Origin of the sequence: Mesorhizobium sp. B1-1-1 (assembly GCF_006442955.1) — a bacterium.
Taxonomy (GTDB): domain Bacteria; phylum Pseudomonadota; class Alphaproteobacteria; order Rhizobiales; family Rhizobiaceae; genus Mesorhizobium.
Map to the genome: position 1 here is coordinate 1 of NZ_VFWW01000002.1, position 461,373 is coordinate 461,373.

The 461,373-nt window shown below is 61.8% G+C and carries 397 protein-coding genes, 1 tRNA gene and 12 pseudogenes (1 of these 410 only partly in view); 183 read left to right on the top strand and 227 right to left on the bottom strand.

The window, feature by feature from the left end; translation table 11 throughout:
* Nucleotides 1-21: 21 nt before the first annotated feature.
* Nucleotides 22-1,458, bottom strand: coding sequence for a glutamine synthetase family protein (locus tag FJ986_RS03130; RefSeq protein WP_181165364.1), 1,437 nt, complete (start codon nt 1,456-1,458; stop codon nt 22-24).
* Nucleotides 1,459-1,599: 141 nt separating this feature from the next.
* Between FJ986_RS03130 and FJ986_RS03135 the strand changes: the two genes are divergently transcribed.
* Nucleotides 1,600-2,310 carry an HAD family hydrolase gene (locus tag FJ986_RS03135; RefSeq protein ID WP_140498531.1) on the top strand — a complete coding sequence of 237 codons (711 nt, stop codon included), beginning with the start codon at nt 1,600-1,602 and terminating at the stop codon, nt 2,308-2,310.
* A 15-nt stretch (nt 2,311-2,325) separates the two neighbouring features.
* Here the strand turns inward: FJ986_RS03135 and FJ986_RS03140 are convergent, their stop codons facing one another.
* From FJ986_RS03140 to aceA, 3 genes are all read right to left on the bottom strand, one after another.
* A complete protein-coding gene (locus FJ986_RS03140; RefSeq protein WP_140513394.1) occupies nt 2,326-2,769 on the bottom strand; it encodes a response regulator in 444 nt (147 codons plus the stop codon).
* Between the two features lie 239 nt (nt 2,770-3,008).
* Nucleotides 3,009-3,251, bottom strand: coding sequence for a hypothetical protein (locus FJ986_RS03145; protein ID WP_140498529.1), 243 nt, complete (start codon nt 3,249-3,251; stop codon nt 3,009-3,011).
* 52 nt (nt 3,252-3,303) lie between these two features.
* Nucleotides 3,304-4,593, bottom strand: a complete 1,290-nt coding sequence (gene aceA, locus FJ986_RS03150) for an isocitrate lyase (RefSeq protein WP_140498528.1) — start codon at nt 4,591-4,593, stop codon at nt 3,304-3,306.
* A 235-nt stretch (nt 4,594-4,828) separates the two neighbouring features.
* On the opposite strand from aceA, the gene FJ986_RS03155 reads away from it, so the two are divergent.
* The 6 genes from FJ986_RS03155 to FJ986_RS03180 all read left to right on the top strand — a co-directional run bounded on the left by FJ986_RS03155 (nt 4,829) and on the right by FJ986_RS03180 (nt 11,813).
* Nucleotides 4,829-6,274 (top strand): XRE family transcriptional regulator, encoded by a 1,446-nt coding sequence (locus FJ986_RS03155; RefSeq protein ID WP_140625418.1) that lies wholly within the window; start codon nt 4,829-4,831, stop codon nt 6,272-6,274.
* A gap of 139 nt (nt 6,275-6,413) precedes the next feature.
* Nucleotides 6,414-7,367 (top strand): DMT family transporter, encoded by a 954-nt coding sequence (locus FJ986_RS03160; RefSeq protein WP_140525264.1) that lies wholly within the window; start codon nt 6,414-6,416, stop codon nt 7,365-7,367.
* A 338-nt stretch (nt 7,368-7,705) separates the two neighbouring features.
* On the top strand, nt 7,706-8,803 hold the full coding sequence (locus FJ986_RS03165; RefSeq protein ID WP_140558069.1) for a polyamine ABC transporter substrate-binding protein: 1,098 nt from the start codon (nt 7,706-7,708) through the stop codon (nt 8,801-8,803).
* 77 nt (nt 8,804-8,880) lie between these two features.
* Nucleotides 8,881-10,023: an ABC transporter ATP-binding protein gene (locus tag FJ986_RS03170; protein WP_140513400.1), complete on the top strand. Its 1,143-nt coding sequence runs from the start codon at nt 8,881-8,883 to the stop codon at nt 10,021-10,023.
* 9 nt (nt 10,024-10,032) lie between these two features.
* On the top strand, nt 10,033-10,998 hold the full coding sequence (locus FJ986_RS03175) for an ABC transporter permease subunit (RefSeq protein WP_140498523.1): 966 nt from the start codon (nt 10,033-10,035) through the stop codon (nt 10,996-10,998).
* Nucleotides 10,995-11,813 carry an ABC transporter permease subunit gene (locus FJ986_RS03180; RefSeq protein ID WP_140558067.1) on the top strand — a complete coding sequence of 273 codons (819 nt, stop codon included), beginning with the start codon at nt 10,995-10,997 and terminating at the stop codon, nt 11,811-11,813. The genes FJ986_RS03175 and FJ986_RS03180 overlap by 4 nt, the downstream gene beginning before the upstream one ends.
* A gap of 149 nt (nt 11,814-11,962) precedes the next feature.
* Here FJ986_RS03180 and FJ986_RS03185 read toward each other — a convergent pair whose 3' ends face one another.
* On the bottom strand, nt 11,963-13,816 hold the full coding sequence (locus tag FJ986_RS03185; RefSeq protein ID WP_140498521.1) for an AsmA family protein: 1,854 nt from the start codon (nt 13,814-13,816) through the stop codon (nt 11,963-11,965).
* A gap of 239 nt (nt 13,817-14,055) precedes the next feature.
* Between FJ986_RS03185 and FJ986_RS03190 the strand changes: the two genes are divergently transcribed.
* Nucleotides 14,056-16,026 carry an acetoacetate--CoA ligase gene (locus tag FJ986_RS03190; RefSeq protein WP_140558066.1) on the top strand — a complete coding sequence of 657 codons (1,971 nt, stop codon included), beginning with the start codon at nt 14,056-14,058 and terminating at the stop codon, nt 16,024-16,026.
* Between the two features lie 272 nt (nt 16,027-16,298).
* Here the strand turns inward: FJ986_RS03190 and FJ986_RS03195 are convergent, their stop codons facing one another.
* Entirely contained in the window at nt 16,299-20,087 is a 3,789-nt protein-coding gene (locus FJ986_RS03195) for a histidine kinase dimerization/phospho-acceptor domain-containing protein (protein ID WP_140673382.1), read from the bottom strand.
* 251 nt (nt 20,088-20,338) lie between these two features.
* Between FJ986_RS03195 and FJ986_RS03200 the strand changes: the two genes are divergently transcribed.
* Both FJ986_RS03200 and FJ986_RS03205 read left to right on the top strand, forming a co-directional pair.
* A complete protein-coding gene (locus tag FJ986_RS03200) occupies nt 20,339-20,797 on the top strand; it encodes a phasin (protein WP_140498518.1) in 459 nt (152 codons plus the stop codon).
* Between the two features lie 338 nt (nt 20,798-21,135).
* Nucleotides 21,136-21,212 (top strand) — tRNA-His (locus FJ986_RS03205).
* A 90-nt stretch (nt 21,213-21,302) separates the two neighbouring features.
* On the opposite strand, the pseudogene FJ986_RS31140 reads toward FJ986_RS03205, so the two are convergent.
* Nucleotides 21,303-21,473 (bottom strand): annotated as a pseudogene (locus tag FJ986_RS31140) (MBL fold metallo-hydrolase); the annotation flags it as partial.
* Nucleotides 21,474-21,536: 63 nt separating this feature from the next.
* Complete coding sequence (locus tag FJ986_RS03215; RefSeq protein WP_140498517.1) at nt 21,537-22,181, bottom strand: redoxin domain-containing protein; 645 nt, start codon at nt 22,179-22,181, stop codon at nt 21,537-21,539.
* Between the two features lie 752 nt (nt 22,182-22,933).
* Here FJ986_RS03215 and FJ986_RS03225 point away from each other — a divergent pair.
* A pseudogene (locus FJ986_RS03225) lies at nt 22,934-24,880 on the top strand (AI-2E family transporter); the annotation flags it as partial.
* Between the two features lie 335 nt (nt 24,881-25,215).
* Here FJ986_RS03225 and FJ986_RS03230 read toward each other — a convergent pair.
* The 8 genes from FJ986_RS03230 to FJ986_RS03265 form a co-directional block, all read right to left on the bottom strand.
* Nucleotides 25,216-25,896 (bottom strand): HAD family phosphatase, encoded by a 681-nt coding sequence (locus tag FJ986_RS03230; RefSeq protein ID WP_140498514.1) that lies wholly within the window; start codon nt 25,894-25,896, stop codon nt 25,216-25,218.
* 26 nt (nt 25,897-25,922) lie between these two features.
* Entirely contained in the window at nt 25,923-26,708 is a 786-nt protein-coding gene (locus tag FJ986_RS03235) for an inositol monophosphatase (RefSeq protein WP_140525272.1), read from the bottom strand.
* On the bottom strand, nt 26,705-27,538 hold the full coding sequence (locus FJ986_RS03240; protein ID WP_140558059.1) for a phosphodiesterase: 834 nt from the start codon (nt 27,536-27,538) through the stop codon (nt 26,705-26,707). Before FJ986_RS03240 ends, FJ986_RS03235 begins: the two co-directional genes overlap by 4 nt.
* A gap of 111 nt (nt 27,539-27,649) precedes the next feature.
* A complete protein-coding gene (locus FJ986_RS03245) occupies nt 27,650-28,924 on the bottom strand; it encodes an ABC transporter substrate-binding protein (RefSeq protein WP_140498511.1) in 1,275 nt (424 codons plus the stop codon).
* A 119-nt stretch (nt 28,925-29,043) separates the two neighbouring features.
* Entirely contained in the window at nt 29,044-29,904 is an 861-nt protein-coding gene (locus FJ986_RS03250) for a carbohydrate ABC transporter permease (RefSeq protein WP_140558077.1), read from the bottom strand.
* Nucleotides 29,905-29,933: 29 nt separating this feature from the next.
* Nucleotides 29,934-30,854: a sugar ABC transporter permease gene (locus FJ986_RS03255; RefSeq protein WP_140498510.1), complete on the bottom strand. Its 921-nt coding sequence runs from the start codon at nt 30,852-30,854 to the stop codon at nt 29,934-29,936.
* Nucleotides 30,851-32,056, bottom strand: coding sequence for an ABC transporter ATP-binding protein (locus tag FJ986_RS03260; RefSeq protein WP_140525274.1), 1,206 nt, complete (start codon nt 32,054-32,056; stop codon nt 30,851-30,853). The genes FJ986_RS03255 and FJ986_RS03260 overlap by 4 nt, the downstream gene beginning before the upstream one ends.
* A 38-nt stretch (nt 32,057-32,094) precedes the next feature.
* Nucleotides 32,095-32,901 (bottom strand): metallophosphoesterase, encoded by an 807-nt coding sequence (locus FJ986_RS03265; RefSeq protein WP_181169853.1) that lies wholly within the window; start codon nt 32,899-32,901, stop codon nt 32,095-32,097.
* Nucleotides 32,902-33,254: 353 nt separating this feature from the next.
* Between FJ986_RS03265 and FJ986_RS30665 the strand changes: the two are divergent.
* A pseudogene (locus FJ986_RS30665) lies at nt 33,255-33,807 on the top strand (glycerol-3-phosphate dehydrogenase); the annotation flags it as partial.
* 95 nt (nt 33,808-33,902) lie between these two features.
* On the opposite strand, the gene FJ986_RS03270 reads toward FJ986_RS30665, so the two are convergent.
* From FJ986_RS03270 to FJ986_RS03285, 4 genes are all read right to left on the bottom strand, one after another.
* Complete coding sequence (locus tag FJ986_RS03270) at nt 33,903-34,829, bottom strand: alpha/beta hydrolase (RefSeq protein WP_140673388.1); 927 nt, start codon at nt 34,827-34,829, stop codon at nt 33,903-33,905.
* A complete protein-coding gene (locus FJ986_RS03275; RefSeq protein ID WP_140498504.1) occupies nt 34,807-35,487 on the bottom strand; it encodes a GntR family transcriptional regulator in 681 nt (226 codons plus the stop codon). Before FJ986_RS03275 ends, FJ986_RS03270 begins: the two co-directional genes overlap by 23 nt.
* Before the next feature lie 81 nt (nt 35,488-35,568).
* Nucleotides 35,569-36,549, bottom strand: coding sequence for an aldo/keto reductase (locus FJ986_RS03280; RefSeq protein ID WP_140498503.1), 981 nt, complete (start codon nt 36,547-36,549; stop codon nt 35,569-35,571).
* Nucleotides 36,546-37,268: a GntR family transcriptional regulator gene (locus FJ986_RS03285; RefSeq protein WP_181165366.1), complete on the bottom strand. Its 723-nt coding sequence runs from the start codon at nt 37,266-37,268 to the stop codon at nt 36,546-36,548. The genes FJ986_RS03280 and FJ986_RS03285 overlap by 4 nt, the downstream gene beginning before the upstream one ends.
* A gap of 149 nt (nt 37,269-37,417) precedes the next feature.
* Between FJ986_RS03285 and FJ986_RS03290 the strand changes: the two genes are divergently transcribed.
* The 15 genes from FJ986_RS03290 (at nt 37,418) to FJ986_RS03360 (ending at nt 54,711) form a co-directional block, all read left to right on the top strand.
* On the top strand, nt 37,418-38,197 hold the full coding sequence (locus tag FJ986_RS03290; protein ID WP_181165367.1) for an alpha/beta hydrolase: 780 nt from the start codon (nt 37,418-37,420) through the stop codon (nt 38,195-38,197).
* 17 nt (nt 38,198-38,214) lie between these two features.
* The gene (locus tag FJ986_RS03295; RefSeq protein ID WP_140498501.1) at nt 38,215-38,607 is read left to right on the top strand and encodes a carboxymuconolactone decarboxylase family protein; all 393 of its coding nucleotides are present in this window, start codon (nt 38,215-38,217) and stop codon (nt 38,605-38,607) included.
* Nucleotides 38,604-39,227, top strand: coding sequence for an amino acid synthesis family protein (locus tag FJ986_RS03300; RefSeq protein WP_140498500.1), 624 nt, complete (start codon nt 38,604-38,606; stop codon nt 39,225-39,227). Before FJ986_RS03295 ends, FJ986_RS03300 begins: the two co-directional genes overlap by 4 nt.
* A gap of 101 nt (nt 39,228-39,328) precedes the next feature.
* On the top strand, nt 39,329-40,840 hold the full coding sequence (locus tag FJ986_RS03305) for an ABC transporter substrate-binding protein (protein WP_181167345.1): 1,512 nt from the start codon (nt 39,329-39,331) through the stop codon (nt 40,838-40,840).
* A 191-nt stretch (nt 40,841-41,031) separates the two neighbouring features.
* On the top strand, nt 41,032-41,973 hold the full coding sequence (locus FJ986_RS03310) for an ABC transporter permease (RefSeq protein WP_140498498.1): 942 nt from the start codon (nt 41,032-41,034) through the stop codon (nt 41,971-41,973).
* Between the two features lie 72 nt (nt 41,974-42,045).
* Complete coding sequence (locus FJ986_RS03315; RefSeq protein WP_224619722.1) at nt 42,046-42,786, top strand: ABC transporter permease; 741 nt, start codon at nt 42,046-42,048, stop codon at nt 42,784-42,786.
* 13 nt (nt 42,787-42,799) lie between these two features.
* Nucleotides 42,800-44,557 carry a hypothetical protein gene (locus FJ986_RS03320; RefSeq protein ID WP_140498496.1) on the top strand — a complete coding sequence of 586 codons (1,758 nt, stop codon included), beginning with the start codon at nt 42,800-42,802 and terminating at the stop codon, nt 44,555-44,557.
* An 8-nt stretch (nt 44,558-44,565) separates the two neighbouring features.
* On the top strand, nt 44,566-45,324 hold the full coding sequence (locus FJ986_RS03325) for a hypothetical protein (protein WP_140498495.1): 759 nt from the start codon (nt 44,566-44,568) through the stop codon (nt 45,322-45,324).
* Nucleotides 45,321-47,069, top strand: a complete 1,749-nt coding sequence (locus tag FJ986_RS03330; protein WP_140561338.1) for an ABC transporter ATP-binding protein — start codon at nt 45,321-45,323, stop codon at nt 47,067-47,069. The genes FJ986_RS03325 and FJ986_RS03330 overlap by 4 nt, the downstream gene beginning before the upstream one ends.
* Nucleotides 47,070-47,093: 24 nt before the next feature.
* Nucleotides 47,094-48,650 carry an aldehyde dehydrogenase family protein gene (locus FJ986_RS03335; RefSeq protein ID WP_281405512.1) on the top strand — a complete coding sequence of 519 codons (1,557 nt, stop codon included), beginning with the start codon at nt 47,094-47,096 and terminating at the stop codon, nt 48,648-48,650.
* 88 nt (nt 48,651-48,738) lie between these two features.
* Complete coding sequence (locus FJ986_RS03340; RefSeq protein WP_140498493.1) at nt 48,739-50,613, top strand: helix-turn-helix domain-containing protein; 1,875 nt, start codon at nt 48,739-48,741, stop codon at nt 50,611-50,613.
* A gap of 112 nt (nt 50,614-50,725) precedes the next feature.
* Nucleotides 50,726-51,739, top strand: coding sequence for a flavin reductase (locus FJ986_RS03345; RefSeq protein ID WP_140498492.1), 1,014 nt, complete (start codon nt 50,726-50,728; stop codon nt 51,737-51,739).
* A gap of 4 nt (nt 51,740-51,743) precedes the next feature.
* Nucleotides 51,744-53,255, top strand: coding sequence for an aldehyde dehydrogenase (locus FJ986_RS03350; protein ID WP_140625450.1), 1,512 nt, complete (start codon nt 51,744-51,746; stop codon nt 53,253-53,255).
* A gap of 42 nt (nt 53,256-53,297) precedes the next feature.
* Entirely contained in the window at nt 53,298-54,380 is a 1,083-nt protein-coding gene (locus FJ986_RS03355; RefSeq protein ID WP_140673390.1) for an LLM class flavin-dependent oxidoreductase, read from the top strand.
* A gap of 16 nt (nt 54,381-54,396) precedes the next feature.
* Nucleotides 54,397-54,711, top strand: a complete 315-nt coding sequence (locus tag FJ986_RS03360; RefSeq protein WP_140498490.1) for an NIPSNAP family protein — start codon at nt 54,397-54,399, stop codon at nt 54,709-54,711.
* On the opposite strand, the gene FJ986_RS03365 is transcribed toward FJ986_RS03360, so the two are convergent.
* Entirely contained in the window at nt 54,697-55,359 is a 663-nt protein-coding gene (locus FJ986_RS03365) for a cysteine hydrolase (protein WP_140673392.1), read from the bottom strand. The two genes, FJ986_RS03360 and FJ986_RS03365, sit on opposite strands and share 15 nt — an antisense overlap.
* Before the next feature lie 221 nt (nt 55,360-55,580).
* Here FJ986_RS03365 and FJ986_RS03370 point away from each other — a divergent pair, with 221 nt between their 5' ends.
* From FJ986_RS03370 to proX, 3 genes are read left to right on the top strand one after another with little or no spacing between them, the layout of a single operon-like run.
* Nucleotides 55,581-56,774, top strand: a complete 1,194-nt coding sequence (locus FJ986_RS03370) for a glycine betaine/L-proline ABC transporter ATP-binding protein (protein ID WP_140498488.1) — start codon at nt 55,581-55,583, stop codon at nt 56,772-56,774.
* 2 nt (nt 56,775-56,776) lie between these two features.
* The gene (locus FJ986_RS03375; protein WP_140498487.1) at nt 56,777-57,715 is read left to right on the top strand and encodes a proline/glycine betaine ABC transporter permease; all 939 of its coding nucleotides are present in this window, start codon (nt 56,777-56,779) and stop codon (nt 57,713-57,715) included.
* A gap of 56 nt (nt 57,716-57,771) precedes the next feature.
* Nucleotides 57,772-58,824, top strand: a complete 1,053-nt coding sequence (gene proX, locus FJ986_RS03380; RefSeq protein WP_224519139.1) for a glycine betaine/L-proline ABC transporter substrate-binding protein ProX — start codon at nt 57,772-57,774, stop codon at nt 58,822-58,824.
* Nucleotides 58,825-59,109: 285 nt separating this feature from the next.
* On the opposite strand, the gene FJ986_RS03385 is transcribed toward proX, so the two are convergent.
* Together FJ986_RS03385 and FJ986_RS03390 are read right to left on the bottom strand one after the other, a co-directional pair.
* Nucleotides 59,110-60,819, bottom strand: a complete 1,710-nt coding sequence (locus FJ986_RS03385; protein WP_140525292.1) for an alkaline phosphatase D family protein — start codon at nt 60,817-60,819, stop codon at nt 59,110-59,112.
* A complete protein-coding gene (locus FJ986_RS03390; protein WP_140673394.1) occupies nt 60,816-64,955 on the bottom strand; it encodes a GMC oxidoreductase in 4,140 nt (1,379 codons plus the stop codon). The genes FJ986_RS03385 and FJ986_RS03390 overlap by 4 nt, the downstream gene beginning before the upstream one ends.
* A 416-nt stretch (nt 64,956-65,371) precedes the next feature.
* Between FJ986_RS03390 and FJ986_RS03395 the strand changes: the two genes are divergently transcribed.
* Together FJ986_RS03395 and FJ986_RS03400 are read left to right on the top strand one after the other, a co-directional pair.
* Nucleotides 65,372-69,124, top strand: a complete 3,753-nt coding sequence (locus tag FJ986_RS03395) for an adenylate/guanylate cyclase domain-containing protein (RefSeq protein ID WP_181181849.1) — start codon at nt 65,372-65,374, stop codon at nt 69,122-69,124.
* Between the two features lie 47 nt (nt 69,125-69,171).
* Nucleotides 69,172-69,858 (top strand): Crp/Fnr family transcriptional regulator, encoded by a 687-nt coding sequence (locus FJ986_RS03400; protein ID WP_140673398.1) that lies wholly within the window; start codon nt 69,172-69,174, stop codon nt 69,856-69,858.
* Between the two features lie 267 nt (nt 69,859-70,125).
* Here the strand turns inward: FJ986_RS03400 and FJ986_RS03405 are convergent, their stop codons facing one another.
* Both FJ986_RS03405 and FJ986_RS03410 read right to left on the bottom strand, forming a co-directional pair.
* Nucleotides 70,126-70,398: a hypothetical protein gene (locus FJ986_RS03405; protein WP_140498482.1), complete on the bottom strand. Its 273-nt coding sequence runs from the start codon at nt 70,396-70,398 to the stop codon at nt 70,126-70,128.
* A 224-nt stretch (nt 70,399-70,622) separates the two neighbouring features.
* The gene (locus FJ986_RS03410; protein ID WP_140498481.1) at nt 70,623-71,360 is read right to left on the bottom strand and encodes a Crp/Fnr family transcriptional regulator; all 738 of its coding nucleotides are present in this window, start codon (nt 71,358-71,360) and stop codon (nt 70,623-70,625) included.
* A 223-nt stretch (nt 71,361-71,583) separates the two neighbouring features.
* Here FJ986_RS03410 and FJ986_RS03415 point away from each other — a divergent pair, with 223 nt between their 5' ends.
* The 6 genes from FJ986_RS03415 to FJ986_RS03440 all read left to right on the top strand — a co-directional run bounded on the left by FJ986_RS03415 (nt 71,584) and on the right by FJ986_RS03440 (nt 77,418).
* Nucleotides 71,584-72,936, top strand: coding sequence for a substrate-binding protein (locus FJ986_RS03415; protein WP_140673400.1), 1,353 nt, complete (start codon nt 71,584-71,586; stop codon nt 72,934-72,936).
* Between the two features lie 185 nt (nt 72,937-73,121).
* Nucleotides 73,122-73,997: a branched-chain amino acid ABC transporter permease gene (locus FJ986_RS03420; protein ID WP_140673402.1), complete on the top strand. Its 876-nt coding sequence runs from the start codon at nt 73,122-73,124 to the stop codon at nt 73,995-73,997.
* An 11-nt stretch (nt 73,998-74,008) separates the two neighbouring features.
* A complete protein-coding gene (locus tag FJ986_RS03425) occupies nt 74,009-75,844 on the top strand; it encodes a branched-chain amino acid ABC transporter ATP-binding protein/permease (protein WP_140673404.1) in 1,836 nt (611 codons plus the stop codon).
* The gene (locus tag FJ986_RS03430) at nt 75,841-76,539 is read left to right on the top strand and encodes an ABC transporter ATP-binding protein (protein ID WP_140561318.1); all 699 of its coding nucleotides are present in this window, start codon (nt 75,841-75,843) and stop codon (nt 76,537-76,539) included. The genes FJ986_RS03425 and FJ986_RS03430 overlap by 4 nt, the downstream gene beginning before the upstream one ends.
* An 83-nt stretch (nt 76,540-76,622) precedes the next feature.
* Nucleotides 76,623-76,901, top strand: a complete 279-nt coding sequence (locus tag FJ986_RS03435; protein ID WP_140525297.1) for a hypothetical protein — start codon at nt 76,623-76,625, stop codon at nt 76,899-76,901.
* A 64-nt stretch (nt 76,902-76,965) separates the two neighbouring features.
* The gene (locus FJ986_RS03440; protein ID WP_140561317.1) at nt 76,966-77,418 is read left to right on the top strand and encodes a VOC family protein; all 453 of its coding nucleotides are present in this window, start codon (nt 76,966-76,968) and stop codon (nt 77,416-77,418) included.
* Between the two features lie 201 nt (nt 77,419-77,619).
* On the opposite strand, the gene FJ986_RS03445 is transcribed toward FJ986_RS03440, so the two are convergent.
* Nucleotides 77,620-78,861 carry an ROK family transcriptional regulator gene (locus FJ986_RS03445; RefSeq protein WP_181181850.1) on the bottom strand — a complete coding sequence of 414 codons (1,242 nt, stop codon included), beginning with the start codon at nt 78,859-78,861 and terminating at the stop codon, nt 77,620-77,622.
* A 111-nt stretch (nt 78,862-78,972) separates the two neighbouring features.
* Between FJ986_RS03445 and FJ986_RS03450 the strand changes: the two genes are divergently transcribed.
* The 5 genes from FJ986_RS03450 (at nt 78,973) to FJ986_RS03470 (ending at nt 84,665) form a co-directional block, all read left to right on the top strand.
* Nucleotides 78,973-80,025 carry an N-acetylglucosamine-6-phosphate deacetylase gene (locus FJ986_RS03450; protein ID WP_140525300.1) on the top strand — a complete coding sequence of 351 codons (1,053 nt, stop codon included), beginning with the start codon at nt 78,973-78,975 and terminating at the stop codon, nt 80,023-80,025.
* On the top strand, nt 80,022-81,215 hold the full coding sequence (locus FJ986_RS03455; RefSeq protein ID WP_140525301.1) for an extracellular solute-binding protein: 1,194 nt from the start codon (nt 80,022-80,024) through the stop codon (nt 81,213-81,215). Before FJ986_RS03450 ends, FJ986_RS03455 begins: the two co-directional genes overlap by 4 nt.
* A gap of 222 nt (nt 81,216-81,437) precedes the next feature.
* Nucleotides 81,438-82,622, top strand: a complete 1,185-nt coding sequence (locus FJ986_RS03460) for an extracellular solute-binding protein (protein WP_140513467.1) — start codon at nt 81,438-81,440, stop codon at nt 82,620-82,622.
* A 7-nt stretch (nt 82,623-82,629) separates the two neighbouring features.
* Nucleotides 82,630-83,652 carry a Gfo/Idh/MocA family oxidoreductase gene (locus FJ986_RS03465; RefSeq protein ID WP_140525302.1) on the top strand — a complete coding sequence of 341 codons (1,023 nt, stop codon included), beginning with the start codon at nt 82,630-82,632 and terminating at the stop codon, nt 83,650-83,652.
* A gap of 17 nt (nt 83,653-83,669) precedes the next feature.
* Complete coding sequence (locus FJ986_RS03470) at nt 83,670-84,665, top strand: Gfo/Idh/MocA family oxidoreductase (RefSeq protein ID WP_246674203.1); 996 nt, start codon at nt 83,670-83,672, stop codon at nt 84,663-84,665.
* 86 nt (nt 84,666-84,751) lie between these two features.
* On the opposite strand, the gene FJ986_RS03475 is transcribed toward FJ986_RS03470, so the two are convergent.
* From FJ986_RS03475 to uxaC, 6 genes are all read right to left on the bottom strand, one after another.
* On the bottom strand, nt 84,752-85,597 hold the full coding sequence (locus FJ986_RS03475; protein ID WP_140498468.1) for an ABC transporter permease subunit: 846 nt from the start codon (nt 85,595-85,597) through the stop codon (nt 84,752-84,754).
* A gap of 1 nt (nt 85,598) precedes the next feature.
* Entirely contained in the window at nt 85,599-86,495 is an 897-nt protein-coding gene (locus tag FJ986_RS03480) for a sugar ABC transporter permease (protein WP_140525304.1), read from the bottom strand.
* A gap of 8 nt (nt 86,496-86,503) precedes the next feature.
* Nucleotides 86,504-87,571, bottom strand: coding sequence for an ABC transporter ATP-binding protein (locus FJ986_RS03485; protein ID WP_140673408.1), 1,068 nt, complete (start codon nt 87,569-87,571; stop codon nt 86,504-86,506).
* A gap of 77 nt (nt 87,572-87,648) precedes the next feature.
* On the bottom strand, nt 87,649-88,824 hold the full coding sequence (locus tag FJ986_RS03490) for an extracellular solute-binding protein (protein ID WP_140673615.1): 1,176 nt from the start codon (nt 88,822-88,824) through the stop codon (nt 87,649-87,651).
* 158 nt (nt 88,825-88,982) lie between these two features.
* On the bottom strand, nt 88,983-89,156 hold the full coding sequence (locus tag FJ986_RS30390; RefSeq protein WP_181167349.1) for a hypothetical protein: 174 nt from the start codon (nt 89,154-89,156) through the stop codon (nt 88,983-88,985).
* A 2-nt stretch (nt 89,157-89,158) separates the two neighbouring features.
* The gene (gene uxaC / locus FJ986_RS03495; RefSeq protein ID WP_140673410.1) at nt 89,159-90,559 is read right to left on the bottom strand and encodes a glucuronate isomerase; all 1,401 of its coding nucleotides are present in this window, start codon (nt 90,557-90,559) and stop codon (nt 89,159-89,161) included.
* A 229-nt stretch (nt 90,560-90,788) separates the two neighbouring features.
* Between uxaC and FJ986_RS03500 the strand changes: the two genes are divergently transcribed.
* From FJ986_RS03500 to FJ986_RS03535, 8 genes are all read left to right on the top strand, one after another.
* Nucleotides 90,789-91,463 (top strand): GntR family transcriptional regulator, encoded by a 675-nt coding sequence (locus FJ986_RS03500; RefSeq protein WP_140561383.1) that lies wholly within the window; start codon nt 90,789-90,791, stop codon nt 91,461-91,463.
* 35 nt (nt 91,464-91,498) lie between these two features.
* Complete coding sequence (gene uxuA, locus FJ986_RS03505) at nt 91,499-92,683, top strand: mannonate dehydratase (RefSeq protein ID WP_140561305.1); 1,185 nt, start codon at nt 91,499-91,501, stop codon at nt 92,681-92,683.
* A 212-nt stretch (nt 92,684-92,895) separates the two neighbouring features.
* A complete protein-coding gene (locus tag FJ986_RS03510) occupies nt 92,896-93,948 on the top strand; it encodes a LacI family DNA-binding transcriptional regulator (RefSeq protein WP_140673412.1) in 1,053 nt (350 codons plus the stop codon).
* A gap of 2 nt (nt 93,949-93,950) precedes the next feature.
* Nucleotides 93,951-94,712: a glucosamine-6-phosphate deaminase gene (locus FJ986_RS03515; protein WP_140633040.1), complete on the top strand. Its 762-nt coding sequence runs from the start codon at nt 93,951-93,953 to the stop codon at nt 94,710-94,712.
* Between the two features lie 34 nt (nt 94,713-94,746).
* Nucleotides 94,747-95,934: an extracellular solute-binding protein gene (locus tag FJ986_RS03520; protein ID WP_140673414.1), complete on the top strand. Its 1,188-nt coding sequence runs from the start codon at nt 94,747-94,749 to the stop codon at nt 95,932-95,934.
* A gap of 453 nt (nt 95,935-96,387) precedes the next feature.
* Nucleotides 96,388-97,473: a type III polyketide synthase gene (locus FJ986_RS03525; protein WP_140673416.1), complete on the top strand. Its 1,086-nt coding sequence runs from the start codon at nt 96,388-96,390 to the stop codon at nt 97,471-97,473.
* Nucleotides 97,474-98,196: a methyltransferase domain-containing protein gene (locus tag FJ986_RS03530; RefSeq protein WP_140673418.1), complete on the top strand. Its 723-nt coding sequence runs from the start codon at nt 97,474-97,476 to the stop codon at nt 98,194-98,196.
* A complete protein-coding gene (locus FJ986_RS03535) occupies nt 98,193-99,377 on the top strand; it encodes an NAD(P)/FAD-dependent oxidoreductase (protein WP_140673420.1) in 1,185 nt (394 codons plus the stop codon). Before FJ986_RS03530 ends, FJ986_RS03535 begins: the two co-directional genes overlap by 4 nt.
* Before the next feature lie 135 nt (nt 99,378-99,512).
* Here the strand turns inward: FJ986_RS03535 and FJ986_RS03540 are convergent, their stop codons facing one another.
* The 4 genes from FJ986_RS03540 to FJ986_RS03555 all read right to left on the bottom strand — a co-directional run bounded on the left by FJ986_RS03540 (nt 99,513) and on the right by FJ986_RS03555 (nt 103,670).
* A complete protein-coding gene (locus FJ986_RS03540) occupies nt 99,513-99,818 on the bottom strand; it encodes a hypothetical protein (protein WP_140498458.1) in 306 nt (101 codons plus the stop codon).
* Nucleotides 99,819-99,996: 178 nt separating this feature from the next.
* Complete coding sequence (locus FJ986_RS03545; protein ID WP_140567322.1) at nt 99,997-100,497, bottom strand: metallophosphoesterase family protein; 501 nt, start codon at nt 100,495-100,497, stop codon at nt 99,997-99,999.
* A gap of 79 nt (nt 100,498-100,576) precedes the next feature.
* Complete coding sequence (locus tag FJ986_RS03550) at nt 100,577-100,906, bottom strand: DUF768 domain-containing protein (protein WP_140567278.1); 330 nt, start codon at nt 100,904-100,906, stop codon at nt 100,577-100,579.
* A gap of 757 nt (nt 100,907-101,663) precedes the next feature.
* Nucleotides 101,664-103,670 carry a DUF4838 domain-containing protein gene (locus tag FJ986_RS03555; RefSeq protein WP_140673422.1) on the bottom strand — a complete coding sequence of 669 codons (2,007 nt, stop codon included), beginning with the start codon at nt 103,668-103,670 and terminating at the stop codon, nt 101,664-101,666.
* A 690-nt stretch (nt 103,671-104,360) separates the two neighbouring features.
* On the opposite strand from FJ986_RS03555, the gene FJ986_RS03560 reads away from it, so the two are divergent.
* The 5 genes from FJ986_RS03560 (at nt 104,361) to FJ986_RS03580 (ending at nt 109,427) form a co-directional block, all read left to right on the top strand.
* Entirely contained in the window at nt 104,361-104,555 is a 195-nt protein-coding gene (locus tag FJ986_RS03560) for a hypothetical protein (RefSeq protein ID WP_140498455.1), read from the top strand.
* A 485-nt stretch (nt 104,556-105,040) separates the two neighbouring features.
* Entirely contained in the window at nt 105,041-105,520 is a 480-nt protein-coding gene (locus FJ986_RS03565; protein ID WP_318012505.1) for a MucR family transcriptional regulator, read from the top strand.
* A gap of 144 nt (nt 105,521-105,664) precedes the next feature.
* Entirely contained in the window at nt 105,665-107,314 is a 1,650-nt protein-coding gene (locus FJ986_RS03570) for a GMC family oxidoreductase (protein WP_140625472.1), read from the top strand.
* A gap of 440 nt (nt 107,315-107,754) precedes the next feature.
* Entirely contained in the window at nt 107,755-108,534 is a 780-nt protein-coding gene (locus tag FJ986_RS03575) for a response regulator transcription factor (protein ID WP_140498453.1), read from the top strand.
* A 131-nt stretch (nt 108,535-108,665) separates the two neighbouring features.
* Nucleotides 108,666-109,427, top strand: a complete 762-nt coding sequence (locus tag FJ986_RS03580) for a Crp/Fnr family transcriptional regulator (RefSeq protein WP_140498452.1) — start codon at nt 108,666-108,668, stop codon at nt 109,425-109,427.
* Between the two features lie 128 nt (nt 109,428-109,555).
* Here the strand turns inward: FJ986_RS03580 and FJ986_RS03585 are convergent, their stop codons facing one another.
* The 9 genes from FJ986_RS03585 to FJ986_RS03625 all read right to left on the bottom strand — a co-directional run bounded on the left by FJ986_RS03585 (nt 109,556) and on the right by FJ986_RS03625 (nt 118,833).
* Nucleotides 109,556-110,287 (bottom strand): cysteine hydrolase, encoded by a 732-nt coding sequence (locus FJ986_RS03585; protein WP_140498451.1) that lies wholly within the window; start codon nt 110,285-110,287, stop codon nt 109,556-109,558.
* A gap of 97 nt (nt 110,288-110,384) precedes the next feature.
* Nucleotides 110,385-111,569: an acyltransferase gene (locus FJ986_RS03590; RefSeq protein WP_140498450.1), complete on the bottom strand. Its 1,185-nt coding sequence runs from the start codon at nt 111,567-111,569 to the stop codon at nt 110,385-110,387.
* Between the two features lie 327 nt (nt 111,570-111,896).
* Nucleotides 111,897-112,991 carry a NeuD/PglB/VioB family sugar acetyltransferase gene (locus tag FJ986_RS03595; RefSeq protein ID WP_140561289.1) on the bottom strand — a complete coding sequence of 365 codons (1,095 nt, stop codon included), beginning with the start codon at nt 112,989-112,991 and terminating at the stop codon, nt 111,897-111,899.
* A 6-nt stretch (nt 112,992-112,997) separates the two neighbouring features.
* The gene (locus FJ986_RS03600; RefSeq protein ID WP_140561287.1) at nt 112,998-113,930 is read right to left on the bottom strand and encodes a transketolase C-terminal domain-containing protein; all 933 of its coding nucleotides are present in this window, start codon (nt 113,928-113,930) and stop codon (nt 112,998-113,000) included.
* A 3-nt stretch (nt 113,931-113,933) separates the two neighbouring features.
* Nucleotides 113,934-114,944: a thiamine pyrophosphate-dependent dehydrogenase E1 component subunit alpha gene (locus FJ986_RS03605; protein WP_140561286.1), complete on the bottom strand. Its 1,011-nt coding sequence runs from the start codon at nt 114,942-114,944 to the stop codon at nt 113,934-113,936.
* A complete protein-coding gene (locus FJ986_RS03610) occupies nt 114,941-116,116 on the bottom strand; it encodes a DegT/DnrJ/EryC1/StrS aminotransferase family protein (RefSeq protein WP_140513507.1) in 1,176 nt (391 codons plus the stop codon). The genes FJ986_RS03605 and FJ986_RS03610 overlap by 4 nt, the downstream gene beginning before the upstream one ends.
* A gap of 22 nt (nt 116,117-116,138) precedes the next feature.
* A complete protein-coding gene (locus FJ986_RS03615; protein WP_140498445.1) occupies nt 116,139-116,816 on the bottom strand; it encodes a PIG-L deacetylase family protein in 678 nt (225 codons plus the stop codon).
* Nucleotides 116,813-117,475 (bottom strand): sugar transferase, encoded by a 663-nt coding sequence (locus FJ986_RS03620; RefSeq protein WP_140513509.1) that lies wholly within the window; start codon nt 117,473-117,475, stop codon nt 116,813-116,815. Before FJ986_RS03620 ends, FJ986_RS03615 begins: the two co-directional genes overlap by 4 nt.
* Complete coding sequence (locus tag FJ986_RS03625) at nt 117,472-118,833, bottom strand: polysaccharide biosynthesis/export family protein (RefSeq protein ID WP_140513511.1); 1,362 nt, start codon at nt 118,831-118,833, stop codon at nt 117,472-117,474. The genes FJ986_RS03620 and FJ986_RS03625 overlap by 4 nt, the downstream gene beginning before the upstream one ends.
* Before the next feature lie 143 nt (nt 118,834-118,976).
* On the opposite strand from FJ986_RS03625, the gene FJ986_RS03630 reads away from it, so the two are divergent.
* The gene (locus FJ986_RS03630) at nt 118,977-120,197 is read left to right on the top strand and encodes a glycosyltransferase (protein WP_140498442.1); all 1,221 of its coding nucleotides are present in this window, start codon (nt 118,977-118,979) and stop codon (nt 120,195-120,197) included.
* A gap of 66 nt (nt 120,198-120,263) precedes the next feature.
* Complete coding sequence (locus FJ986_RS03635) at nt 120,264-121,394, top strand: glycosyltransferase family 4 protein (protein WP_140673424.1); 1,131 nt, start codon at nt 120,264-120,266, stop codon at nt 121,392-121,394.
* 36 nt (nt 121,395-121,430) lie between these two features.
* On the opposite strand, the gene FJ986_RS03640 is transcribed toward FJ986_RS03635, so the two are convergent.
* Nucleotides 121,431-123,728, bottom strand: coding sequence for a polysaccharide biosynthesis tyrosine autokinase (locus tag FJ986_RS03640; RefSeq protein WP_181169651.1), 2,298 nt, complete (start codon nt 123,726-123,728; stop codon nt 121,431-121,433).
* Nucleotides 123,729-124,007: 279 nt separating this feature from the next.
* On the opposite strand from FJ986_RS03640, the gene FJ986_RS03645 reads away from it, so the two are divergent.
* Nucleotides 124,008-125,348, top strand: a complete 1,341-nt coding sequence (locus FJ986_RS03645) for an O-antigen ligase family protein (RefSeq protein ID WP_181167351.1) — start codon at nt 124,008-124,010, stop codon at nt 125,346-125,348.
* A gap of 105 nt (nt 125,349-125,453) precedes the next feature.
* Here FJ986_RS03645 and FJ986_RS03650 read toward each other — a convergent pair whose 3' ends face one another.
* Both FJ986_RS03650 and FJ986_RS03655 read right to left on the bottom strand, forming a co-directional pair.
* Nucleotides 125,454-126,908 (bottom strand): hypothetical protein, encoded by a 1,455-nt coding sequence (locus FJ986_RS03650; RefSeq protein ID WP_140673428.1) that lies wholly within the window; start codon nt 126,906-126,908, stop codon nt 125,454-125,456.
* A gap of 20 nt (nt 126,909-126,928) precedes the next feature.
* Nucleotides 126,929-129,085 carry a nucleoside-diphosphate sugar epimerase/dehydratase gene (locus FJ986_RS03655; protein WP_140498437.1) on the bottom strand — a complete coding sequence of 719 codons (2,157 nt, stop codon included), beginning with the start codon at nt 129,083-129,085 and terminating at the stop codon, nt 126,929-126,931.
* A 436-nt stretch (nt 129,086-129,521) separates the two neighbouring features.
* Here FJ986_RS03655 and FJ986_RS03660 point away from each other — a divergent pair, with 436 nt between their 5' ends.
* On the top strand, nt 129,522-130,400 hold the full coding sequence (locus tag FJ986_RS03660) for a sulfotransferase domain-containing protein (RefSeq protein ID WP_140633010.1): 879 nt from the start codon (nt 129,522-129,524) through the stop codon (nt 130,398-130,400).
* A 98-nt stretch (nt 130,401-130,498) separates the two neighbouring features.
* On the opposite strand, the gene FJ986_RS03665 is transcribed toward FJ986_RS03660, so the two are convergent.
* The 9 genes and pseudogenes from FJ986_RS03665 to FJ986_RS03705 all read right to left on the bottom strand — a co-directional run bounded on the left by FJ986_RS03665 (nt 130,499) and on the right by FJ986_RS03705 (nt 142,994).
* Nucleotides 130,499-132,697 (bottom strand): acyltransferase family protein, encoded by a 2,199-nt coding sequence (locus FJ986_RS03665; protein WP_140673430.1) that lies wholly within the window; start codon nt 132,695-132,697, stop codon nt 130,499-130,501.
* 50 nt (nt 132,698-132,747) lie between these two features.
* Nucleotides 132,748-132,840, bottom strand: a pseudogene (locus FJ986_RS30670) (sulfotransferase); the annotation flags it as partial.
* Nucleotides 132,841-132,852: 12 nt separating this feature from the next.
* Complete coding sequence (locus tag FJ986_RS03675) at nt 132,853-134,070, bottom strand: glycosyltransferase family 4 protein (protein ID WP_140633003.1); 1,218 nt, start codon at nt 134,068-134,070, stop codon at nt 132,853-132,855.
* A 6-nt stretch (nt 134,071-134,076) separates the two neighbouring features.
* Nucleotides 134,077-136,008, bottom strand: a complete 1,932-nt coding sequence (cysN, locus tag FJ986_RS03680) for a sulfate adenylyltransferase subunit CysN (protein WP_140513523.1) — start codon at nt 136,006-136,008, stop codon at nt 134,077-134,079.
* Nucleotides 136,008-137,003, bottom strand: coding sequence for a sulfate adenylyltransferase subunit CysD (gene cysD, locus FJ986_RS03685; RefSeq protein ID WP_246681277.1), 996 nt, complete (start codon nt 137,001-137,003; stop codon nt 136,008-136,010). Before cysD ends, cysN begins: the two co-directional genes overlap by 1 nt.
* Nucleotides 137,004-138,407: a lipopolysaccharide biosynthesis protein gene (locus FJ986_RS03690; RefSeq protein ID WP_224519136.1), complete on the bottom strand. Its 1,404-nt coding sequence runs from the start codon at nt 138,405-138,407 to the stop codon at nt 137,004-137,006.
* 289 nt (nt 138,408-138,696) lie between these two features.
* Nucleotides 138,697-140,517: a sugar transferase gene (locus FJ986_RS31145; protein ID WP_140498431.1), complete on the bottom strand. Its 1,821-nt coding sequence runs from the start codon at nt 140,515-140,517 to the stop codon at nt 138,697-138,699.
* 372 nt (nt 140,518-140,889) lie between these two features.
* Nucleotides 140,890-141,993, bottom strand: a complete 1,104-nt coding sequence (locus FJ986_RS03700) for a glycosyltransferase family 4 protein (protein ID WP_140673432.1) — start codon at nt 141,991-141,993, stop codon at nt 140,890-140,892.
* Between the two features lie 17 nt (nt 141,994-142,010).
* Entirely contained in the window at nt 142,011-142,994 is a 984-nt protein-coding gene (locus FJ986_RS03705; RefSeq protein WP_140513529.1) for a sulfotransferase domain-containing protein, read from the bottom strand.
* A gap of 432 nt (nt 142,995-143,426) precedes the next feature.
* Here FJ986_RS03705 and FJ986_RS03710 point away from each other — a divergent pair, with 432 nt between their 5' ends.
* Nucleotides 143,427-144,326 carry a formyltransferase family protein gene (locus tag FJ986_RS03710; protein ID WP_140673434.1) on the top strand — a complete coding sequence of 300 codons (900 nt, stop codon included), beginning with the start codon at nt 143,427-143,429 and terminating at the stop codon, nt 144,324-144,326.
* 57 nt (nt 144,327-144,383) lie between these two features.
* Here FJ986_RS03710 and FJ986_RS03715 read toward each other — a convergent pair whose 3' ends face one another.
* From FJ986_RS03715 to FJ986_RS03725, 3 genes are all read right to left on the bottom strand, one after another.
* Nucleotides 144,384-145,412 (bottom strand): NAD-dependent epimerase/dehydratase family protein, encoded by a 1,029-nt coding sequence (locus FJ986_RS03715; protein WP_140567306.1) that lies wholly within the window; start codon nt 145,410-145,412, stop codon nt 144,384-144,386.
* The gene (locus FJ986_RS03720) at nt 145,409-146,758 is read right to left on the bottom strand and encodes a UDP-glucose/GDP-mannose dehydrogenase family protein (protein ID WP_140625478.1); all 1,350 of its coding nucleotides are present in this window, start codon (nt 146,756-146,758) and stop codon (nt 145,409-145,411) included. The genes FJ986_RS03715 and FJ986_RS03720 overlap by 4 nt, the downstream gene beginning before the upstream one ends.
* A 538-nt stretch (nt 146,759-147,296) precedes the next feature.
* On the bottom strand, nt 147,297-147,971 hold the full coding sequence (locus FJ986_RS03725) for a hypothetical protein (RefSeq protein WP_140498426.1): 675 nt from the start codon (nt 147,969-147,971) through the stop codon (nt 147,297-147,299).
* 606 nt (nt 147,972-148,577) lie between these two features.
* Between FJ986_RS03725 and cysT the strand changes: the two genes are divergently transcribed.
* The 3 genes from cysT to FJ986_RS03740 are packed head-to-tail and all read left to right on the top strand — an operon-like array spanning nt 148,578 to nt 151,479.
* The gene (cysT, locus tag FJ986_RS03730; protein WP_140581282.1) at nt 148,578-149,441 is read left to right on the top strand and encodes a sulfate ABC transporter permease subunit CysT; all 864 of its coding nucleotides are present in this window, start codon (nt 148,578-148,580) and stop codon (nt 149,439-149,441) included.
* Nucleotides 149,434-150,318, top strand: a complete 885-nt coding sequence (gene cysW / locus FJ986_RS03735) for a sulfate ABC transporter permease subunit CysW (protein ID WP_140673436.1) — start codon at nt 149,434-149,436, stop codon at nt 150,316-150,318. The genes cysT and cysW overlap by 8 nt, the downstream gene beginning before the upstream one ends.
* Nucleotides 150,319-150,330: 12 nt before the next feature.
* Nucleotides 150,331-151,479, top strand: a complete 1,149-nt coding sequence (locus tag FJ986_RS03740; protein ID WP_140514972.1) for a sulfate/molybdate ABC transporter ATP-binding protein — start codon at nt 150,331-150,333, stop codon at nt 151,477-151,479.
* A gap of 309 nt (nt 151,480-151,788) precedes the next feature.
* On the opposite strand, the gene FJ986_RS03745 is transcribed toward FJ986_RS03740, so the two are convergent.
* From FJ986_RS03745 to FJ986_RS03790, 10 genes are all read right to left on the bottom strand, one after another.
* Entirely contained in the window at nt 151,789-153,024 is a 1,236-nt protein-coding gene (locus tag FJ986_RS03745; RefSeq protein ID WP_140498422.1) for a UxaA family hydrolase, read from the bottom strand.
* Nucleotides 153,021-153,317 carry a UxaA family hydrolase gene (locus tag FJ986_RS03750; protein WP_140498421.1) on the bottom strand — a complete coding sequence of 99 codons (297 nt, stop codon included), beginning with the start codon at nt 153,315-153,317 and terminating at the stop codon, nt 153,021-153,023. Before FJ986_RS03750 ends, FJ986_RS03745 begins: the two co-directional genes overlap by 4 nt.
* Nucleotides 153,318-153,324: 7 nt before the next feature.
* Nucleotides 153,325-154,014 (bottom strand): RraA family protein, encoded by a 690-nt coding sequence (locus tag FJ986_RS03755; RefSeq protein ID WP_140498420.1) that lies wholly within the window; start codon nt 154,012-154,014, stop codon nt 153,325-153,327.
* 28 nt (nt 154,015-154,042) lie between these two features.
* Nucleotides 154,043-154,804 (bottom strand): SDR family oxidoreductase, encoded by a 762-nt coding sequence (locus FJ986_RS03760; protein ID WP_140673438.1) that lies wholly within the window; start codon nt 154,802-154,804, stop codon nt 154,043-154,045.
* A complete protein-coding gene (locus FJ986_RS03765; RefSeq protein ID WP_140673439.1) occupies nt 154,801-155,835 on the bottom strand; it encodes a zinc-binding alcohol dehydrogenase family protein in 1,035 nt (344 codons plus the stop codon). The genes FJ986_RS03760 and FJ986_RS03765 overlap by 4 nt, the downstream gene beginning before the upstream one ends.
* Nucleotides 155,836-155,840: 5 nt before the next feature.
* A complete protein-coding gene (locus FJ986_RS03770; protein ID WP_140498417.1) occupies nt 155,841-156,950 on the bottom strand; it encodes an enolase C-terminal domain-like protein in 1,110 nt (369 codons plus the stop codon).
* Between the two features lie 69 nt (nt 156,951-157,019).
* Entirely contained in the window at nt 157,020-157,796 is a 777-nt protein-coding gene (locus FJ986_RS03775) for a transporter substrate-binding domain-containing protein (protein ID WP_181171620.1), read from the bottom strand.
* A 34-nt stretch (nt 157,797-157,830) separates the two neighbouring features.
* The gene (locus tag FJ986_RS03780; RefSeq protein WP_140623999.1) at nt 157,831-158,484 is read right to left on the bottom strand and encodes an amino acid ABC transporter permease; all 654 of its coding nucleotides are present in this window, start codon (nt 158,482-158,484) and stop codon (nt 157,831-157,833) included.
* Nucleotides 158,485-158,486: 2 nt separating this feature from the next.
* Nucleotides 158,487-159,158, bottom strand: a complete 672-nt coding sequence (locus FJ986_RS03785) for an amino acid ABC transporter permease (RefSeq protein ID WP_140623997.1) — start codon at nt 159,156-159,158, stop codon at nt 158,487-158,489.
* 15 nt (nt 159,159-159,173) lie between these two features.
* Nucleotides 159,174-159,857 carry a GntR family transcriptional regulator gene (locus FJ986_RS03790; RefSeq protein WP_140498413.1) on the bottom strand — a complete coding sequence of 228 codons (684 nt, stop codon included), beginning with the start codon at nt 159,855-159,857 and terminating at the stop codon, nt 159,174-159,176.
* A gap of 119 nt (nt 159,858-159,976) precedes the next feature.
* Between FJ986_RS03790 and FJ986_RS03795 the strand changes: the two genes are divergently transcribed.
* Both FJ986_RS03795 and FJ986_RS03800 read left to right on the top strand, forming a co-directional pair.
* On the top strand, nt 159,977-160,723 hold the full coding sequence (locus FJ986_RS03795; RefSeq protein WP_140498412.1) for an amino acid ABC transporter ATP-binding protein: 747 nt from the start codon (nt 159,977-159,979) through the stop codon (nt 160,721-160,723).
* 27 nt (nt 160,724-160,750) lie between these two features.
* Complete coding sequence (locus tag FJ986_RS03800) at nt 160,751-161,869, top strand: mandelate racemase/muconate lactonizing enzyme family protein (RefSeq protein WP_140498411.1); 1,119 nt, start codon at nt 160,751-160,753, stop codon at nt 161,867-161,869.
* Between the two features lie 38 nt (nt 161,870-161,907).
* Here FJ986_RS03800 and FJ986_RS03805 read toward each other — a convergent pair whose 3' ends face one another.
* The 13 genes from FJ986_RS03805 to FJ986_RS03865 form a co-directional block, all read right to left on the bottom strand.
* Entirely contained in the window at nt 161,908-162,801 is an 894-nt protein-coding gene (locus FJ986_RS03805; protein ID WP_140498410.1) for a carbohydrate ABC transporter permease, read from the bottom strand.
* A 1-nt stretch (nt 162,802) separates the two neighbouring features.
* Nucleotides 162,803-163,741: a sugar ABC transporter permease gene (locus tag FJ986_RS03810; protein ID WP_140498409.1), complete on the bottom strand. Its 939-nt coding sequence runs from the start codon at nt 163,739-163,741 to the stop codon at nt 162,803-162,805.
* 106 nt (nt 163,742-163,847) lie between these two features.
* Entirely contained in the window at nt 163,848-165,173 is a 1,326-nt protein-coding gene (locus FJ986_RS03815) for an ABC transporter substrate-binding protein (RefSeq protein ID WP_140498408.1), read from the bottom strand.
* A gap of 38 nt (nt 165,174-165,211) precedes the next feature.
* Nucleotides 165,212-166,294, bottom strand: a complete 1,083-nt coding sequence (ugpC, locus tag FJ986_RS03820) for a sn-glycerol-3-phosphate ABC transporter ATP-binding protein UgpC (protein WP_140514990.1) — start codon at nt 166,292-166,294, stop codon at nt 165,212-165,214.
* Between the two features lie 230 nt (nt 166,295-166,524).
* Nucleotides 166,525-167,502 (bottom strand): branched-chain amino acid ABC transporter permease, encoded by a 978-nt coding sequence (locus tag FJ986_RS03825; protein ID WP_140514992.1) that lies wholly within the window; start codon nt 167,500-167,502, stop codon nt 166,525-166,527.
* A gap of 1 nt (nt 167,503) precedes the next feature.
* Nucleotides 167,504-168,391: a branched-chain amino acid ABC transporter permease gene (locus tag FJ986_RS03830; protein ID WP_140514993.1), complete on the bottom strand. Its 888-nt coding sequence runs from the start codon at nt 168,389-168,391 to the stop codon at nt 167,504-167,506.
* A gap of 7 nt (nt 168,392-168,398) precedes the next feature.
* The gene (locus FJ986_RS03835; RefSeq protein WP_140552372.1) at nt 168,399-169,103 is read right to left on the bottom strand and encodes an ABC transporter ATP-binding protein; all 705 of its coding nucleotides are present in this window, start codon (nt 169,101-169,103) and stop codon (nt 168,399-168,401) included.
* Entirely contained in the window at nt 169,096-169,896 is an 801-nt protein-coding gene (locus FJ986_RS03840) for an ABC transporter ATP-binding protein (protein WP_181181851.1), read from the bottom strand. Before FJ986_RS03840 ends, FJ986_RS03835 begins: the two co-directional genes overlap by 8 nt.
* Nucleotides 169,893-171,101: an ABC transporter substrate-binding protein gene (locus FJ986_RS03845; RefSeq protein ID WP_140514995.1), complete on the bottom strand. Its 1,209-nt coding sequence runs from the start codon at nt 171,099-171,101 to the stop codon at nt 169,893-169,895. Before FJ986_RS03845 ends, FJ986_RS03840 begins: the two co-directional genes overlap by 4 nt.
* Nucleotides 171,102-171,339: 238 nt before the next feature.
* The gene (locus FJ986_RS03850) at nt 171,340-172,449 is read right to left on the bottom strand and encodes an ABC transporter ATP-binding protein (protein ID WP_140673441.1); all 1,110 of its coding nucleotides are present in this window, start codon (nt 172,447-172,449) and stop codon (nt 171,340-171,342) included.
* 13 nt (nt 172,450-172,462) lie between these two features.
* Entirely contained in the window at nt 172,463-174,673 is a 2,211-nt protein-coding gene (locus FJ986_RS03855) for an iron ABC transporter permease (RefSeq protein WP_246681754.1), read from the bottom strand.
* Nucleotides 174,674-174,751: 78 nt separating this feature from the next.
* The gene (locus FJ986_RS03860) at nt 174,752-175,798 is read right to left on the bottom strand and encodes an ABC transporter substrate-binding protein (RefSeq protein WP_140673443.1); all 1,047 of its coding nucleotides are present in this window, start codon (nt 175,796-175,798) and stop codon (nt 174,752-174,754) included.
* 35 nt (nt 175,799-175,833) lie between these two features.
* Nucleotides 175,834-176,634 (bottom strand): inositol monophosphatase family protein, encoded by an 801-nt coding sequence (locus FJ986_RS03865; protein ID WP_181181854.1) that lies wholly within the window; start codon nt 176,632-176,634, stop codon nt 175,834-175,836.
* 235 nt (nt 176,635-176,869) lie between these two features.
* Here FJ986_RS03865 and FJ986_RS03870 point away from each other — a divergent pair, with 235 nt between their 5' ends.
* A complete protein-coding gene (locus FJ986_RS03870; RefSeq protein ID WP_140498399.1) occupies nt 176,870-177,895 on the top strand; it encodes a substrate-binding domain-containing protein in 1,026 nt (341 codons plus the stop codon).
* Between the two features lie 42 nt (nt 177,896-177,937).
* Here FJ986_RS03870 and FJ986_RS03875 read toward each other — a convergent pair whose 3' ends face one another.
* Nucleotides 177,938-179,269 (bottom strand): aspartate aminotransferase family protein, encoded by a 1,332-nt coding sequence (locus FJ986_RS03875; protein ID WP_140560389.1) that lies wholly within the window; start codon nt 179,267-179,269, stop codon nt 177,938-177,940.
* The gene (locus FJ986_RS03880) at nt 179,266-180,150 is read right to left on the bottom strand and encodes a MurR/RpiR family transcriptional regulator (protein ID WP_140515002.1); all 885 of its coding nucleotides are present in this window, start codon (nt 180,148-180,150) and stop codon (nt 179,266-179,268) included. The genes FJ986_RS03875 and FJ986_RS03880 overlap by 4 nt, the downstream gene beginning before the upstream one ends.
* A 107-nt stretch (nt 180,151-180,257) precedes the next feature.
* Between FJ986_RS03880 and FJ986_RS03885 the strand changes: the two genes are divergently transcribed.
* The 5 genes from FJ986_RS03885 (at nt 180,258) to FJ986_RS03905 (ending at nt 184,958) form a co-directional block, all read left to right on the top strand.
* Nucleotides 180,258-181,487, top strand: a complete 1,230-nt coding sequence (locus FJ986_RS03885) for an ABC transporter substrate-binding protein (protein WP_140673445.1) — start codon at nt 180,258-180,260, stop codon at nt 181,485-181,487.
* A gap of 77 nt (nt 181,488-181,564) precedes the next feature.
* Nucleotides 181,565-182,464, top strand: coding sequence for a branched-chain amino acid ABC transporter permease (locus FJ986_RS03890; protein ID WP_140632363.1), 900 nt, complete (start codon nt 181,565-181,567; stop codon nt 182,462-182,464).
* 10 nt (nt 182,465-182,474) lie between these two features.
* Nucleotides 182,475-183,455: a branched-chain amino acid ABC transporter permease gene (locus FJ986_RS03895; RefSeq protein WP_140498394.1), complete on the top strand. Its 981-nt coding sequence runs from the start codon at nt 182,475-182,477 to the stop codon at nt 183,453-183,455.
* Complete coding sequence (locus FJ986_RS03900) at nt 183,445-184,200, top strand: ATP-binding cassette domain-containing protein (RefSeq protein ID WP_140673447.1); 756 nt, start codon at nt 183,445-183,447, stop codon at nt 184,198-184,200. Before FJ986_RS03895 ends, FJ986_RS03900 begins: the two co-directional genes overlap by 11 nt.
* On the top strand, nt 184,200-184,958 hold the full coding sequence (locus FJ986_RS03905) for an ABC transporter ATP-binding protein (protein WP_181168630.1): 759 nt from the start codon (nt 184,200-184,202) through the stop codon (nt 184,956-184,958). Before FJ986_RS03900 ends, FJ986_RS03905 begins: the two co-directional genes overlap by 1 nt.
* A 9-nt stretch (nt 184,959-184,967) precedes the next feature.
* Here the strand turns inward: FJ986_RS03905 and FJ986_RS03910 are convergent, their stop codons facing one another.
* On the bottom strand, nt 184,968-186,383 hold the full coding sequence (locus FJ986_RS03910) for an amidase (protein ID WP_140560392.1): 1,416 nt from the start codon (nt 186,381-186,383) through the stop codon (nt 184,968-184,970).
* 80 nt (nt 186,384-186,463) lie between these two features.
* On the opposite strand from FJ986_RS03910, the gene FJ986_RS03915 reads away from it, so the two are divergent.
* The 4 genes from FJ986_RS03915 (at nt 186,464) to FJ986_RS03930 (ending at nt 191,434) form a co-directional block, all read left to right on the top strand.
* Entirely contained in the window at nt 186,464-187,297 is an 834-nt protein-coding gene (locus FJ986_RS03915; protein WP_246675546.1) for a 3-keto-5-aminohexanoate cleavage protein, read from the top strand.
* 213 nt (nt 187,298-187,510) lie between these two features.
* Nucleotides 187,511-188,131: a (2Fe-2S)-binding protein gene (locus tag FJ986_RS03920; protein ID WP_140498389.1), complete on the top strand. Its 621-nt coding sequence runs from the start codon at nt 187,511-187,513 to the stop codon at nt 188,129-188,131.
* A gap of 1 nt (nt 188,132) precedes the next feature.
* Nucleotides 188,133-189,152 (top strand): xanthine dehydrogenase family protein subunit M, encoded by a 1,020-nt coding sequence (locus FJ986_RS03925; protein ID WP_140656590.1) that lies wholly within the window; start codon nt 188,133-188,135, stop codon nt 189,150-189,152.
* A 2-nt stretch (nt 189,153-189,154) separates the two neighbouring features.
* The gene (locus tag FJ986_RS03930; RefSeq protein ID WP_140673449.1) at nt 189,155-191,434 is read left to right on the top strand and encodes a xanthine dehydrogenase family protein molybdopterin-binding subunit; all 2,280 of its coding nucleotides are present in this window, start codon (nt 189,155-189,157) and stop codon (nt 191,432-191,434) included.
* A gap of 214 nt (nt 191,435-191,648) precedes the next feature.
* On the opposite strand, the gene FJ986_RS03935 is transcribed toward FJ986_RS03930, so the two are convergent.
* Nucleotides 191,649-191,930: a hypothetical protein gene (locus FJ986_RS03935; protein ID WP_246681755.1), complete on the bottom strand. Its 282-nt coding sequence runs from the start codon at nt 191,928-191,930 to the stop codon at nt 191,649-191,651.
* A gap of 372 nt (nt 191,931-192,302) precedes the next feature.
* On the opposite strand from FJ986_RS03935, the gene FJ986_RS03940 reads away from it, so the two are divergent.
* The 3 genes from FJ986_RS03940 to FJ986_RS03950 all read left to right on the top strand — a co-directional run bounded on the left by FJ986_RS03940 (nt 192,303) and on the right by FJ986_RS03950 (nt 194,998).
* Nucleotides 192,303-193,322, top strand: a complete 1,020-nt coding sequence (locus FJ986_RS03940; RefSeq protein WP_140524806.1) for an isopenicillin N synthase family oxygenase — start codon at nt 192,303-192,305, stop codon at nt 193,320-193,322.
* Nucleotides 193,323-193,647: 325 nt separating this feature from the next.
* Nucleotides 193,648-194,337 (top strand): SDR family NAD(P)-dependent oxidoreductase, encoded by a 690-nt coding sequence (locus tag FJ986_RS03945; RefSeq protein WP_140673451.1) that lies wholly within the window; start codon nt 193,648-193,650, stop codon nt 194,335-194,337.
* A 409-nt stretch (nt 194,338-194,746) separates the two neighbouring features.
* Nucleotides 194,747-194,998, top strand: a complete 252-nt coding sequence (locus FJ986_RS03950; RefSeq protein WP_140498383.1) for a DUF768 domain-containing protein — start codon at nt 194,747-194,749, stop codon at nt 194,996-194,998.
* Between the two features lie 52 nt (nt 194,999-195,050).
* Here the strand turns inward: FJ986_RS03950 and FJ986_RS03955 are convergent, their stop codons facing one another.
* The 3 genes from FJ986_RS03955 to FJ986_RS03965 all read right to left on the bottom strand — a co-directional run bounded on the left by FJ986_RS03955 (nt 195,051) and on the right by FJ986_RS03965 (nt 198,842).
* Nucleotides 195,051-196,169, bottom strand: a complete 1,119-nt coding sequence (locus FJ986_RS03955; RefSeq protein ID WP_140673453.1) for a P1 family peptidase — start codon at nt 196,167-196,169, stop codon at nt 195,051-195,053.
* A gap of 8 nt (nt 196,170-196,177) precedes the next feature.
* A complete protein-coding gene (gene xseA / locus FJ986_RS03960) occupies nt 196,178-197,809 on the bottom strand; it encodes an exodeoxyribonuclease VII large subunit (protein WP_140524804.1) in 1,632 nt (543 codons plus the stop codon).
* 76 nt (nt 197,810-197,885) lie between these two features.
* Complete coding sequence (locus tag FJ986_RS03965; protein ID WP_140498380.1) at nt 197,886-198,842, bottom strand: LysR substrate-binding domain-containing protein; 957 nt, start codon at nt 198,840-198,842, stop codon at nt 197,886-197,888.
* 177 nt (nt 198,843-199,019) lie between these two features.
* Between FJ986_RS03965 and FJ986_RS03970 the strand changes: the two genes are divergently transcribed.
* The gene (locus FJ986_RS03970; RefSeq protein WP_140498379.1) at nt 199,020-199,310 is read left to right on the top strand and encodes a DUF1127 domain-containing protein; all 291 of its coding nucleotides are present in this window, start codon (nt 199,020-199,022) and stop codon (nt 199,308-199,310) included.
* A 170-nt stretch (nt 199,311-199,480) separates the two neighbouring features.
* Here the strand turns inward: FJ986_RS03970 and FJ986_RS03975 are convergent, their stop codons facing one another.
* The 4 genes from FJ986_RS03975 to FJ986_RS03990 form a co-directional block, all read right to left on the bottom strand.
* Complete coding sequence (locus FJ986_RS03975; RefSeq protein WP_140581224.1) at nt 199,481-200,527, bottom strand: DUF937 domain-containing protein; 1,047 nt, start codon at nt 200,525-200,527, stop codon at nt 199,481-199,483.
* Nucleotides 200,528-200,626: 99 nt separating this feature from the next.
* Nucleotides 200,627-202,000 (bottom strand): glutamate--cysteine ligase, encoded by a 1,374-nt coding sequence (locus FJ986_RS03980; protein ID WP_140515023.1) that lies wholly within the window; start codon nt 201,998-202,000, stop codon nt 200,627-200,629.
* Between the two features lie 243 nt (nt 202,001-202,243).
* On the bottom strand, nt 202,244-202,978 hold the full coding sequence (locus tag FJ986_RS03985; protein ID WP_140515024.1) for a 16S rRNA (uracil(1498)-N(3))-methyltransferase: 735 nt from the start codon (nt 202,976-202,978) through the stop codon (nt 202,244-202,246).
* Between the two features lie 31 nt (nt 202,979-203,009).
* Complete coding sequence (locus FJ986_RS03990; RefSeq protein WP_140515026.1) at nt 203,010-203,672, bottom strand: hypothetical protein; 663 nt, start codon at nt 203,670-203,672, stop codon at nt 203,010-203,012.
* Between the two features lie 88 nt (nt 203,673-203,760).
* Here FJ986_RS03990 and FJ986_RS03995 point away from each other — a divergent pair, with 88 nt between their 5' ends.
* On the top strand, nt 203,761-204,459 hold the full coding sequence (locus FJ986_RS03995; protein ID WP_140515250.1) for a type 1 glutamine amidotransferase: 699 nt from the start codon (nt 203,761-203,763) through the stop codon (nt 204,457-204,459).
* Nucleotides 204,460-204,740: 281 nt separating this feature from the next.
* Nucleotides 204,741-204,881, top strand: coding sequence for a hypothetical protein (locus FJ986_RS04000; protein WP_181165325.1), 141 nt, complete (start codon nt 204,741-204,743; stop codon nt 204,879-204,881).
* Nucleotides 204,882-204,921: 40 nt separating this feature from the next.
* Here FJ986_RS04000 and FJ986_RS04005 read toward each other — a convergent pair whose 3' ends face one another.
* The 3 genes from FJ986_RS04005 to FJ986_RS04015 are packed head-to-tail and all read right to left on the bottom strand — an operon-like array spanning nt 204,922 to nt 207,694.
* Entirely contained in the window at nt 204,922-205,689 is a 768-nt protein-coding gene (locus tag FJ986_RS04005; RefSeq protein ID WP_140673455.1) for a metallophosphoesterase family protein, read from the bottom strand.
* A 39-nt stretch (nt 205,690-205,728) separates the two neighbouring features.
* A complete protein-coding gene (locus FJ986_RS04010; RefSeq protein WP_140524799.1) occupies nt 205,729-206,865 on the bottom strand; it encodes an alpha-hydroxy acid oxidase in 1,137 nt (378 codons plus the stop codon).
* A gap of 25 nt (nt 206,866-206,890) precedes the next feature.
* A complete protein-coding gene (locus FJ986_RS04015) occupies nt 206,891-207,694 on the bottom strand; it encodes an FCD domain-containing protein (RefSeq protein ID WP_140515030.1) in 804 nt (267 codons plus the stop codon).
* Nucleotides 207,695-207,904: 210 nt separating this feature from the next.
* Between FJ986_RS04015 and FJ986_RS04020 the strand changes: the two genes are divergently transcribed.
* The 4 genes from FJ986_RS04020 (at nt 207,905) to glcF (ending at nt 213,650) form a co-directional block, all read left to right on the top strand.
* Nucleotides 207,905-209,227 carry a DUF3422 family protein gene (locus tag FJ986_RS04020; protein ID WP_140581214.1) on the top strand — a complete coding sequence of 441 codons (1,323 nt, stop codon included), beginning with the start codon at nt 207,905-207,907 and terminating at the stop codon, nt 209,225-209,227.
* 160 nt (nt 209,228-209,387) lie between these two features.
* The gene (locus FJ986_RS04025; protein WP_140673457.1) at nt 209,388-210,884 is read left to right on the top strand and encodes an FAD-linked oxidase C-terminal domain-containing protein; all 1,497 of its coding nucleotides are present in this window, start codon (nt 209,388-209,390) and stop codon (nt 210,882-210,884) included.
* A 223-nt stretch (nt 210,885-211,107) separates the two neighbouring features.
* Nucleotides 211,108-212,313 carry a glycolate oxidase subunit GlcE gene (gene glcE, locus FJ986_RS04035; RefSeq protein WP_140673459.1) on the top strand — a complete coding sequence of 402 codons (1,206 nt, stop codon included), beginning with the start codon at nt 211,108-211,110 and terminating at the stop codon, nt 212,311-212,313.
* Between the two features lie 11 nt (nt 212,314-212,324).
* Nucleotides 212,325-213,650 (top strand): glycolate oxidase subunit GlcF, encoded by a 1,326-nt coding sequence (gene glcF / locus FJ986_RS04040; protein WP_140673461.1) that lies wholly within the window; start codon nt 212,325-212,327, stop codon nt 213,648-213,650.
* A gap of 14 nt (nt 213,651-213,664) precedes the next feature.
* On the opposite strand, the gene FJ986_RS04045 is transcribed toward glcF, so the two are convergent.
* Nucleotides 213,665-214,585, bottom strand: a complete 921-nt coding sequence (locus FJ986_RS04045; protein WP_140673463.1) for a bifunctional 5,10-methylenetetrahydrofolate dehydrogenase/5,10-methenyltetrahydrofolate cyclohydrolase — start codon at nt 214,583-214,585, stop codon at nt 213,665-213,667.
* A gap of 253 nt (nt 214,586-214,838) precedes the next feature.
* The gene (locus FJ986_RS04050) at nt 214,839-215,573 is read right to left on the bottom strand and encodes a L,D-transpeptidase (protein WP_140560406.1); all 735 of its coding nucleotides are present in this window, start codon (nt 215,571-215,573) and stop codon (nt 214,839-214,841) included.
* Between the two features lie 214 nt (nt 215,574-215,787).
* Here FJ986_RS04050 and FJ986_RS04055 point away from each other — a divergent pair, with 214 nt between their 5' ends.
* A complete protein-coding gene (locus FJ986_RS04055; protein WP_140673465.1) occupies nt 215,788-216,426 on the top strand; it encodes a DNA-3-methyladenine glycosylase I in 639 nt (212 codons plus the stop codon).
* A gap of 2 nt (nt 216,427-216,428) precedes the next feature.
* Here FJ986_RS04055 and FJ986_RS04060 read toward each other — a convergent pair whose 3' ends face one another.
* A complete protein-coding gene (locus FJ986_RS04060; RefSeq protein ID WP_140673467.1) occupies nt 216,429-216,674 on the bottom strand; it encodes a hypothetical protein in 246 nt (81 codons plus the stop codon).
* A gap of 249 nt (nt 216,675-216,923) precedes the next feature.
* Here FJ986_RS04060 and hisS point away from each other — a divergent pair, with 249 nt between their 5' ends.
* From hisS to FJ986_RS04100, 7 genes are all read left to right on the top strand, one after another.
* Nucleotides 216,924-218,426 carry a histidine--tRNA ligase gene (gene hisS / locus FJ986_RS04065; RefSeq protein ID WP_140673469.1) on the top strand — a complete coding sequence of 501 codons (1,503 nt, stop codon included), beginning with the start codon at nt 216,924-216,926 and terminating at the stop codon, nt 218,424-218,426.
* A gap of 255 nt (nt 218,427-218,681) precedes the next feature.
* On the top strand, nt 218,682-219,803 hold the full coding sequence (locus tag FJ986_RS04075; RefSeq protein ID WP_140673471.1) for an ATP phosphoribosyltransferase regulatory subunit: 1,122 nt from the start codon (nt 218,682-218,684) through the stop codon (nt 219,801-219,803).
* Entirely contained in the window at nt 219,800-220,498 is a 699-nt protein-coding gene (gene hisG / locus FJ986_RS04080; RefSeq protein ID WP_140673472.1) for an ATP phosphoribosyltransferase, read from the top strand. Before FJ986_RS04075 ends, hisG begins: the two co-directional genes overlap by 4 nt.
* A gap of 244 nt (nt 220,499-220,742) precedes the next feature.
* Nucleotides 220,743-222,515, top strand: a complete 1,773-nt coding sequence (locus FJ986_RS04085) for an AMP-binding protein (protein ID WP_140673473.1) — start codon at nt 220,743-220,745, stop codon at nt 222,513-222,515.
* Nucleotides 222,516-222,947: 432 nt separating this feature from the next.
* Complete coding sequence (locus tag FJ986_RS04090) at nt 222,948-223,763, top strand: DUF427 domain-containing protein (RefSeq protein ID WP_246681756.1); 816 nt, start codon at nt 222,948-222,950, stop codon at nt 223,761-223,763.
* A gap of 28 nt (nt 223,764-223,791) precedes the next feature.
* Nucleotides 223,792-225,555 carry an MOSC and FAD-binding oxidoreductase domain-containing protein gene (locus tag FJ986_RS04095; RefSeq protein ID WP_140581195.1) on the top strand — a complete coding sequence of 588 codons (1,764 nt, stop codon included), beginning with the start codon at nt 223,792-223,794 and terminating at the stop codon, nt 225,553-225,555.
* A gap of 21 nt (nt 225,556-225,576) precedes the next feature.
* A complete protein-coding gene (locus tag FJ986_RS04100) occupies nt 225,577-226,032 on the top strand; it encodes a VOC family protein (protein ID WP_140673476.1) in 456 nt (151 codons plus the stop codon).
* A 55-nt stretch (nt 226,033-226,087) separates the two neighbouring features.
* On the opposite strand, the gene FJ986_RS30680 is transcribed toward FJ986_RS04100, so the two are convergent.
* From FJ986_RS30680 to FJ986_RS04115, 4 genes are all read right to left on the bottom strand, one after another.
* Nucleotides 226,088-226,378, bottom strand: a complete 291-nt coding sequence (locus FJ986_RS30680; RefSeq protein ID WP_224684699.1) for a hypothetical protein — start codon at nt 226,376-226,378, stop codon at nt 226,088-226,090.
* Nucleotides 226,375-226,524 carry a TMEM175 family protein gene (locus FJ986_RS30685; RefSeq protein WP_246681757.1) on the bottom strand — a complete coding sequence of 50 codons (150 nt, stop codon included), beginning with the start codon at nt 226,522-226,524 and terminating at the stop codon, nt 226,375-226,377. Before FJ986_RS30685 ends, FJ986_RS30680 begins: the two co-directional genes overlap by 4 nt.
* 688 nt (nt 226,525-227,212) lie before the next feature.
* The gene (locus FJ986_RS04110; protein WP_140673478.1) at nt 227,213-228,085 is read right to left on the bottom strand and encodes an NmrA family NAD(P)-binding protein; all 873 of its coding nucleotides are present in this window, start codon (nt 228,083-228,085) and stop codon (nt 227,213-227,215) included.
* A 45-nt stretch (nt 228,086-228,130) separates the two neighbouring features.
* Nucleotides 228,131-228,553 (bottom strand): DoxX family protein, encoded by a 423-nt coding sequence (locus FJ986_RS04115; RefSeq protein ID WP_140623962.1) that lies wholly within the window; start codon nt 228,551-228,553, stop codon nt 228,131-228,133.
* 117 nt (nt 228,554-228,670) lie between these two features.
* On the opposite strand from FJ986_RS04115, the gene FJ986_RS04120 reads away from it, so the two are divergent.
* Nucleotides 228,671-229,576, top strand: coding sequence for a LysR family transcriptional regulator (locus tag FJ986_RS04120; RefSeq protein ID WP_140673480.1), 906 nt, complete (start codon nt 228,671-228,673; stop codon nt 229,574-229,576).
* A gap of 192 nt (nt 229,577-229,768) precedes the next feature.
* Here the strand turns inward: FJ986_RS04120 and FJ986_RS04125 are convergent, their stop codons facing one another.
* The 3 genes from FJ986_RS04125 to FJ986_RS04135 all read right to left on the bottom strand — a co-directional run bounded on the left by FJ986_RS04125 (nt 229,769) and on the right by FJ986_RS04135 (nt 232,631).
* Entirely contained in the window at nt 229,769-230,686 is a 918-nt protein-coding gene (locus FJ986_RS04125) for an NADP-dependent oxidoreductase (protein ID WP_140632303.1), read from the bottom strand.
* A 156-nt stretch (nt 230,687-230,842) separates the two neighbouring features.
* Nucleotides 230,843-231,544 (bottom strand): nitroreductase family protein, encoded by a 702-nt coding sequence (locus FJ986_RS04130; RefSeq protein WP_246681759.1) that lies wholly within the window; start codon nt 231,542-231,544, stop codon nt 230,843-230,845.
* Nucleotides 231,545-231,674: 130 nt separating this feature from the next.
* A complete protein-coding gene (locus tag FJ986_RS04135; RefSeq protein WP_140498351.1) occupies nt 231,675-232,631 on the bottom strand; it encodes an AraC family transcriptional regulator in 957 nt (318 codons plus the stop codon).
* 260 nt (nt 232,632-232,891) lie between these two features.
* On the opposite strand from FJ986_RS04135, the gene FJ986_RS04140 reads away from it, so the two are divergent.
* Nucleotides 232,892-233,845: an EamA family transporter gene (locus FJ986_RS04140; protein WP_140665597.1), complete on the top strand. Its 954-nt coding sequence runs from the start codon at nt 232,892-232,894 to the stop codon at nt 233,843-233,845.
* 12 nt (nt 233,846-233,857) lie between these two features.
* Here FJ986_RS04140 and FJ986_RS04145 read toward each other — a convergent pair whose 3' ends face one another.
* Nucleotides 233,858-235,294 carry a PLP-dependent aminotransferase family protein gene (locus tag FJ986_RS04145; RefSeq protein ID WP_140673482.1) on the bottom strand — a complete coding sequence of 479 codons (1,437 nt, stop codon included), beginning with the start codon at nt 235,292-235,294 and terminating at the stop codon, nt 233,858-233,860.
* A gap of 135 nt (nt 235,295-235,429) precedes the next feature.
* On the opposite strand from FJ986_RS04145, the gene FJ986_RS30695 reads away from it, so the two are divergent.
* Nucleotides 235,430-237,016, top strand: coding sequence for an acetylserotonin O-methyltransferase (locus FJ986_RS30695; RefSeq protein WP_246681761.1), 1,587 nt, complete (start codon nt 235,430-235,432; stop codon nt 237,014-237,016).
* 191 nt (nt 237,017-237,207) lie between these two features.
* Entirely contained in the window at nt 237,208-237,666 is a 459-nt protein-coding gene (locus tag FJ986_RS04155; protein WP_224619145.1) for a cytochrome c, read from the top strand.
* A 159-nt stretch (nt 237,667-237,825) separates the two neighbouring features.
* On the opposite strand, the gene FJ986_RS04160 is transcribed toward FJ986_RS04155, so the two are convergent.
* Entirely contained in the window at nt 237,826-239,370 is a 1,545-nt protein-coding gene (locus FJ986_RS04160) for an alpha/beta hydrolase (protein WP_140524781.1), read from the bottom strand.
* 283 nt (nt 239,371-239,653) lie between these two features.
* Between FJ986_RS04160 and FJ986_RS04165 the strand changes: the two genes are divergently transcribed.
* The gene (locus FJ986_RS04165) at nt 239,654-240,448 is read left to right on the top strand and encodes a class I SAM-dependent methyltransferase (protein WP_226880421.1); all 795 of its coding nucleotides are present in this window, start codon (nt 239,654-239,656) and stop codon (nt 240,446-240,448) included.
* Here the strand turns inward: FJ986_RS04165 and FJ986_RS04170 are convergent.
* Together FJ986_RS04170 and FJ986_RS04175 are read right to left on the bottom strand one after the other, a co-directional pair.
* The gene (locus FJ986_RS04170; RefSeq protein WP_224646902.1) at nt 240,442-241,512 is read right to left on the bottom strand and encodes an ROK family transcriptional regulator; all 1,071 of its coding nucleotides are present in this window, start codon (nt 241,510-241,512) and stop codon (nt 240,442-240,444) included. The genes FJ986_RS04165 and FJ986_RS04170 overlap by 7 nt on opposite strands.
* An 81-nt stretch (nt 241,513-241,593) precedes the next feature.
* A complete protein-coding gene (locus FJ986_RS04175; protein ID WP_140498346.1) occupies nt 241,594-242,244 on the bottom strand; it encodes an SGNH/GDSL hydrolase family protein in 651 nt (216 codons plus the stop codon).
* A gap of 322 nt (nt 242,245-242,566) precedes the next feature.
* On the opposite strand from FJ986_RS04175, the gene FJ986_RS04180 reads away from it, so the two are divergent.
* The 5 genes from FJ986_RS04180 (at nt 242,567) to FJ986_RS04200 (ending at nt 247,927) form a co-directional block, all read left to right on the top strand.
* Entirely contained in the window at nt 242,567-243,646 is a 1,080-nt protein-coding gene (locus FJ986_RS04180) for a substrate-binding domain-containing protein (protein WP_140524780.1), read from the top strand.
* Nucleotides 243,647-243,714: 68 nt separating this feature from the next.
* Nucleotides 243,715-245,226, top strand: coding sequence for a sugar ABC transporter ATP-binding protein (locus FJ986_RS04185; RefSeq protein WP_140524779.1), 1,512 nt, complete (start codon nt 243,715-243,717; stop codon nt 245,224-245,226).
* A gap of 9 nt (nt 245,227-245,235) precedes the next feature.
* Nucleotides 245,236-246,198, top strand: a complete 963-nt coding sequence (locus FJ986_RS04190) for an ABC transporter permease (RefSeq protein ID WP_140524778.1) — start codon at nt 245,236-245,238, stop codon at nt 246,196-246,198.
* A gap of 3 nt (nt 246,199-246,201) precedes the next feature.
* Nucleotides 246,202-247,155, top strand: a complete 954-nt coding sequence (locus FJ986_RS04195; protein ID WP_140524777.1) for an ABC transporter permease — start codon at nt 246,202-246,204, stop codon at nt 247,153-247,155.
* A gap of 88 nt (nt 247,156-247,243) precedes the next feature.
* Nucleotides 247,244-247,927, top strand: a complete 684-nt coding sequence (locus tag FJ986_RS04200; protein WP_140498341.1) for an SGNH/GDSL hydrolase family protein — start codon at nt 247,244-247,246, stop codon at nt 247,925-247,927.
* 228 nt (nt 247,928-248,155) lie between these two features.
* On the opposite strand, the gene FJ986_RS04205 is transcribed toward FJ986_RS04200, so the two are convergent.
* On the bottom strand, nt 248,156-249,064 hold the full coding sequence (locus tag FJ986_RS04205; RefSeq protein WP_140515065.1) for a hydrogen peroxide-inducible genes activator: 909 nt from the start codon (nt 249,062-249,064) through the stop codon (nt 248,156-248,158).
* 125 nt (nt 249,065-249,189) lie between these two features.
* On the opposite strand from FJ986_RS04205, the gene katG reads away from it, so the two are divergent.
* On the top strand, nt 249,190-251,388 hold the full coding sequence (katG, locus tag FJ986_RS04210) for a catalase/peroxidase HPI (RefSeq protein ID WP_140524776.1): 2,199 nt from the start codon (nt 249,190-249,192) through the stop codon (nt 251,386-251,388).
* Nucleotides 251,389-251,466: 78 nt separating this feature from the next.
* On the opposite strand, the gene FJ986_RS04215 is transcribed toward katG, so the two are convergent.
* On the bottom strand, nt 251,467-252,144 hold the full coding sequence (locus tag FJ986_RS04215; RefSeq protein WP_140498338.1) for an MIP family channel protein: 678 nt from the start codon (nt 252,142-252,144) through the stop codon (nt 251,467-251,469).
* Nucleotides 252,145-252,462: 318 nt separating this feature from the next.
* Here FJ986_RS04215 and FJ986_RS04220 point away from each other — a divergent pair, with 318 nt between their 5' ends.
* The 5 genes and pseudogenes from FJ986_RS04220 to FJ986_RS31150 all read left to right on the top strand — a co-directional run.
* Entirely contained in the window at nt 252,463-253,752 is a 1,290-nt protein-coding gene (locus FJ986_RS04220) for an RsmB/NOP family class I SAM-dependent RNA methyltransferase (RefSeq protein WP_140515069.1), read from the top strand.
* Between the two features lie 128 nt (nt 253,753-253,880).
* A complete protein-coding gene (locus FJ986_RS04225; protein WP_027146613.1) occupies nt 253,881-254,339 on the top strand; it encodes a PaaI family thioesterase in 459 nt (152 codons plus the stop codon).
* 134 nt (nt 254,340-254,473) lie between these two features.
* Nucleotides 254,474-255,142 (top strand): 5'-methylthioadenosine/S-adenosylhomocysteine nucleosidase, encoded by a 669-nt coding sequence (locus FJ986_RS04230; protein ID WP_140656611.1) that lies wholly within the window; start codon nt 254,474-254,476, stop codon nt 255,140-255,142.
* Nucleotides 255,143-255,196: 54 nt separating this feature from the next.
* The gene (gene guaA / locus FJ986_RS04235) at nt 255,197-256,759 is read left to right on the top strand and encodes a glutamine-hydrolyzing GMP synthase (RefSeq protein ID WP_140498335.1); all 1,563 of its coding nucleotides are present in this window, start codon (nt 255,197-255,199) and stop codon (nt 256,757-256,759) included.
* A gap of 166 nt (nt 256,760-256,925) precedes the next feature.
* Nucleotides 256,926-257,330, top strand: a pseudogene (locus tag FJ986_RS31150) (Arm DNA-binding domain-containing protein); the annotation flags it as partial.
* A gap of 280 nt (nt 257,331-257,610) precedes the next feature.
* On the opposite strand, the gene FJ986_RS04245 reads toward FJ986_RS31150, so the two are convergent.
* The 9 genes from FJ986_RS04245 to FJ986_RS04285 all read right to left on the bottom strand — a co-directional run bounded on the left by FJ986_RS04245 (nt 257,611) and on the right by FJ986_RS04285 (nt 268,062).
* A complete protein-coding gene (locus FJ986_RS04245; protein ID WP_140560423.1) occupies nt 257,611-258,363 on the bottom strand; it encodes a TIM barrel protein in 753 nt (250 codons plus the stop codon).
* Entirely contained in the window at nt 258,363-259,016 is a 654-nt protein-coding gene (otnC, locus tag FJ986_RS04250; RefSeq protein WP_140498333.1) for a 3-oxo-tetronate 4-phosphate decarboxylase, read from the bottom strand. Before otnC ends, FJ986_RS04245 begins: the two co-directional genes overlap by 1 nt.
* The gene (gene otnK / locus FJ986_RS04255; RefSeq protein WP_140672390.1) at nt 259,013-260,278 is read right to left on the bottom strand and encodes a 3-oxo-tetronate kinase; all 1,266 of its coding nucleotides are present in this window, start codon (nt 260,276-260,278) and stop codon (nt 259,013-259,015) included. The genes otnC and otnK overlap by 4 nt, the downstream gene beginning before the upstream one ends.
* A 53-nt stretch (nt 260,279-260,331) precedes the next feature.
* Nucleotides 260,332-261,318 carry a D-erythronate dehydrogenase gene (denD, locus tag FJ986_RS04260; protein WP_140560426.1) on the bottom strand — a complete coding sequence of 329 codons (987 nt, stop codon included), beginning with the start codon at nt 261,316-261,318 and terminating at the stop codon, nt 260,332-260,334.
* A 41-nt stretch (nt 261,319-261,359) separates the two neighbouring features.
* The gene (locus tag FJ986_RS04265) at nt 261,360-263,315 is read right to left on the bottom strand and encodes a hypothetical protein (protein ID WP_140673484.1); all 1,956 of its coding nucleotides are present in this window, start codon (nt 263,313-263,315) and stop codon (nt 261,360-261,362) included.
* A 15-nt stretch (nt 263,316-263,330) separates the two neighbouring features.
* Nucleotides 263,331-264,269 carry an ABC transporter permease gene (locus tag FJ986_RS04270; protein WP_246681763.1) on the bottom strand — a complete coding sequence of 313 codons (939 nt, stop codon included), beginning with the start codon at nt 264,267-264,269 and terminating at the stop codon, nt 263,331-263,333.
* A 23-nt stretch (nt 264,270-264,292) separates the two neighbouring features.
* On the bottom strand, nt 264,293-266,200 hold the full coding sequence (locus FJ986_RS04275) for a sugar ABC transporter ATP-binding protein (RefSeq protein ID WP_140673488.1): 1,908 nt from the start codon (nt 266,198-266,200) through the stop codon (nt 264,293-264,295).
* A gap of 80 nt (nt 266,201-266,280) precedes the next feature.
* Complete coding sequence (locus FJ986_RS04280; protein ID WP_140673490.1) at nt 266,281-267,264, bottom strand: substrate-binding domain-containing protein; 984 nt, start codon at nt 267,262-267,264, stop codon at nt 266,281-266,283.
* Nucleotides 267,265-267,315: 51 nt separating this feature from the next.
* Entirely contained in the window at nt 267,316-268,062 is a 747-nt protein-coding gene (locus FJ986_RS04285) for an FCD domain-containing protein (protein WP_140498326.1), read from the bottom strand.
* 139 nt (nt 268,063-268,201) lie between these two features.
* On the opposite strand from FJ986_RS04285, the pseudogene FJ986_RS04290 reads away from it, so the two are divergent.
* The 3 genes and pseudogenes from FJ986_RS04290 to FJ986_RS04300 all read left to right on the top strand — a co-directional run.
* Nucleotides 268,202-268,300 (top strand): annotated as a pseudogene (locus FJ986_RS04290) (tyrosine-type recombinase/integrase); the annotation flags it as partial.
* Between the two features lie 259 nt (nt 268,301-268,559).
* Nucleotides 268,560-269,528: an agmatinase gene (gene speB, locus FJ986_RS04295; RefSeq protein WP_140581150.1), complete on the top strand. Its 969-nt coding sequence runs from the start codon at nt 268,560-268,562 to the stop codon at nt 269,526-269,528.
* Nucleotides 269,529-269,545: 17 nt separating this feature from the next.
* Entirely contained in the window at nt 269,546-270,205 is a 660-nt protein-coding gene (locus FJ986_RS04300) for an urea carboxylase-associated family protein (RefSeq protein ID WP_140581147.1), read from the top strand.
* Nucleotides 270,206-270,253: 48 nt separating this feature from the next.
* On the opposite strand, the gene FJ986_RS04305 is transcribed toward FJ986_RS04300, so the two are convergent.
* A complete protein-coding gene (locus FJ986_RS04305; RefSeq protein WP_140581145.1) occupies nt 270,254-271,213 on the bottom strand; it encodes a LysR family transcriptional regulator in 960 nt (319 codons plus the stop codon).
* A gap of 298 nt (nt 271,214-271,511) precedes the next feature.
* On the opposite strand from FJ986_RS04305, the gene FJ986_RS04310 reads away from it, so the two are divergent.
* From FJ986_RS04310 to FJ986_RS04345, 8 genes are all read left to right on the top strand, one after another.
* The gene (locus FJ986_RS04310) at nt 271,512-272,366 is read left to right on the top strand and encodes a transporter substrate-binding domain-containing protein (protein ID WP_140581142.1); all 855 of its coding nucleotides are present in this window, start codon (nt 271,512-271,514) and stop codon (nt 272,364-272,366) included.
* A gap of 110 nt (nt 272,367-272,476) precedes the next feature.
* The gene (locus FJ986_RS04315) at nt 272,477-273,124 is read left to right on the top strand and encodes an amino acid ABC transporter permease (RefSeq protein ID WP_140557324.1); all 648 of its coding nucleotides are present in this window, start codon (nt 272,477-272,479) and stop codon (nt 273,122-273,124) included.
* A gap of 3 nt (nt 273,125-273,127) precedes the next feature.
* Nucleotides 273,128-273,778, top strand: a complete 651-nt coding sequence (locus FJ986_RS04320) for an amino acid ABC transporter permease (protein ID WP_140498320.1) — start codon at nt 273,128-273,130, stop codon at nt 273,776-273,778.
* A gap of 30 nt (nt 273,779-273,808) precedes the next feature.
* Nucleotides 273,809-274,627: an amino acid ABC transporter ATP-binding protein gene (locus tag FJ986_RS04325; RefSeq protein ID WP_140557328.1), complete on the top strand. Its 819-nt coding sequence runs from the start codon at nt 273,809-273,811 to the stop codon at nt 274,625-274,627.
* Between the two features lie 41 nt (nt 274,628-274,668).
* On the top strand, nt 274,669-275,679 hold the full coding sequence (locus FJ986_RS04330) for an agmatinase family protein (RefSeq protein ID WP_140649842.1): 1,011 nt from the start codon (nt 274,669-274,671) through the stop codon (nt 275,677-275,679).
* 61 nt (nt 275,680-275,740) lie between these two features.
* Nucleotides 275,741-276,685, top strand: a complete 945-nt coding sequence (speB, locus tag FJ986_RS04335; RefSeq protein WP_140524765.1) for an agmatinase — start codon at nt 275,741-275,743, stop codon at nt 276,683-276,685.
* Between the two features lie 88 nt (nt 276,686-276,773).
* Nucleotides 276,774-277,217, top strand: coding sequence for a transposase (locus FJ986_RS04340; protein WP_224681797.1), 444 nt, complete (start codon nt 276,774-276,776; stop codon nt 277,215-277,217).
* Between the two features lie 416 nt (nt 277,218-277,633).
* Nucleotides 277,634-277,999: a hypothetical protein gene (locus FJ986_RS04345; protein WP_140524764.1), complete on the top strand. Its 366-nt coding sequence runs from the start codon at nt 277,634-277,636 to the stop codon at nt 277,997-277,999.
* A 167-nt stretch (nt 278,000-278,166) separates the two neighbouring features.
* On the opposite strand, the gene FJ986_RS04350 is transcribed toward FJ986_RS04345, so the two are convergent.
* Both FJ986_RS04350 and FJ986_RS04360 read right to left on the bottom strand, forming a co-directional pair.
* Nucleotides 278,167-278,466: a DUF1236 domain-containing protein gene (locus FJ986_RS04350; protein WP_140515085.1), complete on the bottom strand. Its 300-nt coding sequence runs from the start codon at nt 278,464-278,466 to the stop codon at nt 278,167-278,169.
* Between the two features lie 823 nt (nt 278,467-279,289).
* Nucleotides 279,290-280,744 (bottom strand): caspase family protein, encoded by a 1,455-nt coding sequence (locus tag FJ986_RS04360; protein WP_140498313.1) that lies wholly within the window; start codon nt 280,742-280,744, stop codon nt 279,290-279,292.
* A 189-nt stretch (nt 280,745-280,933) separates the two neighbouring features.
* On the opposite strand from FJ986_RS04360, the gene FJ986_RS04365 reads away from it, so the two are divergent.
* The 4 genes from FJ986_RS04365 to FJ986_RS04380 all read left to right on the top strand — a co-directional run bounded on the left by FJ986_RS04365 (nt 280,934) and on the right by FJ986_RS04380 (nt 287,187).
* Nucleotides 280,934-281,659 (top strand): hypothetical protein, encoded by a 726-nt coding sequence (locus tag FJ986_RS04365; protein WP_140498312.1) that lies wholly within the window; start codon nt 280,934-280,936, stop codon nt 281,657-281,659.
* 235 nt (nt 281,660-281,894) lie between these two features.
* Nucleotides 281,895-284,570, top strand: a complete 2,676-nt coding sequence (locus FJ986_RS04370; protein WP_140566536.1) for an autotransporter outer membrane beta-barrel domain-containing protein — start codon at nt 281,895-281,897, stop codon at nt 284,568-284,570.
* Nucleotides 284,571-284,816: 246 nt separating this feature from the next.
* Complete coding sequence (locus tag FJ986_RS04375; protein WP_140566538.1) at nt 284,817-285,923, top strand: OmpA family protein; 1,107 nt, start codon at nt 284,817-284,819, stop codon at nt 285,921-285,923.
* Between the two features lie 19 nt (nt 285,924-285,942).
* Nucleotides 285,943-287,187, top strand: coding sequence for a caspase domain-containing protein (locus tag FJ986_RS04380; RefSeq protein ID WP_140673493.1), 1,245 nt, complete (start codon nt 285,943-285,945; stop codon nt 287,185-287,187).
* 56 nt (nt 287,188-287,243) lie between these two features.
* Here FJ986_RS04380 and FJ986_RS04385 read toward each other — a convergent pair whose 3' ends face one another.
* On the bottom strand, nt 287,244-287,753 hold the full coding sequence (locus tag FJ986_RS04385; protein WP_224519101.1) for a hypothetical protein: 510 nt from the start codon (nt 287,751-287,753) through the stop codon (nt 287,244-287,246).
* Nucleotides 287,754-288,012: 259 nt separating this feature from the next.
* Between FJ986_RS04385 and FJ986_RS04390 the strand changes: the two genes are divergently transcribed.
* On the top strand, nt 288,013-288,546 hold the full coding sequence (locus FJ986_RS04390) for an OmpA family protein (RefSeq protein ID WP_140498307.1): 534 nt from the start codon (nt 288,013-288,015) through the stop codon (nt 288,544-288,546).
* 68 nt (nt 288,547-288,614) lie between these two features.
* On the opposite strand, the gene FJ986_RS04395 is transcribed toward FJ986_RS04390, so the two are convergent.
* The 8 genes and pseudogenes from FJ986_RS04395 to FJ986_RS31155 form a co-directional block, all read right to left on the bottom strand.
* Nucleotides 288,615-290,945: a M23 family metallopeptidase gene (locus FJ986_RS04395; RefSeq protein ID WP_140557343.1), complete on the bottom strand. Its 2,331-nt coding sequence runs from the start codon at nt 290,943-290,945 to the stop codon at nt 288,615-288,617.
* Nucleotides 290,942-291,424 carry a DUF1036 domain-containing protein gene (locus FJ986_RS04400; RefSeq protein ID WP_224646917.1) on the bottom strand — a complete coding sequence of 161 codons (483 nt, stop codon included), beginning with the start codon at nt 291,422-291,424 and terminating at the stop codon, nt 290,942-290,944. The genes FJ986_RS04395 and FJ986_RS04400 overlap by 4 nt, the downstream gene beginning before the upstream one ends.
* A 29-nt stretch (nt 291,425-291,453) precedes the next feature.
* Nucleotides 291,454-293,880, bottom strand: a complete 2,427-nt coding sequence (locus tag FJ986_RS04405; RefSeq protein WP_140560438.1) for a serine/threonine-protein kinase — start codon at nt 293,878-293,880, stop codon at nt 291,454-291,456.
* Nucleotides 293,880-294,659 (bottom strand): protein phosphatase 2C domain-containing protein, encoded by a 780-nt coding sequence (locus FJ986_RS04410; protein ID WP_140498305.1) that lies wholly within the window; start codon nt 294,657-294,659, stop codon nt 293,880-293,882. The genes FJ986_RS04405 and FJ986_RS04410 overlap by 1 nt, the downstream gene beginning before the upstream one ends.
* 158 nt (nt 294,660-294,817) lie before the next feature.
* Nucleotides 294,818-298,372 (bottom strand): type VI secretion system membrane subunit TssM, encoded by a 3,555-nt coding sequence (tssM, locus tag FJ986_RS04415; protein ID WP_140673495.1) that lies wholly within the window; start codon nt 298,370-298,372, stop codon nt 294,818-294,820.
* A 22-nt stretch (nt 298,373-298,394) separates the two neighbouring features.
* Nucleotides 298,395-299,900: a type VI secretion system protein TssL, long form gene (tssL, locus tag FJ986_RS04420; RefSeq protein ID WP_140673497.1), complete on the bottom strand. Its 1,506-nt coding sequence runs from the start codon at nt 299,898-299,900 to the stop codon at nt 298,395-298,397.
* A gap of 333 nt (nt 299,901-300,233) precedes the next feature.
* The gene (gene tagH / locus FJ986_RS04425; protein ID WP_318012495.1) at nt 300,234-301,013 is read right to left on the bottom strand and encodes a type VI secretion system-associated FHA domain protein TagH; all 780 of its coding nucleotides are present in this window, start codon (nt 301,011-301,013) and stop codon (nt 300,234-300,236) included.
* Nucleotides 301,014-301,283: pseudogene (locus FJ986_RS31155) on the bottom strand (FHA domain-containing protein); the annotation flags it as partial. It lies immediately after the preceding gene.
* 275 nt (nt 301,284-301,558) lie between these two features.
* On the opposite strand from FJ986_RS31155, the gene tssI reads away from it, so the two are divergent.
* From tssI to FJ986_RS04440, 3 genes are read left to right on the top strand one after another with little or no spacing between them, the layout of a single operon-like run.
* Nucleotides 301,559-303,886: a type VI secretion system tip protein TssI/VgrG gene (gene tssI / locus FJ986_RS04430; protein ID WP_140673501.1), complete on the top strand. Its 2,328-nt coding sequence runs from the start codon at nt 301,559-301,561 to the stop codon at nt 303,884-303,886.
* A gap of 7 nt (nt 303,887-303,893) precedes the next feature.
* A complete protein-coding gene (locus tag FJ986_RS04435; RefSeq protein WP_140557457.1) occupies nt 303,894-304,319 on the top strand; it encodes a DUF6484 domain-containing protein in 426 nt (141 codons plus the stop codon).
* Between the two features lie 10 nt (nt 304,320-304,329).
* Complete coding sequence (locus FJ986_RS04440; protein WP_140623904.1) at nt 304,330-305,493, top strand: hypothetical protein; 1,164 nt, start codon at nt 304,330-304,332, stop codon at nt 305,491-305,493.
* Between the two features lie 105 nt (nt 305,494-305,598).
* On the opposite strand, the pseudogene FJ986_RS30700 reads toward FJ986_RS04440, so the two are convergent.
* A pseudogene (locus tag FJ986_RS30700) lies at nt 305,599-305,714 on the bottom strand (IS481 family transposase); the annotation flags it as partial.
* Nucleotides 305,715-305,961: 247 nt separating this feature from the next.
* On the opposite strand from FJ986_RS30700, the pseudogene FJ986_RS04450 reads away from it, so the two are divergent.
* From FJ986_RS04450 to FJ986_RS04480, 7 genes and pseudogenes are all read left to right on the top strand, one after another.
* Nucleotides 305,962-306,468: pseudogene (locus FJ986_RS04450) on the top strand (hypothetical protein); the annotation flags it as partial.
* Nucleotides 306,465-306,986, top strand: coding sequence for a type VI secretion system-associated protein TagF (tagF, locus tag FJ986_RS04455; RefSeq protein WP_140557358.1), 522 nt, complete (start codon nt 306,465-306,467; stop codon nt 306,984-306,986). The pseudogene FJ986_RS04450 and the gene tagF (FJ986_RS04455), both read left to right, overlap by 4 nt.
* Before the next feature lie 15 nt (nt 306,987-307,001).
* Nucleotides 307,002-307,841, top strand: coding sequence for a DUF4150 domain-containing protein (locus tag FJ986_RS04460; RefSeq protein ID WP_210241328.1), 840 nt, complete (start codon nt 307,002-307,004; stop codon nt 307,839-307,841).
* Between the two features lie 12 nt (nt 307,842-307,853).
* Complete coding sequence (locus FJ986_RS04465) at nt 307,854-308,288, top strand: hypothetical protein (protein WP_140557361.1); 435 nt, start codon at nt 307,854-307,856, stop codon at nt 308,286-308,288.
* A gap of 1 nt (nt 308,289) precedes the next feature.
* Nucleotides 308,290-308,781 (top strand): hypothetical protein, encoded by a 492-nt coding sequence (locus FJ986_RS04470; RefSeq protein WP_140557363.1) that lies wholly within the window; start codon nt 308,290-308,292, stop codon nt 308,779-308,781.
* 3 nt (nt 308,782-308,784) lie between these two features.
* The gene (locus tag FJ986_RS04475; protein WP_140557364.1) at nt 308,785-309,870 is read left to right on the top strand and encodes a DUF2169 domain-containing protein; all 1,086 of its coding nucleotides are present in this window, start codon (nt 308,785-308,787) and stop codon (nt 309,868-309,870) included.
* On the top strand, nt 309,858-310,907 hold the full coding sequence (locus FJ986_RS04480; RefSeq protein WP_140623898.1) for a hypothetical protein: 1,050 nt from the start codon (nt 309,858-309,860) through the stop codon (nt 310,905-310,907). The genes FJ986_RS04475 and FJ986_RS04480 overlap by 13 nt, the downstream gene beginning before the upstream one ends.
* Before the next feature lie 136 nt (nt 310,908-311,043).
* On the opposite strand, the gene tagF (FJ986_RS04485) is transcribed toward FJ986_RS04480, so the two are convergent.
* From tagF (FJ986_RS04485) to tssA, 13 genes are read right to left on the bottom strand one after another with little or no spacing between them, the layout of a single operon-like run.
* Entirely contained in the window at nt 311,044-311,568 is a 525-nt protein-coding gene (gene tagF / locus FJ986_RS04485; RefSeq protein ID WP_181181852.1) for a type VI secretion system-associated protein TagF, read from the bottom strand.
* On the bottom strand, nt 311,565-315,101 hold the full coding sequence (tssM, locus tag FJ986_RS04490) for a type VI secretion system membrane subunit TssM (protein ID WP_140673505.1): 3,537 nt from the start codon (nt 315,099-315,101) through the stop codon (nt 311,565-311,567). Before tssM (FJ986_RS04490) ends, tagF (FJ986_RS04485) begins: the two co-directional genes overlap by 4 nt.
* 1 nt (nt 315,102) lies before the next feature.
* Nucleotides 315,103-316,425: a type IVB secretion system protein IcmH/DotU gene (gene icmH, locus FJ986_RS04495; RefSeq protein ID WP_140673507.1), complete on the bottom strand. Its 1,323-nt coding sequence runs from the start codon at nt 316,423-316,425 to the stop codon at nt 315,103-315,105.
* Nucleotides 316,426-316,429: 4 nt separating this feature from the next.
* The gene (gene tssK, locus FJ986_RS04500) at nt 316,430-317,779 is read right to left on the bottom strand and encodes a type VI secretion system baseplate subunit TssK (protein WP_140673509.1); all 1,350 of its coding nucleotides are present in this window, start codon (nt 317,777-317,779) and stop codon (nt 316,430-316,432) included.
* A 38-nt stretch (nt 317,780-317,817) separates the two neighbouring features.
* Nucleotides 317,818-318,270 (bottom strand): type VI secretion system lipoprotein TssJ, encoded by a 453-nt coding sequence (gene tssJ, locus FJ986_RS04505; RefSeq protein WP_140498291.1) that lies wholly within the window; start codon nt 318,268-318,270, stop codon nt 317,818-317,820.
* A 3-nt stretch (nt 318,271-318,273) separates the two neighbouring features.
* Nucleotides 318,274-319,746: a type VI secretion system-associated FHA domain protein TagH gene (gene tagH, locus FJ986_RS04510; protein ID WP_140515106.1), complete on the bottom strand. Its 1,473-nt coding sequence runs from the start codon at nt 319,744-319,746 to the stop codon at nt 318,274-318,276.
* Nucleotides 319,743-320,804 (bottom strand): type VI secretion system baseplate subunit TssG, encoded by a 1,062-nt coding sequence (gene tssG / locus FJ986_RS04515; RefSeq protein WP_140673511.1) that lies wholly within the window; start codon nt 320,802-320,804, stop codon nt 319,743-319,745. Before tssG ends, tagH (FJ986_RS04510) begins: the two co-directional genes overlap by 4 nt.
* Nucleotides 320,768-322,642 carry a type VI secretion system baseplate subunit TssF gene (gene tssF / locus FJ986_RS04520; protein ID WP_140498289.1) on the bottom strand — a complete coding sequence of 625 codons (1,875 nt, stop codon included), beginning with the start codon at nt 322,640-322,642 and terminating at the stop codon, nt 320,768-320,770. The genes tssG and tssF overlap by 37 nt, the downstream gene beginning before the upstream one ends.
* A 1-nt stretch (nt 322,643) precedes the next feature.
* On the bottom strand, nt 322,644-323,399 hold the full coding sequence (tssE, locus tag FJ986_RS04525) for a type VI secretion system baseplate subunit TssE (RefSeq protein WP_140498535.1): 756 nt from the start codon (nt 323,397-323,399) through the stop codon (nt 322,644-322,646).
* Nucleotides 323,386-323,841, bottom strand: a complete 456-nt coding sequence (locus FJ986_RS04530) for an Hcp family type VI secretion system effector (protein ID WP_115143971.1) — start codon at nt 323,839-323,841, stop codon at nt 323,386-323,388. Before FJ986_RS04530 ends, tssE begins: the two co-directional genes overlap by 14 nt.
* A gap of 45 nt (nt 323,842-323,886) precedes the next feature.
* Nucleotides 323,887-325,392, bottom strand: coding sequence for a type VI secretion system contractile sheath large subunit (gene tssC / locus FJ986_RS04535; protein WP_140498288.1), 1,506 nt, complete (start codon nt 325,390-325,392; stop codon nt 323,887-323,889).
* A 3-nt stretch (nt 325,393-325,395) separates the two neighbouring features.
* Complete coding sequence (tssB, locus tag FJ986_RS04540) at nt 325,396-325,935, bottom strand: type VI secretion system contractile sheath small subunit (RefSeq protein WP_140498287.1); 540 nt, start codon at nt 325,933-325,935, stop codon at nt 325,396-325,398.
* A gap of 5 nt (nt 325,936-325,940) precedes the next feature.
* Entirely contained in the window at nt 325,941-327,113 is a 1,173-nt protein-coding gene (gene tssA / locus FJ986_RS04545; protein WP_140557377.1) for a type VI secretion system protein TssA, read from the bottom strand.
* A 320-nt stretch (nt 327,114-327,433) separates the two neighbouring features.
* Here tssA and tssH point away from each other — a divergent pair, with 320 nt between their 5' ends.
* Nucleotides 327,434-330,193, top strand: coding sequence for a type VI secretion system ATPase TssH (gene tssH, locus FJ986_RS04550; RefSeq protein WP_140673513.1), 2,760 nt, complete (start codon nt 327,434-327,436; stop codon nt 330,191-330,193).
* A 154-nt stretch (nt 330,194-330,347) separates the two neighbouring features.
* Here tssH and FJ986_RS04555 read toward each other — a convergent pair whose 3' ends face one another.
* From FJ986_RS04555 to FJ986_RS04570, 4 genes are all read right to left on the bottom strand, one after another.
* Entirely contained in the window at nt 330,348-330,773 is a 426-nt protein-coding gene (locus FJ986_RS04555) for a hypothetical protein (protein WP_140673515.1), read from the bottom strand.
* 506 nt (nt 330,774-331,279) lie between these two features.
* Complete coding sequence (locus FJ986_RS04560; protein ID WP_181168590.1) at nt 331,280-331,492, bottom strand: hypothetical protein; 213 nt, start codon at nt 331,490-331,492, stop codon at nt 331,280-331,282.
* A 174-nt stretch (nt 331,493-331,666) separates the two neighbouring features.
* A complete protein-coding gene (locus FJ986_RS31045; protein ID WP_281406975.1) occupies nt 331,667-331,801 on the bottom strand; it encodes a hypothetical protein in 135 nt (44 codons plus the stop codon).
* A gap of 155 nt (nt 331,802-331,956) precedes the next feature.
* Nucleotides 331,957-333,132, bottom strand: a complete 1,176-nt coding sequence (locus tag FJ986_RS04570) for an alkene reductase (RefSeq protein ID WP_140673517.1) — start codon at nt 333,130-333,132, stop codon at nt 331,957-331,959.
* A gap of 111 nt (nt 333,133-333,243) precedes the next feature.
* Between FJ986_RS04570 and FJ986_RS04575 the strand changes: the two genes are divergently transcribed.
* Nucleotides 333,244-334,155 carry a LysR family transcriptional regulator gene (locus tag FJ986_RS04575; protein ID WP_140498281.1) on the top strand — a complete coding sequence of 304 codons (912 nt, stop codon included), beginning with the start codon at nt 333,244-333,246 and terminating at the stop codon, nt 334,153-334,155.
* Nucleotides 334,156-334,177: 22 nt separating this feature from the next.
* Here FJ986_RS04575 and FJ986_RS04580 read toward each other — a convergent pair whose 3' ends face one another.
* Nucleotides 334,178-335,605 carry a PLP-dependent aminotransferase family protein gene (locus FJ986_RS04580; RefSeq protein WP_140498280.1) on the bottom strand — a complete coding sequence of 476 codons (1,428 nt, stop codon included), beginning with the start codon at nt 335,603-335,605 and terminating at the stop codon, nt 334,178-334,180.
* A gap of 85 nt (nt 335,606-335,690) precedes the next feature.
* Between FJ986_RS04580 and FJ986_RS04585 the strand changes: the two genes are divergently transcribed.
* The 4 genes and pseudogenes from FJ986_RS04585 to FJ986_RS30705 all read left to right on the top strand — a co-directional run.
* Nucleotides 335,691-336,104, top strand: coding sequence for a cupin domain-containing protein (locus tag FJ986_RS04585; protein WP_140557381.1), 414 nt, complete (start codon nt 335,691-335,693; stop codon nt 336,102-336,104).
* A gap of 13 nt (nt 336,105-336,117) precedes the next feature.
* Entirely contained in the window at nt 336,118-336,573 is a 456-nt protein-coding gene (locus tag FJ986_RS04590) for a carboxymuconolactone decarboxylase family protein (protein WP_140498278.1), read from the top strand.
* Between the two features lie 318 nt (nt 336,574-336,891).
* Nucleotides 336,892-337,073: pseudogene (locus FJ986_RS04595) on the top strand (SDR family oxidoreductase); the annotation flags it as partial.
* Nucleotides 337,074-337,359, top strand: a pseudogene (locus FJ986_RS30705) (NADP oxidoreductase coenzyme); the annotation flags it as partial.
* Nucleotides 337,360-337,492: 133 nt separating this feature from the next.
* On the opposite strand, the gene FJ986_RS04605 reads toward FJ986_RS30705, so the two are convergent.
* Complete coding sequence (locus FJ986_RS04605) at nt 337,493-338,080, bottom strand: TetR/AcrR family transcriptional regulator (RefSeq protein WP_140673519.1); 588 nt, start codon at nt 338,078-338,080, stop codon at nt 337,493-337,495.
* Nucleotides 338,081-338,214: 134 nt separating this feature from the next.
* Here FJ986_RS04605 and FJ986_RS04610 point away from each other — a divergent pair, with 134 nt between their 5' ends.
* From FJ986_RS04610 to FJ986_RS04640, 7 genes are all read left to right on the top strand, one after another.
* Nucleotides 338,215-338,856, top strand: coding sequence for an NADPH-dependent F420 reductase (locus tag FJ986_RS04610; RefSeq protein WP_140623885.1), 642 nt, complete (start codon nt 338,215-338,217; stop codon nt 338,854-338,856).
* A gap of 46 nt (nt 338,857-338,902) precedes the next feature.
* A complete protein-coding gene (locus tag FJ986_RS04615; RefSeq protein WP_140623883.1) occupies nt 338,903-339,856 on the top strand; it encodes an SDR family oxidoreductase in 954 nt (317 codons plus the stop codon).
* Nucleotides 339,857-339,887: 31 nt separating this feature from the next.
* A complete protein-coding gene (locus FJ986_RS04620) occupies nt 339,888-340,508 on the top strand; it encodes an NAD(P)-binding domain-containing protein (RefSeq protein WP_140557388.1) in 621 nt (206 codons plus the stop codon).
* A 46-nt stretch (nt 340,509-340,554) separates the two neighbouring features.
* Nucleotides 340,555-341,664, top strand: a complete 1,110-nt coding sequence (locus tag FJ986_RS04625) for an epoxide hydrolase family protein (RefSeq protein WP_140623881.1) — start codon at nt 340,555-340,557, stop codon at nt 341,662-341,664.
* Between the two features lie 10 nt (nt 341,665-341,674).
* On the top strand, nt 341,675-342,019 hold the full coding sequence (locus tag FJ986_RS04630) for a hypothetical protein (RefSeq protein WP_140673521.1): 345 nt from the start codon (nt 341,675-341,677) through the stop codon (nt 342,017-342,019).
* 356 nt (nt 342,020-342,375) lie between these two features.
* Nucleotides 342,376-342,723 carry a non-heme iron oxygenase ferredoxin subunit gene (locus tag FJ986_RS04635; RefSeq protein WP_181167172.1) on the top strand — a complete coding sequence of 116 codons (348 nt, stop codon included), beginning with the start codon at nt 342,376-342,378 and terminating at the stop codon, nt 342,721-342,723.
* Between the two features lie 50 nt (nt 342,724-342,773).
* A complete protein-coding gene (locus tag FJ986_RS04640; RefSeq protein ID WP_140673523.1) occupies nt 342,774-343,439 on the top strand; it encodes a substrate-binding domain-containing protein in 666 nt (221 codons plus the stop codon).
* 415 nt (nt 343,440-343,854) lie between these two features.
* Here FJ986_RS04640 and FJ986_RS04645 read toward each other — a convergent pair whose 3' ends face one another.
* The gene (locus tag FJ986_RS04645; RefSeq protein WP_140673525.1) at nt 343,855-344,457 is read right to left on the bottom strand and encodes an NAD(P)-binding domain-containing protein; all 603 of its coding nucleotides are present in this window, start codon (nt 344,455-344,457) and stop codon (nt 343,855-343,857) included.
* Nucleotides 344,458-344,543: 86 nt separating this feature from the next.
* Nucleotides 344,544-345,278 carry an SDR family oxidoreductase gene (locus FJ986_RS04650; protein WP_140498268.1) on the bottom strand — a complete coding sequence of 245 codons (735 nt, stop codon included), beginning with the start codon at nt 345,276-345,278 and terminating at the stop codon, nt 344,544-344,546.
* A 277-nt stretch (nt 345,279-345,555) separates the two neighbouring features.
* Here FJ986_RS04650 and FJ986_RS04655 point away from each other — a divergent pair, with 277 nt between their 5' ends.
* Together FJ986_RS04655 and FJ986_RS04660 are read left to right on the top strand one after the other, a co-directional pair.
* Nucleotides 345,556-346,452 carry a LysR family transcriptional regulator gene (locus tag FJ986_RS04655; protein ID WP_140560465.1) on the top strand — a complete coding sequence of 299 codons (897 nt, stop codon included), beginning with the start codon at nt 345,556-345,558 and terminating at the stop codon, nt 346,450-346,452.
* Between the two features lie 61 nt (nt 346,453-346,513).
* The gene (locus tag FJ986_RS04660; RefSeq protein ID WP_224680293.1) at nt 346,514-347,137 is read left to right on the top strand and encodes a GNAT family N-acetyltransferase; all 624 of its coding nucleotides are present in this window, start codon (nt 346,514-346,516) and stop codon (nt 347,135-347,137) included.
* A gap of 109 nt (nt 347,138-347,246) precedes the next feature.
* Here the strand turns inward: FJ986_RS04660 and FJ986_RS04665 are convergent, their stop codons facing one another.
* Complete coding sequence (locus FJ986_RS04665) at nt 347,247-348,086, bottom strand: hypothetical protein (protein WP_140515124.1); 840 nt, start codon at nt 348,084-348,086, stop codon at nt 347,247-347,249.
* 557 nt (nt 348,087-348,643) lie between these two features.
* Between FJ986_RS04665 and folP the strand changes: the two genes are divergently transcribed.
* A complete protein-coding gene (gene folP, locus FJ986_RS04670) occupies nt 348,644-349,420 on the top strand; it encodes a dihydropteroate synthase (protein ID WP_246671017.1) in 777 nt (258 codons plus the stop codon).
* Nucleotides 349,421-349,429: 9 nt separating this feature from the next.
* Here folP and pqqE read toward each other — a convergent pair whose 3' ends face one another.
* The 8 genes from pqqE to FJ986_RS04715 all read right to left on the bottom strand — a co-directional run bounded on the left by pqqE (nt 349,430) and on the right by FJ986_RS04715 (nt 356,969).
* A complete protein-coding gene (gene pqqE, locus FJ986_RS04675) occupies nt 349,430-350,551 on the bottom strand; it encodes a pyrroloquinoline quinone biosynthesis protein PqqE (RefSeq protein ID WP_140498258.1) in 1,122 nt (373 codons plus the stop codon).
* Nucleotides 350,548-350,838: a pyrroloquinoline quinone biosynthesis peptide chaperone PqqD gene (gene pqqD / locus FJ986_RS04680; RefSeq protein WP_224680292.1), complete on the bottom strand. Its 291-nt coding sequence runs from the start codon at nt 350,836-350,838 to the stop codon at nt 350,548-350,550. Before pqqD ends, pqqE begins: the two co-directional genes overlap by 4 nt.
* Nucleotides 350,838-351,596 (bottom strand): pyrroloquinoline-quinone synthase PqqC, encoded by a 759-nt coding sequence (gene pqqC / locus FJ986_RS04685; protein ID WP_140673527.1) that lies wholly within the window; start codon nt 351,594-351,596, stop codon nt 350,838-350,840. The genes pqqD and pqqC overlap by 1 nt, the downstream gene beginning before the upstream one ends.
* Nucleotides 351,593-352,531, bottom strand: a complete 939-nt coding sequence (gene pqqB / locus FJ986_RS04690) for a pyrroloquinoline quinone biosynthesis protein PqqB (protein WP_140673529.1) — start codon at nt 352,529-352,531, stop codon at nt 351,593-351,595. Before pqqB ends, pqqC begins: the two co-directional genes overlap by 4 nt.
* A gap of 413 nt (nt 352,532-352,944) precedes the next feature.
* Nucleotides 352,945-353,505: a PQQ-dependent catabolism-associated CXXCW motif protein gene (locus FJ986_RS04700; protein WP_140673531.1), complete on the bottom strand. Its 561-nt coding sequence runs from the start codon at nt 353,503-353,505 to the stop codon at nt 352,945-352,947.
* Complete coding sequence (locus FJ986_RS04705; RefSeq protein ID WP_140673533.1) at nt 353,502-354,395, bottom strand: quinoprotein dehydrogenase-associated putative ABC transporter substrate-binding protein; 894 nt, start codon at nt 354,393-354,395, stop codon at nt 353,502-353,504. Before FJ986_RS04705 ends, FJ986_RS04700 begins: the two co-directional genes overlap by 4 nt.
* The gene (locus FJ986_RS04710; RefSeq protein WP_140515133.1) at nt 354,367-354,891 is read right to left on the bottom strand and encodes a c-type cytochrome, methanol metabolism-related; all 525 of its coding nucleotides are present in this window, start codon (nt 354,889-354,891) and stop codon (nt 354,367-354,369) included. The genes FJ986_RS04705 and FJ986_RS04710 overlap by 29 nt, the downstream gene beginning before the upstream one ends.
* A 176-nt stretch (nt 354,892-355,067) precedes the next feature.
* On the bottom strand, nt 355,068-356,969 hold the full coding sequence (locus tag FJ986_RS04715; RefSeq protein WP_140498243.1) for a methanol/ethanol family PQQ-dependent dehydrogenase: 1,902 nt from the start codon (nt 356,967-356,969) through the stop codon (nt 355,068-355,070).
* Between the two features lie 686 nt (nt 356,970-357,655).
* Between FJ986_RS04715 and FJ986_RS04720 the strand changes: the two genes are divergently transcribed.
* Nucleotides 357,656-358,009: a hypothetical protein gene (locus tag FJ986_RS04720; protein WP_140498241.1), complete on the top strand. Its 354-nt coding sequence runs from the start codon at nt 357,656-357,658 to the stop codon at nt 358,007-358,009.
* Nucleotides 358,010-358,061: 52 nt separating this feature from the next.
* Here FJ986_RS04720 and FJ986_RS04725 read toward each other — a convergent pair whose 3' ends face one another.
* From FJ986_RS04725 to FJ986_RS04750, 6 genes are all read right to left on the bottom strand, one after another.
* The gene (locus FJ986_RS04725) at nt 358,062-358,925 is read right to left on the bottom strand and encodes a quinoprotein dehydrogenase-associated SoxYZ-like carrier (RefSeq protein ID WP_140515257.1); all 864 of its coding nucleotides are present in this window, start codon (nt 358,923-358,925) and stop codon (nt 358,062-358,064) included.
* Between the two features lie 117 nt (nt 358,926-359,042).
* Nucleotides 359,043-360,014: a quinoprotein relay system zinc metallohydrolase 2 gene (locus FJ986_RS04730; RefSeq protein ID WP_140623864.1), complete on the bottom strand. Its 972-nt coding sequence runs from the start codon at nt 360,012-360,014 to the stop codon at nt 359,043-359,045.
* Nucleotides 360,015-360,048: 34 nt separating this feature from the next.
* On the bottom strand, nt 360,049-360,789 hold the full coding sequence (locus FJ986_RS04735) for an ATP-binding cassette domain-containing protein (protein WP_140498534.1): 741 nt from the start codon (nt 360,787-360,789) through the stop codon (nt 360,049-360,051).
* A complete protein-coding gene (locus FJ986_RS04740; protein WP_224519073.1) occupies nt 360,758-361,504 on the bottom strand; it encodes an ABC transporter permease in 747 nt (248 codons plus the stop codon). The genes FJ986_RS04735 and FJ986_RS04740 overlap by 32 nt, the downstream gene beginning before the upstream one ends.
* Nucleotides 361,505-361,581: 77 nt before the next feature.
* Nucleotides 361,582-362,568: an ABC transporter substrate-binding protein gene (locus FJ986_RS04745; protein WP_140498234.1), complete on the bottom strand. Its 987-nt coding sequence runs from the start codon at nt 362,566-362,568 to the stop codon at nt 361,582-361,584.
* A 31-nt stretch (nt 362,569-362,599) separates the two neighbouring features.
* Nucleotides 362,600-362,809 carry a hypothetical protein gene (locus FJ986_RS04750; protein WP_140498232.1) on the bottom strand — a complete coding sequence of 70 codons (210 nt, stop codon included), beginning with the start codon at nt 362,807-362,809 and terminating at the stop codon, nt 362,600-362,602.
* 360 nt (nt 362,810-363,169) lie between these two features.
* Here FJ986_RS04750 and FJ986_RS04755 point away from each other — a divergent pair, with 360 nt between their 5' ends.
* Entirely contained in the window at nt 363,170-363,550 is a 381-nt protein-coding gene (locus FJ986_RS04755; protein WP_140498230.1) for a cytochrome c family protein, read from the top strand.
* A gap of 48 nt (nt 363,551-363,598) precedes the next feature.
* Here the strand turns inward: FJ986_RS04755 and gph are convergent, their stop codons facing one another.
* The 10 genes from gph to FJ986_RS04805 all read right to left on the bottom strand — a co-directional run bounded on the left by gph (nt 363,599) and on the right by FJ986_RS04805 (nt 373,576).
* The gene (gph, locus tag FJ986_RS04760) at nt 363,599-364,300 is read right to left on the bottom strand and encodes a phosphoglycolate phosphatase (RefSeq protein ID WP_140566588.1); all 702 of its coding nucleotides are present in this window, start codon (nt 364,298-364,300) and stop codon (nt 363,599-363,601) included.
* A complete protein-coding gene (locus tag FJ986_RS04765; RefSeq protein WP_140560475.1) occupies nt 364,297-364,854 on the bottom strand; it encodes a thioredoxin family protein in 558 nt (185 codons plus the stop codon). The genes gph and FJ986_RS04765 overlap by 4 nt, the downstream gene beginning before the upstream one ends.
* Before the next feature lie 21 nt (nt 364,855-364,875).
* Complete coding sequence (gene rpe / locus FJ986_RS04770; protein ID WP_140560476.1) at nt 364,876-365,562, bottom strand: ribulose-phosphate 3-epimerase; 687 nt, start codon at nt 365,560-365,562, stop codon at nt 364,876-364,878.
* 61 nt (nt 365,563-365,623) lie between these two features.
* The gene (cbbX, locus tag FJ986_RS04775; protein WP_140560477.1) at nt 365,624-366,562 is read right to left on the bottom strand and encodes a CbbX protein; all 939 of its coding nucleotides are present in this window, start codon (nt 366,560-366,562) and stop codon (nt 365,624-365,626) included.
* A gap of 7 nt (nt 366,563-366,569) precedes the next feature.
* Complete coding sequence (locus FJ986_RS04780; RefSeq protein WP_140498220.1) at nt 366,570-367,004, bottom strand: ribulose bisphosphate carboxylase small subunit; 435 nt, start codon at nt 367,002-367,004, stop codon at nt 366,570-366,572.
* Nucleotides 367,005-367,022: 18 nt separating this feature from the next.
* Nucleotides 367,023-368,516 carry a ribulose-bisphosphate carboxylase large subunit gene (locus FJ986_RS04785; protein WP_140498217.1) on the bottom strand — a complete coding sequence of 498 codons (1,494 nt, stop codon included), beginning with the start codon at nt 368,514-368,516 and terminating at the stop codon, nt 367,023-367,025.
* Nucleotides 368,517-368,537: 21 nt separating this feature from the next.
* A complete protein-coding gene (gene fba, locus FJ986_RS04790) occupies nt 368,538-369,617 on the bottom strand; it encodes a class II fructose-bisphosphate aldolase (RefSeq protein WP_140673537.1) in 1,080 nt (359 codons plus the stop codon).
* A gap of 11 nt (nt 369,618-369,628) precedes the next feature.
* A complete protein-coding gene (gene tkt, locus FJ986_RS04795) occupies nt 369,629-371,638 on the bottom strand; it encodes a transketolase (protein ID WP_140673539.1) in 2,010 nt (669 codons plus the stop codon).
* 10 nt (nt 371,639-371,648) lie between these two features.
* Nucleotides 371,649-372,521, bottom strand: coding sequence for a phosphoribulokinase (locus tag FJ986_RS04800; RefSeq protein WP_140498210.1), 873 nt, complete (start codon nt 372,519-372,521; stop codon nt 371,649-371,651).
* A gap of 8 nt (nt 372,522-372,529) precedes the next feature.
* Nucleotides 372,530-373,576, bottom strand: coding sequence for a class 1 fructose-bisphosphatase (locus tag FJ986_RS04805; RefSeq protein WP_140515144.1), 1,047 nt, complete (start codon nt 373,574-373,576; stop codon nt 372,530-372,532).
* 124 nt (nt 373,577-373,700) lie between these two features.
* Here FJ986_RS04805 and FJ986_RS04810 point away from each other — a divergent pair, with 124 nt between their 5' ends.
* Entirely contained in the window at nt 373,701-374,633 is a 933-nt protein-coding gene (locus tag FJ986_RS04810) for a LysR family transcriptional regulator (RefSeq protein ID WP_140498205.1), read from the top strand.
* A gap of 101 nt (nt 374,634-374,734) precedes the next feature.
* Here the strand turns inward: FJ986_RS04810 and FJ986_RS04815 are convergent, their stop codons facing one another.
* The 6 genes from FJ986_RS04815 to FJ986_RS04840 form a co-directional block, all read right to left on the bottom strand.
* Nucleotides 374,735-375,361 (bottom strand): hypothetical protein, encoded by a 627-nt coding sequence (locus FJ986_RS04815; protein WP_140524706.1) that lies wholly within the window; start codon nt 375,359-375,361, stop codon nt 374,735-374,737.
* Nucleotides 375,361-376,221, bottom strand: coding sequence for an ABC transporter permease (locus tag FJ986_RS04820; protein WP_181167204.1), 861 nt, complete (start codon nt 376,219-376,221; stop codon nt 375,361-375,363). Before FJ986_RS04820 ends, FJ986_RS04815 begins: the two co-directional genes overlap by 1 nt.
* A gap of 11 nt (nt 376,222-376,232) precedes the next feature.
* Complete coding sequence (locus tag FJ986_RS04825) at nt 376,233-377,021, bottom strand: ATP-binding cassette domain-containing protein (protein ID WP_140560482.1); 789 nt, start codon at nt 377,019-377,021, stop codon at nt 376,233-376,235.
* A gap of 70 nt (nt 377,022-377,091) precedes the next feature.
* Entirely contained in the window at nt 377,092-377,535 is a 444-nt protein-coding gene (locus FJ986_RS04830; protein WP_140498197.1) for a hypothetical protein, read from the bottom strand.
* Nucleotides 377,536-377,564: 29 nt separating this feature from the next.
* On the bottom strand, nt 377,565-378,536 hold the full coding sequence (locus FJ986_RS04835) for a YVTN family beta-propeller repeat protein (protein ID WP_140524705.1): 972 nt from the start codon (nt 378,534-378,536) through the stop codon (nt 377,565-377,567).
* A gap of 21 nt (nt 378,537-378,557) precedes the next feature.
* Entirely contained in the window at nt 378,558-379,787 is a 1,230-nt protein-coding gene (locus tag FJ986_RS04840) for an ABC transporter substrate-binding protein (protein ID WP_140560483.1), read from the bottom strand.
* A 38-nt stretch (nt 379,788-379,825) separates the two neighbouring features.
* Here FJ986_RS04840 and FJ986_RS04845 point away from each other — a divergent pair, with 38 nt between their 5' ends.
* Genes FJ986_RS04845 through FJ986_RS04865 form a run of 5 tightly spaced genes read left to right on the top strand, consistent with a single transcriptional unit; the run spans nt 379,826 to nt 384,430 of the window.
* On the top strand, nt 379,826-380,080 hold the full coding sequence (locus tag FJ986_RS04845) for a hypothetical protein (RefSeq protein ID WP_140560484.1): 255 nt from the start codon (nt 379,826-379,828) through the stop codon (nt 380,078-380,080).
* Complete coding sequence (locus tag FJ986_RS30710) at nt 380,077-381,903, top strand: (5-formylfuran-3-yl)methyl phosphate synthase (RefSeq protein ID WP_140673541.1); 1,827 nt, start codon at nt 380,077-380,079, stop codon at nt 381,901-381,903. Before FJ986_RS04845 ends, FJ986_RS30710 begins: the two co-directional genes overlap by 4 nt.
* Before the next feature lie 3 nt (nt 381,904-381,906).
* Nucleotides 381,907-382,458 (top strand): flavoprotein, encoded by a 552-nt coding sequence (locus FJ986_RS04855; RefSeq protein WP_140498186.1) that lies wholly within the window; start codon nt 381,907-381,909, stop codon nt 382,456-382,458.
* A complete protein-coding gene (locus tag FJ986_RS04860) occupies nt 382,451-383,845 on the top strand; it encodes a DUF6513 domain-containing protein (RefSeq protein ID WP_140566611.1) in 1,395 nt (464 codons plus the stop codon). The genes FJ986_RS04855 and FJ986_RS04860 overlap by 8 nt, the downstream gene beginning before the upstream one ends.
* A complete protein-coding gene (locus FJ986_RS04865; RefSeq protein WP_140498182.1) occupies nt 383,846-384,430 on the top strand; it encodes a DUF447 domain-containing protein in 585 nt (194 codons plus the stop codon).
* A 20-nt stretch (nt 384,431-384,450) separates the two neighbouring features.
* Here FJ986_RS04865 and FJ986_RS04870 read toward each other — a convergent pair whose 3' ends face one another.
* Nucleotides 384,451-385,497, bottom strand: coding sequence for a hydantoinase/oxoprolinase family protein (locus tag FJ986_RS04870; RefSeq protein ID WP_140515157.1), 1,047 nt, complete (start codon nt 385,495-385,497; stop codon nt 384,451-384,453).
* On the opposite strand from FJ986_RS04870, the gene FJ986_RS04875 reads away from it, so the two are divergent.
* Nucleotides 385,447-386,238 (top strand): HisA/HisF-related TIM barrel protein, encoded by a 792-nt coding sequence (locus FJ986_RS04875; protein WP_140673543.1) that lies wholly within the window; start codon nt 385,447-385,449, stop codon nt 386,236-386,238. The two genes, FJ986_RS04870 and FJ986_RS04875, sit on opposite strands and share 51 nt — an antisense overlap.
* A gap of 135 nt (nt 386,239-386,373) precedes the next feature.
* On the opposite strand, the gene fae is transcribed toward FJ986_RS04875, so the two are convergent.
* The 7 genes from fae to FJ986_RS04910 all read right to left on the bottom strand — a co-directional run bounded on the left by fae (nt 386,374) and on the right by FJ986_RS04910 (nt 392,857).
* Nucleotides 386,374-386,880 (bottom strand): formaldehyde-activating enzyme, encoded by a 507-nt coding sequence (gene fae / locus FJ986_RS04880; protein ID WP_140498176.1) that lies wholly within the window; start codon nt 386,878-386,880, stop codon nt 386,374-386,376.
* A gap of 148 nt (nt 386,881-387,028) precedes the next feature.
* Nucleotides 387,029-387,889: a triphosphoribosyl-dephospho-CoA synthase gene (locus FJ986_RS04885; RefSeq protein ID WP_140524697.1), complete on the bottom strand. Its 861-nt coding sequence runs from the start codon at nt 387,887-387,889 to the stop codon at nt 387,029-387,031.
* Nucleotides 387,890-387,901: 12 nt separating this feature from the next.
* Nucleotides 387,902-388,849 carry a RimK family alpha-L-glutamate ligase gene (locus tag FJ986_RS04890; RefSeq protein WP_140515160.1) on the bottom strand — a complete coding sequence of 316 codons (948 nt, stop codon included), beginning with the start codon at nt 388,847-388,849 and terminating at the stop codon, nt 387,902-387,904.
* Between the two features lie 51 nt (nt 388,850-388,900).
* Complete coding sequence (gene mch, locus FJ986_RS04895; RefSeq protein ID WP_140498170.1) at nt 388,901-389,857, bottom strand: methenyltetrahydromethanopterin cyclohydrolase; 957 nt, start codon at nt 389,855-389,857, stop codon at nt 388,901-388,903.
* The gene (locus tag FJ986_RS04900; RefSeq protein ID WP_246681767.1) at nt 389,854-390,915 is read right to left on the bottom strand and encodes an ATP-grasp domain-containing protein; all 1,062 of its coding nucleotides are present in this window, start codon (nt 390,913-390,915) and stop codon (nt 389,854-389,856) included. Before FJ986_RS04900 ends, mch begins: the two co-directional genes overlap by 4 nt.
* Before the next feature lie 46 nt (nt 390,916-390,961).
* Nucleotides 390,962-391,855, bottom strand: a complete 894-nt coding sequence (locus FJ986_RS04905; RefSeq protein ID WP_140673545.1) for an NAD(P)-dependent methylenetetrahydromethanopterin dehydrogenase — start codon at nt 391,853-391,855, stop codon at nt 390,962-390,964.
* A 30-nt stretch (nt 391,856-391,885) separates the two neighbouring features.
* Nucleotides 391,886-392,857: a beta-ribofuranosylaminobenzene 5'-phosphate synthase family protein gene (locus tag FJ986_RS04910; RefSeq protein ID WP_140673547.1), complete on the bottom strand. Its 972-nt coding sequence runs from the start codon at nt 392,855-392,857 to the stop codon at nt 391,886-391,888.
* A 157-nt stretch (nt 392,858-393,014) separates the two neighbouring features.
* Between FJ986_RS04910 and FJ986_RS04915 the strand changes: the two genes are divergently transcribed.
* From FJ986_RS04915 to FJ986_RS04935, 5 genes are all read left to right on the top strand, one after another.
* A complete protein-coding gene (locus FJ986_RS04915; protein ID WP_140673549.1) occupies nt 393,015-393,395 on the top strand; it encodes a 4a-hydroxytetrahydrobiopterin dehydratase in 381 nt (126 codons plus the stop codon).
* A gap of 118 nt (nt 393,396-393,513) precedes the next feature.
* Nucleotides 393,514-394,620 (top strand): tungsten formylmethanofuran dehydrogenase, encoded by a 1,107-nt coding sequence (locus FJ986_RS04920; RefSeq protein ID WP_140673551.1) that lies wholly within the window; start codon nt 393,514-393,516, stop codon nt 394,618-394,620.
* Nucleotides 394,614-396,245 (top strand): formylmethanofuran dehydrogenase subunit A, encoded by a 1,632-nt coding sequence (locus FJ986_RS04925; RefSeq protein WP_140673553.1) that lies wholly within the window; start codon nt 394,614-394,616, stop codon nt 396,243-396,245. Before FJ986_RS04920 ends, FJ986_RS04925 begins: the two co-directional genes overlap by 7 nt.
* Entirely contained in the window at nt 396,233-397,141 is a 909-nt protein-coding gene (gene fhcD / locus FJ986_RS04930) for a formylmethanofuran--tetrahydromethanopterin N-formyltransferase (RefSeq protein ID WP_140515165.1), read from the top strand. Before FJ986_RS04925 ends, fhcD begins: the two co-directional genes overlap by 13 nt.
* The gene (locus FJ986_RS04935; RefSeq protein ID WP_140673555.1) at nt 397,138-397,950 is read left to right on the top strand and encodes a formylmethanofuran dehydrogenase subunit C; all 813 of its coding nucleotides are present in this window, start codon (nt 397,138-397,140) and stop codon (nt 397,948-397,950) included. The genes fhcD and FJ986_RS04935 overlap by 4 nt, the downstream gene beginning before the upstream one ends.
* Before the next feature lie 124 nt (nt 397,951-398,074).
* Here FJ986_RS04935 and FJ986_RS04940 read toward each other — a convergent pair whose 3' ends face one another.
* The 5 genes from FJ986_RS04940 to FJ986_RS04960 all read right to left on the bottom strand — a co-directional run bounded on the left by FJ986_RS04940 (nt 398,075) and on the right by FJ986_RS04960 (nt 417,060).
* A complete protein-coding gene (locus FJ986_RS04940) occupies nt 398,075-398,821 on the bottom strand; it encodes a GGDEF domain-containing protein (RefSeq protein ID WP_140673557.1) in 747 nt (248 codons plus the stop codon).
* Nucleotides 398,822-398,925: 104 nt separating this feature from the next.
* Nucleotides 398,926-399,672 carry a thermonuclease family protein gene (locus tag FJ986_RS04945; RefSeq protein WP_246681768.1) on the bottom strand — a complete coding sequence of 249 codons (747 nt, stop codon included), beginning with the start codon at nt 399,670-399,672 and terminating at the stop codon, nt 398,926-398,928.
* Nucleotides 399,632-400,831, bottom strand: a complete 1,200-nt coding sequence (locus FJ986_RS04950; RefSeq protein WP_140665715.1) for an ABC transporter substrate-binding protein — start codon at nt 400,829-400,831, stop codon at nt 399,632-399,634. Before FJ986_RS04950 ends, FJ986_RS04945 begins: the two co-directional genes overlap by 41 nt.
* A gap of 453 nt (nt 400,832-401,284) precedes the next feature.
* On the bottom strand, nt 401,285-401,653 hold the full coding sequence (locus FJ986_RS04955) for a hypothetical protein (protein ID WP_140673561.1): 369 nt from the start codon (nt 401,651-401,653) through the stop codon (nt 401,285-401,287).
* Between the two features lie 26 nt (nt 401,654-401,679).
* Nucleotides 401,680-417,060: a DUF5801 repeats-in-toxin domain-containing protein gene (locus FJ986_RS04960; protein ID WP_140673562.1), complete on the bottom strand. Its 15,381-nt coding sequence runs from the start codon at nt 417,058-417,060 to the stop codon at nt 401,680-401,682.
* Between the two features lie 323 nt (nt 417,061-417,383).
* Between FJ986_RS04960 and FJ986_RS04965 the strand changes: the two genes are divergently transcribed.
* Nucleotides 417,384-418,352 carry a transglutaminase-like cysteine peptidase gene (locus FJ986_RS04965; protein ID WP_140497314.1) on the top strand — a complete coding sequence of 323 codons (969 nt, stop codon included), beginning with the start codon at nt 417,384-417,386 and terminating at the stop codon, nt 418,350-418,352.
* Nucleotides 418,353-418,480: 128 nt separating this feature from the next.
* Here the strand turns inward: FJ986_RS04965 and FJ986_RS04970 are convergent, their stop codons facing one another.
* From FJ986_RS04970 to FJ986_RS05000, 7 genes are all read right to left on the bottom strand, one after another.
* Nucleotides 418,481-419,116: a ribbon-helix-helix domain-containing protein gene (locus FJ986_RS04970; RefSeq protein WP_140515174.1), complete on the bottom strand. Its 636-nt coding sequence runs from the start codon at nt 419,114-419,116 to the stop codon at nt 418,481-418,483.
* Nucleotides 419,106-420,395, bottom strand: coding sequence for an HlyD family type I secretion periplasmic adaptor subunit (locus tag FJ986_RS04975; RefSeq protein WP_140650319.1), 1,290 nt, complete (start codon nt 420,393-420,395; stop codon nt 419,106-419,108). The genes FJ986_RS04970 and FJ986_RS04975 overlap by 11 nt, the downstream gene beginning before the upstream one ends.
* A 45-nt stretch (nt 420,396-420,440) precedes the next feature.
* Nucleotides 420,441-422,573, bottom strand: coding sequence for a type I secretion system permease/ATPase (locus tag FJ986_RS04980; RefSeq protein ID WP_140525159.1), 2,133 nt, complete (start codon nt 422,571-422,573; stop codon nt 420,441-420,443).
* 40 nt (nt 422,574-422,613) lie between these two features.
* Nucleotides 422,614-424,062: a TolC family protein gene (locus FJ986_RS04985; protein ID WP_140525158.1), complete on the bottom strand. Its 1,449-nt coding sequence runs from the start codon at nt 424,060-424,062 to the stop codon at nt 422,614-422,616.
* A gap of 378 nt (nt 424,063-424,440) precedes the next feature.
* Complete coding sequence (locus tag FJ986_RS04990; protein WP_140673564.1) at nt 424,441-424,854, bottom strand: MAPEG family protein; 414 nt, start codon at nt 424,852-424,854, stop codon at nt 424,441-424,443.
* Between the two features lie 75 nt (nt 424,855-424,929).
* Nucleotides 424,930-425,418, bottom strand: a complete 489-nt coding sequence (locus FJ986_RS04995; protein ID WP_140673566.1) for an SRPBCC family protein — start codon at nt 425,416-425,418, stop codon at nt 424,930-424,932.
* On the bottom strand, nt 425,415-425,771 hold the full coding sequence (locus FJ986_RS05000) for a metalloregulator ArsR/SmtB family transcription factor (RefSeq protein WP_181181853.1): 357 nt from the start codon (nt 425,769-425,771) through the stop codon (nt 425,415-425,417). The genes FJ986_RS04995 and FJ986_RS05000 overlap by 4 nt, the downstream gene beginning before the upstream one ends.
* A gap of 212 nt (nt 425,772-425,983) precedes the next feature.
* Here FJ986_RS05000 and FJ986_RS05005 point away from each other — a divergent pair, with 212 nt between their 5' ends.
* From FJ986_RS05005 to FJ986_RS05015, 3 genes are read left to right on the top strand one after another with little or no spacing between them, the layout of a single operon-like run.
* Nucleotides 425,984-426,874 carry a D-amino-acid transaminase gene (locus FJ986_RS05005; protein WP_140564468.1) on the top strand — a complete coding sequence of 297 codons (891 nt, stop codon included), beginning with the start codon at nt 425,984-425,986 and terminating at the stop codon, nt 426,872-426,874.
* 16 nt (nt 426,875-426,890) lie between these two features.
* A complete protein-coding gene (locus FJ986_RS05010) occupies nt 426,891-427,919 on the top strand; it encodes a P1 family peptidase (RefSeq protein ID WP_140673567.1) in 1,029 nt (342 codons plus the stop codon).
* Nucleotides 427,920-427,921: 2 nt separating this feature from the next.
* Nucleotides 427,922-428,722, top strand: a complete 801-nt coding sequence (locus tag FJ986_RS05015; protein ID WP_140525154.1) for a M55 family metallopeptidase — start codon at nt 427,922-427,924, stop codon at nt 428,720-428,722.
* Here FJ986_RS05015 and FJ986_RS05020 read toward each other — a convergent pair.
* Entirely contained in the window at nt 428,709-429,689 is a 981-nt protein-coding gene (locus FJ986_RS05020; RefSeq protein ID WP_140673569.1) for a LysR family transcriptional regulator, read from the bottom strand. The two genes, FJ986_RS05015 and FJ986_RS05020, sit on opposite strands and share 14 nt — an antisense overlap.
* A 293-nt stretch (nt 429,690-429,982) precedes the next feature.
* Here FJ986_RS05020 and FJ986_RS05025 point away from each other — a divergent pair, with 293 nt between their 5' ends.
* From FJ986_RS05025 to FJ986_RS05055, 7 genes are all read left to right on the top strand, one after another.
* Nucleotides 429,983-431,608: an amidohydrolase gene (locus FJ986_RS05025; protein WP_140673571.1), complete on the top strand. Its 1,626-nt coding sequence runs from the start codon at nt 429,983-429,985 to the stop codon at nt 431,606-431,608.
* 67 nt (nt 431,609-431,675) lie between these two features.
* A complete protein-coding gene (locus FJ986_RS05030; RefSeq protein WP_140515182.1) occupies nt 431,676-433,268 on the top strand; it encodes an ABC transporter substrate-binding protein in 1,593 nt (530 codons plus the stop codon).
* Between the two features lie 111 nt (nt 433,269-433,379).
* Complete coding sequence (locus FJ986_RS05035; protein ID WP_140497345.1) at nt 433,380-434,315, top strand: ABC transporter permease; 936 nt, start codon at nt 433,380-433,382, stop codon at nt 434,313-434,315.
* Nucleotides 434,316-434,318: 3 nt separating this feature from the next.
* Nucleotides 434,319-435,140 carry an ABC transporter permease gene (locus tag FJ986_RS05040; protein WP_140497347.1) on the top strand — a complete coding sequence of 274 codons (822 nt, stop codon included), beginning with the start codon at nt 434,319-434,321 and terminating at the stop codon, nt 435,138-435,140.
* On the top strand, nt 435,137-436,054 hold the full coding sequence (locus FJ986_RS05045) for an ABC transporter ATP-binding protein (RefSeq protein WP_140564436.1): 918 nt from the start codon (nt 435,137-435,139) through the stop codon (nt 436,052-436,054). Before FJ986_RS05040 ends, FJ986_RS05045 begins: the two co-directional genes overlap by 4 nt.
* Nucleotides 436,051-437,001, top strand: coding sequence for an ATP-binding cassette domain-containing protein (locus FJ986_RS05050; protein WP_140673573.1), 951 nt, complete (start codon nt 436,051-436,053; stop codon nt 436,999-437,001). The genes FJ986_RS05045 and FJ986_RS05050 overlap by 4 nt, the downstream gene beginning before the upstream one ends.
* Nucleotides 437,002-437,010: 9 nt before the next feature.
* A complete protein-coding gene (locus FJ986_RS05055) occupies nt 437,011-438,537 on the top strand; it encodes a M81 family metallopeptidase (RefSeq protein ID WP_140673575.1) in 1,527 nt (508 codons plus the stop codon).
* Nucleotides 438,538-438,680: 143 nt separating this feature from the next.
* Here the strand turns inward: FJ986_RS05055 and FJ986_RS05060 are convergent, their stop codons facing one another.
* The 3 genes from FJ986_RS05060 to FJ986_RS05070 all read right to left on the bottom strand — a co-directional run bounded on the left by FJ986_RS05060 (nt 438,681) and on the right by FJ986_RS05070 (nt 440,974).
* On the bottom strand, nt 438,681-439,592 hold the full coding sequence (locus FJ986_RS05060; RefSeq protein WP_140671965.1) for an alpha/beta hydrolase: 912 nt from the start codon (nt 439,590-439,592) through the stop codon (nt 438,681-438,683).
* 395 nt (nt 439,593-439,987) lie between these two features.
* Nucleotides 439,988-440,728, bottom strand: a complete 741-nt coding sequence (locus tag FJ986_RS05065) for an SDR family oxidoreductase (RefSeq protein WP_140671963.1) — start codon at nt 440,726-440,728, stop codon at nt 439,988-439,990.
* 33 nt (nt 440,729-440,761) lie between these two features.
* A complete protein-coding gene (locus tag FJ986_RS05070; RefSeq protein ID WP_140497359.1) occupies nt 440,762-440,974 on the bottom strand; it encodes a 4-oxalocrotonate tautomerase family protein in 213 nt (70 codons plus the stop codon).
* A gap of 125 nt (nt 440,975-441,099) precedes the next feature.
* Here FJ986_RS05070 and FJ986_RS05075 point away from each other — a divergent pair, with 125 nt between their 5' ends.
* The gene (locus FJ986_RS05075) at nt 441,100-442,038 is read left to right on the top strand and encodes a LysR family transcriptional regulator (protein WP_140673577.1); all 939 of its coding nucleotides are present in this window, start codon (nt 441,100-441,102) and stop codon (nt 442,036-442,038) included.
* Between the two features lie 53 nt (nt 442,039-442,091).
* Here the strand turns inward: FJ986_RS05075 and FJ986_RS05080 are convergent, their stop codons facing one another.
* From FJ986_RS05080 to coxB, 5 genes are all read right to left on the bottom strand, one after another.
* A complete protein-coding gene (locus FJ986_RS05080) occupies nt 442,092-443,462 on the bottom strand; it encodes a cytochrome c (protein ID WP_140673579.1) in 1,371 nt (456 codons plus the stop codon).
* 107 nt (nt 443,463-443,569) lie between these two features.
* Entirely contained in the window at nt 443,570-443,911 is a 342-nt protein-coding gene (locus FJ986_RS05085; RefSeq protein WP_140497365.1) for a hypothetical protein, read from the bottom strand.
* Between the two features lies 1 nt (nt 443,912).
* Nucleotides 443,913-444,515, bottom strand: a complete 603-nt coding sequence (locus tag FJ986_RS05090) for a cytochrome c oxidase subunit 3 (RefSeq protein WP_140497367.1) — start codon at nt 444,513-444,515, stop codon at nt 443,913-443,915.
* The gene (ctaD, locus tag FJ986_RS05095; protein ID WP_140555688.1) at nt 444,512-446,455 is read right to left on the bottom strand and encodes a cytochrome c oxidase subunit I; all 1,944 of its coding nucleotides are present in this window, start codon (nt 446,453-446,455) and stop codon (nt 444,512-444,514) included. Before ctaD ends, FJ986_RS05090 begins: the two co-directional genes overlap by 4 nt.
* Nucleotides 446,452-447,666, bottom strand: a complete 1,215-nt coding sequence (gene coxB, locus FJ986_RS05100; protein ID WP_246675862.1) for a cytochrome c oxidase subunit II — start codon at nt 447,664-447,666, stop codon at nt 446,452-446,454. Before coxB ends, ctaD begins: the two co-directional genes overlap by 4 nt.
* A 128-nt stretch (nt 447,667-447,794) precedes the next feature.
* Here coxB and FJ986_RS05105 point away from each other — a divergent pair, with 128 nt between their 5' ends.
* The 4 genes from FJ986_RS05105 (at nt 447,795) to FJ986_RS05120 (ending at nt 450,382) form a co-directional block, all read left to right on the top strand.
* Nucleotides 447,795-448,106: a hypothetical protein gene (locus FJ986_RS05105; RefSeq protein WP_140673581.1), complete on the top strand. Its 312-nt coding sequence runs from the start codon at nt 447,795-447,797 to the stop codon at nt 448,104-448,106.
* 165 nt (nt 448,107-448,271) lie between these two features.
* A complete protein-coding gene (locus FJ986_RS30405; RefSeq protein WP_181167659.1) occupies nt 448,272-448,475 on the top strand; it encodes a hypothetical protein in 204 nt (67 codons plus the stop codon).
* A gap of 37 nt (nt 448,476-448,512) precedes the next feature.
* A complete protein-coding gene (locus tag FJ986_RS05115; RefSeq protein WP_140650311.1) occupies nt 448,513-449,808 on the top strand; it encodes an Nramp family divalent metal transporter in 1,296 nt (431 codons plus the stop codon).
* 85 nt (nt 449,809-449,893) lie between these two features.
* Nucleotides 449,894-450,382 (top strand): hypothetical protein, encoded by a 489-nt coding sequence (locus FJ986_RS05120; protein ID WP_140497376.1) that lies wholly within the window; start codon nt 449,894-449,896, stop codon nt 450,380-450,382.
* 69 nt (nt 450,383-450,451) lie between these two features.
* Here the strand turns inward: FJ986_RS05120 and FJ986_RS05125 are convergent, their stop codons facing one another.
* Nucleotides 450,452-452,563, bottom strand: a complete 2,112-nt coding sequence (locus FJ986_RS05125) for a catalase (protein ID WP_140515195.1) — start codon at nt 452,561-452,563, stop codon at nt 450,452-450,454.
* Between the two features lie 293 nt (nt 452,564-452,856).
* Between FJ986_RS05125 and FJ986_RS05130 the strand changes: the two genes are divergently transcribed.
* Nucleotides 452,857-453,420: a sigma-70 family RNA polymerase sigma factor gene (locus FJ986_RS05130; RefSeq protein ID WP_140498076.1), complete on the top strand. Its 564-nt coding sequence runs from the start codon at nt 452,857-452,859 to the stop codon at nt 453,418-453,420.
* On the opposite strand, the gene FJ986_RS05135 is transcribed toward FJ986_RS05130, so the two are convergent.
* The 10 genes and pseudogenes from FJ986_RS05135 to FJ986_RS05175 all read right to left on the bottom strand — a co-directional run.
* On the bottom strand, nt 453,421-453,573 hold the full coding sequence (locus FJ986_RS05135) for a hypothetical protein (protein WP_181165412.1): 153 nt from the start codon (nt 453,571-453,573) through the stop codon (nt 453,421-453,423).
* A gap of 185 nt (nt 453,574-453,758) precedes the next feature.
* On the bottom strand, nt 453,759-453,977 hold the full coding sequence (locus FJ986_RS30715) for a hypothetical protein (RefSeq protein ID WP_224519089.1): 219 nt from the start codon (nt 453,975-453,977) through the stop codon (nt 453,759-453,761).
* A 213-nt stretch (nt 453,978-454,190) separates the two neighbouring features.
* Nucleotides 454,191-455,033: pseudogene (locus FJ986_RS30720) on the bottom strand (methyltransferase domain-containing protein); the annotation flags it as partial.
* A complete protein-coding gene (locus FJ986_RS05145; RefSeq protein ID WP_140564426.1) occupies nt 454,978-455,958 on the bottom strand; it encodes a GNAT family N-acetyltransferase in 981 nt (326 codons plus the stop codon). The gene FJ986_RS05145 and the pseudogene FJ986_RS30720, both read right to left, overlap by 56 nt.
* Before the next feature lie 8 nt (nt 455,959-455,966).
* Entirely contained in the window at nt 455,967-457,031 is a 1,065-nt protein-coding gene (locus tag FJ986_RS05150) for a glycosyltransferase family 4 protein (protein WP_140673583.1), read from the bottom strand.
* Nucleotides 457,028-457,864 (bottom strand): PIG-L family deacetylase, encoded by an 837-nt coding sequence (locus FJ986_RS05155; RefSeq protein ID WP_140673585.1) that lies wholly within the window; start codon nt 457,862-457,864, stop codon nt 457,028-457,030. The genes FJ986_RS05150 and FJ986_RS05155 overlap by 4 nt, the downstream gene beginning before the upstream one ends.
* Before the next feature lie 7 nt (nt 457,865-457,871).
* Nucleotides 457,872-458,798: a beta-xylosidase gene (locus FJ986_RS05160; protein WP_140497390.1), complete on the bottom strand. Its 927-nt coding sequence runs from the start codon at nt 458,796-458,798 to the stop codon at nt 457,872-457,874.
* Nucleotides 458,791-459,552, bottom strand: coding sequence for a TIGR04290 family methyltransferase (locus FJ986_RS05165; RefSeq protein WP_140673587.1), 762 nt, complete (start codon nt 459,550-459,552; stop codon nt 458,791-458,793). The genes FJ986_RS05160 and FJ986_RS05165 overlap by 8 nt, the downstream gene beginning before the upstream one ends.
* Nucleotides 459,553-459,554: 2 nt before the next feature.
* Entirely contained in the window at nt 459,555-460,352 is a 798-nt protein-coding gene (locus FJ986_RS05170; RefSeq protein WP_140497394.1) for a sugar phosphate nucleotidyltransferase, read from the bottom strand.
* A protein-coding gene (locus FJ986_RS05175; protein WP_140497396.1) for a glycosyltransferase crosses the window boundary here: on the bottom strand, nt 460,352-461,373 show its 3' portion. Its footprint extends 79 nt past the window's final position; 1,022 of the gene's 1,101 nt are visible here — the last part of the coding sequence; its start codon lies beyond the right edge, outside the window — the gene reads right to left on this strand; the stop codon is at nt 460,352-460,354. Before FJ986_RS05175 ends, FJ986_RS05170 begins: the two co-directional genes overlap by 1 nt.

The following is a 461,373-nucleotide window of genomic DNA, read 5'->3' on the forward strand; positions in this document are numbered from 1 at the left end:
CTCCCCTACTCCCCTACTCCCCTACACATTGAGCAACAAATACTCCCTCTCCCAAGGACTGATCACTTCCATGAACGTCTCGAATTCCGCCCGCTTGATCGCCGCATAGGTCGCGGCGAAGGACTTGCCCAAAAGCGCGCAGAGTTCCTCGTCGCCCTCGAACAGGTCGACGGCTTCGAGCAGGCTGCGCGGCAGGTCGATCTCGTCGGCATTGGCGGTGGTCAGCACCGGAGGTTCGGCCTTGATCTTGTTGGTGATGCCGATCAGCCCGCAGGCGAGCGAAGCGGCCATTGCCAGATAGGGATTGGCGTCGGAGGAGGGGATGCGGTTTTCGACGCGGCGCGCCGCCGGATCCGAGCGCGGCACGCGGAATGCCGTTGTGCGATTATCGTAGCCCCATTTGTTGTTGACCGGAGCCGAGGCGGACTGCGTCAGCCGGCGGTAGGAATTGACGTAGGGCGCAAACATGACCAGCGCGTTCGGCACATGCTTCTGCATGCCCCCGATGAAATGGAAGAAGTCCTCGGTTTCCGAGCCGTCCTCGGCCGAGAAGATGTTCTTGCCCGTCTTCTTGTCGATGATCGACTGATGGATGTGCATGGCGGAGCCCGGCTGACCCTGGATCGGCTTGGCCATGAAGGTGGCGTAGATTTCGTGTTTCAGCGCCGCCTCGCGAATAGTGCGCTTGAACATGAACACCTGGTCGGCGAGTTCGACGGGATCGCCGTGGCGCAAATTGATCTCGAGCTGGCCGGCGCCCTCTTCATGGATGAGCGTGTCGATCTCCAGGCCCTGGCTTTCGGAAAAATGATAGATGTCGTCGATCAGCTCGTCGAACTCGTTGACGCCGGCGATCGAATAACCGGCGCCGCCGCCGATCGCCCGCCCCGAACGGCCGACGGGCGGCGTCAGCGGGTAATCCGGATCCGGGTTTTTGCGCACCAGATAGAATTCGATCTCGGGCGCCACCACCGGTTTCAGCCCGCGCCTGTCATAGGCGGCCAGAACACGCTTCAACACGTTGCGCGGCGTGAATTCCACCGAACGGCCGTCCTGGTGGACGAGGTCGCAGATGACGGCCGCCGTCGGGTCTTCCTCCCAAGGCACCACCGTCAGCGTCGACAGGTCCGGCATGAGCTTGAGGTCGCCGTCGTCCTCCGGATAATGGAAGCCGTTGCCGTCTTCGGGATAGCCGCCTGAGATGGTGGTCATGAATACGGCTGAAGGCAGCGCCAGCGAGGTGTTGGAGGTGAATTTCTTTGACGGCATCATCTTGCCGCGGGCAACGCCGGCCTGGTCAGGTGTAATGCATTCGATGTCTTCGATGCCGCGCCATTCCAGCCATTCGCTGACTTCCTTCCAGTTCTTCACACCACGCAGGTTTTTCACGAAGGCAGGCGTGCGGGCGCGCCCTCCGCGGTTCGACGGACGGACTTCCTTTTTTGCAGGCGGCATCATTCACCAGATTGGGTTGCGGATTTAGGAGTATAGCTGTGCCCGGCGACCGAAGGGAAGGGGAGCAGCCGGCATTGGCCGTTGCGGTTGAAAATCGCGGCTGCGAGATTAGGTTCAGCCTCGTTCACACACGAGAAGGCGTCGATGCAGAAGACCGGCGAACTGACCACCATAGGCTTCGATGCCGACGATACGCTGTGGCAGAACGAACAGTTCTTCCGCATGACCGAGAAGCGCTTTGCCGCCATGCTTGCCGATCACGGCGAAGAGGAACATATCTCGGCACGGCTGCTGGAGGCGGAGAGACGCAATCTTGCCGTCTACGGTTTCGGCATCAAGGGCTTCACGCTGTCGATGATCGAGACGGCGATCGAGGTCACGCAAGCCCGCGTCCCGGCTTCGGTCATATCGGAGATCCTCGGCGCCGGCCGCGAGATGCTGAGCCACCCGATCGAGGTCTTGCCGCATGCGCGCGAGACGGTGGAACGGCTCGCCGGCGCCTATCGCCTCGTGCTGATCACCAAGGGTGATTTGTTCGACCAGGAACGCAAGCTGGCCGGGTCCGGCCTCGGCGATCTGTTCGACGCGATCGAGATCGTCAGCGACAAGAACGCGGCTACTTATGCGCGCGTTTTCAGTCGCCATGGCGACGGCCCGGCCAGGAGCATGATGGTCGGCAATTCGCTGAAGTCCGATGTGGTGCCGGCCATCGAGGCCGGCGGCTGGGGCGTTCATGTGCCGCATGAATTGACCTGGGTGCTTGAACATGTCGAAGCGCCCATTGCCGAACCGCGCTTCCGGCAGATCTCCGATCTCGGACAACTGCCCGAACTGATTGAAAGCCTCGCCGGATAGGCTTGCTTGCCGCCTTCAGCGGTTGACCAGCCGATCAATCACCGGCTGCAAGCGCTCGGGCGTAATCGGTTTGGCCACCACCGCGTCGACGACGTTTGAAAGGCCAAGGCTCTCCGGCGTGCCGTTCTTGGTTGAAAGCAGTACCACCGGAGGGAGCGATTTACCCGAAGCCCGCCGCAACATCTCGATGCCGGGCATCAGAGTGTCGCAGTCCCTGTTATCGGCGCCGCCGTCCAGGACAATCACGGCCAGGACCAGCAAGCGCAAGGTCTTCGCCGCCATCTCGGGTGATTCCGAGATCGGCTTGAGCCCGGACCGCTCGACGATCTTGGAAATCACCACCCGATTGATCGGGGACTTGCCGACAACGAGCACCTGCGAGGTCTGGCGGATCGTCTCCGTGGCTGAATCGCGGGTCACCAGATTCGGATGTTTCGCGCTTTCGTCGTCACGCTTCACTGGGCACCCAAGTCAGCCAAGAAACTCGTCCCATTTCAATGCAGAGTTGAAATCAGGCGACAATTGGCGTGAGATCGCGGTCCCTGTCAAGCCGAAATAAAAAGCTGGGGAAAGCATTCCCGCAGCAGTCAATTCAAGCAACAGTACTGTACTGCTCTGTCCATTCCTTGGTTGCATGAAAATAAAATTCACCTGCGCATACACGGCGCAGGTGAGAGGCGGGCCTGCGCGATCTTCGATCAGCCATGGCTTTGCTGCGTGACGATGACCGGGATCAACAGGTCCCCCCAATTGCCGTCGCCGCCATGGTGTCGTGCCGAGCGCACCAGCTCGACCGAGACGCCAGCTTCCACCGCCTTCATCACCGACTGGTTGAGCCGGTGCAGATCGTTGGCCAGCATGCGGATCGTCGCTTGCTGGTCGATGCTCATCGTGGTCGACTGCTCTTCGGCCCGTTCCTTGACGCGGCTTATCGATGCCATTGGTCTTCTCCTTGCTGTATGCCCTTGGGCGTTTGCCGAGATCCCTGGTTTGCTATTCCGCAGCCGGTTTGAACTGGGCGTGCTCGGTCGATTCATGCATGGCCGTGGTCGATGACCGTCCGCCGGTGATCGCCATCGACACGGCATCGAAATAGCCGGTGCCGACCTCGCGCTGGTGCTTGGTCGCGGTGTAGCCGTTGGCCTCCGCCGCGAACTCGGCTTCCTGCAACTCGGAATAGGCTGCCATCTGCCGCTCCTTGTAGCCGCGGGCGAGTTCGAACATGCCGTAATTGAGCTGGTGGAAACCGGCCAGCGTGATGAACTGGAACTTGTAGCCCATGGCGCCGAGCTCTTTCTGGAACCTGGCGATCGTGGCGTCGTCGAGGTTCTTCTTCCAGTTGAACGAAGGCGAGCAATTATAGGCCAGCAGCTTGCCGGGGTGATGCCTGTGCACGCCCTCGGCAAATCTCCTCGCCTGCGCCAGGTCGGGCTTCGAGGTTTCGCACCAGATCAGGTCGGCGTGGGGAGCGTAGGCGACGGCGCGCGCGATGCAGGGCTCGATACCGTTCCTCACCTGGTAGAAGCCTTCCACCGTGCGGCCGGCGTCGTAGTCGACGAAGGGCTGGTCGCGCTCGTCGATGTCGGAGGTGAGCAGCTTCGCCGCTTCCGCGTCCGTGCGCGCCACGACCAGGGTGGGCGTGCCCATCACGTCGGCTGCCAGGCGTGCGGCATTGAGGTTGCGGATGTGGGCCGCGGTAGGGATCAGGACCTTGCCGCCGAGATGGCCGCACTTCTTTTCCGACGCCAATTGATCCTCGTAATGGACGCCGGCGGCACCTGCCTCGATGAACGCCTTCATGATCTCGAAAGCGTTGAGCGGCCCACCGAAGCCGGCTTCGGCATCGGCGACAACAGGTGCGAACCAGGTATCGACCGAAAGCCCCTTGCCTTCGGAGGTCTCGATCTGGTCGGCGCGCTGCAAGGTGCGGTTGATGCGCTTGACGAGTTCGGGGGCAGCGTTGGCCGGGTAGAGCGACTGGTCCGGATACATGGCCGAGGCGGTGTTGGCGTCGGCGGCGACCTGCCAGCCAGACAGGTAGATCGCCTTCAGCCCGGCGCGCACCTGCTGCATGGCCTGGTTGCCGGACATGGCGCCGAGCGCGTTGACGAAGTCCTCCTCGTGGATGAGCTTCCACAGCCGGTTGGCGCCCATTTCCGCCAGGCTCTGGCGGATCTGCACCGAGCCGCGCAGTCGCGTCACATCCTCCGGCGAATAGGGACGTTCGATGCCATCGAAGCGGCCCTCGGGGGCCGAGGGGACGAGGTTGTAAAAATCAGTCATGCTCTACTCCGGAGGATTGTTTCTTTGCGGCTCGGCGGCATTCCTCGCCGCGTTTGGATGTGACGGAATTTACAGTGCGAGGCGAAAAGAGCCATGCAAATCGAAGAATCAGGCCTTGAATAAGGGAAAATCTGTATTGTGTTTGACAGACGGGCGAGGTAAATTTGTGATTATTGTAAAAAGTCGCATGGAAGCGTAGCAGCGACTGCAATGTAAATTCCTGTCAAGGAGCCGTATGGCCGACCAGAAGATATTTGCCGGGCCGCGTATCCGCCGCATCCGTAACGCCAAGGGCCTGACCCAGACGGCAATGGCCGGAGGCCTGGGCATCTCGCCATCCTATCTCAACCTGATCGAGCGCAACCAGCGGCCGCTGACGGTGCAGTTGATCCTGAAGCTGGCGTCCGTCTACAAGGTCGATCCGCATGAGCTGCAGGGCGAAGCGGGCGGCTCTGTCGCGGCCTTGAGGGAAGTGTTTGCCGATCCGCTGCTGGCTGGCGAATTGCCGGGAGACCAGGAACTGATCGAGCTTGCCGAAGCCGCGCCCAATGCCTCCGCGGCCGTGATAAAACTGTTCCGTGCCTATCGCGAACAGGCCGAGCGCCTGTCCGATCTCAACGAGCTTCTTGCGCGCGAGGGGCGGGTGACGGCGCTTTCCAGCGCCCGCCTGCCGATCGACGAGGTGCATGAGATTTTCGAGCGTCGGCCGAACCATTTTGCGCATATCGAGGAAGAGGCGGAAGCATTCACTTCGGTGCTCGATCCCGGCGATGATTTGTCTGCTGCGCTGAAGGGCTGGCTGAAGCGCGAATACGGCATCGTCGTCAAGGTGCTGCCGGTCGCCACCATGCCGAACTGGCGCCGCCGCTACGATCGCCATTCGCAGCGCCTGTTCCTGTCCGAGCGCCTGTCGCCGTTCGACCAGTTACGCGAAATGGCGATGGAGGCATGCCTGATCCGCATGACCGTCGCGATAGCCGGCGAGATCCAGGCGTTGAAACTGTCCACAGATGAGGCCCGCCGCCTCGCCCGGTTCGAACTCGGGCGCTACGCGGCGCATGCGCTGATGATGCCTTACCAGGCTTTCCACGCGGCGGCCGTTCGTGCCCGCTACGATATCGACGTGCTGCGCTCGCGCTTCGGCGTTTCCTTCGAGCAGGCGGCCAACCGGCTGACCACGCTGCAGCGGCAAGGCGCCTCGGCCGTGCCGTTCTTCATGCTGGAGATCGACAATGCCGGCAATCGCTTCCGCAAAGCCGGCAGCCTGGGCTTTCCGCAAAGCCGCTTCGGTGGCGCTTGTCCCAAGCTTCCCGTGCACGTCGCCTTCAGCCAGCCCGGCCAGATTTTCGTGGAAGCGGTGGAAATGCCCGACGGCGCCGAGTTCCTCTGCATCGCCCGCACGCTGGAAGGGCCGCAAGGCGCGTTCTCCGAGCGGCCGCGCCGTACTGCGCTGCTGCTGGGGTGCGACATCGGCTTTCGCGACGACATCGTCTACGGTGCGGCACTTCCCGGCCCGACGGCCGGAAAAGGCGGAGCTGGCGCGGTAGCGGCGACGCCGGTCGGGCCCGCCTGCCGGCTTTGCGAGCGCGTCGGCTGCCTGACGCGCGCCGAGCCGCCGGTGACGCGCCCGCTTGGCCTCGACGAGATGGTGACAGGCCTGAGCGCCTTCGATTTCCAGTGACGCTTCGCAAGGCGGACTTGCCACAATCGCCGGCGGTCTCTGGATCACGCCGGGCCCGCGCCTTTGCGTTACGCGAATGAGGTACGTTTTTGTCGTCCCTTGCGCATTGTGCCGTTCTCAAACATCGACAGTCGTACCCATGACCGACACAGCATCATCGCCGATCGCTCGTTCATCGACCGTCCCGCAGCGGGAGGAGCGCATCGGCTTCCTGCTCGTGTTCCTGTCGGCATTGATGTGGAGTTTCGGCGGCACGATCGCCCGCTTCATCACCGCCGGCGACAGCTGGACGGTGGTGTTCTGGCGTTCCGTGTGGGCGGCCGCCTTCCTGCTCTGCTTCATGGTCTGGCGTGACGGCTGGCGCGGCATGCTGAGGTCGTTTCGCGGCATGGGCCTGCCCGGCCTTGCCGTGGGCTTCTGCTTCGCCACCGCGTCGACCTCTTTTGTCGTGGCGCTTGCCTACACCACCGTCGCCAACATCCTATTGATGCAGGCCGGCGTGCCGCTGCTTGCGGCGCTGTTTGCCTGGGCGCTCTTTCGCGAAAGAGTGGCGGTCGCGACCTGGCTGGCGATTGCCGCCGTCATCGCCGGTGTCGCCATCATGGTGTCGGAATCGCTGGATGGCGCCGTTTCGCCCATGGGCGACGGGCTGGCGCTGCTGATCGCCGTCATGTTCTCGATCGCCACGGTCATCACCCGGCGCTTTTCCAGCGTGCGCATGACGCCGGCGACCTGCCTCGGCACGATCCTGGCGGCGGGTTTTGCCGCCTCGCAGGCTTCGACCTTCGCCGTATCGGGCATCGACATGGGTTTTCTCTTCGTGTTCGGGGTGGTCAATCTGGGTCTTGGCCTCGCCTTCTTCGCCACCGGCGCGCGGCTGATCCCGGCCGCCGTTGCCGCGCTGCTAGGCACCTTTGAGCCGATCCTCGGGCCGATATGGGTGTGGCTGATCCACTCCGAGGTCCCGTCGGGCCGCACCATCGTCGGCGGCGCGGTGGTGGTCACGGCGCTGCTCGTCCATATCGGACTGGAGTTCAAGCGACAGACGCGGCCAGTCAGGGCAGGGGTCACCGGCGTGCCGTCGCCGAATTGATGCGGCGCCCTAGCTTTGCCATTGACAAGTTCGCTGCCGCGCGGGCAGGCTGGGACCACGGCAACAACAAGACAGGCTTATCTTGCCAAGTCTCCCCGGCGACCCGATCGAGACCGGATCATATTCCAGTATTTCTGCCTGCGCGGCGGCGAAAGCTTCTGACGATGCGGCGACTCCTTCCAGCCCAGGACAGTGGCGCGCGAGCATCGCTTGCGACAGCCGGCGGCGCGGCAATTGGCGCTTGTCGCCTCCTGGAAAGCTCAATAGTCTGAAGCAAATGCCCGGCCGCGCGGATACCGCGACGCGCCGGCGATGGAACACTCACAAAGGAGAATAACATGATCCGCAAAGCGCTCTGGCTTTCGGCGACTTCGGCATTTCTGGCGCTCTTTACGCTCGGCGGCCACGCCGAGGACCGCGTCGTCAATGTCTTCAACTGGTCGGACTATATCGACCCCTCGGTCATCGACGATTTCACCAAGCAGACCGGCATCAAGGTGGTCTACGACACGTTCGATTCCAATGAGATCCTGGAAACCAAATTGCTTGCCGGCGGCAGCGGCTATGACGTCGTCGTCCCGAGCGGCAATTTCCTTGCCCGCCAGATCCAGGCCGGCGTGTTCCAGAAGCTCGACAAGTCGAAACTGCCGAACCTCTCCAACATGTGGGACACGGTTTCGGAACGGACCGCCAAATACGATCCGGGCAATGAATATTCGATCAATTACATGTGGGGCACGGTCGGCCTCGGCTACAACATCAAGAAGGTGCAGGCAGCGCTCGGCACCGACAAGATCGACAGCTGGGACGTGTTCTTCAATCCGGAAAAGCTGGCCAAGCTGAAGGATTGCGGCGTCTATGTCCTGGATTCGCCGACCGACATCTTCCCGACCGCCTTCAAATATCTCGGCATCAATCCTGAGACCACGTCGCCGGACGATTTTGCCAAGGCCGAGGAATTGATGATGAAGATCAGGCCCTACATCAGGAAGTTCCATTCCTCCGAATACATCAACGCTCTGGCCAATGGCGATATCTGCCTGGCGGTTGGCTGGTCGGGCGACGTGTTCCAGGCGCGCAACCGCGCCGAGGAGGCCAAGCAGGGCGTCGAGATCGGCTACGCCGTGCCGAAGGAAGGCGCCGAAATGTGGTTCGACCAGATGGCAATCCCTGCCGATGCGCCGCATGTCGCCGAGGCGCATGAGTTCCTGAACTATATGATGAAGCCGGAGGTGATCGCCAAATCGTCGAACGCCGTGCTCTATGCCAACGGCAACAAGGCTTCCCAACAATTCGTCGACAAGGCGCTTCTGGAGGATCCCGCTGTCTACCCGGACGCCGCGACCTTGCAGAAGCTCTTTACGATCTCGCCCTACGATCCCAAGACCCAGCGCGTCATTACGCGCACCTGGACCAAAATCGTCACCGGTCAGTAGTCAGTCCGAGGAGGCCCGGCAGTCACCCTGCCGGGTCTCCTTCTTTTCGATGGGGCAAAACAGCAGCGGAGTGGCACATGAAATCGCTTGGCAGCATCCGCAGGGATTTCGCGCCTTGGAACGATCCGAACGCCAAGCCATACATTCAGTTCGACAACGTCTCCAAGAAGTTCGGCGACTTCACCGCCGTCAACAATCTCTCGCTGACCATATTCGAGCGCGAGTTCTTCGCCCTGCTCGGCGCCTCCGGTTGCGGAAAATCGACGCTGCTCAGGATGCTCGCCGGCTTCGAGGAGCCGACGGCCGGCCGCATCCTGCTCGACGGCCAGGATCTGCGCGGCATCCCGCCTTATCGCCGGCCGGTCAACATGATGTTCCAGTCCTATGCCCTGTTTCCGCATATGACGGTGGAGAACAACATCGCCTTCGGCCTCAAGCAGGAAGGGATGGCCAAGCCAGACGTCGAAAAGCGCGTCGCCGAGATGCTCAAGCTGGTCAAGCTCGAGCAGTTCGCCAAGCGCAAGCCGCACCAGCTCTCCGGCGGCCAGCGCCAACGTGTCGCGCTCGCCCGTTCGGTCGCCAAGCGGCCGAAGGTGCTGCTGCTCGACGAGCCGCTCGGCGCGCTCGACAAGAAGCTGCGCGAGGAGACGCAGTTCGAACTGATGGACCTTCAGCAGGAACTCGGCCTCACCTTCGTCGTTGTCACCCACGACCAGGAAGAGGCCATGACCATGGCCGACCGTATCGCCATCATGGACAAGGGCGAGGTCATGCAGGTCGCGACGCCGGCGGAAGTCTACGAGGCCCCGGCGTCGCGCTTCGTCGCGCATTTCGTCGGCAACGTGAACATGTTCGAGGGCAAGGTTGCCGAACGGACGGACAAGACGGCGCGCATCACCGGAGCGACCGGCGCCCAGATCCTCGTCGAGAATGCCGGCAATGCCGCCGCCGCGGGCGCCGATATCGTCTTCGCGATTAGGCCGGAGAAGATCAAGGTGTCGTCCAAGAAGCCGGCCGATGGCGTCAATGCGCTGGAGGGCGAGGTTTACGACATCGCCTATCTCGGCGACATGACCGTCTATCACGTCCGGCTGGACGACGGGCAACTCGTGCGGGCAAGCGCCTTGAACGCGGCGCGCATCACCGAGGACCCGCTGACCTGGAACGACCGCGCCTGGGTCTCTTTTCGGCCGGATGCCGGCGTCGTACTGACGCGGTAGGGGGCTGACATGTCCGACATCGCCGCCACCGACGCCGCCCTACCGGCCGCGGCAAAACCGTTGCTGGCGCGGCTGGGCGCCGGCTTCGTCAACCGTCTCGTCATCTTCATTCCCTATCTCTGGCTGCTGTTCTTCTTCCTCGTCCCCTTCATCATCGTCTTCAAGATCTCGTTGTCGCAGACGGCGATCGCCATGCCGCCCTATACGCCGGTGCTTGATTTCAGCGATGGCGTCTCCGGCTTCTTCGCGGGCTTTCGCGATCTCAACTTCGACAACTATGCCTGGCTGACGCAGGACGCGCTCTACTTCAACGCCTATGTCACCAGCTTGATCATCGCGGCGATCTCGACCGTGCTGACGCTGATCGTCGGCTATCCCATAGCCTACGGCATGGCCCGCGCGCCGGCGACGATCCGCCCGACCTTGCTGATGCTGGTCATCCTGCCGTTCTGGACCTCGTTCCTGATCCGGGTCTATGCCTGGATCGGCATCCTGAAGCCCGAGGGGCTGCTCAATCAGTTGCTTCTGTCGCTGCATCTGATCAACCAGCCGCTGGTCATCCTCAACACCTATACGGCGATTTTCATCGGCATCGTCTACTCCTACCTGCCGTTCATGGTGCTGCCGCTCTATTCGTCGCTGGAAAAAATGGATTATTCGCTGATCGAGGCGGCCAAGGACCTTGGTTGTCCGCCGACCAGTGCATTCTGGAAGATCACGTTCCCGCTGTCATTGCCCGGCGTCATCGCCGGCTGCCTGCTGGTGTTCATTCCGGCGGTCGGCGAATTCGTTATTCCCGATCTGCTTGGCGGTTCGCAGACGCTGATGATCGGCAAGACGTTGTGGAACGAGTTCTTCGCCAATCGCGACTGGCCGGTCTCTTCAGCCGTTGCGGTCATCCTGCTGCTGTTGCTGACGGTCCCGATCATGATCTTCCAGCAAGCCCAGGCGAAGGCGCAGGAGCAGGACAAATGAACAGCAGCTGGAGCCGCTTCAACATCACCTCGATCGTGCTCGGTTTCGCCTTCCTCTATCTGCCGATCGTGCTGCTCATCGTGTTCTCCTTCAACGAATCCAAGCTGGTCACCGTCTGGGGCGGCTTTTCGACCAAATGGTACGTGTCGCTGTTCCACAATCAGGGCCTCATGGACGCCACCTGGGTGACGGCGCGCGTCGGCGTCATTTCGGCCACGGCGGCGACCGTGCTCGGCACGTTGGCGGCGCTGACGCTGACACGCTACACGCGTTTCCGGGGCAGGGTACTGTTCTCCGGCATGGTGTTCGCGCCTTTGGTCATGCCCGAAGTCATCACCGGCCTGTCGCTGTTGCTGCTCTTCGTCGCTGTCGGCCTCGACCGGGGCTTCCTCACCGTCACACTCGCACACACCACCTTGACGATGTGCTTCGTCGCCGTCGTCGTGCAGTCGCGCCTCGTATCTTTCGACCGCTCGCTCGAGGAGGCGGCGATGGATCTCGGCGCGCCGCCGGTCAAGACATTCTTCCAGATCACGCTGCCCGTCATCCTGCCCGCGATCGTGTCGGGGTGGATGCTTGCCTTCACGCTCTCGCTCGACGACCTGGTCATCGCCAGCTTCACCTCGGGGCCGGGTGCGACCACGCTGCCGATGAAGATCTACAGCCAGGTTCGTCTCGGCGTGACACCGGAGATCAACGCCGCCTGCACCATTCTGATCGCGGTCGTCGCGGTCGGCGTCATCGTCGCTTCGCTTGCCAATAAGCGTCGCGAGGTCCAGCGCCATCGCGACGAGCAGGCCGCCCAACGCGGCTGAGCATGATCCCGAAAAGTGGGCACCGGTTTTCGGGCGAGATCATGCCCGAATAGGCTGAGCATGATCCCGAAAAGTGGGAACCGGTTTTCGCGGACAAACGGTTCCGTTTGTCCAGAGATCATGCTTGAACAACGAGGCCGAAAGGCTGCTTATTCGCCCGACACGCCGCGGTTGATCGGCGAAATGAACGGCGTGCTCCATGTCCCCCCAACGAAGAAGGACGATTGCTTGGGGCCTTGCTGGCCGTTTGCCTGCGTGGCGACCTGGTCCGGCTGGATGACACCGCCTGACAGCGCCAGCCCCCGTCCGGCATAGGAGGCGATGCCGGAAAGCCAGATCTTGTATTTCGCCGAATTGGCCTCGGCCTTGTCCAGCCTCGCCACGCCTTTCGAGATGGTGGCCTTCAGTTCGGCGCCATCGATCGGCAGTGTCCCGTCCGAGACGTCGTCAAGTGCGAAGAAGCCGCCCTGTTCGGTATGCTTGAGAAAGGCCGGCAGGTTGAACTTGCTGAGCGCGCCTGGCCCGAAGGTCGCCGAAACCGAGCCGTCGGCGGTTTCAAAGATCGAGTCCCAGGTCCTGCCCGGCCCTTTGAGGATGACGGACACGGTCCCCGTGCCGACCGGCACCAACCGCGTCATCCCGGCCGCCGTGCCGAAAGCGCCGCCATCGATATCGGAAGCCAGCAGCCGGATCTCGACCTGGCTGCCCTCGGGCTTGCGGTCGAAGCGAAGGCTGCTCTGGATGTTGCCGCCAAAGGCCGAGGCATCGGAAATGTCGAAAACGGACAGGCCATCCTTGACCTGCGCCGTGGCGGCGACGTCGGCAAGCTGGATGGAGCCTGCCGTGGCGTGCGCCGCCGACAGCCTGAGGTCGAGATTGACCCGGTCGGCGAAATTCGTGTCGACTTCGCTTGGACCTGCCCCGCTTGCCGGCCCGAGCGGCGTGAAGGCGGACAGGAACGACCTCAGATCGAGCGTGTCGAAGGCGAGCGTGCCGGAGATCACCGGCTGTGCGTCGCCAAGCGACAGGTCCAGCGCACCCATGCCTGGGTTATTGTCGAGGGAGAGTGCGGTGTTCTCGAATTTGACGCGCCCCGCCGTCGCGGTCACCTTGCTCGAGATGCTGACGGAGCCGATCGCGGCGCCCGGCGCGATATCGGCCTGCGACCATTCGAGCACACGCCGCAACGAGGGCGCTGAAAACTTGGCCTGGCCGTCGAAATAGGCGTTTTCGGACATGCTGGCCGTGCCGTCGAAGGAGAAGGTGGCGGGCGCCGCCTTGAACGACAGGGTGAGCGGCGCCATGCCGCCGGCAAACAACACCAGCGGCTTCGGCGATGCGGCATCCACGGCGACGCTTTCGCCGCGCCAGATGCCGGTCGCCGAGAGCGTCGCATTGCTGTTCATCGCCGCCCATGTCGCCTGGCCGCTCAGGCTACTCAGCACCTCTTCGTCCTTGCCGTTGACGGACGCCACCATGCGGCCGTCCCTGAACTCCACCGTGCCGAAAGTGTCGGCCGGTAGCTTGTCAAGATCGGGTTTGGCGGGGTCCGCACCGACCACGCCGCGCGCCACGTCGATGGCGCGTGCGATGCGGCCGCCGGTCGGAGCGGTGGGCAGGAACAGGCCGCTCGCCGTGCGCTGGACCCTGATCGTCGGCCGCACCAGCCGCGCCGTGGAAAACACCACGTCGCCGCGCAGCGCCGCCATGGCCGAGAGGTCGACCTCGACCCGTTCGGCCTCGACGACCGGCGGTGCGTCGACGTCGGTCCACTTCGAAAGCGTCACATCCGTCAGGATCGCCCGGAAGTTCGGCCAGACCTCGATGCGCGGCGAGCCTTCGATGGCAACCCGGAAACCGCTCCAGGCACTCAATTCCCAGGCGATACGATCGCGCACGATACGCGTCGAAGCGATCAGCGGCAGGGCGGCGACCACCAGCGCGATGACGATCACGGCAGCGCCGATCGCCCATGTTCCGCGTCGGATCAAAGATGATGGCATATCGCCCCGTATGCTTTCGTTCCGACAAAAATCGTCCGGCGGGTGTAAACCCGGTCGTCACCACGACTTCCAGTCGTCACTACGACTTCTAGTCGTCACTACGACTTAGGGTCGAGGCATTTCAAGTCTTTATGGCCCGGCGATGGCATTTGCGCACATCTGGACGCCTCGGCCGAACAAAATCTTGCTCTGCTGCGGCGCAATATGCATAAGCGGTGGCGATCCTGGGAGGACCCATCATGGCTGCCGAAGTACCACTCTGGACCCCGACGCAGGACCAGATTGACGCTGCGCCGCTGACCGCCTTCATGAAGGCCGCCGCTGCAAAAAGCGGCATATCCGTGACTTCCTATGCCGACCTTCACCGTTGGTCGGTGGCGGACCGCGAAGCGTTCTGGAGCCTGGTCTGGGATTTTTGCGGCATCGTCGGCGACAAGGGCAGCGCCGAAAGCGAGCGTGTGCTCGTCGCTGGCGAGAAGATGCCGGGAGCGGCCTTCTTTCCCGACGCGATGGTGAATTTCGCCGAGAACCTCCTGAAGAAGACCGGAGCAGGAGAGGCGATCGTGTTTCGCGGCGAGGACAAGGTCGAGCGCCGGCTGTCCTGGAACGAACTGCATGCGCTCACCTCGCGCTTCCAGCAACTCTTCTTGTCGCTCAAGGTCAAGAAAGGCGACCGTATCGCTGCGATGATGCCCAACATGCCGGAAACAGTCGCCGCGATGCTCGCGACCGCCTCTATCGGCGCGGTGTGGTCGTCCTGCTCACCGGATTTCGGCGAGCAGGGCGTTCTCGACCGGTTCGGGCAGATCGAACCCGTCGTCTTCATCGTTCCCGATGGTTACTGGTACAACGGCAAGGCGATCGAGGTCGCCGACAAGATCGCCGCGGTGGCGGCAAAGCTGGACACTGTCCGCAAGGTGGTGGTCGTTGACTATCTCGGCACCTCGGCCGATGTCGCTGATACGATCGATAAGGCCGTGGCGATGGAAGAGGCGCTGTCGCCCTTCGCGGTCAGGCAGGTCACCTTCGAGCGGCTGCCGTTCGCGCATCCGCTCTACATCCTGTTCTCGTCCGGAACGACCGGTATCCCCAAATGCATCGTCCATTCGGCCGGCGGAACGCTGATCCAGCACCTCAAGGAACATCGCCTGCACGCAGGCCTGTTCGACGGCGACCGCTTCTTCTACTTCACCACCTGCGGCTGGATGATGTGGAACTGGCTGGTGTCGGGCCTCGCTTCGGGCGCGACGCTGCTGCTCTATGACGGCTCGCCTTTCTACCCCAATGGCAATGCGCTGTTCGACTTCGCCGACGCCGAGAAGATGACCTTCTTCGGCACCTCGGCGAAATTCATCGATTCGGTACGCAAGGCCGGCCTCAAGCCGATCCAAAGCCATGATCTGTCGACCGTGCGCGCCATCTCCTCGACGGGCTCGCCGCTGTCGCCCGAGGATTTCCGCTTCGTCTACGACGGGATCAAGAAGAACGTGCATCTGGCATCGGTCTCCGGCGGTACCGACATCGTTTCCTGCTTCGTCCTCGGCGTCCCGACTGAACCGGTATGGACCGGCGAGATCCAGGGACCAGGCCTCGGCCTTGCTGTCGACGTCTGGGACGACGACGGCAAGCCGGTCAGGCAGGAGAAAGGCGAACTAGTCTGCACCAAGGCGTTCCCGGCAATGCCGATCGGCTTCTGGAACGACCCCGAGGGCAAGAAATACCGGGCTGCGTATTTCGAGCGCTTCGACAATGTCTGGTGCCACGGCGACTTCGCCGAGTGGACCGCTCATGGCGGCATGATCATCCACGGCCGCTCCGACGCGACGCTCAATCCGGGTGGTGTGCGCATTGGTACGGCGGAGATCTACAATCAGGTCGAGCAGATGCCGGAAATCCTGGAGGCGCTCTGTATCGGCCAGGATTTCGACAATGACGTGCGTGTGGTGCTGTTCGTGCGGCTGGCCGCCGGCGTTCAGCTCGACGAGGATCTGGAGAAGCGCATCCGGGCGAAAATCCGCGCCGGCGCTAGCCCGCGCCACGTGCCGGCCAGGATCGTGGCCGTGTCAGACATTCCTCGCACCAAATCGGGCAAGATCACCGAGCTTGCGGTGCGCGACGTCGTGCATGGCCGCGCCATCAAGAACAAGGAGGCGCTCGCCAATCCCGAGGCGCTCGAGCTGTTCAGAAACCTGCCGCAATTGGCCGAGTGACCGCCCCGCCCGGCATGGTTAATCAAATCTGCCGCGCGAATTTACCTAGATTTCACGAGTGGTACACATTCGTAAATTTTTTCGGGACCTGGTAAGGACTTGTTAAGGCCCGGCGTCGATAGTCGCACGTAACTTGAGGGAGAAATCCCGTTCCTCAGCCCCCGGAGGATCTGAATTCGCTCAAGCCCCCGTTGTGACAGCAAATCCCATCTTTCAAGGCGTCCTGTTGGGCGCCTTTTCTTTTTCAGGCGGTTGGATGGACGGGAGCTTGCCTATTCCGCAAGCACGCGCGTCGACGGGAACGCGATCTCGACCAGGGTTCCTTCGCCGGGCGTCGAGGTGATGATAAAACGGGCGCGGTTCGCTTCAACCATCGCCTTGGTCAACGGCAGGCCGAGACCGGTGCCGTCGCCGCGCCCCCGTTTCAATGCATTGATCTGTTTGAACGGCTTCAACGCCTGCTCGATCTCGGCTTGGCTCATACCGATGCCGGTGTCGCGCACGCGCATGACGACATCGCCTGATGTCTCATAGGCGGTCGAGACGATCACCTGGCCGCCGGCCTGGGTATAACGGATGGCGTTCGACAGGATGTTGAGGGCAATCTGGCGCACGCTGCGCAGGTCCGCCACCACTTCCGGCAGTCGCGACGCGAAGCTGGAGCGAATGATGACGCGCTCGCGGTTGGCCTGCGGCTGCATCATCGCCACCGTCTCGGCCAGTGTGTCGTTGAGCGACACCGCTTCATAGGCCATTTCCTGCTGGCCGGCCTCGATCTTGGAGATGTCGAGAAGGTCGTTGACGAGATCGAGCACATGATTGCCCGATCGGTTGATGTCGCGCAGGTAATCGCGGTAGCGGTCATTGGCCACCGGCCCGAATTTCTCGTCCACCATCAGTTCGGAAAAGCCGATGATGGCATTGAGCGGCGTACGGATCTCGTGGCTGATGCGGGCGAGGAAATCCGTCTTCTGCGAGGAGGCGCGCTCGGCCACCGCACGCGCCTGGGTCAGGTCCTCCTCGGCCCGCTTCCACTGCGTGATGTCGCGCACTACCGCGCAAAAGCCGCTGTCGTTGGGCAGCCGGCCGATGGTCATGAACAGGGGAATGAAGCGGCCCTGCGCCTCGCGGCCGATGACTTCGCGGCCGTCGTTCAGGACGCTCGCCACGCCGGGCTCGGACAGGCCGTCGAGATAATCGCGCGCCGCGCGCTGGCTTTCGATGGCGAACAGCGAGGCGAACGGCTTGCCGGTCACGTCGTCGCTATCGAAGCCGAACAGCGCCTCGGCTGGACGGCTTATGGAACGGATCGCGCCGTCACGGCCGATCAGCACGACGCCGTCGGTGGCGGTATCGATGATGGTGCGCATCTCGGCGATGCGCGCCTTGAGCTCGGAAATATCGGGCTGCGTCTGCTCGTCGCCGGCCGCATGCAGTGCCGCCGGTGCCTCATCCTCGCCCGAACGGCGCACCACCAGCATCAGCGCCTTGCCGTCGCGCCACGGCACCGAGCGCAGGATAGCCTCGATTGGAAATTCCTGCCGGCCATGCGTCTTCAGCCGCAACGCCCGGTCGGCGCCCTCGGCGGCGCCATCATGGCCATAGGGATCGGCAAACAGCGCGCCCAGCCCGCCGGCATCCGCCAGTTCATCGAGCGTCTCATAGCCTGTCAGGACGAGAAACTCCTCGTTGGCGTAATGAAGTTCATCCCCGGAATGGATGAGCAGCGGCACGGGCAGCTTGCTCAGGAGCGAGGTGTCGGGAGCCTTGCTCTCGTCTCCGACCGCAAAGGCCGACGGCACGAACCCTTCGAGCTTGAGCGGAGGCACTTTGAGGCGTGGCCGCTCGACCGGAGCCTCCACCGCGTCGCTTGTGCCGGCGGCCCCCTCGGCGGTTGCGGCCTGCTCATCGGACGCGGACGCTTCCTCGTCCCCGACCCAGTCCTCACTGTCCTCGGCATCGCGAAAATCGGCCGATGTCATGCTCTCGTCGTCGGCAATGTCATCGTTGGCGCCGGCGACGGTCGGTTCGCCTGCCGCCGCGACGGGCTCTTCGCTCTCCCGTTCCGTCCGCGCCGCCGCCGGTTCGGAAGCCGGGGTCTCGTCATTGTTGTCGGCGATCGGCGCTGGTTCCTCGCTCCGCTCGGCATAGTCGAGCAGCGAACCCGTCACTCCGGCTACCGTGTCGGCGGGCTCCTCATCAGCCGTTTTGTCCGGCCGTTCGCCATCGAGCCGGGCGAGGTCCTCTGCATCCTCGGCATCGACATCGGTTTCGGACGGCTCGGCCGGTGCGGCTTCGCCCTTTGGCGCAAGGTTTTTGCGGGCGTCCGCTGGTTTCTCGGACGGCCCCGCCGGCGTTGCCGCCTCCGGTTGCCCGGCATTGTCCGGACCCGGTCTTTCGGCCTCCGGCTCGGCCGGGCTGCTTTCCTTCTTCAGCCGCTCGCCGATCTCGCGGAAGGCGCTGCGTTCCAGGGTCGACAGACCCTTGTCGTTAGCCGGCTGGCGATGTTCGGCCAGACGGATCACCTTGTCGGCAAAGCGGCGTTCAGGCTTCGGCACGATGGTCAGCGCCGGCACCTCGCCCCGGAACGGGTCCGATGGCTTCAACTCCTCGGTCTTCGGTTCCTCGGGTGCGGGTTCGACCGGTTCCGACGCCGGGGGTGCCTCGCTGTTGGGCACCAGCGCCATGCCGATCGCTTCAGGATCGACGACGGCGTCGCCGGCGCGGGCGACGCCGAAACCGCGGAAGCCCTCGAAGGCACGGCTGCGGCCATAGACGGGCAGGGCCGCCAGGTCGACGGGGATCTTCAGGTCCGTGCCGACGACCGGCCAGAGCACGGAACGGCCGGACCAGGTGTCGCGCCGCTCCAGGAGACCGGCGATCTCGCCGGACGCATCCAGCCCGAAGGCCGCCGCGACGTCCCTGAAGCGCCGGCCGATGACATCCGCTGCCGGCTTGCCGACGACGTCGGCGAATTCCGGCGACAGCGCGCTGAACCTGCCCTCGGCGTCGGTGCGCCAGACGAAACGCATCGGCGCCGCCGTGCGATCCACGGTCCTGGCGGCCGGGGCTGCCAGGCCAGGTAGAGGCTGGACATCGTGCTTCGCGTTCTCGGCTGGACCTTCGGCGGCAGCCGGCGAAAGTGCAGCTTCGGCATCCGGCGCGGCTGGGCCGCGCGCATGCCTCCGGTCCTCGCCGGCATTGAAATACCAATGGTCGTGCTGTGCCGGCGTACCGCTTGCCGCCGGTTGTCCGGGTTCTGCCGACGCCGGCTCCTGCACGGCCGCTTTGGCAGCGGCTTGTGCCTCCGGTTCCGAGATGTCCTTGGCGACGCCCTGTGAGCGGTCAGATCCTTCGGAACGCTCGGCCGCTGGAATTCCCTCCGCCAGCGCACCGTCGTCGAGTCTGTTTTCGTCGATCACCACCAGCAAATGCCGCTCAGGCGTCAGTCGGGCGAGGCCCGCCGGATAGGATGTGCCGCCGCCCGGGACCAGGCGCTTGACGATGCGGTCGCTCTCATTCGCGACGTCGGCCACCAGCGCGGCCAGCGTCGCGGGCTCGATGCCGAGCTGCGAAAAGCTCTCCGATGCCGCTTCGACATTGCCGCTGGCGTCGATGAAGGCGATGAAATGACCATCTTCCGTGAAGCCGCTGATGGCCCTGCCGGCGATTTCGGCCGCACTGCGCGAGCCGGTCTGGGCCGCCGGCACCGCCAGCATGATGGCGTTCTCGCCGTCGGGCAGCGCCACAGCACTTGCAAGGAAACCGATGGCGCGGCTGGTCATGCCGGTCGCCAGCCTGACCGTGATGCTTCGGTCGCTGCCGATGTCGGGAAATCCACTAGTTGCCATGATCTGGCGGCGGGCGATCAGCGGCAGCCGTGCCTCGGCGCCGATGATGCTTTCGATGTCGGGATAGCCGAACACCGCGGCACCCGGTCCATTGGCCCAGATCACTTGCTCCAGATTCGCCGACAGGATCGCGATCGCGTTGCCGGCGGCGAAGCGCTGGCGGACCGCGTCGAGCACGGCGACGTCGAGAAAGGAATATTCGGACGGCATGCGCTGGCGAAATCCTCATGCAGCGGGCATTTTTGCAGTTAACGCTTTGTTAATAAAAGCCGGCGGCGCGAAGGTCCACAAGCCAGAACGTGCATAGGCCTGAATTTCGGCTCTTGGTTAACGGCCGAGACGGGAATCTATGGTGCAGTGCAACAAAGATATTGCAATGCACAAAAATTGCCTTTATATTGCCATCATACATGAACGAGACGGCTTTCCGTCAAAGCCGCTACCGCTGAAAAGGATGGAAAATGTCCAGGACCAAGACTGCCGAGACCATCGAAAACGTTGAATTCCCGAGCTTTGACGCTTCCAAGGCCACCGACCAGATCCGCGCTTTCGCCGAGAAGGGCGTTGAGCAGTCGAAGGAGGCTTACGCCAAGCTCAAGACTGGCGCCGAGGAGACCCAGAAGGCCCTGGAATCCACATACGAGTCCGCCAAGACCGTTTCCAGCGACCTGTCGCTCAAGACCGTTGCCGCACTGCGCGCCAATGCCGAAGCGGGCTTTTCGCATCTCGAGGCGCTGATCGGCGCCAAATCGCTGTCGGAAGTCGTGGAGCTGCAGACCGCGTTCCTGCGCAAGCGCGTCGAAATGACCGTCGAGCAAGCCAAGGAGTTCCAGACCGTCGCCTCCAAGGCGGCCGAGGATGTCTCCAAGCCGATCAAGACCGTTTTCGAGAAGGCGATGAAGGACATCAAGGCCGCCTAATATTTGCGCATGATCAGAAGATGTAACAAAAGGTCGCATTTTCTTCGAAATGATCGTGTGTATGATGGCAGCCATCAACGAATACCCGGTCGGCGGAACCTCCTCCCTCCGCCTCCGGGGTGACCAGCCAGCACCTCCTCCCGCTGGCTCGTAACAGGAAAAGGCCGGCACCTCCTCCCGCCGGCCTTTTTCTTGTCCGCAGATCCGCTTCCATGTGGGCAAGTGACCTTTGCTTTGCAAAAGCCTTGAATTAAAATCCATAAGCCCGTAAGGACGCATCGCCGAACGACAGAGCACTCGAGGGGACTACGTTCCGCCGATCCCGCTCAGGCAAACGTGCCGTTGTAGCTCAGCTGGTTAGAGCGCCGGATTGTGGATCCGGAGGTCGCTGGTTCGATCCCAGCCAACGGTACCATCGGCTTTCCTCTAAACAACTGGTTTGCTCAATAAAATTTTGACCGTGGACTTCCGGGCTTGCTCTGTAAAGCGACAGCCTGCTCAGGCTGTCGAAACCGCCGAAGTGATCCATGTGCATATGCGTCACGAAGACGTGCGAGATTCGCAGGATTTCGCGCAGCGAAAGCGTCGAAAGCTCTCCGAGATAGAAAAGGATGGCCCTGTTGCGGAAGCGGAAATCCAGTAGCAGGCCCGGATCGGAAAAAGGTTCGTTTACCAAGCGCGGCTGGACAAAAAGCGTGACTGGGAGAAGACCGCCGCGAGCGATGCTGGCTTCCTCCGTTCAGCTTCTCTTTGCCCGACCGGCATATTGGTCGACCGCGCCGGCCATCTGGAGCATGAGTGTGTCCATGGAGATGGAATTCCCGCCATAGGGGTAGAAGTCGGATTTATCGCCTTTCTTCCATTTCTCCCGCAGCTCGGGTTCGGTGATGTCCCAGTCGCGATAGGTCCTTTGCGCCAGTTCGCGCAGTTCTGCGTGCAATTCGGCGGTGGAGGGGCGGCCCCAGTAATAGTAACCGTTATAGACCTTGAAGACTTCGAGGTCCCGCCCGAGCACGATCGTGTGCGGGATCATCACGTCGTGCGTGGTGTCGGTGTATTCCTTGATGTCCAGGTCCTTCTGCACGAGCCGTTCCTCGTCATAAAGAAAGGGCCAGGGCGCGGAGGTCTGCTGGCGGTAATTGTTGGTCGTATGCCAATCATCCGTGGTGATCGTGACGAGCTGTGTGTAGCCGACGACCAATTGCGAGTGAAACCGCACCAGTTCGAGCATTTGCTGCCGGTCTTTCGGACAGAAGAACCCACGCGTCAGCATCACGATCATCAGCTGGTCGCCCTGCAGGTCCGACAGCCGCCGTGGTGTCTTGGTGTGGTCGGGAAGAACGTAGTCGGGGAACTTCGCGCCAGCCACAATGTCTTGTCTCATTTTCAGTCGCTCCCATCGATCCGGTTTTGTAACTCCCGAACAAAAGACTCCCCCCCATGTTCCTTGATTCCAGGCAAGCCGATATGACGGCCGTCTGCCGTCGAACCGGCGACCCCATCGAGAGCGCATCCAAGTCGAGTTCGCCATCGACGATCGGCTTGCCGCCCTTTTCCAAACTCGAGCTTCGACCGGTTTTCGGTGCCTGCTTTTGAGTTCGTCAATCACTCCCTTGATCATCGCTAAACGGATTTCCGCGTAACCGCCGTGTAGCGCGTGATGGCACCCTCGTCGGGATCCTCTCGCTGAAAATGCACGGTAGCGTCGGCTGCGGCCGACAATCCGCCGCTTTCAAAGTGTCGGCTCGGGAGAACGTGTTGTAGCCCGGCAAAACCGCAGCGCTGATCCGTTCAGCGAATTCCGCTGGCCAGTCACCAGGCCGAAATACGGACGCGCCGGTCACGCCATGCGTGATGACCTTGGTCATTGCCAGCCGGGTAGGAAGCACGCCGCCAAAGAAATCTTTTGGGCCTGCGAGGGACGCTGCAGATGTCCGATGATCCACACCTTTGGGCTACATGCCCTGCAAAAGTTCGAGATCATCACACATGCGGTGTAACGAACCAGGTCATTGGCCAGAAGCTGAGGAGGTGCCAGTATATGGACCAGCGCACGCTTTGCGCGGTTAGGCCATGGCCGTCCTCTAAATCGCGAGATTGCAGATAGGTCCCATCATGCCCCCTGCTTTTATGACATCGAAGTTGGCAACCGTCGTGGCGATGATTGCTACCGTCGCCATTCTTTACGTCGCCAAGGAGGTCCTGCTGCCATTGGCAATAGCGGTCCTTCTCACATTTGCGTTGGCGCCGATTGTTTCTTTGCTCCGAAAGTTGAAGCTGCCGCGAATGATCGCTGTGCTTGGCGCGGTTGCATCGGCCTTCGTCCTCGTGTCGCTGTTCAGCCTGATCGTTGCCACGCAGGTGAGCCAGGTCGCGCAGGACATTCCGACATACCAATCCAACATCCTCGAGAAGATTCGGACTTTGAAAGAAACAGGATCCGAAGACGGCCTTATCAGCCGGCTCGGCAAGGTGTTCGAGCGCGTCAACACTGAGATAAACAAATCCCAATCCAGCGGGCAGGCAGATGTGGAGCAAACCACGAAGCAGCAGGATCCGCTTCTGGTTCAGATATTCTCGCCCCAGCGTCCGATAGAGACGCTGAGGAACATCATCGAGCCGCTGATCGGACCACTCGCCACGACCGGCCTTGTCATCATCGTGGTGATTTTCATGCTGCTCGAGCGTGAAGAATTGCGGGATCGATTCATCCGCCTTGTGGGCTACAGCGATCTCCATCGCACGACCCAGGCATTGCAGGATGCAGGCAGTCGCGTCGGACAATATCTGCTCATGCAATTGGTCGTGAACATCGTCTACGGCGTGCCCCTTGCGATAGGTCTTTGGTTTCTTGGCATTCCCAATGCCCTGCTATGGGGCATGTTGGCCGTTGTCTTGCGTTTCGTACCCTTTATCGGTCCGGTTATCGCGGCGGTGATACCTTTGTTTCTTGCCTTCGCAGTGGCTCCCGGCTGGAGCTTACTGGTATGGACTGGCGCTCTCTTCATCTTGGCAGAGCTCGTAATCAGCAACATCGTCGAGCCCTGGCTTTACGGCTCGCACACGGGCCTCTCGCCGCTGGCGATCATCGTAGCCGCCGTTTTCTGGGCTTGGCTATGGGGCCCGGTCGGCTTGGTGCTGTCGACGCCGTTGACCGTCTGCCTTGTCGTGCTTGGACGGCACGTGCCCCAGTTCGAATTCCTGCAGATCCTGTTTGGCGATGAGCCGGTGCTTGACCCGAAGGAGCGTCTGTACCAGCGGCTTCTTGCCGACGATATCGACGAAGCCACCGACAACGCGGAAGAAATGCTCGAGGAGAAATACCTGATCGAGTTCCACAGCACGGTTGCGATTCCGGCGTTGCTGCTTGGTGAACAGGACCGGGCTCGGGGCGCACTGACGGCAAGTCAGTTGGCGAACCTTGCCGAAAACGCCCGCACCCTGGTGGCCAACCTCAACGAGATCGCCGCGGAGGAAGAAGAAGAGGAAGAAGACGAGCACGCGGAAAAAGAAGGCGCGAGCGGGGATCCGGGCGAAGAGAATGAGGATCAAGCCGAGTTTGCGCCTGATCTCCCGGATGGTGCTGGGAAGTCAGTGCTGTGTATCGGCGGGCGCGGAGACCTCGACGATGTGGCCGCTGCGATGCTCGCGCAGGTCATTTCGATCGAGGGTGCGGATTGCGCGGCCGCGAGCCACCGTGACCTCCTCCCCGCGCGGATCCGGAAACTTCCGCTTGAAGCTCGCGACGCAGTCGTCGTGGGCTTCCTCAACCGCGATTCGTTCAAACACGCGGTGTTCGTCGTGAGGCGCTTGAGGCGACTCGCACCGCGTGCACGCATCGGAATCGCGCTCTGGCACGATACCCATGACAAGCCCAGGGCGGATGCGGCGGGCCTCGCCGAGCAACTGGAAGCGGACTTTGTTGCGTTCAACGTGGTCGACTGCGTGACGGGTGCGCTTTCAAACGAAGAACCGCGTCAAGTGAAAAAGAGAAAGCAGAGAAATCTAAGGCGGCCTCGCGTTCGCCAGGGCGTGGCGGCGACGGTGCAATTGGACGATTCGTTGGCTCAGCCGGTGCGGTGATCGTCAACGGCACGGCCTCTTTTGGACCAACTTGGGCTGCTGGTGCTGCTAGTCTTCCGTGCGGCTGACGTCGTGCGAAGCAGAGCCAGGGCAGCAATGTCCCGCCGTTCCCACCTCAAGTCCATTGATCCGAGAAGCCACTACAGGATCGCCGCCGCACTCTCCGCTCCCGTCTGACGCCACGGCCAGGTCGAGAGGATGAACCGGACCATCAAGGATGCGACTGTCAGGCACTTCTACTACGAGAGCCACGACGACGCGCGCTTTCGACGGTGTTCGAGCAGGAAAGGGCGGTGCCGGATTATCTGCTGCCCGGCTTTCGCTGGGCCTGAAATCTAAACGGAGACGGGTGCGATCAACTCCAGAGAAACGAGTTCGCGCGCGACTTCGTCCCAGTCGGCGCAGATGGTTCGGGCGCCGGCCACGCGCAGTTTCTCGGCATGCCCCGGATAGGTGTGGCCGCCGCCGATGAAGCCGATCGCCGTCATGCCGGCGGCGACTGCGCCCTGCACGCCGAAAGGCGAGTCCTCGACAACCGCGCAGTGCTTCGGTTCGATGCTCATCTGATCCGCGGCGAACAGGAAGATGTCGGGGGCGGGCTTCCCGCGCGCGACCATTGACGATGAGAATATGTTCTCGCCGAAGAATCTCGCGAGCCCTGTGACCGAAAGGCTGTGATGTATCCGCTCCAGCGAGGAGGATGAGGCGACGCAGCGGGGATTGGACAGCCGTTCAAGGAAGGGCTTCAGGCCCGCCATCGGCTGCAGACTTTCGGTGAAGAGCGCTTTCACCTCGTCCCACAAATCCGCGGTCTGGTGCTCCTCAAGGCGATGGCCGGTCGTGAGCCTGATGCGCTCCAGGATATCGGTCTGCTTCATGCCGACGCATTGCAGGACCGCCTGCGGGTCGAGTTCCATGCCGTGTTTCGAATAGACCCGCCCGTAGGCAAGCGCCGCCAGCGGTTCGCTGTCGACCAGCACGCCGTCGCAGTCGAATATGATCAATGTGTCTTGCATGCTCGCTCCGGTTTGCGCGCCAGGTGTCACAGGCCGCGTAGCGCTTCAAGAAGTTCGTCGTGAATGAGCCCGTTCGAGCCGACCTTCTGCGTGTCCTCGTCTGTGGAGTCGACACCTGAAAGCGTGGTGACCTTGCCTCCTGCTGCGCGTAGCAGCGGCATGGCAGCCGCGTAGGACACGACGTCGGCCTTGATCGAAACCGCCGCATCGAGCTGGCCGGCGGCGACCATCGAATGTTCAAAGGCCCCTGAGACGATAACGCGCACGCCGCGCGCGCCGACGCCGAGCCGCCGCACGATCTCTGCGGTGCGCGCCACCTCCTCGGCCGAAAAGTGCGACGTCAGCACGACGGCAATGACCGCATCGGCCAGTCTTGCAGTTGTCGACACATTGGCCGTCTTGCCGTTGACGGTCGCGATTCCGTCGCTGGTGTAGTGCGCCTCGAAGCCGGCGGCGGGTGCGACGGTCAGGCCGATCTTCGTCGCACCCTGCTCCTGATAGGCCATGGTGACGGAGAACCACGGCAGGCCGGACGCGTAGTTTATCGTGCCGTCGAGCGGGTCGACGATCCAGCGGCTTTCGCCCAAGATTCCCGTCGTGCCGGCTTCTTCCGACAGGATGGAAGCTTGCGGCGTAAGCGCGCGCAGCCCGTCGATGACAATGCGCTCCGAAGCGAGATCGGCGGCGGTGACAATATCCAGCCCTTCCTTGCGCGTGACGTCGAGGCGCTCCTCGCGCATCGACATCAACGTCGCGGCTGCCTTGCGTGCGATGGCATCGGCGTCTTTCAGGATTTGACGGTAGTCGCTCATGTTTCGTTTTTCCCAGGGTAGTCGACATCGGTGATGAAATCGTGGGCGGGGCCGAAATCGCCGATCGGGACGACGTGCGAAACGACACCGGTCTGCGGCGACCAGGCGTGCAGGGCGAAAGCCGGCGGTTCGAAGATGAAGCGATTGGGCTCGCCCGGACGAAGATCGAGCGCGACCTGGTGCGCGACGCCCGGCGCGACGAAGCCGACCGTGCCGGCAAAGCGCGTGGTGATGGGCCGGTGATAGTGCCCGCAGGCCACCCGCTCGATTTCGGCGTGGGACCTGATCATGTCGCGGAAGCCGTCGCCGACGACGCACATCATGATGTCCATGCCGTGCACGCCGACGGGAAAGGGCGGATGGTGCATGAAGACGAAGGTCGGGCGGCCGTCGCCCTCGGCGAGACGCTCACCGAGCCAGGCTTCGCGCCGCTCGCAGATCGCACCACCGTCCTCGCCCGGCTGCACCGTGTCCAGCCCGATAAGGCGGACCGGAAGGTCCTCGATCGTATAATGCAGGAAATCCGGCGACTGGCTCAGATAGGGGAATTTCGGCGCCATCACCTCGCGCATTGTCTCACGCCGGTCGTGGTTGCCAGGAATGACGAAGACGGGCATGGGCAGGGCCGACAGCATGTCGGCGACCAGCGCATACTCTTCCGGGCGACCGCAATCGGCGAGATCGCCGGTGACGAGGACGCAATCGGGCGCCGGATCGAGCGCGGCGACGGTCGCGATGGCGCGACGAGTCATGGTGTTGGTCTGGAGACCCTCATAGGCCATCTGGCCGTCGGGTCGGATATGAAAATCGCTGATCTGTGCAATGAGCATCGGGAGGTCCGGCAGTGTGAAGGGAGGGCTGACACAAGAAGGGCGCCACATCGGCGCCACCTTAAAAAGGACGCGCCAGCCGAAGCCGGCCGGCGCGCGTGGCATGGCGACTTATTTCATGAGTGCCTGTGTTTCGGAGACGAGGCTGTCGAGCCCGTCCTTGATGGATACGTCGCCGCTCATGACCTTGCTGATGATCTCGCGCTGGGTGCGCCAGATGCGGACCGTGTTGCCCGCCGAATAGCCGGGCCACGGGCGCGACAGTGCCATCTGCTTGGCAACGGTGGCGTAATTCGGGTTCGCTTCGTAGAACGGGCCGAGATAGTCGGTCCCGGTGGCGGCCTTGTTGGTCGGGAGGTAGCCGCTCATCTTCACGACCTGCTCCTGCGCCTTGGGGCCGGTGACGAATTTAAGGAATTCCCAGGCCGCCTTCTGCTTTGCCGGGTCGGAGGCAGTGATCACCGCCGCGTTGCCGCCTGTGGGCAGGCCACCCTTTTCCTTGTCGTCGACCGGGAAGACCGCGGTACGCAGCTTGAATCGGTCGCCGATCAGTTCGGTATCCTGGCTGAGACGGGCAGGCGTATCGAAGAAGATGCCAATCTGGCCGGCGATAAAGGCCTGGCGCGACTGATCCCAGTCGATCAACGGCATGCCGGCATCGGTGACGAAGCTGCGGAAATATTCCAGCGCCTTCAGGCCGTGCTCGTCGCCGAAGGCCACTTTGCCGTCCTTGGTCAGCTCGCCCCCACCCTGCATCAACATGGCGTCCCAGAGCCATTCGTCGGGCCAGTCATGAATATTGTAGGCGAGGCCGGCGATGCCGGAACCGGTGGCCTTGATCTTCTTGGCGAGTTCCATGATGCCCGGCCAGTCGGTGGGCATGTTGTCGGGATCGCCCCCGGCCTTTTTAACCAGGTCGGCATTGTAGAACATGATCGGCATGGAAGCGTTGAAGGCCAGTCCGTAGAGCTTGCCGTCCACCCGGCCGAGGTCGAGAATGTTGCCGGCGTAGTTGGCGTCGCGCCATTCCTTCGACTCGGCGTCCATCATCGTGCCGAGGTCCAAGATCTGGTTGCGCGCCTTCAGCTTGCCGACCAGTTCATGCAGGACGTGATAGCCCGAATAATAGACGTCGGGCAGGTTGTTGGTGATGGAGGCCCGCAGCATGGCCTGGTGGCCTTCGTCGTAGCTGGCCGCCGGCGCGCGGAACTGGATCTTGATGTCGGGATGTTCCTTCATGAATTCCGCGGCCAGCGGCTCATGGAACTTCGCGAAGGCCGGGAATGCGTAGTAGACGTCGAGCGTCACGGGAGACTGGGCCAGCGCTGTCGACGCCGCTCCCAGCAATACGGCCGAGGCCGCGATGATCTTTGACAGGAATTTCATTAAGGCTTCCTCCGGTTATGCGATTTGCCCGATGCTCTTGAGGCGATGATGCCGCCTTGCCCCGCGAAAGGTGTGGGGGAACGGCGCGACCGGGCTTCTAGCCGCGCCAGTTGTCAGTTTTATTTCACGCCGGTCATCGTGACGCCCTCGATGAAGCGGCGGCGTGCGAACAGGAACGCGAGCAGCAGAGGCGCGGTCAGGATGGTCGCGGCGGCCGTCAGTGCGCCGTAATTGGTGCCGGCTTCGGCGTCCGAGAAGAACATCATGCCGAGCGGCGGCGGCGCCAGGTTGACGTCGGATATGACGATTAGCGGCCAGTAGAGGTCGTTCCAGTGCGCGACGAAGGAAAACACCGCGAAGGCGGCGATCGCCGGCATGGCGCTGGGCGTGACGATGCGCCACACGATCTCGAACTCGCTCATCCCGTCGAGCCGCGCGGCATGAATGATGTCGTCGGGGAAGGAACGGAAAAACTGCCTGAACAGGAAGATCGCGAAGACTGAGAGGAAGAAGGGCACCATCATGGCGAAATAGGTATTCAGCAGGTCCATCTTCGCCAGCGCGATGTAGATCGGCAGCGCCGGCACCTGTTCGGGCACGCATAGGCCGAGCAGGACGAGGACGAAAAGCAGGTTGCGGCCCGGGAACTTCAGCTTGGCCAACGCGTAGGCGCATGGGATGGCGACCAGAAGCTGGATGATGAGGATGCCGCCGCACACTATGACGCCGTTGAGAGCGAAGCGCAGCAGCGGCGCGCTGGTCAGCGCCATCGCATAATTCTCGAAGCCGTAGAAATGCCTCGGCCAGATCCTGAGCTGGGCGTTGAACACCTCTTCCGGCGGCTTGATCGAGGTCACCAGCATCCACAGGAAAGGCAGGAGAATGAACGCCGCGCCGGTGATCAGGATGCCGTGAGTGATGAACAGAGAGGCGAAGCGTCGGCCGGCGGAGCCAGCTGGTGTGGTTGTTGTGCCCCCCATCGCGGGAGCAGTGATGGTTGTGTCGGTCATCAGTAATGCACCCTGCGGTCCATGACGACGGTCTGGAGGATCGAGAAGACCAGAATGAAAATGAGGAAGATGAAGGTGAGGACCGACGCATACGCCATGCGGAAGTACTGGAAGCCTTCGAGGTAGACTTTGTAGAGCAGGACCTCGGTCGATCCCACCGGACCGCCATGGGTCAGCACCGCCACCGTGTCGAACACCTTGAAGGCGGTGATCGAACTGGTGACGATGACGAACATGGTCGTCGGTCCCAGCAGCGGCCACGTGATCGTCAGGAAGCGGTCGATTTCGCCGCCGCAGCCGTCGATCTCGGCGGCTTCGTAGAGGTCCTTTGGAATGGTCGAGAGGCCGGCCAGGAACAGGATCATATTGAAGCCGACCAGTTGCCAGATGCCGATCACGGCAAGCGTCGGCAGCGCCAGCGAGGGATTGCTCAGGAAGGCGACCTCGCCGATGCCGAGCCAGCGCAGCACCGCGCTCACCGGGCCGAGGCTGGGGTGCAGCAGGAACTGCCACACGGTCGCCATGGCGATGAAGGTCGAGGTCACAGGCAGGAAGTAGATGATTTCGTAGAGTGAGCGGGTGCGCTTGCGGCGGTGAACGAGGACGGCGACGAGCAGCGACAGGATCACCGAGCCGGGCAGGACGATCGCGACGTAGACGAGCGTGTTCTTGAGTGCGCGGCGGAATTCCGGATCGGTCAGCGCGTCGGTGATGTTTTGCAGGCCGACATAATGGACATCGACCTCGCCGAGCTCGTAGTCGGTGAAACTGAGATAACCGAGCACGCCGAGCGGCACGAGAATCGTCAGCACCAGCAAAAGCAGGGCAGGCAGCGCGAAGCCGCCGGCGACCAGCCTCTCGATGAAGGCCTGCCGGGCACCGGGCCGGGCGGGCGGAGCGGGGACCGCGGTCAGGCTCATGATGCGCGCGCTCCCTCTGCGAGGCGCAGCTTTCCCTTGGCGGCGGTGGCCGCGTCTTGGGAAACTTGGGGTTCCACGCGGTTTCCGGCGGCATCGAAGACATGGCAGGCCGAGGGATGGAACAAGAGTTCGGTGTTCTCGACCTCACCGTCCGGCACGCCCGCGCCTATGCGCGAGGTCACCAAGATGCCAGGGAGCGAGGGAACATCGAAATGCAGGATCTTCTCGGAGCCGAGATGCTCGCTGCGCCGCAGCTTCGCCGGAAGCGGGACCTGGTCCGCCGACTGGCCCGAGACCGCGCCGGGCAGGATCATTTCCGGGCGGACGCCGATCGTCGCTTTCTCTCCGGCGGGGAGGGCGGTGCCGATCGGCAGAGGCTTTCCGAGCAATTCCAGCCGCCCACCGACCCCCACCGTCACGGGAATCAGGTTGATCGTCGGGCTGCCGATGAACTGGGCGACCTGGACGTTGGCCGGCCTGTCGTAGAGTTCGTCGGGCGTGCCGAGTTGAAGGATGTCTCCGCCTTCCATCATGGCGACCCGGCTTGACATGGTCATCGCCTCGACCTGGTCGTGCGTGACGTAGACGAATGTCGCGCCGAGTCTCTGGTGAAGCTCGGCCAGCTCGCTACGCATGTGGACGCGCAGCTTGGCGTCGAGGTTAGAAAGTGGCTCGTCCATCAGGAAAGCGGCGGGCTGGCGCACCATGGCGCGACCGAGCGCGACGCGCTGACGCTGGCCGCCGGAGAGCTGGGCGGGCTTGCGCTCTAAAAGAGGTTCAATCTGAAGTTGCGCCGCGATGCCCCTGACCTGCTTGCCGATCTCCTGCATCACCTTGCGGCGCCGGGACGAGAGTAGGCGGACGAGCGGCAGGCGCTCGTAGAGGCTAAGCCCGGTCATCGTCAGGGGCAGCGCCATGTTGTTGAAGACGGACATGTGCGGGTAGAGCGCGTAGCTCTGGAACACCATGGCGATGCGCCGCTCATGCGGCCTCAGATGATCGATCGGCGCGCCATCGACGAGGATCGAGCCCGAGGTTTGCGGCTCGAGGCCGGCGATGATGCGGATGAGCGTCGATTTTCCGCAGCCGGAGGGGCCGACAAGCGTCAGGAACTCGCCATCGTTGATGGACAGGTTGATGTCTTTGAGAACCCGGTGGGGCCCGAAGGACTTCGAAAGGTTCTTTATTTCCACTGCAGCCACTGGGGTTGCTCCGTTTCGCGAACAATTGGGTAGAGGCGCTATCTCGGTGGATAGACCTCATGCACGACATCACCGATGAAAAAGGGTGTGAGGCCCGGAATTTCATGAGGCCGCACGGTGAAATCGGACCCGGAAAAGTCGTAGACGAGCACGCCCAAGGTGGCTTCTCCGGCCATCCCTTCCGGCTGCAAGTGCGCCTCGACGAGGAAGCCGGACGACGGCCCCCACAGGTACCGGACGCCGCCGAGTTGACGATCGTAGAGTTTGTGCAGGTGGCCGCTGGCCACGAAGGCCACGTCGTAGCGGCGCACCATGTCGAGCAGTTGCGCGCGAGGCTCGGGAGTGGGCGCCCAGTATCCAACGTCGCCTTCGGTCGGCTCGCCGATAAAGAGCGGGCGATGGGTGAACCAGCCGATCCGGCGCCCGGACGCTTCGCGCATGGCGTTTTCCAGCCACGCGATCTGCTCCGTTTCGGCCGGCTCGTCGCTGCCGAACAGCATCGAATCGAGTCCGATCAGGCGCCAGCCCTCGATGTCGCGATGCCACCAGTCCGGCCCGAAATGACGTCGCCAGCGGGCCAGGCGTTCTGCGTTGACTGGCTGATAGAGATGCTTGGGCTCGCCCACGTCGTGATTGCCCGGCACGGCGAGATAGGGCAGTCCGATGGAGTCCATCATCTCGGCGCAATAGCGCATGTCCTCCTCGACATCGGCGCCATCCACGGTGACGTCGCCTGTATGGATAACGAGGTCGGCATCGCTTTCCTTCAGCCAGTCGAGGAGCGGCTGGCTGTTGGCAAGGAAATGCCGCTTACCAGGGCTGAGATGGGTATCGGAAATCTGCACTATTCGCGTCATCGGACGTTCTGGAACCTTTGCCGCGTCTTGCGGTGTTGATCTCGTCGTGTCGAAAGAAGCGCCTGAAGCCGGATGCATTCTTTCCCCTGCCTGTGAAGGTGTGACGACGACGTCGGATTTTTAGGTCCAGGACGCGGCGTCTCCCGCAGGAAAGGCTCACTCGGTTGAAACGGCTTGGACCGGCATATTGAACCTCCCATCGTGTTCTCCGTCCGATGCCCATTGTCAGGGCATTCTGAGGTGCGGAAAACTTCCTCCAGCATTTAATTGAAAAAAATTTCACAGCTTGATAAAAATATCAAGATAAAAATCGCGACCGTAGCCGCACCTCTAATTGCCGCGCCTATGAGGGTGCTGCCGAAGCGGTGCAGATCGACCAGACCGAGATCGAATGTTTGAGCGCGGCCGTGAACCGCTACTTCAAAGAGAAGCTGCGCCGCCAGGACTTGCTGTATGCGTTCTCGGGCGTGCGGCTGTTGTTCGACGACGGCAATGGGAACCCTTTCGGCGGTTACGCGCGACTACGTCTTCGACCTTGACGAGACTGGGGGCGCGCCACTGTTCAATGTCTTCGACGGCAAGATCACGACCTTCCGGAAACTGGCCGAGCGCGGCCTCCATCGCCTCGAACGTATCTTTCCGCAGATGGGGGCGACTGGACCGCGAGTGTGCCGCTGCCGGGCGGCAACATGCCGACCGCGGGCTTTGAGCCTTTCGTCAACGGATTGTGCGAAACATGGCCGTGGATGCCGCGCGCGCTCGTTCATCATTACGGGTGGCTCTACGGCACGCGGCCAGGAGGTGGTGGGCGCCACGGCTGGCATGTCCGACCTCGGGCAGCATTATGGCGGGCTGCTCTACGACTCGGAAGCGCGTTACCTGGTGGCGAGGGAGTGAGGGCGCACGCCCGAGGACATCCTCCCGCGGCATGGCGGCCCTCTTGGGACGACTTGCTGTGGGTCATAAGCTGGACGGTTTTTTGACCGGCGCTAGCTGCCAAGCCAGTCCCGGACAACTCCATTGAATTCGCGTGGGCGATCGATCATGACCATGTGAGCGGCATTGGCGAAAATGTGCATGTCGGCTTGCGGCGCGCGTTCCAGCAGCTTGATGCCGCGCGCCACCGGCACGGTTTCGTCGCAGCCTGACCAGGCTATGAACAGCTTGGCCTGCATGGTGGGCAAATGCGGAAGGAGATGGTCCTCCTGGATCTGGGTATATTCGGTGTCGTCCTTTTTCCGGGCAGCCTGCTTGAAGCGCTCCAACTGACCGGACTCGCAGGCCAGGCGGTAGTTCTTTTTTAGCAGCTCCACGAACTCCGGCGGATTCTTCGTGCTTAGCCTCGCATTGGTTCGCAGAAAGTCTTCCTCGGTGTCGCATCCCTCGAGCACATTATACGCTGCTGCCGCTGCTGCCTGCCAAGTGTGGTCCTCATTTCCGCCGAGGCGCGGGGAGGTCGCACCGCTGCTCACGACGACCACCTTATCGACCAGACCCGGCTTTTCAACGGCGAGCATTGCCGCGATGAAACCGCCTTCGGAATGGCCGACGAGCGCGCATCGGGTAATGCCGAGCGCTTCGATGAAGGCTGAAACGTGATGCCGCCTTTCGAGGCGGGGAACGTGTTTCCCGTCCACCGGCGCATCCGAGAGACCGAAGCCGACCAGATCGGGCGCCAGCACCCGGAAGTCATGCGCGAGTGCCGGGATGGTGTTGTGCCAGGTGGACCAGGCATCGATCGCCAGTGACGAGCCGTGCAGAAGGATCACGGCCGGTCCGCTGCCAGCTTCGAAATAGCGCGTACGGATGCCGCCCGCCACGACATAATTCTCCTTCACCGTCGCCGCGGGTAGCGGCGGACGGGCGGCGTCTCGCGCTTTCAAGCGCCGCCGATCAGCTGACGGATTGGTTTTCAAGCTGTTCGATCATCCCGAGCGCGAACTGGGCGGCTTTGCGTACATGCTTTTTTGCAAGCCGCTCGGCATCCGATGCCCTGCGGTTCACCAGGGCGTCGAGCAGGGCTGCCAGCTCTTCCTGAGATGCCTTTCGCCGCTCTGCATCGGAAAGAGAAATCATGCGCAACTGTGAGGCCCGCATATGGATGCTTCGAAGCATCCGTTCCGCCTCGGAATTGTTCGCGCCCGCTATCAAGACGTCGTAGAATCTAGTCTTTGCAGCTATCATTTCGCGCGCCACACCGACGCGATAGGTTTCCATCAGCTCGTCATACACGCCCCGACAACGCGTGATATGATCGTCAGTCGCATTCTCGCAAAACAACCTGCATACAAGCGCCTCCAGCGCCTCGCGAAGGTCAAAAATGTCCTTCGCGATCTTGGGATCGACGACAGAGACGATAAGCCCCCGGTTGGGCAGGTTCGTGACCAGGCCCTCGTTCTCGAGCTCGCGCATCGCTTCCCTGAGCGACGTCCGCGAAACGCCCATGCGCTCGCAAAGCGTGCGCTCCACCAGCCGCTCTCCCGGCGCCAGTTCTCCGACGACGATGGCGTTGCGGATGGTATCGGCCACCTGCGTGTACAGGCGCGGCGGAGCATGGACTCGCAGATCATACACGGCGGATTTGCTCCCTTGAAACGTGCGCGAACGAGTGCAATTTCACAAGCATATCAGCTTACCGCAAGCATTGTGCTTCATTCAGTGGCCTGAGGCGTTCAGCGGCCGTGGCTCGTAAGCCCCGTCGATGCGGTCGATATGTTCGGGCGTAAGCACTATGTCCAATGCCGCGACTGCCTCGTCGACATGGTCTGTCGAGGTCGCTCCGAAGATGGGCGCGGTAATGCCGGGGCGCGCCAATGTCCAGGCGAGAGCCACCTGCGCCGGTGTCTTTCCGATGTCGGCGGCAACGGCAGCGACGGCTTCGCGCACGGCGTGGTCGCCGTCGCGGTGGTAATATCTCTGCGTATAGTCGTCGCTTTTCGTGCGCGCCGTCTGCTGGCCGGGATTGCGGCGGTCCGCGGCAAGGAAGCCGCGCGCGATCGGGCTGAACGGTATCAGGGCAACATCATCGTGGCGGCAGTAGGCAAGCAGTTCCCGCTCGCACTCCCGGTGAGCGGGATTGTATTCGCATTGCATCGAGATGAATGCCGGAAGGTCGCGTGCGCTGGCAGCCGCACGGCATTTTGCGAGTGTCCAGCCGGGCATCGTCGTGACGCCTACATAGAGCGCCTTTCCGGCGCGCACGATATCCGCCATGGCATCGACCAGTTCGTCGAGGTCGGTGTCCTTGTCCCAGATATGCGTCTGGAAGAGGTCCACGTGATCGGTTCCAAGGCGGACCAACGAATCGTCGATTGCCTTGAACAGGTGCTTTCTGGAGTAGCCGCGGCCGTTGCAATGCGCGGCCATCGGGTTTCCCGCCTTGGTGGCGATGACGAAGCTGTCGCGCGGCTGCTTGAGAACGAGTATCTGGCCGAGAATGCGTTCACTCTCGCCAGCCGAATAGAAGTCGCAGGTGTCGAAGAAGTTGATGCCGTGGTCGAGGGCGCGCGCAACGATCGGCGCCGACGCCTTCTCATCGAGCACCCAGGCCCGCCATCCCGCGGATCCGAATCCCATCGCGCCGAGGCATAGCCGGGATACCTTCAGATTGCTCTTGCCGAGCCTGACATAGTTCATGTGTCGATCCGTTGCTTGCGTGATGAGGATTTGGCGTTCTGCCCAGAGTCCCGCAGCAGCGACAGCGCGAAAGCCGCGGATCTTTCGACATACCCGCGCGTGAGCTTTTCGGCGAGGTCGGCATCGCGCGCGCGCAGCGCGTCGAAAATGCCGTGGAGCAAGGCCATCGTATTCCTGCGCCGTTCAGCCGAGGCGACGCGGGTGGTGACGGTGCGCAGATAGGTGACGCGGCCATGCAGGAGAAAGGTCATTTGCCTGGTGATGTCGTTGCCTGCGCCTTGCATGATGATGTCCCACACCGCGTCGAGCTTCTCGGCATGCTGCCTGGCAAGCTCGGAGGTGTCGGTTTCGCCTGCTTCCGAAATACGCCGCGCCAATTCGTCCATTTGTTCCTGGCTGGCCCGTTCGACAAACAGGCGCGCCATGGCCGATTCCAGGATTGCGCGGGCCTCGTAGATCTGCCGGACTTCCCGTTCCGACAAGCGGGTCACGAACATGCCCTTGCCGGCTACCCGAGTCACAAGCCCTTCGGACTCAAGCTGGCTCAGCGCTTCCCGAATGCTTGTGCGGCTTACGCCGGTCTGCTCGGCAAGCTTCCGTTCCACCAGCTTGTCACCCGGCTTGAACACTTCGTTGAACAACGCCTCGCGCAGCGTGACAACGGTCTGCTCGCGCAATGTCGGCGAATCCGCAATCGACCAGTCCGTCCATTCATGCATCGCGGCGTCCTCTCCCGTCGTTCCTTCCATGACAGCTACGCGTTCGACTCTTTCATCACAAGTAGCCGATTCAAATACGGTTGACCATATGCCTGTCTGTCGGTATACCAAAAAAATCGAGTTCGAACGAGGGACCTGGGATGGCGCCGATGCGCACCAAAGACGATCTCATCGCCTATGAGAGAAGCGGTAAGGGCCATCCTCTCGTGCTGGTGCACGGTGTCGGCGCCAACCTGCAAAGCTGGGAGGACGTCAGCCTCCAATTGGAGGGCAGCTTCGACATTATTCGCTCCGACCTGCGCGGTCATGGTCAGTCCGCGCACATCGATTCGGAATATTCCGTCGAGAAGTTTGCCGCCGATATCGTTCGGGTGATGGACGACGCCGGCGTGCGCAAAGCCCATCTGGTCGGCTTTTCATTGGGGGGCTTGATCGCGCAAGAACTGGCCTGTTCCTATTCGGACCGGTTTGAGCGCGTCGTGCTTCTTTCCGCAGTTGCGGGGCGCACCCCCGCCGAACGTGAGAAGGTTGTGGCGCGCCTGCAGATGATCCGCGACGGCGGTATGGACGCAGTCGTTGGTGCTGCGCACGACCGCTGGTTCACCAAGGAATTCGCCGAGCGCCATCCCGATGTGATCGAGCGGCGAATTGCCGAGCTCAAGGCTGTCCACGTGCCGTCTTACCTGGAGGCGTATCGGGTGTTCGGCCTTACCGAACTGGTGGATCGGCTTCCCGAGATCAGACAGCCAACGCTGGTGATGACGGGCGAATTCGATCAGGGGTCGAATGTCCGGATGGCCGAGACGATGCACCGGCTGATCCCCGATTCGGAATTACGCATTCTGGCCGGCCTGAAGCACAGCGTCCTGGTCGAGGCATCCAAGCTGGTGTCCGACCATGTCCGCGAGTTCCTTTTGCGTCCACGCTGAAAATGAAGGGAAGACGAATGAACGAGACGCTATTTGAGCGTGGGCTGGAGCGGCGCAAGGCGACGCTCGGCAGCGAATATGTTGAAAATTCGCTGAGCAAGGCAACCGAGTTTTCCAAGGGTTTTCAGTCATTTATCACAGAATATTGCTGGGGAACGGCCTGGGGTGACGACAGGCTGGATGCCAGGACCCGCAGCATGCTGAACATCGTCATGATTGCCGCGCTCAACCGCATGCATGAGTGGGAACTGCATTTTCGCGGCGCCCTTCGCAACGGGGTCACCCGTGACGAGCTGGACGCGTTGATAACCCATCTCACGATTTATTGCGGCGTTCCTGTCGGCGTCGAATGCCATCGCATTGCCAACCGCGTGCTTGCCGAACTCGCAGCCGGCGGAGTGGAAAAATGACTGGGGTCCTGATCCGCAAGATCGTCGATTTCGTCGAGGACACGCTTATCGAAGGGGGGCGCGTCGCGCCGGTTCCGCTTCGCATGGCCGCCTGCGCGGCGGTAATCCGCAATCCCTGGGCAGGATCGGCATTCGTCGAGGACCTGCAGCCGCACATCATGGAGCACGCCAAGGCTCTCACGGATGCCCTCGTGCCTCGCCTGGTGGCGATCATGGGCGGTCCGGACAGGATAGAAGCGTTTGGAAAGTGCGCGGTGACCGGGACGGACGGCGAAGTCGAACACGCGGCCGGCCTGATCCACACGCTGCATTTCGGCAATGTCTTCCGCATCGCCGCTGGTGGCGATTCCTTTCTCCCGTTCACGAACAAGCGTGCCGGCGCCGGCACCGCGCTCACCGTTCCCTTGACCCACAAGGACGCTGAGAAGAAGGGAAGCCGCGCTCATTTTCTGACCGTGGAATTCACCATTCCCGACGCGCCTGCGCATGACGAGATCGTCATCGCCTTGGGCGCCGCGAGCGGCGGGCGTCCGCACCATCGCATCGGCGATCGGTTCAACGACATGCGGATCATGGGAGTCGATCAGGCCGGCCGGCCGCTGCCAGCCGAGAGCAAATAACGCGCAAGCCTCCGGGTCCTTGCCCGGAGGCCAATAACGGCAATGCCGATAATATCGGGAACTGAACCAACGGAGGATTTGTCATGGATAGAAGGCAATTTATGGCCGCCGTCAGCGGCTTCGCAATCGTGGCCTCTTTGCCGGCGGTAGCGCTGGCTCAAGATACCCAGCCGGTCACCGGCGGCACGCTCAACGTCGGCTTCATCAGCGACGTCCGCACGCTCGACCCGCTTCAGTCGTCGCAATGGACCGAGCGGCAGATCCTTTTCCTGATATTCGATACGCTTCTCGAGACCGAGGCGGACTTCTCCCTGAAGCCTGCCCTGGCGAAAAGCTGGGAGTTTTCGGACGACGGCAAGCGCGTGGTCCTGAAGCTGCAGGAAGGCGTGAAGTTCCATGACGGCACACCGTTCAACGCCGAGGCCGTGAAATGGAACCTTGATGCACGTCTCGATCCGAAAGGCAACTCATCGCAGCTCAAGTTGCTGGAAGGCGTCAAGAATGTCGAAGTGCTGGACGAATTCACCGTCGCCATCGACATGAAGGAACCTTATCCGCCCCTGCTGGCGCTGTTTGCCGACCGCGCAGGGCTGATGGCTTCGCCAGCTGCGGCCAAGAAATACGGCAGCGACGTCGGTTCCAATCCTGTCGGGACCGGTCCGTTCGTTTTCGGCGAATGGGTGCGCGGGTCACGCATCGCGCTCACCAAGAACGACAGCTATTGGCAGAAGGGAATGCCATATCTCGACGGCATTACCTTCCATGACATTCCGACGAACGTCGTCGGCATTCAGCGCATGGCCATCGGTGAACTGGATTTCATAAGCCAGCTTGATCCGTTGGATACGCGCCTTTCCAAGGCCAGCCCGGACATCGAGCTTGTGCCGTCGAAGGGTGGCGTCTGGTATTCCTACCAGTGGCGGTGGGACGCCGAGCCATATAACAAGCCGGAACTACGCCAGGCCATCGCGCATGGCCTCAACCGCGACCGCATCAACCAGATCATATGGGCGGGGCAAGGCAAGATTTCCGACAGCTTCACGCCAGACGGCCTGTGGTGGACCCCAACCGATCTGGTGCACTACGAATACGATCCGGAAAAGGCGCGCAAGATCGTGGCTGATTCCGGCCTGAAGGGCACCACCATCAAGCTTGCGGCGCCAAGCGGCGATACGCTGCGACGCTTTGCCGAACTTGCCAAGGAAGACCTCGACGCGATCGGCCTCAACATTGAGCTCGAGCCGGTCCCCCAAAGCGACTACTACGCAAAGGCGGTCTCAGGCGAGATACGCTTCACGCCGATGCGCTGGACGCAACGGGCGGATCCCGACGGCCTGATCCACTATCTCTTCTCCAGCAAAGGCACCGCGAACTCCACGGGCTACAAGAATGACCAAGTGGACAAATGGATCGATGAAGCGCGGGTAATTTCCGATCAGGCGCGCCGCAAGGAATTGTACGAAAAGATCCAGCGTCAGATTTCTGCCGATCTGCCTTACATGCCCGTCGGGTTCAGCATCGAATTCAACGCCATGCGCAACACCGTCAAAGGGTTCGCTCCGATGCCGGACGAGATCCCGCGGTTCCGTTACGTCTGGAAAACGCAGGCCTGATCTTCATGCTTTGCCGCGGCGCGCCGCGCCGCGGCGTCTGGCGCGGGTAGACCCGGTCCCGCCTGCAACCGGTAGAGGAACTTGATCGCCATTATGACCGCCGCCCATCGGATGTGCCCCAAACCGCCCGCTTTGCGAGACGGGCTCCCCGGAGACGCTTCTTCAATCCTTCGCGATGAACTGAGGCCGGCATGCTTGCGCTTGTACTTTCCCGCATAGCGATCATGGTTCCGAACGTTATCGTTCTGACGTTTCTGCTGTTCACGTCGGTGACGTCCTTTCTGGGGACGCCGGCGGCGATCATGCTGGGGGAGAACGCATCCCCTCAATCGATCGCCGAACTCAACGCGAAGCTAGGCTTCGACCAGCCCATCCTGTCGCGTTACTGGAACTGGATCAGCGCCGCATTGTCGGGCGACCTGGGCCGGTCTTATTCCACCCAACAGCCTGTCGCGCAAATGATCGCGGATGCCCTTCCTCTAACGCTTGAGCTGGCATCCTGGGCGATCCTCATCGCATTCCTGGGGGCCACGCTGATCAATTCGGCGACGTTCATGAAAAAGCTGGTGGAGCGGCTCACCGCCGCCGTCAGCATCGTCGGCATCACCGTGCCCAATTTCTTTCTCGGACTGCTGCTGATCTACCTTTTTTCGGTTCAGCTCCGCTGGCTGCCGACGACCGGATGGTCGCCGTGGTCACGGGGCGCCGGGCAGCATCTCATCCACATGATCCTGCCCGTCATCACGCTTACGACCTTTTATTTCAGCTCCTTCACGCTCGTCTATAAAGCCGAATACCAGTCGGTGAAAGGCAGCCTCTACATCCAGGCCGCGCGTTCGAAGGGGCTGTCCGAGGCGCGCATTTCCTACCGGCACATTCTGCCCAACAGCATATTGCCCTTGATCACCTATGCCGGTCTTTCGCTTGGACAACTGGTTGGCGGCGCGGTCGTCACCGAAACCGTCTTTTCGATGCCGGGCATGGGCCGGCTTCTGGTGGAAGCGATCTCGTCCCGGGATTTTCCTGTCATGCTGTCGGTTGGAATGGTGATCATCGTCGGCGTGATGATCCTCAACCTTGTGGCGGACGTGACCTACAGCCTCGTCAATCCGCTCGTGCGAACATCGGCTTAGCATCCAATGAGAAAACTTCCATTCCGATTGGTCCTTGGCCTGACGCTTCTGGTGATCATCACTTTGATCGCGGTGTTCGCGCCCTTGATCGCGCCCCTGCACCCGACCGCCACGACGGTAAACGTCCTCGGCCCGCCTTCGGCTGAAAACATCCTTGGCACGGATCAACTTGGCCGGGACGTGCTGTCGCGCGTCATCTACGGAACAAGGGTTTCACTGCAGGTGGGCGCTTCGGCGGCCATAGTGGCTGTGCTGATCGGCGCCCCCATTGGCCTGATCGCCGGATTTTTCCGTGGCTGGATCGATTTTGTCCTCGTCCAGATCATCGACATTTTCATCGCCTTGCCGGGGCTCGTTCTCGCATTGATCATCACCGCGATGCTCGGGCCATCGGTGGTCAACCTGGCGGTCACGCTGGGTGTCGTCACCGCGCCGACGGTCGCCCGGCTGGTTCGTGGTCAGGTCTTCGTCGTCCGGGAAATGGTCTTCGTGGAAGCTGCGCGCGCCACGGGCGCAAGCTCTTTCTGGATCATCCGCCATCATATCATGCCAAACACGATGCGCGTGGTGTGGGCGCAGTTCGCAATCAATGTGGCCTTCGCGATCTTCACCTCCGCAAGCCTCAGCTTCCTGGGGCTGGGCGTTCCTCCGCCGGCTCCGGACTGGGGCGGCATGGTACGCGACGGTTCGATGTTCCTGCCGATCCTGCCGCTGCTCAGCCTCGGGCCGGGCGCTGCCGTCGCCCTTACAGTTTTCACATTTTATCTTGTCGGGTCGAGCATGAACGAGGCCGCGTCCCGCAATGATCGCTGATTGGAACAGGGAAATGACGTCTAACCAGATCGAGCCGCCGCTGCCGGCATTCATAGAACAACGCCTGCAGGAGTTTGCCGGCCGGGAAGGTGCCCTGAAAGCGCGGCGATGGATGCGGCCGGCGGATGTTCTGATGCGTGTGGAGAACCTTCGCTGCTTCAAGGCTTCGCGCGTCAGTTTTGCCGACATGTTGTTGCGCAGGATCGTTCGCGAACGCTGGCAGATAAGGATGATCTCGGCGGAATGCGGCGATGACGGCGCGGCGAGATTCGTCTACCGGATCGACGCGGAAGGCCATTCCTTCTCCTATATTGCCCGAGCATATCCATGGGACGGAATCGAAAAAGTCGGACGCCGCTCCGATGGCGCGGACCGTGACATGTTCGGCGCGCTCTTCGTCAATCTTGCCAGCCAACAGCGTATCGAGCGGGAATTTGAAACGTTCGACATCAAGGCTGAAGGCCAGATGCGTACGGATTCGGATGTGGTCGGCTGGACCCCGGCCAATCGCAGCAGCCGGCATTTCGACGCCGTAGTCGAAGCACTGTCCCGCGGCGAACAGCCCGCCCCCGAGCTCGGCATCGCCTATCTCATGCGGAACGGTGGCTTTCAAAGCAGCGGCCGGAATGGCACGGTTTCCTATCCGGGCATTCCCGAGGGGCATCCGCTGGCGCACCCGTTCTTTGCGGATATCTTCGCCATCTACCTGGTGCGGCTCGTCTCCATCGATCTCGTCAATGCCGTGGCGCGGCGGCGCAATCCGGACGCAGCGCAGCTCGACATTTCGATCGCGCGCGGGCTTGGAATAGGCAACTCCTCAGGCCAGGGCATGTGCGTTGCCCTCCAGCGCTGGCCGCATTGGGTCGCCACATGGGTGACCGTACGCGAGGCGGCTCTTGGCTACGCAAAAAGCCTGCCGGTCGATGCGGGAAGCATTTCAGTTGTCCGCGGCTCGATAGAGAGCACCATCCGCATCTATGCGCAGACCGACCCACAGACGCAGGACTACGTGGTGGCCAACGAAACCATCATCGAGAACCTGACACGCATATCGGCAAGCCTGCGCGAAGGACAGTTTCGGTGCTGGGGCGACGTTGCTGCGCACGTCGCAGAAGTCATGGATGGCGAGACCAGTGAGCAGTTCCACAGCGTACTTCTCGACGTGGTACCGGACTTTTGTGACGCCATCGCGCCCTATTTCCAGATCGGCGCAGCCCGCAAGCGGCAATTGCAGCCAGCAATGGCGGTCGCTGAATTGCGCGAGATCCTGCGCAGGAACTACGTCTGGGCTCTCACCGCCGACCGCACGCTTGCCGAAACCCATCAGCACTTCTGGTACCATTCGATCGACAATGGCGAACAAAGGCGCGGCGAGCGGGTCATCGACCCGCACGAGCGTTTCGAATCCTTCATCGATCATATCGGACTGATCCAGAGGCTGGCGGCGGTGCTGGTCAGCCGTGGTGACAAGGAGCGCGCCGGCGACGTCGTCCTCGACCATCCGGACTTGCATTACGCCATTTCGCGGGTGCAATATCTGGATGGCCTGCTCTATGCGGAAATACGCGATCCGCTCGCGCATCGCGATTTCGTCCCCGCCGATCTCATACGGTTTTTCCTTGCGTCGCTGGGCATTCGCGGCTCGACGCCGCTCAGCATCCGCTATGTGCGGGGGACTTTCTTCCAAGACCAGCCGCTGCCTTCGGAATTCCTCGAGCCTGACAGGCCGGGTTCCCGGGTTCGCAAGCATGAGAATGAGGTCGCCCTGTGAGCACGAGCATGTTTGTTGCCTATTCCGAACTGACTCGCGTCCTGCCGTGGTCGCTCAGGGCGCTGGGCTACGCGTTCGGAACCGCTGACCGGGGCGCTCATCTCGTTGCAACAGGTGCGGCGCTCGATCCGGCTATTCTGGATGAAATTCGCCAGGCGGGACCGCGGCCCTCCCATGGCTTCCGCTACCGGAAATCGAACGGGCTCACGATGCTGGACGCCGCCGGCGTTTCATTTCTGGAAACGGGACCTGCCGCGATCGATGCTCTCGCCGCGCATGCAGGCGGCGCCAAATGGGAAATGTGCCGGATATTGGCGGCGACCGAGCTGTCGCTTGTTCCGGCCACGCTGGTCGGTGCGATGGACTACAATCTCTCCTCTATCGGCATCATCGCCAGGGATGGAACCTTCGACTGGCTGTTGGCTGACCCCGACGCACGGGGTGCGCTTTATTCGGGCCGGGGCCGGGATGCCCTGGCGGCGCTCCTCGGTGAGGACACGGCGGTTCTGGAATCGATCGACGCCGCCGGGCTGACGCCGGGCTGCGCGCTTCTCATGGTCAGCGCCCGCAGGCCTGAACTGAAGGCGTCCGGGCACGTTGCCGTTCGGCCTCGGGAAAAGATCGCCATGGCGCACCAGAAGGGCATTCCCCTGTCGCGCGAGACGCTGGATGCGCTGTACGCGCTCGAAATGCTCACCTGGGCTCCAACTTCGGAGCGCTCTCGCTCGCAGGCGGGCTTCACTGTTGCACCGGCGCCAAACTCATGAGTGAACGGAAATCCGATCCAGTGGTCGAGGTAAAAGGCCTCAACGTCGCTTTCGGCAAGCATCAGGTGGTGCATGATGTCGATCTGGCCATCCATGCTGGCGAGACGCTGGCGCTTGTCGGCGAGTCGGGGTCCGGCAAGAGCGTCACCTCCATGACGATCATGGGACTGCTTTCCGGCAATACCCAAGTGACCGGTTCGGTCATCGTGGATGGCCAGCAAGTAGTGGGGGCGTCGACATCGACATTGCGGCGGGTGCGTGGCGGCATTGCCAGCATGATCTTCCAAGAACCGATGATGAGCCTGAACCCGGTTCTGCAGGTCAGCACCCAAATCAAGGAAATGCTGCGCCAGCATCGACCCTTAAGCGATGCCGAGGCGCGGGAGGAGGGCATCCGGCTTTTCGACCGCGTTCGCATTCCTGACGCGCGGCGGCGGTTCAATGACTATCCTCACATGTTCTCCGGGGGGATGCGGCAGCGGATCATGATCGCCATCGCATTGGCGTGCTCGCCGAAGCTGCTTATCGCCGACGAGCCGACAACAGCGCTCGACGTGACGATACAGGCGCAAATCCTCGATCTCCTGAACGAGGTCCAGCGCGATACCGGCACCGCGATCCTGTTCATCACGCATGACATGGGCGTAGTGGCCAACATCGCCGACCGCGTCATGGTCATGCACAAGGGACGCGTGGTGGAGACGGGAGCAGTAAAGGACGTTTTCGAGCGTCCGCGCGAGGACTATACGAGGATGCTGATCGACGCGGTCCCCCGCCTGGGGCAAGGCGTCGCCCGCTCCTACCGCGCGCCTGCCAAGGATGTTGTTCCGAAGCCGGTTTTGAGCGTGCGCAAGCTGGTGACCCGGTTCGACGTGCGTGGCGGGGCGATGCGTCGCAAGGTGGGGCGTCTCCATGCCGTCGAGGGTCTGAGCTTCGACATCATGCCTGGAGAAACGCTGTCGCTGGTTGGCGAGTCCGGCTGCGGCAAGTCGACGACCGGACGCAGCATCCTGTTTCTCAATCCTCCGGATTCCGGCGAGGTGGTCTTCGACGGACGCACGGTGCGGCGCGACAACAGGTCCGATCTTTCGGATCTCCGGCGCAATGTGCAGATGATCTTCCAGGATCCGTTCAGTTCCCTGGACCCGAAGCAAAACGTCGGTGCGATCCTGGCTGAGCCCCTGCTATGCCATGGGCTGGCGACCAGGGCCAAGGCCCTGGACAAGGCGAAACATCTTCTGGAGCGTGTCGGCCTCGAACCGTCGATGATCACCCGTCTTCCGCACGAGTTTTCCGGCGGACAGCGCCAGAGAATCTGCATTGCGCGGACCCTGATGCTCGACCCGAAGGTCATTATAGCCGACGAGGCTGTCTCGGCGCTCGACGTTTCGGTAAAGGCGCAGGTGATCGACCTGCTGCTTGAGTTGCAGGAGGACCTGCGGTTGTCCTACCTCTTCATCAGTCACGACATGGCCATTGTCGAACGTGTCAGCCACCGCGTGGCGGTCATGTATCTTGGCGAGATCGTGGAGATCGGGCCCAGCCGCGAGGTGATAGGGAATCCGAAACATCCCTATACCCAGAAGCTGATGGCAGCGGTGCCGAACCCGGAGCCGGCCGCGGACAGGCACCGCTTGATCGGCAAGCCGGTGACGGAATTGCCGTCTCCCGTGCGGCCGCTCGATTTCATTCCGCCGAAGCGGCAGCCTCGCGCGGTCGGACCCGACCACTTCGTGATCGAGTGACAAGCTTTAACGAGGGCGCTTCAGATGGACGCCCTTGAACGAATCCGGGCAAGGCGCTTCCCGATACCTATGGAGAATTCGATGAACACACATGCTGATCAGTTCCGAATTGGAGAGAAGGCGGCTTCCTTTTTACGCCAGGAGAAAAAACTCCTTATCGATGGAAAATGGGTGCCGGCTCAGTCCGGGAAGATTTTCGACACATATGATCCGGGCACGGGACGCATAATTGCACAGGTTCCGGAGGGCGGCGCCGCCGATATCGACAATGCCGTCAAAGCTGCGCGGCGGGCCTTTGAAGAAGGCCCATGGAGCCGCATCACGCCCAGCGAACGTGGACGTCTCATCTGGAAACTGGCGGATCTGCTGGAACAGAACGCCGATGAACTGGCCGAACTGGAGGTTCTCAACAATGGCAAGCCGCTTGCCAATGCCCGGAATTCCGACGTCGCGCTCAGCGTGGATATGTTCCGCTACATGGCGGGCTGGGCGACCAAGATCACAGGCGAAACCATTTCGATCTCTGCGCCGGACAAGTACCATGCCTTCACGGTGCGCGAGCCGGTCGGCGTCGTCGGGCAGATCATTCCGTGGAATGCGCCACTGCTCATGCTGGCCTGGAAGGTAGCTCCGGCGCTGGCCACCGGCTGCACGATCGTGCTCAAGCCGGCGGAGCAGACGCCGCTGACGGCGCTGCGCTTCGGTGAACTGGTCCAGGAGGCCGGCATTCCCGCCGGCGTGATCAATATCGTGACCGGTTTTGGACCTACGGCGGGCGCAGCGATAGCCTCGCACCCCCAGATCGACAAGGTTGCCTTTACGGGTTCCAGCGAGGTCGGCCGCATCATCGTCAAGGCTGCCGCGGGCAATTTGAAGAAAGTGTCGCTCGAATTGGGAGGGAAGTCGCCCGTCATCGTCTTTCCCGATGCTGACATGTCGGTTGCCATTCCCGGTGTCACGCAGGGCATTTTTGCCAATAGCGGCCAGGTCTGCACCGCAGGATCGCGGCTGTTCGCCCACAAGAAGGTGTTCGACCAGATCGTGGATGGGATCGGCCAGCGGGCGGGGAACATCCGCGTTGGTCATGGCCTCAGCGAAGGCGTCCAGATGGGGCCGGTCATTTCCCCGGTCCAGTGCGACCGCGTCATGAGCTATATCGAGCAGGGCAGGAGCGCCGGTGCAACGGTGGCGTTTGGCGGCACGCGGATAGGCAATGAAGGCAACTTCATTGCGCCGACGGTGCTGACCGATACCCGACCCGACATGGCGGTGGTGCAGGAAGAGATTTTCGGTCCTGTCCTGTGCGCCATGAGCTTCGATGACGACGACCTGGAACAGATCGCGCGGCAGGCGAATGACAGCATCTTCGGACTAGCTGGCAGCGTCTGGACGCGGGACCTGAGCGTCGCCCACAAGATGGTACGGCGAATTCGCGCGGGCCGGATCGGGGTCAACGTACACGGCTCGGTGGACGCGGCGATACCCACCGGCGGCTTCAAGCAATCCGGCTGGGGCAGGGAACGGGGACAGGAAGGGCTGAACCTTTATACGGAGACCAAGTCGGTCATCATGTCGCTTTGAAGGCCTGCCAAACCTTTCGCGAACAGCCGGCAAGGTCGATCCTATCCATGCCGGCCATATGGCGGCGGCATGACCCCCGGTAACGAATATGACTGTGGCGCGCCATCGACCAGGAAGGCTATGTAACGATCGAGTACCGGCAAGCAGCGAGGTTCTGTTGAGCGCTTTGGATCGCCCGCTGTCACGCGTCCTGCGCGACGTGACCAGCCTCATCAATTCCAGCGTCGACCTCGAGACAACGCTGCAGCACCTTGTCGATGCGGCATGCCAGCACGATGCCTGGTCGATGGCGGCGGTGATGAGCATCGATCAGGCGGATGGCAATGCTGTGGTCGTGACCCGGCATGATCCTAGCCAGTTGACGAAGTCCTATCGCAACCGCTGGACGCTGGCGACAAGCCCATCCCTCATCGCGTTGACCCGCAATGATCCGGTGATCATTCGCGATGCCCAGGAGAGCATCGAATTTCCGGGCTATCGGGAAGAGGCAATCCAGCGCGGTTATCGCACTGTCGTGGTTTTGCCTCTGGGCTGCCGGGACATGGAAGATCGCGCGATGGTCTTGTCGGTGCAGTCGCGCGACGTTGTCGATCTGTCAGCGGCCGATCTCGCATTCCTGCAGACGATCGTCCATCTGGGCGCCATAGCCGTGGACAAGGCCCACAGGCTAAGGGCGGAACATGCTGCCGCCGCGCAACTCCAAAACGCACTTGCCGCGCATTCCTCCCTGATGCACCAGGTCCTGTCGGACGGTTCCGTCGCATCCGCGGCTTCCATGGTCGAAACCTTCCTGCCGAACGCAATCGTCGTGGTGGATCTGACTGCCAACCTGGTCGTTGCCGGACGTTCGCCCAAGCCGGACCTCATCGACACCGACCGCTGGCGCGAGGAGATGGACGATTGCATGAGCCGCCAGTTTCTCCGTCTTGCTCGCGATATCTCGGACCAGGCCGGGCTTGAAATGCGCAAGCTGTACCTGAACTGCGGCGGCCATCACCTCAACCTGCCGGCGGCGGTGGAGCCGTTGGTCGTGGATGGCAAGACGGTAGGGGCGCTGATCGTGTTTTCGCTCGACGCCAATTTCGGCGACCTCGATCATCTTCTTCTTCAGAGCGCTCGGTTCGCGCTCAGCGTCCAGTTGATGCGCAGCCATTTACGGTTCCAGACGGAATCGCAGACTTCCAGCGAATTGTTCATGGAAATCGTTTCCGGCAACTGGCGCAACGTGGACGATTTGACGGCGCGGGCGCGCCGGCTCGGCATTGACGTAAACGCCACCGCCAGGCTGGTCGCGATCGGCCTCCCGGAAACTGTGCCGGAAAAGGGCAAGACCATACCCGAACTGCACCGCTCCATCATGCGGCTCGCCGGCCAATTGGCGCCGCAGGCGACCGCCGCCGCATTGGGCGAGATCATTCTGTGCCGCATTCCCGACGCGCCCCGCGACGCGGACACGGTGGTCAAGACGTTTGTGCGCAAGCTGATCGAGGAAACGCAGTGGCTGATCGGCACCAAGCCGATCATCGTGGCGGGTAAGACCTGTTCGAGCATTCACGACTATCCCCAGGCATGGCTTGAATGCGAGCGCATGATCCGTCTTGCCGTCCGCTTCAACCGTACCGGGTTGCTTGCGCCCCAGGACTTCGGTCCTTTTCCGCTGCTGCTTTCGGCGGCCGACAGCAAGGAAGTGAGGTCGTTCGTGGATATCGCCATTGGCGCGGTCGTGCGTCACGACGAGGCGCATGCAACGGACTATATCAGGACCCTGACCGTCTTTCTGGAGCACGGTTGCCGCAGCCAGGCCTGCGCGGACGCGATGGAATTGCATGTTACTACGCTTCGTTATCGCCTGAACCGTATCCAGGAACTGTTTGGCATCGAGATCGATTCACCCGAACGTCGGTTCGCGCTTGAACTGGCAATACGCCTCAACGAGACCATTGCCCGGGAGCAACCTGTCTGATGCGGTCTCTGCTTCGTGTCCTAGGAGTCTGACTGCCGCCTCTCCTGCGTAGAGCAGGAAGACCCTCTCTCACGTCCCTTTATCCTTCCACCCTCCTGGAGAGGCAGGACGCATGACGGACAAGAGGGAAAAAGAGCTGAGCACGATCGATCCAGTGGAACTGCGGCGAACGTTCGGCACCTTCGTCACGGGCATCACGGTGGTGACGACGCGGGACGAAGATGGTTCGCCGCGCGGCATGACTGCGAATTCCTTCACCTCAGTCTCCCTTGAGCCGCCGCTGCTGCTCGTCTGCATAGGAAAGAGCGCCAGCAGCTTTCCGGCGTTCAACACGGCCGAAGGCTTCGCCGTCAACGTACTGCACGAGCGCCAGAAGGAGGTGGCGAGCCTCTTCGCCTCGAAGTCACTCTCCAAGTTCGAGACGATAGCCCATACTACCGTGCATACGGGCTCGCCGGTGCTCACCGACAGCCTTACCTGGTTCGACTGCACGGTGCATGACCGTATCGAGGCGGGAGACCATGTGATCCTGATCGGCCGGGTGCGTGCTTTCGGCACCAGCCCTGCCGCTCCGCTAGGGTTTTGCCGGGGGCGCTATGTCTGCGTGGAAGACCCGATGCCGCCTGGCTGGACGCCTTCCCATCGCATGATCATCGGCTACCTGGTCGAGCATGACGGCCGCATCCTGCTGCGCGACGATGGCGCCGGAGGCTGGGAACTGCCGACGGCAACGCACCGTAAGCCGGGCGACATGCTCAGCTTCGAAGGCGGCGGCGTGGTTGCGCCGCTCACCAGCGATGCGTTTCTCTATTCGGTCTTCGATGTGGCCGACCAGCAGCCCGGTTATGTCGTTTACCGTGGCGCGCTCGCGGGCCCGCCTGGCGAAATTCCGGATTTGTCGCCGTCGCTGAGGTTCTTTGCCCATGAAGAGCTGCCTTGGGACAGCATTCCGATCAGGCAGATACGCGCAACGCTGCGCCGTTACCTGCATGAGCGCGCGGACTCTCGCTTCGGGATCTACGTCGATTCCAGCGATGGCGGCCGGGTGGCGATGATAGACGGCGCCCCGCGTCCGTGGCGGTCGCTTAACGGCTTGGCCGGCGACCGAGAAACCGCGAAGGGATGAGATGATGGACCTGACGCTGAAGGTGATCGAAGGATCGCGCCAGGATCTTTTCATTGCCGGGGAGCGCCTCGCGCCGCGGTCCGGCCGCTACATGCCGAGCTACGATCCGACGAACGCGGCGCCTTGGTATGAGGTTGCCGACGCCGGGGCGGATGATGTCGACGCCGCCGTGCAGGCAGCCAAAAGAGCGTTTCACGATCCGGCCTGGCGCAGGCTGACGCAGACGGATCGCGGCAAGCTGCTGCGCCGGTTGGCCGATCTCATCGCGGAACACGCCGATGAACTCGCGGCCATCGAGACGCGTGACAACGGCAAGCTTCTGAAAGAGATGCGTGTGCAACTGCGCGCGGCGCCGGACAGCTACCTCTATTTCGCCGGAATGGCCGACAAGCTGCATGGCGAGACCATACCGGTCAATAAGCTCGATATGCTGAACTTCACGCTGCGCGAGCCGATCGGCGTGGTGGGCATGATCTCGCCGTGGAATTCACCGCTGATGCTGCTGACCGGCACGCTCGCACCCTGCCTGGGAATTGGCAATACGGTCGTGGTCAAGCCATCAGAGCATACTTCCGCGTCCACCCTTGCCCTCGCCGAACTGATTGCAAAAGCGGGCTTCCCGGCTGGCGTTTTCAATGTCGTTACCGGCAAGGGCGCTACGGCGGGCGAAGCGCTGACCTTGCATCCCGATGTCGCCAAGATCGCCTTCACGGGCAGTACGGCAACCGGCCGCCGCATCGCCGCCAACGCTGCCAGCCGACTTGTTTCGTGTCAGATGGAACTGGGCGGCAAGTCGCCTCATGTCGTATTCGCCGATACCGACATCGAGCGCGCGGTGAACGGCGTGGTTGCCGGCGTGTTCGCCGCTGCCGGGCAGACCTGTATCGCAGGCTCGCGCTGTTTCGTCGAAAAATCCATCTATGCCGCATTCGTCGAAAAGCTGGCGGATCGTACCAGGCGCGTGCGTATCGGCCATCCGACCGATGAGGACACGGAAATCGGTCCGCTGGCGCTGGCTGCCCAACTCGACAAGGTCGAGCAGTATGTGGACTACGGCGTCGCCGATGGCGCGCGGCTGGTTGCCGGAGGCCACCGGCCGCGGCGGGACGACCTCTCCGGCGGCTGGTATTACGAGCCCACGGTTCTGGCGGATGCGCGCAACGACATGCGCTTCATGCGCGACGAAATTTTCGGCCCGGTCGTGGGCGTCGTGCCGTTCGACAATGAAAGCGAATTGATTGGGCTTGCCAACGACACCCATTATGGGCTGGCGGCGGGTGTCTGGACCCGCGACATCGACCGGGCGCTTCGCTTTGCGCGCAACGTCGATGCCGGCACGGTCTGGGTCAATACGTATCGCTCGGCTGCTTACATGTCACCCTCCGGCGGGTTCAAGGAGAGCGGTTACGGCAAGCGCGGGGGCTTCGAGGTCATGCGCGAGTTCTCCCGCCTGAAGAATGTCGTCATCGACTACTCCGGCGCCACGCAGGACCCGTTCGTAATCCGTTTGCGCTGACGCTCATCCGACGGTTCCCTAATATTCGAAAAGGTCATTGCCATGAAATTTTCCGTTTCCCTGAACATGGAGAGGTTCAGTCCCGACAAGGATATGCGCCAGGTGGCGGCTGAGACGCTGGAACTGGTGCGTATGGCCGATGCCGGCGGCTTCGAGACCGCCTGGTCGCCCGAGCATCACACGATTGAATTCACGATCGCGCCCGGCCCGTTCCAGTTGCTGGTCTGGTGGGGAGCTCATACCGAACAGATCCGGCTTGGCACCGCCACCATCGTCGCGCCGTACTGGACCCCGATCCGTCTCGCGGGAGAGGCCGCGCTTTGCGATCACCTGACGGGAGGGCGGCTGGAATTCGGCATCGCCCGCGGCGCCTATCAGTATGAATTTGACCGTATGGCGGGAGGCATCCCGCAACAGGAAGGCGGCGCCTACATGCAGGAACTGCTGCCGGCAGTCCAGAAATTATGGGCAGGCGACTACGCCCACGAGGGTAAGTATTACCACTTCCCGCTGGCAACCTCGGTGCCGAAGCCCTTGCAGCAACCCAACCCGCCCATCTGGGTGGCGGCGCGTGACCCCGGCACATTCGATTGGGCGGTGCGCAATGGCCACAACATCCTCTCCACGCCGTTGTCGCGGCCGGTCGCGGAAATCGGCATTCTCGGCGACAAGTTCAAGAAGGCGGTCCAGGATCATCCCGAAGTGCCGAGACCGCGGTTCATGATGCTGCGCCGCACTTGCGTGTATGAACGTCCCGAGGACTGGGAACTGCCGGTTCGCTACAGCTATCAATATGGGCGCAGCTTCGAGAACCTCTTCCAGAACATCGGCACGGTGAAGAACGGCTTTCCTGAAGCGGTTTCTTACGACACCCTTGGCAACAGCGGCGACTACGATCCGCGGTCGATCCGCGACAATCTCCTTTTCGGCACCCCGGACGAGGTGATCGAAAAGCTGATGGTCTATGAAGCGGCGGGCGTAGACCAGTTCTGCCTCGGCCTCGCCTTCGACCTGCCGTTTGAGGTGCAGAAGAAATCGCTGGCGCTGTTCATCAAGGAAGTGATGCCCGTTTTTGCGATGCGCGAGAAGGAAGCGGGCAGGGAAAAGTCGCGGGTGATCGCCTGATGGGAGCTGTCACGCCATGATTGTCGAGGAACGCATCTACAAGATAAGGGCCGGCCGTCTCGCCAGGTACATGCAGCTTATCAGCGAGGAAGGCCTTGCCATCCAGCAGCCGATCTTGGGCAACCTGATCGGCTATTTCCGCACCGAGATCGGACCTCTCAACCATGTCGTGCATCTATGGGGCTATAGCGACCTGAACGACCGCGCCGAGCGGCGTCAGCGGCTGGCCGAAGATCCCGCGTGGCGGGCGTTTACCGTCAAGCTCACCGAGAATATCGAAACGATGGAAAACCGAATCCTGATCCCGACCGATTTTTCACCGCTGCGGTAGGTTCAAGACCTGGCTTCCCGCTTGCCCGACCGCGAAAGAATCCAGGAGCCGGTCCGTGGTCATGACCCAGCCGTAGTTGCGTGCGAAAGCATCGAGCATGGCCTGCCGGCTGGGCGGATGGTTGGAAGAAACAGCATCCTCCACCACAATCGTGGGATAACCGAAATGCACGGCGTGACGGCAGCTATCTTCGACGCACATCTCCGCTACCGTGCCGACGAATACCAGACCGTCTACCGCAAGCAGCTTGAGCGTCTTGGCAAGATCCGTGGCATGAAAGGCGCTGAAATAGACCTTGTCCAGCACGATGTCGCCATTCTGTGGCGCAAGCTCGTCAATCACCTCCGCGGCATCCCGCAGGCCCTCGACATCGCCGTAGGAGCGCATGAAACCCGGCACACACGCATGGGTCGGCGCATCGGTCAGCTTGATCCAGGTCAGCTTGCCGGCCAGGGCCTGATACAGGGGGTCGGCAACGTATCGCGTGAATACCACCGGCTTGCCGTTGCCGCGAAACGCCGCAATGAGTCTGCCGATCGAAGGTATGGTTTCGCGCGCGGATGCAACCTCCATCGGCGCATGCCTGCGCACGAAATCGTTCTGCATGTCCACGACCATGAGGGCAGGGTTTTTAAGCGAAGCCAGCACGCCGTTTCTCCATACGGGCGTCCCGGATTATACCTATCCGGGTAGCGGAGAGCCTATATCATCGAACCCGCGAGCCGTATGCTTTCCTTCGTAGCACTGGGCTACGCGGGTATCCTGCCGAACGGGGGAAGACGGCGGGTGCAGTTCTATCTTCATTAATCGGGATCGTGGCTCTGGAATGTGCTGACTATCGTCCGCCAGGCCAGGAGTGGAGGACAGGTGTGACGGATCGCATAACGGTCGAGGGCGTGTACAAGATTTTCGGCAGATCGCCGGAATCGGCTTTGGCCATGCTGAAGTCTGGCGAGACAAAGGAAGCTGTGCTCCAGAAGACCGGGCAGGTCGTCGGCTTGAGCGACGTGTCGCTGTCCGTTCCTGTCGGTTCGATTTACATGATCATGGGCTTGTCCGGCTCCGGTAAGTCGACGCTTGCGCGATGCATCAATCGCCTCATCGAGCCGAATGCAGGGCGCATCCTTATCGATGGCGAGGAGATCACCGGCGCCAGCGAAGCGCGGCTGCGCGAAATCCGCCGGACGCGTATCTCCATGGTGTTCCAGCACTTCGGCCTGTTGCCGAACAGAACGGTGTTGGAGAATGCCGAGTTCGGCCTGAAACTGCGCGGTGTGCCAGCCGCCGCGCGCAGGAAGAAGGTGATGGAGGTGCTGGAGGTCGTCGGGCTGGCTTCGTGGGCAAATCATCTTCCCGGTACACTGAGCGGCGGCATGCGTCAGCGCGTCGGATTGGCCCGCGCACTCGCCACGGATGCCGATGTCCTGATCATGGACGAGGCTTTCAGCGCGCTGGACCCACTCATCCGCAGCGAAATGCAGGACGAACTGCTGCGCCTGCACAGGACTTTCCACAAGACCATCCTGTTCATCACGCATGATTTCCAGGAGGCGCTGAAGCTCGGAAGCAGGGTCGCCATCATGGCGGATGGAATGGTGATGCGCGAAGGCGTTCCGCAGGACATCGTGACCAAGCCCGGGAATGACTACGTCGCCGCCTTCACCCGCGACGTCAACCGGGCCCATCTGTTCGATGCGAGTTCCGTGATGGTGGAAAGCAGCCCGCTCCGGCTAGACGGACGTGCGTCTGGCGGCCGCGATGCCGAGGGCGAACCGGTGTTCATCGTCGACGATTCGATGCAGGTCGTGGGTGTCGTCGGACCACGCCAGTTGCCACGCCTCGCCGATGGTTCGGCGATCCAATCATTGATGAGCAAGGACTATGAGACGGTATGCGGCACGGAAAAGCTGTCGGTGGTGGCCAGCCTGTGCCATCGAGACCGGCCGATAGCCGTTGTTGACGAGGGCGGCCGATATTTGGGGCGTGTCGATCCACTCCAGATCCTGTCCCGCATTGGCGCTCCGGCGGCGGCTTCCTCGCAATCCCGGGGAGCGGAGGCCTGATCATGCTGGATGTCGATAATCTCTATGTCATCCCGCTGGACCAATGGATCCAGGTCGGCGTCCGCTGGCTGGCAATGCATTTCCGGCCGCTGTTCCAGACAATCAAGTGGCCCGTCGAGACCCTTCTGACCGCGATCGACCATGGACTCCATGCCATTCCGTTTCCGATCCTGATCGGGATCTTTGCTCTCATCGCATGGCGCTCCGCATCGCGTGGCGTGGCCATATTCACGCTGCTTTCGCTGACCCTGATTGCCTTCATGGGCCTGTGGGCGGAAGCGATCACCACCCTGTCGCTCATCGCCACGGCAATCGTGGTGTGCGTCATTCTTGGCATTCCAATTGGAATCCTGTGCGCGCGCCACGATCGCGCCTGGACCATCGTGCGGCCGGTGCTCGATGTCATGCAGACGACGCCCAGCTTCGTCTACCTGGTCCCGGTGGTCATGCTGTTCGGCGTCGGAACGGTGCCTGGGGCAGTCGCGGTCATCGTGGCGGCGATATCGCCGCTGATCCGCTTCACCAATCTCGGGATTCGTCTTGTCGACAAGGAGATGGTCGAGGCGGGGCGGGCCTTCGGTGCCACCGATCGCCAACTTCTCTGGGAAGTCCAACTTCCATTGGCCTTGCCAACCATTCTGGGCGGCCTCAACCAGACGGTGCTGATGGCTATGGTCATGTCGGTGATCGTATCCATGATCGGGGCCGAAGGGCTCGGACTTGTGGTCCTGCAGGGGCTGGGACGTCTCGATGTCGGCATGGCTGCCGTCGGCGGCATCGCCATCGTCCTGCTAGCCATGATCCTCGATCGCATCACGCAGGGCCTGGCCAACCAGGACAAGGCCGGACCAACCCGGGGCATCCGGGCCGCCCTGGCTCAGTTGCTGCGTCCCAGAAATGAGGAAGCGGGGAGTTTCGAAACGAACCACCAGCAGGTTTGAACACCGTCTCGATCAGGCGGAACGACGCAACAAATATCACAACAAGGGGAGAATACATGTCGGCGAATTATCGATACCGCAAAGGGCTGAGACTGGCCTGCGCCATGGCTGTTGCAGCAACCATGATGGGTGGGCAGAGTTTTGCGCAGGATAAGCCTGGCGAAGGCAAGACCATTCGTTTCACGTCCTCCGACAGCCTGGGCGCCAACTATATTCAGGACCAGGTCCTGATAGCGGGCCTCGAGAAACTCGGTTACGACGTAAAGTTGTCGACCATGAACATGTCGGCGATCCTGCAGGCCATTTCGCAGGACGACCTCGACATGACCGGCGACATCAACTGGCCGCAGGCCGAGCCCGCCATCGCACAGATCTCGGATACGGTCGAACTGATCAATGAAGGCACGATCGCGGGCGGCGGCATCAACGGCTACATGATCGACAAGAAGACAGCCGAAGCCAACAACATCACCAATGTCTCGCAACTGAAGGACCCGAAGATCGCCGCCTTGTTCGACACCGACGGTGACGGAAAAGCCAATCTGGTGAATTGCGATCCCGCTTGGAAGTGCGGTGACGTCGTCGATTTCCAGGTCAAGGAGTTCGGCTTGAGCGATACGGTGCGCTCCATCCGCGCCAAATACGAGCCGCTGATCGGCGAGGTCTTTGCACGGGCCGACCGAGGAGAGCCGATCCTTCTTTACACCTGGAGCCCATCCTGGATCGTCTATCGGCTGAAGCCCGGCAAGGACGTGGTGTGGCTGCCGATCCCGTATGACGCTCTTCCCGAGGGCGTATCGAAACCGAAGACGCACGAGGTCAAGGACGTGGTTGGCTGTGCGGGGGGGCAGAACCCATGCCGCATGGCGGTTGGCCCATGGAACTGGCGCACGCTCGCCAACAAGAAGTTCCTGGCTGACAATCCGGCGGCCAAGAAATTCATCGAACAAGCGAAATGGTCGCTGGACATCTGGAGCCAGTGGGAAGGCGATCTGGGGGCCGGCAACAAGACCGACGCCGAGATCAAGAAGATCGCCAACGACTGGATTGCCGCAAATCAGTCGGAGTTCGATGGCTGGGTAAAGAATGCGGCTGCCGCCGGGAAATAATCCGGGCAGGCCTCTATCGTGGCCTGTTATCACAATGGTGGCGGACCCTGTCCGCCACCATTGTCGATTGAGGAGACCGATTGCCGGCCAAGCGTTTTCGCTTCATGGCGACGTTTCCTTATGGGGAGCGGCTACACAGGCTCATGCAAAGGGCAGGCGATCGTTTGGACATGCGGCCTCAGAGACGATTATCTCGGGATAAATAGCTGCCGCCGCGCCTGATCGAGCGCGGGCCGCTTGGTATAGTGAGAAAAACTGAGTGAAGCCTTATTTCACGCGCAGCTATTACTCTAGGTCGCGCGTGAAGGTTCCGTTCTCCTTGAGCCCCCCGCTGTCGTGGAACTTGACATCCAGACGCCAATGCGAACGGCGGCGGCATGTCGTTACAAGCGCGAAACCGTCGCCAGGGGCGAAACTTGTCTGCACCTCGCAACAATACGGCCCCTGCTCAGGATCGGGATCGGGAAAGCAAAAAGTCTCATTGGCCTGGAAATTGTCGGCAGTTCCGTTCGCAAACGGATATGGCGCGTACAGCGCCGAACTGTGGATACAATGCAGGATGCTCTGCTTGCCGGTTTTGCTGTTTGTTACACGAGCGGTGACCAGGCTGCTCACGTGCTCGTCACCCGACAGGAATACCAGTCCCTTTATTTCCTTGTTGCACACGAACCTGAGCAGTTTATGTAAGGAAAACGGGTATCCATCCCACGCGTCCGAACGCAAGGCACAAGTGGGGGCCTCGGCCACCTCCCGCCGCCGCGGCAGCACTGCCGAGGATGTGAGAACAAATTTGGGCATTTCGGTGTGTTCAGGCTTGGTAAGCCATTCACAAAGTTTGGCGAATTGCGTTGAACCCATGATCCGCGCTTCGCACCAGTTCGAGACCGTCCGTCCTTGACGTTCGGTGCGCGTGTCGCAAAGGAAGAATGGCATACCGTTGTGGGTTAAATCGTCTCGCCAGATGTGTGCCGGCAGGCGCTTTTCCAGCACCTCGGTCTTGCCACGTTCGTACCTGAAGTAAGCCAGTTTCCCAGGCTTTATGACGATATCATTCTTGCGCATCGCCGGGTCGGGGTCTTTTGCCCAATTGTCGCGAATCTCATGATCGTCCAGCATCATTTCAACCGCCATGTCCAAGCGCTGCATCACCGCCTTCACACCGCGGCTCTGGCCCCGGCGTTCGTAGGGTATTCGGAATCGGTCGTTGACTACCTTAGGGTCGAAAAGCCCTGCCGTAGCGTCGATATATACCTGATCGCCGGCCAGCAGCAGCAACGTTGGGGCGCCGGGTTTGCCCAGTAGATCGCCGAGCGCGAGCAGAGACGCATCCGCGGGCCCTCGTGTCGCATGCTGACCGTCGGGCATGTGGTCGAGGAAATCACTGGGGTATTGGCAACTTGCGAGAGCGAATGAAAGGTTCGATACCGCGCGGGCATCGCTCTTGTGCCGATGGCTTCTGTGCGACCTTCCAGGCCTGCCGACGATCAGGCCACCTCGCAAATCATCCAATGTGTCAGTCTCGAGCGCATACCGAATAGCCTCGGCGGCCCTCTTCACCGCGTTCTTGGCATGCGAACCTGTGTCGAGGATTTCAGGTGGTGATCCCGCCGCGTCGGGCAGTTTCGGTAACCGAGCCAAGCCGCCAATACCCTGCGCCTGAACGTACAGCAGCAAGACCAGTACCTGCTGCGCTTCAGGCCACTCATGGAGCGGAACTTCAAATACGTAAGGAGATGCGGGTTGCTTAATATAGTAATGCGGAAGACTATTATAGAGGCTATCGTCGCTCTGTCCTTTCTCGTCGCCGCGGCTCGTAACCGGCGGACCGATCATGTGCAGGCGGTCGCCCTTTGCGTAGACGGGAACAATGAAAGCTGCATGAGGCAAGCCCCGCCCTCCGCTATCGGCCGCTTGCACCAGGATCTTGCCCGCCTCGACCTCTACGCGCACCCCGAAGGCGGGCGCCCTGGCTTCAGAGGGGAGAGAATGCGTCATGGCTTTTCCTCCAAGGGGCCCGGCATATCGGAGATATCCGGCATTCCGAGGTATTTCGCTATAACGCCGCAGATCGACGAGGCGTCTTTGCCGATCAGGCAATCCTGATGACCGTGGCCGGCAATGCACCAGGTCAGGTAGGACGGTTGGCCGAGCGCCAGGAACTGGCCGCTTTTGTCAATAAGATCCCTGATTTCTTCCTCCGATTGCACCGCCTCGACCGCATGCAGAGATGAGTTCAAATGCGGCACGCCGGCCCCTTTGAGCATATTTCGCATCAGTCTTAGCGTTGAGGGGGCGACCAAACCGTTTTCCGCTCCATGGATCGACATCATCGGGAACTTCAGTCGATCCCTCACCCGGTCCGGCAGCACATAACGATTTATGCCGGCGCGATCGGTCACGGTGTTGAAGCCAGCAAAATGTATGACCTGCGAGACTGTCTCGACGCTGAGCGGGCCGAAGAAATCGTCGATGTGGTCGAGTACGAGGTCAGAGAGATTGTTGAGCGAGAAGGTGCGTGCATAGAGCGCGTCCATCCGATGTCTTGTGCCGACCCAAGGCGTCGCTTTGCCTGGGGGCCAGAGGGGATTCTCGCGCCGATACTCGTCGGACGGCAGCCACATTGCCGAGAGCGCTCTGTCGAGCAATTGACCGGCGAGCGAGATATCGCCATGCGGACTGAACACATAGTCTTCAAGTTGAAGAAAATAACGTACATATCGCATCACATATGCGGCGAGCACATTTGCCGAACTCAACAGCATTGCCGGGCCGACTTGCGAAAACACCACGCGCCCGATCTTATTGTGCAAATTCCTTCGATCATGCTCGCCAAGCACTGCCATGCTGAACATTGCCGCGCCCATGCAATGGCAGACGACATCGAGCCTTTCCTGCCCTGTCGCAGCCAGCACGTGTTGGACGGCGATCGGAATGTCATTCTCCGCCATCTCCTCAAAAGACCAACCGCCTGTGGCGGTAGTCAGGCCTGAACTCGATCGCATATCGAGCACCCAGACATCGCGCCCAGCATCACACAGCGATTGAGCGAGGTTGCCGGGTACGGCAGCATGAGCAAATGTGGTGCCGCTCGCACTGTAACCATGGATGAGCAAGACGGGGCGTTTCGGGACGCCCTTCTCGATCACCTTTGCGGAACTGCCGTCATAGCGGGCCAGGCGAATGCGGATCGGCGGGCTGAGCTGACCTTTCAAGGTCAACCAGTCGATTTGGGGCGCAGGTAAGCCCGGCACCGCCCCGGGCAACCGTTGTGGTTCACGCGCAGATGGCGGGTCGGGGCGGCGAAAACTCAGTGCATGTATCTGAAGCACGACGCGAAAACCGTAGAGTATGAAAGAGGCCAGATCTGCCAGTGCCGCGACACGGTCTTGCTGCCCCACTATCCGCAGCAGAGGCACCGATTGCCGCGCCAGGTATCGTTTGTTTAGCTCTAGCGACGGTAGCTTCTTGCCAATGACGGTCTTGCTCATCTGCGGGAAAACTTCGACCGACATCTCCATCAATTGCTGCCAAGGGCTGGCGCCGCGCGCATAGGTGAGCCGCTTCACCGCTCTGATTTTCTTCTGGGTGAACAGAGAGCTGTCGAACCTCGCGCCCGTGCCGAGATCTTCCGGCTCGACAACCTTGTCGATGTGCAAATCGTATTCGATCAGGCGGACCCCGCCCGCACGCGAGCACAGGTGCAGAATGTCGAGCAGTCTGAGATGGGATGCCCCTCCGCTAGGCGGCGTGAAACGCAACCATTCCTGGCCCTGGCGGACCAAGCGGTAAGCAAAGTCGCGCATCCCGCGGTTGAGCGCCCACGCAAGGATAGCGCGCAGCATTCGGGGCACGGGGCGCGATTTTTTCAGATCGAACAGGTGGAGCGATCCCGAGATCTCCGCCTCGAGCGCAACATGGCTTTCATAGGCCTGATCTGCAATGGGGTCGAACTCCTTTCCTGCACGCAGAATGCGCAGCCGACCATGGGCAATCGGCAAACACCGTCCACGGGGCGTTTGCAGCGCGTAGAGATCGGTGAGCACCACCGGCTTGGTGGTTAGCGTCAGTTCGACCATGTGTGGTTTCACACCGTTGCCGCGCATAGCCAGAGGGACCTTGCCGCGCACCTGTTCGGTCAGTTCGATGCTGGTAGGCGTAGGCGCAGGGTTCGTCCGCGGCGTGGAATATATCGGCCGCGTTTCGCCACGAGAGTTCCCAGGCAAGGGTGCATTGGTCAAACGGCCGCCACTGAGTTGCCATTCCTCCTTGAGCTCGGTGATCGCTCGCAATGCCAGAACGGCTATGGTCAAGGCGGGATTGATGCCCAGCGACGTGGGCACGACCGAGCCATCGAGCACGATCAACCCTTCGTGAGTGCGTCTGAGGCCGACCGCGGCGGCATCGAACACGCGGCCGCAATGATCGGTCACGCCTTGGCGAACGTCGTCACCCATGGCGCAGCCCCCAAGGGGATGCACCGTCAGCAGCGGCCCGCGTTGGCGACCGAACACGGCTTCGAGCCTGTCGGACAAAGGTCGCCACAACAGGTTGTTCACCAGCCGTCCGCCCAATCCAGACTCTCGAAGCAACTTGCCAAGGCGCGCATGATGGTTCTCCAGCCGGGGGTCCAGTCGCAACTCCGGCCAGCGCACCGTGAGCATCCCGTCGGCGAGCATTTTTTCAGGATCGTCTTGCTTCTCATCGGCGCTGTTTTGCATCGAGGGCCCTAGCGCCAGTGCTCCCTCCGCGTCGTCGCGGCCGATCATAGCCAACACCAGGGAGTTGGTGATGGCGGCTGGATTGACGGCTGCATCGTCTGCCCGTGAGGGATTCGGCTCATGCTTCGCCCAGTCGCCATCGGCGACGCGATTGAGCACATCGAATGTGGTGGCGCTTTCCTCAAACAGGCGGCGCAGCGGTCCCGGTACGGCAAGATCTTGGATCACCAGGTCAGTAGCCGCGTTGCCGTCGCGCAGATCGATCATTGCGGTTATCGTCGGGCCGACCGCGCGACCGCAATCCTCGCTCTTGATGTTTGGGGCCGGATTCTCGGTTTCGTCAGCGACGCCATTCACCCGTGCCGCCAAATCATGGGCAACGACGAGCATGTCACCATTGGCGGAGAACTTGCTTCCCAGCTGATCGGAGAACTTTATCCCGCGGATTTGCGAGCGCATCAAAATTTCCGTCGAGCCGAATGTGCCTGCTGCAAGGATCACGCGTCTCGCCAGCAGCGCGAACGGCTTCCGCTGGTTATCGCGTAGATGGCCGTCGGTGTGATTGACGTCCAACTGCCATCCTTCGCCCGCGCGCAAAACGCGCAAGACGGTGGCGCCAGTGACGATCTGTACCAGGCTTTGTCGAGCTAGCCGCAACAAGTTCAGGTCGAGGGATTCTTTGGCATTGTAGTTGCAACCAGTGGCGCAGTCGCCGCAACGGCGACATTCGCTCATCGCGACCCCGGCGTGGTTGGTGTGGCAATCGGAAGCGACGGTTATGTGAGCGGGTCGTGCTTTGCCACCAGCCAAATTTCTAATTGCTTCGGACTTGGCCAGGAAAGGCTTGGTGACACGTATCGGCTTGGCTCCCAACCAATCACGCAGCCGTTCAGCTGTCTCTGCGAGCGTCGTATCTCTGCGGATTTTGGTGGGCCAGCGTGCTTCCCGGAAAATCTCCAGCAGCGGCATCTCCATCACGCCGGCGTTGATTAATGAGCCTCCACCCAAGCCACACGCGACGAGAGCTACCGCGTCGTCGCTGCAGCGCAAGTCGTAAAGACCATCGAACACGCCGCGTTGGCGTTTCGCAAAGGGGGTGGCAAAGCGGACGTGGCCGCCCAGATCGGCCAATCGCGAAGGGAACATTCCGGCCAGGTACTCCTTGCCGCGTTCCAGTACGCAGATTTTTAAAGATTGGCCTTGCACATCCTTGCAGGCGCTCAATTCGGCGGCAGCCACCGAGCCGCCATAGCCGCTGCCAACGATGGCAACATCAAAGTCATATCCGCCCTTGACGGTTGTCCTTTCCCTATCGGCGATCTGCGGAAAATCGTGGACCAATGTCTCGAGTCGGTGCGAGAGCCAAGCCGTCGCACGTGGCGGCTCCGGCGCTGCCTTGATGTGTACAGGCAATGCGTCCTCCCTAATTTAGATATCAATCATATACGAAATTTGGTGTAACGTCAGGAAGTCACGCAATCTATCGGGGCGATATTCATTCCCTTTAGGAAGTGCGCGGTCGGCGGTGCCTTTCTCTGCCCTGAAACCATGGGCACGGCTGCGGGAAGGAACCCATGGAGGGTACTTGCGAGCTACTTGAGAGTTTTCTGCCGCTGGAATTACTCGGTAGAATTCACGCACTTCGAGCGGATGGCCCAGTAGCCGTCGAATTCCAGGCTGCAGTGGTGTTTGTCGATGTGTCCAGATACACGGCCTTGGTCGAGCAACTAGCACGACGGGGGCAAGAAGGACTTGAAAGAATCCCGAGCCTGCTTAGTCACTCCTACGCGCGATGCGTAGAGCAAGTATACAATCGTGGAGGCGAGATTTTGTACCTCGCCGGCGACGAACTGCTAGCCTACTGGTCGGCGGATGTCCGCGGACTTGAAAGCGCGGTGCGAGCGGCGACAGCCTGTGCCAAGGCAATCTGCGGCGGCCAGAACGAGCGTTTGGAGGACGGAACAGCTGAAATCGCACCCGCGCTGCATGTTGGAGTAGGGGCGGGGGCCCTCTGGGCGGCGGCTTTAGGCGGTCAGCCGGTCTGGACTCTCTTTGCAGGCGGAGATGCCATCATGCAGGCCGCTCAGTCCCAAGCGGCTGCGCGCCGATGGGAATATGTACTTTCCGACAAAGCCAACTTGGCCCTTGCGCAGCCGTCTCAATCGCGGCGCAGTCGGCCTACGCTGGCTTCTCCGCCTCCGGGCTGGCTGGCAAGGTTTTTGCCTTTGCAGCTCAGGGACCTGCTGTCCGAAGCCGACTTGCGCTCAGTTGCCGCGGACAGCGCCGTTGCCATCCGTTCCGAAGAAGATCATCCAACGACCGCCCGCTTAGACGCCCTGGCGGAGATTAGGCCGATCACCGCCCTTTTCGCGCGAATTGCCGGACTTGACCATCGTCAACCTCAGGCGCTTGCGCGCTATCAATTGCTATGCGCGACCCTCCAGGAGGATCTGCGTTCGCGCGGTGGGCCGGCCGGCGAGTTGCTCTTTGACGACAAAGGTCTGATTTTCTTTGCGACGTTCGGAGCGCGAGGCAGTTTCCACCGCGACGATCCTTGCCGTGCCGTCGATGCTGCTCGCGCGATCCGTCTGACGGCCCAACGCTTGGGCCTCTCCGCGTCGATGGGCGTGGCTACCGGCGATGCGCTTTTTAGTGTTGTCGGAAGCGCACGTCGGCGCCAGCTGATGGTGATCGGCGCGCCCGTGAATCGGGCGGCGCGGCTTATGACGGCGGCATCGGCAAACGTTCTCTGCGATGCACCAACAGAGCGAGCCAGCCGGACGGCGTTTTGGTTCGAAGAACACGGCACGTTGCAACTGGACGGACTTGGGGACATGGCAACGGTATTTTGTCCCATGGATCCGCGCGCCCCGGTCCAACCTCTTAGTCCGCTGATTGGTCGGCAGAGCGAGCTGGAGTTCCTGAAACGTACGTTCGAGGAGACCCGCCGTGGAGGCAGGCGTTTGCTCGTTGTCTTGGGTGAGTCGGGCATTGGAAAAACCGCTTTGATCAGAGCTTTCACGGACGAACTGCGCTCAACCGCGATCGAGGTTTTGACCGCGCGCGCCGAACGTGACGATCGCCGGACATCGCTCCTGCCATGGCGGCGGGTGCTTGTGTCCCTTCTCGGCCTACCGTCCGACAGCGATGGATTTGCGGTGCTTGATGTCGTCACACAACGGGTTCAAGGCAACTCGTCGCTCGTTGGGCGACTGCCCTTGCTAGGTGATGTTCTGAGCATCGAAATTCCCCAAAACGACGGGACGCGACATCTGGAGGGACCTCATCGCGCTGATGCCACCATGCGCCTTTTGGGTGATCTCATGGATAACTTGGCACCGCGCCCGTTGGCATTGGTCCTAGAGGACAGTCAGTGGCTGGATTCGGCATCGTGGCGCCTCGTCGAGTGGGTTCTCTCATCGCTGTCCTCGTTGCTTCTGGTCCTGTGCGTACGCTCGGACGAAGTTCCGGAGGAGTTAAAAAACCTACGAAGGCGAGCCGAGGCCACAAGAAGGAATACATCCGGAACGGAACCTGACGATCCCGCGCGCCTGTGTCGTATCCTGGATCTCGAGGAACTCAGCGAGGCGTCGATTTGCGAACTGGTCGCCCGCACGCTCGGGGATGTGCCCCCACATGGCGAACTGGCGCGCCGGGTCTCGGCCTTAGCCGGTGGCAATCCGTTTTTCGCCGAGGAGATAGCGCTGACATTAAAGAGCCAGGGGCTCATCGCCATACGCGATGGTTTGTGGTGTCCGATCCGCCCGCTCGAGAGCCTTCGATATTTCGAAGGTGTCGATCGGGTCATTCGGGAGCGCGTTGATCGATTGGAGACCCCAGTCCAGCACGTTCTCAGGGCTGCGGCCGTGATCGGGCGTTCATTTACCGGCGAGGCCCTGGCGACGTTGCTCGAGGGCGAGTTGGATCACGACGGTGTGGGTGCAGCTGTCGAGTCGCTCGTGGCGGCGCATCTCGTGCGTCAGGGCACTGGATCAGGGAACTACGAGTTCCGTCATGATCAAATCCGAGACGTCGTTTATGGCTCAATTCCCAGTGAAGTGCGACAGCGACTTCATGCAGCTCTGGCCGCTTGGATCGAGTCGAGCCAGTCGGCCGCCATGGGCGCGGATGTCGCGGCCCTCGTTCAGCATTTTGAGGCCGCCGGAAACAATTTCAAGGCAGTTGGATATGCCAATTTGGCAGCAATCAAGGCGCTGCAGGTCGGTGCGTTTCGAGAGGTCGAGGCGTTTCTGGAAATCTGCTTGAGATACGAGTCGAAGCAGCCTTGGAGTGCTGAGCAAAGACTTCAGTCGGTGCGTTGGCGCAGGCAGCTCGGCGAGGCCCATTACAGTCGTGGCGACCTCCATGCTCAGGGCATTTCGGTGAGGCGCGCCCTCACCTTGGCGGGCACGCCGGTTCCACGTTCCTCGGCAGCCCTTTTGATGCGGCTGCTTGGGGGTGGAATGCGGCTCGCGTTCCAACAGGTGTTCCCTCCTTCGCTATGGTCAACTCAGGGTAGTGTGCTGGACTCCTGGGAGCGAGAACTAGCTCGCTGCCTTAACCAGGCGGCCGTCGTGGACTATTTCGAGCTTCGCTTTTCGCGAGCGTTTTCCCACACCGTCGCGGCTGTCGCTCATGCGGAGCGCACGGGGCTCACCATGGAGATGGTGGTCGCGTCGGCCCAACTGGCATGCGGGCTGGGAATTCTGGGGCGCCGGCGCGCTTGCAACTACTTCATGGCAAGGGCAGAACGGGTGGTGACTGCGCTCGCCGATCCAGCGGTCCATGCCCACCTGTGTAATCTCGATGCGCTCTGGCGCATCGGGCGCTGCGACTGGCTGATGGTAGATCGTCGTCTGGATCAGTCTCAAGAGCTGTGTCTAAAGGCGGGCGATCAACTAAGTTGGTGCAACGCCCAGGCCATGCGCTTCTGGTCAATGTACTACCGCGGTGAATCGGGTGCGCTGGAGTACACCGCCCAGGCGCTGCTCTCCCGCGCGCAGAACAGCGGAAACCTCCAGCAAGAGATTTGGGCGCTCCGATGCAAGTCGTTGTGTGTGCTCCACACGGATAGCCCCCGTGAAGCGGTCGACATCCTTCGGCTGACCACGTCCGCTATGGTCGGATCCGCCGATCTCGCCGACTTGGTCTCCGCCAAAGGGTCGCTTGCGCTCGCGCTTGCACGGGTCGGGCTCCATGCTGAGAGCCTTCGGGCTGTGGTCGAGACGCTACGCCTGCTGCGCGAGATGCGTCGGCCGACTGTGCACAGCACACTGCCCGGCATTGCCGGCGTGTGCGAAGTGCTTCTGCGCGGCAGGGAGGCAGGCCTCTCGCGCGAGTACGACCAGTGGCGCCACTGGGAACGCCAAGCGCTGCATGAGCTCAAGCGTTACCGCCGCGCGTTTCCTGTCGGCACCGCCCAGTATGGGCTGTGGGTCGGCGTGGCCCATTGGCTGGACGGGCGCGGTGACCGCGCCGTCTCTACTTGGCGGCAAGCACTCGCGGCTGCGCGGCGCCTCTCGTTACGCAGGGATCAGTCGATCATTGCGGCCGAGCTGAGGCGCCGGCAAGACAAGATCTAAGATACTCTCCTGCGTTGGAGTTATCCGATCGGCAACTTGGGGGCGACATGGCTTTTGGCGGCGCGAACGAAAGAAATGATCTCCCGCGCCTTGCACGGATCGATCCGCGCCTGTTCGATCTTCTTTTCGGCGGCTGCAAGGTTGAACGCCACGCGGCGGGCCAGATTCTCTTCGTCCAGGAAGATCCATCCGATCGTATTTACGGGGTGATGAGCGGGACGGTGGAGATCTCGATGTATTCGCCGGGAGGCCGGAAGCTGGTGGCCAATATCGAGCTTTCGCACAGCTTGGTCGGAGAGATCGGCGCGCTCGACGGGCGCCCGCGCACCGCAACCGCCACTTGCCTGACCGTTTGCGATCTGGCCTCGCTCGGTCGGAAGCAGCTCTTCGATCGCATCGAAAAAACCCCACCTCTGGCACGCGCCATGATTGAGCTTTTGTGCGCACGGCTGCGTTGGGTCAGCGGCGAACTTGGCGATCAGGCTTTCTTCGGCATTGAGGCCAGGCTGGCAAAACGACTGGTCTTTTTGGCCGGCGTTATGGCGGATGGCTCAGGTTGGATACCGATCTCCCAGTCCGAACTGGGGGAGTTCCTGGGCGCCACGCGCGAGTCCGTCAACAAGACACTTAACGATTGGCGCAACCGTTCGATCATCGCAATCAAGCGTGGTGGCCTGCGCATAAGGAACGCCGGTGCGCTTCGTCACATCGCCGAGTCACAGGACGATGACTGATGTCGCCATTCGCAATCGGCGCGCGCGCATCAGAGCCGCGAAATTAGATTGCGCAACGAAGACCGGATCGGCATGAAGGGATAGTCCTCCACCTGTCGTGGTGACGAACTGGGAACCTCCGTTCAGCATCCTGACGCCGTCCCAGGCGATTGGACCTGCCACGGCTGTCGCGCGATCTATGGTCGGGCTTTTCTTAATAGTCCGTCGGTCAGTCGGTACCCGCTCAAGGAGGCAGAGCGGTGGCGCTAGCCACCGCTCTTATCTGGATCAATTCCGGCAGTCCGGGCTGACAGGATCGTACTGGTGTGGGCTGACCCCCATGCACTTGGAGTTCGAAGCGCCACCAGGCAATCCGATCGACCCGGTCGGGAAGCCATACACCGCTTCTTCTGAAGCCAATGAATGTTGACCCTTCAAGTCACCCGGGGCTTCGAAGTCACCATTGTCGGCTCGCAGACTGTGGACGAAGGTCGAGTCGATCGCGAACGAAGGCACCGTGAGGATGAAGAATGCAGACGCAGCTGTAATGATCTTATACATGTTTCTCTCCCTTTGGTTGATGGCATCACAAAATTCGTGATGAGAACGAAATTGGCTTAGTTTAAAAACCAACTTCCTCTTCGGGCTTGATCTTTGCTATTTTCTTTATGATCTGTCCGAAAGAGAGACTAAATTGCCTGCTCTGTCATCTCTTGTACGCCGCGGGTGAGATTTGTATGTGAAGGAATTCACGCAGGGTGCTAATATGATCGACGGGACGCTTTTCATTCCCGCTGCTTCAGCACCGGGATCGGAACGAGGGACATCGGCTGGTACTGAGCCAGTCTTCGAAGGCCCGCAAGATCAGTCAAGTCGATGAAGCGCGCGTTGCTGGTGATAAGCTGTTCGGCGCGCAATTGCTGAATGATGCGATTGAGATGGGGCACGCTCAACCCGAGCGCGTCCGCCATGATTTCCTGTGAAAACGGCAGATCGAAACTTGCTTCGTCGGCGCGTTCGACTTCCAGGAGACGCGCGTGAATCTCCAGCAAAAGGTGCGCCAACCTTTCAATCGGAGTGCGCCGACCTAGATTGACGATGTGTTCCGCATAAGTCGCTGCCTCTTGGGCGGCGAGCCAACTTAACACCAGACCGAATTGGGGCTGCTCGTAGCAGAGACGAATGTACGCGTCGAACGAGCAGACGGCGTAGGTCAGTTCGCTCACGGCAACGACCGAACAAGTGGATCGATCGAAAAAGCTGACCGGGAATCCAATGACATCACCGGGCAGGATGAGCTTCAGGATTTGCCGCCTGCCGCTGCGCAGCAACCTGTAGCGGATCGCGTAGCCGTCTTTAACAAAGCACAGGTTTCGGAACTCGGAGCCGTGAACGACGAGTTCCTCCCGTTTCCGAATGGTAAGATCGCGCTCGAAGATTGCCTCAAGACGTTTGATGTCTAGCGAATCCAGCTTCATTGCACGTGTCAGTCGGGTCACGATCGGGTGGCCGGTCAGCGGCATGCCATGCTCCAAATGTTCATGACCTTCAACGAAACTTTCCTATGCTTATTAATCCAGATCAATGAACAGAATTATCAAACGAAAGTTGTATTGACTGGCAGGCCTACGCCACTGCGAATGCCCATGCAAATAGGCCATTTTCAGCGTTTCGCTGGAAAAAACCGGTTTGCGGGAACAACAAATGAGAGCCGTCCGACGGCTCCACGCTAAGGAGGAACAGCTGATGCCGCTCGACGATCAAAATACTTCCAATATATCCCGCCGCACCATGCTGCACGCGGGCGCAGGTCTTCTCGGTAGTGCCGTTCTGCCCTTATCCAGCTTTGCGGCTTTTGCAGCCGACGACAAGCCCGCGATAGGCACCTGGCCGGCCGGGTCGGCGGGCGACACCGTCTACATCGGAGCCGCGGTGCCCCTCACCGGTGCCTATGCCGTGCAGGGTGCTGATGAACTTAAGGGCTGGCAGCTGGCGGTCGACCACATCAACAACGGCCATGAGTTGATGAAGGCGTTGGCGCCGAAAGTCGACAAGGGGTTGCTCGGCAAGAAGGTCGAGCTGTTGTCCGCCGACAGCGCGGCCAAGCCGAACCAGGCCGTCGAGCTCGAGCAGAATTTCATCCACCAAAACAACATCATCCTGATGACTGGCTCGACTTCATCGGCGGTCGCGGTTGCGCTCAACAAATTCGCGCAGCGCGAGAAGATCCTCTACGTCGCGGGCATCTCCGGCTCAAACGACACAACAGGCAAGGACTGTGTCCGCTACGGCTTCCGCCAGAACTTCTACGGCCAGACCGCAGCCAACGCGATCGGCCCGATCCTTCTGAAGACCTACGGAAAGGGAAAGAAGGCGGCATTCATGACGCCGGACTACACTTACGGTCACACCGTCACCAAGTCGGTGAACGACTACCTGACCTCTCAGGGTGGATGGGAGATGGTGACGGACCAGGTCTCGCCGCTAGGCACCCAGGATTTCAGCCAGTATCTGACCAACATCGCCAATTCGGGCGCCGAATTCATTGTCAACGTCAACTGGGGCCGCGACGCGGTGCTGTCGATCCAGCAGGCCAAGCAGTTCGGCCTGACTCCGAGCATGAAGATGGTCATCCCCTACCAGATCCCCTTCCTTGCCAAGGAAGTAGGCCCCGAACTGACAGCCGGCGTTTTTGCCGCTACCGATTTCTGGTGGACCCTGCAGGACAAGTATCCGCTCGCCAAGCAGTTCGTGGACGCGTTCCAGAAAAAGTTCGGTTATCGGCCGGAATGGGGCGCCGAAAATGCCTATGTCAGCTTCGCTCATTGGGCGCGCATGGTGTCGCAGGCCGGTAGCTTCTATCCGCCGGACGTCATCAAGCAATACGAGAAGGGTGAGACCATCCCTTCACTCGTCGGCGACGTTCACTATCGGCCGGAAGACCATCAGTGCGTGCGACCGGTCGTACTCGTCCAGGGTAAGGACCCCAAGGACATGAAGAGCGACGACGACTACTGGAACGTGGTCGAGGTGGTCGATGGCGCGCCGCTGATGCAGAAGCCTGACGAGTTCGGCTGCAACCTGGGCAGCTACACCTGATATCCCGCAGCGCCTTCTCCGCCCGCCACGGGTGGAGAAGGCGCTCGCACCGGGACTGGCTCTGGCTGGACTCAGACGGTTCGTCTCCCGGCGGTCGGTGGAATGTCGATTGTTCGCGACTTGTCAACCAAACCCTTGCTGGCGCGAGGGCAGGGCATATTTTTCATGATTAAGGTGGGCACAGAGTGATCAACTGGGCAAATTTCATCTCGCAGTGCTTCAATGGGCTCGTGCTCGGCGCGCTTCTGGCGCTGATCTCCTCCGGGCTGACCATCATCTACGGGACGCTCGGCGTCCTGAACCTTGCCCATGGCGCGATGTTCATGCTCGGAGGCTATGCCGGCTGGCTCGCCTACACCTACACAGATTCATTCCTCGCCGCGGTGGCGGCCGGATCGCTGTTCGTGATGATCATCGGCGTGTTGATCGAGCGGCTGATCATTCGCCATTTCTACATGCGGCCGCTTGAGGACCAGCTTCTCGTTACGTTCGGGCTCGGCATCGTTTTCGTCGAGACGATCCGCTTCTTCTTCGGCAGCCTCTCGCGCACGGTGCCGCCGCCCGCCTCGCTGGTCGGCATCACCCATCTGGGCTTCATGGTCTATCCCACCTACCGATTGGCGCTCCTCGGCATCGTCGCCCTGGCTCTGCTGATGCTCTATGTCGTGCTCTATCGCACCCGCATCGGGATGATCGTGCGAGCAGGCATCGAGGATTCGGTAATGGTCGATTCGCTTGGAATCGACGTCTACAAGATCTTCATGCTCGTCTTCGGCATCGGAGCCATGGCGGCCGGCTTCGCCGGCATCGTCAACGCACCCGTGGTGTCGATCGCGCCCGATGTCGGGGAAGCCATACTGGTCCAGACCTTCGTGGTCGTGGTGATCGGCGGCGTCGGTTCCTTTCCGGGCGCGATCCTCGGCGGCCTCATCGCCGGCGAAATCATCAGCATCACCTCGATGTTCAATCCCGGTTATTCCTATGTCATGCTGTTCGTGGCGATGACTCTGGTGCTGGTGCTTCGCCCGCACGGGCTGCTCGGCACGGCAGGGCGCGAGTAGACGCGGTCGCCATGAACATCAAACATCCCTTCCTTGTCGAGCTTCTGACGGCGCTGGCGCTCGTCCTGGCGCCGTTCGTGCTGCCCCATCTCGGCTTTTCGCCCAGCACGATCAATCGTATCCTTATATGGGGCCTGTTCGGGATCGGCTTCGACATCCTGTTCGGCTACACGGGATTGCTGTCGTTCGGCCAGTCGGCCTTCTACGGTACTGGCGGGATGTTCGCCGCCTATCTCCTGACTGAAACCGGCTTCTCCTATGTCATGGCTGCCATCGTCATGGGCGCCGTCGTGTCGGGTGTCGTCGGCTATGTGATCGGCCTGATCGCCCTGAGACGCACCGGCATCTATTTCGCCATGATCACGGTGGCCATCGCCGAAGTCTTCTTCTTTGTCGAGTTCAATCCGCTCTCGGCATTCACAGGCGGCGAGAACGGCTTGCCTGGCGTGCCAACCCCGGTCGTCAACCTCGGCTTCACGGTACTCGAATTCAACACCGACTGGACGATGTATACCTTCCTGGCGTTCTGGTATTTCGTGGGCATTGTCGTCGCACTTCGCATCGTACGCTCGCCGGTTGGTGCGATCCTTTCGGCGATCCGTGACAATCCGCTCCGCGCCGCGGCGCTCGGCCACGACATACACGGCTACAAGCTCACGGCCTTCGTGGTTGCGGCGATCTATGCCGGCTTTGCCGGCGGCCTGTTGGGCGTCATGCAGGGCTTCATGCCGCCGGACGCTTTCATGTTCGACACGTCTGGCCAGGTCGTGATGCAGACGGCGATCGGCGGTGCCGGCACACTGTTCGGGCCGCTGGTGGGCGCGACGGTGTGGCTCTATCTGAGCGACTTTTTCCAGAACACATTGCATCTCGGCGCCACATGGAAGTTGGTGCTCGGCATCGTTTTCGTGCTGCTGGTCTGCTTCCTGCGGCGCGGCATCGTCGGTGCGATCGTCGATCTCTATGGGTTGACCGGCGGCCGCAAGCGCATCGAACGGGCCAATCCCGCGGTCGAGAGTGCGCCGCACGTCGTGACCGTCGTCGAACCGATGCCGGCGCGCCGGCATGGCACTGCGCCAGCATCCCGACCGATCCTGCAGGTGCAGGGCCTAACCAAACGCTATGGCGGTATCACAGCCAACAGCGACATCGACTTCAGCGTCGACCATGGGGAGATAAGGGGCATCATTGGACCCAACGGCGCGGGCAAGACGACGTTCTTCAAGATGCTCACCTGCGAGATCGCGCCGACCTCCGGCCGCATCATACTGGCCGGCCGCGACATTACGGGCATGGGTGTGTCCGAGGTGTGCCAGCTCGGGCTCACCAAGAGCTACCAGATCAACCAGCTGTTCGACCGCCTGACGGTGCGGCGGAACCTGATGATTGCCGCGCTGGGCGAGGCGCGTGGAAAGTTCCGGCTTGACCTGTTCAAGAGTATCCACAGCGTTCCCGGTCTCAATGAGCAGGTCGAGCGAACGGCGGCGCTGGTGAACCTTACGGCGCGGCTCGATCGGCCCGTTTCGGAACTGGCCTATGGCGAGAAGCGGCGGCTGGAAATCGGCCTTGCGCTGGCGACGTCGCCGAGCCTGCTCCTGCTTGACGAGCCGCTTGCCGGCATGAGCCCGCGCGAGCGCGTCGAGACCGTGGCGCTGCTCAAGTCAATCGCGCGTGGACGCACGATGATCATCATCGACCACGACATGGATTCGCTCTTCGAGCTGGTCGAGAAAGTGACCGTCCTGCAGGAGGGCAGGGTACTGGTCGAAGGCATGCCCGCTGAGATCAAGACCAACGCAAAGGTGCAGGAAGCCTACCTCGGCGGAGTACATGGAGAGGTGGCATGAGCCTGCTCGAAGTCAGGGCGTTGAACAGCTATTATGGCGACAGTCACATTCTGTTCGACGTCTCATTGAGGGTCGAGAAAAACGAGGTCGTGGCGCTGCTCGGGCGCAACGGCGCGGGCAAGTCGACGACGCTGAAGAGCCTGATGGGCGTGGTGACGCCACGAGCCGGCTCGGTTGAGCTCGACGGGGTTGAGCTGGTTGGCAGGAAGGCGCACAGCATCGCTCGGGAAGGCATGCAGCTCGTGCACGAAAATCGGCGCATCTTCGGCAGCCTGAGCGTCGAGGAAAACATCATTCTGGCCGGATTGACCGCCGACGGCCGCTGGCCGCTGGAACGCATCTACACGATGTTCCCACGGCTGAAGGAACGGCGCACCAGCCGTGGCACGGATCTCTCGGGTGGCGAACAGCAGATGCTGGCCATAGCCCGTGCATTGGTGCGCAACCCGAAGATCCTTCTGCTTGATGAGCCCTTCGAAGGACTTGCTCCAGTCATTGTGCACGATCTGGTGCGCGCCTGCCGCGAACTGGCCCAGGCAGGGCAGACAATCGTGCTGGTGGAACAGAACATCGCCGCGACGCTGGCGCTCGCGAGCCGCGTTTATATCATCAATAACGGCCATATCGCCCACGAGGGCCCGGCCGCCGAGCTCAAGACACAGCCGGGGCTGCTGCAGCATCATCTCGGCGTCTAGGGGCGAGCAGCCGCGGACGGCGTTCGACTTCCGACCGCCTTCGGCCATCCGTGCTTCATGCCGGCGACTATCCAGGCCATCGCTTGCAGGACCGTATCGCCTTCTGGCGCCAGCCGCTGATCGCCGGAAATATCAGGACAGTCTCCAGGTTGGAGTCGGCCTGGATTTTTGCCGACCTGCCGTGTTGGAAAAGAGAGGCACCGTTCGATTTTCGAGGAATTTCAAGTCGAGCCGGCGCCGGCTTCGGCGGCAATCGAGCAGATGATCGCGTGGAACCCGGAACGGATCGTGTCGACGCACGGTTGATGGTCTCCGGCGGTGCGGTGGGCGAACTGAGGCGAGCCTTCCGCCGGGTCTTGTAAAGAGTGTTTCGCCGGCTTGTGCACCGCAAACGAGCGCTCTGATATTTGGCGCGAGGACACCGAGATGACTGAACGACCGGAGAGATATCGAAATGCGATTGTCCCTCATATCTACGTCGACGGGGCGTCGGATGGGATCGCGTTCTACGAGCGGGCATTCGGAGCGATGGAATTGTTCCGAATTGCCCACCCAGGCGGCAAAATCATGCACGCCGAGATTTTGATCTGCGGAGCCGTGATCATGATCGGGGATCCGGACGAGAGACTATACGGCGAGCCGCGGACACTTGGTCGCTGCACAGCTGGCCTTCACATCTTCACTGATGATAACGCGACCTTGCTGCGGCGCGCGGTCAAGGCTGGCGCGGAAGAGATTCAGCCACCCACGAATATGTGCTATGGCGCCAGTTCCGCCACCGTGCGCGATCCCTTCGGCCACGTCTGGGTGCTCCTGTCGTGGAGGGAGGACCTCGATCCGGCAGAGATGGAACGGCGCGGGAATGCGCTCCTGGCCTAAAGAAGAAAACGCTGGCGACATGCTAAATGCGGCTGTTCGCTGTGCGGCTCGTCAGTGAGAACCGGCTCGAAAACCTCCGCGAGGCAGTGAGCTTCGCCCGAGCGGCGTCGCAGCATTCTCCACAGGACGTGAGAGGTGTGGGGCATCGAGATTGCTCCCGGATCTCTGAACCCGCAGCGTCAATCATTCAGATGCTTCGCGTCAGGGCATCGGCCTTTGCCGCTTTCCATTCCGCCGGCTCCGCCCCGCGCCATTCGGTTTCCCCTGCGGCGTGCCGAGCAGCACGCGAACGGCGATTTCATGAAGCGGTTGCGCGGCGCCTTGGACGACGTAGTCCAGGCTGGAGCGATCGGAGATCAGGGTCGGCAGGCGCAAGGTGCCGATCAATCCTTCCGCCTCGAAGCGGGAGCGTAGAAGTTCGTAGAGTCCGGCATTGCAGGTAACCGGGCCGGTGATGAACACCTTCTCGGGGAAAAGCAGCCTGCAGGCGTTCCCCAGCGCGCGCGCCATAAGATCGACGGCGACCCGGATTTCGGGAATATCCGTCAGCTCCATCGTCTCGATTTGGCTGGAGAGGAGTTCCTCCTCCCCTGAAGCCCACGGATATATCTCCCGTATGACCGGCAACAGGGCTGACAGCGAAGCTGCTGTTTCGAGACAGCCCCGGTTGCCGCATCCGCAGGGGCGATCCTTGAGCACGTTGAAACGCCAATGGCCGATTTCGCCGAAGGGGCCGCCCTGGCGCATCGGCGCATAGGCGCTGCCGCGATAGGCCAGGCCGATGCCCCAACCCCAATGAAGAATGAAGGCGCCTTCCAGTCTTTCCATGCCCGGCACGGCGTATCGGGCGCTCAATTCGACATCCAGTTGGCGAAACAGGAACACGCGCGGCGTGATGCCATCGAGCGCCTTGCCGACGTCGAAATCGCGAACGTTCGGCCATCGCGAGGTCAATATCCACGTCCGGGTCTTCACGTCCACGATGCCGGAAACGGCAACGGACGTTCCGACATGACGCATGCCAGACGGGCAGCTGCCGAGCAGACCGGCGACAAGGTCACGCATCGTCGCGGTCATGCGGGCCGAATCGGCGTCGGACGGAACATGGGCGGTTTGCCGGGCGAGGACACTTCCGCGGAAATCGACAAGGACGCCAACCAGTTCCTGGCTGGAAACAAGAAGGACGGTCGCGCCCGCGCAACCGGGGTTCAAAACGATTTGCGCCGGTGGGCGGCCACGGCCGCTCACCTGGCCGACGCTTTGCTCGATGATGCCCCTGCCGACGAGGTCGGCGATGGCGCGCGAGATCGCCATCGAGGTCATGTCCAACTCGGCGGCAAGTGCGGCGCGGGATTTGCCGCCGCCTTCGTGCAGGCTGGCGATGACGCGTGCGCAGTCGCGTTGGCGGGCGTCCTCGAAATCCGCGGTGTAGAGCGTCAACATGCCCGGATTCTTTTCCTTTCGCATTTTTGGATAACATTATTCAAAAATGGCTTGCAAGCGGTATCAAGCCGTGTACTCTCCGCGTAAGGAATCTTGGCGATCGGCCGCAACATGATTACTCCCGGTCTGGTCGACATGCAGGTCAATGGCTTCGCCGGCGTCGATTTCAACTCGGGGACCCTGACGGCGGCGGAACTCGACGAAGCGCTGGAGGCCCTCCTGGCGTGCGGCGTGACAGCGTGCCTGCCGACGATCATCACGGCAAGGCCGGACGAATTGTCGGCGCGGTTCAGCGCTCTCGACAAGGCTGTCTCCGAAAGCCGCCTCGGTCCCCTCATGTGCCCCGGCTATCATCTGGAAGGTCCGTTCCTCAATCCCGCCCCGGGTTATTCCGGATGCCATCCCGCCTCGGCGATGACCGCTGCGGATCCTGCGCTCATTGAGCGTCTGCAGTCGCTGCTCAAGCGCCCGATCCTTTTGACGACGCTGGCTCCCGAAGTGGAAGGTGGCATTGCTTTCATACGGGCCATGAACCGGCACAACATTCTTGTTTCGATCGGCCACTCGGCTTGCGGTTTTGAGCTCGTGGCGCAGGCCGCGGCGGCTGGCGCTGTCCTTTCCACCCATCTCGGCAACGGGCTGCCGCAAACCTTGCCGAAACTGGACAATACCCTGTTTGCCCAACTGGCCGAAGACCGTCTCGCCGCGACATTCATCGCCGACGGGATTCACGTTCCGCCAGGCGCGTTGAAATCGCTGGTCCGGGCAAAAGGGCTGGACCGGTCGGTCCTGGTTACCGATGCCGTTTCGGCGGCCGGTGCGCCGCACGGATCTTACGAATTTGCCGGAATGCGGGTCGAGAGCCGCGCCGATGGCTCGGTCCGCGTTCCTGGCGGCGTCGGGCTCGCCGGGTCGGCGCTGCGACTGGACGACGCCGTGCGCAACCTGGTGCGCTGGGGCATCGCCGGTTTCGCACAGGCTGTCGATATGGCCTCGGCAAATGTGATGGCGCTGCTGCAGCCGGCGCTGGACGCGCATGGCCTTCGCGTGCCCGCCAGCGAGATCGAGTGGGCGCCCGACATGACCATCACCCATGCGCGCGTCGGAGAAGAAGAACGCGAATACGACCGGCAAACGACAAAATGGGAAGGAAGACAACCATGACTGCTCGTGAACTCAAGGTGAATCGCCGCACCATCCTTGGCGGCATTGGCGGTACATTCCTCGCCGACACGACGCGGGCCTGGGCGCAATCACCCAAATTGGCGGCATCGCCGGTCGTCATTTCGGTGATGGACGTGGGCGGCGCGCTGGCGCTTTCGCAGCCGGCCTTCGAAAACTACGCCAAGAAATATCCCGAGCGCACCGAACGGATCGTCTTCACCAAGGCGCCGGTGACCGAGCTTGCCGGAAAGCTGCGCGCGCAGCAAGAAGCCAACCGCGTCGATATCGACATGGTGCTGACCGGCTCCGACGGTCTGGCGGCAGGCCTAGCCAACGGCACATGGATCAAGATTCTGCCTGATTTCAACGACAAGTTTCCCAAAATCGAGGACAATTACGAACCGGCCGCACTGGCCCTGCACAAGAAGCAGGGCGCGGGATATGGCGTTGTCGTCAACTACTATCCTTCCGGCCCGCTGATCGAATACGCCCCTGAGCGGGTGAAGGAGGTTCCCGGCTCGGTCGAGGAGCTGCTAGCCTGGGCCAAGGCCCATCCGGGCCGCTTCATGTATGCGCGGCCCACCAATTCCGGCCCCGGCCGTACATTCATGATGGGTCTCCCCTACCTGCTCGGCGACAAGGATCCGCAGGATCCCGTCGACGGCTGGGAGAAGACCTGGGCCTATCTGGCAGAGATCGGCCAGTATATCGACTATTATCCCGCGGGCACCGGCGTCACCATGAAGGAATTCGGGGAAGGTAGCCGCGACATCATCATTTCGACCACGGGATGGGACATCAATCCGCGCGCCCTCGGCATCGTGCCGGAATCGGCAAGGATCGGCACGCTCAAGGGCTTCCATTGGGTTTCGGACGCCTTTTTCATGTGCGTTCCGAAAGGCATTTCCGACGACAAGCTCGCCGTGGTGCTTGATCTGATGGCATTTTTGCTTACGCGCGAAGCGCAGGCTTATTCCTACGATGAGGGCTATCTCTACCCCGGCCCGGCGGTGAAGAACGTGCCTGTCTCCATGGCGCCGCAGCACAGCCAGGACATCGTCAAACGTTTCGGCAGGGACGAGTATGCCAGCCTCATCGCCGACAACCCGATCGAACTGCCGCTGCCGCCGGAAAAGATGATCGCCGCCTTCCGAAAGTGGGACGAATTGGTCGGCGCAAAGAAATCCTGATGCTTCGCCAAAGGCCGGCCGCGTCGAGGGGCTGGCGCTAGGATAGTGCAGCATGCCAGGCACCGGCCTGACGCGGCCTGTCCGCGACGGGACCTTCAGCGCAGCGGGGCGTCATTTGTGTTGCATTCGATACTAATAGACTAATATATCATTCGTCTGGGAGAGCCGGGATGAAAGTGCGGAGATGCCGCTCTTTCAAGGAGATAAATGAGGAGGACGACGATGTTCACGATTTCACGCCGCCAGGCGCTTGGCGGATTGGCTGGGTTTGCAGCGCTGCCCTTTGGCAGGTCATTCGCCGACGAGCTTGCTCTGCCCACTTCGCCGGTGGCGCTCAACATCATTGATGTCGCGGGCAATCTGCAGCTTACCCAGGCGGCAATCGAGAAATTCGGCAAGGAAAATCCGGGGCTCGTCTCCAAGATCACGTTCTCGCGCGCGCCGTCCCCCGAACTGCCGGCCAAGCTCGCCGCGCAGCAGGCGGCCAACCGGGTCGACATCGACCTGGTGCTGACGGGTCCGGGTGCCATGTCGGACGGCATCACCCAGGGCCTGTGGATCGACGTGTGGACGAAATACCCCACTGTGCTGCCCAAGGCTGAGGACGTCTATCTCGACAGCGCCTTGATGATGCAGAAGAACTTCGGCCAGAACGAAGGCGTCGCCGTCGTCTATTCGCCATCGGGCCCACTCTTCGAATATGCGCCGGACAGGGTCAAGACCATCCCCAGGAACACCGACGAACTGCTGGCGTGGGTGAAGGCCAATCCCGGCAAATTCTGCTATGCGCGGCCGGTCAATTCGGGACCGGGCTGGACCTTCCTGATGGCCATGCCCTACATCCTCGGCGACAAGAATCCTTCCGATCCCATCAATGGCTGGGAGAAGACCTGGGCCTATCTGAAGGCGCTGGATGAAGGCATCGATTACTATCCCTCCGGCACCACGGTGACGATGAAGGAGCTGGCCGAGGGCACCCGCGACATGATCGTTTCCACCTTCGGCTGGGACATCAACCCGCGTGTGTTGGGCATCGTGCCGAAGGAGATCGAGACGTTTGCGCTCGAAGGCACGCATTGGGTGCCCGATACGCAGTTCATGTGCATTCCCAAGGGCGTCGCGGAGGAAAAGGTCGCGGTTCTGGTCAAGCTCATGGCCTTCATGCTCGAACCCGCGCAGCAGGCCTATACCTACGACAAGGGCTATTTCTATCCCGGTCCGGCGGTCAAGGGGGTACCACTCAGCGCCGCGCCGCAGGAAAGCCAGGACGCCATCGCAGAGTTCGGCCGCCCACAATATGAAGAGCTGATCAGGAAGTTCCCGGTCGAAGCGCCGTTAAAGCCGGAAGCACTGGTCGCCGCCTTCGAGAAATGGGACCGCGAGGTCGGTGCCAACAAGATGAAATAGCGGACCAATGCGATTTGCCGTGATCGGCATCGATCATCGTCACGTCTATGACCTGATCGGTGGGCTTCTGGATGCCGGCGCCGAGTGCGCCGGCTACGATCCCGCGACGACCGATCCCAAGGTTGCCGCCGGCATCGCCGAGCGTTTTCCACGGATCGCGCCGGTCGAACGACGGCGCCTGATCGAGGATCCCGCCATCGACCTCGTCGTTACCGCGGCTGTCCCCTCCGACCGGGCCGCCATTGCCGTCGAGGCCATGTGGCATGGCAAGGACGTGCTTGCGGACAAGCCCGGCCTGACCACGTTCGAGCAGCTTGCCGCCGTGCGGCAGACCGTGCGTGAGACGGGACGCATCTTTTCGATCTGCTTTTCGGAGCGCCTCCTGACCCGAGCCTCGACGCTGGCGACGCAACTGGCGATGGACGGCGCCATCGGCGAGGTCATCCATGTGACGGGCCTGGGGCCGCACCGGCTCAACCGTGCGCTACGCCCGGCGTGGTTTTTCGATCCCGTGAATTACGGCGGCATCCTGGTCGATATCGCCTCGCACCAAATTGATCAGTTCCTGTTCTATACTGGCTGCGCCGACGCGAATGTCGTTTCAAGTGCGGTCGGCCATTTTGGCGCTCCTGACATTCCGGCATTCCAGGATTTCGGCGACATCCTCCTGCGGGGAGACAAAGCGAGCGGCTATATCCGCGTCGACTGGTTCACCGCCGACGGGCTGCCGACCTGGGGGGATGGACGGCTCGTCCTGCTCGGCACCAAGGGCACGATCGAGCTTAGGAAATATGTCGACATAGCCGGCAAACCTGGCACGGACCACGTATTTCTCGTCGATGGCCAAGGCACGCGCCATTTCGATGCGTCGGGTGAAAAGATATCCTATTTCGAGCGCCTGCTTGCCGATGTGCGCGAGCGTACCGAAACGGCGATGACGCAGGAGCATGTCTTCACGGTCTGCCGGCTGGCGCTCGAGGCGCAGGCGGCGGCGGTCGTCGTGACGGGGCAGGAAAGGAACGCGCGATGAGCAGGCTACGTGTCGCCATGATCGGCTTGGGTCCGGCGGCGTTGCCGCATGCGAAGAGCCTCGTCGATCTTGCGGGCAGGATCGAGGTGAAATGGGCGGCCAGCCGCAGCCAGGCGACGGCAGAAGCCTTTGCCGACCAGTTTTCCTTTCCCGTGACGACCGATATTGCGGCCGCGATTGCCGATCCCGAGGTTCAGGCGGTAATGGTGCTGACGCCGGCCAACGCGCATCTGGCGGTGGCCGAGCTGGCCCTTGCCGCCGGCAAGCACGTGCTCGTCGAAAAGCCGCTCGAAACGACGCTGGCGCGCGCCGAGAAGCTGGTCACGCTGGCCCGCGGGGCCGGCCTGCGCCTCGGCGTCGTCCTGCAGCACCGTTTCCGGCCGGCCAGCCTGCGGCTGCGCCAACTGCTGGCTTCCGGCGCCATCGGCACGGTGGAGGCGGCCAGTCTTCGGGTTCCGTGGTGGCGGCCGCAGGCCTACTACGACACCGGCGGCCGCGGCAGCTTCGCGCGGGACGGGGGCGGCGTGCTGTTGTCGCAGGCCATCCACGCCATCGACCTTTTCCGCTCTCTGCTGGGAGAGGTAGAGGTGTTGGCTTCGCAGGTGCGGACGACCGGCCTGCACCGGATGGAGGCTGAGGATTATGTCACCGCCCTGATGCGGCTCGGCAACGGCTCACCGGCCTCGCTGCTCGCCACGACGGCGGCCTATCCGGGCTCGCCTGAAACCATGGAGATTGTCGGCTCGCTCGGCACGGCCACGCTGACCGGCGGGGCGCTGAGCGTCGACTGGCTCGACGGGCGCGAAGAGCGCGTCGAGGCGGAGGGGAAGACAGGCAGCGGCGCAGCCATCATGGACTTCCCCCACGACGCGCATCGTGCGCTGATTGACGATTTCGCCGATGCGATTTCGCAAGACCGCGATCCGGTCGTGACGGGTGAGGAGGCGCTCCAGACACAGCGCCTGATCGCAGCCCTCATCCGTGCGGATCCGGCCAGCAACCAACCCGTATAAGAGCGCTTCCTTCGAACCTCGAACGCTCCAGGATTCCTGGAGAGTGGCTTTCCGCCGCCATCATGCGGCGGAAAGAAAAGCCTGTTTCAGGCGGAGGCGGGCTGCTGCTTTGCCCGCGCTACAATCTGCGTCGGATTGACGAAGCGCAATGCGATCAGCAGCCAGACCAGCGTCGTTATCATATACACCACCGCCATCGCGTCGATCGACTGCACCGCGCGAACGCCCGAGGCGAAGACCGAATAGTACAGCGCCACGACGAGCGTCTGGCTGGTCGGCCCGGCTGTCAGGAAGGTCAGTTCGAACATGCCGATGGTACGCACCAGCACCAGCAGCAGCGCCGCCAAGATGCCCGGCATCAGCATCGGCAGCAGAACATGGAGAAAGAGCTGGAACGTGTTGGCGCCGAAGACACGCGCGGCCGCCTCGATCTTGGGATCGATCTGCTCGATGAAGGGGATCATCACCAGGATGACGAAAGGAACCGTCGGCACGAGATTGGCCAGCACCACGCCCCAGAAGGTGCCACCGACCCCCGATTGGTAGAGCACGGTAGCCAGCGGAATGCCGAAGGTGATCGGCGGGACCAGAAGCGGCAGCAGGAACAGAAGCATGACCAGCTTCTTGCCGGGAAAATCGCGCCGCGCCAGCGCATAGGCCGCCGTCACGCCGAGCAGGCCTGAAAGCGCGACCACGGTGAAGGCGATCTGGAAGGTTACGATCAGGATATCGTGGAGCTGGAATTCCGCCCAGGCGGCGAAATACCAGCGGGTGGTGAAGCCGGCAGGAATCCATGTGCCCAGCCAGCGCGTGCCGAAGGACGACAGGATGACCGTGGCAATCATCGCCGCGAGGTTGAGTACGAAGAAACCCACCACCACCCAGATGGCGGTGATCCAGAGCTTGGCGGCGATGGTTGTGTCGCGGATCATGTCAGCCCTTTCCGCCTGCGGTGCTGCCGCGATAGAACAGGTTGCGCAGCATCAGGATGGCGACGACGATGACCAACTGCACACCGGCCATGATCATCGCGATTGCCGAGGCCATCGAGTAGTCATATTGCTCGAAGGCGGCCTGGTAGGCCGCAATCGAGATCACGCGGGTCGGCCCGGCCGGCGCACCGAGCAGAACCGCCGACGGAAAGACGGCGAAGGCCTGTACGAACGAAAGCAGGAAGGCGATGGCCAGGCCGGGGATCAGCAGCGGCAGGAACACATAGCGGAACCGCTGCCAGGAGCGCGCGCCGTGGGTCGCCGCTGCCTGTTCCAGTGCCGGATCGATGCCTGTCACATAGGAAAGCGTCAACAGGAACGTGAACGGGAAACCGGTGATGATCAGCGACGCGAAAACACCCCAGTAATTGTTGGTGAGTTTCACGGGACTGCTGATGACGCCGAACAACATCAGCGTGCGGCTGAACCAGCCCTGCGGTCCCAGATAGTTGAGCAGGCCTTCCGCCACCAGCACCGTGCCGAGCGTTACCGGCAGCACGAGGATGGTGGTCAGCATACGCTGGTGCGTCATCAGGCGAACGCGAAAGGCGATGGGCAGCGCCAGCGCCAGGCTGATAACGGTGACCGGCACCGCCAGCCACAGCGTTGTGGCAATGGTGTTGTAAAGGAACGGGTCGGAGAAGAAACGCTGGTAGTTGGCGAGGAGCCCCCCTTCCTTCGGCTGGAAGGACAGGAGCAGGCCGTAGACAAAGGGATAGACGAAGATCGCCAGCGTAAACAAGGCGGCCGGAAGCACCAGAAGGGTGACGCCGTCGATCCCGTGCAAGGCCAGCCGCTGGCGCAGAGAAGGAGAGGGCGTATGATCGAGCGTCGACATCGCCATCCTCAGGCCGCGTAGATCAGGGCATGGGCAGAATCGATCGAGAGCGAAACCGTGTTCCCGACCGACGCGGCCTGGCTGGCATGGAAAATCAGCTCGAGGCCGCCCTCGGTGCGTGCCGTGCCGACGAATTCCCGGCCGCGATACTCGATGGTTTCGACCTTCGCATCGAGCGTCCCAATGCCCTTGTCGCTCACGGTGACATCATCCGGCCTGGCGGCGATCACGGCGTGCGCGCCAACCGCGAGATCGTCGCGCACTCTGCCCGAAAGGCTGACGCCGCCGACCTCGACCGTGGCAATGTCGCCGTCGCGCCGGGTGACCTTGCCGGTTAGCCGGTTGCGGTAGCCCATGAATTCGGCGACGTCGAGATGGTCCGGGCTCTCATAGAGGTCCCGCGGAGCGCCGACCTGCCGGATTCGGCCATCGCGCAGCACGACTATGCGGTCGGCAAGCGACAAGGCCTCATCCTGGTCATGCGTCACATAAAGGGTGGTGGCCCCGAGCTGGTTGTGGATGCGCCGGATTTCCGCACGCATCTCGATGCGCAACTTCGCGTCGAGGTTGGAGAGCGGCTCGTCCATCAGCACCAGCGGCGGCTCGATGACGATGGCGCGGGCGATGGCGACCCGCTGCTGCTGACCGCCTGACAGTTGACCCGGCAGCTTGTGGCCCTGCGTTTCCAGCCGCACCAGCCCCAGCGCCTCGTCGACGCGCTGCGTGATCTCGGCCTTGGGCGTGCCGCGCATTTTCAGGCCGAAGCCGATATTGGCTTTGACGGTCATATGCGGGAACAGCGCATAGTTCTGGAAGACCATGCCGAAGCCGCGGTCTTCCGGCTTAAGCTGGTCGATGCGCTTGTCGTCGAGATAGATGCTGCCGCCCGTGGTGGAAAGCAGTCCGGCGATGCAGTTCAGTGCGGTCGACTTGCCGCAGCCCGAAGGTCCGAGCAGGGCGATGAATTCCCCCTTGCGCACGGTCAGCGAAACGTCACTCAGCGCGCTCATACTGCCGAATTTTCGACTCATATGATCGAGGCGGAGTTCGTCGAATTTCGACGAGGCGAGCAGCATCCGTTCGTAGCCCCATTGTTGTAGGCGAACCGGGCGGCATGCCCGGTTCCTATTATGCGCTGAAACTCAAAAGTTTGTCATTTCGCGGCGGCGGCGACCTGTTCGTCCCAGATTCGGAATGCCGTTACCATCGAAGCGGGCTCCAGCGGCAGTTCGATCGGGTTGTTGGCGATCAGGTCGGCATATTCGGTGCGGCCGAATTCGGCGATCGCATTCTGGCTTTCCTGCGGCGCCATGTCGAGGGTGACATCCTTGGCCGCCGGGCCCGGATAGAAATAGCCCTCGTCATAGGTATAGGCCTGCTGTTTAGGCGTCAGCAGGAATGCCATCAGATCCTTGAGCACGGCGAGTTTTTCGTCGCTGACCCCTTTCGGCACGCACATGTAATGGGCGTCGGCGACCCAATGGAAGCCTTTCAGCGCCCCAACCTTGGCTTCCTTCGGCACGACGCCGAGAACGCGCGGGTTGATGTCCCAGCCAGTCGTCGACACCGTCATGTCGCGCGTGCCTTCGCCGAGTTCCTTCATCAGCGCACCGGTGCCGGTCGGATAATATTCGATGTATTTGTGCAGTTCCTTAAGATAGGCCCAGGTCTTGTCCCAGCCCTTGACCGGATCCTTCGGATCGCTGTCGCCGAGCAGATAGGGAAGACCCATCAGGAAGGTGCGGCCGGGGCCGGAATTGGCCGGGCGCGCATAGAGGAACCGGTTCGGGTTCTCCTTGGCCCACGCCAGAAGCTCCTCCGCCGTGGTCGGCACCGTCTTGACCTTGTCGGGCATGTATTCGAGCAGCGGCCCGGACGGGTAGTAGGTGACGACGACGCCGTGGTCCTTGGCCAGCGTCTGCATCCGCGCTGCCGGCTCCTGATAGATATCGGCCAGCTTCGGCAAGGCGCCCGAATCGTCAGGAAGCAGCTTGACCCACAGGTCCATCTCGAGGCCTGCCGACAGCGCATCCGTTCCGGTAAGCACGAGGTCGATATCGACGCGGTTCGCCGCCTGCTGCGCCTTGATCTTGCCGGGAAGCTCGGGGGCGGGCGCCTTGGTGAAGACGATGTTCGAGATCAGTTCCGGCTTGGCCGTCTTGTAATTCTCGATCGCCTTCTGGGTTAGCGCCAGATTGCCGGCGACATCGACGATATTGATGGTGACGGGCGCGGTCGGCAGCTTGGCGGTCTGGGCAAACGCGCGCGCAACCGGAAGCGCCGCCATGCCGGCTAATCCGCCGACCGCCTGTCGCCGAGTGATCTTGATCATCTTCATCTCCTCCGCTGGTCCTGTCTTGTCCGGCAGGATTTCAATTTTGATATATTAATCTACCAGTCATCAAAAACAACCGCTTTCTGCTCCGTGCATGAACCGCTGCGCCAATCATGCCACGGTGGCTGCGGCGCCGTCGTTCAAAAGATCGGTCAATACGGTTCCCAGGCTTGCGAAATGGGCTCGGCCGGGAGATCGGTGCCGAGGACCTGCTTCAGCCGCAGGAAGACGGCGGCCAGTTGGGCAGCCAAGCCGATCTTTGCGGTCCGCGCGCCCGATCCCGGCCGGCAGGTCACCCAGGTCCGATTGGAAAGCCGCTGCGCCATGGTCAGAGCCTATAGGCTTTCTTGGCCAGGCGGTAGGCGAGATCGTGCGCCACTTCCTGCGCCTCGTCCTCGTCGAGCCGGTGGTCAGCCACCAATTCCGCGAGAAAATTGCAGTCGACGCGGCGCGCCATGTCGTGCCGCGCGGGGATCGAACAGAAGGCACGGGTGTCGTCGTTGAAGCCCACCGTGTTATAGAAGCCGGCTGTCTCCGTGGTAAGCTTGCGAAACCGGTACATGCCTTCGGGGCTGTCGAAAAACCACCAGGGCGGGCCGAGGCGCAGCGCCGGATAATGCCCGGCAAGCGGCGCAAGCTCGCGCCCATAGGCCGTCTCGTCCAGTGTGAACAGGATCAATGTCAGGCGCGTGTCGTTGCCGAACGCGTCGAGGAGCGGCTTGAGGTCGTGGACATAATCGGTGCCGGTGGGAATGTCTGCGCCCTTGTCGAAGCCGAACTCGGCGAAAATCTGCGGGTTGTGGTTGCGGAAAGAGCCGGGATGGATTTGCATGACCAGGCCGTCCTCGACGCTCATGCGCGCCATTTCGGTCAGCATTTGCGCGCGGAACAGGTCGGCATGCTCGGGCGAAACATCGGCCTTCAGCACCCGGTTGAACAGAGCCGTTGCTTCCGCCTTCGACAGGTCGGCGGTGCGGGCATTCGGATGGCCGTGGTCGGTGGACGTCGCGCCGCGCTGCTTGAAATATGCACGGCGGATTCGGTGCGCCTCAAGATAGCCGGGATAGCTGGCCGGCGTTCCGGCCAACGCCAGGAACCGCTCCACCTCGGCATGGAAACCCTTGCGCGAAGGGTCGACGACGGCGTCTGGCCGGTAGGCTGGCACAACCCGGCCGTCCCATCCGGAAGCCTTGATCGCATCATGCGCGGCAAGCGCATCGGTGGCGGCGTCCGTCGTTGAGATGGCTTCGATGTTGAAACGCTTGTAGAGCGCGCGCGGGCGCATCTCCGGCCGCTCGAGCTGTTCGGCGATGCGGTCATAAAGAAGGTCGGCATTCTTCGCGCCGAGCCGCTCTTCGATTCCGAAGACCGTTGCCAGCGAATGCTCGAACCACAGCCGCGTCGGCGTGCCGCGGAAAAGGGCGTAGTTCTCGGCGAAGCGGCGCCAGATCTTGCGAGGATCGGTTTCGATCGGCCCCCCATCCAGCCGCGGGACGCCGAAATCTTCCATGCGCATTCCCTGGGAATAGAACATGCGCAAAATGTAGTGGTCGGGCTTGACGAACAGCGTGGCCGGATCCGGGAACGGCAGGTCATACGCATACCAATCCGGCTCGGTATGGCCGTGCGGGGAGATGATCGGCAAGGCACGCACGCCTTCATAGAGGCGCCTGGCGATGGAACGGACGGTAGGGTCAGGCGAAAAAAGCCTGTCGGGATGGAGCGGCATTGCAAAATCCTTGCGGTCGAGCCGCGAAAGCGGCGTTCGGAAGGGAGGGGCGATTGAATGCGCGCGATCATAATTTGGGATGAAGCGGCGTTCCGATATTGGCGAACAGTAAGGAATAATATATTAATATGTCAACTGATTGAAGATCGGGGATTGAGAAATGACATCAGCAAAGGCGCATGCGGGCATTGCGGGCTCCGACCGCGACGCCGCCCCCGTTCGAACGAAGATGCGTCGGCCGGGCATCGTGCGTACGACGGCTGCGTCCGCAGTATACCGCGAACTGCACGAGGCGATCGTATCCATGCAGCTTAAGCCCGGCAACGCCTTGAATGAAAAGGTGCTGACCGAGCGTTTCGGTGTCAGCCGCACGCCGGTGCGCGAGGCGTTGATTCGCCTGGTCGAAGACGGGCTGGTCAATATCTATCCTCAGTCGGGAACCTTCGTCGCGCCGATACCGATCTCGCTCATTCCCGAAGCCGTCGTCATCCGTAAGGCGCTGGAAGGCGCCACGGTCGAAAAGGCCGCGCAATGCGCAAACGGCAACGATGTGGGAAAGCTCGACGACATATTGGCGCGGCAGCGGTTCCTTGCCGAACGACAGGACATGAACGGCTTTCACGAGGCCGACGAGGCCTTTCACGAGGCGATTGCCCGAATAGCCAGCTATTCCGGCATCTGGAACTATCTGAAGCCGGTCAAGGTGCAGATCGACCGGGCGCGACGCATGACGCTGCCCGCGCTCGGCCGCATGGACCATGTGATTGGCGAGCATACGGTCATCCGCAACGCTATAGCGGCGCATGACGTTAAGGCTGCCTGCGAGGCCATGCGAATCCATCTGGGCGCTGTCATTCCCGATGTCGAGCAACTGCGCGACGCCTACCCCGACTGGTTTATTTGAGCCGACCAGCCCTGAAATAGTTGGAGAAATGACGAATGCGCGAGGCATGGAGATGGTTTGGGCCGGATGCGGGGGTTCCGCTCGATGCCGTGCGTCAGGCCGGCGCCACCGATATCGTATCGGCGTTGCACGAAGTCCCGATCGGGCGTGCCTGGACGAAGGCGGAGGTGGCGACGCGCAAGGCGATGATCGAGGATACGCCGTCCGACCGCTCGCCGCTTGTCTGGTCGGTCGTTGAAAGCATACCGGTCCCTGACGCTGTCAAGCGCCACGGCGGCGAGGCGAAAGCCGAGATCGAGGCCTGGATCGCCAGCATGGAAGCGGTTGCGGCCAACGGCATCCATATCATCTGTTTCAATTTCATGCCCCTGGTGGACTGGACCCGCACCGATCTCGATTACGAACTGCCAAGCGGCGCGACCGCGATGCGTTTCGACCAGGACCGGTTTGCAGCCTTCGACCTCCACATCCTGCAGCGCAGGGGAGCCGAAGCCGATTATTCGAACGAGGACCGCGAGCGGGCGAAAGCTGTTTTCGAGGCGATGAGCGAAGAGGAGGCCGCGACCCTCGTCGCCAACATCGCCAGTGCGCTGCCGGGCTCGACCACGGAGCCGTTGACGGTCCCGCAGTTTCGCGACCGGCTGGAGCGTTATGCGGGCATCGATGCCGCCCGGCTGCGCCACCATCTCACCGAATTCCTGGCGGCGATCGCGCCCGCCGCAGAGAGCAGCGGCGTCCGGCTTGCGCTGCATCCGGACGATCCGCCCCGCTCCCTCTTTGGTCTGCCGCGGGTGGCCTCGACCGCCGCCGACTACAACGCGCTCTTCGAGGCAGTTCCGTCGCCGGCCGTCGGCATGTGCTTTTGCACCGGAAGCCTTGGCGTGCGCGCCGACAACGATCTTCCGGCGATGGCGAAGCACTTCGCGTCGCGCATCCCCTTCGCGCATTTGCGGGCGACCAAGCGCGAAGGCGATGGCCGCACCTTCCATGAAGCGGCGCATCTGGACGGCGACGTGGACATGGTTGCGGTACTGCGCGAATTGTTGGCCGAAGACGGCAAACGGGAACCGCACGACACCATCGTCTTCCGCTCCGACCACGGCCACCGCATGCTGGATGATCTCACAAAAACGGTGAATCCGGGCTATCCGGCGATAGGCCGCCTGCGCGGTCTGGCGGAACTGCGCGGCGTGATCCACGCGCTCCAGTCGAAGGGTTGACAGCGCGGCAATGCCTACCGTGATCGGCGCGGCTTCGGTCGGCCTGCGCCGATTCTGCCCTATCCCTGACGTCGATCGGCATTAGGTCGGTTTCCGCCTGTGGAGGACTGCCTCGGGGGACAGTCCGATTATCCGACCTGTTCTAGGCCAATCAATCCTTGACACGACTTCGTGCAAGCGCTTTCATGCAAGCGCTTGCATTAGGGGCGCGCATGCCTGACCGAAGGCGGAACAATTCATCTTCAGCACCGACGCTGAGCGAGGTGGCGGACGCAGCCAACGTCTCTTCGGCTACGGTTTCGCGTGCTTTCAGCCGGCCGGAGCTTCTCAGTCGCGAGACGGTCGCGCGGGTTCACTCGGTCGCCGCAAGACTCGGCTATGTCCCCAACCATGCCGCGCGCGCACTAAGCACCGGCCGGATGGGCAATATCGCGCTGATCGTGCCCGACATCACCAACCCGTTCTTCGCGGCGTTGATGCGTGGGGGGCAGGCGACGGCCCGCGACTGTGGCTATGCGACGTTTATCGGCGATTCTGACGAGACGCCGGAAGTGGAAGACATTCTCCTGACCAAGCTGTCGGCGCAGGTAGAAGGTTTCATCATCGCCTCTTCGCGCCTGCACACGAAACAGATCCTTGAACATGCGCGGAGGCGGCCTTGCGTCCTCGTCAACCGCGACATTCCCGGCATGGTACGGCTTCTGGTCGATAGCGGGCCAAGCTATGGGCAGGCGCTGGAGCATCTGGTTTCGCTGGGCCATAGATCGATCGCCTATGTTTCCGGGCCGGCATTCTCCTGGTCGAACAGCCAGCGCTACGGCACCGTGACCAGGAGGGCCGCCGAGCTTGGGGTTGAGATTGTACGGGTTCCGACCTCGCGGCCAAGCTTCGAGGCCGGCCAGGCCTGCGTCGATGAACTCGTCCTGACGGCCGCGACCGCCGTACTCGCATTCGACGATGTCATGGCGCAAGGCATCATGGCCGGGCTTGCCGCGCGCGGCCTGTCGGTGCCGGGCGACTACAGCGTGATCGGCTGCGACGGCATACTGGCGCCGACCCTTTTCCCGCCCCTGACGTCCATCGCAACCCATTGCGCGGAGGCCGGCAGGCAGGCGGTCGAGCTTCTCGTCGCTATGCTGCAAGGCAAGCCGCTCGCTCACAAGCGCATCAATCTCGTCACCGAATTCGTCATCAGGGCGACAACCCAGGCCCCGTGCTCGCAGCGAGAAACGGCGGGGCTCGATCGACTTACAACCTCGGAGTGATCATGCGAATTTACGTGAAACCGGACAAAAAGCTGCTGGGCGCCGCTGCCGCTGAACTGGGGGCGCAGTCGATCCGCGCCGCGATCGAGGCGCGCGGGGCGGCCAATATCGTCGTCGCCACCGGCGCCAGCCAGTTCGAGGTGCTTGCCGCGCTGGTGAAGCGGGATGACATCGACTGGTCGCGCGTCACCGGCTTTCACCTCGATGAATATGTCGCCATGCCGGATACGCATCCGGCCAGTTTTCGGCGCTATCTCAAGGAGCGCTTCACCGCGCTGCTGCCGTCGCTCGGGGCCTTTCATTTCATCGACGGGGACGTGCCGGATCCAGGTGCCGAGGTGGCGCGCATCAGCGCGTTGATTGCCCGGCACCCTATCGATGTGACCTTCGCGGGCATTGGCGAGAACGGCCACCTCGCCTTCAACGATCCGCCCGCGGACTTCGAGACGACCGCACCGTTCCACCTGGTAACGCTGGACGACCGCTGCCGCCGCCAGCAGTTCGGCGAAGGCTGGTTTCCGACGCTGGAAGACGTTCCGCACAGGGCGATCTCCATGACCGTCAACCAGATCATGAAAAGCGGTCTGATCGTGCTGGCGGTGCCGGACCGCCGCAAGGCCGAGGCGGTGCGCGATACGGTCGAAGCGCCGATCTCGCCGATGGTGCCGGCCGGTATCTTGCGCAGGCATGCCGACTGCCACCTGTTTCTCGATCCGCAATCGGCTGCTCTGCTTCGCGAAGTGCCGGACACCGTGGGCGAATAACCGTCCACGCAACCTAGAAAGGGAGGAGACACCAATGACAACCCGACGCAATGCACTTCTAACGATCCTGGGTGCTGGCGTTGCCGCGGCGGCAAGGCCGGTTTTCGTGCTTGCCAAGGAGTTCCCGAAGCCGAAGGAACCGCTGGTCATCAATGTGGTCGACGTTGCCGGCGACCTGCAACTCAGCCAGCGGGCGCTTGAAAAGTTCGCCGAGACCCATCCGGAACTGATCTCGAAGTTCGTTTACACGCAGGCGCCCGCGCCCGAACTTGCCGCCAAGCTCAAGGCCCAGCAGGCGGCAGGCCGGTTGGACATCGATTTCGTGCTCACCGGTAACGACGCCCTTGCCGCGGGCATCGACCAGGGATTGTGGACCCAGATCCTGCCTGACTATGCCGATATGTTTCCCAAGCTCGACGAGCGCTACCTACCGGGCGCCTATGCCATGCAGCAGATGGCGAAGGGCCAAGCCTTCGTCGATAGCTGGTATCCGTCAGGCCCGCTCCTGGAATATGCGCCGGATCGGGTCAAGGACCTTCCTGGGACCGCTGAAGAGTTGCTTGCCTGGTGCAAGGCGCATCCGGGAAAGTTCATGTATGCGCGCCCGGCGAATTCCGGCCCCGGCCGAACCTTCGTCATGGGCCTTCCCTACCTGCTCGGCGACAAGGATCCGCTGGATCCTATCGACGGCTGGGAGAAGACCTGGGCCTATCTCAAGGAACTGAACGACTGCATCGACTATTATCCCTCCGGCACGACCGTCACCATGAAGGAACTGGGTGACGGCACGCGCGACATCATCGCCACGACCACCGGATGGGACATCAATCCGCGCTATCTCGGCATCGTTCCCGAAGACTACAAGATTGCGACCCTGAAGGGCTTCCACTGGGTCAGCGACGCCAACTATGTGGCTATCCCAAAGGGCGTTTCCGACGAAAAGCTCGGCGTTCTCCTGCAACTGATCGCCTTCATCCTTGAGCCCGAGCAGCAGGCATTCATGTACGATCACGGCTACATGTACCCCGGCCCGTCGATCAGGGACGTGCCGATAGAGATGGCGCCGCAGGACAGCCAGGACACGATCAAGCGTTTCGGCCGGCCCGAATATGCCGCGATGATCGCCGACAACCCGATCGAACCGCCGCTCGACGCCAAACCGCTGGTTGCCATGTTCGAGAAGTGGGACAAGGAGATCGGCGGGGCCAAAAACGTCAAATAGGGTATCTCCGCGCACGGCCATTCGACAGCGGTTTGTCCCCGCTGCCATGATAGCTAAGCCGCCTCGACAATACCCCTGGTGGTCCGGGGAACCGGCCGGTCCGACCGAGATCGCGTCGACTGGCCAGGCCTTGGCCGGTCAAGGAATGGATGACTCGTCTGGCTATATGGCGGCCGCGATGCCATCCATCCTGATGCGAATGCGGTATCCGTTGCGGTACGGTGCCACATTCGACGCTCGCCCGCCTGCGCCGCCGACAGCGAGGATGCCTCCAATTGCGCTTGGTGCCGCCATTGGCCGGCACCTTGGAAATCGTCGAGGACGAGGGAAGCTTTCATCTGTCCCGAACGTTTATGAGAGTGTTTACCACCTCTCAGGGGCTGGTCCCGACCCGGTCGGGTTCGTAGTCACCGCCCGCGGTACACCAGCCTAAAGCTGTAGGCCGAGGAAAAGATGCCCGCTCAAGCTTTCATCAACCGGATTGCGGCAGCCGTTCCGGAGAATGGCGTTCACCGCTTCTTTCTTCAATTTGCCGGTTCCCAGCTGACGGCAGATCCCCGTCGCCGGGCGATCTTTGATCGCATGGCGGACAGATGCGGAATAGAGCATCGTTATTCGTGCTTTGCGCCCGCCGATGATCCTGAAGGCCCAAGTGTCGATTTGGAGGGTGTTTTCAAACGCGGCGCGTTTCCAGGCACGGCAAAGCGCATGGAGATGTTCGCGGCCACAGCGCCCGCTCTGGCTGAACAGGCCGTGGAGAAGCTCCTTCATGGTCAGGACAGGACCCGTATCACACATTTGATCGTCACCACCTGCACGGGGTTTTCCGCCCCCGGCCTGGATCTGGAAATAATTGCCCGGTGCAACCTGCCGACCTCCATCGAGCGCACAATCCTCGGCTTCATGGGTTGCTATGCAGCGATCAACGCACTCAAGCAGGCACGACACATCATCCGGTCGGAACCCGAGGCCCGGGTTCTGGTGGTCAGCATCGAACTCTGTACGCTTCACCTCAAGGAGACCTCCGACCTTGAAAAGCTGCTCTCGTTCTGCCTGTGGGGCGATGGCTGCTCGGCTGCGTCGGTAAGCGCCAGTCCTTTTGGCATAGGACTGGATAGTTTTCACGCGCTCGTCGATGGCGGCAGCCGCGACCTCATGACCTGGAACATACACGACGACGGTTTCGACATGGTGTTGTCGGGAGAGGTTCCCGCCGCAATCCACCATGCACTCGGCACAGACATAGGCAGCATTCTGGGAAACAGGAGCGTTTCAGACATCGACCTTTGGGCCGTCCACCCGGGCGGCCGCTCCGTTCTCGACGCAGTGGAGCGCGCGCTGAATCTCCGTTCCGATGCGTTGTCGACCTCCCGCGAGGTCCTTCGTGAAAACGGAAACATGTCCTCTGCTACCGTCATGTTCGTACTCGAGCGAATGCTGCGCGAGGCCACAAAGGAAGACCGTGTGGGTTGTGCCATGGCATTCGGACCTGGCCTGACGACCGAGACGATGATGTTCCACACAGCCGGCGATACCTGAATGGCCAATGATCTCGACCATCGTCGGATCGAGCGGGAACTGCTCGACAATTTGCCTCCCGACGATCCAAGGGCCGTCGGTTCGCGGCGTGATCTCGCCTGGATAAACGCACTGATGTTTCAGAGCGCGATCATGGCCAGCCTGTTGAAGGCAAGCGTGCGCAAAAGCCCGACCAGATTTTTGGAAATTGGTTCCGGCGATGGAGCATTCATGCTTTCCGTCGCAAAGCGCCTCGCCCGGCGCTGGACAGATGTCGACCTGGTCATGCTTGACCAGTTCAACCTCATTTCAGACAGGCGGTTCGCTGATTTCTACGCACTTGGTTGGCGGGTCGAAACCATCATCGATGATGTCTTCGAATGGATCGAAAGCCCCCGAGCAGGCGCCTTCGATGTGGTGTCGGCCAACTTGTTTCTGCACCATTTTCCGGACGCAGCCCTGAAACGCCTGTTTTTGGCGATTCGCCCTCTGGCGCCAGTGTTTCTCGCCACCGAGCCGAGCCGAAACGCCATTGCCTTAAGAGCCTGCTCGCTTCTGCATGTCATCGGCGCGAACGAGGTGACTTTGCACGATGCGCCGGCAAGCGTCCGCGCCGGTTTTGCGGGTGATGAGCTTTCCAGCCTATGGCCCCCGGATTTCAGGCGCCAGTGTGCAGAACGCAGAATTGGACCGTTTACCCATGCCTTCCTTGCCGTCGACCGCGCTTCGGAAGGTTTGCCATGATGTACGACGCCATCGTCATAGGCGCCGGGCCAAGTGGTTCTTCGGTGGCCTTGGCTTTGAGCGGCCAGGGGCGCGCCGTTGCCATCGTCGAGCGAAGTGAATTCCCGCGCCGCAAAGTTTGCGGGGAATTCATGTCCGCGGTCAATCTGGATCTGTTGGATAGATTGGGCGGAGGCGCCGCGGTTCGCGCCAAAGCTGGTCCGGAGGTCAAGCGAGCTGCACTTTTTGCATCGGGTCCGGGCACGGATGCAGGCATGCCGCGGGCCGCGGGAGATGCATTTGGACGCGCGCTCGGGCGCGACGTTCTGGATGGCATGCTTTTGGATGCGGCTCGCGATGCCGGAGCCGACGTGTTTCAGCCTTGGCGGGCGGCGGAGATCACCACCTATGGTGACAACGCTATGGTTCGGATCGAAAGCAAGCACGATCAGGGAGTTCTCGTTGCGCCGGTAGTGATTGCCGCGCATGGCTCGTGGGAACAAGGAAAGCTTCCGACGAACCTGCCGAAAACCAATGCGCCGCACGATCTTTTCGGATTCAAGGCTCATTTCACCGGCGCTGAGCTCGACCGCGACCTCATGCCCCTGCTGGCATTTCCGGGCGGCTATGGCGGGATGGTCTGGGCCGACCGGAACAGAATGTCGCTGTCGTGCTGCATGCGCCGCGACGTCTTGATCAGGCTACGCGAAAAAGGCAACGTCTCGTCGGCAGCCCAAGCTGTTCATGCCCATATCCTTGCTTCGTGTCCCCGTGTCGCCTCCACGATCGTGAACGCCACGCTCGATGGCGAATGGCTCGCCGCAGGTCCCATACGGCCTGGCATTCGTCCACGTTTTGCCGACGACATATTTCGGGTGGGCAACGTCGCCGGTGAGTCCCATCCCATCATCGCTGAAGGCATCTCGATGGCCCTGCAGTCAGGCTGGTTGCTAGCCAACGAACTGGCCAGGTTCGGCCGTTGGGACCGGGCGGCGAGGATTGCTGTTGGCCGCCGCTATTCGAAGGTCTGGAACAGCCAATTTGCCACCCGCATTCGCGTGGCTGCCTTGTTGGCACGCCTTGCCTCCCATCCCATGTCCGCTGCCGCGATGAACACGTTCGTGAGCGGCTTCCCGAACAGCCTGACGCTGGGAGCCAGATTGACCGGCAAAACGAAACCGCTGCCGATCGGGTGCGACTGAGAGGCTCAAGACTTTGTGCTCCAAGACGCTATAGCGGTCATGAACTCTGTCTTTCGATAGGCCCAGCCTTGCGATTCGGGATGACGTCTCAGGCCCGGGTCATCGCCGGGCCTGAGCTGAATTCTGCTGGCGGAACTATTTGTTGCAATTTTGGGACGGCGAGGTGGCAGTGCCGCTGGCGGTATTGGTGTCGACGTCATTGCCCGCAGTGTCCTTGCAACGGTCATTCATGCCGTTTGGTGTTGTCGTGGTCGAGTTCGTCGCATTCGGATCAGTTGTGACGGTCCCCGTGGTGCTGCCGGAGCCGTTGACGCTCGTGCCGCTGTTGTTCATGCCGCCGCCTGCGGTACCGCCGGCATTGCCCGAGCCGCTCGTTTGGGCCAGGGCGGATGTGGCGAGCGCTAAGGACAGGGCGGATGCGACCAAGATCGTTTTCATCATAAGTGCCTCCATTGGTTAAATCGCTTGTTGCGATCACTTTCCCAACGGAGCGCCGTCCTTGTTGTTCCTGTAACGGAAAATCGTGATCGATCTTCATTCTTGTCCGGCTTTGATGCTGAGCGAAGCACATCCAGAACTGTATAAAGGACGACTGCCGGTCCGTGGCGACGGGCCACGCTCAGCCTGATCGACGGTTGTGCTTGCTGAGCAGGATCGGCAGGGAAACCGGCCGGAAATTCCACATGTCAACGCCGACATCACGCTGGCGAGTAAGCGGCTTCAGCTTGCCATGCGAATGGCCGTGCAAATTCACCGATCCCTTGCCCATCTGATTCCAGGTCCGGAACGGATAATGGCACAGGATGAGGAGGGTGCCGTCCACCACCAGTTCCGCATAGTGCTGGATGCTGGCCCAGCCGGATGCGAGCGTTGCATCGCTTCCGTCATTGTTGCCGATGATCAGGTGCTTGCGCCCATTGAGCTGCGACAGCACGTTTTCGATGCCGGCCTTTGGGCGGGCAAAATCACCCAGATGCCAGATCTCGTCGTCCGAGCCAACGGTCTCGTTCCAGAGGCTCATCAGCGCCGCGTCATGCGTTGCCAGCGAGCTGAATGGCCGCCGGTCAATTCTCAGGATGCGTGGATCGTTGAAATGAGTATCGCTCGTGAAGAAGATCATCCTGTGCGCGACTTCCCTCGCTGATCGACCCACCCCGATACGCCGGACTAACGATCCGGTATTCGGCTGTACGCGCTCGTCAACTCTCTTCCTTACGGCCGTCACCGGCGGAACACGCTGAGTGCTCAGGCTCCGCAGCCTCAAGACCTTCGATAATCGGCGTAAGCGAGCCATCTTCCTCCGGAACTGGTTGCCGGCCGTTGGTTGCGTTCGCCTTGTCGAGGGCCTGCTGGATGGCGTCCTCTATGTTGCCGATATCTTCTTCGCGAACCTCGCGTCCGTATCCTGCGGCGTCTGCATCCTGCTCGAATTGCTGGGCCAACACCGCGACGCTGACTTGCGTGTCGGCGGCCAGGTTTCCGACATTCTCCTGCAGCCAGGTTCGAAAGAACTCGATCGTCGCGCTCATATTGCCTCCTGAACCGGACAACTGCTGCTGAGAGCGGTTGTTCCATGTTCCTGGCCACACTTTGCGGACTCTTGTGACGTTGACCTTGGGTGCCGGGGATCAGACGAACGCGCCGGTTGAGCATGGCGATTGCCGCTGCCATCGGTGCCGCGGCCCTTGCCGTCGGCAACACACGGTATCCGAACGGAGTAGCCCCAAACTGTCAGCTTACAATTTGCAGTCATAGGTTACAGACTTCCCGTGTTCTATAAAGGGAGGTGGGAAGTACCTGGGCCTAACAATACTCTAGGGCGCGGTTGAAGGTTCGCCTTCGAATCGCGAAATGCCCAGGTGGTTCACAGCTCCCAAAACAATGGGAGGTGTCAGCCAAACAGGATGAAAATCGGGTTTCGGACCCTAGTCCCCTCGGTCCGATCCACCGGTTCAAGGGCAACGTAACACAGCTCAAAGCCGACAGGAAAAATGCAGTCCGGCAAGTCTCGGCCTCACATCGGAAAACCAGAGCCAGGCACCGACTTCCGCGCAGCACGACGTGTCCTCTCCGGCGATTGAGGAAAAATTGCGAGGTGATTGTCGTGTCTGTCGCCTGTCTTGACGCAGTCCCCCCGTTCATGGACAGAAGCGCTCCCGCAACTGCATCGAGCACAATCGGCAGTGCCTGGCACAACGCCGACCACCTCTCCCTAGCTGGCCAGGGCGCGATATCGCGCGGCTTGGCCAGCTAGCTTCCCGCAAATCTTCTTTCAAAATAGATGGATCATTCCGGATCAAGGTCCGGAGATTGAATCGCAAAGCCCGGCAGGATCCAACTCTGGCTCTCCACCCACGCGCAGTGATTCATGTTGGATATCCACATATGCTCATATGATCGCCGAAATTGCAGCAACGCTTCCAGTTCCGGCTTTCCGCGCTCATAGGCGGATTGCGGATCGCCGAGCGTGAGCTTGCTGGCCGCTCGCGAGCACAGCTTCGCATGCTGCAATCCCAGCTCAAGAAACTTCACCCGCATCGAGGCTTCCGGATCTTGGATTGCGGAGGCTGCCGCCCTGTCAAGCAAGGCTTCCGCCGGCGCGAAACTCTCCTCTGGATAGACAGCGTGCGCCGCCTTCGCCCAGCTTCGCCAACGAGATGCTCCAAGAGCCTCGAACCCCTCCCGCAGCTGGGCGCGAGCGTTCGAAGTATACGCCTGCCAATAATCAAAATAGCTTTTGACGTCGTCGGCCGCAGGTCCGAAGGCTGAATAATATTCCGACAACAATGACTCCACGGCAGTCTCAGGATGTGTCTGCAGGCGCATCAACAAATAGAGATTTGGACCTTGCGTCGCCCAATGGCCTGTCAGCGAGTCAAAATCGGTTCCGACCATCCCGTTTCGCGCCGCGTTCTGAAACTCGTCGGCGAACTGGCCGGCGAATATGTGCGGCATGCAGTAGCCATCCAGGAAATAGTTGGTGCGCATGAACACCTGGGCAGTCGTTGCCGCCCATCCGCGCCACTGGTCTTTTATCCAGTCCTGCTCTTCGCCGCTGCGTGGATAGTACCAGGCCGATGGGCAAAACCCGATCAGGATATTCGGGTTCAACTTGATTCCCGATGTCGGTGCCGCGAAGTAATTCATATAGGCGTATCCCACCACGACCGCATTAGGGTCGTCTTTCGCGGCTATCCGCTGAATGGCTTGCCATGAACGCGCATAGCGGTCCGATACGAAAGGCTTGCTGGCGATCTTCGACTTCGACGGAATGAACTTTCGATAGTCAGGCGGCTCTGGGCCATCCAGCGCTTTGCATATTTCGCACTCGCACTGCCCCGGGATGTCGTTCTCGACCGCATTGACGAAAGTTGGCTGTCCCGCAGAGGCGCTCCGATGCTCACGCCATTGCGAGACGATCTCTTCTCGCAAGCCCGGATTGGAAATGCACATCGAGAAGCGAGCGCCCAGCCTCACCGGGCCCCGTTTGCCTCTGACCAATTGAAACCATTCGGGATGCTCGGTGCCATACCGCTGCCACCAGTCGACGAAAGCGTGACCGTAGTTCGTGGGTACTCTGCGGCCCATTCGGTGGCGACGCAGGAACGTGGCCTGGGCTTTCATATATTCTTTCGCCGCTGCTGCGGTGAAACCCATTTCGGGATGTTCTTCGCTCGTGAAGCCAGCCCCAGCGCGCACGCGACGCTGCATGAACCGGGGCGTAACGACGTAATCAAGCGCGGGGATCACCAAGGACTGTGCCTTTGGGACAAACGTTCCCAGTTCACCTGGCCATAGCCATCGGACACCGAAATAGCGATCAAGGAACTCGTACACGCCGAAGAGGGTGCCCGCGGACGTGTTTTGGTCGAGTGCACTGCCGGGATGATCGAGGCCGGCGATGCACAGATGGTTGCCGACGGTTCGGATGATACAGGTTTCACGCGCCAATGCGCCGAATGTGATTCCGGCTGCCCGGGCGAACCGGGTGTCGCCCAGAAAAATATGGGCGGCGTTACGCAGGCCAGCCGGCGAGACATGGTTTTCAGTTGTGATGGCAGGTTGGATGCCGGTCGCTTTTTTTATGTGCCAGCCGAGTTCCGTGGCGGCGTAGTGAACAGAGCCACTCGGCTGATCCGAAGTAACGAGCGTTGCCGCAGGTCTGCCGCGGGCGATAAGCGTTACGCCAGCTGAAGATTGAGTGGCCGCTTTGCCAGGGTTGGTAAAGCCAAGCCAGTGTAACAGGCCCAGAACCGTTCCCTGTGCAAACGTCCTTCGCGATAACGGCCCCATGCCAAAGACCTCACCTATGCGCGCGCATCCAAGAATGTAGACCCATTTTACGAGGACGGGCGTTCACAACAATTTGTATCACGTAAGCTTTGCATGCTTCAGCCGTTACGTTTCCCTTACCCGCATGCCGATCCATTGATGGCCAGTCTGCAGTTCGGGGCCAAGACGAAGATCAGCGTGTGTGGGTTCTCTTTGTATAATAGGTACATACACGCAGAGTCCCATATCATTTAAAGGTTGCAAAGAATTAATCGAGATATACGCGATATTCTTCGGGAAAAACTATCCATCTCCACGGGATAAGCAATGCCCTCTTTTGGAGGCTTATCATGATCAAACACATTCTTTTGACAATCTCACTGAGTGCTTCAGTGGCTTCTTTCATCTCGCCGTTTTGCCGATTCCGGACAAAGACCGGGTCGTCCGAGGCCGGCCCGATCGGGTGGCACCTGCGGATCTGGTGAAAAACCGCTGGCAAGTCCGGTGGGTGCGGAGAGGACGGCAAAGGCGGCCAAATAGCTCCAGCCTGGGGATATCGCCCAATTCAATACTCCGCTGGCGCAGCCAGCGGAGGCAGTTTTCACCGCTGTGCGACCCATTTGCGCAAACCAATGGTGAAGTCCTCACGATCTGGGAACTCTCATCCGCCATGTTCGTTACTGCTCCACATTATGGAGAGATGGGGGTCGGATGGATTTTTCGAGACGCAGGGACTGGGAAGCTCTAGCCAGCGCCCTCGACATCAACATCTATCAGCGTTCAAAGACAGTGTGGATTGCGGCTGGAAAGTACCGCGGCAAAGACATTGAAGTGAAAGGCCGCTCGCCAAGCATCGCACTCGCATTGTGGAAGGAAGCTGCGGGCTATACCGGCTCGGAGTGGTAGAAAGAGCGGTTCGTCAAGCCGCGCCGCTCAGGTCCAAGCGCCCATGCACAGTACAAGGCGCAAGCATTGTTCAAGGCTTACGGGCCTGGAGATGTCTTGCGCCGGCCGCGTGGACAATCGTGACTTCAAGCGCGCCATGAAGCTCCAGACACGACAGCCTTGAACAAGTCGAGCCGTCGCGAATAAGTCGAGCCGTCGCAGCGAGGCGGCGCTGGATATCGATTTGACGGTCGATACCGGTGCGCGACATATGCGCACCGGCATCGGATCAGTGAGGTCTTGCCGGCTTAGCTGTGCCGCCGGTGTTGCCGGTTTCGCCGCTGCCATCACGGGATCGGGATTGGCAAGCGGTACCACTTTTGGATGGATCGGCTGCCGCCAAGGGACAATTGACACAAACGGCACCTGGGGATGGCATTGGGCCATGCAAGGAGCGGGGCATCAGGAGCATTCTCCTGTGACGGTGGGCAATCCTTCAATGAGCGATGCAGAACGTGCTCCGCGCCTCGGCCACGGAAGATAGCCTTCTTCAGGCAATGAGCGGACTCATGGATTCTGACCCCGCCGACCACATTGAGCTAACCGCTGATATTGTTTCGGCCTATGTCAGGAAAAACCGGACGTCGCCTTCCGATCTGGTTGACCTGATCCAGAATGTCGGCCGTGCCTTGCAAAAGCTTGCCGTGGGCGATCACCAGCCCGAACCGAAACCTGTTCCAGCCGTGCCGATCCGCAAGTCGGTGACCCCTGACTTCATCGTCAACCTGGAGGACGGGCGCCGCATGAAATCCTTGAAGCGGTATCTGACATCCATCGGCATGACGCCAGCGCAATATCGCCAGAAATGGGGCTTGCCGCCGGATTATCCGATTGTGGCGCCAAATTTAACTGCGTTGCGCTCGGAGGCAGCCAAGAGGATCAGGCTTGGACAACGGAATGCCAGTGGCCGAACTTCCAGAGGCTAACCGAATGGAGCACAGGGCGAGGCTCCGGCAGTTCTCGCGTCGTTGGTCGTGTCGTCGCATTTGTTTTCTTCGGATCACAAGTTTGACGTGCCCGCCCGATGCCAGCGGGACCAACAGCCAAATGGGGCTGGGGGCAAGGCGCAAATGGCCACGCTCTCACAGGCGTGCAATTGCTGGTCCCGATCGACACCATGCCCGATCGACGCCATGATTGAAGATTGCAACGCGTTTCCGCAAGGCATGCGCCTGGAGGCGGATGTGTGCATCGTGGGAGCGGGTGCCGCCGGCCTGGCGATAGCATCACAACTAGAAGGCACGCGGCATCGCATATGCGTCATCGAAAGCGGTGGCATGACGTACGAGCACTGGCGCCAACGGCTGTCGCGCGGGCTGTCCGTGGGTCAACCTTACGAAGCTCTTGATCTTTGCCGCCTTCGTCAGTTCGGCGGGAGCACAGGCAAGGCTGGTTGGGGCGGATGGTGCAAGATGTTGGACCATGGCGATTTCGAGCATCGGCCCTGGATACCCCTGAGTGGTTGGCCCGTCGCCCATAAATCATTACTACCCCATTATGAGACCGCAGCCCGCCTGCTCGGAATCGACGACCTGCTGACCGATTGGCCGACTTCCGCGGTCATGCCTGAAAACGGGCCGCTCTTTTCGGAACGCTGCTTTCTCAGTCCCACTCCGGATCTCGGAGCAACGCTTCGCAAGAAGCTTCAGGACGCAAAAAACGTCCAGGTCGTGCTGCATGCCACGGCGCTGCGGCTCGACACCGACGACTGCGGAAGGCGGGTTCGCTCCATCGAGGTAGCGAGTACGCCGAACAAACGATTCCAGATTGCTGCGCGATTTTTCGTGCTGGCCTGCGGCGGTATCGAAAACGCGCGCCTGCTCCTTGTCTCAAACCGACAGGCGCCGAATGGCATAGGAAACCAGTATGACCTGGTTGGCCGCTATTTCATGGAGCATCCCCGGGTAAAATGGGGAAGCCTGCAAGTCAGCCAGCCCGACAACATGATAGACCTCCACGTGCCCTGGACCCGCACGACCGGATTGTCGCCTGAAAACCGCGGCACCAATGATGCATTCGGACTGGCGCTGCGGCCCGAAATACGTGCAAGCGAGCGCCTCCTCGATTCCCGCACATGGATCAAGCCTGGGCCTTGCGTCAATCATATGGATGGTTCCGAAGCTTTGCAGTATCTTGCCTTCTGGCTGCGGAGAGGCCGGCTGCATCGCGACCTTATCAAATGCGGCCGAACTATCCTGATGCATCCGGCGGGAGCAATATCGGCAGGTTTCGAACGGATCTGGCACTCACGTCGGCGTGCAAGGCATTTTCATTTTGACACGATACTGGAACAAGAACCGGATCCGGCAAGCCGCGTCACGCTCGATACAAGGCTCGACGAGTTCAGTCTGCCCCGTGTGAAGCTGCAATGGAACGTGGGGCCTCTCGTCCGACGGACGCTTGAACGTGTCCAGGCGATCATCACTGAAGAGATGAAGCGGCTGGGGCATAGAAGCGCCATTCATCCAGGCCAGGACAAAAACCCGGCGGGGGAGCGAGACATTCCATATCACTGGGTTCGACACCACATGGGCACGACGAGGATGAGCGACGACCCGCGAACCGGCGTGGTCGATAGTTCGTGCCAGGTGCACGGCCTCGCAAATCTGTTCGTCGCCGGCAGCTCGGTCTTCCCGACCGGAGGCAACGACATGCCCACTCTCACCATTGTCGCGCTCGCTATCAGACTGGGCCAGCACTTGCGGCAAAGCCTCGAATAAGCTCGCCTCCACCTTCGCCAAAGCGGTCAATCGACGAGGAAAGGGAGCAGGCTGCGACGTCTCATGCCGCAGGTCCGCCGTATGGAATATGCCGGCTCCTGAATGTAATTTTACGCTTTGCCGAGAAAGTGTGCGCGTTTTGAGCGAAGGTCTGACCAACGGCTCACATAGCCACCCCTGTTCAGCTCTTTGTCGTAACGATTCTGGATGACCGCTACTTCCGTAGCTACCCCCTATTGGTAAGCGCATGGACTTCGAAGCCAACTATAATACTGCAATCACGACTTTTTCACTTTGATTGCTTGAGGAAACCGAAATTTTGGCCGCGCTGTGCGTTTTGTCACACCACCACCTCCGGTCCACAAGCTATTACTAAAGTGTTAAGGTATGGGTTTAAAAGCGAAATCTCCGTTGGGGCGAGATTTGCGCGGGGGTGAGTCATGACAAGTTTTTTGCCTGCGAATGATCGGACGGACAAAACTGATCTTGATCAATATCCATCTATTCTCGACGTCAATCGTCTCTCACCGTCCTCGGGAGAGGGAATCGAGATTGCAATCATCGATGGCCGGCCTTTGATGTGTGACTGCTTCAGCAGAAGCCTCGAAATCATCGAGCCATCATTTCATATCCAGCATTACGCGTCGGTCGAAGCGTTCGACATGGCGGATCCCGAAGAAACGCAGAGAGTTTCGACGGTCCTGATGTGTGTGATGTGGTCGAACTCCCAGGCGGACTATCATCTTTCCCAGATAGGCCATCTGAAAGCGACCAGGCCCGAGGTAGGGGTGGTCATCCTATCGGATATCGAGAACTTTGAGGACATTCTCAAAGTGGTCGAAAACGGCGCGCGTGGCTATATTCCCACCAGCGTCAGGTTGCAGGTGGCCGCCAAGGCCATCCAGCTTGTCGCGGCGGGCGGAACTTTCGTCCCGCCCAGTGTTCTCTTTCATTCAGGACGCGCCGTCACCGACGGTCAGTCCGCGACCAAGCAGCAGCCGCACGGAGACAACACTTTTACCTCGCGTCAGATGTCTGTCATCGAGGCATTGCGTCGAGGAAAGGCGAACAAGGTCATCGCGTACGAGCTCAACATGTGTGAAAGTACGGTCAAGGTACACATTCGGAATGTCATGAAAAAACTTCGTGCGAGAAACCGTACCGAAGTTGCCTACATACTCAACACAACGCCGTATGAAGGGATTGCCATACGGAATTGAAATATGGGTGCCGCCTCACTCAACGAGTAATGGTTCTTGACGGACCGTTTTAGTAGATGTGATTTGCTTGAGTTTGGGGAGCAGCCGCAACGGAAGCGGCTGCGAACCTTTGCAAGGGGGCGCTACCCAGCATGAAACAACCGCCCGTTCGATATCCAGGCCCGCAGACTGACGGGGAGATCACCTCCGTAGCTGATGCCAACCATATGCACGGGCCGGATTTGAAAAATATCGAGCATTTCAGCAATGTTAAGTCGTCCACGCTGATCGAGATAGACCGCCGCTGTCGTTGGTTGCATCTCAACGAAGGGGACGTCCTGGTCCCGGCCGGCGAAAGTGTCGACCGGCTTTTTTTTCTGCTCGAGGGCGAGCTTCGAGCGCTCGTTTATACCCGCAATGGCAAGATTGTGTCGCTCCCCCCTGCGCATCGTGGCTCGCTTGTTAACGGAATTGCCTTGAGCGGCGACATCCAGATGCCATATTCGGTCGAAGCGGCGGGACCATGCACTATCGCTTCGATCGGCAGTCGTGCCTTTCTGGACATAGTCAAGCAGGATCCTGAAGCCCTGCATGCGGTTGTACAATTGTTGGTGGAACGTCAGCAGGTGCTTGTCGAGCACATCGTTGAGCTTTCGACGCTCAACGTTCGGTCCCGGGTGCATAAGGAGTTGCTGCGCTTATGCGCTGAAGACATCGGAGCCGACGGTTCGGCGAGGATTTCTCCTATCCCGACCCATACGGATCTGGCCCACCGCATTGGCACCCACCGCGAGGCGGTGGCACGCGAGTTGAGCTACCTGCAAAACATCGGACTCGTGCTGCGCCACGCCAAAGAGCTTTACGTGCCTGATGTATCCCGTATCGCCGATCTTGTGGCAAAGTCGGACGACTAAATCGTAGGCGATGCGTCGGGGCACCTTTCGAGAGTGGTCGGGACGTCGGTTGTGTTTGGGCTTGATCTACGCTGGCCCTGAGCGGCAGCCGCGGTGCTCCAAGGTGACTGATAGGCAGCTTCGCCTGCTCATTCGGCTAGTTCAAGACGACCGTGAACTCGCTCTGCGACCGACTTCAGGAATTGGTCGGACGTCGATGTCCATCCAAAGAGTATCTGAACGAGCGTGATCGAGGCATCATGATTGCTCCTTGGGGCGTCCCAAGCGATGGGCTCGCTGGTGCAATCCGTCAGCAGTATGCAGCGATAGTCCCTGAAGAAGGCATCCCGAATTGTCGATTCCACACACACGCTGGTCGTGCATCCTGTCACGATGAGGTGTTTGACGCCTGCGGATTTCAGAACAGAATCGAGTTCGGTTTCGTAGAAACCGCTGAATCGCGTTTTATAGAGGACGACATCCCCAGCCTGTGGCTTGAGGCCGTTGACGACCTCTGTTCCCCAGGTGTCGCGGATCAGAATCCGGCTCTCGCTGCCATCCGGGGCTGTCATGTTCGCGCCCACCCCGAAGATCTGGAGATGTCGAATACGGTTGGGGGCGTCCGACGTTCCAAGGTCCGAGAGGTCGCGATGATATCCCATCTTCAGGTAGACGATGGGCATGCTCAATTCGCGAGCGGCAGCTATTACGCTGGCAGTAGGGCCTACAGCCCGTTGAATCCCGGAGATATCGATTCCGGCTCTGTCGAACATTCCACCGTTGGAGCCGAAGTCATTCTGCATGTCCACGACGAGTACGGCGGCGTCAGCGGGATCAATTGAAATAGGTTGAGGCTTGGCGTCGATGACAAATGGATGCATTTCGTCCTCATCCCTGCTTGCAGCCTAACAACAGTGGTTACGACCAGTCTGCTATCTATCCGCCTCAAAAGCCGCAGGCCGCCGCGCAACGGCGATCCTACCCCCTTAGCCATGCCGCACGTTTGGCATTTGACGCCAGCCAAAGCCGCATCGCGCTTGGCTGCGAGGCCGAGCGATAGATCTTCTGATGATAGACAAACTCATAGGGCCACAGCTCAAGCGTTCGGTTCGCGAAATGCGTCAGCACCCAGGTGATCGCCGCCGCCGCCAAAATGAAGGCGCTCATCGATAGGACAACATTGCCGGAAAAAAGATGGGCGCGGGAAAACAGCGAGCGTGTCAGAAGATACGTGTAGGGATGCACCAGATACAGGCTGTAGCTCACCGTTCCGAAGTATCGAAGCAGCCGATTGCCAAGGAGTAGTGCCGTCAAGCTGTTCCGCGACACTGCAAGGCAGAAGTAGAGCCCCGTCGCGACCATGAGCAAGGGAAGCTCGGCATTTTGGAAATCGGACCAGTGATAGTCGTAATGGCCGCGGCTGGCCAGAAAGACGCAAGCTGCCAGCGCCCCGCTCTCGGCAAGCCGATGGCGGCCCCGGTTTACCCATTCAAATCGGTCGTAGGCAAGGCGGATCAGCCCGCCGGCAAGAAAATACAAGGCGATCGGGTACCGGGCGATAAAGAGCGCCGCGAGAAGACCGAGCGCAATTGTGCCGAGTCTGGTTGGGCGACGAACCGTCAGGAAAACGAACGCTGCCGTAAACACATAGAACCAGACCTCGAAGGTCAGGCTCCACGCGTTCGGCGTCAATTGCTCGGTATGGGTTGCAAGGTTCAGGAATGTCAGTCCTGCCAGAACCGCTGTGAGATTGTTGGTTTCGGGATAAAAGTTGGTGGTTGCGTTCAGCAAGATGAAAAGCAGGCTTAGCGCGAAAAACAGAGGGTAGAGGCGCAGGAACCGTCGGGCAGCAAACTGAGCGGGACTATAGCGTATCGCACTGGGCAGGATGACGAAGCCACTGATTACGAAGAAAAGGCAGACTCCGAAGGTGCCGAAATTCCAGAAGGGCGTAATGCGGTCGACATAGGCCGAATTGGAGGCGTAGACGTGCTCCGCCGTGCCGCCCAGGAGGTGAGCGAAGAAGACCATAAGAGAAGCAATGCCGCGCAACCCATGCGCGGCTACATTGAACGAATTGTCGCCAGCCGGCTTCGCTGACGCTTCGACGGGAAAATGCTGCGGACCCGATGAGTTCTGAGGATGGAGATGTGCAACGGTCATCTGAGCCTTCAAGTTGGATCCCGCAGACCATTTCACCGTACACCATCCCAGGTCTCGCAATGCTCGGGAATTCGAAGGACACCCCCGCCCAAAAGTAGTGGGCTGCCGCAGAAAAACTCCACCGGATGACTAACAGCCGCATTGCGGGACTGACTTAACCCAGGCCCGATGCTGATTGCGGGCGATCGCTGGACCGCAACCGAAGTACGGCTTGACTGACACCGATCGGAATTGGCGAACCCTCGGCCGCAGCCACGAGAGCCGCCCCGTCGAACCGCCCCGCCATGTCGCTTTCTCGAGCCGGAGATCGCCTTTGGGCGACATGCATTAGCGGAGATGGCGGCGGCCCTGCGCGTCGACGATGGTGTTGTCTGCGACATTGGCGCTGATGTGCGCGCCGTTGTGGATCAGGCAGTCGGCGCCGATCTGGACGCCCAGGAGCACCGTTGCGCCCATGCCCACGACGGTCATGGCTCCGATGCCCACTCCGCCGGCCAGGATGGCGCCTGGTGTTAGGTGCGCATTATCCTGAACGACGCTGTCGTGGCAGACTATAGTCCCCTGATTGACGATGACGTTGTTACCGATCGTACAGCGCGGACCGATGCTCGCGCCGGCCAGAATATGGCAGCCATGTCCAATCCTGGTCGCCTTGGAGACGATCGCGGAAGGATGGATCACAGGCGGCAGAACGAAGCCCATTGCGGTGGCGCGTTCATACATTGCCCGCCTCACCTGGCTTGACTGGGCGCCTCCGATGCCGATGAAAGCATAGCGCGTGCCCTCGGAAAGCAAACGCTCCAGGCAGTCTTCCGTGCCGATCACCGAAATACCGCCGCAGACGTGGTGGCCGGCGGGCAACGCTTGATCGGTGCAGCCCAGGATATCGTATCCGGCACCATCGAGAGCATCGATCAAACAGGCGGCGTGGCCGCCGCCGCCGATGATGACGGCCCGCCTGGAGAAGGCGACGGAACTCGGCTCGCCCGGTTCGGCTCTCTTGGCGGCGGATCGGCGACCGGCAGCAGCGCGCACCTCGGCTTCGCCAATGCGGCCATTGGACGGAATGACGTCCGCAAGGTTGACCCCGAGCTCGGATGCGGCCTTGCGGGCTTTAGCCGTTATCGCGACTTCGCTGGCCCCGACATCGGCCGCGCTGGTCTCCCCGACAACGACATTCGAATTTTCGTCGATGATTTTGCAAAGCGTTGCGCCGACAGGAACGAAGTCACCGACCTTGATGTCCAGCAGGCCGACAGTTCCTGCCTCCGGAGCATCTACCTCGACTGCGGCCTTGGTGGTCTCAAGCACGAAAAGAATGGTGCCTTGTTCGACCCTTTCACCTTGTGCGACCCGAATCTCGATGAGCTGGAGATTGTCCTCGTTGGCGTTAACCCGCGGGGCTTCGACAAGCACGGTCATGTACGCTTAGCCTTTCTGGAACAGGTCGATGCAGGCCGCCTGGATGGCGTTCACACCCGGCAGCAGATCGTCCTCCCAGTCGCGGCTTGAGGGAATGGGGTGATCGGGCCCGGTCAATGCGCTGAAGTGCCTGACCCGGCCGATCAGCGCGCGCGCACACTCCGACGCGAAGCCCCAGCCGGGAGAGCCTTCCTCCACCGCGACCACACGCGTGCAGTTGCCGACCTGGCTTCGGACCTCATCGCCAGGGAAGGGCGACAGCTGTTCGACGGCCACCACGGTGGTCGCGATTTCCTCCTCTTGCGCGAGTTTCTTTGCGGCCGCGACAGCGTGCTCGACGCAACCCCCATATGTCAGGATCACGACATCTGCATCCGCCGGGCGTGGAAGCGCGTCGGGTCCGAGCACGGGCCTGGAATACATCACCTTGTTTTCGATGATCAGGTGAGGGGATCGCGACGCGAAGGCCCGATGCAGAAGCGTGCCAGGATCGGCATACTCGTGAGTGGCAAGCACCGTCAGCCCGGGCACGCCGCAAAAATGCTTTTCCAGACTTTGCGAGTGCGTCGGCCCATAGCCGCGCCGTCCGCCCATGGGAGCGCGGATGATGACGGGGACCTCAACCTGATCGTTGTACATCCAGCGGAACTTGGCGACGTGATTGATGATCTGGTCGGCAGCAAGGGCTATGAAGTCTCCGAACATGAGTTCGACGATCACAGGCCGGCCTTTGATGGCCATGCCTGCCGCCATGCCAACAATGCCGCCTTCGCTGATCGGCGTGGTCCAGACACGGTCCTTATAGGCTGACGAAAGACCCTTGGTGACTTTGAAGGCGCCACCGTAGGGGTCAAGGACATCCTCACCCAAAATCACCAGACGGAGATCGGCTCCCATGAGATCGTGTAGCGCGCGGTTGATAGATTCGACGACACGCATGGATCAGCCCCGCGCCAAGGCGGCCGCGGCGGCGGATTCGACCGCGCTGTCCACGACATTCAGGCAGTAGGCGTCGATCTCATCGGCGTTCGCAACGCGCCGGCGCATCGGGGGTATGGGATCTCTGGCTCGAGCTTGCTCAAGACGCTCCGCCGGCCTCGTATCATCTCCCTTGCTGTGGGGGCCGATCCGTTCGGTTCGCAAGTAGAGCCAGCAAGGGCGGGATTCGGCGCGTACATAGCCTACGGCTTCTTGGGCGAGCTCATATATCGCGACCGGATCGTTGCCGTCATAGGCGAATGTGCGGACGCCGAACGGCTCGGCCCTGGCGACGATCGAACCGGAGACGGTCAGATGCTTGGGCGTCGTCTGGGCGATCTCGTTGTCCTCGATCACAAAGACCACCGGGGCGGCGAAAACAGACGCAAGGTTAAGGCTCTCGTATACGGCTCCCTCGCCCATCGTGCCGTCGCCGAGAAAGACCACTGCGACGGCGCCTTCGTCCTTTCGCGCCAGCGCACTACCAACCGCGACGGGTGCGATGCCTCCTTGGATGCCATTGGAGTGGAAGTTGCGGAAGCACAGGTGCTGGCTGCCGCCGCGTCCGCCGCAAATGCCGGTTACACGCCCCATGATCTCGGCTATCAGGCCCTCGACTTCGCCCGAATAGGCAATGAAATGACCGTGGCAGCGGTGGTTGCTCCAGACAATGTCGCGGTCCCGGTCAAGAGCGTTTATCACGCCAACCGCATTGGCTTCCTGTCCAATGGACGTGTGCGTCGTGCCGAACAGGAGACCTTGGGAAAAAAGATCGAGCAAGCGCTCCTCCACGAGCCGGATGAGCATCATCTGCTGATAAAATCGAGCCGCGGCTGGCAGTTCGAATCCGAGCAAACCACGCTCTGTAGGGGCAAGGGTGAGGTTCCGCGCTGCTGACGACGTCACTATCTGCAGCTCTGCCAGAGAAGACGCTGGAACGGTTTCATCCTTCCTGATCGCGCGTTCCTTTGTCATGCTGCCTCGAGCTGGCGCGAAGCCGTAACAAGGATTGACCGCGCCGTCGACGCGGCAGCCATGGTCTCCTCGGTCGTCCAGGACGGGTCGACCAGAAAAGCCATACTCGTTTCACCGAGCTGCCGTGCGATCGGCAGACGTTCGGGCGGCGCTACCCCGGCGTCCGCGAAGGCATGTTCAAGATAGATCTCAGAGCAGCTTCCCGAGAAGCATGGGACGCCGGCCGCATTGATAGCCGCAATCAACTCGTCGCGCGACCATCCGGGGGACAGCATCTCGGGCTTGATATAGAAATAGCATCGGTACCAGGCATGCTTATGCTCCGAACCGAGCTGGGGCGCGTGCAGCATCGGCAATTCAGCAAGCGTCCTCATCCAGATGCTGGCATTTCGCTCGCGTTGGCGAGTCCAGTCGGGTAGGCGCTCGAGCTGCCGCAAGCCAAGCACTGCCTGGATTGATGTCATGCGCCAGTTGGTGCCGATGCTGTCATGCAGCCAGCGAAACCCTGTCGCCCTATGGGGGGCAAAGACCAGATCGTAGTTCTTGCCGTGGTCCTTGAGGCTCCAGGCAGCGAGCCACAATTTCTTGTCGTCCATTGCGACAAGCCCACCTTCGCCGCCCGTCGTGATGATCTTGTCCTGGCAGAACGAGAACGCCGCTATGTCGCCGAAGGAGCCAATCGGTCGTCCGTTGTATTCGGCTCCATGCGCCTGGGCGCAATCTTCGATGACTTTTATGCCGCTGCGCTTTGCGAGTTCCATGATCGGCGCCATGTCGCACGGCCAGCCGGCAATATGCACGACGATCACTGCCTTTGTTCGAGCCGTTATCTTCGGCGCAATCGTCTCGGCGGAAAGGTTGCCCGAACTCGGGTCGACATCCGCGAAAACGGGCGTGGCGCCGGCAAACATGACGCAGGCGGCGGAGGCGACGAAACTGCGGGGCGTGACGATCACCTCGTCACCGGCGCCGATGTGGAGAATCTTCATCGCAAGATCCAGCGCGAGCGAGCCGTTGGCCAGCGCCACCGCGTGACGTCGGCCGAGGCTGCGCGCATAGGCGCGTTCGAAGGTCTTCACATGGTCGCCGGTCCAGGCGTTCACCTGGCCGGATCGCAAAACCTCTACCACATCGGTTATTTGTTCTTCGTCGTAGATTGGCCAGCGTTTCATCGCAGAATACTCCAGCTAGGATTCAAATGACGTTTCGCAGAAGGACAAAGGCCTCGGCCGCCCTCAGATGGGCGGCGGTGCCCCTGACGATCGCAAGCGCCCGCAAGGTTTCGATCGAACGCTCATGCGGGAAATCTCTGATCTGTGAGGCGAACATCGACGCAGCTTCGAGTTTGCGGTCCAGCGTCGATGCGATGTCTATGAAGACGTTCGGCACGAAGCTCGGCGTCACATAGGGGGCATTCCAGTTCGTTTCGGAGACGGTCTCGTAAGCCATGATCGTCCGCGGATATTGAGATTGGGTCGGGCGAGCCGCTACCAGCGATGACAGGAAGATCAGCTGGTGGTCCATGTGCACATCACCGACGAAAGGGATGAGCAACGTATCCGGCACGACATCCCGCAACAGGGTCAGCAGCGCCCTGTTGAGCGTCGCGTGCGGCGTCTCGGCGATCTGCGCAGCCGGCAGATCAAGCCAATGCGTCTGTTGCACGCCCAAACAGGCATGCGCCGCCTTGGCCTCGCTGCGAACCCGTTCCGTCATCTCCTCTGTGAAGGCGGGCGGGCTGCCTCGCGTAACCACTGCGACATGAACTTCTGCGCCTTGCGCAGCCATCCGGGCTATCGTGCCGCCACACCCCAAGACCTCATCATCAGGATGCGGTGCGATCACCAGAAGTCGACCGAGTGCTGGGTTCATGGCCGGACCGTCCCGGCGGGCATAGCCTTCAAAGCATGGTCGACATGGCGGCGGTCGACACGTTCGCCCAACAGTGCCACTTGGACAGTCAGAACCAGTATGTGCAGATCGAGCCACAGGCTGCGGTTGCGCACATACCAGAGGTCGAGCGCTAGCTTTTCGCTGTTGGTGAGGCGGGTATTGCCGTTCACCTGTGCCCATCCGGACAGGCCGGGGCGGACCGTGCCGCGAATACGCCCCAGCTCGCCGAATTCGGCGATGGTGGCCGGGAGCAACGGACGGGGCCCCATGAAGGCCATGTCCCCCCTGGCGATCGAGAGAAGCTGCGGCAGCTCATCGATGCGGACGGAGCGCATCAGCCGCGTGGCCGGCGTCTCACGCAAGGCGTCGGGGAGCAGCATGCCATTTCCGTCTCGCCCTTCGTGCATCGTACGAAACTTGCAGATCACGAACGGGCGACCTTCCAGCCCGCTGCGAGACTGGCGGAAAAACAATGGACGGCCGACACTAACCCAGACAATGGCAGCAGCCACGAGCCATAGCGGCAGGCTGAGAACCAAAAGGATCACCGCTGCGATACGGCTTGGTATGGCCCGGCCAAGCGGAACGCGCGCAGTCCAGCCGCCGGAACGTGCTGTTGGGGTGCTGAGGCCGATCATTGCGACGGTCCGACCTGGACGGAAGAGGTCGTCGCCAAGGCAGTGGCTGAACGGCTTGTCGTGTCCTGGGCGCTATCCAGGCGGTTTATTGACACAAGGATCGTATCTCCGGCCGCAACCGGATCGTCGAGGGTCGCCACCTTTGTGGCGGTCTGGCCATTTACCTTGCGGCGGATCTGGTAGGTGAACGTGATGGAGTTGTTGCTGCGTGTCTGCTCCGCGGCCAGCGAGCTCAACAGCAGGATCTGTTCCTCGGTCGATTCTCGAACCGCGATCAGGCGCTCGATTTCAGAGTTGTGGGCCTGGAGATCCGTCAACGCCGTGTGTGTCCAGGTCTGGGTGGCGTCATCCAGGTCGCGCTGCAACTGGCTCAATTCGCGGCGCACCGTTGATGCCTGATTGTAGATTTCAAGCAGATGGGATTGCTGCGTGGTCGCTTCGCGCTCGGCGTTCGAGAGGTCTGTGATTGTGACGAGACCTTTCTTGTTAAGGCCCCTGATGCGATCGAGATCCGCCTGTGCCGAAGCGATCACTGTCTTTTGTATGTCCGAAAGCTGTTGAACATTGGCGAGGGCAACATTCACTTCTTCGATCCCCGCCGAGAGCTGCTTGCGACGTGTCGTCAGCGCATGTTGATCTGCTTCAAGGATGCGCTGCTCGGTAGGAAGCAGCGTCGCGAGCAGGTTGGCGTTCATGAGGCCCTTGATCTTGGCAGGCAGATCCAGTTCCGAGATCTTGTCGCTGTTTGCCAATTGGGCCTTGATGCGCGCAGCGGCGACCGCCTCCTTGGCGATCTCCACCACGCTTTCATCAAGAGCTCCGCGCAACCGGGCGCGTGTTACGACGCGATCCTCCGCCGTGGCTCCCCCGGTCGACTGGCCGCCCGCAAGCGCCACCGCCTGCTCCACGTTCAGTGCCGGCTGGTAAGGAAACGAGCCCGGCGCCTTTACATCCCCAAGGACGAAGATCGGGCGGAAGCTCACCACCGCAAGAGCTATATGCGGGTCATTGAAGAGTTCACGCTCGATGAATGCCTTACGGATACGACTCAAGGCGTCGGGCACCGTCAGGCCGCCGACTTCAAAGCTGCCGATCAGCGGAATGTTGATCGCGCCATCGCTGGCGACCGTGAGTTGTTCGGCGGGAAGCGCGTCGTCGATGAAGTCAAACGACACCACATCGCCGACCGAAACCTTGTAGTCATCGTCCGCCGCGGCCCAGGCATCAAGCTGGGAAATCAGAATCGCTGCAACCGCAAGGATCGCAATACTGGCGGATCCCAGTGCTTTCGCAAGGAATGTACTGGTCCACGCGCCTGTCGATCGCCTGCTCCGCGCCGCATTGCAATAAGATGCCATGGAAGCCCACCATAGAATTTTCCTGCAAAGACCCTAGCGACACCTGCGCGAGGACAATGAGTCATACCTTTGGTGGAGCGGTGACAACCTTCGGTCTGGTTCCCACCTAATTTGGCTAACTGGATGTCGACTGCAACCAACGTATGGTGCGGCTGGATACTGTCGGACGATTGAATGCTTCCTCAGGGCGGAGCGTTGCAGACAGCTGGGAAGCTTGCGTGCACACAAGTGTTCTTCACACCATTACCAGTCTCGACGTCGGCGGCGCTCAGGTCATGCTTGCCCGTTTTCTTGGCCAGGTCGACCAAAATCGCTTCTCGACTTCAGTTCTGTCCCTGCTTTCACCCGGTCCGGTGGCTGCAAACGTAGAATATACAAGATCGGGGCTCGTTTCGCTCGACATGACGGAACGGCCGCGACCGCGCGATGTCGTTCGGCTGACGCGGTCGATAAGACGGGCGGCCCCTGATCTTCTTCACGGATGGATGTATCACGGCAACGTCGCGGCAACGCTCGGCTCGATGCTAGGGCTCAATTTCTCGCCGGTCATCTGGAGCATCCATCACACGGTTCGAGATCTCGCCGACGAGAAACCATTGACGCGCCAATTGATACGGCTCTCGGCCCGCCTGTCGAGGCGCACCAGCGCGATCTCATATTGCTCGCGCGTCGCCGCCGATGATCACGAGCGCCTGGGCTTTGATCCGCGCCGGAGGGTGGTTATCCCGAACGGGACGGATTGCGATCAATTTTCCCCCTCGGCCGACGCCGGTGCGAAGCTGCGCCGCCTGTTCGGCTTGCCGCCCGGACGGCTGATGATCGGCCATGTGGCACGCTTCCATCCCATGAAGGACCAGGTTAGCCTGGTCCGCGCCATCAGCCGGCTCCTGGAACAGGGATACGACGTTCAGGGCATATTTATCGGGGAGGGACATGCCGACGGCCCGGTGCGGCGCACCGCCCGTGAGCTCGGCATAGACGACCGCATTACCACGCCGGGCATCCGCGCTGACATCGCCGACCTCATGCCGGGCTTCGACGTCTACGCGCTTTGCTCGGCTTGGGGCGAGGCATTTTCCCTTGCCGTAGGCGAGGCGATGGCCAGCGGCGTGCCGGCGGTGGTTACCGCGGTCGGCGACTCCGGCTGGCTGGTCGGCGACAGCGGCGTGGTCGTTCCACCGGGAGATAGTGAAGCTCTGGCCGCCGGATTGATCAGGCTTGTCAGCCTTGAACCGGCCGAGCGCCGCGCCTTGGGTCAACAAGCGCGTCGTCGCGTCATGGAGAACTTCTCGCTTTCCCTTTACGTCGGCAGGCACCTGGAACTCTACGAAGCAGCTCTAGGGCGTCGTCGCCATATCCGATAGGAGCGGCTGGTGGTTGCTGTGCACATGAATGGTCGAGATTCTCCTCGCGCCCCTGTGGACTATGCGATGCGCCGCAAGCGCATCGTCGTCATTGCGAGCCTGACGCGTTCGCTTGTCAACTTTCGTCTCGAATTGTTGAAGGCCATGGTCGCTGCGGGGCATGATGTCATTGCGCTCGCCCCCGATGAAGATGAGCGGGCGATCGCCGGTCTCAAGGCAATTGGCGTGACCTTCCGACAGATTCCGATGGCCAGGACGGGTACCAGTCCGCTGGCCGATTTGCGAACGCTCAAGGCGCTTTACAAGCTCATCCGCGGCTTGGCGCCCGAAATCGTCCTGGCGTATACGATGAAGCCGATCATCTATGGTGGATTGGCTGCCCGCCTTGCCCGTGTACCGCGCCGGTTTGCGCTCTTTACAGGCTTCGGCTTCATATTCAGCGGCAGCATGACGGGACTGCGCGCAACCATTTTGCGCCGGTTGAGTATTGGTCTCTACCGCTCGGCTCTGGTCGGCTGCGAAGCAGTTTTCGCTTACAATGACGCCGACGCTTCCGACATCCGGCGCCATGGGATGGTTTCTGCGACGACGCCGGTGATCATGATCCCGGGTTCAGGAGTGGACCTGACACTGTTTGCCGCAAGCCCCCCACCTTCAGGGCCTCCCGTCTTCCTTCTGATCGCTCGCTTGCTTCGCGAAAAGGGAATTGCCGAGTTTGCTGCCGCCGCGCGTATCCTGAAGACCAAGTACCGCGCTGCACGCTTTCAGATTCTCGGGCCCTTCGATCCCAGTCCCCTCTCCATCTCGAAAGCCGAAATGGACCAGTGGACCAAGGAAGGCGCCGTTGAATATCTCGGCGAAACACACGACGTCGGTCCCTATTTGACCGCGTCCACCGTGTTCGTGTTGCCGTCCTATTACAGGGAGGGCATTCCCCGCAGCGCGCTGGAAGCCTTGTCGACCGGTCGGCCGATAGTCACGACCAACGCCCCTGGCTGTCAAGAAACGGTGATCGAGGGCGAGAACGGTTTCCGGGTCGAGCCGCGAGACGTGGAAGCTCTCGCCTCGGCGCAGCGGGCTTTTCTCGAGGATGAGGAACTCGCCGCAAAGATGGGCGCCAACTCAAGAAAGCTCGCGGAAGACCGGTTCGATGTTCACAAGGTGAACCAAACCCTGCTCGAGGCGATGGGGATATAGTCGGCCGCGCCTGATCGGCCGCGCGGCCGATGGCGGTCAAGCAGGAAAATAACGACGAATCTGCTGCCGTTTCAAATAGGCTTTCCGCAGGGCACCACGGGCCTGTCGGAAGGGGTCGACGCGGTTGAACACCCAGCCGATCGATGGACCGCCGGCGAACCGCAGGCGCTCGACAACCTGGGAGAGAGCCTCTTGCGTGGTGTTGTCCCACGCGGCCACGACCACGACGGTATCCACCGAGGCGGCAATCCTGATTGCGTCTTCGACGACGAGCACAGGCGGCGCGTCGATGATCACCACGTCGTATTCGAGCCGGAACGCCTCCAGCAATTTCGCGAATTGGCTGGAATTGAGGAATTCAGGCAAGGTCTGGTCGTCGGCAGATGGCGCCAGCACATCCAGTCGCGGAACTTCAGGAAGCGTCTGAACGATCTCTGCCAGGGTGCAACCACCATGTAAGTAGTCGTTGAGTGTCTTGTCGGCGGGCCCAAACTGCATGGCGCTATGGATGCTGCGGGTTCGCAAATCCAGATCAATCAGCGCTGTCAGGGCGCCGTCCATTCCAGCTGCCACGGCGAGGCCCATGGCCGTCGTTGTCTTGCCTTCCTGTGGTAGTCCTGAACTGACCAGGATCACCTGTTTGCTCCGGCCACCGTTCATCCGGGTGCAGGCCATGTACAGCGACCGGAAGGCATCGGAGAAGGCCGACCGTGGTTGCGACAACAAGGTTTCAAGAGGAGGCGTGGCGCGTTGCAGGAATTTCTTGGGCAGTTGCGGAATCGACGCCAGCAGTGGCGCACGGATAAGCTTCGATACCCGTTGTGACTCGCGTATTCTCACATCCATGCTTTCAAGCGTCAGCACAAGGATCAGGGCTAGGATCAGCGACGCGGCGAAACCGCCTGCCGTCATCAAACGAAGTTTGGGAAAGGAAGGGCTCGTCGGAATCTCGGCAGCGGAAACCGTCCGCACGCCGGGCTCGACCGCCTCGGAAAACGGATCGAGGCTGCCAAGCCTGCCTGATACGAGGTCGTAGAGCTTCTGCTCGGTCGACAATTGGTTGTTCAGTTCCCGAAGCTTCGCTTCCGCCAGGCTCCTTTGCCGTAGTTGCTCGTTGGACTCCTCCAAAGTCTTCGCGAGTTGGTTGACCCTGCCTTCGTTGACGCGGACGTCGTTTTCCAAGATTGCGATCGTACGCAGCATCTCCTGAGAGATCATCGCGCGGACGGCCGCTACTTTTGCATCCGCCTCCTGGACCAAGGGATGATTGCGCCCGTAGTTGCTGGCCAGTTGCGCGCGATCCCTCATCGCCGTCGCTTCGTCGTTGCGCAGGGACGTCAGGAAGTCCGATGAGAGCAGGGGATCGACGTTGGCGCCCGCGTCGCCGGTCTTGGCCGCCAGCCTGACCTGGGCGAGGCGCGCCTGCGCTTGCGTGTATTCACCTCTAGCGGTGCTGAGCTGCTCGTTGCTTTGCTGGATCGAGGCGCGCAGCAGATCATCGCGTGGATCGCTGGATACGCCGTGTTCTCGCGCATACTGGGCGATCTGGCCTTCTATGGCGGCTATCCGTGACGCAAGCTCCGTCGATTGCTGCCTCAGAAAGCTAACGGCGTCCTTGATGTCCTGCCGCTTGTTGTCCCGGGACCATTCCACGAACAGTTTGGCCGTCGCATTGGCTATCAGGGCCGCCCTCGACGCGTCGTCATTGAAAAAGGAGATCGTCATCGCCGAGCTCTCTCCGGACCGGTCAACCGAAACGCTCGACAGATACGATGAAATCGCCCGATCTTGCTGAACCCCCTTCGATGGCAGCGACGCGGGATCCTGCGGGTCGGCGCCGGCGACAAGGCTCCATAGCGCTCGCGGTATCGAGACGATCAAGCCGACGGCCTGTGACAGCAGTCCAGGGCCCGAATCCGAAGGGGAAGCTCGGCTCGCGGCTGGTTTCAGATAGGTGTTGAAGTCCGGGTCCTTGATGAGGTCCAGTCTGTCGACGACCAGGCTGGCAAAGACACGAGAGGTGATCAGATCCGCCTCGGTGTCCATTCGCGACTTGTCGGGCTGTTGATTAGGCTGCGCTTGTGCGGTGTCGAGAGGATTGGGATCGTCGGATTCGACAACGATCATCGAGCGAGCGGTGTACGTCTTGGGAAGTTCCACGGCCGTGATGAGCGCGAGAGCGGTGCCGGTAGTCACGACCGCAAGGATCAAGGGGAGGCGCCTTCGGAAAAGCGTGTAGAGCTCGCGCGGGCCGAAAGTGCGTTCCTTCGACGGCTCGATCGGCTCTTGAAGAAATGGTTCCAGACGGCTCCACACGCTGTTGTCGTCTATCAAGCTCACAGATCCCGCCCCTTTTTGTTTGTCTTCGACTGGTCCAAGCCGGCCCTGCCACATCGGACCTGGAGGCTACCCAACATCGAATTCGCGACTTACCGCGACGACAGTTTTAACATGGTTGCGCGGCCGCAATCGCGCTCAAGAGGCTTAGCCGCAAAGGCGACATCATCCAAAAGGATAGCGTAACCGGCCCGGGCCCTATCTTGGCAGATAGGCTGAACTGCAGGCCCAATGAGGGCTGGCGAAAAGGACTCTCAAGCAGATTCAGGAGTGAGGATGAACTACGCCAGGGCTCCTCGCCATTATTGGACAAGGCCCGGCCCCAAACCGGCCGCCACATCGTTGCCAGAGGTAGCCGGGAGACTCGGGCTCTGGTTCGCCGTGGCGTCCGTCTTTCTCACGCCCTTCAATATTCTTCGGTTTGATGCATTCTATTTTACCATCAGCGACGGCTTCGCTCTCGCGGCCGTATTCGCAGCCATACTCGGGAAATCCTTTTCGATCTCTCCCTTGGGCGCGGGGACGTTTCTATGGAACATCGGCATCGCCCTACTATGCGGGATGCTGCTGCTAAGCAGTCTGATCCACGGAGATCCGCAGCGAGGCTTCATCATCTCGGCGCAATATCTGTACGCCTACTTTCTCCTGGCCTTCATGATCGTGTCGAGGCCCTGGGCCGAAATCGTTCTCTTGATGAAATCATTTCTTTGCTCGATCGCCGTGATGTGTCTGCAGGGGATAGTGATAATCGACATCCTCAAGCAACGCGGCACCGTCTTTGTCAGCGGCAATGGTCGTTTTCAGGGTTGGGTGGAACGCGAGAATGAATGCGCAACGCTGATAGCGCTCTCTGTCCCGCTAATGTTGTGGCTGGTGGCGTCAGGCTGCATAAGGCCTCGCTGGCTTTGGGTCGGACTGCCGCTTTTTGGCTATGGCATTATTTTGACAGGATCCAATACCGGCCTGATCGGCCTTGTCTTTGCGGTCACCATCTTCGTAGTCGCGACGGGCTCGTGGCGCCGCATCATTTCTTTAGCGGTGACCTCGCTCGCCGCATTCTTCATTGCCGTTACCTGGGGCCGCGACTTCTTGCCCGAGGTCTTCCAACACCGCGTGCTGAATGCGCTGCAGAATGGTGACCTCGATGAGGCTGGCACGTTTGCAGACCGTATGCGGCTCATCCATGAGGCCATTGGCAAAGCGGACAATAATTCACTGCTTGGTATCGGTGCCGACCAGTATCGGCAGGTCAGCGAATTGCACGCCCCGGTCCACAACACCTACCTCCTCATATGGGTCGAGGCAGGGCTGCCCGGATTCATCGGTTTTCTGCTCCTGCTCGTGGCAGGCATCACCATCGCCATCCTTGCCGCTCGGAGTCGTGAAGGCAAGGTATCCGCCATTTGCACGGCGACGACAGTTCTCCTCTTCGCGGCGCTGGCCAATGCGCTACCGCATCTTTACAGTCGTTTCTTTCTCGTGCCTCTGCTGCTTGGAATGGCGCCCAGTGTTGCGATTTTGCGCGACGGCCCAGCTTCAAGAACGGTCACGCGCTTTCTTCGCGGTACTCGCTCCAAGTACGGTCGTTCGCGGCCTTTCCTACGCAGGCCGATCTAAGGGGCCCACCAGCCGAGCTTTCCAGCTTCTACAAAGGCTAAAATCGGCGCACCCGGAAGATCTGGTCAGAGTCTCCCCATGGCAAGAGCGAGCGATATATAGAAGCTATTTCGCCGGCTCTGATGCTTGCGCGGAGATGAAACGAGCGAGGGCGAACACGCCCTCGACGAAGTCTTCTCCCTCGATAAACCGGCCCTCAACCCAGCGTCCCTGGGTATCCTGACTGTCGACGAGCTGACGCACCTTTGAATTCAGTTCGCCAGTACTCAACTCATCCGCGGCACTGATCCACAGTCGTTGACGTGAAACTCTCTGCCCCCGCGTTGCACTCTCGAGCCGAGCGAACACCGGCTCGATCTCTGCACCGGTTTTCATGCCGTAGTGTTTCAGGAGGTCCATGTCGTCGAACGTCACTTGGCCGCCCTCATCGATGTAAAGCGGCCGGTTGGTGTTGAGTTCGTAAAAACGTGCCCAACTGCCGTCGGACAGGCGCGCCGCCTGTAGCCAGGTGGCTGCAGTCGTCGCCGCGTGCAGCAACCGCGCATCCCTGTTTTGCTCGTTCAACTCGATCAGGTAATCGATATTGCCGGCGGTTTCGCGCGAGACGACCGCTGGCGGCTCAAACCTGCGTCCCCAAACCGGCTGCATGGAACGATCGTAACCCTGAGCCCAGCCCTGTTGTGGCGCGGGCAACTGGGCTGCAAGGAGAAAATCACCGACCTTCTCCGCCGTCTTGAGATATGCGGGATCGTGATATGTGCGGTAGGCGTTGAGAAAGAGACGACCCATATCGCGGGGAAGATTGTCATTGACGATGAAATAGGGCGGACGATCAGGCTTCTGCCACTCGTGAGACCAACTGGCCGGAATACTCGCCTTGGCCGCAGCCTTTACATCCGCCCCAGGCGCGGCTCCCTTGAAGAAGACCGGGAAGGCCCCATTCGGGTATTGCACCCGCATCAATCGATGAAGCGCCCTGTCGATGCAGGAACGGACGTCCGGATCCGAACCGCCGCTCGCCAGGTCGAACCACACCAGAAAATTCAGCACGCTCTGTGTGTTGTTGTCATCGAGGACAGTCTCGTTGCGTTGCGGATTGTCCTTGATATCGCGACAGATATTCCCGCCTACCTTCAGTGCGCGGTAGCACCATGTCGCCGCCTTTTGCGGGTCGGTCTCGATCTTGTAAAACCATCCGCCGGATTCCAGCTGAGTCTTGACCAGAGCGGTTGCCACGACCTGGGCAGACTGAAGCCATTGCTTGTCGCCGGTAACCTCGAAAATGCGCAGGAACGCAGCGCCGACAGCCGGCGTACCAGGCGGCTGCACCCAGCCAACGCTCGCGGGCACGGTACCGCCTTCGCCCACCCTCTTTTGGCCGTCGAGGGAATATTTCCATACATAAGTTCCCGCTACACCGAGATGATCGCGGAAATAGGCCCCGGCAGCCTCGATCGCCTCCCGTGCCTCGGCCACTGTCGGCTGAGATTGAGGCGCCCCGGCCAGTGCAGTGCCGCACGACAGCGCGACAAACAGAGCCGAGGCAATATGCCTTAGCACGGCAGCGCTCCCGCTGGGCCTCAAGCGGCCGCCTCGTGTGGACGCGTGCTTGCCTTGGCTGAACCGAGGATCACATGAGGCACGAAGGGCGCCGTCACCGCCGCCGCAGGCTTGGCTTCGTCTCTGCGGTAACTGGGAAGCATATCCGCAACAAGATTTAACACTCCCTCAGTGTCGCCGGCCCTCGCCAAGCGACGCAATTGCGAAAATCCCTTGCGAAGCGTGTCAAGCGGCATCGCGTTGGGCACGGCGCCCAAGACTCCGGAAATCGGAACGTCGACACGTCTTTCGCTTTCGTCGAAGAGTTCCTCGAACAGCTTTTCCCCCGGCCGGCAGCCGACAATCTTGATCTTGATGTCCTCATCCGGCCGAAATCCCGCGAGCTTGATCATGCGGCGCGCCATGTCGATGATCTTGATTGGCGCACCCATGTCGAGAACGAAGATTTCGCCCTGTCCGAGTTTTTTCTCCAGACCATGGGCCGATGCCTGCAAGGTCAGTTCAACCGCCTCGCGTATTGTCATGAAGAAGCGCTTCATCTCCATGTCGGTCACGGTCAGTGGACCGCCGTGGGCGAGTTGGCGCTTGAATAGCGGGATCAGCGACCCGCTCGAACCCAGAACATTGCCGAAACGAACGGTCATGAAGCGGACGGGGGTATCGCCGGCGGTAAAGGCGAGGTCCAGGGACTGGCAGTAGAGTTCCGCTAGGCGCTTGGTAGCGCCCATGACACTGGTCGTGTTCACAACCTTGTCGGTGGATATCTGGACCATTGCCTTGGCGCCGCAAAGGCGGGTCGCTTCTGCCACGTTCATAGTACCGATGACGTTGGTAAGAATGCCCTCACAGGGATTCAACTCGACCATCGGCACATGTTTGAGCGCCGCCGCGTGGAAGACCAGGTCGACGCGATGGCGTCGGAAAATCTCGCCCAGGCGAACAGGGTCGCGTACGTCGCAGATATATGGCTTCCGGCGCACATTCGGGAATTTCTCCGCCAATTCCAGATCGATGGCGTACAGATTGTACTCGCTGTTATCGATCAGGACCACTTCGGTGGGGCCGAGCGCGGCAATCTGCTGCGTGAGCTCTCCGCCGATCGAGCCTCCGGCGCCGGTGACGACGATGCGCCTGTTTTCGATCATTCGGGACAACGCATCTTTATCAAGAACCGCCTGCGGCCTCTCCAGAAGGTCGGTAAGTTCGATGGGGCGCAAGTCGAAGCGACTCTGATATTTAGGATTGCGCAGTTCCAGGACCGGGGCGGGGCGAGAGACAGCGATGCCCAGACGGTCGGCCCGGTCGATCAGCGCTTCAAGCATCGGGTCGACGAGGCCAGGCACCCTTTCGGTGAAAATCACGTGGCGGGGCTTGATGCCGCGACCTTCCAGATCGCCGATGACCATGTCGAAGTCTTCGATGCTGCCCAGAACCGGCACGCCACGCAGGAAATAGCCCTCTGTCGTTGCGCCATTATCGAGCACGCCGACCGGCCAATGGCGTGCATTCGGATCCCGCTGCAGCGCGCGAATATAAAGATCGGCCGCATCGCCTGCACCGATCAGCAGCACAGGGACCACGTCGCGTCCGTTTCTCGCTCTGTTCGCAGTCGGACCAAAGCGGCTTAGCTCAACGAGCTTGGAGCGGATGCGAACTGAAATAAGCAGCGGCACGAGCAACAGAAACTGGATCACTATCACCGAGCGCGGGATCGAATCGAGCCGTGTAGCCACAAACATCAGGAACACGAAGGCCAGCGATGTGACGAATGCCGCGCGAACGATACCGAGCATGTCGCCGACAGAAGCATATCGCCAGTTGCGGGTGTAGAGGCAAGTCACCGGGAAGACCACGGCGCATGTAAGCAGGAAGCAAGGGAGTGCGAAGAGCAACGAAGCGTGGCTTTCCGGACCGGTGAATTCTCCATCAAGGCCCAATCGCATGAATGAAGCAAACGACAGTGCCGCCAGCGCCAGGGCCAGATCGATGATGTAGAGATGAAGGTTCTTGCCAACGGCCTTGGCGCGCCCGGTCACCCGCCGGCGCAAGTAAGACAGCACATGAACAATCGTCCGCGGTTTGCTGACGAGACGGCCGAGAGCGATCGCAGTGGCCAGCAAAAGGGATTGGCCTCCCAGTGGACTGATTGCCTCAAACGGCTGATCTGACTGGCTCATTCTAGACCTCGACAAAGCTTAGCCGCCGCGACCCAAGAGAGCGCGTCAAGAGATGCGGCTGTTTGAACTCGCAGGCACAAATCCGTGCCTGCCAGTCCCTTGCTCAATCAAGAACAGGTTGGCCTGCAATCGTTCGGATTCGAGGCTACGATCTTATCGCTGCTATGGGGCGCTTTACCCGCTTTCTAAGCAACACATGCTTTTGTGCATGGGGGGCTATCGGAACTGCAAGCGGACTTTGCCGCGTTAATCCAAAGAGGTACTCCCATCAGTCCGGGCCAGCCAGCTAGCTAGGTCTCGCTGCACCGACGCAATGGCTTACAATGGCGGAGATTAAAATGGTCGCTTGAGTTTCGGTCCGGCGGTCCCGTTCTTCGGGCACTTCATTGTTGACGCCGCCAATGCGCCAAACTCACGCTAGCAGAGGAAGCTTTCTATGCTCGGACAGTTGAAGAACAATCTTCGCGACGCTACCTTTTTCCTTGGCGAAGCCGTCGTTCCAAAGAAAATACGCTACTCCGGTCCCCTGGGAGCGCTGCGCCGCCAGATGATCTTTTGGTCGCGAGACTCCTTTGTGCTTTCATACCCGAAATGCGGTAGAACGTGGCTGCGCACCATGGTTGGCCGCGTCATCGACAAACACTACGGCCTTAACCTGCAGAATCCGATGGAAATCCAGCATTTCTGGAAGATCTCGTCGAACATCCCCTGCATTGGCTTTTCTCACGACGACAGCCCAAACCTTAAGCGTCCCAGCGAAATCCAGGCCGATAAGTCAAAATATTCAGGAAAAAAGATCCTATTTCTGGTTCGGGATCCGAGAGACGTGCTTGTTTCATATTATTTCGACGCAACGCACCGAATGAAGGTGTTTGACGGAACGATCAGTGAGTTTCTTGCCCAGGATGTCGGCAGCATTGATTCCATCATAGCGTTCTACAACGCTTGGGCGCACAACCGCGATAAGGTGAAGGCATTTCAAATGCTGTCCTACGAACATATGCGCCAAGCTCCAAAATCGGCGCTTCGCACGGCGCTAGATTTTCTGGGCATTCAGGGCGTGCCGGAGATGATCCTCGATGAGGCGACAACCTTTGGCTCTTTCGAGAATTTGCGAAAGATCGAAATGGCAGACGCTTTCGGCCACGAAAGAATGCGCCCGACGGACCAGTCGAATCCCGACAGTTTTAAGGTGCGCCGGGGTAAAATTGGCGGTTATGTCGACTATTTCAACAGAGACGAGATCGCTTACATGGATGAAAGAATTTCCAGCTCTTTGGACCCGTATTTCGAAATATACCACCGCAAGGCATAGCGTCGAGCTCTACTGCAAGGGGAAGCCTTGTCGCTTCCGTGCTGGGACGTCGCATAAGACTTCCCGGTCGAAAAAGTCCACGGCTCTTCCTTCGCCTGTCATCGGTCATTTCCCCACCGTGCTTTGATGGCGTCCATGATCAAAACGTTGAGCTTGGACGCGCCGGTCTCGCTGAGATGGTTATCGTCCCGATAAAAAATCTGAGAGCCTCGATTGGCGAAACAGCGCTGTTGATCGCAGAAGGCCTTCTCCGGATACACACGCACGAGATTTGGATCGGATCCGACATTATCGTATAATGCGTATGTCCGTTGCGTTCGCCGGCGGAAATCCCCGTAGGAAACCGAAATCGGGTCCGCCTGCATATAAGCTGCAGGATCGTTCTGGCGTCTGGCCCGCATGAGAAGCACCTGCGGGACGTTCCAACCCATCTCCGGGACAGGATAGACTAAGACAACTTTCACCCCGCGCTCCAGAAGTGTGTTTATGGTGCGGGAAATGGCCGTGGCGACTGCAGCCGGATCGGCGGGCCCGGTTTCACCCAGCTTGGCCAAATGCGGGTGATCGTCGCCCGGCTCGATTCCCCCCTCGCCATTGTTGTAACGGCTCTGCTCCACAAGAATGGGGAGACGCCACAAGAGCACGGCTATCGGTCGCTTCAGCCTGCCTACGTAGTCGAGCCTCTTGTCATTGTAGTCGCCTGGACAACCCGGTTGGTCCACGTCAACCCTTTGCAGACCGAGGAGAAATACGCAGCCGCCTCGATTGAGCGGTGTGAACGAGGCGATATCTCGGTAGTCATCGAGGCTGTCTCGCATCGGACCAAGCAGAGTGCGAGCGTGAGAGTCACCTAAACTAACAAGAGCATAGCCCTCGGGATTCGAGCCATGAAAGGTACAAGGGCCCTGTTCAGGCGCAAAGTTGAGACAGCTCTTCCCGTTCTGAAAGATCTGAGCCTCGCGAATATCAGATGCAGCGGCAATCGGGGCCAGGCCGTCCGCAAAACGGCTTGGCATGCCATTTTGGACATACCAGTAGTATCCGCCGCCGCTGAGTAACACGGCCCCCAGTGAGGCAATCAGCCATATAACGTGCTTGCTGGTTCGCTTTCTGCTACGGGTCGGAATCTCAACGAAGCGGTAAGTCGCAATGGCAAGTATAATTGACATCAAAATCCAAAAAAATACCATCATACCACCGACAGAATCGGTTGCGCTCATTCTGCCGAAAGCAAATATCGGCTGATGCCAAAGATAGAGGGAATATGATATCAGACCGACAAATACAAACGGTTGGGAGGAAAGCGCTCGTGTAATGGGATCGCCGTGTCCTGTATACCAGATAAGCAATGCCGTTCCTGCAACCGGGATCAGCGTCACAAGTCCCGGGTGGTGCCACTGCGGCCGCATCAGCGGCACCGCGCAGATCAGGAGCGCCAAACCGACCGCAGGCGCGACTCGCGAAGAGCGCATCGACACAAGCCGGCCGCCAGTCAATTCACGTCTTGCCAGAAACACCCCCAACCCTAGTTCCCAGATTCGGGGTGGCAGTAGAAAAAAAGATGCGTCCGGGAAATGCCGCGTCATCCACTCCGCAAGAATGAACGAAACGACGAGCCCAATGCACAGGATGGCTGTTAAAAATTTCCGAGAAAATTTCCACACCAGTAGAAGAAAGCAAGGGAAGATCACGTAGAACTGTTCTTCGACCCCCAAGCTCCAGGTGTGAATTAGTGGACGAAAAAGATTGTCGGCTGCGTCATAGCTCGCGACATGCCAGAAATATAGATTGGAGGCTGAAAACACGGTTGCCAAAAGGCTAGCCGAATAGTCTCTAAAGGCACTCGGCAGCATATATAGCCAAGCGAAGGGGATCGTTACTGCTAAGACGGTATACAGCGCAGGTAGGATCCGTCTCGCGCGACGCTCGTAAAAGTTGGCGAACGAGAAAGTCCCATCCATGACTTCCCGCTGTACAATCGAGCCAATCAGATAGCCGCTAATAACAAAAAAGACATCAACGCCAATAAAACCGCCCGCAAAGGGGTCAAGGCCCGCGACGCGAAGCCCTGAATGGTAGAGGATCACCAGAACGACTGCGATCGCCCTCAGGCCGTCAATTTCACGTCGATATCCAACTTGACCGGCCCGGGTCGTGGCCATGATCCCACTCTGGGCAGCTCCCGTGTCTTGGTTCGCATTGCGGGCAGGATGATGGGCTTCGTACGGCAGACCTCGATCAATGCCGGGGGAACCATATGTCAATGGCGCAGCTGACTTTTCGTGAAACTCACTCATGTCAAAGGAGGCCCTTCCCTTGGATGCGTCTATCAGGATGCCGGCGTGCTGACGCTCGGATCGGCCTGAAGCTGCTGCTGCAGCCAGGTCGTTGTGCTTTTTGCGGCTCCGATGACAAGGAAATCGATGTGCTCTACCCGCATTGCGAAAATCCTTTAACCGCCGATTTCGCTGGTTAGGTCGGTCGCCAAGCCGGCTTTGCGGGAGCAAAGCGCCCTGTCATAGATCTTCATGACATTTTCGACATGGCGGTGCGTGCTGTAGGAGAAGAAGGCGTGGTCGCGGGCTGCATCGCTGATCCGGGCCCAGAGCGGCGGATTGGACAGCAACCGCGATAGCGGCTCCATGAAGGCCCCGGCGTCTTCCGGTGTGACCAGAAATCCGGTCCGCCCGTTCTCGATAGCTTCCGGATTGCCGCCATGATCGGTTGCAACCACCGGCGTCCCAAGAAACATCGCCTCGATAAGGGTTCGGCCGAAGGGCTCTCCCATGGCGGGAACCACCAGAACATCCGTTGCCGCGAGGAAAGGTTCGATCGGGTTGCGAAAACCCATGAAGCGCACCGTTTGGCCGAGCCCGCGCTCGGCGCAGCGCACGCGGGCGGCCGCTTCAAGATCTTGCGAGCCCGCGGGTGAATTCCCGAACACGCAGCCGACGACCGGGATTTGAGGATGCTCCCGCACGAAACGATCAAGGATATCGATGAAGAGGAGCGGCCGCTTTCGTTCGATCAGCCCGCCGATGAAGCTCAGGACGCGTGTTCCTGGTGCAAGGCCTAGCTCGTCCAGAAGTGCGGCCTTGGCCGCGATCCTGTCAGGCACAGTCGACGGATGGTCGAAGGGACTATGGATGACGCTGAGCCGTCCCTTGAGGGATCTGATCGGATGCCGCGGTCGCGAAAATCGAGACACCGTCACCATGCGATGCGCGATGAGCGGCGCAAGCACGTTAGCGCCCTTGGCGTCGGGGTCGCCGCGATGATGCCAAACCAGCCGAGCACCTGCCAGTCTCGCCGCAATGCCCCAATTCACATGCGTCCTGCCGTCATTGGTGTGAACGATATCGAACTTCTGCTCCTTGATGAAACGCCGCATGCGCGGAAGCGTACTGGTCAGATAGGTCATGACATCGCCGGGGATTGTTCCCTTTCCAGGCGAAGTCGTCGGCAGCGGAAAACCCGTGAAGGGCTGGCCCTCCATTTGCAGAAAGGCCGCCAGAGGCCCGGCCGTTTCCTGAAGCACCAGAATCGGAACGACCTTCGATGTATCGAGGTTCTGGATGAGCTTGAGCGCCGAGATGTGGCTTCCACCGACATCATCACCGATAAATGGAAAGCAAACCCGTATCGGCCCTTGGCTAGCTCCTCCAACCATCGCCTGTTACCCGGTCGCGGTTCCGAGGTAGCTGCCTCGTTCAAGGTAGCTGACGATCACTTCCGCGGCCTCCTCGGCGCTCAGATCCGGCGTAACGGTGATCTGTGGCGCTTCCGGGCGCTCATAGGGACTGCCGATGCCCGTGAAATTCTGGATCAACCCATTTCGGGCGCGTCGATAAAGGCCCTTCGGGTCGCGGCTTTCAGCGACCTCCAGTGGTGTGTCGATGAAGATCTCGATAAACTGCCCTGGGCCGAAGAGGTCGCGCGCCATCCGCCGCTCCGCCTGGAATGGCGAAATGAATGAAGTGAGCGCTATCAGCCCCGCGTCGACCATCAGCTTGGCGGCCTCGGCGACGCGACGAATGTTCTCCACGCGATCCGCGTCGGTAAAGCCGAGATCTCGATTCAAGCCATGGCGAACATTGTCGCCGTCCAGAAGGTAGGTGTGCCTGCCGATCGCATGGAGGCGCTTCTCCACGAGATTCGCGATCGTCGACTTTCCGGAGCCCGACAGGCCTGTGAACCACAGCACCACGGGCTTTTGACCTTTGGCGATCGCCCGCGCATTCATGTCGACATCCAGTGCTTGCCAATGGACGTTGTTCGCCCTGCGCAGACTGAAGTCGATCATTCCGGCACCGACCGTGTGGTTGTTGATCCGGTCGATGACGATGAACGCGCCGGTTTCGTGCACGTTAGAGAACGGGTCGAAGGCGAGCGGTGCCTGTGTCGTCAAGTTGACGAAGCCGACGTCGTTCTTCTCGAGGGTTTTTGCTGCCAGTTTTGCAAAATTATTGATGTCAACCCGGTGTTTTATCTGCGTAACGCTCGCACCCACCACGCTGGTGGCGAGCTTGATCAGATACGGGCGGCCGGGGATCAATGGATCCTCGTGCATCCAGAGCAGATGGGCCGCAAACTGGTCTGACACTTCCGGGCGCTCCGCCGCCCCCGCCAGGACGTCGCCGCGAGAAACGTCGATCTCGTCTTCGAGCGTCAGCGTGACAGCCTCGCCGGCCGCTGCCTCCGACAGGTCTCCGTCCTGGGTGACGATGCGCTTGACCAGGCTCGTCACGCCGGATCGTGCCACGACCACACGGTCTCCCGGCCGGATCACGCCGGCGGCGATGGTGCCGGCAAACCCGCGAAAGTCGAGGTTCGGGCGATTGACCCATTGCACCGGCATCCGGAAAGGCGCGCTACGGCGGTCTCGTTCCACCTCGACGGTTTCCAGATGCTCGATGAGCGTCGGGCCCCGATACCAGGGCAGGTTCTCGCCTTTCGAAAGAACATTGTCGCCATAACGCGCCGACAGCGGGATGGCATCCAGAGACGCGAAGCCAAGTGGTTCCGCGAAGCTTCGATAGGTCGCCTCGATCTCGTCGAATACCGTTTGCGAATAATCGACCAGGTCGATTTTGTTGACCGCAAGGACGACATGCCGGATTCCGAGCAGCGAAACGATGAAGGAATGTCGGCGTGTCTGGGTCAGAATGCCCTGCCGCGCATCGACAAGAATGATCGCCAGGTCGGCATTGGATGCGCCAGTAGCCATGTTGCGGGTGTATTGCTCATGGCCGGGCGTGTCGGCGACTATGAATTTGCGCCGCTCCGTGGCGAAGAAACGATAGGCCACGTCGATCGTAATGCCCTGTTCGCGCTCGCTGGCCAGACCGTCGACCAGAAGGGCGAAGTCGAGATCGCCGCCGGTTGTGCCGTGGCGTTGGGAATCGCGGGTAAGTGTGGCAAGCTGGTCTTCCATCAGCAGCTTCGTGTCGTAGAGCAGCCTGCCGATCAGCGTCGACTTGCCGTCGTCCACGCTGCCGCATGTCAAAAATCGCAGCAGGCTCTTCTTCTCGTGGACAGCAAGATATTGCGAAGTGATCTCGTCTATCGAAGAAGATTCGAGTTCCGCGGTTTGAGCAAAACCCAGCATCAGAAGTACCCCTCGCGCTTTTTCTTTTCCATCGATGTTGCCTCGTCATGGTCGATCAGCCGACCTGATCGCTCGGAGGTCCTCACGACAAGCATTTCCTGGAGCACTTCGGGAACAGACGCGGCAGTGCTTTCAGTGGCCGCGGTGAGGGGATAGCAGCCGAGCGTGCGGAAGCGTACCGAGCGCATTTCGGGGGATTCGCCTGGGCGGAGCGGCAGACGATCGTCGTCCACCATGATCAACTGTCCGTCGCGCTCCACCACGGGGCGTTTGGCCGCGAAATACAGCGAGACGATGGGGATGTTCTCCCTCATGATGTACTGCCATATGTCGGTTTCGGTCCAGTTCGAGAGAGGAAAGACCCGGACGGACTCCCCTGGTTTCAGCCGGCCGTTGTAGAGGTTCCATAGTTCCGGGCGCTGGTTCTTTGGATCCCAGCCATGGCTATCGCTGCGCAGCGAAAACACCCGTTCTTTCGCGCGGCTCTTTTCCTCGTCGCGCCGCGCGCCGCCGAAAGCGGCGTCGAAGCCGAGCGAGGTCAGTGCCGATTTCAGCGCCTCCGTCTTCATGATCTGCGTGTAGGTCGACGAGCCATGTGTAAATGGCGTGATCCCTTCGGCCAGGCCGGCCTCGTTGCGACGCACCAGCAGCTTCAGGCCAAGCCGCGCGACAGTCTCGTCGCGGAAACGGATCATTTCTTTGAATTTCCACGTCGTGTCGATGTGGAGAAGGGGGAACGGCAGTTGCGACGGATAGAAGGCCTTCATCGCGAGATGGAGCATTACGGCCGAGTCCTTGCCCACCGAATACAACATCACCGGGTTGCGCAGTTCGGCGACGACCTCGCGAATGATATGGATTGATTCAGCCTCGAGTCGTTGCAGATGTGTGAGCGACGAAGGAGAGGAAGGCGAGCGCCGCTGCGCTGCAGGCAAAGTGACCAGGGCTTGAGGTGCCTGGGCTTGAGGCGCAAGAGCTTGAGGTGCAAGAGACATCTAGATCGCCTTTGAAGGGGCAAGACTTGCTTGGTTGAGAGCGTCCGCCGGCGGGGTTTGCCGGTCGGGATGATGGGCGGTCTTGAGCGCCTGTCGCAACGAAAGCGCCAGGCCGAAGGCCCACAGAATGCCCAGGACGATATGGGCAATATTGCCCCCCATCGCGCCGATCCGCGGGATGAGCAGGAGGGCCGTCACGTGGAAGGCGGCTGTGGCAACCACAACAATGCGCAACACCTCACGTTGCCGGCCCATGGCAAGCAGCGCCGAGCGGGCGGCTGAGCCCGAAAGCACGAACGTGACCGCCACCATCTGCACGATGACGAGGCTGGCTGCGCCTATGAACTCCGGTCCCGCGGTCCAGGCGAGCAGCGGCCGGATGAGCACCGCCACGACCAGGACGCAAATGACGCCAAAGCAGAGCAGCATGGCTTCGGTCTGAAAGATCACCCGCTTGAATTCCTCGATGCTGCCTTTTGCCCAAAGGCGGGCGACATCGGGATAGAGAACGTTTTGCACCTGCGGGCCTACTTGCTGGCCGACGCGGCCTATGCGCTTGGCGATCTGGTACAAGCCAGCCGAGGCCGGGTCGGCTAGCCATCCGACCAGCAGCGTATCGAGCTCTTGCGCGCTCGCGCGCAAGGTGAGTGAGATGTTCGACGACCACGCGAAATTCCAGATGCCAGGGAAGCGGCGTGTGATGCCGGCCAAAGGCGCGCCCAGGACATTGTGGACACCCTGCCTGTGTAGCGCGCGCATGGTCAGCGTCAGGAGCGCCAGGGAGCCGAGGATCTGCGTTCCGGCCCAAACCGCCGTGAAGTAAGCGAGATCGCCATTGAGCAGCACGCCGAGCAGACACAGCAATACGCGCAGAACGGCGTTGAGCAACTGCCCATAGGCGAGGAGGCGGAAGTTGCCGGCCATGCGTTGGACAGCCACGGGGACGCCGGAAATCTGAAATAGCAGAACGCTGGAGTAGAGAACAAGAAGATGCACGATTTGCGTCGACCAACCGAAAACCGGCGCAATGAGAAGGGCCGCGCCAATGGCGACGACCCAGGCGCTGACAGCGGCGCCGACATCGATAAGCAGGCCGAACTTCATGAGGACGCGCAAATTCTCGTGGCCCTCGGATGCGTTCATGCCGGCTGCGTATTTGATAATTGGCTGCCACGACTGGAAGCTGACAACGCGCTCGACAACCCTTGTGAACGCGATGATCAATGCAAGCTCACCATAGTTCGTCACCCCAAGCGCTCGTGCTGAAAGCGTAAAGGCTACAAGCGCCAGCAATGAGCCAAGAAAATTGCCGGTCAGAAGGTGTGCGATATTGGCCAGGCGCGTGCGGCCCGCACTCTTGCGCCTGGCAGCTTGCAGCACCCGTCGAGCCAGTCTTCCGATCATCGCAACCGTAGCCAAAGTCGCCCCGCTCATTCTTGATCGGCAGTACGCGTCCCTTGGTCGTTCTCCGGGATTGTTTCTGCCGATGCATCCATCATCGGCAGAAACCAGAAAGCTGCCACGACCAAGTTTGGTCCTGTCGCAACCCCAATAAGCTAGGACCTGATCGCCGCTACGACCGATGGCCTACCCCATTAGCGGTAGCAGCTTCATGGCCGTTTTATCGCCAAATATATGCGGAACAAAAAAGTAGAACTATAAGACATACCGAACTAATAAAGAGAAAAATTGCCTATATATTTGGCTTTGTAAATTTAAATAAAAGCAAACGGCTCCATATCCTATTAATCTCCTCGGGATGAAGCACGACATATATGGTGCGCCTCTTTCGCTGTTGGTCGAGGATTGATCTAAGGTTGGATCCGGTAAGAGATATGCCGAAATCCGACGGGCCCGAATAGGCTTGGCCGAGCATGCGATCCAGCATCAACTCTCCCAAGGCCGGAGTGTAACGCGCAGAGCTCCAGTACCACCGCATCGTCTGATGACGATCGCCCGGATCCGGAATGTCTTCCATTGTAACGGAGTTATAGCCGCTAAAATCCCACAGTTTCACTTCAGACGTGGCTGTCTTGGATGCGTTGACCTGACTTACGGTATACGTCAGATCCACACGCCAGCGGTCGTAAACCGGGAGTAGCCCCATGGCCCTGAGTGCTTCCATCTGACGAGCATGTATCGGCGAAATGAAGAGCGTGACGTCTACTCCAGCGGCGGTGAGACGATCCAGAAGGTCATGCAACAGGCCGATTCTGGTGATGTCATAATCGAAGCTGCCGGGAGACGAAAACTCCGCCATCAACCGATTCAGCCTCTGGTCGGACACCTGTCTGTAGCTGTAATTATGTGCCAACATGATCTGGTGAAAACCGTCTTCCTTGTCGGTCTCCCGAAATCCAATGCTGTTGGCGTGCACCGTCCGCAAAGCGTCGATAAAGCTTTCGGGGGAGAACAGGGACCGCGCATAAACGATAGGCATTGGAACTCCGGCAAAGCCGGACTCCGGAAAATCTTGGGTTTCCGTTCGGTCCGCCTCAAACATGGAGAAATCGAGATTGACGATCATCCGGCGGGGTGCGCCGTGAGCCAGGGCGAACATGCCAATGTCATAGAGTTCGACCATGCTCGCATGCGGAACCGCGGCATTGTAGGCCTTCAGCCTAGCTAGGCTCGGTCCGGCGGGATCAAGCCCGACGCGCGCCCGCGAGCCGCCGAGGATCAAAGTGTCGTAGTCGGTGAGCCATAGACGTAGTGAGCGCTCGGCTGTCGTACCGATCGAAAGGCGATGTGTCTTTTCGGCATTGAAATCAGGAATCTCCAGATGATGGTTGATCCCATATGGATCGACAACAAAAACGAAAGCGGCAGTCCCAAGTTCTAGCAGAATACCGATGGCTGCAACCCTTGCGGCCAACCGTGGCAGGCGCGATCCAGACGTCCTCAACGGCCCGCCCGACTGCAAAACCTGCGAGCCCATGAACTCGGGCATGGTGGCGTGTCCCGCGGCGCTGATCCCCTCTCGGGTGAAGATCTTGTAAAAGGTCAGGCAGAGAATTTTCAGGTCAAGTGCGAAGGTCCGGTGATCGACATACCAGACGTCCAGGACGAAGCGGTTCTCCCAATCAAGTGCGTTGCGGCCGTTCACCTGCGCCAAACCTGTGATGCCGGGAATGACTTGGTGACGACGCGCCTGCTCAGGGCTATAGCGGGGGAGATACTCCATCAAGAGGGGACGAGGCCCGACGAGGCTCATCTCACCCCGCAATACATTGATCAATTCGGGCAGCTCATCAAGGCTGCTTGCGCGCAGAAAGCTGCCAAAGCCAGTCAGCCTGTCAGCATCGGGAAGCAGCCGGCCATGACGATCCCGACGATCGGTCATCGTTCTGAGCTTGATTATCTTGAATGGTTTCCCGTGCAGGCCGGGACGTTCCTGGCGGAAAAAAACAGGCCGCCCAAGAAGCAGCGCGACTGCTATTGAAAGCACCGCGATGAAGGGCGACATCAGCAGCAGAAGGCAGGCGGCACCGAGCAGGTCGAACGTGCGTTTCATGAGCGATGCTCCTTTCATCGGCATGCCTGCCGCAGCTCGCTGATACGTCCTCTGGCCAACCGCAAGGCTTCGTAGTGGTCAAAAGCCAGGCCACGCCACGGGACACAATCTCGAAGTCTACATGTGCCTTGTGTCTTGAGACCGATCCCAATCAGGGACGATGTGCGGGCATTGCCTTCCACGCGCGACAGGTCGCCGCTTTTAGTTACATTGGCTGTAAAGTGCGCCTATCAAAGATCATTCTCCGGATGAACATCAGGATATGTGCGCCAGATTTGAAAACGCTCGAGGTGTTCTTGTCCGGCATCGGATATTTTTCATTCGTAGATCGCGCACCTGAATAACTGAGTTCGTGATCGATTGCCTTCATTTTCAGAATTTCGTCAAAGCGGAGTCCCATTTCTCCGCAATCTGCTGCATTGAGAACCGATCGATCGTTTTCCGGGCCGATCTACCCATTTTGTGGCGAAGAGCATTGTTTCGCATCAGGCATGCCATCGCGGATGCCAACTCGGCAACATCGTCGACTGGTACCAGCAGACCCGAAACGCCTGGTTCGATGATTTCGGATGGACCGAAATCGCAGTCCGTTGCGACGACGGGCAGGCCTGCCGCCATCGCCTCGATCAGCACGTTGGGAAAGCCTTCGTAGCGTGACGGCAGGACAAAGAGGGAGGCGTCGCGCGCCCATTCGCCCGGACGCTCGGTAATGCCGGCAAGCTTTACCCTGTCCTCCAAATCCAACGCATCGATCTGACGTTGAAGAAGAACCCGATCAGGTCCCTCGCCGAAGATTGTCAACGCCCATGCCGGAAACTCGGTAGTGATTTTAGCAAACGCCTTTATCAGCGTGTCGAAGCCTTTCTGTTCCACCAGGCGTCCGACGGCGACCAGGCGAAACATCTCATTGCCATGGTCTTTGTAGGCATCGGTCGCCTCGCACGGATTTCCGATGACCTCGCAAGGATTTCCGATAACGTGGGCTTTTTTTCTGAGCGTATCCGGAAGCGTCTTGACAATCGCATCAGTCTGCATGACGAGCCGATCCGCCTGCCGAAGTATGATGCCAGAAACGAGCCGCCAAGCGACGTGTTTTTTCTGCGCTTTGGGATTGTTTCTTTCCGAGATAATAACCCGGATGCCAAGATTTTTCGCCGCCAGCAGGCAAAGAATATTAATCTTTGTTAGAAATGAAACGATCAGAGTGGGCTGAAGCTGCTTGAATTCCGCGCGCAACACGACCACGCGCCGCAAGCTGCGGACAAATCCGAGTTTCGAAAGCCGCGAAGCTCCATCCTCTACAAGTCTGTGGACGGTGACCTTCGGGTGCAGGGCAAAATAGCTCTTGTCTTGCTCTCCCACGAAAGCAAATAGATGGACTTCATCTCCGCGCCTGCATCGATCTGCGGCAAGCAGACTGACGACGCGCTCCGTCCCTCCTGCACCCAGGCCCGCCTGCACAATCGCAAGTCGCATTTACTCCCCTCTTAACGTCAGGACGTCGATGGATTATTTCCATACTTCTCGGCGATCTCCGCCAAGTTGCTGCATGGATTGGTGGAAAGGGATTCGACGACAGGAAGATCTCTCTTGATCGTCTCGCCTTGGCCGTGTTCATCCATGAATTGGCGGCGAAGTTCATACCAGCCGCATGCGAGCCGCGTTCCGCCACGGGCAAGCAGTTCGATCGCGGCTGGAGTTAGCCAGTCGATGCAGGTCTGCTCAATGAGTTCGGCTTGCGCATCACTAAGATGATCGGAAAAGCCGCCGACCTTGCCGGGACGCGCATGCTGGCTTTCGCCATCGTGGGCCGCTAGGCCGCCCGCCATCTCATGCTCACGCATTACATCGAAACGCGAGGCGTCGATAGAATCCTGAAGCGCGCGCACGGACGGTGTGTGGCCGAGAAATCTCAGGATACGCGTGCAGGCACCCATAGGGTCTTCCGTCAGTTCCCCATAGCCCAATACTGCACTTACGTGATGCTTTAGACCTCTACCCCAATCATTCAGATATACTATCAGAGCCGGCAGGCCTTGTTCGCGATCGGCAATGAACGCGTCCATGGTGCCTTCGAAGCAGCGTTTGTGACGTGTGGCATCGAAATAAGCTGACACGATTACGTCGCGCGGATCTCGAGTCATGAAGATGATGGGTCGGTTGAGAAAAAGCGAGCGTCTATAGGTGAGGTGCGAAACCAGGACGAGCGGCACACGATGGCGCTCATCTGTGTAACGAAAAGCCGGGATGCCCCTCGTCGGATCGAGATCGAAATCCGGAAGAACCTCGAACATTGGCGAAAGATGGACATTTTCGCCGTTGGCGTGGCGACGAAAGTATTCCGAAAGGATATGTCTAAGCTGGGTTGCTCCGGATTCGGGATAGGAGACAAGAAACGCGTCTGCGCCCGACGCAGCCCAGGTCATCCTGATCCGGGCGTCGATCTTATGCAATGTCAGACGGGTGGTCGTCAGCATGGTGACGGGTCTTCAGTCCTTGGGGATCGTAGCGCAGCATGTATGACGTCGCAGTCGAAGGACGCGATGGGCGGGCTGCCGGCCATGGCCTTGAGTGGTACCGCGCAATCTTCGTAGCGGGACGAAAGCACAAATGCGTCGGCGTCCAGAAAGCAGGATCGCCATACGTAGCAGATCAGATCCGCCCTCCCCGACTGTAGTGGCGCTGCGATCCAGAAATGCCAAGCCGGCGAAGCTGTCCATCGCGTATTCCAATCCCGCTGTCGCAACCCCTAAATACCCAGCTTTCTTTGAAGGGACGAGTTGCACATAGGGATGCATCGCCGGCTGCCGTTTACCTCTAAAGGAGGACTTGGGCGCAGAAACGAAGCAGACAATAGAAGAGATCTGTGTCCATCTATCGCTACGCCGGTGAGTTGGAGCCTTGAATTCATGCGCATAGCCTTTGTCGGTGCGGTGGAGGGATCTCGGGTCGCATTCGATGCCCTTGTCGAAGCTGGCATGACGCCTTCGCTGCTTGTCACCCTTGCGGGCGAAGCTTCCAAACGCCATTCCGATTTCGTCGATCTGGCGGGGCCGGCACGTCTGGCCGGGGCCGCGGTCCACCTGACCAAGGACATCAATGCGCCCGACACGATCGACAGGCTCGAAGCCGAGCGGCCCGATTTGACGATGGTGGTCGGCTGGTCGCAAATCTGCCGCGGCGAATTTCGCTCGGTCGCCCGATATGGCTCGATCGGCTTTCACCCGGCGCCGTTACCGCGTTTTCGGGGCAGGGCGGTGATCCCCTGGACGATCATTGCGAATGAAAAGGAGACGGGCTCGACTTTCTTCCGGCTCGACGAGGGTGTCGACAGTGGCCCTATCGTCCTCCAGAAGCTTTTTGCCGTGGCACCGGACGAGACCGCGCGCTCGCTCTACGACAAGCACAAGCAGGCACTGTTCGAGATGACGCCGCTTGTCGTTTCGGCGATAAGTCGTGACAAGGCCGTGGGCGTCGCGCAGGACGAATCCCTTGCCAGCTATTGCGCAAAGCGCACGGCCGATGACGGAATAATCGACTGGAGCGATGCTGCCGAGAATGTCCTTCGTTTCGTCCGCGCCGTCGGCGATCCCTATCCGGGCGCCTTCACTTTCACTGCCGGTGCCAAGATCGTGATCGACAAGGCGCGCATGTTTGCCCCGCCTGGGCGCCATATCGGGCTGACCGGCCAGGTCCAAACTCATACCGACAGCGGCTTTACAGTGCTTTGTGGAGACGGAGCCGCCATTGAGGTGACATCCTGGCATGGCCAAAGGCCCAGGATACATGCCAAGCTGGCCTCGGCATGACCAACCTGTGTCGCGCCAAGGACCTAGGCGCGTGCACGGAGCACAGGTCTGCGCGCTTCAGGCGGCGATTGTCGGCCGCGACGGCCGTTCTTCCAGATACCAGCGTACGAAGGCGGTCACCCCGTCCTCGACGCTGGTGCAAGGGCGAAAGCCCGTAAGGGCCTCCAGCAGGCGGGGGTCGGCATAGGTTGCCCGCATGTCGCCAGCCTGCATCGGCAACATCTTGCGGATGGCGCGTTTGCCCAGGCAGTTCTCGATCGTCTTGATGAAAGGCAGCAGCCCGACAGGCTCGCCGCCGCCTATGTTGACGACACGCCACGGCGCGACGGGTGACAGCGTGTCGACGACGCCGGGAGCGGACGCCGCGCGACCTGTCGCCGGCGTGCATTCGACGAGTCGGACGATGGCTTCGACGAGATCATCGATATAGGTGAAATCGCGCTTCATCAGGCCTTCGCCATACACTTCGATCGGACGGCCGTTCTCGATCGCGTCGACAAATTTGAAGAGCGCCATGTCGGGCCGGCCCCAGGGGCCGTATACGGTGAAGAAGCGGAAGCATGTGGTCGGCGTTCCGAAGATATGTGAATAGGAGTGCGCCATCGCCTCCATCGCCTTCTTCGTGGCCGCATAGAAGGTTAACGGCCAATCAGCCTTGTCGGTTTCGACGAATGGCATCTTGTCGTTCGCTCCATAGGCCGAGCTCGTGGACGCAAGGAGCAAATGCCGGGGCTTGAGATCACGCGCGAGCTCAAGGACGTTGAACGAGCCGACGAGATTGCTGTCCGTGTAACTTCGCGGATTGTCGATTGAGTAGCGGACACCGGCCTGCGCGGCCAGATGCACGATCACATCGGGCCGGGCGGAGTCCGCGGCGCGGCGAAGGGCATCCAGGTCTTCCAGTTGGCCGATATGGGCGCGAAAGGCGTCGTATCTTTCAAGCAGGGCGTGTCGGGACTGCTTCAGGACGATGTCATAGTATGGCGTCATGCCGTCGAAGCCGGTGACGCGATGACCGTCGTCGAGCAGCCGGCGCGCCAGGTGAAAACCGATGAATCCTGCGGTGCCGGTGACCAGATACCTCATTCCGCGGCCGCGGCGAAAACTGCCTTGTCTCCGACCGCTCCCTCACCGATATTCACGTACTCGAAGCCGTGCTTGGAGATGTCTTCCCGCCGGTAAATGTTGCGCAGGTCGACCACCACCCGTTTCGACATCGTGCGGGACAGTCGTTCAAAATCCAGGGCGCGGAACTGATTCCACTCGGTCACGATGACCAGCGCGTCGGCGCCCTCGGCGCATTCATAGGCGCCTTCTGCATAACTTACGCTTGTGCCGAGCACGATTTTCGCCTGTTCCATGCCTTCGGGGTCATACACTCGGACATGTGCTCCAAAATCGATCAAGGCCTGGATGATCGAAAGGGAAGGCGCTTCACGGACGTCATCGGTGTTGGGTTTGAAGGTAAGACCCAGCAAGGCCACTGTCTTTGCGCGGACATCTCCGCCGCAAGCAAATACGATCTTGCGCGCCATGGTGCGTTTTCGCTGGTCGTTCACGGCAACCGTCGTTTCGATCAGGCGCAATGGCGCGCCGCTGTCCTGCGCCGTCTTGACCAAAGCCAGCGTGTCTTTTGGAAAACAGGATCCTCCATAGCCCGGGCCGGCGTGCAGGAACTTTGAGCCGATGCGATTGTCGAGCCCGATGCCCCGCGCTACCTCGCGCACGTTCGCGCCCACGCTCTCGCAGAGATCCGCGATCTCGTTGATGAACGTGATCTTGAGCGCCAGGAAGGCGTTGGCCGCATATTTGATCAGCTCGGACGTGCGGCGGCCGGTAAACAGGATGGGTGCCTGGTTGAGATAGAGCGGCCGATACACCTCCGCCATCACCTCCCGGCCACGCTCGTCCGACGGGAGGCCGATAACGATCCGGTCTGGTCGTTTGAAGTCGTCGATCGCGGCTCCTTCGCGCAGGAATTCCGGGTTGGAGACGACGGCCACATCGGCCAGGGGATTGCATTGGCGAATGATCCGTTCGACCTCATCCCCCGTGCCCACCGGCACCGTGGATTTGATTGCCACCACGGTGAACCCGTGAACAGCGGCCGCGATTTCCCGGGCCGCTTCGTAGACATAGGACAGATCGGCATGGCCGTCGCCTCGCCTCGAAGGCGTCCCGACGGCAATGAACACCACGTCCGCATCGGCGACTGCCGCTGTAAGCATGCTGGTGAAGGTGAGCTGGCCGCTCGCGGAATTCTTGTCGACGAGGTCGTCGAGACCTGGCTCATAGATCGGCATTCTTCCGGCCTGGAGATCGGCAATCTTGGCCTCCGCCTTATCGACGCAGACGACTTGATGGCCGAAATCAGCCAGGCAAGCGCCCGATACAAGACCCACGTAACCCGAACCAACAATCGCGATGCGCATGTAACCGCCACTCTGATGATGACAACTGACGCGATTAAGCCAGCAGCGGCGAAGAAAATGGAGTGCGCAATCGGATAAGACATTACCACTTCCGAGACCTGGTATGGGCCCGGACGGTCGTCTGGCGCGGTTTGACAACGCTAAGTGCTGATGGCCATTGCAAATGGACGAGACGAGATGATCTGGCGCGCAGCCACGCTCGGCTGCAAGCCGGCTGACGGCGCTTCATTGGCGCGTCGATTGCTTGAGTTCATTTTCCGTCAAAATTCCGGTCGGCGGCCGTTTGGTCTTTTTGCCATGCTCTTAGAGGTAGTTCGGTTCTCGCTTCAACTTGCCGTCCGGGAGCCGAGTCAGGAAATTGCCCTCGAACAGCCTCGCCTGAGCATGATAGATCTTTGTCCGGGTGAGACTGCGCGCTGGAGTGTTCTGCCGTGACGAACAACGCTAGGCAGAGCACGCCGAGGCCGGCAGGGCGTTTTTCCGGTCCATGCAATGGAATTGTTGCGGGTTGCGCGCGGTCGCATTTGCCGGCGAACACTCAAAGAATGTAGCTGTGCGCCTCGCTTTCCGTCGCACTGTCAGCCGCGGAGACAGGCTTGGCGAAGAGGAAGGCACCATCTCGCGAGAACAGATCCGCCGGCATCATCTGGAACTCGCGCTGCGAATGCGGGACATCCAATTCACGATCGACAATATGCCAGAGGCTGTTGAAGAACGATCCGTCGGCTTGCCTCATGCTTTCCCCCCGAAGCGGCTTTCTCGATGAGAAAACCGTTGCTGGATTGGCCCACATGTCGGCAATGGCGATATCGTAATAGCCGGGATGCGCGGCATTGGGTTTGATAATCGCGAAGGGCGTGTTCTTTTCCGGCCAGCCTACGCGGCCCACGGTCAGGCACTCTTCCGGCTCGGGCAATCTTGCCTCCACAAGATAGGCCAGTGCCGCATCGATGCCGCCGATTTCCGAAACGACGCACGATGTCAGTCCCGCGCGGGCAAGCTGCATCAGCTTTCGAGCCTCTTGTTCATCCATATCGGCCCATCTCAGGAAAGCCATCCATTGCTGGTGCAGGCAGTCGTCCTTGGCCTGGCAAAGAAGTCGTCCTGCCTCCAAAGCGGATTCGACCCTCCTCCTGTCCGCCTCCGCGAAGGCTTCCCGCGCAGGGCGAATTCGGCCGGCAATTTCCATCAGGTCATTTGAGATGTTTTTCATATCCTCCTCCCCAGGCGGATTTCTAATCTGATTTATGCGCTCCATGATGCGTTGGTTTTGTATTGCGTAGAAGGCCATCACGGGAACGCGTGAGATATCTTAGTGGCGTGGCCAACCTATTCTTTTGAGCAAGGGTCCCACTTCCGACTGTCGGCTGATCCGCGCGCGATTGTGTTCGCTACTACTTGCTGCCATAGCTTCGCTTTCGTCATTGTCGGCGTCGCCTGGTCCACACGACGACGTCTGCAAATTCTGCCGTCCGATCCGCCGAACGCCGTCTGCCGGGCGGTATGCGCGCGGTGGATGCTCGGGACCCAACGCTGGTCGCGACATGCAAACTTCTGGCTTAATTTTTCGACGATTGAAGAATGCGCGTACCCTATCATTTCGGTGATGGTGCTCATCCAACCAGACCTGGAGACCTGCGCAGTAAGGAGTAGTCAGAAGAGCTGGAGAAAGCCCGAATGACGGCGAAGGAAGAAAATCCACACGCCTTTGGGCGAATGGAAGTAGGCGCCGTATCTTTCAACGAACTTGCACGCCCAAGGCTCTTGAAGTCATAGCGAAGGGCAATCTGGCTTGAAGAGTGGGGCGATCCGGAACTCCATGACAGCAGTGGCCATCACAGCACCCGCTCGGGCGGGTTGGCGATTTCGACAGCCGAGCGTCATTCCGGGTTTCGGATTGACGCTAGGCTTCTCGCTTGCCTACCTGACCCTCATCATCCTCATTCCGCTGTCGGGGCTGATCTGGCGCTCCGCGGCGCTGGGCTGGACCGATTTCTGGGCGATCGCCACCGACCGGCGCACCATCAACGCGCTCCGCATCAGCTTCGGCACCGCCTTTGTCGCGGCCGCCGTCAATGTCGTCTTCGGCACGCTGGTCGCCTGGGTGCTGGTGCGCTACCGCTTTCCCGGCCGCCGCATCGTCGATGCCATGGTCGACCTGCCCTTCGCGCTGCCGACGGCGGTGGCCGGCATCGCGCTGACCACGCTCTACGCGCCCAATGGCTGGATCGGCAAACTGTTGCTGCCGCTTGGGCTCAAGGTCGCCTACACCCCGCTCGGCATCGTCATCGCGCTGGTCTTCATCGGCCTGCCCTTCGTCGTGCGCACCGTGCAGCCGATCATGGAGGAGATCGACAAGGAGGTGGAGGAGGCCGCCGCCACGCTCGGCGCCAGCCGCTTCCAGATCGTCACCCGGGTGCTGTTCCCCGGCCTGGCGCCGGCCATCGTCACCGGTTTCGCGCTGGCCTTCGCGCGCGGCGTCGGCGAATACGGCTCGGTCATCTTCATCGCCGGCAACCTGCCCTACAAGTCCGAGATCGCGCCGCTTTTGATCGTCATCCGGCTGGAGGAATACAATTACCCGGCGGCGACCGCCATCGCCGCGATCATGCTGGCGCTGTCGTTCCTGATGCTGCTCATCGTCAACCTGGCGCAGACATGGAGCCGCAAGCGCTATGGCTGATCCGGAGATCAAATCCTACGAGCCGCATCACGACAGCCGCTCGGCGGCGGTGACCGAAAGCCGCCCGGCGCAGGCCGTGCTGATGGCGATCGCCTTCGCCTTCCTCGGCATCTTCCTGCTGTTGCCGCTGATCATCGTCTTCAACGAAGCCTTCGCCAAGGGCGTCGGCGCCTACACCGAGGCGCTCGGCAATCCCGATACGCGCTCGGCGATCCGGCTGACGCTGCTGGTGGCGGCGATCTCGGTGCCGCTCAATGTCGTCTTCGGCATCTCGGCCGCCTGGGCGATCGCCAAGTTCGAGTTCAAGGGCAAGGCCTTCCTGACCACGCTGATCGACCTGCCTTTCTCGGTCTCGCCGGTCATCTCGGGCCTGGTCTACGTGCTTCTGTTCGGCGCCCAGGGGCTGCTCGGCGCCTGGCTGAAGGCGCATGGCATCGTCATCCTGTTCGCCGTGCCCGGCATTGTGCTGGCCACCGTCTTCGTCACCTTCCCCTTCGTGGCCCGCGAGCTGATCCCGCTGATGCAGGAACAGGGCAATGGCGACGAGGAGGCCGCGCTGTCGCTCGGCGCCAATGGCTGGCAGGCCTTCTGGTATGTGACGCTGCCCAACGTCAAATGGGGGCTGCTTTACGGCGTGCTCTTGTGCAATGCGCGCGCCATGGGCGAGTTCGGCGCGGTCTCGGTGGTGTCGGGCCACATACGCGGCCTGACCAACACCATGCCGCTGCATGTCGAGATCCTCTACAATGAATACAACGCCGTCGGCGCCTTTGCCGTCGCCTCGCTGCTGGCCGGCCTGGCGCTGGTGACGCTGGTCCTGAAGACACTGCTCGAGATGCGTTACGGCGCCGAGATCGCCGCCGCGCGTGGCCACTAGAAGGTTTTTTAGATGGAAGTTCGCGTTGCCAATGTGCGCAAGGAGTTTGAGCGGTTTCCCGCGCTCCATGACGTGTCGCTCGACATCAAGTCGGGCGAGCTGATCGCGTTGCTGGGGCCGTCGGGCTCGGGCAAGACGACGCTGCTGCGGCTGATTGCCGGGCTGGAGCGGCCGACGCGCGGCAAGATCTTCTTCGGCGACGAGGACGCCTCGCACAAATCGATCCAGGAGCGCAATGTCGGCTTCGTCTTCCAGCACTACGCGCTGTTCCGGCACATGACGGTCTCGGACAATATCGGCTTCGGCCTCAAGGTCCGGCAGGGCTCGACGCGGCCGCCGGCGCAGGAGATCCGCCGCCGCGCCTCCGAGCTGCTCGACCTGGTCCAGCTCTCGGGCCTGGAAAAGCGCTATCCGGCGCAGCTATCCGGCGGCCAGCGCCAGCGCGTCGCGCTGGCGCGCGCCATGGCGATCGAACCCAAAGTGCTTCTGCTCGACGAGCCGTTCGGCGCGCTCGATGCGCAGGTGCGCCGGGAACTGCGCCGCTGGCTGCGCGACATCCATGACGCCACCGGCCACACCACCGTCTTCGTCACCCACGACCAGGAAGAGGCGCTGGAGCTTGCCGACCGCGTCGTGGTGATGAGCCAGGGCCGCATCGAGCAGGTCGGCACCGCCGACGACATCTATGACAGGCCGAACTCGCCTTTCGTCTATGGCTTCATCGGCGAATCGAGCTCGCTTCCCGTCAAGGTCGAGAATGGCGAGGTCTGGCTCGCCGATCGCCCGATCGGGCTGTCGGCGCCGGAGGCCGCCAGCGGCAACGCCAGGCTGTACTTCCGCCCGCACGACGTCGAATTGCTGAGCGGCTGCTCTGGCTGCATCGCCGGCACGGTGGTCGCCAGCCGCCGCGTCGCCGGCACCCGCCGGGTGGAACTCGAGATCGGCGGCGAACGCCAGCGCGTCGAGATCGAGCTGCCCGTCGACCATCCCGCGGCGCAGAAGAGCCGGGTAGCGTTCCGCCCGGGCCGCTGGAAGCTGTTTTTTTCGGATCAGGCAGGCAGCTCATTCGCGCCGGCGGAACAGAACCCTCGCCAAAACGAGAAGACGCTTCCCCCAGATATCAGGAAGCGGCGTATGGCTGACGCAGGCCCGCTGATTTGAATTGTCCGCATGGGGGTGAGGCGGTTGCGAGCCGCCAGCCCAATGCTGGTTTGCCGCGACCCTTTTTTGCGCACCTCGTTTCCAATGCACGTTGCCCAAGCAACCTCGGTTCGATGTAGCGACATGCAAAACAAGACCTAAGCGGCTCGCATGAATCCGTTTCGGCGTGCCGCGCTTCAAACAAAACGAGTGAGCTTGTCGCCAGATTGTTCGGCCCGCGATGCATTTGCTCCTGCGCTGGTCAAGGATCGCGCCGCTTCAGCACAGACGCAAACAGCGCTCGCAGGCACACGGCAAACGTCGGCGGCTTCAGCTTCGGTGACCAGCCTTTGGCTGTGCGCCCGGCAGACATGCGGGACCGATCGGTTCGAAAGTCTTGTAGGTCAGGATGAATTCGCGGTGCCCGAGTTGTTCGGATTTCGTCGCATGGCCATTGGCGACAGCAAGAACCAGATTGAAGATTTCGTCGCCGACATCCGACAAGGTGGCGGCCCCTTCGAGGATACGTCCGGCATCGACGTCCATGTCGCCCGACAGGCGACGGTATGTTTCGGGATTGGCGCAGATCTTTATGACCGGTGCGACCGCCGACCCCGAGACCGAACCGCGGCCGGTGACGAAGAGCGTGAGGTGACAACCGGAAGCGATGAGCTCCACGATCTCGGCATTGTCCGAGATGTTGGGGAAGCCAAAACGCACGTCCCCGTCCGGCACGACATCCATCAGGTAGAGTCCGCCGCCAGGGGGAATGTCGCCCGGCTTGATGAGGCCCGAAATCGGCGACGAGCCCGATTTGGCATAGGCACCCATCGATTTCTCCTCGATGGTGGATAGGCCGCCATCGGCATTGCCCGGAGCGAAACTGCCATAGCCTAGCGTCGCGTAGTATTGCGCTGCCTTTGCCACGGAGGCGCGCAGCTCGACGCCGAGTTCAGGCGTCACGGCACGGCTCGCCATGATCTCTTCGCAGCCGATCAGCTCGCCGGTCTCCTCGAAAATACAGGCTGCTCCCGCACGGACCAGCCGATCGAAGGCAAGGCCGGCGGCGGGGTTGCCGGTCATGCCGCTGGTGCCGTCCGACCCGCCGCAGATCGTGCCGACGATAAGTTCACTCGCATCCATTGGCACTCTCGCGACCGCGCCCAGCTCTTGCAGGCGTTGCCCGACCCATTCGATGCCGTCGGAAATCGTCGACAAAGTACCGCCGTTTTCCTGGATCGTCAGCGTGGCCACCGGCCGTCCGCTTGCCTCGACGGTGCGGGCGAGCGAGAATTTGTTGAAGCTTTCGCATCCCAGTGACAGCAGCAGTACCGCGGCGACATTGGGATGCGTACACAGACGCTCCATCATCCGCTGCGCATAGGGATTGGGAAAGCAGCCTGGAAAGCCGATCAGATGCACGTCCCTGCCGCGGAAATGGGAGACAATTTCGCGACCGACATGATGCGCGCACTCTACCAGATAGGCCACGATCACAATGTTGCGGATGCCCTTGCGACCGTCCGGCCTGAGATAGCCGAGGATGGTGGACTGTTCGCCGGTCATGATCCGGTCTCCGCTATTACGTGCGTTTTGGTGTAGTCGCTCTTCAGATTGTGAATATGGACGTGCTCGCCGGGTCCGATCGACCGCGTCGCCGAGCCGATCGGGACGCCGTATTTGATGACCTTCATCCCCGGGGCGATCGGCAGCCGCGCCAGCTTGTGGCCGAGCTCCACGGCCTTGATCAGAATGCGCGACTCGCCGCCGACGATGATGGTCTCACCGGCTTCGATGCGCCGGCAGGCGACCAGCACATTGTCGTGATCGCAGAGCAGGAGCAGACGAGGATCGTCCATCGTCGGCTCACATGACGCCGAAGGTACGGAAGGCCTCGCAGGCGCTCATGCCGTCGCGGATCGCGGTTGCGACCTTGTTCTCTGTGCTGACCTTCTCGATCGCGCGCTCGATCGCTTCCTTTTCCGCCTCGCGCGGGATCACAAGCACGCCCTCGCGGTCGCCGAAGATCAGGTCGCCGGGCGTTACCAGGATGCCTTCGATCTCGATTGGGCAGCCATAGTCGATCACCTTGCCTCGCGGGCCCTGGTCCTGGGCATAGATGCCGCGCGAGAAGACCGAAAAGCCGAGCTTTTCGATTTCCCAGGAGTCGCGGATATAGCCGTTGAGGACGGCGCCGGCAGCCTTCAGCTTCTGGGCCCTGGTGGACATCAGCCCGCCCCACAGCGCGTAGCGGAAGGAGGAGCCGCTGGCGATGTAGACATCGTTCTCCGTCAGGCTGTCCAGCGCTTCCATCATGAGGCCGAACGGTTTGTTCGCGAGCGGACCGTGCGCATCCGGCGAACCGCCGGAAAACACGTCCGCCTCCAGCACCGGCATCGCGCGGCCGATGACTTTCATCTCCGGCTGCAACGGCACGATCCCGGCCGGCAGGAACTGCCGGCGGTGGCCCATTACATCGAGCACGTCGCCGACGACGGCCGTGAAGAGTTCCTTGCGGATGACTTCGAAGATCGCCTTGTCAGTATCGGTCGTCATCTGTTTTCTCCCTCGAAAAACTATGGTGTCAGAAGCCGTGCAGCGCGCCGCCGTCGACCACCAGTATATGGCCGGTCACATAGGCTGAGGCGCGTGAGGCGAGATAGGTCATGGCCCAGCCGATATCGGCGCCCTCGCCGAAACGACCCATGGGAATGCGGCTGTTGATCTTGCGCGCCCTTTCCGGATCGGCTGCGGTGGCCTGGCGTAGAAGCGCGGTGTCGATCCAGCCTGGTGCCACACCGTTGACGCGTATCCCGCTGGGCGCAAGTTCGGTCGCGAGCGCCCTCACCATGCCGACATAGGCGGCTTTCGCCGCCGAATAGCCGATCACGTTGGGAATGCCGAGGAAAGAGCTCATCGAGGCGGTGAAAAGAATGCTGCCCCTTGCTTCCGTCACCTGCGGCAGGAAGGCGCGCGAGAGGGCGAAGGCGCCGCCGACATGGACGTTCAGCACCGAATTGAAAGCCTCGACGCTCATCTCGCCGAGCGGCTTCTTGACCGTGTTGCCGGCATTGTTGACGAGGATCGAGACGCGTCCGGATTTTTTTGCCACCTCGCTGGCGAAACCCGTGGCACCGGCAGTGTCGGTCACGTCGAAGACATGGCTCGTGGCGGAAGGCCCCAGCGTCTCGCAGGCGGCAGCGAGCTTCGCGGCGTTGGTGCCGACGATCGTCACCTTGGCGCCGGCTTCGACGAAACAGGTGGCGATCGCAAGGCCGAGACCGCTTCCGCCGCCGGTCACCAGCGCATGCTGCCCCTCCAGCCCGAAGATATCGTTGATGCTCATGCGTCTTCCTTCGCTTCGATCCGGACGACGATCTTGGTGAAGCCTCCGGGGTTCTTGTCCCAGGCTTGCATGGCCGCACCGGCTTCCTCGATTGGCACGACGCGTGAGACGATGCGGTCGCCGGCGTCCCGATGTTGCTTCAGATAGCCGATAACATCGTGGAAATCGGCGATCTCGGAGCCGCGCGACCCGCGGATATCCATCTCCTTGAGCAGGAAGAACTTGGTGTCGTAAGCGATCTTGTTCTTGGCGTAGCCGACATAGACGACCCGGCCGCAGGACGCCACGAGATCGATCGCCTGCCGAAAGGTCGCATCCGCGCCGACCGCCTCGATGACGACCTGCGGACCGTCCCCACTGGTCAGTTCCAGGACATGCGCCAGGACATCTTCGCGCGACGCATCGATGGTGTCAGTGGCGCCGAGCACCTTGGCAACGGCGAGTTTGTCGGCGCTAAGGTCCATTGCGATCACGCGTGAGCCCCGCCTGACAGCGCCGAGCAAGGCGCCGAGCCCAATGACGCCGCAGCCAAGGATGACGACGGTTTCTCCAGCCGAAAGCTCGGAGCGGCGGACGGCATGGAAGCCGACGGCAAGCGGCTCGATCAGCGCGAGGTCCCGCTGGCGCATGCCCTCGACCGGAATGATCTTGCCCGCGGGAACGACGATGATCGAGGCCATCGCGCCCTCGCGCTGGACGCCCATCGTCCGGTTGTCCTTGCAGGCGTTCGGCCTGCCAAGGCGGCAGGCATGGCACCTGCCGCAATTGAAATAGGGAAGAATAGTCACGGACTGGCCGACCGCAAGCGCGCTGACGCCGTCGCCGAGCGCCGAGATGGTGCCGGAGATTTCATGGCCCAGGACGCGCGGGTAGGAGATCAGCGGATTGAGGCCGCGAAACGACGTCAGGTCGGAACCGCAATACCCCACATACTCCATCCGCACCGCGACTTCGCCCGGGCCCGGTTTTGGTTCGGGCAATTCGACCAGCGAGATCTTGCCGGGTTCCTCGAGGCAGACAGCTTTCATCATGGCGCTCAGGCCTCACAGATCGTGCTGTTGTCGATGGCATCCCAGTCGATCTCGACCCCGAGGCCGGGGGCTGACGGCGGCGCGGCGTAGCCGTCCTTGATCGGCAGCGGCTGCTTGAGGCCGAAGGCGAAGTTCTCCATTGGATAGAGCACTTCGAAGAAGTCGCAGTTCTTGATCGCCGCGGCGCAATGCAGGTTGACGATCTCCATCGGGTGGAAGATGGCGGTATGGATCTCGCAATTGACGCCGAAGGCTTCGGCGAGGCGGGCCGTCTTCATGACGCCCGTGACGCCGCCCGTCCAGGAAACGTCTGCCCGGACGCGATCGACGACACGCGTCGAGATGCATTCGGCGATGCTGTAAGGGTGCTTCGCAAGGACTTCTGTCCCGACGAGCGGGATTTCGAGGGTGCGGGCGAGCTCCCGCAGCGAATGCACGTCCTCGTCGTATAAAGGCTCTTCCAGCCAGTAGAAGTCGAGCCTTTCCAGCTCGCGGCCGAAGCGGATCGACTGCTCGAGATTGAACATCGAGACCGGGTCCGACATCAGCGTGAAATCCGGCCCGACGGCGGCGCGGACCTGGCGATGGACGTCGATGTCGTAGTCGAGGTCGAGTCCCGGTGTATGGAGCTTGTAGGCCCGCAACCCTTCGGCTTTGGCGCGCAGCGCCTCTTTCACATAGTCCTGCGGCCCCGACAGGATCATCGAGCTGCCATAGACCGGCACGCGTTCGCGGAAGGCGCCGAGATATTTGTAGAGAGGCTGCCCGGCGGCGGTGGCCGACAGCAGCCAGAGGCAGGTGTCGAATGGTCCGTAGGCATAGATCGGCAAGTGGCCCCACCAGCGGTCGGCCACCCGGAAATCGTGCCATGCCTTTTCCCGGTCGAGCGGGTCACGGCCGATGAAGAACGGACGCAGCGTGTCGGCAATCAGCCTGCCGGCGCCCGCCGCCGAACGACCGGCGAACCCGAAGGCGGTTGCCTCGAGCCCGGTATCCGTCGCCATGGTGACGGTGAGAAATTCGAACTTCGCGAAATCCCCGGTTCGAAACGCGCTGGCGGCAAAATCGCCTGGTTTGCGCTGGCAGCAGCGCACCTTCACATCCGTGATTTTCATGGAAAAACCTTCGATAAAACGATCGCAGCGGCATGTGTGGATCCGGGGAAGTCCCGGATCCAGTCATTCTCAGAAGCGGGGCAGGTCGACTTCGACACCCATCCATTTTTTCTGCAGGGCCTGCAGCTCACCTGTAGACTGGAGCATGAAGAGCTCCGTGTTCAGCCAGTGCAGGAAGTCCGGGTCGTTGCGGCGCAGGCCTATGCCCATCGGCGCCTGCGCCACGACGAACTGCTTCTTGAGGTTCGGGTCGTGCTCCTCGACGGCGCGGGCAAGCGCGCCGCTGGTCACGATGCCTTCGACCTGACCTGCGAACAGCGCCTGGGATGTCGACGCGTCATCGTCATAGCGCTGGATCTGTGCGCCTTCGACGGCCTTTTTGGTCATGACGATGTCGTTCGTGCTGGCCCGCGTCACGCCGATCTTCCTGCCGGCCAGATCCTCGATCTTGGTGATCGGCTGGTCGGCGGGACCGACATAGACCTGCTGGTCGACATAGTACGTGTTGGTGAACGCGATGGCCTTGGCGCGCTCGGCCGTGATCGAGAACGAATAGATCACGATGTCGAGCTTGCCCGAAGTCAGGTTCGGGATGCGGTTGGCTGCCGTCGTGTCGACGATGTTGACCTTGACGCCGAGATCGCGGGCGATTGCCTTTGCCACGGACACGTCATAGCCGTCGGGCTGCATGCTGCTGTCCATCAGGCCATAAGGCGGCGTTCCAAGGCCGACGCCGACATTGATGGTGCCGCGCTGTACGATGGCGTCCAGCGTGCTCTCGGCCTTCGCGGGCAATATCATCGCCAGCATGGCGGCGAGCCCGACAGCAAGTCTCTTCAATAGCATGATACTTTCCTCCCTGGTGTGATGAACCGGATCTTCAGTTGGCTGCCTGCTGCAGGCGGCGCTCCAGGCGGCGGCTGGCATGGGACAGTATGGAGCAGATGCCGAAGTAGATGGCCGCGACCGTCAGATAGACGGGCAGCGGCTGGAACGTGGCGCTGGAGACGATCTGTCCTGCTCTCGTCAGTTCGATAAAGCCGACGACCGAAGCAAGCGCGGTGTTCTTGACGACCTGAACGGAGAAGCCGACCGTCGGAGGAATGGCGACGCGAAGCGCCTGCGGGATGATGACGTCGGTCATCGTGTGCCGCCAGCCAAGCGCCAGCACGAACGACGCTTCCCATTGCCCCTTGTTGATCGACTGGATCGACCCGCGCCAGATCTCGCCGAGGAACGCGCTGCTGTAGAGCGTAAATCCAAGGCCGGCCGCGTAGATCGCCGGAAGGTCATAGCCGAGATTGGCGACGCCGAAATAGGCGATGAAGAGAATGACGAGCAGGGGCGTTCCCTGGATGACATAGATATAGGCCTGTGCGATCCAGCGCATCCAGGCGAAGCGGGAGAGGCGCATGAGGGCGATAATCGATCCGCCGATGGCGCCGCCTGCAAGCGCAATTCCCGAGAGGACGACCGTCCACGTCGCACATTGCAGCAGAAACCCGACATGATGGAGGTTGAATGTCTGGAACATCGTCATCGCCCTGCAAAGCGGAAGGAGAAGAGGGCACGGTCAATCAGTGCGAAGACGCCTTTGAATACAGCCGTCAGGACAAGGTAGATGGCCGCGACCACGAGATAGGCTTCCAGGCTTCGGAAGGTCAGGCCCTGCACATCATTGGCGACGCCGGTCAGTTCCGGGACGGAGATGACGGAAACGACGCTGGACGCCAGCATGATCAGGATGAACTGGCTGGTCAGTGCCGGGAAGATCGCTGAAATCGCCGGCAGCAGAACGACATAGCGGAAGGTGAGATACGGTGACATGCCAAGCGTGTGCGCCGCCTCCCGCTGTCCCTTGCCGATCGTCTGGATGCCGGCACGGACGATCTCGGTGATATAGGCGCCCGCGTAGAGCGTCAGGGAGAGGATGGCCGCCGTCACTTCGGAAATGCGGATGCCGACCGAGGGCAGGCCGAAATAGACGATGTAGATCTGCACCAGAAACGGCGTGTTGCGGATGATCTCCACATAGGCGGCCGCGATTGAGGAGAGGACTTTCGAGCTCGAAAGTCTCATCAGGGCGCCGACGATGCCGACGCACATGCCCAGAACCAGCGCGGCGGCCGACAGGCCGACGGTCAGCATGGCGGCGTGCACGAACAGGTCGCCGCGCGCGAATGTCCCGGAAAAATCTAGGTACTCCACACTCGTCCCCGGTCTTTAAACAAGGTTCGGTTCGATCGCTCGCGCAAGGACTTTCACCTGGCGCAAGGTGTTCTGCCGGCTTCTCTCGAGATGTCGCTGCAGCGCCGCGAGGATCTGGCTCTTCTTGCCGGCGATGATGGCATCGAGAATATTTTGGTGCTCCTCGACCGAGCGGCTGTAATCGCCTGGAATCGAGACGAAGACCGTATGCGTCTGGCCGACAATGCGGGAGTGGACCTCGGAGATCATCGGTATCCCCGCGGCGCCGACGAGCGAACTGTGGAAGGCCCGGTCATGGGAGAGCGCCTTCGCCAGATCGTCGAGCGACGACCCTTTGGCGAAGCGCCTGTGGTTTTCGAGGCTGTCCTGGAGCTTCACCCGCAGCGCCTCATCGAGCCGTCCTGCGTCGAAGGCTGCTTCCACGGCCCCTTTCTCGAGCAGTGTCCTGGCCGCGTATAATTCCTCGACGGCTTCCTCGTTGAAGCTGCGGACCACCATGCCGCGCCGCGAGGAATTGACGAGAAGCCCGTCCGCCTCCAGCCGCAGGCAGGCTTCCTTGACAGGCGTGGGACTGATGCCCAGTTCCGCCGCCAATTCGTTTGGCAACAGGCGTTGCCCGCCTGCCAGCCTGCCGCCGACGATCCGCGACCGCAGCTCCTGGTAGGCCTGCTCGGCCAATGTTGTCTTGATCATGCTCATGGCCCAAGCATCGGTCAGGTTCCGGTTCGGTGCAACAGAAAAATTAAAAATAGAAAATTTTTTATTTTCTGATTTCGATCTTTCGGGTTACAAGTCAACCTCGCAACAAGGAGGAATTCATGGACGCCAACGGCAGCGCCTTTGTGAAACTGCGCGACGCGGTGAAGATGTTCGGCGGGTTTCAGGCGCTCGATCACGTCAGCCTTGAGGTGGCGAAGGGCGAAAAGATTGTCGTCTGCGGGCCGTCGGGCTCAGGCAAGTCGACCTTGATCCGCTGCATCAACGGCTTGGAAGACCTGCAGCAAGGCTCGGTGGAAATCGACGGCAAACCGCTGGTCGAGAAGTCCCACGGACGTATGGTTCCGCGCCGGGACATCGGCATGGTGTTCCAGCAGTTCAACCTCTTCCCGCATCTCAAGGTGATCGAGAACTGTACGCTGGCGCCCGTCCGCGTGCTCGGAAAATCCCGCAAGGACGCTTCGGAGAGAGCGCTGGAGATGTTGCACAAGGTACGGATCGCAGATCAGGCGGACAAGTATCCGTCCCAGCTTTCCGGCGGCCAGCAGCAGCGCGTCGCGATCGCCCGCGCGCTCTGCATGCAGCCCAAGATCATGCTCTTCGATGAACCGACCTCGGCTCTCGATCCGGAAATGGTCAAGGAAGTGCTAGACACCATGGTCTCGCTGGCATCCGAAGGCATGACGATGATCTGCGTGACGCACGAAATGGGTTTCGCCAGCCAGGTGGCCGATCGGGTCGTCTTCATGGACAAGGGCCGGATACTCGAGGAGGCCACGCCGAAGGAGTTCTTCGCAGCCCCGAAGCATCAGCGTGCACGCGAATTCCTCTCGCAGCTCCTTCATTGACAAATTCATATCCGCCAAGGGTCATAGATGAAAATCGCCTCCGTCCGCCCGTTTATTCTCCATCTTCCACTCACCTCGGACTCCATTTCGGACTCGACCCACAGCATCACCCATTGGGGTGTCGTGGGTACGAAGATCGTCACCACGGACGGGCTGGAAGGTTATGGCTTCACCGGCACGCATGCTCATCTGGCCGCCGACCGGCTGATAACGTCCTGCATCGGCGAGTGTTACGCGCCGCTTCTGGTAGGCGAAGACGCCTCGGATCATCAGCGTCTATGGACCAGGCTTGCGCGCCATCCTTCGCTTCAATGGGTCGGTCGGGCCGGCATCACGCATCTGGCGCTGGCCGCAATCGATATCGCGTTGTGGGATATGAAGGCGAAACGGGCGGGCCTGCCGCTGTGGAGTTATCTCGGCGGCGCGCGCACCGATGCCCTGGAGGCCTACAATACCGATATCGGCTGGATTTCGTTCGATCTGGACACGTTGCTGCGCGGCTCCGCGAAAGCCGTCGAGGAGGATGGATTCACACGCATCAAGATCAAGGTCGGCCATGACGACCCAAATGTCGACGTCGAGCGCCTGGCGGCTGTGCGCAAACGTGTCGGACCAAGGATCCGGATCGCAATCGACGGCAACGGCAAGTGGGATCTTCCGACCTGCCAGCGGTTCTGCGCGCTGGCGCGCGACCTCGATATCTACTGGTTCGAGGAGCCGCTCTGGTATGACGATGTCGCCAGCCACGCCACGCTCGCGCGCAATACATCGATCCCGATCGCGCTCGGCGAGCAGCTCTACACGATCGACGCGTTCCGCTCCTTTGTCGATGCAGGAGCCGTCGCCTACGTCCAGCCGGACGTCACGCGGCTCGGAGGAATAACCGAATACATCCAGGTCGCGGACCTGGCACTGGCGCATCGGCTTCCCGTCGTTCCGCATGCAGGGGAGATGAGCCAGGTGCATGTGCATCTGAGCTACTGGCATCCTGCATCGACGATCCTCGAATACATCCCCTGGATCAAGGATCACTTCGAGGAGCCGATCCGCGTCGAAGGCGGCATCTACAAACGGCCCGAACGGGCCGGTGCGAGCACGACCGTCCTGGCCGAAAGCTTTGCCCGCTACGGCAAAAGCCTGGGCTAGGGCATTCCAGGAAAAGCGCCCGCGGCATCGGGGCGGCGCTATTCCTTCACCGCGCCGGTCATCGAGGAGACATAGTGCTCGACGAAGAACGAATAAAGCACGACGACCGGCAGGGATCCGATCAGCGCGCCCGCCATCAGGGCACCCCACTCATAGACGTCGGAGCGGACGAGTTCGGTGAGCACCCCGACCGGCACGGTCTTGTTTTCGGACGACTGGATGAACGTCAAGGCATAGATAAACTCGTTCCATGACAGGGTGAATGCGAATATGCCCGCCGAGATCAGGCCTGGCACCGACAGGGGCAGCACGATCTTGCTCAGGATCTGCCAGCGGCTTGCCCCGTCTATGAGCGCACATTCTTCCAGTTCGAACGGGATGGAGCGGAAGTAACCCATCAGCAGCCAGGTGCAGAAGGGGATCAGGAAGGTCGGGTAGGTGAGGATGAGCGCGAAGGGTGTGTCGTAAAGCCCGAGGTTGAACACCATCACCGACAAGGGGATGAACAGTATCGAGGGCGGCACGAGATAGGCGAGGAACACCGCGAGGCCGACCTGCCGTGCCCCGGAGAACCGCAGCCGCTCGATCGCATAGGCCGCGAAAACCGACGCCACCAGCGACAGGAAAGTGGCGGCGGTCGAAATGATGATCGTGTTGAGCAGCCAGCCCGGATAGGACGTCTCGAAGAGAAGATAGCGGATGTGCTCCAATGTCGGATGCACGACCCAGAGCGGGTTGAAATTGGCATAGTCGGTCATTTCGACATTGGGCTTAACCGCTGTGATCGTCATCCAGTAGAACGGGAACAAGAGCACGATGACGAACACGAGCAGGGGGAGATAGACCGTCACCACACGGCGCGGCACGCTCTGCAAATAGCCCATGCCGCCTTCGTCGAGCTGCGGCTGTTTTGTCTTCCTGGTGGCAGCCATGTCAGTCTCCGCCCCCCTGCTGCCATTTGCGGCGCTGCAAGCCGAAATAACTGAACAGGATCGCGGCAAGGAGGAATGGGATCATGGCGACCGCGATCGCGGCGCCCTCGCCGAGCTGGCCGCCCGAAATGCCGCGCTGGAACGACAGCGTCGCCATCAGATGGGTGGCATTTACCGGTCCGCCGCGGGTCAGCACATAGATCAGCTGGAAATCCGTGAAGGTGAACAGCACCGAGAACGTCATCGTGATCGCGATGATGGGGGTGAGCAGCGGCAGCGTCACATGGCGAAACAATTGCCAGCGGCTGGCGCCGTCGAGCGTGGCGGCCTCGTAAAGCGATTGGGGGATTGTCTGCAAGCCGGCAAGCAGCGTGATGGCTACGAAAGGGATGCCGCGCCAGACATTGGCCGCGATCACCGAAGCACGCGCGTTCTCCGGATCGCCGAGGAAATTGATGCGATGGTCGATCAGCCCCATCTGCTGGAGTGCCCAGGACAGGATCGAGAACTGCGAATCGTAAATCCACCAGAAGGCGATGGCCGACAGCACCGTCGGCACCACCCACGGCAACAGGACAATCGCGCGGAAGAACGATTTGAAGGGAAGGTTCTGGTTGAGGATGAGCGCCAGCCAGAGGCCGAGCGCGAATTTCAGGATCGAGGCGCTGACGGTGTAGAGCAGGGTGTTGAAGACGGAGAGCCAGAAGACGGCGTCGCTCCACAGATATTCATAGTTCTCGATGCCGATGAAGATGCCGGGACGGCCGATGCGGGCATCGGTGAAGCCGAGCCAGACGCCGAGCCCAAGCGGATAGGTCAGGAAGACAAGCAGCAATGCCGCCGCCGGCAGCATGAAGCCGAAGCCAAGCGCGTTCCTGCTCTCGGCCAGGCGCGACAGCATCGAGGAACGCGGCTGAGCGGCGACGGACGGCACGGCCATGGGGCGGGCTCCCTGCAAGGGTCTCGTTGATCGGCCTGGCGGCCGCCCTGCGCTTCCGGAGGGTCGGATAGCGCGGGGCAGAGCCGCCAGGCTCAGCTGGCATGGATCAAACGCGATAATACCGGTTTGCGCGCTTCTCCGCCTCTTCCATTGCCTCCTGGGGCGTGGCCTGCCCCGTGACGGCCTTGGCGAACATGTCGACCAGGACATAGTCGGCCATGGTCGCCGCCGAGGCATAGCCGAGCGGCCCGGCATAGCCGTTGGGCCGCAGCGTCGCCGAAGCCTTGGCGTAAGCGGCATTGTTCGGATCGGCTGTCCACACCGGATTGTTGTCGAACGCCTTGAGCGTCTGGCAGCAGTAGCCCGCCGAGGAGGTGATCCAATCTGGCATTTGCGGGTCCTCGAACATGAATTGCAGATAGGCTTTGGCCGCGTTGGGGTAGGGCGTGTAGTCGAAGATGACGGCTGTGGTCACCTGGAACAGTTCGACGGATTTGCCGACAGGACCGATCGGCAGGTTGGTGGTGCGTATGTCCTTGGCCATTTCCGCCAGCTTCGGATCATTGTCCTTGTTGATCTTGGCCGTGTTGTAGGCGGAAATGCCATTGGCGATCACACTGAGTTCGCCGGCCAGGAAGGCGCGATTGTTGTTGACGTCGAGCCAGCTTTCGGTGCCTGGAATAAAAGTCTTGTAGAGTTCCTGCGCGTATTCGATCGCCTTGAGGGTCTCGGGGCTGTTGATCGTCACCTTGCCGCTCTCGTCGACCATCTGGCCGCCATGGCTCCACAGCAGCCAGTGCGCGTAGTTGTTGCCGTCGCCGACACCATGGCCGTGCGTGAAGCCGGCCGGATGCCCCTTCGCCTGCAGGGCCTTGCAAAGTTCGAGGAAGCCTTTCGTATCCTTGGGGAACTCCGAAAAGCCGGCCTCTTTCACCCAGCTTTCCCGATAGACGATGGCATTTCCGATGGTGGCGAGCGGCAGGCCGATGAATTTGCCTTCCCGGGTCGCATATTGCTTTGGTCCGTCGTGCCAGCCGCCATATTTCGACCCCAGATACTCGCCCAGTTCCGTCACGTCGTGCAGCTTGTCGGGATACTGATGCGGGTCGTCGAACCAGACGAACATCAGATCCGGACCTGAACCGACATTGGCGGCGACCGCTGCCTTGGGGCGAATGTCTTCCCAGCTTTCCTTGTCGACACGTACCTCCACGCCCGTCGCTTCGGTGAACCGCTTGGTGTTTTTCAGCCACTGGTCCTCGTCACCCTGCACGAAAGGCGACCAGCGCAGCAGCCTGAGCTTCGCACCGTCCTCCGGCTTGTACTTCAGCCCCTCCTGGGCGAATGCCGGAGAGCCGGCGAAGCGGCTTCCCAAAACGCCGGCAGCAGCGCCGGCCGTCGTGCGGATCACGTCACGTCTGGTGAATTTCATGCTCGTTCCTCCTGTTTGTTTCTCTTGCCCTTTGGTCTCTACAGCTTGCTGCGCGTTTGAAGCCGCTGCCCGGTTTCGCCGTGGAAGAGATGAATGAGGCCGGGTTCGGCGGTGAGCCGGATGGTTTCGCCCGGCGTGAAGGAATGACGTTCCCGGAAGTTGGCCACGATCTCTTCACCGCCGGCTGTCCGGCCGATGAGCTGTACCTCCGACCCGGTCGGCTCGATCACCGCGATGGTGACCGCAATGCCCTGGTCGGACAGCCGCAAATGCTCGGGCCGTATGCCCAGCACCACCGGCTCGCCGCCTTTGACGGACGATGCTGCGTCCAACGGCACGGAAATTCCGCCCGCGCCCCGAAAGGACGGCGACCCGTTCGTCGCGATTTCGCCCCGCAGCAAATTCATGGCGGGCGAGCCGATGAAACTGGCGACGAAGAGATTGTCCGGCCTGTCGTAGAGTTCCAGCGGCGGCCCGATCTGCTCGACGATGCCGTCATGCATGACCACGATCTTGTCTGCCATGGTCATGGCTTCGATCTGGTCATGGGTAACATAGACCGTCGTGGTTTTCAGGCGCTGGTGCAGTTCCTTGATCTCGGCGCGCATCTGCACCCTGAGCTTGGCGTCAAGATTGGACAGCGGCTCGTCGAACAAGAAAACCGCCGGATCGCGCACGATCGCCCGCCCCATGGCAACTCGCTGGCGCTGTCCGCCGGAAAGCTGGCGGGGATAGCGCGCCAACAGCGGCACGAGCCCCAGAATCTCCGCAGCGCGCTGGACGCCGGCGCCGCTCTCAGCCTTCGAAACGCCCTTCAGCATGAGCGAAAACGCCATGTTCTCGGCGACGGTCATATGCGGGTACAGCGCATAGTTCTGGAAGACCATGGCGACGTCGCGTTCCTTCGGCGCAACGTTGTTGACGACACGCTCGCCAATCGCGATCTGGCCCCGCGAAATCTTTTCCAGGCCCGCGATCATCCTGAGCAGGGTTGATTTTCCGCAACCCGACGGCCCGACCAGCGTGACGAATTCGCCGTCGTCGATGTTCACGCTGACGCCGTGCAGAACCTCGACGGTCCCGAATGATTTGTAAACCTCGCTAATCGCGACAGACGCCATCGATCCTCCTCCCGAACGATTCCCGCGACGTCTCTTCGAAGGAACCGCTGACCTCTCCCGGCGACGGCCCTCCAACCTTCATGTGGTCACGCGATACGGAGACGGTAGCGCTACCAAACCTGCCTGTAAAGCAGGCGCTTCGATAAACATCCAGGCTGCATTCCCGGTTGCTCACTGGACTGCCCACCACATGGCTGGAGACAGCAGGCAGATCGGCCACGGGATGAATATCAACCACTTGCACCGTCCGCCGGCCTGGGCAGCCGCGCCTGGAATTCGCCGACGATGCCGCGCCGGAAGACGAGCACGCAGACCATGAATATCAGGCCGGTGGCGATGGTCACCGGAAAGCCTGAGGTGGCGAGTGTGTTTTCAAGGCCGACGACGAAGCCGGCGCCGACGACCGGCCCGACCATGGTACCGATGCCGCCAAGCAGCGACATCAGGATCACCTCGCCCGACATCTGCCATGTCACGTCGGTGAGCGTCGCGAACTGGAACACGATTGCCTTGACCGCGCCGGCAAGCCCCGCAAGTGCGGCCGACATGACGAAAGCGGCGAGCTTATACCTGGCGACGGAATAGCCGAGCGAGATGGCGCGGTTCTCGTTCTCGCGGATCGAGCGCAGGATCATGCCGAAGGGCGAGTTGACGATCCGCCAAATGGCGAAGACGCCGATCAGGAAGATGGCCAATACGACATAGTACATGTTGACCGTAGCGCTCAAATCGATGATGCCGAAGAGGTTGCCGCGCGGAACGCCCTGGATGCCATCCTCGCCTTGCGTGAACGGTGCCTGCACGCAGAAGAAGAAGAACATCTGCGCCAGCGCCAGCGTGATCATGGCGAAATAGATGCCTTGCCGGCGGATGGCGAAGAAGCCCATGACCAGCCCGAGCAGGGCCGCGCCGGCGGTACCCAGCAGAATGCCTGCCTCTGGCGGCCAGCCCCATACCTTGACGGCATGCGCGCAGAAATAGGCGGCGCCACCGAAGAAGGTCGCGTGGCCGAAGGACAACAGGCCAGTGTAGCCGAGCAACAGGTTGAAGGCGCAGGCAAACAGCGCAAAGCACAGCATCTTCATAAGGAAGAACGGGTAGACGAAGAACGGCGCGGCGATGAGCGCCAATACCGCCAGCGCCACCAGCGCGCGTTCCAGCCGCACGGAGGCCGCGGCGCGCTTTTCCTGAAGCGTCAGCTCGCTCATCTCAGGCGTCCCTTCCGAACAGGCCGGCCGGCCGCAGTAGAAGCACGATCGCCATGATGACGAAGACGACAAGGTTCGACGCCTCGGGATAGAACACCTTGGTTAGGCCCTCGGCGAGGCCGAGCATGTAGCCGGTGACGATGGCGCCCAGGATCGAGCCCATGCCGCCGACCACGACGACGGCGAAGACGACGATGATCAGATCCGACCCCATCAGCGGACTGACCTGGTAGACGGGAGCCGCCAGGATCCCGGCAAGACCGGCAAGTGCCGCACCCAGTCCATAGGTGAGTGTCAAAAGCAGTGGCACGTTGACGCCGAAAGCCTGGACCAGTTCTGGATTTTCGGTCGCGGCGCGCAGATAAGAGCCAAGCCTGGTCTTCTCGATCAAAAGCCATGTGCCCAGGCAGACGAGAAGCGATGCCAGCACCACCCAGCCGCGATAGTTGGGCAGGAACATGAAGCCGAGATTGGTGCCGCCCGCAAGTAGCGCCGGCACCGCATAGGGATTTCCCGAGACGCCGTAATAATAACGGAAGACGCCCTCGATGACCAAGGCCAGGCCGAAAGTGAAGAGCAGGCCGTAGAGAGGGTCGAGCTGGTAGAGCCGCGAGAGCGCTGCACGCTCGACCGCAATGCCGAACAGCCCGACGGCGAGCGGCACCAGGATCAGCGCCGGCCAATAGCCGATGCCGAGATGGACAAGCAGCAGATAACCGATGAAGGCGCCCAGCATGTAGAGCGCGCCGTGGGCGAAATTGATGATGCGCAGCAGGCCGAAGATGACGGCGAGGCCAAGGCTCAGCATCGCATAGAAGGAGCCGTTGATCAGCCCGACCAGCAACTGCCCGAGAAAGGCCTGGATGGGGATGCCGAAGATCATCGTCATGGCGCGATCATACTCCGAGCACCTCGTGAAGTTGAGCGTCGTGGGCGGCCAGTTCGCCGACCGGAAACCCGCTCAGCACCTTGCCGTGCTCCATCAGGTAGAAGCGGTCGGCAATGCGGGCGGCGAAACGGAAATTCTGCTCCACGAGCAGGATCGTCATGCCGCGCTTTTTCAACGTCGCAAGCAATTCGCCGATGCGCTGGACGATGACCGGCGCCAGGCCTTCGGTCGGCTCGTCGAGGAGCAGCATCCGGACACCCGTCCTCAGGATGCGGGCGATCGCCAGCATCTGCTGCTCGCCGCCGGATAGCCTGGTGCCCGGGCTGTTGCGGCGCTCCTTCAGGTTGGGAAAGAGCTCGAAGATCTCCTCGACGCTCATGCCGCCCTTGGCCACCACCGGCGGCAGGATCAGGTTCTCGTCGACTGTCAGCGTGGCGAAAATGCCGCGCTCCTCGGGAACGAAACCGATGCCTTGGTGGGCGACACGGTGCAAGGGCAGGCCGATCAAGTCGTTGCCGTTGAAGACGACACTGCCGGTGCGCTTGCGGATCAGCCCCATGATGGCGCGCAGCGTCGTGGTCTTGCCGACGCCGTTGCGGCCAAGCAGCGTCACGGTTTCGCCGCGGAACACATCGAGGTCGACGCCGTGCAGCGCGTGGCCCTCGCCGTACCAGGCATGGAGATCGCGCACGGCAAGCAGCGGCTCACTCATGCTCGGTTCCCATATAGGCTATCCGGACGCGTTCATCCTGGCTGACCGTCGGATAGTCGCCGGCGGCGAGCACCCTGCCGCGCTGCATCACGGTGATCCAGTCGCAAAGATCGGCAACGACGGTCAGATTGTGCTCGACCATGAGCACGGCCCGATCGCGGGCCAAGGCGCGGATGATCCCGGAGATCATGCTGACATCCTCGTGCCCCATGCCGGCCATCGGCTCGTCGAGCAGCAGCACCTTTGGATCGAGCGCCAGCGTGGTGGCGATCTCGAGCACGCGCTTGCGGCCATAGGAGAGATCGCCGGCGAGCCGGTGCGCCGCGTCGTCGAGGCCGAGCGTGCCGAGAAGCTCGCGCGCCCGCGGCGTCAGTTGGTCGAGCGCCGAAAGCGGGCGCCAGAACTGGAAGCCCAGCCCGCCTGGGCGCTGCAGCGCGACGCGCACATTGTCGAGCACGCTCAGATGCGGAAAGATCGCCGAGATCTGGAACGAGCGCACGAGGCCCATCCGCGCCACCTTGGCCGGCGGTGTCCGGGTTATGTCGGTGCCGAGCAGTTCAATCGTGCCGCTGGTCGGCTGCAGGAACTTGGTCAAAAGATTGAAGATCGTGGTCTTGCCGGCGCCGTTCGGCCCGATCAAGGCGTGAATCCTGCCGTGATGAACGTCGAGATCGACATCCTTCACCGCGACGAACCCGGCGAAATCGCGCCTGAGGCCGCGGGCGGAAAGCACCACCCGCGGCACGGCTCCATCGCCGTCAGGCCTGACGGCCGCGGCGGTTGCCGTCGTCACTTGCTGACGAGCGGGCAGCCGCTATCCGTGGCCTTCATGAAGGCCTGGTCGCCCGGAATGGTTGCAAGATAGGTGTAGTAGTCCCAATCCTTCTTGCTCTCCTCGGGCTTCTTGACCTGATAGAGGTACATGTCGTGCACCATGGAGCCGTCGGCCTGCACCTTGCCGTTGGCGGTAAAGACGTCATTGACCGGCATCGAATGCATTTCCTTGGCCACCGCTTCGGTTTCGTCGGTGCCGGCCTTGTCGATGGCCTTGAGATACTGCGACACCGCCGAATACGTCCCGGCCTGGATCATGTTCGGCATCCTGCCGGTGCGTTTGAAGAAGCGGTTGGCGAACTCGCGGCTCTTGTCGTCGCGATCCCAGTAAAAGCCTTCGGTCAGCACGACGCCCTGGGCCGCCTGCAAGCCAAGGCCATGCACTTCGGCCAGCGTGAACAGAAGTGCCGCGAGCCGCTGGCCGCCAGCGACGATGCCGAATTCGGCCGCCTGCTTGATCGAGTTGGAAGTGTCGAGACCGGCATTGGCAAGGCCAACGATCTTGGCGCCGGAGGATTGCGCCTGCAGCAGGAAGGATGAGTAGTCGGTCGAGCCGAGCGGATAGCGCACTTCACCAAGCACCTTGCCGCCGCGATCCTTGACGAGCTTGGCGGTCTGCTCCTCGAGCGAATAGCCGAAGGCGTAGTCGACGGTGATGAAATACCAGCTGTCGCCGCCTTGCTGCACCAGGGCACCGCCTGTGCCGACGGCCTGGGAATGGGTGTCGTAGGCCCAATGGAAACCATAGGGCGAGCACTGCTTACCGGTCAGGTCGGTCGCAGCCGCGCCGGTGACGATGTCGATCTTCTTCTTTTCCTTGGAAAGTCCCTGCACGGCGAGCGCCACCGAGGAGGTGGTCAGTTCCATTATGGCATCGACCTGCTCGGTGTCGTACCACTGGCGCGCTATGTTGGAGGCGATGTCCGGCTTGTTCTGGTGGTCGGCGCTGATGACCTCGATAGGCGCATTCTGGACCTTGCCGCCGAAATCCTCGACAGCCATCTTGGCCGCCTCGACGGACCATTTGCCGCCGAAATCGGCATAGACACCCGACTGGTCGTTGAGGATGCCGATCTTGACCTTGCCGTCGGAAATTTCGGCTGCCGCCGCTGGCATCGCGGTACCCACAAGCAGCGCGGCTGAGATGAGATAGGATGCTTTCACTGGTATTTCCTCCCTTGTGGCCACTGTCGAAAACGCCCATTGCGGCCCTGTGACGGCTTCGAGTGTACCGTCTGGTCCCGCGTGAAGAATACGTCCTGTGCTCGCCACAGTTCCAAATTGCCCGGACACATGGTCACAAGCGCACATTCGGAATGCACAGAGATTCGTAACATCGACATGGAACGTCGAGAACCACTATTTTCGTATCAGGCGCACCGGTAGCGGTGTCCGCTGCTGGCTAGGACTTGTCGCGCGCTATCAGCACGATCTTTGCCGGATCGAAATCGACCGCGACGACGCTGCCTTCCGGCAGGGCGGGTGTGACGACCGGCGACGTCGCAAACAGCTCGACCGCCGGATCGTTTATCGCGACGCGGTATTCCATGTGGTCGCCGAGATAAGAACTCTTGACCACGCGCCCTCTCATCCCGCCGGCTGCCGGCTGGCCGGCGACGAGGCGCACGGCATTCGGCCGGACGGCCAGCACCGCCGGCCCCGCCGCGATGCCGCGATGCCGCATGTCGAGCCGCAGCGGCCCGACCTTCACCTCCGCATTCGTTTTGTTGCTGGCGAGAACCTCGACGTCGAGCAGGTTGGCGTCGCCCATGAAGTCGGCGATGAAAGGGTTCGTGGGTTCGTTGTAGAGGTCGCGCGGGGTCCCGTCCTGGGCGACGCGGGCAGCGTTCATGACGATGATGCGATCGGACACGGCCAGCGCCTCCTCCTGGTCATGCGTCACATAGACCACGGTCAGCGCGAGGTCCTGCTGAAGACCGCGGATCTCATCGCGCACGCGCCGGCGCAGCTTGGCATCGAGATTGGACAGCGGCTCGTCGAACAAAAGCACCTTCGGCTCCAGCACGATGGCGCGCGCCACGGCCACGCGCTGCTGCTGGCCGCCCGAAAGTTCGCTCGGCTGGCGCTTCTCGTAGCCGGACAGGCCGACCTGTGCCAGCTTCTCGGCGGCGCGCCCTGCGGCCTCAACCTTGCCGAGCCCCGTCGCCCGCAGGCCGTAGCCGACATTTTCCATGACGTTCATGTGCGGGAACAGCGCATAGGACTGGAAGACCATGCTGACGTCGCGCTCTGCGGCTGACAGCAAGGTGACGTCCTTGCCGTCGATTACGATGCGCCCGTGGCTTGCGTGCTCAAGCCCGGCAATCAGCCTGAGCGTCGTCGTCTTGCCGCAGCCGGAGGGTCCCAGCAGCGTCACCAGGCTGGCCGGTGCGATGTCGAAGCTGACATTGTCGACGGCAGTGACGGCGCCGTATTTCTTGGTGACGCCCTCGAAACGCACTGCCGGTCTGTCCACCACGCCGGGGGCAGCGTTCTTCGCCGTTTGATCCATACGCTTCTCCCGATCAGATTGGTGCCACGACGGCTTGCGCCTCGGCCCGGCGCCGGCCAAGCCGGCGTTCCCCGACCAGCAGCTGGATGCCGATCAGAATGATCATCATGACGACGATCAGCACCGCCGAATAGACGATGGCGATGCCGTATTCGCCGACATCGGCTCGCCCGACAATATAGACGGTGGCGAGATTGAAGCGGCCGGTCGCCAGGAAGATGACGGCGCTGACCGCTGTGACCGCACGCACGAAACTGTAGATCATCGCGGTCACGATAGCCGGCTTCAGGATCGGCAGGATCACCCGCCGCAAGGTGGCGAAGGAACGCGCCCCCAGTGTCAGCGATGCCTCGTCCAGGCTCTTGTCGATCTGCCCAAGATTGGCGAGGCCCGCGCGGATCGCAACCGGCATGTTGCGGAAGATGAACGAGATGACGATGATCAGTCCGGTGCCGGTCAGTTGCACCGGCGGCACGTTGAAGGCGAGGATATAGCTGACGCCGACGACCGTGCCGGGAATGGCAAAGCTCATCATGGCGAGGAATTCGAACATCGTGCGCCCGGCGAAATGCTGCCGGTCGAGCAGATAGGCGGTCAGGATGCCGAGCGCGGCGGTGAACGGCATCGCCACCAGCGCAAGGCCGATGGTCATCAGCAGCGACGGCCAGGCCGACCCGCTCAGGAACCAGCCATTGACGCCTTTCTCGACGGAGAAAGCGGTGAGGAAATATTCGAGCGTCGGCGTGTTGTCGCGGCCGATCGATTGCACGAAGCCGCCGCCCAGGATGATGCCATAGACCACGACGGTCAGAAGCAACCAGGGAACGACGGCGGCGTAGCAGCCGATGCGCAAGCCCTTGGGCAGCGTGGCCGGCACACCGCCATCGCCCTTGCCCGCGACGGTGACGTAGCTGCGGCTGCCGATCCAGCGGCGCTGGATGACGAAAGCGGCGAGCGTGAATCCCAGAAGCACGATCGCCAGCACCGCCGCACGACCTTGATCATGCGCAGCGCCCACCACCGCAAAGAAGATGTCCGTCGACAGCACGTTGAAGTTGCCGCCCAGCACCAGCGGGTTGGCAAAGTCGGCCATGCTCTCGATGAACGAGATCAGGAAGGCGCTGGCCAGCCCCGGGCGGATCAACGGCCAGGTGATTGTGCTGAAAGTGCGCCAACGGCTGGCGCGCAAGGTCTGCGAGGCCTCCTCCATGCTCGGGCTGACGCCCTGCAGCACGCCGGCCAGGACCAGGAAGGCGATCGGCGTGAAGGCCAGCACTTGCGCGATGGTGATGCCGGCCATGCCGTAGATCCAGCGGCTGCGCGGAATACCGAGATGTTCGGATAAAAGATTGGTGACGATGCCGGCCCGGCCGAACAACAGGATCAGCGCCAGGCCGATGACGAAAGGCGGCGTGATGATCGGCAGGATGGAGAGGCCGCGCAGCAGCCATTTGGCAGGCAGCCTGGTGCGCAACGCAATCAGCGCCAGCGCCAGGCCTAGCGCCGTGCAGAAGAATCCCACCATCACCGCGATCGCCACCGTATTCCACGCCACGCCGCAGGAACCGTCGCCGTAGAGGCAGCGCAGGCTCCAGATGTTGGCACTGAACAGCTTTTCGGCAAACAGAGCCGGCACGACATTGCCGTCATTGTCCTCGATGGCGGAAGCGAGGATCGACAACAGCGGATAAGCCACGAACAGGATCAGCGAAGCGATCACGATCAGCAGCGAGCCGACGACAAAACGGTCGCCCTTGCACCAGCCACGCGCGGCCAGCGCCTCGGCGATGAACATCAGCATCGTCACCGCGTACAGCACGGCACCCCAGCCGAGACCCGGCTGCACCGGCCCCGGCGTACTGGCGAGATGCCCAAGCCAGGCAAATCCCCAACCCGAATGGATGATGGAAAAACCCTCGACCGCCAGCCAGGCGAGACCGGCAGCGCCCGCCGCCGCCAGGCCGGGGAGGTTCCGGCGCGCGACGAGCCAGCTTGCCAGGAGAAGTGGCAGGACCAAGGGAAGCAGCCAGAGCCGGCCGTTCAGCGACAGCAGGATCGCTGGTGCCGCCTCCGCCGGACGCGCCAGCCAGTCAAAGGAAAGCAAGCCGCCTTCGACTTGGTACCATGGCAGCACAATGAAGCTCGCCCATGCCAGCGCCAGCCATCCGGCGGCACTGCGCCCCGGGAGGTCATTGGCCATGGGATAGGGCGAAGCCCGTGCCATTCGACATCTTCCTTTGGTATGGTCGGGGTTGCGCCGGCTGCCCCGCAGGCAGCCGGCGGATCGGCCGTACGGACCAGATCAGCCGCCGTTGCGGACCTCATCGGTGAATTTCTTCAACAGCCGCTTGCGCTCCGCTGACGATCCATATTTGGCGAAGTCATAGTCGATCAGCTTGATCTTGCTGAGGTCCGGCGCCTCGGGCGGCACCGGGGTGCCGGTGTTCGACGGGATCTGGTAGCTGCCGTTCGGAGCCGCAAGTTTCTGCGCGTCTGGCGTCAGCGCCCAGTCGTAGAATTTCCGCGCCTCGTCGATATGCTTAGCCCCGGCAACAATGCTCATCGACCCGATCTCGAAGCCGGTGCCTTCACAGGGCGAGACCACCTTGACGGCCGGATTCTGCTTGGCGGCGTTGATGACGTCGTGCTGGAAGGAAATGCCGACCAGCGTCTCGCCTTTGCCCACGGCGAGCGCAGGTGCGGCGCCCGCCTTGGTGTATTCGGCGATGTTCTTGTTGAGCTGCTTGAGATAGTCGAAAGCCTTGTCCTCGCCCATCAGCTGCACGATTGTCGCCAGCATCGTCCAGGCAGTACCCGAGGAATTGGGGTCGGCCATCTCGATCTCGCCCTGGAAATCGGGCTTGACCAGATCCGCCCAGCAGGCCGGCGCCGTCAGGCCGCGCTGTTTCAGGTCTTCCTCGTTGTAGCCGTAGCCAAGCGCGCCGAGATAGATGCCGACGGTGCGGTTCTTGGCGCGTTCAGCCTGCCTCAAAGCCCAGTCGCGCAGGTTCGCCAGCTGCGGCGACTTGTATTCCTGGGTGAGACCTTCTTCCGCCGCCTGAAGATGCGGGTCGCCGGTGCCGCCCCACCAGATGTCGGCTTGCGGATTGTCCTTCTCGGCCCGCAGGCGCGCGTAGATCTCGCCGGCGCTCATGCGGGTCATGTCGACACTGACGCCGGTTTCCTTCTGGTAGGTCGTGGCCATGGCCCGGCACCAGGCCTCGTCGACGCCGCAATACATCACGAGGTTGCGATCCGCCGCATGGGCGCTCCCGGCCAGCCCGAAAATGGCCAGCGCCGCTAGGCCAAGCCACGTCCTGCCTTGCCTGCGATCAAATGGACCTTTCATCGATAATTCCTCCCTTTCATGCTCTTTGGAATTGATTATTCGTCGTCGAGCGGCACTCCGATCACCTGGGACAATCTCGCCGCCACGCCCGGCGCCGCAGCAAGCACCGGATTGCCCCTCGCCATGCCATCGCCGTCGAGAAAGCGGTTGACGCGCCCGCCGGCCTCCTCGACCAGCAGCAATCCGGCCAGGCAGTCCCATGCATTGATATGAAGCTCGGCATAGGCATCCGAGCGGCCGTCGGCCACATAGGCAAGGCCCAGCGCCCCCGAACCGGAGCGGCGCACATTGGCGCCCAGCGACCAGACCAGGGCCACCTTGTCCAGGTAGTCGCGGTTGGGAATCCGCGGCGACCAGCCGAACTCCACTGAGGCGCGGTCGAAGGCCTGTGTGCGCGAAACATGGATCGCCGTGCCGTTGCGCGTCGCACCGTGCCCGCGGCGGGCAAAATAGACCTCCCCGATGGCCGGATTGGCGATGCCGCCGATCTCGCTGCGGCCGTCCTGGACGAAAGCGATCGAAACGCAGAAATGCGGAATGCCGCGCATGAAATTCGCCGTACCGTCGATCGGGTCGACGACCCACATGCGATCAGAGCCGCCGCTGCCACCGGTTTCCTCGCCCAAAAACCCGTCCTCGGGAAAGGCCGCGGCCAACGTCGTGCGGATGTGATGCTCGACCTTCCCGTCGGTCTCGGTCAGGAAATCCTGCGGGCCCTTCATCTCCACAGGCTGCGCGGCGTCGATTTGGCTGTAGCCCTGCATCGCCATGTTTCCCGACGACAAGAGCAGTTGCCGGCAAACATCGGCACGCCTGTCGAGTTCGGCTTCGGACATCCGGCTCGCGTTAGGCTGCACCGCCACGCTGTTCATGCTGTCCGTCCAGGCAATGGCAGTTCCGATGCGGTCCGCGAAGAAATGGGCAAGGTAGCCTCCGGCGCCGGCTTCATGCACGGCTGTGCAAAGCTGTTTCATTTACGCATGTGTGTCAAGGGCAGCGGTTACACCTGTGACTGGCTTGCGCTATGCTGCACGTGCGTGCAAAGAATCGAGAAACGCAGCGAGAGTGTGCATGACGACGCCAAGAGGCCGTATTGGCTTTTCCAGTGCCCAGCAGGTCGCGGAGCTTGCCGGCGTTTCGCGCTCGGCGGTATCACGCACGTTCACGCCCGGCGCCAGCGTTTCGGAAGAAACCCGCGAGCGGGTGCTGCTGGCGGCCGAGCAGCTCGGCTATCACGTCAACCACCTGGCGCGCGGCCTGATGCGGGCATCGACGGGCATCGTCTGCCTTGTCGTCGCCGATGGCGACACGCCCTACCAAGCCCGTATCCTGCGGGCGCTGACACAGCATTTGAGGGATGCCGGCAAAGTGGCCATGGTATTCAACACGTCGGGCCCCAGCCACCATGTCGATCAGGCGCTGCGCAACACGCTGAACTACCGTGCCGATGCGACGATCGTGCTGTCCGGCACGCCGCCGCAGGAGCTGATCCGAACCTGCCTCGAGAACGGGCAGCGCCTGATCCTGATCAATCGCGACGACCGGTTCGACGGACCGCATAACATCGGCGTGGACAACGCCGCCGCCGCCGAGGCGGCACTTCACGCCTTTCTTCGTGCCGGTTGCACCAGGCCTGCCCTGGTGACGTCGGCAGCCGGCACGCCCAGTCTGGTGGCGCGCGAGACGGCCTTTCTTGCCGCAGCGCGCAAGGAAGGACTGGAGGTGATCCAGTGGCGCGAGGGCCGCACGGGTTATGCGACCGGGGCAGAAGGCGCAAGGCGCCTGCTTTCGGGCCGGCAGCGACCGGATGCGGCATTCTGCGTGACCGACCTGATCGCCTGCGGTTTTCTGGACGCGGCGCGCCACGAGTTCGGCGTCGACGTCCCGCGCGATCTCTGCGTCGCCGGCTTCGACGACATCGAGCAGGCTGACTGGGCTTCCTACCGGCTGACGACCTTTGCGCCGCCGATTGAGGAGATCGCCACGCACGCCGTGCGACTGGCCGCCGGTTCGCGCGAGGAAGCAGGCGCCGGCAGTCGCCTGACCTGCCACGCGCCGATGGTCTGGCGCGGCACTGTGAGGCCAGGTCGGGGCTGACGCCGATCGGACTACAGTCCCGGTCGGTGAGCGTGTCGTGTGCTAGATCGCAATGCTGCCGATCGCGGCATCGACGGCGTCGCCCAAACGGTCGACGATGATATCGACCGTGCCGTCGTCGACGATGAATGGCGGTGCAAGCAGGACGTGATCGCCAGCCCGCCCATCGACGGTGCCGCCCATCGGATAAACCATCAACCCCCGCTGCATCGCTTCCGATTTTATCCGGGCATGGACCTTCAGGCGCGGATCGAACGGGGCCTTGGCCGAGCGATCCGCGACAAGTTCGATGCCCTGGAAAAGGCCGCGCCCGCGAATGTCCCCGACATGGTGATGGTTGCCGAAGCGCTCACGCAGCCGTCGTTCGAGCGTGGCGCCTCGCGCCGCGACATTGGCAAGCAGACCATCACGCTCGATGACCCGCTGCACGGCGAGGCCGGCCGCACAGGCGAGCGGATGACCGATATAGGTGTGACCGTGCTGGAAGTCGCTGCCTTGCGAAAAAGCATCGAATATCCGGTCGGATGCCAGCACCGCCCCGAGCGGGGCGTAGCCGCCGCCGAGCCCTTTGGCGATCACCATGATGTCGGGTGCGACGCCTTCCTGGTCGCAGGCATGCAGTGTTCCGGTACGACCCATGCCGCACATGACTTCGTCGAGGATGAGCAGCACGCCGTGGAGATCGCAAATCTCGCGGATGCGCCTGAAATAACCGGGTGCGGGTGGCACGGCGCCGAGAGTCGCTCCAACCACTGTCTCTGCGACAAAAGCAATGACCGTTTCCGGCCCGAGTTCCTGCAGCTTCGTCTCAAGCGCATCGGCGGCGCGCAGCCCGTAGGCCTCGCTGCCTTCATCCGGCCGCTGATGCCGATAGGCATAGCATGGTTCGATATGATGGTTTTCGATCAGCATGGGCTCGAACGGCGCCTTGCGCCAGGCGTTGCCTCCCACCGAAAGCGCGCCCAGCGTATTGCCATGATAGCTCTGCTGACGGGCCACGAAGCGGCGGCGCTGCGGCTCGCCGCGCTCGACGAAATATTGCCGCGCCATCTTCAGGGCGGTCTCGATGCCTTCCGATCCGCCGGAGACGAAATAGACGTGATGAAGATCGCCCGGCGCGTGAGCGGCAAGTTCGTCCGCCAGTTCCTCCGCCGGCCGGGTGGTGAAGAAGCTGCTATGCGCATAGGCGAGCCGGTCGAGTTCGGCATGCATCGCGGCAAGAACAGCCGGATGCTGATGGCCAAGGCATGAGACGGCCGCGCCGCCGGAGGCGTCGATATAGCGGCGTCCCTTGCTGTCGATGACGGTGACGCCATCGCCGCCGACGGCAACGGGATAGTCGTGGTGGATCTGGCGATGGAGGATATGCGTCATGACCGTTGCCTGGTTTCGTAGATATGGGTGGAAAGGGTGTCGAACTGACGTTCGACGTCGCGCATGGCGGCCAGCGCGCGATCGCCGGCGGCGGCCGCCAGGATCGCGGCCAGCGTTTCGGCGATGGCAAAGGCCGGCGCCATGGTGTGGAAAAAGGACGGGCTCTCGGTTGGCACGATGATGACGGCGCCCGCCCGGTTGACGAGCGGCGAGACCACGCTGTCGGTAATCGCCACGATTTCGAGCGCGCGGCTGCGTGCATAATCGACGAGTTCGACGGCGGCGCGCGTATAGGGCTTGACGCTGATCGCCAAAAGCACGTCGCCCGCTCCCGCTTCCCACAAAGGATCAGGTCCGGTTCCGCCGACGCCGTCAAGCAGACGCACCGCGCCGCCGGCGAGGCCATAGACGTAGGCGAAATGGCAGGCGACGGGGTAGCTCGACCGATAGCCCAGCGCATAGATGCGCTTGGCGCCTGCCAGCACCGAGGCTGCCCGGGTCACCGCCTCCAGCGTCGCCGGATCGCAAAGCTTCGCCATATGGCGCTCGAGCGTTTCGGCCAGCTCGAAGGCCAGCGCGCCGTCTCCTCCGCGCTTCCGCCGCGCCATCAATGCTTCGGCCTTGCCCAAGAACTCCTTCTCGCCGCGGCGAAGTTGCTCGGCGTAGAGGTCGCGCAGGCTATCGTAGCCGTCGAAGCCCATGCGCTGGGCAAGCCGCGTCATCGATGCCGGGGTCACCCCGGCGCGCTGCGCCTGGACGCGCATCGACAGGAGGGCAACGTCACGCGGATTGTCGAGCACCCATTGCGCCGCCGCGCGAAGCTGGCGCGGCATCGTCTCGAAACTCTCGAGCAGGCGCGAGCGGAAGGCGGGTTCCAACATGGCGCGAATTTACGCCGGCCGTTGACGAGCTGCAATGAATATTTCAATCTGCCAGAAATGAGCGTAGTGTTTCATTCAATCAGAAAACAAGAACAGGGGAAATTCGCATGAAACAGACCATATCCAGTCATTTGGGAGCGCTGGCGGCACTCGCGCTGGCTTCCTTGCCGTTCGCAGCCGCACCGGCTCTGGCCGAGGATCCAATCGCGCTAGGCTGGGTGGGGCCGCTGTCGCCGCCCGGCAACTATTCCGGCGGCCAGGAGATGCAATGGGCGGTGCAGCTCGGTGTTGACGAGGTCAACAAGGCCGGCGGCGTGCTCGGCCGTCAGCTGAAGGTGAGTTACGAGGACACCAAAGGGCAGCCGGCCGACGGCAGCGCGGCAGCGGTTCGACTCATCACCAAGGACAACGTCGCCGCGATCTTCGGCGAATTCCATTCCTCGGTCGCCCTCGCAGAAATCGAGGAGGCGCACAAATACGGCGTCGCCTGGGTCGGTACAGACGTATGGGCGGACGCCATCACGGCCAAGCAGTATCCGGAAGTCTATCGTCTCGCTCCGGCCAACTCCCTCGTTTACGTCAAGGCGGCCGACTGGACGGTCGAGCAAGGTTTCAAGAACATCGCCATCATCGCCGAAAACACGGACTTCGGCCAGGGCGGGGCCAAGGTCGTCGCCGATGAGCTGAAGGCCAAGAACGTCCCCTATACGCTGGCGACGATCGACCTCAACCAGCAGGATTTCACGCCCGCGCTGCTGCGGCTGATGAATCAGAGCCCGAGGCCCGATGCGATCCAGATGGTGATCGCCGGACAGGCGCAGTATCAACTCGTCAAGCAGGCCTGCCAGCTCGGCCTCGCACCGACTGCCGAAACGGCCCTCATCGGCTCCTCGGGTCTGCTGCAGAAGGAAGTGTGGGAAGTCGACGGCGAATGCGCCAACAATCTTCTCATCGTCAACGTCGCGCAGCCCAAGTCGCAATGGAACGACAAGGCCAAAGCATTCGTGAAGGCGTTCACCGAACGCTACAATAGGGCACCGACCGGCGTGGCCATGGAGGCCTATGACACGTTCGGTGTCGTCGTCGAAGCGATCAAGAAGGCAGGCTCGGCTGACCGCGCGGCGATCGTGAAGGCACTGGAAGAGATCAAATATGAAGGGGTGAACGCCACCTACACCTTCCCGACCACCAAATCTCCCGACTGGGCTTTCCATCAGTTCGTCGACGTGCCGTTCACGATCATCCAATACACGGCCGTGAACCAGGCGCCGGAGGATGCTGCGATCGTCTATCCGAAGAAGTGGGCCACCACCGACAAGGTCATGCCCGGCAAATGAACGGCACGCCGGCGGCTCCATGGCCGCCGGCGGCCGCTTCACTGGACAGGCGGCCGACAACGAGGTGATGTGAACCCATGAGCTATTTCCTCCTCCTGGCCGTCAACGGCCTGGTCATCGGCCTCATTTTCGCGCTGACGGCGGCGGGGCTCACTTTGGTCTTCTCGGTGTTGAAGGTCGTCAATTTCGGCCATGGATCGCTCTATATGCTGGGCGGCTATGCGTCCTACTACATCATCGCCTGGTTCCATGCGCCGCCGCTTCTCGGTGTCGCCGGCGCGATGGTGGCCCTGTTCATCTTCGGCGTGCTCTTCGAGAGGCTCGTCATAGCGCCGATGTATACCGACAAGGTCGAGCGCAAGGACGAATACGCCATTATCGTCACCTTCGGCCTCACCATTCTGATCACCAATCTCGGCCTTGTCGTCTTCGGTCCCTTCGCCAAGGCGCCGCCGTCCTTCATGACAGGAGCGCTGATCCTCGGTCCGTTGATCCTGCCTTACGACCGGCTGATCGCTGCGGTCGCTGCCGTCGTCCTGCTTGTCGGTCTGACGCTTTTCCTGAAGCGCACCTCGCTTGGCCAGGCACTCGATGCGGTGAGCCAGAGCCGCGAGTCCGCCGCGGTCATCGGTATCGATCCACGCCGCATGTACACCATCGCTTTCGGCATCGGCTCGGCGCTTGCCGGCGGGGCAGGGGCGTTGATCGCGCCGATCTTCGCCCTGTCGCCGTCGATGGGTGAGTTGCCGGCCGTGCAGGCCTTCATCATCATCGTGCTCGGCGGCATGGGTTCCGTCGGCGGAAGCATTACCGGCGGCATCCTGCTCGGCCTGGTGCAAGGGCTGGGTGTCGGCTATCTGCCGGATCCCAATCGCGCGCTTGCCTATACGCAGGCGTTCGGAGCGCTGCTGCTCGTCATTGCGTTGCTCTTCCGGCCGACCGGCCTGTTCGGCCGCTCGCATCTGCGGCTGGAATAGGGGCACGGCAATGATCCGTCCAACATTCTCGCAATCGGCCCAGGCGATTCTGCTCGTGGTGGCGTTGCTGGTGCCGCTCGGCGTCGGACCATACTGGACCCACGTCGGCGCCATCGCCTGGTACTATGCGCTGCTTGCCGCGAGCTGGGCGCTGCTTGCCGGTTTCGCCGGTCAGTTCTCCTTCGCCCATGTGGCTTTTGCCGCGCTGGGCGGATATGCCTCGGCCTTGTTCGTTGGCCAGATCGGCATGCCGCTGCCGCTTGCCATTCTTGCCGCCATCGCTCTTGCCGTCGTGGCCGGCGCCCTGATCGGCGCGCTCGTCCTGAGGCTTTCCGGGCCTTATCTGGCCCTCTTCACGCTTGCCATTTCGGAAATCTTCCGCCTCGTGCTGGTCGCGGAGGAGGACATCACACGCGGCATGCTGGGCTTGCCGGTGCCCGGCCTCTTTTCCGGTCGATCGGACCTGCCTTATTACTATCTCGGCCTTGCGCTCGTCGTCCTGGCGGTATTGGGAATGAATGCCTTGTTGGCGACCCGCGTCGGTCTTTTTCTACGTGCCATCCGGGAAGACGAGGGCGCCGCGCGCGCCAGCGGGGTGGATACCACGCGCTACAAGATCCTCGTCTTCGTGGTAACCAGCGTGATCGCGGCGATAGCCGGCATTTATTACGGCCATTTCATCGGCATCCTGACGCCCAACATGGCTATCCTGCCGGAGATGGGTCTGGTTATCGCGATGGCGGTGATCGGCGGCATCGAAAGCCTGCCCGGCGCCGTGGTCGGTGCAGTCGTCGTCTTCCTGCTTTCCGAGACGCTGCGGTCCTACGGCGAATGGCGTTTCGTGCTGATGGGTCTGGCGCTTATCCTGGTGCAACGCTTCGCGCAGAACGGCCTGTATCCGATGGTCGAAAACTGGGCGCGCTTCCGCGCGCGGCCACGGGAACAAGCGCCTGTTCCAACTGCTACCACCGAGGAACCCCATGCCGGTTGAGAAGGACACCGCTTTTTTCTCGGTCAGTGGTCTTGCCAAGCATTTCGGCGGCATCCATGCCGTCGAGGGCTTATCCTTTGCCCTGGCCCGCGGCGAAATTGTCGGGTTGATCGGTCCCAACGGCTCGGGAAAGACGACCACCATCAACATGGTGACGGGCGCGCTCAAACCCGACGGCGGTGCCATCCTCGTCGAGGGCACCGACATGGCCCGCTCGCCGGCTAATCTTTTCGCGCGCCGCGGCGTCGCCCGTACTTTTCAGGTTCCCCGCCTGTTCCGCCGCATGACCGTGCTGGAAAACCTGATCGTGCCGGCACTTTCCGACCCGGCTGAACGGCGCGCCGCGGCAGAGGAGCGCGCCCGTGGGGTTCTTGCTTTCCTGAGGCTCGACCATCTCGCCGACAGTTATGCAAGAGCGCTTTCCGGGGGCCAGCAGAAGCTGCTGGAACTCGGCCGGGCGCTGATGCTCAAACCGAGATTGCTGCTTCTGGACGAGCCCTTCGCCGGCGTCCACCCGCGCCTGCTGGAGGAGATCATCGAGCACATAAGGAGCCTCAATCGCGGCGGTCACACCATCGTCGTCGTCGATCACAACCTCGAGGCCATCCAGTCGGTCGTAACGCGCGTCATGGTGATGGCGCGGGGGCGCAAGATCGCCGACGGCGCGGTCGCCGAGGTGCTGCGCAATCCTGAGGTCGTGCACGCCTATACGGGATCCCGCGCAACGCATCGGGAAGCACGATGATGGAATCCGCTTCCCTGCCGTCGACCCCGCCGCTGATCGCCTGCGAGAACCTTGTCGCCGGCTATACGCGCGACATCGACATATTGCGCGACGTTTCGGTCAGAGCCTGGTCTGGCAGCATTTCCTGTGTGGTCGGGCCGAACGGCACGGGCAAGTCGACGCTTCTCAAGGCGTTGTTCGGCTTTCTGAAACCGAGTGCTGGCCGGGTGCTTCTGCGAGACGTGGACATCACCGGAAACCCGCCCTTCCGGATGCTGGGCCTTGGCCTGGCCTACCTGCCGCAGCGGCCGAGCCTCTTTCCTCATCTCTCGGTCGAATCGAACCTGAAACTCGGTCTCTGGCATGCCAGGCCGAAGAAGACGGTGCTGACCGAGAAACTGGAACATGTCTATGAGCGGTTTCCCGTCGTTCGGGAGAAACGCACGCAGCCTGCCGGCCAGCTCTCGGGAGGCCAGCAGCGACAGGTCGAGATCGCACGCAGCCTGATGGCCGATCCGTCGGTCTACCTGATCGACGAACCGACCGCCGGCGTCGATCCGCAGACCAGCGAGACGATCTACGACATCGTCCGCGATCTTGCCCGCGAACTCGGCAAGGCCGTGCTGCTGGTCGACCAGGATATTCGCGCCGCGCTTGCCATCACCGACTACGTCTATGTGGTCAAGAACGGCACGGTTTTTTCCGAAGGCGCGCGCGCGGATTTCGGTGCCGACACCGACGCTCTTGTCGCACGTTGGCTGTATGCGAGCGGTGAATGAACGGGCAGCTTACGGCGTGGCGTAGCCCGGCGGCTGTTCGAACAGGCCGTCGCGCCGAATCTCTAGCGCCCGCCCGATCCTCAGCGCCAGCGGATCCTGGAAGCGGCGAACCGCGATCTGCAATCCTGCGGGCAGACCATTGACGAGACCGATGGGGACGCTGAGCGCTGCCATGTCGAGGAGGTTCACCATGCGGGTAAACGTCCCAAGCGGCGTCGTTGTCTCATCGATGTCGGCCAATGGCGGCGCGGTAATCGGCGCCGTTGGCGTCAGGAACGCATCGGCGCCTTCGAGATCGCGATGAAACTCGATCTGCGCGGCTCGGCGCCTTGCAATCAACTCGTGATAAGCGGCGAGGCCGATTTCCCTGCCCTTGAGAACCCGCATGCGGATCGCCGTGCCGACGCCGCTGTCCGCGGGTTCCACGTAACGGCCGAGATGATGCCAGGCTTCGACGGCCATGATGTCGCCGGCCAGGGCCTTGTAGGTGTCGTAAGATTGCGGCATCGGCATCCGATCGACATTGGCACCGAGCGCCTCCAGTTCAGCGACGGTGGAGTCGAAGCGGTCCAGGATGCCGCAGTCTACGCCGGCAAGGTCCACGGCCGAGGGGATGCGCAGGCGAAGGCCCGATATGCTCCGCTCGAGCCCGTCGAGCGGCGAGGTCGACGCCACGCCAAAGGTGGCCGGATCGCCGGGATCGGGACCCTCGAGCGCGGCCAGCAGAAGGGCTGCATCCTCCACCGACCGGGTCATGGGACCGATGCTGTCGAAGGACATGGCAAGCGGCAGCAAGCCGCCGCGCCCGATAAGGCCGAAGGACGTCTTCAGGCCCACGATTCCGCACATGGCGGACGGATTGCGGATGGAGCCCGTAGTGTCGGTGCCGAGCGCGACCGGCACCAGTCCGGCGGCGACGGCCACGCCCGAACCGCTCGACGATCCGCCCGGCGCGCGCGGGATGGCGCTGTCACGCGGGTTCAGGGGCGTGCCGGCGACCGGGTTGGTCCCCCAACTGCCAAAAGCAAATTCCACGGTGTGCACCTTGCCCAGCAGGATCATCCCGGCCGCGACAAGGCGTTCGATTGCCGTTGCCGTGGCGGTTGCGAGTTCGCCCGCAAGCGCTTTCGAGCCTGCCAGGGTCGGATAGCCTTCGACGTCAAGCAGGTCCTTGGCCGCGAAAGGGATACCGTCCAGCGGCCCTTTCGAGACGCCGCGACTGCGACGCTCGTCGGCTTCGCCGGCGGCCTGGAGCGCAGCCTCAGGAAACAGCCGGACGAACGCATGCAGCGAATTGTCATGAACGTCGACACGATCCAGCGCGCGCCGGACGATCTCGGTCGAGGATGTGTTGCCATCGGCGAGCGCGCGGCTGAGTTCGGCGGCGGTGGCGAAGGCGGAAATCCCTTGGGCGGTGGCGTTCATGCTGTCCTACCTGTGCGAGTCGGTGAAATGAAGCATGGAAAACCACGTTGCGGGAGAGCCAATTGGGCCCGGAGATGAAATTGAAGCCGTTGCTGATCATGGTTGCGCCGAACGGAGCGCGCAGAACGAAGGCCGATCATCCGGCTCTGCCGATGACCGCCGACGAACTTGCCGAAACGGCGAGGCAGTGTCTCGCTGCCGGCGCCGCCGCCATCCATGCGCATGTCCGCGATGCTTCAGGCCGGCACACGCTTGACGCCGCGCTTTACCGGGATGCCATCGCGGCGATCCGGGAGCGGACGCAGGGCGTCATGGCGATCCAGATCACGACCGAAGCGGTCGGGCTCTATTCGCCACGCGAACAGATGGATCTTGTTCGGACGCTTCATCCGGTTTCCGTCTCGATCGGCTTGCGTGAGATAATCAGCGATGGCGAGGCGGAGCCGGCCCGCTTCTTCGCGTGGGCCGGTCGGGAAGGCATCGCGGTCCAGCACATTCTCTATGATCGGGCCGATCTCGACCGTTTCATCGATCTGCGGCGGCGAGGCATTCTGGCGGAGCCCACAAGCCCCCGGCTGCTGTTCGTCCTTGGACGCTATGCCGCCGATCAGGAAAGCCGGCCCGAAGACCTCGATGTCTTCCTTGAAGGGCTCGATGCGCATGGTCTTGAAGGCGCCGTATGGTCGGTCTGCGCCTTCGGACGGGGCGAGACCTTGGCGCTGACGGCGGCGATCGCGGCGGGAGGGCACGTGCGGGTCGGCTTCGAGAACTCTCTCTGGCACGCCGATGGCAGCCTCGCCCGCGACAATGCCGAACGGGTCGCGGCAATCGTCGAAGCCGCTGGCCGCACGGGGCGCCCGATTGCTTCTGCCGCGCAGGCGCTTGATATTCTCGGAATTGCCCGCCAGCAGTGAGGGCCCGCGCGCCTTGTTAGGGGATCGGCCGCGCGCCTGCAAATTCGCCAGGGTAGGACGGGCACTGTCTCGAACGGACCCGTCATATCCTTGCATCCAAATCGGGCGGCTTGCCTTGCGAGCCGTCTTCCTTGTGCGTTTTATCGCGGATGGCCCGGAACAATGGCCCCGATGAGGGGTTTGGTCGCGACATAGCGAGCGACGGAGCCAGCGATGTCCGAGCATGTTCCCCCAAACTCCTCCAGTCTCAGCAGACGAAGCTTTATGACCGCGACCGTCTCCGCGGCTGCGGTGACTCCGCTTCTGGCCTCGACAGCCAGGTCCGAGGAGCCTCCGGCTGCTGCCGCCAAGCCAAACGAGCCTGTCATGACAACACTGACCATCAACAAGCAGCCATACAATCTGGCGCTCGACAGCCGAACCAGCCTGCTCGACGCCTTGCGCGACCATGTCGGCCTGACGGGCACGAAGAAAGGTTGCGATCATGGCCAATGCGGTGCCTGTACGGTGCTGGTCGATGGCCATCGCGTGCTCTCCTGCCTCAGCTTCGCGGTGATGAACGAGGGCAAGGCGGTAACCACCGTCGAAGGGTTGGCGTCGACGGATGGCGGCCTGCATCCGATGCAGCAGGCCTTCATCGATCACGATGCGTTCCAGTGCGGCTATTGCACGCCCGGCCAGATCATGTCCGCGATCGGCTGCGTCCACGAAGGACATGCCGGTTCAGAGGACGACATTCGCGAATATATGAGCGGCAACCTTTGCCGATGCGCGGCATACCCGAACATCGTCGCGGCAATCGTCCAGGCCCGCGACCAGATCAGGAGGGCCTGAGATGCATCCTTTCGTCTATGAGAGGCCCGCCAGCCTCTCCGCGGCGGTCGTCGTCGCCTCGCGCTCGGCCACCAGGCATCCGCCGACGCAAGCCCCCGCGCAGTTCATTGCCGGTGGCACCAATCTCGCCGACTATATGAAACTCGGCGTCGCCCGGCCGGAACGCTTGCTCGATCTGAACGGTCTCTCCGAACCGGCATTGCGGCGGATCGAGACCGATGGTGAGGGTCTGCGCCTTGGCGCTCTTGTGCGGATGGGCGACGCGGCCGAGAATGCCGAGATCAAGCGTCGGTATCCGGTGATCGCGGAGAGCCTGCAACTGGCGGCAAGCGGCCAGCTGCGCAACATGGCAAGTCTTGCCGGCAACATCCTGCAGCGCACCCGCTGCGAATATTTCCGCGAAACCTCATGGCCATGCAACAAGCGCGAGCCAGGCTCGGGCTGCGCCGCGATGGACGGGTTCAACCGCCAGCATGCCGTGCTGGGGACCAGTGAGAACTGCATCGCGACCTATCACGGTGACTTTGCCCAGGCCCTGATCGCGCTTGACGCCACGGTTCATGTCCAAGGCCACAACGGGCGGCGAAAGATTCCGTTTGCCAGCCTGCATCGCCTGCCCGAGGACAGCCCTCACATCGAGACCGACCTGGCACCCGACGAGATCGTCACCGCCATAGAGGTACCCGCCGGCGCATGGACCAGGCGTTCGCGCTATCTCAAGATCCGCGATCGGCAATCCTATGCGTTTGCCCTTGCATCGGCCGCGGTCGCCCTCGACCTCGACGGCGAGACCGTGAACGAGGCGCGCATCGCGCTTGGCGGCGTGGCGACCGTACCCTGGCGGGCAAGAGCGGCGGAGGAGATCCTGCGCGGCAAGGTGCTCGACGAGGCAGCGGCGGCCGAGGCCGCCGAAACCGCGTTCGCCGAGGCCCAGCCGCGTCGGCACAACGCATTCAAGATAGAACTCGGCAAGCGAACCTTGATCAGGGGGCTGCTCGAAACCCGTGACATGAAGGTGTGATCATGAACGTCGCCGCTCCACAGCCGAAGGAAAACATGGGACAGCCGCTGCCGCGTATCGATGCGCGGCTGAAAGTGACCGGCCAGGCCGAATACGCGGCGGATCTCCCGGCCGCCAACATTGCGCACGCCGTGCTCGCGACGAGCAGCATCGCCAAGGGCAAGGTCGCCAGGCTTTACCTGGATGACGCGCGCTCGGTGCCCGGCGTGCTCGACATCGTCACCTATGGCGACCTCGACAAGGTCGAGACGCCGAAATTCGGAAATACCGGCGCGAGTTCTATCGGGCCGCTGCATGACAAGGCGATCTTCCATGACGGTCAGATCATTGCGCTGGTGGTCGCCGAGACCTTCGAAGCGGCCGAGGAGGCGGCGCAAAGGATCCGCGCGGACTATGCCGAGGAAAAACCGACCGCCAGTTTCGACATGCCGGGGACAAAGACCATCGACGCCGCCGGCAAAAGCCCGTTGTTCAAGGAGGACGTCAAGGCCGGCGATTTCGATGCCGCCTATGAATCGGCCCCGATGAAGATCGATGCGCGGTATTCGACGCCGACCCAGCATCACAACCCGATAGAGCTGTTCTCGACCACCGCTGTTTGGCAAGGCGACCAACTCACCGTTTACGAGCCCTCTCAGAACGTGACCGGCTGGAAAGTCGAGTTGGCGCGGCAATTGAGGCTCGACCCAGCGAATGTGCGCATCGTCTGCCCTAACGTAGGCGGCGCATTCGGCTCGAAGGGGCCGATGACGGCGCGAACGGCCATCGTGGCTGTGGCCGCCAGGCGGCTTGGCCGGCCGGTGCGCTGTGTGGTCAGCCGCATGCAGGCGTTCGGCACCCAGACCTATCGGGCCGAAACCCGGCACCGCATCCGCATCGGCGCCGGCAAGGACGGCCGCATCACTGCTTTCGGCCATGAAGGCTGGGAGGTGACCTCGAGACCCGATTCCTATGTCGTCGGCGGGACTTCGGCCACCGGTCGCATGTATGCCTATGGCTCGGTGCTGACGCATGTCTCGCTGGTGCAGGCGGATCGCAACACGCCCGGCTATATGCGCTCGCCGCCCGAGACGCCCTACGTCTATGCGCTCGAGAGCGCCATGGACGAAATGGCCGTCGCACTCGGCATGGACCCGATCGAATTTCGCCGGATCAACGAGCCCCAGAAGGAGCCGATCGGCGGCAAGCCGTTCTCCAGCCGGTCGCTGATGAAATGCTACGATCAGGCCGCTGATGCCTTCGGCTGGACGAGACGGGATGCGAAAGTCGGCTCGATGCGCGACGGCGACTGGCTCGTCGGCATTGGCTGTGCGACGGCAGTCTACCCGACCGCTGCCGCGCCATGCGCGGCCCGCGTGCGCCTGACCGCCGAAGGAGACGTGCGCGTGCAGTGCGGCTCGCATGAAATCGGCACAGGTGTGCGAACCGTTGCCGGCCAGATGGCGGCGGAACGTCTCGGTGTCGACATCGGCAAGGTCGCCGTCGAGATGGGCGACAGTGCCTTGCCGCCGGCGCCGGTATCGGGAGGTTCGATTTCCACTGCCAGCGTCTGTTCGGCCGTGCTCAAGGCGTGTGATGCTGTGCGCACGAAATTGTTCGCCGCAGCGGTCGCGGAGGATGGCCCTCTTGCAGGCTCGCACAATGAGGAACTGGACCTCCACGAGGGACGGATCCTCACCAAGGGCGGGGCGTCGGCAAGCACCGCCGATATATTCAAGGCCATGCAGGTAGGCGCTATCGAGGAATATGCCGAATTCGCGCCGAAGGGCTCGACCCCCGAAGCGCTCAAAAAACTCTATGCCGGCCAGTCGGAATTCCATGGCGGCGAGTCCGACGCGGATTCGGTGAAATATGCGTTCGGGGCCGAATTCGTGGAGGTGCACATCAACAGCTACACGCGCGAAATCCGTGTGCCGCGCATTGTCGGTGCGTTCGCCGCCGGGCGCATCATGAACACGCGCACCGCGCGCAGCCAGCTGATGGGAGGCATGATCTGGGGCATTGGCCAGGCCCTGCATGAGGCGACCGAGATCGATACCCGCTATGCCCGCTATGTGAACCGCGACCTGCAGGATTATCTGGTCCCGGTGAATGCCGATGTCAGGGACCTTGACGTCATACTGGTTCCGGAGATTGACCATGAGGTCAATCCGGCTGGTGTGAAGGGCCTGGGCGAACTCGGCAATGTCGGCACCGCCGCTGCCGTCGCCAGCGCTGTCTACCACGCGACCGGCAAGCGGATCCGCGACTTGCCGATCAGAATTGACGATCTGATCGTTTGAGGACCGAGACAAAGAGGATTGCTCCGCCGCAACAAGCGTGGGTTTGTCCTCGCCCAGTTTCACTGCCTTGCGGATCGGGATGCTGATGCGTCAGGAACCGACTGTTTCATGCCAGGGTGATCCGGAACAGCCGGAACCCTTCCCGCCCCATCGAACGGAACTGACCGTAGGAGCGCTCAGCCTTGGCCGCGCAGGATGCTGACGACGAGCAGCGTCAGCGCCGTATTCCACAGCGCCTGCTCGGCCCGGTATTTGCACCGGCAGCCACCACGCCCTGCGCCTGGTCGATGGCGTGTCCCAGCAGGCGCGGAATGAAAAGCTGCAGCGTCGCGGCGATGAAGGTCGAGACGATGGTGATGGCGACCTCCCAAGGGTGGCGCAGCGTCATGCGCATGATACGCAGCAAGGTGCTAGGGCCCTTGCCCCAGGAGGCTTGCGCCACATGGGCAAACGATTTGCCGCGCCCCGCCGCGCTGCCGATTGCTTGCGTGTTCAAGGACCTATCCAAACCGATCCGGACTTTAGCCCGGACGAATGAAACAGATTCAAATTCAAGTGCCGTGATGTTACGCGCCTCCCGCGCGGCCGTTCAAGGGCCAATGACAGCTTCGCGCTGTGCCTGAAATGACACGCCCGTATTTCGCGCAATGATCGCGCTCATCGTCAGGCTGCCCGCCCAAATAGAAAAATTGTTCGTCCCGGCGGCCCCGAAAAGCCGATCGTTCCTTTCCCGGCGCACCGAACTCCGTGAGATTTGGGGCATCGATGGCGGCTTCGGCCGCTGGAAAAGGAGCAGCACATCCACGGGCCCGGGTTTCCGGGCGAAGTTTTCAAGCAGCACCCGGAAAGAACCCGGAAAGGAGCTGACATGCCCAGAATAGTGCCCGTGCTCGATCTGAGCCGTCTCGAACAAGGCGCGTCGGAGCGCCGGACGTTTCTGGCGGATCTGCGCTCCGCCTCGCGCGACATCGGTTTTTTCTATTTGGCTGGCCACGGCATCCCATGGGCCGACATCAGCGAGACGCTCGCCGCTTCGCGGGGTTTCTTTGCCTTGCCGGAAGCCGACAAGCTGTCGATAGAGATGGTCAATTCCTCGCAGTTCCGCGGTTATACCCGCGCTGGCGGCGAACTGACCAAGGGCAAGGCCGACTGGCGCGAGCAGCTCGACATCGGCGTCGAGCGCCCGCCCATCGCGCAAGGCCCGGGAATTCCTGCCTGGACGCGGCTGCAGGGGCCGAACCAGTGGCCGTCGGCGTTGCCGGCGCTGAAGCCGGCGCTGCTGGCCTGGCAGGCCAAGGCGACGGCCGTGGCCATTCGTCTGCTCAAGGCCTTCGCGCTGTCGCTCGACCAGGCCGAGGACGCTTTCGATCCGATCTATGGCGGCGAACCCAATCATCGCATGAAGATCGTGCGCTATCCCGGCCGCGAAGCGACCGGCGGCGACCAGGGCGTCGGCGCGCATAAGGACGGCGGTTTCCTGACGCTGCTGCTTCAGGACGACAACAAGGGCCTCCAGGTCGACTATGACGGAAGCTGGGTGGACGTGGATCCGATTCCCGGAACGCTCGTCGTCAACATCGGCGAGCTGCTGGAGCTCGCCTCGAACGGCTATTTGAGAGCCACCGTGCATCGCGTCGTGACGCCGCCCGCCGGCGTCGAACGCATCTCGGTGCCGTTCTTCTTCAGCGCCAAGCTCGATGCCACGATACCGCTGCTCGAGCTTCCCGAGGGACTGGCGGAGCAGGCGCGGGGGCCGGCCAGCGATCCTGACAATCCGCTGTTTCGCGATGTCGGAACCAATGTGCTGAAGAGCAGGCTGCGCTCCCATCCCGACGTTGCGCGGCGTCATTATGCCGATCTGTTTGAGCCCGAGACCCGGGCAGGCTGAGCCATTCGGCAGGTAGAAATTTTTGTAGGGCAGCAAAATTTTAGAATTCTATTCGTCGTCATCGCGCGAAAATGGGCTCAAGATAAAATTATCGTTCGAGGTTTCCTCCCATTCCTCCGAACGGTGTTCCCCTCTGAAGGTTATGACCTTCTTTCTGGCCGGGCCGTCTTCGCGCCCGGCCATTTTTCTTTGCCGGGAACAGTTTTTGCGGCCTGGGAGCGCGCCACGACGACACGCCATTTTCTTGGAAATGCTTTCTCTTGCGTTCCACTTGGGAAGGCGCAACCCTCTCCAATCCAGTCACCACCGCGAAAGAGAGATGCTCATGACATCCAATGTCGCCGTCATTGCCGGAGCGGGATCCGGATTGAGCGCCTCGCTTGCGCGCCTTCTCGCAAGGGAAGGTTTTCGTGTCGTGCTGGCCGCCCGCAACGTCGAGAAGCTCGACCCGTTGCTGGCGCAGACCGGCGCCCAAGCCGTGGCAACCGATGTCTCCGATGCCGCGTCGGTGCAGCGCCTGTTCGAGGTCGCTGACAAGGCCGGCCCGCTGTCGCTCGTGGTCTTCAATGCCAGCGGACGCGCCCGTGGCCCGATAGCCGAACTCGATCCAGAGGCTGTCAGGCAGGCCTTGCTGGTGGGGGCCTATGGCGGCTTCCTGGTTGGCCAGCAAGCAGCCAACCGGCTGCTTTCGCAAGGCTCGGGCTCGATCTTCTTCACCGGCGCGACGGCAAGCGTCAAGGGATTCGCCGGCTCGGCCGGTTTCGCGATGCCCAAATTCGGCTTGCGTGGACTGGCGCAATCCATGGCTCGCGAACTGGCCCCCAAGAACATCCATGTCGCGCATTTCGTCATCGATGGCGCCATTGCCTCGACCGTGCCGGGAGGGGCTCCCGACCCGCAGGATCGACGGTTATCGCCGGACGCGGTCGCCGAGGCCTATCTCGGCATCCATCGCCAGAACCGCAGCGCCTGGACCTGGGAACTCGAGCTCAGGCCCTGGGTCGAGACCTTCTGATCGGCACGGTGACCTATGCAGCTTTCGCGGGGCTTCCATGCAAGGCGGCGGAGAGAGTCGACATTGCATGGGGATGTCACTATATAGCGGCGGCTTCGATGGCTTGTGCCTGGAAACGGCAACGTCATCGGGCAGCTGTTGTGACAGCCATTGAGATGCAAGCGGACCTGAAAACCGTAAGAAGCAAGTAGAAGCAGCCTCTCGAGGCGGGACAGGATTCCCGCCAAACGATACCCGCCCCCCAGAAACAGAAAATGTTCTTCAATCCTCTATTTCCTTTGGCTCTGTGGACCTTGGACGACATCGGCTTGCCGTCCGGTGGCGACTCGGCTGGAATGGGGACATGCATCCTTCACCGGATGCCGACGTTTATGATTACCAACCGGCTTCGCCGCCAGGGAAAAGCAATATGAGTGAGCACGCCATCGAATTCTTGCAGGGATGGATTGGCGAAAAAGTCCATTGCCAGTCCCACGCCAGGATCGAGAAGCAGGCCGAGACGCTGGCCAGGGAATGCGCTGCCAAGGCGGCCGAGGTCGGCATACCGCTGGAGGATATCCAGGAAGAAGTCGGCGACATCCAGGAACTCATCGCCTCCCGGCTCGAGGAAGCGGCCGAGGCCGACGAGCACCAGCAGGCCGCGAGCAAGGCCGCGGAATAATTCAGGAGCAATCCTGTATGAATACGCGGACCATTCGGTCCGCGTATTTGTCTCAGCCGAATTTCTCCTCCAGCCACGCCTTCGGCAGCGCCGGCACGAAATTGCCGTCGCGGCCGGTCATGTCCTCGTTGGCGACCATCGCATTGAGGACGGCTTCCTCGACGCCCTGGACCACGGCATCGAAGAACGGATCGATGTCGCTGTCGGGGATGAACTCGGCGCGAGCGATCCGGCCCGGCGGCGCCAGGGCCGCGTCGGGATTGGCGGTAGAGAAGGCGAGGAAGATGTCGCCGGAACTGTGATAGCCGAAGCCGCCGGTCATGGCGACGCCGAGCGGCACACGGCGGGCCAGCCGCTTCATCTGATGCGGCAGGAACGGTGCGTCGGTGGCAATAACGGCGATGATCGAGCCTTTTTCGGCACGTGGGGTGCCTTCGCGGATCGCCGGTTCGACGAGCTCCAGCCCGGCGCGCAGGCCTCGAAGCGTGAAATTGCGCCGCTTGCCGAAATTCGCCTGCACGACGGCGCCGACGGTGTAGGCACGCCCTTGCCATTCGGTGATGCGCGACGCGGTGCCCGAACCGGCCTTGAAGCCGAAGGCGATCATGCCGGTGCCGCCGCCGACGCTGCCTTCCTCGATCGGTCCGCTGGCGGCACCGTCGAGCGCCTCGGCAACATGCCCTGGTGTCACATGATGACCATTGATGTCGTTAAGGAAGCCGTCATAGGTTTCCGCTGCCACCGGCAGTCCCCAGCCGCTGTCGAGTGCCGCCGGCAGCACTTGGCTCATCCAGCGCAGCGTGCCGTCGCGCGAAACGCCGCAGGAATGCGTGTTGGTGACGGTGATGGGGAAGTTGAAGGCGCCGGTCTCCTCGACGATATGCGAGCCGGTCAGTTCGCCATTGCCGTTCTGGCTGAAGATGCCGGCAAAGACCGGTATGGCAAGGTCGGCCCGCGGCCTGGGCAGGATCGCGGTCACGCCGGTGCGCACCGGTCCCTGGCCCACGACGAGCGGGCCGTCGCCTGAAATCAGCGTGGAATAGCCGACCGACACTCCAGCCACGTCGGTGATCGCGTTGAACGGGCCGGGCGTGCCGTCGAAGCCGATGCCGAAGCTTCGCGCGCGCGGCTTGCCGGAGGGCGTTTTGTGATGATGCGGATTGTCTGTCATGTCACGGTTCAGAATAGGGAGCCCTGGCTGCCGGGCTCCTTGGCCTTGGTCGCGGTTTTGGCGGCCGGTCGTGGCCGCGCCGAGCCGCTGGTCGCGACCGCATCCGCCGTGCCGTCGGCGAACTCCAGGGACAGCGCCATCCCCGCCGTCAATTCCGCCGCACGCTTGACGACGGCGCCGTCGGCATCCTTCACCAGGGCGAAGCCGCGTGCCAGCACCGCCTTGTGCGACAGCGTCGCCAGCAAGCGGTCGGCCTGGGCGACGCGACTGCGCAGCCGCTCCAGCCTCAGCGATGCCGCATGCGTGCTGCGCCGCGTCAGCGCGGTCAGGAAATCCCTTTGGGTCCGCTGCCGCCGCGCCGTGGGCTCTATGGTGATGCGGCCCTGCAGCGCCGCCAATTGCTGCCGGAGCCGCTGCAGCGACGCCCGGGCGCATTTCGGCAACTGATCGGCGGCGCGATTGAGTTCGGCGCGCCGGGCCCTCGTCAGCGCGCGCAACGCACCCTGTGCCCGCAGGAGATTGCGCTCGTTGGTCCGCCGCGCCTCGGCAATTCGCTGCGACAGCATTGCCGGCGTCAGTTTCAGGGCGAGGAAGCGTCCCCGCTTGCGTTCGGTCGAAACCATGAGGCCGCGCCCGAGCCGGCTCGCCGCCTCGTCGAGGCGACGACGTGGCAGCGCCAGCAACTGATCGGGCGAGGGCAGCGCACGCGCTGCCCCGCGCACGGACTGGCGCTTGCGCTCGAAATTGCGCGAAACCGCAGCCTTGAGCCGCGCGCCGAGACTGGCGAGCGTCGCTTCGAGGTCAGCCTTCACCGGAACGGCGATTTCGGCCGCCCCCGTCGGCGTCGGCGCCCTCACATCCGCGACGAGGTCGATCAGCGTCCAGTCGGTTTCGTGGCCGACGGCCGAGATCACCGGAATGGCGGAGGCGGCGACGGCACGGGCCAGGGCCTCGTCGTTGAAGCCCCACAAGTCCTCGAGGCTGCCGCCGCCCCGCGCCACGATCAGCAGGTCCGGGCGCTCGATAGTGCCATCCCTTGCCAGCGCGTTGAAACCGGCGACGGCGGCGGTCACCTCGGCGCCCGCGGTTTCGCCTTGCACCCGCACCGGCCAGACGAGCACATGCAGCGGAAAACGATCCTTGATCCGGTGGATGATGTCGCGGATGACGGCCCCCGTCGGCGAGGTGACGACGCCGATGACGCGCGGCATGAAGGGCAGCAACCGCTTGCGGCCCCCCTCGAACAGGCCTTCGGCCTGCAGCCGGCGCTTGCGCTCCTCCAGCAGCGCCATCAAGGCTCCGGCGCCCGCCGGTTCCAGATTGTCGATGACGATCTGGTAGTTGGATTTGCCGGGATAGGTGGTGAGCCTGCCGGTGGCGATCACCTCCATTCCTTCTTCGGGGCGGAATTTCAGCCGGCCCATCGTGCCTTTCCACACCACGGCGTCGAGCCGAGCGCGGTCGTCCTTCAGCGTGAAATAGGCATGGCCGGAGGAGTGCGGCCCGCGATAACCCGAGATTTCACCGCGCACCCGTACATTGCCGAAGGCATCCTCGACCGTGCGCTTCAGGGCGCCTGATATTTCGCTCACCGTATATTCGGTGGCGTTGCTGCGTGATTCGGATGCTGCTTCGCTCATCGGCCGATTGGGGGGTGGTTGCGCGCCGGCGTCAAGCTGGCTGTTTTCAGGTCGGCGTTCAGGTGCGTCTGATCGCTTACCAGCCCGGCAGGATCTGGTTCGGCTTGGTTCGCCGCATCTTGCTGAAGGCGAGTGCCGCGAAATCGAACGTTCCCGCCTCTTCGCCAAGCGGCACCGAGATGTTGTCCAGGCTTTCGGAAATGTGCCGGGCCAGTGCATCGACGATCTCCGGCCGCGAGGTTTGGCCGCGCATGATGCCGATGCGGCAGTCGGGCAGGGCGCCGAAGCCGTCGGCCTCGCCCAGCACCCGCATGCCGGGCCTGAGCGCGCATTCCGGCAGCACCGAGATCGCCAGGCCCGACAACACCGCGGCGGTGATGACCGTTGCGGAAAAGCTGGTGAACAGGATGCGATAGTCGCGGTTCTGCTGGTCAAGCACGTCGACGGCGGCGCGCCGCCAGATACAGTTTGGCCGGCCAAAGGCCATAGGCAGCGTCTCCTGCTCGTGCGTGGCGTGGTTGGCCGAGGTGACCCACAGCAGCGGTTCGCGCCGCACCACCTCGGACTGGCCCCGCACGTCGTTATGCGTCACCAACGCCAGGTCGAGATTGCCGCGCTTGATGTGTTCGACCAGCCCCGGCGTCGGTTCGCAGACGACGGTCAGTTCGACGCGTGGATTGGAACGCGTGAAGCGCGCCATGATCTCGGGCAGGAAACGGTCGGCGTAGTCGTCCGGCGTACCGATCCGGATCGTGCCTTCGAGCCGCCGGTCGTCGAAGGCGGCCAGCGTTTCGCGGTTGAGATAGAGCAGCCGTCTTGCGTAGGAAAGCAGCTTGTCGCCTTCCTCCGTCAGTCTGTTGCTGCGGCCTTCCTTTTCGAACAGCGGCTTGCCGATCCGCTCCTCTAGCCGGCGCATCTGCATCGACACCGCCGACTGGGTGCGGTGCACCTCTTCGGCCGCCCGGGTGAAACTGCCAGTGTCGGCGATCGAGATGAAGGTCTGCAACTGATCGAGATCGAGCGGCGCTTTCATCGGCATGATCCATCACTAGTGTTGATGCTTAAGATTAGAAACATTCGTTGGATTAATCAATCGAGCAATGGCAAATTACTGATGTCCACATGAAGGCATGTGAATCGAAGCCGGAACGGCCGCTGTCGCCAGCGCCGATCGCCTGGTTTTGCCCGTTCGAGTCTGAAGGAGACCGACATGGTTACGTTTGATTTCGCCACCGAGACCTCGCGCATCACCACGCGTCCGGCCGTTGCGACGCGCGCGATCAATGCGGTCTCCAATGTCTACCAGGCCTGGAAAAACCGCCGTGCCTTCTATCGCCTCGGCGAGATGTCGGACGCCGAGCTTGCCGATATCGGCCTGACGCGCGCCGACCTGCACGTCGCCATCGACGTGCCGTTTGGCCGCGATCCGACGGCGATGCTGCGCGAAATCGCCAGCGATCGCGTCGAAACCATCGAGGACATCGCCCGCAGGGTGGCCTGATCGGTTGAATTTCGGTCCCGCTGAACCTTTTCATCAGTCAGCGCGACCAAGGTTCATGCAGGCTTCCCACTCCCTGCCGGTCCCCCGCCGGCCTGCCTGCACGCTGCCCGGTCCTCCCAAGGACCGGGCTTTCTTTTTGCGCGAGGCAAAAGCCAAAACCTGGGCGACGGCTACCGCCGATCCATGCCGCGCTTGAACTGGTCGAAAATCGACTCCATGCCTTTCTGGTAGTCGTCGCGCTGCTGCGCTCCGGTCTCGAACATCTTGCCAAACAGATCGTCGAACGGGTTCGTCGGCCTGCCGCTCGGATTGGCCTGCGGCTGCGGCGCCTGGGGCTGCCGCCGAGCTTGGGGCTGCGGCGCCGGCTGCTCGCCGCCTGATGCACCGCCACCCTGCCGCAGCATCTCCTCGAAGATCTTGCCTAGCGGACTGTCGCCATAGGGGCTCTGGGTCTGCTGCGGCTGAGGCTGGTCCTGCGGCGGCTGCGCGCCACCGCCGAACATGTCCTGCAGCACCTTGCCGAGCGGATTGTCGCCAAAGGGGTTCTGTGTCTGCTGCGGTTGTGGCTGGGATCGGCTTTGCGGCTGTGGCGCGCCGCCGCCGAACATGTCCTGCAGCACCTTGCCAAGCGGGTTGTCCATCGGGTCTTGCGATGGCGGGCTCGGCTGCGGCGCCGGCGCCTGGGCGCCGCCCAGGCCGCCTCCCTGGCGCATCATCTGCTCGATGATCTCGCCCAGCGGATTGCTGCCGGCGGCGCCGAAGCCGCTGGCCGCCTGCATCTGCCCCCCGGCCAACTGATTGGTGGTCTGCTTGAACAGCCCGCCCATCATCATCGAGGCCAGGGCCGGCAGCATCTGTTGCAGCACCTGCTGGCTGATACCGGTCGCTTGCGCCGCCTGGCCGGCAACCGCGCGCGACAGATCCTTCGAGCCGAACAGATGCCCCAGAATGCCGTTGCCCTCATTGATGCCTTGCGGCGAGAAGGCCCGGGTCGCGTCCTCGAAATACTTGGCGTGCTGGCCGCTCGCCATCGCCGTCATGAAGGCGCCGAGCCCATAGGGATCGGCGGTGTTGCGCCTCAGTCCTTGCGAAAAGGCAGGCAGCAACGCCTCCACCGCAGATTGCGTCTGCTGCATCGAGAGCCCGTATTGTTGGGCAAGCGCCTGCATGCCGCTGCCGTTCTGGGCTTGTGCCAGCATGTCGAACAAGGAAGGCATTGGTCTCTCCTCCGGAAATCCTCGCCGGAGAAGCCTAATTCGTTTCCACCGCCGATTGAAGCGGCTTTTGCAGGAGCCTGGCCGCCTCGAAGCCGAGGGTTAATAGGCGTATTCCATGAACACCGGCTCGATCGAGCCGCCCCAGCGCGTGTGGTAGGCCGACAGCATCTCCTCGGCGCTGGTGGTGCCGCGCGCCACGACCTCGTCGAGCGTGTTGAGGAACGAGGTCTCGTCATAGCCGTCGCGGTTCTTCTTGCCGCGGTTCTTCAGCCCCATGCGCGAGATGGTGAGCACGTCGCGAGCGATGTCGCGCAACGTGGCGTTGCGGAACGGCGCCGAAATGCCTTGTTCGGGCACGGCGTTGCGCATCGCCAGCACTTCCCCGTAGGTCCAGCTCGAGGTCAGCGCCTCCGCCGCATCGAGCGCTGCCTCGTCATAAAGCAGCCCGACCCAGAAGGCCGGAAGGGCGCAGATGCGCCGCCACGGCCCGCCATCGGCGCCGCGCATCTCGAGAAAGCGCTTCAGCCGCACGTCAGGGAAGAGCGTCGACAGATGGTTAGCCCAGTCGCCCATCGTCGGCAATCCGTCCGGGATTTCATTGCGGACGGCCCCGGCCATGAACTGACGGAAGGTGACGTGCGTCATGTCGTGGTACTGGCCGTCGCGGATGACGAAATACATCGGCACGTCGAGTGCCCATTCGACATAGTCGGCAAAACCGAAATCGGGCGAGAAGCAGAATTCGAGCAGGCCCGAGCGTTGGTTGTCGGTGTCGCGCCAGATGTCGCCGCGCCAGCTCTGCAAGCCGTTCGGCCGGCTTTCCGTGAAGGGCGAATTGGCGAACAGCGCCGTCGACAGCGGCTGCAGCTTCAGCGACACCTGCATCTTGCGCCGCATGTCCACCTCGCTCTCGAAGTCGAGATTAACCTGGATCGTGCAGGTGCGGTACATCATGTCGAGGCCCTTGGTGCCGACCTTGGGCATGTAGCGCGTCATGATCTCGTAGCGCGACTTCGGCATTTTCGGCGTCTCGGCCAGCGACCATTTCGGGCTGCCGCCAAGGCCAAGGAAGCGGATGCCCATCGGCTCGGCGATCTCGCGCACCTGCGCCAGGTGGGCATTGCCCTCGCGGCAGGTCTGGTGGATCGTCTCCAGCGGCGCGCCGGAGAGTTCGAACTGGCCGCCGGGCTCCAGCGAAATCGCGCCCTGGCCGGTCGGCTCGACCAGGCCGATGATGCGGCCGTCATCGATGATGGGGTCCCACCCGAGCTTTGACTGCATGCCTTCGAGGATGGCGCGTATGCCGCGCTCGCCGCCATAGGGCACGGGCCCGTTGCCGTCGACGTAGAACGGGAATTTCTCGTGCTCGGTGCCGATGCGCCACTTGTCCCGCGGCTTGTTGCCCTCGGCCAGATGCGCGACGAGTTCGTCCATGCCTTCGATCGGCCGGAAATCGGTTGTGTCGCGCGCCATCATCAAGCCCCTGCGGCGCTATGATCCCGAAATCGACCTCGATTTTCGGGATATGCGCCAAAATCAAAGTACTACAGCGGCCTTTGCGCGTCGACGCGCGGCACTGCAGGGCGGCCGGAAGACCGCCGGCGCTAGATGGACGAAATGTCAGTAGCCGATCAAGCGAAAAATCCTGAGCCAGAGGTCAACAGGAATTGAACGATGCGGCTCTTCCCATCTCCACAAGAGGGGAGGAAGAAACCCTCACCAATCGCCGATTGTGGCCTGCATCACCGCCAGTGCGGCCACGGCGGCCGTATCGGCGCGCAGGATGCGCGGGCCGAGCGGAATGGCAGTGACGAAAGGCAGAGCGCGCAACAGCTTGCGCTCCTCATCGGAAAATCCGCCTTCCGGCCCGACCAGCAGGCCGAGCTTCCTTTCGCTTACCGCTTGCAGCGCGGGCAGGGGATTGTTGGTCGAAGCGTCCTCGTCGCAGAAGACCAGCCGCCGATCCGTGTCCCAGCCGGTCAGCAGGCGTTCGAACTTTTCCGCTTCCCGCACCTGCGGCACCGCAAGTATGCCGCACTGCTCGGCCGCCTCGACGACGTTGGCGCGCAAGCGGTCGATGGAGGGTTTGGCCACTTGCGTGTGCTGGGTGATGACCGGCTGCAGCACGCCGGCGCCCATCTCGACAGCCTTCTGCACGAGATAGTCGAGCCGGCCCTGCTTCAGCGGTGCGAAGCAGTAGACGAGATCTGGCAGCGGCGGCTGCGGCCGTTGCCGCGCCAGCACCCTCAGCTTCACCGCCTTCTTGGATTTGGCCGCGATGGCCGCCGACCATTCGCCGTCGCGGCCGTTGAACAACAGGATCTCGGCGCCCTCGCCAAGCCGCAGCACGTGCAGGAGATAATGGCTCTGCTGGTGGCCGGCGTCGAACTCGATCTCCGGCCCGAGATCGTCGGGCACGAACAGGCGTTGCATCTTGTAATTGGCGCGCATGGCCGAGGAATGGGCGAGCCGGCGGTTGGCGTCAAGCCTTGGCGGAAGGATGCCAGACGGGTTCGTAGCCTCGCCTCAACACCCCGATCGTGGTCGGCGGCGTCAGCAGCCGTAGCGGCCGATGAGCGAGGTCGTTGAAATCCTGCGCTCCGCAATATCCTGCGAACGACCAGCGCAGCGCCTTGCCGCGACGCAAGGCGTAGGCATTGCCTCCACCCTCGACCATCGTGCCGTCGGGCAGGCCTGCAAGCTCGTCAGCCGCCACCACCGGCGGCTTGCCGCCCGCGGCCAGCCGCTCCTTGTGCAGCCGCTTGTCGACCTGCGGCGCGCGCGGCTCCGTTATGCCGAAGGCTTCGCCGAAGCGACCCACAAAATCCCTGGCCCGTTCGCGCCGGCAGAAGAAGCAGGGCCGATGGCCCGCCGCCAGCGCCGTCACCTCGTCGAGGAAGAACAGTTCCGTCCAGCCCGCCTTGGGTCCCGATAGATCATCACGTCGCCGGTTGCGGCCCATCGGCTCGCGCCGCACGTCGCCGAAGTCGCAGACGCAGATGATCCAGGCGTGAAGCGCCCAGCGTTTTTTCAACAGCGTCCTGGTTTCGGGATCGTGGATGATGCCGCGATTGCCCATGAACAGGCCGCGCTCGGGCACGGCGTGGATAGCGCCGAACGGATCGACCCGGTTTTGCAGTGGCATAGTTTTCTCCGCGCGCCCGCATCTTGGCTGAAATGCCGGCGCCATGATATCGCTCGTCGCATCGTTTTCACGTCAGCAGGGTTTTGCGATGCGGGTGCTGGTGGTCCAGAACTACGACAACACCGGCCTCGGCCAGGTCGGCGCGGCACTTGCGGAAGCCGGTGCCGATCTCGACATCCGCCTTCCTTACAAGGGCGATCCGCTGCCGGATGATGCGAACGGCCACGACGCCATGGTGGTGCTCGGCGGCGGCCAGAACGCGCTGGCCGATGAGGAATATCCCTATTTTCCGGCGCTGCTCGAACTGACCCGCGATTTCGCCGGCAAGAACCGCGCGGTGCTCGGCATCTGCCTCGGCAGCCAGCTGGTTGCCCGCGCCTTCGGCGGCGAGAACCGCATCGGCGGCGCCAACGAATTCGGCTGGCGCGGCGTTTCGCTGACGCCGGACGCCAAGGCCGATCCGGTGCTGGCCGAGCTTCCGGAAAAGTTCCCGATCTTCCAATGGCACGACGACACCTTCGTGCTGCCTGAAAACGCCGTGCGGCTCGCCGGCAATGATGTCGCCGAGAACCAGGCGTTCCGCGTCGGCCGCGCCGTCTACGGCTTCCAGTTCCATTTCGAGGCCGATCGGCCGCTGGTGAAGGACTGGAGCACCTCTTTCGCGCCGATCATTGCAGCGCGCCACCCCGACTGGGCCGGCAAGCTCGATGGCGAAATGGCCCGTAACGGACCGGATGCCGATGCTGCCGGCCTTGCCATCGCCCGCGCATGGGTGGCGACGATCTGAGCATCATCTCTGCGGACCAGGGCGTGGCATAATTGGCACGCGGCGGTGAATCCGCCTGGGGAAAACCGGTTTCGTCCTTGGCTTGTGTACGCCCGCCATCCTAGAAGGCGCGCGCTCTGCATCACCGGTGCAACCGCGATGGACCTTTGTGTGGCCCGTGCGACACACCGCCGATACAGAACGTGCCTAGAAGCGCGAAATCGTCGAAACTTTGAGACGTATTTTCGGTTTCAACGCATTGGTAACCGCCTCGTGCACAGATGCAGGAAGCTCAACAAGAGATGACGTCCGTGAAAGCAGCGCTTCTGTCCTTTGCCATGATGTCCGCCATCGTGATTTGCGGTCTCGGCATCTATGCGGCCGATGCCGCCAACAACCACAACGCCGTCGACGGCTACGGCGTCACCGCTTCGCTGCGCTGAATAGCCGGACCGTTCGCGTCGTTTCCGCGACGCGCGCCACTCAAGCTTCCCTTATTGTCATTGTCAGAATGCGTTTGTCGGCGTCCTCGATAACGAGCGCGCTCAGCATGCCTGATTGCCAGGCGAGCGTATCGACATTGACGCGGTTGGCCATGACCTCCGCCTCGGGAACGGGCGTGTGGCCGTGCACCACGATCTTCGGGAAAAGGCCGGCGTGATCGTGGAAAACGTCGCGGATCCAGATCAGATCCTGCGGATTCTGGTTCTCCAGGGCAACGCCTGGCCGGATGCCGGCATGGCAGAAGAAGAAGTCGCCGAAGCTGATTGAGAAGGGTAGCGAACGCAGGAAATCGATATGGTGTTGCGGTACTGCTTCGAGCAGAGCCTGATGCCCCCGTCTCATCGTCTCCATCCTGCCGAACCAGCCGGCGTCGGCCGCGAGGGGCACACCGTAGGATAGCGCCGTCTGGACCCCGCCATAGCGCATGAAAAGCCCGTCCGGGTCAGGGGTATCGAGAAAATCGAGAAAGCCGAGATCGTGATTGCCGGCAAGCATCAGGTTTCGCGGATCGCGTTTGCGCGCCTCGATCAGGAAATCGACGACGTCCTTGGAGTCCGGCCCACGGTCGACATAGTCGCCGAGGTGGATGACGCGCCAGTCGCGAGCCGGCTTCCATTCGAGCTCGCTCTCGATTCGCTGATGCATGGCGGCCAGCAAATCGAGCCGGCCATGGACATCGCCGATTGCGTAGAGCCGCATGCCGTCCGGTCCGCGCGCGTCCAGGAAATGAATGTCGGGTTCTGCCAACGTATCGCTGTCTCCGTGATCAGGCCGTCGCCGACCTGGCTAGCGCCGGATCTGGTCCTTGCCCATGTCGGTCACCAGACGTTTTCCGCACAGCGCCAGTGTGATGTCCATCTCCTTACGTATGATTTCCAGCGCCTTGGTAACGCCTTCCTTGCCGAGCGCGCCCAGGCCGTAGAGAAACGGCCGGCCGATATAGGTGCCCCTGGCGCCGAGGCACAGTGCCTTCAGCACGTCCTGGCCGGAGCGGATGCCGCCATCCATGTGCACCTCGATCCTGTCGCCGACCGCGTCCGCGATTTCCTCCAGCGCCATGATCGACGAGGATGCGCCGTCCAACTGACGCCCGCCATGGTTGGAAACCACGATCGCGTCGGCGCCCGTTTCAGCGGCCATCAATGCGTCTTCCTTATCGAGAATGCCTTTCAGGATCAGCTTGCCGCCCCAGCGTTCCTTGATCCAGGCGACATCCTTCCACGACAGATGCGGGTCGAACTGCTCCGTCGTCCATGACGCCAGCGAAGCCACGTCGCCGACGCCCTTGGCGTGGCCGACGATGTTGCGGAACGTGCGGCGCTTCGTGCCGGCCATGCCCATCCACCAGCGCGGACGGACCGCGATGTTGGCGATGTTGGCCAGCGTCATCTTGGGCGGCGCCGAAAGTCCGTTGCGGACATCCTTGTGCCGTTGGCCGAGGATCTGCAGGTCGAGCGTCAGCACCAACGCCGAGCATTTCGCCGCTTTTGCCCGGTCGATCAGGTCGAGCACGAAGTCCTTATCGCGCAGCACGTAAAGCTGGAACCAGAACGGCTTCTTCGTCACCGACGCGACATCCTCGATCGAGCAGATGCTCATCGTCGATAGCGTGAACGGCACGCCGAATTCCTCGGCCGCCTGCGCCGCCAGCATCTCGCCGTCGGCATGCTGCATGCCGGTCAGGCCGGTTGGGGCCAGCGCCACCGGCATGGCCACCTTCTCGCCGATCATGGTCGATTCCAGTGAGCGGTTGCTCATGTCGACCAGCACGCGCTGGCGGAACTTGATCTTCTGGAAGTCCTCCTCGTTGGCCCGGTAGGTGCTCTCGGTCCATGCGCCGGAATCGGCATACTCGAAGAACATCCTGGGCACGCGCCGTCGCGCCAGGTCCTTGAGGTCGGCAATGGTGAGAATGTCGCTCATCGTGTCCCCGCTTGATCGATATCGTTCAGGAGCGTTTGCGCGCCGGTTCGGCATCGCCGGCTTCAGAGCGTTGCCTGAGCCTGAGCCGCGATACGCGCTGCCAGTCGCCGCTGCGCTCGGCTTGCGCCATCGACCGCTCGACATAGATCATGTGGTCCATCGCCGCCTGCCGCGCGCCGGCCGGGTCGCCGGCCTTGACCGCGATGTGGATCGCCCGGTGCTGGGCCAGCAGCGCATCGCGCGCGCCGGGCACCGTGAACACTAGCAACCGGTTCTGGAACACGCCTTCCGACAGCAGCCTGTAGCAGGAGCGCAGCGTATGCAGGAGCAGGATGTTGTGCGCGCATTCGCAGATCGCATGATGGAATTCGACGTCGATCTCGGCTTCGTCGTCGAAATCCCCGGTGCGGTGCGCTTCGTCCATGCGTGCCATGATGCGGTCGAGCAGGGCCAGGTCCTCCGGCGTGGCGCGCCGCGCCGCATATTCGGCGGCGATCCCCTCCACCTCGCGGCGATACTCCAGGTAATCGGCCACCGCCTTGCGGTGCGTCGAGATCAGGTCCGCCACCGGCTTGGTGAACAGCTGGCCGATGATGTCGGCGACATATGTGCCGCCGCCCGGCCGCGTCGTCAAAAGGCCGCGTCCCTCGAGCGCCTTCAGCGCGTCGCGCAGGATCGGCCGGGACACATCGAACTGGCGTGCCAGCTCGCGCTCGCCAGGCAGCCGGTCGCCGGTGCGCAGCACGCCTTCGAGGACGAGGCTTTCGATCTGCTGCACCACCTCGTCGGCGGTTCGCGAGTGCTCGATTCTGGAAAAAATGTCGCTCAACGGCATGCCTGGGAGTGTTGAACCGGTGTCGCGCAAGATAAAGCCAGCGTCGCCAACTGGTCAAATTATTTATCCAATTGGTCGAAGCGTGTCGGCTTCCCCGCTCGCGCCCCTATCCTCTTCGGCTAAACTTTGCTGTTTGCGTCAGGAGCCTATTGGCTCTAGAGGACGCAACTGCAAGAGGGTTCAAAGAAACCCGGGGAACAAGCCGTGTCGCACGACCCGTCCAATCTCGAATTTCAGCCGCGCGCCAAGGGCAGCGTGCTCGGATTTCCCGCGCATGAGGGACGGCCCGGCGCGCTGGGCGAAGTCCATGCCCGTCCGCACCCGCTGATCGAGAAGCCGCGTGTGCTGATCCAGCTCGCCTTCATGACCGAGGGTGGCGCCGGCGTCGATCATTCGGTGCTTTCCGAGCTGTCGCGCCGGCTCGGCATAGCCGCGCCCGACCGTCAGGCCCGCCATCACGCCATGAGATGGGGCCAGGGCTCGTTGCGCTGGGAGCGGCATACCGAATTCTCCACCTATCTGTGGGAAGGGCCGCTTGCCGAAGGCGGCAAGGGCCAGGAGGATTCGCCGTTCGGCAACGGATTTTCTCCACCCGGAACCGTTATTTCAGGCATCCGGCTCGAGATCCGCAAATGGACGCAGGCGGGCGAGCGGTCGATCGCCGGCTTCGATCCGACCAGCCTCTGCTATTCGCTGGTCGAACGCGGCAATGCTGCAATCGTCACCGATTTCCGCCAGGATGGCGACGGCCTGACCCGTATGCTGATCCTTGACCGCGGCCTGACGCCGGCCAGCACCGGCGCCTTGTCGCAGCGGCTGATCGACATCGAGACCTATCGCACGCTGGCCATGCTCGGCCTGCCGCTGGCGCTGGCCTTGTCCGGCCGCGCCCGCCGTATCGAGGACAGGCTGGCCCAGATCACGCTGGAGATGAAACTCGCCGAGACCCGCGACAGCCAGAAATTGCTTGCCGACCTGACCGAACTCGCGGCTGAGTTGGAAGCCGACGCGGCGTCGAGCCTCTACCGCTTCGGTGCCAGCCGTGCCTATGACGGTATCGTCGGCGAAAGGCTGGAAGCGCTCGAGGAAGAAGCCGTACAGGGATATGACACCTGGGCGGGGTTCCTGCGGCGGCGCATGGCGCCTGCCATGCGCACCTGCCGTTCGGTCGAGGAGCGTCAGGCCAACCTGTCGCGCAAGCTGACGCGCGCCACCACGCTGCTGCGCACCTGGGTCGATGTCGAGGTCGAGAAGCAGAACCGCGACCTGCTCGCCTCGATGAACAATCGCGCCCGGTTGCAACTGCGCCTGCAGCAGACCGTCGAAGGCCTGTCGGTCGCGGCCGTTTCCTACTATGTCGTCGGCCTCGTCGGCTATGTCGCCAAGGGCGCCTCGATCTTCGGCCATGCCTTCGCGCCCGAAGTGGTCACGGCGGCGTGCGTGCCGCTCGCCATCCTGCTGGTCTGGTGGGGCGTGCGGCGGGTGCGGCGCATGCATTCCGAGCCGACGAAACATCCGGGCGAGTAGGCGCGCCTTTACTTCCCACAGGATAAAGCGCACCAGCGGCAGATTGCCGCTACGGAAGGCGTCCGTTGCGTCCGTGTCCGCTCTCGGTCAAAGCGGGGTTTGCAACCGACGCCCTTCACTGGTAAAAGATTTTGACCAGTCACGCGAGATGAGGCTGCCGATGTCCGGCCTTGCCATGCCCAAGCCAGACGACGCCACGATGCGCCGGCGCGGCGAGATCGTCGCCGACATGCGCATTATCGTGCCGGGCGAGGGTGTGGTCGACGCGGCCAACGAAATGCGCGCCTTCGAGAGCGATGGCCTGACCGCCTACCGGCAATTGCCATTGGTCGTGGTGCTTCCCGAAACGGTGGCACAGGTTTCGCGCGTGCTGAAATACTGCAATGACCGCAACATCCGCGTCGTGCCGCGCGGCTCCGGCACCTCGCTGTCGGGCGGTGCGCTGCCGCTGGAGGACGCGGTGCTCCTGGTCATGAGCCGCTTCAACCGCATTATCGAGATCGATTTCCCCAATCGCATCGTCGTCGCCCAGCCGGGCGTCACCAATCTCGGCATCACCACCGCCGTCGAGCAGGAGGGTTTTTACTACGCCCCCGACCCATCTTCCCAGATCGCCTGTTCGATCGGCGGCAATGTCGCCGAAAATTCCGGCGGCGTGCACTGCCTCAAATACGGCCTGACCGCCAACAATGTGCTCGGCATCGAGATGGTGCTGATGAGCGGCGAGGTGGTGCGGCTCGGCGGCAGGCATCTGGACGCGGAAGGCTACGACCTGCTCGGCGTCATGACCGGCTCCGAAGGCCTGCTGGGCGTCGTCACCGAAGTCATCGTGCGCATTTTGAAGAAGCCGGAGACGGCACGTGCGCTGCTGATCGGCTTCCCGACCAGCGAGCAGGGTGGCCAATGCGTCGCTGACATTATCGGCGCCGGCATCATTCCGGGCGGCATGGAGATGATGGACCGTCCGGCGATTCATGCGGCGGAGGATTTCGTCCATGCCGGATATCCCCTGGATGTCGAGGCTCTGCTGATCGTCGAGCTCGATGGGCCCAGCGTCGAGGTCGATCATCTCATCACCGCGGTCGAGGCGATCGCCATCCGCAACGGTTCGACCACCTGCCGCATTTCGCAGTCGGAGCAGGAGCGATTGAGCTTCTGGGCAGGGCGCAAGGCTGCCTTCCCCGCGGTCGGCCGTATCTCGCCCGACTATTATTGCATGGACGGCACCATCCCGCGCAAGGAACTGCCGCGCGTGCTGGCCGGCATGCGCGAGCTCTCCGAAAAATACGGGCTCGGCGTCGCCAATGTCTTCCATGCCGGCGACGGCAATCTGCACCCGCTGATCCTCTATGACGCCAACGTGCCGGGCGAACTCGACAAGGCCGAGAGTTTCGGCGCCGACATATTGCGGCTGTGCGTCAAGGTCGGCGGCGTCTTGACCGGCGAGCATGGGGTAGGCGTCGAGAAACGCGACCTGATGCCGGAAATGTTCAACCAGATCGACCTCGACCAGCAGATGCGGGTCAAATGCGCCTTCGATCCCAATCATCTGCTCAACCCGGGAAAGGTGTTCCCGCAACTGCGCCGCTGCGCGGAGCTGGGGCGCATGCATGTGCATCGCGGAGAGTTAGCGTTTCCGGACATTCCGAGGTTTTGAGGGTTATGTCAGCGCCTGAACGCCCCCCTCTGTCCTGCCGGACATCTCCCCCTCACGGGGGGAGATTGGCAGCTTCGTCGCTTCGCCCTTCCGCCAACGCTGGAGATTGGCGAAACCCGGCGCGGCATCCAATCTCCCCCCTTGAGGGGGAGATGTCCGGCAGGACAGAGGGGGGCGCGAAGGAACGCGGCTTTTCCGCATTTGCATATGGCGCATCGGCGCCATGACCACCTTCACTCCCACCACCCCTTCCGAAGTCCTCTCCACCGTCGCCTGGGCGGCGGCGGAAGGCTCGCCACTCGAAATCCTCGGCCATGGCTCCAAGCGCGGCATCGGCCGTCCGCTGCAGACCGAGCACACGCTCGACCTGTCGAGGCTCGCCGGGGTCACGCTCTATGAACCAGCCGAACTGGTGCTGTCGGCAAAGGCCGGCACGCCGCTGGCCGAAATCGAGACGCTGCTGGCGCAAAACGGCCAGCAACTCGCTTTCGAGCCGATGGATTACGGCCCGCTGCTCGGCGGCGAGCCGGGCAAGGGCACGCTTGGTGGTGCGCTTGCAGCGAACCTCTCCGGCCCGCGCCGGCTGAAGGCGGGGGCGGCGCGCGACCATATCCTGGGCATCAACGTGGTGTCCGGCCGCGGCGAGGCATTCAAATCCGGCGGCCGCGTGGTCAAGAACGTCACCGGGTACGATTTGTCCAAGCTGATGGCCAACAGCTGGGGCACGCTGGCGGTGTTCACCGACGTCACCTTCAAGGTGCTGCCATCGGCCGAGACCGAGGTCACGCTCGCCGTCCGCGGCCTGCTCGACGATGCGGCCGCCGCGGCGATGGCGCTGGCGCTCGGCTCCAGCGCGGAAGTATCGAGCGCCGCGCACCTGCCGGAGCGGATTGCCGCACGGGTTGCCGCAGGCGTGCTCGGCAATGATGCAGCCACGCTGCTGCGGGTGGAAGGTTTTGGCCCCTCCGTCGTCTATCGCATCGCCGCGCTGAAGACGTTGCTCGGAAATGCCGGACCACTCGAAGAGATTTCCAGCGAAGCGTCGGCTGCCCTGTGGCGTGACGTGCGCGATTGCAGGCCTTTCGCGGACAACAGCGACAAACCGGTCTGGCGCGTATCGATGGCGCCTGCCCAGGCGCACCAGATGGTTTTCACGTTGCGCATGCAGGCTGCCGTCAGCGCCTTCTATGACTGGCAGGGCGGACTGGTGTGGCTGCGCATGGAGGAGGGTGACCCGGAAGCGACGCTGCTGCGCGGACTTCTGAGAAAACATGGCGGCGGCCATGCGACATTGGTGCGCGCGGCTCCTTCGCACCGCGCCGCCCTGCCGGTGTTCGAGCCGCAGGCTCCCTCACTGGCAGCGCTCAGCCAGCGGCTGAAGCACGAATTCGACCCCAAGAACATCCTCAATCCCGGCCGCATGGCCTAGGACATCAAGAGATGCAGACCAATTTCTCGCCCGCACAGCTTGCCGACCCGCATGTTGCCGAGTCGGAAAAGATTCTGCGCAAATGCGTGCATTGCGGTTTCTGCACCGCTACCTGCCCGACCTATGTGACGCTGGGCAACGAACTCGATTCACCGCGCGGGCGCATCTACCTGATCAAGGATATGCTGGAAAACGGTCGCCCCGCCGACAAGGAGATCGTCACCCATATCGATCGCTGCCTGTCCTGCCTCGCCTGCATGACCACCTGCCCGTCTGGCGTCAACTACATGCATCTGGTCGACCATGCCCGCGCCCATATCCAGCAGACCTATAGGCGGCCGCTGCTCGATCGCCTGACCCGCGCCATGCTGGCCCTCGTCCTGCCCTATCCCCAGCGTTTTCGCGCCGCGCTCAAATTGGCGAAACTGGGCAAGCCGTTCATTGGCCTGTTCGAAAAAGTCCCGGCGCTGAAGCCAGTCAGTGCCATGCTCAAGCTCGTGCCGGCATCGATCCCGGGAGCATCGCCGATGGCTTCGCCGGGCACCCATACTGGGCAGGGGGCGAAGAGGGGCCGCGTCGCCATCCTCACCGGTTGCGCGCAATCGGTGCTCGATCCCGCCATCAACGACACGACCATTTCACTGCTGACGCGGCTTGGCGTCGAGGTCGTGGTGTCGCCGGGCGAGGGCTGTTGCGGCGCGCTCGTCCATCACATGGGCCGCGAGCAAGCCGCCCTTGCTTCTGCAAGGCAAAATGTTGATGCCTGGACCCGCGCGATTGAACAAGGCGGGATCGATGCCATCATCATCACCGCGTCGGGCTGCGGTACGACCATCAAGGATTACGGTTTCATGCTGCGGCTTGATCCGGCCTACGCCGAAAAGGCTGCACGTGTCTCCGCGCTGGCCAAGGACATTACCGAATACCTGACCGCCATCGACCTGCCCGAACCGGTGCGCAAGCCGGGCACGGTCGTCGCCTATCATTCGGCCTGTTCGATGCAGCACGGCCAGAAGATCACCCGCCAGCCTAGGGGATTGCTGGCCAAAGCCGGTTTCATCGTGCGCGAGCCGCGCGAAGGGCATTTGTGCTGCGGTTCGGCCGGCACCTACAACATCTTGCAGCCGGATATTTCGGCCGGGCTGCGCGACCGCAAGGTGAAAAACATCGAGGCTACCGGCGCTTCGGTCGTCGCCACCGGCAATATCGGCTGCATAACGCAGATCGCGTCTGCCGCGAAGCTGCCGGTGGTGCATACGATCAAGCTGCTCGACTGGGCCTATGGCGGGCCGAGGCCGGAAGGTGTCGCGGAACCCGGCCTGATCGCCGCTGAGTAGGGGCCGCCCCGGCGTTATTCGGCCGCCAGCCTGTCGATCGTGCCGTAGGTCGCCTCGTAGAGCGCGCGCTGGCGGCTGAGCGCCACCATCGTGTTGCGCAGCAGGATCGCAACGGTGATCGGACCGACGCCGCCCGGCACCGGAGTGATCCAGGAGGCCACGTCCTTCACGCTGTCGGTGTCGACGTCCCCGACGATACGGGTGGAACCGTCCGGCAGCGTCTCGGAATTGATGCCGATGTCGATGACGGCCGCACCCGGCTTTACCATGTCGGCCTTGATCAGGCGCGGCTTGCCGACGGCGACGAACAGCGCATCGGCGCGGCGCGCGTGCGCGGCGACCGAGCGCGTCATGTGGTGGCAGACCGTGACCGTCGCGCCTTCGCTCATCAAGAGGAAGGCGATCGGCTTGCCGACGATCTCGGAGTGGCCGACGATCACCACTTCCAGGCCCTTGAGGTCGAGGCCGGTTTCCTTGAGCAACTCGACTGAGGCGGCCGCCGTGCAGGGCGCCAGATCGAGCTGGTTGTAGACGATGTTGCCGATCGAGGCCGGATGCATGCCTTCGACGTCCTTCAGCGGATGCACCGCCGCCTGCAACGTCCTGATCGGGATATGTGCCGGCACCGGCCGCTGGATGATGATGCCGGTAACGCGCGGATCGGCGTTCAGGCCGTGGATCGCCGCTTCCAGTTCGCCCGCGGTAATGGTGGCGGGAAAGCGCCGTTCTTCGAAATCGATGCCCGCCAGTTCCGCCTTGGCGCGCTGGTTGCGTACATAGACATCCACCGCCGCCGTATCGCCGACGGTGATCGACACCAGTTTGGGCGGGAAACCTTCGGCCCTTGCGATCGCCGCATCCTCGCGCACGGAGGCCATGATGCGCCGGGCAACCGGGCCGCCCTTGAGATAGCGGCTGTCGTCGGACAGTGACATGATCGGACTCTTCTGACCTGAGCGTTGCCTTGCCATAGCAAAAGAACAGCGGCAATGGCAGCACGAATGCGAACCGTCATGCCTTTTGCGCGACGTGCGGGCGCGGCAGTGCTTCGTCCGAAACGGAAAAGGGCAGCACGGTTTCCCGTGCCGCCCTTTCTGACCGGCCGCATCCCCATACGGCCCGTCCCCCGTTATTCCTTCCGATCCCGGGAAGCGCTGCGCTTCCGGATCGGGTGATTCGCAGCAACTATTATATCACCTCGACAGTGGTTCCGACATCGACCCGTTCATAAAGGTCGACGACATCCTCGTTGCGCATGCGGATGCAGCCCGACGACACGGCGCCGCCGATGGTCCAGGGCTGGTTGGTGCCGTGGATGCGATATTCCGTACTGCCGAGATAGAGCGCGCGCGCGCCGAGCGGGTTCTCCATGCCGCCGGCCAGGTAGGTTGGCAGGTAACGCCCCTTGGCGGCCTCGCGCTTGATCATCGCGGCCGGCGGGCGCCAGTCCGGCCAGACCCGCTTGTTGGTGATCTTGTGCGTGCCCGACCATTCGAAGCCCGGCTTGCCGGTGCCGACGCCATAGCGCCGCGCCTTGCCGTTCTTTTCGACCAGATAGAGGAAGTTCTGGGTCGTATCGATGACGATGGTGCCCGGCTTCTGGGAGCCGTCATAGGCGACTTCCTGCGGCAGGTAGATCGGATTGATCTGCGGGCGCGCGACCATGCGCTTGGCCGGGGCCGGCACGGCTGCCGTCTGCACGCGGTCGGGCTGCGCATAACGCGGGCGCGGCTGCTGCGCGACCTGCCGGTTCTGCCGCACGATCCCCGGCGCTTGGCCAAGCTGCAGCACCCAGGGGGCCGAAAGGTCGGGGCTCACCATCACCGGCGGTCTGTCGGCATAGCGGTCTCCGGCCGTGGAAGGTGTGACGCCTGCAGCAAACGCAGCCACGGCGCCGAGCACGGGAAACAAAACTCTCTTCATCGGGAAAGCACCTTGATCGTCTGACAAACCGGGTGGAAACGACCTCCCGGTTCAGCGATCATTGGCGCGGGAACAGCAACCGAAACATGAATCGGAATGTGTAAAATGCGGAACTGTCGGTAAACCTTTTGGTGTGGTTACCGCCGCGTTCAGGAATCTGGTAAAGCCAAGGTAAAGCAGCGCAACCAGCGCGTTAACGAATGGATTTCTCGCCATGGACAAGGAAAGAACCGGCCTTCTCGCCGGACCCGACGGTGTCGCGCGCTGCTTCTGGCACGGCAATCTGCCCGACTACCTGCATTACCATGACCATGAATGGGGCCGCCCGGTGGCGGACGACCGCCGGCTGTTCGAGAAGATCTGTCTCGAAGGCTTCCAGTCGGGCCTGTCCTGGCTGACCATCCTGCGCAAGCGCGAGAATTTTCGCGCCGCTTTCGCCGGATTCGATTTCGACAAGGTCGCCGCCTTCACCGACAAGGACGTCGAGCGCCTGCTCGGCGATGCCGGCATCATCCGCCATCGCGGCAAGATCGTCTCGACCATCAACAACGCCAGGCGTGCCCGCGAGATGGCCGATGAATTTGGCTCGCTCGCTGCCTGGTTCTGGAAGTTCGAACCCGGCAGGGAGGAACGGCCGCAGGTCGTCGACCTCGGCCATCTGCGCGCCAATCCGACCACGGCGGTCTCGATCCGCATTTCCAAGGATCTGAAGAAGCGCGGCTGGACCTTCGTCGGCCCGACCACGGTCTACGCCTTCATGCAGGCGATGGGCCTGGTCAACGATCATCTCGAGGGGTGTGTGTGCCGCAAGGAGGTCGAGAAGGAGCGGAAGGCTTTCAAACGGCCGAAATAGCCTCAGGCGCCGTTGGCACTTCCCAGGAACAGGCCGGCGACGATCGCGACCACGGTGGCGACGGTTGGATAGATCACCAGCAGGCCGGTCACCAATGCGTCGCGCAGGGAAGGTCCGGTATCGGCGTGTACCTCGAACGGTCCGGCCGGCTGGCCGATCATGCTGGGAGCATGGACATCTGCGGCGCGCAGGCGTGCCGGCATGTCGCACGCATCCCTGTTGTCGTGAAATTCCACCGCGCTCATCATGTCCCGAACCCCTCCATTGCGGTGCGCTGTATCGGCCTCGATTATGTCGGCACGATGCCGCGCCGATGGCGGGATTGTTTCATTTTCGGTGCGTTTTTGTTTCGGCGAACGCCCGCGTGCCTTCTCGCATGCATGGAGACAGCGCCTGCCGCCGGCCTTGCCCGGTAGGACCTGTTCGGTTAGGACACGCCCGTTGCGAAAATCGCAACGCTGTTGAGTTTTCAGCAACACGAAACACCGGGCGAATCCATGGCCGACAAATCGGAAAAGACGAAAGCGCGGCTGCCGCGCGGTTTTGCCGACCGCAGCGCCGAAGATATCCGCGCCGTCGAGAAGATGATGGCGACCATCCGCTCGGTCTACGAACTCTACGGTTTCGAACCCGCCGACCAGCCGCTGATCGAATACACCGATGCGCTCGGAAAATTCCTGCCCGACCAGGACCGGCCGAACGAAGGCGTGTTCTCCTTCCAGGACGATGACGACCAGTGGCTGTCGCTGCGCTACGACCTGACCGCGCCGACGGCGCGTTTCGTCGCCGAGAATTTCGAGCGCCTGCCAAAACCCTATCGCAGCTACCGTTCCGGCTGGGTGTTCCGCAACGAGAAGCCCGGTCCCGGCCGCTTCCGCCAGTTCATGCAGTTCGACGCCGACACGATCGGCACGCCGGGCGTCGCCGCCGACGCCGAGATGGCGATGATGATGGCCGATGTGATGGAAGCGCTCGGCATCAAGCGCGGCGACTACGTCATCCGCGTCAACAACCGCAAGGTGCTGGACGGCGTGCTCGAGGCGATCGGCCTCGGAGGTGAAGGGAATACGAGTCGTCGGCTGACCGTGCTGCGGGCGATCGACAAGCTGGACAAGCTCGGGCCGGAAGGCGTGCGGCTTCTCTTGGGACCAGGGCGCTGGGACGGCGGCAAGGAAGGCGAGGGCGACTTCGCCAAAGGCGCCGGGCTGAATGATACGCAAGCCGAGGCGGTTCTTCTGGCGACGGCGCGAAACGCGCAGGCCGGCCAGGATGCCAGCGTCGGTGCGAACGCCGTCTACCAGGAGGGCGTTGGCGAGCTCGCGACCATCGAGGCCCTGGTCAGGGCGGCGGGATACGGCGAAGATCGCGTCGCCATGGACCGCTCCGTCGTCCGCGGCCTCGAATATTACACTGGCCCGGTCTTCGAAGCCGAGCTCCTGGCCGAGATTCCCAACGAGGATGGCCAGATCGTGCGCTTCGGTTCGGTCGGCGGCGGCGGGCGCTATGACGGGCTGGTGTCGCGCTTCCGCGGCGAGCCGGTGCCGGCGACCGGTTTTTCCATCGGCGTTTCCAGGCTGATGACGGCGCTGAAGAACCTCGGCAAGCTCGACAGCACCGACGTGATTGCGCCGGTCGTCGTGCTGGTCATGGACAGGGACACCGAAAGCCTCGGCCGCTACCAGAAGATGGTCAGCGAACTGCGCGCTGCAGGCATCCGCTCCGAAATGTATCTCGGCGGCGCCGGCATGAAGGGGCAGCTCAAATATGCCGACCGGCGCGGCTGTCCGGTCGCGATCATCCAGGGCGGCGACGAGCGCGCCAAGGGCGAATTGCAGATCAAGGACCTGATCGAAGGCGCGCGCCTGTCGGCCGAAATCACGGATAACGCCGAATGGCGTGCCGCCCGCCCGGCACAGGTCACGGTGGCGGAAAGCGAGCTGGTGGCGCAGGTGAAGAAGATCCTGGCGGCGCAGGCTGAGGAGAGGGCGCGTGGCAAATAGAGGCCGCGTTCTACGGCGCCCCCCTCTGTCCTGCCGGACATCTCCCCCTCAAGGGGGGAGATCGGCTGTCACCATGGCTTTCGCCAATTTTCAGGATTCCAAGAAGGGCACCAGCTGCGAAGCAGCCAATCTCCCCCCTAGAGGGGGAGATGCCCGGCAGGGCAGAGGGGGGCGCCGTAGAGCACCAGCCTTGACCTGGATCATTGGCGTCTCCGGTTTGGGACCAGAGGGTCGTACAGCGCTGAGGTTTGCAAATTGACCTCCCGCTATCCCGCCATCGCGGCCGACATCGCCGGCCTCTTCGCGACCCGCGACACGCATGCGGTGGAGGTCGCCGTGCTGCAGCCGGCCGATCCGTTTCTCGATATGGCCGGCGAGGATTTGCGCCGCCGCATTTTCCTGACCGAAAGCGAGACCGGGCAGACGCTCTGCCTGCGGCCGGAATTCACCATTCCCGTCTGCCTCGATCATATCGCCAGCCAGGCCGGTACGCCGCGTCGCTACTCCTATCTGGGCGAAGTGTTCCGCCAGCGCCGCGAAGGCGGCAACGAGTTCTTCCAGGCCGGCATCGAGGATCTCGGCGACCGCGACACGGCCGCTGCCGATGCCCGTTCGGTGGCCGACGCGCATGCACTGCTGTCGCTGGCGCTGCCGGGCCAGCCGCTCTCGATCACGCTCGGCGACCAGGCCATCTTCGAGGCGGTGCTGGCGGCTCTCGGCCTGCCGCGCGGCTGGCGCATGCGGCTCGCCCGCGCCTTCGGCTCGGCGACGATGCTGGAGGCAGCCCTTGCCGATCTCGCCAATCCGCCGCGCAACAGCCAGCTCTCCGGCCCGGTCGCGGCACTCGTGCTCGACGGCGATCTGGACGGTCTCTCCGCGCATATAGCCGGCGGCATGGAACAGGCCGGCCTGTCGGCTTCGGCCGGACGCGCGCCGGCCGATATCGCGCGGCGGCTGATCGAAAAGGCAGAACTGCGCAGCGTGCGGCTGTCCAACGAAGCCTTCGCGGCGCTGAAGACCTTTCTGGCGATCGACGTGCCGCTCGATGGCGCGGCCCAGGCGCTCGAGAGTTTTGCCGGTGCCGCCGGGCTTTCGCTGGGAGCCGCGCTGGAAAAGTTCGCGGCGCGCGCCAAGGCCGTCGAGGCGAATGGCCTGCCGGCGCAAAAGATCCGCTATGACGCGGCCTTCGGCCGCCCGCTCGATTATTACACCGGCCTCGTCTTCGAGATCGCGGCGCAAGATGGTGAAAGGCCGCTGGCCGGCGGCGGCCGCTACGACCGGCTGCTGACGCTGCTCGGTGCCAAGACGCCGATCCCCGGCGTCGGCTTCTCGGTCTGGCTCGACCGCATCGAGGCATTGCGGGAGCGCGCACGATGATCACGCTGGCGATCCCGTCCAAGGGCCGGTTGAAGGAGCAGGCGCTGGAGGTGCTGGCGAAGGCAGGCCTCGCCATCAGCCTGCCCGGTGACGAGCGCAAATATCACGCCCGCGTCGAAGGCGTGGACAATGTCGAGGTCGTCTTCCTGTCCGCCTCCGAAATATCGGGCGAGATCGGGCAGGGCGCCGTCGATCTCGGCATCACCGGCGAGGACCTCGTGCGCGAGAACCTCGCCGACTGGGAGGCGCGCGCCGAAATCGTCGCCCGTCTCGGCTTCGGCCATGCCGATGTCGTGGTGGCCGTGCCCGACATCTGGCTCGACGTCGAGACCATGGCCGACCTCGATGATGTCGCCGCCGATTTCCGCCAGCGTCACGGAAGGCGGCTCAGGATCGCCACCAAATACTGGCGGCTGACCCAGCAATTCTTCTCGCAGAAGCACGGCATCCAGGTCTATCGCATCGTCGAGAGCCTGGGCGCCACCGAAGGCGCGCCGGCGGCCGGCCTTGCCGATGTCATCGTCGACATCACCACCACCGGCTCGACGCTGCGCGCCAACCATCTCAAGGTGTTGGCCGACGGCGTCGTGCTGCGGTCGCAGGCGTGTCTCGTTGCATCGCGAAAGACGCGTTCCACGGCCGACGAGACGATGCTGCGCGACATAGCGGCCAGCATGGCCTCGGTGAAGGGATAGCTGGCGGCGGACAAATTTTGTTCTTGCTTTGTGCCGGCCACTATGCTACTAATATTGGTATGGTGATGATTTGCGCCCCCGCCCTTCGAGGCGGGTTTTTCGTTCTGCGCCATTCTCACGACCCTGCCATTCTTATGACCGTGGAAGGCGGCGCGGTCCGCCTTCGAAGCTTGGCCCTACCTTCGGCGGGATTTCCACCGTCCCGGCAGGCTGATAGGCTCGGATGTCCTGGGAGGAGAGAGCGATGCCGGTCAATCTCGACGAGCTGAAGAACGCCACCAGTTTGCGCGGACGCGGGGCGCGCGCCGGCAGCGTCTTTGTCGCGCCCGTCGACGGCAAGGCGCATGTCTCGGGCGAGCGCGGCGTGCCGCTGCTCGACAAGACCATCCCCGCGCTGTTCTCCGACACGGCCGGCAAATACGGCACGCTCGATGCCGCCGTCTTCGTCGGCCAGGACAAGCGCTTCACCTGGAGCGAGCTGTCCGACACGGTGGATGCGCTGGCCGCCGGTTTCCTGGCGCTGGGCCTCGAAAAGGGAGATCGCGTCGGCATCTGGTCGCCCAACCGCTGGGAATGGCTGGTGACGCAATTCGCCACCGCCCGCATCGGCCTGATCCTGGTCAACATCAACCCGGCCTACCGGCTCACCGAGCTGGACTATGCGCTGAACAAGGTCGGCTGCAAGGCTCTGGTCACCGCGGCCAGCTTCAAGACCTCGGATTATCTCGGCATGATCGAGACGCTGGCGCCGGAGATCGCGACGGCCACGCCCGGCAAGCTCAGGGCACAGAAACTGCCGGCGCTCCGGATCGTCATCCGCATGGGCGAGGAGAACTCGCCCGGCATGTTCAATTTCGCCGATGTGCTGGCGATGGCGGGGCGCGACGAGCATGACAGCCTCGACCGCATCTCCGAGGGGCTGAAGCCGGACGACGCCATCAACATCCAGTTCACCAGCGGCACCACGGGCGCACCCAAGGGCGCGACGCTGACCCACAACAACATCCTCAACAACGGCAATTTCGTCACCTCGGCCATCAGGTTGACGGTCGACGACCGGCTTTGCATTCCCGTGCCGCTCTACCATTGCTTCGGCATGTCGATGGGCACGATGGGCTGCGTCACCAAGGGCGCGACCATGGTGTTCCCTGGCGAGGGCTTCGATGCCGGCGCCACGCTGAACGCCGTGGCGCAGGAACGCTGCACCGGCCTCTACGGCGTGCCGACCATGTTCGTCGGCCTGCTCGACCATCCCGATTTCGCCGTCTTCGACCTGTCCACCCTGCGCACCGGCATCATGGCCGGCTCGCCATGCCCGATCGAGGTGATGAAGAAGGTGGTGTCGCTGATGCATATGTCCGAAGTGACCATCGCCTACGGCATGACCGAGACCAGCCCGGTCTCCTTCCAGAGCAGCGTCGACGACCCCTTGGAAAAACGCGTCTCGACCGTCGGGCGCGTTCATCCACATGTCGAGGTCAAGGCCATCGATGCCGATGGCGCGACCGTTGCCGTCGGTGCGCCGGGCGAACTCTGCACACGCGGCTATTCCGTGATGAAGGGCTATTGGGACGACGAGGACAAGACCCGCGAGGCGATCGATGCCGACGGCTGGATGCATACGGGCGACCTCGCCACCATCGACGCCGAGGGCTATTGCAACATCGTCGGCCGGGTTAAGGACATGGTCATCCGCGGCGGCGAGAACGTCTATCCGCGCGAGGTCGAGGAGTTCCTCTATCGACACCCCAAGGTGAGGGAGGTGCAGGTGTTCGGCGTTCCCGACGCCAAATATGGCGAGGAGCTCTGCGCCTGGATTGTGCTCAAGCCCGGCCAGATCGCCACCGAGCAGGAGATCAAGGCCTTCTGCGCCGGCCAGATCGCGCATTACAAGATCCCGCGTCACATCCGCTTCCGCACGGAATTGCCGATGACGGTGACCGGCAAGCCGCAGAAATTCCTGATGCGCCAGGCGATGGTCGAGGAGCTGGGGTTGGTGGCGCAGAAGACTGCGTGAGGCGAGCGCGGGGCAGGAAGGTGCGGTTGCCGAGACGAGTGTGAATGTCGCATTTCGGGGCCGAAAGCGGACTGGCAGGTTATAGGCAATGCGCCTGCCAAATTGGACAATCGCTGGGGTGGTTGAATGGCCGATTGCTGCTGCGCCGCGCCGATTTGATCGACCCATATAGCGTGCGAACGGCCGTCCCTCAGCCGGCTTGCAGTCGCCTAGCCATCTTCCGCGAAGTGGGTGCGAATTTCCGAGCGCGCGAGCCGCTCTGGAAGTTTGCGATCGGTGGTGGAACCAATTTCTCGGACTTACGTTGCAAATAGCTATTTGCGGCTCTGCCGCGATATCGGGAACTGAGCAGTGGGACTGTCTTGGCAACAAGGTCCTCTCTCGACGGGAGCCATCGGTCGGTTTCTCGTCCCCGAAGCGTTGCCCAAGAGAATGTTATATGTGGAACGGCTGCGCCGGCGCATGCGCGTATTGTTTGGCGGGGTTTGGGTTGCCGAAAGCAACGACGTTCTCCTACTGTTTGAACCCGCCCGCTACCCGGTAGCTTATTTTCCGGAGTCCGACATTTCAGCACATGTGTTGGAGCGGACAGAGCAGATCACCCAACATCCTGATCTTGGGTCTACTTCATGGTACACTGTCCGGGTAGGCGAGCAACACGTGGCCGTCAGAGGAGCGTGGCAACACACGAACCTCCCTGCCCATGCAACAGAACTCCAGGGACGATTGGCGTTCGCATGGCGCGCCATGGATGCCTTCTACGAAGAAGACGAACGAATCCTGGGTCATGCTGCCGACCCATACCATCGCATAGATATTCGACACAGTTCTCGTCACCTCGTGGTCCGCTACAACGACCGCGTCGTTGCGGATACCAGGCATCCATTGGGCCTTTACGAATCCGGGTTCGCTCCACGCTGGTATGTCCCTCGTGATGACATCCACGAGTCCTCCCTCACAGCGGTAAAGCTTCAGACGTTCTGTCCCTACAAAGGGCTCTGCAGCTATTATTCTATTGGCGACGCTCGTCAGGCGGCATGGTCCTACACCGACGCCTATCCCGAAGTCCGCCGCATTTCCAACCTTGTGTCGTTTGAGCCGGACATAGTTTCGGTCTTCCTCGACGACGTTCAGCTTCATCTCCAGCCTGGCCAGACGGTCGTCCCTCACGGTCCTGATCGAAATCTCGATGTGGCCGAGTTGGAGCGGGCACCTGGTGGAGGCCCCGAAATGATTGCCGGCGGCTAGCTACCGGTCGCGATTAACGGAGCGGAGCATGGCGCGACTATTGTCCGTGAACGTGGGGCTTCCGCGCAACATCTCTTGGAATGACCGCACAGTATACACCGGCATTTTCAAAAACCCGGTAGCCGGACGTTGTCGCGTTGGCCGATTGAATTTGGACGGCGACGGTCAGGGCGACCTCGCTGGGCACGGGGGCGAGCAGCGGGCCGTCTTCGTCTATCAAATCGCATCATATCGCTACTGGCAGAAGCACCTGAACAGGACCGACTTCGTCTATGGTCAGTTCGGCGAAAACTTCACGGTCGAGGGCTTGCCAGACGATGCAGTTTGCATCGGAGATCGATTTCGTATTGGAGGCGCGCTTTTCGAGGTCACTCAACCTCGCGTCACATGCTACCGGGTTGGCATCCGCATGGACGAGCCCCGAATGCCGGCATTGCTGACTTCCAGCGGCCGGCCAGGATTCTACTTCCGAGTTCTGCAAGAAGGCGAGGTAGGAGCGGGCGACGAAATCCTCAAGGTGGGCGAAGCGAATGAACGGGTAACCGTCGCTGAGCTGAATGCACTGCTTTATTCACCGGAACATCCCCGCGTCGAATTGGAGCGCGCGGCGCGGATCAAAGCGCTTTCGCCAGGATGGCGGGGTTCTTTTGAGGCTTTGCTGCGCAGCCAATCGACCGGCGTAGAGAGCGGCAATGCCGGGCTCGCTCCGCCAGCCGCGTTACACCCTGCTGCTCCCGGATTTCAGCCGCTCGCGGTGGCTGATCTAGAGCAGGAGTCCGTGGACGTCGTCTCTCTGTCGATGCGGCATCCCGATGGAAAGCCGCTCCCGCCCGCTCTACCTGGTCAATATATCGTGCTGCGCCTTCGCCCGACCCGTTCCAGTGCTGCGCTATTTCGCAGCTACTCGCTCTCGGGCCCACTCTCGGAAGAGCGCTACAGAATCAGCGTCAAGATCGAACCGCACGGGACGGCCGGCCTTTTTCTGCGGGATCATGTGCGGATAGGCGATCTTGTCGACGTAAGCTCGCCGCGCGGAAGCTTTACATTGCAGCCTGGGCAGAGCCCCGTGGTACTGCTCAGCGCAGGCATCGGCGCGACACCTCTTCTGGCAATACTATACGCGCTGGCGGCAGCCCGGGACACGCGGCAGGTCCTCTGGCTATACGCGGCTCGCGACAGACGGCACCATCCTTTTGCAGCCGAAGTCCGCCGTCTGATGGCCAGTCTCCCCCATGGTCGCAGTTATGTCTGCTATAGCAGGCCAGACCCGGTCGACAGACTCGGCGTCGATTTTGATGCAACCGGCCACCTATCACCATTGGTCTTCAATAGTGTCAGTATCCCGCAGGACGCGGACGTCTATCTCTGCGGACCTGTCGACTTCATGGCAGACATGAAAGAGGCGCTAGCCGCATCGGGCGTCGCCCCGGATCGCGTTCGTATCGAGATCTTCAACGGGAGCGAGCCGCTGAACCCCGGTGTTGTTGCCAGCGAGCGGCGCGCGCCACATCTGCCGGAAGGCGACACCGATGCCGGTCCGCTGGTCTCCTTCGCTCGAAGTGGTGTAGCCGCCCATTGGAACCCTTCAGTGTACCGGAGCATTCTGGAGCTGGCAGAGGCCTGTGACGTTCCCTCCCGGTGGTCATGCCGAACCGGTGTTTGTCACAACTGCGAAAGTGGGTTGATATCAGGCGCGATCGCCTATGAGCCTGAACCGCTTGAAAGGCCGGCCGACGGCAACCTTCTCATTTGCTGCTCGCAACCGACCCGTGATCTAGTCATCGATTTGTAAGCTAATCGAAGGGGACGGACTATGAAGTCTGGCACAGCCGCGTTCGGAATATTATCGCTTGGGGTTGTCACACTGCCGATAAGCGATATCGATCGTGCGCTCCGGTTTTATGTGGACCGGGTCGGCTTTGCGCTCGATGTCGACTATGCGCCGAACACCACCTTCCGTGTGGTCCAGCTCACGCCGCCTGGCTCCCACTGCTCAATACAATTCGGCAGAGGCGTTACGGACGCGCCCGCAGGGTCGCTTCGCAACATCTATCTTGTCGTTACGGATATTGAGACTGCGCGAAGCCGGTTGCTCGAACGCGGAGTCGAAGTCAGCGAACTCAAGCACAAGGCTCCGATCGACGGCTGGGGTGGGGCGTTCGCCCCAGGTTTCGACCCCAACCACCGCGACTATGCCAGCTTCGCGGGCTTCTCGGATCCAGATGGCAACACTTGGGTGCTGCAGGAACGGGGACACCCTGATGTGTGATGCGCGAGCAGCGCTGTGAAATCGCAAAAACGCTGCGGAGTTAGGCCTACTTTTGTCAGTTTCGCCGCGTTTCAGCCATTGGCGGTTCGGGATTCAAATAGCCGAGCAGACAGCAGATGCAGAGACCCAAGCCCGCAAGGGGGTACTTCAGCGCAATCATTGCAGCCACGCCGAAGAGGGCCAAGGTCGTAAAGGATCGGACGCGCATGAGCCTGCGTACTTTGGGCGAAATCTTGACGCTGCTTCGCCGATCGAGCAGCTCCCAGATCAGCCCGATGTAGGTTGCATTCACCAGAGAGAAGGCGGCTGCGTAAAAGGCTACGGGCTGCGGCTCGAGTTCGCTCACCGCCATCCAAGCAGTGGATAGCGGAGCAGTGAGATCGAAAACGAATGCGCGAAATTGAACCACATGAGGTGCGGTGTCGTCTCGCGAGCGTAGCGCATGAGGTAGTGGTGATTGGCCCAGACGATGGCGATGAAGATGTAGCTCACGGCGTAACTCAGCCACGTCGCCACAGGGATAGCAATGCAACGAAAGTCGGCTGACCGGGTGGTCTCAACTCCAGCACCAGCACGGTGATGAGAACGGCGAATACGCCATCAGAGAACATGCTCAGTCGTTTCTAGAGTCGCAGGGCAAGATATTTACGTCAATTGGCTGTCGACTTACCTATCTCGGCTCGGAGTTCCGGCATTCAGGGTCTTGCGAGATAGCGTCTTCCCGTGTCACTCAAACCAAGCGCCAATCGGGAAGGCAATGAAGATCGATGATCCGCTCGGATCCGGCTCACATCTCTGCCGCCATGAACGCAGACGAAAACGACCACTTTCGGGAACGTTTGAAGTTTGCTGAATGGCGGGAAAGAGGCGCATAGCAGCCGTCCAACAAACGCGCATTCGCCTTGCGCCGACCTCAAGCCTGGAGGACACCGACCTCAGCCCTCACTCCTTCACCGCCCCCCGTAGAGGGGGCTCGAGGAAGAATAATAGAGCACCGGCAGCGGATCGATCAGCGCGCCTGCCATTCATAGACGTTCGGGCGCTCGTAAGCGCGCCAACCGGCATGTCTTGTTTTCGCCTGCCACATCCGCTTCCGAGCTGCTTCGCGTTTCTTTTCACAGTTGAGCACTTCCCGCGCGTTGTCTAACGCAGAAGCGGGAAGTCTCCGTCTCTCCCGGACTTACGCCTTGGCGGCGTTCTGTGCAGCCTCGAACACATCTCGTGCGGACGTCGTACCGGCTACGTGCTCCGTACTCGCGGCGCCGAGGTCCATCCATCCCGCGTTCACGGCCTCGAACATTTCTTCGGCAGGTCCGGAGCGGCCCTTGGGGATGCCGAATTGCTCGAAGGCTTCCGCCCAGCCTGCACGCGGGATTGCAAAGGCTTTCACGTCGCGATTGAGGACTTCACCCAACTGCCCCGCGACGTCATCGGCGGTGACCATCGAACCAACCTCGATGACGCGCTGCCCTGACCACGCCGGCCCGGTCAAGACGGATGCGACCTCCGCGCCGATGTCGTTCGTCGCGACCATGGTCGATTTCCGGTTTGTCGGATTGTAGTAGACCGGTAGCGTTCCGCCCTGCGCGACCTGCAAGCCGTAGAGGAAGTTTTCGAAGAACCCGCCGGCGCGCACAAATGCGATTGGCGATTTCAGGTCGCGAAGACCTTGCTCCAGAAGCGACAGGGCCGTGATCACCCCGTGCCCGCTGGTTCGGTTCGCGCCCATCGACGAAAGCGCAACCACGCGCGGCGGCGCTGCCTTGGTAAGCGCCTCGACATAGTTTGCAATCACGCCCTTTGCTTCCTTGTAATCGGGCGAGGGCGCCCAGACAGGGGGCAACATGACGAACGCGCCTTCGACGCCTCCGAGCGCTTGCTCGATGGCTGCCGGATCATTCCAATCGCCCTCCACCAGCTCCACGCCCTTGTTCGCCCAGTTGGCCGCCTTCTCGCGATTGCGGACGAGCGCGCGTACATCCTTGCGGTGCGCCAACAGATGTTCTGCCGTTGCGCCGCCAACTTTTCCCGTGATTCCCAGTACTAGAAACATGTGTTTTCTCCTGATGTCGAGGGACAGGGCACTGCCCCGGTTGGTTCAATGGATGAGCGGTAGAATGGCCCGGACTCGGGGATCGCGCAGATAGAGGCCGCCCCACGCCAGCGCGCCCAGAAACAGGGAAATGATCTCCGGCGGCGATCCCAACTCACCAATGCGGACGTGGGCGCAGATGGCACCGCCCAGAAAGCCCGTCACCAGGATCGCGCCGAGGACGGCGGTGGCCGGAATGGCGTAAAGAATGGCGCAGGCGAGTATGATCGGCCCCACGACACGGGTCAGGTCCATCGTGAACCCGGTTTCCTGCAACATGCTCGCGATTTGTGCCGGCGCGAGAAGCTGGATGGTGCCGTCTGCCACCAGAGCGATAACGACAAGCGCGCTCATGATCCGGCCGGCCCACAGGGCGCGATGCAAGGTCACGGTTTCTGCTGCCTGACGCGGGTTCATGGTTTCGGACACTTCTCGTTCTCCGATGGGGAGATCCCATATCCGAAACTTACTGTGCCTCCTGAGTGTGATAAACACTGAAAAAATGAACCAACTGTTCTCTTTATAAAAAACAATAGAGGTACGAAAATGCAGAATCTCGAGCACGTCCTCATTTTCATAACGGTAGCGGAAATGGGCAGCTTCACCCGCGCGGCCGATAGCCTGGGCATCCAGAAGGGGAGGGCCTCGACGGCGGTCCGGAAGCTGGAAGAAGACGTCGGTGCCAGGCTCCTGCACCGCACGACGCGCAGCGTGCGCCTGACGGAGGACGGGCGCGCGTTTCATGCCCGTGCCCGCGATCTGCTGGCTGAAGTCGATGATCTGCACTCGATGTTCGCCGGCGATCGCGTGGCGCTTCGCGGGCGCTTACGGGTCGATCTTCCGACCGAAGTGGCGCGCACGACGATCGTGCCGGCCTTGCCGGAGTTCATGGCGGCTCACCCCGAGTTGGAGCTGGAGGTGTCGAGTACCGACCGGCAAGTCGATCTGGTTCAAGAGGGGTTTGACTGCGTCTTGCGACTTGGTCCCATCGGAGACGAGACGCTGATTGCCCGCCCGTTGGGCCTGTTGCGCATGGTCAACGCCGCCAGTCCCGCTTATCTGGCGCGCTATGGCGTCCCTCGGTCGCTGGACGACCTCCAGCGCCAGGAACATCGGACAATTCATTTTTCGACGATGCTGGGCGCGAGACCGCATGGATGGGAATATCCGGACGGCGACGGCTACGCGACGCTTCAGTTGCCAGGCGCGCTACACGTCAACAGCGCGCAGACCTACGACGCTGCTGCCGTCGCCGGCCTTGGCCTGATTCAAGCGCCGCTTCTGGGGATTGGCCAATACTTGAAGAGTGGAGCGCTGGTGGAGATCATGCCCGATTTGCGTCGCCGGGCGATCCCCGTGTCCTTCGTCGTAGCACATCGCAGCAATCTGTCGCGCCGCGTCCGCGCATTCATGAAATGGATCGAAGATGTACTGGCGCCGTATCTCGAATAGCGGGACGAACATCTTCGTCCCGCCCGAAATTGCCATCCTGAGTATGTCTGCCGGTCGGCGGTCGCGGGCCAACAGAATGCGACACTGAAAACAACCGGGTTCGACATGAGATCTCGCTGCTCGCAGCCTATCCGGAGCCGCCCGTCTGGACGAAATCGAGGAGAGGGGAACCGTCCTCTCTCCCCCAAGTCCTCACGGGCGAACACGGATGACCGTTTTCCCCGCGCGTCGTTCGGTCGAGTTGAAGGCCGCGATCGCCTCGTCGAGGGTCGCGACTTTGCCGATGTTTGTCCGCAGGCGTCCGTCCCGCACCCGCTGGACGATTTCGCTCAGCTGGGCACGATCGGACTCGACGACGAAGTCGACCGCCAGGCCATCCACGGGCCGCGTCTCGGCCGGGCCGACGACGGTCACGAGCGTGCCTCCGGCTCGGATCAGGCCCGCGGACCGCTTCTGGATGTCGCCGCCGATGACATCGAACACCAGATCGACGCCGCGCACGTCTTCCAGGGTGTCGTTCTCGAGGTCGACGAATTCATTCGCGCCGAAGTCGAGCGCCTTCTGGCGGTCGGCAGAGCGTCCGGTGCCAATGACGTAGGCGCCGGCCTCTCGTGCGAGCTGCGTCACCATCGACCCAACGGCGCCGGCCGCACCATGCGCAAGGACGCTCTGCCCCGCCTGAAGACGGCCGTGCTGAAACAGTCCCTGCCACGCGGTCAGGCCCGAGATCGGCAGGCTAGCGCCCACCGTGAAGTCGACATCGCCCGGCAGTGGCGCGAGGTTGCGGGCCTCGATGGCGATATACTCCGTCAGGGTGCCGTCGCGATACCAATCGGCGAGGCCGAACACCCGCTGGCCTACCGAGAGCCCGGTCGTGCCATAGCCGAGGGCGGTGACCACTCCGGCCAGTTCGTGCCCGGGGATCGATGGCGTCCGGTCGCGATCGACGCGATCGGTCCAGGTCGAGGGCCACGTCAGCTCGGTCGGGACGAACCCCGACGCATGAATTTCGACGACGACATCGTTTATCGCCGCCTGCGGCTCGGGCCGCTGCACCAATTTCATCCCGGCCGTTCCTGCAGCCTGGTCCGTCACTACGATCGCTTTCATGGGAATTGTCTCCTCAGACATTTGTTGGTTCGGGGTAATTTACGGGCGTGGAAGGACTTTTCGATCTCTCATGCAATCAGCCATTGGCGCGGCGCCTTCCACGAGAGCGGCAGTTCTTGCCATCCTCGTCTCCGTAAGATCTGGAGTTGCCGGGGATTATGCAAACTCCAGGACATCGGCCACCGGCATGCGCGGCTTCTGCGGCCAGTTGCCGGCTCGCTCCGGCCCGACGGTCAGCAGCATGACCGGCACTTCGTCTTCGGCCAGGCCGAACTCGCGGTGCACCGCCTCGGCGTCGAAACCGATCATCGGTGTCGAACCCATGCCCAGCGACCGGGCCGTGTAGATGATCGCCGCGGTGCCGAAGGTCGCGGAGCGTACCGCCTCGTCGCGCTGGCGCTGCGGCTGATCGTCATACAAACCGCGAGCGGGGATCTCCCATTCCGGCACCAGGTGCGCCGGCATGATGCCGGCCTCCACCACGGGCGCCAGGCGGGCTGGGACGGTGCTGGCATCGGCCAGCCTGCCGATGATGATGAAGGTCACGGCCGCATCGGTGATCGCCGGCTGATTCCAGGCGATCGGGCGCAGCCGTGCCTTGGCTTCCGGCGAGCGTACGGCGATGAAGCGCCAGTTCTGCAGGTGGAAGGAGGTTGGCGCGGACGTGCCGATACGCACCAGGTCGCGAATCTGATCGTCGCTCAACGTGGCAGTGGGATCGTAGTACTTGGCGGCGCTGCGGCTCAGGATCGTTTCGATGACGGCATTCGTCGCGAAAGCGTTTTCGCTCTTCCCGGTCTGCGCGAAGATTTCGGCGGCTACGCGGGTTGCGGGTCCGGTGGTGGCGAGGCAGTTCATTGGATGGCTCCCTTATCAAGTGATTGCGGAGCCTAACCTACGGGGAAGAGTGATTATTTCGAGGCTGAATTAGCTCAATGTGATGCGCGAAAGGATCAAATTGCGCTTTCTCGATTCCGGACCGCGCGTCTTACTCGCCCTTGTGCGCCAGTCGCCGCCACTCCCCCGGCGTCATCCCCGTCCTTTCGGCGAAAACACGCCGGAACGCCGAAACGGATTGATACCCGACGGTCTCGGCCACGGCCTCGGTGCTGATCGCCGGCTTCTTCAACTCGTTGGCGGCCAGGCTCATGCGGAGATCGGTCAACAAATCGAGCGCGGAGCGACCCAGCTTGTCCTGGAACTGGCGCATGAACGTAGCGCGCGACATCCCGCACAATTCGGCCAGATCGGGCAGTTTCCAGGGCCGTGCCGCATCGGCGAACATCGCGGAAATGGCTGGAGCAAGCCGGGGATTGCCGGCCAGGGCCAACAAGCCTTCGGGGGCTTTCCCGGATTGGCTCGCCGCGCGCAGTACCAGTGTGAACAGGGCCGAAGAAAGCGCGTTGAGAATGGCGCGTCCTCCGGCTCTGTCTCCGGCGGACTCCATTCGCATCAGCGTCACCAGGCCGGCCAGTTGGCTGGAGGCGGAGCCGATGCCGTTTTCTTCATCGCCGTCCTTGGACCGCGCCACCAGATCCGCAGGCAGGTAGTTGCGGACCAGCCGATCATGGGGTGGTGCGATAAAAAATCGCCCACACAGCAGATCCAGTTGCTCGCCCTGGCCATCATTCTCGCTCAGCATCCATCCGGCAGCCCCCCGCCGTTGCTGGGTAGGGATTGGTATTTGCCCGCTGCCGTCGTGCAGCACATGCGCCGCGCCGTGAGGCAGCAGCACAATATCTCCACTCACCAGCTCCCTTGCTGCTCTCGTGTCCGGATCCTCCAAAATGGCCCGGCCCCTGACGATGACATGGTAGGGAATTTCGTTTGCGGCAGCCTTGCTCCAGGCAATGCGCCACGGCGCACCGTAGGCGCAGCGGACCTCGAGCTGGCCGGTAACGGTGATGATTTGCAAGAGATGGCTGAGCCAGTCCACTTCAGACATTGGACCTCGAAAACCGGAAATGGTGAAACATCTTATCGCAATTGTGCACTGGTTCTATCTGTCGCTCACATTTCCAAACCCGGCTACGCTCGCGCCTGGATCGCGAGCGAGCCACCGAGCGCCGCACGATCGGAACAGGGGCCTGTATCAGGCGCCGCGGCCAAGTGCAGTTTCTTTCGCCTTTCAAAACGGATGCACGACCCAACCGCGCAGGCTATATTGTCGCATCGGGCCGACGTCATAGAAGGGGAGGGCATGACATGCAGGCAATGCCGATAGCGCATCACGTCGCGCAACCCGAGGTCGTGGCCTCCGTGACCGGCTATCCGGCCGCCGTCCTGTGCTGGCTGCTTTCGGCTGGCGTCTATATCGCGGCCAAATGGGTGGCGCCTGAAATGCCACCCTGGGGCCTCTGCTTCTGGCGGCTGACGCTTGCCTGCGCCATCCTGCTGCCGATCGTGCACCGTCATCACGACGCGATGATCGGACTGTTGCGAACGCGCGTCGTGGAGGTCGTCGCGGTGGGGGCGATCGGCCTCACCCTGTGCCAAGGTATGATCTACCATGGCCTCAACGACACCGACGCCACCACGGCCGGCATCATCATGGCGCTGTCGCCTGTCATGACGATGGTGCTCGCCCGTTTCGTGCTTGGCGAGCCGCTCGGGCTGTGGAAGTCGCTAGGCGCGCTGGTTGCGCTCGCCGGGATGATTTTCATCGTTGCCCACGGGAACCTGACGGCGCTGCTGCAACTCAAGTTCAACGCCGGCGAGCTGTGGATCGTCGGCAGCGCGTTCTGCTGGGGCCTGTACACCGTGCTTTTGCGCCGTGCCAAATTCGGCATCGAACTCCTGCCGATGGTCGTGCTGCTGCTCGGCGCCGGTGCGCTGGTCGCCTTGCCGTTCCATGTGTGGGAATTGTTCAACGACGAACGCTCCGCCATGGACGTCCACAGCATTCTCGCGCTCGCCTATCTGGCCGGTCCGGGCGGCGCCTTGATGTACTATCTCTACAATAAAAGCGTGGAAACGCTCGGTGCGAGCCGAGCGAGCATGCTGCTCTACCTGCAGACGGTGTTCGTCGCTGTGTTAGCCTATCTGCTGCTCGGCGAGGGCTTGCACGATTACGATCTGGTCGGCGCGGCCTTCATCGTCACCGGCATCGTACTCGCCACCGTGGTCAAACCCAGGCCAGCTCAACCACGCGTGGCGTAGATAAATCGAAGGTCAGGACGGTTCACTGTCGAAACAGGCGCGCAGCAAATGCAACCCTTCTTCGATGCGGGGCGTCGGAATGGCGCCATACCCCAGCATGATGCCGGCTCGCGGTATGGCGTTCACGGCGAACCGTGACAGGATCTGGACGGCGACGCTGCGATCGGCTGCACGGCGCGCGACCTCGGCGATCTGGTCCGCCGACATTTTCCGGGCAAGAGCGGTGAGATGGAGCCCCGTTGTCGATGGGATGAGTTCGAGATGATCGGCAAAATCATTGGCGATGGCGTTCGCGATGATCTGGTGCCGTTCCCGGTAGATTGCGTTCACCCGACGGATGTGACGCGCAAAGGCGCCCTCATCGATGAAGCGCGCGAGCGCTGCTTGCGCCGGGGTCGATGAATGCCAGTCGCTGACGAATTTCGCTTTGTGCACGGCCGCTCGCAGCGATGGCGGCGTCAATATGAAGCCCAGCCGAAGCGTCGGCAGCATTGTCTTCGAGAAGGAGCCGACGTAGATGACCCGGCCTTTTGCGTCGAGCGTCTGCAACGGCTCGAGGGGACGGCCCCCGAAACGGAACTCGCTGTCGTAGTCGTCTTCGATGATGGCCGCGTTATTTCGCTCGGCCCAGGCCAGCAGCGCCTGCCGGCGCGGCAGCGTCATCGTCACCGAAAGCGGAAATTGATGAGACGGCGTGACATACACGGCTCGGACTCCGCGCGGTAGCGCATCAACGACCAGGCCCTGGCGATCCACCGGTACACCGACCACACGAATACCCAAGGCCTTGAACAAATGCCTCGGAGGACCGTAGCCCGGATCTTCAATGGCAATTGCATCGCCCGGTGCCAGCAGGACGCGGGCCAGGACATCCAGTGCCTGCTGCGTACCGTTTGTGACAATGATGTCGTCCGCAGCCGCCCCGATCCCTCGGGAGATGCCTATGTGCCTGGCGATTGCGACCCTGAGATCGTGATGTCCGGCGGGATGCTCGTAAGTGCCGGCGGTCGCTTCGCCCGAACGCAGCGCCCAAACCACCGACCGCCGCCACGCCCCGTGCGGAAACAGCGAAGCATCGCAAAACCCGGCGTGAAAGTCGAACCGAACCGGCTCGAATGCGGGTGGTGGGGCTATCGCCTCCCAGATCTGGCGTGGCTGGAGCACGCCGGTAGATCGGCGTCCGGTCTTTTCTCGCCCGGCCGGCACGACCAATTCGCTGATGAACGTCCCAGACCCCTGCCGGGATGTCACGAACCCTTCCGCGGCGAGCCGTTCATAAACCACGGTCACGGTGGCACGGGACACGGCAAGCGTCCGCGCCAGTTCGCGGCCAGGCGGCAGAGGGTCGCCGGGCCGCAGCCGTCGATCCAGAACGGCGCGCCGTATCTGACGATAAATCTCGCCGCTGAGATTCTTGCGCCCGACCAGGCTTATGTGAAAGGCCGTCATTGTTCAGCAACTGGAATTGGTCTGACGCAGGCACTGGAATTCAGCCTGCCACCAGTCCTCCTGCGTCCTGCCGGCTTAGCGGCAGCGCCTTGCAAGTGTCGTCATGCCAAATTGAATTGGACTGGCCAAGAATCCATGAATTGGCACTTCTATCGGTCCTCTAGCCTCCTTACCATTGCTTCGGCGGCAAGGGAAGAAGCGGATGGCTGGCTGTGGGAGGCTGAAATGCCTCGAGCGGAGACTCGAATCCATCACCCGTCGAGCGTGCGACTACCTTGGTCTGTGCTGAAAACCACAGTCGCGGCCCTCAAGACCTGGCAACTATCCGTCTCAAGACGTCGGGAAATCGCGGATTTGTCCCCTGAGCTGTTGAGGGACATTCGGGCCCATGCCATCGATCTGCCGGACCACGGGGCCGATCCTACGCCGGTCGCCACGGCTGACCCTATTCGCGCCATCGGCGCGGCCTTGCGAGCACAAGGCCGCCGCCGCTTGCTGGTGGACCATTCGATCGGCGGCATTTTCGAACCCGCGCCGTCGAGACCACCGCGCGGCTCGAAGCTGCGAACCAACCGTCAACATTTTGGGGAGAGTGCCATGCCCAACCATCAGCGCTCTGCTACGCGCACGACAACGCTTGCCCACCAGCCCGGTTCGATCCCGGGCGAGACAGGGCTGCGCGCGGCCGACCGACCAATCGTCACCAAGCAAGAGCTTCCTTCCGCTGTCCCACTGATGGCGCTTTCGACCGGTTTCTGGGCCTTCAAGACTCTGGCCGCCGCGCACGAGTTGGACCTCTTCAGCCGCCTTGCGAGCGGCGCCGCCACCACGGTTGCCGGTTTGGCGGAAGCGCTCGGCCTGCATCAACGACCGGCCGAGATGCTGTTGACCGGCTGCGCTGCACTTGGGCTCCTGGAGAAAACGGACGGCCGCTATCGCAACACGCCCTTAAGCGAAACTTATCTCGTGAAGGGTAAGCCGTATTACTTCGGCGGCTTCGTGCAGATGGCCGACAAGCGACTCTATGCGGGCTGGGGAAGGCTTGCAGAGGCGCTGCGCACGAACCGGCCAACCACATGGGGTCCGGCAGTGCAATCCTCGATGTTCGAGGGCGAGGATCCTACGATGCTGGCGCTTTTCTGGGAGGCGATGCATTCGCTTTCCACGATGACCGCGCGCAAGCTCGGCGAAGCCGTGGATCTCAGTCATTTCCGCCGCCTCCTGGACATCGGCGGCGGATCGGGCGCGTACGACATCGAGCTTTGCAAACAATATGGGGCGCTGCGTGCGACCGTGTTCGACTTGCCGCATGTCGCCGCGATCGCCGCGGGAAAGATCGCCGAGGCCGGCTTGACCGACCGCATCGAGACCGCGGACGGCAATTTCTTCGAACAGCTTCCCGGGGATCACGACGTGCATCTCCTGTCGATGATCATGCACGATTGGGACGAGGCGAAGAACCGCGCCCTGCTGCGCCGATCCTTCGAGGCTTTGCCAAGCGGCGGCGCGGTCGTCATCAGCGAGCTTCTCGTCAATGATGAAAAGACCGGCCCGGCGCCGGCCGCGCTGATGAGCCTCAACATGCTGATCGAGACGGAAGGACGAAACTACACCCCGGCCGAGTATTCGGCGTGGCTCGAGGAAGCCGGATTCAGGCACGTCGAGACGGTCTGGTTCGATGCTCCCGCCGCGAACGGCGCCGTGATCGGCCGCAAACCGTAAGGCGCAACGTAGAGCGGATCAGGTGCGCCGCAATCGGCTGGCCGGGCTGCGTAACGGCAGCCCCCGACGGGAGCACGACAAAGGTCATAGGAGAAGCCAAGAACAAACCAAGGGAGAAAACCATGTTTCCAGCGTCAGTTCGTCTCGCATTACTCACGGCCTCGGTCGTCGCCCTTCCATCATACGCCGCCATGGCCGACGACGCGCAGGTCGCGCGTGGCGAGTACCTGGTCACGATCGCCGGCTGCAACGACTGCCACACGCCCGGCTACTTCTTCGGCAAACCCGATATGTCGCGTTTTCTTGGCGGCTCGGATGTGGGCTTTGAGATACCTGGCGTCGGTGTCTTTCCCGGTCGAAACATCACACCCGACAAGGAGACCGGCATCGGCAGCTGGACCCCGGAGCAGATCGTCGCTGCGATCCAGACGGGCCAGCGGCCGGACGGCCGCACCCTGGCGCCGATTATGCCCTGGCCTGCTTTTGCGCATCTCACAGCGGACGATGCCATGGCGATCGCGGCGTTCCTGCAAAGCGTGAAGCCGGTAAGCAACAAGGTCCCGGTCCCGTTCAAGCCTGGCGACACGGTGTCGAGATCCATGATGCGGATCATACCGCCGGGCGGAACCGCTGCCGCTGCACCGAAATAGGCCGAAAACCGGCCTTCCACCGGACGTCGTGCTCGACGCCGCCCGGCGTCGTCCCGGAGCATGGCCAAAATGGCATCCACGCCGGCCTCGCCATTCGCGGTCAGTCCCACAGCCATTTCCACACGCGGAACTGACGGCGGCTGACGCCGCAATCGCGCATCAGCTGCTTCGTGCAAGCGCGCTGATGCTGTCGAGCAGCGGCTGTTGGTCGCCGACCCAAAACCAGTGGTCGTCACCGGCGACCTCGATGAACCGCGCGCCCGGGATCCCGGCGGCCAGGAGCCGCCCTGCCTCGACGCGCACGGCGCGGTCGCCGGACCGGTGCAGGACCACCGTCGGGGCCGAGACTTTTGCGAGCAGGGAACGGACATCGGTATCACGCAGCGCTTCGAGCAGACCCGCGACCGCGCCGGGGCTGGAGGCTGCCCTGAGCAATCCCGCCCACCAGGTCTCCGCCTGGCGGTCTCCGGAGAGGCTGGGGGCGAAGGTCTCGATTTCCGCCGGGCCGCCCCAGCCGGCGATCAGCCGCTGCTTCCACAGATCGTATTGCGCGGCGGTCAAGGCGAAGGGATAGTCCGACGCGCGGCTGCCTTTCGCGAGCGAGCCCCACAGGACAAGGCCGATGAGCCGATCCGGATGATCGAGGGCGAAACGGACACAACCCGGCCCGCCTTCCGAGGCGCCGATGAGCAAGGCGCGGCTGCTGCCGGCCGCGTTCATGACTGCCAGAATATCCTGCGTTGTCGTTTCGACTGTGGCACGGACACCGACACGGTCGGAAAGTCCCATGCCGCGCCGGTCGAACAGGATCAGGCGGCCCAAGCGCGAAACCGCTGATATCCAGGCGCGGCAGCGTCTGTCTTCCCAGATACGCTCGACATGCGAAATGAAGCCGGGAACAAGCACGATGTCCGTCGGTCCGCTGCCGACGATCTGATAGGCGAGATGGATGCCGTCTACTTCGACGTAGCGCGTCCTGGGCACGTCCAAAGTGACATCTTGAGTTGGCTCCCGCACCAGGGCAAGCGTGGCCGGGTCCGGCGCTACGCCGAGTTCGTCTCGTAACAGCCGGACACAGCTTTCGGCCTGGCGCTCGGCTGCCGCCCTGTCCCCGGCCGCCAGGTGGGCGCGGATCAGGTGACGGTGCGCACTTTCGCTCAAGGGGTCGAGTGCCGCCAGGCGCGTCGCATGCACGACCGCGCTGCGTGGTTCGCCGCCGGCGATCTTCGCTTCGATGGTACGCTCCAGCGTCTGCACCAGTCGGCTACGCAAGGCCTCGCGCCTGAAAAAGACCCACTCGTCGAATTCCGAACAATCCCGAAGGGAGAAGCCGCCGAGATAGTCGCCCTTATAGATGTCGGACGCCTCATCGAGAGGGCCGACATTGCAGGCATGCTCGAAAACCTTGGAGTCGAGCTCGACGAAAAGCGCCGAGTGTAGGCTGAGGGATGCCCCCGTGGCGGCGATGACCTCCGTGCCGAACGCGATGCGAATTTTATGCAGTGTGCGCCGAAGGCGTGCTCGTGCGGCTTCTTCGTCGGCTTCGGGCCACAGAAGCGTGGCGGCGACCTCGCGCGCCACGGGCCCGCCGGCCTCGGCGACATAGATGAGGAGCGCGGCCGCCTTGCGCAAGGCGAGCTCCACGGGCTGCCCGTTCAGACGGAACTCCGGAAACCCCAGAAGTCGGAACTCCAATCTTTCCATCGACCCGTACGCGGCCGAGCGGAGACGTTCAGGGGACGCCGGCCTTCTATCCATCCCACGACGGCGGGCCGATCGGGCCCGATCAGGAGACTCCTTGGAGCGAGAAATGTCACCGGTCAATACTCTCAGCCAGCATTGCACGTCCGAGGCCATTGCCGGGGGTGGCGTTCCCATCGGCGTCAAGAACGCAGGGAAAGGAGGCTGAGACATGTGCCAATCCTGTCTCTCCTGGTACGCACGTTGCATTGCTCCCTACCTCGTCCACGCCGGCTGTTCGGCAAACGTGTTCGCGCGCATGCGAAGGCGCCTGATCCCGCGGGCGCAGGGCATTGTCGTCGAAGTCGGCTTCGGGTCCGGCCTGAACCTTCCCTATTACGACGCCGCCAGGGTGGAGCGGCTGGTCGGCATCGATCCCGACGGCACGATGCTTGGCCTGGCCGAACCGAAGATCCGTTCCCTGCCGTTCGACGTCGACTGCATCCGGGCCAGCGGCGAAAGGCTGCCCTTGATCGACGGCCTCGCCGACACGGTCGTCGTCACCTATGCCTTCTGCACCATTCCCGACCCTGACGCGGCGCTGACCGAGATCCGCCGCATATTGAAACCTATGGGCCGGCTGATCTTCATCGAGCACGGCCAGGCCGAGGGGCCGCGCGGCCGCAGATGGCAGGAGCGGATGAACAAGCCGTGGGGACAGATCGCCGGCGGCTGTCATCTCAACCGCCAACCGCTGCACTTGATCCGAGAGGCGGGCTTCCGCATCGTTGAAGAGGAGCGCGGGCGGTTCCCGCTGCCCTTCTGGCAATTGGGAAGCCACTACGCCGGCGTCGCGGTGCTCCGACAGGGTGACGGGCCATCACCCCAGGCCAGATCGTGCATTACGAGGTCCCACGCACATCCGCTTCCGCGCGGAATTGCCGATGACGGTCGTCGGCATCCCGTTCCTGATGCGCGAGGTCACAGAAGATGGCGTGAGGGACAGCTTCTCGCACCGGAGTTAGCCGACATTCAAACCGCGTGCATCCACGTCTCAGATGGGGCTTTGCAACCCTTCTGTTATCAGCGTTCCGATCATTGAATCATAAACCGCGAGCTGAACGGCAGGCTGGCTGCGCCGACGGCTTTCGGGCTGATGGTCACCCGCGCTGGCAACGCTTGGACAGCGGCAAATTCCCGGCCGATATCGGCGCACAAGGCCTTGGCGATTTTCTGCGGCGCATAGCTGGACAGGAGGACCGTCCTGAACTCGACAAACTGGGTCAGCGCCGAGATCGATGCTTTCAGGCGGTTTGAGCATTCCCCCAGCCATTCGGTGTAGGCCTCTCCAAGATCAGGCCACTCAGGGCTGCTGCTCCAGATGATTTCGGACGAGCGTCCGCGCATGGCCAGTTCGCTTTCCAGGCGCATGAGGCCATGATCGAAGCTGGCACTGGAGTTTCCCTTATAGATCTGGTGGTTGAGGATGAGCCTGCTCTGCAGCCTAGCTCCGAGATAGAAGAACAAATAGTCGTTCAGCGGCTTTGCGACGCCGAACATGCTCTCGCCGCCGGCCGCCGCGGTGATGTCGTTCTGGACGAAGACCGGCAGCTTGATCTGCTCTTCGATCTCGCTTTGCAAAGCCTTCAGGGACGTGCTCGATCCGTTGCCGGTTGCAGCCATGGCGTCGACCTCATCGGGAACGGCCAGCCCGATACCCGCGACCCGGCTGCGCGCCTCGACCGGCAGGCTCGTCATGGCTTGCCTGATCGTCGCAAGCAAATCGTTGTTTTGCGGAAACGGATTGGCTTCATCCGCGGGCAACTGCGTGTGGAAGCGCACGGTGCCGATGAAGTCGATGAGCGCGATGTCGATCCTGCGCCGGCTGAAGCCGACGCCGACCGCGTAGGCACCTTCCGGGTTGAGTGAAAGCGGGATGGTGGGGGGCCCGACACGGCCGCGCTGCGCCTCGCCCTGCGAGACCAGCCCTTCCTGTTCGAGGGAGCGGACGATGACCGAGGCCGTCTGCGCCGACAGACCGGTCTTCTCGCCGATTTCCATCCGCGATATGCCCTCGTTCTGAAGCAGCAGCGACAGCACCAGACGCTCGTTGTAGCTGCGCACGCTCAACGCGTTCAGCCCGCTCGCACGATCGGCGATGCGCAAGGGATTGGGTGGTGCAAACCTCATGTCAGGCAAGGGTCGCCCCATCGGTAAGAGCGCATTGCCGGGCGGCGGTATGGTTGCTCATGTCGAGCGGCTCCAGCCGATCGCATCGACCGCGCGGGCGAGTGCGATGCCAAGCAGTCTGTGCGCTTCGGCATCGATGTGAAATCCGTCCGCTTCGCTGCAGGACACCACCGAGCCAGCATCGAAAAAGTGCAGTTCGAGCGAATCCGCCAGCACCTCGAACTCGAGCGCCAGCAGCCGCGATTTCTCCGGTGCGCCGGCGAAGATGGACTTCCACTCCTTGACGTCGTCCTGCATCGGCGGCGGTGCGACGATCATGATTTCGGGTGTGGTGCCGCCCGGACCGGGCGCCAGTTCCTTGATGTCGTAGACAAGGCAGCCGATGCCCATAGCCACTTCCGACGGCGGTTTGTTGAAGCGGATCTTGAGGTCATTGGTGCCGAGCATGATGATGACGAGGTCGAGCGTCGCATGGCTCTGCAGACAGGGGCGGAGATAGGTTCTACCGTTCTTGTGTGCCCCCTCGATCGGATCGTCGTGGACGGTGGTTCGACCGCTCAATCCTTCCTCGATGACATACCAGTCGGGGCCTAGCTGAGCGCGCAGTATCCCCGGCCAGCGCTCAGCCGGGCCATAGCGCTCGAGCGGCCCCTTGCCGGGGATCTGGCCGTGCGTGTTGGAGTCGCCGTAGCACAAGACTGATCGCATGATTTTCCCGCCGGGACTGACCGCGCGCCGGTGCAGGACGAGCGCTCTTCATGATGAATAGCGGAGTGGCGAAAGGCAAGCAACGGAATAGTCATTCAACATGACTAACTATTGACAGGTCAAACCCACTATGCTTCTAAAGTGCCCGGAGGAGTTCTCGACCGTCATCATTGTCCAGCCGAAATTGGGCCTCGACACACATGTGTTCGGGGGCGGGAGAATTGCGTGCATAGGTCGGTTCGCGACGACAAGCATGCATCGGGAGAGCGTCTCGCGGCCCGTGCGCGTCCGTACGGCCGGAGCAACCACAAGGAGGAGTTCAATGTTAGGATTGCTGAAAACCGTCTGGCTGGGGATGCTCGTTGTATCAGCGCTTGCCGTAACGTCCCTGGCGCACGCGGAAGATGTCAAGCTGATGGACGGCGTCGCGCCGCGCCCCGACGACACGCGCATGACCGAGGCCGGCGCATTCAAGAAGGATCCCCCTTGGGTCATCGGAATGAGCGACTTCGGCGTCAACGCCAACACCTGGACCGTGCAGGTCGCGCATGAGGCGGAAAATGCCGCGGCAAAGGACAAGCGCATCTCGAAGTTCATCCTCCTCGATGCCGGCTTCGATCAGAAGAAGCAGGTAGCCGATATCGAGGATCTGATCGCCCAGCATGTCGACGCGATCATCGTTCAGCCGGTGACCAGCACGTCGGCCAACGCCAGCATTGCCAAGGCGGTCGCCGCCGGCATCCCTGTCATCCTTCACACCGGCCGCATCGATTCCGATGCCTACACCACCGAAATCCAAGGGGGAGCCGAGCACTTCGGCAAGGTAATGGGCGACTGGCTGGTGAAGACCGTTGGCGACAACGGCAAGATCTGGGTCCTGCGCGGCCTTGCCGGCCACCCGGAAGACACCAACCGCTACAATGGGCTGCTGGAATCGCTCAAGGGCACGCATGTGCAGATCATCGCCGAGGAGCATGGCGACTGGCAGTATGACAAGGCCAAGAAGCTGTGCGAGACGCTCTATCTGAACAATCCGCAGGTCGACGGCATCTGGTCGTCCGGCGCCGACATGACGCGCGCCTGCGTCGATGTCTTCAAGCAGTTCGGCACGCCGATCCCGCCGATTTCGGGCGAGGGCAACAATGGCTATTTCGGCCAGTGGATCACGGATGGATTCAAGTCGATCTCTCCGGAATACAGCCCGGCCCAGGGTGCTGCCGGCGTGCGCGCCGCTGTAGCCCTGCTCGAGGGCAAGCAACTCTACAAGCGCTATGTCTACAACCCTGATGGCTGGGACAAGGACAAGGCCGCGAAATACTATCGCGACGACCTGACGGCCAATGTCTGGTGGCCGAGCGAACTCCCCGAAGACAAGCTCAAGGAATATTACGGCAAGAAGTGACACGCCGTGGCCGGCGGGGAGTGGACAAGCGTCCCCGCGGGCCCTTCCAGTGGTGAAGCGAGGGTTTAGTGGCCAATCTTATCGAGATGTCGCACATTTCGAAGGCATTCGGGGGAAGCAAGGCGCTCCACTCCGTTTCCCTCGATCTGAAGGCCGGCAGCGTTCACGCCCTGATGGGCGAGAACGGCGCCGGAAAATCGACCTTGATGAAGATCCTGGCGGGCGTGTATCAGCCCGATTCCGGCGGGATCTTCATGAATGGGGAAAAGCTCGATCTGAAGTCACCGCGCGCCGCGCTCGATGCCGGCATCTCGACCGTTTTCCAGGAACACTCGCTGCTGCCTAATCTGTCGATCGCCGAGAACATGTTTCTCGGCCGGGAGCCGACGAACCGGTTCGGCTCGATCGACTATTCCGCGATGAACAGCCGAACCGCCAAGGCACTCGGCGAACTCGGTCTCACGCTAGACTCCTCGCAACTCGTTTCCAACCTGACCATTGCCGAGCGGCAATTCGTCGAGATCGCGCATTGCATCCAGGCCGACGCCGGCGTGCTTATTCTCGACGAGCCGACAGCGGCGCTCAACGCGGCCGATGTCGATGTGCTCAACCGCAATATCCGCCGCCTGCGCGATAGGGGAAAGGCAATCGTCTACATTTCGCATCGCATGGAGGAAATCTTCGAGCTGTGCGACACTGTGACGGTGCTGAAGGACGGCGCACTGGTCGGCACCAGAACGGTGTCCGAGATCACCGCAGACGAACTCATCGCCATGATGGTCGGGCGCGAACTCCAGGACCTGTTCCCAGATCGCACGGGCGACAGGGGCGGCGAAATCCTGCGCGTCGAGAATCTCAGGATCACCGAGACATCGCAGCCTCTGTCGCTGACGTTGCACAAGGGCGAGATCGTCGCCCTCGCCGGGCTTGAGGGACAGGGCCAGCAGCGCTTCTTGCGCTCCCTCATCGGCCGCTACCATCCTTTTGCCGGGACGATTTCCATCAACGGCAAAACGCTCGACATGCCGCTCTCGACATCATCAGGCGTTCGCCATTTGCAGCAGCTGAAGGTCGGTTTCGTCCCCGAGGACCGCAAGGAGGAGGGGCTCTTTCTCGCTTTGCCGATCGCCCACAACATCGCCATCGGATTGCATTCGAGGCGACGCGAACTTGCGCCGGCGCGGCCCTATCGAAGCGTCATCGCCCGCATGATGGATGTCATGAACATAAAGGCGACAGGGCCGTCCGCTCCGGTCGGTTCGCTGTCGGGCGGCAATCAGCAAAAAGTACTGCTCGGCCGCTACCTCGCCGCGGATCTCGATCTTCTCCTGGTGGAAGAGCCGACCCGTGGCGTCGACATCGGCGCCAAGTCCGAGATCTACCATCTGCTGCGCGACTTCACCCGCAAGGGTGGCGCGGTGCTGGTGCTGTCGCGCGAGACGATCGAGCTGATCGGGCTGTGCGACCGCATCTATGTCGTCCACCACGACACAATCGTGGCCGAAATGCCGGCAGCACAGGCGACGGAGCACAAGATCCTCGACGCGGCCCTGACGGGCGGCTCGGCGCGCCGGCACTAGGGGCCTTCCATGTATCGTAGCCTGTCCAACATCGTGAGTGGCCGGAACACACGGCAGGGCCAATGGGGTCTTCCATTGTTGGTTGCCTTGCTCATTTCGCTGTGGCTGTCGGTTCAGACGACGCAGTTCGCAACGGCCGAAAACCTTTTCAACCTGGTTGCGCAGGCGATGCCGCTGGTCATCGCGGCGGTCGGACAACTCGTCGTCGTGGTCGTCGGCGGGCTCGATCTATCGGTCGGCTCGGTCATCAGTTTCACGACGGCGGTGCTGGCGCTCGACCAGCCGGCGATCGTGCTGATCCCGGCGGTCTTCGTGCTGGCCGCATTCATCGGGCTGATCAACGGCCTGGCGATCACCCGTTTCAACGTCCATCCAATCATCGCCACGCTATCGACGCAGTACATTGTCCTTGGCATCACGCGCATCTTGCGTCCCGTCTCCGGCGGCACCGTTCCGGAGATCGTCATTGCTGCCGTCTCAGGCAGTTTCCTCGGTATTCCTTATCCGGTCTTTTGGGGAATCGTCGTGATGCTGTTGGCCTGGAAGCTGCTCTACGGATCGCGATACGGCCTGCATCTGTTTGCGATCGGCGGCGGCATCGCGTCGGGGGCCGAAAGCGCTGCCCGCAATTTCGGCGTCTCCGATCGCCGCAACATCATCCTCGCCTATGTGGTCTGCTCCTGTTTCGCGGCCGTTGCCGGTGTCTTCCTGGCCGGGCGCATCGTGTCGGGTGATCCAAATGTCGGGTTGCTTTTCGAACTCGACACGGTCACCGCCGTGGCACTTGGAGGCACCCAGCTTTCAGGCGGAATCGGCAGCCTGCACGGCACGGTGATCGGCGCGCTTGTGATGGCACTGCTGGCCAATGGCATGAACCTCGCCAACGTCTCGCCCTTTGTCCAGACGGCGATCAAGGGCGGCATTCTCTTGGCCGTGGTCGGGCTGCAATCCCGCAAGAAGATGGGGCTCTGAGCGATGACTGCCGTTCTCGCAAACCCGATCGCCCGGCGTCTGCTTCGCATACCGCCGTCCTACTTTGTCTTCCTCGTGCTTCTGGCCACGCTGTGGGTCGCACGGCCGAACATGCTCAACCTCAACATCATGGGCATCTTCATCAGGCAGATCGTTCCGCTCGGCATTCTCGTGCTGGGGCAGCTCGTCGTCATGCGCGTGAAGTCGATCGACCTCTCCGGCGGCGGCATCATCCTGCTGATCAACTATTTCATCTCGTCGGGCAGTTTCCCGGGCGCGTCGCTGCCCTTCTTCGTCGTACTGGCGCTCGCCACGGGCCTCGTCATTGGCCTGTTCAACGGCTTCATGATCGGCATCCGGCGGGTGTCGGCCGTCATAGTCACGCTGGCCGTCAGCATCATCCTGGTCGGACTGGTGCAGTTCCTGTCGAGCGGCAATCCACCCGGCGATGTGCCGAGACTGTTCAACGACCTCTACAACACGAAGTTCCTGTCGGTTCCGACGCCGGTGCTGTTCTGGATCATGCTGACCGCCGCGGTGTGGCTGCTTCTGTCGCAGACAGTGTTTGGTCGTTACGTGGCCTCTGTCGGCGAGAATGCCGAAGCCGCCCATTTTTCCGGCGTGCCGGTCCAGCGCACGGTCATCCTGGCGCATACGCTCGCCGGCCTGATCGCGGCGATCGCGGCCCTGGTACAGACAGGTTCAATCGCCGTCGGCAGCGTGCGCGTCGGTCTCGACCTGCCGATCCTGGCAGTCGCGGCGACGATCCTTGGCGGCGTCGCCTTCGGTCGCGGCGACGGCGGCGTCTGGGGACCTTTCTTCGGCTCGCTGTGCTTCGCGCTTTTGTTCGTCGTGATGACGGTGCTCGGCATCGACGAACCCGGCAAGCTCATCGCCCAGGGCGTCATCATCCTCGGTGCGGCGATCTTCTACGGAGTGCGCGTGCGAACCTCCTGAATCGAAACAAGGCAAGCCGGCACCGGCGTTAGGGCTGGATCGATAGATCTGCACGTTCAGACAACTGCAAACAGATGGAGAAACATGGATGTCACCGCCAAAAAATATCATGTGCTACGGCGACTCGCTGACCTGGGGCTGGGTTCCGGTCAAGGAAGGGTCGCCGACCTACCGCTACCCCTATGATCAGCGCTGGACGGGTGTTATGGCGGCGGCGCTGGGAGCGGGCTACCACATCATCGAAGAAGGTTTGAGTGCGCGCACGACCTGTCTCGACGATCCCAACGATCCGCGCCTCAATGGCGCCAATTATCTGCCCTCGGCCATCGCCAGCCATCTGCCGCTGGATCTGGTCATCGTCATGCTGGGCACCAATGACACGAAGTCCTATTTTCGCCGGACACCCTACGAGATCGCCAACGGAATGGCGAAACTGGTCGGGCAGATCCTGACGAGCGCCGGCGGTATCGGCACGCCTTATCCGGCTCCGAAGGCGCTGGTCATCGCGCCGCCGCCGCTGACCCCGATGCCCGATCCCTGGTTCGAGGGTATGTTCGGCGGCGGCCACGAAAAGTCCAGGGAGCTGGCCAGGCAGTACAAGGCGATGGCGGATTTCATGAAGATCGACTTTCTGAATGCCGGCGATTTCGTCACCACGGACGGTATCGACGGCATCCATTTCACCGCTGGCAACAACGCCGATCTCGGCCGCGCGGTCGCCGACAAGGTCAAGTCTATTCTTGAGCCAAGCCGAGCCAGCACCGCCGCCTGAAGTCGCGACGCCCGCCGGCTTGCGCAACAGGCCGGTTTGCAGGCGTGTCGCATTCTTCCTGTATGCCATTATGGACCCAACGATGAGCCCGGTCCGTAATTCTGCCCAACACGTTCCGTGGCACTTGACCCACTTGCTTTTATGAAGACGAGCTATCCACTCAAGCCGTTCAACAAGCGCACATTCGAGGTTTGCCTGGGCTGATAGCCAGCTTGGGCTCTTCGTCCTTCACACCGCCTGCACCGCCGCCGCCAATCCTCGTATGATCTTCGCCAGCTCCCTGCACTCATTGTGCAAGGTGCTGTTGCGCCGCCAGGCAAAGCAGATCGTGCGCTGCGGCATGGGTTCCTGGAACGGCACGATCTTGAGATCGGGGATAGTGCCGGCAGGTCCCGTGGCCATTTCCGGGATCAGCGTCACGCCGAGCCCGTGCGCCACCATCTGCAAGAGCGTGGTCAGGCTGGTGGCGCCGTAGCTTGCCATCGCCACCGGCCGCACATTGCCGCAGACAGCCAGTGCCTGTTCGCGCAGGCAATGGCCCTCCTCCAGCAGCATCAGCCTTTCCAGCGCCGGGCTTTCAGGCGGCACCGGCGGCGAGGCGAAAGCCGGATCGCCTGACGGCACGGCCAGGAAAAACCGGTCGGGGAACAAAGCCTCGGTCACCAGGCCGGGATGGTCGAGCGGAAGCGCGGCGATGAAAGCATCGAGCTTTTGCGACGCGATGTCCTCGACGAGCGAGGCGGTCACCGCCTCGCGCAGTTCGAGCATCAAGTCCGGGAAATGCATTTTCAGCTCGGGCAGCGCACGCGGCAAAAGGTAGGGCGCGACGGTCGGAATGATGCCCAGCCGGAAGCGCCCTCCCATGGCAGGGCGGCCACGCCGGGCGATGGTCTCGACCTCGCGTATGTCGGAAAGGATGCGTTCGATGCGCGGCAAAAGGGCTGCCGCCTCGTCGGTCATGCGCACCGATTTGCCGCCGCGTTCGAACAGCCGGCAGTTCAGCCGCTGCTCCATTTCCGCGATCTGCGAGGACAGCGCCGGCTGGCTCACGCCTGCAAGTTTCGCCGCACGCCCGAAATGCAGCGTCTGCGCAAGTGCGTCGAAATAATGCATCTGGCGGACGGTTAGGCCTATCATAAGAAAATCCTATTGAAAGGAACAGGAAAGGCAATTTGTTTTTATCGGCAGGCTGGCCTAGTCTGGAATCATTCCAGGATGGCGGCGCTGGCTGCCCGGAACCCTCGGCAAAATTGGAGTGCAAGATGGACGCGAAAACCGACGACAACAGCGCGGGCAAATGCCCTGTCGCGCATGGACCCGGTGCCAGGACCAACCGTGACTGGTGGCCCAACCAGCTGGACCTCGGCGTTCTCCACCAGCAGTCGAACCTCTCCGACCCGATGGGCGAGGACTTCGACTATGCCAAGGAGTTCGCGAGCCTCGATCTCGACGCGGTGATCAAGGACCTGCACCATGTCATGACGGATTCGCAGGATTGGTGGCCGGCCGACTTCGGCCATTACGGGCCGCTGTTCATCCGCATGGCCTGGCACAGCGCCGGCACCTACCGCATCGGTGACGGCCGCGGCGGCGCCGGCGCCGGCCAGCAGCGTTTCGCACCGCTCAACAGCTGGCCTGACAACGCCAATCTCGACAAGGCGCGCCGCCTGCTGTGGCCGGTCAAGCAGAAATATGGCCGCAAGATTTCCTGGGCCGACCTGCTGATCCTCACCGGCAATGTCGCCCTGGAATCGATGGGCTTCAAGACCTTCGGCTTCGCCGGCGGCCGCGCCGACGTCTGGGAACCCGAGCAGGACGTCGATTGGGGATCGGAAACCAAATGGCTCGACGACGAGCGCTACTCCGGCGACCGCGAGCTTCGCGGCCATCTCGGGGCCGTGCAGATGGGCCTGATCTATGTCAATCCGGAAGGCCCGAACGGCAAGCCCGATCCGCTGGCCTCGGCACGCGATATCAGGGAAACCTTCGGCCGCATGGCGATGAATGACGAGGAGACGGTGGCGCTGATCGCCGGCGGCCACACCTTCGGCAAAACCCACGGCGCCGGCGATGCCTCGCTGGTTGGCGCCGAGCCGGAAGGCGCCGGCATCGAGGCGCAGGGCCTCGGCTGGTCGAGCAAGCACGCGTCGGGCATTGCCGGCGATGCCATCACTTCGGGGCTCGAGGTCACCTGGACCACGACGCCGACCAAATGGAGCAACAACTTCTTCGACAACCTGTTCAACTACGAATGGGAATTGACGAAAAGCCCGGCCGGCGCCCATCAGTGGACGCCTAAGGGCGGCGCCGGTGCCGGCACGGTGCCGGACGCGCATAATCCCTCCAAGCGCCGCGCGCCGGCCATGCTGACCACCGACCTCGCGCTGCGGGTTGACCCGGCTTACGAGAAGATCTCGCGGCGGTTCCACCAGAATCCGGATCAGTTCGCCGACGCCTTCGCCCGCGCCTGGTTCAAGCTCACCCATCGCGATATGGGCCCGGTCGTTCGCTACCTTGGCCCGCTCGTGCCGAAGGAAGAGCTGATCTGGCAGGATCCCATCCCGGCCGTCGACCATGAACTGGTCAGCGAACAGGATATCGCATCGCTGAAGGCCAAGATCCTGGCCTCGGGCCTGTCGGTTTCCGAATTGGTCTCGACCGCCTGGGCTTCGGCCTCGACGTTCAGGGGTTCCGACAAGCGCGGCGGCGCCAACGGCGCCCGCATCCGGCTGGCGCCGCAGAAGGACTGGGACGTTAATCAACCTGCTGAATTGGCCAAGGTGCTTGCCACGCTCGAATCCATCCAGAAGGCGTTCAACGCGGCACAGACCGGCGGGAAAAAGATCTCGCTGGCCGATCTGATCGTGCTCGGCGGCGTCGCCGCGATCGAGAAGGCGGCGAAGGATGGTGGAAACGAGGTGAAGGTGCCGTTCACGCCGGGCCGCATGGATGCCTCGCAGGAACAGACCGACGTCGCCTCCTTTGCCGCGCTTGAGCCGAAAGTCGACGGCTTCCGCAACTATGTCCGGGGGCCGCAGCCGATGTCGATCGAGGCGATGCTGGTCGACCGGGCACAGTTGCTGACGCTGACCGCGCCGGAGATGACGGTGCTGGTCGGCGGCCTGCGGGTGCTCGGCGCCAATACCGGCAAGTCCAGGCACGGCGTGTTCACCGACAGGCCGGGCACGCTGACGAACGACTTCTTCGTCAACCTGCTCAGCATGAACACGGTCTGGGATCCGGCCGCCGGTTCGGATGAGATCTACGAAGCGCGCGACCGCAAGACCAAGGCGGTCAGGTGGACCGGTACCCGCGCCGACCTTATCTTCGGCTCGCATGCGCAGCTGCGTGCGCTGTCTGAGGTGTACGGGTCCGCGGATGCCGGGCAGAAATTCGCCAGGGATTTCGTCGCGGCGTGGACCAAGGTGATGAACGCCGACCGGTTCGACATCGCTGCCTGATCCGAGCAAGGACTTCTCGACCCAAGAAAAAGGCGCGGGGCTTGGCCCCGCGCCTTTTTCTTGTCCAGGCTTCCGAAGTCAGTCCTTTTCGAAGACGCGCGCCTTGGCGACGACGCCGGCAATGGCGCCGCCGATCAGCGGCGCGACGATGAACAGCCAGAGCTGGCTGATCGCGGCGCCGCCCGAGAACAGCGCCGGGCCAATGGAACGGGCCGGATTGACCGATGTGCCGGTCACCGGGATCATGGCGAAGTGGATGCCCGCCAGCGTCAGGCCAATGACCAGTCCGGCGAAGGCCGTCGCATGCCTTTCCGCGGTAACGCCGAGGATCACGGTGACGAAGGTGAAGGTGCCGATCAGCTCCCACAGGAACGCGGAAGAGACGCCCCATTTCGTCTCGTCCCAGCCATTGGCGCCGAAGCCGCCAGTGTGTCCCCCGGCCTGGCCGGAGACGATGATCCACAGCGCCAGCGATGCCAGGATGGCGCCGATGATCTGCGCGATCCAGTAGGGGATGACGTCCTTGGCCGGCAACCGGCCGGCAAGGAACACGCCGAGTGTCACAGCCGGGTTGAGATGCGCGCCCGAAATGGGGCCGATCGCGTAAGCGGCCGCGATAAGGCCGATGCCGAAGGCCAGCCCGATGCCTTCTTGTCCCAGCGGCAGCGCGCCGCCGAAGCCGCCCGTCACCACCGACGCGGTGCCGATGAACACCAACAGGAATGTGCCTAGAACTTCCGCCAGATAAGTCTTCATTGCCCTCTCCTCGTGACGATCCGCCGGTCAAACGCTTTCCGCGCCGCGAATCATGGTGGTAAGAGTATTCCCAACCAAAAAACTTGGAAAGCTGAGCTGTCGTATCCCTACCGTGCTTGCAGCCCCCAGTTAAGAACATTAGAGAGCTTGCATCTATTGACGAACTGCTGTTGACCGCACCGGAAGATTTACTGCTCGAGCGGTTTTCGCCGATCCCAACAGGCGGCCTGCCGTCGCGAGAGGGGGCGGGGTTCAATCTCACCGTGAAAGGCTCTAAGAGCAGACCGAAATGATGCGCTCGATTTGGTGGACTGAAGAATGCGACTAGGCGGACGGCTGGCTGCGGCCATCGAAGTGCTGGAAGACATTGGCCGGCGTCACCGGCCGGTGGCCGATGCGCTGAAGGACTGGGGCCTGTCGCACCGTTTCGCCGGCGGCGGCGATCGTGCGGCGATCGGCAACATCGTCTACGATGCGCTACGCCGCAAGCGCTCGGCAGGCTGGCTGCTGGGCGAGGACACGCCGCGCGCCATCGGCTTCGGCGCCCTGCTGCTCGAATGGGGCCAGACCGCGCGCTCGCTCAACGAAGCGCTCGACGGCGACAAGTTCGCGCCGCCGCTGCTGACGCCCGCGGAACTCCAGGCAACCGACGAGCGGCGGGTTGCCGACGCGCCGCCCGCGGTGCGCGCCGACATACCGGATTGGTGCGAGCCGCTTTTGCAACGCGCGTTCGGTGAGGCCTGGGTCGAGGAGGGCGCGGCGCTCGCCACCCGCCCGCCGCTCGACATCCGCGTCAACACTTTGCAGGCCGATCGGGCCAAAGTGCTGGCGGAACTTGCCGAAACCGGCGCCAAGCCAGCCCAAATCGCACCCCAAGGCATTCGCATACCGCCGATCGACGGCGACGGCCGGCATCCCAACGTGCAGGCCGAGCCGGCTTTCCAGAAGGGCTGGTTCGAAGTCCAGGACGAGGGATCGCAAATCGCCGCCGCTCTTGCCGGCGCCGAGCCTGGAATGCAGGTGCTCGATTTCTGCGCCGGCGCCGGCGGCAAGACGCTGGCGCTGTCGGCGGCGATGGGCAATACGGGTCAGGTCTTCGCCCATGATGCCGAGAAGGCGCGGCTGGCGCCGATCTTCGACCGCATCCGCCGCTCGGAAAACCGCAACGTGCAGATCGTCACCAAGCCGGCGGAATTGTCGCCGCTCACTGGCCACATGGACCTCGTCCTGGTCGACGCGCCTTGCACCGGCAGCGGCACCTGGCGGCGGCGCCCGGACGCCAAATGGCGGCTGACGCAAAGGCAGCTCGACGCCCGCAAGGGCGAGCAGATGGCGATCCTCGATGCCGCAAGCAGCTTCGTCAAGCCGGGTGGCCTGCTGGTCTACGTCACCTGTTCGGTGTTCGACGAGGAGAATGGCGACCAGGTCGCAGCGTTTTGCCAGCGCAATGGCGGTTTTGCCCCGGTCGACCATCGCCGGCTCTGGGACAGCCGTTTTCCCGGCCATGAAACGGCGATGCGGCTCGGCGCGCTGGGTGGTATCTGCCTGTCGCCGGCGCTGAGCGGCACCGACGGTTTCTACATCTGCGCGCTGCGTAGGGCTTCCTGAATGGAGCGGAAGCGAAACTTGCGCTTCCGCTCTCGAGATCAAATTGCTGCAGTGCAGCATTGGATGATTGCTTGCCGCTCACGCCTCTGCAATAAGCTTTTCCGGCAAAGGTGAAAGCAGCGACGGCCATGGCAGCAAAGATCGTACCCGCTCCGGACTATGAGGACCGCGTCAGGGCGTCCTTCGCGCGCCAGCAGGCGATGGCGACCATCGGCGCCGAATTGACGCTGGTGACGCCCGGCATCATCGAAATCGAAATGCCCTATTCGGCCGCACTCACCCAGCAGCATGGTTTCCTGCATGCCGGCGTCATCTCGACCGCGCTGGACTCGGCTTGCGGCTATGCGGCCTTCTCGCTGATGCCGGAGAATTCCGGCGTGCTGACCATCGAGTTCAAGGTCAATCTGCTGGCGCCGGGCAGGGGCGAGCGCTTCCTGTTCCGCGGCTCGGTGACCAAGCCTGGCCGCACCATCATCGTCGCCGACGGCCAGGCCTATGCCTTCGCCGCCGACGGCGAAGCCAAGTTGATCGCCACCATGACCGGCACCATGATGACGATGGTGGGCCGCGACGGGATTGCTGGGTGAGTCGCAGGTTCGCCGCAGGCGAATTCATCGTGCCAGTGGCACGATGAAAGGCCACGAACGCCGGGAGCTGCCTCAGGCAGCGGGTCCCGGCGAGCAGGCGGTGAAGACTGCAGGACAGGGAGGAGTAAATCATCATGACCGACAAAGTGTCGCGCCTGTCCGGCAAGAACGTCCTCTTCGTCATGGCGGTGCAGGCCGAATACGGGCCGCATCTACAGCGGCTGTTTACCCCGCTGATGACCGGTGTCGGCCCGATCGAGGCAGCCGTCCGGCTTGGCGCCGAATTGTCCTGGCTGAAGTCGCAAGATGCGCTGCCGGACCTCGTCGTGTCGCTCGGCTCCGCCGGCAGCCGGACCTTGGAGCAGACGGAGATCTATCAGGCGGTCTCGGTCAGCTATCGCGACATCGACGCCTCGCCGCTCGGCTTCGAGAAAGGCGCGACGCCATTTCTCGATTTGCCGGTTACGGTGCCGCTGCCGTTGCGCATCCCGGGCATAAAGGAGGCGACGCTGTCGACGGGCGGCGCAATCATCACCGGCGCGGCCTTTGACGCCATCGCGGCCGACATGGTCGACATGGAGACCTTCGCCTGCCTGCGCGCCTGCCAACTGTTCGAGGTGCCCCTGATTGGGCTGCGCGGCATTTCCGACGGCGCGGCTGATCTCAGGCATGTCGGCGACTGGACCGAATATCTGCACGTCATCGACGAAAAGCTGGCGGATGCCGTCATGCGCCTCGAACAGGCGATCGGCTCGGGCTTGCTTCGGACGGCATCTCCCGGTGACGTGACGGGACCGGTCTGAAAGTCAGGTTCGCAACCCATTGCGTCGACTCGTTTCTTTCTCTAAACGCTCGCCATGAAAACAGCCAATCAACCCGACACCGTCCTGATTGTCGATTTCGGCAGCCAGTTCACCCAGCTCATTGCCCGCCGCATCCGCGAGGCCGGCGTGTTTTCCGAGATCGTGCCGTTCCAGTCGGCCGAGGCGGCATTCAAGCGCATCAATCCAAAAGCCGTGATCCTATCCGGCGGTCCGGCCTCGACCACGGATATCGGCAGTCCGCGGGCGCCGCAGATCGTCTTCGAGGCCGGCGTGCCGGTGCTCGGCATCTGCTATGGCCAGATGGCCATGTGCGTGCAGATGGGCGGCGTTGCCGAAAGCTCCAATCATCGCGAATTCGGCCGCGCCTTCGTCGAGATCGAGAAGGAAAGTCCGCTGTTCGAGGGCCTCTGGGCAATCGGCCAGCGTCACCAGGTGTGGATGAGCCATGGCGACCGCGTCATCTCCTTGCCCAAGGGGTTCGAGGTGTTCGGCAAGTCGGAAGGCTCGCCCTTCGCCATCTTCGGCAATGTCGAGCGCAAGATGTATGGCATCATGTTCCATCCGGAAGTGGTGCATACGCCCGACGGCGCCCGGCTGCTCAGGAATTTCGTCCACAACATCGCCGGCATCGAGGGCGACTGGACGATGCGCGCCTACCGCGAGCACGCGGTCGAGGCGATCCGCAAGCAGGTCGGCAAGGGCAAGGTCATCTGCGCGCTCTCGGGCGGGGTCGACTCCTCGGTCGCCGCGCTGCTCATCCACGAGGCCGTCGGTGACCAACTCACTTGCATCCTCGTCGACCATGGCCTGATGCGTAAAGACGAGGCCGCCGGCGTCGTTTCGATGTTCCGTGAACATTACAATTTGCCGCTCATTCTGGTGAACGCGTCGGATCGCTTCATCGGTGCGCTCGAAGGCGAGGCGGATCCCGAGAAGAAACGCAAGACCATTGGCCGGCTCTTCATCGAGGTGTTCGAGGAAGAGGCCAAGAAACTCGGTGGCGCCGATTTCCTGGCGCAAGGCACGCTCTATCCCGACGTCATCGAAAGCGTCTCCTTCACCGGTGGCCCGTCGGTGACGATCAAGTCGCACCACAATGTCGGCGGCCTGCCCGAGCGCATGAACATGAAGCTGGTCGAGCCGCTGCGCGAACTGTTCAAGGACGAGGTCCGCGCACTCGGCAAGGAACTCGGCCTGCCCGAGAGTTTCATCGGCCGCCACCCGTTCCCGGGCCCGGGCCTTGCCATACGCTGCCCCGGCGGCATCACGCGCGAGAAGCTGGAGATCCTGCGCGAGGCCGACGCCATCTATCTCGACGAGATCCGCAAGGCGGGGCTGTACGACGCCATCTGGCAGGCCTTCGCCGTGCTCTTGCCGGTGCAGACGGTCGGCGTCATGGGCGACGGCCGCACCTACGAATTCGTCTGCGCGCTGCGCGCCGTCACCTCGGTCGACGGCATGACGGCAGATTTCTATCACTACGACATGGCCTTCCTGGGCGCCGCCGCCACCCGCATCATCAACGAGGTCCGCGGCATCAACCGCGTGGTCTATGATGTGACGTCGAAGCCGCCGGGAACAATTGAGTGGGAGTGATTCAGGCCCACTCAAACGCCGCCGAAAATACGCCAATCCGCGACTTAAGTACGTCGGAGCAATGAGGCTCGTGACGGTGTTTTTTGCCTAAGGCATAGAGGAAAAAGGAATTTCCTGCCACGAGCCTCCAAATTGTACTGACGGTACTTTTCAGGACGCAGTAGGGATGTTGACGGATGCCGCCCTTAAGGCCCTGAAACCAAAAGAATATCTACAAGATTGCTGACCGAGATGGCATGTATGTCCGGTCATGCCCGGTGGGGCGATCTCATTTCGGCTTGATTACAGGCGCCGCCTGAACGACGCCAAGAGTTTTGGCGAGTTTGGAAAGAACTGGCTCTCCGCCGCGCCGATGGCCGACAGTACGCGCGCCATGCGGCGCTCCATCCTCGAGCGAGAGCTTCTTCCGGTCTGCGCAATCGCCTGCTGAGGGAGATCACTCGGACAATCTAAGAGCCATTGCGGCAGCATCGTCGAATGTGGTGCTCCGGCGACCGCTATCCACGTGCGAGAGATCCTGAAGCAGATTTACGGTTTTGAGATTCTCCACGGGGAGAAGATCGCCAACCCCGGCTGATGACGCGAACGACGTCTTTGCGCCGTATATCAGTCGAACAGACTTGCTCTGCAAACTTCTGAAAGGGGACATTTGTCCCTGATCGCAGCATAGCAGCATATGACCCTGGCAGTTGCATTGGCCCCTCGAACGCAAGGTCGGCTTTCTAGCCTAAGGCCATCCCGAACGCGGCAGATCCGCTATCGACCGGGTGTTCTCACGCCTCCTGTCTGGCGTGGATATCGGCTCCACCGGGGCCGAAAGCGTGCCGCGCCAAGCACGCGCACTCAGGCCTCTAGTGGTCGAAACGCTTCATCCAAGCAAAGGAATCGGTAGTGGGGCGATATTCGGCGCCGAATGCGCCATCATAGCCGGCGTCCGCGATTGCGCGCAGGAGCCAGCCATAGTCCACCTCGCCGTGATCGGGCTCGCTACGATCCGGTACGGCGGCGAATTGGATATGGCCGATCTTGTCGGAAAATTGCCTTACCGAGTTAAGCAAATCGCCTTGAATGATCTGCATGTGATAGCAGTCGAACATTACCTTTACCGCACCGTCTGTCGCATCGATCACACGCAATGCGGTGGAAAGGTCGGAGAGGAAATAGCCCGGCGCATCGCGCGGGTTCAGGGGCTCGATCAATATGCCGATGTTGTGCCGTGCCGCCGCCTTCGAAGCGTACCGCAAATTGCCGGTGAACGTCGCGAAGGCTTCGTCGCCGATTGCCTTTCCTGCCATCACATGGATGTTGCGGCAGCCTGTTACGGCTGCCCATTGAACCGCCTGGTCGATCGCCGCGCGCGCTTCCGTTTCACGGCCCGGCAGCGCGGAGAGACCGAAATCACCCGCCCCAACATCCCCCCGGGCCGTGTTGATGCCAAGCAGCGGAAGACCGGTTTCGGCGAGCAGCGCCGCGACCACCGATGCGTCGGTATCGTACGGCCAATGCATCTCGACCGCCGCGAAACCGCGCCGCTTGGCCGAGCGGATCGCATCCGGAAGCGATAGGTCACGAAAGAGAAATCCCAGATTGGCCGAAAGTTGCATCAGTCGTCCCACTCCACGTCAAAGTGTTCCACCAACTCGCGAATTTGCGGAGCCGCGAGGATCCTGGGCCGCAAGCCCTGGGTGAGAAGCGTGAGCTTGGCCGTTTCCTCAAGTTCCTCCATCGCGTAGGCGGCGGCTTCGAGATCCTTGCCGGCGACGACGGGTCCGTGGTGGGCCAGCAATACGGCCGACCGTTTCCCAGCGAGTCCGCGCACGGCGTCTCCCATCGCCGGATCGCCGGGCCGGATGTAGGGCAGCAGTTTCACCTTTCCCAGCCGCATGATCGAATAGGCCGTCAGCGGCTTGAAGACGCTGTCGGGATCGATGTCGGGCAGAAGCGAAACCGCGACAGAATGGGTCGAATGAAGATGGACGACCGCTCCGGTGCGCGCGCCGCGTGTCTCGTAGAACGCCTGATGCAGCGGCATCTCCTTCGTCGGCTTGTCGCCGTCCAGGAACCGTCCCTCAGCGTCGAAGAGCGACAGGCGGGCGGGGTCGAGCGCGCCAAAGGACGATCCTGTCGGCGTGACGAGCAGCCGACCATCGCCGAGGCGGGCGGAGATGTTCCCCGAGCTTCCCGCAGTGAGGCCGCGCGCGAACATGGACGCAGCGATGCTGCAGATCTGATCCCTGAGTCTTGTTTCATCGCTCATCGTAGAACGCCTCCCGTAAGGACGTCGGCTGCCTTTTCGAAGAACCCGGCCGAACCGAAATTGCCCGATTTAAGGGCGAGCACCATATCCGGGTCACGGGCCTTCAACGCCGGAACACCGGGGTCGATCTCCGGTCCGATCTCGAATGACGAAATGTTGAGCGCTGATACGACGGCCCCCGATGTCTCGCCGCCCGCCGTAACCAGCCGGCGTACGCCACGCGCCGAAAGCTGACGCGCCAGTTCGCCGAAAAAACCTTCAACCGCCGTCGCGACGCGCTCCTTCCCGTAGCGGTTCTGTGCGGCGGCGACGGCTTCGGGATCGGCCGACGAGAACACCAGTGGCAAGCCGTGGTGCTGATGGCCGATCGCCCACTCGGCATATTCAACAGGATTGGCCGTGCCGTCCACGACCGCATCCACCTCCACAATGCGCGTCGGATGGTTTTTCCGGTGCTCGGCAATCTGGCGCCGGCTCATGGTCGAGCACGAACCGCAAAGCGCGGCCCCTGGCCCCTGTATTCCCTTCCAATGCGTGGCCGCCGTGCCGATCAACCCGGCCCGACGAAAGTTGGCCGGAAGTCCCAGCGCTATTCCCGAACCGCCGCTGAGCAGAACATCGGCTTCGGCAGCCTCGCCAATGGCGATAAGGTCCTTGTCCTGGATGGCGTCGACCACGACGTAGCGAGAGCCGCTGGCGGATGCCGCCTTCAGAGCATCCCTGATCGGGCCGCTTCCTTCCGCCACGACGCTGTAGGGGACATGACCGATCGCGCGCCTGGTCTGTCGTGCGAGCCAACGTCTCAGATCGGGATCCGTCATCGGCGTAAGCGGATGCTTCTCCATGCCGGATTCGCTCAACAGCCGATCGTTGACGAAAAGATGCCCCTGGTAGATCGACCGGCCGGTTGCGGGAAACGCCGGACAGACGATCGCGCGTGCCGCTCCCAACGCGTCGCCAAGAGCGTCCAGCACGGGACCGATATTGCCTTCGGGCGTCGAGTCGAATGTCGAGCAGTACTTGAACAGATATTGGCGGCAGCCTTGGCGTCGAAGCCACTCCAACGCCGCGAGCGACTGCTTCACCGCCTCCGAGGCGGATATCGTTCTGGTCTTCAGGGCAACGACGCCCGCGTCGACCGAGCGGTCGGAGGCGGTGTTGGGAACGCCGTTGTACTGGACCGTGCGCATGCCCCCCTTGGCAAGCGTGTTGGCCAGGTCGGAAGACCCGGTGAAATCATCGCCTATGCAGCCCAGAAGCATCGGAATTTCCCAGTTTCAACTTTCACGGAACTTTGGCGACCATGCCCTAACGGTTAAGGGATGGTCTTCGGGGCGTCGTCCGCCAGGTAAACCGCGATCAGTTCGTCGACCGTGCTTTCGGCCACAAAGCCCAGACTGGTGGCCAGCCTGGGCGTGAAGGATTTCGGCCACCCGGCAATAATGGCCTCGATCGCCTCGTCCGGCGTGCGGTCTATCAACGCCTCGGCTTCGGCCCCTGCCACGCGGCGGAGCGCGGCAATCTGGTCGGAGACCGTGGCCGCGACACCCGGCATGTTCAGCGTGCGCCGGGCGCCCAGCGCGGATGTATCGAGCATCGCGGCATGGATGAGGAAGGCTACCGCCGAGCGCGGGCTCGCCAGCCAATGCTTGACGGTCTCCTTCACCGGCAGCACGGAGCGCTGCCCGGCGAGTGGCTCGCGCAGGATGCCGGAGAAGAAGCCCGAGGCTGCCGCGTTGGGAGTGCCGGGCCGAATGACGATCGTCGGCAGGCGTATCCCGACGCCGTCGAGGAAGCCGCGGCGCGAGTAGTCGGCCAGCAACAGCTCGGATATCGCCTTCTGGGTGCCGTAGCTGGTCAGCGGGGCAAGGATGTAGTCGTCGGGAATAGGGTCGGGCAGAGGCGCGCCATAGACAGCAACCGAGGAGGTGAACACCAGCCTGGGGATATATTTCCGCCGGGTTCCTTCCAGCCGGATCGCCTCGAAAAGAGCGCGCGTGCCGTCCATATTGATGCGATAGCCCTTCTCGAAATCGCGTTCCGCTTCGCCGGACACGATGGCCGCGAGATGGAAGATCACATCCGCGCGGCGCGCGGCCAGATCCTGCGCTGCGCCGGGAGCGGAAATATCGGCGGCAATGGCTTCGACAAAACCTATGTCACCGGTTGGCACCGGCGGCTTCGTCACGTCCGCCAGCGTCATCCGGTCGATCTTTCGATCTCCAAGCGATGCTGTCCGCGAAAGCTCGGCCGCGAGTTTGCGGCCGATCATTCCACCAGCGCCAATGATGAGTATATGCATGGATGCTCCGTTCTCTTCCGGGACTGGTTTGTGATGCCGCTTCAGACCGGCCTGAGCGCGCGCACGACTGCGTAGGCTTCGAGCGACAGGGTTTGCGTTCCGTCATGCGTCAGCCGATCGAGCAGATCCGGTTGGCGCGATGCCGCGACGAAAGATGAGGCGTCAAGAATTGCAGCGCGCGCGAAGCCTTCGGGGAGGCGCACCTCCAGCGCGTTGGGCGAGGGGTTGCATAACCACAGCTCGGTGCCTTTTTCGGTAACCGCCGCGATTCCTCGCACTGCGCCAGGGACCGACGATCGCAGCGGACGGAGCGGGCAGCCTTTGAGCTTCGCCAGGCCTCGCACGATGTGCCAGACAGGATAGAGCTCGCCCTTGCCTTCGAACCAGGGCTGCGGAAACGACGTCGGCACGGAGAGGACGCCGAACGGGCCGACCGCGGCGCCGAGCGCGATGGCCGCCGCGCCGCCTTCCGCGAAGGCGGCGAAGTAGCCGAGGTTCCAGGCCGCTCCCATGACGCCCCGCTGGCGCGGATCATTGAAATTGACCGCCTGCCGGATGTTGGCGGGATTGGCGACCGGCGCTTCACCATAGGGATTGTCGCGCAACCCGATTGCGGACGGCCCAACGGAATATGGGCGGCCCTTGGCGATCGCCGGCACGGTCCTGGCAATATGCGGCAGGCATTCGAGCGTCTCCATCAAGGAGCGGTCGTCACCAGCATGAAAGATCGCCGCCGTCGTGAATGTCACGAGGTCTATCGCCTCGGCCGGGGGACGTTTGCGGTTGAGCTCGGTGAAGAAGCTGAACATGCCTCCGCCGATGCGAGATGCGGGGAAGGCCGCGCGCGCGGCCGCATAGAGCTTCGCCGCATCCGGCGCTGGCGGCCAGATGCTGCCGGGCAGCGTGCATTTGAGATCGGGTGCGGGCGACACCAGAACCGTCGTGAAGCGATGATCGAGTCTCGCGGCCATTTTGCCCAGGGAGTCTATTTCCGCCGCGGCGCCAGCATCGTCGACGTGCTCGACCACGGCTTCGAGCCAGGGTTGAGCGCCCATTGCGACGGCGACCTCGACCTGCCTCGCCAGCGTTTCGGCATCATGGCCGCGCCGCGGATCGTGATGGCAGATAACATGGGCAACGCCGAGCTGGTGCAGCGTGTCGAGATGTCGCAATGCGGCCGAAGCATCCTCGGGCTGGAGCCCGATGCCGAGAGGGGGCATTGCGCCCTCCGCCTCGGCAAGCGTCAGGGCGGCGATGCCTCCCGCCTGACGCGACGGACCCTTGGGAGAGCCCTTGACGGTCAGGGTGATCTTCTGTTCGACGACCTCGCCGGGCTCGATCCTGTATGGCCAGGGCAGAGCGAGGGGACGAACATAGGTCTTGTAGGAGGCGTCGGTCCAGTTCCGCTGGTCCTCCATCTCGAACGCGTCGCCCTCCATAAGGCAGCTGACCTCCAGCCCGCCGGGAGTACGGTGCGAGATTTCACGCAGATCCATCATCGGCTGCACCGGATCGATCTCCACAGGAAACCGTGTCTCGACCCTCTCGCCGCTTGTGTGCGTGATCGTGGCGGCCGCGCCGCTTATGCCCTCTATGGGATGCAGGACGACAAAGCCGGTCCGGTTCGTGAGAAGCCCGGTCGGCGTGGTTCCGCGAGCCGAATAGGTCAGAACGCCTGCCGCGGTACCAGCGATACCCACGTCATAGCCGAAGGTCTCGCCTTTGCTGGCAACGCTTGCGCGATAGGCCACACGAAAGCGATCGTCGTCCTTTTCGACGACCAGGTCGGTGATCTTCGGAATGAGCGTCGCCCAGTCCTTGTCGCGGACCACGAACGAGATTGCGCGGATCACCTCTTCGCCATGCATGCGGCAGTCGCGCAGGTTCGCGCCGTCGAAAAGCACGCTGAGGGGCCCGGCGCTCAGTAGCCGCTCCTCTGCCGGTAGTTCTTCGGTGCCGTAGAGGCGGACGGCGCGGGAAGGATCGGACTGTGTCATAGGATTCTCCTGGTCTCAAACGCGGCGCGATTTCCAGGTGATGAGGCGCTCGGCCAGCAAGGCGAGGATGATGATGGCGCCGATGGCGGTCCCCTGCCAGAACGGCGAGACGCCGAGCAGGTTGAGGCCATTGCGGATCATCACCATGATCAGAACCCCCATCAGCGTGCCGAATATCGTGCCTCGGCCGCCGTAGAGGCTCGCGCCACCGATGACCACGGCCGCGATGGCGTCGAGTTCAAGCTGGTTCCCCCCGATCGGGTCAGCCGACATGATCTGCGCCAGCGAAAAGGTCATCGCCGTCGCCGAAAGGGCACCGGACGCCACGTAGGGAAAGATCGAGTAGAAGAGGGTGTTGAGGCCGGCCGCCCGGGCGGCTTCGATGTTCGAGCCGACCGCGTAGATGGTTCGCCCGCCCTTGGAATATGTCAGCCACGCCCAGGTGGCGAGGTAGAGCGCGATGAGGAAGATGACGTTGGCGGGGATGCCCAGCAGGTTCGTGTAGACGATATTCTGCAGCCCCATCGGCAGTCCCGAAATCGAGCGCTGCCCCGACACGATGTAGGCGAGACTGCGCCCCATCGCCATGACCCCGAGCGTCACCACGAAGGGCGCCAGCCCGAACACTGCGATGAGAACGCCGGAGAAAAGCCCGATCAGGGCGCCGCAGCCGACGGCGAGCGCGATAGCCACCGGAATGGGGAATTCCTTCAGGAGCAGGGCGAGGATGATGCCGGTCACGCCCGCGACGGACCCGACGGAAAGGTCGATGCCGCCAGTCAGGATCACCAGGGTCATGCCGACGGCAACTATGCCAAGCACCACCGATTGGTCGAGTATGTTGAACATGTTCCGCTCGGTGAAGAAGTGCGGCGAGATGAACGACAGGATCACCGCAAGCACCATGGCGAGGCAGAGCATCCGGAACTCAAGCGTGCTGGCGAATCTGGGCATCGCAAAGGATCGTGTGGGCGCGTTCATGCGTCGATCTTTTCGTCTTGAGGTGTATCGAACAGGCCGGCGATCCGGGCCGACAGGGCCCCGGCGTCCGGCAGCTTGGAGCCGGCCGGCAGGCTGAGCCCGATCCATCCCAGATCGTGCCCTCGGCGATTGGACAGTGGTGCAAGCAAGGTAGAGCGGCCCTCATTCTCGGTCACGATGCCGGGTTGACGCCTTCCAAGCGCGAGGGGGATTGCCGTCTCGTGCGCGAGATAGACATGCCCGGCCGCGAGTCCCATCGTTGCATCCGGCGTGCCCTCGGCGAGGGCGAGGCAGACAAACCGGTCGTCATCGATCAGCCCCCAGAATGCCGTGCCGCCATGGCCGGCGACAAGATCCCGCAGGAATGCGGTGTTGCGCTCGGCTGAGCTTCGGGGCGCGGCGAGCAGCGTCAGGCTCTCTTCGCTCAGTCGCGAGGCGGGCAGGTCGGCGATGGTATAGCCGTCACTCACCACGACGACCCGCTCGCAGATCCCCAGTAATTCCTGGAAATCCGAGGAGATCACGACTACGGCTATCCCCCTTTCGGCCACCTCGCGCAGCAGCTCGTAGATTGCCTGGCGTGTCCCTATGTCGACGCCTTTCGTAGGCTCGTCGAGGATGAGCACTTCGGGCTCGATCAGCAGCCAGCGCGCGATAATGATCTTCTGCTGCATGCCGCCGGAGAAGTGCAGAAGGTTTGCATCCATGCGGTCGGTCGGAAGGTCGAGACGCGAAATCAGCTCGCTGGCCTGCTTGCGGCGCGCCGAATGGCCTCGCCCGAAACCCCTGTGCTTGCCCATCTGGGCGAGGAAGAGATTTTCGCCGACCGTCATGTCGGGCACGATGTTCTGGGCCCGCCGGTCCTCGGCGACCAATCCGAGACCGGCGCGGATTGCCGCGATAGGGCTGTTGGGGGCAATCTCCTTGCCGCCGACAAGGACGCGCCCGCGGCTGCGGTGGCGCAGTCCGAATATCGCTTCGGCGCTCTCCGAGCGTCCAGCTCCGACAAGCCCGCCGAGGCCGAGAATTTCACCCCTGCGCACCGTGAACGAGACGTCACGCACGAAAGGCGGGGCTTTGAGCCCAATTACCTCCAGAGCCACCGGCTGCTCGTTAGTGGTCACTCGCGAGACGGCCTTTCGATACACATTTCCGATGTCGCGTCCCACCATGTGGCGGATGACGTCGGCCTGCGTGAGCCCCGCCGTGGGCACGCTTTCGGCCACGGTCTTGCCCTCGCGCAGGATTGTGACGCGATCGGTGACTGCGAAGACCTCCTCGAGCCGATGCGACACGAAGGCGAGTGCCTTCCCGCTGTTTTTCAGCCGCCCCATGATCTCGAACAGCCGGTCAACCTCGATCGGCGAGAGGGAGGCCGTCGGCTCGTCGAAGATGACAAGATCGGCGTTGAGGGCCAGCGCCTTGGCTATTTCGACGAGTTGGCGTTGCGCTGCCGAGAGCCGGCGCACCTCGATGTCGAGTGGCAGTACGTGGTCGTGGCCAAGTTCCGACAGGATGGTCTGCGCCCTGTGTCGCAACTGGCTGAAAGACAGACGGCCCGGCATCGCGTAGCTGGGCAGGAAGATATTCTCCAGCACGCTCATGTCGGGCGCCAGGCTGGTTTCCTGTGCCACGAGGGCAATGCCGGAACGCAGCGCGTCGCGCGCGGATCCGACGGTCAAGGGAGCACCCTTGAAGAGTATCTCGCCCGACGAAGGCGGCAGGTGTCCGCAAACGATCCGTGACAGCGTCGATTTTCCCGCGCCGTTCGCGCCCAGCAATCCGCAGATCTCGTACCGGCAGAGCGCTATCGACGCGTTGCTGAGCGCGTAGGCGTTCCCAAACAGGCGGGTGACGCCACGAGCCACGAGAAGCGGCTCGGGAATCTTGCTGCTGTCTACCATCCGAGGACACACTCCAAGTGGTACGAATAAAGCGTCCGGGGGAGGGTGCCCCCGGACGGCCTATGTCGGCCAGGCCCCGATTACATCTCGTTGGCGAAGACCGTTTCCTTGATGGTTGGAAGCTCCTGCTCGATGTTCTTGCTGGTCACGATCTTGATCGGCACGAGGATTTTCTTTTCGGGAGTCTTGCCGCCGAGATGGTCGACCATCGCGCGTCCCGATTCCTGCCCCATCAGATATGGCTGCTGCATGCCCGAAACGACCAGTTCGCCCGACTGCAGCAACGGCACGAATTCCGGCACGCCGTCGAATCCGGCAACCAGCACGTCGCCGGTGAGGCGGGCCGCCTTGATTGCCTGCAAGGCGCCCAGCGTCGGGCCGTCGGTCTGGACGAAGAGGCCCTTCATGTCCGGATTCGCGGTCGTCATATCCTGCGTGAACTTGAAGGTTTCGTCCGCGGTGTAGGTCTGCATCTGCTGCAGCCCGGCTTCCTTGGTGATGCCAGCCTCTGTCATCGCGTCCTTGAAGCCCTTGGTGCGGGCCTGGCCGTTGAGGCGGGCCTGGCTGATGCCGACAATGCCCACGCTGCCGTCCTGCTTGCCGGCGGCCTTCATTGCCTCGGCCAGCGCTCTGCCGACGCCGTTCGCGCCCTGATAATTGTCAGAGATGATGAAGGACACATAGTCGCCGCTGTCCGTGCCGATGTCGGCGATGACCACGGGAATGTTTGCCTGCTTGGCGAGATCGAGCACGGCCGGCGCGGTCGAGCTGTCTGTCGGAGAGATGATGATCCCGGCGACGCCGCGGGCGATCGCGTCCTTGGCATTTTTAAGCTGGGTCTGGGCATTGTTGCCCGAATCCAGCGCCTGATAGGTGTAGCCTCCCTTGGTTGCGACATTCTCGATGCCCTTGGAGAGGTATCGCCAGAAGGCAAGATCAAGGCCTGGAGTCAGATAGACCAACTCCTTGGATTCGGCGAGAGCGGCGGTCGCCGTCCCGGCAATGCCGGTCAGCGCGACAACGCCCGCGAGGGCTGCGGTGGCAAAAAGGCGTCTTGTCAGCATGGGAACTCCTCCTGTTGTGCTGCATGGTTGCCCGGCAATCCGCCCCTATTCTTATCCCTTTCGAGCGGATTGCGTTAAAAGCTGCTTGGTCGTGGTGTAGATGCGTGTTTCGTGGACCGCGAAGGCCCTTGCGGCCGCCTCGGAATCGCGCGCCTCAAGTCCCGCAAGAATGGCACGGTGATCGGCGATGCTCGTTGCGATGCTTGAAGGCTGGGCGACTGCTCGCCGCCGATGGTCGAGAAGGTAGGAATAGAGATCGGCGGCGATATCCGCCAGCGCGGCATTGCCGCCCGCCCGATAGATGGCCGTGTGAAATTCGCGATCGCAAATGAGGAAGCGAACGGGATCGTCGATCGCCGCTTCCTGCGCCTCGATCGACTTTTGCAGGGTCTCGAGCGTCGCGGCTTCAACCCGGACGGCCGCGGCCCGCGCCACCTGATCTTCGATCAGCAACCGCGCCTCATGCACGTCGTCAAGACTGTATCTGGAAATGTCGCGATAGCGGGCCGATTGAACCGCGAGTTCCCCGACTTCCGTCGAGGCCACCACTGTCCGCGTGCCCTGGGCGACGGAAAGGATGCCCTTTGTGGAAAGGATCAGGATCGCGCCGCGCACCGTCTCGCGGCTTACCGACAAAGCGCCCGCAAGTTCACGCTCGCTTGGCAACGGGTCCCCCACGTCAAGAATGCCGGTCGCAATGAATGTCGCGATCTTCTGGACGACGAAGTCCTTCATCGAATGCTTCGGCACGCCGCCAAGCGCACTCCCGTCGTCGGTCAGAATCGCTCGTAGGTCCATCCGTCCTTACATCCGAAGAGGTCTAGTGGTCCGGTATATGTACCAGTAGGCCTGCTTCAGCTGTGCGTCAATAGCGAGACGCGGCCGTCAAATCTCGGTCGACAACACGATATTGTTTGTGAGCGGTGAGAACGTTCTCAGCCCGCATGCTCTCCGGCACAGCTTCGCCACTCACCTGCTTGAGCAGGATGTCGACATCAGCGTCATCCAGGTGCTGCTCGGGCACAGCAAGCTCGAACGACAGCGCTCACCGGCGGAGCGGGAGTCTTCCTTTCCATCGATTTCAGGCTGCTCGTGTTCTAACGCTAATAGGGCCAACTTCCGAATAAATCGATATGAACGCCCGATACTCGTGATGGATAGGAGTGGCGGGACCATGCTAGCCACGAGGCAGACAGACCGCAGGCCTGTCGTGCTTCACTCCAGCTTAAGCGCTTCGGCTCATATCGAAGGTCGCCGCCGGATGGCGTGAGGTTTATTCGAAAGGGAGAGTCTCGATGTCTGGACACGGGTATGAGGGCGGGCGGCTCGATCTCCCCTTCGTTGGGCTTAGCACCTTCGGTAAACGGCCGATCTGCCTTGATTGGGACAAGATCGATGCGGATGTCGCCGTGCTGGGTGTGCCCTTCGACATGGGGACCCAGTACCGCTCCGGTGCACGTTTCGGCCCGCGCGCCATCCGCGAGGCCTCGACGCTGTTTTCCTTCGGTCATGCCGGCGCTTACGACCATGAGGACGACCAGATCTATCTGCCGCTCGACAAGGTACGGATCGTCGATATAGGCGACGCGGATATCGTGCATACCGATACCATGGCCAGCCACGCGAATACGGAAATGGCGGTCCGCAAGATTCTTGAACGCGGAGCGCTGCCCGTCGTTCTGGGCGGCGACCATGCCATCAACATTCCCTGCGTCAGGGCGTTCAGCGAACATGGCCCCATTCACATCGTGCAGATCGATGCGCATCTCGACTTTGTCGACGTGCGTCATGGCGTGCGCGAAGGACACGGCAATCCGATGCGCCGCGCGGCCGAACAGTCGCATGTCAGCGGTCTCAGCCAGATCGGCATCCGCAACGTCTCTTCGACCGCCCGCGACGGTTACGAGGATGCGCGCCAACGCGGCTCGACGATCCTTTCCGTCCGCCAGGCGCGCAAGCTCGGGGTCGAAGGTGTTCTGGCGACCATTCCGGAAGGCGTACGCTACTATGTGACGATCGACATCGACGGTTTCGATCCGTCGATTGCGCCGGGCACTGGCACGCCTAGCCATGGCGGCTTCCTGTATTATGAAGTAATGGAAATGCTCCGGGGCCTTGTGAAGCGCGGCGACGTCGTCGGCATCGACCTCGTCGAGGTGGCCCCGGCCTACGACCCTTCGGGCATCACCGGCTTTCTCGCAGCACAGGTACTCCTGAACTTTCTCGGCTATATCTTCGTCGAACACGAAGCGCGCGGACGCTGAACGAAAGGAATTCAACGATGCCAACAAACGCAAGTAACGGTCAGGTTCACGTCATTCCTGCCCGCCAGGGCGTGGCGACGCGCGTTGCCCAAGGCCAGGTGATCACCGTCATCAACACCCACGGCACCCAGGTGGTGGACACCTGGGCCTTCTGCGCCGACGATATCGCGGAATTCATGTCGATGGAGCACAGTCGTGGAGCCATGCTCAAGGTGAACCCGAAGAACGGCGACACGCTGTGCAGCAACAGGCGGCGTCCGATGCTGACCCTGATACAGGACACGTCGGGTGGCGTGCACGATACGCTGATCGCCGCCTGCGACCGCTATCGCTACCAGCAGTTGGGCCATGTCGGGCACCACGACAACTGCACCGACAATCTGGCGACGGCCCTCGGCGCGGTCGGGCTGACGCCACCCGAAACCCCTTCGCCGCTCAACCTGTTCATGAACATTCCCGTCGGCGAAGACGGTTCGGTCACCTTCGAGGCACCGGTGGCGGGACCGGGCTCCTATGTGTCGATGTGCGCGGAAATGGATTTGATCGTCGCGTTCTCAGCCTGCCCCCAGGACCTCATTCCGGTAAACGGTCAAGGCTGCGTTCCAACCGAAGCGCATTATCGGATCGACGCCAAGGCGCCGCGCCTTCAAAGCGCAGCCCAGCATTCAAACCATTGATCCCGAAAAGCGGCTCCCGCTTTTCGGGATCAATGCATAAAGGAGTTTTTACATGCCGCGTACCTTGGGCATCGTGTTTTTTGCGTCGGCGGCTTCCCCTTTTCCGGCGGATTTTTCGGCGCTCCCCACCCTTTTGCGCAGTTCCTGAAAAAAAATCCGCTGCGACAGCGACGCTTTCTTGTGCTTTGGCGCGATGATGACGAAGGGCGAGCGGATCTGCGCCTCGGGAATAAGCAGCGCCTTAAGCCGGTTGTTCTGTCTAAACGTGACGGTCATGTGATCCGGCAGATAGCCGACGAAGTGGCCGCTCAGGATATACATCGCCTGCGCCTCGATATTCGAAGCATAGGCGCCGACATGAGCGTTGGGGAAATGCTGCAATTCCGACTTGTTGGCATAAGGGCGCACCACCATCTGCGATGCTTCCACATCAGCCTTTGTCACCAGCTTGCGGGAAAACAGCGGGTGGCGCTCGCTGCAGTAGAGCGAGTTGATTTCATAATGGAACTCGGTCTGCGAATAGCCGGGCAGCAATTTGATGCGGGGGGAGATCGCGAAGTCGATCCCGCCCTTGGCGGTTTCCGCGATAAGCTGTTCAGGCGAGCCGATGGTGATGCGCAGATCGACTTCGCTGGCTTTCTTGATGAACTGATGAATGACGTCATCGAGGCCCAGGGCTGAATCGGTAACGGTGGCATCGACGATCCCGACGCGCAGCACACCCGTCGCCTTGGAGCGCAGTTCGCCCAGCTGCATCTCGAACGCCGACAGCGCTGAAGTCAGCGAATGGGAATATTCATAGACCGCGGTGCCCCTATCGGTCAGTTCGAAGCCGCGCCTGCCGCGTTGGCACAGCGAAAACCCCAGCCGTTCCTCCAACGCATTGATTTGGAAACTGATCGTCGACTGGCTCATCGCCAAAGCAAGCTGCGCTCCGGTAAATCCGCCATGCTCGACCACCGAGCGGAAAACCCTGAGCGCACGAATGTCGGCAACCGACAGACGCATTCTGACACTCCTCCCTGAGTCTCTCAGACGGTGTCGGGTATCAGCCTTACATCGCCAACTTCGATGTATAGTCTATTCCTTCCATGTTTATCAAAGATTCAATCCTGCCATGCTGCCCTACCAGATGGTGCCGTGCCGTCATGCCACTGGGGAAGCAAACAATCGGGCCGGCATTGCAGCCGGCTGACGACCTGGAGGTTTAAGGCTCGTCACGTATGCGAGATTCCTGAGCGCGTACAGAAGCCTCGGACTCCAAATAATCCATAATAAACGGGAACATACGAAACTGGAGGAAGTTATGCGATCCGCTTTGAAACTGTGCACTTCGACGCTGTTGGCCGCGTCGCTCTCGCTCGCCGTGGCGAGCTTTGCCACCGCCTCCGATCTTCTGGATCGGATCAAGGCAAAGGGGGAAATCACCATCGCGTCCGAGGCCCGCTACCCGCCGTTCGAATATGTCGAAAACGGCAAGATCGTAGGCTACGGAGTTGACCTCTTCGAAGAAGTCATGAAGGCGCTGCCGGACGTGAAGGTGAACCGGCTCGACCTGCCGTTCCAGGGCTTGCTGCCCGGTTTGCAGACGGAGAAGTTCGATGCCATCATAACGTCCGTCACCGTTAACAAACAGCGCTATGATACCTACAGGCTGTCTCTGCCAATCGCCGACGCGTCGTTCTCCTACGTCAAGCGCAAAGGCGACACCGCCTTGAACACGCCCGAAGACCTGAGCGGCAAAAATGTCGGCACGCAGGCCGGCTCGGCACAGCTCAAGGGCACCGAGGCCTTTTCCGAGGATTTAAAGGCAAAAGGCCTAGCGCCGATCGCCAACATCCAGACCTATGTCGACTTCAATGAAGCCTATGCCGATCTCGCTGCCGGGCGCACGGATGCCGTCGTGAATTCCCTGCCCAATCTGCTCTACCTGCAGACGCAGCGCGGCGACGTCTTCGAAACCATCCGCACAACGTTCGGGGACCCGACCTATTTCAGCTGGGCCTTCCGCAAGGACGACGACAGCAAGGCGCTTGCCGACTTCATCGATGACCAGTTCCGCAAGCTCGCCGCCGATGGAACCATGGCCAAACTTCAGGAAAAGTGGTTCGGCTTCACCATGAAACTGCCGACGGACGCTCTGCCCGAACCCAAGAGCTGACGAGTCGGCATCCAACGCCCGGATAAAGGTGAGGCTTTCCAGCCTCGCCTGCCTAACAACGCACAGGCTGCAAGCCTGGCCTCAAGTCCATAAGGTCTGACGACTTGGCAATGTTCGCCCTCATCCAGAACAACCTGCCCATCATGCTCTGGGGCGCGGGCATGACCATCCTGGTGTCGGGCGTCGCCATCATCCTCGGCATGCCGCTCGGCCTCGTCCTGTGCTTCGGCGTCACCTCGAAGAAGACGTGGCTGCGCTACTTTTCGCGCATCTATCAAAGCGTGTGGCGCGGCACGCCCATCCTCGTGCAGTTGCTGATTATCTATTATCTGCTGCCGCTCATCGGCATCAATGTAGCGCCCATCCTCGCGGCCATCCTCGCGCTGACCCTGAACACGATCGCCTTCCAGGCCGAGATATTTCGCGGCGGACTTTTGGCCATTCCACCAGGGCAACTGGAGGCGGCGCGCATGGTAGGCATACGCAAATGGGCGGGGCGCCAGCATATACTCGTGCCCCAGATATTGCGCCTCGTCATCCCGTCGCTGGTCAATGAGACCATCAGCATCCTGAAAAACTCATCGCTGGTCTCCGTTATCGCGGTGACGGAACTGATGCGGGTAAGCCAGCAGATCGTCGCGACCACCTATCGCCCGTTCGAAATCTACATCACCGCCGCCGTCATCTATATCGTCATCAATTTCCTTCTGTCGCTAATCGGCCGCATGGCCGAGCAACGGCTGGCGCGGAGGGCCTGAGCCATGGCGCAATTCTTCGACCTATGGGTGCAATACGGACCGCTGATGCTGGCCGGCCTGGCGACGACGGCCTGGATCTGCGCACTTGCCACAGCCCTCGGACTGGCGATCGGCCTGTTGCTCGCCTGCCTCGAGAGCACGCCGTTCACGCCACTGCGCTGGGCCGTTCGTGCCTATATCGAGATCATGCGCGGCCTGCCGATCCTGATCCTGCTGTTCGTGCTCTATTATGGCGGCCCGAGCATAGGCCTCCGGCTGAGTGCCGAAGCGGTGGGTGTTTTCGGCCTCGGCTTCTATGGTGCCGCCTATTTCGCCGAAATCTTCCGCTCCGGTTTCCAGTCGATCTCCAAAGGCCAGATCGAGGCGGCGCGCATGGCCGGGCTCTCAGGCACGCAGATCATCCGCCATATCAAGCTGCCGCAGATGCTGGTCATGATCACGCCACCGATGGTCAACCAGATCATCATCCTCATCAAGGAATCCGCGGTGCTGTCCATCATCACCGTTGCCGAGCTGACCAAGAACACGACGCAATTCGTCAACGAGACCTACGCGGTCATCGAACCTTATCTCGCCGCCGCCCTACTGTACTGGCTGCTGGTCGAGGCAGTCGCGCAGCTCGGCAAATATGTTGAGCGCCGGGTGCGGTTCTAGGCCGCTCAACCACCAATTTGGGAATAAACGATGGCCACTGAAACCACCGAGCCCGTCATCAAGATCCGGAATCTGACCAAGGATTTCGGCACATTCGCGGCCCTGTCCGGGATCTCGCTCGACATCAACCTCTCCGAGGTCGTCTGCATCATCGGACCGTCGGGGTCGGGCAAGAGCACGTTGCTGCGTTGCGCGAGCTTCCTCGAGGAATATACGAGCGGCGAGATCGAGATCGAGGGCCGGTTGCTCGGCTACAAGCGCGGTGCCGAAGGACTGGTACGAGAAAGCGACCAGAACATCGATTCCGTGCGCCGCAACGTCGGCATGGTGTTCCAGCACTTCAACCTATGGCCGCATATGACAGTGCTGGATAACGTGACGCTGGGATTGCGTCTTTCCAAGCGCGCTCCCGCCGCCAAGGCGAAGGAAAGCGGGCGCCGTGCGCTGGCCAAGGTCGGCCTCGCGGATTTCGCCGAGCGCTACCCCTCGCAGCTTTCCGGCGGCCAGCAGCAGCGCGTCGGCATCGCCCGGGCGGTCGCGATGGAGCCGCATGTGATCCTGTTCGACGAACCGACCTCCGCACTCGATCCCCAGCTCGTCGGCGAGGTTCTCGACACCATGAAGCAACTGGCCGTCGAGGGCATCACCATGGTGGTGGTGACGCACGAGATGGGCTTTGCCGCCCAGGTCGCCGACCGTGTCGTCTTCATGGACCGCGGCAAGGTGATCGAGCAGGGCCCGCCCGCCAAACTCTTCAACGATCCGCAAAGCCCGCGCTTGCGTGAATTCCTCGACACTTGGAGACAGCGCAACATGCTGTTCCAGAGCGAGCCCGCCGCCGGCCAGTAGGGCAGCGGCACAATCGACACGACAAGACGGAGGACCGTACCATGAGCGAAGCTTTGAGCCCGGCAGGTGTTCCCCGCATGTATGGCGACGTGCCACCCTTCATGGCATTTCCCTATGTGCGCGATCTGGCGGGTCTTTCCGCCGACGCTGTGGTGGTGGGCATGCCCTATGACGGCATCGCCACCTTTCGCGGCGGCGCGACCCGCCGCGCCCCGCAGGAAATCCGCAAATACTCGCTTCTTTACGGCAGCTACAGCTTCGACTGGGACCTCGACATGCTGGCCCATATCACCGTCGCCGATGCCGGCGACATCGATGTAGTGCCGGGGGACAATGCCGCCAGCTACGCCCGCCTCGAAGCGCGGCTTGCCGCGGTGCTGGTCAACGGGGCGGTGCCGCTGACCATCGGCGGCGATCACGGCATCAGCTATCCGGCGGTACGCGCGGTCTCCGATGCCGGCGACACCCCGGTCGGGCTCATCGTCTTCGACACCCATCTCGATCTCAGCGAATCCTTCGGCGGCGACCGCCTCACCCGCGCCTCGCCCCTGCTGCGCATTGCCGAACTCGACAAGGTGGCCCCCCGCCGCATCGTTGTCATCGGCGCGCGCGGCCCCCGCAACCTGCTCGAATGGACCCCGCTCTACCGCAAGCTCGGCATCACCGTGTTTTCCATGGAGGAAGTCGAGCGCCTCGGCATCGAAACGGTTGCCGAACGCGCACGCGCCATCGCCAGTGCCGACGGCGCGCGCCTCTATATCAGCCTCGACATCGACGGCGTCGATCCAGCCTTTGCCCCTGCAACCAACAGCCCCGAACCAGGCGGCCTTACCTCGCGCGAGATCATTCGCGGCGTAAGAATAGTGGCCCGCGACGGCTTTGCTGGGTTCGACCTCGTGGAGGTATCGCCGGATTTCGATGCTTCCAGCGGCACCACCAGCATCCTGGCCGGCCGGCTGCTGGCCGAGGCCCTGTTCTGCCTCGCGGCCAAGCGCGCCGGCAAGCAGAACGCCTGGCGCGACGCCCACAGGTCCGACTTCCAACAGAAATAGCACCACCTTCGGAGTGCGCCTCGCGGTCAAGCGACCCGATGCGCCAACAGGACACAAGACCATGAGCATTACAAATTTCCAGCCACTCGATTCCGGCAGCGTTCCGCGTTTTGCCGGCCCTTCAACCTTCATGCGCCTGCCCATGGCTACCCCCGAGCAGGTCGACATCGCGCTGATCGGCGTCCCCTTCGACGGCGGCACCACCAACCGGCCGGGCGCGCGCCATGGACCGCGCGAAATCCGCAACCAATCCAGCCTGGTGCGGCGCGTCCACCATGTGACGGGCGTCTCGCCTTTCGAACAGGTGCGTGCCGGCGACTGCGGCGACGTGATTGTAAACCCGCTCGACCTGCCCGGCTCGCTGGACACGATCAGCGCCTTCTTCGAAAACGTCCACCACTCCGGCGCCCGGTCTCTAGTCGTCGGCGGCGATCATCTGATCACGCTGCCCATCCTGCGCGGCATCGCCAAGGAACCGGCCGGCCTCATTCACTTCGATGCCCATTCCGATACCTATGACGAGTTCTTCGGCAACCGCTATAATCACGGCACCCCGTTCCGCCGTGCCGTCGAGGAAGGCCTGCTCGATCCCAAGCGCATGGTCCAGATCGGCATCCGAGGAGCGATCTCCGATGTGGAAAACTACGATTTCGCCCGCGAGGCCGGCATCCGGATCATCTTCATCGAGGAATTCATGGAGCGCGGCGTGGGCACGGTGATGGCCGAGGCGCGCTCGATCGTCGGCGACGCGCCGACCTACGTCTCGTTCGACATCGACGCGCTCGATCCGTCTTTTGCCCCCGGCACCGGCACCCCGGAGATCGGCGGCATAACGACGCGCGAGGCCCAGAAGATGATCCGAGCGCTGGCCGGCGTCGACATCATCGGCGCCGATCTGGTCGAAGTCTCGCCGCCGCTCGATCCTTCGGGCGTCACCGCGCTAACCGGTGCCACCCTCCTGTTCGAGCTTCTCTGCGTCATGACGATGCAAATACCGGCTAAATGAGACCCATGTGTGGAGTGCGCCCCTCGGACCGGACAGGATGAACAAGCAGAATTGACTTGGAAGCCGGGCTTTCGAAGGATGGAAGCCCATGGTGGCTTATCGCACGCACAGCATCGAGTTCAAACGTCAGGTAGTGCAGGAGTTCCTGTCCGGCGAGACGCTGCATGGTCTCGCCAAGCGGCACGAACTGCCGCGTAACCTGATCCGCATCTGGGTTCAGAAATACGAGGCCGGCTCCTTCGACGAAGACGTGGCGGCGGCCGACACGATGCAGACCTATGAGGCGCGGATCGCAGCGCTGGAGCGGCTGGTAGGCCGGCAAGCCTTGGAAATTGAGTTTCTAAAGGGGGCTCTGAAAAGCGCACCACGTCCGAGAAGCGGGACTACATCCGGATCAAAATTTCTCCCGCCTCCAACGCCCCTGCTACCGATTGAGCCCCGGAGGCGGGGCAAGGAAGCCATAGTTGCGTCGGGAACAAGCGGCGAGACCGATCCGCCGATCTCGAATTCCCATCCGAAGAGTTCCGCGTAAAGCGGCGCAGGTTCGCAGGATCACGCCCTATTATTTCAAAGTGGATGATTGGCTTGGCCATGATGTCCAACCTTTTAGACGGTTCGCAAAACAGTCGCAGCCCGAGCGGCAGCGGCTGCTGGCTCGGCAGGTGAAACACCTCCCAGGTCGCCCGCATCTGGCCACAATCGTTCTGTGCGACAACACCGCGGGACCGTCAGATCGGGGCGACGATGCGGAGAAGGCAACGGTTCACCGACAAAAAAGGCACGAGAGAAAAGAGCGCACCTCGGATGTTGCGCGCGAGTCGATCGAGGTCGAGCGGGCGGCACGGGATGCGAAGACAGCTCGGCTCCGAGAGCAAGGGCTGATGACTGAGATTCGCAGCTCAGCACCTAAGAAGGTGCAGCCCCGATAACTGCTTAAGGGAGGCAGCGATGCTCGATACCCATACGGACATTGCGCGGGCGGCTATTGAAGCCACCTTCCTGCCACGTCGCGCCGCATTTCCGCGCGATATTGATCACTCCCGACGCGTGCTCGCGACATCACGCGAGCTTCTGAAACGCCTGCGCCAAAGCCATGGCGATGACACCTCCCGAGCTTGGGAGGATGCAGACCCGGTTCCCTTCGCTATCTCAGCGTTCGATGCCGATGTTCTCCGGGCAGTGTTCAAAGATTTGGTGTTGGGAACATACGCGCCCAAATGTCGATGGCGCGATCTGGCTAAGACCCTGGTACTCGAATACGCCGGGTGCGATCAGGTCGAAGTTGGCTTGCTGGATTGGATCACCAGGAAGTAAGTACCTTGTGCCAAGTCGAGTTGAGCGCGTGTTCTAGAGATCCACCAGGCGCGCCACGAGGGGGTTGCGACGTCTCGACTTCAGGAGTTTATCTCAACTGTCCGAATGGCGATTTGACATACCCAACCCGCCGCCAGCTATGGCGGAGGTCGGGTTCGTTCTAGGTCTCAGTCGTAGACTTTGACGATCTTGCGGGTGCCCGGGTCCACCAAAACCGTGCGGTTGTCGATCACCACATACCGGTATTTGACATTGGGGACCTCATGGAGCTCGACCGTGTCCGGCAGAGCCGTGCCGACATTCAGCTCAAGTCCGAGAAGGTTCACGGAAGCCAGCGGTTGCTTCTTCACGTATTTGCGCACGACGGTGTCCTGTTCCGGTGTGATGACAACATCCTGTGCCGCAACTGCGCCGACGCCGGCCAAAAGCAATAGCGCGGCAGCGGTGCTGGTAAGGGGGATCCTCATGGTTTTTCTCCTGTTGTTCCGGCGACAGCACAAGTCTTCTGTGCGCCAGGCAACTGAACACGTCGGCAGGCCGAACGTTCCTCGATCAGGCTTCAGTCGGAATCCTGACCAGACCAAAGGCCGATCACAAAACGCAATGGTCTTATCTCTTGAGACTAGGCGGAACGGCTTAGGGCTAGGCTAGTTGCTTCTCCAAATCAGGAGAAAGCAGATGGATAAAAGCATTGGCCAAGCGCGTTGGTTGCTCGCGCCAACTTTCGCCGCAGCCGTCACATTTTTGGTGATCGGCATATTCCTTGGCTGACATGTCGTGGATCGGCACAGCTACGTCCCTTCCTGTGCTGATAGGGCCCGCAAGCCGCTTCGGTGGCTGGCGGGCCCTCTATTTCCAGTATGTTTGGTGAGCAAAAGACAATGACATCGATCCAGAGAACCAATGAGAGTGGCAACGCAAACCAACCGGCAAATGACAACGATGATCATGCGCCTGCGCTACTGGACGCTGTTTCTTTGACGAACGAGGAAAACATTGCCGACCTTGTCAGGCGAACCGAGCGCGTGGCGATTTTGGTAGTGTTGGGAATGGGGGGCTGGTTGATGTTAGTCCCCGCTATCTACCTTGTACTGAGCCACCGAATATGAATGAATAATTACGCCAGCATATGATCGCCCGTCTCAGGGGCCGGGGTCGGACAGTTTCATCATCCGCGCAGCTTTTCGCCTCGAATTCCAGCGTGGCGCTCGTTACCGTGACGCTTGATCATCTTGTTGGGCTGCAGCACCTGATCTGGAACTCGAGCGCGGCCCATTGCTGACCGGCTCGCTAAAACACACCACCAATGCCTATGCCGCCACTGATGTCCGGTGGGGGAGGCGCGGGACGTCTCGGGGCGGCCTGCGAGCGTTTCGCAGTCGTCCGTACGGAGCCGTTTCGTGAAGGGGCGGCGTCCGACGCTATCTTAGCCGGCTTGGCCTTCACGATGACCGGCTGCTTGCAGATTCTGCCTGAGCGCAAAAAGAGATCGCCCAGCAGTCCGACGCTCGGCTCCGTCGTCGCCGCGACTTGCTTGGTATTCTTGTAGTAGTCGGTGAGAGCACGGATTGAACCCGTGCCCCAATCTCCATCAATCTGCATCCGGTAGCAACCCAAGCGACGAAGTTCGGTCTGAACGTTGCGCGCAAGATCGGCTGTCTTGTCTTTGTCCGCCTCGCCCATAGATGCGCCGACAATGAGCGTTTCGAGACCGGAGACGACGCTTTGGCGAGCGTCCTCAACCCTTTCGGTCGGAGACAGATTGGCGACCTGTGTGCCAACCGGCTCCGGTGAACTGGCGGACGGTGCCGGAATCTCGACCGACCGCAACGTCTGTCCGACGATTAGCACGGCGGTCTGCAGGTCATTGGAGGCAAGTTCGACTTGCAATCTCTTCTTTGCCGCAGGGTCCGCAAGGATGCGTGAAAGGCTTGCGCTCAACTGTCCCGGATCGAGTACCTGTTGCTCCGTGAAATAGAACTGCTCACGCAGGTTCGATTGATCCCACGGCACTTGACGGCCAACCGTCAACGCTTCGGTTTCGTTGCGGACGCGGATCATCATATCCGAAATGCTGAGCCCGGGGATCTCGAGATTCTTCAGCAGCGCAATGGTGAACGGGCTGTTTTCGCCGCCGCCATCGGCCGTGACATTGCCTGGCTGGGTGGCAAAGGCAACGAACGTGTTTTCACCGACTTCAACTTGCGCCAGACCATTGCCGGCACCGGCACCGAGCGGATTGTTGCGGCACGCGTCCAGGAATATGAACGTCTGGCGGTCGCGGCGCGCGAACCGCGCGATCACATCATTCAGCTTGATGGCCGTGGCGGTGAGTTTTTCCAGGCTTTCAGGATCGGGCGTATCGACCGGGAGCAGGTAGTTTTCGCCGTTCAACTGCACGCCATGACCGGCGTAGATAATCAAAACTGCGCTGACGGTAGGCAGCCTTGCATCAGCTTCTCGAAAGATTCTGGAAAAATCTTGGGTCGAAAGATCGGTGCCCGTCAGGACCTCAAAATTTAGCCGCTTCAAGCTCTCTGAGAGCTTTGCGGCATCATTTGCGGCATTGGGGAGATGCTCAAGTCGGCTGCTTTGATAGTTCGAATTCCCGATGACGATCGCTAGCCGGTTGCGTGGCTGCGGCGCCGCGGTCGGCTCGACCGCGGCGCGAGCACCAGCTGAGCCAAGAAGCAGGAAAATGAGAAACAGTGGGACACGAAACAGAAGTCCGTTGCAGTGGGTCATGTCAGCACGCTCGCTCCGGCCTGCCTCAATCTTGGTCCAGCAACTTCCCAACGCACCACGACGCAACCGCAATCAGCCTGAGCGCCTGCCCCATACCGGCGAAGGTCACCAAAATTTATACCAAGAATCCTGTCAAAGATAGGGAAAAGGGATTTGTATGCGATCAGTCATTGGACTGTGGAGGACAAGATGCCGACCAAGATCAATCTTGCGCTGCCGGTTTATGGAGCAGCCTACAAAAGCGTGTTCGTTCGCAGCCTGTTCGCGGCCTTAACTCATAAGAGCCTGTCCAACTACGCCTTCACGCTGTCGGAAATCGAGTACACGGATATTCCATTTTCGCGGAACTATCTGCTCACGAATTTCTACTACAATAAACCGGATTGCAGTCACATTCTGATGATCGACAGTGACATGGGCTTTTCACCTGATCTTATCGCGGCGATGCTGGCGCTGGACAAGCAAGTCGTCGGCACCCTGTATCCGCGGCGCCGGATCGATCTGCGCAAACTCCATTCCCTCTCGACACTGCCCTTCGACAAAGCCTTTGCGCAAAGCCTGGAGTTCATCGGAACCGTCGTCGAACCTCGGCAAGAGCAAGAAGGCTTTGTCCGGGTAACGTCATGCGGCACGGGCATCTTTCTGGTCTCCCGCGACTGCGTGACGGCCATAATCGAGAAGTTACCCGAGACGGTGGACCGGTCTCGTTACAGAAAGAGCAAGTACACCGCTCAGTTCGAGAATTTCCTGACGCCATTTGCGAAGATTGTGACGCCGGAACTGGACCTCCCTACCGATTTCTCGTTCTGTCACCGCTGGGTTGAGCAGTGTGGTGGCGAAATATGGGCAAGCTACCATCGCAAGATCGCACATGCGGGAGATCTGACTGTTTCGGCGGCCTATTCTGATCTTTAATGATGCCTTTGAAGATTGTCCACTGCTTTTGACCGGTTCATTTAAGTTTACGATAGTGTCCTTGTCGCCACAGATAGCCTTATAGTCTCCTGAGAGCGAACGCCAAACCATTGCCGTCCAGCAACGCGACGCGTACAGTGCCGGTTAAGCAGTCAACGATCCCATGAGATGGATCGTTGATCTATTTAATTGCCTTGATTTGTGACGGTATCGATTTCTCGTAAGGTGGGGTCGAATGAGAGTGTCGCGCGAGGCCTATCAATTGACGGGAGTCTCGTTGCTCGCCTTAGCGGCGGCGTCCACGTTCCAAGTCTCTGGCGCGGCGGCCTGCTCCGCTACTGCAAACGGCGGCGGCACTCCCTTCCAGGCGACATCGGTTACCGTGAACTGCACGACGACCGGGGATTTTCAGGACGTCGATGGCGTATTCACCACCCGATTTAGCGGGTTCGAGAACTCGTCGGAAGTCATCGTCAACGACTACGACGGCAATGGCGACGACGTCGTGAGAATTTTTGGCGGCCTCCTGACCGATAAAGCGGCGACAACACCCGGTGTAGGCGGCCTGCCTGCGGGAGGGTCGACCTCCTTGCAGCCGGCGGACGGTACAATCGAACTCCTCGGCGGCAACGACCGGTTTGAGATGTTCTATGGGGATTTCTTGGGGGTTCCGTACGCCCCAACCGTCGCGGCCAATCTCAATACCGGGGCGGGGGATGACCTGGTCGTCATCCAGAGCGGCAGTATTCAGGACATTGACCTTGGAGATGGTGCCGACAGCGTCGTGATATTCGGCGACGGTACACAGGTTGGCAACGTGACCGGCGGCAGTGGTGACGACCTGTTATCGATCGGCATCCTCACTACCGAGGAGGGAATTTTTTTCAGTGCGCCGACCGTCGGCGTTCTCTCCGGGGGCGATGGCAATGATACCATCATCATTGCGGGGGGCACAGTTGATGCCCTGGATGCCGGGGCTGGCAATGACCGGGTCAGCGTCAGCGGCAGTGCCGCGGTCGACCTCGACCTCGACGGAGCGGGCGGAAACGACACGATAATGGTCGCTGGCAACGCCACCATTGGCGGCAGCATATTCGGCAATGACGGCGACGACACCGTCAACATAAACGGCGGAACCATAGGCGCCACGACAGGCGGCAACATCACCGGCGGCCTAGGCTTCGACAGCGTCTCGGTCGTCGGCGGCGACATAAAGGGCGGCATCGACGCCGAACATGTCCATTTGTCGGGTGGCACGATCGAGGGTGACATTACCGGCCTTGGACCCAACACGCTAACCATCGATCATATCGGCGCCGTCGAGCCGCTCATCCTTAGCGACGGGGTGCTATTCAGCGGTACAGGCGCCAACGGCACAGTCGTCGACACCGACCTTGCCGCCGGCGGCAAGAGCCAGAACTTTGCCGGCTTCGACAATTTTTCGGCCGACCATTCGACCCTTCGCTTCAGCGGTGGCACGCAGGGCATAAACCAACTCAACCTCGGTAACGGTTCAACGCTGTTCATCAACGGCAACGTCACTATGCCGGGTTCGATCATCGCGACAAATTCCCTGATCAACATGATGGACGGTGTCGCCGACGACGTGTTGATGCTCGGCGGCCTCGCCCTCCACAGCGCCACCATCGGCCTCGACATCAACCAACAGACGCTACGGTCGGATCAACTCGTTGCCAATGCGTTTTCGGCTGCCGGCACCAGCACCATTATTGTCAATCTGCTGGGCACCCCCCAATTCGCCCAAGTGACCAATATCCCGATCATCGTCTCGGCCAGCGGACCGGTTGCCGGCACCTTCCGTCTCGGAAGTATTTCCGGCACGCCGGGTTCGCTTTTCAGCTATGAGATCGTAAACGGCCCGAATGGCGGCTTGTTCCTGCGTGCCACGCCGGCCAGTTTCGGCATTGCGGCGGCGCCGACCAGCGCGACCAACGCGGGCGCGGTCGAGGTGGCACTCGACGCTCTCTACGGCATAAACCGCGACGCGATCGATGCTGACCTCCACCTTTCGCCTGCATCCGGATCTGGAATGGTACCGGTTTCTTCGAGCTTCGGGGTCTTTGCTTCCGGCCAGTTCGCTCATACCGAGCATGACGGCTATAACATCAGTGGCGGCGGCTTGAATGGCCCCGGCCCGAGCTTCGATGCCAATGATTTTTCGGCTGCCATCAGCCTGGACTTCAATGCCGCCAAGCATTTCCAGTTCGACAATGAGTATGGCCTGAACATCGGTGTATTCGCCGGCTACGCCTCGACTGACGTCAATCTCGGAGCCTTCCAGGGATTTGATGCCATAGGGGAAGGTAACAACAAGGCCGGACTGTTCGGCGGCTACGCACTGTTGCGCAAGGACTACAATTACGCGCTGGTCTCGGCCTCCGGTTTCTTCGGCCGAAGCGACGTGATGAACGGGGTGCTTGACACCACCGGCAGCTATGACACCGAGGGCTACGCGGTCACGGGATCTGTCGGCCACATCTTCGCGCTGGGCGAACGCACCCGTTTCGATCTGCGTGGCGGCCTGCTTGGTGTTTCATTCCGCGGCGATCCCTACACTGACAGCGGTGGCAATCAGTTCGGCAAGAGCCGGCTTTCATTTGGCGCCATCAAGTTCGAGCCTGGCATTTATGGCGATTACACGCTGAGCAACGGTATGGTGTTCAGCCCCTATGCGCGTGGCGAATTGCAGCAGCGTTTCGGTTACAAGAACACGACCGAGATCGGTACCAGGACGATCGCCTTCGACGATGCGGATTTTTCCGTGGCGCTATCGACGGGGTTCAACCTGAAAGTTTCGGAGTTGACGACCGTCAACGGCGAAGTCCGTGGTAAGGCCTCGTCGGATAGCTCCACTATTGGCGCCAAGCTCGGACTTAAGATAGCTTTCTAGCGGTTCCTCGATCCGCGGATCATCCGCGCCCGCGCTGAGTTCCTGACGTCTTTGGGATGGGAATAGCAGGACCTTCGAATCCCCCGCACTCAGGCAAGGTGCGGTATCGCGATGCCGGGATCGCGGGCTGGCCAAACACACCAACCGGGATGCTCGCCAATTGGCAGCAAGTGCTCTATGCTCTCTGGAGACACCGCATGGTCGTGATGTCGATACGGGGTTCTGTTGTCGTAGGCAGGGGGAGCCATGTTCGAAGTTCTCGGAGTCTGGCGCAAAGCACGGTCAAGAAGCAGAGTCGCCGCGAAGACGCTTGGCTTGATCGTTTCGTTGTTCGTGTTGTTTTTGCCCGGACTGGGAACGGCGAACGCGCAGACGAACTGGGCGCTCGATCCGACCGCTTCGGTCCTCACCTATCAGTCGGTCAAGAAGAACACGATCGTCGAAACCAACAAGATCAGGAATATTTCCGGCAGCCTCACTTCGACCGGCGACGCCAAGGTCTCCTTTGACCTCAACTCAGTCGATACCGGGGTCGACCTGCGCAATGTCCGGATGCGGTTCCTCTTCTTTGAGACCTACAAGTTTCCAACCGCCGAACTGACAGCGAAAGTGGATCCGGCGGCATTTGCCGACCTCGCCACCAAGCGACGTATGAAGGCGGTTCTTCCATTCCGTCTCAACCTGCATGGGGTCGACAAGGATCTTGAGGCCAATGTCGTGGTGACCATGGTCAGCGACACCATGGTGTCGGTCGCCTCGGAGGCCCCTGTCGCGGTGCATGTGGAAGACTTCGGTCTATTGCCCAATGTCGACAAACTCCAACAGGCGGCCAGTGTGACCAACATTGTTCCTACCGCATCGGTGTCGTTCGATTTCGTGTTCACGGCCGACGGAAGCAAGCCGCCCCCCGCCCAGACCGTTGCGGCAAGCACCGAGGTCGGGCCCGTCGCCACCGATGCGACGAAGACCAACTTCAACGATGAGGAATGCCTCAACAGGTTTGCGGTGCTGTCCCGTACCGGGGCGATCTATTTTCGCCCCGCGAGCGCGCGGCTCGATGCCCAAAGCCGCCCGCTCCTCGCTGAGGTCGTCGGTGTCGTCAGCAAATGCCCAGGCCTAAAGGTCGAAGTTTCCGGACACACCGATGCCGATGGACCGGTTGCAGAGAACAAGCGCTTATCGGAGCGCAGGGCCCAGGCAGTGGCCGACGCCATTGTTGGAGCGGGCATTCCGCGCACGCAGATTACGGCGACCGGCTACGGCGAGGAACGCCCAGTCGCCGGCAACGACACGCCGAAGAACAAGGCGCTCAATCGGCGGATCGAGTTTTCCGCCACCAAGCTCGTCAACTGAGGAAGGATCTGTTGTCCCGGTGGGTTTCGATCTGATCGCCCGTCGCAGTAGCCTTCTGCGCGCAATCGGGCTCGCGGCAGTTGCGCTGCTTTTCACTTTGACGGCAGCCGATGCCGAGCGCCGTACAGCGCTGGTACTTGGCAACTCCCAATATCTGCACGCCCCGGCACTCGCCAATCCGGTGCGCGACGCCAAAGCCATCGCCGAAAGCCTGAAAGATCTTGGTTTTGAAGTCGTTTCCGGCTTCGATCTGACCAAGTTGCAGACCCAGACGACAATAGCGCAGTTCGCAAAGCAGGTGCGCGGGGCGGACATCGCGCTTTTCTTCTATGCGGGCCATGGCTTGCAGGTTTCAGGCAGCAACTACCTTCTTCCGATCGATGCCGCCCTGGAGGACGAGACTTCGCTCGACTTCGAGGCGGTGCCTGTCGATTTCGTTCTGCGACAGATGTCTCGCGAGACCAGCATAAGGCTTATTTTCCTCGACGCCTGTCGCGACAATCCTCTAGCCGAGGTGCTGGCAAAGACCGCCGGCGTCAGGGGAGCAAAAAGCGGCCTTGCGGAAATCTCGATCGAGAATGGCGGTGCCGGTACGCTTGTCGCGTTCGCCACCAGTCCAAATCAGGTCGCCTACGACGGATCCGGCAAACATTCGCCGTTCACCTCGGCGTTGCTTGCGCACATTGGCGAGACAAATGTGTCCATCACTGAGGCGATGAACCGTGTTACCGCCGATGTGTTCAAGGCAACCGCTAGCAAGCAGCGCCCCTGGAGCAACGTCTCGCTGACCACCGAGGTCGTCCTGCACAAGGTTGATCTCAACGCACCGCTGATCGTCGGTGAGGCGGGCGTTCCCGGACCGCAAGGCGGCTCGGATACGCGCAATGCCACTGCTAATCCGTCGAGCTCCGCCAATGACGCCCAACTCGCACTCAATGTGCTCCGTCAGAAAATCCCAAAACTCGCCTCTGACGACCCGATCTTTTTCGACGTTCCGATCGATTTCGGCGACCCCGAAATCGATGGGAAGAGTATTGCGGAGCTCATAAAAGGCGAGCCACGCTTCAGTCCGGTGGAGGGCCTCGACAATTCGGTATGGCAGGGCAAGCACTGCGACGGCTGCCATGAGTGGAACGAGACCCGACTGTGTGATCAGGCGAAGAATTTCGCCGCCAACGATGTCTCCGTTCTGCGCTTGCAGCATCCGCTTGGGACACGCTTCAAGGTGGCGCTCGCCAAATGGGCTCAAGGGGGTTGCAAGTAGGCGGGACGGAGGGCGTCCTCCAGTTCTGTGGGTGCCGGTCGTGTGGGCGAGTGCCCCTAAGATGCATCCGTTGACTGGTGGAGGGCCTCGATCTCGGCCATCTGGATACCGATTTCGACGAACGCCGACAGCACCGAGAAACGGTCCACGAGCGCCACGCGTGCCAGACCGGCCAGAATTCCGGCATTGATTGCATAGGCAGCAGGAGAATGCTGCAAATCCAGTGCCGGCATCGCGGCCACGGCTGACCGATCTTCACGCGATCCCGCAGCTAGGATAATCCAGCCGACCGGGGTTGTTGGCGATTTTGCCGCGGCGGCTCTGACGTCTGTTCGATGGCGGGGGCTGTCGGGTTCGCTCACCCAGTCGCGGACAAGACCGAGCAACCGGTGATCGGTCTCATCGAAGAGGTCGCTCAGATGGCTTAGGCATTCGTGGGCCCACCAGACTGCGGCCCGCTCGGGAAGCAGGTAGGCGCAAAATGTAATCGCTTCCTCAGGAATGCGCCCGGCGAGGAGGTCGCGGCAAAACGCGATCGAGTGCTGTTCGGTCGGAGGAGTGCGCATGTCCCTGGTGATAGCGGGACAAGCTGCGAAAAGATCCCGTGCCGTTTTGAATCGGAGCCCATGGGCCATGAACGCCGCGCTTTCATCGAGGAACTTTGGCCACTCAAGCCTCAGGCACGGCGCGGGTCAAGTCTCAAGCCGTGCCACGGCCAAAACAATCGCGATGATCGCACCTCCAACGTTTGGCCACAGACAATTGCGCTGGAATTTGATATGTTCGCGGTCGATCAAAATCGGATACTCAAACAGGAGGAGCGCTATGCAGTGGAGTCGTTCAGCCTTTGTGTTGGCGGTCGTGTTTTTCTCGAACCATGCTTCCGCCGATCCGGCTCGGAAATCAGAAGACATCGTGAAGTTTTTTGCCGGCGCAGCCGATCTTGGCAAATCTCGAGGAATTTGTGTCGGTTCCGAAGAGGAGTGCAACAAGAGCAACACCAATGGGCAGCAGGAAGGCAGATCCAACCTCGACATGCTGATCAATTTCGGGCTGGATTCGGCCCAACTCGACGCAACCGCGCGCGCTGAGCTCGAAGAGTTCGCCAAGGCTTTGAAAGACAACCGGCTGAGCACGTTCAACTTCGTCGTCGAAGGCTACACCGATGCGACGGGCACGCTGCGCTACAACGAAGGTCTGTCACAACGAAGAGCGAAATCGGTGGCAGCTTTCCTGACGGCCAGCGGTGTCGAGGCCGCGCGCATCAACGCCGTCGGCATGGGCGAGAAGAACCCTCGCAACGCCAACCCGTACGATCCTGCCAACCGCCGCGTGGAAATGCGGATAAAAACGCAATAACCGTCGAAACTGCGCGGCAAACCGAGGGGGAACCCTTCTGCGCAAGAAACTCATGCCAGACCTGACGCTCAGAGCGTATTTGGGATCGAGCCCATGAGAGCAGTGATGGCCTGTTTGTATTTTTCGAACTCCGGCGACGTCTGACGGATTTCGGTGGTCGTTGTCTGTGACCCGGCGTCGGTTGCCAGATGAGTCAGCTTCTGGCCCATTTTTCTTTCGGCCCAGTCCACCACGTAGCTGGCTGTCTTGCCGGTGAGGAACGGGTTGGCCTGGATGACGGCCGACCCCAGGACAGCGCTCAGCTGCGCCGAACCTGATGCCGACAGAACCTGATGCGCGCCTTCCATTCCAAGGAAATGACAGAGATAGAGCCGGCCGGCCGTGATTTGGTGGCCGCGCTGGCGCAGGTAGGCCTCGCCTTCGCGCGCCAGGTTGCGCACCATCTCTCGCGAGATCGTGGCGTCGTAGCGCAGGGCGAGTAGGTCGTCGGTCGACAGCGTGCGTGCAAGCTCCGGGCGGTAGGTATTCATCATCCTGATCCAGGTCTTGGTTATGAACTGGCCGGCGCCCGTCGCGGAAGAATTAGGATTCTTGGCGCGAGCACTACCGCCACTTTCGACGTGAACGATGCGCTCGGTGAGCGTTTCGACCGCGGAATCGTTCGATGCGACCGCGGTAACCGTGCCCAAGGGGTCGATCGCCTCGCCGTTTTGGTAAAGCTCGAAATGCAGGTGAGGGCCGGTCGATAATCCGGTGGTGCCGATATAGCCGATGACGTCGCCTGCCTTGACCTTGGTGCCGACGCCGGCTTCGATTGCAAATTTCTGCATGTGCGCATAACGCGTCTCGCGGCCGTTTTTGTGCAAGATCTTGACCAGATTGCCGTAGCTTCCCCCATCGCCCTGGAAGGTGATCTCGCCATCGAAGGCGGCTGCGATCGGCGTGCCGACGGGTGCCGCCCAATCGACGCCCTTATGGATGCGCACGGTCCCCAGAATGGGGTGCTTTCGTGGTCCGAAGGTGGAGGTCATGACGCCATTCACCGGCGTGACCATGCCGTTGGTGACTGTCAGCGAGCGTACCTGATCGTCACCTGTAACACACGCAAACTGGCCGTCGCTTTGCTGGAAGACAAAACAGTCGAGGCTTTTCTCGCTCCCCTGCACGCCCACATACAGAACCCGTCCCGCGCCCTCGTCCTTGCCCCTGGGCGTCTGTGAATAGATCATCACCAGACGCTGGTCCTCGCTTGCAAAGGCGTCCAGATCCTGTCCTCTCGAAAGATACATGATCGCCTCGCCGATCACGCCGGTTGGAACATTGTTGCGGGCTGCCGTCGAATAGATGGCGTCGAGCAGACGATACTGTCGTTTATGCGTACCTTCTTCCTGTGCGCCCGAATAGTTGAACAGATCTTCGCGAACCCAGGGATCAACACCCGACACGAAGGCGCCCGCGCCGTTGCGCGTCAGCGTGCCGACGAACAGGTTCTTGGCGTAGATCGAAACCTGCATCAGGGACATTGCGCTCGTGTCGCGCGTCGGCCTGAACCCTCGCATCGCAACGACGTAACCCGCTGCCAGGCCGTCCCGGTGGAAAAGCACGCTCAGGGCCTCGCCTGCCAGCTTGGCATCCTGCGCGGAGAAGTGCGCATCCAACGCTACGCTGTCCAGACTGCGATCATTGAGAACCTTTACGAACGTGTCTTCGGTCGCCGCGAATCGCTGGTACTCATTGGTGACGGCTACGACGCTCGTGTTGTTCTCGATCTCGGTCTTCTGGAATGCCGGCAGGGCTGCATCGCCTGCATCGATCGTCTCACCCCATCCGGCTTCGGGATCGTCGCTGTCGGCTTTCTGACCGGAAGCCGCTTCAAGTTCCCTGGCGGGAGGCGAGGGTTGAAGATCGTTCTCCAGATCGCCCGATGGCGCGGCAGCGGTTTTTCGTTGCGCTTGGAAGAATGCGAAATCCTCCTGCGTCGACGGTATCGTCGTCATGAATTTTTCGCTGGCGCTCAGCATGACGTCTGACAGGACTTCGAGCTGGGGAGAAACGTCGGCCTGATCGAGTTCTGCCGGACGCGGGACCACTCGGCCTTTGGTTGCGGCGCCGGCATCTGGCGCAAGGGTGATCCACATCGGGTCCCCCGCCAGATCGATCAGCGCTGGCACGTAGACGGATGCGTCGGCCGGCACATCGTCCGCCCCCTCGACCGCATGCAACTCCTCGTCTTCGTCGCCGAATGACCAATAGTCCGCGGTCAGGTAAAAACCGGCGGCCACGCAAAGCAGCACAGCCGAGGTCAAACCCACCATCAATCTACGCCATAGCGTGCGCCTGCGAAGGGCGGCGCGCGCCTGCTTCTTCTGTCTGAAGCTCGTGTCGATATGGTGTGTCACGGATTGCTTGCGGTCAGGAAGAAGGTCCACCGCACCTGTTCGAGGGTGTCGACTTCCAGAAACCGGGCGGTGATGTGGCCGCGCTGCCAGCATTCGTCACTGCCGCGGATCGAGAAACGTCGCCGTTCGATGCACATTTCGGTCAATCCGGCGAGGATGGCATGACCAAACACGTCAGTTGCATAGATGTAGACGTAGCGGTTGGTCAGTTCCTCCCGGATAACGTTCACGCATTGGTTTGCGCCGATGGTCCACCATCCATCGGTCTGGTCCGCATTGTCGACCTTCTGGCCGACGGCGAGATTGACGACATCGAGTGTCTGATTGCAGACCGTGAACTCGGCTCGCGCTTGGCTGGACAACAGCAGGGCGAGGGGAGCGCCCAAAATAATCGCGAGTTTCATGCGCGCCCTCGGGGCAGATAGGGCTGGAACCGGACCTGCTGCTTTTCGGGCAGGGCAGACCAAGCGGTCAAACACCAGCGGCGGCGTTCCATGCTAGGCCCACGCTATCCGCCGAGCCGGAAATACTTGGCAGTGGCTGAGAACCGAGATCCGTCGGTCTCGACTTCCTCGATGATTTTGGGCAACAGCGCCGAAGCCGGCGTGGGATCGGAGAAGGCAGCCGACTGAATGTCGCGAGGGCCCGTGATCACCAGTATTATCTGCGGCACGGACTTTCCAGCAGCCTTATCGGCCGCGCCGAGACCAATCGGGATCCTGAAGGTCGCCTTGTCCGACCCGGTGACGATGCGGTCGTCGAGATTGAACACCATTCCTTTGTGGTCGATCAGCAGAACGCTGGAGATGAGTCCTCTGCGCGTTACCAATGTACCGCTAATCGGCGTACCGTTCGGCACGGATGTTCGGTCGAGAACAAGCTGCGGCTGGTCGGCCGCGGTCTGTCCCAGAAAGCGCAGAAAATTGGTTACCTCGCATTGGCTTGGCTCAATGAGGCGGACGCTGATGTCTGGCTCGACATGGAATTTTGCCTGGAAATCGCCGAGCATGCGTTCGAATGGCTGGACGGCCGTGCCAAATCCTTCGATTGCGGCGGCCTTGTCGGTAGCAGATGTGACGGCGGCATAGAAACAGTCGCCGCCGCCGAAGGCGCGAACCCAGGCGACGCGTTGAGCGATATCGTCGACCGCCGGGGGGATCGCTGGTTTGGGCACGTTCAACGCTACAACGCGTTGGTTCGGCTGCTTGCCTGTCGGCAATGCAGAAATCTGGCTGTTGCCGTTGGCATCCACCGCTGGACCTGCATTCGATTTCAGTTCCGGGATTGGGGCGGCCGGCGGGCTGGCCCGTGGTTCGGGCTTTTTGGTCTCGACAACCTCCGTCTCAGCCGGCGGCGGAGTTTGGACCGTTTCGGCTTCTGGCGGGGTTGGAGCGGTCGTAGCGGGCGAAGTCGGCTTTTGCCTATCGCTGGCCGTCGTGTCGGGCTGGATTGCCGGCGATGCCCTTTCGGGCGGCGGCGCGTTCGTCGCGATTGGCTTCGGCGGCGCCTCGGTTCGTAGAGGTATGTCGACGGGCTTGGCCGACGGCAGTCTTTGAGCTGCCACAGCATGTGGCTTATCCTCGGCGGGCGGTGTGCCGGCCTGCGTTTCCGGCTGCGCCGGCGGAACAACCTTTGGCGGCTCGGGCGCGTTCGCTACATCCTGCGTAGCGGCGGGCTGTGACGTTTGGGGCGTGGGCTTTGCTGGCTCTGCCGCGGAAAGCGACGTCTTGCCGACAGTCGGCGTCGCGGGCGTCATGACGCCGCCCAGATAAAGGCCGCCTCCAGAGGCCACGGCTAGCGCCGCCAAGGCACAGAGCGCGATCGTTCGGGTCCTTGTGGATTTGCCAGGCACCTCGGCCATGGCCGTACGTGCAGCGCCGAGGGGGGGCGGGCGCGGCGGTCCAGACAAATGCGCGGGCCGCACATGCTGGACGAAGCGCGGCCTACCTGAACCCGTCGCGTCTGCGTCGTCGTGCCGCTCGACCTCATTCTTGCTGGCTGGAGCAGCGGCTTGCCCTATCGGCGGCAAACCCGGCCTAACGCGGGGTGTGAGGGAAGTCGGCGGGATTGTCTCCTCGTTGTCGTCACGTGTCATCCTGGCGATTTCGGCCATGCTGACGGGCCGGTCTCGCGGATCCGGTTGAAGCATGGCTTCGACAATGCCGCGAAAATCGTCATCGATATCGGAGAGATTAGGCACGGTCCGGCGCTTTTCGATGACTTCGAACTGCGAGCCGCTCATATCGACCGGCTTGCCGCGCAAGGCGGCAACCAATACCAGCCCAAGGCTGTAGATGTCGGACTGCTCTCTGACGTCGCCGCTGTAGAGCCCGAGTTGTTCGGGCGAAACATAGTTGTACTTTCCCGCGAACCTTCCGCCTATCAGGGTCTCTCCGCCCACCGTCGCCGAGCGTGCGATGCCGAAATCGATGATCTTCGCACGGTCAACCCGGTCCCCCGGCAGAATAATGTTATCCGGCGAGAGGTCGCGGTGTATTGCTCCGGCCTGGTGCACGGCGCTTAGACCGGAAGCGAGGCGATGGCACAGCTTTCGTACCTCTCCCGTCGGCATCGCCCCACGTCGCATGATGTCGAACAACGACGCTCCATCGACGAATTCCATGGCGAGGTACGGACGACCGATCCCCGGATCGATCGTGAAGACGTGATAACGCACCACCGCGTCATGCGACAGGTGGTTCAGGATAGTTGCCTCTTTGCGAAACAGGGACAAGATCGTTTGGTCGCGCGCGAATTCCGGCAAAACGATCTTGATCGCAACGTGGTCGCCGGTCTGGATGTTGTGGCCCCGGTAGACTTCGCCCATGCCCCCGAATGCGATCCGCTCGTCAAGTTCGTAGATACCGCTCAGTTGCGTGCCCACGGCAGTGTTGGCCGCGCTTGGCGATATCCGCGTCTTGTCGTCGGCGCTCATCAGCCCCGCCCCCGCGCTTTGTACGCAGCTGGACGGGGCGACTGGCTATCGTATCCGCCCGCGACCCTGACAAGCACGATGGTCACATTGTCTGTTCCGCCACGCGCCAGAACCGTTTCCAGCAGGTTTTCACACGCCGACTGAGGTGTCGCGGACACTGTCGCAGCCTTGATCTCAGCATCAGTGACATGCGCCGTCAGGCCATCGGTGCTCAGCACAAAGATGTCCCCCGGCAGGATTTCACCTTGCTGGAAATCGATGACAATCTCGTCGCTGACGCCGACTGCCTGCGTAATGACATTGCGGCGCGGCCAGGTGAGCGCTTCGGCTTCGGTGAGCATGCCTTTATCGATGAGTTCCTGAACCTCGGTATGGTCCTTCGATATTTGCGAGATCGAGGCCTCGCGGATCAGATACACGCGGCTGTCACCAGCCCAGAGGCAGGCGAACCGCCCGTCTATGGCAAGCAGGGCGGCAAAAGTTGAGCCGATTGTTATCCCGCGAGACTGGGATATGCGGCGGATCTCGGCATTAGCCCTGCTCAGCCTGTCTTCGAAGCGCGCCCGAAGATCCGGTGCGGAGCTGGCAATCCCGATCGTTGCCAGATGATTGACGATACTGGCTGAAGCGACTTCTCCGGCGTCGTGACCACCCATCCCGTCGGCGACCAACCACAGGCCAGCCTGGGGCTCGACCAGGTAGTTGTCTTCATTGAGCTCCCGCACACAGCCTCTGTGGCTCACGCCGAAGCTTTCAATGGGAAGGGCGACATTGTTCAATTTGCCACCAAACGCTTCACCCAGCGTCCTCCGCGACGCGCCTTCGGGCGCGTTCGTGCCACTTTGCCACAGGCTCAAACATTAAAGTATCGAAAACTAAAATATGTGTGTGCCTGGTTTTGCGCTTCTGCGGCTTACTGCCCAGGATCATCTCAATCTCAGAACGCCTTGGGACAGGTGAACTCGGAAAGGGCAGGGAGCAGGAAGGGGTTGGTGCCGGACCCTGTCTGGATCGTGTAGGTGACGTCGCGCCCGCCGATCACGAAGTGGGCCTGCATGCTGCCCTCGTTGCCCGTGATAGCCGCCTTGTTCAGAAGCCGCGTCAAGGCCCACGGCCCTTCGAACGTGATGGCGGACTGGCGCCCTGGCATTTCTGGTGTCAGGCTGAGGCTCGCGGATGGGGTAGCCGTACCGGTCGGCCAAGTCACCGTGCTCGGCCCATTTCCGGTCTGGTTGCTCTGAACGGTCTGGCCATCGACATCAAGTACGGCCATGTCGGCATCGCCATGCAGCGAGAAGGGTGTAAAGGTGACGCTGACGGAGGGTACTGAAGCGCCCGATGGAAAAAAGGCAATGCGGATTTCCGCAGCCAACTGGAAGTCCTTCAAGGTCGATTTCGACAAGTTGCGTCCAAAGCGCGTATCCTGTTTCCAACGCCAGTCCTGGCCGGTCATGTCGATCAGCGAGGCCAGATTTTGTGCAAAGAACCGGTCCATCAGTCCGCCTGGGGCGAACAGCTTCGCGAAATCGGCCATGGCGACATCCTCGGTGCTGCTCCCGTCGAAGGGGTAACGGCCGTTGATCGCTGCCTCGCAGGGGGCTGTGACCGTCTGGTCGAGTATCTGGTTCAAGTTTGTCACCGAGGTTTCGGCGACGTTACCTTCGAACTCATCTGCCGTCGTGTTGACCATCCGGCCGAGTTGCTTGGGCAGACGCGAGACATTGGCGCGAAGGGTGGCAATCTGTAGCTGCAGATTACCGTTGAGCCGCTCCACCTGCGAAGGAACTTCGGTGGCCAGTCGCAGGCTTTGATAGATGTCGCTGAAGTTCTGGGCTAGTGCGTCGATCGGGCGATGTCCGGTGGGCCCGTTCACCAGGACCTGGAATGATTTGAATCGCGCTTCAATGTTCGCGCCCGGATTCAAGTTCTGTACGTCAGCGGGCTGTGCGCCGGCGCGGATTTGCGATTTGCCGTTGGCTATGTGTATGCCGATACGGGCTAAGCCCTTGGCTAATTCTGCGGCGCTGCGTTGCTGGTTTTGAGCCGCGGATTCTGTCTCGGCGCCAGGACCGTCACCTGGGTCCCGTGTCAGCGCCGTCTCGTTGGCGATCGCCGAAAACAGCCGCTCTATCGGCGAATTGGGGGAGGCAGCGGCTGAAAGCGCGGTGTAGTGCGGCTTGTCTGTCAGCATCGCCTTGAATTTCAACTGGTCGAGAACGCTATTCCACGCGACGGCGAACGCCTTGCCGTAGCGATCGAGAAGTTCGGGGCCGAGCCTGAGCAATTGCTGATCGATGTCGCCTTGCTCTCCGCCACCACCGAGAACCCACTGCTCGTCGACGAGCATCTGCGCAATGCGCGAGAGTTGGGCAAGGTAGAACCTGTTGAAGCCGGAACTGGTGTAGAGACCGGGAACACGAAGGTCCGCCAGCTCGCTGCCATCGATACGTTCGAACAGCAGTTGGGCTTCGGGACCACCTTGCTGGGAAACGGAGAAGTCATCCAGCGCCGCCGCGTAGATCGCCGACTTGATCAAAGCGGTCGCTCGATCGGCAAGGCTCATGCGTTCGAGAGAGCGTTGTGCGGCTTCAACAAGTGGCTGGTTCAGTTCGAAAACGGGGTCGTAGGCGTCGTCCAAGGCGAGCATGGCGCGCAGGTGCTTTTCGAGGTGCGCTCGTCCCTCGCGGTTGTTTTCGCCCGGGTATCGGTTCTGTTCCCAATCTTGCTTCATCCAGGAAACGATCAGCGCGTCATCGACCTTCGGCGCTTTGCCACCAAGCATGAGGTAGATTTTCAACGGCTCGTAGAGTGCGGCGGGATCGCCCATCTTGGCTTGGATCGTTCGCTCGGCCTGGATCAGCAGGCGCGAGCGCAACATGCGTTCCAGGCCTTTCCGATAAGCGGTCCGGGACGCGGAAAGAAGTCTTTCCCGCTGACTGAGGCCGAACGTCTCCCCGATCGGTGTCGCTAGCTCAGCGGCTTCGAACCCGGCCGGCAGGTCGCGCAACTGGTCGAGCGGGCCGATGACGTTTTCAAGGTCGACATCGGTAACCGTGGCCGCCTTGAGCAGCTTTTCCGCCGTCGCGCGATACTGGCCCATGGCAACCGTTGCGGACGCGATCAGCGAGCGGTTGGCCGCGAAGCTCAGAGCGAGCGTACCGAGTGCGGCAGCAGCGATCAGCGCTATCGTACCGAGGCCGCCAAATCTGGCCACCGCCGCCCGCCTCGCAGCTGATTTGTCATACGAAACCCATCCGGATTCGGCAAAAATGACGTCCGTCAGCAGATCATGCAAAAAGAAGCTTTTGCCGGTTCCGGAAAGGTGCGGGCGGGAATTGCCCCCGAAATTGCGGCCGATTGCGCCCAGCACCTGATCGATGGGCGTTCCCTCTTGCGTGCCTGACGAAAAATAGAGTCCACGCAGGCTGGCGTTCACCTGGCTGCGGGACGGGTCGAATAGACCGGCGACAAAACTGGTAATGCGAGCCCTCAGCGCGCCGAACTGAGCCGGAAAGCCGAAGATGGAGATGCGCGTGACCGGATCAGCCTCTTCCTGGAGGCGGTCGGCCATCTCGTCCGCCAGTCGTTCCGCCAGCCCATCGAGTTCGGCAGGAGCCGCGGCGGCCATGTTCCTATCGCGCTCCGCCGTCTGGAATGTCGTGCCCCATACCTTGCGTCTGCGCGCCTCGTCGAAACCGCCGAAATAATCCGTGAACCCTGAAACCAGATCGGCCTTGGTGAAAAGCAGATAGACGGGAAACTGGATCTTCAGCGTCTCGTGAATTTCTCTCAGGCGGCTGCGTATCTCGACGATGTGGGCATCAAGCTGCTGATCATCGAAGCTCATCACATCGGCAAGGCTGATGGCCAGGATGACGCCGTTTATCGGTTGTCTGGTGCGGTACCTCTTGAGTAGTGACAGGAATGCGAGCCAGCTCTTCTTGTCAATCTCGGGATTGGAGTCCTGCGTCGTATAGCGTCCTGCGGTGTCGATCAGCACGGCCTGATCGGTAAACCACCAGTCGCAGGCACGTGTTCCGCCAACACCGACCACCGGTTGGGCGTCCCCCGAACCGGCAAGCGGAAAATTCAGGCCTGAATTGACCAGGGCCGTCGTCTTGCCGGCACCCGGCGGGCCGATGACAACGTACCAGGGGATCTCATAGAGAAAGTTGCGCTTGCCGCTCGACCGTTTGAGCGCCGCCACGGCCTCGTTCATCCGCGCTTCGAGCACCCGAGAATCGTCATCGCGGTCGTCATTGTGCGCAACGACGGCTTCGAGCGCTTTTTGCGCCTTCCTCGCTTTCCAGAAACGCAGCGCGTAAAAAAGCGCCAGCAGCGCGAGGATCACACCAATGATCGTCGCGCGCAGCCACCCAGGTCCGAGCGGCCGGGTGTCGGCGAAGCGGATCAATGGCCCGGCAAACCACACTGCCGCGGCGAAGCCGACCAGCGCGATCACGCTGAATATCCGCAACAGCCAACGCGTCATGGGTGGTTCCAGCGGGCCGTGCTCACAGTGTTTCCTCCCTGGGGATCATCACATCGACACGGCGGTTCTTGGCGCGGCCATCCGGTGTCGCATTGTCGGCGATTGGCTCGTCCTCGCCCTTACCCTCGACCGTCAGTCGCGAGGGATCGGTGAATTTCACTGCCATCAACACTTCGACTGCCTTCGCCCGGGCGACGGAAAGGTCGAAGTTGGATTTGAACGCGCTCGACTTTCGTGGTTTCACATTGTCCGTGTGGCCGACGATCCGGATTGGTCCAGGCTCGTGTTCCAGAGCCGCGGCGATGTCGGTGGCAATGGGCTGGAATTCCGGCCTCGCCTCGGCCCTGCCGGACTGAAACAGCAGGAGATTGTTGATTTCCACGACGATGAAGTCGCCCTTGGTGCCGATGGTCAGCCCGCCGCCTTCGAGATCCTTGGCCAATGCCGCACGAATACGATCAATCTGCGCGGTGGCCGCCGGTGGGGTGACTTTCGCCGGCTCAGCCAACGGCGCCACGCTGGCGCGTTCTATGACGACTGGTGTTGATGGGTCGAGCGCCAGCAATTCACCCGCGACCGCCTCGCCTTCATTGGTTATGAAGACCCGCAATGCGAAGAACGCCGCTGTCAGCAACGCGGTCGCCGCTGCCGCGACGACCCAAAGCGGCAGGCGGGCGGAGGACTGCGCCATCGTCGCCGCTACGCCCTGCCAATGCGGCGAGATGTCTCCACTGGAACGCGGCCTGAAATAGCGAAGCGTCTCGTAGACGTCGCGACGAACGCGTTCGAGATTGTTGTCTTGTCGCGTCACGCCTCGATACTGGCCTTCGAAACCCAGCGACAGGCAGGCATGCATCAGTTCGAGCAGATCGTAGTGTTTTTCGGGACTGGCCAGGATCTTGTTCAGCGCTTCGTAGAAGCCGGTGCCGGTGGGCTCGAGGTGAAAGAATTGCCGCAGCATCCCGTGTGGCGCCCAGGCGTCATTCCTGGGCCAGGGCAGGTTACCGATGAGATCGTCGGCGGTTTCGCAGAGGGCGAATTTCGCGATCCGGGCATCCTCTTCGGCAACCCCTGACTTCTCAACTATCCGGTCGAATTTCTCAATCGCCTCGGTGACATGTTGCGCCAATGGCGCCGCCTGTCTTTCAACGGGCAAGAGCCTGAACTGTCCGAGCAGCATCAGCAAAGGTGCCGCCGCGGCGAGAATGGGGTTTGCCGCGGCGTATTTGATGCCGCTCCCGGCGTTGAATAGGCTTTCCTGCTCGATGCCTGTCCTCGGCGCAGTCCCAGCAGAGCCTGTCGGCGTACCAACATCGCCGGGGCCACCTTGATAAATCACGGTTCCGGATGCCCAGCCTGGCGACCACCCGCCGCCTGGATCGAACACCGTCGAATCCTTGATTGGAGAGGACTGGCCTCTGTCCGCGAAGGGCAGCTCGGGAATTAGCGTCGATTTTTGCTTGCTCCGCGGATTTGCGCGAATGACCGTCTTGCCCGCCGGGCCGAAGGGGTCGTCCTTCGAACTCATCGCAGATCGTCCGTGCAGGCGGGGCGCCGGCGATGGGGTGAGATGGGCGCAGAACGGTTTCCGGCCAGGTAAAGGAAAGGCAGCCGCTGCCGGCCGTGGCAATGGCTAGAAGATGCTATCACGTAGTGACATGACATTTGCCGCAGACCCTCAGCTCAATGAGTCTTACCCGCTTGGCGAACTGTCTTATGCGATCGTAATCTCAGAAATCGTCGATTGGAACCGGACGCCGGGCGTCAGCGAGACTTTTCTTCGCCGACTGCCGTGCCATGCATTTTTGGCCATATGCTTTTTGGCCATACGTTTCCCGGGGCCGTGCCTTCCTGGGACCTCCTATTTCTGCTTGCCGGCCTTGGCGTAGGCCTCGCTGAAATAGGCCAGGAATATATCAAGCATGCCGTTTTCATGTGCCTCCTCCATGGTCCGCCATGTCGCGACATAGACGTCCCAGGCTTGGCTCTTCTTCTTCGTAAACGAGGTAGGCGGGAGTTTCCTGCCGATCGCCTCGGGCGACAGGTCGTCAAGCAGCCGGGAGAGCGCGGTTTGCATCGCGGTATAAGTGGCAAACTCGTGAGTCTTGAGATCGCGGAATGCATCTTCGATGCTGCGCCTGGCATCAAGATAGCCGGTCCTGCGCCGGGCGAACATGATTTCCAGGATGTCGTCGGTTCCTGGAACGAACTTCATCGGATTGTTGTCGGCGGCGCTGATCATCGTTCGCTGTGTGCTTTTGGCCAACATTTTCGCGGCCGCGCGTGCTTTCAGCAGCAGGGTCAGCTCCTCGACCACGTCCCGCAAGACCGCGCCGATTTCGGCGGCAACTTCATGGGGGTCGCGCGATTGAAGCAATTCCGGCGAAATGCCGGCTGCGATCGCGATCTCCCGCAGCACCTCGTCCCTGGTTGAGGGCAGGGCAGGCGACGAGAATGTCGGCGCGGAAATGCGCTGTGCGGACCGTTGCTGCGCGGGCTCGAAGAAAGGCCCATCTCCGAATTCCAGCGGCCGGCCTGTCGCGACCGGCGTTTCCCGCTGTGTCGAATCGCGGCTGGGGTGGTCTGCCGTGGCGCGCTCTTCTTCGACCGATACCAAGACGACATAGCGGCCGATCAGCATCCGGTCGCCATCGACCAGCCGATGCGGGCCGCTCATGCGCTGGCTCGATCCATTGATGAAGGTCCCGTTGCGCGAGATGTCGTGCAGCCAGAACGCGCCCGCCTCGTATCGAATCTCGCAGTGCCGACCCGAGATGAACTTGTCGGGGTCGGGCAAGGTCCAGTCACAAGCATCGCGCCCGATTTCGAAGCCGCTATCACGCGCCACGTAGCTGGTCGAGGTGCCAGCGAGCAGGGCGTCGACATTGTTGATCCGCAGACTGATGTACATCCAAGATCGCCGTCGATCGTTGATCGATACTCCAACATTCTAGCAGCTTGCAGGCAAAACAGGACAGCGGCGTTTCAAGCCGACGAGTCGACGGATAAGATTCTGTCGCCCGCCTGTCCTCTTTGGTCAGCGGGAAAACATGTGGTAGGCTAAACATGGCCTGGCGTGGCAGATTTGGAAAGTTCCTGAACGTAACACCGCTAATGACACCGTTGATATAGCGGGAACTTCAAATCCATCACATTGGCGGCCGCGTCCAGGAGGGGGCTCGACCCATGCCGAATGAACGTGCCACCGTTGTCCGCACACCGGTTGGCTCCGATTTGCTGACCTTCACGCATCTTGTCGGACGCGATGAGATCAGCCGTTGCTTTGCCTACACGGTCGGGTTCGTGAGCACAGACTCCGATATCGACCCGTTGAAGATGCTGGGCGGGCCTGTCTCGATCGAAGGTGAATCCGATCCAAAGCGCTGGCTCAGTGGAATCGTATCGGAGTTTCGGCTCACCCGCATGGAGGACCGGCTAGCCTACTACGAGGCCGTCATGAGGCCGTGGCTCTGGTTTCTCGGCAACACCACAGATTGCTATATTTTCCAGAACAAGAGCGTCGTCGACATCGTCAAGGATGTCTTCAAGAAATACGGTATTTCCGAATTCGATCTACGCCTGCAAGGGTCCTATCCGGCGCGTGAATACTGCGTGCAATACGACGAGACCGATCTGGACTTTGTGCAGCGGCTGCTGGAGCACGAAGGTATCTTCTATTTCTTCGAGCACGATGACGGCAAGCATACGCTTGTCCTGGCCGATGCGATGAGCAAGCTGAAGCCTGCGCCGGGCTACGAGAAAGTGCTCTATAACTTTGAAGGTCAGGGCTCCCGGCGCGACGTCGAATACATCACCGAATGGATACCGGGCAGCTCGGTGCGCCCAGGCGCCTATGCCCACACCGATTATGATTTCAAGAAGCCGGGCGCCGACCTCATGGCCAAGTCGGCCCAGCCGTTCAGTCACAAACTGTCCGCGGGTGAGAACTACCGCCAGCCGGGCGCGCATCTCGAAGTAAGCCGGGGCGACAGCCTGGCTTCGATCCGGCGCGAGGAGATCCAGGCCTTGCACCAGCGCATCGCCGCGGCCGGCACCGTGCGCGGCTTGTATTCCGGCTGCACGTTCAAGCTGGACGGTTTTCCGCGCGAAGACCAGAACCAGGAATATCTGGTGGTCAGCGCCGAATACAGGCTGTTTGACCCCGGCTATAGAGCCCAGGCCGACGTCGAAAGCGAGAGTTTCAAAGTGGTCCTCGGTGTGGCGCCGACAGCCTTGCCCTATCGCCCGCCGCGGACCACGCCACGACCGATCATGCGCGGCCCGCAGACGGCGACGGTGGTCGGTCCATCCGGCGAGGAGATATTCACCGACAAATATGCGCGGGTGAAGGTCCAGTTTCATTGGGACCGCGTCGGCAAGAAGGACCAGAACAGTTCCTGTTTCGTACGGGTGTCGCAGAGCTGGGCCGGCAGTGGCTGGGGGTTCATCCAGATACCGCGCATCGGCCAGGAGGTCATCGTCGACTTCATCGAAGGCGACCCGGACCTGCCGATCATCACCGGCCGGGTCTACAATGCCTCGCAGATGCCGCCCTACGGCCTGCCTGGCAACGCCACACAATCGGGCTGGAAGTCGGATTCTTCCAAAGGCGGTGGCGGCTACAACGAACTGATGTTCGAGGATAAGGCCGGCTCCGAACTGGTCAATTTCCAGGCGCAGAAGGATCACAACCTTCTGATCAAGCATGACCGCACAAAGCTGGTCCAGCACGATCAGTCCGACCGCATCGACCACGACGCCAAACACTCCGTCGGCCACAACCTCGACGAGGACGTCGGCAACAACAAGACGGTCAAGATCGGCGTCGACCAGACCACCAACATCGGCTCGAACGACACCGAGACAGTGGGCGCCAACCGCTCGCTGACAGTCATGGCCAACGAAACCATCCATGTCGTGTCGAACTCGACGGAAAACATCGACGCCAATCATTCTCAGACCGTGGGGATTGTCCAGACCGTTACCGTGAAGGCGGCGCGTTTCGACACCGTCGGCGCCGCGGAGACCCGCTCTGTCGGCGGGGCACAGATGAACACCATCGGTGTTACACGGTCGGTCACTGTCGGCGCGGCGCAGAGCCACGATATCGGCGCGTCGGATAGCTGGGACATCGCGGCGGCGCAGAGCGTCAATGTTGGCGCCGACCAGAGTTTCGCTGTTGGCGGCGCACAGTCTTCCCAGATAGGCAAGGCACGAGCAGCCAAGATCGGCGCAGATGATGCCACTGACATCGGTGGAGCGCATGCCCTCAAGGTCGGCAAGGGCAGCGGTATCGAGATTGCCGAAGACAGTTTGATCAAGGTGGGCAAGAATTTGGTGATCGAAGCCGGCGACTCCATCACGCTCAAATGCGGCGACGCGTCGATCACGATGAAAAAGGACGGTACTATTGTTGCCGACGGCAAGGACATTACGATCAAGGGCAGTGGCAAGATCAACATTAAGGCCGGTGGCGACGTGGTCGTCAAAGGAAGCAACATCCACAACAATTGAGGGCATCATCATGCAAGTGCTGGATCGTATCGACGGCGTCGTGATCGGCCTGCTGATTGGTTTCGCAGACGGGGCGCCGCTAGTTGTCTTCGTTGGCAATCCACGTGAGACAGCAATTGCGGCGCGCAGTCTGACCGAGCTGGACACTTCGTCGATCGGGTCGGAACTGGCGTTGCTTTTTGAAGGTGGCGACCCGATGCGGCCGCTGGTCGTCGGACGTATCGTCGATCCAGCTCACAAGGAGAGGAAACTGTCAGTTGTCCGCGAAGGCGACCGTGTCGTCATCAGCGGAGAAGAACGGATAGAACTGCGCTGCGGCCTGGCATCGATTATCCTAGAGAAGGATGGGCGCATCACAATTCGCGGCAACCAACTGACGAGCCACGCAAGCGGCACCAACCGCATCCGTGGCGGAGCCATCCATCTCAACTGAGGCGTTCACGATGCAGCGGATCGCGTCTATCGCTGCCATGGTGGACCAGCACGCCAGCGACGCGGCTTTCCTCTGGTCCCGTCGACGACGTGAAATCGATGGTCCGATCCTGGGCGAAACCGATATCGGCCGTATCGACCAGCGCCTGAATGCAAATCTCGAAGGGCTAATGGCTTCCGGAAAGGCCGGCTGGGAGGCGGCTCAGGCGCATTTCGCCGACTACGCCGAGCCCGGCGAGCTTTTCGTGCTCTGCGTGCTGGCGTTGCATTGGGGCGAGGCCGAAACAGTTACCTCGGTGGTCGACGCCGCGGGAACGCTGGGCGAGGATGGCGCGTCGGGCCTGTCCGGCGCGATAGCGCGTACGCCGCGCGAAAATCTGAGTTCGTTCGTGGCGGAATGGCTGGACGCGCGCGATGCGCGGCTGCGCGGCCTCGGCCTCGCGGCACTCTGGCATCATCGCGTCGATCCCGGTACCCGCCTTGGCGATTTGCTGGGCGATCCGGACTCGAATATTCGCAGGCGTGCATTTCGGCTTGCCGGCGGGCTCAAGCGGCGCGACGTCCTTCTGACGGTGCTGGACGGACTCGACGGCCACACGTCGAAGGAACGCCTGATCGCCGCACTTGCGGCTTGCCTTCTTGGTCAAGCGCGCTTGGCTCACCCGGTGCTTGACCAGATCGTACTGGCAGAGCCGGCCCTCGCGCCTGCAGCGATCGAGATGCGCCTTTTGACGACGCCCCTGAAGGCCGGCAAGGGCTGGCTGCAGGACCGTCTGAAGCAGCCTGCCTTGCGCGCCACTGCGACAGCGGCAATCGGCCTCTTTGGCGACCGGTCGGTCATGCCGTGGCTGATCGCCAAGATGCGTGAGCCAGAGCTTGTCTTCGCCGCCGGGCTGGCGTTGCGCGATCTGTTCGAGGTAGATCTCAATGATACCGACCTGTTCACGACAGACGCGGCCGCGCTCGGCAAGGAATTTGAATCCCTGACCGCCAGCCCGCTTCCGGTCGCCGATCGCGTGTCCGCGTGGTGGGACGGGGGACGCGGCGGGAGCAATCACGAGACCTTCCATTCGATGCGCAGGCTTCGGCTGGACGCAATACGCGCCGCACTCGCCAATCCGGATACACCCCTAATCGATTGGCGCCGGACGCGCCGGTTCCCGGCCTGGATGTGAACGAACAACGCGCGAGTTCAGCGGTCGGCCCCAGGGCATAGTCGTTCACAAAACGTCAGCCGCCACCATCAGCGCCATCGCCCCTTCGGTAGCGCCGTTGCCGGTGGTCTTCTGCTTGATCCCGTGGCGCTTGGCAGCGCCCTCAGCCTCTCTTGACCGTGCTGTATCGCTCGACAGGCCGCCTCTGTCGTCGAGGCGCTCCCAGGCAGAATGTGGCCCATAGCGCTTCCTTTGACTAAGGATGCACCATCAAAGCCTGGGATCAAAAATATAGCTGTTCGTTCAGGCGCATAGAGGATGGTCCTCCTCGGGTATGCAGGGGAGCAAGTGATGGCACCTCCTGGAACAATAATTCACCTTTCGCGCCAAAAATTTGTTATTATTGTTATGATATAGGCCCTCTGGGCGGTGTTGGGGGACATGACCGACTCTTTTCCATTGGTGCGCGCTGCGGAAGCCGAGGATTTGGCGGCGCTGGATCACGCGGTCTTTGCCGGCGGCTGTTTCGACAACGCCAAGACCTCGGCCGCCGCGTTGTCGAAAGATATACTGAAGCTCTATTACGCGCAGTGGGACAGTTTCCTGCCCGACGTCAAGCTGGCCCGGTTGACCGCCCTTTCGGCTCATAGGGAAAACCTCAAGGATCTGTTGAGCGCAGACTCCGCCCTCACGTGGTTGGTGACGGCAATCGTGTGCAAAACCGAACTGATGCGCTGCAATGACGAACCAGCGCCCGCTTGCGACAACAAGGCCGTCGACGGCTCGCCGGTTATGATGGTGAGCGACACGGGCAGTTGGGCGTGGCTGCGAATGCTGCGGACGGCGCGGTTCACCGCGACATCACTCGCGGATGTCTACAGCCTGCGGGTAGGGGCAGTAGGCTATTACGGGGACTTGACGCTCAAGGCGTCAAGTATCGACTACCCCTACAATTTGCAAATGTTCAAGAAGTTCTCCTGTCCGGCGCAGATATGACGACAGGTTTTTTCGGCAAGATCCCCTCGACAGGTGACTTTATCACCTGGAATTTGCCGCGCGTCCTCACCGACCGCTGGGACCGCTGGATGTCGATTGAACTGCGTGACAGGCCCGATACGGGCGAGCTCAATCCGCGCATATGGCGCTTCTCGGTCCGTGCGGGCATCTTTGGCGACCAGCCAAATGCGGGCGTCTGGCGCATGAGCGAAGACAGGGCCGGCCGGCGCTATCCGTTTGCGATCGTTCGACTCGGCCCACCGCCGGAGGCTACCGACCGATGGTTTGATGAAATGGCGCGGCTGATCGCGGGATGCGTCGACGATTTCTGGCCGCCGTCGCGGCTACAGCAGCGCATCGTGGAACTGCCGCCGCCGGGCTATGGCGCGTCGCCGGAACGCATAGCCTTCTGGACGGACGACTGGGAAGTGAGGGAACTGGCTTTTGCCGACATCTACGACCTCGCCGACAATGGTCTGATTGCCATGCGTCAGGCGTCCACGCCAGCCGAGGCCTAAGGCATGCCCTGCACGGTGTTCGCGGAAAACATGGGGTGGTTCCACAAGGGCAGCAACGGCCAGGCGATCGCGCCGGGTGACGTCTGCTTGACGCCGCCCCCGCCACCCGCGGGGCCGGTTCCGGTGCCTTATGTCAACATGGCGTTCGCCAAGGACCTGATCAAGGGAAGCAAGAGCGTCAAAGCGGATGGCGGCAATCCGACGGCACTGGAAAACGTTTCCGAGTGCTCGATGTCCACCGGCAATGAACCGGCGACGCCAGGTCTCGGCGCGGGCGTGGTGACGCACAAGATCAAGGGCAAGGCCAGTTTCACATTGTGGTCGTTCACGGTGAAGGTAGAAGGCAAGGGCGTTTGCCGGCACGGCGATCCTGTGCTGCAGAACACCATGTGCACTCCGCCGAATTGCACGACCCTTGGCGCATTAACGACGCTCAGGGCCGAGTTGGGTGACCTGTACAACACGCCTTGCCCGAAGAACAAACCCTATAGTCAGGCCTGCCGGCCGGGCCGCTCGGCCGAGCAGCGCGACGCGGTCAATGGCAAGCCTTGCTGGGAATGCAAGGGCAAGAGGGCAACCGGCACCGCCCCATTCCATCGGGAAAAGAGGGGGAGGAGGAAGAGCAAGAAGCAATGGACCAAGAATGAGGACGGCTCATGGGAAAAGAAGGAGTATCGCACCCACGACCACCAGCCCCCGCTGAACGAGGCATGGGACAAGGGCGGCTGCCATCTCGGAGTGGAAAAATTCAAGGAGATGATGCGCAAGGCGAAGTTCGCCCGACCGCATTGTGAAGAGCACTACATGAGCCAGGGCTCGAAGGTTAAGGCGAAGGTAGCCAGGAGCAGGAGATGAGAGGCACAATCGATGAACGCGCGATACGACGATCTCCAGGCTGAATATGTCGCCGATCTCCGCAAGATTGTGCCGCCCGTGATGACCTGGTGGAGGGAACGCGCTGGGCGCGGTCCTGAAAAAATGCAGGACGCAAAATCCCTCAACGCGTTCGAACAACGATGGCCGATGGGTCCCGTTGCTCATCCCAGAGTGCTTGAGGTCGTCCGGATCTATTACCTGCGCATCCTCGAACTGAACCGCGAGAACGAAACAAACAAGCAGCCGGACGCTGCGCCGGAGGAGGGCGATTGGGGGTCCGATGACGACTCAGATGACGTCGACTTTGCGCTCCCGGTCGATTTGCTGGTCAACGACCTCAAGACCGCGGCTCCTGATCTCTTTGAGATCATGAGCTTTCTCGTCTTCGTTCCGGTCGGCCTGTCTCCAGGCGGGGAGTATTGCTGACATGGCGTTCAAGGTCGTCCACAACATCGAAAAAGGCGTAAGGCAGCTTTTGAACGCGCCCAACGATCTCGCGGGCCAGGTGCCGGACCAGGGCAAAGCCAAGCCGATTGCCGAAGCGACCGAGCAGCACAGGGAAATGTACGCAGAGTACATCGCCAACTTCGAGGTTGCGTACAAGGTTGCGGACAACTGGTGGCAGGGCAACGTACAGGCTTTGGTTGAGGAGGGTTATGACCACGACGAGGCGGTTGACCTGGCATTCGACAAGCGTCTGGCCGGTCCAGCATCGGCGCCCGAAGTCGTCTGGTTCTTTCGCAACTACTGGCTCGAATTCGACGAGGTCAACCGCTCGTTGCCCGCGGCCGATCGCGTACCCCCGCAGGTCGCGATGCTGCAATGGCTGGTCGAGGAAAAGCACGAGGATTATGTGCAATTGATAACGTGTATGCCGTACTGGCCGATCGGTCTTGACGAGAACGGCAACTGGACGTGACCCATGTCGTTCGATGTCGAGGTCGAGAACCGAACACCATTCAGCGCCATGACCCATGTCCAGCATGACGCGGACGGCCAGGAGGTGCTCGTCGCAATGTTTTCGGCGAGCTTCGAGGCGCCAGAACGGGACGCCAGGCTGGACATTGCGGCGGCTCAGTTGCCCGTGATCCTCGGAGATGTGCCGCGTGGCGTGCCGGGCCTATCGTCAAACCGTTATGACGCCGACATCGCCCCGCGAAAGCCGGCTTCCGAGATCGTCGTCAACGGCACCGCCTATTCGCCGAAGGGCAAGCCGGCGCATGAGATGCAGGTCGGCTTTCGCGTCAACGGCCTGCAGAAGGTGCTACATGTGATCGGGGACCGCATCTACGACGCGGGCGCTTACAGTGAGCCGCACCCTTTCCGAACCATGCCGGTCATTTATGAACGCGCCTTTGGCGGCATGACTACCGCCGCAGCCGATGCCGAAAACCCAGTCGGCATCGGCTTTCGCCATGCTGTCTCGGCCGACCCGTCCGTCAGGACACATGCGCCCAACATCACCTATCCGGACCAGATGTTCCGCGGCCCGCAGGATCGGCCGAGGGCCGCAGGCTTCGGGCCGATTGGCAGGAATTGGCGGCAGCGCCTCCAATATGCGGGCACCTACGACCAGGCCTGGATCGACAACCAGTGGCCCTTACCGCCCAAGGATTTCGATCTGCGGCACCACATGAGCACGCCCCCCGACCAGCACCTGCCGCGCATCGTCGGCGGCGAAGACGTGCGGCTCATCGGTCTGACGCCGTCCGGCTGCTGGGATTTCCGGATGCCGCGTGTCATCGCGCCGATCCGCCTGCTCTTCGCCGACCGGGTCGAGGAGCGCGAGTTTGTGGCCGACACGGCCATCATCGAGCCGGACCTCTGGCGCATCACCCTGAAATCGCGCATCGCGCTCCTCACCCGCCGCAACGCGCCAGCGCTGCGTGCAATCGTTTTCGGCCAAGTCACGCCCGCGCTGCTCGCGGCGAAGCGCAAGCGCAAGCAGTATTTCAGCCACTATGGCGGCAACGGGACATTGCGTGACCGGCCGTTATGGCAACCGTGAAGGCGCCGGTCTACCTCGCGGGCGCGGGCGCGGTCACGGCCGCCGGGTTGAACGCGCGCCAGACACTGGCGGCCATTCGCGCTGGCCTGTCGGCATTCAATGAAATCGTGGTCGAGCCATTCCCCGCTACCCAGATCGCCGCACGCGTACCGACGACCTGGAAACTGCGCAAAACCGATGGTGAGTGGCTGGTGAACATGGCCGTTCGGGCCATCATGGAAGCACTCCGTTCGGGGCCGTTCGCGGCGGCGGCGACGGCGCTCGTCATTTCGCCGCCTGAGAGCTTTCGCAGCCATCCGGCTTTTGCGACCGTACCGTTTGTCGATTTTCTGCCTGCCGTGATGCTAGGTTGCGGCGGCAGCTTCCATCCGGCGTCGATCGCGGTGGATGGCGGCGCGGCGGCCAGTGTCAGCCTGCTTGAACGCGCGTCAGACTTGTTCAGCAGGCCGGGTGTCGAACAGATCATCCTGGGCGGGGTCGACAGTTTCCTCAACGACGTCGACCTGGACCGACTGCGGCAAAGCGGGCGCCTGAAGTCGTCGGACGGCGCTCAGGGTCTGGTCCCCGGCGAAGCGGCGGCCTTCGTCAGGCTGACTAGCGCGCCGGAGGGTAATGGCGCAGTTGCTCCCGCTGTCGTCAATATCGGCGTCGCGCGCGAGGAAGACAGTGTCCTCTCCGACCGTTTCAGTCAGGGCCGTGCCATGCTGAGCGCGTTGCGCGCGGCGGTTGCGAGCAACGGGCCGAAGGAATCCGACATTTCCTTTGTCGTCAGCAATTCCAACGGCGAGCGTCATCGCGCACTCGAGCAACTGGTTGTGCACCCGCGCTTCTATCGCACGCTGCGAGAATTGACCCCGACGGCGTATCCGGCGATGACCGTCGGCGAGGTTGGTGCTGCGGCAGGTGCGCTGGCGTTGATGCTGGCGGCGGACGGCATGCGACAAAACTATGCGCCGGGGTCTGCAGCGATGCTCGAGATAGCGTCCGAAACAGGCCTGAGGACGGCAGCCGTGGTCGCGGGAATGCGCCGGCGTTGAGGCCGGAAGGGGCGTGAGCGCCGCCGTTGGCGGAAGAGGGCTGAGACAGATGTCACGTCGCCTGGCGCAATGCCCTTGCCACCACTTCCCCTATGAAAGAAGCCCATGCTCTCAGCGAAGGCAGTAAAGCCCATCGTCAGACATCCTCGATTGCGGGCTTGGTGGCGCGCAGCTTCGGCAAGGCGTTGTCGGCGAGGTCGTGGATATCAGCGAAGCTAAACTCGATGACGTCGAAGTCATCGCACCAGAACGTTATGGCGGAAGCGTCGCCCGTGCTCGTCTCTCTCAGCAAGGCCAGCGTCTCTGCTAGCTTGGTGGTTGACCAGTTTCCTTCCACAGCGCCGTTAAGGCAGGCGGCGATTTCGTCAAACCATCTGGCGGTAGGCTCCGGTGGCGGTCCAAGCCGCACAATGGCAAAGGGGTATCGGCGCCCGACACGGTCCTCGCTCATGCGCCATGCGCCGGCGCAGGGCAGGTCACCAAAAATACCGGGCTGCATGGTAAAGCGCCAGACACGCGAGTCCAACTCACCTTCATCCGGCCGCGCGCGCAATTCCATCGACATCCAGCGGTCCCAGCGGTCGATAAAAGTCCGCGGCAGGTTCCAAGCGACGAAATCCCCCGTCGCCGGGATCTTGCCGTAGAAGCCGGGCGCGTTCATATCTGCGCGGGACATGTGAACTTCTTGAACATTTCGAGGTTGTAGGGGTTTTCGACGCTGGCGGCCTTGAGCTCGAAATCGGCGTACATGCCTTTCGTGCCCAGGCGCAGACTGTAGACATCCGAAAGCGAGGTTCCGGTGAATCGGCCGCTGCGCAACATCCTCAGCCATGCCCAGCTGCCGGTCTCGTTGAGCATGATTTCGGGCGATCCGTCGATCGGCTGGAAGGCGAGCGAAATGACCCCGGTGCCGTCCTTGCCGGGCCAGGTCATCGGTTGCGGCCGCGTTGCGTTGTTGTAGTAGACGAGGCTCTGGCCATCGAGATTGAGCGTGACGCGCGTGAGGTTGGGAGACAGATCCTTCGGTTCGAGCGTGAAGCTCATCACCGGTCCGGCACCCCCGGGGAAAAGATCGTCGCGGATGTGCCTGGCCTGCTCGAACGCCGCCAGCGCCGAAGGGTCGAGGCCGAAATCGGCGCGCCACTTCCAAGGCTCGCCGGTCGTGTCGACATAATTGATCAGGTGGTCGTTGATGAAACCGTCGATCAGCCCGGCCGGCCCGAACAGGCGGGCGAAATCGTGCACGTTGACGTCGACCGCACTGGCTTCGCTGAAGGGATAGCGATTGTTCAGCGCCGCTTGGCAGAAAGGCAGTATGTCGGCCCGCCAGATGGCGTTGAGTTCCGAAGTGACCGCCTTTTGAGTCAAATTGCTGGTGTCGCCGGCTATCCCGCCCAACCAGCTGTTGATGGGATCGGGCAGGATCTGGGCCTGCCTTGCCACCGCGCCCGTCAGTTCGGCAAGGCCCCCCTGTTTCTTGATGGCGTCCTGTGGATTGGGGTTCGCGGTGACCGTTTGCAGGACGTTCGAAAGCGCGGTCAGTGCGACAACGGCAGCATCCAGCGCCGGTGGCTGGCCGTCGACCTCTGCGATGGTGCTCTTCAGCGGTTTGAAATGTTCGGCCACCAGATTGCCGGTCAGGTCCACCTCACTGGCGGATCCGGCGCGGGGAAGTAGTTTCGCACCCGATGTCGCCAGCTTGCCAAGCTTACCCAGCTTGCCGAGTAGTTTCGAAGCGCCCTTGGCTGCCGCCTTGTCGTCGGCAGGCGCTTCGTCGGAACGGGTCAGTTCTGTCTCCTGGACGACCGCCGTAAGCAGCCGCTTCAGCGCTGAATCAGCACTCGAGAGATCTTTCAGGTTTTCGCCGGCGACATTGAGATCGGTCAATGATGCAAGCCTCATGTCGCGCAGGAAGCTGTCCCATTGCGCGATGTAGTCGTCGTAGTAGAGCTTCAGAATATCCTCGGACAGCGCCGAGACGGATGTCTCGGAATTTTCCGAGCAACCGCCGGCGAAAACCGCACGATCGAGCGCCGCCTGGGCGGCGACATCGTCGATGCGGTCGAGAATGACGTCGTGAAAGCCGGAATAGGTGAAAGCGCCCGAAATGCCGACGCGTAATGTCTTGCCCGAACGCCGTGCAAACACTTTGCCGCCGTTTGGGCCGGCGAAATTGGCCGGTATCCACTCCTTCAGCCCGGCCACTGCCGGATCGGCCAACAACTGCTTGTAGCCACGCGCCGGCAACGAAATCGTGCAGACCGTTTTCAGAGCTTCGGCAACCAGGGCCTGGTCCGGCGCGACATAGCTTTCGTCGACCGTCATCCGGCGGATCGCGGCAAGCTGATGCTCTTCGGCGTCGGCTGTCGGAAATGGCGCCGCGGCCGCGAATTCGGGCAGACTGTTCACCCACCAGTTCTGGGCGTAGTCGGGATCCATCTGCGACAGGCCCGTCATCATGCGATAGGTCTTGAGCGCCCCGAGCATGAAGTCGGGATCGCGGATCTGGCGCCACATCGTCGCCTCGAGCAGGGCCACCATCCGGGGCTCGAGCACGTTGCGGAGGGCGTGGTCATAAGTGTCGGCCTGTGCCCTGACCAGTTCCGCCGAGGCCGATGGGCCAAGCAGATCGTGGGCAGCGCCCGGCGGTGCTGTCCGGGCATTTGCGACCGCGTCCATCGCCTCGAGCGCGCCGTCCATGACAGGCTGCTCCACCGATGCCGGGGTTGCGGCAGCGGAGGTCAGTGGTGTTTGCAGCGCTTCAAACTGGCCTGCCTGCGCCGAGATCGCATGGCGGTTGTCAAAATAGGACCAGGTGAACAGGCCGCCTGCCAGCAACGCCGCCGCAGAGCATGCGGCAGCGGCGCCGCGCCAGATCCAGGCGCGGCGGCGTTGCGCCAGCGGGTCGAATGTACCGAGGCCTGCTTCCTTGAAGATGACTTCAGTGAGAAGGTTCTTCAGGAAGAAGCTGCGTTTCTCGACCCGAGATGCGGGCAGGGCGCGCCGCGGCGGAAGACCGAAGGAGGAAGACAGCGCGGCGGTCAGCCGGTCGATAGGCGCTCCTTCCTGCGTCGCCGATGTCAGGTAGAGGCCGCGCAGCCAGGCAGCCTCCTCATACCGGCTTTCGCCGAACATGGCTTCGACCAGCACCTGTATCGGTTCGGACAAGCTTGCCAGTTGGGCGGGAAACCTGAAGATTTCGGCACGGGCGGCGAGTTTGTCCTCGTCCTCCAGGCGCGTCACCAAGCGCCGCTCGAGTTCGGTCGCCAGCGTCGCGATTTCTCGTTCGATGGTCTTGCCATCGACGCGCGCATCCAGCGCGAAGGTCGTCCCCCACACCTGTTCGCGCGAGGCGGTCGACAGGCCGCCGAAGAACGGCTCGAAGCCCTTGATCAGGTCGGCCTTGGTCAGCATCAGATAGACCGGCAGGCGGATTTCAAGCCGGTCGTTGAGCTCGGCCAACCGGCGGCGGATCTTGCGCCCGTGCGCCTTGATGGCCTCGTCGCCCTCCGAAAGGACGTCGATCGAAAGCGCGACGATCACGCCGTTCAGCGCACGGCGGCCGCGATGTTTCTTCAAGAGGTCGAGGAAACCGAGCCATTCGGCCGCGTCGACATCCGGCTGGCTCTCCTGCTGGACATAGCGGCCGGCAGTGTCGATCAGAACCGCGTTTTCGGAAAAGAACCAGTCGCAGTTGCGCGTGCCACCGACCCCCTGCAAGTCGTCGGTGAGATCGATCGGAAAATTCAGTCCGGACTGCCGCAAGGCGATGGTCTTGCCGGTCGCCGGCGGCCCGACGATGACGTACCATGGCATCTCGCGCAGGAACTTGCGCCCGCCCAGCTTGCGGCGCCTCAGTTCGGTCATCACCTCGGCAAACTTGGCGCCCACGGCGGCGACGTTCTCCTCGCCTGGGCTGAGCGGCTTTTCCACCGCTGGCGCGGCAATCTCGGCCACGAACATCCGGTTGGCGCGGATCGCCCGACGCTGGGCAACGATCAGCCAGACCAGCCAGAAGATGACCAGCAGCGCGATGATGACGATGCGCACATTTTCGGAGGCGAAGGGCTCGTAGGGACCAACCCTGACGATCGGACCGAAGATCCAGATAGCCAGGGATAGCAGCGTCAGGCCGATCAGCGTCCACAGCCAGCGCGATGTCAGGACCGCCCAGAGGAAGCGCAGGATGAACATCTCACAGCCTCTTTTCGACGAGCACCTCGACGCGGCGATTCAAGGCTCGCCCCTCGCGCGTGCTGTCGCTGGCCACAGGATCGGTGGCTGCCCGGCCCTCCGAATGGACGCGATCCTGCGGCACTCCGTTTTGAACCAGCATGTCGGCAATCGTCCGGGCGCGAGCCTCGGATAGGCGCTGGTTGGTCGACAGCGGGTTGGTCTTTTGCAAAGGAACGCTGTCAGTATGGCCGACCACCGTGATGTTTCCGATCAGCTCCTGATTGGCGAGGATCACCTTGGCGATCGAACCGATCAAGGGTTCGAAACCATCGGTCAGTTGTGGCCGCGATGACTGGAATAGTTCGGGGTTGGAGGCCTGGATGATCAGCTTGGCCAGTGAAACACTCTCGGTGCCGCTGAGAGCAGATTTGAGCTCGGCCGGCGCCCCCGCCTGGAATTCCGGCAACAGCGCAAAATCCACTTTTTGCGGTGGCGGGGCGTCGACTTTGGGCGACGCGCGGGTGATGTCGCCGCGGGCAGGCGGTGGCAGGGCACGAACAAGTGCGGAAAGCTCGACCGCCTGGCTGCTCAGTCCCATTGACAGCCCGATATGGATCGCCGCGGCTGCAACCGCAGCACCGAGCGCCATGACCCAGATCGGCACGATGAAGCGCTGCGGCTGGTCGGAGGCGATGACACCTTTCCAGTTTGGCGCTAAAGGCGCGCCTTCGGCGTCGGCATTGCGCAGGAAGCGGGCCGCCGCCACGCGAACCGCATTGAGCGAGCGGTCGCCTGAGCGGCCGGGCACGCGATATTTGCCACGGAAGCCGAGCGCCAGGCAATGGTACTGCAGTTCAAGCAATTCTCGGTCCCGGTTAGGATGTCGTTCCAGTTCGTCGAGTCGCGTGAAGAATTGCGTGCCGGCATCGACATCGCCGCGCAGCATGACGACGAGCGGCTGCCGCGGCCAGGCGCTGGCCCCGCCCCAAGGCGTGTTCAGGGCCAGATCGTCGAGCAACGCAGCCACCACCCAGGCTGCCTGGTCGGATCGCTCCATCGAGGACCCCGTCGACATAGCCGTGTCGCGTGCCCGAACCAGTTCTTCGAGCAAACGGGTGCGCAAGACTTCCGGATTGTCTGGCGGCATTGCGCTTTCGAGCTCGGGGGCGAACTCGAGCAAGGGCGCAAAGGCGTTGACAAGCGCGTTCGGGTGGGTGCGAGAGCGTTTTACCAGTGCGCCCGGCGAAAGTGGCGCCATGGGCCTTGGCATCGGTGCGCCGCTCAATCGTATGCGAGTGCGTTCGCGATCCTCCGACAGTCCGAAAGGATCATCGCGGCTCATGATCTCACCTGTTCACCGAATAGCAGTCCACCTGCGGCTCGCTTGGCAACACGCCCGAAACACCGATGACGAAGCCTGGTGCGTCGAGCAGCGAGGCCCAGTGTTCGCTTTTCTGATCCAATTCGAGGCACAGTCGATCGCCGTCGTAAGGGATTTCGCGTGGCTGGGAATGAAGCGGTTTTAGCGGAATGCCGGGCAAGCGCGATTTCCACAGGCCCTCGAACTCGTCGGCCGAGCCGACGGTCGCCTGATTGACGAAGATCTTGCGCAGGGCATCCTCCGACAGCTCCGAGCCGACCCGGATGACGATGCGGCTGGCCACCAGCAGCTTTGGGTTGTCGATGCGAATTTTCCAGACATTGGTCGAGTGCCGCATGACAGGCAGCGCACGCGATTTCGGCTCGATGTAACGAAGGCTGAGAATGAGCGAGCGCAGCGCGTCCGCCAGCGCCGAATAGGCAGGGCCGGGCGCCATGTGATCGTAAGCGGGCAACTCGCCCAGCCGTCGCGCGCTCGATCCGTAAGTTGCCATCGAACCGGCGAGCCCGGCAAGTTCCAGGTAAAGCTCGGCCGGATGGAAGACATCCTGCGCCAGCATGTGAGCCAGACGCGGACGCGCCGCATTGGCGAGATTGAGCATCAACAGATCTTCGACGCTGCGCCCAGGCCCGCCCATGACCATCTTGCCATGCGCCTCGGCGATCTGGTCGAGGCCGGTGACAACTTCCAGAAGCAATTGCCGATACCAGGCCACCGCGCCGGTAACCAGTGCCGGTGGCAGGAAGGTCTCGTCCAGAGAGACGCCGCCATCGGCTCGAACTCCGTTGAGGTCGGCTATCGGCAAGGCGGTGTAGCCACCAACCGACTTGCCAGGTGCAAGCAGCAGCGCCTGCGGACGGGCGATTTCTATTTCTTCAGGATCCGAACCGCCCTGGACAGCGTCGCGCACCGAAACGATCCGCCCGTGATATCGCGCTCCAGAGGCGGCGGCGTGTGCCGGATCGAAGCCGACACCACCGGGAGGCTCCAGCGGCAAGGCGACCAGCACCGGCCCTGCGCCCGTCTCGGGGGTGACCGGCAGCGGTCGCGGCGCGTCCATCCAATCCGGAATGGAAAAAGGTGTCCCATCCGGGAAGATGCCCCGGGCCGACAGGATCGCGACCTGGCCGGATTCCAGCAATGCCTGGTCCAGCGTCAGCTGTCGAAAGCCGAACGTATGCAGTTGTCCGGCCTGCAACGCGCCGCGCACCGTCGCCTCGAAGAAACGATCCTGCTGCTGGAAATGCTGGGTTCGCAGGAAAAGTCCTTCGGACCATAGCACCCTGTTTGCAAGCACCCTGTTTGCATCGCTCATGCCGCTACTCTCTGCATTGAGCTCCCTTACCTTGGCTGCTAGGCGGAGATGCCGCCGCTGCCCAACGTGACATTGATGGTGAACTTTGATCCCGGCGACACCGACTTGGTTGTCCGCCAGTTCCTGCCGCCAGGTTCGCGGATCAGTGCAACGAAGCCCAGAGCCGTCGCGTCCGGCTCGACAGTGATGGTCTTGGATGCGGATTTTCCGGGCCCGACGGCGATCTGGTCGGAACCGATAAGATCTCCTGCGAGTGCGCTGCCGGCATCCCCCTGCAGCGCAAAATAGTCGGCGGAATTGAATTTGCCGGTGCTTTTTAACCGCATCACGAGAACCGTCACCGGCCGGTCGCCGCCACCTGGCCCCGGATTCATGCCGGCCCCGCCGGTCACGTTGACGGTGATCACCGACGGCTTTGGCGGACCGCTCTGGCACGCTGCAACCAGCCCGGTCGCGCCCAGGGCAATCATCAATTCACGTCGGTCGATCATGGCTTACTCCTCCTCATATGCATCTCGAAAATCAGTGCCGATTTCGCCAAGGAAGCTTTTTTCCGCGCTTTCGGCGATTTCGCGATGGCGTTTTTGATAGAGCTCCCACAGCTTGGCGCCGCGCCCGCCCGAAAGCAGGGTGCCGATCGCCGAATTCGATTTCAGCTCGTCCTCGATCGCTGCGGGATCGAAACGATCGATCATCCGTCGCAAAGCGGCCTGTATGCCTCGCCAAGCGCGCACGTGATGTTGCGCGAGATCGCGAACTGCATCGGCGATGGCCGCCTCCCCGGCGAGAAATCCGGGGCTGCGCTCGGCGATCAGCGTCACGATGGCGTCGTCGACCGACGGCAGAAATTTGAGCGGATTGACTTCGGAGGCACCGACCATTGTCTGGGCGACGCGAGCATTTCCTTTCTCCTCGGCCCGCTTGCGCAGAAGCTGCATCAGCCCTTCCATCATCAGCCGGTATTCGCGGCCGAACTTCTCCATTTCCACGATGCTGTCGCGCCCGGGGAAATCGGCTTCCTCGACGCCCATGCCGCGCAAGAAGGCGGCGCGGAGCGCCATCTCGGCGGGCTGCGCGCTTGCCGGCGGGCGGGCAGGTTTGGAAGCAGCACCCATGCGCGCTGGAGGCAGGACATCGGCCGGTTGCGCGGGAATATCCCAGGGATTGGCGGATGGTGGCCGTTGGGCAATGCGCTCGCGCTGGCCGGTCGAGGCCGAGTTATTTGTCGAACTGGGCGAGGAGACCGGTCCGAAACCAAAATCATCGTTGAAGTCGGACAGCTTTCCCGCTGCGGATTCAGCTCCGTGGCTGGGAGGGGGGGGCCGGTCGAGGCTGAATGGATCCGCCCGGCTGCCCACCCCGCCCTGCTCGACATAAACGGCGGCGTTTTTCGACACCGGCGTTGAAACCGGATCGAGGCTGAACGGGTCGTCGAAAGCAGGCGAGTTGCGCTGGCCGGAGGACGCGCGCTCGAACGCCCCTGGGATCGGCTGCTCGAATGGGTTCGGCAGATCAGCAGGTCGAGGCCGTTGCGGCGCTTCTTCGACCTTGGCGGAAAAGAAGTCATCGCGGCCGATGCTTACCGGCGCCCGCGATGCCGCTGGCAGACGTTCTGGTACCGGCTGGATGACTGCGGGCGCTTGAGCGGCCGCGATCTGCAGGTCGACACAGACGACGTAATCGCCCAGCCTGAGCCGCATGCCGCTTTGAAGGCGTGCGGACTTGCCTGGACCAAGCGGGCTATCGGAATCGTTTATGAACAAACCGCTGCTCGATGTGTCGGTGACGAAATATCCATCTCGCCCGCCAGAGATTTTGCAGTGAGCGCGTGAAACGAACATGTCGGGATCATCGATCTGCCAGCCTGCATCGGCGCTGCGGCCGATCACCAGCTCACCTTCGTCCAGGCGAGTTTGCCGCACCGCCTGGGTGCGTGGCCCTTGCTCTAGCGTTAGCAGCAGACTCATGCCGCGCCCCCCGCCATTTCCGGCCGCCATCCGACGATTGTGCGCAGCCGCATATCATCAGCATCTCCCCTTTCAGCGGGTCGCGCAAGCCAGGCGGTTCGGCCGAGCTGCACCGCTCCAATACGGGGCGGCGGCACTGCTTCACGCGCAAGCACGATACGCAGATCGACATCGAGAGATTCTCCGACCATGTCGCGAACCGCGTGCTGGAACAGTTTGAGCCGCTGGCTGCCCGGCAGGAATGTCTTGAAATCATCATACTTCAAAGGGCCGACCCGCAGTTCGATCCTGCTTTGGCGGGTGAAAACGCGTGGGCCGATCGTCGCCCCCCGACCGAGCACAGCAAAGGATTTTGCGAGGCGGGTCTGGAGGCCTGCTGGTATGATTGTCCAGGCGGCGACGAATTCCTTGATCTTTACCGGCACCTTGAAGGCTTCCGCCAGGAACAGTGTCAGTCGTTCCGGGCCCTCGACCTGGCTGGCGAGCGAAGCCGCCTGGCGAAGCTTCACCATGTCGAGATCGATGTTTCGGGTGCCGGGAAGTCCGATACCGGCCATGGCCGCAAGCATGGCGCGAACCCGGCCACCGACCGCGCGTTCAACCTGAACGGCCGGATTCGCATCCGCCCACGCCCGATAGTAAAGGGCGATCATGCGGTGCTGCAGAATGTTGACGAAATCGACGAAAGTAGTGTCGCTGGTCAGCTGTGCGTTGGCCCCGGCGAACCACCGCTGCGACAGCCGGTCGAGCACCCAGCGCGTCAGATGCAGCGGCATTGGACCCTCGGGGCCCAAGAGACCCAGATTTGCAATCGTGACCCGGGCCGGCTTGCCGTTGTCGGCTTCGCGGAAATGGACCAGGTCCCTGGCCGAGAAGGCGAGGCGCACATGCTGGCCAAGCCTTGCCGGCTCACGGTCGGGACGGCCGGAATGGCCGAACACGGCATTTTGCTGTTCGAGACGGCGCAGCAATTCGAAAAAGTCGAACCCTTCGGACAGACCTTCAGCGGGGCTGGGCTTGTCTAGATCAGGGAGCGATTGCCGGGCGTCATCGGCCATGGCACATCCTCCTGCTTCTGCAGCAGCCGCGTGCGGGTCCGCACGAAACCGTTTATTCCGGCATATCGGGCGAACAGCCGCGCCAGCAAAGCCGAAAGCAGCAAAGTGCTTTGGCCAGCCAGGATGGATTCATCGACATGCAACGTCACCTCGGTGCCGCGTCCGAAGCACATCGGCCCCTCGATCTGAAGCCGCTCCACGACGGGCCGCGAGTCGATGCGGGCGATCGAATGTACATTGCGAGCCAGGCTGGGATCGCCTCGGTCGGCATAGATATCGAGAAGCGCATGCAACGGGTCGACGCCGCGGCCCTCCTTGGCAAGGCTGAGGAAGTTGAGCATGAGCTGTGCCACCAACCGCCAGGCGAGATCGTCGGCGCGCGATTCACCCTCGGCCCCTGTGGGCAGTGCTGCGGGGATCGCCGGCTGCGGTGGACGCAGGGCTCCAAGGAGCCTGACGATTTCGACCGGGTCGCCGGCCTCAAGCGTCAATGTGGGATTGTCATCGAGGATCGGCAGGTCACGATTGGTGCACAGTGCTACGACGTCGAGACGCTTCAGAGGTCGGTACGCCGGGCTTGCGAGCGGTCGCGATACGGCCAGGAAAACGTCGTCGCCGGTGTATGACGTGCGCGTTAGACCGTCGCGCCGTTCGTCTTCGGTCGCGCGCCGAGGGCGCCGCTCGGTTGAGTAGACCCACCCACTGCCGCTGTTCTGCCCCAGGCTGAACAGTTCCGGAATTTCGGCGTCGTTGCCTTCGGTGTCGGCGTCCTCAACACGAATGATCCGATAGATTTCAAAGTCGCGCGCCCTCGTGCGGTCTGCATGCAAAACCTGGCGTGTCTTACGCGCATCGATCTCGACGACGTTGCACTCACGTTCGAAAAGATTGATGATCGGCGTTGCGAAAAGTTCGAAGTCGGCCGATGTCAGATCGGCCAACTCTGGCACCGGACGCCTGAATTGGAAGACGATCTCAAGCCCTCCGTCGCATCGACGCACGACAGGCTGTAGCCCCGAAACCCGCACATAGTGGAAGCGCTCGGGCATTATGAAGTATTCTCGCAGGAGGCGATATCCTTCGAATGTCGGGCGGGTACGCGGCATCAAGGCTTCGTCGTCGCTGATGCCAACCATTTCGGGCGCTGGCAAGGGCGACAACGGGTTGCTCTTGCCCTCAGCGCGTGCGCCAACGCTTGAGCAAGTGCCGAAGATCGCGTCGAATAGCAGCGGCGCCTTGGTTCGCCCGGCAAAATAAATATCGAGCCGGTCGAGCGTCAATTCGTGGAGCTTGCCTTTTCCGGTCGGGGCCAGCGTGATGCGGAGCGCCGCCTCGCCGCGCACACCGCCGACCGTGGCCATCCCGGCCGCCGCCAACGCGCTGCGGTCCTGAAAATAGCTGACCGAAGTGATTGCTATCGGCCACAGGGTCGTCTCTTGCGCGGTCGAGAAAGTGCAGCGCGTCGAAAGGCCGGGCCGCAGGCTGGAAACCAGCCGGGTGTTGCGCCTGACGACGTGGCCGTCGAGCATGGTCTGGACCTGCTGGCCTGGTTTGAGCACCACCATCGCCGTTGCCGGCGCCGGGGTGACCAGATCGGGATAAAGAACGTCGAGCACACTGCGCGAAAATCGCGAACGCTCGGCGTCGACCTTTAGCCGGGTGCGCGCCGCGAGGAAAGCCACGCCATCCAGCAGCCGCTCAACATAGGGGTCCGGACAGGGGACCGTGTCGAGGGAAAGGTTGCGCGCGACCGCTGGATGCATATCGGCAAATTCGGCCGCAAGGCCGCGGATGTGGGTCAACTCCTCCTCGTAATATTCGACGAAGACCCGATCCATCTCAGGCGTCCCTGATTTCGGTCCGCGCCGCGCCGTTATCGAGATTGATCGTAGTGCGCAGGCGCATGCGTTCCGGTGTCGGGGTTATGATCAGCACACCGTCAATCTCGATCTTGAGGCCGGCGGTCTTGTCGCCAAGCGTCACTGTGACCTTTGTTGCGCTTTCCTTGAGGCGGGGCTCGAAGGTGGCGAGCACCGCACGGATCTCACGCGCCAGCACATCGCGATCAAAGTCGCGCGAAGACCTGCCCGAGAAGGAGGGGACGCCGTAATTGACCACGCTCCGGCGCACCTCCGGGAAATCTGCGAGCGACGGTGGGTTGTCCGATACCTGTTCATTTTCCAGATCGGACAGGAGCGGCGTGGCCTCGAAGCGCTCGGTGTTGAAGAGCGCCTCGACGTCACGCCGCACTGCTTCTCTGAGCACGCGGGCTGACACCACAACGCCGCGACTTTCGATCTCGACCCGATGCTGGGTCTGAAAGGCCAATCGATGCAGACGCCGTTTTTGCTCGGCTGTGAGTTCGGCATCAGCGTCGATGGCCCGCGCGCTGGCGCCAACGAGGGCGTCGACACGGTCGGCGCCAAGCTCGTCGAGCAAGACATGGCGCAGCCCGTCTATCTCCGAGGTCAGACCAGGCAGGTCATTGACGAGGCGATCCCAAAGCGACGGCTGGACGGCCTCGCTTTTTGCCCGCAAGCTGCCGGTACTGTGCTGCTTGCCAGCGTCGGGTCGCCGACCCTCACTTGCCGACATAGACATCCATTTCGGCTTCATCATTGCCGTCATAGACGAACTTGATCTTCTTGTAGGCGAAGCTGACCTCTTCCTGGATCAGGTCTTCCTCATCCTCGGCCTGCGACATGTCGTATTCCATGATCGAGGCGTCGGTGAGGGTGACGACCAGATAATCCTTAGTCTCGCCATCGATCGTCCGACGTGCCGAGAACACCACTTCATCGAGGGCCTTGTTCTCGAACAAGGCTTTCTTGAGATAAGGCGAAGATTTGTCGTAGTGTTTGATGAACTTGATCATGCCCATGGACACGCGCCCCCGACGTGAGAGCGAATTCGGGTCATAGGGTGCGACCATCTTGTAGTCGACGCCATGGATTTCGATCTCATCATCGTGGCCGTCGCGGGTGCTGGGGCCCTTGATATCGGGAACCTTCAGAAAACCATCAATCTTTACTGGCATTGTCTCTCTCCACCATTGTCAAAAAAAAGATTGTTGTTGCTGCAATCAAGTCTTAACGGACGGCAGTTCCGACACCAGTCGAAGCGAGGCATTGATGCCCTCCAGCTGGTAATGCGGGCGCAGATAGAAGCGGGCGTTGTAGTAGCCCGGCCGCCCCTCCACGCTGTCCACTTGGACCTCGGCGGCGGCGAGCGGGCGCTTGGCGCGCGCCTTGTCGTCGGCAAAGGCCGGGTTGGCCAGCACGTAGCGGTTGATCCACTCGGTCAACCAGATCTGCATGTCGGAGCGTTCCTTAAACGACCCGACCTTGTCTCGCGCTATGGCTTTGAGATAGTGCGCAAAGCGCGAAACCGGGAACAAGTAGGGCAAGTTGGCGCTCAGCCGCTCATTAGACTGCGCATCGGGGTCCACCAGTCGGCCGGCGCGCGTTTCGTCGTCCTGTAACGAATGGGCACCGATGAAAGCCGCAAGATCCGTGTTCTTCCGGTGCAGGATCGGCATCAGGCCAAGCTTGGCGAGTTCCGCCTCACGCCGGTCATCAATGGCGACTTCCGTGGGGCATTTCATCGCTATCGACCCATCATCGGTCGGGAAGCTGTGCACCGGCAAATTAAGCACCGTTCCGCCGTTCTCGACGCCGCGGATCTGGGTACCCCAGCCAAACAGCTTGTGGCTGCGGTTGATGTTGACGCCCATCGGGAAGGCGGCGTTCATCCAGACATACTTGTTGTGATCGCCCTGCACCTCTTCCTCGAAGGTGAAGCCCTTCACCGGAACGGTGTCCGTGCCATATGGCAGCCGGGCCAGGACGCGGGGCATGGTCAGCCCAATGTAGCGAGCATCCTCGCTTTCGCGCAGCGACTGCCAGGAGGCATAGGCCGGGTTGGAAACGATCTGCTGCAGATCCTGAGGGTTCGGCAATTCCTGCCAGCTATCCATACGAAACAGTCGAGGCGAGGCGGCCGCGATAAAAGGCGTATGCGCAGAAGCGCAGATGCCGGAGATGTTGCGTAGCAGACCGACGTCGCGCGGGTGGTTGGAAAATTCGTAGGCGCCGATCACGCAGCCGATCGGCTCGCCGCCAAGCATCGAATATTCGTCTGTGTAGACTTTCTTGAAGATCGGACTCTGATCCCACATCTGGCCTTCGTAGTCTTCGAGCGTGTCGGCCAGCTGCTCCTTGGAGATGTTCATCACCCGGATTTTAAGCTTCTGGTCGGTCTCGGTGTTGTTGACGAGGTACCACAGGCCGCGCCATGTGCCTTCCATTTCGCGCACTTCCGGCGCGTGCAGGATCTCGTTGACCTGAGCCGTCAGCATCTTGTCGATACCGGCGATCAGCGACTTGATCGACTTGATGGCATTGGACGAGATGGTTGTGGTGTCGGAACGGGACTGCGCTGCGAGCGCGAGATTGCGCACGAGTTGCTGCAGCTTCTCGCTGTCGTCTTTCTTGACCTTGAAATCCTTTTCGAGGAGTCCACTGAATTCTCCAAGGTCTATGGCTTCGGCCTCGGCGGCGAGGGTGGCGGTCTTTTGCTGTTCGGCCATGGTTTATTCTCCCGCCTTGTCGTCGTCAGTCAGCGCCTGGCTGGCGATCTTGCCAAGAAGTGGCTCGTTGTTCAGCAACTGCGCGATACGCTTTTCGGCGTCTACGCGGCCATCCATGAAGCCCAGCAATTCCTCGAGCTGACGACGCATCTTGAGGATCTCGGCCAGTTGCGGAACCTGCTCGGCGATCTTGTCGGGGGCGAAATCGCCCATTTTGGTGAAGGTGAGATCGAGCGCCAGTTCCTCGTCGCGCTCTTGGCCTTCGGCCTGCGGCAGCGTGTTCTTCACCCGCGCTTTGACGCGGGGTCCGAGCGCCTCCATGAACTTGGGGAAGCGGTTCGCGTCGGTCTCGACGAAGGAGCGGTCCAGAACCGACTTTGACGCTTCCTTGGTTTGCGAAGCACCGGAAAGGTCGGCCATCACGCCCATGACAAACGGCAGTTCGATCGTCGTCGGGCTGCCGTAGGTTTCCACGTCATAGGCGATCTGCACCCGTGGCGCGCGATTTCGTTCGATGACCTTGGCTTTGCTTTCGGCTGGCATGTGTCTTACCTTTCATCTTTCTGTGCCGTCTTCTTGACATCGGGAACGCCGGCAAGAAGCCGAAATTCCTTCAGTCCCGACGGGGCGAGATCTTCCATCAGTTCAACGAAATCCATATGCACCATTCGGCGCACGCGCCGCGCCAGGTGCGGGATCGGGCTGGACGGTTCGGTGCTGTCATAGAAGGCGACGACGAGATCGAGGCATTTGACGACATCGTCGCGCGAGGAGATCCGGTCGGGCAGGCCGCTGTCGCCGGATTCTGCGTAGCTTGCCACGCTTGCCATCGTATCGGCTCCATCGCCGTTGCGAACACGTGCTGCCGGTTCTGCTGGCGTCGCGACCGGCTTTGCGAGGCCGTTCGCGGCAGTGGCACCGGTCGCGTTTCGTTCGAGGGTCGTCAGCAGACGCTGCAGAAACCGCTTTAACTCGGGAAGCGTGGCGCCAGCGCCTTCGAGGCGGGAGTTAAAGGCGGCTTCGACGCTCTCGAGAGCGGCGATCGCGGCGCGGGCGTCGGCTATGAGCAACGTCATTTCTGGCCCGGCCTGATCAATCAGCGCCGCGCATGCGCTGCGCACCCGGTTCACCAGTTGGCTGTGCTCGCTTGCCAGCTTCGCCTTCTCGGCCGCATTCAGTCCCGAAGCAGCCTCCTGCAGCATGACCCGCTCGTCAAGCGAACCCTTCTCCAGATCCGCGCCCAGGATCGGCCCAATGGCGCGCGGCGCAAAGAATGTCATTTTCCGCAAATCTTTGAGTAGACCGTCCTGGCCGTTCTGAAGGTCGGTAAGCGCATTGATGCGGCGCAAGGCTGCTTCGCGCGGCGTGGCACCGGACCGCAGGGCCGGATGCATGGTCGTCCAATGCTGATCGACAGTTTGCGCGATGAGGGTCAGGCCGGCAGCCAGGCCGGCCAACCGATGCTCGTTGGCCAGTCCACGCGTAACAATGACGAGAAGGCGCAGGTCACGGCCGTGAGACCGCAGCTCTTCAGCCCTGGTAAGCACGGTAGGCCAGTCTATCGGAACGTCGACTTCAGTGTTTTTGCTGCCTTGGAACTCGACTTTCTTCTGCTGTTCCGTCAGTCGCTCCAGCTCATGAAAGGCCGGGTCGTTGCGCAAATCCTCCCCTGACGGATTTTCACCGTCGAGCGGAGTAAGCCAAAGTGCGACATCAATCACACAGACCCCCAGCGACCGGCCCTCAACGGCACCTGACCCAAGGTTACCACACTGATGTGCCGTACGCCAATTAAAGCCGCTGCTTAAAAGCTAACGAAAGCTGACCACCGCGTGTTCGCTATGGGATGGCTTGGCGAGACTGCCGAACCCAGTCGGCAAAATACACCACACGGATGCGCGAATTCTTCTGCCGCCAGTGGTTCGGGTTCCAAAGGCTGACGGCCCCGCGAACGGCCTTGGCGACGCCGTCCATCAGGCGCTTTGTCAAGCGACGGCTTATGTGGCAGGTTGTCGACTGGCAGATTGCAGGAGCAGGTTCGATGGAACAGCGCCGGTCGTCACAGAGCTTCAAGCGTAAGGAACTGGTCGGCAAGCTCAATCCTGTCGGCGTGCGCGCCTTCAAGGCAGCCGCGGACACCGCCAAGCTGCGCGGCAACCCTTACGTCGAACTCGTCCACTTCATCGAGCAACTGGTGCTTTCCGATCGCTCGGACGTGCAAATGATCATCGCCGATGCGGGAGTGGATGCCAGCCGGCTCACGGCCGATATGACCCGCGCCGTGGACAAGCTGCCATACGGCGCCACATCGATCGAGGAATTTTCCGACCACATCTTTCATGCCATCCAGGAGGCCTGGAACTTGGCGACGCTTGAGTTCAGCGTCGAGGAAGTCCGCAGCGCGCATATTCTGCTCGCTTGCCTGAAGACCCCGGTCCTAGAAGGCCTGCTGTCGAAGATCAGCGGCGCATTCGACGAGATCGACGCCGACGCGGTGATCGCGCGGTTCGCCGATGTCATGGAGGGCTCACTCGAAGCTGGCACCTCGACCACGGTCTCCGCAACGGAGATGCCACGGCGGGCTCCGGGTGGGGATTCGGCGCTGGCGAAATACGCCACCGACCTGACCCAGCGCGCCCGCGACGGCAAGATCGATCCCGTCGTCGGCCGCGACCCCGAGATCAGGCAGATCGTTGATGTCCTGATGCGGCGGCGGCAGAACAACCCGATCCTGACGGGCGAAGCCGGGGTAGGCAAGACCGCGGTCGTCGAGGGCTTCGCCTTGCGTATTGCCCAGGGCGATGTACCACCGATGCTACAGGGCGTCAGCGTGCGCATGCTCGATGTCGGTTTGATGCAGGCCGGGGCAAGCGTAAAGGGCGAGTTCGAAAAACGGCTTAAGGCTGTAATCGACGAGGTGCAGTCGTCCGAAACACCGGTTATCCTTTTTATCGATGAAGCTCACACCTTGATCGGCGCAGGCGGCCCTGCTGGAACCGGCGACGCGGCCAATCTCCTGAAGCCGGCGCTGGCACGCGGTGAACTGCGTACCGTCGCGGCAACGACCTGGGCTGAATACAAGCAGCACATAGAAAAAGACCCGGCGCTGACCCGTCGGTTTCAGGTGGTAAAGATCGACGAGCCTTCCGAAGCTGTGGCCGTTCTCATGTTGCGCGGGGTGGCCGGAGTTCTCGAGCAGCACCACCGGGTGCAGATACTGGATGAGGCGATCGAGGCGGCAGTGGGCCTGTCACACCGCTATATCCCGGCGCGGCAACTACCCGACAAGGCGGTAAGCCTTCTCGACACCGCTTGCGCCCGGGTCGCAATCTCGCAGCATGCCACGCCGGCCGAGCTCGAGGATATCATACGGCGGCGCCAGGCGCTGGAGGTCGAGCACGGCATCATCGATCGTGAGGCGGCGATCGGGATCGAGGTGACCGAACGGCAGGCACGGGTCGACACCGGACTTGCCGAAACAGGGGTCGCGCTGGCTGCCGCGCAACAACGTTGGGACCGCGAAAGAGTTTTAGTTGCCGAGATACTCGAATTGCGTGCCCGGCTGCGCGGCGACGGTATGCCGCTCGATGCGATGGAAACGCCAGCGGATGCCAACGCCTCTGAGTCTGAGTTGCCTGAGATCCAAACGCCCAAGGACAAGGCATCCCATCCCAAAGTGAAAACGGCTGTTGCCGATGGACTTCCACCTGATCCGGTCGCCGATCTTACCCGGTTGCGCGAACGCATGGCTGAACTGGCCGAGGCGCAAGGCGAGGCGCCGCTGATCCTGCCCTCGGTTGATCGAAATGCCGTGGCCGCGGTGGTCCAGGACTGGACCGGCATCCCCACGGGGCGCATGCTGTCGAGCCAGACCGAAAAAGCCCTCCGGCTCGCGGCCACTCTGTGCGAGCGCGTGGTTGGCCAAGAGCATGCCATGGAGATGATCGCCAAGCGTGTGCAGACCAGCCGCGCCGGGCTCGGCGCGCCGGAAAAGCCGGTGGGGGTGTTCCTGCTTTGTGGCCCCTCCGGCGTCGGCAAGACCGAAACCGCGCTGGCCTTGGCGGAGACGCTTTATGGTGGCGAACAGAACCTGATCTCGATCAACATGTCGGAGTTTCAGGAGGCGCATACTGTCTCGACTTTAAAGGGAGCGCCCCCCGGCTATGTCGGCTACGGCAAGGGTGGCATCCTGACAGAGGCGGTTCGGCGCAAACCCTATTCGGTGATCCTGCTCGACGAGGTCGAGAAGGCGCATCCGGACGTCCACGAAATCTTCTTCCAGGTTTTCGACAAGGGCATGATGGACGACAGCGAAGGGCGGCGCATCGATTTCAAGAACACATTGATCCTGCTCACCTCGAACGTCGGCTCCGAAGTCATCATGGACCGGACGAGGAACGGCACGGTTCGGACCGGCCTCGAAGATCTGGATACGGCCTTGCGCCGGCCGTTGCTGAAGGTTTTTCCGGCGGCGTTTCTTGGACGGGTGGTAACCATTCCTTACTACCCGCTGTCGGATTCGATGATCGAGGCGATCACCCGTCATCAGTTCGCCAGGATCGCTCGCCGGCTGCGTGCAACCAGTGGCGCGGAACTGGTGATCGGCGACGGCGTCATCGATCTGGTCAGGGCACGCTGCACGGAAATCGAATCCGGCGGGCGGATGATCGATGCCATCTTAACCAACACGCTTCTGCCGGAATTAAGCCGCGGCGTGCTCAACCGGTCGCTTGACGGTGAAAAGATGACGAAGGTGACCGTCGGAGCCTCCGACGGGGGCTTTACTTATTTCTTCGAGTAATTTGGGCGGATGGTACCGGCGCATCAAACGGCTTTTGCATCCCGCGGTGGATTGAAGGATGCCTTCCACGGCATGGCGCAAGAGCGCGGCGAGGCTTTTGTCCGCGCTAGCGTGCAAAAGGCAACCAAGCACGCAAATGAGTTCCTTTGGGCGGCTAGACCTCTCGCCGTCGCTTGCCGTCATAGTCCCCAGGTGTGCTCATTCTGGCCCCTGGATTATACTGAACGTGAATATGCGGAAACATAGGCCCTTGATCGTTCACCAGGACTAAATACTTGGCCTTGCCAAGTTCAGAGTTAAGTTCCTGCTGCAAAAAGTATCCTAAAAGGATTGACAACATACCGGTCCCGCGATCCGCCAGCTTTTTCGTCCTAATATCAACCGCATTGCCGGAATGATGCAGGGACCAGCGGGAATGATTATACCACTCTTTTCCAGCAGTAAGCTCAAGCTCAAGCCGCCTCGGCGCATGTTGTCTGAAAACGCGTCGAATTATCGGAATGGCCTCCTGCATTTGCGGGCTGAGGCCGCTTTCAATCGTTCTCTCCCTCATCGCAATCTCCATGAAAAGAAGCGTCATTCCCTTACCACAACCATCACACGTACGCCTCATCCATGAATATCGCAGGGCCGAGATGGAGCTTTTTGTGAGTGCAAACGTGACGCCTCAGATCGTATGCAGCCGGTGCACCATGCCATGTTGCCGTCGTCGCCCATTTTGGCGAGCGGTTCTCTGTCATGCATCGTGGCAGGATTGTCGAGTTCGGCCCACCACCCGATCATTACTGACCCCACTCAAACGCCGCCGAAAATACGTCAATCTGCGACGCAACATACTGAAAACAAAAGTAAAAAGTTCCATAGATAATCAGCGACAATCGGCACGCAGATAGCTACTTCGTCGGCAGGTAGTCGTGCCGAAACCACGTCCCAATTCGCCAAGCGCCCGATGGGCTCACGGCAATTGGGGATTGCTGGTGGATTGCGGTAATTCGTTTGGTCGTGCTGGAATTTGATACGAGTGTCATTCCAAGTACCTGGCGACCATCGGCCACGCCGCAAGTTGGCGGCTATCTGCAGCCAGCTTTAAAAGCCAATGACCATCCACGGATCGGTGTCGTATCCGAGGCGCGGCTTTTCCGGGGTTGCTCCATCCGGCATTTTGGCCGTGCCAGTCAAACCGCAGTCCAGATCTCTCACCTGCTTCTTGGTCGAATGCTTCGTAGAGCACAGGGCCGCAGCATCACCGACCACCACTTTCTTTTCCTTGGCAATGGTGCCACCAGTCGCAGCGATCATGATAGCCGCGCAAAATATAGCAACTCTCATCGTACTCCGCCACGGTTGCGCATCCTCAAGATGCCGGACATTACGTTACGTCATTTTTATATTATCACAAGCGAATATTTAATCCTCACGCCGCCTCCTGCCAATGGCCTCGAGGCGGGCTACTCTTCCATTTCGCGATGGCCATCACGCCAAGCTCGTCCGCTGGATCATCGCCACGAGCGATGCCGACAACGTGATGACCGTCGGCGGCGACCGCGCCGAGAGCGCGCGGCCGATGCCCTTGCTGGCGCCGGTGACGAGAAATGTTCGCTTTGTCATGATGTCTCTACCTGTCGTGAAAGAAGGGCGGTCAGGCGCACCCAGATCCAGGATCTGCGCGGGCACAGGGCGACTCCGCCGGAACCTATGGAGGTCGTCTCGACCGGCAGGAGTGCGTGGCGCTGCGCCGGACTCCTGCTCGGCCTATCGTCGTGTCAGGCGGCCCTGCTTGCGGCGCCATTCTTCGAATAGGTGGGGAAGTCCGTGTACCCCACCTCGCCATTGCGGGTGTAATAGACGGACCGGTCCGCTACGGCCAATGGCCAGCCGCTCCGAAGACGCTCGACGAGATCCGGGTTCGCGATATACGGCCTGCCGAAGGCAATCAGGTCCACCAGCCCGGTATCGAGCGCTGCCTGGGCGCGCTCGACGTCATTGAAGCCGCCGCACCAGATGAACGCGCCGGGGAACGACGCTCGCGCCTTGGCGAGCATGTCGTGGTCGAGATGGCGCGCCTCGAATGTGGCCGATTCCATGTTGCCGTCGGGCAGCAGTTCGTAGAGCAGATGGACATAGGCCACGCCACGGCGCCCGAGCTGCTCGACGATGTACAGGAACGTCTCCTCGACGAGCGGATCAGCGGGCATTGAACCATATTTGCCGAACGGTGAGAGGCGACCCCCCACGCGTCCCGCGCCGAATTCCGCCACGACCGCGTCGACGACTTCCATCAGGAAGCGCGCACGATCTTCCATGCTGCCGCCGCCGTAGCGGTCGGTACGGGTGTTGAGCACCGAGTTCATGAACTGCTCGATCAGATAGCCGTTGGCGGCATGGATCTCGATGCCGTCAAACCCGACCTCCCGCGCATTGGCGGCGGCTTTGGCGAAGGTTCCCACCATGGCCGTCACTTCCTCGGTGCTGAGCGGCCTCGGCGTCTCTGCCGCCATGAAGCGCAACCGGCCGTCCGGGCCATGGGCGAACACCTCTGAGCCGACGGCCTGTTCCGCGGTCACGCCCACTGGCGCCTGGCCGTTCGGCAGAAGCGAGGAATGCGCCAGTCGGCCGACATGCCACAGCTGCATGAAGATGGTGCCGCCCTGACGATGAACCTCTTCGGTCACCGGGCGCCAGGCCTGCTTCTGGGCTTCGGAGTGAATCCCGGGAATCCGCGCGTAGCCGTGGCTGGACTGATCCACGTCGTTGACTTCGGAGATGATCAGGCCGGCGCTAGCTCGCTGACCGTAATATTTGACGGTCAGTTCGTTCGGGAGGTCGCCATCTGTCGGAAGAGCACCCTTGGAGGTGCGGGTGCGCGTCATCGGCGGCATGACGATGCGGCTCGTGAGGTGGACGGGACCTAGATCGAAGGAATCGAATAGAGAGGGCATGGGGCGGCTCCTGTGGAGAATTAAAGCTCCAGACGATATAAAGGGATACTCCTCAGCAGATTAGTGCCGGCCTGGTGGACTCACTATTGCGTCTGAAGCTACAATAGGCGGATGAACTCGCGTTTCGATGGCATCGCCGAATTCGTAGCCGTTATTCGGCTCGGTAGTTTCACCGCGGTTGCGGCGGAAATGGGCATGGCCAAGTCCGCGATCGGCCGGGCGGTGTCGCGTCTGGAGGCGCGCTTGGGCTCCAAGCTGCTCCACCGGACGACTCGCCGCCTGACCTTGACGCCTGCCGGAGAGGCCTGGCTGGAGCACTGCGTCGCGGCACTCGACGAACTTGAGCGTGGCGAGAGCGCCCTCGCGCTCGCGCGGGACACGCCTGGCGGCGAAGTCCGCATCGATCTCCCGACGGCGTTCGGTCGACTGCACGTCATGCCCGTACTGTTAGGGGTTGCGAAACGCTATCCGGCGCTGAACCTCAATGTCAGCTTCACCGACCGGCGGGTCGACCTGATCGGCGAAAACATCGACCTCGCCGTGCGTATCGGCAATCTTGAGGATTCGACCGACCTCGTCGCGCGACAGATTGGGGTCCAGCAGACGGTGATAGTCGGAGCACCTGGCTATCTCGCACGGCGGGGCGTTCCGCGATCCTGGAGCGATCTTGCCGGACACGATTGCATCGTCGGACGACGGCAAGGCAACCGCATCGCCTGGCTGATGAAGCAACCCGACGGCTCGACAGCGCGGCAGGCCGTCCCCGTCAAGCATGAACTGCAGGATTTCGAGACGGTGCTAATGGCCGCTAAGGCAGGACACGGTCTGACGCAACTTCCGTCATGGATGGTGGAAGGCGATCTTCAAGACGGGGCCCTTCAGATTGTCCTGGAGGGCCTGTCAGGCGGCGAACTGCCGATCAGCGTCCTGTGGCCGCAGACAAAGGCGCTGCCGGCGAAGATTCGCGTTACCATAGACGGCCTCGTTCAGTGGTCGCTTGTTTCAACGAGTGTCGCTGCCTAGCAACGTCTTACTTGGAGCAGTCTCAAATCGGCTGTCCGCCGTCGATCCGCCTAATCGCCTCGAAGAGCCGATCACAGGATTTTGCCAGGTTCTTGCCCGGCGTGGTGGCGACCCCGAGCAAGAGGCCGGATTCGGCAGTGGCGGGCGACGCATACCACGCGGAGAGCGGTGCGGGCGACATCCCGAAGGCCGAAACCTCGCGCGCCACGGCAATGTCCGATATTTCCCTCGGCAGCTTCAGCAGCACGGCCAGGCCCGGCGTTGCAATCTGGTCGGCATTCACATTCGCCCAAAGCTGCTCGAGCAACGTCGCGCGCCTTGCGACATAGGCCCGCTTCGTGCGGCGGAGATGGCGAATATAGTGGCCCTCCCGCATGAATTCGGCGGTCGCGAGCTGCACTGCCGGTCCCGGGGCGGGCGCTAAGCACGCCGCGACTTCAGCGAAAGCGCATACGAGGCTGGCCGGCACGATCGCGAAACCCAGCCGAAGGGTCGGGCTGATTGTCTTGCTGAAGGACCCGATGTGAATGACGCGCCCGTCGCGGTCGAGCGACGCGAGCGCCGGCGCGGCCCTGCCGGTCAGCTGAAGCTCGCTCAGATAATCGTCTTCGATCACCCAGGCCTGGGTCGAAGCTGCCCATTCGAGCAGGCGCAGGCGCCGCTCGAGCGACAAGGTCGAGCCGAGCGGCGCATGTTGACCCGGTGTGACCAGGGCAAGCTTCGCGGTCGGATGCTGGCACAGTGCGTCATCGAGATCGATGCCGTTGCAATCGACCGGGACCGGAGCGAGAGACAAACCGGCGAGTTCGAGCCCCTTTCGGGTCCATGGGAAACTGGGCTCCTCGATCCAGGCGGTCTCCCCCGCCAGCTTCAGAACGGATAGCGCCAGGCCGAGCCCCGCACCGAAACCTCCAGTGATAATGACCTGCGACGGCAGACAGATGATGCCCCGTGCTACGGCGAGGTAGCCAGCGATTTCCCGCCTCAACTCGAGTTCGCCGCGAGGATCGGGGTAGAGGGCGGCGGCAGCGGCTTCGGCGCGGATGGCGTGCGCGCGTATCCGCGCGAACAAGGTGGCGGGGAAGATATCGCTTGCGGGGATGCCCATCTGGAAGATCCGGGGACCCTGCGTCATCTCCTGATAAATCCGCATGAAGGAGCCTTCATCCGGCACCGGCTCGGATTTCGCGACGGTGCGGGGGCGCTGTGCGACGCGCGTTCCCTCAGCTGGCGTTGCCTCGATCAACTGGGCGGCCGCGAGCTTCTCATAGGCGGTCCGGACGGTGCCGCGCGCGACGCCCAGCTGTGCTGCCAGGTCCTGCCATGAGGGCAACCGTGCGCCTGGTTCCAGCGCGCCTTCCTCGATTGCGACGGCCACGCCCTTGCGAATTTGCTCCGCAAGGGAAGTCTTGGCGGCGCGATCCAAATCCAGGTCCAGCGGCTTGCTCATGAAGCCTCAGTACACGATTTTTTTGCGTTCTTGGTGCTTTTTCCTGGCCCGATTCGCCGGCATCTAGACGGGCAAGGAGATGCCAATGCGAATTCGTGCCATTTTCACCGCCGCCTGCGCCGCGATTGCCATCGTCGGGCCGGCCTGGGCGCGCGACGACCAATCGGAGACGGTCACGCCGAAGTTCGAGCAGGTGATCCCCAACATCCCCGGCAAATCGATGGTCGTCGTCGAGGTCGATTATGCGCCGGGCGCCGCTTCGCAGCCGCACCGGCATGCCAGGTCCGCCTTTATCTTCGCCTATGTCGTCTCGGGCGAGATCGAGTCCAAGGTGAACGATGGCGAGACCCGCATCTACAAAGCGGGCGAGAGTTGGTCGGAGCTGCCCAACGCAACCCATTCGGTCAGCCGCAACGCCAGCAAGACCAGGCCAGCGAAGCTGCTCGCGGTCTTCGTCGTCGATTCCGACGACAAGGCCCTCACTACTCCCCTCAATTGAACGGATCGGAACGATGGCCAAGAGGCTCGACTACAACCAGATCGCCCCGAGCGGCGCCAAGGCACTCGGCACCGTCTACGGCTATGTTCTCCAGAGCGGCTTGCCTGCCGAACTGGTCGAGCTCGTCTATCTGCGGGTCTCCCAGATCAACAACTGCGCCTATTGCCTTGACATGCACACGCGTGACCTCGTCAAGAAGGGCGTGAAGATCGAGAAGATCGCGCTGGTGCAAGCCTGGCAGGAAGGCGGCAGCCTGTTCAGCGAGAGAGAGCGCGCCGCGCTTCGCTGGGCCGAGAGCGTGACCAATGTTGCACAGACCGGGGTTCCGGACGCCGCCTATGAAGCCGTGCGTGCCGTCTTCGATGAAAAGCAGCTCGTCGACCTGACGATCGCGATCAGCCTGATGAACAGCTACAACCGAATGGCCATCAGCTTTCGGAATACGCCCCAGGCCGTTCTCGAGAATTGATGGAGCAGAATAATGAATGGTAACGTGATTTCCAGGATCAAGATCCCGGACAGCAAATTGGCGCGCGAGGCGACCGAGTTCGTTCGCGACAGCAAATCGAGTTCCTTTTCAATCACTCTGTTCGCTTGCGCCTTCTGGTGATCGTAACCTGACAGATGGCGGCCCTAAGGAGAGGCGGCTCAACTCGCAAGCCGGCAGCCCCATTGTCGTCGGTCAGGAGTGTGCACGGCGATTCCGAAACCGGCCGTTCCGTATGCGGCCTGAGAAGCGGTACACTCACGTTTCAGCTTGGACTTTGCAGCTATTCCCGCTTGCATCGCGACCGAACTCGCGACCGAAGCGCTCGGAGAGGACGGCTTGAAGGCTTACGGCTCAATGACTGCGTTTCAGCGCATGGGCGATCCGGCAGAGCTCGGGGCGGCGGCACCCTTCCTCGCCTCATCGGACAGCAGCTTCATGACAGCGAGGTAGCGGTCGACGGCGGCCTAGCCCAACTCTGACAGCCGTCTTCCAAGTTCATTGAGCAGGCCTTCTCAGGTGCAAACTGGTCAAGGGTTTCAATCATTTGATCGCTGCCATCCTTGACCAGGATCCGGCCGTAAAGGGCGGCAGGAGAGTCATATTCCTGGCGAGCGATGATGAAGACGCCGCGGCGCAGATTGGTACGCTCGCGGAAAATCTCGGCTTTGCGCCGATAAAGCTAGGCGGGCTTTCCGAAGGCGACTGCTCGTGCAGGCGCGCAGGAACAACTGGGGCCGGCTGGTCTTCAAGGACCTGGTCAAATGATGAACATGACGTCCCCACCGGCAGGGACACGATGCACGCATCGGATCGAGCACTATCCGATGCGTGCGGCCGAGGTGATGCTTGGAAGCAAACGATGAAGTGCTCCGCCTCTCGTCAGCAGTATGATGAATACTTAGTTTTGACGGTCGACCGCAGCAGAAGCCGATCCGGTCGACGGGTTCGCCAGGATGGCGCCCGTAATGATGCGAAAGAGATGATCGGCCCGCGGCGCGAATGAGGGTTGGTCGACCGCCCAGCCGAGCGCCGTCATCAGGGCGAACAGGTCATCCCCATTCATGTCGGGCCGCGCCGCGCCTTCGGCCTGTGCGCGGAGCAGCAGTCGCGCGCTCGCCGAGTGCACCGCTGCGCATGAAGCGTAAAGAGCGGAGTTCGGATTCGTGTGGGCGGCGGCCATCATGGCGACGACGCCCCTATAGCTTTGGGCGAACGCCAACCACTCCTGGAACCAGGAGATGAGCGCTTCGTCAGGCGAATCCGAGGTTTCGAGTTCATCTGCCCTCTGAGTCAGTGCGTCCAGATTCGTACACAGCAGCGCCTCGAACAGGGCTTCTCGCGTCGGGAAATGACGAAGCAGCGTGGCTAACCCGACCTCGGCCCGACGGGCGATATCGCGCATGGATGCATTGATACCGTGCTCGGCGACGACGTCACGCGCGACCGCGAGGATATGGCGGTAATTTTTTTTTGCGTCGGCTCGCATGAGATGCCTTGATAAGTGGATCAGTGATCCGTATATGTGGATCGATGATCCGGTTACTAAGCGGATCGGTGAACCACTAAATAGAGTGCGTCTGCACAAATGGCAACAAAGGCGCTGCCCGCCCCGCAAGGAAAATGAACATGAGCACTATCAGCATCATCGGGTCAGGCGGTATGACCGCAGCGATCGGCGACCTTGCCGCCAAGGCCGGACACACCGTCGAGGTGATGAGCCGCGACAGTGCCAAGTCGCGGGCGCTGGCCGAGCAGGTCGGAGCCGGCGCGACGACCGGAACGTTTGGCGCCGCTCCGGTCGGGGACATTGTCATCCTGGCGGTTCCCTATTCGGCCGTTCTCGACGTGGTGAAGCAGTACGGCGAAAAGCTGGCAGGCAAGCTCATTGTCGACATCACCAACCCCATCAAATCCGACTTCACGGGTTTCTTGACTCCTGAAGACAGTTTCGGCGCGCAGGAGATCGCCAAGGTTGCTCCTGCCAATGCCACTATCGTCAAGGCGTTCAACACCCAGAACGCCCGGGTCTTGGCTGCCGGTCCAATCGGGGGCCATCCATTGGACGTGTTCATCGCCGGGGACGACTCTCAAGCGAAGGCGCGCGTCTCGGCGTTCATCGACAGCCTCGGACTACGTCCGATGGATACCGGGCGGCTGATTATGGCCCGAACGCTGGAGCACGCCTGCATGCTGTGGCTGGGCCTCATGACCCACTCCGTCAAACACACCAACTTCTCAATCCGCGTCAGCCTCCTCGGCTGAGCCCGCGGCACCACGTCTCGCATCACATTACCCAAGGAGCAGCAGCATGCGCGTTTTCGTTACCGGCGGGACCGGCCATATCGGTTCGTATGTCATCCCCGAGCTCATCGCGGCCGGACATGAGGTCATTGGCCTGGCCCGGTCGGACACGTCCGCGACTGCGGTATCGGCACTCGGCGCCAAGGTACGTCGCGGGGATATCACCGACCTCGATGGGCTCAAGGTCGCGGCGGCGGAGTCCGACGGCGTCATCCACGTCGCGCACCGGCAAGACCTGCTGCCCTCCGGCGGGATCGACGCCGTGGCAGCCGCGGAGCTCCAGATCATGCTCGCCTACGGCGAGGCGCTGGCGGGGACCGGAAAGCCGCTCGTCGTCTCAGGGAGCATCGGCTCGCCGGGGTGGGAAGGCCTGGGCCGGCCAGCCACCGAGGAAGATCCGGCTCTTCCCGGCGGCGAAGCATACAAGGGCACCCTGCGGGTTCGCAACGCCGTGGAACTCGCCGTGATCGGCTTAGCGGGACGGGGCGTGCGGTCTTCGGTCGTCCGAATTCCTCCCATCGCGCACAGCACGACCGATGCCGGCTTCCTCCAGCTGCTGATCGGTCTCGCGAAGGAGAAGGGCGTAATCGGTTACCCCGGAGACGGCGCGAACCTCTGGCCGGCTGTGCATGCCCGCGACCTGGCCTCCCTGTTCCGCCTGGCGCTGGAGAAGGGGCCGGCTGGCAAATATTGGCACGGGATTGAGGGCGAGGGCATCCGGTTCCGCGAGATCGCTGAGGCCATTGGCAGCCGTATGGGCATGCCTGCTGTGCCCATCCCTGCGGACGTACTGATGTTGCCGGGCTTCTTCGGCTTTCTCGCGAACTTGGTCACGCTGGACCTTCCGGCGTCCAACGCCATCACCCGCCAGACGCTCGGCTGGGAGCCAGCTCAGCCGGGCCTGCTCGAGGACCTCGACAACGGCCATTACTTCCCGGCGGATCGTATCGCGATCCCGTGATCCGTCCACCCAACTCACAAGGAGACAACACATGAGCACTATCAGCATCATCGGCTCAGGAGCCATGGCCGCCGCGATCGCGGGCCGTGCCGCCAAGGCCGGACATACCGTCGAGGTTGTCAGCCGCGACCCCGCCAAGGCGCGGGTGCTCGTCGACCAACTTGGAGTCGGAGCGACCACCGGGACATACGGCGCCGCCCCCGCGGGCGACATCGTCATCCTCGCCGTGCCGTACAGCGGTGCCGCGGCGGCGGTAGCCGACTTTGGGAAAGCGCTCGATGGCAAGGTGATCGTCGACATCGCCAACCCGGTTGCCCCCGACCTCTCGGGCCTCGTCACGCCCCACGGCAGTTCCGGCGCGCAGGAGACCGCAAAGGGCCTCCCCGCCGGCGCGCATGTTGTGAAGGCATTCAACACGATCTTTGGTCACGTGCTTGCGAAGGGCGGACGCCTCGACGCGTTCATCGCAGCCGACGATGCGGAGGCGAAAGCGCGCGTCTCGACGTTTCTCGAAAGTCTCGGGCTGCGTCCGCTCGACGTGGGCGGCTTGCACATGGCCCAGACGTTGGAGGCGCTCGGTTTGATGATGATTGGCCTCGCCAAAAACGGCGCCGGCACCTGGGACTTCGCCATGAACGTCGATATCGGCTGAACCACCGACATCAGCCCTCCGCTGCACTACAGCCAAGGAATCGATCATGATCACTCCCTTCCAGATTCCCTATGATGCGGACCAGGCCGCTGACCTTCGTAGCCGCCTCGCACGGACGCGTTGGGCCGACGCGGTAACTGACGACTGGACCATGGGAACCGAGCGCGGCGTCCTCAACCAGTTCATCGATTTCTGGCGTGACGGCTATGACTGGGCGCAGCGACGAGACCGGCTTAACCAGCTTCCCCATTTCCGGACGACGGTCGACGGCCATGGCATACACTTTCTGCATTTTCGCAGCGGCCAAAGGGGATCGATCCCGCTACTGCTGATGAACGGCTGGCCGTCAAGCTTCGTGGAGTTTCAGCGTATAGCACCGCTGCTTACCCAGGGAACGCCGGCATTCGATGTCGTGATCCCCACCATGCCCGGCTTCGGCTACTCGGACAGGCCAACCCGGCCCTACGAGGCGGAGCCCAGCGACCTTTATCCGAAGCTAATGACGATGCTGGGCTATGGGCGGTTCGTCGTGGCTGGGACTGACATCGGCTCCGGCCTTGCCACGCGAATGGCGCTTCGGCATCCGGCGCGTTTGCTGGCTCTCCATGTCTCGGCGGTCGCGCCGAAGCCGATTCCAGAAGATGCATCGCCCCTGTCGAAGGCCGAGATCGACTATGACGAGCGCCTCCAACTGTGGAGCCGGGAGGAAGGGGGCTATCAGGCGATCCAGAGCTCGAGGCCACAAACTCTCGCCTTTGGGCTTGCCGACAGTCCTGTTGGCCTAGCCTCGTGGATTGTCGAGAAATTCCGGGCCTGGACGGACTGCGATGGCGACGTCTTCTCTGTCTGGCCCCTCGAAGCCTTGATTGACACCCTGATGATCTACTGGATGACCAACACGATCGGGTCGTCTGTCCGCTACTATTACGATGCCGCCCGGCTGCGGCCGCCGCTGCGGGCAGATGACTTCGTGCATGTCCCCACCGCCGTCGCGATGTGGCCACATGATCTGGCGCTCGCGCCGCGCGAGCGGGCCGAGCGGCTCTACAATGTGCAGAGTTACACCGTCTTTCCGCGTGGCGGGCATTTTCCGGCCTGGGAAACGCCGGAACTCTACGCCGACGATTTGCGAAAGATCGCGCTCGCCGCGATCTGAACGAACAAGCGTGTTCCGCTTCACCCACGAGCGGGCACGGATCGTGGAGATTGCCCGCCAGCGGCGTGCCGAGCAGGCGAGGCTGGCCAAGCTCGAAGAACAGCGGGTGGAATATCTCGATCGCAAGCTCGCGCAGCCAGAGCAGCGTGATCGACTACGGACGTTTCTGATGACGCTTCCCGCTGACTCCATCTCCGAGGAAACGTTCGGGCGAAGAAGGAAGGTTACCGCTAGAGCCATTCACGGTCCACGATCTTCGGCATACGGGATCAGTGTTTTGGTACATCTGCCCCAGACGATTTTTCCATCTCGAAGCGAGCTAGCAAGTCACTATCGTCGCCAATTGCCGGCTTGATGCTGCCTTGGCAGCCCGCTTCCAAGTTCGCGTTTCCGGCTCCTTTGGAGCGTTCCGTGCACGAATTGCAGGCCCCTCCGGCCGTTCGCATCGCGATGGACGTGAGGGCATTGTTTCTGATCACCAGATTGGCGCTTCGCGCATTGTCTCGGGCACGACCGGTTCGAACCCTCCGATAGATCTCCGTGCCTGACATATCGCCGCGTCCGGCTGCCATGCAGCCGTATTTTCGGCGATTGCTTGCCTGTGGTCGATCACTCGGCATGGGGTTCATCGATATCTCTATTCCCACAATGAATTTGCGAGCGAAGGAAAGAGAACGAAAATAAACGAAACAAACGGATATGGGGAGGCGCATGGACGCGCAGACTAATCCAGAAAGCAGGCAGTGGATCCAGGCGGTCCGTGCCGACAGTCTTCCTGTCGACGATGCGACGCGCATCGAGCACCAGGGGGTATGTATCGCCATCTTTAATCTTGCCGGCAAGTTCTACGCCACTTCAGGCATTTGCACGCACGCCCACGCCTTCCTTTCGGAAGGCTATATCGACGGCCAGACGGTGGAGTGTCCTTTGCATCAGGGACTGTTCCACATCCCCACCGGCACACCGCTTTCACCGCCCGTTACCGAGCGGCTGAAGACCTACGAAACCAAGGTGTCGGACGGCTACGTCCACATCCTGGTGGAAGGAGGAGTGACTTGAACTTGTCGGGATATATCCCGGGCTGAAAGCAAATATGGAGGAGACCTAAAATGCTGAAATTATCACGTCGCCATCTGCTGAAGACAGCCGCGGCGCTTTCCGTTCTCGCTGCTGCACCGCTGACGACAGTTCCGGCCTTCGCCGAAGACTCCGTCCACGCCGTTCTCAATGGCCTGATCAAGAAATACTCCGACGAAGCCAAGGCGGGCATATCGAATGCCGACGTCAGTGCGCTGTTCGAAAAGGACGGTTTCCGGGACTATCTCAACGTCTATCCGGTCGGCGACCTCGCCGGCGGATTCGTCTGGAAGCCGGGCATGGGCGCCAGCTTCGTCGGCCCTTACAGCAAGCTGCAGATCAAGGCGCCTTTCACGGATTATCTGCCGTTGCCTGAAGGTCCGGTGCTCGACGCCAGCAAGAAATATCGCATCGGCCTGGTCGTCCATGGCTTCAATCATCCCTGGCTGATCAGCCTCGCCGACACCGCCGCCTGGGAAGCCAAGCGCCATCCGAATATCGAACTGGAGGTGATCGACGCCGAGTTCGACGACAACAAGATGGGCCAGGTGATCGATACGTGGATCGCCAAGCAATATGATGGCATCGTGCTGTGGCCGAACCGTGAAGCGCCGATGGGCCCGCCCGTGGACCGTGCCATAGCCGCCTTGGCGCCGGTATTGTTTCCAGGACCGAGTACCTTCCGGACGATCGTTTGACGGCGCTTTCGATCTCGGATCACAAGCCGTTCACGCAATCCTTCGCGGCGTGTCTGAAGGTTCGCCAAACGCTACGTCCGATAGAGGCTTTCATGCAGCTGGTCAGGGATCATTAGAGTGACCGCGGTACTTCCGCCCTTTTAGGGCGTTGCCCAGCAACCAAGTGCCTTTTTGCGCCGCCGCATGGCATTGCTGCCGGCGCAATCGGTCAGTCCGCAGCCCAAAGCTCTACGACCAATTGCGGCCGCCGCATGGCGCAGGCTTGACCGCTCCCCGCTCTTCGAACGGCGCCTATACGCCGTTAGGCCCACCCCAGCCTTCGCGACCTTGTGGTCTTCAAATATTCGGTCGCGCGCTGCTCGAAGAAGTTAGCGCGCGACCAGGTCTCGGCGTTGATCACGCGGTTGTAGATTGACTACTGCTCCTTCTTGAACAAATCCTGGAAGATGAGGTGGCCCCAGGTGCGGCCGCGTGCGTGCACAAGCGCGCCACCCTCGTCGAGCTTTCCCAGCTTGACGGGTGCGAACCCGAGTTGTTTGGCCAAGGCCGCCACGGCGGCGGTCGCGTCCTCGTCGTCACCAGACAGAAAGACGACCCGGTGGCCGCCCTCGACGATCGTATCGGCAGCCAGGGTGGCCGCAGCCAGGTGATTGAACCCTTTGACGAGCTTGGCGCCGGTGAACGCCTTCGCGACGAAGGCGGAGGACGGCAGACCGTCCAGCTCTTCGGGGAGAACTCCAAAAGTGTTCATCGCGTCGATGACCGTCTTGCCTTCCCAGTTCGGCAGGGCTTTCGCGACCTCGCGATGCTCCCAGAACGGGACCGCCAAGATGATTGTGTCGGCCTCGAGCGCATCCCGCAGCGACTTGGCAATGACCGTGGGTCCAATCGCCCGAGCCTGCGGCGCCAATGCCTCGGGCGGCCGGCGGCTCGCGACGGCCACCTTGATGTTCTTACGGGCGAAGGCCTGGGCGAGCGCCTGGCCTATCTTGCCGAATCCTACAATTGCATAGCTCATAATACTTCTCCGATCCGTGTTGATGTCGATTCCCGGCCCTCAACGGCGCTGGTTAATTGAATGGAGTGCCGGCCGGGCGTGGCGCCTCAGAGTTGCGCAAGGCCGCCGTCGACGGCGACCTCGCTGGCGGTCATGAAGCTGCTGTCCGACGACGCGAGAAAGGCGGCGACGGCCCCGATCTCCGCCGGATCGGCCATTCGCTGGAGCGGCGTCATCGCGGCGAAGACCTTCTGGCCCTCCTCGCCCAGCGCTTCCTTCGCGAGTTCGGTCGCGGTCGCCCCGGGCGATAGCACGTTGACCCGGATGCCGGTGCCCTTCAGGTCCTCCGCCCAGGTCCGCGCGAGGTTGCGCACTGCCGCCTTGCTCGCGCTGTAGGCGCTCATTGCCGGGGCGCCCGTGGTGCCGGCGCTCGATCCGGTCAGGATTATCGAACCGCCCTGGCCCATCAGCGGCAGCGCCTTCTGGACAGTGAAGATCGTACCCTTCACATTGGTGTCGAAGGTTTCGTCGATGTGCTCGGCGGTGATCTCGCCGAGCGCAAGCTGGCTTCCCGCCCCGGCATTGGCGAAGACGATGTCGAGGGTTCCGCGCTCGGCCTTCACCGTCGCGTAGAGTCGGTCGAGGTCGGCCTCATCCGAGACCGAGCCCGTCACCGCGCGGGCATTGGGCCCGAGCTCGGCCAGAGCCGCGTCGAGCGTTTCCTGCCGGCGGCCGAAGATGAAGACGAAGGCGCCCTCCTCGATGAAGCGCTTTGCCGCGGCGCGGCCGATGCCGGTAGCGCCGCCGGTGATGACTGCAACCTTCCCGTTTAGCTTTCCCATGACTTTTCCTTCCAGGCTCTGCCTTTGATCGTTCGGGAAGAACCCCGAGAGCCTGGAAATAAGTCTGCAGGGGTCAGGCTTTGAGTGCGGAAGTGCGCACATCGGTGGTGCAAAATCGATCCGGTCGGACGACTGCCGCCAGCCGCGACGAATTGGTGTCCGTCGTTCGGAATTGGGCCGCGCTCGTCGACATAAGCTATGATAACCGCCCACACTGCTGTACGACTGCGTTGGATACGGGCTTTGGAAAGCGCACCGCGCGGTGCGGGATCGCGCCATGATCGACTGGGATGATGTTCGCTATTTTCTGGCCGTGGCGCGCGGAGGCTCGGTGCGGGCTGCCGGCGAGCGCCTCAGTGTGAACCACTCGACCGTGCTACGACGCGTTGCACAGCTCGAGGAACGCCTCGGGGCGCAAATGTTCGAAAAGCTGCCTTCGGGCTACCGCCTGACGGCTGCGGGCGAGGAGGTGCTCGAGCTCGCGAACCAGATGGAAGCGTCGTCGCACCAGTTGGAGACACGCGTCTTCGGGCGCGACCAGAGCGTGCGCGGGCTTCTGCGGGTGACATTGGCTCCGACCCTTGCGACACACCTGCTCATGCCTGATTTCGCCGAGTTCGCGCGTCTGCATCCGGACATCGAGATGGACGTCTTGTCGTCCGGGGAGCTGGCAAATCTGACCAACCGAGAGGCCGACGTGGCGATCCGCGTCGTCTATGACCGCAAAACCCTGCCGCTCAATCTTCACGGCCTGAAGGGGCCAGAGTTGTTCGGCGGCGTCTATATGTCCCGCGATCGACTTGCCGCCTGGCATGCGGGCGCGCCCGATCCCGTCCGGTGGATCGTCATAAGCATTCATGGAATTCCGGACTGGGCTCGCGAGGGCGAGGTTCGCACCACGGAGGTTCCATTCAGGACCACGGACGCCGAGGCACAGATCGTTGCGGTACGGCAAGGGCTCGGGATCACGACACTGCCGTGCTTCGTCGGAGATGCCGACCCCCTGCTGGTGAGGGTGCCGGGTACCGACCTGCACATGTACGGAACGCTCTGGCTTCTCACGCAGGGGGAGACACGCAAGACGAAGCGCGTGCGGCTCTTCACGGAATTCGTATCCCGCAGGCTCGCCGCGTACGCTCCGCTTCTCGCGGGACTTTCCATATCGCGCGACTGACGCCTGGCGGGTTGACGGCCTGCCTTGCCGACGGCTTTCCGGGGGGGCTTGCCGGCTGCTTATGATCGCCGCTTTCCGGCTATCATTGGCGCCGCCTCAGGTGGAAAATGCTTCGATGGAAACTGTGCGATTTCCCAAGCTCACGACACCAAGGCTCGTGCTTCGGGCGCCGAGAAAACGGGATATCCCGGCATGGTTTGCGCGCGCGACGGATGTCGAATCCGCCTCTCTTGCCGGCGATCCTGTTCCCGACGACATAAGCGCGGGCGAGCGATGGTTCGCCCGTTCGCGTCAGCGTTTCGCTGACGGTACGGCGATCCAGTGGTCCATAGATCAAGTAGGAGTTTCGGAAGCGATCGGGACAATAACCCTGTCCTTCGGCGCAACCGACGCCAAGGCAGCCGCATTGGGATTTGTGCTCGCGCGTGCGCATTGGGGGCACGGACTGGGCAGCGAGGCGGCGCGCGAAGTTCTCCGCTACGCTTTCGAAACTCTGGCGCTTGAACGGGTGACGGGCGAAGCGGCGGCGCGCAATTTTGCCTCGGTGCGGATATTTGCGAAGCTTGGATTCAAACATGTCGAAAGCTTCATCGACGAGTCCGACGGCGAGCGTTGCGAGCGCTTTACGCTCGACCGAGACATCGGGCCGTCACTGTTGGCAAGCAACGCCATGCCGGACTGCTAGGGCTCTGAGCCATGGCAAATAGCGTTGCTCCGGCGAGTCGATACTGACCTGCGCTTGCGCGCCTCTCTCGACAAGACCAACGGCTGGACGCGATCGAGCGCAGCCAGGTTCAGTTGGTGCTGGTTGTGGCAGTGAACCCGCACTGCTTCTGTTCCATATCGATCTGCTTCGTGATGCGGACGGCGTTCTGTGCGTAGGCTTCCGTCACGGAGCCACTATTCACGGTCTTGTCCTTCAGCGGACTCACGCCTGCGCAGAGGTGGAAAACATGCGGCTCGGTGGACTTCGCGGCTCCGTTTTCGGGCGCGATCCAGTAGACGACGTCCTGACCTGCGGGGTGGCTCGCGTCTCGCGTCGCCGCCGCCACCGCCGCGGTGTCCGTCGCGATCGCCTGCGCCTGAGCGGCGACGTCGGGGGAACAGGCGGTGGTGGGCTGCCCCGACTTGATCTGGGCTGCGCATGCGTTCATATCCTGGGTGTATTGTTCGACCGACGGGGGTTTGAAGCTGATCCCCATGACCGTCGCGAGCACGGCCAGCGCAGCGCCGACGCCGCCGGCAACCTTCTTGGTCCGCGGATCCATGTTTTTGTCGGTGAGGATCAGGAAAACCAGCGGGAGAAAGGCAATCAGCGTGATGATTGCGCCGAGCTGGTTTTGGAAGAAGAACCTGGCCGTGTCGGATGCACGGGCCGGATCATGCCTGTTTGCCGCCTTCCACAGCAAGTTGCCGGCGATTGCGAAAATCGCGATGCCGACCAGAAGGCCGATGATCAGCGGCAGGTGTGCCTGATCGAATTTGTTCTGGCGAAGCAGCATAATCCCGTAGATTTCGCCGCCAATGGCGACGATCCACGAGAGTGCGGCGAAAAGACGAAGACGCGTGGCGGAGGACTTCTGGCCCTGCGTCGCTTGCCAATCCTTGGTAACGTCTGACTTGTTGTCGGTCATTGACCAGATCCCCTGATATCGACACTTAGGCGGGCGGCGTTAGCAGCGTCATTGAACGAGCATTACTTGCCTTAGCGATGCGGGCAAAAATGTGAGCGCCACGGCAGGCTTAATCCTCATACATATTGCGCATGAGTGAATCCGTCCATACTCATTGAGGCAGACGCCTATGCAGCGATGGCTCCGTTAATCTCTGGCCCGAACTGACGACACCAGCCGAAAATCGAAATTGCCATTGCCGTCTCCGTGGTTCCTTCCTCGGCGGCTCTCGCACACCCTGCGGCGCCCGAACATTCGCTTCTCGCACTGTGGGGTTATGATAGCCTGGGCGACCGAAAGATCGAATACGACGCGAATTCCACAATGACGATGACCACGACACCAACTGCGGTATTGCGTGGCATGGAGCTCAGCATCCCTCGCGAGAATGCACCCGGCAGACTATGTCCGAGCGATCACCAGGGAGGCGTGGCGTCGATGCTCGCCGCGCTCGCCCGATGAACCGTTGGCAACTTGCTCATGGACGGTATCTCGATCTTGGTGCGAGATCGTTACTGATGGGGATCTTGAACGTTACGCCGGACAGTTTTTCCGACGGTGGAGAATTCGATCGGCCGGAGCGGGCACTCGAACAGGCACGGCGTATGATCGGCGAGGGCGCGGCGATCATTGATGTCGGGGGTGAGTCCACCAGGCCCGGCGCCGGCAGCGTTTCGGCGCTTGAGGAACAATCGCGTATCCTCCCGATCATCGAGGCGCTGTCGTCGGACGGCGACTGCATCGTTTCGGTTGACACCTATCGGGCCGAGACGGCGCGTCTCGCGGTCGCGGCGGGTGCACATATCGTCAACGACGTACACGGCCTGCAGCGCGAACCCGACATTGCGCACGTCGCAGCGGAAGCCGGCGCTGGCCTCGTCATCATGCACACCGGGCGCGACCGGGAAAAATTGGCCGATGTAATCGCCGACCAGTTCCTGTTTCTGAACAGATCGCTGGAGATCGCTCGCAACGCCGGCATTCCGGACGACTGCATCGTGCTGGACCCAGGCTTCGCTTTCGCCAAGAGCGGAGAGGAGAACCTTGAACTCATGGCTCGCTTCGGCGAACTGCGCGCTCTTGGTTTTCCATGGCTCGTCGGCACCTCGCGCAAGCGGCTTGCCCATCACCTGGTCGGCGACAGCGACGAAGGGCGGGACGTTGGCACAGCTGCAACCAGCGTCATCCTGCGGTTGAAGGGTGCTTCGATTTTTCGTGTGCACAATGTCGGGATCAATCGCGATGCCCTGGCTTTCGCCGACGCAGTGCGCGAGCGCGAGAATACGGCGGAATGAAAGAACCTGTCAGGCGGGCTCGGTCACGACGCCGATACGCCGGTAGGTGAATGGTTCGTCCTCCGAAGGAACTGTCGCGGTACGCTTGGCTTCGTCGATCAGCATCGCCATGCGCGCGTGGATCGGCGACTTCGCGCAAGCCGGATCCGTTGCGGCGGCATCGCCGGCGATCACCATCGCCTGGCAGCGGCAACCGCCCCAGTCGATCTCGCGTCGTTCACAGCCGCGACAGGGTTCCTGCATCCAGTCCGTGCCGCGGAAGGCATTGAACGCCGGCGAATCGGCCCAGATCGAGGAGAGGGTGTGTGGTTTGAAACGCTCGAAGCTGAGCGACGGGATCGTCTGCGCGGCATGGCACGGCAGCACGGTGCCGTCAGGCGCCACCATGAACGCGTCACGCGCCCAGCCACCCATGCACGGTTTGGGGTAGATGGCGAAATAATCCGGTGTCACGAAATCGATGTTGATAATGCCGGCCAGCCGCTCGCGTGCTTCCGCAACGATTTCCGCCTGCCGGTCGACTGCTGCACGCTCGGGCATCAGCTGATCGCGATTGATCAAAGCCCAGCCAGCGTACTGGACGTTGGCGATCTCGAGCCTCTCCGCGTCCAGCGAAAGGGCAAGATCGATGAACTCCGGTACCTCCTCGATGTTATGGCGATGGATCGGCGCGTTGATGGTGAGAGGCAAGCCGGCAGCTCGCGCGCGGCGTGCCGTCTCCAGCTTCTTGTCGTGGCTGCCTTTGTGGTTGCCGATGCGTTCGGTGGTCTCAGGCCGTGCGCCCTGAAAGCTCAATTGCAGATGGTCGAGCCCGGCTTCGGCAAATGCTTCGATGCGGCCTTCGGCGATGCCGACGCCCGCGGTAATCAGATTTGTATAGACGCCGCGCGCTGAAAGTCCGGCGATCAATTGCTCGAGGTCGCGGCGCAGCGTCGGCTCACCGCCTGACAGATGCACCTGCAGAACACCGAGATCGGCGGCCTCCGAGAACAGGCTGAGCCAGGTCTGTGTGTCGAGTTCGCGATTGGCCTTCTGCAATTCGAGCGGGTTGGAGCAATAAGGACATTGCAGCGGGCAGCGATGTGTCAGTTCCGCCAGCATGCCGATAGGAGGGAGGAGGGGCGTGTTCATAGCTTCACCAGCAGCTTGTCCGACCACTCTTGCAGGAAGGCGATGACGTCGGCCGCCACGGCCTCCTCCTCGGCCTCATAATCCGTGGCAAGGCCGGCGATGATTTCGCCGACCGTGGACCGTCCGTCGCAGCGCCGCAATATGTCGAGGCTGATATCGTTCGGCCAGAATATTCTCTCCGGTGAAAGCACGGCGAACGCCTGCCGCACGGAATCGTACTGTATGCGCACGTGCTTCGGCAGGAAGGGTATCGATCGCAGCGACACCAAGGCTCTTTCGCGCAGCATCATGGGGCTGCCTCGGGGCGGAAGGCGCCGGGCGGTATGTTTCCCGGCTCGCCATAGGCGTATTGAAGCGCATCAAGCATGGCCCAGAGTATATCGCATTTGAACACCAGCGCATCTATTGCCTGCTGCTGGCGTTCCGCCGTATCGGCATGGCTGAGCACGTAGGTGAGGGCGAAGTCGGCGTCGCGCGAGGCTTGTTCGGGCCGTTGCTTGAAATAGGCCAGCGTATCCTCGGTGATATAATCGTATTTGGCCAGCATCGCCGGTACGCGCTCGCCGATGATGAGCGGTGAGAACATCTCGGTCAGCGACGACGCGACCGCCTCGAACAGCGTCCGGTTGGTGCAAAAGGAGAGATAGGCCCCCACGGCGAACCGTGTCGCCGGCAGTGCCAGCCTTTCGCTCTTCACGGCCTCGGCGTCCAGACCGAGTGAGATTGCCAGATGCAGCCAGCGCGCGATACCGCCGCTCCAGCCGTCCTCGCCATCATGGTCTTCGATACGTTTGCGCCAGGCGGCGCGAAACGCCGGATCCTCGGCATGTGCGAGGATCATGGCATCCTTGCGCGGGATGACAGCCTGGTAGCAATAACGGTTCAGCGCCCAGGCCTTCATCTCGGCCTTCGACAGCGCGCCGCTGGTCATCCTGTGATGGAAGGGATGATGATTGTGGTAGCGCTCGGCGCCGACCTGCCTCAGCACGGCTTCGAGATCGCTCGTGGACAGGCCGCCTTTGGCCGCATCGCGGAAATCGTTCAAAATTCCATCTCCATGCCGTCGCCTGCGACTTCCCAGCCTGCCGCCTTGACCGCCGCGTGTTCGGCCGAATTCTCGTCAAGGATCGGATTGGTGTTGTTGATATGGACGAAGACGCGGCGGCCCAGCCTCACATCGGCCAGGCTGGCGATCGAACCCGCGTCTCCCGAAATAGCCAGATGCCCCATGCGCGCGCCGGTTTTCTGACCGACGCCGGCGACGATCATCTCGTCGTCGGTGTAGACAGTGCCGTCGAACAGAAGACAGGCTGCATCGCAAAGACGCGCGCGCAGCGTCGCATCGATGCGCGCGCAGCCTGGGATGTAGAAGACAGAATCGCGGCTGCCGATACCCGCAATTCGGACTCCAATCGTGTCACCGGCGTCGGAGCTGAAATTGGCATCCGGATGGTCTTTGTCCTCCAGATAGAGTGCTATCTTTCCAGGCACCGGAAAGCTCTCGATCATCACGCCGGTCTCGCGGCCTTCGGCATCGCAGATGACCAATTCTTTCGCTGTCGGCAGGATGCGCCGCGGCACGACCGCCGGATCGAGAACGTTGAAAATCGAATTCGCCTCCAGCGTCGCCAGAACCTGCGCCGTTGCATAGATGGCGAAAGGCTGCCGCTCGCGCAGGCTGAGCAGTCCGGCGATATGATCGACATCGGCATTGGTCAGCACCACCGCGCTGATAGGCGTCGAACGCAGCGGCGCGTCGCGCGCAGGTTGCAACTCTGGCGTTGCCGCGATCTGCTGGCGAATGTCGGGTGAGGCATTGAAAAGAACCCAGCCGACCCCATCCGTCGAAGCGATGACACTTGATTGGGTTCGTGAATGCACGCCAGCCATCCCGGAGCGGGCCGCACGACTGAGACGATAATTACAATTCCATTGCGGAAAGCCGCCGCCTGCCGCCGATCCGATGATCCTCAAATGCATGAAAACGCCCGCCCCGCGGCTTCTCTGACCAGCAGGCAATTTGCAGCCCTGAAAAGTGCCGCGCGCGCCCTACACGCGTCAAAACCTTTCGCCAAAACCCTTGCGGGGATGCGTGCCCCTGTTGCCAGGGACACGCACCTCTGCGGCCTACCTCTTGGGAGTAATTTCGGCAGGCAGATACCGAGAAATTTCCATGCCCGCAGCAACCTGGCACATGGTCGGTTTTTTCCAGTTCTTCTTCATGACATTTCTCCTCTTATACCAGTCCGAAGGGACCGATCCCTGTTGTTAGCCAACCATTGCAGGGCACCGAAGCAATGGCTCGTCCATCACGTCTCAAAATGGACAAACGAAAAAGTAGGTTTTGAGAAATCGAAAAGCAAAACTACCGGGAATAATTGCATAACCTTCCTTCAATTGTTCGTTTCATATGGTCTTTTCACCTCCAGCGGAAGATTTGCACCTTCCCACCCATCGGCCCCGAGTGGATACCAGATTACCGAACTGTAGCCCCACTCGATCGCCCGTTTGGCGGCATTCCAGGACATCCAGCAATTCGTCATGCAATAGAACAGAATCGCTCGCGATCTGTCCGTGCCGGCCTTGGCTTCGAGGCCTTGGCGAAAATAGCTGGTGGTCTCTTGCGAAATAGCGCCGTATCCCACGTTGGCCAGCCATGTACTGCCTGGAATGTCCTTTCTAACCTTGTCTCTCCATATCGTTCCTGCCGGCAAATTGGTCGGCTTGGGCGTGTTCGGCATCACGTCGAAGAAGACTGCTTTCTTCGCTCGCCACAGCGCTTCAGCTTCCGCCGTCGTCACCACCCTGGCGCCTTGCAGCGTCGGCGGCACCGGCGCCCGATAGTCGTCCATCCGGTACCCCCTGGGTTCGGCGATCTCGCCAGCCCGCGTCGGTTCGGCCAGACCCATAAGGCTCGCAGCGACCAGCAAAAAAACAGCCTCCTTTCCCTTCATTGGGTGATCGGATTGTCGTGTTCATCGATCAGCGGCACGTTGTAACTCAGCAGGAGCCTGTTGATCTCCGCCTGGTTTTCCCTGATCACCCGGTTGAGCGTCCGCTTCCATTCCTGGTCGGACGGACGTACGCCCATGGTGATGCGGTAGGACATGCGCGAGCCGGTTTTTTCCTTTACCAGCGGAACAATCGCCACATCGGCTCCAAGTTGCTTGGCATAGTAGCCTGCCATCGGTCCCCACAGGACCGCCGCGTCGATCTTGTGGGCCAGCATGTCCTTGATCATGACCTCCCCCATGGAGGGGGTGACACGCGTATCCACCGCAAGCGGATAGATCTTGGCGGTCCGCAGAAGCTTGTTGGCGGCCATGTTGGCGGTTGGCGGCGTGCGCTCGACAACCCCGATCGTCTTGCCCGTGAGTTTGGGATCCTCGATCGTTTCGGCGCCCTCCATATCGTTGCCCTTCGGGTAGACCAGCACATATGTGGAGCGATAATAGGCGTTGGTGTTCTGCACCAGTTCATCGCCTTGGGCATAGCCCATGATGATGTCGCATCGGTTCGCTCCCAGCGTGTTGCGAACGAAGCCGGTGACAAGTGGAAACCAGGTATAGGCGACGGACTTCCGTCCGGTTTTCGCGGCTACCAGTTCGGCAAGTTTGTTTTCGAAGCCTTCGCCGCTCTTGTCGGTGAAGGGCATATTCGAAGGATCGGCGCAGACGCGCAGAATGTCGGGATCGACCAGTTCTCCCGCCGCGCCGAGGCCGGCGCCTTGCGCCTGCGCGTTCGATGGCAACAAGGCCAGTGCGCCCAGAATCGGCAGAACGACGCGCAGCTTCAATGCACCGCAGCCGTTCATGTCATCCGCCCATGCAGGATGCTTCGGCATCCTTCGCCGCCTGCGGCTTGTCTTCGTGCTTGGGCGGCCTGCCGCGTGGCGCCGCACCATCGGCGCGCGCGCGCAGGTAGACATAGAGATCGTCCAGGTAGCAATAGACGTTCTTGTTGTCGCCAAAGGCAGGCATGACGTTTTCCTTGCCGCCGCCGACATTCTTGCGGCCCTCGGCGACGATCGAGAGGAACGTGGCGTAGTCCATGGTTTTCAAGCTGTTGACCAGGGCCGGCGCGTAGCTCGAACCTGTCGCATCCTGTCCGTGACAGACATGGCAATCGGAGTGATACCGGCGGTAGCCGCTGAACGTGTACCAGTCGACGGTTCCGTTCTCGATCTTGTAGGTCGGATTTCCATCCGCATCCAAATACTTGCCGCCTTCTTGCTTCACCGCCTTGGCTTTTTCCATGCTGTCCTCGGCCCACGCCACGCCTGAGCTTGCCAGAGGCAGCAGAGCCAGGACGAAAGCCGAAATTACAATGCGAACGGACATTCAAACGCTTCCTTCATTTGCCGTGGACACGGTTTTGCTGCCGTGGCCGGCATTGATCGGTGTGTCGGGGGTGCAACCGCATCGAGAGCCCGGCCATGGTTTCGGATGATCCGGGCTCTCGTTTTTCAAACCTCCGGTCCAACAAGACCTGAGGCGTGCTTAAGGTTCCCCGCCCGTCAGTCCGGGAGACCGAAGACGGTGAGCTGACCGCCCAGCGTCGTATAGTCGGCAAGTGCCGCGTAGCCGCCGACGGCACCCAGACCAGCGGTACCAACGACCGCGGACTGATCGCCTTGCGCACGGCCCTGATCGACGGCGCCATGCCAGGCAGCAGCGTTGTCAGGCGAAAGCAGACCGCCTGCCAGACCGATACCTGCCCACCCACCGACGCCGGACAGAACGGCGATGTACTGCTTGCCGTCATGCTCGTACGTGGTGATGTTGCCGATGATGCCGGACGGGGTCTTGAACTTGTAAAGTTCCTTGCCGTCCTTATCGACCGCCTTGATGTAGCCTTCGAGCGTGCCGTAGAAGACGACGTCGCCATCTGTCGCCAACGCGCCCGACCACACGGAGAACTTCTCAGGCTTCGACCAGACGATCTCGCCCTTGGCCGCATCCCAGGCAATGAAGTTGCCCATGCTGCCGTCGCCGCCAGGTGCCGGGTACATCGACACTGTGGCGCCAACATAAGGCTGACCGGCGGTGTAGCTTACCTTGTACGGCTCATAGTCCATGCAGACATGGTTGGTCGGAACATAGAACAGGCCGGTTTTCGGCGAATAGGCAGCCGGCTGTTGGTCCTTCGTTCCAAGCGCCGCCGGGCAAATACCCGTCGAGTTGGTGTCTTCGCCGTTCTGCTGGGTCGAATATTTCGCCACGACCTGCGGGCGACCATACTGTTCGCTCTTTGGGTCCATGACGACTTCCGTCGCCCAGTTCACCGCTGGATCGTATTTCTTGGCGACGAGAAGCTCGCCGGTGGCGCGATCCATGGTGTAGGCGAAACCATTACGATCGAAATGCACCAGCACGTCGTGTTTGGCGCCATTGACCTCCATGCCGTCGACGAGGATCATCTCGTTGATGCCGTCATAGTCCCATTCGTCATGCGGGGTCATCTGGTAGAGCCATTTGGCAACACCGGTATCGGCATCGCGGGCCATGATCGTCATTGACCAGCGGTTGTCGCCAGGCCGTTGGACCGGGTTCCATGTCGAGGGATTGCCGGTGCCGTAGTAGACCAGGTTCAGCTTGGGATCATAGGAATACCATCCCCATGTCGTGCCACCGCCTGTCTTCCATTGCTCGCCTTCCCAGGTGTTGGTGCCGGAATCCTTGCCTACCGGCTTGCCCAGCTGGGTGGTTTTCTCGGGATCGATCAGGGTGTCGGCGTCTGGACCTTCCGAATAGGCTTTCCAGGCAAGTTTGCCGTCTTTCAGATTGTAGGCGGCCAGCCAGCCGCGAACGCCGAATTCGGCGCCGGACACGCCGATGAGTACCTTATCCTTGACCACGACGGGGGCAGCCGTGCCGGATTCGCCTTTGCCGCCGTCGGTCATGTCGCCATTCTTGACCGACCAGACGACCTTGCCGGTCTTTGCATCGAGGGCGACGACCGTGGTGTCGGCCTGATTGAGAATGATCTTGCCGTCACCATAGGCAACACCGCGATTGACCGTATCGCAACACATGATCGGAATGACATTCGGATCCTGCTTGGGCTCGTATTTCCAGAGGATCTTCCCGTCATTCTTGAGGTCGAGCGCAAAGACATTGTTTGGGAAGGGCGTATGGACATACATCACATCGCCGATGATCAGCGGTCCACCCTCATGCCCGCGCAGCACGCCGGTGGAAAAGGTCCATTTGACCTGCAGGTTCTTCACATTATCCGCAGTAATCTGGTTGAGTTTGGAATAGCGGGTGTTGGCGTAGTCACCCGTCTGCATCGCCCAGTTCTTCGCATCCGAAGCGAGCTTTGCAAGATCCTCGTTGGCCGACGCCGTATAGGCCGCGCCGAGCGACAGAAACGCCGCAGTGGTTAGAATATACGTAGCTTTCGTAAGTACACGCATCCGAATTCCTCCCGGGGTTCACAGTGATGAATCGACTGTCAGGCCCACAAGGGCTCGCCCAAGCGATTCACGGGGGGGAAATATTTCCGGCAGCGTGTCACGACCTAAGCCAGATGTGCAGAGGGCACCGTTACTGCCCACCTCACTTTGGCCTACGAAAGACTGTCGCCGCTCCCTAATGACGGTGACGCCCTTGAAGCCGGAAACAGGGAAAGGCTATGTCATCCCAAAAGGCTAGGCAAGCAAAAAAGGCCTAGTGCATTGTTGCACCGCAATATTCTAAATGATGCACTGCAATATACAGAAATGAACAGAACTACAAGATTAATATGAAGTGTTTTACGCCTCCGTGGAGACCGAGAACGGTATTAAGATAGTCTTACGGTCGATCTTTTGATTTTAATATACAAAAAGGTTATTTGATAATGTTTATCGGCGCCCATCTTGGATGGCATGTAAAAAGTCTCGCCGTTGCCCGGTATTGAGCGAGATGCGAAGCGGTCGTAGGAGCCTGGGCGCGGAGCCGGTGATCAAGTCGTCATCCGCAGCTATCGCTCGTGGACAGCCCTTTCCTCCTTTGGTCGTATACGGAACTCATGGGTGCTTGACTGGCTTTACGGCGCGTTGCCAACTGGCACGCCGATCCCGTCCGGGCGCATCGAACCCGGACCAACCGGAGGTTCCTCATGATCAGATATGTTGGATTTTCGACCTTGCCGCTGCTCTTCACCGCGACGCTGGCCATCGCAAACCCGGCGGGTGCTGCGGGAGATTATCCCACGGTAACGGTTGTCGACTACGTGCTCGGCTGCATGCGAACGAACGGCCAGACGCGTCAGGCGCTGGAAAGCTGTTCCTGCTCGATCGACGTCATCGCCTCGATCCTTCCCTACGACCACTATGAGACGGCTGAGACCTTCAAGAGCATGTCTTTGACGACGGGGGAAAACGCGGGGCTGTTTCGCGAAAGCGCACCGGCGAAGGCAGCCCGTACAGAGCTGAAGCGTGCGCAGTCTGAAGCCGACGTGCGTTGCTTCTAAAGATCAAGCGTGCCCATCGCGGTGGCAGTGCGGCATACCGTATTTCGAGACTTCAGAGCCCCGTTTTCTCCAGCGGCCACTGATTGCGGAATACCTTGCCATCCGTGTCGATCGCTTCGACCTGGATTTCACCATTGCCGTGCGCCGTGAAATCGAATCGGAAATTGGGGTCTTCCGAAATCGATATTCCACCTTCCATCGAGAGGATCGGCCGGCCGGCCTGCGAGATCGACAGCTTCTGAACAAAATGCGCGGGAATGAAATACTGGGTCAGTGGATCCCGCTGCAGGCCCGAATTGTTCGGGTGGCGGATCATCAACTGCAACTCCTCTGCCTTGCTCATCGTCTCTTGGGGTGGGAACTGGCGCAACTTCATCTGCCCCATCGTCGCCATGGCCTCGTCCTGGTTCTTGACCGCAGGGGCGGAGCAGCCGCCTGACGCCTTGACGAAGGTCTGAGCCATGTGGAGTTGGCCGCCTTGAGTCTCCGCTATGGCACGCAAATAGGAATAATCGTTGACGCGCACGCGTGTCGACAGATGTGTCACCCCGGCGTCCTTGCCGATCTGGAACGTTGCCGCCACCGGCGCAGGATTGGCGTCGATGATCAAGGTCACGGATTTGATGCCGTCCGGCGCCTTGGCTGGGTCGACATAGATGTCGACAGGCACGATGGCGGCATCTTGCGCCCGCTTTGGCGCTTCGATCCTGACCACACCGGTATCGACCAGAATAGCTCGGTCGCCGAACACGTCGCCTTTCAAGTCTTCCCAGATCTTCTCCGAAGAAGCCGTTGTTTGCTGTGCGTTGGCGGCTGAGGAGACGCCGAACAGCGTACCGATGGTCAAGATGATTGCGGCCAAGAATGGTGCAAGCGACAAGGCGAACTGCCTGCTCGCGTAAGCGTGATTTTGCATTTCGATGCCTCCACCAATGCAACAGAGGTGGTGCCCAGGCTGGCGTTTAGAATATGCCTTTGACGACGCGTTGGCAAATCGCCCCACTTCATGATCTCTGGCGCATGTCGGTGTGGTCTATTCCCATTCGAGTTCAGCAAAAGCAGCCGTTGCGTTGCGCTCATTGTAGTCGTCGAACAGGTGCCATTTGCCCCGTTCGCTTCCGGCGGCGGTTTTGACGGCCTCTCGGAGCGGCGTCCCGTCGGCGATCGCCTTGCGGATATCGCGCGCCAGAATCTCGAAATAGCGCCGTTCTCCTGCCAGCGCCTGCGGCCAGTCGGCCGGCACCGGACCATGACCCGGAACGACGCGCGCGGCGCTGATCGCGGCGAGCGCATCCATCTGGCGGAGCCAGCCAAGCAGCGATCCGTCGAGCGTCGGCAAGGAGCCCATGAACACGAGATCGCCGGCAAAGAGCGTGCTGGTCTCGGGGTCGAAGACGGTCAGGTCGTTGTCGGTGTGCGCAGCCTTCCATGCCCGCAGTTCGAGCATGCGCCCCCCGAGATCGAGTTCCAGGCGATCATCGACCAGCATCGCCGGCGAAACGATCTCGACTCCGTTCATAAGCGCTTCGCCGACCTGTTCGCGATAATTGTGCAGATAGAACGCACCACGCGCCTCGAGGGCACGCGGCAAATTGCGATGGCCAACAATGGTCGCGCCGATCTCCCGGAATGCCGCATTGCCGAAAATGTGATCGGGATGCATGTGGGTGTTGATCAGGAAGCGAACCGGTTTTGCGGTTATCTTTCCGATCGCGGCGAGCAAGGCGTGCGCCTCGGTCAGGCTGCCGCCACTGTCGACGACGGCAACTGCATCGGTGCCGACGACGACCCCCAGATTGCAGATCGCACCGTCGTTGGTTGTAGTCATCAATTCATCCACGCCCTGGAAGGCGAAGACGCCGTCGGCGATTTGGCGGACCGAGAACCGCAGGCCGCCGGCCGCGGCCAAGGCGGCTCGTCCGAGGCAGCACGGCAGCAAGGCAGCACTGACGGCGGTGCAGGCAAACCCACTCACAACCCTGCGTCGTAGCCGATCAATCGACATGGGGTCCTCCGATATGCATTCGCCATCAGGGCGTTCAGGTGACGCCCGGGAACCTTTGCCGGAACGACCGCAGAAGGTCGCTCATCACCTGTGAATTGCGATGTTGCCGAGGCAACCGCACGTCGAACACGCCCAGCACATGTGCTGGTCGCGGCGCGAGCACGATGATGCGATCCGACAGCATCAGCGCCTCGCGCAGATCGTGCGTTATCATTAAGGCGGTCGTAGGCCGTGCCGACCACACCGACAGAAGCAGGTGACGAAGCCGCTCGGCGGTCTGGTGGTCGAGCGAGACAAACGGTTCGTCCAGGACAAGCATCGCCGGCTCGGTAGCGAAGGCCCTGGCAAGTGCTGCCCTGCGCGCAAGGCCGAGCGACAGTTCCGCAGGATAGAGCGAGCGCATGCCGGCGAGGCCGAGAGTTTCAAACAGACCGTCGAGGTTCTTCGTTCTCAAGCTTTTCGGCAAGGCCAGCCTGACATTCTGCTCCACCGTTCGCCACGGCAGCAAGATCGGCTCCTGGAACACGGCCGCAATGCGGTTGGAGCCTCCTTGCGGCAACTGGAAGGATCCGGAAAAATCCTTGTCCAACCCAAGCAGGATACGCAGCGTCGTGGTTTTGCCGCAGCCCGACGGTCCCAGCAAGCAGGCGAATTCGCCTTGCCGGACCTCGAAGGAAAGGTCCTGAAGCGCCGTGATCGAGACGCCTTGCGCGGACCTGAAAGTCTTTTCAGCGATATCGACCCTAAGCGGGACGACGGCGCCAACGGGTTGCATGTCGTTCAACGGGTTGCACCAGAAGAAGTTCGATGACGAGCATCACCGCCACGAAAGCCAGTGTGTAGGCAAGAATGGCGGCGACGTCGAAGAGCTGGAAATAGAGATGGATCTGGAAGCCGACGCCGTTCGACCGGCCGAGCAGTTCGACGACCAGGACGATCTTCCAGATGAGGGCGATGCCGGATCGTGACGCGGCGGCAAGATAGGGTTGCAATTGCGGCAGCAGGATGTGGCGGATGCGATCGAGAGGACCGAAGCGATAGACAGTGGCCATTTCGGCGTAGCTCGGATCAAGCGCCCTGGCGCCCTCACGCATCGTCACCACGACATTCGGGATTTTGTTCACCGCCACCGCGCCGATCGCCGCCGCCTCGTTGAGGCCGAACCAGATGTAGCCGAGGACGATGACCACCAGCGCCGGGATGTTGAGGAACAGAATTACCCATGGGTTGAAAAAGCGGTCGGCGCGACGATAGCTGCCGAGCAAAACGCCGATGACCGATCCTATGATCATCGCGACGATATATGCCGCGGCGACCCGGCCGAGGGTCGCGCCGAGATGATAGAAGAGGTCGCCGCTCGCAGCCTCCCTGAGGAGCACCTGCCAGACCTGTCCCGGCCCCGGGAGGGCACGGCTCCGCCAGACACTCGCCGCAAGGCTCCACAGCAGGCAAAGCCCGAGCAAGGAAACCGCCACGGTCAGCGCGGGCATCGGCGTTGTCGCCAAGCTGGATCGCCCGGACATGCTCGTCGGGGCACCTCGCGTGCCGTTGCTGGTTTCCGGTGCGGTCATTCCGTGCGGTCCTGCCAGAATGTGCCGGGCGCCATCTCGGGCGCGCTGCCGACCAGCTTCGCGCCACCGATCGCCGCCAGCACGTGATAGAGCTTGCCGGCGTCGGCCGCTTCCTCGGCGACCGCCCGCCTGGGGATGCCTTGGCGGTAGCGGTCGCGCAGTTTTTCCAGTTCTTTGCCTTCCGCGCGAATGATCGGCGCCAGGCGCAGCCACTCCTCGTCGGATCTGGCCAGCAGGTCCTTGGCTTGCGCGGAGGCCCTGACGAAGCCCCTGGCGGCCTCCGGGTTCTCGTTCGCCCATTGGTCGTGGAAGACGTAACCGAGTGCCGACACAGGTCCCAAGGCGCCGAGCGCACGCGCCGCATCGTTCACGCCCATCAATCGACGAAAGCCGTTGGCCTCGAGACGGGCGCAAAAATGCCAGAAATTCAGCACCGCATCGAGTTCGCCCTGCATGGCCTTTTCCGAAATCAGCGGTGGCGCGCCAAAGATGATGTCGCTGGTTGCCAACAGGTCGACCCCGTAGTCGCGTCTGGTCAGAGCCTGTATCAGGAGCCAGCTCTTGTCGAGCGGGCCGCCGGCGACGCCGATCTTCCTGTGCTTGAGGTCGGCGACCGTCCGGATCGGCGACCCCTCCTTCACCATGATCGCCCCCACAGCGGTCGAATAGGGGGCTAATGTGAGGTCGCCGCCTTCCGACCGTTGGCGCGAGACCCACAACCAGTCGGAGACGATCATGTCGATCGCACCGGCCAGCAAGGCGACGTTGGTCGCGTCCTCCCCGGCGAAATCGATGATCTCCAGATCGATCCCGTTCGCCACATCGAATTTGTGTTGCCTCAACGTGTCGAGTTCCCAACTCACGGTTCCAAACTTCAGGACACCAACGCGAATCCTGGCTGCTGCAAAGACAGGCCTTGCGGCAAGAGCAGCGACCGTGCCGAGAACCGCTAGACGCAGCGTGTTGCGCCGTGAAATCATCATGACACCTCCTCCCTGGGCTCCAGGACGTCAATCAGATCGCTCGTTCCTTGCTCGGAAAGGCGCATTTCCAGCGCATGACCTTGAGGGCCGGGTGTTCCTGAGACCATTTCGCGATCTCGCTGGGTGCAAGGAACATGCATTGGAGCAGAGAGCCGCGGCTCTCGAAATAGAGGTGTTCGTCTCGGCAATTGCCCGGATTGGTGCTGAGGCACACCGTTAATATGAGATCGACCATATCCATTTAGCACCTCTTGCGCTCCGGGACGCCTGTCTCGACTGGTCCGGCCCAATGAGGAGCCTGGACAAAATCGCCAGTTGCCGGATTCCCGAGGTGCCAGTGGAGAAACCGGATGTCTTGAAGCTACGCATTCGCCCGATAGCCGTCAACAAAGACGAATACCGGTACCCTGGGTACCCAAGCCTCTATACCTTTATACGATTGACTTTCACCGCACGCCAACTAGCTTTCCGATTCGCGCGGCGCCGCTTCACAAAGGGAAAGCGGATACTCCACTCCACCGCGTAAGGTGCATGCCAATGGATGAAAGATCGGCATGCGCAAAATCGTCCAGGGCACCCAGACGATCCATGAGGAAATGCCATGCGCGCAATCGCATTTTTCGCAGTCGTGTTTGCTGTGTCCTTCATCACAAGCCAATCCCAGGCACAGGATGCCGCGGCGGGTGAGAAGGTCTTCGCCAAATGCAAGGTCTGCCATGTCGCCGACCAGGACAAGAACAAGGTCGGCCCGTCGTTGAACGGCGTCATCGGCCGGACGGCTGGCACACACCCGGGGTTCAGTTACTCCCAAGCGATGGTCGCGGCAGGCAAGTCCGGCGTCAAATGGGACGAACCCACGCTGACGACTTACCTTCGCGATCCCAAGGCCATGGTCAAAGGAACGAAGATGGCGTTCGTCGGCCTCAAGCAGGACCAAGACATCGCCAACGTCATCGCCTATTTGAAGCAATTCTCTAAATAGCGGCGCCGCCGGCCGTTCGAACTTGCGTCCGGCCGGCGTTCGCCCCGATCAAGCACCGGCTTGCAGCCCCTGTATCGCCGCAGGCAGGTCGAAAAGGCTGTCGCAAACCTGGTCGGCGCCAAGCTCTTCAACCGGAAAATGGGTGTATCCGCCGCGCAGCAGAATGACGGGCATGCCGGCGGCGCGCGCGGCGCCTGCGTCGGCGCCACTGTCTCCGACCAGCAGCGCGTCACAGGGGTCGACTCCAAGCTGGGCGAGCGCCAGCAGCAGAGCATCGGGCGCGGGTTTCAGGCATGTCACCGCGTCTCCGCCAATGATCGCACGGAAATATTCCGTCAGTCCGAAATGCAGCAGGATCTCGCGAGTCGCCAACTGCGGTTTGTTGGTCGCCACGCCCATGGCCATTCCCTTCGCGTAGAAGTGTGTGAGAACCTCCCTGACGCCAGGCATCAGTCTTGTCAGGCCGGTCAGATGTCGGCTGTAGATCGGCGCCATGACGCGGTTGGCCTCATCGAGCGCGTTGCCGACGAGCGGCGCTCCCGACGCCGCGAAGGCCCGCTCTATCAATTTCCTGACGCCGCCACCGATCATGGCCTTGACCTGGTCCAGGCGCAACGGCGGCAGATCGCGGCTGGCCAGCAACTCGTTGACGGCGGCCGTTATATCAGGCGCCGAATCGACCAGTGTGCCGTCGAGGTCGAACAGGATCGCCTTCGGCGGTCGAAGCGACCTACCTGCGCCGACATTCATGCAGCATCCTTCCACTTGATCGAGCAGCCGATCGAGGCGATCTGGTCGAACGGACCATCGCCGGTTCGAGCAACCTGCTTCATCGCCTCGAACAGATCGCGTCGCAGCCCGAGCGGTCCGGATTCGCGTCGCGACGCGTCCAGCCGGCCGCGATATTGCAGTCTCAGTTCGCTGTTGAACCCGAAGAAATCGGGAGTGCACACCGCTGCGTAGTCGCGCGCTACGGTCTGCGCCTCGTCGTGCAGGTAAGGGAAGCTGAAGCCGTTCGTCATGGCGAAGCGCTTCATATGGTCGAAGGAATCGTCCGGGTAGGCGTCGGCATCGTTGGAGTTGATGGCGACGAAGCCGATGCCTTCGGCCTTGAGGTCATTGGCGTCGCGTACGATGCGAGAGATCACGGCCTTCACATAAGGGCAGTGATTGCAGATGAAGGCCACGACCAGGCCATTCGGGCCGGCGTGACCGAAGATGGAATGCGACGTGCCGTCGACGCCGGGCAAGACGGCATCGATGGCGGGCCAGCCGAAATCGCATACAGGTGGGACCGCAGCCATGTTCGTCTCCCCGACAAGGGTTTACGCGGCTTTCCGGATCGCGCCATCGGCCGCCTGTCTGATGGCGCCGATATTGGCACGATAGGCTGCCTCGGTGCCTCCCTTGAATACAGCCGAACCGGCGACCAGTACGTTGGCGCCAGCCGCGGTGACCAGCGGGGCGGTTTCGGCCGTGACTCCGCCGTCGATCTCGATGTCAATCGGGCGATGGCCAACCAAAGCCTTGATCCGTCTGACTTTCTCGACGACCGCTGAGATGAAAGCCTGGCCGCCGAAGCCTGGATTGACCGTCATCAGCAGCACTAGATCGAGCCGGTCGAGCACATACTCGATGACGCTCTCCGGCGTCGACGGATTGAGCGACACCCCGGCCTTCTTGCCAAGATTCCTGATCGCCTGCAATGAGCGGTCGAGATGCGGTCCAGTCTCGGCATGCACCGTGATGATGTCGCAACCGGCATCGGCGAAGGCGGCCAGATAGGGGTCGGCCGGCGCGATCATCAGATGGCAGTCGAAGACCTTGTCCGTTCGGCCACGGATCGCCTTAATCACCGGCGGACCGAAGGTGATGTTGGGCACGAAATGCCCGTCCATCACGTCGAGATGGATCCAGTCGGCGCCCGCCTGAACGACAGCTTCGACCTCGTCGCCGAGCCGCGAGAAATCCGCGGAAAGCACGGAGGGCGCGATGATTGTCCTGGTGACCATGGTCGTCGTCTCCAATTTCTGTCTTCCGTGTCGGGTCGCCGCCCGCCAGCCGGCTTCGCCCTCAGCGCGTCTTCGTCTCCGGTTCGCCTTCGAGCTTCCCTTCCGCGAATACGCGGCTGCCGCGGATATCGGATTCCTCGATGGTAATAAGGTCTGCCTTGGTCAGGGCACGGCTTCGCGATGCGAAAAGCCGATTGGCCTGGCGAAGCCGCGCCCGGTCCAGCCCATTGCGCACCGAGCGCGCGTTGGAGAAATGCGGCAGCCTCATTCGGATTGGAAGATACTCTTCGAGGGCCTGGGCGGCCGCTTCGCTGAGGCGGTAATTTTGCTCTGCAAGCATGATCTCGGCGATCGATTTCAGCTCACTGACGCCGTAGTCGGGAAAATCGAGGTGGTGGGCGATGCGCGAACGCATGCCGGGATTGCTGTCGAAGAAACGATCCATCTTGTCCTTGTAGCCGGCAAGGATCACGACCAGGTCGTCACGATTGTTTTCCATGCATTGCAGCAGGATCTCGATCGATTCCTGGCCGTAGTCGCGTTCGTTCTCGGGCTTGTAGAGATAATAGGCCTCGTCGATGAAAAGCACGCCGCCCATGGCGCGCTTGATCACGTCGCGCGTCTTGGGTGCGGTGTGGCCCACATACTGGCCGACGAGATCGTCGCGTGTCACCGCGACTATGTGCCCCTCCCGGATATAGCCGAGGCGATGCAGGATTTCGGCCATCCTCAGCGCCACGGTGGTCTTGCCCGTGCCGGGATTTCCCGTAAAGTTCATATGTAGCGTTGGTGCGCCCGAGGTCAGACCGAACTTGCGGCGAAGCCGGTCGACCAGGAGAAGAGCCGCGATCTCGCGGATGCGGTTCTTGATTGGCTTCAGGCCAATGAGTTCGCGATCGAGCTTGTCCATCACCTCGTCGATGTTGGACGCTTCGAACTCGGCCTGCAGATCAACCGATTCGTCCTGCGCGCCAGCGCCCTTTGCTATCGTGTCCAGCATGGCTCAGCTAGCTCCGCTCGCCCTCGGGCCTGTCGGTCGCATAAGGCACGATCGAATAACCCTGGCTGCGGCCGTCACGCTCCTGGCGCAGCAGCCGGAACCCGGGTTCGCTGGGTGGCCGGTTGACGATGAACGACATGCGCGGCGCTTCCCATCCCTTGGTCGAATCGAAGGCGGTTACCCGGACATACATGTTCGGACAGGCTTTCCGGCAAGCGTTGACTTCGAGCAGGATGCCCGCCGGGTCTCTCAAATCGAACATCGGGTTGCCGTACATTTCCCAATAGGTGTTTCGCGGATGCGGATCGTCCGTGTACTCGACGCTGACGGCCCAGTGGTTCTTCAGCGCATATTTGATCTGCGCCGAAATCTGCTCATCGGTCAGGTCGGGCAGGAACGAGAACTGTCCCTGCGTGACCTTGTTTCCCGGATTGGTCATCATGGCGACGGTTCCTTTCTTCTAGAAGCTGGGCGTTGCGGTTGGCACGAAGTCGGCCGTGTCGGTCGATTCATAGTTGAAGGTGACATCCTTCCAGGTCTCCAGGGCAGCCTTCAGCGGGGTGCACCATTTGGCCGCCTGTTCGAGGATTTTGGTTCCTTCGCGCAAATAATCGCGTCCCTCGTTGCGGGCCAGGATCATCGCTTCCAATGCAACGCGATTGGCCGTCGCGCCTGCCTGGATGCCGTCGGGATGGCCGATCGTGCCGCCACCGAACTGCAAGATGACGTCCTCGCCGAGATAATGGATCAACTGGTGCATCTGGCCGGCATGGATACCGCCCGAGGCGACGGGCATCACCTTGTTGAGCGAGGCCCAGTCCTGATCGAAGAACAGCCCGGTTTCGAGGTTCTGCGGCGTGCGTTCCTCGCGCAGCGTGTCATAAAACCCCTTGATCATGAGCGGGTCGCCTTCCAGCTTGCCGACCACAGTGCCGGCGTGGATATGGTCGACGCCGGCCATGCGCATCCATTTGCAGATGACGCGAAAATTCATGCCGTGGTTCTTCTGGCGCGAATAGGTTGAGTTGCCGGCGCGGTGCAGGTGCAGGATCATGTCGTTGCGGCGTGCCCACTTGGCCATCGACTGGATCGCCGTGTAGCCGATGACGAGGTCGATCATGATGATGCAGGAGCCAAGCTGTTTGGCGAATTCGGCGCGCTCATACATCTCCTCCATCGTGCCGGCGGTGACGTTGAGATAATGGCCCTTGACCTCGCCGGTGGCAGCTGAAGCCTTGTTCACCGCCTCCATGCAGTAGAGGAAGCGGTCGCGCCAGTGCATGAAGGGTTGCGAGTTGATGTTCTCGTCGTCCTTGACGAAGTCGAGGCCACCCTTCAGCGCCTCGTAAACGACGCGGCCATAGTTGCGGCCTGACAGGCCGAGCTTCGGCTTCGTCGTCGCGCCGAGCAGCGGACGGCCAAACTTGTCGAGCCGCTCACGCTCCACCACGATGCCGGTTGCGGGTCCCTGGAAGGTTTTGAGATACGCGACCGGGATACGCATGTCTTCCAGTCGCAGCGCCTTGACCGCCTTGAAGCCGAACACGTTGCCGATGATCGATGCGGTCAGGTTGGCGATCGAGCCCGGCTCGAACAGGTCGAGGTCGTAGGCGATGTAGGCGAAGTACTGTTGCTCGGTCTTGGTGCCGGGACCGGTGTTTGGAACCGGCTCGGATCTGAACGCCTTGGCGCGGTAGAGCTCGCACGCTGTCAGCCTGTCGGTCCACACCACGGTCCACGTCGCGGTTGAGGATTCACCGGCGATGGCGGCCGCTGCCTCCTCGTGGTCGACGCCGGGTTGCGGCGTGATCCGGAACATGGCGATCAGATCGGTCTCCTTGGGCCTGTAGTCCGGCTCCCAGTAGCCCATCTTCTTGTAAGGGATGACCCCTGACTTGTAGCGTTCCTTGCCTTCCTTGAGCGTACCCGCTGGCAGCATATCGATCTTGTTCATGACAGGTCTCCTGTTTGTTGCTCAGGCGGCTTTCGCGGTTGCGATATGGGGCGCGAGTTTTCCCGCGGCATAGCGTTTGGCCATCTCGTCCATGGCGATGACCTTGATCTTCGAGGCGTTGGACGCCGTGCCGAAACGCTCGAAGCGGTCTCGGCAAAGATCGTGCAAGGCGTCCATGGCGGGCTTCAGGAATTTTCGGGGATCGAACTCGCGCGGATTCTCCGTCGCGACGCGGCGGAACTGCCCGGCCATGGCCATGCGGCAATCGGTGTCGATGTTGACCTTGCGCACGCCGTAGCGGATGCCGCGCTCGATCTCCTCCACCGGGACGCCAAAGGTCTGGGGCATCTCGCCGCCATATTTGTTGATGATGTCCTGCAGTTCCTGTGGCACGGAGGAAGAGCCATGCATGACCAGATGCGTGTTGGGTAGCTTCTCGTGGATCGCCTCGATCACCTGCATGGCCAGTATGTCGCCGTCCGGCTTGCGGGTAAATTTGTAAGCGCCGTGCGAGGTGCCGCAGGCGATCGCCAGCGCGTCCACCTGGGTTGCGGCCACGAAGTCGACCGCCTGATCGGGATCGGTCAAGAGTTGGTCGTGGGAGAGCGCGCCCTCGGCGCCGTGGCCATCCTCGGCCTCGCCCTGGCCGGTTTCCAGCGATCCGAGCACGCCCAGTTCGCCTTCGACGGAAGCCCCGACCCAATGCGCCATGCGTGTGACTCGTTCGGTTACGGCGACGTTGTAGGCATAGCTTGCCGGCGTCTTGGCATCTGCCATCAGGGATCCGTCCATCATCACCGAGGTGAAGCCGTGGCGGATCGCGGAAAGGCAGGTGGCCTCGTCGTTGCCGTGGTCCTGATGGATGCACAGCGGAATGGTCGGATGCATTTCAATCAATGCCTCCATCATTTTGGCCAGCATGACGTCGTTGGCGTAGGACCGGGCCCCACGTGAGGCCTGGATGATGACAGGCGCGTCGCAGGCTTTGGCCGCTTCCATGATTGCGAGGCCCTGTTCCATGTTGTTGATGTTGAATGCAGGGACGCCGTAGCCGTGCTCGGCGGCATGGTCGAGAAGCTGGCGAAGGGTGATGCGGGCCATTGTGGGTCCTCCTAGATGATGAGCTTCAGCGCCGCCGCAGCAACCGCTTCGGACGTTATGTTGAAATGCCGGTACAGATCGGGGGCAGGGGCGCTGGCGCCGAAACCGGCCATGCCGACGACAGCGCCCGTCTCGCCGACCCAGCGGTCCCAGCCCAGCCGGGCCGCCGCTTCGACCGCGACGCGCGGCGCGGAGCCGAGAACGGCCTTGCGGGCGGCGCTTTCCTGCTCCTCGAAAAGCTCCCAGCATGGCATCGAGACGACCGCGGCGGCGACGCCATGCTCGGTCTCCAGCCTTTCGGCGGCGGCAACCGCGATCTCGACCTCCGAGCCGGTTGCGATCAGGGTGACGGCACGGTGCCTGGCTGGCTCGCGCAGGATGTATGCGCCCTGGCTGGAGCGGTTCGCGTCGCTGTGCGCCTCACGCAGCATCGGCAGGTTCTGGCGCGACAGCACCAGCACGCTCGGCCGATCCCTGCTCTTCAGCGCAAGTTCCCAGCATTCCGCCGTTTCGATGATATCCGCTGGGCGAAAGACATTGAGGTTCGGCGTGGCACGCAGCATCGCCAGGTGTTCGACCGGCTGATGCGTCGGGCCATCCTCGCCGAGGCCGATGGAATCATGCGTCATCACGTAGATGACGCGCTGGCCCATGAGCGAGGAGAGCCGTATCGCACCACGCGCATAGTCCGCGAAGCAGAGGAACGTACCGCCATAGGGCACGAAGCCTCCATGCAATGCGATGCCGTTCATGGCGGCGGCCATGCCGTGTTCACGAATGCCGTAGTGAATATAGCGGCCGGCATAGTCGCTCGGCGCAATGCGGTTCATGCCCTTGGTGATCGTCAGATTCGAGTGCGTCAGATCGGCCGAGCCGCCGACGGTCAATTCCGTGGCGCCGTTGATGACCTCCAGCGCCATTTCGGAAGCTTTTCGCGTTGCCACCTTGGTTGCCTTCTCGACATGCTCTCGGCGAAAGGCATCGAGCGCTTCGAAGACCGCGTCGGGCAGTCTGGCGGCGACCGCGTTCTCGAGGGCCTCTCGCTGCGGCGAGGCGGCAAGCCGCTGCTCCCACGCGCCCCGCATCGCTTCGCCGCGGCCGGCAATTTCGCGCCAGGCGAAAAGCACGTCGTCCGGCACCTCGAACGGCGCGAAGGTCCAGCCGATGTTCTCGCGGGTCGCGGCGATCTCTGCCTCGCCCAGCGGCGCGCCATGCGTCTTCTCCGAGCCGCCGAGGTTGGGGGCGCCCTTGCCGATCATTGTGCGGCAGGCAATCAGCGACGGTCGATCTGACTGCCGCGCCGCCTCGATAGCCACGGCGACGGCTTCCATGTCGTGGCCGGAGACCGTTTGGACATCCCAGCCGGCGGCTTTGAAGCGCGCCGGCTGGTCCATCGACGTGGACAGGGAGGTTGGCCCGTCAATGGAGATCGCATTGTCGTCCCAGAAGACGATCAGGCGGGAAAGCTTCAGGTGGCCGGCGAGGTCGATCGCCTCGTGGCTGATGCCTTCCTGCAGGCAGCCGTCGCCTGCAATCACATAGGTATGATGGTTGACCAGATCGGCACCGTAGCGGGCAGCAAGCATGCGCTCCGCCAGCGCCATTCCGACCGCCGTGGAAATGCCTTGTCCGAGCGGGCCGGTGGTGGTCTCGACACCAAGCGCGTGGCCATATTCGGGATGTCCGGCCGTGCGGCTGCCCAGTTGCCGAAACCGCTGCAACTCCTCGATCTGCATGTCTTCATAGCCGAGCAGATAGTGCAGCGCGTATTGCAGCATCGAGCCATGGCCGGCTGAAAGCACGAAACGGTCACGGTCGGGCCAGCCCGGCCTGGAAGGATCGATATTGATGAAGCGGTTGAACAGCACCGTTGCGACATCGGCCATGCCCATCGGCATGCCGGGGTGTCCCGAATTCGCTTTTTGGACGCTGTCCATCGCCAGCACGCGAATGGCGTTCGCCATGTCGAGCTCCGAGACGACGGCGGCGGCGGCAGCCTTTAGTGCTGTTTGGCTGGTCATGGCGTCCTCCTCACGACACACGGCTCTTGCGTTCGATCAATTGCAGGATGAGCGGCGTCAGGATTAGCTGCATGGCAAGGTCGAGCTTGTTGCCTGGCACCACGATGGAATTTGGCCGCGACATGAACGAGTCGTGGATCATCGACAGCAGATAGGGAAAATCGATGCCGCGCGGATTGGCGAAGCGGATAACCAGCATCGATTCGTCAGGCGTCGGAATCCAGCGCGCGATGAAGGGGTTGGACGTATCGACAATCGGCACGCGCTGGAAATTGATGGCGGTCTGCGAGAATTGCGGGACAATGTAGCGGACATAGTCGGGCATCCGGCGCAGGATCACGTCCATCACCGCCTCGGTGGAATAGCCGCGTGTCGAACGATCGCGATGGATCTTCTGGATCCATTCGAGATTGATGACCGGCACGACGCCGATCTTGAGATCCGCATGCTTCGCCAAATTGATCGTGTCGGTGACGACACAGCCGTGCAGCCCCTCGTAGAAGAGCAGGTCGCTGGGACCGAACTCGCGCCATTCGGTAAAGCTTCCCGGTGGCGTGCCGTACTGCTTTTCCTCTTCCTCGTCATGGATGTAGGTGCGGGTTCTTCCGGATCCCCGGCGGCCGTATTCCGCGAACACCTCTTCGAGAATCCCGAGTTCGTTGGCCGCGGCATGGAAGTGGGTGAAGTTCGGATTGCCGGCCTTCTCCTCTTCGGCCACCTTTGCCTTCATCGCGGCGCGGTCGTAGCGGTGGAATGCGTCGCCTTCGATGAACGCGGCCTCGATGTTCTCGCGCCGGAAGATCAGCTCGAAGATACGCTTGACCGAAGTGGTGCCGGCGCCCGACGAGCCGGTGATGGTGATGATGGGGTGCTTGGCTGACATGGTGCTGCTCAGGCTCTGAAGAGGCCACGGCGGCTGAACAGCGGCGCTCGTTCGCCGATGTTGCTCGGCTCGGTGTGGTAGCGGGTGACGCGCGCGACCTCCCGCGCCGACCCGAAGACCATCGGCACGCGCTGGTGCAGGCTGTCGGGTTCGATGTCCAGGATGCGGTTGATCGTATCGGTGGCCGCACCGGCAGCCTGTTCTATGAGATAGGCAATCGGGTTGGCCTCGTAGACCAGGCGCAGCCGTCCCTGACCGTAGCCCTTGCGCCGGTCGCCGGGGTAGAGAAACACGCCGCCGCGCATCAATATGCGGTAGCAGTCGGCGACCAGGGAGGCGATCCAGCGCATGTTGAAATCCTTCTCTCGCGGTCCTTCGGTGCCCTCCAGGCAGTCGTCGACATAGAGCCGCACGGCCTCGTCCCAGTGCCGGTAGTTGGCGGCGTTGATGGCGAACTCCTGGGTGCGTTGCGGAATGATCCGGCTCTCGTAGGCCTGGACGAAGGTGCCGAGCCTGGCCGACAGGACGAAGATATGCGTACCGCTGCCGAGCGACAGGACGAGCGCCAACTGCGGCCCATAGATGAAGAAACCGGCGCCTAGCTGATTCACGCCCGCCTGCAAAAAAGAGGCGGCCGGATCGGCATCCGGCGCGCCAGTTGCGGGCAGGAGCGAGAAGATCGTTCCGATCGACACGTTGGTGTCGATGTTGGAAGAGCCGTCGAGCGGGTCGATGGCAATGGCGAGTGGTGCTTGCCTGTCGAGCAGGACCGGCTGCTCCAGCTCCTCGGAAGCGTAGAGCGCGACCGGAGCGTGGCGCATGGCGTCGAGGAAGATGTCGTCGGAGAAGACGTCGAGATCCTTCTGGACATCGCCGTCGGCGTTGGCGCCACGAGTCCCGGCAAAGGCGGCGCCGAGCACACCTTGATTGATGGTATTGCGGATCTTGCTGGCGGCCTGTGTCAGCTGACGGACAGTCGTTACGACCGCGGAGCGAAGTTCGTCCGGCTGGCCGAGATAGGAGTTCAGAAAAGCGTCGAGCGTTGCCGCTGGCATCGTAACCTCCCGATCCAGCCGCGTCTCCTCGGATCGGCTGGATCGGGGGAATGAAAACAAACGACAATTGATAAGTAAAATTCAATAACTTTACGTTGGTACTAAAAATAATTTAGTATGAGACATGAGAAACCTCACGCTCAAGCATTTCAAGACCATCCAGGCCATCATCAGGCACGGAAAAATTGTGAGTGCGGCCAAGGCGTTAGGTCTGTCTCCTTCAGCACTGACAATTCAGTTGCGGCAAATGGAGGAAGAATTCCAACTGGCTCTGTTCGACCGGACGTCGGACGGCATGCGTCCCACTGCCGCAGGTTTGGCCGTCGTTGAGGCAGCGCAAGCTATCGAGGAGCATCTCGGTCTGCTCGAAGACAAGATCGACGCCATCAAGGGCGTTCGTACGGGTAGCTTGAGGCTCGGCGTCGTTTCCACCGCCAAGTATTTCGCGCCGCGGTTGATGGCTGCGTTCATGAAGGAACATCCCGACATCGACATGCGGCTTGCCATCGGCAATCGTGCCCAGACGATCGACAACCTCAAGAATCACGACATCGACATCGCGCTGATGGGGCGCCCGGCGAAAGAGGTCCCGGTGCGTGCTTCGGTCTTCGGCGACCACCCGCTGGTCATCATCGCACCGCCCGAACACCCGCTGGCGGCGGCACGCGATATCTCCAAGGAGCGCATTGCCGAGGAGCATTTCCTTATTCGCGAGCCCGGCTCCGGAACCCGCATCTCGCTGGAAATATTCCTGAGCGACGTGCCTGGCCGCATCGATGAACTCGGCGTCGAGATGGGCTCGAACGAAACGATCAAGCAGGCGGTGATGGCTGGTCTGGGCATCGCCTTCATTTCTGCCCACACGATCGCCGCGGAAACCGAAGCTGGCCGGCTCGTCATCCTCGACGTTGTCGGCATGCCGATCCGCCGACAGTGGTTCTCGGTGATACGAACCGATCACGCAATCTCGCCGGCCATGGCTACGTTCAACGACTTCCTGATGCGCAAGGGCGCGATGTATCTGCCCCTGTTCGGTAAGCTTTATCCCGATTCCTGAGCGGGATGACCGACGGATGGCGTTCGGAATCGACCGGAGCGAGACGCCGGACGTGTCGCCTGCCAAGAGACGTGAAATCCGTCGCAAGGTCGACTGAAGGTCTATTTCTTCCGACCGAGCGTTTCCGAGACGGTCCTGGACAATTGATAGAGCCGCTGCTCGATTATCGTCGGCACGTCGCAGACATAGGTCAGCGACTGGACACGTTCGTTGAAAATGCGCGTCGCGAAATTCAACTGGTCGGTTCGCCGTTCGACTTCGTCCGGATCGGCGTCGGCTTTGGCACGTAGGGCGTCGACGTCGGATGCTTCCTTGCGCAATTCAGCCGCCATTTCGAGCTGTTTGTGGGCATAGCGGGAAATGCCGGAAATCACGTGCGAACGCTCGGCGTCCATGTGATCGAACATTCCCTGCACCAGCATCGCCATCTTTGGTGCGACCTGCTCCGCCGGCAGAGAAGCCACGAAGTCCTTGATCTCCTTCTGGGCTTCGGCAATCGGCGTCCGTCGGGCCGCCACCGCCTCGACCAGCGCGGAGACGCCCGAATCCTTCGACCAATCCTTCGCCGCCGGGGGAAGCTCCGGCCCATTCCAGATCTGGCCGAGCGAGAGCTGCGGCACCTTGCGCTGCATGCAAGGCCAGTCGGGATCGGTGTTTGCCGCCCTGGCGTCCATCGGGACAAGCATGGCGACCAGAACCAGGGTGTGCACAAGTCTCATTCGCGCCATCAGCCGTTTCCTCCCGTGTCCTGTTTGCGGGTCATCAGGCCGCGCGAAGGATCGTACGCAATGATGGCGCCGCCCAGAAACAACAGCGTGCAACCGGCGACGACGCCCAGCGACAGCCAGTCGATCTGCCCATAGAAGGCGAAGCGGATCAGTTCGACGGCATAGGTGAACGGATTGGCGAGGCAGATCTTGTAGAGCAGGGGGCTTGCCTCCTGGATACGCCACAAAGGATACAGCGCCGGCGACGCGAAATAGCCTGGAAAGATGACGAAGTTCATGATGCCGGCGAAGTTTTCGAGCTGCTTGATCATGGACGACAAAAGCATGCCGAGCGCGCAAAGCATCATGCCCGACAGAAACAGTGCCGGCAGCACGTAGAGATAGCCGAGCGGCGGCGCCCTGACGCCCCACAACCAGGCGACGATCAGAAATGCGTAGACTTGCACGATCGATACGGCCACGCCGGCCAACATCTTCGACACCAGCAGGAACCAGCGCGGAAATGGGCTGACCAGCAGGATGCGCATGTTGCCCATCTCGCGGTCGTAGACCATCGACAGTGAAGACTGCATGCCGGAAAACAGCAGGATCATGCCGCACAGACCCGGAGTGATGTAGACCTCGTAGAGCACATAGGTCTTGTAAGGAGGGATGATCGACACGCCGAGCACCTGGCGGAAGCCGGCGGCGAAGATGAACAGCCAGACGAGCGGCCGCACCAGTGAGGAAATGAACCGTTCGCGTTGGTGCAGGAAGCGCAGGCACTCGCGCAGGACGATGCCTTTCAGGCAAATGAGATAGTGGCGGAGGCCGAATGGTTCAGACCCTACCGGTTTGATGCTGACAACTTTTCCGGGCATCGCAGGAGCGCTCATGACGATGTCTCCGCCATGCCTGCCGCGTCGATGCGGCTGAGCTTCGAAAAGGCATCGCGAATGGAATTTCCTCCATTTGCCTGGACGACATCCGACACCTTGCCCCTGGCGACCAGGTCACCCCGCCGCAGCACGACGACATGATCGGTATCGTTGACTTCATCGATCAGATGCGTGGCCCAGAGCACGCCGATACCATCGGTTTCGACGAGCTTGCGGATGGTGGCGAGGATGCCAGCACGCGACTCGATGTCGAGGCCGACGGTCGCTTCGTCAAGCAGGAGCAGGGAAGGTCGGTGAAGCAGCGCCCGGGCGATCTCGATGCGCCGCATCTGACCGCCGGAGAGGCTGCGTGCCTTGTCATGCTGGCGGCCCTGCATGTCGACTGTGTCAAGCAGCGCGGCGATGCGCTGCCGGGCTTCGCGTCCGCCAATGCCATGCAGCGAGGCATGGTAGGAAAGATTCTGATAGACGCTGAGATCGAGGTCGAGCGTGCGCGCCTGGAACACGATGCCGACCCGTCTGAGCGCTTCGCCCGAAGCGCTGCGGATGTCGTGGCCGAAGATGCGGATCGACCCGTGACGCGTGTCATAGAGGTGGCTGATCAGGGAGAACAGCGTTGTCTTGCCGGCCCCGTTGAGGCCGAGCAGGACGGTGAACGTCGCCGGCAAGATCGAGAACGAGACCTCGTTGAGTGCCCGCTTCGGTCCATAGGAGTGGCTGACGGCACTGACGTCGAGCGCCGCCGCCTCGTCTCCCGGTCCGCTTGTCCTCACATGCTGCATGCCCGGATCGCTCCTTCAGGACGCGTTGGCAGGACGCACTGCTATCTAGCGCGCCTGATTTCCTTTGGTCTCACTTGATCGTGATCTTGCCCTTCAGGCCCTTGTCGGCGAGGTCGGGAACCGACCAGGTATACTCGCCGGGGCGAACTGTGTGGAATTGCACCTGGATCGTTCCCGCGTCGTCGAATTCCAGCCAGGCCGGTCCGCCGTCCATATGCACCTCCAGATCGTCGATGACGATCTGGTCCATCCACACATTGCGGAACAGGTCGGTCACGAACTTGTATTCGAAACCGCCCTTGGAGGTGATCTTCCAGCGATAGCCTTGGCCGGCGATCAGCTCGAAATCCTTCTGATTGACGGCATAGGTGGAATCGGCCGAGCCGATAATCAATTCCGGCAGGTTCTTGCTGGCACGCGATGGTTTTGGCGTTGCGTCATCCGCGCTTGCGCCGATCGGAGCAAGCACAAATCCGGCGAGCGCGGCGAAGATAAATCTATGGCGAAATTTCATGTCGCGATCCTCCCCATGATCAATGTCTGCTATTTGGGCGAAATGGCCACACCCCAAGGCTGCTGGCCCACGGTGAGCGATTGGACCGGCTCGTCGGTCGCCGTATCGATGAACGTGATGTCGTTGGAGTTGCCATTCGTGGTGATCAGCGTTTTCTGGTCGGGTGTGAAGGCCAGGTGCCAGACGCGTTGGCCGACGAGGATGTATTTCTCGACCTCGAAGGTGTCGGTATTGACCACGGCGACATGGTTCGCCGGGCCGAGCGCGACATAGGCTTTCTTGCCGTCGGCGCTGATGGCGATGCCTACCGGCTGGATGGTCTCAGCCCGCAATCCCTGAATCGCGAACTGGATCTTCTTCACCACTTCGCGTTTGGCGTTATCGATGACGCTGACGGTGCCGCCCACTTCGGCGCTGACCCAGACCTGCGAGCCGTCCGGCTTGAATTCGGCAAAGCGCGGGCGCGTGTCGACCAGCACGTTATCGGTTACATCGTGGGTGCCAGTGTCGATGAAATGCGCCATGCTGGTGGTTTCCGAGGTGTTGACCATGGTCTTGCCATCAGGGCTGATACCCATGCCTTCCGGTTCCACGCCGACTGGAATCTCGGCCATGACCTGCTTGCTCTCGACGTCGATGGCGGTGACGAGGTTGTCGTCCTCATTGGCGACATAGAGCGTCTTGCCGTCAGGCGAGAGCACGAACAATTCGGGATCGGGGCCAGATGGCAGCGTGCCGACGATTTGCAGCGTCGCGGTGTCGATGATTTCGACCGTGTCGTCATCACTGGCGCAAAGATAAACGAATTTGCCGTCATGCGAGATGGTGATGCCGCGTGGCCTCTGGCCGACCTCGACGGTCTTCACCACTTGCATGGTGGCCGTGTCGACGACCGTCATCGTGTTGTCCTTCTCGTTGGAAACGTAGGCCGTATAGGCCGATGCCGGGCTGGCCGTGAGGCCGGCCGCGAGAATGGCGAATGCACAAGCTCGTGTCTGCACGCAAATTCCTCCCCTTTGGCCCTACTTGAGAACGCATTTCGTTTCCGGCTGATCGATACCAAGCGTATCGAGTTCGGAGAATTGGTGGAGATAGCCCTCCTGCGGTGATGTCGAAACGACCGACTTGGTGTCGCCAAGCAGGATCGGCTGGCGAAGCTGGAGGTTCCATTTGCGGAAGGTGAGCTTCTGTCCCTTGAAGGCGGCAACCGAGAAATCGCCCGACCGGATGTAGTCACTGATCTTTTTGGCATCGTCGCCTTTGGTGCGCGTGGTGGCTTCGCCGACGCCACGCACTGCTGTCCACGCCGACATGTCCTTGGAAAGCATCCGCCGGCCCGTCGTCTTCAGGAAGCGGCTCTGCATCTGGATGCCGCCCCATTGCTCGCTGGCGGGATGCCACGACGATGCAACAAGCCCGGCCGTGCCGGCGACCAGCCGCGGCGTCCAGGTGCGGTAGGGCACGTAGGTGCCAAACACCTGGCTTTCGTCGGCGACAAGCACAATGTCGTGCTCCGGCAGATCCTGCGTGAATACGGAAATCTGCTGCTGTATCTGCGTGGCGCCGGTGTCGGTACGCCTGGCCGTGCCGGTGTCCTTGAATTCCTTCTCGGCGACGATCTGGCCGCCGAAACGGGTTGCCGCGCGGCGCAACGCGTCGGCGTAGAGATGGTCCTGCTCATGCGAGCCGTAGAGCAGCACCCAATTCGGCCACTTCTTCACCATGAGATACTGCGCCAGCGCATCGGCAAGCATGCTGCGCGTCGGCGCGATATGAAAAACATTGATGCGGCAGTCCTCCTCGCGCAGGCTATCGTCGGTGGCACCGATGTTGAAGATCAGCACGCCCTTGTCGCGGGCTATATCGGCGATCGACAGCAATTGTTTGGCCGAGAGGTCTGCGACGACATAGTGGTCACCTTTGGCGATCAGGTCCTCGAATGCCTGAACCGCGTCGGCTTCGGGTTTGATCTCGGTCACGTCGAGGCTGAATTTCTGGTCGGTGAATTTTCCGGTGGTGTTGTTATCGCCGATTGCCACAGTGGCGCCGGCGACACCTTCATCACGCGGCGGCAGGTCGAGCATGGAAAGCGTCAATTGCGGCGCGTAGGCCCGCAAATACCCTATCTTGATTTCAGTGACCTTTTTTTCCGGCTTCGCCGCCGCTTCCTGGGCTATCGCGCCCGGAGCGTTGACGGTCAGGGAAAAAAAGCACAAAAAGGCGGCGAGAGTGCCCGGCACCGCGCTCGTCATCGATAGTAATTACCCATTCTTGCGCTGAGGTCCGACGGGTGTCGGAGCAGCGCCAAGTCCAGGTGCCCATGGTCAACTTAGCCGACCCGCAAAATTTATCAAACCCTATCGGACGACTTTTCGCGTCTGCCCTGGCTCGGTGTCTTTTTGACAAACATGCAATGGCGGCTGAAAAGATTGCCATCTTCGATTTCGAGGTCGTTCGCAGCTATGTCATCCGCGACGTGCGCGAGAATCAAGCGGACGAAGGACAAAAGATCTTGTCCTCCAAACTGGAGAAACTGTTCAAATGACCAGAATGCTGGCCAGCGTCACCGGCATCGAAGAGGCGGAGATCGTTCTTTCGGGCGGCGCCGACATCGTCGATCTGAAGGATCCGAAGGCGGGAGCGTTGGGCGCGGTACCCACGGAAACCATCCGCCGAACGATTTCGTTCATCGCTGGTCGGGCTCCGGTCAGCGCGGTCTGCGGCGACCTGCCGATGGAACCCGAAACGATCCGCGCCAAGGCTGAAGAGATCGCGGCGACCGGCGTCGATTATGTCAAGATCGGGTTTTTCCCATCGGCTCACATCCCTGCCTGCGCGGAGGCGCTCGAACCGCTGGCCGCGCGAACGAAGTTGATCGCTGTGCTCTTTGCCGATCTGGCGCCGGACTTCGAGCTCCTGCCGGTATTCGGCAGGCACCGCTTCCACGGCGTGATGGTTGATACCGCGCAGAAGGGAAAGGGCCGGCTGCTCGACCATTTGCCACCGGAGCGGATTCCGGGATTCGTCGATCGAGCCAAGTCGCTCGGTCTGATGGTTGGCCTGAGCGGATCGCTCGAAGCCCCGGATATTCCACGTCTATTGCCTTTCGCTCCCGATTTCCTCGGCTTTCGCGGCGCGCTGTGTGGCCATGCCGACCGCGCGGGTTCAATCAGCGCCGAGGCGGTCTCGCAGATTCGCGAATTGGTCCCGGCAGAGCCTGGGACGGGCGGTAAATCGAGCATCGACTATCGCCTGTTGGCAGCGAGAGGCTATTCGCCGGGCACCGATCCGACACTGGGCACGGACAGGATTTTCGTGCGGGATTTTGTTCTGCCGGTCCAGATCGGTGCCTACAGCTTCGAGCATGGTCATACTCAAAAGGTGCGCTTTGATGTGATCGCCGACGTGCTGCAAGTCACCGACCATCCCGAGGACATGCGCCATGTGTTCTCCTATGACATCATCATGGATGGCATTCGCACCATCGTCGCGCGGGGGCACATTCAGCTCAGCGAGGCTTTGGCCGAGCAAGTGGCGGCGCACGTTCTGGAGAACCAGCGCGTCGTGCGCGTCACGGTAAGGGTGGAAAAACTCGAGCTCGGGCCTGGCGGTGTCGGCGTCGAGATCGAACGCAAGCGCCAATCGGCAGGACGCGGTGTCGCCTCCGGCTCTGCCGGCCGAAAAGACCGAGGTAGTGTTTCCCGGCCGCGCCAGCAAGGCTCCGACGTCCTCGGGCGGGCCGTCGTCAAGCTTGGCGGCAGCACTGCCCATGCGGCGGAAATGACGAGCTGGATCGCGGCGCTGGCGGGTTCCAGGCTACCGATCGTCATCGTGCCCGGCGGCGGCCTGTTTGCCGACCAGGTGCGCGAGACGCAGACCCGCATGGGTTTTTCCGACACCGCCGCACATGCCATGGCGATCCTCGCCATGGAGCAGTTCGGCCAAGTCATCCTCGATCGGGACGAAAGACTGACGCCGGCACGATCGCTGGAGGAGATTGTGCGAGCATTGGACGAAGGCAAGGTTCCGGTGTGGCTGCCGTCGTCACTTGCGTTGCCGGCACCGGACGTTCCGGCCTCTTGGGACATTACCTCCGATTCCCTGGCTGCCTGGCTTGCCGGGAAGCTTGGCGCGAACGCGCTGTTGCTTATCAAGCAGACCGATGCATTCTTCGACAACGATACCCCTGACAGCCTGAAGGCCAGGGGCATTGTCGACCCAGGCTTTGCCGCCATGCTGCCCGACGGCATCGATTTCCGTCTCGCCGGTCCGAAGGATGCCGCCGAGGCGGGCGCGCTACTCGCATCGGGCAAGCTGCCCGGCATCGGGATTGTGGCTTCGACCCGCTCGGCAAAGAAGGCAGGATAGCCGATGGTGAAGCTGCACGTGCCGCGCTGGGCGTGGGTTTTGACGGGGTCCGGGCATTTTTTCACGGAGAGCTTCGCACTTGTTCGCCAACTCGAACATTGCGATGTCTTCGTGTCGAAAGCCGCCAATGAAGTGCTGCGCATGTACAAGCTCAAACTCGATTTTCCGGAGACGACGCGCGTGCTGCACGACAAGACGGCGAGCGCCATTCCCGTCGGCGAATTTTACCACGGCGTCTACCACACGGTCGTGGTGGCGCCTGCCTCGTCCAACACGGTTGCCAAATGCGTCTGGGGTATATCCGATACGCTTGCCACCAACGTCTTTGCGCAAGCCGGAAAGTGCCGCGTGCCGATCATCGTCTTTGCCTGCGACACCGCACCCGAACTCGAAACCATGGCGCCGCATGGCCTGGTCAAAGTCTATCCGCGCAGGATTGACCTGGAAAACACCGAGCGGCTGAAGGGGTTCGAACGAACCCAGGTCGTCGAGTCGCTCACGGACCTCAACGCGGCGGTTCAGCAACGCCGGGCCGAGCTGTCCGGCCATGGCTGAGCGGCTGGTCTTTCTCACGGGACATCTGGCCAGGGCACGGTTGGAAAAGCTGCTATCCGGTCTGGGCGAGACGGAGTTTTCGTGGGAGGTGGTCGACATAGGTGTCAAGGTCGCCGCACTGATGACCGAAGACATCATAAAGCGGCGTCTCATCGCGCCCAACGCCGTTGACCGCTTTATCCTGCCAGGGCGCTATCGCGGCGATATCGAGCAATTGTCGAACCATTTCGGCGTGCCCTTTGCGCGCGGTCCTGACGAGATCGCGGACCTGCCGGCCTTTCTCGGCCGTGTCGGCGAGCCGCCGGATCTTACGCGTCACGATATGCGCATCTTCGCCGAGATCGTCGATGCGCCAATGCTGTCGATCGAAGCGCTCACGCTGCGGGCGGGGACGCTAGCTGCGGCCGGCGCCGATGTCATCGATCTTGGCTGCCTGCCTGAAACGCCATTTCCGTTGCTGTCGGAGGCTGTGCGCGAGCTCAAGGCACAAGGATTTCAGGTCAGCGTCGATTCGGCCAGCGCGGACGAACTGTCGATCGGTGCGCGCGCCGGTGCGGACTATCTTCTCAGCCTCGACGAGAACACGCTGCCGTTAGTGTTCGGCCATGGGGCTACGGCAGTGTTGATCCCGTCCGCCCCCGGCGATCTGGATTCGCTTGGCCGCGCTATCGATGCGGCGCAAAGGGCTGGCATTTCCTTTATCGCCGATCCCGTGTTGGATCCGATCCACTTCGGCTTCGCCCAATCGCTCGGCCGCTTCATCGAGGCGCGCCGCCGCTGGCCGAAGATCGAATTGCTGATGGGCACCGGCAATCTCACCGAGCTTACCGACGCCGACAGTTCTGGCGTTACGGCCGTTCTAACGGGGCTCTGCTCGGAACTCGGGATTCGAAACGTGCTAGCCGTGCATGTCAGCCCTCACACGGTGCGGACGATCGAGGAGCACGACATTGCCCGTCGCATCATGTTCGCCGCCCGCAATGACGGTGCACTGCCGCGTAGCTATCACCCAGGCTTGCTGCAGATCCACGATCGCAAGCCCTTCACGGCCTCGACCGATGATATCGCTGGATTGGCGGCCGAGGTGCGCGACGCCAACTACCGTATCGCGGCAGCGGAGGACGGCATTCATATTTTCAACGGCAAAGGGCACGCGGTTGCCACGGATGCGTTCGAATTCTTCGCCGGACTTGGCGTGGAGACCGATGGTGCGCATGCTTTCTATCTGGGCGCGGAACTGACGAAGGCCGAGATCGCGTGGCGCCTCGGCAAGCGCTATGTTCAGGACGAGCCGCTCGCATGGGGCGTTGCCGCACCGGCTCCCGAAACCGACCGTACCCGTCTTGCCGAACCGGGCGAAACGCTTCGCGCGAAGAAGGAGGGCTAGGTGCCTTACATTCGCGAGACAATCATCACCACTGTCGACAAGACAGGAAAGGTCCATATCGCGCCGATCGGCATAATCTCCGAAAAAGACGGCTGGGTCATCGCGCCGTTTCGTCCCTCGGTTACGCTCGACAATCTGGCGGCGGTGCCGTTCGCCATCGCCAACTACACCGACGACGTGCGCGTCTTCGCTGGATGCCTGACCGGGCGCAAGGACTGGCCGACCGTTCCCGTTGAAGATTTTCTGGTTCCCCGGTTGGCGACTGCGCTGGCGCATTCGGTTCTCGAAGTCGAGAGCGTTGACGATGATGGCGTGCGCCCTCGCCATTTCTGCCGCGTGGTTCGAGAGGAAATGCATGCGCCCTTCACCGGCCTTAACCGTGCCAAGGCGGCTGTTCTGGAACTGGCCATCCTGGTCAGCCGGCTCGGCATGCTACCCCGCGACAAGATCGAGGCCGAGATCGCGTATCTTTCGATCTCTATCGAAAAGACAGCCGGCGCCGACGAACGGGAAGCCTGGGGTTGGCTGATGCAGCGTGTCAGCGATCACCTGGCCGTCAAAGGGTCCAGCAGCGAGGACGCGTGAGCGTGACGACGCGAGCGCCGCTACGCTGCTTGCGATCGATATCCAGCCAGCAGCGCCACCGCCGATGCTGGTGCGGCGCGGCTGGCCTCGCCGCGAACAGCGTCATGGGCGGGGACGATGTCGGCGAAATCGACAAAGCGACGTTCCATGCGCTCGGCCAGCCGCCTGATCTGCCAGCGGCCCGTTCCGGCGCCGACGATCGGAACATCTTGAGCAAGACCCCAGGCAACCAGGGATGCTGCGTCGTGGATTTTCCGCAATTGCTGCTCGCTGAACCAGCGTGCGACTTCACCCCATTCCGGCGGCGAAAGTTCAGCGGCGTCGCGCCCGACCATGCGCGCCAGTCGCGCGATTGAGCCGTGGACGGTCTTTTCCTTGCCGTCGGCGGAAGGGTGCATGTCGTCCTCCTCATCGAGCACGCCCAGGATCCGGTGCGCGTCGGCGATCGAGGCGAAATACTCGTTCATCAATGGCGTCAGTCTTCGATGGACAGGAGCAGACGAGGCTACGCCGAACAGAAATGTCCTGGTAAATCCCGTATAGACCAGTTCGCCAGTCAGAAGCCGTCCGGCATCGGTGTAGCCCTCATTGACGACGGCGCCGTCCTTGATGGCGATAATGTCGGTGGTGGTGGAGCCCATATCGACGAACAGGGCATCGCCGGCCAGTTTTGCCACCAAAGAGGCTGTCGCGTGCCAGTTGGCGGAGGCGACATCAGTGCTCAGCCGCGCTGCCTGCTCGACCTCGACAAAGCCGGATGATCCGGCATAGATCAGCTTTTCGCCTGTGGGAAAACGATTGGAAATCTGACCCAGCAGCGTCGTCACGCCGATATCGCGGGACGCAAAGATGTCCGATAGTTCGCCCGTCATGGTGAACGCGTTGAGATCGGCTTCCGCATAGATCGGGGCTGTTTCGTCGAGGGCCGAGGTCAGGCTATGCAACCCTTGCCAAAGCGGCGTGGCGATCGTTACCGCGCCGACGATGCGGCCGCCTTGCGCGCGCGTCACCTTCAGATGCGCGCCGCCAATGTCGAAGCCCGCAATGATGCTCTTTCTTTTTTCCACACTTCAAGCTTTCATGACAGCAGTTGGTCGGCGAGAAAAACGTTGCGCATCATTCCGGTTCTCGACTTGAAAGGCGGCGAGGTGGTTCGCGCCCAGCAAGGAAAACGCGATCGCTACCGGCCGATCGTTACGCCGCTCAGCCGAAGTTCCGATGTCCTCGCCGTCGCCGAAGGGTTGCGCACGCTTTATCCCTTTTCGACCTTCTACATCGCCGATCTGGACGCCATCGGAGGCGGGTCTCCAAACAGTGACGCACTTGCCCGGCTGAGGGCGATGACGCAGCCGCCTGAGCTCTGGGTCGATGCCGGCGTAGCAGACAGGAAAACGCTTCTGGCGGCGCTTGCTGAACGTTCGGTTTACCCGGTGTTGGGCTCCGAATCGCAGCAGGACGATGTGCTGCTCCGGCATTTTCGCGATCATCCCGATCTCATCCTGTCCCTTGACTTCCTTGGCGATGATTTTTGCGGACCGCGTTCTCTTCTCGCTGAGCCCGAGCTTTGGCCGCAAAAGGTGATCGTCATGACGCTGGCCAAAGTCGGTGCGGCCGCCGGCCCGGACTTCAGGCGGCTGGAGGAGGTCAAGGCCAAGGCGGGAAGTCGCGCGGTCATCGCGGCCGGCGGCGTCCGCGATGACAACGATATCCACGCATTGTCAGCGATGGGCATCGCCGCAGCGCTGGTCGCAACCTCACTGCACAACACCACGCTCACACCTAGTCACCTGGCGTCGCTCGGCGCCTGATCACAGTTGCTCCTCACCCCCGAAAGGCGGGCGCCCTTCGGGAGTGTCGCTTCAAAAGCCCAGAACCCTTTTCAGCCGGCGCAACAGACCATCCGTTTCGGAAGATGGCTTTTCCTGTGCGGGGCTGTCTCTTGTCTAGGCCGCGAACGGATGCTTGACGTTGTCGCGCTGAGCGGTGGCTTCGGCGGCGGTCGGGGTTCCTGCGATAGCGCGCTGGATGGCCTCCTTTGTCGCCTCGTAGTTGTATTTCTGGATCTTGGCGTCGTCGGCCGCGTCCCAATGGATGAATACGCCAACGCAAATGAACACGTCGTCCGCTTCGTTTGCCGGAATTGTCCCGTCCGCGACGCTGTCCTGCACTGCCTTTGCAACGGCGTGCTGCGCCGGGCCGAACATCTGTACAGCCTGCTTGGCGCCCTTGATCGTGACCTTGTTGAACATCACCGTATTGGGCTTGCATTGAAGATTGGGCGCGATCACCGCCAAAAGCGAGGTAAAACCGTCCTTGTTGTTGGTAAGCGCGTTGCAAAATGCCGTTTCGACTGCGCTCCCTCGCGGCCCGATGAGCAGGTCGACATGCGCGACTTCGTTGCCGTCCCCGACCAGCGATTCACCGACCATTACCTTCGAGATTTTTGCCATGCCAATTTCCTCCAAGACACAATTATGATGTCCACGGACGCTGCAACCGAGCAGGCGCTCGATGGACAGCTATCCTTGTTGGCAGCGCCCGGATTGCCCGGACCGGTTGGCTAGATAGCCGCGGAAGCACAGCTCCCGCTTTTGGAAGTCAAGCACCAACGCCGCGATTATGCAAGCGAGTGCCTAGAGTGTGGACTAAAAGAGTAGCCACGGTCAGATCGGCCGAGGTGCCGGGGTTTACTTTGTCCGCCTTCAGCCGGCGGTCGAACTCCATGAGCAGGCGAATGCGTGACGGCTCGTCGCCGTTGGCATGGAGCGTCGCCTGAACGGAAAGAGCGTCCTGTCGCGCCTGATTTGCGACTTCAATTCCGTGATTGCGCACCACGTGACTGTCGGGGAAGCCTGCGAGAAACGCCATATAGGCGAACACGGTCGGCCACATGCCGCTTTCTCCGCGAGCTAGCGCCCCTACCAGCGCGGCCAGCCCTACCCCGAACACGTCGCCGAAACAGGTGTCATACTGGCGGGCGATCATATCGCGGTCGGCAGCCTCCCGCATTGCTTCCAAGAGATGAACCTTCGGCTCCTGCCGCACATCATTCGCGGCATCTCCCAGGCCGCCTGGCGCTGCCATGGCGATCGCCTCGAACACTGCCCTGGTATCGTCCATGCTCAACGCGCGCAGCAGCGAGTCGAGATTGTCCTGCAAGCTGCCACTCCTCATTTCGGCGGCGCCTATCAGAGGCCCCGCCAGGAGGACGATGCCGAGATTGGTGTTGGTTGCTACCGCCAGGCGTGTCGCACGCACCGCCTCCAGCATGCGCTGCCCGACCGAGAGGCGAGGATCGGTCAGCGGCTCGGACGAAACCTCGGCACTCATCATGAACTGGGCGGCGGACATGCCGTGTCCGTCGGCGAACAGGTGGACGTTGCCCGGCTTCAGAGCTTCGATCTCCATCCGGCAGGCATCCTTGTAGCTAGCCCGGAGGCGTTCACGCGATAACGCCATCCTGCCGCTCCGTTACGAATTCGCCGGCGCGGTGAAACGGAAGGGCCGCGGCGCGGCGGTCGCTTCGGTGCGGTCGGCCAGGAATTTCAGCAGGGCATCGGCGATCGCTTCGGCGATGTTCACAGCGACCACCGATTGCAGTCCTGACCAGGCGGGCATGCTGTTCACCTCGAGTACGAACAAGCTGCCATCGTCGGCTCGCACGATGTCCACGCCGGCGAAATCCGCGCCGACGGCGGCTGACGCGGCGACAGCCAGCGATGCCAGCTCAGCCTTGCCAGGTCCCGAAACCGGCTCCGGCACGCCACCCCGGTTGACGTTCGTGATCCAGTCGTCGCTGCTGCGGCTCATCATCGCGACGGTTTCGCCGGCGCAGACAAAAACGCGGAAATCCCGGAAGGGCGGGCCGGCGCGCGACACATAGTGCTGGAGATAGTAGACGCTGTTCACCTCGTCTGCGGCGGGAAGGTCGGAGAGCGTACGGATCAGCCTTATCCCGCGGCCTTGCGCCCCGAACAATGGTTTCAGCACCAGCGGTCCCTCCCGAAGCTCCTGCGCCGCGATCTCCTTGGCGGCGGCAAGTCCTTCGACGGCGAATGTCGGTGGCGTTGGCAGACCGGCATTTTTCAAGAGGAAAGTCGTCATCGACTTGTCGACGCAGCGTTCGACCGCCTGCGCCGAATTCCACACGGGAACCGACAGCCGGCTCAGCGCGTGCAGTACCCCGAGGCGCCGGGTGATCGCTTCGAACGATCCGGCGGCGATCGAACGGACGAGCACGGCATCGGGCAGCGCACCGCCGAAACCGGGGATCGAAAGTCCGCCCGGGCTGCCGGTGTCGAACGCGATCGCCGCCAGCGGCACGGTTGCAACAATAGCGCCCCGTCGACCAAGCCTTGCCGCGAGGCCACTTGAGCCGGTGTCCGAATTGTCGCTGACGATCAGGATGCGAGGGATCATGTGGTGCCTCGGATGTGGCGGATGACGGACGGGTCTCCTTGTGCCGCCATGCTAACCGAGGCTCCGTTCGAGCATCTTTGGATCACGCCGGCCAGCGCGAAACGTGTCGCCGGTTTCGATCGCCGTCACGATCACTTCGGCCGGGCTGAACAACAGTGGATCGATGGCATAGAAATCCCCCTTGAACCGCTTGAAGATCTCGGCAAAGGGTTGACCGTAGTCCCGTGAGGCGCGGCTCGGAAGTTTCTCCGCGAGGTTGCTGGCCTCTTTTGCCGACCCTTTTACGAAGAGCTGGACGCTGCCGCCATAGATGATGGCATCGTTCGTTCTGCCCATGGCGGTTAGGAAATCCGGGTGGGGGGCGGGGATTGGCGCCGCTCCGATGCCGTCGACAACGTTCTCCAGCGGAAATTTGAGATCGTTGGCCTTGTGCAGGGCAACCTCGAGCGCGCGCGCAACGATCTGCAGGCTGCCGGCAAGGCTTTGCGTCGGCGCGTAGAGGAAGGTGAGCTTGTCGGTTGCCAGTCCGGTTGCCTTGCTCACTTTCTCGACGATTGCTGGGGGAGGCGGTTTGGCAGTCTCCAGGATAAGCACGGCGGACGATGCGGTGTCTCGATAGGAAAGCGCGTCGAACAGGGGTTCGACGCGGGCGAGTGCCCGCGCCGGTCCCGATCCCATGGCGAAATAGTCCTGGGCAGACAGGTTCCAGCCCGCATATTGACTGCCTAGGCAGGCCAGTACGGGCTGCGACGAGCGCACCTCGACGGTGAACGGCCATTTCCGCTCCGTGCGGTCCATGAACACCGAAACGCTGCCGAGACCGCCCATCGCCGCCTCCGCCATGCGCAGCCCGGCCTCGATGCTGCCGGGCGCCTTGGCGCCGACATCGATAAGGAGCTCGCCCAAGGTTCCCTTGGAAGCGGCGATCCGCAGCCGTTCGGCGTCGCTGATCATGCCGTCAGCGATGCGCTGTGCATTGTCGTTCAGGAATGCCGAACCGTCTTTCATGTCCGGTCTCCTTCCCATTGGAGTTGCAACCGGCGGGCTTGCCCCTTGATGAGCCGCCTGGTCAAATCGGCGTTCGGACCGCGCGCGAAGACGGTGCAGACGGGGTCGCCGGCAATCAGAGGGGTGCCGGGCGACTGATGGTCAGCGGTCCATTCGGGCCACGCAATCGACGGAAACCGCGCGATTGGTGTCGCGGCGTAGGTCACCATTGAAGCCATCGAATCGACGAAGCGTGGCAAACGGCAAGTTCCGCCGGTTGCAGCTCGCAGATGTGCTTCGATCAGCGGCGCATCGGCCTCGTCAAAAATGTCCAGCGTGGCGCCTGGCCGCGGATTGATCTCGATGAGCTTGTAGCCATCCGATCCGCGAATGAGATCGGCGCTGCACAATCCAACCAGGCCGGCACGGCGCGTCAGGGCTGAAAGCCAGCCGCCGATGACCGCCGCCTGCCTGCGGTTGAAGCGTCTCAGCCGCACGGCCCCGCCATAGCGGTAGGGCGCCGTGGAGACGGGGGAAGTCCATTGTTGGCTGAAGCCGACGATGCGCGCGGCCTGGCCGTCGCCGACGAAGAGGGCCGAGACGCTGCGTCCGGCGACGAAACGCTGGAAATAGCGGCCGGTGGTCTGGCTTTCTCCGGCCGCCTGTCTGATATGCCCACCCCCGGCGCCGCCCACGGTCTTGGCCACCCAACTGTCTGGCTCAGGCGGTCGATCCCACCGGAATTCCGGATGTGGGATGCCGAGTTCGGCACAATCCGCGGCCAGCAATTGCGGGTCCTTGATCCTGCTGATCGCCGCGCCGCGATTGCCGGCAAGCGGAAAATGGCGAGCGACGGCGTCGACAGTCTCCGTCATCCGCTCAAAACCCGAGCCCAGGACGACGGCGACCGGCTGGTCTTCGCCGACCAGGTCCCGAAGCGTCTCGATGATGCGCTCGCCGTCGATGCCGTCCTGTAGGTTGCCCGGCAGCTTGGTCGTTCGTTCTGCCAGCGCAACCGTATCGGTATCGCAGAAGAAATCAGCGACCAACGGACGGTAGCCCGCACGCCGCGCAGCCATGGCCAATGCCCGGCCTGAAATCGCCGCGATCAGCAGAGATCTGGCGCTATTTGGCAATCTCGCGTGCAAGGGAAAACGCTTCCTGGAAATCGAGCGCGATCGTTTTTTCGGATTCGATCATTCTTTTGAAAAGGCCAGACTCGACCTTATATTTGACGTTGCCGATGGCAAGCGGGCCAATTCCGACGGCCTTTGCCGCTTCTAGCGGGTCGCCATTGGCATTGACGGCCAATCCTTCGATGCCTGCGGGCGGGACCGCGTTGACGTCAGCGGCGATAAGCAAGCCGCTGCCTCTCAACTGGGCCTTTGAAACCACCTGGACGCCGGCTTTCGCACAAGCCAGTATGACCTCACTTGCTTCGACCAGATCGGTTTTCCGGGCATCGCTCGATCCGTCAGCCGCATCGACACCTATCTTGAATCGGCTTTTGATCTCGGCAGCGATCTGTTTCACCCTTTCGATGCCGTCATGGCCGACAAGCGTGACGCGGGCGCCCTCCCTTGCCGCGATGACGGCGGTGCAGAAGCCAACCACGCCGGTGGCGCCGAAAACAGCCACCCTCGTGTCCTTCAGCCCGCGCTCGAATTTCTTCTCCAACGCCTTCTCGACCTTGGCCACCATCGCCGCGGCCGTGGTGAACGAGCCGGCCGGGTCGGCAAATACCGAAACCTGGAAAGGCGGCACCATCGCCTTCTTCGCGGCATCGAACATGTCGAGCGCCAACGAAGCATCCTTCCCGGCGATAAAGATGCCGGTATCGACACCCGCATCCGGCGGGCGCGAAAAGATCGCGTCCTGAACCAGGCCTGTCACCTCACCAAGGTCGACATCGACATAGGGGACCACGCTGTCGAAGCCAGCGTCGAGCGCCATGTTCACGTCGAACGGGCTCATGTGCTTCAACGGCGTCAGCATATGCAGGATATGTTTGCGGGCCATTTCTCGCCTTTCTGCTTGGAATCTGAAGCGTCAGCTGCCGACGAGACCGAGTCCGGCCGAACTGATCTTCGCGCCGGAGTTCCTGCCTTTGACGATCTTGATCTGAAGGCCGTCTTCAACGGTTATCTTCTGAACCGCGCCGACGAATTTGAGCGCGGCGTCATGCGACGGCGCGAAGGCAAAGCCTGTGGGTCCCCAGGAACTCTGGCCGATCCCGACGGCGCCCGCTTTATTGAGACGGTGAGCGACCATCTCGACCCGCTTTGAAGTGAACACGCCGCCTTGCGCCGGAGCGAAATGGCTGCCGATCAGCATCTGTATCGCGGTGACGGCAGCGCCGAATGCCGCAAGATCGCGCTCGACCAAGGCCGGCATGATACCCATCAGCACCCTCCGGCAGATCTCGCCGCTGCCCGCCGTCGGGAAGGGTGGCAGTGAACGGAACGCCGCGACCTCGGCTTCGCCATGCAGTCCATGCCCGGCATGGTCGAGGATGAGGATGACGCGCCATTCTTCGGGAAACGGCAGTCGCGCCACGACCGGAGGCGGTCCGCCACGCTCGTCCTTGCCCGCGTCGACAATCACGCCGCCGTCTTCGAAACTTGCGATGCCGATTCCAGATCGGCCGCCTCTTTCGAGCAGGGTCGCGTCGCCGGCGACATCGAGAGGCAGGTTGTGGAGCGTTCGCAGTGCAGAGGCGACGGCAAGGGCGATCTGCGTGCCGGACCCAAGGCCGGCGTGACTCGGGATCGACTGTTCGATCACCAAATGGTGCTGGCCGCGAATGCCGAGATGCCTGCAGAGCGTCGACAAGTGCTCACCGGCGCGAACGCCCTCGGAACCTTCGACTATGGTCTCGCCGGACCGCGACAGGGTGACAACGGTTTCGGGTTCACTCAACGGAAGCCCAACGCTGCCAAAGCGACGTCCGGCATCGCCATTGAGATCGAGGAAGCCAAGGTGAAGGCGAGCGGGCACTCGTACGGTAACAAAATTCGACATCTGCCCCCCGATGGGTGCATCATGGATGCATCATGGAAGTTTAGGTGCCCGCCACGATGATAACTGTTTTCGTCGAGGGAGCAAGCCAAAGAGAGTGCATTCATGTTTCTGCTTTGGCCTGTCGTGTTGACGGACCGAGCAATTCGGGGAGGTCGAGATGAGCGAAACGGTCAAGGAGAAGGTCTATTCGGACGCCGAGATTGCCGACCGGCTTGAGAAGGAGTTGCCGAAATGGCGCCACGAAAACGGCTGGATACGGCGCAAATACAAGACCCACAGCTGGAAGTCGACGCTGATGGTCATCAACACGGTTGGCCATCTCGCCGAGGCGGCGTGGCACCATCCCGATATCACCGCTTCCTATGCCTGGGTCGAGGTACGCCTGATGAACCACGCGGCGAAGGGTATCACCAACAAGGACTTCGAGTTGGCGAGAAAGATCGAGGACGTTGTCCAGTGGCAGCCGGCCAAGGAAGGCGGAGCGCTGGAGGGAACTCCGGCGACCGATCAACGCTTCGCTTACATCAAATATGATTAAGCGCGGTCGGAGTTTGTTGATAGCGTATGAAAACATTCGTTAATCTGCTGGCAAGCGGGGTTCACGGCCAATCCAGTTTCGTCTAGGATCGAGCCGGCACCAGAAAGTAGTGTAGCGAATGGCGGTTGCTTGGATAGGCAACCGGGAAGCGCTGGTCGAGCGCGCGGCTGCGCATGCCGCGTCGCTGTTATCGTCAAGCCGGTGCCCGGTTTTCAGCTTTGATACGGACATACACGGCACGAGGGCGGCGATCGCGCTGGCCGAGCGGCTTGGCGCGGCATACGATCACACCGACGGCGCGGCACTTGCCCGAGAGACCCTGCTTTTTACCGACAGGGGCGCGATGACCGTCGCCCCTGGGGAGACGCGCCGGCGTGCCGATATCGTGGTGATCGTGGGCGAACTCGCACAAATCCATCATGATCTTGTTGCCGAACTCGCTGGCACGGTTCCCGATCTCTCGACCAGGCCCGATCTCTCGACCGGGATTGAGCGCGAGTTCTTCCTGGTGGGATCGAACGGGGTGTCCGCGCCGCCGCTGAAAAACGGGCGCAAGGCAACGCTCCTTTCCTGTGGCCAGGCTAGCCTCGGCGCCACGCTGGCGGCGCTGAGGGCGCAGTACAAGGGGCGGCAAACATCGCGACCGGTGTCGAACTTCAACGATTTCGCCAAGGCTCTGGCGGCTGCGCACTTTCCCGTGTTCCTGTTTTCAGGCCACGCCACCGATGGGTTGGCGTTGGAGATGCTGCAGGGGCTGATCGCCGATCTCAATCGCAAATCACGTGCATCTGGCCTTCATCTGCCGGCGAGCGAAAACGGGTGGGGAAGCGTGCTCGCCTCGACCTGGATGACAGGTTTTCCATTGCGCACGGGCTTTGCGCGGGGCTTCCCGGAATTCGATCCCTGGCGTTACGATGTGGCGCGCATGATCGCCGCCGGCGAAGCCGACCTGCACCTGCGGATCTCCGCCACGGTTGCCCAACTCCCGAGAAAAAGGGGACGCATGGCACTGATTGCGCTGGCTAAAACGGAAGAGCCGGTCGCAGGCGCCGCGGTCACCATCGCCATTGGCGAAGCTGGGGTCGATCACGATGCGGTTGTCTATTCCAGCCGTACCGGCTCGCTGAAGTCGACTGATACCCGCGCTGCTTCGAAATTGCCCTCCGCCGCGACGATCATTCGCCTAGTCGCCAGTCGGGTTTTCGCCGAGGCATTGCCATGCTGACGAAAATCGCCAACGGCGACATCGTCGACCCCGTCAACAGCCGCCTCGGCAAGGGCGACCTGTGGATCAAGGACGGCAAGATCGTCGCGGCGCCGGCTGACGGGGTGGCCGACCGGACCATCGAAGCCGCCGGCTGCATCGTGATGGCGGGCGCCATCGACATCCACTCCCACATTGGCGGCGGTAACGTGAATACCGCGCGGCTTCTCTTGCCCGAACAGCATGCCGCCCATCAGGCCCGACCGGCGACCACGCCGCTCTCCAATGCCGGCTGGTCGACCTTCCAGACCGGCTGTCTCTACGCCAAGATGGGCTTCACGACGGTCGTCGAACCGGCGATGTCGCCGGGATCTGCACTCCACACCCATCTCGAGCTGGCCGACATCCCGATCATCGACAAGGCGACGCTCGCCATTCTCGGCAACGACGACTTCCTGCTGTCAATGATCCGTGACGCCGCCACACCTCAAATGATCGAGGACTATGTCGCCTGGACGGTCGCCTCGACGCGAGCGCTCGGGGTCAAGGTGATCAACGCCGGTGCAGCGGCCGCCTTCAAGGAAAACGCACGCACGTTCGCGCTGGACGATGTGGTGCCTTCCTACGGCGTCAGCTCGCGCAACATCGTCAAGACGCTGCAGGCCGCCGTCGACAATCTTGGCCTGCCGCATCCTTTGCATGTCCATTGCAACAATCTGGGCATTCCCGGATCTGCGGACACGGCGGCCGCGACGATTGCGGCGGCGGATGGGCAGCCGCTGCACCTTGCCCACCTCCAGTTCTATGGCTATGGCACGGAAGGAAAGCGAAGATTTTCCTCCGCTGCCGCGCGGCTTGCCGAACTGGTCAACACGACGCCGGAAGTCACCATCGATATCGGTCAGGTGATGTTCGGTCAGACGGTCACGGTCTCCTCCGACGTCATGCGGCAGTTCTCGGCGCGGGGCAGCGCGCATCCGAAAAAGACCGTCATTCATGACGGGGATGGCAATGGCGGCGGCATCGTGCCCTACAGCTATGGCAAGGACTTTTATGGCACGATGCAGTGGGCGATCGGGCTCGAGCTTTTTCTCCTGATCGACGATCCCTGGCGTGTGTTCTTCACCACCGATCACCCCAACGGTGCACCCTTTACCGCTTATCCGGCTCTGTTCGAGCTGCTGATGAGGCGGGAAGCACGCACCGAAATGGCCGCTGGACTTTCACGATCCGCCTTAGCGCACTCTACCCTGTCCGCAATCGATCGCGAATACACGTTCGAGGAAATAGCCATCATGACGCGCGCAGCGCCGGCCAGGCTGCTTGGGTTGACGGATCGAGGCCATCTCGGCGCCGGCGCGATAGCCGATATTGCTGTCTATCGCAGGAACGAAAGTATCGCGAAAATGCTCGGACAGGCGGCATATGTTTTCAAGGATGGCGATCTCGTCGTGCAGGACGGGGAGATCATCCATTACCGCTGGGGCAAGGCCCTCAGGCTTAATCCACCTGTGGACAAGGCGATGGTGCGGCGTCTGGAGGACTATCACCAGCAGCGCTACGGCCTGTCCTTGGATTGGTTCAATTTCCCGGATTCCGCGATTGCGCGTGAACAGCCATTCGGCGAGGTGCCATGCCGAACGTGAGCGTAAATGGCGTAACGATCGACGATACTTTTGCCGAAGCCTTTGGGATGCGGGCAACCGCCATCATCATCACCGCGCCGAACCGGAAATGGGCACGGCAGGCGGCGATCACGATGACCGGCTTCGCCACCTCGGTAATCGGTTGCGGCTGCGAAGCGGCAATCGATGCCGACCTGCCGCCGTCAGCCACCCCGGATGGCCGGCCCGGCTGCCGCGTGATGATCTTCGCGATGGGAACCGATGAATTGCAGAAGCAACTGCTCAATCGCGTCGGGCAGTGTGTTTTGACTTCGCCGGGCTCCGCCTGCTTTGCCGGGCTGGAGGGCAGCGCTAAGCTCAAGCTCGGTTCGGCACTGCGTTATTTCGGCGACGGCTGGCAAATCTCCAAGAAGATCGGCGACAGGCATTTCTGGCGCATTCCCGTCATGGATGGTGAATTCCTCTGCGAGGCAACAACCGGACTGACGAAGGAAGCCGTCGGCGGCGGCAATTTCTTTGTCATGGCCGAAAGCAGCGCCAACGCATTGGTCGCGGCCGAGGCCGCGGTCGCCGCGATCGGAATGGTGCCCGGTGCCATCGTGCCGTTCCCGGGCGGCATCGCCCGTTCGGGTTCCAAGATAGGTGGCAAATACAAGGGCATGATCGCCTCGGCCAACGAAGCCTACGCGCCGACACTGCGCGGTGTGGTTGCGAGTGAGCTCGGCCCCGACATCAACGCCGTCCTGGAAATCGTCATTGATGGTGAGACCAATGATGCCGTTGCCGCGGCGATGAAGGCCGGCATCAAGGCCGTCATCCAGATCGGACCGAAGAAAGGCGCGGTTCGCATCGGCGCCGGCAATTACGGCGGCAAGCTCGGTAAGTTCATCTATTCGCTGAAGGATATGTTGCCATGAAGGCGCTGACCTTCACTCTTGTTGCCGAACCGCCTGAGCGCCTCGACCTGTCGCCGCTGACGCCGGAGCGGCTTGCTGGGAGCGAAAGACGGGATATCGAAAAAATCCGGATCGGCATGTCGAAGCACGGATCGAAGGTGGGCGACATTTTTCGCCTCGCCGGCAGCGATCCGCTGAGCATCGTGTTCGAAGGAGGAAGCGCGCGCCTCGACCGGGTGGCGCAAGGCATGGGAGGTGGATCGGTTCGCGTGATCGGCAATACTGGCGCGCAGGCCGGGCGCGCCATGCGCAGCGGCAAGCTGACGATCGAAGGCAATGCAGGGCCGCACGCCGGCTCTGGCATGCGCGGCGGCAGGCTGGAGATAACAGGTAATGCCGGCGATCACCTTGGTGCGCCGCTCGTCGGCGAACTGGCCGGCATGAATGGCGGCGTGCTGATCGTCAGGGGCAGGGCGGGCGCCTTCGCCGCGGACCGGATGCGGCGCGGTCTGATCTCGGTGCTGAAAGGCTCGGGCGACTATGCCGGCAGCCGCATGATCGCAGGCACGCTGGTGGTAGCCGGTGGCATCGGTGAAATGCCCGGCTACCTGATGCGTCGCGGTTCGATCCTTCTTGATCGCGCGCCAGGACATCTGTCGCCGAGCTTCGTCGAGTGTGGCGCGCCCGAGAGCGTTTTTGCCACCATCATCGATCGTCATCTGATCGCAGAAGGCATTTTGAAACGGCCGCTGCTGGGGAGCGCACCACATAAATATGGCGGTGACAACGCGGTGCTTGGAATGGGCGAGGTTCTCTTTCCGCGCCGATGAGGTTTCCGGCAACGAGATCGATCAAATGCTTGTGCCTGTCGAGCGGCCCTGCTCGCTGAGCTTTAGGAATGTGTCCAAACGTCGATTTGCCGCCAGGTATTGGCTTCGGTCACGTTACACCGGGCTATTGGAGACCTGCAGGGCGCGTTTCGGCAGGTGCGCGGGCGGATAATTGCGCTTCCGCTGAGCGAAACATGTCCTCGAATGCAAGCTCGGTTTCAAACACGGTGCTTCCAAGGCTGATCGCCAGAACGTCCTCGGTCCCCTTGGGCGCGAAATAGACCTGTGCGACGCTTGCCCGAATGCGCTCGCCAATTTCCGCGGCCTCCGCTTCGGTCGTACCTGAAAGAAAGACCCCGAACATCGATGTTCCTATGCGACCTACCATATCCTCCTTGCGGACCGCAGACTGAATGGCCGAGGCGACGAGCCGCAAGGCCTCATCGCCCCAATCTGGACCGTAGCGAAGATTTATGGAGCGAAGGTGTTCGGCATGAATCACTAGGAAGGCGCCGGCGCGCGGCCCTGGCGCTGACGGCCTGGCCGCGCGCCGCTCGACCATCGAGGTGAAAACCGGGCCGTTCAGGCAGCCTGTCACCCTGTCATAGGTCTCGGCCCTGTTGAGCTCCCGCCGGTAGCCGCGGATCTGGGCCTGCTTCAAGCCGATCAATACGAAAAGCGGCAGACCGATGATCAGAGGCAGCAGCACCGCAGTGACCATGCTGCGCCCGAACGGCGTCAAGACATCGCTGAACAACAGCAGATAATTGAGGCCCACGGAGAGGGCAAGGCTGCCAACGGTCCCCAGGACGGCGAGCCACGCGACACCCTTCCATACCGGCTCGGTGGCGGTCGTTTCGGCTTGTGCCATTACCAATCTCCTGTCAGATCGGCGAGCATAGCGCCGGCATGCGCAATTTCAGTTGCGGCAAACCATACAATTTGATCGATGTGCGAATCGTGAATCGATTTCGCCTATCGCGGCGGGCCGAAAACTCCCACCTCCGCGTCCTCGGCGACTGCTTGCGCCTTGCCATAGATGCCGGTGGGCAGCGCGATCGCCCAGCCGTTGGACACAAGCCAGGCGCCGACATCCTGCTTGCCAAGGCTACACGGCGCGGCAATGGCAAAACGCTCGATCTCCGGCGGCATGAAGCACTTCAGCGCGCGCCCAGGCAGCCAGGAGTTGAAGGCGGCGCGTGCGCGCTGGCCGCAGGACCAAGCGACATCGTGAAACGAGCAGGTGGCTTCCGGTTCTATGCTGGCCACACCACTGACGGCCACTTTGCGTCCCATGGATTCGAAAGTCGCCGATGACGTTGCCATTGGCCGGAAGAGCAGGGTTTCGCGCCAGTCATCTGGCATGGGCGTTTTAGGGGGCACGGCGAGGCCGAGGTCGCCGAGCGGCGGCCGGGCTTCGATCCGCTCGATCTCGGGCAGGTCAATCGACGGCAGCGCGACAATGCCCTCGGCAACCCTGCGCGCTTCTCGCCATCTTCCGTCGAGAACAGTCGTCTGCGACCGGGCTGGTTGCCCGGCATTCTCGACACGAGTCCCAAGGGCAGGCCTGTCGGTCGCAAGCAAGGCTCCGGCATGCATGATCAGGGCAATCCCGAACAGCAGCTCGAGGCCTCCGACCGTAATGACCAGGCGGGCCAGCACAGCGTTCGTTACCGGACGGTCAGAACCCCGAGGTCGATTTGGCAACCAGTTTGAGCGCACCCTTTTCTATCCGATAGAATGGCATCGATCTTTGGCTGGATCCATCGGCGCGAAAGCGGAACAGGCCGGTCGATCCGCGAAATCCACTCGGATTTTCGAGCACCTGTTTGCTGAAACCGTCAGGTCCGACCGCGCTGGCAATTCCTGCAGTCAGCGCAACCATATCATAAGCGTAGGCTACGTTGACGTCGGCGGGATAATTGTATGTCGTCCTGAAGCGATCGGCGATCGGCCCGGTTTCGCCCGGATCGAGCGTTGCGATATAGGCTCCCTCGAACGATGGTTCCATGGGATGCTCCAGCCAACGGCTGGTTCCGACGACGGAGGTCGCCTTGCCCGCAATGCCCTTTGATTTGAGAGCGGCAAGTATCGGCGACGGGCTGGCATCGCCGCTGGCAATGATGACAGCGTCGGGAGTGTCCACGAGCGAGGCCATTTCGTCGACCGCCTTGGCGGCGCTGTCGCCGGCCGAATATGGAACGGTGACGGCGAGCGTCGCGCCATAGATGCTGAGACTGTTGGCGACCCGCTTCTCGACCGTGCTGGCATTCGAGCCACCCGCGACAAACAATACGAATTTTTTTCCGCCTTTTGCGGCGATGCCCGCAGCGCCCGCCGCCGCACTGTCCGCTTCGCTGAGGCGCACGGCATAAACACCGGCGCCGCCCGCGAAATTGTCGGCAAGCGCCAGCACGGGCGGCCGCTTCGATCCCGACAATGTGGCGATATGCTGGGCTGCCGGCAGTTCGGTCGGCCCGATGACGACTTTCGTGCCGGTCGTCAGGGCTTGCAGCGCCAATTTGCCGGCCTGTGCGTTGTCGCCCCTGGTGTCCTCCACCGTCAGCGTAAGCAATCCATTGCCGATATCGGTCATCGCGAGCTTGGCGCCATCGAGCATCTTGCGGCCATTTTCCCCCGCCGTTCCCGAGGCGGATAATGGCAATAGCATGGTAATTTTCGTCGAACCGGCACCCATCGACTGGGTTGCCTGGGCCGGGCCGGCGGCCGGGGCGCCGTCCTGCCCGGCAGGCGCGGCAATCGCCGCCGGATCGAGCGCTTCGGTAACGCCCCCCTTCGACTGGCAGCCCGACAATACCGCGGCGAGCGCGAAGGCGGTTGCCCAAATCTTCAGCCCACGGACCCGTCGGCCAGCTTCCATGATTGTCCCACCCTGTTCACCGCCGGCTTATTATTCCCGGTCTGGTCTCCGACGCATGTTACGGCGAACTGGTCGTGCCGTCCTGTTTTTCTTCAGCCGCCGAAGAGCCGGGCCCTCAGCGCCCCGACCCGTCGCGCTTGCCCTGAGAAGGTATCGCGGTCCGACGAAAACGCGGAAACGCCGAACGTCGCCATCGGCAACGGCACGGTCGGCTGATAGCTCGCGAACGCCTTGAATGTCTGTCGCATACCACACTGCGGTTGCGTCACAATGGGATCGGCTGCGCCGAGCCGGACGACGGAGGTTGTGCCATGGGAGGCTGCTCCAGCCGGTCGGCGCAAGCCAGCGTGACGACTTGGCCAATGCCGGCCAGGGCGATCGTTGCGGCGATCGCCTTCAGGAGTTGATCCGTCCGCTGCCATGGTGGCCAACAGGCGCAGGTTGCCTATCCGGTCAGTGCATGTACTCGACCATGCGATCGTGGAAACACTCGCATTTGTTGAGCGTGTCTTCGTCCTTGTAGTTCGTCTTAAGATAGCCGTAAGCCATGCCGCAGGCGACCTTGGCTTCGGAGGCCCAGACGAAAACCGGCCGGGACGAATTGATCCACTCCGAGCTGTTGGCGACGACGACCGACTCGTCCATCAGCTTCACAACCTGATCCCTGAGATCGACGATGTTGTCGTTCAGCACCAGGTTGGAGGTGCCGACGACACCGCAATAATCGCCCGTGGGTCCTTCGATGATGTCGGCGGCATTGAGGCCCGTCGACAAGATCGACAGCAGACCGGCCCCAAAAGCCACCCGCAAGATTCTGTTCATGTTGCTCACCCCGTTTCCTTTTGCCCTTAGGCCACGTCCTGCTTGGTACCATGGCTGTCGTCATAGAGTATTTTGACTGCTTCGGCCGCACTGTGGAACGTATAGTTCTCCAGCACCGCCACCGTGTGATAGTTGTCGCCGCCGCCATTGGTGTCGACCTTGACCTCGGCGTTCGCCGCGTTGGCCGAGGACTGCGCGATCTCCACGAAGCCGCCGGCCTCGAGATCGGTGACGCCGGCCAGGCCCTTCAGCAGTGCCGTAAGATCGATCTGGTCGCCCTTGGCCCCGTCATGGAAGTCGGCGATCAGGTCGGTCACCTCGAGAGAGCCGATGGCGAAGGTCTTCGTGCCGTCGGAGGCGACGGTCGGCTGTGCGGGGGCACCGAGCGAGGTGTCGAGTTCGACCTCGACATAGTTGCCGGTGGTGCCGTCCGCCATCTGGAACGTGCCGTTGCCTGTCACGGTCTGCCCGTCGATTTCGCCCACGGCCGGACTGGCCGCCGTGCTGATGGAGACGATACCGTTATCCGCGAGGTGCGACAATTCCCCGGCATCGCTGGCGCCGTTGGTATTGGCGTCCTTCCAGATCAGCAGGCTGCTGAAGGCCGCGTCATTGTGATCGATGACGCCGTCATGATTGCCGTCGAGCGAGGCCAGTGCCGCCGCCCCGCTGGCGAACTTGCCGCCGCCGAAGCTCGGCGTGAACAGTTCAGTGCCGTCGTCGATCTTGCCGTCATGATTGAGATCCATCGCCAGCATACCGTCATTCGACGTGTTCCAGGCGACCTGGTCCTTGGCGCCATCGCCGTTGATGTCGAACTGGACGCCGTGGCTGAGGTCGGAGAAGGTGAACCCATCGTGGTTGAGGTCGAGGATGATTGGATCGACGGCGCCGTTCGAGATAAGCGTCCCAAGATTGGCGATGCCGCCCGGGATATTTTGCAGATCAACAAGAATGTCATTAGTTGAGTTCGGTGTGTTTCCAACCTGCTCATACACGAAGGTGTGAGTGATGCTACCGTAGGTCGCAGTGAAGGCGACTGCTACGCCGGCGTTACCCAGATTATTGTTGTGCAGATATTGGACAACTGCGGCGACGTTCGCCGCCGACCCCAGCGTTACTGCCGTGTTCGATGCGTTGTAGAAGGTGATGATACCATTCGTAATGCTGTGCTGGCTGATCACGCTACTACCAATAGTCAAGGTGGAATTTGCACCATCGATATGGGTGGGAATCCCCACGTTGGCGGCGGCAAAGGGTGTCCCAACCAGCGTAAGCTTGTCGGCCGACCCTGGAGTAAAGTCGGTAATGATATCGTAGCCCGAAATGGTGCCGTTTTCGTTTCTTGCAGCGAGGTTGCCAGTGCTTCCCTGCGCTGTGATCGGCGTGGAATCTCCCGCCGCAACTATAAAGGTATCCGCACCGGCTCCGCCCGTCATCGTATCGGCACCAGCCCCACCGATAATCTTGTCCGCGCCACCGCCGCCATTGATCGTGTCGTTGCCCGCGCCGCCGAAGATATAGTCGCCAGCTGAGCCGCCGGTCAGGTTGTCGTTTCCGCCGAAACCATACATGGCATTCGGCGCATTCGCGAGCGGAGCTGTCACGTCAGTGTTGTTTCCGCTGCTGCCGAGGTAGAGCCCGATTACGTCGGCGCTGGTGGTACCATCGGTGATCTGTAGCGTGCCACTGAAGGCAGTGTTCTCCTGCGCCACCGTTATGGAACTGGCGCCTACATGCAACGACGAAGACAACGCCGGATTGAAGGTGTTGGCGATGGTGAAGCTCGTGCTGTCGGCATCCGCGATCGAGAAGGAAATGCCCGTCTCGCTGACGGTTACGCCGGAAACCGTCGGTGGCGCGTCGACCGACATGACATGGATCGTCGAGACCGCGGTGTTGGAGTTCGACGTTCCATCGTTGACCGTGACCTGCACGGTTCTATCGACGGTTGCCGGGTGGTTCGAGGTGTTGCGGAAGGCGATGGCTTCGATCGCCGTTTCATAGGCGGCCTTCGTCGCATTGCCAGTCAGTGTGATGGTGATCTGCGTGCCATTGTCGGCAACGCTGTAGCCGATGCCGTTCACGGCGCCGGTGTTGCCGCCCGAAACCGGTGTCCCGCCGATGACGAACTGGTCGCTGGCCTGCTTGTTGGTCAGCACGATCGTGGCCGACGCTATGTTGGTGCTGTCCGCATCGGTGATCAACGAATTGACCGTCGCAATCCCCGCCGCTGGCCCCCCTTCGGTGAACGTCGCGGTGCTGCCGGTGGCGGTGTCGACGCTGGAGTAGGCGATGTTGACGTTGTCAATGTAGAAGTTGTCGTTATTGCCCCAGTTTCCTTCGGCGCGGAAGCGAATCTGGGAACTGGCGCTGATCTCGGCCGCGGTCATCTCGGCGGAGAAGCTGCCTGTGCCGTTGCTGGTGGTGGAACCCAACGTGCCAAGAACTTGCCAGATGCTACCGTTCCACGCCTCGACAACGACGTTCTGCCCCGCCCCCAAGCCGTCGTCTTCATAATTGAATGTCAGCGTCGCTGTAGTTGCGCCTGCCAGATTGACTGCCCTGGCGATGATTTCGCCACCGTCGATGCCGTCGTTGAATTGCAGGCGACCGCCGGCGATGAGGATATCGCTCCCCGTGGCGCTGTTGTCATCACTGGTTTCTGTCCAGTTGCCTGTCCAACCAGTGCCGCCGCTGTAGTTACCGGATGCAAAATTGTCGGTCACATTTGTGGTGGTCGTCGCATGATAGTCCAGATCGATACGCGGCGGCTCCGGAATGTTCCGAACCGTTATTGTGAGATCGGTCCCGGCCGTGTCGCCGTCGCCATCCACCAGGACATAGTGGAATGTCTCGATCTTGTCGGCATTGACGTTCACCGGTGCGGTGTAGTCGTAGTCGCCCGCATGATGGATACCCTCGTCGGCGAAATAGAATGTCAGCTTGCCACCGGCGCTCGTGGTCACCTCGATCAACTTGCCGTCGTTTGCAAGCAGATGCGCGCCGGGTAATGCGCCGGAAAGGCCGATGGCGTTCGTTCCATTGAACGTATAGGTCGTACCGTCGATCGCAATCGACTGGATATGGCCGCCGTCGGCGCCAAACGCATCGGCGCCAAGGCCATGATCGGCAAGAATGCTGCCCGAGGCGGACGATGGCAGCGCACCCGCCAGCGTCGACGAGAGCTCGGTCGGATCCGTCACCGCTTCGGCAATATCGCCTGGGCGCGAGGCGATCTGCGCCAGGAAATTTGTATTGGCGATATCGCTGAAGCCAAGCGCGAAGACCTGGTTCACATGGCTGCTGGCGAGGAAATTACTCCAGCTGCTCTGTTCGTTCGCATCCAGGCTCGCTCCCGATTGCGGGTCGCCGTCGCTCAGGAAGTAGATGTTGGTGGCGTCGGCCGTGGGATGCGGCAAATTCGCGTAGCGATCGGCACTACTGCTTCTGCCGTCGATCAGGTTGGCGGCGGAGTCATAGTGCGTGCCAGCCGAGAGACTATTCGAATTGAACCCGTTTACGGTATTGATGGCACTCTGGATGTAGTTGTTTTCACCGATCGTGTACTGGCCGACGAGCTCGGCTCCTACTCCGAAAGAATAGATCGTGATCTGGTTGAAGGTCACGGTCGAACTGCTCAGGAAATTCTGGACGGCCGCCTGCATGAGTGCAAGCCGGGTGGTGAAACCGCCCGCGCCGTCCGGATCGCTGTTCATGCTGAGCGAAAGATCGAGCACGAGGATCGCATTGAGCGTCGGCTTGCTGCCTTCGTCTACTTGCACGTTGTCCGGCTTAGCCACCGGCATATCGTCGTCGATCTTGATGCCGACCGTGCCGTCGGCGCGGTCGCCGTTGGAGTCGGTGATGGTGTACCCAAGCGAAAGATTGATGTCGTTCTCGCCGCCGCCTTGCGGGTGATCGACCTCCTGCAGCAGCGTGAAGTTATAGGTCGCCGCTGTCTCGTCGACCTCGATCTTGAAGGCGGCGTGGCTGGCTGCGGCCGTCGCGCCAGACGTGTCGGTCGTGCCGTACAAGGTGTGTGAGGCGGTGTCGTAGTAATAGTGGAGCGCGACGCCGTCATGCTTCACTGTGAAAGCGCCGTCCATGACGGTGTCGCCATTGGCAACGTTGAAGCCGAGCGAGCCATGCCCGTCCGGCCCATAGCTGCCAAGCGACATGTTCGCAGGGTTCGAAGTCGTATCGTCGCTCGGGCTGTTGGTGTTGTGGACGCCCGCTGCAAGATCGTCCTCGTCGACCACGATGCTCGACGAGGTGGCGGTCGGCTGACCGGTGCTGTCGAGCCCGACGGTCAGCGTCGCGGTCGAGCTGTCGCCGTCGCCGTCCTTCAGCGTGTAGGTGAACACGTCGCTGCCGGCCAGGCCGGAGACACGGGTATAGACGTAGCTGCCGTTCTCCTGCAGAGCCAGCGTGCCGAACTGGCCGCTGACGACGAAGCCGCCGCCAGCCCCATCGGTGTCCGATCCGCCAGCGCCCGTAACGCCGCTGATCTTGGCGCCGTCGGCACCCAGGGTGTCGATACCGGTGCCGTGCAGACCTTCGTTGGTGCCGGTGCCGTCTGTCACATTGCCGAGGATCGAGCTGCCTATGATGCCAGTGCCGAAGGAATCGGTGTCATTGTGGGCCGTTGGGCCATCATCGCGTATCGCGATGTCCAGCGAAGAGGTGGTGCTACTGCCGTCGGTGTCTGTAACGACAACACCGTAGTTCGCAAACACCTGATCCTCGAGGCCACGGTCACCGGGCGTCGCATCCGCCGTTGTATTCGGATGAGTGACATTGTCGAGCAAGGTGAACTTGTAGGTCACCGTGCCGCCGGTCGCGTCTCCGACAAAGCTTGTCACCTGGAGCAATCCGTAGGCCGGGCCGCCCAAGATGGTCACCGGCGCTCCGGGCGAGGCGGCCTGTAACTCCGCCAAGGTCAGCGCTGTGGTCCCGATCGTCAGCGTGACCAGGCCGTCGGGCGATGTGAAACCGAAGGCGCCGGTGTTGCTTTCCGACGGATCGACATTGGTAGCCGGATTGTTGTCGTTTTCGCCAGATCCCGCAGGTTCGCCGCTACGGATATCCAGGCCTTTTTCGTCCACGAATGTGTCGCCGCCGGAAGCTTGCAGCGTCAGACCAGTGAGCGTTGTCAAGTAGTTGACGTCAACGGTGGTCGAGCCCGCCGTGACCAGATGCTCATATTCGCTGCCCCCCGACTGCACCGACGCAATCGAATTGGAAATATTCGCCTGGTTGGTGATCTCGGCATCCGTGTAGGTGTGGGTTACGGATCCGGACGTCGCACCGGCGGCGATCGTCACCGTGTCGCCATTGGCCAGCGTGAAGGTCAGTGGCGCGGTCGGTGCGACCGAACCAGGAGTGCCGGTCAGCGTCACCGTGTAGAGGATGGAGCCGCCATTTTCCGAGACCGGGATTGTTGAGGACGTGAGCGTCGCCGTCACCGTGTTTGTGGTGTCGGTGACCTGCGCCGTCGCCGTTGCGGCGCCGACCACGAGATGCTCGAAATTGCCACCGCTGGTGTTGATGATGGTCGCGGTCCGGCTCGACGCGTCGAGATAGACGTCCTCGTCATTGCCCGAGGCAATCGTCAGCGTGCCGGTGGTCTGGCCGTTCGCGATCGTGATGTCGCCCTGGTCGGTTGTGATCGTGGTCACGCCCTGGGAGGCGTTCGACAGTGTTGCCGTGAAGACGTAGTTGGCCACCGCTCCTTCCGATACCGTCGAGGCGCTAAGGTTGACCATCGTGTCGTTGGTGGTGTCGTTTATCGCAAAGCCGAAGTTGGCGGTCGACGTGTCGCCGTCGCCATCCTTTACGGTGAAGGTGCCGGTTGCGGTGCCTCCAGTAAGATAGACGTCGTCGCCTTGCGCGGTGAATGTGTAGCTGCCATTCGCCATGACCGCCATCGTGCCGTGCTCGAAGACGATTGGCTGTGAGTAGCCATCGGCGCCGAACACCAGGGTCTCGCCGTTGATCTGCGTCACCGTCGCACCATCGGCGCCGGCGACGAAGTCCAGCGTGCCGGTTAGCGTCGGGGCATCCTCGGCAATTGACTGCGAGGCTTCATTCGAAGCCACAGGTCCATCATCATTGATGGCGATCGACAGCGTCGAGTTCGATGAGCTGCCGTCCGTGTCGGTGACAATGACGCCGTAACTGGCGAAGAGCTGATCCGCCGCGCCGGTCGTCCCGGCGACCGGATGCGCAATATTGTCGGTCAGTGTGAAGCTGTAGGTGACCGTGCCGCCAGCGTCTGTCCCGCTGAAGCCTGTGAGGGTCAGCGTGCCATAGGCGGGGCCGCCGGCAATGACGACCGGAACCGAGCCGGAATTCGCCAGATCGGCATAGGTGATGATGGTTGCGCCGACCTGCAGCGATCCGAGCCCATCAGGCGAAGTGAAGCTGAACGTGCCGCCAGCGGTTTCCGAATGGTCGGAACTATCGGATGGATTGCCGTTCGACAGTTCTCCCGACCCTGCGGGATTGGATCCGTGCGGCGGCAGCCCTTTTTCGTCGGCCACTGCGTCGCCGCCATCCACCTGAGCCGTCAGGCCCGAAATCGTCACAAGGTCATTCGCGCCGTCGATGGTGATCGTCAGAGAAGCGGGCGACGTATCGCCATCGCCATCTGTCACCATGTAGTCGAACGTTTCGGCCAAGCTCTGGCCGGCGGAAAGTCCCTGCACTGCGGCGTAACCGGTCGGATTTTGAGCTTGCGTGTAGAGCACATAATTGTAGCTGCCGTCGGCACCGACGGTCAGCTGGCCGTAGAGCCCATTCACATGGTTGGCGACAGCGCCGTCCCAGGCGATCGAACCGAAGCCATCGGCGCCAAGATGATCGGCGTGGCCGTCGGTCGGGTTTGCGTCGGTGCCGCCCACGCCCGTGATCACATTGCCGTCGGCCGATAGCGGCCCGTCTTCGGTGACCGAATCCTGGTCGTTGACCGCGGCCGGGCCGTCGTCCTGGAATTCGATGCTCAAACCGACATGGGATACGGCAGTGCTCGAATCGCCGTCAAAATCAGTGATGGTGGCTTTGACGTGCAGGTCGGCCGCAACGGTCGCGATGTCGTCGAACGCAGCCGTGCTCGCACCGTCGACATTGTGGGCGATCGGCTGATACTGCCCGATCCAGACTGCTCCGGTCGGATCGACATAAACCTTGAAGATGTCGACGCCATTGGCCGAGCCAATGAGAACGCCATCGGAGGCCGTCGACAGCAGAATCGCTGAGCCATCAAGGGTCTTCAGGCCGGAGACGACGTTCACCAGCGGGTTGCCGTTCGCATCCGTCACGGCGAAGGAGAATGTGGCATTTTCGTCGGCACCGACCGAAGCGCTGAACAGACCAAGCGCGCTTGCGGAGGATTTCGCATAGCCCAACGCACCTTGCTCGTCGATCTGGGCAGGCGGCGGCAGTCCGGTGTCGTCGGCCGCATAAGGATCGGCGGCGTTGTTGAGGCCGGCGGTTTCGTCGTGGCTGACCCGGAAGACTTCAGTGTGCGTGGTGACCGTGGTGACCTTCGCTTCGATGCCGAAGATCTTGAAGGGGTTGCCGCCGGACAAAGTCGCATCTGTCCCGCCGGCATTGGTATAGAAAGCGAAATTGTTGTAGTTGCCGACCTTGAGCTGGTCGAACGGCGTGCTGCCGATGACTTCGACCGTCGCGCCGTCCGGCACGCCGGCGAAGGCGTAGCCGACCTGGACGCCGCTTTGGAAGACCGCGGCGCCGGCGGTCAGCACGCCGTTGATGTTTACGGTGAACGGCTCGAACACGCCGCCGTCCTTGGCGCCGATGAACAGGACGGCTTCATGGGTATTGTGCGCCGAGGCAACATCGATCGTGAATTTGACCGAGTCGACATCGTATGAGCCGAGGTCGGTGACAATCGGCGGGTTCGGATTGTTGGGGACGACGTTGAGGCCGTTGACGAAATCCATGGTCAGGATTTCTGGTCCGGTCACCCCGGGATGCGTTTCATAACCATCAATGATCTGGCCATCGCCGATGCCGATCTTGATACCCGTGGTGTTGACGGAATTGGAGCCTTCATGGACGTCGATTGCGGTCAGCTTGATATCGTGGTTGCCGGCGCCGTCCATGCCGCGAACGTCGGTGTTGCCGGCCTGTAGGGTATAGACGATCGTTTCGGTCGTGGTTGTTGTCGTGGTCGTGGCGTCCCGCGCGACGATCTGCGGAACGTCGTCAACCACCTGGACCTTGAATGTGCCTGCCGCGAGTTCGATCGTATCGCCGTCGCCGTCCTTCGCGACAACGAATGACGACAGGTCGATTCCGCCATTGGCCAGCGTGTTTTCGCTATTGTCGCCAGCGACCGTGTTCAAAGTCGGATGGTCGATCTGGTCGATCAACGTGAAAACATAAGAGCCGTCCGCCCCCACCGTCAGCGTGAAGACGGGGCGATCCGTGCCGGCCTGATAGCCGGTTCCGGCGCCGGCTTCGACATAGCCGGTCAAAGTCGCGCCGTCCGAGACGATAAGGACGTTGCCGCCTTTCGAATCGAGCCCCGAGTCCGACGGGTTCATCCGGGTAGCCAGGCTGAAAGCGGAGACTGCATTCGGGCCGTCGGCGCCGAAGTCGACAAGTGCGTTCAAAGCACCGGCAGCGCCGGTGGCGACGGCTGAGTTTGTCCCGCTCACCTCGCCAGATTGCGAGATGTCGGCATTCCCGACGGACTGACCGTTGTGAAGGCCATCTTCGTCGACATTCGCCGTAATCGAGGCGGTTCCGACGGCCTTCGGTCCGTCATCCTCGAAGATGATCTTGGCGCCGATGGCGAGCGACTGGCTGACTGTGTCGCCGTCGCCATCGGTCGCCGTCACGGTGACCGAGACCGAGCCGGCGCCGAGCGCGATGCCCTCGTCGTTGCTGTGGGTGTCGGGATGCTGGAGCGAGACATATTGCGCAACCGCGACCTGGCCGGTGGCGGCATCGACATGCAGCGCGAAGGCGACCTTGTCGGTGGCGGTAACGCCGTTGTTGTTGGCGTCATAGACGCCGATGATGTGGCCGTTGCCGTCGTTGAACAGCGAGATTGCGTGGCCATCGGTGGTCTTCAGGCCGGAATCCACGCCCGTATTGCTGGCAAGGGTGAGCGCATAGACGAGCGAAGCTTTCGCTGCCGGTCCGTCGGCGCCGAACAGCGCCGTGGCGTTCACGACGCCGCCGCTGCCTTGCGCATATTGGTGCAGCGGCATGTCGGGATCGGTCCCGGCATTGACGCCGGCAAACAGGGCCGCCACGGCAGGATCGGTGGTGTCGTCGGAATCGGCATCGACACCTGCGGTCTCGTCGATAACGATGATGTCGCCGACCTTGATGTTGGCAAGGAAGGTGCCGGTGTTGTCGCCCTGTTCGCCGATTTCACGGAACGTCAGTGAGTTGTCGCCGGCCGTCGCCGTGACGTCGATGGCGATGGTCTGCATGACGCCCGACGTGGGATTGTAGGTTCCGACCGAGACGCCGTTCCACAGCACTTCGAGCTTGGCGCTGTGTAGGAGGCTGGTGTCGTTGGCGGCGCCGATCTCGAAGGAGATGCGGTATTCGCCGGCGCTGAGGCTATGCAGCGTCTGCGAGATCTGGATGTTGCCGGGGCTGGCCTCGAGGTCGACCATAACGCTGTTGGTCGGGCTGTCTGCACCGCGATAGCCGTCACCGACCTTCTGCAATTCGATGCTGCTGGCGCCCTCGTAAGGCGAGGCCGTGACGGTCCAGGCGCCGGCGGGACCGGTCGTGGTGCCGCTGCCCGCACCCCAGGCGTCGCCATTGGGGACGAAGCCGTCCAGGAACAGGCCGTTCAAGGCACCGTTCGGCTGCGAGATGGTCAGGCTCGGACCATCGTCGTCGAAGCTGATCTGGCCCGAGACATCGGCGCTGGCGCTGGCGGTGTCGCCGTCGCCATCCGTGACGGTCACGCTCACTGCGACCGAATGCGAGCCCAGCACCACCGTGTCGTCCGGATTGGAGGCGTTCGAATGATGAAGCGACAGATATTGCTCGACGGTCACCTTGCCGGTGGCCGGATCGATCGACAGCGCGAACGCCGCATCGCCATCGAACGTTCCGCCCTGCACGACGCCGACCACGACGCCGTTGGCCAGCGTCTGCAAGGTGATCAGCGAGCCGTCGGTGACGGCAAGGCCGGAGACCGCATTGGTGACGCTTAGCGCATAGACGGTGCTGCCCGAAACGGCCGGACCGTCGGCGCCGAACAGCGCCGTGATGTTGACGAAGGCACTGTCGCTGGTGCCGTGCGCGATCGCGCCGGTGCCGCCGACATCGGGATCCTCGCCCTTGGTGACCGTACCAGTGTCGATCCCAGCCGGGGTGCTCGTGGTCGCCGTCTCGTCAAGCGCTACCGTAACGCCGGTGGCGGCGACAGCCGTCACCTTCGGCCCGTCGTCGTCGAAGACGATCTTGGCGCCGATGGCGAGCGACTGGCTGACTGTGTCGCCGTCGAAGTCGGTGACGGTGACCACCGCATTGATCTTGCCCGACAGGTTGACCGGCTCGTCATAAGAGCCGCCCGAACCGTTGCCGGCCAGCGGATGCTGCAGCGACAGATACTGTGCCGTCGAGATATGGCCGGTCTGGTCGACCGAGACCGCGAAGGCGACAGCGCCCTTGTCGTTGGGTGTGCCATTGTTGTTGTCGACGCGGCCGACGATCAGATTGCCTTCCTTGAACAGCGAGATCTCGTGCCCGTCGGTCGTCTTCAGGCCCGAAACGGTGCCTGGCTCTGCAACCGAAAGGCTGAGCACGGCCGCGCGCGGCTCGTCCGTGCCGGGCAGCGAGCCGAACAGCACCACCGGCAGGTTGCCATGCGCATAGCCCAGGCTTGCCGTGCCCAGTCCAAGCGAATCGAACTGGTGCGCGACCGAGGCGCTGCTGGTGTCGTCGTTCTGGTTGCCCGCCGTCTCGTCATGCACGACCGACACGCCTGTCGCGGTGATGAACACCTGCGGCACGTCGTCGACCACGGTGACCGTCGCCTTGCCGGTCAGCGTGACCGTATCGCCGTCGCCGTCCTTGGCCTGGAACACCGAGCCGAGGTCGATGCCGGCCACGCTGCCGCTGCCCAGATGCGTTTGCAGCGCGGTGTTCTGGTCCGATGTTCCGGCCGCCGGTGCGACATGGTCGAGCTGGTCGAACTGGCGCACCACGAAGGCGCCGCTCGAGGCATTCAGCGTCACCGTCATCACGGTGCGGTCGCTAAGCCCGTTGTAAGCGCCGTTATGGTTGCTGTCGACAAAGCCGACCAGCGTGTTGCCCTGCATCGCCCAGCTCAGCTCGACGCCCTTCGACGACAGCCCGATGGCCGTCAGGTCTGCGGCCGCCGTGCCGGTGAAGCCGAAACCGCCGCCGGCGGCCGGGCCGTCGGCGCCGAAGTCGACAAGCCCGTTCAGCGAGCCGGATGCGATCGCCGCACCCAGCGGGAACTCCGTGCCCGAACCGTCGCCGGACCCGTCATAGGGCGAGGTTCCCTGCGACAGCAGGCTGGCAATGTCGTCCTCGTCGATCGTCACCGGCGCGGCATGGCCGCTCAGGACCTTCGGCCCATCATCCTCGAAGACGATGGTCTGGGAGATGTCGGCGCTTTGTGTGACGTGGTCGCCGTCGCCATCGGTCGCCGTGACGGTGACCGAGACCGAGCCGGCGCCGAGCGCGATGCCCTCGTCGTTGCTGCTGGTGTCGGGATGCTGGAGCGAGACGTATTGCGCAACCGCGACCTGGCCGGTGGCGGCATCGACATGCAGCGCGAAGGCGACCTTGTCGGTGGCGGTAACGCCGTTGTTGTTGGCGTCATAGACGCCGATGATGTGGCCGTTGCCGTCGTTGAACAGCGAGATTGCGTGGCCATCGGTGGTCTTCAGGCCGGAATCCACGCCCGTATTGCTGGCAAGGGTGAGCGCATAGACGAGCGAAGCTTTCGCTGCCGGTCCGTCGGCGCCGAACAGCGCCGTGGCGTTCACGACGCCGCCGCTGCCTTGCGCATATTGGTGCAGCGGCATGTCGGGATCGGTCCCGGCATTGACGCCGGCAAACAGGGCCGCCACGGCAGGATCGGTGGTGTCGTCGGAATCGGCATCGACACCTGCGGTCTCGTCGATAACGATGATGTCGCCGACCTTGATGTTGGCAAGGAAGGTGCCGGTGTTGTCGCCCTGTTCGCCGATTTCACGGAACGTCAGTGAGTTGTCGCCGGCCGTCGCCGTGACGTCGATGGCGATGGTCTGCATGACGCCCGACGTGGGATTGTAGGTTCCGACCGAGACGCCGTTCCACAGCACTTCGAGCTTGGCGCTGTGTAGGAGGCTGGTGTCGTTGGCGGCGCCGATCTCGAAGGAGATGCGGTATTCGCCGGCGCTGAGGCTATGCAGCGTCTGCGAGATCTGGATGTTGCCGGGGCTGGCCTCGAGGTCGACCATAACGCTGTTGGTCGGGCTGTCTGCACCGCGATAGCCGTCACCGACCTTCTGCAATTCGATGCTGCTGGCGCCCTCGTAAGGCGAGGCCGTGACGGTCCAGGCGCCGGCGGGACCGGTCGTGGTGCCGCTGCCCGCACCCCAGGCGTCGCCATTGGGGACGAAGCCGTCCAGGAACAGGCCGTTCAAGGCACCGTTCGGCTGCGAGATGGTCAGGCTCGGACCATCGTCGTCGAAGCTGATCTGGCCCGAGACATCGGCGCTGGCGCTGGCGGTGTCGCCGTCGCCATCCGTGACGGTCACGCTCACTGCGACCGAATGCGAGCCCAGCACCACCGTGTCGTCCGGATTGGAGGCGTTCGAATGATGAAGCGACAGATATTGCTCGACGGTCACCTTGCCGGTGGCCGGATCGATCGACAGCGCGAACGCCGCATCGCCATCGAACGTTCCGCCCTGCACGACGCCGACCACGACGCCGTTGGCCAGCGTCTGCAAGGTGATCAGCGAGCCGTCGGTGACGGCAAGGCCGGAGACCGCATTGGTGACGCTTAGCGCATAGACGGTGCTGCCCGAAACGGCCGGACCGTCGGCGCCGAACAGCGCCGTGATGTTGACGAAGGCACTGTCGCTGGTGCCGTGCGCGATCGCGCCGGTGCCGCCGACATCGGGATCCTCGCCCTTGGTGACCGTACCAGTGTCGATCCCAGCCGGGGTGCTCGTGGTCGCCGTCTCGTCAAGCGCTACCGTAACGCCGGTGGCGGCGACAGCCGTCACCTTCGGCCCGTCGTCGTCGAAGACGATCTGGCCCGAGACGTCGGCGCTGGCGCTGGCGGAGTCGCCATCGCTATCCGTGATCGTGACCTTCACGGCCAGCGAGCCGGCGGTGAGTGCAACCGTGTCGTCGGGATTACCGGTGTCGGAATGGTGGAGCGACAGATATTGCTCGACGGTCACCTTGCCGGTGGCCGGATCGATCGACAGCGCGAACGCGGCCTCGCCCTTGAACGCGCCGCCCTGCACGACTCCGACAACCACTCCGTTCGCAAGCGTCTGCAAGGTGATCGTTGAGCCGTCGGTGACGGTCAGGCCGGAAACGGCGTTCGTGACGCTCAGCTGATAGACGGTGGCGGTGCTTGCCGCCGGGCCGTCGCCGCCGAACAGCGCCGTCACATTGACCAGGGCGCCGTTGCTGGTGCCGGAGGTGATCGCCCCGGTACCGCCGATATCGGGATCATCGCCCTTGACGATGGTTCCTGTGTTGATCGCAGCCGCCATGCTCAAGGCCTGCGTTTCGTCGAGTGAGACCACGGCGCCGGCGTCGGCGACGACTGTCACCAAAGGTCCATCGTCGTGGAACTGGATCGCGCCGCCGATCTGGGCACCGCCGAATGCGCTGTCGCCATCGAAGTCGGTGACGGTCACCGAGGCTGTGATCTTGCCCGAGAGGGTCAGCACGTCGTCATGGGCAGCAGCGCTCGATCCATCGACAGTGTGCTCCAGCGGAGCGTATTGGGTGACCGTAAGCGTGCCATTGCCGTTGATGACGATGGTAAAGGCGGTGTGGGTGCCGCCGTTCTGATAAATGCCGGTGACCGTCGTCGCATTGGTCTGCTGCAGCGTGATCGCAAAATCGCCAATGGCCGTCTTCAGGCCCGAATCGAGCGATGCGACATTGCCGGTCAGGCCCAGCGTATAGGCGATGCCGCCGCCGGCGGCGGCCCCGTCGGCACCGAAATTGGATGCAACGGAAATAATCGGGTTGGCGCTCGTCACATCGATCGGAAAGCCGGCCGGCGAACCGGCATTGGTTTCATCGAGCACCGCGGAACTGGCTGCCGTGTTGCCCACCGTCAGGGCAGGGCTGTCGTCCTCGACGATCACGGTCATGTTGGCCGTTGCCGAGCCGCCGAACGGATCCTGCACGGTAACCGGGACGACGATGGAGAGGTCATCCTCGAAACCGGCCAGCGGGTGGTCGAGGGGACCGAGCAGGGCGATCTGGAAGGTTCCCGTGCTCGCATCCGTGATGGTGACGCTGATCACGACGTCCGATCCGACCCTGCCGACGAGATGCGTCGAATCGACCAGTTCCCACACGACGTCGGTGCCGTGCGAGGTAAGTGTCGTGGCAGGCACTCCGAGGCCGTAGGTCAGCGGATCGCCATTGGGATCCGTAGCGCCGAAGCTGCCGTTGATCACCGAAAGATTCGATTCGTCGAAGGGTGAGCCGGGATCGCCGTCCGGGTTTGCGCCGGAAAGCCCTTCTTCCGACACGCGGACGGTGAGATCGCCAAATTCCGGGTTCGCATTGGGAAGGAACAGTTCCCGCCTCTCGGCCTGCCCGAACTGCAGATCGGTCGGCGGCAAGAGCGCCGAAAGATCAAATCCATCGCCGATGCCGCCAGGAGGAATTTCAAAATTTCCACCGGCGCTCGAGGTCGAACCTCCAGGGCCAGCCGACATCGAACCATCGGCGCCGAAGGCGACATCCACATGGCTCGCCTCGAGCGCGGCGATCAAGGCGACGCGCGGCACCTCGACGTCGCCAAGGACGAAGGTCGGCACGCTGAGCGCGCCGTCCTTGATCACGATGACCGAGCCGTCGGCCTGTTCGAGCACGAGATTGTGGCCGTCGACCTTGATGTTGTCGATAGAGACGTTCGCCGGAAGCTTCACGACGTTGCCGGCGTCGGCGACGTATTCGTGCGGCGCGGCTGCCGCCTGGGCCTTCGCCTCCGCGGGTGCTTCCGCCGGCGCGCCACTGCCCACATCGACCGGCACTGGTTCGGCCGCAGCCGGCGCGGCCTGTTGCGTCGAAGCCGCCTGTGCGACCTGGAACTCTGCCGGCGAGGTCTGGTCGTGACGTTCACTGGCCATGGAATGCTCGTCCCACGAACCCGAAACGGCGTCCAATTCGTTATTGATGGTCATTGCTTGTACCCCTCCGGCATTTCCCCGAAAGAGACAGCGGCAACCATTACTTTGCAACCGTCCGTCAATCTACTTTATATACCATTATATGCCTACAATGGCATTTTTTACGCGTGGTAAACTGGGAGCATATATTCTGTTATATAAGTCGATAGGTGCCAGTGCGGATGAGGCCTCGCCTCCGGTTGCATGGTAAATAGAAGTATAAATTCAAATAAAATTTTACGAAAAATAGGGGAAACAAGTTTCGTCGCCATTATCTACCTTCATTGCCAATAATTTGAGACAAGATCGGTACCGTCCACAGTCAAAAGGTGGGCGTTATGAAAAAAGAAAAAACCGCGCCGGGAACAGCCGGCCTCAAGCTACTCTTGCTGACGATCAGCCTCGCAGGCCTGCCGCAGCCATCGCTCGCGAGCGTCCATTTAGAGGACACCGCTTCGGTCGGCGGGCTTGTTGAAGACGTGCGGATGCCGCCCAGCCTGGGCGGCGTTTCCCTGGAAAGATTCCAGCCTTGGCGACCGGCGGTAGGATACCAGCCCGACCTGGTTTCCATGAGTTACACGATCGACGATGCCCAAGCGGGCGTTGCGCCGGCGCCTGCGAATGTCGGAATTGATCCCATCAAGACGGCAACGATTATCCCCGGCGTGTTCGGCTCGGTCGCGTTGTCCATGCATAACTTTCCCGTCGCCGCGCGGTGGGCACCGGTCTACCAGGCAATTGTCGGCTGCTCGGCGGGCAGTGCCTGCGAGCAGAAGAGCGCGGCTTTTGCCAGGCTGATCTCGTCGGCACAGGGCAAAGGGTTCAGCGAGAAACTGTCATTCGTCAACAGCGGCATCAATCACCTGATCGCCTACAGGAAGGACAGCGTCATCTATGGCAAGCTCGATTACTGGGCAAAGCCCACCGAGGTGCTCGATAAGCGCGCCGGCGACTGCGAGGATTTCGTCATACTGAAGATGACGGCGCTGCTGAGGGCCGGCATCCCCGCGCAAAGCATGGCGTTGGTTGTTCTCCAGGATCGCAGGCGGGGATTCTTCCATGCGGTCCTGTCGGTAAGCACGGCAAGTGGCGTGTTCATTCTCGACAGCCTCAACAACACCGTGCTGCGCGACAGCGATCTCCCCGATTATGTGCCGCTTTATTCCTTCAGCACGGACCGAGCCTGGATCCATGGTTCGAGATCGGGCAGCGCGCAGGTCGCGGAGATCAAGGGCGGTTTTGCAGGCGTCGCGCCCGGCGAGGGATTGCAGCCCGACACGGCTTCTGGAGCGCTTGCCCGTCGGTGAGCAACCGCGGTTCGCCGGCTTTTATGGAAAACGCCGAACCGCTCTATCTCTTTGTTTTGCGCAATTCCCAAGGGAAAGCGCTACACGCTTTTCCCGGGAAGCGTTTCGCACTTTTCCTGGAACTGCTGCTAGCCGCTGACGAATGCCATCAGCAGGTCCTGCCCGACCAGCGGTGCTCGCACGGCATTCAATTGGCCACGATATCGGCGTTCGCCGGCGCCGATGACGAACCCGCTGGCGACCGGAATCTCGCCATTGGCATCCAGCCGCGCGAAGATGTCCGCCACGTTGAGATCGAGCGCCAGCCTGAGATCCTGACGCCCGTCATCGCTCGGCGCCGTCGGCAATTGGCGCTTTACCAATTGTTGGAACGGAGCGTTGAAGGTCAGGATCTTTTTCGACGATGAAAGGGCGAAGGCGGGCGAGGGGCAGGCGACCAGTATCGCGGTGATCGTCCTGATCGACGCAAGCCTCTTCAACGTCAGGTTTTCTTCCGTCAAGTCACGAATGCAGGCAACCCTGATCGCCGACGTCAGATTGCCGGCCGGAGGCTGGCTCTCGGCGATCTCATCGACAAGCATGCCGATCGTGCATTTGCGGCTTTCCGCCATCTGCCTGAGCGACGTCCAGAACGTCCGCTCCAGGCGGATGCCGCGGCGGATGCCGCGGCGCGCGACAACCCGGAACTCCATGCCGAGGTCTTCCGTGGCCATCGGCACGAGCAACCGCTCGAGAACAGCGGGAGGCGTGGCGCTATCGTTCACTCATCGCCTCCTCTCGTGCCTTGTTGATGGGTTTCAGCAGGTAGGTCAGGATCGTCTTGCGGCCGGTCTTGATGTCGACGGAGCAGATCATGCCCGGGATGATGGAATAGGTCTTGCCATCCCGCGTCAGCGTCGACCTGTCGGTCGCGACGCGCACCTGATAATAGGGCTCGCCTGTCTTCTGGTCGACGAGACTGTCGGCGGTGATGTTCGAGACCTTGCCTTCGATGCCGCCGAAGATCGAGAAATCATAGGCGGTGACCTTGATCAGCGCCTCCTGGTCCGGCCGGATGAAGGCAACGTCGCGGGGCGAAACCCGCGCTTCGACCAGCAAGGTCTCCGAAGTCGGAACGATGCCGGCGACCACCGCGCCGGGCTGCACGAAGGCGCCAACCGTATTGATGTCAAGCGTGTTGACGATACCGTCGACTGGAGAACGGATGTCGGTGCGGGCCACCTTGTCGGTCGCGCCGCGAATGGTTTCATCGACCACCGAGAGGTCAGCCAGCGCCTGCGTGAGGTCGCTCAGCGCCTCCTGTTGCAGCTGCAGGCCGAGCTCATCGACCTGAAGCTGGGCCTCGGTGATAGCCGATTTGGCTTTCTTGGTGGTTTCTCCAGCAAGCGTCAGCTGCCCATTGAGCTCGGTCTGCTCGCGTTCGACCCGGAGTTGCTCGGTTCGCGCCATCAGGCCTTTCTTGACCATGGCTTCGACCAGCTTTGCCTCCTGGTCGCTGACGACCAGATTCTTCGTGAGGCGATCGGAATTGGCGGTCGCCTCGTCCAATTCCTTCTCGCGCTGATCGAGGCGCGACTTGAGAACCGACAGCTTGACTTCGAAGTTGTCGCGGCGGGCGACGAGCAGCTTCTGCTCGTTCTCGCAGATTTCCGGGGCGACCTTCTGGATTTCGGCCGGACATGGAAATTCGCCTTGCAGATCGCCGCTCTGCTCGAACTTCAGCCGTGCAATGCGGGTCTGTAATGCCCGTGCCTTGGCCTGTTGCTCGCCAAGGCTGGAGGTGTTGAACGTATTGTCGAGGCGGATGATGAGGTCGTTCTTCTTCACGACCTGCCCGATCTTGACGGCAATTTCCTGGACGACGCCCGGCTCGCTGGCCTGGATGATCTGCGTTTTGGAAGCAGGTATGACCTTGCCGTCGCCGCGTGCGATTTCATCCACCTCGGCAAAGGACGCCCAAGCAACGGAAGACACGAAGAGTGCACCTATGATAAATATGGACGCCGACGCAAAGAGCGGCGGCCGGTCTTCCCTTGCAAGCATTTCCCACGGCCCCAACGCATTGAATACTTTGATAGTTTTCGTTCTTCAGGTGCTTTTTTTCTGCAGCGCCTGTATCACTTGGTCCTTTGGTCCATCGGCAACGATCCTGCCTTGCTCGATGACGATAAGCCGGTCGGCAAGTTCGAGCATGCTGAAGCGGTGTGTCGAGACGATCAGCGTGGTGTTTCGATCGAAAGCCACTTTGAGCTGCTTGATCAGTTGACGCTCGGAAGCCAGATCCATCGAGCCGGACGGCTCGTCCAGGAAGACGACTTTCGGTTTCGTCAGCAACAGCCGGGCGATCGCCATCGTCTGTCTCTGGCCGCCCGAGAGATTGGTGCCGCGCTCGCCGACATTCATGTCATAGCCACGCGGGTGGCGGGAGACGAAATCGTCGACGCCGGCGGCCTTGGCCGCTTCGACGATCTGCTCATCGGTCGCCTCCGGACAGGCCATCAAAAGATTTTCCTTGATGGTGCCTGAAAACAGATCGTTCGCCTGCGCGACGATGCCGACGGCGGCGCGAACCTCGGAGGGGTGGTATTGACGGATGTCGATGCCGTCCAGCAGCAGTTCGCCGGAACTCGGCAAGAAAAGCCTGCCGATCAGCCGCCCCATCGTCGTCTTTCCCGATCCTATGCGGCCGATGATGCCGATCCGCTCCCCCGGCTTCACGGAGAAATTCAGGCCGGTCAGGACTTCGTTCTCGGAGCCGGGATAGGTAAAGCCGACGTTCCGGAACACCATGGCGCCGTTGCGGATGGGCCGGTTGACGAAGCCCACAGTGTCCGGACGATCCTCCGGCTGAGCCATGATCGAATTCACCATCCGCAAAGAGAGCATGGCCTGGCGCAATCTGGACAAGGTGATGGCGATCTGTCCGAGCGGGGCCACAGCCCGGCTGGCCAGCATGACGGTGCCGATGATGGCTCCGGTGGAGACATGTCCTTCGGAGAAGGCGTAGGCGCCGGCCACCACCAGCGCGACGGTGACCAGCTGCTGGATGGCCTGCGTTATATTGCCGGCGGCGGCCGAAAGCTGCTTGATCTTCTCGGAGGTGTTGGAGGCGTTTTTGGAATGCTCTCCCCATTTTCGCAACAGGTAGGCTTCGGCGCGCAGCGACTTGATCGTCTCCAGCGTGGAAATGGATTCGACCAGCAGCGCCTGGCGCTGCGAGGCCTCGTTCATGGAGGCCGCCACACGCTTGCCGATGCGCCGCTGCGTGACCAGTCCGACGATCACCGACGCGACGAAGGCCAGCGCGGGTATCATGACCAGCCAGCCGCCTATCGCATAGATGACGAGGAGAAAAACAAACACGAAAGCCGTGTCGATGAACACGCTGATGGTGTTGGACGTGAAGAATTCGCGCACGAATTCATATTGGGTCACGCGATTTGCGTATTCGCCCGTCGAGCCCGGCCGTGCCGCCAGAGACGAGTTCAGCACCTTCTCGAACAGCATGTATGAAATGCGCAGATCCGCCTTGCGCCCGGCATAGTCGATGAGCGATGCCCGGGAGGTCTTTAGCAGCAGGTCGAACAGGATGACCGCGCCGATGCCGATGGCCAGCACCCAGAGCGTCGATATCGCTTTGTTCGGCAGGATCCTGTCGTACACGTTCATGGTGAAGATCGGCGAGGCGATGGCGAGCAGATTGATGAACACCGCCGACAGGACAACCTTAGAATAGGTGCGCCAGAACGGCCCCATCGTTCCCGTCAGCCAATGTCGCCGCTCGATTTTCGGCGCCGAGCCGACGCTCATGGCCTCCGTCGCGTTGGCGTAGGTGATCGAGAAGGACGCACCGCCGCTGATATAGCTGTTGGCCAGCTCCGACCGGCTGATCCTGGTGCGCCCGTCCTCCTGGGGAGCTGTAAAATATTCCCCGGCTTCACCATCGGCCAGCAGCGCGACAGGCAACTGGCTGACGCGAAAGACGATCGCGGGGAGGTCGATGCGCCCCCGAACAAAGTCGCGCTGGCTGAATTCGGTGATTTCAAGGCCGACGCGCTCGGCAAGATGCCGGATTGCGTCGATATCGATGCGCGTTTCGGCCAGCGGCACGCCGGCAAAGAGCACGGTTTCGGCGCTGGGGCGGCCGAGATATGCGGCGACGGCCGAAAAGCAGGCCTTGAAAGCCTCTTTCGGTGACAGGATGTTGGGTTGCTGGTTCACGATCCGCCCGCGGGGACTCTCGATCGATCCTTAGGCCCGCCTATTTTTTCCTGACCGGTGCCAGAATATCGAACGGCACGTCATTTTTCTGTTCCGAAGGCGTGCGCGCATAGGTCTCGGTGTCGGCTATTTCCGGTGCGGCGAACTCGGTTCGCGCGTAAGCCGTGGCCTGTTTTGGCGGGTGGATATCCATCGTTTTCAACAACTGCCCGGTCGCCGCCAGAAGCCGATATTGCGCGAAAAGGGATGCGTAGGACGCGGTGTCGGCCAGTGTCGCGGTGTTGAATCGCGTGTTCTGCGCATCGAGCACGTCGAGCAACGAGCGCTGACCGACCTTGAACTGTTCGCGATAGGACGCGACCAGCTTTTCGTTGGAGACTGCTTGTAGCTTCAGGGTCTTGGCCAGATCGGCCTGCCGGAAGCGACGATCCCATGACGTGCGAACGGCTTCCTCGATCTCTCGGAGAACCTGGTGCATCGCGAGCCGCTGCTCGCTGGTGCGGCGGATCTGCTCCTGCTCATTGGCCTTGTCGATGCCGCCCCGATAGAGATTCCAGCGCAACACCAGACGTGCCTGCAGATCGGATGCGTCTCCATTGTCGCCGTCAATGTCGTAGCCCGCCCGGGCAGAGCCTTCGGCAATGATCGAAGGGCCGTATTTCGCGCGCGCAGCGTCCACCAGCGAGGCCGCCGCGGCAATATCGCTGTTGGCCATGTGGACGCGCGGGTTGCTCTCGCGCGCAAGGCCCAGCGCATCGTCCAGCGACCTTGGCAGCGTGCCGGACACGTCGGCCGGCCTCGCTGCATTGGTCAGCGGCTTGCCGACAGTCTTGAAAAACCGTATCCGCGCGGCCTCCAGTTCCTCCGACGCTTCCTGCATGCGGGCCTTGGCCGCGAACAGCCGCTCCTCGGCCTGTTGCCGGTCGGCTTCGTTCAACCCGCCGCCGGCAATGCCTTCCTGGATGTCGTGGAGGATTGCTTGATGGAAGCCCAGGTTTTTCTTTGCCTCGGCAACAATCGAAGCCTGGAGCATGTATTCGAGGTAGTCCTGGACAACAGAGAGGCCGATGAATTCCGACCGTTCCAGCACTCGAAACGACGCGCCATCGACGCGGGAGGCCTGGCGGTTCAATTCTGCGCGCCTTGCGCCGCTGTCATAGAGCGTCTGCGAAACGGTCAGGTCGGTTTCTGCCGGGTAAAGCGCGTCGTCCTCTATCGAGAGTGCGCGCCGTGATGAATTGTCGAGACGACGAGCGCCAGCCGACGCCTGCAGGTCGACGCTGGGCAAATAGAGGCCCTTTGCCTGACGCAATTCGAACTCGATCGCTTCGCGATTTTCTATGGCCTGGCCGATCTCCGGATTGGATTCGACCGCTACCGCCACCGCCTCCTTGAGCGTGAGGGCGTTCGCCCCCCCGCAAGTCAGCATCGTAGCCGCCATCAAAAGACCAAGGCGCTTGCCTATGGCCGACATGCCAGTTCTGTTCATTTAGCCCACCCGTTTCCCCAACGCCTTCCTCAAGGCGCTTAAGCGGGCCAACCCCAGGCCCACCATTGCCGAATTACCCGATATATTCAGAAAATACGTGAGCGAATATTAATTTAGGCGACTCTAAATGGGTTTTCCCAGTCATGAGCAGCGACATGTAGCAAAAATAACACATAACAGCGGGACCGATGGGGGTGGGAGAATGCCGATCGGCTGCAACGAAAAAATGCCTTGGTTGGAGCGGCTAGGGCACTTTTTGAAAAAAACCGCACAATGGTCCCGAAAGTTGCCTGGGCCGAGACGGTGGCGCTGTTGCCGAACGGGGATGCCGGACGCGGACTATAACGGATGTAGCCTCCGATAACTGCCGATAACGCGTCAATGGAGTGCTGCCCATCCAGTCACAAGAATAAGGGCAAGCGTAACCAGCGCTCCCGAAACGTACAGAACCGTCCTGACACTGCCTCCCTTTGCGGCGTTTCCGCCACGTAGGTAGACTCCCAGATGAATCAGGCGTATCGCCAGGTGCAGCCCCACAAGCGTCGCCAAAGTGGTCGGTCCAACACCAACCATCATCGCCAGCACCGCGGGCACGACAAAGGGCGCCAGCGCCTCAACCGAGTTCATGTGGACGCGGTCGATCCTGTAGAGCGGGTTGTGGTCGTCCGCCGGGACTACCGGTCCTGAAAGCACCCCTGCAAATCCCTTGGACGAACCGGAATAGACTGCCAACACCACCGACAGCAAACAAAGCGTAAGCACGCCGAGGATGCTTAACCAATAGACTTCCATATTGTCTCTGCTCCTGGAATCTCAGTGGGCGATACGGTGCTTGCGAGTCATACCCCATGAACTGCAACGCGGTTGTCAGGCTGCCCGATGGTTGAACAGGCCGTGGAACCGTTGCAGGTAGAGCGGCCAGCCCTGATCGCTATCAACTGCACCCCTCACGCCCTCCCAGCCTTGCCCATGGCGCTCGAAATGCCGGTGCTCGATCTCAACCCGGGTTCTGTTCTCGGTCTCGGCCGTGAATCGGACCTCCCATTCGCTCGTCTTGTTCGGGTCGGTCTCGATCTGCCACCGAGGGCTGATGTCCCAGCTCAGAACCAGCCGGCTGGGCGGATCGTAGGCCAACACACGAGCCCAGCGGCACTCGCTGCCATCCACACCTCGGTCGTAAACGTGCCCTCCGACCCGGGGTTCGAAGATCGTTTCTGCGATCGGAACGGCAAGAAGATTGTGCTCTCGAGGTTTGAATCTCCCGAAATCCTCGGTGAAAACCTTGAAGGCATGCGCAATGGATGCCTCGACGACGACGAAATGCCTTACCGGCGCGAGTGCAGGATCCTTACTCATGCTTGATCCTTTTTTGGATACTCGACGGCTAATTTGTAGCCCGCCAGGGTCTTGCTCCAGAACTGGTCGATTTCCGCGCGCAGGCCTGCCAGCCCATCCTGATCGATACGGTATATGCGTTCCTTGCCCGAGCGCGTGTCGGCCACAAGCCCGGCAGCCTTGAGTATCTTCAAGTGCTGAGAGACAGCCGGCCGGGTTACAGGCAGGGCACGAGCAAGTCCGCTGACCGAGCAGGGCTGTTCGACCAGCAGTTCGAAGATCGTGCGCCTTGTCGGATCTCCGAGCGCTGTCCAGTAGTTCGCGTTAGTCACCACTAACGCGAACTTAAATCGATGGCCGCGATCTGTCAACATCGGGAGGTCAACGATGCGTCATCCAAGCCTCCGCGGATTAAAGGAAACCGTTTCAGCGACCTGCGCTCGCTCGTGGCGTGAACCATGCGGCCGTCGCAGGGAGTGCCCGTTGCGCTTTGACGGTATCGGCATACCGAATTGCATTTTTTGAATTGGTCTTTGCCGACCTGCCTTGGCATTTATCGAGCAGTCAGTTGATGCTGGGATCGAGGATGGCCAAAGTGGCGCAAGTCTATTGCAATCGGCGTTACATGCCCGAAGACGAGGCGCGCATCGGTCTCTTCGATCGGGGATTCCTCTTTGCAGACGCGGTCTACGAGGTGACCGCCGTGATCGGCGGCAGGCTGATAGACAATGATTTCCATCTCAATCGTCTCCAGCGGTCGCTTGCCGAGATATGTATTCCCATGCCCGTGACGCTGCCTGAGATGGAAGCCATTCAATTGGAACTGATCTCGCTCAACGGATTGGATGAAGGAACGGTCTATCTCCAGATTTCGCGCGGCGAAGCCAAGCGCAATTTCCTGTTTCCCGATGATCTTGAGCCGACCATGGTCGCCTTCACAAGCGCCCGCAAACTCGTAGGAACCAAGGCTCAGGCCGAAGGCGTCGCCGTCGACCTGGCGCCTGATCCGCGCTGGGCGCGGCGCGACATAAAGACTGTCATGCTGCTGGGGCAGGTTCTGGCAAAGCATGCTGCAAGCGAGAAAGGCTTCGATGATGTCTGGTTTGTCGAGGGTGGACAGGTGACCGAGGGCGCATCGGCGACGGCTTTCATCGTTACGCACGACGGCCGTGTCATTACTCGCGCCAATTCTCAAGCCATCCTGCCCGGCTGTACGCGGCGAGCAGTGGCGCGTCTATGTGAAGACCAGGGCATTTTGTTTGAAGAGCGTGCGTTCTCGCCAGAGGAGGCGTTTTCGGCGGCGGAAGCGTTCCTGACCTCCGCCTCCAGCCTGGTCACCCCCGTCATCCGTATTGCCGGCCACAGGATCGGAAACGGCCAACCTGGTCCATTGACACGCCGCCTGCAGGAAATTTACGTCCAGACAGCTTTTGCAGAGATGAACGGGCATGCGGCCGGAAGAGCGGCCCTTGCTTGATGAGTGGGATGTGAAAATGGGCGCGGCACGGCGTTTAGGCCTTTGCATGGGGCGGCTGCCGCCCGGCCCGAACAATGCGATCACGGACGTGCCGGGTGTCCTGGTCGGCCACAAGACGATCATCGCCGACGGGCTGGCGACAGGCGTCACCGCCGTCCTGCCCCATGGCGGCGACCTGTTCAGATCCAAGGTCAGGGCGGCGGTCGATATCATCAACGGTTTCGGCAAGTCGGTCGGGCTCATGCAATTGGCCGAACTGTGCACGATCGAAACGCCGATCCTTCTGACCAACACGTTCTCGGTCGCACCATGTGCGGAGGCGCTGATCAAGCGTGCCATTGCCGCCAACCCGGAGATCGGGCGCAAGACCAGCACGGTCAATCCCGTCGTTTGCGAATGCAACGACGGCGGCATCAATGATATTCAGGCAATGGCGGTCACCCGGCATGACGCCGAAGCGGCGCTGGATGCCGCGAGCGCCGGTCCGGTCGAACAGGGCAGCATCGGCGCCGGCACCGGAATGACGTCGTTTGGCTTCAAGGCGGGTATCGGCAGCGCATCCAGGTCTGTCGAGATCGGGTCTCGCGCCTTCACGCTTGGCGCTCTGGTGTTGTCCAACTTCGGCAGGGCAGGGGATCTTGTCCTCCCGGATGGCCGCAGAGCCGATCCCAAAGGGCTCGGCGAGCCTGAAAGCGGGTCGATCATCATCATTCTCGGCACGGATATTCCTCTTGACGACCGGCAATTGAACCGTGCCGCCAGCCGGGCCGGCGCCGGCATTGCCCGCCTCGGTTCGTATTGGGGACACGGCAGTGGCGATATCGCCATCGCCTTCACGACCGCCGATCCTCTGCCGCACGTCTCGCCTTCACCGTTCATTTCGATTTCGCGTGTCGATGACAGATACATCGACCTCGTTTTCGAAGCGGTTGTGGAAACCACGGTCGAGGCCGTTCTGAACGCCCTGTGCGCCGCGCAAGGCGTGGTTGGACGAAATAGACGCAGGATTCCGGCGTTGACCGACTGGCTGAAGGAGCCCCTTTGAGCATGAAGATTTTCATTTCGGCCGATATCGAAGGCACCGCGGGCATTCAATCCTGGGACGAGGCGGAAAGAACGCATGCCGACCACAGGGAATTCCGCGAACTGATGACCGGGGAGGTCCTGGCCGCCTGCGAAGGAGCGCGAGCCGCTGGCGCCACCGAAATCATGATCAAGGATGCGCATGACAGCGGGCGCAACCTCATTCTCGAACGCATGCCGCCTTTCGCGCGCATCGTGAGGGGCTGGTCGGGACATCCGGACGCAATGATGTTCGGGATCGATGAAAGCTTCGATGCCGCGCTCTATACCGGCTACCATTCCAAGGCCGGCGTCGAGGACAACCCGCTTGCACACACATCGACATTGCGAATATCGCGGCTGATCCTGAATGGCGAAACAGCGTCCGAATTCACATTGAATGCGTTGTGCGCCGCGCGCTATGGCGTGCGCTCGGTATTTCTTTCCGGCGACGAAGGCATTTGCGCGGACGCCAGAGCCCTCGTCCCGGGGATAGCCACTGTCGAAACCCTCAAAGGCATCGGCGCGGCCACCATCTCGCTAGCGCCTGCGGCGGCGCGCGGCGCAATATGCGAGGGCGTTGAAAGGGCGTTGCGCGACAGGGCGCGGCAAGCTTTGCCGTCAATGCCGGAAAGGGTCGAGATCATCATCGAATTCAGCAATCCCGTCGATGCCTATCGCGCTTCCTGGTATCCCGGAGTGCGCCGGCACGGGCCACGTGCCGTCGCCTTTGCATCGAACGACTATTTCGAGGTGCTGCGCGCCTTCCGCTTCATGAAGAGCTGAAGGTCGCTGTGCCCGCGGCTGGCGCGGCGGGCTTCAACGTTTGCGCCAGCGCCTTGGATGATTGCCAAAGAGCCTCCACCATGGTGCTTCGCGTCTTCTCCGAGCTGCGATACAGTCGTATCTCGAGATCGAGCGTCCATGTGCTGTCATTCGAACAGATGACAAGGGCTCCATTGGAGATCTCGTTCTCGACGAGGCTTTCTGGCAGCCAGCAGATGCCCGCGCCGGTCAGCGCAAGTTCCTTGAGCCCGGCGCTTATTGTGCTTTCATGCACTGTCTGACGCCGGAACGGCGAGTGCTTCGAGAACAGTTTTCCGAGGGCGACACCAAAGAAAGAGCTGTAGCCATAGCCCAGATAGGGCAAAGCTCGCTTTGCCGTTTCCGGACTGTCCAGAATGCCCGCCGCGGGCACGGTCGACTTGTCGAAGCGCAGTTCCGGCGCCGCGACCGGGATGAGCCGATCCGATCCGATAGCCAGATGAGAAAACTTGTCGCGATCCAGGTGAAACGGCACTTCACGGTGCGCATAGGTCAGGAAGAAGTCGGTTTCGCCATCGGTCAGTGCAGCCAGGTTCGCCTCGATGCCACCCCTGTCAGCCATGAAGGATGTGCCGAAGGTGCGAGTGTTCCGCTGCACCTCCCGCAGCCAAACCGGAAAGAACGTGATGGTCAATGTGTGAAGGGCCGCAAAGCGTACAAGCCCCTGTTCCGCAGGCGGGCGCAGAGACTCGCGCACCGAATAGAACATCCTGATGGCGTCTTGCGCCATCGGAAGAAAATTGCGTCCGGCCGATGTCAGTTCGGCCGGCATGGTGGCACGACTGATGAGCGGTGCTCCGAGCCACGTCTCAAGCTGCTTGATGCGCCGACTGAAGGCCGACTGGGTGACATTGCGGATTTCGGCTGCCCGCGAAAAGCTCGAGGTTTCTGCAAGCGTCACGAAATCTTCGAGCCATTTGATTTCCACGCGGCCTCTCCTCCACTGCGTTCGAGCATTGATCCAGCCGCAATGGGAGCATATTTCATTATAATTGCAATGTTATGCAAATTTTGCATGCTTGATTGCGAAAACCGAATTGGCCTTGTGATCGCCGACGCCCCAACGTCTGCAAAACGAAAAAGCTGGCAACTGGAGCCGGTGGCAGGGGAACGTGACGTCGAGCGCGGGAGAAGAATCTGACCGCACACGAAACGGAATGCCACTCAAAGTCAAATCTATGTCGGCGACGTCCGTGAACGCCGGGGAGAAGAAAAGGCAGCATGAATTCGCAGAACCAAGCCGATCTCGTTTTGCATGGCGGCAAGATTTGGACCGGTTACGGAAATCCGATCGCGGAGGCGATTGCGGTCTTGGGCAACCAGGTCGTGGCCAGTGGCTCCAACGCCGATATCAAGCCCCTGATCGGAAAGGGCACGAGGGTCGTGGATCTGGCCGGGCGCTTCGCAATGCCCGGTTTGAACGATGCGCACCTGCATCTGATCTCGACGGGGCTCCTGCGTGGCAAGGTCGATGCGACGCCCGATGCCGCGCCGACCCGCGGCGCGCTGATGGCTGCGCTGCGGGCACGGGCCGCCGAAACGCCCAAAGGCGCATGGGTGACCGCGCGCGGTTTTGACCAGACCCGATATCCGGACGCACTGATGCCGACCGTGAAGGAGCTGGACGCCGCCCTGCCGGATCATCCCGTTTCGGTCACGCGCGCCTGCGGCCATGTCACTGTCGTTAATTCGCTGGCGCTGGCGCTGGCGGGAATCGATATCGACACGCCCGATCCGGATGGTGGCGTCATTGGGCGCGAGGCCGGGCAACTGACCGGAATGCTGGCTGAGAACGCCCAGAACCTCGTCTACGACGTCCAGCCGACACCCTCTTTCGCCGAGATACTCGATGCTATCGAAGCGGGGGGCCGTGACCTCCTGCGGTTCGGCATGACGTCCTGCATGGACGCGGCCACTGGCCAGATCGACGGTATGACCGAGATCGAGGCTTATCATGAGGCCGAGCGCAGCGGCCGGCTCCCGGTACGGGTCTGGGCAACACTTCTGGGCGACCCCGGTTCGTCCATCGTCGAGCCTTGCCATGCCGCGGGTCTCGTTACCGGGGTCGGCAGCGACATGTTCCGCATAGGCGGCGTGAAGATATTCACGGACGGCTCGGCCGGCGGACGCACGGCCTGGATGCGCCAGCCATATATTGGCCAGCCTGACAATTTCGGTGTCCGGATGCTGCCAGACGCTCAATTGTTCGAACTGGTCGACCGCTACACCGCAATGGGCTACACCATGGTCTGCCATGGCATTGGCGATGCCGCCATCGACCAGCTCGTGCGCGCTTATGAACGTGTGCGCGCCGCCAGGCCGGATCACAAGCACCGGCACCGGATCGAGCATTGCGGTTATGTCGATGATGCCATCAATCAGCGGATGTTGAAGGCAGGCATCCTGCCTGCGCCGCAGCAGGCCTTCATCTATGATTTCGGCGACGCCTACGTCTCGGTTCTCGGGCCGGAGCGCGGGTTGCGCTCCTATCCGATCGGAACCTGGGATCGCCTCGGCATGAAGCCGTCCACCGGCAGCGACTCGCCGGTCTGTTCGCCCAATCCCTTCCCGGACCTCTACGCCATGCTGACGCGCAAGACGCACAAGGGCACGGTAATGGACGCTTCCGAAACACTAACGTCCGAACAGGCGTTGCGCGCCTATACCGAACACGGTGCCTACTCCCAGGGCGCGGAAATGGTGAAGGGCCGGTTGGAGCCTGGAATGCTCGCGGACATCGCCGTGTTCTCCAACGACCTCCTGACGGCCACACCGGAGACAATCCTGCGTGAAACGCGCTGTGAGATGACAATTCTGGATGGGCGCATCGTCTATGAAGGAAGTTGAGGCGGGATGCCGGTTGGGCCCGTCTCTGACAGGAAATCAACAACGAACCACAGGGAGGAATTGAGGGATGTTGAACAGACTTGGCTTGATCGCGGCGCTTGCGCTTGGAACGGCGACCGCCGCGCTGGCGCAGGACGCCACACCGAAGGATGGGGGGAAATTGGTGTTCACCGCGCCCTATGGCAACTCCATCACATCGCTGGACATCACGGCGACACCGCATACGCAAGACGAGATCGTGGCCAAAGCGATCAACCGCTCCCTCTACAAATGGAACCCGGAAAGCGGCAAGCCTGAGCTCGACCTCGCCGAAACGGTAGAGAAGTCGGCGGATGGCAAGACCTATACCTACAAGCTCCGGGAAGCGACCTTTCACAATGGCGACAAGCTCGACGCCGATGACGTGATCTGGTCCTACAACCGTCTGGCCGATCCCAAGAAGGCCCTGCCGGGCGCCGAGCAGATGTTGCAGATCGCCGGCGTCGCCGAATTTCAGGCAGGCAAGGCCGATCATATTTCCGGATTGAAGAAGATCGACGACAGGACCATCGAAATCACCTTCATCAACCTGGCCGATCCGGGCTGGAACCTGATGTCCAACTATGCGCCGATCTACTCCAAGGACTATCCGGAGGATCAGCTGGCCTCCAAGCCGAACGGCCTTGGCCCGTTCAAGCTCGCCAATTACGTTGCGGGCTCGAAGGTCGAACTGGAGAAGTTCGACGGCTACTATGAGAAGGGCAAGCCGCATCTCGACAAGCTCGACATCATGCTGATGGGCGAAGCTTCGGCTCGCGACGTCGCCTTCCGCAACGCGGAGATCGATACCAACGTTCTCGGCCCTGTGCAGTATGAGGCCTACAGCCAGGATCCGGCGCTGAAGGATCACATCCTTGAGGTGGCCGAAGTCTACACCCGCAATATCGGCTTCAATCCGAAGGTCGAGGCATTCAAGGACAAGCGCGTCCGGCAGGCGATCAATTATGCGATCAACAAGGACCTGATTGTCGAGAAGCTCTTGAAGAACAAGGCTTATCCCGCGGTCTCCTGGCTGCCGATTTCATCGCCGGCCTTCGACAAGGACGCCAAGCCCTATGCCTATGATCCGGAAAAGGCCAAGGAACTGCTGAAGGAGGCAGGGTTCGAGACCGGTCTGAAGTTCTCGGTCACCGCGACCTCGAACGAAAGCTGGGGCCTGCCGATCGTCGAGGCGATCATCCCGATGCTGGCCAAGGTGGGCGTCACCGTGACGACCGACCCGGTGGAAAGCTCGGTCCTGTCCGACAAGATCCTGTCCGACAATTTTGATGCCTTTATCTGGTCGAACTCGTCGGGCCCGGATCCGCTGAAATATCTGAACTGCTTCTATTCGAAGACATCGCAAACCGCCTGCAACTACGTCAAGTTCAACAATGCCGACTTCGACAAGCTGATCGAGCAGGCAGGCAACGAAACCGATCCGGCCAAACAGAACGATCTTCTGAGGCAAGCCAACAACCTGCTGCAGGACGAGGCTCCGGTCTGGTTCTTCAATTACAACAAGGCCGTCATGGCCTACCAGCCATGGGTCCACGGGCTGAAGCCGAACGGCGCGGAACTGGCTATCCAGGATTACGAGGACATCTGGATCGACGACAGCGCACCCGCATCACGCAAGTAGCGCGATGGCATGGCTGGCGGGCGGGACCGGTTTGTACGGCCCCGCCCACCGCATGGCGCCCACTCCTCGCCCGCCGCATGGCGCCCAGTTGTTGAAAGGCAGGATTCGCGGATGTCGCGCTTCATCTTTCGTCGCACGCTGCAGATGATCCCGACCCTGCTGGCGGTCGTGCTGATCATTTTCGTGATATTCAGCGTCGTCCCCGGCAGCTTCATATCGAGCCTGATGTCGGAGGGGCGCAACGCCACGAATGCCGATGTGATGGCGCATCTGAACGAGCAGTTCGGGCTGGACAAGCCTCTGCCGGTCCGCCTGTGGGACTATCTGTGGGGGCTGGCGCATTTCGACCTTGGAATTTCCTACCGCACCCGCGAACCGGTGTGGAACGTGATCGAGCCGCGGCTCTGGCCTTCGATCAAACTGGCGCTGGCGGCGATGGGCTTTGCCGCGGCAGTCGGTATTCCTCTGGGATTTCTGGCCGCGCTGAAGCCCGGCAGTGTGTTGGACACCGGCACGATGATGCTGGCGGTTTCCGGCCTGTCGGTTCCCGAATTCTGGCTAGGCTTGCTGCTAATGTACGTCTTTGCGCTGCAGCTCGGTCTGCTGCCGAGCTTCGGCTACCAGCCCGGCGGCATCCGCTATATCATATTGCCTGCCATCGCGCTCGGCGTATCGCCGATGGCGCTCTTGGCGCGAACCACCCGCGCTGGCGTTCTGGACGTGATGAACGCGGATTTCGTGCGAACGGCGCGAGCCAAAGGGTTGACCGAACCGCGTCTGGTGCGCAGTCACGTCACCCGCAACGTGCTGGTGTTGATCTTGACCACGCTTGGCCTTCAGATCGGTTCGCTCATGGGGCAGGCGATCGTGATCGAGAAACTGTTTTCCTGGCCAGGGATCGGTTCGCTTCTGGTCGACAGCGTGTCGGCACGCGACATTCCCGTGGTTCAGGGTACGGTCATCGTGATCGTGTTGTGGTTCCTTGTCATCAACATGCTGGTCGATATCGCCTATGCCATGATCGACCCGCGCATCAAGGTGGCCTGATCCATGCGGTTGCGTTTCAATTTCGCCCTTGGCCTGGCGCTGGCGTTGCTCGTGGTCGCCGCAGCCGTCAGCGCCGGCTGGATTGCCCCGTACAACCCGATATTCGACGCCGACCTGATGAATTCTGAAATGCCGCCGAGCTGGGACCATCTTTTGGGCACGGACGGGCAGGGTCGCGACGTCTTTTCCCGTATCCTCTACGGCGCCAGGGTGTCGCTGACCGTCGGCCTCGTTTCGCAGTTGATCAACTCGTGCATCGGTATGGCGCTTGGGGTTTCGGCCGGTTATTTCGGAGGCTGGTGGGACGACCTGGTGAACGGGCTGACCAACGTCATGCTGGCGATCCCATCCCTGGTCTTCGCGCTCGCCATCATGGCGGTGTTGGGACCCGGCTTGCCAAGCCTCCTGATCGCATTGGGCCTGACCAACTGGTCCTGGACCTGCCGCATCGCCCGCAGCTCCACCTTGTCGCTCAAGAATCAGGGCTTCGTGCAGGCCGCCAGGGCGGCCGGCTTCAGCGACGCCAATATCATGCGCACGCAGATACTGCCGAATATCGTCGGTCCGGTGCTGGTCATCGCGACGCTTGGCATCGGCGGCGCGGTTCTGGCGGAAGCTGCACTGTCTTTCCTCGGCGTCGGCATCCGGCCGCCGCAGCCGAGCTGGGGCAACATGCTGACCGATGCGCGCGAACTGATCCGCACCGCCCCCTGGGCCTCGCTGTTCCCCGGCCTCGCAATCTTCGCCACGGTCCTTGGCTTCAATCTGCTCGGTGACGGGCTGCGCGACATGCTGGATCCGCATATGAGGATCAGGCAGGCATGAGCGGCGTTCTTCCCGATCCTGTTCTGTCCATCCGCGACTTGCGCATCGGCGTCGGCAAGCGGAACGAAATCCTTCACGGCGTGTCTTTCGATATCCTGCCTGGGGAAACTTACGGACTTGTCGGCGAATCCGGTTCGGGCAAAAGCATCACCGGCCTTTCGGTGATGGGGTTGCTTAAGCGCCCGCTGGAGGTGACCGGCGGCTCGATCTTCTTCCGGAGCCAGGACGTGTTGAAGCTTGGCAGCCGCGCCAGGCGCCGTCTGCGCGGCGACCGTATGGCGATGGTGTTTCAAGAGCCCATGACGGCGCTCAATCCACTGATGGCGATTGGCCGTCAGATCGCGGAAATGTTCGTCGTTCACAGGGGCTTCGGGTGGTCGGATGCGGGCAGGAAAGCCGTCGAGGCGCTGGAAAGCGTTCGTGTGCCGGCGCCCGAGGAACGCGCCCTGTCCTACCCCCATCAGCTGTCGGGAGGGATGCGCCAGCGCGTCATGGTCGCCATTGCACTGGCCTGCCGTCCCGACCTGCTGATTGCGGACGAGCCGACCACCGCACTTGATGTGACGGTCCAGGCAGGCGTCCTGGAATTGCTTGCCGAGCTTTGCACGGCTGAAGGAACGGCCGTGCTGCTGGTCAGTCACGATTTGGGCGTGATCGCCAATATGTGCCGGCGCGTCGGGGTCATGGACCGGGGGCGGCTCGTCGAGGAGCAGGACACCAAGGCTCTGTTCGAAAATCCGCTGCATCCCTATACCCGAGGCCTGCTCGCGGCACGCCCTCGCCTGGGGTCGCGAACGCTGGTTGGACGCGCCCGCCTGACCGAACTGGACCAGGTCGTGGGCAGCGAGGAGCGTGGACGCGACGCACCGACGCTGACCACGCCGCGCGGCCTTGGCCTGGAGGCGACCGCATGAACCAGCCTCTTCTGGAAATCCGCGACCTCAACGTCCATTTCCCGCTGCCGCGTCGCTCGCTGTTGGGGCCAAAGCGGACGCTTCGTGCCGTTCAGGGCGTGAATCTGACCCTGAACGACGGAGAGTGCCTGTCCATCGTCGGTGAATCCGGCTGCGGAAAATCCACCACCGCGCTGACCGTGATGGGTCTGCAGGAGCCGACTTCGGGAAGAATCCTGTTCCAGGGCAAGCCGTTGACAGGCCCTGGCGCTCCCGCCCGCAAGGAGCGCGCGCGCATCGCTCAGATGGTGTTTCAGGACCCGTATGCGTCGCTGAATCCGCGCCAGACCATCGGCCGCATGCTGTCCTCGCAGCTTTCCCTGCATGGAATCGCCAAGGGAAGCGAGGCCAGCCACCGCGTCGCCGAGATGCTGACCCGCGTCGGCCTGACGCCCGATCACGCCGACCGTTATCCGCATGAATTCTCCGGTGGGCAGCGCCAGCGGATCGGCATCGCGCGGGCGTTGATGCTTGATCCGAAGATCCTGGTGCTGGACGAGCCGGTGTCGGCATTGGACGTGTCCATCCAGGCGCAGATCATCAACCTGCTGATGGACCTGCAGGAAACGCTGGGCTTGAGCTACATCATGATCTCCCACGATCTGAGCGTGGTCGAGCATGTCAGCGACAGGGTTGCCGTCATGTATTTCGGCCGCGTGGTGGAAGAGGGTGACTGGCATTCGATTTTTAGTCGCCCGACGCATCCCTACACGCGTCGCCTGATCGGTTCGGTTCCCGATCCCGACGCGATCCTGACCGGGGCACGCACCTTGCCGGATGCCGCCTTCGTTCCAGACGCCGCCCGCTTTTCGCCCGACATTTCGCGCCGTCCGGATCCCGACGAAGAACACGAGCTAAGCGAGCTTGTCGAGATCGGCCGCGGTCATCGCGTCCGCCTCGCGCAATAGGAATTGCCGATGACCTTCACCGTCCTTACCTGCGAATTCATGCACGAGAGCAATACGTTCTCGCGCTTCCGCACCGACTTGCCGCAGTTTCAGGTGGACACGCTTCTCCTTGGCGACGACGCGATCCGCGCCCGCCGCAACGCCAACACCGAACTTGCTGGGTTCATGGATGTGGCGGAACCGGCGGGCTGGAACGTGATCCACGCGATTTCGGCACATGCCGTGCCCGGGGGGCGGGTGACGAAAGCCGCCTATGACCACATCGCCGGTATTGTCCTGGAGGCAGCGCGTTCGAACAAGAGCCGCCTCGACGGAGTGCTGCTGGGACTTCATGGCTCGATGGTGCCTGAGTTTTGCCCGGACGGGGAAGGGTATCTGCTAGGCCTTCTGCGGGCCGAACTTGGAACGGATATTCCTGTTGCGGTAACGCTCGATCTTCATGCGATGGTGTCCGAAGATATGGTTCGGGACGCGCAGATCCTTGTCTCCTACAAGACCTATCCGCATGTGGACATGCGCGAAATCGGCGCGCATGCCGCCCGTATCCTGGATCGCGCAATGAGGGGTGAAATCGCGCCCCGGACCGTTAGGGCGCATGTGCCGATGCTGGACGAAGCGAATTCAGGCCGCACCGACATTCCCGAGACGCTGGCCCTCTATGACCGCGCCCGCGAGGCCGAGGCCGAGGGCTTGCTCGCGGTTTCCGTCAATGCAGCCTTCACGGGCGCCGACGTGTCCTGCGTCGGTCCCACCGTGCTCGCAACCTATGACAGCCGTGATCCCGGCGCCAAGCCAACCGCCATGCGTGTGACAGAGGAAATTGCGGACAGGATCTGGCAGGGCCGGACCAAGAAGCGCAATGTTTTCATCGAGGTCGATGAGGCGGCTGCCGAGGCGCATGCCTGGCGCGGCGACAAACCGCTTGTTATCGCCGATTACGCCGACAATCCCGGCGCCGGTTCCTACGGCGACTCGACCGCGCTGTTGAAGGGCCTGCTTGATGCGGGAATAAAGGGTGCGGTACTCGCGCCGATGATCGATCCTCAAGCGGCAAATGAATTGCACCGTCACCGGCAAGGCGAAACTGTGACGGTGACGATTGGCGGCAAGGGCGACGCCAACTTCGGCGGTGGCCCGCTAACGGTGACGGGTGTGCTGACCAGGCTTTCGGAGGGCAACTATGTCGGCGACGGACCGATTCAGGGCGGGCTGACCCATAGTTTCGGGCCCACCGCCGTAATCGATGTCGACGGGATCGAAGTCCTGGTCGTTTCAGAAGCGCAGCAGATGGTCGACCTTCAGCAATTGCGCGCTTTCGGGATAGAACCGACGGCTCGCCGCGTGTTGGTCCTGAAATCGATGCAGCATTTCCGGGCGGCATTCGAGCCGATATCGGGCAAGGTCATCGTCTGCGATGCAGGCGCGCTGGCAACGCCGCGGGCAGAGCGGCGCCCCTATATCCACGCGCCGCGCCCGCTCTGGCCGCTCGACAAGGATTTCGAGCGCTTCGTTCGTCCCTTGGTCGACACATTCTAAATTACCAAAGCGGGCCAGTGCAGACGGCCCCTTCCTGGATGCGAATGCTGACAGCGAGCGCACTCTTCGCAGGCCCTGCGTGGCGACGGCGGTGCGATCGATCATCGACCGTCAAGTCACAGACATCGCCGATACGCTTCAGCTCATCTATTCGCTCCGGCCTGCGGGCCTGCCCGGGCCGTTGTTCGAGGCTCGGAAAACGGCGGCGTCCGCGCTGCATCGTGACGCGCGCCGTCCCGGTGCCAGAAGTCGAGAACGGCTGCGGTAATAGCCTCTGGCGCGTCCTCCTGAACAAGATGCTTCGCATCCGGTACGACAACGAGTGGAGCGTTTGGAATGCGCCGTGCGAGTTCCTCACCATCTTTCAGCGGGATGAATTCATCCTCGGCGCCCCAAAGAATGGTCACGGGGCAGCGGATTTCGCCGTAACGATCTTCGATCTCCTCGCTGTACTTGTCGTCCATCTGCGCCACCTGGCGCCAGAACGCCTTCTTGCCCTCCTCGCTAAGCCAAGGCTGGAGGTAAAGCCGCATCTTCTCTTCGCGCAATTTGTGCTTCGCTGCGGCACCAATATACGCGCGCAGGACGGCTTCATGGATATAAGCCGGTAGACCGGCAAAAACGTCTTGGTGCGTCTTGGCCGCCTGCACCAGCGCGGATCCCTGCGGGCTGATTGCGACAGGATCGATCAGCATGAGGCTGCTGTAGTCGATGCCGTCCATGAGATGGGCGCGCAGCGCGGCAGACCCGCCAAAGTCATGCGCGACGACGTCCGGGCGCTCTATACCCCAGTGCTTTACCAGCGCCGCGAAAAGTCCATTCTGAAGACCATGCAGAACGTCGGTATCCGGCTTGTCGGACTGCCCGAAACCTACCAAATCATAATAGAAAACCCGACGGTGCCGCGCGAGCCACGGTGCAATTCGCCGCCACACCAGCGAGGAAAATGGCGAGCCGTGCAAGAGGACCGCAGCCTGTCCCTCGCCGAGCGTGCCCCAGGCGATCGCATGACCGCGGTAGATGAAGCGTTCAGGCAGAGTCCAGTTCGCAATCATCTCGTCCTCCGTATCCAGAGACTTGTCGAGGAATCCGACAGGAAGCGGGTCGGACCGAAACTCTCAGCCATGGTGCGATGGTGCGAATTCCGGCCCTGGACAATCTCTCGGCGACAGAAACCCAGGTGGTAGCGTCGTCAGGCCAGCCGTGCAGCAGCAAAGCCGCTGTGTCATGCTTCGCGCCTTCCTCCAGAAAGGCGATGTCGAGCATTTGTGGCCGCGGTTGACGGCATGATGAAGCGCGCGTGGGTCTGCATCCCTGCCCAACGAGGACGGCGCGATCGGGTTCCTTGGCATGCGACCATCAGGCCGCTCTTGTCGACCTCCGTCCGAGGCAGCGCGTTCACGGAAAGCCTTCCCCTATCCGAGCCGGACTTGCTTCATGATCCTGTTCCTCAGATGACCCCGCCATTCGCTCGGACGATCTGGCCGTTGATCCAGCCGCTGTCCGGTCCAACCAGCAGGGAGACGACGCGCGCGATGTCGTCGACCTCGCCCAGACGGCCGAGCGGGTTCATCTGTTTGATACGATCGAGCGTAGCCTGATCCTTGCCTTCGAGAAAAAGCTCGGTGGCCACCGGCCCCGGCGCAACCGCGTTGACCGTGATGGCGCGGGATCCCAACTCCTTCGCCAGAATGTGGGTGAGCGCTTCGACCGCGGCCTTGGTGGCCGCATAAACGCCATAGGTCGGCTGGTAGAGTCCGACGACGCTGGTCGAGAAGTTCACGATGCGGCCGCCGTCGCGCAGGCGCCTCGCCGCCTCGCGAAGGCCGTTGAACGTGCCCTTGAGATTGATCGCGATGGTCTGATCGAAGGTCGCATCATCAAATTGAGCGACCGGCGCGAGCTTCATGATGCCGGCATTGTTCACCAGCACGTCGACGCCGCCATGGGCCGCTTCGGCGGAATCGAACATCCGTCTCACAGCTTGCGGGTCGCTGACATCGGCCTGGAAGGAGGTGGCCCGACCGCCGGCCTTTTCGATCTCGTCCACCAGCTTGGCGGCCGCTTTGGTGCTACCTGCATAGTTGACGACGACCGTGAGGCCGTCGCTCGCCAGCCGGCGGGCGATGGCCGCTCCAATGCCACGAGACGCTCCCGTGACGATCGCAACTTTGTTCGTTGAGGTGGTCATTGTCGTTGTTCCTTTGCCGTGTTGTTGCCGATATCAATCCTTCGCTCGATATTCCTGCGGGATCACGAAGACCTCGTCGGCGCGGGCGTAACCGCCGTCCTTGACCTCCTCGATCAGGACCATGGTATGCGGCCGAGCGGCCTCGGAGAAATATTCCACGAGCATCGCCGTGGCCCGATGGACGATCTCTTCTTTCTGGGCCCGGTTCAGCGCCGCCTCGGGGACCTTGAAATTGACGAAGGGCATGATCTTCACTCCTGTCGATCTGATGACTTGAATGGTGTGAAGGTAGCCGTTTTTAAAACCAGCACTAGAAGGCCGATTTCAACATCACCATTTCAAAAACCATAACAATCAACTACGAGATGGTCATGGATCGCATCGACGTCATGCGGCTCTTCGTCAGGATCGTCGAGCGTGGGAGCTTTGCTCAGGCCGCGCGGGACCTGCAGGTTCCGCGGCCCACCGCCACCCATGCGATCCAGCGCCTGGAAGCGGATCTCGGCGTTCGGCTCCTCGAACGAACAACCCGAAATGTGAGGCCGACGCTCGATGGCGCACTCTACCATGAACGCTGCATCCGGCTTCTTGCGGACCTGGATGAGGTGGAGAGCGTCTTCAGGAATGCCGAACCCAAGGGTCCGCTTCGTGTGGATATGCAGGGGACCATCGCGCGGTTTTTCGTCATGCCCGCCTTGCCCGAGTTCATCACGCGCTATCCCGGCATCTCGCTCAGCCTCAGCGAAGGCGACCGGATGGTCGACCTCATCACTGAAGGCGTCGATTGCGTCGTGCGAGCCGGCGAACTGTCCGACTCGTCTCTGATCGGTCGCCGCATAACCGCATTCGAGCAACTCACCCTGGCGAACCCAGCCTATCTTGAACGTCACGGCGTCCCTTCAACACCGGATGATCTCGGCGGCCATCGCATGGTTGCCTATACCGCCTCCGCGACAGGGCAGCCGTACGCGCTGGAATTCGAGATGGACGGCGCGGCAAGGGAAATTCCACTGCCCTACGATATCGTCGTCCGGGGCGCCGAAATCTACACGGCCTCCGGCGTCGCCGGGCTCGGGTTGATACAGGTCCCGCGCTATCGCGTAGAGCATCAGATCGCCACCGGGGAATTGGTTCCGATACTGGAAACCTTCCCACCACCGCCGATACCCGTATCCGTGCTCTATCCCCAGAGCCGCCATCTGTCTTCGCGGATCAGGGTGTTCATCGATTGGCTGGCGGACGTCTTTCGCGCCCCTCGCGGCGCTGCCGGGAGTTCCTCTCAGAAGGGCTCGGTCGAGATGCCAAACTGAAGCAGTTCATCCCGGAAACGCCGAACGGATACGCCACGCTTCGGCACACCGTCTCATGGCCTGCCCCTCGACACGAATGTGAGATGCCTCTGGTGCATTCTCAGGCGAAGGCGTCTGGCGAGCAGAAGCGCCAGACCAAGCGCAAATACGATGCCGCCCGCCACCAGCGCCTGGGCCGCCAGAACCAGCACCGTCTGCTCTGTCGTCGAGCCTGCCCGCATCTGGCGCACATCGGCTGCCGTGACGCTGACTTGCGGGTTTCCGAAACGCGCTGTCACATAGTTTGCAAGGGCCGCCACCTGGCCGTCGTCCAGCCAGCCGTCAAAGGCCGCCATCGATTTGCGGCCCGCGACGCCGCCTGCCTTGACGCCTTCAAGGATGGTCATGACGACATTCTCAGGCGAGGTTACGCCGAGAGTGCTGTTGTTGGTCAGTGATGGATAGGTGCCATCCGCCGATCCGCCTCCATTCAGGCCATGACATCCCGAGCAGAGCGACCGGTAGAGATCGTCGCCCACCGCGACCCCGCTGCCCTCCACGCTGGTCTTCGTCCCGGCATCGCGGGCGGCTGCGGGCGGATTGGTCCACGCGAAGCGCGGCCGCTTCTCGTCTCCCGATTGGGCGGGCACGGTCCTGAGATAGGCGACGATGGCATGAATGTCGTCGTCCGAAAGATATTGCAGACTGTTCATGACCGTTTCCGCCATCGGACCGCCCGCATATGCCTTTCCAGGCATGGCGCCGGTCTTGAGAAACCGAAACAGCTCCTCATCGCTCCAGCCGCCTATGCCCGCGATCTTGTCGCCGCTGATGTTGAACGCCTGCCAGATACCGGCGCTGCCGCCGGCAAGCTTGCGATCTTCATCCATGCCGAACGTCGTATTCCTTGGAGTGTGGCAGGCGCCGCAGTGGCCAAGCACCTCCACCAGGTAGGCGCCCCTGTTCCATGCGCCGGTTCGGCTTGGATTTGGTCCGAAGCCGCCGGCGTGGAGGTTGGCAAGTTTCCACAACCAGAGCGTCCAGCGCTGGTTAAATGGAAAGGGCAGTATGTTTGGCGGCGGCGGCTGAGAAATCGGCGCGGTCGTGAGCAGGTAGGCTCGGATCGCGAGCACATCCTCGCGGTTCATCCCGACGAAGCTGTCATATGGCATGGCGGGATAGAGATCGGCCCCGTCGCGTCTGACGCCTTTCTGCACGGCTCGCACGAATTCGTCGGCGGAATAGCGCCCGATGCCTGTGTCGAGGTCCGGTGTGATGTTGGTGGAATAGACATCGCCGAACGGCGTCGGCACCCGATAGCCTCCGGCGAAAGGCCGGCTCGGATTGGACGTGTGGCAGCCGACGCAATCGGCGGCTCGGGCAAGATATTCGCCTTTCTGGATCTCGTTCGCCCGCAGCGGCGTGCCAGGCGCCAGCGACGCCATGACGGCCGCGACTACACGTAGGAGAACGGCGAGGAACGGAACGCTCGCAGCAGGCCACCGCAAACGCTGCCCATGGCGGATGACCGCTCGTCGGCTCCGCTGCACAGTCACAGTTCGCATCCGCTGAAGATCAATCCGGCCGCCATTTGCGCCAGCATGACGAGCGTGAACAGGGCCCCGATGCCTACCGAAGTCCTGGCCAGAAACGCGCGCGTGCGCGCCTTCAGGGGCGGGCTCGTGCCGTGCCCTGGATCATGAACGGCGCGCCATGACGACAGGACGCCCAGCGCCGCGACGGCGGCGCCTGTCAGCGAGAACAGAACAGTGGGCCGAAACCCGGCGTCGCATTGCCAATATGCGATTGAATAGTCGAGCTGCAGCGATATCGCCCACGCCGTTGGTCCGGTGGCCATGCCTGCCCAGGAAACGCCCGTGCGGATCGCCTGCATGTTACATCCTCGGAACCCAGTAGATTACGAGATAGAGCACGACCCATGAGACGACCACGAAGTCCCAGTAGAAGGCATTGTCCGACACGTCGCTGAAGTGGCGTCCGGTGTTGCCTTTCTTGGTGAACATGAGAACCGCGAGCACGATCGTGTCCCCGACATCGGTGAGGAGGTGTGTCGTGTGCAGGCCGAGCAGGAGCCAGACGATCGACCCGTAGGCGTTCTGGTCCCAGGAGATCCGGAGCGCGGGAAATTCCCAGATGCGCACGATCAGGGGAAGAATTCCGGCGATCGACATGACGACGATGCCGATGCGCACCTTCACAAGGTCCTGCCGCCGCGCCCAAAGATCGATCAGACGGTTGGGGACGGCGCTGGCAAGCAGAATGATCAATATTGCCGTGCCCGGCAGGAGATCGGGTGCCGGCGCTCCGATCGGCCAATGCCGCGCCTGCACAGCCAGGTAGAAATAGGTACCGATCGCCAGGGCAAAACCGGTTGCTTCAAGGGCGATGAAGGCCACCGTTCCCCACCAGATCGGGCTTGCCGATCCAAAATCATAGGTGGGCAGGTGGCTGACGTCGACGGTTGGCCGGTGTCTCATTCTTCGTCCTCCGGCTCGCCTTTCGGCCAGAACCAGCAGATAAAGCCGATCGAGACCGGTATCGCGCCCCAGACCACCGCCCATGGCGTGTATATTGAGCCCAGAAACGCGCCACCCACGGCGATGGCCGAGAGCAGCGGCCAGATCGAATTGTCGGCCGATGGCACGCGCAGTTGCGGCACCGCATCGGCGACCGTGCCGGCAAGCACTTCGCGCGCATCGACGCGCAGGCCCTCGACCACCGGGAGTATGTCGGGTTCGGCCCAGAGCGGCTCGCGATGGGTCACCACTGGCAGGCGCGAAAAATCGTAGGAAGCCGGCGGTGACGTCGTTGCCCATTCCAGTGTGCTCGCCCCCCAGGGATTGTCTCCCGCGAGGCGACCGTTGCGAAGGCTGAGCAGCATGTTCAGGACGAGAAGCGCGAAGCCGGCGAACACCACCAGCGACGAGATGCTGATGAACAGGTTCGTGCCGCCCCAGCCGCTCGCCGGCGGATAGGTGTAGACGCGCCGCGGCATGCCTTGCAAGCCAAGGATGTGCATCGGGAAGAAGGTGAGATTGAAGCCGATGAAGACAAGCCAGAAATTCCAGCGGCCGAGCCTCTCGGACAGCATGCGGCCGGTGATCTTGGGAAACCAGTAGTAGACGGCGCCGAGCAGGGGGAAGACGGCGCCTCCGACCAGCACATAGTGGAAATGTGCGACGACGAAATAGGTATCGTGCACCTGCAGGTCGAGCGGCACCGAGGCGACCATGACCCCGGTCAGCCCGCCGATCACGAAGGTGAAGATGAAGCCGAGCACGAAAAGCAGCGGCGTGGCAAAAATCGGCCGGCCGCCCCAGATCGTCGCGATCCAGCAGAAGATCTGGATGCCGCTCGGAATGGCGATCATCATCGAGGAGGCGGTGAAGAAGCTTTCGCCGAGCTGCGGCAGGCCCGTGGCGAACATATGGTGCACCCATAGTCCAAAGGATAGGAAGCCGATCGCAACCAGCGACAGCACGATCCCGAGATAGCCAAAGACCGGACGGCGCACGAAGCTCGGCAGGATAGCCGAGACGAAGCCGGTCGCGGGAATGAAGATGATATAGACCTCCGGGTGGCCGAAGAACCAGAACAGGTGCTGCCAGAGCAGTGCGTCGCCCCCCGCCGCCGGGTCGAAGAACCTGGTGCCGACCAGCCGGTCGAGGATCAGCATGGTGCTCGACACCATCACCGCGGGCATGGCGAACAATATGATGAAAGCCATGACGAGGACTGACCAGACATAGAGCGGGATGCGATCGAGCGACATGCCAGGGGCGCGCTGCTTGAACACAGTCGCGATGATCTCGACGGCGACCGCGAGTGCGGACACTTCGGTGTAGGTCACCATCTGCGCCCAGAAATCGGGGCGCTTGCCGATCCCATATTCAGGTCCGGCGAGCGGCACGTAGGAAAACCAGCCGGCATCCGCGCCGGTGTCGAAAGCGAAGGCGATCCAGATCATCAACCCACCGGAGAGATAGACCCAGTAGCTGAAGGCGTTGAGCCGCGGGAAGGCGACGTTTCGGGTGCCGATCATCAGCGGCACCAGGTAGATGGCGAACGCTTCCATGACCGGTACGGCGAACAGGAACATCATCGTCGTGCCATGCATGGTGAAGAGCTGGTTGTAGAGATCGGGGCCGATATGGCGTGCCTCCGGCGTGGCAAGCTGGAACCGCATGGCAAGTGCCGACAGGCCTGCAAGGGCGAGGAACAGGAAGGCCGTCACCATATAGCGCCGGGCGATCAGCTTGTGGTCGACCGTGACCAGCCAACCATAGAGGCCGTTCGGCGTCCGCCAGGCATGCGCCAGATAGTCGTGCAGTCTTGCCTCGTCGAGCCCGGTGTCGCGGATGCCTTTCAGGGCCGCTTCCTGTTTTCGCCTAGCCGTCTTCCTGGCAACGCCACTCATTCAAGACTTCCAAGATAGGCGACGACCGCACGAAGATCGTCGGCGCTGAGAGCAATGCGCGGCATCTTCGCGCCGGGTTTTATGGATTGCGGATCGGCGATCCACGCGGCGAGCGCGCCGGGTGTCATGGCCAGCGTGTCGGCGGCCAATGCACGCCGGTGTGCGAGATGGGTAAGGTCGGGCCCGACCGCTCCCTTGGCCGGCGTCCCCCTTATCGTGTGGCAGAGCGCGCAACCGGTGGAAAGAAAAGCCCGCTGGCCGCGGCGTTCCTCCTCGCTGGCAGGCGCGATGGCGGCGGCGTCTTGTCTGGACCGCCATGCCTCGAACGCTTCGCGGCTTTCCGCGATGATGGTGACGGCCATGTGAGCATGCTGGTAGCCGCAGAACTCGGCGCACTGGCCGCGATAGATACCAGGCCTGTCGGCAATGAGGGTGATCTCGCTCGGCCGGCCCGGAATGAGGTCCCTTTTACCGGCGAGGCTTGGCACCCAGAAGCTGTGAATGACATCGGTCGAATCGAGTTCCACCTTTACCCGTTCGCCGACGGGAAGATGGATCTCGTTCGCCGTGACAATCATGCGCGACCGATCATCGTTGGGATAGCGTATTTCCCACCACCATTGATGCCCTGTGATGCGGATGGTGAGCGTCTCCTTTCCGCCCAGCGAGGCAATGGATTTGCCGGCGAAGAAGCTCGTTATCGTCAGCGCGGCGAGAACCAGCACGGTCGCCGCGACGGCGCTTCCGACCGCGCGGCTAAACCTGTGCTCCTGATGGCTGTCGATGACCAGCGGCGGGGGTCCTGCTTGTGCCCGGCGCTGATGGAAGAGCGCCATTGCCAGGGCCAGCATGACGAGCAGCCAGGTGATGGTCGCCACCGCGCCAAAAGACCAGATGAGATCGAGAATCGCACGGGCATTCGCACCATGTGCGTGGAGTGCGGATTGCCAGCCGCTGCACCCGCTCAGGACCGGTGCCGAGACCACTGTAGACGCGAGGCCGAGCCATTTCAGGACGCCTGGAAGACGGCTGCCGGACGTGCTTCGAGCTGGACGTGCAAAGGCGGACGCAATGGGCCATTGCCGCCGTTGCCGCAGGCGGATGGACGGGCCCGTGCATCTTGCCATGTGAAATCCCCATGGATGCCAAGGCGATAACGCGAATCGCTGTAAAAGGATGCCTGGCAACGATGGCCGGCTTTTCTCCGCCATGCGATTGGCGCCGGGCCGATGCTTGCGCGCCGGGAGCGCAACCAAATGGCGGATATGTCCGTTTCTCCAGGCAAAGGCGCGGGACGCGCATCGGACGGTTCCACGCCGCGAAAGCTTAGGAACTAGCCATGAGCCACACAGACAAAACGGCCGGCGGAAATCGAAGCGTCGCAGGCAAGGACGATCACAGCCAGGACGCGACGCGCAACGACCGCCGAGGCAGGGAAGAGACGCGGCAGGAACAGGCTGCGGACAGCCATCCGGAAGAGGATCCGGCGGAGGGCTCTCGCCAAACGGTCGAGCACGAGTTGGACAGGCTGGATCGGTCGGGGCGCAGCGCCTCGCAATCCGCGGGCGAGGGCCAGGTGGAACGCGCGCGTGAGGAGCTGCGGAAGCAGGTCAGCGAAGAGACGCAATTACCGGGACGAGGTTCCGCCTGACAGCGGCTGTGGATCGCCCCGCGGTTGGCTTTTTGTTTCGATTCTTCGGTGTCAGACGGCACGCAGGTCGTGTCGGGCCTGCCGCCTTCCGCTTTCCCGGATCCAGAGGGTCGCCATGAGCAGCGCCGCCCCGCCATAGATCAGGCCGGCTAGGGGAAGGTGCGGGTGAAGAGCCTCACCGCACTCTTTTCGACCGTCGGCCCCAGGCATATCCATGTCGATCTTCAAGGCGATGCGGCTCCAGCCGCATCAACGGCCAAGGCGGGCGCTGCGTTTCATTGGCGGTTGGCTTCCACAGGAACAAAAAGCTTGACCGGAGGTTCGAACCTCAATCTCGGCATCGGCACTTGGTCGGAACAATCGACATGATTTTTTCCCGTGTGGCCTCGTTGGACACGCATCTCCCATGAGTGGAGCAGCTGACGATGCCGGCCGAAGCGAGGGAAAGCGAAAAGACGGCGGCATCACACGCGCTCTCGGGCTCGGACTGATCACTGGGGCGGCTGACGACGATTGCTCGGCCATTGGCACCTATGCGAGTGCCGGAGCCCGGTTCGGGCCCGACCTTTTGTGGACGGCTCCTGTCACTCTCCCGATGATGTACATCGTCGTCTATCTCTCGTCCAAACTTGGCCAGGTGTCGGGCCGTGGTCTTTTCAAGGTCATTTCCGATTTCTATCCGCGTTGGCTGCTGTGGTCCGTGCTGGTGGGCGTGCTGATCGGCAACACGATCGAGGCAGCCGCCGACCTTGGCGCGATGTCGGCGGCTGTCGTGCTGTTCGTTCCGCTGCCTTCAAACTCGGTCGTCATCGGTGTCGCGATGATTATTTTTGCCTTGCAGATGTTCGGATCCTACAAGCTAATCCGCAACATATTCCGATGGTTGGCACTGGCCCTGCTCGCCTATGTGGTCTCCGCTGTGCTCGCCAAGCCGGATGTGGTCTCGGTGCTGCGCGGCACCTTGCTGCCGAAAATCGAGTTCAGCCGCGAATATCTGTCCATCATCGTCGCCATCATCGGCACGACGCTGTCCGCCTATCTCTACACCTGGCAGTCCAATCAGGAGGTGGAGGAGGAGATCGCCAAGGGCAGGACGAGCCTCGAAGAGCGCAAGGGAGCCACCGAGGGTGAACTCCGCCGGTCCCGGCGCGATATCCTGATCGGCATGATCTTTTCCAACCTGATCATGTATTTCATCATCCTTTCGACCGGATCGACGCTGTACGAGGCGGGGCATACCCAGATCGAAACGGCAGCGCAGGCGGCCGAAGCGCTGCGGCCGCTTGCGGGCGACGCGGCAGGAATTCTCTTTGCGGCCGGGGTGATCGGCGTCGGCTTCCTGGCGGTGCCGGTCATGACTGCCGGCGCCGCTTTCGATTTCGCGCAGGCCATGGGGTGGAAGAATGGCTTGAACGCCAAGCCCCGGCATGCGCCCAAATTCTACATCGCGACGGGAGTGATCACCCTGGTGGCGGTGGGTCTCAATTTCTTTGGCTTCAACCCGATGAAAGCCTTGGTCTGGTCCGGCATCGTGCAGGGTTTTTCGACGCCACCTCTGCTGCTTCTCATGCTCATCATGACCAACAATCGCAAGATCATGGGCGACAAGGTCAACAGCAGGGCCACCAACATTCTGGGCGGCGTGACGACCATAGCGGTCTTTGCGGCGTCCGCGGGACTGGTGGCGACCTGGTTCATGTAGTTCGCCGGCGCGGAAGGACGTTCAGGCGCAGTGGAACATCCACGGTCAACTCTCGTTGAAATGCGTGTGAGAGAAAGGGCTGTCCATGTCAAAGCTCCAAGCCGCCACTCAAGAGCATTTAGAGCAACTGAGACTCGAGGCTTCGGCTCGTTTCGCCCCGATGATGCTGCATGAGGCATTGTTGCGTCTTTCCCGGGCCTGCGGGGGTGATAGCCTTGCCCGGTTCGAGAAAGCCATGGTCGATCAGATCGAGGCGACCAAGGACGATCGAGCCGATTTCGAGGCAATCAAGGAATTCGCGATCGAACAGCTTTATGCCTGGATCAGGAACGCGAACGAATCGCCGGATAAGAAGCAACCGCTGGAAAAGATAGAGGACCGCAGAACCCCCGGCCGCTCGGAAGAGCCGCAAACGCTGGAGGATCAGCTGCAGGCCGGTCTGGAAGATTCCTTTCCCGCAAGCGACCCGCCAGCGGTGGTGTCCACCTCCATTCCAGGCGGAGCCAAGAAGCTGGTCGGAACCGACGAAGTGCTGAGAAAACAGCGGGAGGCCAAGGAGCAAGACCGCCCCTAGCCCGCACCGACTGGAATCCCGCTGGCCGAACCGCCGCTCACGGACGGGAATCCGTGCCGGTCGATAGCGTCACAGCTTGACGGCCGCTTCCCGGGCCCACAGCCGCAGCTTGCGGCAAGCCTGCACGAATGTGTTGGCGGAGGCTGCGGAGTCCAGCCGCATCAATCCCTCATCGGCATCGGCTGCGACGCCTGCCTTGGCCAGGAGAGGCGCGGCTCCCGGTGTGAAGCCGATGAATTTGCAATGCGCAAAGGCATCCGACACGAAGTCCTTCGCGGCTGCCTCCTTGACCAACAACTCGGCGCCCGGCTCGGACAGGAGCAGTACCACGGCGTCGAACAGGACCGACGGACCGCCGTCGATCATGTGTCTGGCTTCGATGTGGGTGCCGTCTGCGGCCTCGACGCCGCCCACCTTGGGCGCTATCACCTCCATGACCGCGCCTTCCGTTTCGATGGCCGAGCGAAGTTGTTCGAAAAGGGCCGTGTCGGCCCCGTCGCTCAGCAAGACGCCGACCTTGCGGCCTTTGAAACTGTCGGGGCCGTTCTCGATAATGCTGAGAGCCGGAGACGGCGGCAGGTCGTCGCGCGGCGGGACGGCGGCCTCGGCGGGGTCGGGCATGTTTCGAATGCCAAGCTTGTCGGCGACTTGAGTCGCCAGCGTTTCGTCTATGTTCAGCAGATGCGCCACCATGCGTTCGCGGATCGCCGGTGCCTGCACCTTGCTCAATTCGAATGTCAGCGCCATGGCGATATGGCGTTGCTCCGGCGCTGTCTGGCTGTTGAAGAATTGCCGCGCTTGGCTGTAGTGGTCGGCGAAGCTCTCCGCCCGCAGACGCACCTTCTGCCCCTCTTCGGCGTCGGCGAAAGAGCGGAAGCCGCGTTGCGGATCCTCGCGGGGACCCGAGCCCCACGAATTCGGCTCATAGTTGGCGCGGCCGACCGGGTTGTGCATGGCCATGTGCCCGTCCTGCTGAAAATGTGCGAAGGGGCATTTCGGAGCGTTGATCGGAATATGGGTGAAGTTCGGGCTGCCCAGCCGCTTCAACTGGGTGTCGAGATAGGAGAAGTTGCGGCCCTGCAGAAGCGGGTCGTTGGAGAAGTCGATCCCGGGCGGCACGTTCTGGGTCATGAATGCAACCTGCTCGGTCTCGGCGAAGAAATTCTCCGGCATGCGGTCGAGCACCAGCCGCCCGACCGGGATTGGCTCGATGATCTCTTCAGGTATGATCTTCGTGGCGTCCAAGATGTCGAAGTCGAAGCTGTCGGCAAAATCCTGGTCGAACAATTGCACCGTCAGCTCCCATTCCGGGAAGTTTCCTGACTGGATCGCTTCCCACAGGTCGCGGCGGTGGAAGTCGGGATCGGCGCCATTGATCTTGACCGCTTCGTTCCAGATCACCGACTGCATGCCGAGTTTCGGCTTCCAGATGAATTTGACGAATGTGGATTCGTCGTCGGCATTGACGAGGCGGAACGTATGGACGCCAAAGCCTTGCATGAAACGGAAGGAGCGCGGTATCGCTCGATCCGACATGATCCACATGACCATGTGCATCGATTCCGGCATCAGGCTGATGAAATCCCAGAAATTGTCATGTGCGGTCTGGGCCTGCGGGAAAGCCCGGTCTGGCTCCTGCTTGGCAGCATGGATGAGGTCCGGAAATTTGATGGCGTCCTGGATGAAGAACACGGGAATATTGTTGCCGACGAGGTCCCAATTGCCTTCTTTGGTGTAGAGCTTGACGGCAAAGCCGCGCACGTCTCGGGCGAGGTCGAACGAGCCCTTGTTGCCGGCAACCGTCGAGAACCGCACGAAGGCAGGCGTCTTTTCGCCGGCGCGCTGGAAAATGTCGGCACGCGTGTATTTGGCCAGCGATTCATAAGTCTCGAAATAGCCATGAGCGCCGTAACCACGGGCATGCACCACCCTTTCCGGGATGCGTTCGTGATCGAAGTGGAAGATCTTGTCGCGAAAGTGGGAGTCCTCGATCAGAGACGGTCCGCGCTCGCCAATCCGCAATGTGTTCTGGTCGTCGGAGACAGGCGTTCCCAGGGCAGTCGTGAGAACAGGCGTGTCGGCTTCCGCGATCTGGTGCAATTCGCCGCCATTTCCGCGCGCGGCATTCTGATCGTGCATAGGCGCCGATTTGGGAACTGAACGGTGTGCGGATTTGGCCATGATTTTTTCCTCGATTGACGCCCGTGGGCTGACTTGGCTCAAGGCGCCGAACTGCCGGTGCATGGCTTTGTTCCCGCACAACGGCGCGTCGCGCCTATCCTAAGCCAGCGCGAACACGCTGGTGGACGGCGCGCAAGGGGGGCGCGGCCGCAGCAGGATCGTTCGGCCGCATCAGAATTTTCTGGAGAGTTGTCTTCAACGCCCGGAACGATACAAACGTCCATGCATTTAGCTGGGGTCTGCATTCATACTTCTTTCTGGGAGCTGGACCATTGTCAGGCGAAGGCTATCTTTTGGCCGACCAGGAAACCCATGAAGTTTCCATCGTTGACCTGATACCCGCGCTACGGGCTTTCGCGCGCACCTTCTGCCGTATCCCCGACGATGCCGACGATCTGGTGCAGGAAACGTTGACGAAGGGCCTTGCCAACATCGACAAGTTCGAACCCGGCACGCGCATGAAGTCGTGGCTCTTCACGATCATGCGCAACACCTACTACACCCGGGTCAAGGTCGCGGCCAGGGAAGCGCCTGGCCTGCTCGACTGCGCGTCCTCGAGGCCGATTTCGGAAGCCACACAGGAATGGACCGTTCAGAGCAAGGAAGTTCACGGCGCCATCCAGAGGCTCCCTGAACACCAGCGCGAGGTGCTGATGCTGATCGGCGTCCTAGGTGTCAGCTATGAGGAGACGGCCGAGATATGTGGCTGTGCGGTGGGAACGGTCAAAAGCCGGCTCAACCGTGCCCGCGCCGCCGTTCTTGAGTTCCTGGGGGAGAGTTCGCTGCAGACGCTGATGGAAAGACGAAATCATCTGTCGGACGGGCAGATCGATATCGATGCCGACAGCCGAAGATAGTCAGTTCTTTATGTCGCGCCGGCGTTTCGCAAGGAGCGCGTTTTGCAGTTCGATCGCCAGTCTGGTCAAGCGATCAGGAACCTTTTCCTGCTCGATCGCGATCAGCAGAGAGGCAATCTCCTGATCCATCGCCATTCCTGCGCGCGGGTCCATTCTATCATCGCTCGAACGAGACATCGTATTCCCTGGCTGGATGGATGGCAGTCCGTCATCCTATTGTGATGACAAGCAACCGCCATTACAAGGAGATGCCCGGTGCCGAAACCGTTGCCGGCAGCCCTTGCACAGGTTTTTCTTCCACTCTCGATTGCCGAGGTCACAGATCCACTGCGGCGCTTTCAGTCCTTCGGCAATCGATTTGCGGCATGATCCTGATATTGATCGGACTTGATCTGATTGCCGTCCAGGCCGCGTTCCTCGCTGTGCTGCTTCTTGTCCCTGTTGGATAAAACGGCATTCTCTTCGATCTTGTCCTTGGCCAGTTCGGTCATTGCTCCGGCGCCGGCCCCTTTGCCGTGGCTGCCACGGCCGATATGTTTCTTGCTGCCGGATGCCATGCTGTCCTCCTTCGAATTGGCGCCGCTCTTCAGCGTCGCTGTGTTCGACGCCCGAACTGGCATTGGCTGGTAATGTTCCGTCACGCCGGCAAGCAGGAAGGCGTCGCCGTCCCACAGCCGAAACGGCTTTTCGCCATCGACGAGGACCTGCAATCCGTGACGTTGCGCCAGGCGACATATATCGGAGCGGTCCAAAAACAGTGATTCGCGATATGAGTAGTTCAGCAAGGCCAGCCTGCCCGGCCTTTTGAGGACGCGCGCAATTTCGCCGAAATGCCGCTCCGCCACGCCGGCTAGCACCAAATAGGGGAAACTGTCGACCGCCAGAACGCAGTCGAAACTCGCGTCGCCGAACTCCGCCAGATCCAGGCCTGAGGTCCGCCGCAACTCTACATTGCCAAGCGCTGCGCATTGCTCACGGGCGATCGATATCATCCTCGACGATATGTCGATACCGACGACCCGCCCACAGGACGCCGACAGCGCGCGTTCGAAACGCCCGATGCCGCAACCGATGTCCAGAATGCTGCGTCCAGCGCCGGTGAAGTCTTGCGCTGTCAGCCATGCAACGATTTCGTCGGTCGTGGCTGCCAGCCTTTCCTCATCGCCAAGGGAAGCCAACTGGACACTCGCCACCCGGGAAATCGCTGCCGCGGCATCAAAGCCCGAGGCCAGCCGCGTCACGACATCTGCATCCGTCTCGTCGTCGTCGCGTTCGTGACGAACGGCAGAACCCGTTTTCTGCAACGTGGCAAAAACCTCCGATCCGCGGCGAAGCAGCCCGGCTATCTGCTGGAGCCTTTCCCTGTCTCGAGTATCGACCGGATCGATCTCCGCCACGATCTTCGCCAATTCGACTGCCCCGATGCCTGGGTGGAGATGCAGCGCCAGCCTGGCGATGACGGCCTCGGCACTGACAGCGTCCGCCATACAGTCCTCGACCGCCAGCCTGACCGCTATCCGGCGGCGCACGGATGTTGGTTCCATCGAAACCATGGTCTCATTTCCGCGTCCAAGTCCTTCGCATCGTCCACCTGTCGCCAGCGCCCCAGCCATATTTGTACGGCTCCTGGCCGCGCAGGAAGTCGAACTCGCGCGCACCTTCGCGGATCGATTCGGCGATTGCGTGGCCGACCAGGATCGCGCCTGGACTTTCCTCGGCATAGGCAGGATCGAAACCGCCAAGATAGGCATAGGCACGGCCGCGATGGTGAAATCCGTAGTAGACGCCGATTGGCTTGCCGTCGATGGCGAGCACCCAGCGTCGGGTCAGATCTCGAGCGTCGAGCAGGGGAAGCGAGCACCTGTGGAATTGCTCGACGGCGAGGTCGGCCAGCACGCCGCCTCCGTTTCCGGCCCAGCGCGCGCCGTGCAGGCCTATCAGGTGGTCGAGGAACAGTTGAGGATCGCCTCGTACCGGCGACAACTCGACCCGGCCGCGTCTGGATGCGGCGCGGCGCGCCCGGCGCAACTGGCGTCTGCGCCGGGCAGGGACGCAGCCCGCCAGCGTTTCATCGCCGTCGGTGGCAAGCACGGGACAAACGGCGTGGCCGACCAGTCCATCGGCTTTCAATTCGGGATGTTCGATCGCCAGACCGGCACTGCCTTGCGGCAGATCCGGCAGGATCCACTGCGACCACTCGATCGAGAGTATCTTCTCTGCAAGGGCAGTGGCGACCTGGGCCTCGCTGCCGGGCACACACAGCACGTCCAGATAGTCGCTGAGGGAAATGCCGATCGGAAGCAGTTTCGAGCCTTCCGTGCCATGTTCGAGATAGAGCGGCGCCAGGCCCACCAGATCGTTGCCGCGCCAGATGGCGACCGTCGCCAGCTCCCCCGGAGCGAATGTGCGCCACCACGGCAGCAGCCAAGCGGGACATTGAAAGGGCGTCGCCGACGAACTCTGCTCCCACAGGTTCCACCAGTGCGGCGCCAGTGCATGCAATTGCTCTGGATCGCCGATGATCTCGCTGCGCAGCATCTGCTCTTTCACCGCACCGCGGCGAGACGCCTGCGGTCGGCGCCGAGCCGGGCCAGCGCCAGATAGGCGCTCATGTAGAACGAGACCATGCGCTCGAGCGAAAACCGCCGGCGCGCCTCGCTTCGGCACGTCTCGGCATCAAGGCTGGGTGCCGCGACAATTGCTTGCGCCATCTCGTCGACATTGTTGACGATAAAGCCGGTCTTGCCGTGCTCGACCACTTCGGGAAGCGCACCATTTGGAAAGGCGATCACCGGTGTGCCGCAGGCGAGTGCTTCCATCGCGACCAGCGAACTGGTCTCGGCGGCGAGGCTCGGAACGACCAGGCAGCGTGCTGCATTGAGCAAGCGCCGCTTGGCGATGAAGCCGAGCGGACCGAGGAAGCAGCGCCGACGATCGAGGCGAGGTTCGACCTCATCGCGAAAGTACTGGGTATGCGTCTCGTAAGGATAGACCCGCCCGCCGATGACCAGCGGCACATCAGCCTGCCTGGCGGCATCCAATGCCAGGTGTATGCCCTTTTCCGGGCAGATGCGGCTGAGCACGACGGCGAAGTCGCCCCTGGGCCGCGGCTGGTTCAGCGCGTCGATATCGACACCATTCGGGATCGGGGCAACCAAGCTTGCGTCCGGCGGTGCGGTTCTTTGCTGGGCTGACGAGACGGCGTGAAGCCAGAGATCGTCGCGCCCTGGGCGCAGCGCCCCGGCCGGATACCAGTCGAGCGGCAGGTGAAGCGTCACCAGGGTCGGACCGTCGGCAGGCAGGTAGGCGTCGAAGTCGATGCCATGCAGGTGAACCACGTCGATCGGCCATTGGGCGCGGGCAGCGGCGATCGCGGCGCGATGGGACTCCTGTGCCCGGTTTTTTGCTGACTGGTCGAGCACGCCGGCTTCGGCGGGCGTTTCCACCAGAATGCCGCTTGCACTGGAACCCTGGCAGCCGATGACGATGGACCGGTGACCGGCGCGGGTCAGGGCCTGATCGAGCATTGACAGCACCTGCTCGGCGCCGCCAACGGCGTTCGGTCCCACCGGCGCGAGAGGATAGGCAACATTGAGCACTGTGAGCGTCATGGCTGGTCGAGCCGGAGCGCCTCGTGAGCACGGGCGCTTGCATGCAGCCAGGTGCCGGGCTCGAAACCCAGCGGCAGCGATTCATAGTAGAGCCTGCCCTCGTTGGGCAGCTTCAGGAAATCATAGGTCGGCGCCAGCCGGAAACGCTCGGTGCGGGTCGAGAACGGCGCCAGCGTCCGCTGCTGCGTCAGGTGGCTGGCCAGCATGCGCTGCTTTTGCTGAAAGGCCGCTTCGGTCAGGCAGACCTCTATGCAATCACTGCCGGTGCCGCTGGCGAAATCCTGAAATACCGGGCCGTCCGGGCCAGCCGAATAAAAGGCCATTTCGATGATGGTGGGCACGGGCCGGCGGTCACGGCGCAGAAGATGGCAGGCCGCGTGAACGGCGAAAGCGGTCGCGTCGTGGTCGGGATGGCCTCCCTCGAAAGGATGTGTGCAGACGAAGCGGATGTCGGGTTCGCAAACAAGGCAGGCGAGTTCCTGCGCGAGCGCCACGAGATTCGCCGCAGCCTCCTTGTCGGGATAGCCAAGAGCGGTCAGGCCCGATGGCGATATGCCGGCCGCGGCCAAGGCTTCCGTCAGTTCCGCACGGCGGGCATCGGCATAGTCCTGCCATGTCTCGAAACCATGCGCTTGCGCGTCGGCAAGATCGCGTGGTGCTCCGTCCGTGACATGGACGATGCGGCATGACCGCAGTCCGGCAAGATGCCCGCCGATGCCGATTGTCTCGTCGTCCGGATGCGCGACGACGACCATGAGGGCGGAGCCATGAGCTGCGTCACTGCCCGTCAACAGCGCCGCGAATTCGCCCAGGGTTGCCGACGGTTGATGCATGGGAGCCTCACGCTGCCGAGGCTCGCCGCTTCGACGTGGAAGCCACGCCGGGCGCGTAGCGGCGGATCATGGTTGCACAGAATTCGGCGAATTCCTCCGGCACCAGCGGCGGACTGGTGTGGTGAGGCATCATCCCGCGATGCTCTGGCGTGAAGCAGAAGGTGACGGTCACGTCGAAATCGGCGAGCGCTTCCATCTGTCGGTCGAACCAGTTCAATGCATTCGGCCTGAAACTGTCGGCCCAGGAAAGTCCGGTCCGCATATTGGTGACCCCGAGCCGCTTCATCCAGGCGACGGCGTCGTCCAGCCGCGGGTCCTCGAAATGAAACCACTGCACCAGCCCCATCTCGGGCGTATGGCGCAGGAATTCCTCCAGTGCCGGTTTTGGCGTGCCGTCCTGGCGCAGCAGCCCCATATGGAAGTGACGATAGTAGGAGGAGCCTTCCGCTTCGCGATGGCGCGTTGTTGCTTCCCATTCGCGCGGAAGATCATAAAGGCTGTACCACTGGATGCGCGGAGCGTTGCCGAGCAGCAATTCAGCGGTGCGCCTGAGGCCCCAGACCTGGATCTCGTCGGCGCCGAAGGTCGATACGCCAACTTCGCTGACCCAGATCGGGAGATCGGTGACGGCCGCGATCTCACCGATCTTCTGTGGCCATTCCTGGATCTGCCACAGGTTCCAGTCGAGCGGAAAGCCATGCACCGCGACGGCATCGACGTGGTCCAGCAATCTGAGTTCCTTCATGCGCGTGACGAAGCCGGGGTCGATCGGAGAGATGCCGCCGAGCACCTTGGTCAGGGCCGGGTTCTCGGACGCTATCGCATCCGCCGACAACATTGCCATGGCGGCGAAGCGGCTCCAATCGGGGTCGAGCTCGGGATCCCAATGCGATTTGTTGTTGGGCTCGTTCCAGATCATCGCGGCTTCAATCATGGATCTGTCCTTTCGACGGGTAGACGGCGCCGCCGCCGGCCGGATCGCCGGCGGAACGGCAAAAATAAACCTCCTGCTCGGGGTGCAAAAAAATCTCGAAGCCGGCGCTGCGCAACATCGCTTCGGTGCAGGCGCGGTTGGGAATCCACCAATTGGTCGGATCGTCGGCATATCGATGTTCGATGAAATGCAGTTTCGGAAATTCCGGCCGCTCGAACAGGTCGTGCGTCCAGAAATGATAATTCTGCTCAAGCGCAGGCAGATCGGCGCTGCCGCGTTGCATGGACTGGAAGATCATCAGGTCGCCGGCGACATGCCCGCGGATCAGGTCGAGCGCGAGCAGGGGATGGCGCAGGTGGTAAAGAACCCCCATGAACAGCACGATGTCGAATGTCTCGCGCAGGGCGCCGACGTCATAAACCGAAAGCTTCTGGAACTCGATGTCGCAGTCCGCGATCTCGGCGGCAAAGCGCGCCTGTGCCAGATAGGCCTCGTCGAAATCGATGCCGAGGACGCGACCGGCGCCGCGCCGTTTCATTTCGATGGCATAGAAACCGGCATTGCAGCCGATATCGAGCACGGACTTGCCGGACAGGTCGGCTGGAATGGCATAGGCGAACTTGCGCCATTTGACCAGCGGGTAGTTACCGAGAAAATGGTCCGGAGCAGTTTCGACGCCGGCCAGTTCCATGTTGTGGAACCATGGGCCGAGGGCATCGATACGGCGTTGGATTTCAGCATGGGAATGCAGCATGGCTAAGCTCCTTCGCCCGGAACGGCATGCGAATGTGCAGTAGGCGCGATCATCGTGGGCCGGTGCTGTTTGGACGCAGCATCGTCGTCGAGCAGCCGAAGGGCCGCGCGATAACCGTTGAAAGTGCCGACATCGACGTAGGCGGCCCCTGCCTTCACCCCATACGCCTGACCGCCCGCCGTCAGGTAGGCGTTGATCAACGTGCCGATATATTCGTCATAGCAATCCCGCTCGCGCCAGAGTGCCGCGAGCTGGTGCAGGACATGGCCCGGCATCTTGAACGCGCCCCATATCCAGTTCGTCGCCGCGTCCTGCCGCTTGACCTGGATTTCCCGCACCCGGCCCTCCTCGTCGAGAACCACGGCATCGAAGAATTCCGGCCGATCCACCGGGAAGAGCAGGAATGACAGCCGGTCGTCCGGCAGACGGCAGAAGCCGTCTTCGGGAAACCAGATCGTATCGGGAAGCCCGATCAACACCGTCTCGTCCGGTGCGACGAGGGGTGCTGCCCGGAAGATGGCGTCGCAAAGGCCAACAGGGTTGGGTTGTACCACGAACAGAGCGGTCGCCGCTCCGTAGCCCGCGGCATAGTATTCGAGAATGTCGGATTTACCCGATCCGATGATGAAACAGACCTTGTCGACGCCGGCGCGCACCATCCGCCGCACCAGGTACTCGCTTACGGCACATGGGCGCTCTGTCTGTCCATCGATCCGGCTCCCGACCGGCAGCAGCTCTTTCGAGAAGCCGAGCGGTTGAATGCGGCTGCCGCGTCCGGCAGCGGGCACGATGCCCAACATCAGACTGCTTCCTTCATCGGTTCGCCGGCCGACCTCTGCAAGGCTTCGTTCAGGATGCGATCCAGTTCCGCCGCGCGCCGCGTGGATGTGTGTTCGTCCAGAACCCGTTCACGCGCACGGCTTCGAATTGCATCGAGCTCGTGCGATGGCAGTTTGAGCGCCGCGATTACGTCGTCTGTGTCGTACGCCAGCAGGATCTCGCTACCGGGTTCGAAGAAACTGCTGAGGCCCGGCCAGGTGTCGGTGACGATCGGCACGCCGCATGCCGCTGCTTCGAACAGCCGGCCCGAAGGGCACCACCCCTTTTGCGCCATCGCCTCGCGCGTCACATTCAGCGTCAGGCGGGACGACGAAAAGAAGGCTGGATGATCTGCCGGCGGAAGATGCCTGACGAAGAAGATGTTGTCGCTCCACGGGAATTCCTGTGGATATTGTGCACCGCCGATGATGAAGCGGTGGTCAGGCAGGAGTGCGGCCGGACGGACCAGCAGTTTCTCGACGCCGGCCTGGCGATCTGCCGCATAGGTCCCGAGATAGGACAGATCGCCCGCAAATTCCGGCCTAGGTACTGCCGGCCGGTGTTGGTCGGGATCGACGTGGCCATAGAGCGGCACCACGTGGCGTGCACCGAGGACCGACTTGAGTGCATCGATTGCCGAGCCGCCCGTGTAACTCAGGACGAGATCGAAATCGGCAAGGCCCTCGGGCCCGAAATAGGGTGGGCGTTCACCTTGATCGAGGCGCGCCAGAGTGACCGGAGTGTCCAAGTCGTAAAAGACGCGCAGCCCGCGGCATGCCTGCTGCGCCAGGCGCGAAGCGTCCACGGCGTCGGGACAGTAGGAGGTAATGATGACGACGTCGGATTGCTTGATCGTCTGCTCCGCGACCCTCCGGATGTCCTCCCAGTCGGGGTAGAGCACGATATTGCCGCCATCCAGTTGATCGAGGTCCCGCGCACCGGCATAGTAGGGGGTGTTGCGCTCGAAAAAGGTGATGGACCAGCCGTGCCGGGCCAGCGCGC

Excerpts from the sequence above, each read along its gene's own strand:
- FJ986_RS04855 (WP_140498186.1), top strand. The coding sequence starts at position 381,907 with ATGGTGAAGCTGCACGTGCCGCGCTGGGCGTGGGTTTTGACGGGGTCC.
- FJ986_RS04975 (WP_140650319.1), bottom strand. The coding sequence starts at position 420,395 with ATGCTTGCAAGGGAAGACCGGCCGCCGCTCTTTGCGTCGGCGTCCATA.
- FJ986_RS04555 (WP_140673515.1), bottom strand. The coding sequence starts at position 330,773 with ATGACGCTTCTTTTCATGGAGATTGCGATGAGGGAGAGAACGATTGAA.
- FJ986_RS04725 (WP_140515257.1), bottom strand. The coding sequence starts at position 358,925 with ATGCAAAATCACGCTTACGCGAGCAGGCAGTTCGCCTTGTCGCTTGCA.
- FJ986_RS03440 (WP_140561317.1), top strand. The coding sequence starts at position 76,966 with ATGACTGAACGACCGGAGAGATATCGAAATGCGATTGTCCCTCATATC.
- tssL (WP_140673497.1), bottom strand. The coding sequence starts at position 299,900 with ATGAGTTCGAAGGACGACCCCTTCGGCCCGGCGGGCAAGACGGTCATT.
- FJ986_RS30710 (WP_140673541.1), top strand. The coding sequence starts at position 380,077 with ATGACCAGAATGCTGGCCAGCGTCACCGGCATCGAAGAGGCGGAGATC.
- FJ986_RS04375 (WP_140566538.1), top strand. The coding sequence starts at position 284,817 with ATGTTCGAAGTTCTCGGAGTCTGGCGCAAAGCACGGTCAAGAAGCAGA.
- cbbX (WP_140560477.1), bottom strand. The coding sequence starts at position 366,562 with ATGCTGGACACGATAGCAAAGGGCGCTGGCGCGCAGGACGAATCGGTT.
- FJ986_RS03180 (WP_140558067.1), top strand. The coding sequence starts at position 10,995 with ATGAACAGCAGCTGGAGCCGCTTCAACATCACCTCGATCGTGCTCGGT.
- FJ986_RS04815 (WP_140524706.1), bottom strand. The coding sequence starts at position 375,361 with ATGGCGCGAATGAGACTTGTGCACACCCTGGTTCTGGTCGCCATGCTT.
- FJ986_RS04605 (WP_140673519.1), bottom strand. The coding sequence starts at position 338,080 with ATGCGAGCCGACGCAAAAAAAAATTACCGCCATATCCTCGCGGTCGCG.
- FJ986_RS03230 (WP_140498514.1), bottom strand. The coding sequence starts at position 25,896 with ATGCAAGACACATTGATCATATTCGACTGCGACGGCGTGCTGGTCGAC.
- FJ986_RS04900 (WP_246681767.1), bottom strand. The coding sequence starts at position 390,915 with ATGGCTGCGCGGCGTGCGGGCTACCGTCCGTTGGTCGCTGATTTCTTC.
- FJ986_RS03405 (WP_140498482.1), bottom strand. The coding sequence starts at position 70,398 with ATGTATAAGATCATTACAGCTGCGTCTGCATTCTTCATCCTCACGGTG.
- FJ986_RS31145 (WP_140498431.1), bottom strand. The coding sequence starts at position 140,517 with ATGAAACGCACGTTCGACCTGCTCGGTGCCGCCTGCCTTCTGCTGCTG.
- FJ986_RS03550 (WP_140567278.1), bottom strand. The coding sequence starts at position 100,906 with ATGAGCGCGACGATCGAGTTCTTTCGAACCTGGCTGCAGGAGAATGTC.
- FJ986_RS03765 (WP_140673439.1), bottom strand. The coding sequence starts at position 155,835 with ATGATGAAAGCTGTCTGCCTCGAGGAACCCGGCAAGATCTCGCTGGTC.
- FJ986_RS03580 (WP_140498452.1), top strand. The coding sequence starts at position 108,666 with ATGAAACAACCGCCCGTTCGATATCCAGGCCCGCAGACTGACGGGGAG.
- icmH (WP_140673507.1), bottom strand. The coding sequence starts at position 316,425 with ATGAGCCGCGATGATCCTTTCGGACTGTCGGAGGATCGCGAACGCACT.
- FJ986_RS04940 (WP_140673557.1), bottom strand. The coding sequence starts at position 398,821 with ATGGCACAAGCCGAAACGACCGCCACCGAGCCGGTATGGAAGGGTGTC.
- tagF (WP_140557358.1), top strand. The coding sequence starts at position 306,465 with ATGACGACAGGTTTTTTCGGCAAGATCCCCTCGACAGGTGACTTTATC.
- FJ986_RS04560 (WP_181168590.1), bottom strand. The coding sequence starts at position 331,492 with ATGATCGCTGCGACTGGTGGCACCATTGCCAAGGAAAAGAAAGTGGTG.
- FJ986_RS03245 (WP_140498511.1), bottom strand. The coding sequence starts at position 28,924 with ATGAAATTCCTGTCAAAGATCATCGCGGCCTCGGCCGTATTGCTGGGA.
- FJ986_RS03900 (WP_140673447.1), top strand. The coding sequence starts at position 183,445 with ATGCCGGTTGAGAAGGACACCGCTTTTTTCTCGGTCAGTGGTCTTGCC.
- FJ986_RS05045 (WP_140564436.1), top strand. The coding sequence starts at position 435,137 with ATGAGCGGCGTTCTTCCCGATCCTGTTCTGTCCATCCGCGACTTGCGC.
- FJ986_RS04910 (WP_140673547.1), bottom strand. The coding sequence starts at position 392,857 with ATGTCGAATTTTGTTACCGTACGAGTGCCCGCTCGCCTTCACCTTGGC.
- FJ986_RS03805 (WP_140498410.1), bottom strand. The coding sequence starts at position 162,801 with ATGGCTGCCACCAGGAAGACAAAACAGCCGCAGCTCGACGAAGGCGGC.
- FJ986_RS04580 (WP_140498280.1), bottom strand. The coding sequence starts at position 335,605 with ATGAGCAAGCCGCTGGACCTGGATTTGGATCGCGCCGCCAAGACTTCC.
- FJ986_RS04320 (WP_140498320.1), top strand. The coding sequence starts at position 273,128 with ATGGCGCAATTCTTCGACCTATGGGTGCAATACGGACCGCTGATGCTG.
- FJ986_RS03255 (WP_140498510.1), bottom strand. The coding sequence starts at position 30,854 with ATGAGCCTGACCGCGGTCCCCGCTCCGCCCGCCCGGCCCGGTGCCCGG.
- FJ986_RS03720 (WP_140625478.1), bottom strand. The coding sequence starts at position 146,758 with ATGCGCATCGCGATTGTTGGTTCGGGTTACGTGGGTCTTGTATCGGGC.
- FJ986_RS04965 (WP_140497314.1), top strand. The coding sequence starts at position 417,384 with ATGAAAAAAGAAAAAACCGCGCCGGGAACAGCCGGCCTCAAGCTACTC.
- FJ986_RS03815 (WP_140498408.1), bottom strand. The coding sequence starts at position 165,173 with ATGAAATTCACCAGACGTGACGTGATCCGCACGACGGCCGGCGCTGCT.
- tssH (WP_140673513.1), top strand. The coding sequence starts at position 327,434 with ATGGAACAGCGCCGGTCGTCACAGAGCTTCAAGCGTAAGGAACTGGTC.
- FJ986_RS04010 (WP_140524799.1), bottom strand. The coding sequence starts at position 206,865 with ATGAGCGACATTCTCACCATTGCCGACCTCAAGGACCTGGCGCGACGG.
- FJ986_RS03665 (WP_140673430.1), bottom strand. The coding sequence starts at position 132,697 with ATGAGTGAGTTTCACGAAAAGTCAGCTGCGCCATTGACATATGGTTCC.
- FJ986_RS03305 (WP_181167345.1), top strand. The coding sequence starts at position 39,329 with ATGGCCGCCGTCAGCGGCTTCGCAATCGTGGCCTCTTTGCCGGCGGTA.
- FJ986_RS04225 (WP_027146613.1), top strand. The coding sequence starts at position 253,881 with ATGGCAGCAAAGATCGTACCCGCTCCGGACTATGAGGACCGCGTCAGG.
- FJ986_RS03940 (WP_140524806.1), top strand. The coding sequence starts at position 192,303 with ATGCCCAGAATAGTGCCCGTGCTCGATCTGAGCCGTCTCGAACAAGGC.
- FJ986_RS03350 (WP_140625450.1), top strand. The coding sequence starts at position 51,744 with ATGGACCTGACGCTGAAGGTGATCGAAGGATCGCGCCAGGATCTTTTC.
- FJ986_RS04465 (WP_140557361.1), top strand. The coding sequence starts at position 307,854 with ATGAACGCGCGATACGACGATCTCCAGGCTGAATATGTCGCCGATCTC.
- pqqB (WP_140673529.1), bottom strand. The coding sequence starts at position 352,531 with ATGCATTTGAGGATCATCGGATCGGCGGCAGGCGGCGGCTTTCCGCAA.
- katG (WP_140524776.1), top strand. The coding sequence starts at position 249,190 with ATGGACGCGAAAACCGACGACAACAGCGCGGGCAAATGCCCTGTCGCG.
- hisG (WP_140673472.1), top strand. The coding sequence starts at position 219,800 with ATGATCACGCTGGCGATCCCGTCCAAGGGCCGGTTGAAGGAGCAGGCG.
- FJ986_RS04095 (WP_140581195.1), top strand. The coding sequence starts at position 223,792 with ATGGCGCGACTATTGTCCGTGAACGTGGGGCTTCCGCGCAACATCTCT.
- FJ986_RS04350 (WP_140515085.1), bottom strand. The coding sequence starts at position 278,466 with ATGAGGATCCCCCTTACCAGCACCGCTGCCGCGCTATTGCTTTTGGCC.
- FJ986_RS05085 (WP_140497365.1), bottom strand. The coding sequence starts at position 443,911 with ATGCAGGCGATCCGCACGGGCGTTTCCTGGGCAGGCATGGCCACCGGA.
- FJ986_RS03135 (WP_140498531.1), top strand. The coding sequence starts at position 1,600 with ATGCAGAAGACCGGCGAACTGACCACCATAGGCTTCGATGCCGACGAT.
- FJ986_RS03770 (WP_140498417.1), bottom strand. The coding sequence starts at position 156,950 with ATGAAAATCACGGATGTGAAGGTGCGCTGCTGCCAGCGCAAACCAGGC.
- FJ986_RS03835 (WP_140552372.1), bottom strand. The coding sequence starts at position 169,103 with ATGAGTGAGCCGCTGCTTGCCGTGCGCGATCTCCATGCCTGGTACGGC.
- FJ986_RS04230 (WP_140656611.1), top strand. The coding sequence starts at position 254,474 with ATGACCGACAAAGTGTCGCGCCTGTCCGGCAAGAACGTCCTCTTCGTC.
- otnC (WP_140498333.1), bottom strand. The coding sequence starts at position 259,016 with ATGAGCGATGAAACAAGACTCAGGGATCAGATCTGCAGCATCGCTGCG.
- FJ986_RS03300 (WP_140498500.1), top strand. The coding sequence starts at position 38,604 with ATGACTGGGGTCCTGATCCGCAAGATCGTCGATTTCGTCGAGGACACG.
- FJ986_RS03480 (WP_140525304.1), bottom strand. The coding sequence starts at position 86,495 with ATGTCGACGCTCGATCATACGCCCTCTCCTTCTCTGCGCCAGCGGCTG.
- FJ986_RS05165 (WP_140673587.1), bottom strand. The coding sequence starts at position 459,552 with ATGCTGCATTCCCATGCTGAAATCCAACGCCGTATCGATGCCCTCGGC.
- FJ986_RS03310 (WP_140498498.1), top strand. The coding sequence starts at position 41,032 with ATGCTTGCGCTTGTACTTTCCCGCATAGCGATCATGGTTCCGAACGTT.
- FJ986_RS03520 (WP_140673414.1), top strand. The coding sequence starts at position 94,747 with ATGACAACCCGACGCAATGCACTTCTAACGATCCTGGGTGCTGGCGTT.
- tssI (WP_140673501.1), top strand. The coding sequence starts at position 301,559 with ATGCCGAATGAACGTGCCACCGTTGTCCGCACACCGGTTGGCTCCGAT.
- FJ986_RS05150 (WP_140673583.1), bottom strand. The coding sequence starts at position 457,031 with ATGACGCTCACAGTGCTCAATGTTGCCTATCCTCTCGCGCCGGTGGGA.
- FJ986_RS03485 (WP_140673408.1), bottom strand. The coding sequence starts at position 87,571 with ATGCTGCTCGCCTCGTCGAAATTCGACGAACTCCGCCTCGATCATATG.
- FJ986_RS03880 (WP_140515002.1), bottom strand. The coding sequence starts at position 180,150 with ATGTTGGAACCCGCCTTCCGCTCGCGCCTGCTCGAGAGTTTCGAGACG.
- FJ986_RS04280 (WP_140673490.1), bottom strand. The coding sequence starts at position 267,264 with ATGCTGACAAGACGCCTTTTTGCCACCGCAGCCCTCGCGGGCGTTGTC.
- FJ986_RS03850 (WP_140673441.1), bottom strand. The coding sequence starts at position 172,449 with ATGGATCAAACGGCGAAGAACGCTGCCCCCGGCGTGGTGGACAGACCG.
- FJ986_RS04370 (WP_140566536.1), top strand. The coding sequence starts at position 281,895 with ATGAGAGTGTCGCGCGAGGCCTATCAATTGACGGGAGTCTCGTTGCTC.
- tssF (WP_140498289.1), bottom strand. The coding sequence starts at position 322,642 with ATGGATCGGGTCTTCGTCGAATATTACGAGGAGGAGTTGACCCACATC.
- FJ986_RS03130 (WP_181165364.1), bottom strand. The coding sequence starts at position 1,458 with ATGATGCCGCCTGCAAAAAAGGAAGTCCGTCCGTCGAACCGCGGAGGG.
- FJ986_RS04920 (WP_140673551.1), top strand. The coding sequence starts at position 393,514 with ATGGCGGTTGCTTGGATAGGCAACCGGGAAGCGCTGGTCGAGCGCGCG.
- FJ986_RS03970 (WP_140498379.1), top strand. The coding sequence starts at position 199,020 with ATGGTTACGTTTGATTTCGCCACCGAGACCTCGCGCATCACCACGCGT.
- FJ986_RS04990 (WP_140673564.1), bottom strand. The coding sequence starts at position 424,854 with ATGGAAGTCTATTGGTTAAGCATCCTCGGCGTGCTTACGCTTTGTTTG.
- proX (WP_224519139.1), top strand. The coding sequence starts at position 57,772 with ATGTCGGCGAATTATCGATACCGCAAAGGGCTGAGACTGGCCTGCGCC.
- FJ986_RS04060 (WP_140673467.1), bottom strand. The coding sequence starts at position 216,674 with ATGATGAGCGCGGTGGAATTTCACGACAACAGGGATGCGTGCGACATG.
- pqqD (WP_224680292.1), bottom strand. The coding sequence starts at position 350,838 with ATGCTGCGCGAAAGAGCCTTGGTGTCGCTGCGATCGATACCCTTCCTG.
- FJ986_RS04640 (WP_140673523.1), top strand. The coding sequence starts at position 342,774 with ATGCTGAAATTATCACGTCGCCATCTGCTGAAGACAGCCGCGGCGCTT.
- rpe (WP_140560476.1), bottom strand. The coding sequence starts at position 365,562 with ATGGTCACCAGGACAATCATCGCGCCCTCCGTGCTTTCCGCGGATTTC.
- FJ986_RS03165 (WP_140558069.1), top strand. The coding sequence starts at position 7,706 with ATGATCCGCAAAGCGCTCTGGCTTTCGGCGACTTCGGCATTTCTGGCG.
- FJ986_RS03540 (WP_140498458.1), bottom strand. The coding sequence starts at position 99,818 with ATGATGAAAACGATCTTGGTCGCATCCGCCCTGTCCTTAGCGCTCGCC.
- FJ986_RS03740 (WP_140514972.1), top strand. The coding sequence starts at position 150,331 with ATGGAAGTTCGCGTTGCCAATGTGCGCAAGGAGTTTGAGCGGTTTCCC.
- denD (WP_140560426.1), bottom strand. The coding sequence starts at position 261,318 with ATGCATATACTCATCATTGGCGCTGGTGGAATGATCGGCCGCAAACTC.
- FJ986_RS04960 (WP_140673562.1), bottom strand. The coding sequence starts at position 417,060 with ATGACCATCAATAACGAATTGGACGCCGTTTCGGGTTCGTGGGACGAG.
- FJ986_RS03525 (WP_140673416.1), top strand. The coding sequence starts at position 96,388 with ATGCCCGCTCAAGCTTTCATCAACCGGATTGCGGCAGCCGTTCCGGAG.
- FJ986_RS03215 (WP_140498517.1), bottom strand. The coding sequence starts at position 22,181 with ATGAGACAAGACATTGTGGCTGGCGCGAAGTTCCCCGACTACGTTCTT.
- FJ986_RS04800 (WP_140498210.1), bottom strand. The coding sequence starts at position 372,521 with ATGTCAGCCAAGCACCCCATCATCACCATCACCGGCTCGTCGGGCGCC.
- FJ986_RS03595 (WP_140561289.1), bottom strand. The coding sequence starts at position 112,991 with ATGACCGTGCTTGTCGAAGCCCCGCGGGTTAACGCCAACGAGGACAAT.
- FJ986_RS03360 (WP_140498490.1), top strand. The coding sequence starts at position 54,397 with ATGATTGTCGAGGAACGCATCTACAAGATAAGGGCCGGCCGTCTCGCC.
- FJ986_RS03690 (WP_224519136.1), bottom strand. The coding sequence starts at position 138,407 with ATGATCGGAAGACTGGCTCGACGGGTGCTGCAAGCTGCCAGGCGCAAG.
- FJ986_RS05075 (WP_140673577.1), top strand. The coding sequence starts at position 441,100 with ATGGATCGCATCGACGTCATGCGGCTCTTCGTCAGGATCGTCGAGCGT.
- FJ986_RS04090 (WP_246681756.1), top strand. The coding sequence starts at position 222,948 with ATGTTATATGTGGAACGGCTGCGCCGGCGCATGCGCGTATTGTTTGGC.
- FJ986_RS03890 (WP_140632363.1), top strand. The coding sequence starts at position 181,565 with ATGAGCTATTTCCTCCTCCTGGCCGTCAACGGCCTGGTCATCGGCCTC.
- FJ986_RS05125 (WP_140515195.1), bottom strand. The coding sequence starts at position 452,563 with ATGGCCAAATCCGCACACCGTTCAGTTCCCAAATCGGCGCCTATGCAC.
- FJ986_RS04710 (WP_140515133.1), bottom strand. The coding sequence starts at position 354,891 with ATGTCCGTTCGCATTGTAATTTCGGCTTTCGTCCTGGCTCTGCTGCCT.
- FJ986_RS04440 (WP_140623904.1), top strand. The coding sequence starts at position 304,330 with ATGCAGCGGATCGCGTCTATCGCTGCCATGGTGGACCAGCACGCCAGC.
- tssG (WP_140673511.1), bottom strand. The coding sequence starts at position 320,804 with ATGGCCGATGACGCCCGGCAATCGCTCCCTGATCTAGACAAGCCCAGC.
- FJ986_RS03705 (WP_140513529.1), bottom strand. The coding sequence starts at position 142,994 with ATGCTGACGACCACCCGTCTGACATTGCATAAGATCGACGCCCGGATC.
- FJ986_RS03200 (WP_140498518.1), top strand. The coding sequence starts at position 20,339 with ATGTCCAGGACCAAGACTGCCGAGACCATCGAAAACGTTGAATTCCCG.
- FJ986_RS04340 (WP_224681797.1), top strand. The coding sequence starts at position 276,774 with ATGGTGGCTTATCGCACGCACAGCATCGAGTTCAAACGTCAGGTAGTG.
- tssK (WP_140673509.1), bottom strand. The coding sequence starts at position 317,779 with ATGAGCGATGCAAACAGGGTGCTTGCAAACAGGGTGCTATGGTCCGAA.
- FJ986_RS05030 (WP_140515182.1), top strand. The coding sequence starts at position 431,676 with ATGTTGAACAGACTTGGCTTGATCGCGGCGCTTGCGCTTGGAACGGCG.
- FJ986_RS04275 (WP_140673488.1), bottom strand. The coding sequence starts at position 266,200 with ATGGTAGACAGCAGCAAGATTCCCGAGCCGCTTCTCGTGGCTCGTGGC.
- FJ986_RS03475 (WP_140498468.1), bottom strand. The coding sequence starts at position 85,597 with ATGATCCGCGACACAACCATCGCCGCCAAGCTCTGGATCACCGCCATC.
- FJ986_RS05055 (WP_140673575.1), top strand. The coding sequence starts at position 437,011 with ATGACCTTCACCGTCCTTACCTGCGAATTCATGCACGAGAGCAATACG.
- FJ986_RS03885 (WP_140673445.1), top strand. The coding sequence starts at position 180,258 with ATGAAACAGACCATATCCAGTCATTTGGGAGCGCTGGCGGCACTCGCG.
- FJ986_RS04950 (WP_140665715.1), bottom strand. The coding sequence starts at position 400,831 with ATGGAAGCTGGCCGACGGGTCCGTGGGCTGAAGATTTGGGCAACCGCC.
- tssM (WP_140673495.1), bottom strand. The coding sequence starts at position 298,372 with ATGACGCGTTGGCTGTTGCGGATATTCAGCGTGATCGCGCTGGTCGGC.
- FJ986_RS04905 (WP_140673545.1), bottom strand. The coding sequence starts at position 391,855 with ATGGCCCGCAAACATATCCTGCATATGCTGACGCCGTTGAAGCACATG.
- FJ986_RS03355 (WP_140673390.1), top strand. The coding sequence starts at position 53,298 with ATGAAATTTTCCGTTTCCCTGAACATGGAGAGGTTCAGTCCCGACAAG.
- FJ986_RS04265 (WP_140673484.1), bottom strand. The coding sequence starts at position 263,315 with ATGACACAGTCCGATCCTTCCCGCGCCGTCCGCCTCTACGGCACCGAA.
- FJ986_RS04145 (WP_140673482.1), bottom strand. The coding sequence starts at position 235,294 with ATGACGGCCTTTCACATAAGCCTGGTCGGGCGCAAGAATCTCAGCGGC.
- FJ986_RS03760 (WP_140673438.1), bottom strand. The coding sequence starts at position 154,804 with ATGAGCATCAACGATATCTTCGGGCTGGAGGGGCAGCATGCGCTGGTG.
- FJ986_RS04620 (WP_140557388.1), top strand. The coding sequence starts at position 339,888 with ATGAGCACTATCAGCATCATCGGCTCAGGAGCCATGGCCGCCGCGATC.
- FJ986_RS03340 (WP_140498493.1), top strand. The coding sequence starts at position 48,739 with ATGACTGTGGCGCGCCATCGACCAGGAAGGCTATGTAACGATCGAGTA.
- FJ986_RS04995 (WP_140673566.1), bottom strand. The coding sequence starts at position 425,418 with ATGAGTAAGGATCCTGCACTCGCGCCGGTAAGGCATTTCGTCGTCGTC.
- FJ986_RS03565 (WP_318012505.1), top strand. The coding sequence starts at position 105,041 with ATGCAGAACGTGCTCCGCGCCTCGGCCACGGAAGATAGCCTTCTTCAG.
- FJ986_RS03585 (WP_140498451.1), bottom strand. The coding sequence starts at position 110,287 with ATGCATCCATTTGTCATCGACGCCAAGCCTCAACCTATTTCAATTGAT.
- xseA (WP_140524804.1), bottom strand. The coding sequence starts at position 197,809 with ATGAGCGAAGCAGCATCCGAATCACGCAGCAACGCCACCGAATATACG.
- FJ986_RS05025 (WP_140673571.1), top strand. The coding sequence starts at position 429,983 with ATGAATTCGCAGAACCAAGCCGATCTCGTTTTGCATGGCGGCAAGATT.
- otnK (WP_140672390.1), bottom strand. The coding sequence starts at position 260,278 with ATGCTTCTGGGCTGCATAGGCGATGATTTCACCGGGTCTTCCGACCTG.
- FJ986_RS04530 (WP_115143971.1), bottom strand. The coding sequence starts at position 323,841 with ATGCCAGTAAAGATTGATGGTTTTCTGAAGGTTCCCGATATCAAGGGC.
- FJ986_RS03160 (WP_140525264.1), top strand. The coding sequence starts at position 6,414 with ATGACCGACACAGCATCATCGCCGATCGCTCGTTCATCGACCGTCCCG.
- FJ986_RS04805 (WP_140515144.1), bottom strand. The coding sequence starts at position 373,576 with ATGCCAGCGGCAACGCTCGACGCTTTTCTGAACTCCTATCTCGGCCAG.
- FJ986_RS04190 (WP_140524778.1), top strand. The coding sequence starts at position 245,236 with ATGTATCGTAGCCTGTCCAACATCGTGAGTGGCCGGAACACACGGCAG.
- FJ986_RS05170 (WP_140497394.1), bottom strand. The coding sequence starts at position 460,352 with ATGTTGGGCATCGTGCCCGCTGCCGGACGCGGCAGCCGCATTCAACCG.
- FJ986_RS03325 (WP_140498495.1), top strand. The coding sequence starts at position 44,566 with ATGTTTGTTGCCTATTCCGAACTGACTCGCGTCCTGCCGTGGTCGCTC.
- FJ986_RS03155 (WP_140625418.1), top strand. The coding sequence starts at position 4,829 with ATGGCCGACCAGAAGATATTTGCCGGGCCGCGTATCCGCCGCATCCGT.
- gph (WP_140566588.1), bottom strand. The coding sequence starts at position 364,300 with ATGAATGTCGGCGCAGGTAGGTCGCTTCGACCGCCGAAGGCGATCCTG.
- FJ986_RS04705 (WP_140673533.1), bottom strand. The coding sequence starts at position 354,395 with ATGCCGAAGCATCCTGCATGGGCGGATGACATGAACGGCTGCGGTGCA.
- FJ986_RS03945 (WP_140673451.1), top strand. The coding sequence starts at position 193,648 with ATGACATCCAATGTCGCCGTCATTGCCGGAGCGGGATCCGGATTGAGC.
- FJ986_RS03790 (WP_140498413.1), bottom strand. The coding sequence starts at position 159,857 with ATGAGCATGATCAAGACAACATTGGCCGAGCAGGCCTACCAGGAGCTG.
- cysW (WP_140673436.1), top strand. The coding sequence starts at position 149,434 with ATGGCTGATCCGGAGATCAAATCCTACGAGCCGCATCACGACAGCCGC.
- FJ986_RS03870 (WP_140498399.1), top strand. The coding sequence starts at position 176,870 with ATGACGACGCCAAGAGGCCGTATTGGCTTTTCCAGTGCCCAGCAGGTC.
- FJ986_RS04385 (WP_224519101.1), bottom strand. The coding sequence starts at position 287,753 with ATGCGCACTCCTCCGACCGAACAGCACTCGATCGCGTTTTGCCGCGAC.
- FJ986_RS03470 (WP_246674203.1), top strand. The coding sequence starts at position 83,670 with ATGATCGGCTTGGGTCCGGCGGCGTTGCCGCATGCGAAGAGCCTCGTC.
- FJ986_RS04110 (WP_140673478.1), bottom strand. The coding sequence starts at position 228,085 with ATGTTTCTAGTACTGGGAATCACGGGAAAAGTTGGCGGCGCAACGGCA.
- FJ986_RS04875 (WP_140673543.1), top strand. The coding sequence starts at position 385,447 with ATGCGCGCCGCCAATGTCGAAGCCCGCAATGATGCTCTTTCTTTTTTC.
- FJ986_RS04215 (WP_140498338.1), bottom strand. The coding sequence starts at position 252,144 with ATGAAGACTTATCTGGCGGAAGTTCTAGGCACATTCCTGTTGGTGTTC.
- FJ986_RS04135 (WP_140498351.1), bottom strand. The coding sequence starts at position 232,631 with ATGTCTGAAGTGGACTGGCTCAGCCATCTCTTGCAAATCATCACCGTT.
- FJ986_RS03400 (WP_140673398.1), top strand. The coding sequence starts at position 69,172 with ATGGCTTTTGGCGGCGCGAACGAAAGAAATGATCTCCCGCGCCTTGCA.
- FJ986_RS03600 (WP_140561287.1), bottom strand. The coding sequence starts at position 113,930 with ATGCGTGTCGTCGAATCTATCAACCGCGCGCTACACGATCTCATGGGA.
- FJ986_RS03630 (WP_140498442.1), top strand. The coding sequence starts at position 118,977 with ATGGTGCGGCTGGATACTGTCGGACGATTGAATGCTTCCTCAGGGCGG.
- FJ986_RS04220 (WP_140515069.1), top strand. The coding sequence starts at position 252,463 with ATGCGACTAGGCGGACGGCTGGCTGCGGCCATCGAAGTGCTGGAAGAC.
- FJ986_RS03590 (WP_140498450.1), bottom strand. The coding sequence starts at position 111,569 with ATGACCGTTGCACATCTCCATCCTCAGAACTCATCGGGTCCGCAGCAT.
- FJ986_RS04310 (WP_140581142.1), top strand. The coding sequence starts at position 271,512 with ATGCGATCCGCTTTGAAACTGTGCACTTCGACGCTGTTGGCCGCGTCG.
- FJ986_RS03985 (WP_140515024.1), bottom strand. The coding sequence starts at position 202,978 with ATGCGCGCCAATTACAAGATGCAACGCCTGTTCGTGCCCGACGATCTC.
- tssE (WP_140498535.1), bottom strand. The coding sequence starts at position 323,399 with ATGTCGGCAAGTGAGGGTCGGCGACCCGACGCTGGCAAGCAGCACAGT.
- FJ986_RS04055 (WP_140673465.1), top strand. The coding sequence starts at position 215,788 with ATGGACAAGGAAAGAACCGGCCTTCTCGCCGGACCCGACGGTGTCGCG.
- FJ986_RS03280 (WP_140498503.1), bottom strand. The coding sequence starts at position 36,549 with ATGAACTATGTCAGGCTCGGCAAGAGCAATCTGAAGGTATCCCGGCTA.
- FJ986_RS03860 (WP_140673443.1), bottom strand. The coding sequence starts at position 175,798 with ATGAAAGGTCCATTTGATCGCAGGCAAGGCAGGACGTGGCTTGGCCTA.
- uxaC (WP_140673410.1), bottom strand. The coding sequence starts at position 90,559 with ATGCCGCTCCATCCCGACAGGCTTTTTTCGCCTGACCCTACCGTCCGT.
- FJ986_RS03625 (WP_140513511.1), bottom strand. The coding sequence starts at position 118,833 with ATGGCATCTTATTGCAATGCGGCGCGGAGCAGGCGATCGACAGGCGCG.
- FJ986_RS03385 (WP_140525292.1), bottom strand. The coding sequence starts at position 60,819 with ATGACGCATTCTCTCCCCTCTGAAGCCAGGGCGCCCGCCTTCGGGGTG.
- FJ986_RS04365 (WP_140498312.1), top strand. The coding sequence starts at position 280,934 with ATGCCGACCAAGATCAATCTTGCGCTGCCGGTTTATGGAGCAGCCTAC.
- FJ986_RS03725 (WP_140498426.1), bottom strand. The coding sequence starts at position 147,971 with ATGAAAAACATCTCAAATGACCTGATGGAAATTGCCGGCCGAATTCGC.
- FJ986_RS05070 (WP_140497359.1), bottom strand. The coding sequence starts at position 440,974 with ATGCCCTTCGTCAATTTCAAGGTCCCCGAGGCGGCGCTGAACCGGGCC.
- FJ986_RS03920 (WP_140498389.1), top strand. The coding sequence starts at position 187,511 with ATGTCCGAGCATGTTCCCCCAAACTCCTCCAGTCTCAGCAGACGAAGC.
- FJ986_RS05155 (WP_140673585.1), bottom strand. The coding sequence starts at position 457,864 with ATGCATCAACCGTCGGCAACCCTGGGCGAATTCGCGGCGCTGTTGACG.
- FJ986_RS05060 (WP_140671965.1), bottom strand. The coding sequence starts at position 439,592 with ATGATTGCGAACTGGACTCTGCCTGAACGCTTCATCTACCGCGGTCAT.
- FJ986_RS03615 (WP_140498445.1), bottom strand. The coding sequence starts at position 116,816 with ATGAACCCAGCACTCGGTCGACTTCTGGTGATCGCACCGCATCCTGAT.
- FJ986_RS03235 (WP_140525272.1), bottom strand. The coding sequence starts at position 26,708 with ATGAGCGACTACCGTCAAATCCTGAAAGACGCCGATGCCATCGCACGC.
- FJ986_RS04650 (WP_140498268.1), bottom strand. The coding sequence starts at position 345,278 with ATGGGAAAGCTAAACGGGAAGGTTGCAGTCATCACCGGCGGCGCTACC.
- FJ986_RS03810 (WP_140498409.1), bottom strand. The coding sequence starts at position 163,741 with ATGGCCGTGCCGTCCGTCGCCGCTCAGCCGCGTTCCTCGATGCTGTCG.
- FJ986_RS05135 (WP_181165412.1), bottom strand. The coding sequence starts at position 453,573 with ATGGACCCGCGCGCAGGAATGGCGATGGATCAGGAGATTGCCTCTCTG.
- tssC (WP_140498288.1), bottom strand. The coding sequence starts at position 325,392 with ATGGCCGAACAGCAAAAGACCGCCACCCTCGCCGCCGAGGCCGAAGCC.
- FJ986_RS03990 (WP_140515026.1), bottom strand. The coding sequence starts at position 203,672 with ATGCCACTGCAAAACCGGGTCGATCCGTTCGGCGCTATCCACGCCGTG.
- FJ986_RS03320 (WP_140498496.1), top strand. The coding sequence starts at position 42,800 with ATGACGTCTAACCAGATCGAGCCGCCGCTGCCGGCATTCATAGAACAA.
- mch (WP_140498170.1), bottom strand. The coding sequence starts at position 389,857 with ATGAAAGACGGTTCGGCATTCCTGAACGACAATGCACAGCGCATCGCT.
- FJ986_RS30715 (WP_224519089.1), bottom strand. The coding sequence starts at position 453,977 with ATGGCATCCGGCAGCAAGAAACATATCGGCCGTGGCAGCCACGGCAAA.
- FJ986_RS04750 (WP_140498232.1), bottom strand. The coding sequence starts at position 362,809 with ATGGATATGGTCGATCTCATATTAACGGTGTGCCTCAGCACCAATCCG.
- FJ986_RS05120 (WP_140497376.1), top strand. The coding sequence starts at position 449,894 with ATGTCAAAGCTCCAAGCCGCCACTCAAGAGCATTTAGAGCAACTGAGA.
- FJ986_RS03715 (WP_140567306.1), bottom strand. The coding sequence starts at position 145,412 with ATGAGGTATCTGGTCACCGGCACCGCAGGATTCATCGGTTTTCACCTG.
- tkt (WP_140673539.1), bottom strand. The coding sequence starts at position 371,638 with ATGACCAGCCAAACAGCACTAAAGGCTGCCGCCGCCGCCGTCGTCTCG.
- FJ986_RS04610 (WP_140623885.1), top strand. The coding sequence starts at position 338,215 with ATGAACATGAGCACTATCAGCATCATCGGGTCAGGCGGTATGACCGCA.
- FJ986_RS03875 (WP_140560389.1), bottom strand. The coding sequence starts at position 179,269 with ATGACGCATATCCTCCATCGCCAGATCCACCACGACTATCCCGTTGCC.
- FJ986_RS04130 (WP_246681759.1), bottom strand. The coding sequence starts at position 231,544 with ATGAACTGCCTCGCCACCACCGGACCCGCAACCCGCGTAGCCGCCGAA.
- FJ986_RS03930 (WP_140673449.1), top strand. The coding sequence starts at position 189,155 with ATGAACGTCGCCGCTCCACAGCCGAAGGAAAACATGGGACAGCCGCTG.
- FJ986_RS04635 (WP_181167172.1), top strand. The coding sequence starts at position 342,376 with ATGGACGCGCAGACTAATCCAGAAAGCAGGCAGTGGATCCAGGCGGTC.
- FJ986_RS04585 (WP_140557381.1), top strand. The coding sequence starts at position 335,691 with ATGCGAATTCGTGCCATTTTCACCGCCGCCTGCGCCGCGATTGCCATC.
- FJ986_RS03535 (WP_140673420.1), top strand. The coding sequence starts at position 98,193 with ATGATGTACGACGCCATCGTCATAGGCGCCGGGCCAAGTGGTTCTTCG.
- FJ986_RS04480 (WP_140623898.1), top strand. The coding sequence starts at position 309,858 with ATGGCAACCGTGAAGGCGCCGGTCTACCTCGCGGGCGCGGGCGCGGTC.
- tagF (WP_181181852.1), bottom strand. The coding sequence starts at position 311,568 with ATGAACGCGCCCGGCTTCTACGGCAAGATCCCGGCGACGGGGGATTTC.
- FJ986_RS03660 (WP_140633010.1), top strand. The coding sequence starts at position 129,522 with ATGCTCGGACAGTTGAAGAACAATCTTCGCGACGCTACCTTTTTCCTT.
- FJ986_RS04820 (WP_181167204.1), bottom strand. The coding sequence starts at position 376,221 with ATGCCCGGAAAAGTTGTCAGCATCAAACCGGTAGGGTCTGAACCATTC.
- FJ986_RS05000 (WP_181181853.1), bottom strand. The coding sequence starts at position 425,771 with ATGTTGACAGATCGCGGCCATCGATTTAAGTTCGCGTTAGTGGTGACT.
- FJ986_RS03925 (WP_140656590.1), top strand. The coding sequence starts at position 188,133 with ATGCATCCTTTCGTCTATGAGAGGCCCGCCAGCCTCTCCGCGGCGGTC.
- FJ986_RS05005 (WP_140564468.1), top strand. The coding sequence starts at position 425,984 with ATGGCCAAAGTGGCGCAAGTCTATTGCAATCGGCGTTACATGCCCGAA.
- FJ986_RS05080 (WP_140673579.1), bottom strand. The coding sequence starts at position 443,462 with ATGGCGTCGCTGGCGCCTGGCACGCCGCTGCGGGCGAACGAGATCCAG.
- FJ986_RS04045 (WP_140673463.1), bottom strand. The coding sequence starts at position 214,585 with ATGTCACTGTCCGACGACAGCCGCTATCTCAAGGGCGGCCCGGTTGCC.
- tssB (WP_140498287.1), bottom strand. The coding sequence starts at position 325,935 with ATGCCAGCCGAAAGCAAAGCCAAGGTCATCGAACGAAATCGCGCGCCA.
- FJ986_RS04745 (WP_140498234.1), bottom strand. The coding sequence starts at position 362,568 with ATGATGATTTCACGGCGCAACACGCTGCGTCTAGCGGTTCTCGGCACG.
- FJ986_RS05105 (WP_140673581.1), top strand. The coding sequence starts at position 447,795 with ATGAGCCACACAGACAAAACGGCCGGCGGAAATCGAAGCGTCGCAGGC.
- FJ986_RS04345 (WP_140524764.1), top strand. The coding sequence starts at position 277,634 with ATGCTCGATACCCATACGGACATTGCGCGGGCGGCTATTGAAGCCACC.
- aceA (WP_140498528.1), bottom strand. The coding sequence starts at position 4,593 with ATGACTGATTTTTACAACCTCGTCCCCTCGGCCCCCGAGGGCCGCTTC.
- FJ986_RS03575 (WP_140498453.1), top strand. The coding sequence starts at position 107,755 with ATGACAAGTTTTTTGCCTGCGAATGATCGGACGGACAAAACTGATCTT.
- ctaD (WP_140555688.1), bottom strand. The coding sequence starts at position 446,455 with ATGAGTGGCGTTGCCAGGAAGACGGCTAGGCGAAAACAGGAAGCGGCC.
- FJ986_RS04160 (WP_140524781.1), bottom strand. The coding sequence starts at position 239,370 with ATGGAAAGATTGGAGTTCCGACTTCTGGGGTTTCCGGAGTTCCGTCTG.
- FJ986_RS04885 (WP_140524697.1), bottom strand. The coding sequence starts at position 387,889 with ATGGCGTTATCGCGTGAACGCCTCCGGGCTAGCTACAAGGATGCCTGC.
- FJ986_RS03450 (WP_140525300.1), top strand. The coding sequence starts at position 78,973 with ATGATTACTCCCGGTCTGGTCGACATGCAGGTCAATGGCTTCGCCGGC.
- FJ986_RS04615 (WP_140623883.1), top strand. The coding sequence starts at position 338,903 with ATGCGCGTTTTCGTTACCGGCGGGACCGGCCATATCGGTTCGTATGTC.
- FJ986_RS03445 (WP_181181850.1), bottom strand. The coding sequence starts at position 78,861 with ATGTTGACGCTCTACACCGCGGATTTCGAGGACGCCCGCCAACGCGAC.
- FJ986_RS03775 (WP_181171620.1), bottom strand. The coding sequence starts at position 157,796 with ATGCTATTGAAGAGACTTGCTGTCGGGCTCGCCGCCATGCTGGCGATG.
- FJ986_RS04175 (WP_140498346.1), bottom strand. The coding sequence starts at position 242,244 with ATGCGATCAGTCTTGTGCTACGGCGACTCCAACACGCACGGCCAGATC.
- fhcD (WP_140515165.1), top strand. The coding sequence starts at position 396,233 with ATGCCGAACGTGAGCGTAAATGGCGTAACGATCGACGATACTTTTGCC.
- FJ986_RS03295 (WP_140498501.1), top strand. The coding sequence starts at position 38,215 with ATGAACGAGACGCTATTTGAGCGTGGGCTGGAGCGGCGCAAGGCGACG.
- FJ986_RS30390 (WP_181167349.1), bottom strand. The coding sequence starts at position 89,156 with ATGGCGCAGCGGCTTTCCAATCGGACCTGGGTGACCTGCCGGCCGGGA.
- FJ986_RS03335 (WP_281405512.1), top strand. The coding sequence starts at position 47,094 with ATGGACGCCCTTGAACGAATCCGGGCAAGGCGCTTCCCGATACCTATG.
- FJ986_RS05115 (WP_140650311.1), top strand. The coding sequence starts at position 448,513 with ATGAGTGGAGCAGCTGACGATGCCGGCCGAAGCGAGGGAAAGCGAAAA.
- cysT (WP_140581282.1), top strand. The coding sequence starts at position 148,578 with ATGACAGCAGTGGCCATCACAGCACCCGCTCGGGCGGGTTGGCGATTT.
- FJ986_RS04715 (WP_140498243.1), bottom strand. The coding sequence starts at position 356,969 with ATGCGTGTACTTACGAAAGCTACGTATATTCTAACCACTGCGGCGTTT.
- FJ986_RS03425 (WP_140673404.1), top strand. The coding sequence starts at position 74,009 with ATGAACATCAAACATCCCTTCCTTGTCGAGCTTCTGACGGCGCTGGCG.
- FJ986_RS04785 (WP_140498217.1), bottom strand. The coding sequence starts at position 368,516 with ATGAACAAGATCGATATGCTGCCAGCGGGTACGCTCAAGGAAGGCAAG.
- FJ986_RS04140 (WP_140665597.1), top strand. The coding sequence starts at position 232,892 with ATGCAGGCAATGCCGATAGCGCATCACGTCGCGCAACCCGAGGTCGTG.
- FJ986_RS03145 (WP_140498529.1), bottom strand. The coding sequence starts at position 3,251 with ATGGCATCGATAAGCCGCGTCAAGGAACGGGCCGAAGAGCAGTCGACC.
- fae (WP_140498176.1), bottom strand. The coding sequence starts at position 386,880 with ATGGCAAAAATCTCGAAGGTAATGGTCGGTGAATCGCTGGTCGGGGAC.
- FJ986_RS03895 (WP_140498394.1), top strand. The coding sequence starts at position 182,475 with ATGATCCGTCCAACATTCTCGCAATCGGCCCAGGCGATTCTGCTCGTG.
- FJ986_RS04000 (WP_181165325.1), top strand. The coding sequence starts at position 204,741 with ATGACGTCCGTGAAAGCAGCGCTTCTGTCCTTTGCCATGATGTCCGCC.
- FJ986_RS05050 (WP_140673573.1), top strand. The coding sequence starts at position 436,051 with ATGAACCAGCCTCTTCTGGAAATCCGCGACCTCAACGTCCATTTCCCG.
- FJ986_RS03995 (WP_140515250.1), top strand. The coding sequence starts at position 203,761 with ATGCGGGTGCTGGTGGTCCAGAACTACGACAACACCGGCCTCGGCCAG.
- FJ986_RS04195 (WP_140524777.1), top strand. The coding sequence starts at position 246,202 with ATGACTGCCGTTCTCGCAAACCCGATCGCCCGGCGTCTGCTTCGCATA.
- guaA (WP_140498335.1), top strand. The coding sequence starts at position 255,197 with ATGAAAACAGCCAATCAACCCGACACCGTCCTGATTGTCGATTTCGGC.
- FJ986_RS03855 (WP_246681754.1), bottom strand. The coding sequence starts at position 174,673 with ATGGCACGGGCTTCGCCCTATCCCATGGCCAATGACCTCCCGGGGCGC.
- FJ986_RS03905 (WP_181168630.1), top strand. The coding sequence starts at position 184,200 with ATGGAATCCGCTTCCCTGCCGTCGACCCCGCCGCTGATCGCCTGCGAG.
- FJ986_RS03950 (WP_140498383.1), top strand. The coding sequence starts at position 194,747 with ATGAGTGAGCACGCCATCGAATTCTTGCAGGGATGGATTGGCGAAAAA.
- FJ986_RS03620 (WP_140513509.1), bottom strand. The coding sequence starts at position 117,475 with ATGATCGGCCTCAGCACCCCAACAGCACGTTCCGGCGGCTGGACTGCG.
- FJ986_RS03965 (WP_140498380.1), bottom strand. The coding sequence starts at position 198,842 with ATGAAAGCGCCGCTCGATCTCGATCAGTTGCAGACCTTCATCTCGATC.
- ugpC (WP_140514990.1), bottom strand. The coding sequence starts at position 166,294 with ATGGCGTCTGTCGCGATTAGCGAGGTTTACAAATCATTCGGGACCGTC.
- FJ986_RS04730 (WP_140623864.1), bottom strand. The coding sequence starts at position 360,014 with ATGTCGATTGATCGGCTACGACGCAGGGTTGTGAGTGGGTTTGCCTGC.
- FJ986_RS05010 (WP_140673567.1), top strand. The coding sequence starts at position 426,891 with ATGGGCGCGGCACGGCGTTTAGGCCTTTGCATGGGGCGGCTGCCGCCC.
- FJ986_RS03455 (WP_140525301.1), top strand. The coding sequence starts at position 80,022 with ATGACTGCTCGTGAACTCAAGGTGAATCGCCGCACCATCCTTGGCGGC.
- FJ986_RS04200 (WP_140498341.1), top strand. The coding sequence starts at position 247,244 with ATGTCACCGCCAAAAAATATCATGTGCTACGGCGACTCGCTGACCTGG.
- FJ986_RS04390 (WP_140498307.1), top strand. The coding sequence starts at position 288,013 with ATGCAGTGGAGTCGTTCAGCCTTTGTGTTGGCGGTCGTGTTTTTCTCG.
- FJ986_RS04590 (WP_140498278.1), top strand. The coding sequence starts at position 336,118 with ATGGCCAAGAGGCTCGACTACAACCAGATCGCCCCGAGCGGCGCCAAG.
- FJ986_RS03530 (WP_140673418.1), top strand. The coding sequence starts at position 97,474 with ATGGCCAATGATCTCGACCATCGTCGGATCGAGCGGGAACTGCTCGAC.
- pqqE (WP_140498258.1), bottom strand. The coding sequence starts at position 350,551 with ATGAACACGCCCCTCCTCCCTCCTATCGGCATGCTGGCGGAACTGACA.
- FJ986_RS03700 (WP_140673432.1), bottom strand. The coding sequence starts at position 141,993 with ATGCGACTTGCGATTGTGCAGGCGGGCCTGGGTGCAGGAGGGACGGAG.
- FJ986_RS04575 (WP_140498281.1), top strand. The coding sequence starts at position 333,244 with ATGAACTCGCGTTTCGATGGCATCGCCGAATTCGTAGCCGTTATTCGG.
- FJ986_RS04120 (WP_140673480.1), top strand. The coding sequence starts at position 228,671 with ATGCAGAATCTCGAGCACGTCCTCATTTTCATAACGGTAGCGGAAATG.
- FJ986_RS03545 (WP_140567322.1), bottom strand. The coding sequence starts at position 100,497 with ATGATCTTCTTCACGAGCGATACTCATTTCAACGATCCACGCATCCTG.
- FJ986_RS04330 (WP_140649842.1), top strand. The coding sequence starts at position 274,669 with ATGAGCGAAGCTTTGAGCCCGGCAGGTGTTCCCCGCATGTATGGCGAC.
- FJ986_RS04050 (WP_140560406.1), bottom strand. The coding sequence starts at position 215,573 with ATGAAGAGAGTTTTGTTTCCCGTGCTCGGCGCCGTGGCTGCGTTTGCT.
- FJ986_RS04830 (WP_140498197.1), bottom strand. The coding sequence starts at position 377,535 with ATGAAATTTCGCCATAGATTTATCTTCGCCGCGCTCGCCGGATTTGTG.
- FJ986_RS03240 (WP_140558059.1), bottom strand. The coding sequence starts at position 27,538 with ATGCTCATTGCACAGATCAGCGATTTTCATATCCGACCCGACGGCCAG.
- FJ986_RS03555 (WP_140673422.1), bottom strand. The coding sequence starts at position 103,670 with ATGGGGCCGTTATCGCGAAGGACGTTTGCACAGGGAACGGTTCTGGGC.
- FJ986_RS05065 (WP_140671963.1), bottom strand. The coding sequence starts at position 440,728 with ATGACCACCTCAACGAACAAAGTTGCGATCGTCACGGGAGCGTCTCGT.
- FJ986_RS04405 (WP_140560438.1), bottom strand. The coding sequence starts at position 293,880 with ATGAGCGCCGACGACAAGACGCGGATATCGCCAAGCGCGGCCAACACT.
- FJ986_RS03500 (WP_140561383.1), top strand. The coding sequence starts at position 90,789 with ATGCGTCGGCCGGGCATCGTGCGTACGACGGCTGCGTCCGCAGTATAC.
- FJ986_RS04840 (WP_140560483.1), bottom strand. The coding sequence starts at position 379,787 with ATGACGAGCGCGGTGCCGGGCACTCTCGCCGCCTTTTTGTGCTTTTTT.
- FJ986_RS04780 (WP_140498220.1), bottom strand. The coding sequence starts at position 367,004 with ATGATGACCAATCCGGGAAACAAGGTCACGCAGGGACAGTTCTCGTTC.
- FJ986_RS03825 (WP_140514992.1), bottom strand. The coding sequence starts at position 167,502 with ATGAGCGAGCTGACGCTTCAGGAAAAGCGCGCCGCGGCCTCCGTGCGG.
- coxB (WP_246675862.1), bottom strand. The coding sequence starts at position 447,666 with ATGGCGGAGAAAAGCCGGCCATCGTTGCCAGGCATCCTTTTACAGCGA.
- FJ986_RS04325 (WP_140557328.1), top strand. The coding sequence starts at position 273,809 with ATGGCCACTGAAACCACCGAGCCCGTCATCAAGATCCGGAATCTGACC.
- FJ986_RS04740 (WP_224519073.1), bottom strand. The coding sequence starts at position 361,504 with ATGCCCGCGCTGACCGTGGCGGTTTCCTTGCTCGGGCTTTGCCTGCTG.
- FJ986_RS03170 (WP_140513400.1), top strand. The coding sequence starts at position 8,881 with ATGAAATCGCTTGGCAGCATCCGCAGGGATTTCGCGCCTTGGAACGAT.
- FJ986_RS03655 (WP_140498437.1), bottom strand. The coding sequence starts at position 129,085 with ATGAGCCAGTCAGATCAGCCGTTTGAGGCAATCAGTCCACTGGGAGGC.
- hisS (WP_140673469.1), top strand. The coding sequence starts at position 216,924 with ATGGCCGACAAATCGGAAAAGACGAAAGCGCGGCTGCCGCGCGGTTTT.
- FJ986_RS03635 (WP_140673424.1), top strand. The coding sequence starts at position 120,264 with ATGCGCCGCAAGCGCATCGTCGTCATTGCGAGCCTGACGCGTTCGCTT.
- FJ986_RS03430 (WP_140561318.1), top strand. The coding sequence starts at position 75,841 with ATGAGCCTGCTCGAAGTCAGGGCGTTGAACAGCTATTATGGCGACAGT.
- FJ986_RS03830 (WP_140514993.1), bottom strand. The coding sequence starts at position 168,391 with ATGACGATGATCTTCGGCATCCCCATCCAGGCCTTTCTCGGGCAGTTG.
- FJ986_RS03975 (WP_140581224.1), bottom strand. The coding sequence starts at position 200,527 with ATGCCTTCCTTGTTCGACATGCTGGCACAAGCCCAGAACGGCAGCGGC.
- FJ986_RS04935 (WP_140673555.1), top strand. The coding sequence starts at position 397,138 with ATGAAGGCGCTGACCTTCACTCTTGTTGCCGAACCGCCTGAGCGCCTC.
- FJ986_RS03345 (WP_140498492.1), top strand. The coding sequence starts at position 50,726 with ATGACGGACAAGAGGGAAAAAGAGCTGAGCACGATCGATCCAGTGGAA.
- FJ986_RS03645 (WP_181167351.1), top strand. The coding sequence starts at position 124,008 with ATGAACTACGCCAGGGCTCCTCGCCATTATTGGACAAGGCCCGGCCCC.
- FJ986_RS04700 (WP_140673531.1), bottom strand. The coding sequence starts at position 353,505 with ATGAAGGGAAAGGAGGCTGTTTTTTTGCTGGTCGCTGCGAGCCTTATG.
- FJ986_RS03780 (WP_140623999.1), bottom strand. The coding sequence starts at position 158,484 with ATGTTCCAGACATTCAACCTCCATCATGTCGGGTTTCTGCTGCAATGT.
- FJ986_RS04570 (WP_140673517.1), bottom strand. The coding sequence starts at position 333,132 with ATGCCCTCTCTATTCGATTCCTTCGATCTAGGTCCCGTCCACCTCACG.
- tssJ (WP_140498291.1), bottom strand. The coding sequence starts at position 318,270 with ATGATCGACCGACGTGAATTGATGATTGCCCTGGGCGCGACCGGGCTG.
- FJ986_RS03865 (WP_181181854.1), bottom strand. The coding sequence starts at position 176,634 with ATGTCCGAAGCCGAACTCGACAGGCGTGCCGATGTTTGCCGGCAACTG.
- FJ986_RS04315 (WP_140557324.1), top strand. The coding sequence starts at position 272,477 with ATGTTCGCCCTCATCCAGAACAACCTGCCCATCATGCTCTGGGGCGCG.
- FJ986_RS03330 (WP_140561338.1), top strand. The coding sequence starts at position 45,321 with ATGAGTGAACGGAAATCCGATCCAGTGGTCGAGGTAAAAGGCCTCAAC.
- uxuA (WP_140561305.1), top strand. The coding sequence starts at position 91,499 with ATGCGCGAGGCATGGAGATGGTTTGGGCCGGATGCGGGGGTTCCGCTC.
- FJ986_RS05035 (WP_140497345.1), top strand. The coding sequence starts at position 433,380 with ATGTCGCGCTTCATCTTTCGTCGCACGCTGCAGATGATCCCGACCCTG.
- FJ986_RS03570 (WP_140625472.1), top strand. The coding sequence starts at position 105,665 with ATGGCCACGCTCTCACAGGCGTGCAATTGCTGGTCCCGATCGACACCA.
- FJ986_RS04660 (WP_224680293.1), top strand. The coding sequence starts at position 346,514 with ATGATCGCCGCTTTCCGGCTATCATTGGCGCCGCCTCAGGTGGAAAAT.
- FJ986_RS03250 (WP_140558077.1), bottom strand. The coding sequence starts at position 29,904 with ATGGGGGGCACAACAACCACACCAGCTGGCTCCGCCGGCCGACGCTTC.
- FJ986_RS04665 (WP_140515124.1), bottom strand. The coding sequence starts at position 348,086 with ATGACCGACAACAAGTCAGACGTTACCAAGGATTGGCAAGCGACGCAG.
- FJ986_RS04765 (WP_140560475.1), bottom strand. The coding sequence starts at position 364,854 with ATGGCTGCGGTCCCACCTGTATGCGATTTCGGCTGGCCCGCCATCGAT.
- FJ986_RS03375 (WP_140498487.1), top strand. The coding sequence starts at position 56,777 with ATGCTGGATGTCGATAATCTCTATGTCATCCCGCTGGACCAATGGATC.
- FJ986_RS04755 (WP_140498230.1), top strand. The coding sequence starts at position 363,170 with ATGCGCGCAATCGCATTTTTCGCAGTCGTGTTTGCTGTGTCCTTCATC.
- FJ986_RS04285 (WP_140498326.1), bottom strand. The coding sequence starts at position 268,062 with ATGGACCTACGAGCGATTCTGACCGACGACGGGAGTGCGCTTGGCGGC.
- FJ986_RS04360 (WP_140498313.1), bottom strand. The coding sequence starts at position 280,744 with ATGACCCACTGCAACGGACTTCTGTTTCGTGTCCCACTGTTTCTCATT.
- FJ986_RS04655 (WP_140560465.1), top strand. The coding sequence starts at position 345,556 with ATGATCGACTGGGATGATGTTCGCTATTTTCTGGCCGTGGCGCGCGGA.
- tssM (WP_140673505.1), bottom strand. The coding sequence starts at position 315,101 with ATGTTCATCCTGCGCTTCCTCTGGGCGGTCCTGACATCGCGCTGGCTG.
- FJ986_RS04155 (WP_224619145.1), top strand. The coding sequence starts at position 237,208 with ATGGCCGACGACGCGCAGGTCGCGCGTGGCGAGTACCTGGTCACGATC.
- FJ986_RS05160 (WP_140497390.1), bottom strand. The coding sequence starts at position 458,798 with ATGATTGAAGCCGCGATGATCTGGAACGAGCCCAACAACAAATCGCAT.
- FJ986_RS03755 (WP_140498420.1), bottom strand. The coding sequence starts at position 154,014 with ATGACGACCGATACTGACAAGGCGATCTTCGAAGTCATCCGCAAGGAA.
- FJ986_RS03460 (WP_140513467.1), top strand. The coding sequence starts at position 81,438 with ATGTTCACGATTTCACGCCGCCAGGCGCTTGGCGGATTGGCTGGGTTT.
- FJ986_RS04180 (WP_140524780.1), top strand. The coding sequence starts at position 242,567 with ATGTTAGGATTGCTGAAAACCGTCTGGCTGGGGATGCTCGTTGTATCA.
- FJ986_RS30695 (WP_246681761.1), top strand. The coding sequence starts at position 235,430 with ATGAATTGGCACTTCTATCGGTCCTCTAGCCTCCTTACCATTGCTTCG.
- glcF (WP_140673461.1), top strand. The coding sequence starts at position 212,325 with ATGCAGACCAATTTCTCGCCCGCACAGCTTGCCGACCCGCATGTTGCC.
- FJ986_RS04025 (WP_140673457.1), top strand. The coding sequence starts at position 209,388 with ATGTCCGGCCTTGCCATGCCCAAGCCAGACGACGCCACGATGCGCCGG.
- cysN (WP_140513523.1), bottom strand. The coding sequence starts at position 136,008 with ATGCTGGGTTTTGCTCAAACCGCGGAACTCGAATCTTCTTCGATAGAC.
- glcE (WP_140673459.1), top strand. The coding sequence starts at position 211,108 with ATGACCACCTTCACTCCCACCACCCCTTCCGAAGTCCTCTCCACCGTC.
- FJ986_RS04860 (WP_140566611.1), top strand. The coding sequence starts at position 382,451 with ATGGCTGAGCGGCTGGTCTTTCTCACGGGACATCTGGCCAGGGCACGG.
- FJ986_RS03675 (WP_140633003.1), bottom strand. The coding sequence starts at position 134,070 with ATGGTTGGAGGAGCTAGCCAAGGGCCGATACGGGTTTGCTTTCCATTT.
- FJ986_RS03465 (WP_140525302.1), top strand. The coding sequence starts at position 82,630 with ATGCGATTTGCCGTGATCGGCATCGATCATCGTCACGTCTATGACCTG.
- FJ986_RS04300 (WP_140581147.1), top strand. The coding sequence starts at position 269,546 with ATGCCAACAAACGCAAGTAACGGTCAGGTTCACGTCATTCCTGCCCGC.
- FJ986_RS03745 (WP_140498422.1), bottom strand. The coding sequence starts at position 153,024 with ATGACCGGCGAACAGTCCACCATCCTCGGCTATCTCAGGCCGGACGGT.
- speB (WP_140581150.1), top strand. The coding sequence starts at position 268,560 with ATGTCTGGACACGGGTATGAGGGCGGGCGGCTCGATCTCCCCTTCGTT.
- FJ986_RS03750 (WP_140498421.1), bottom strand. The coding sequence starts at position 153,317 with ATGGACGATCCTCGTCTGCTCCTGCTCTGCGATCACGACAATGTGCTG.
- speB (WP_140524765.1), top strand. The coding sequence starts at position 275,741 with ATGAGCATTACAAATTTCCAGCCACTCGATTCCGGCAGCGTTCCGCGT.
- FJ986_RS05090 (WP_140497367.1), bottom strand. The coding sequence starts at position 444,515 with ATGAGACACCGGCCAACCGTCGACGTCAGCCACCTGCCCACCTATGAT.
- FJ986_RS03190 (WP_140558066.1), top strand. The coding sequence starts at position 14,056 with ATGGCTGCCGAAGTACCACTCTGGACCCCGACGCAGGACCAGATTGAC.
- FJ986_RS03285 (WP_181165366.1), bottom strand. The coding sequence starts at position 37,268 with ATGCATGAATGGACGGACTGGTCGATTGCGGATTCGCCGACATTGCGC.
- FJ986_RS04470 (WP_140557363.1), top strand. The coding sequence starts at position 308,290 with ATGGCGTTCAAGGTCGTCCACAACATCGAAAAAGGCGTAAGGCAGCTT.
- folP (WP_246671017.1), top strand. The coding sequence starts at position 348,644 with ATGGGGATCTTGAACGTTACGCCGGACAGTTTTTCCGACGGTGGAGAA.
- FJ986_RS04720 (WP_140498241.1), top strand. The coding sequence starts at position 357,656 with ATGATCAGATATGTTGGATTTTCGACCTTGCCGCTGCTCTTCACCGCG.
- FJ986_RS04925 (WP_140673553.1), top strand. The coding sequence starts at position 394,614 with ATGCTGACGAAAATCGCCAACGGCGACATCGTCGACCCCGTCAACAGC.
- FJ986_RS03195 (WP_140673382.1), bottom strand. The coding sequence starts at position 20,087 with ATGCCGTCCGAATATTCCTTTCTCGACGTCGCCGTGCTCGACGCGGTC.
- FJ986_RS04100 (WP_140673476.1), top strand. The coding sequence starts at position 225,577 with ATGAAGTCTGGCACAGCCGCGTTCGGAATATTATCGCTTGGGGTTGTC.
- cysD (WP_246681277.1), bottom strand. The coding sequence starts at position 137,003 with ATGTCTCTTGCACCTCAAGCTCTTGCGCCTCAAGCCCAGGCACCTCAA.
- FJ986_RS04890 (WP_140515160.1), bottom strand. The coding sequence starts at position 388,849 with ATGATCCCTCGCATCCTGATCGTCAGCGACAATTCGGACACCGGCTCA.
- FJ986_RS04205 (WP_140515065.1), bottom strand. The coding sequence starts at position 249,064 with ATGATAGGCCTAACCGTCCGCCAGATGCATTATTTCGACGCACTTGCG.
- FJ986_RS04085 (WP_140673473.1), top strand. The coding sequence starts at position 220,743 with ATGCCGGTCAATCTCGACGAGCTGAAGAACGCCACCAGTTTGCGCGGA.
- FJ986_RS05015 (WP_140525154.1), top strand. The coding sequence starts at position 427,922 with ATGAAGATTTTCATTTCGGCCGATATCGAAGGCACCGCGGGCATTCAA.
- FJ986_RS04125 (WP_140632303.1), bottom strand. The coding sequence starts at position 230,686 with ATGAAAGCGATCGTAGTGACGGACCAGGCTGCAGGAACGGCCGGGATG.
- tagH (WP_140515106.1), bottom strand. The coding sequence starts at position 319,746 with ATGAGTCTGCTGCTAACGCTAGAGCAAGGGCCACGCACCCAGGCGGTG.
- FJ986_RS04955 (WP_140673561.1), bottom strand. The coding sequence starts at position 401,653 with ATGAACAGAATCTTGCGGGTGGCTTTTGGGGCCGGTCTGCTGTCGATC.
- FJ986_RS04825 (WP_140560482.1), bottom strand. The coding sequence starts at position 377,021 with ATGCAGCATGTGAGGACAAGCGGACCGGGAGACGAGGCGGCGGCGCTC.
- FJ986_RS04245 (WP_140560423.1), bottom strand. The coding sequence starts at position 258,363 with ATGCAACTTTCGGCCAATCTGGGATTTCTCTTTCGTGACCTATCGCTT.
- FJ986_RS04270 (WP_246681763.1), bottom strand. The coding sequence starts at position 264,269 with ATGCCCAGATTCGCCAGCACGCTTGAGTTCCGGATGCTCTGCCTCGCC.
- FJ986_RS05145 (WP_140564426.1), bottom strand. The coding sequence starts at position 455,958 with ATGCTGCGCAGCGAGATCATCGGCGATCCAGAGCAATTGCATGCACTG.
- FJ986_RS04810 (WP_140498205.1), top strand. The coding sequence starts at position 373,701 with ATGAGAAACCTCACGCTCAAGCATTTCAAGACCATCCAGGCCATCATC.
- FJ986_RS05040 (WP_140497347.1), top strand. The coding sequence starts at position 434,319 with ATGCGGTTGCGTTTCAATTTCGCCCTTGGCCTGGCGCTGGCGTTGCTC.
- FJ986_RS04645 (WP_140673525.1), bottom strand. The coding sequence starts at position 344,457 with ATGAGCTATGCAATTGTAGGATTCGGCAAGATAGGCCAGGCGCTCGCC.
- FJ986_RS03290 (WP_181165367.1), top strand. The coding sequence starts at position 37,418 with ATGCGCACCAAAGACGATCTCATCGCCTATGAGAGAAGCGGTAAGGGC.
- FJ986_RS03185 (WP_140498521.1), bottom strand. The coding sequence starts at position 13,816 with ATGCCATCATCTTTGATCCGACGCGGAACATGGGCGATCGGCGCTGCC.
- FJ986_RS03510 (WP_140673412.1), top strand. The coding sequence starts at position 92,896 with ATGCCTGACCGAAGGCGGAACAATTCATCTTCAGCACCGACGCTGAGC.
- fba (WP_140673537.1), bottom strand. The coding sequence starts at position 369,617 with ATGGCCCGCATCACCCTTCGCCAGCTTCTCGACCATGCCGCCGAGCAC.
- FJ986_RS03710 (WP_140673434.1), top strand. The coding sequence starts at position 143,427 with ATGCGCATAGCCTTTGTCGGTGCGGTGGAGGGATCTCGGGTCGCATTC.
- FJ986_RS03800 (WP_140498411.1), top strand. The coding sequence starts at position 160,751 with ATGAAAATCGCCTCCGTCCGCCCGTTTATTCTCCATCTTCCACTCACC.
- FJ986_RS03415 (WP_140673400.1), top strand. The coding sequence starts at position 71,584 with ATGCCGCTCGACGATCAAAATACTTCCAATATATCCCGCCGCACCATG.
- FJ986_RS31045 (WP_281406975.1), bottom strand. The coding sequence starts at position 331,801 with ATGACAAAGCGAACATTTCTCGTCACCGGCGCCAGCAAGGGCATCGGC.
- FJ986_RS03410 (WP_140498481.1), bottom strand. The coding sequence starts at position 71,360 with ATGCCGCTGACCGGCCACCCGATCGTGACCCGACTGACACGTGCAATG.
- FJ986_RS04985 (WP_140525158.1), bottom strand. The coding sequence starts at position 424,062 with ATGAACAGAACTGGCATGTCGGCCATAGGCAAGCGCCTTGGTCTTTTG.
- FJ986_RS04735 (WP_140498534.1), bottom strand. The coding sequence starts at position 360,789 with ATGCAACCCGTTGGCGCCGTCGTCCCGCTTAGGGTCGATATCGCTGAA.
- FJ986_RS03605 (WP_140561286.1), bottom strand. The coding sequence starts at position 114,944 with ATGACAAAGGAACGCGCGATCAGGAAGGATGAAACCGTTCCAGCGTCT.
- FJ986_RS03980 (WP_140515023.1), bottom strand. The coding sequence starts at position 202,000 with ATGGCGCGCGACACAACCGATTTCCGGCCGATCGAAGGCATGGACGAA.
- FJ986_RS03910 (WP_140560392.1), bottom strand. The coding sequence starts at position 186,383 with ATGAACGCCACCGCCCAAGGGATTTCCGCCTTCGCCACCGCCGCCGAA.
- FJ986_RS04475 (WP_140557364.1), top strand. The coding sequence starts at position 308,785 with ATGTCGTTCGATGTCGAGGTCGAGAACCGAACACCATTCAGCGCCATG.
- FJ986_RS03955 (WP_140673453.1), bottom strand. The coding sequence starts at position 196,169 with ATGACAGACAATCCGCATCATCACAAAACGCCCTCCGGCAAGCCGCGC.
- FJ986_RS03175 (WP_140498523.1), top strand. The coding sequence starts at position 10,033 with ATGTCCGACATCGCCGCCACCGACGCCGCCCTACCGGCCGCGGCAAAA.
- FJ986_RS03560 (WP_140498455.1), top strand. The coding sequence starts at position 104,361 with ATGGATTTTTCGAGACGCAGGGACTGGGAAGCTCTAGCCAGCGCCCTC.
- FJ986_RS04915 (WP_140673549.1), top strand. The coding sequence starts at position 393,015 with ATGAGCGAAACGGTCAAGGAGAAGGTCTATTCGGACGCCGAGATTGCC.
- FJ986_RS03795 (WP_140498412.1), top strand. The coding sequence starts at position 159,977 with ATGGACGCCAACGGCAGCGCCTTTGTGAAACTGCGCGACGCGGTGAAG.
- FJ986_RS04305 (WP_140581145.1), bottom strand. The coding sequence starts at position 271,213 with ATGCGTCTGTCGGTTGCCGACATTCGTGCGCTCAGGGTTTTCCGCTCG.
- FJ986_RS03515 (WP_140633040.1), top strand. The coding sequence starts at position 93,951 with ATGCGAATTTACGTGAAACCGGACAAAAAGCTGCTGGGCGCCGCTGCC.
- tagH (WP_318012495.1), bottom strand. The coding sequence starts at position 301,013 with ATGCTGATCGGCCGCTATGTCGTCTTGGTATCGGTCGAAGAAGAGCGC.
- FJ986_RS03610 (WP_140513507.1), bottom strand. The coding sequence starts at position 116,116 with ATGAAACGCTGGCCAATCTACGACGAAGAACAAATAACCGATGTGGTA.
- FJ986_RS04625 (WP_140623881.1), top strand. The coding sequence starts at position 340,555 with ATGATCACTCCCTTCCAGATTCCCTATGATGCGGACCAGGCCGCTGAC.